Genomic DNA, 381,950 nt, shown 5'->3' with positions numbered 1-381,950 from the left:
AAGATTGAAGCGGATAGCGGGAAATAGCTCCTAATTAACATTGAAATTCCAATCTTTCAAATTCCAAATTCCAAAACTGCCGATAAAAAGGCTTCGCTGTGCTCTGACTGACAATCGAAGTTTTCTCATTATATATACAAAAACAAACCCGACAGGTTTTGAAAACCTGTCGGGTTAAGAACGAGAATTACCCTTATATATAATAATGAGTAAAAAACCATATTATATAATAAAGTAAACTTCTACATATATATTGTATGTATTTTTGTAATCATGTATATTTGCATTCACAAAATTATAAACAATGATCAAGATTACTTTACCCGATGGGTCAATTAGAGAGTTCGCTTCGGGCGTAACTCCAATGGAGGTCGCTAAAAATATTAGCGAAGGTTTTGCAAGAAATGTGATTTCTGCATCTTTTAATGGTACAACTATTGAAACCGAGACTCCATTAACGACCGACGGTAATCTTATTTTATATACTTGGAATGATGCTGAAGGAAAAAAAGCTTTCTGGCATTCGACTTCGCACGTAATGGCTCAAGCTCTTGAAGAATTGTATCCTGGAATCAAACTAACTCTAGGACCTCCAATTGCTAATGGTTTCTATTATGATGTAGATTTTGAAGATCAGAAAATTTCTGAAGCTGATTTCAAAAAGATCGAAGACCGTATTCTTGAAATTGCAAGAGGAAAGTTTGATTTTAAAATGCGTCCAGTAACTAAAGCAGAAGCTTTAGAAATGTATAAAGACAATGTTTACAAGACTGAATTGATTTCGAATCTTGAAGACGGAACTATTACTTTTTGTGATCATGCAACTTTTACTGATTTATGCCGCGGTGGACATATTCCGAATACCGGAATTATCAAAGCTGTAAAAATCATGAGTGTTGCTGGTGCTTACTGGAGAGGTGATGAGAAAAACAAACAATTGACTCGTGTTTATGGAACTTCTTTTCCTAAACAAAAAGATTTGACTGAATATCTTGAACTTCTTGAAGAAGCTAAACGTCGTGACCATCGTAAATTAGGAAAAGAGCTTGAATTATTTGCTTTTTCTCAAAAAGTAGGTCAGGGTTTACCTTTATGGCTACCAAAAGGAGCTGCTTTAAGAGATCGTTTAGAGCAATTTTTGAAAAGAGCTCAGAAAAAAGCTGGATACGAACAAGTTGTTAGTCCACATATTGGACAAAAGGAATTATATGTTACTTCTGGCCACTATGCTAAATATGGTGCTGATAGTTTCCAGCCAATTCATACGCCTGCGGAAGGAGAAGAGTTCTTATTAAAACCAATGAACTGTCCTCACCACTGTGAGATTTACAATGTTAGACCTTGGTCGTATAAAGATTTACCAAAGCGTTATGCTGAATTTGGTACCGTTTATAGATATGAGCAATCTGGAGAATTACACGGTTTAACTCGCGTTAGAGGATTTACTCAGGATGATGCGCATATTTTCTGTACTCCAGAACAATTGGACGAAGAGTTCAAAAAAGTAATTGACCTTGTATTATATGTATTTGGCTCTTTAGGCTTTGAAAACTTTACGGCTCAGATTTCATTAAGAGACCAGGAAGACAGAGAAAAATACATTGGAACTGATGAAAACTGGGAAAAGGCAGAAAACGCTATTATCAATGCAGCTAAAGATAAAGGTCTTAATACTGTTGTTGAATATGGCGAAGCAGCATTTTATGGTCCAAAACTAGATTTCATGGTAAAAGATGCTTTGGGAAGACAATGGCAATTAGGAACAATTCAGGTAGATTACAACTTACCTGAGCGTTTTGAACTGACTTACAAAGGCGCTGATAATGAATTACATCGCCCTGTTATGATTCACAGAGCTCCTTTTGGGTCTATGGAACGTTTTATAGCAATTTTACTAGAGCATACAGCAGGAAATTTCCCACTTTGGCTAATGCCTGAGCAGGCTATTATCTTGTCTTTGAGCGAGAAATACGAAAATTATGCTAAAAAAGTTTTAGATTTGCTAGAAAATCACGAAATTCGCGCCCTAATTGACAACCGAAACGAAACTATCGGTAAGAAAATTAGAGATGCAGAAATGCAGAAAATTCCATTTATGCTTATCGTTGGTGAGGAGGAAGAGAAAAACGGAACGATTTCTATTCGTCGTCATGGACAAGAAGGAAAAGGTAATATCACAGTTTCAATCGACGAATTTGCTGCGATTGTAGACGAAGAAATAAAAAAGACATTAAAAGTATTTACAGTTTAACTTAAATTAGAAAGTCATAGCAATAAAAAGTAACAGAGGTTTTCAACCTCGAGTAGAAAAAAAAGATGCACACAGAATAAACAATCTTATTCGTGTTCCTGAAGTACGTCTTGTAGGTGAGAATATCGAGCCTGGCGTTTTTAAAATAGCTGATGCATTGCGTTTAGCAGATCAGCTTGAGTTGGATTTGGTTGAAATTTCTCCAAATGCTGAGCCGCCAGTTTGTAAAATCATGGACTACAAGAAATTTGTTTATGAACAAAAGAAACGTGATAAAGCATTAAAGGCTAAATCTTCTCAGGTTGTTGTAAAAGAAATTCGTTTTGGTCCTCAAACAGATGAGCACGATTATGAGTTTAAAAGAAAGAACGCTGAAAAATTCTTAAAAGAAGGAGCTAAATTAAAAGCTTTCGTTTTCTTTAAAGGACGTTCTATCATTTACAAAGATCAAGGTCAGATTCTATTATTGCGTCTAGCTCAAGATTTAGAGGAACACGGTAAAGTTGAAGCGATGCCAGTTCTGGAAGGAAAGAGAATGATTATGTTCATTGCTCCGAAGAAAAAGAAATAGTCTCGGTTTACAGTCTCGGTGTTCAGCATTGAACTTGAAACTTTAAACTTGAAACAAAAAAATAAGTAAGTAAGAATAAATTAAAACACTAGGAAAAATGCCTAAAATGAAAACAAAATCTAGCGCTAAGAAACGTTTTAAAGTTACTGGCTCTGGAAAGATTAAAAGAAAGCATGCTTTTAAAAGTCACATCTTGACTAAAAAATCTAAAAAACGTAAATTAGCTTTGACTCACTCAGCGCTAGTTCACCAAACAGATATGAGAAGCATTAAACAACAATTAAGAATTATCTAATAAGTCTAAAGTTGAAAAGTCTTAAAGTCAAAAGTAATTTCTTTCGGCATTTGACTTTCGACATTTGACTAGAGAATTTCTTTAGGTTAAAAAATTATTTATATAACCTTGGAGTATGGCTTTAAGTTCCTTTGATTCAATTCAGGACGCCTGCTACAAAAACACATTAAAATTATGCCAAGATCGGTAAATTCAGTTGCTAAAAGAGCAAGAAGAAAAAAAATAATGAAGCAAGCCAAAGGTTTCTTTGGAAGACGTAAAAACGTTTGGACAGTTGCTAAGAATGCAGTAGAGAAAGCGATGAGCTACGCTTACCGCGATAGAAAACAAAACAAAAGAAATTTCCGTTCATTATGGATTCAACGTATCAACGCTGGAGCTAGATTAGAAGGAATGTCTTATTCTCAATTCATGGGGAAAGTTAAAGCTAACGGAATCGAATTGAACCGTAAAGTTCTTGCAGATTTAGCTATGAACCACCCAGAAGCTTTCAAAGCTATTCTTAATAAAGTAAAATAAAACGTTTTATAAACTCAATTTAAGATTACTTACTTATTATAAAAAAAGCCATTCGTTAACGCGAATGGTTTTTTGTTTTCAAGAAATTTTAAATCTCTCTCTCCGCAGAACAAAATTTAAAAAGTAACTTTGCATAAACCAAACAAACTTTATGCATAAACCTCTTTTTGATCATATTCAAAAATTCATTTCTCTTGAACCTTCAGATATTGATAAATTAGAATCATGCCTAGAAATTTCTAAAGTAAAAAAGAAAGAACATATTTTAGAAGAAGGTCAAATATGCAACACTATGTATTTTGTTGTTAAAGGCTGTATGCGGCAATTTATAATCAATTCTAAAGGAGCTGAGCAAACCTTACAGTTTGCGATCGAAAATTGGTGGATTACTGATTATTTGAGCTACCACAATCATGTCCCTTCAAGTTTTTATTTGCAGGCAGTCGAAAATTCAGAAGTCATTGCTATTGATAAAACGGTATTAGAATCACTACTAATTGAAATTCCAAACCTAGAAAGGTATTTCAGAATTGTTACTCAAAAAACTTTTGGCGCTATGCAAATGCGTATCAAATTCTTGTTTACAATGTCGGCCGAAGAAAGATATCATCATTTTAATGACAATTTTCCAGAATTTGTACAGCGTGTTCCTCAATACATGATTGCCTCCTATTTAGATTTTTCTGCAGAATTTATGAGTAAAATAAGGGCTGGAAAAGTCTGATTTGAATTTCTTGAAGTAGTTCAAGTTTTTGAAAGCATACATTACTGACCTTTGTAATGAACTTTTAAAACATAAAAAATGAAATCAAGAATTATTATTCCGCAAGTTGCTCCAGAGGCTTATCAAGCATTAATGAATTTAGAAAAATATATTTCATCAACCTCATTAACTCCCATTCATAAAGAATTAATCAAAATTCGTGCTTCACAAATTAATGGTTGCGCATACTGCATCAATATGCATACTGCCGACGCAAGAAAGCTTGGTATTTCTGAACAAAGAATCTATTTAATCAGCGCTTGGCGCGAAGCTGATTTTTATACTGACGAAGAAAAAGCAATCTTAGCTTTAACAGAACAAGTAACTCTAATTAACAATCATGTTTCAGATGAAGTTTACCAAAATGCTGCTCAATTATTTGACGAAAAATACCTTGCTGAAATACTTTTAGCCATCATTACAATTAACTCTTGGAATAGACTCGCAATTACTACTGGAATGAGAGCCGTTTAAGTTTTATAAAGATAAATTTTACAACATTCTAAAATTTTAACAACCCTCTAACTGAGGGTTTGTTTGTATATCATTGTAAATGAATACTAGAAAATAAAAAAAACATACTTTTTGCAAAAACAGGTATTTGTACTCTTTCATAAGAATTCATATTTTTTATTTTTGGCGCATGATACCAAAAAGAATACAAATATTTACCTTTTTAGCAGCTCTTTTACTCGCGTTTTTTTCTTGCCAAAAAGAAAACATTGACAGTTCTAAAAAAGCAAAAAATGATACAGAAATCCTTAAATTAATTAGCAAAGCCGACAAATTTTATAATAGCTACAAGAATACAGATAGTGCCTTTTTTTATTATAATAAAGCACGAACCTATTGTGAACCTAAAGAAGATGCTAAACATTATATTTACTGCATGTATTACATGGCAGAAATTCAACAAGCACAGGGAGATTTTCAAGGAAGTATAAAAACAGCAAACGAAACATTTCCGTTTTTAAGCCAAATAAAAAATTCTAATTATGTATGGAACATCTATAGTGTTTTAGGAAGAAATTATTATTTCACGTATGACTATCCAACTGCTATTTACTATTATTCCAAAGCGTTTATTTTAAGCACTGATAGGATAAACAAACTTGAAGCAAAAAATAATATAGCTGTTATCTACATAAAACAACAAAAGTTCGATAAAGCGCTTCCTATTTTTCTTTCTATTAGTAAAGAGAAAATAGTTAAAGAAAATCCTGAAAATTATTCTAAAACACTAGACTATATAGGTTATTGCTATTATAAACTCAAAGACCCAAAAGCATTATCATATTTTGAAAGTAGTATAAAATTAAAACGTCAAGTCAATTATAATGATGGTTTAGGAAGAACATACTACAATCTAGCGGAATACTATCACAACAAAAAAGATCCTAATCTAGTGATGAAATATGCGAAATTAAGCTACGAAAACTATACACTATCTAACAATACTGACGATCGTTTACTTGCCTTAAAATTCATAGCTGAAAACAGTTCAAATATTGAGTCAAAAAAAAATACTCTTATTTATATAAAATTGAATGATAGTATTTTTGTAGCTAGACAAAAAGCTAAAAATCAATTTGCAAAAATTAAATACGATTCTAAGAAAGAAAAGGATGAAAATTTAAAATTAAAGGCTCAAAAAATTAAAAATGAACTTCGACTAGCTAAACAAGAAAGTAAGAATATTGCTTCCTATGTCATAATCATATTGGCTTTAAGTCTAATTGTCTTTCTATATTTTTTCCTCACAGTAAGGGCTAATCAGCAAAAAATTGAAGCAACTTATCAGAGTGAAACTAGAATTTCGAAAAAATTACATGATGAACTAGCTAATGATATTTACCACTCAATGGCATTTGTAGAAAGCAGAAACCTTACTTCTGAAGAAAACAAAAGTCAATTAATGCAAAAATTGGACGATATTTATTCCCGATGTAGAAATATTTCGAAGGACAACACTCCGTTTTTAGACTGTCAAAATTATAAAGCTTCTCTCAAAGAAATGATTTCCGGATTTAATGTTTCTAGCATAAATCTTTTGATAAATGGTCTTGATACTATCTCTTGGGACAAAATTGATAAAACTAAAAAAACAGCAGTTTACCGTTCGATTCAGGAATTACTTGTGAATATGAAAAAACATAGTAACGCAACCTTAGTTGCAATTACTTTTAAGGAACATAACAATGTTGTAATGATTAATTATACTGATAACGGAAAAGGCATTGATACAAATAAAATGGTTTTAAAAAATGGTTTGCATAATATTGAGAATCGAATTCACGACATTAAAGGTGAACTAGAAATTCATTCAGATTCAGGAAAAGGTTTTAAGGTTTTAATAAAATTTCCTTCATAATGCCTAAGAACTCGTTTTTCATTTTTCAGAAAAGACATATTGTTTTTTACTTGCTAATCTTCATTACAATTTTGGCGTCCCTTTATGCTATACAGTTTTCTCAGGCAAAAAATTTAGATTTACATCATAGTAAACGCGATCGCTCAGCTGAAATAAAGCAAACGATGGAAAAAGCACTTACTTTTTTTGATTCAGGAAAATATGACAGTGCTTTTCTTTACTTCAATAAAACACAATTATTATGCGAGCCAAAAGAAGATTATGCAGATGAATACGTGGGTTCATTAAACTATATGGTAGAAATTTTACAAAGATATGGTGATTATTACGAAGCAGAAGTTAAGCTTATAAAAGCATTTCCTTATCTAGAAAAAACATCTAATAAAAAGCATGCCACTAATGCTTACACGTTTATGGCTTTTAACTATTACTACACTTACAACAATGAAAAAGCATTATTTTATCATAAAAAAGCATTAAAAAATGCAGTCTCTACATTCAGAAAATCAAGAATAATATCGGAAATTGCGTTTATCTACATGCAACAAGGAAAATACCAAGAAGCTGTAGATTTATTAGAACCCATAGCTAGGCTAAAAATTGAAGACAAAATCACCCCTTCAAATACAGATATTCTGCGCAGCAGCAAATTATATAATTTGGGACTTTCTTACTTTTATCTTGGAAATCATAAAAAAGAGGCATTGGACTGTTTTAACGAAAGTTTGGAAATAGGTCTAACCTTAAATAATGAATACGAACTAATTGGCAACTATTATGCTTTTTATCAATATTATAAAAAATACAATAATCCCATATTGAAAAAAATTAATGCTGAGAAGGCTTATATCTGCGCGAAAAAAGCAAGATCTACAACAAATGAAATTAATATGCTAGCTGCTTTAATAGAAGCTGATGATGCTGAAAATTCAAAAAAACATTCTCGTATTTACTTTAGAATGGTAGATAGTCTTACTATAAGCAGGAAAAAAGCAAAAAATCAATTTGCCGACATTATATATAACTCAAAGAAGGATAAAGAAGAAAATTTAGAACTCAAAAATCAAAAAGCAGAAAATGAATTACAATTTCAAAGACAAAAAAACAGGAGTTATATTTTGTATGTCGTAATATCTATTAGTGCTTTCGTTTTAATTTTTCTTACTCTTTATATTACCCATAAAGCAAAAAAAGAAAAGAATGATGCTGTTTTTAAAAGTGAAATGCGCATTTCGGATAAGCTTCAGAATGAATTAACGAAAGATATTCATCAAATACTGGAATTTACAAAAAGTAATGAATTGGAAGATTTAGGAAACAAAGAAAAATTCCTTTCTAACTTAAATGATATTTATTCCAAAACAAGAAACATTTCACGAGAAAATAGCATTATTCATACAGATCATAATTATGGTAAGAACTTAAAAGAAATGATTTCCAGCTACACAACATCTAATCTAAATATCATAATAAATGGCTTAAATACTTTTTCGTGGTATAAAATAAATCGGGCAAAAAAAATTACAGTTTTTAGAGTTCTCCAGGAAATTCTTGACCAAATGAAAACATTAAACAATCCTTCTCTAGCAAGTATAACGTTTAAAAAAAATGAGAAAAATATCTTTATAACCTACACAGATAATGGCACAAAAGTTAACGAAGAGCATGCTATTTTAGAAAAAAGACTACAAAATGTGGAAAACCGTATTGAAACAATAAAAGGAACCTTTAATTTTGATACAAATTCAGAAAGTGGTTTTAAAATAAGTTTCAAATTCCCTATATAACCCAGTATATGTTTAAAAAAGTTTTAGTTGCCGAAGATTTAGATAGTATCAGCATTGCAGTTGTTCAAGTACTTGAAGAGTTACAAGTTTCAGTAATTCATCATGTGAAATATTGTGACGAAGGTCTGCTTAAAATAAAAAAAGCATTGGCTGACAAAGAACCTTATGATTTGTTGATTACAGATTTATCATTTAAATCAGATCATAGAAAAGTAAATTTAAATAGTGGAGACGAACTTATAGAAGCTGCAAACAAAGTACAGCCAAATTTAAAAAAGATTGTTTTTTCGATAGAAGATAAAAGTTATAGAATTAAAACTCTTTTTAACGAATTAGGTATTAATGCATATGTTTCTAAAGGTAGAAATAGTATTGCTGAGTTAAGAAATGCTATTAAAAGTACATATAATAATGAAGAAAAAATACTGTCTTCTGATTTGTCTTTTAATTTTACTGACAAGGCTCTAATTGAAATTGAATCTTATGACATTTCTATTTTAAAGCTTTTATCGCAAGGATATATTTTAGAAAGTATTTCTAAAGAATTTAAAGATTTATCTATAACACCTAACGGAACAAGCAGTATTGAAAAAAGAATAAACAAACTGAAAATCTACTTTAAAGCCAACAACAATGTGCATTTGATTGCAATCGCAAAAGATTTCGGATTGGTGTAATTTTTATAGCGCTTTACGGGTTTCCGTAAGGATTACACTTTTGATACCATTAAATTTGTGATAATCTATTAAGCGACCATGAAACCGAAAAGTAAAGCGAGTATTATATTCTCCAAAATTAATACTACACAAAATAAAATCATTATGAAAACAATGTTTCTGTGCCTTTTTTTATCAATTAGTTTTGCTTTTGTTTCCGAAAAAACTGGCTGGCTAGAAGTTGATTGGAAATTAATATTTATTCCAGCATTATTAGTATTGCAAATTATAATTATTGGGACTGCCCTGAAAAATCGATACAAAAAACATTAATCAATTTTAAGAAGGGCTTGATTATTGCTGGAAAAGAAAACTTGTATCTTGTTCCATTACTTTTTTACATGAAAAAAAAATTCTGCCTTTTCTTATTATTTTTTACATTTTTATCTTTTGCACAAACCAAAGTAGTATCATGGAATATAGAAAACTTTGGAAAATCTAAATCAGACGCGCATCTAAATTATATCGCCAAAACAATTTCTAATTACGATATCATTGCAATTCAAGAAGTTGTTGCTGGAAATGGAGGTGCTCAAACTGTTGCAAAACTGGCGTCATTACTTAATGAAAAAGGAAGTAAATGGGATTACAGAATAAGTGATCCTACTTCTAGTAGCAGTTACAAAACAGAACGTTATGCATTTATTTGGAAAACCCATAAAGCCAAATTAAAAAACAAGCCTTGGTTGGAGAAAAAATTCAACTTAGAGATTGATAGGGAACCCTACTTTGCCACTTTTGAGATTAATAAAAGGGCAATCACACTAGTTAACTTTCATGCCATAACACAGAAAAAACAACCCGAAACCGAAATCAAATATTTCAAATTTCTGCCAAACGAATATCCCGATTTAAACCTCGTTTTCTTAGGTGATTTTAATTGCCCTGAAAAACATTCCGTTTTTAATCCATTAAAAAAAATGGGATATTCTCCTGTGTTAAAAAACCAGAAAACAACCCTTAAATATAAATGCAAAGACAATATCTGTCTAGCATCCGAATTCGACAATATCTTTTACAATACATCAAACCTAAAAGTCATCAATTCGGGAATTATCAAATTTTACGAAGATTTTGATTCACTTCAAAATGCAAGAAAAGTATCCGATCATATTCCGATCTGGTTTGAATTTTCTCTAAACTAATTTAAGTTTTAAGCTTCTTTTTTCTAGCTGCTGGAAATAGCACATTATTCAAAATCAATCTATATCCTGGTGAATTAGGATGTAAATCTAAAACCGTTGGTGGATCTCCAACCTGATGCTGAAAGTCTTCTGGATCATGTCCGCCAAAAAAAGTAAACATACCCTTTCCTTTTTCTCCATGAATATATCTTGACTCACCGTTTAACTCGCATGTTCCCATGATCAAGATATTAGATTTTATTAATGAAGTATCAAACGAAGTGGTTTGCCCCATGAAACCTTTTACCAATTGTGTATGATTTTGGCATAACATACTCGGGATTGGATCCCATTTTGCAGAAAATTCCATTAAAGTAAAGTAATCTTTCTCCATCAATATCCTTCTTTTTGTTGTCATATCGATATCTGAAAATTCATAAACTTCAGGTCTTCTTTCTAGAGTAAAATTCTTGAAAGCGAAAGAATTATTATAATTTAATTTTGACTGATAGTTAGACTCACTTGGGTCTCCATCAAACATTGTTTCGCAGATATCTACACCGTCTGCTGCAAGTGCAATATCAAAACTATCTGTAGCTGAGCACATCGCAAACATAAAGCCACCACCAATTACAAAATCTCTAATTTTTTTTGCGACCGCTCCTTTTTCCTGAGATACTTTTGCATATCCTAGTTTTGCAGCCAAAGCTTCTGCATCCTTTTTTTGATCAATATACCAGGGCGTATTTTTATATGCTGCGTAAAATTTTCCATATTGCCCCGTAAAATCTTCATGATGTAGATGGAGCCAATCATACATTAATAATTGGTCGCTTAAAACTTCTTCATCGTAAATTGGTGTAAACGGAATTTCGGCATAAGTTAAAACCAAAGTCACAGCATCATCCCACGGTTGCTTTCCTTTTGGAGTATAAACTGCTATTTTAGGAGCTTTTTCTAAAATCACCGATTCCATATTTTGAGAAGGACTCGAAATTTCATTTAAAATAGAAGCTTGTTCACTATCGGAAATTACTTCAAAACTAACTCCTCGTATTTTACATTCTTTTCTAATTTCATCCGCGTCTGGAAGCAAAAAAGAACCTCCGCGATAATTCAAAAGCCAACTTGCTTTATAATCTCTACTCAAACACCAATAAGTAATTCCGTATGCTTTTAAATGATTTTGCTGCGTTGTTTCGTCCATCGGAAGTAAGATAAACGAAGCTCTAGCATTAAATGTTGCTATTAGTATAAAAATATAGAGTAAACTCTTATTCATCAGAAAATTATTTTAGTAAAGATATAAAAGGTAGCAACAAAAAAAGAATGCCTACAACCTTTTCTGACACAATAGAATGTTAAATAAGAAAAGTGCGAAAAAAAAGAGATTATCGACGATAAAAAAAACAGGTAAAAACACCTGTACTCTGATAGAATTTTCTCTCTAAATTTGCTATCCCAGGTTCACAAAACTAATCGCTGTAAAAAAATAGCCACTATGAAGTTTAATGAAAGTAACAACCAGCAAAAGGGTTTGAATATGATTCAGAAAATAGGATTATGTGTTCTTGTAATAACAATCATATTATACTATGTTTTGTCGATTCAGTTTTTAACAGCATAACTTTTAAATTGTTAAAACCGCCAATTCATTCTGTATAGCATAAACAACCAACCCAGCAATATTACGCGATTCTGTTTTAAGCAATAAATTATTTCTGTGCCCTTCTATAGTTCGAGGGCTCAAAAAAAGATGTTCTGCAATTTCTGCGGTAGTTTTCTGCTGGCAAATTAACTGTAGAATTTCGATTTCGCGTGGAGAAAGAAAATTAGTTTCTAACCCTCCTCTTGCATTTTTAGGAGAAACTATGGTTTCTTGAATAGTTTTTAAAACATTTTCGTTGTAATAGAAACCTTTTTTTGCTACTTCGTTAATGGTATGAATTAGATCCTTTGGAGTAGTATTTTTTATTAAGTACGCTACTGCACCAACTTGAATCATATTTGCAATGAAAGATTTGGTGTCATAACTGGTCAATGCAATAATCTTAATATCGGGAAAGAGTTTTTTAATAATTTTGGTGGCTTCAACTCCGTTTAAGACCGGCATCTTCAAGTCCATTATTATTATATCCGGCTTTATTTCGCTTTCATTTAATTCCGAAATAAGTTCATCGCCATTTGAAGCTTCAAAAATAACATCAATGTTTTCTTCTCTCTGTAATAAAAAAGAAATTCCTTTTCGAAACAAAATCTCGTCGTCTACTAGGGCAATTTTTATAGCAGCATTCATCTTATTTGTTTTTGGTCGTTTAATTTGGTTTATCGAAATTACAAAATATGATTTAGAAAAAGTCTACATACCCCATTTTATTGACTAAAAACCTTAATAAAACACATAATTCTACCTAAAAAGTAAAATTTACAACAATACCTTTATTAATTTCAGAGTTAATTTCTATTGTTCCTTCCAAAAATGATATACGGCTATCAATATTCTTCATTCCCAAGCCTTTTTGATTTTCGGCATTTGAACTATCAAAGCCAACCCCGTTATCTTCATAATAACAAGTGTTAATTCCTTCATTATTTGCAAAAGAAATCCATATTTGCGATGCTTTTCCGTGGCGAATAGAATTATTCATAAGTTCTTGCAAAATTCTAAACACATGCAAATGCCTGTCTATATCTTTCTCGTCAAAATCGATCTCATTTTTATAATGCGTTTTGACCGATTTGCTACTTTCAAATTCTTCACATAATTCTTCGATACCAGCATTTAAACCAAATTTTTCAAAAACTGGTGGCAACAAATTGTGCGCAATTTTTCTAGAATTATCTAATGCCTTTGTTGTCAAAGCGATTATATTTTCTGTAATTTCTGCAGTTTCTGCTTCAGTAAGATTAGGAGCTGTAAGCAGATGCGTGTTCAGTGATACTATATTTAATTTTGAACTGATATCATCGTGTAAATCTTGCGCAATTCTCTTACGTTCCTCTTCCTGCGTAAAAATTATGGCATGAAGCTGCTCTTTTTGATATTGTAATATTAAATCTAATTTTTCGAGCTCTTGTTGAATTATTTTTTTTCTGGAGAAATAAAAGAAAACGATTAACACTACGGCAACCACTATAAAAAAAAGAGAAATGTATAATATAATGGCGACAAGTTCTTTTTCCGAAATTGCATGAATCTTCATCATTATATAATTTTAAATAAATCAATATTGATCATAAAATCAAAGATATAATTATTTATTTTGAATGTTATCAGTTCTTCAAAATTGCTATCAAAAAAGATCTCTATCAAAAACAAATTTTTGATAGAGATTAATTTTAACTCTATTAATAAAAAAGTTGCCCTTAAATTAATCTTATCTTTACGAGTCGTTAGATTTTGACACGAAACTAAAACTATTACTATTAAAAAAAACATTTTTTCAAAGTAAAGTTTTATTAAGGTTAATAAATATTCAATTCTAAAAAACTGTTTTTTTTGAGAAGTTTTTTATCCAATCGTATAAAATAAAAAATTGCAAACCCAGAATCAGGAAATTGTTTATCATCCATGTTAAGAGCTTCAAATCATCACTTAATCCAATAGAAAGATTTCCAATTAAATAAAATACAGTACTTGCTAATAGATAGAAGACTAAACCTATACTGGTGTAATAATATATCTTGTCTCCTGTGAGCATATTATAGAGATGAAACAAAGCAAAAATAACGATGAGTAAATTTGTTATAGTAATTTCAAACAAATTAAATTTAAGAAATTCGCTTGGAGTCCTATAAAATTGTATTGCTAAAACTAATAATGCGATTGCTAAGCTGGTTTTAATAAATATTTTTTGGCTTCTTACTTTTATCAATGAGTTGTAAAAAATTCCTAATAGTATCATCTGTCCAATAAAATAAATATTGACAATGATTAAATTAGTCATTCCTAACTGATATAACAACTCCATTGAATACTGCATTAGGCAACAAAATGCTAAGTAAGAGACAAAAAAAACATTAGCTTTCCCCTTTCGGAAAAAGCTAAATGAGTAGGCTATTAAATTTAGTAATAAAACCAAATAAGTGCCGTATATTAAAAAATTATTCATTTAATTTTGCGATGTATGTTTTATATTAATACGGTGGACTAGGACGTATTCCATCATATACCACATCACCACCGCCTACTTCACCATCTGCTCCTTCACCTATACCGTAGACATTAATCCATTTTTCAGCTTCTTTATCATATTCGGCACCTACAAAAAGTAATGTTTTTTCTTTTTGGTCGTTTATACCTAAATATGCCCAAACAGCCTCTGTCTCAAGTTTTAACACTTTTTCCAAACTTTCTCTTGGTATTAAGAAAGCTTTTACTTTGTTCTTAGAGTCTTCGATTGAGTTATCATCATGATATCTCTTTTCCCATTCATTTGCAGTAGCAACTGAAATCTGAATAGGTCCAGGAAAGGTTTCTTCATTCATAATTTAAATTTTGTTTATTGGTTAATAATTTAAAAAAACTTTGATAGTTTATAATTGGTTTCGCTAAACTACTGATTTTTATTAGAAAATTAACAATTAAACACAAAAAAAGCCTTAAAAATAAGGCTTTTTGATTTTTTCCTAGAATGGAACATCGCTATCATCATCGTCATCATTTAAATTACTTCCAAAGGCTTCATTAGCTGAAGGCAGATTATTAGTAATAAACGGACTATCATCATGATTCATTTTTGAAGGCAAATCATCATAGCTACCTGAAAATTCATCAAGATTATCAAATTTTCCTAAGTGACCTAAAAATTTCAAACGAATGTTTTCAATACCACCATTACGGTGTTTAGCGATCATAATTTCAGCCTGCCCAGCAGTTGGCGAAGCCTCCTCATCATCCCATTCCTCAATTTTGTAATATTCTGGTCGGTACAAAAATGAAACAATATCAGCATCCTGCTCAATTGCTCCAGATTCACGAAGATCCGAAAGTAAAGGTCTTTTACTAGAACCACGCGTCTCAACGGCACGCGACAACTGAGAAAGTGCAATAACCGGAACGTTAAGTTCTTTTGCTAAAGCCTTTAAGTTTCGGGAAATTGTCGAAATTTCCTGCTCACGATTTCCTCCTCCTTTAGCATTTCCTCCCGCTGTCATCAACTGCAAATAATCTATAATGATAATTTTAATACCATGTTGCGAAGCTAAACGACGGCATTTTGCTCTTAAATCGAAAATAGAAAGTGATGGTGTATCATCAATAAATAAAGGCGCTTTCTCTAAATCTTTTACTTTAGTACTCAACATGGTCCATTCATGAGCTTCTAATTTACCTGTACGCAATTTTTCTGAAGACAATCCAGTTTCAGAAGAGATAAGCCTTGTAATTAACTGAACAGATGCCATCTCAAGAGAGAATAAAGCTACCCCATGCCCATATTGAATAGCAATGTTTCTGGCCATAGAAAGTACAAATGCTGTCTTTCCCATCGCTGGTCTGGCCGCGATAATAATTAAATCACTAGGCTGCCATCCAGACGTTAGCTTATCCAAATTATGAAAACCAGTTTCTACACCACTTAATCCTTCTTTTTTAGAAATCTCCTCAATTTTCTTTTTAGCTTGTAAAACTAAACTCTGTGCGGTTTCAGAACTACGCTTAATGTTTCCTTGTGTAACTTCGTATAATTTAGATTCAGCTTGATCCAATAAATCAAAAACGTCTGCACTTTCATCATATGATGCTTCAATAATTTCTGATGAAATTCTAATCAAACTTCTTTGAATAAATTTTTGGAGAATGATACGCGAGTGAAATTCGATATGCGCCGAAGAAGCAATTTTCTGCGTAAGCTGAATCAAATAAAAATCTCCGCCCGCTAAATCCAACTTTCCATTTTTCTTTAACTGAGTCGAAACTGTTAAGATATCGATTGGCTGAGTTTCAGTAAAAAGTTGCAAAATCGCTTCAAAAATATGTTTGTGTGCGTCTTTGTAAAAAGCTTCGGCCTGCAAAATATCAATTACATCATCTACCCCTTTTTTATCAATCATCATCGCACCAAGTACAGCCTCCTCCAAATCAAGAGCTTGCGGTGGCAACTTTCCTTTTTCTAAGTTGATAATTGTGGTTTTGTCGACCTTAACAGGGTTTAAGTTTTTGAAATTTTCCATATAGCGAAAGTAGCAAAATTTAAAAAAAATCTGCTATCTAGTTATAACTAATAATTGTTTATAAATAATTCTGATTTGTTCATAACCAAAAAAAAATCCGAAACTGTAAGGCTTCGGATTTTAAGTCTTTTTTTATGAATTTACTCTTTATACTCGCCCATATTACTGTATTTGTCCATTCTTTGGGCAATTAAGTCAGCTGTTGATAAGTCTTTCAATTCATTATATCCTTTAGTGATGTATTCTGCAACCGTTTTGAAAGTTGTTTCGCGGTCGTAGTGCGCTCCACCTAGTGGTTCTGGAATCACATCATCAACTAATTTTTGTTTTTTCATATCAGAAGAAGTCAGCTTTAAAGCTTCTGCTGCACGCTCTTTATACTCCCAGCTTTTCCATAAAATAGAAGAGCAAGATTCTGGAGAAATTACAGAATACCACGTATTTTCAAGCATGTAAACCTTATCTCCAACACCAATCCCTAAAGCTCCACCAGAAGCACCTTCACCAATAATAACGGTAATAATCGGCACTTGCAAACGAACCATTTCAAAGATATTTCTAGCAATAGCTTCTCCTTGCCCTCTTTCTTCAGCTTCAAGTCCTGGATATGCACCTGGAGTATCTACTAAAGTTAAAACAGGAACTCCGAATTTCTCAGCCATTTTCATCAAACGCAAAGCTTTACGGTATCCTTCTGGATTAGCCATACCGAAATTACGGTATTGACGTGTTTTTGTATTAAAACCTTTTTGCTGACCGATAATCATAAACGACTGTCCGTTTATTTTACCAAGACCACCAACCATTGCTTTATCATCTTTAAAACCTCTATCTCCGTGAAGCTCTAAGAAAGTATCTCCACAGATTGCTCTAATGTAGTCTAAAGTATAAGGTCTATTTGGGTGTCTTGACAATTGTACCCTCTGCCAAGCCGTAAGGTTTTTATATATTTCTTTTTTAGTCTCTACTAATTTTTTGTTGATTTCCTTGCACGTCGGCGTTACGTCAACGTCAGATTCTTTTCCAATAATAACGCACTTTTCTAACTGTTCTTCAAGTTCTTTAATTGGAAGCTCAAAATCTAAATATTCCATGGATTTTTGAATTTTGTTTGTAAATCGAACCGCAAATATAAAAATATTATATCATTGGCGAAGTTAATTGTTATTTAAAGTATAAAAATGCATTTTAATAATAAGGAAACTATTACAAGTTTTCTTTCTTGTTCTGATAATGCTTGAATACACCGTTTAGAATAACTGTTATGATGATTATAACAGCTCCGATGTAAAACTCAACACTCATTTTTTCTTTTCCTCCTAATATAAAATAAGCCAAAACTATTCCGTAAACTGGCTCTAAATTAGTGGTTAACATTACGGTATAAGGCGTCAATCTCTGCATTACTTTTACCGAAGCAGTAAAGGCATAAGCTGTACAGATTGAAGCTAAAACTAATAATAAAACCCAGTTATTTAAAGACATTTGGAAAAAATCTGCTGTAAATTTTCCTTGAAATAAAAAATAAACTGTAATAAAGAAAACTCCCGCTCCAAATTCATAAAATGTAATTACTGAAGGTTCGTGATCTGAAATCAATTTTCCATTCATTAAAGTAAATAAAACACCTAAAATAATTGCTGCTAAGGCATAATAAACGCCTTCGAGGTATTTTATTTCTACCTGAAGAATCAACCCTAAACCGGCTATAATTATAAGTCCAAAGAGAACTTCATACCAAAGCACTTTTCTTCCATAAAATAACGGTTCTAATAAAGAAGCAAAAAATGCTCCTAATGAAAATATGGAAAGTGTAATTGAAACATTAGAAACATGAATTGCCCTAAAAAAGAAAATCCAATGAAGCGCAATCAATAATCCGACAAAAATCAATTTGAAAAATTCTTTTATCGGGACTTGAAATGACTGTTTTTTAAACGCAATAAATCCGCCTAGGAAAATCATCGCAATTAACATTCTGTACCAAACCAAATTTTCGGCATCAATGGTAATTAAAGCGCCTAAAATGGCTGTAAAACCCCAGATAAAAACAATTAAGTGAAGATTTAAATAACTTTTTAAATTATCGTTTCGCATTACGTAATAAGTAAACTGCTAGTATTCCGAAAACAATATTCGGGAACCAGACAGCTAATAAAGGTGAGAATGTAGATTTTTCGGCAAGTGTACCAAAGATTTTATCAAAGAATACAAATGAAAACGCAATCGCAATTCCGATGGCAAGGTTCATTCCCATTCCGCCACGGCGTTTCATAGAAGAAACCGAAACCGCAATAATCGTCAAAATAAATGCTGAAACTGGTATGCTGTATTTTTTGTAAAGAACAACCAAATAAGTATTGATATTTCCTGAACCTCTTTTTCTTTCTTTTTCAATAAAATCAATTAATTTTCCTAAAGTCAATGTTTCGGCAATATACACTACTGGCGTTAAATCTGCCAATTCAAATTTGAAGGCAACATTTTTTTCGGGAGCTTTTTCAAGTACGTCGTTCAACTCTCCTACTGTTCTTTTTGTATAATCATATAAAACGTAAATCTTTTTTTTAGGATCCCATTTAATACGGCTTGCAGTAATTTTATAAGTCAGTTTTTCTTTTTCGAAATGTTCTAAAGAAAAATTGAAAGCTGTTTTTGATTCTTCATTAAAGCTGTTTACAAATATAAAATCATGGTCATTGATTTGTCTAAAAACATTGGTATTTTCACCACGCATGAGTTCTTTTCCATTTCCTTTCAGATAAGTATACCTAAAATTATTGTAGCCTTCGCTGGCTGCAGGAACAATAAAAAACCCCATAAGCAATACAAAAATCGAAACAATTGTTGCACCAATAATATAAGGACGTAAGAAACGTGTAAACGAAATTCCAGAACTCAAAATAGCAATAATCTCTGTATTATTGGCCAATTTTGATGTGAACCAGATTACCGACAAGAACAAAAATATCGGAAATAGCGAATTAATAAAGTAGATTGTAAAGTTGTAATAATAGAAAGCAATATCTCCAAACGGAATCTTGTTTTCAAGCATTTTATTCACCTTTTCAGAAACGTCAATTACAATTCCGATCGGTGCAAACAAAAGCAGCATGACAGAGAAAGTTCCCAGATATCTTTTTAAGATGTATTTATCTATTATTGTTAACATAGATTTTTGTTTCAAGTTTTTCTTGTTTCAGGTTTCAAGTTTGTTAGATTCGATTCTTACCAGAACCTGAAACTTGAAACCTGAAACTTAAACCCTTTTAAAGTCTTTGACTCATATTTTTAACCATCATTTCTTTCCATGGTCTAAAATCGCCTGCTAAGATATGTTTTCTAGCTTCACGAACCAACCACATATAGAAACCAAGATTATGAATAGTAGCAATTTGTTTTCCTAAATATTCGTTGGCAGCAAACAAGTGGCGTAAATAGGCTTTTGTATATTCTGTATCAACAAAAGTGTGTCCCATTTCATCGATTGGAGAGAAATCGGCTTCCCACTTTTTGTTCTTGATATTGATAGTTCCGTTTGCTGTAAACAACATACCGTTTCTAGCATTACGAGTTGGCATAACACAGTCAAACATATCAATTCCTAACGCGATATTTTCTAAAATATTAATTGGAGTTCCAACCCCCATTAAATAACGAGGTTTATCTTCAGGAAGAATCTCACAAACCACTTCGGTCATCGCATACATTTCTTCAGCTGGTTCACCAACAGAAAGTCCTCCAATTGCATTTCCTTGCTGACCAGCGTTTGCAATATATTCAGCCGACTGACGGCGCAAATCTTTGTAGGTACTTCCTTGAACTATTGGAAAAAACGTTTGTTCGTATCCGTATTTATAAGGTACTTTTTCTAAATGATTGATACATCTGTCTAACCAACGATGTGTCATATGCATAGAACGCTGTGCATAACGGTAATCGCAAGGATAAGGCGTACACTCATCAAATGCCATAATAATATCGGCACCAATTGTACGCTGAATTTCCATTACATTTTCTGGTGTAAAAAAGTGGTAAGAACCGTCAATATGCGATTTAAACTTCACTCCTTCTTCTTTAATTTTTCTATTTGAAGAAAGAGAATACACTTGATATCCTCCAGAATCAGTCAAAATATTACGATCCCAGTTCATGAATTTATGCAATCCACCTGCTTTTTCTAAAATCTCAGTCTGTGGGCGTAAATATAAATGGTATGTATTTCCAAGAATAATATCCGGATTTATTTCTTCTTTCAATTCGCGCTGATGCACTCCTTTTACAGAAGCAACCGTTCCAACGGGCATAAAAATAGGCGTTTCAATTACGCCGTGATCAGTAGTAATACTTCCCGCTCTTGCTTTAGACTGCGGATCTTTTTGTAATAAATCGAACTTCATTTCTTTCTTTTTTCAGTCGGCAAAGATAAGCTAATTTCAGGGAAATTTTATTAATTAGAAAAATTGTGAATTATAAAATTGAGTTAATTCAAAAACAATACAAAACCTAAACTTGAGATTTTTTTAAATTTGAATAAAATCTACTATAAATGAAATATTGCACTGTCAGACTGAGCGAAGTTGGAGTACACACACAGCATATTCACAATAATAAAAATTCAAATGAACTTAGCACAAAAACTCGGATATCCTAAAAACGCCAAATTATTAATCATTCATGCCGATGATGCCGGACTGTCTCATTCAGAAAATCAGGCAACGATAAAAGCACTTCAAAACGGATCTGTAAACTCTTATAGTATCATGGTGCCATGTCCATGGTTTTTTGAAATAGCAACTTTCGCAAAAAACAATCCAAATTATGACTGCGGAATTCACTTGACTCTTACTTGCGAATGGGAGAATTATAAGTTTGGTCCAGTTCTTCCCATTTCCGAAGTTTCAAGTCTAGTAGATCAAAATGGCTATTTTTATAAAACCAGACAAAATTTCAAAAACAACGCAAAACCTTCAGAAATCAAAAAAGAACTTATCGCCCAAATAGAAAAAGCTTTGCAATTTGGCATTCAGCCGACGCATCTCGACTCGCATATGTGCAGTGTTGGGGTTACTCCTGAAATTTTAGAAATCTATAAAGAGCTAGGAAAATCATACAACTTACCTGTTTTTATTAACAAAAGCTTTGTAGAATCTATTTCTTTATCTAATGAAAAATATAATTTTGATGATACACTTTTGGCTGACAACCTTTTAATTGGATACTATACTGATTTTGAAAAAGGAGAACTTAAAGAATCGTATGAAAGAGCTTTAGATAGTATAGTTTCTGGATTTAATGTTTTCCTGCTTCATCCTGCCTTTGACGATTTTGAAATGCAAGGCATCACAATAAATCATCCTAATTTTGGCTCAGAATGGCGTCAAATAGACTTCGATTTTTTTACAAGTGACAAATGTGAAGCAAAACTAAAAGAAAATAACATTCAGTTAATTACTTGGAAACAAATTAGGCAATTAGAGAATTTGTCAAATAGAGAATAAGATTTTTTTTGCGAAAACATTATAACATACTGATTTTAAAAACATAAGCATTGAAAGCATAGATTTCATAACTTTATAGTAGATAAAGTATCTGTTTAATAATATTAAATATTGGCAATATGATAAATTCAGAAGATAAAAATACAGCAAAAGAAAATGAGATAGAAAGAAATCTGGAAAATTTAAATTATCCAGCAAGTGAAGATATTTACAATCGTGAAGATAAGTTAGACAATATCGACCCAGAAAACATTTCTACTGACAAAACCATCATTCAAAATAGTAATGAGTGGGAACAAAACAGCGACAAAATTGGAAATGATTTAGACATTCCAGGTGCTGAGCTAGACGATGATCAAGAGGAAATAGGTTCGGAAGACGAAGAAAATAATTATTATAGTGAAGGTGATACTGAGTAAAATTGCTTATTTATGAAGATATAAAAAAAGCCCTCATTCTGAGGACTTTTTTTTTGTTTTTACCTATTCTTAATTTCATAAATATCGTATCCATTCACCTGATCAATTCTTTTGATTCTGTTAGATTTTATTAGATTTTGAATTTCAGATTCAGGAGGGCTCGTTGAGTTCAATTTCAGTTTTTTACTCACTCTAGAAACTATATAACTTGACTTATCTAATTCGGTGTCAAGAAGTAAAATCTTTTTATTGGTAGTAAATTTGTTATCTGTAAATTTATCGAAAGAATTTATTGTCTCAAGAGACTTTCCCGTCACATAAACTTGATTAGCTTCTAAATTATTTAGCTTTTTATACAACAGACATACATTATTATCATTTGAAGGTATATATAAAACATACAAAAACAATGTACTAATCGAAATAACTATATTTATTTTTTGAAAATGTTTTTTAATAATTGCAAAACCTGAAAGAGTATTGAGAGATGATCCTAAAATCAAAATAAAAAAAGGAGCAATGTAAAGGTATAGCCTATCTGAGAAAGGATACATTTGAAAAACATTCAATATTAAATGCACTAAAACAACGCAAAAAAGCAACAAAATTTCTTCTTTAAATAATGATTGCTTTCTATAGAAAATAAAAAAAGGAACTATAAGAAGCATCATAAAAACTCCCCAAATTTCAAAAGCATTAAAGATAGAAGTCCACAAACCGTGAATAGTAAAAACCAAATATTTAAAAATTGAACTATTAAGCGGTATAAATGTATCACTCCAATATTGAACCATATAAGACTTTAATTCTGCCGCTCCTTTTTGCTTCATAAACCATAAAAAATAAACAACATATGGAATAGGGACAAGAATCGTAAGTATATTATTTTTTATAAATTTCAAAAACAAGCTAAAATTATTGAATGAATTCGATTTGAATAAATTATAAATCAAATACCCACAGCAAGCAAACAAACCAATATTTGACATCAAACTCCAAATCAAAAAGAAAACCCAATTGTACTTCTTAAATTTCTCTGATTGAAAACATACCAATAAACAGATACTTCCCGTTAAGTCAATAGTATATTGTTTTACCGTCAATGAATTATTAACAATAAACGGATTGAAAATCAACACAATAAATAACAATAAAAATATTGGATTAAACTTATTTCTTTTTATAAAGACATAAAACAAAACTAAACCACTTATTGAAAAGATAAAACTTAAGATTTTAATATTTATCCAAAAACTAAATGGAAAAGTCTGAACAATAAACCTTTGAATCCATAAATATAAAGGTGGCGCCGATTGAAACGAATCTAATGGATAGAGTAATTCTACAAAACCCGAGTTCTTAATATTGTTTCCCAATGAAATTTCATCACCATTAAAAACAGGAAAAACAAATTGAATTACAAATCTTAGTATTATACCTGAAATTAAAAGAAACAAACAAACCTTTTTCATCTAATTGCGTATTTAAGAATACAATAAATAGCTCTAAAGCCATCTTTCCAACTTATTTTTTTTCCTTCTTCAAATGTTCTTCCGTAGTAACTAATTCCAACCTCATAAATCCTGATACCACTAATTTTAGAAATTTTTGCAGTAACCTCAGGTTCAAAACCAAATCTTTTTTCACAAAGTTTTACATTTTGAATAATCTCAGTTTTAAACATTTTATAACAGGTTTCCATATCAGTAAGGTTAAGATTAGTAAACATATTACTCAAAAATGTCAAAAACTTGTTCCCTATACTATGCCAAAAAAACAATATTCTATGAGGCTTACCTCCCATAAATCTGCTTCCATATACTACATCCGCATATCCCTCTACAATCGGTCTAAGCAATATATTATATTCAGCAGGATCGTATTCTAAATCGGCATCTTGAATTATTAATATATCTCCTGTTGCCTTACTTATTCCAGAATGAAGAGCAGCTCCTTTTCCTTTATTTATAGAATGCGTTAAAATTACAATATCTAATTCACTATTGGCTGCTTTATATTCATTAAATGCTTTTAAAGAATTATCTGAAGAACAATCATCTACAATTATAATCTCTTTTTCAATATTTTCTATTAATTCAACTTTTTTAATTTTGTCTAATATAAAATTTATGGTTTTTTCTTCATTATAAGCAGGTATAATGATTGATAGTTTTTGGCTCATTTTAGTTCCTATATGGTATTTGTTATTTTAGATTTTCTATTTAAAAATCATTGTCAGTAAAATTTTTCCCTGTTAAATAAAAGATTTTCGTTTTAAAAAATTTGGGCAAATATAATTGTTTTAGGATATGCCTCAGATCCTTTTTTAAGATTTATTACGCTAACAACAGATATATCAAAAATCAATAAATCCTAAGAAATTCCCTAGAAAGTTTTTCTTTATTTAACTGCATTAAATTGCTTCATCAAGCAAAACCTTTTTATTAAATGTAAAAAACACACTTTAAAAGAACAAAAAACAAAAACATGCGTTATATTTTTTTTCAAAACATAAAAAAAACAGCAAAATTTAACAATTGCAATAAAACTAAAGCAAAAAATCATTTGTCTCCCCGCAAAATAACGATTACTTTTGCTCCAGTTTAACTTTTACATATAAAATGAAGCCTAACACACAACAATTAAGCGATTTAACGATCCAAGTAAGAAGAGATATTCTTAGAATGGTACATGCTGTAAACTCTGGACACCCAGGTGGTTCATTAGGTTGTACTGAATTTTTGGTAACATTATATCAGAATATAATGGACCGTAAAGAAGGTTTTGATATGGACGGAATTGGAGAAGATTTGTTCTTCCTTTCGAACGGACACATCTCACCTGTCTTTTATAGCGTTCTAGCACGTAGTGGTTACTTTCCAGTTTCAGAATTAGCTACATTCAGATTATTAGATTCTCGTTTACAAGGACACCCAACAACTCACGAAGGTTTACCTGGAGTTCGCATTGCGTCTGGTTCATTAGGACAAGGTTTATCTGTAGCTTTGGGGGCTGCTCAAGCTAAAAAATTAAACAAAGACAATCATATTGTATATAGTCTACACGGAGACGGAGAACTACAAGAAGGTCAAAACTGGGAAGCTATCATGTATGCTTCTGCTAAAAAAGTAGACAACATCATTGCAACAATTGACCTTAACGGTAAACAAATTGACGGAACAACTGATGAAGTTTTACCAATGGGAAGTCTTCGCGCTAAATTTGAAGCTTTTGACTGGGATGTTTTAGAAATTAAAGAAGGAAACAGCATTGACGCTATCATCGCCGGTTTAACTGATGCTAAATCAAGAACAGGAAAAGGAAAACCAGTTTGCATTTTATTACATACAGAAATGGGTAACGGTGTAGATTTCATGATGCACACTCATGCATGGCATGGTAAAGCACCAAACAACGATCAGTTGGCTAGTGCTTTAGCTCAAAACGTTTCAACTTTAGCAGATTATTAAAAAGCTTTAAGCAGTAAGCATTAAGCTTTAAGCCTATTGCCTACAGCCTATTGCGTATAGCAAAAAACAAAATGAAAAAATACGAAAATACAGGAAGTAAAGACACTCGTTCTGGTTTTGGAGCGGGAATGACTGAACTAGGTCAAAAAAACGAAAATGTTGTTGCATTATGCGCCGACTTAATTGGATCATTAAAATTTGATGATTTCAAGAAAAATCACCCAGAGCGTTTTTTCCAAATCGGAATTGCTGAAGCAAACATGATTGGAATTGCGGCAGGTTTAACAATTGGAGGAAAAATTCCTTTTACTGGAACTTTCGCTAACTTCTCTACAGGAAGAGTTTACGATCAAATCCGTCAATCTGTTGCTTATTCAGATAAAAACGTAAAAATCTGTGCTTCTCACGCTGGTTTAACTTTAGGAGAAGACGGTGCAACTCACCAAATCCTAGAAGATATAGGATTAATGAAAATGTTGCCAGGAATGACTGTAATCAATACTTGCGATTACAACCAGACTAAAGCTGCAACTATCGCATTAGCAGATCACCATGGTCCTGCTTACTTACGTTTTGGACGTCCAGTGGTAGCAAACTTTACTCCTGCTGACGAACCTTTCGTAATTGGAAAAGCAATTTTATTAAACGAAGGAACAGATGTTACTATCATTGCAACAGGACACTTAGTTTGGGAAGCTCTTATCGCTGCTGAAAAACTGGAAGCAAAAGGAATTTCTGCTGAAGTAATCAACATCCACACTATCAAACCTCTTGATGAAGAAGCTATTCTTAAATCGGTTGCTAAAACAAGATGTGTAGTTACTGCAGAAGAGCACAACTACCTTGGAGGCCTTGGAGAGAGTGTTTCAGGAGTATTAGCTTTAAACAATCCAACTCCACAAGAATTTGTAGCTGTTAAAGACAGTTTCGGAGAATCTGGAACTCCTGAACAATTAATGGAAAAATACAAATTAAACAACCAAGCGATTGTTGAAGCTGTAGAAAGAGTAATTAAAAGAAAGTAATCTTTAAACTTTCTTACTTTATAGAAAAACCTCGAAATTTAGATTTCGAGGTTTTTTTATTGACCCTGTTTTTTTTTGAAAACTGAAAGATCAAAAATCTGGATTTTCGCATAAAAAAAGCCCCGAAAATTACATTTCGAGGCTTTCATTTTTCTGTTTTATTTATTTATTTCTTTTGATAAGGATACGTTTTATCCAAATGAATTCTTAATCGTCCAGATGCTGTATAATCTTCCGGAACAAAACTTCTAGGATTATCTATTGATTCAGCCGCATTTTCATCTTTAAGTTTACCCGTAGGCCTTCTAGGAATTCCTCTTGGCTCTGTTTCATCAACATTTGGCGTAGTAGCATCATCCGTCAATGGATCCCAAGGATAATAGTTTCTTATTCCAAAATAGAAAGCATTTCCATCTAGTGTTCCCCAACCCACCTGATCGCTAGGCTTTGTAATTTCAAATCGAGTTGTATAACCATCTCCATCATCATCTTGATCCAAAAAGTCAGGAATTCCATCTTTATCGCTGTCGTCAGGGTTTGCTGGAGGGTTTGGGTACAAAGTTGTATTTCTGTAATCACGCACATAACCATCCCCATTTAGATCTTCCTGATAATCAAAAACACCATCAGGATTCAATATTAATTCACCAACACTGCTATATCCATTATTTTCATGATCCATTCTTCTAATATCATATAATTTGATCGTAAAAACTAATGGAGAATAAGCTGGAATTGAGCTCGATCCACCAGCATAATATCCTAAACCTGAAGGAATAAATAAAACTCCAGCTCCAAAATCCTGATAATTGGCAGTTCCATCAGCATTATAAGTAGTGGTTCCTGTTTTAAATTGAGGAAAAGCTTCACTCCAGCCCATAATAGTTGTAAATAAATCCAAACTTACTTTCGGATACACTACTTGTTCAAAAAATGTAGTTGTTACATATGACGGATCCTTAACTGTTGCATCAACACGTTTCATATATTCTCCTTTATAAGCCGTCACAACTCCATCAGTATTCATTGGAGCAGAACCTACACCCTCTCTTAAAACCAAATAATACATCTTATAAGTTATTCCATGTACATACGGAATTTCTCTTAAAAGTAGTTTTGGAAAGGTTGGACTATTCAAGTACGACATTATAGAAGGCTGCGTCGCTGGATCTGTTATTTTAGTAAAAGTAACATCCATATTTGCAGAAACTGTGATGTAGTAGGTCTTTAAATATTCTTCAATATCTGCATTATCAGTATTAAATTGTTCTTGATAATCCCTTAAAGGAACAATCACCGGATCATCCTCATCTTTTTTATTACAAGAAACGATGGCAAGACCAGCAAGCAATAAAACAAAATAATATTTAAATTTATTCATTATTATCATTTTTTTAGGTGCGCAAGATACAATATTGATTTATTTTTGTAAAGAAATTAACTTGGATTTTAGAAAAATTATGAGAATAGATAAATACTTGTGGTGCGTTCGTTATTACAAGACCAGAAACATGGTTACTGAAGCTTGCAAAAAGAATCAGATCACTGTAAATGGACAGATTGCAAAACCTTCAAAAGAAGTTTTTCCTACAGACCGAATTACTTTTAGAAAAGATCAAATTACACAAATTATAACGGTTTTAGATATTCCGCAAAATCGTGTTGGAGCAAAATTGGTTGATATTTACCGAAAAAATGAAACTCCGCCAGAAGCTTATGCACATTTAGAGTTATTAAAACTTTCCAAAGAACATTACAGAAGAAGTGGCACCGGGCGTCCGACTAAAAAAGACAGAAGAGACATTGATGATTATGGAGACGAAATTTATGATGAGGATGACGAAGAAAATGAAACCGAACAAATCTAAATTTTATTAAATCCCAAATTTCAAAAAACAATCAAATTCCAAACAGAAAAACAAAACAAACTTCCCTTAAAAATTTGAAATTTGGATTTTCTATATTGGATTTTAAATTAATTATCTTAGCAAAAAAAAATACATTATGAGCAGCAATATTATACTAACACATCAGGAAATCGAACATAAAATAAAACGTATCGCTTATCAAATTTACGAGACTTTTGTAGACGAAGATGAAGTTGTTATTGCCGGAATTGCTTCTAACGGATTTGTTTTTGCCGAAAAAGTTGCTTCGGCACTCAGCAGTATTTCTACCTTAAAGGTTTCCATCTGCGAAGTCAAAATAAACAAACAAAATCCGCAAGAAGCGATACAAACTTCATTAAGCCCTGACGAATATAAAAACAAAGGTCTTGTTCTAGTTGATGACGTCTTAAACTCAGGCACTACATTAATATATGCTGTTCGTCATTTCTTAGACGTTCCGCTTAAAAAATTTAAAACAGCAGTACTTGTTGACCGAAATCATAAAAAATATCCTGTAAAGGCAGATTTCAAAGGAATTTCACTTTCAACTTCTTTATTAGAGCATGTTCAAGTAGTTTTCAATTCAGAAAACGGCGACTATGCTTTTTTAAGCTAATATTTCTAAAATATCCTGAACCGTTTCTTCGACAGATTTATCATCTACCGAAACTTTATGTTTTGCTTGATTGTAATAATAACTTCTGTCGAATAAATGTTTCGCGATAAACTCTTTCATTTCCTCTTCATTCATATTAGCAATCAAAGGGCGTTTGCTTTTATTATGTACCAATCTATTATATAAAGTATCAATTGATGCTTTTAAATATATAGATACAACGTCATCTCCTTTTAATAATTCATGATTATTGGCATAACACGGAGTTCCTCCTCCTAATCCTATAATGTTATTTTCGGAAGACTGCAGCAATTCGACAAACATTTCGTGCTCTAATTTTCGAAAATACACTTCTCCGTGCTTCTCAAAAATCTCATTTATGGATAAATTTGCTCTTTCTTCGATACATTTATCCAAATCTAAGAACGGAATATTTGTAATTTTTGACAAATTTTGGGCAATTGTTGACTTTCCGCAACCCATGTAACCTAACAGTACAATTTTTTTCATATTAATAAAACCTTATAAACTAAGCAATTGGAGATTTTTCCAAAAAAAAGACAAATTTATGATAAAATAGCTTGGAAACTTCAAAAAAAACTCCTTATATTTGCACCCGCATTCAAGAAATTAAATGACTCGATAGCTCAGTCGGTAGAGCACATCACTTTTAATGATGGGGTCCTGGGTTCGAGCCCCAGTCGGGTCACAAATTTTGTGATTAACAAATTAAATTTCTTGAAAGCAATGACTCGATAGCTCAGTCGGTAGAGCACATCACTTTTAATGATGGGGTCCTGGGTTCGAGCCCCAGTCGGGTCACAAAGGTCGGGTAATTTATTTTACTCGACCTTTTTCTTTTTAGGCCATGTGGAGAAACGGTAGACTCGCCATCTTGAGGGGGTGGTGCTCGCAAGGGCGTGAGGGTTCAAATCCCTCCATGGTCACTATAAAATTTAAAAAGCCTGCAGTCTATTTTATTTTGCAGGCTTTTTTATGAATCGAAAATCCTTTCATAATTTTTTAATTTTCACAAAGCTACTGTTTACAGGTAATTTTGGTTCGAATCCCATCAAGGATTTTTTTTCGCATAGATTTATGTAGTTGATATCATTTTAGATTTCTCTCTTTTTTTAAGTTCAAAGTCATGATTAACGTTCTGGTACTACAGCGGGTTTGGCACTAAATTAAGCCCATTCTTCAGAGCTACCAAATACAAAACCATTTTTTTCATTAAGCCAATTACCCAAATCTGTTGTGTCTGTTATGGGCAGTTAATTATTCTCAGTATCGATTTTTAGTTTTATTTGTTCGACAGAATATTTATAGTTTCCGTTTAGTTTTTCGTTTAGTTTTGTAATTTTATTTTCTAACTCAACATAAAAACTCAATGGCTGACTTCCCTTTGGAATAGCATTGACGAGATGTATATTGCCGAGTAAATATTCCTCATTTTCAATGTCGTTTATTTCCATAAAGATTTTACAATACAAAAAATAACCGTTCAAATTTGGATTCCTTATTCCAAGAAATGGATCGGCTAAATTTACAAGAATTTCTTCTTTCCAATTCCATACTTCAGATGTTAATCTTTCGCAATCTTTTTTAGATAAATTATTTATGTGAGAAACTATTATTGGATTATGTCCGTAATACCAAGAATCACCTTCAGTGCCTGATGCATTACCTTCAATATATATATACAAAGCCTTTATTCGATCCTCTATTTTTGATATTTCATTCATGTTTTCCTTGCTTTACCATTTTTATCTAATTGCCCATAACTAGCATATACTACTGATAACATCAGATTTATTACCGCAAAATTGGGTAGATATGCCTGACAAAGGTTAGGGTTTATTTGTTATCAAATATATAATAATAAACTTATAAATAATCAAATAAACTTTTAATTCGTTGATGCTTTTGGTACTAACATGGATATGAAATTCAGTAGACTTAATGCTTTATTGAATAAACACAGTGATGATTAATCAATAGTAATATTAAAGTCGAGTCAAAAAACTAAACATCATTTAAAATTCTCAAATCTTCTAGAAGATAGTTCGAATTCTGCCCCGCCAAGGTCACTTTAAAATTCAAAAAGTCTAGTAATTAAAATAGGCTTTTTTTATCTCGCTTCCTTCTTACTGAATTAATTTCTATTAAAGTTTGATTCAAAATTTTAAATAATCATAAACGCTTTAATAGATTATTTCTCTATAATACACATCTGGATTTTCTTTTCTATTGCTTTTTTTAACCACCCAATTGCCATGCTTATCCCTTTTATATAAATAATTAGCTTCATCCAAACCATTAGACTTACTTGAAGCAATTCTTTCTACATCTGTATTCTTTAAGCTATCTATATTATATTGTTTATTGAAGTATTCTTTTCGCCATATAGTCACTTTATTATTGCTACTATAATTAGAAACTTCCAGAATACGATTTTCATTAATGACTACTGTTCCACCTTTTTGAATCTCTTTCCAAGTACTGTTAGTTACTTTTTTTACAACATTCCCCATTTCATCATATTTCTTAAGACAACCAAAGTAAACTGTATCCGATTTAACTTTCCTTAAATCATCAACCAATCTATTATCAACCTTATCTTTAAAATAAATAAACTTTTGCACAAATTTTTCCCCAAGAAAGTTTTCACTTGAATTTATTACTAATTGATTATTTTTAAACTTATAAATATGACAATTGGCATCTACTTTTATAGAATCAGATCCAACAATTTGATAACAAGTTTCATTAATCCCTTTCGGATTACCATACAAAGTATCCCCTTGAAAAATCAACATTTTGGGTTCATTATAAACTTTCCCAACAATTAATGAATCTAAAGAATTATCAAATTTTTCAAGCGCAACATATATTTCTTTTTTTGAGTTTTGACAACTAACCAAACTTACTGCAAAAATTAGAAGCATTAAGATTCTATTCATTCGAGGACTAATATTATAAAATTCACATTACTTGCATAACCTTCAATTCTTCTCTATTTCGAAAAGAAAAAGGACACAATTTATATAGCTAATATAAAACTATTTTTGAGGTAAAATAATTTCCTTCCGCACAATCAGTGAGTTTAAAAAATATCCCGCAAATTAAATAACCCCAAATCTTTCTAAAACATTTCTTTTTCGTTATTGAAGTCTTTACAAAATATAAAAACATATTTCACTACAAAACAAGCACTTAAAACAATAATTAAATTTTATTCAAAAATTCATTAAAAAAAGACTTGTTAAGCTAAATAAAGTCCTTATATTTGCACCCTCATTGAAGAAATGAAGACTCGATAGCTCAGTCGGTAGAGCACATCACTTTTAATGATGGGGTCCTGGGTTCGAGCCCCAGTCGGGTCACAAAAGGTCAAGTAATTATTTTACTTGGCCTTTTTTATTTTTACAAAATATTCAAATCTCAAAAACAGGATTTTAGAAAACCTCCCATTAATTTTTTCTTACTATTTCTTTATTTAGATAAAGAAATCCTCTTACAAAATAAAAACTTTCTTAAATTCGTTGACGAATAACAAAATCACTAATCCCAAATTAGTTTTATGAAAAACCTACTATTAGCATCATTTATGATGATTACATGCTCTATCTGGGCACAATCTGCAACTGGCTATTTTGACAAAGCCATGAAAAAAGCTGAAGCTGGCAACACAAAAGGCGCAATCGCCGACTACACCAAAGCTATCAGCATGAATTCTAAATTTGTCGAAGCATATCAGAATCGTGGTGTCGCAAAATTCAAACTAAACGATTTAAAAGGCGCTCAAGCAGACTTTAGCAAAACAATCGAATTGGACAGCATGAATGCGGATGCTTTTACAGGCAGAGCAAATGTTAATTACAAACTGCAAAACTATCAGGGAACAATTGACGACTGTACAGCCTCTCTAGGTTTAAATCCGAAAGATTATATCGCTTATAATTTAAGAGGATTAGCTTATAACAAAATCGGCGATAAGAAAAATTCTTGCAAAGATTTCACAAAAGCAATTGAACTTGGAAGCCAGAGCGCTATAAAAAACAAAGCTACTTTCTGCAAGTAACAAGACTTAAAAAACTTAAAACGGTCTGCATATTAAAATATGCAGACCGTTCTTTTTTATTAAAGTAATATATTTCTTAAAAATTATATACCTGATTTTAGGTAAAAAATATACTTTAAATACGTAAACCTCTAATCCTCTATCTTTTTAATGTAGTTTTAAGGTCCAATCTAAGATTTTATTTTACATTTGTTGACTTAATCGCAAAAAATGATAAACAATATAAAAACTGTTTTCAGCATTAAAGATCTTGAGAACTTATCTGGAATAAAAGCGCATACCATACGCATCTGGGAAAAGAGATACAACATCCTTGAACCTATGCGAACTGATACTAATATCAGATTTTACAATCTTCACAATTTGCAGAAACTTTTAAACATTACGTTACTGCACGAATACGGTTATAAGATTTCCAAAATTGCAACATATCCTGAAGAAAAGATACCACAATTGGTACGCGAAATAATTTCGAAGAAAAACTCTCAAAACTATGCCATTACATCTTTTAAAATGGCAATGATGAACTTTGATCAAGAGCTATTCTTCAACACATTCGATTGGCTTATTACAGAAAAAACATTTAAAGAAGTTTTTAAAGAACATTTTTTACCTCTTTTAAAAGAGCTGGGATTATTATGGCAATCTGAAACCATCACTCCTGCCAATGAGCATTTCATGAGTCATTTGATTAAGCAGAAAATATTGATTTACACAGAAAGTCTTCAAATTAGAAAACCCATAAAAACCGATCGAATTTTTGTTTTATCACTTCCGCTAAACGAAATTCATCAGATCGGATTATTATACCTGCAATACGAAATCCTTGATAAAGGTTACAAAACCATTTATCTAGGAGAAAGCATGCCAATTGAAAATCTCCAAGATTTAACCAAACACTTTGAGAATATTACGTTTATTTCGTTCATGACTGTTCAGCCTGATAGAAGCGTAATTAATCAATATGTTAAATCTATGGGACAGAAATTGCTGCAGGAAAACAACGAAATCTGGCTTATGGGCAAAATGGTGGAACATATCGACCAAAAAATCATTACAGACAGAATCCGCATTTTTGATTCTATGGAAGAGACTATTAACATGCTTTAATTTATTTTTGTTTAAGTTTTTCGTATATTTGTTAAACAAATGAGAAAGACGATTCAAATAATAGGTTCAGGCTTCTCTTCTTTAGCAGCCGCATGTTACCTTGCCCAACAAGGAAACGAGGTAACTGTTTACGAAAAAAACAATACAATTGGCGGACGTGCGAGACAGTTTAAAGCAGATGGCTTCACTTTTGACATGGGACCAAGCTGGTATTGGATGCCAGACGTTTTTGAACGCTTTTTTCAGGACTTCAATAAAAAACCTTCTGATTACTACGAACTGATAAAATTAAATCCAGCCTACAGGGTTTATTTCGGAATCGATGATTTTATCAGTATTTATGATAATTTAGAAGAAATAAAATACACTTTTGAAACCATAGAAAAAGGAAGCGGTATAAAACTGCAGAATTTTATTGACCAAGCTAAAAGCAACTATGACATTGCTATTAAGGATTTGGTTTACCGCCCAGGGGTTTCCCCTCTCGAATTAATCACTAAAGAAACTGCTTTAAAGCTAGATCAGTTTTTTAAAAATGTTAGTGCTGATATTCGAAAAAATTTTAAAAATGAAAGATTAGTTCAGATTCTTGAATTTCCGGTTTTATTTCTTGGAGCAAAACCGGACAAAACGCCTTCATTTTACAATTTTATGAATTATGCCGATTTCGGTCTCGGAACTTGGCATCCAAAAACAGGAATGTTTGATGTCATTCGAGGAATCGAAAAACTGGCTTTGGAACTTGGCGTAACCATTAAAACCAATTCGCCAATAGAAAAGATTCTTGTCGAAAATAAAATAGCAACTGGAATTGTGATTAACGGACAAACAATAAAAGCAGATGTTGTTTTAAGCGGAGCAGATTATCAGCATTCTGAGACTTTACTAGAAAACAAACACAGAATGTATTCTGAAAAATATTGGGAGAATAGAGTTTTTGCCCCTTCTTCTCTCCTATTTTTTATTGGTTTTGATAAAAAAATAGAGAACATTTCGCATCATGCTTTGTTCTTTGATGTCGATTTCAATCAGCATGCAGCAGCTATTTATGATCAACCCAAGTGGCCAGAATCTCCGTTGTTCTACGCCAACTTTCCTTCTAAAACAGATAAAACTGCAGCGCCAGACGGAATGGAATCTGGATTTTTCTTGATTCCGCTTGCTCCCGGAATTGAAGATACTGAAGAACTGAGAGAAGAGTATTTTGAAAAAATCATTTCTCGTTTTGAAGAACTTACCCAGCAAAAAATTAAAAATAACATTATCTTTAAGAGATCATTCTGTAAAAATGACTTTGTCGCCGATTACAATGCCTACAAAGGAAATGCTTACGGAATGGCCAATACTTTATTGCAAACGGCTTTTTTGAGACCAAAATTGAAAAGTAAAAAAGTCAGAAATCTATATTTTACAGGACAATTAACCGTTCCTGGTCCAGGTGTTCCGCCTGCTTTAATTTCAGGAAAACTAGCAGCTGAATTAATTCAAAAATCTTTTAGATCTTAAAAAATGAAATCACTATTCGACGCCGTTTCTTTCAAATGCAGCAAATTGGTTACCAAAAATTACAGCACTTCATTTTCTCTTGCTGTAAAAATGCTTTCGCCAAGCATTCGTGATGCTATTTACAGCATTTACGGATTTGTACGTTTTGCCGACGAAATTGTAGATTCATTTCACGGTTACGAAAAAGAATATCTAATTGAAGATTTTGAAAAAGAGTATTACAAAGCAATGGAATTGGGCATCAGCTTAAACCCGATTTTGAATTCTTTTCAGCAAACGGTAAAAGAATATAATATCACCGACGATTTGGTTCAGGCTTTTCTAAAAAGCATGAAAATGGATCTTATAAAATCAAATTACCAAACACAAACCGAATACATCGATTACATTTATGGCTCTGCAGATGTTGTGGGTTTAATGTGCCTAAAAGTTTTTGTGACTGGAAAAGAGCACAAATACGAACAGCTGAAATATGAAGCCATGCGATTAGGATCGGCTTTTCAGAAAGTCAATTTCCTTAGAGATTTAAAAGACGATAATACCATCTTAAACCGTTCTTATTTCCCAGGCATAAACTTGAATAATTTTAACGAAGATTCAAAAAATCAGATTATCAAAGAAATTGAAGAAGATTTCAGAATTGCCTATCAAGGAATTGTAAAGCTGCCTATAGAAGCTAAATTCGGAGTTTATACTGCCTATATATATTACAAAAAATTACTCAAAAAGCTAAAAAATACCCCGTATTACGAAATTGGAAATGCTAGGATTCGAGTTTCTAATTATACAAAAGCAGGGCTTTTGGCGCAGTCTTTTGTGACTTATAAATTGAAGTTGGTTTAATTTTTAAACACATAGAATCATAGAATGCTAAATCTACAAAAGACGTTTCACTTGCATAAACAAACATAGCTATGTGTTAGAAACTAGTTTCTTTCAACAATCTTTTCAAGAAAACAAAAATCTATGTCTCTATGCGTTTAAAAATACAAACAAAAACCTTTTTGAGTCAATCTTTTATAATTTAAAGCAAAACTCAAAAACAATAAAACGATAATTTTAAAACATCAACATTACAAAATGGTTTCTTTTCTAATCTTTTTAGGCGTTTTTCTGTTCATGGAATGTGTTACGTGGCTTACGCACAAATACGTCATGCATGGTTTTATGTGGTATTTTCACGCCGATCATCATCAGCCGAAATATGAAAACACCTTTGAGCGCAACGATATTTTCTTTGTCATTTTTGCCACTCCGAGTATTATCTTATTCTATTTTGGTGTCGAAGGCGGATTCAATTATCTTTTTTTTATCGCATGCGGCATTACACTTTATGGCGCTTGTTATTTTCTAATCCATGATGTTTTAATCCATCAGCGATTTAAATGGTTTAAAAACACCAAAAACAAATACCTCATCGGACTCAGAAAAGCTCATAAAATACACCACAAACACTTAGAAAAAGAAAAAGGAGAATGTTTCGGAATGTTGTTTGTTCCATTCAAATATTATAAAATGTAGCATTATTTGGGCGTTTTTCAAGAACAATTTGATTATGAAATTATACAAAATAGTGACCGTACAGCATATAAATGCAAGTGTAGAAGATTGCTGGGATTTTTTCTCAAGTCCGATAAACCTGCAAACTATTACACTAGATACCATCAATTTCCAAATTCAGGATTATGACGGCAAACGCATGTATCACGGACAGATTATTACCTACACCTTAAAACCACTTTTTGGAATCAAAATGTCTTGGATTACCGAAATTACGGCTTGCCAAGAAAATGAGTATTTTGTAGATATTCAGCAATACGGGCCTTATAAACTTTGGCATCACAAACATTTCTTTGAACCAACATCAGATGGAGGAACAAAAATGACCGACATTGTTCATTACGTTCTCCCACTCGGAATTCTAGGAAGAATCATAAACCGTTTAGTCGTAAAAAACAAACTGAAAAACATTTTCGATTACCGATATAACAAAATCGAAGAGTTATTTAATTCTAAAAAGTAAGCCACAAATTTTTGAATCTCGCAAAGACGCTAAGTCGCAATTTTTTATTTACAAAGGCTTATGAAAGAATTGCTTTGCGACTTAGCGTCTTTGCGAGCCATTCGATGCCAAACAAAAAACCTTTAAATTACTTTATTAAGATAAAACAATGACAAAACAAAAAGTTACTTTATTCTGGTTCAGACGTGATTTACGTTTAGAAGACAATACGGGATTATTTCATGCTTTGCAATCTAACTTTCCTGTTGTTCCATTATTCATTTTTGACGATGACATTCTAGAACATCTTCCTAAAAACGACGCTAGAGTAACTTTTATCTATGATTCATTAGAAAAGATAAACTCAGAATTGAATCAACTTGATTCTTCCATTTTAATTAAAAAAGGAAAAACTACTGACGTTTGGAAATCGCTTATTGAAGAATTTGATATTCAATCGGTTTTCTTTAACAAAGATTACGAACCTTTTGCTATCAAACGTGACACAACGATAACTGCTTTATTAAAAGAAAACAAAATTGAAACTTTCTCTTATAAAGATCATGTAATTTTTGAAGAAAAAGAAATCACAAAAGCAGACGGGCTTCCTTATACGGTTTACACGCCTTATAAAAATAAATGGCTAGAGAAATATCATTTTTTAGGATCAGTTCCAGAATATGATTCTACTTCACATCAATCTAATTTTGGAAAAAATAAATTTATATTTCCAGATTTAACTGCAATTGGTTTTGAAAGAAGCTCTACAAAAGTTCTTCCTCACAACTTAACACAAATTGCTAATTATAAAGAAACAAGAGATTTTCCAGCTTTAGACAGCACTTCTTATCTTTCGCCACATTTACGATTTGGAACCGTTAGCATTAGAAAATTAGTAAATTGGGCAAATAGAAAAAATCAGACATTTTTAAGTGAATTAATCTGGAGAGAATTCTTTATTCAGATTTTGTTTAGTTTCCCGAATTGTGTCAATCATAATTTTAAGTCTAATTATGACGGAATTCAATGGCGAAATAATGAAGAAGATTTCAAACGATGGTGTTCTGGAACAACCGGATATCCGATGGTTGATGCCGGAATGCGTCAGTTGAATGAAACAGGATATATGCACAATCGCGTTCGCATGGTTGTGGCGAGTTTTTTATGCAAACATTTACTGATCAACTGGCAATGGGGTGAAGCTTATTTTGCAGAAAAACTTTTAGATTTTGAATTGGCTTCAAATGTAGGAAACTGGCAATGGGCAGCAGGAACAGGTTGCGATGCCGCGCCTTATTTTAGAGTTTTTAATCCTGAAATTCAACAAAAGAAATTTGACCCGAAAGGAGAATACATCCGCAAATGGATTCCTGAATTTGATCTCAGCTACAACGAACCCATGATTGATCACACCTTTGCAAGAGATCGTGCTATTGCGACTTACAAGGCTGGGATTTTGAAATAAAGTTTTTTTGTTTCAAGTTTCGGGTTTATACTCATTTTTGTCATCCTGAGGAACGAAGGATCACACTAGAAACTCCATACAGAATGCCGCCAACCTTTGTCGATTTGCGAGTGTGATCCTTCGTTCCTCAGGATAACAAACTAAACTAAAAAAACCTTTGTCAAAGTTTTGAACTTTGACAAAGGTCTATGTGTTAAATTGGAATTTGGATTTTTAAAAAACTTGGAATTTCTAAACTTCTAGTATTTCGAATAATTATCAACTACAATTTTAGCTTTCAAATCGAACATTAAATTATACAGACCAAAGAAAGTACGGTTCATGTAAATAAAATGCTTAGAACCGCGACTTCCGTTCATTTTTTTCAAGTTGGTATCTTCTGAGAATCGTTTTCCTAATTGTGCGATTGCATCGAAAAATTCTTCGTCGGCAAAATCGAAAGTTTCGTTTTGGAAAGGTTTTGTAAAAAGAGACAATAAATCGTGAAACATTTCGGTGAAATATTCGATCTCTGCTGGTGTATCATCTGGACGAAGAATCTCTAATTCGAATAATTTCTGATTGAAAAGCTTTTCGTCTGTAATGACATTTTTATTGATCAGCTCAAAATACGGTGTATAGAAATCGTCTGGAATTTGTTTCATACAGCCAAAATCCAAAGCGATTAATTGGTCTTGATCATCAACCAAGAAATTCCCTGGATGTGGATCTGCATGAACTTTTCTTAAAACATGAATTTGATACATATAAAAATCCCAAAGCGCCTGACCTAGTTTGTCACCAGCTTCTTGATCTTTATTTATAGCTGTAAATTCAGAAAGATGAATTCCAGTCATCCAATCCATTGTGATGATTTTCTCTGACGAAAACTCTGGATAATAATTCGGAAAAGTAATATTTTCTATTTTACTGCACGCATCAACCACTTCTTGGCTTTGTTGTAATTCTAACAAATAGTTTGTTTCTTCAATCAGTTTGTCTTCAACTTCTTTGAAGTATTTATCAGAATCTTTTCCTTGCAGATTAAACATTCTAATAGCAATAGGTTTTACTAAAGCCAAATCTGACGAAATACTATTGGCAACACCTGGATATTGAATTTTAACTGCCAGTTTTTTGTCGCCTTTCTTTGCCAAATGTACCTGACCAATACTCGCCGCATTTACAGAATTTGGGTTGAACTCGTCAAAAATCTCATAAGGCGTTTTCCCAAAATTGCTTTTGAATGTTTTTAAAACCAACGGAGCAGAAAGTGGCGGAACAGAAAACTGAGATAAAGAAAACTTCTCTACATAGGCCTGCGGAAGAAAGTTCTTATCCATGCTTAACATTTGAGCTACTTTCAAGGCGCTTCCTTTTAAGCTTTTTAGTCCGTCATAAATATCTTCGGCATTATTCTCATTTAGCTTATCTCGGCTCAGATCCGGATTGACTATTTTTTCGGCATAATGCTTCACATAATTTACGCCAATTTTAGCACCCGTCTGAACCAATTTACCCGCTCTCTCAATTTTTGAAGTTGGGATATAGTCTATTGTTTTCATTGTCTGCTATATACTTTTTCTTTGAACAAAAATTTTCCGAAATCTATCAGATGATTCATTGGCGCAACATTCATCAATTCGAATGAGGCATTAACTGATTTTTCAATGAAAATATCGGTTTTCTCAAAAGCAGGAGATTCGTCTTCCATCCAGAATTTGATTGTCATCATTAATTGCACCCAAGAAGATTCCTGAATGGCTTTTTCCTGAAACTTTTGAAATTTTTCCTGTTCCAATCTGTAATCATCTGTCAGGATTTCAGAAACGTATTCTTTAAAACTATTTCGCAGAGCAGTTAGCTGAACTAAATTTTTAAGCGGATTTCTGTCCATCTTTAGCGATTGTAAAACATAGCTTCTGTTGGCAGTTAGGATTTCGAAAAAAGTAAAATAAAAACTCAGCATTTTATTTTTCATATCATATCCCTGATATTCTTCATTTTTGTGAAGAAGATTAACTGTGTTTTCAAAAAAAAGTCGGAATATTTCTTTTTCTAAACCTTCTAATGTTCCAAAAAAAGCATAAAACTCAGCTTCTGTAAAATCATTTTCTTTGGCAAAATGATAAACCGATTTTGGTTTTTGACCTTTTTCCAGAACCTCTTCCATATATTTTGAAACGATATCATCTTTGGTAATTACCTTTTTTTTAGTCGCCATCTTATTAAAATTTAGAATTTGCCATAAAGGTAAACATTGTTTAAGTACCTTTACTAATCCTTAAACAAGCAAGACTGTTAAATATATTATAAACTATTATGGCTCAAAATGTTCTATTGACAGGTGGAAGTGGTTTCATTGGAAAACATTTGACAGATGTCCTGATCGAAGCGGGTTTTTCTGTATCTGTTTTGAGCCGTTCTAATAGAGAAGATACTCCAAGAGTTACCTATTACAAATGGGATATTAAGAAAAACTATATTGACAAAAATGCAATTCTAAATGCCGATTACATCATTCATCTAGCTGGCGAAGGAATAGTTGAAAAAAGATGGACCAAAAGACGTAAAAGAGCCATTATCGAAAGTCGTGTTAGACCAGTCGAAATGATTTATTCCGTTTTAGAAATGAATAATAAAAAACTAGAAGCTTTTGTTTCTGCTTCTGGTATCGGAATTTATGGCGCTATGACAAGCCATAAAATATGTACTGAAAATACGCCTCCTGCCGATGATTTTCTAGGCACAACTTGCCAGAAATGGGAAAGTGCGGCAGATAAAATCGGTTCTTTAAATATTCGAACAGTCAAAATTAGAACTGGTATTGTTTTAGGTAAAAACGAAGGCTTTTTAAAAAAAATGACTCCATCATTTAAATCTGGTTTTGGCGCTATTTTGGGTTCTGGCAAACAATATCTGCCTTGGATTCATATTGAAGATCTGTGCCAGATTTATTTAAAAAGCATTGAAGACACAAAATTAGAAGGTGCCTACAATGCTTGTGTAACAGATAATACAACAAATGCCAGATTTTCTAAAACTTTGGCTAAACTGTACGATTACACTATATGGTTGCCCAAAGTTCCGCCTTTTGTATTAAAAATTATGCTTGGGCAAATGAGCGTAGCAGTTTTAACCGGACAGCGTGTTTCGTCAGAGAAAATTCAGAAAGCAGGTTTCGAGTTTCAATTTACCGATTTAGAAAAGACGCTTATCAATTGTATAAAATAACTCTTATTTTAAAGTCAGCATTGTCTCATCACTGCGAATAATACCTGTCAGTTCTGTATTGGCTGTTGTAGCAATTTTTGACGCTATAGAGCTTGGAATATGAATATTAAAATCAGATACCAAAATTGGAAAATCTGAAATAACCTGAATCCCTTCTGGCACTCTTTTAATCAAAGCGTTTACAATAATCTCTTTTGATTTTCCGCGTAAATTAAGTTTGCCCTTTATCTGATATTGCTTTTCAACCTCATTAATATCTTTTAAATCAAATTTTTCAATTTTTCCTTTAAATACAGCTTTAGGATAGCGATTGCTCAGCATGTAATTTTCATTAAAATGTTCTTGCATGAGATCCAATTTAAAGCGAAAATTTTTAACAATAACTGTACAGATAAAAGTACTTGTTTTAGGTTCCAAAAGTATGGCAACTTGTCTATTTACTGCTTTCACTTCTTCAAACATAGGAACAGAGGCTTCAAAATTTATTGTTCCTGTATTAGTAAAAAACTTGTCTTGGGCAATGACAGAAAAGGCGGTAAAAAATAAAAATAGTAAGGTAGTTGTTTTCATAATCGTCTACATTTAAACAATTATGTCATTCAATTTATTCTGACTTAGAGAAAATAAAAAAATCAGATTCTGATTCATCTGAAAAATCGAACGGCAATACTCAGTGAAAAAATTCCGTAACCCAATAATTACACTTAAAGTTACGAAATTTCTCCTTTAAAAGTTCTGAGCGTAATGCTAAAAATTTGTGAATTTTTTTTTCTGAATTGAGAAATGTAAGATGTAAAATGTCTAAAATCGACCTTTAATTAAAGTACAAATTAAATTGATGAAAAATAAAATTTGAGCTCCAAGTAAGGCAAAAATACAAACTACAATTCCATACCCTATTCTTTCATTGAATTTTGCATTTTCCATTACGACTGAGAAATCCATCGGAAGATCATCTCGCATCAATCTAGGCAAAATGAAAATCGCTAATAGACCAATTATACTTATCAAAACATGAAAAATCGTCATCCAGTTTATAAGACTGAAATTCAATTTCAAAATTGAGAAATAAGTTAAAGCCAATAATCCATAAATTATAGAAATAAGAATCATTAAATGTTTCCACGAAATCACAAAATAAGTATCATGAATATTAATATCCAGTATTTCATTTCCCTTATAAAAGCCAAAGCCTAAAAGAATCACTATTAGTGCTAAAAATAAAACATAAGGTTTTTTCTTTATATAATTCATCCCCAAAAAACTTCTTATGATTAACCTTTTACCTCTGTACAAATTTCAATCAAAAATCCATTTAAGTCTCTTGCATAAGCCACAATTTGCCCCCATGGTTTTTCTATAGGTTCTGAAACTATAACTGCTCCAAAAGAAGTTGCTTTCTGCAAAACTTCAGGCACATTGTCTGTTATAAAACCAATTTCTATAGCAAAAGGCTTGTCTTCCAGACGGCTTTCTATAAAACCATCGGGTAAACTTTTTGAGGCTAATTTCTTGGAAGCAAACGAAAGTGTTGTTTCTCCTGTAATCAATTCTCCATAATCGCCTTCTGGTGTGACAAATTTTCTCGAAAAACCAAAGGCGTTTTCATAAAACGTAATAGATTCTTCGACATTTTCAACATATAAAATAGTATATCCAAACTTGAGCATAATTTCAAATATTTAATGTGCACCAAATAAATATAAGAAAATTTAGCTAATTTCTAAAAGAACATTATATTTTTCTAGGCTTGCCAAATCTTCAATAGAGTTTATATTAGCCAATTTTTCGTGTTCTTCTACTTCTTTTCTTACTTCGATATGTTTTATTGCTTTTCTAAAACGGCGCACCTCTTCTAAGTTTGACAAAATTAATCCTGGCACCTGGACGCTCTTCCCTTCTTTATCTTTGGCAACCATTGTAAAATAAGACGAATTGCAATGTTTGATAACTCCAGTCTGAATGTTTTCTGCTTCGACACGAATACCAACAACCATAGAGCTTCTTCCGACGTAATTTACAGAAGCTTTCATAGTCACCAATTCTCCAACTTCAATTGGCTTAAGAAAGTTTACCGTATCTACAGAAGCAGTTACGCAGTAATTTCCGCTGAATTTTGATGCCGATGCAAAAGCAATCTGATCTAATAATAGTAATATATATCCTCCGTGAATTTTTCCGCTAAAGTTAGTGTGCGATGGCAGCATTAATTCTGATATACTAACTTTTGATGAAGAAACGGGCTTAAAATCTGTACTCATGTTTTTGTTTTTGGTATTTTGATTAGTTGTTTTTTTTTTCAACACATAGAAACATAGTTTTTCTATGTCGTTAAAGGCGTTTCACTTTCATTAACAAACATAGCTATGTGTTAGTAACTAGTTTCTTTTTTTAATTCTATCACAGAAAAATAAAATCTATGTTTCTATGTGTTTAAATTTTTTTTTTAGTTTAATAATTCGTTTTCATCTGAATTTATGGCTCTTGCAATAATATTATCCGGAAGCGATTTCTTTGCTTTTGCCCCCATTTTTTTTAATCTTTCTACGCTCGAAATCAGATTTCCTTTTCCGTCAACCAATTTATTCATTGCACTTTCATATTCAGTTTTGGTGTCTTTTATTTTATTTCCAATTCGAACTAAATCAGATACAAAACCTTCAAATTTGTCATATAAAGCACCGGCTTGTCTTGCTATTTCAAAGGCATTTTCCTGCTGTTTTTGATTGGTCCACATACTGTCAATAGTACGTAAAGTAGCCAAAAGCGTACTTGGCGTAACAATCACAATATTTCGGTCAAAAGCCTTGGTATACAATGTAGGATCTTCGTTTAAAGCAACGGCAAAAGCTGGCTCCATCGGAATAAAAAGCAAAACAAAATCTGGACTTTCCATTTGATATAAATCATAATAGTTTTTGTTGCCCAACTGTTCAACATGTCTTTTTATAGAAATGACATGTTCTTTAAGAAATTCTATTTTTAAAAGCTCTGATTCTTCATTTACCCATTTTTCATAAGCAGCAAGTGAAACTTTAGAGTCAACAATCATTTTTTTGCCATCAGGAAGATTAATTACCACATCTGGAAGAACTCTATTTCCTTCACTATTTGTAAAACTCTGCTGTACTTCGTATTCTCTTCCTTTTTCTAATCCCGATTTTTCTAGAACACGTTCCAGAACCAATTCGCCCCAATTTCCTTGCATTTTACTATCCCCTTTTAATGCTTTGGTAAGATTTAAGGTTTCTTTGCTCATTTGCGCGTTCATTTCGCTCAAACCAATAATCTGCTGTCGAAGCGCCGCATGGTAATCGATGCTTTCTTTATGGGTCTGCTCTACTTTTTGCTCAAAAACCTGAATTTTATCCTGCAACGGCGTTAGGATATTTTTCATGTTTACAGTATTTTGTTCGGTAAACTTTGCCGATTTTTCTTCTAGGATTTTATTGGCAAGGTTTTCAAATTCTTTAGTGAATTTTTCCTGAAGCTCGTTGATTTCACTTTTTTGTTCCTTATGACGTTCCCATAAATTTTCAAAATCTACTTCTTTTTTAGAAAGCTGAATTGCCAAACTATCTTTTTCTGTTCGAATGTTTTCTTTTTCAGAAATACTAAGCTGCAATTGTTTCTGAAAATTATTTTTTTCACTTTCAAACTGCTCTTTTAACATTTGCAATTGACTATTTAACGCATTTAATCTCTCTTCAGAAATCACTTTTTCTGACTGAAATTTTGATACAGAAAGCATTCTGCCTACGTAGATTCCAGCAAAAAGCGCCACAACAAAGCCTAATAAAAACGGTATATAATCAGTCATAACTAAGTTAATTTTACGTAAAAGTACGCAATAATACGTAGTGCTTAGTTTTTAAAATAGAAATTTCACTAATTCATTTTCAAATCCAACTAAACCAACATTTTATTTTCAAAAAAAAATTTTAACCTCTACGCAACCTTTTTTTAAATACGCCATCTACAAAATATAAACCTATTAAAATAATTATGAAAAAATTAATACTTGGCTTGTTTGTAGCCTTTGGATTCAGTGCTTGTTCGCTTAGTGACGGAAATAATAATTATGTAGATTGTGGAGCTAACACACTTGTAAATTTTACTGGTTTTCCTTTCGCATGTAATTATAATGTAAAATCGATGCCTAATAATCCTGCTGCTCTTGTTATTGTATCTCAAGAAAAAATGGATCAGTATTTTACAAAACATGCAAACAGTTGTCAAGTTGCAAGTGATCCAAATATTGATTTTACAAAAGAATACTTAGTTGGAATTTTTGCTGGTGCCAAACCTACAAGCGGATATACGATCAAAATTACTTCGATTATAGAAAACAATTGCGAAATCGTTGTTAATTACTACGAAAAAGCTCCTGCTGAAGGTGAAAACGTAACCCAAGCTCCTACTTATCCTTCTGATTTTATTTTGATTCCTAAAACAACAAAAGGAATGATTTTCAATAGAACCGTAGAAGTCGCTGATAATATAATAATTGGAAGTTTCTCTAATCAATGTACAGGTGCGGACTGCCAAAAATTCTATCAGCTTAACGATTACAACATTTTAAAATTCTTAAAAGTTGAAGCTGGTAAATATGATTTTGGACAATACAAATATACTCCGACAATTAAGAGAGGTGAATATAGTTTATTATTAAAAAGTGTTCCTGCAGAAATTCTGGCTTTAAAAGGACAAACTAAAACTTATGGCTCTCCAGATGCTGCAGATCAGGGCGGAATTTATTTTGAGCTTCGTCAAGGAGCAAGCGTTACCAGAATTTACATTGATAATAATGATACTGCAGACCAAAGTGCAGAAATAAAACTTTTCAAAAAAGCAATTCAGGAAAAAATTACAGCCTTAAAATAATTCTATCAGATAGAAAAGGGAAAGAGTTACGTTGACCAATCAGAACGTGAACCAATCACTTTTGAAGGCGAAACTTACGCAATAGAAAACCTTGACAATCAAAACCTAACCATTGCAAGCAACAGTCTAGACGGTACTCAAACTATTTTTAAACGATAGTTTTGTAAACTATTTAAAACTATTTTTGCAAAATCAAATTTGAACCATTTCTTGAAAGACGATTTAGAAAAATATATCAAACTGTGCATCAAAAATGACAGAGAGGGACAACTGAAAATTTATCAGTTGTTCTCTCCTGTTTTATATGGTATTTGTTTGAAGTATATGAAGAACGAAGATGACGCGAAAGATGTTTTTCAGGAAGCATTTGTAATTGCCTTTCAGAAAATAAGCCAATATAAATTTGAAGGAAGTTTTGAGGGCTGGCTAAAAAGAATCTTTATCAATAAGCTCATCGAAACTTTAAATAAAAAGAAAAAAGAGAGTTTCTTTTTGGATGTTTTTGATCCTGATACCGATTTTATTGAAGAAGAGGAACTGGAAGCTATTCCGATAGAACAAGAAAAACTGCTGGAGTACATTCGGGATTTACCCGATCAATATCGAACGGTTTTTAACTTGTATGTATTTGAAAAAATGAAACACAGAGAAATCGCCGAACTATTAAAAATCTCCGAAGGAACATCAAAATCAAATTTAAATCGCGCCAAACACATATTACAAAAGCGAATTTTGAGCATAAAAAATTTTAAGACAGCATGAAGAAGCAAAAAATAGAAGATATTTTTTCATCAATGGAAGACTTTTCAAGTGTTCCGCCTCCAGAGTTATGGAGTCAGATTGAAGAAAAATTAGACAAACCTAAAAAGAAGAAGAGAGTTGTTCTTTGGTGGTCGGCTGCAGCATGCTTATTATTAGGGCTACTTCTCCCTTCAATTTTACATTTTACTGATTCATCTAAAAATACAAACCTCAACAATGACAATTTAGAAAACAGCAGAAATACTGTTGTTATTGATAAAGAAAAAAATGACATTCATAAAAACAAGAATTTAAATCAAAATAAAAATACTGGCAAAGCGATAGATTCATTACATGAAAATGCTACAAAGAATCAGTTCAACATTGACCCACAAATTCAAATTCAAGAAACTTCTGTAGTAGAAACAAACTCTAAGAACAAAACCAGTAAAAAAGATTCTAAATCTAATATTATAACTCCTGCAAATGCTCCGACCCAATCTGTTGCATTTCAAAACTCAGGTTCATCAGAAGAAAAATCTAGCATAAAATCTTCTCAAAAATCTATTTTAGAAAACAAGCCTAAGTCTTCAAATTCTTCTAATAAAGGAATTAATGAAGAACGAATTGCATTTGGAAAACAAAGTAAATTTAACTCAACTGCAAAAAAACAGCTTTCAAATTCTATTTTTGAAGAACAGCTTGCTTCAAAAAACAATAAAAATATTGCTTTTAATAATCAACACTATTCTGCAAATAATAACCCTGTTGCAAATAGCAATACATATAATTCGAAGAATTTAATTTCGGGTAAAAATGAGACAAAACGAACTGACAAAGCGGTTATCATAAAAGACGATATAAAAATTGCTAATAGTTTGAGCAAAACCGACTCTATGCAATTGGCTGAGCTTCAGAATTTAGAAAAAGGAATTTTATCTCCAGAAAAGGAAAAAGAAGAAAAAGAGAAAAAAGACAATCTCATCAATAAAAAAGAAAGATGGGCCGTGGCCGTTTTTGCAGGTGTAGCAAGTTCTGAAAATACTAAAAACGATAAAACTTTAGGAAACGTAAACGATTCTAAACAATCTAATTCTTATGGTGTAAAAACTAAATACAGCATTAACAAAAAATGGGCTGTAGGTTCTGGATTAAAAATTAGCGAGTTAGGGCAAAGCGTTGCCAATGTATCATATGTAAGCACCAAAGGAAATGCTTTTTTTACTTCTGACAGCTATCCTGTTGTATCGGCTAATTCTCCTACTCAGGAATATCTCTTGATTTCGAATAGCACAAAAGAAGCTTTGAAAAATGAAAATGTACAAACTGGCAAATTAGATCAAAATTTAAGATATGTAGAAATGCCACTTGAGGTTTCATATTCTATTTTAACTAAAAACAAAGCCAGCATTAACTTAAATACTGGCGGCTTTGTCGGTAAATTAATCTCTAACAATGTGGCTTTAGACGGGCATTCTATTGGAGAAAACACAAATGCTAACGATTACGTTTATGGTTCTACTTTGAGCAGTACGGTTCAATATCGCGTGTATAAAAAAACCAATGTTTTTGTTGAACCTGCCGTAAATTATTATATCAATCCGTTAAACAGTCAGTCTTTCAACCAGTTCCAATGGGGACTAAATTTTGGACTGAATGTTAATTTCTAAAGTAAATTTGCAGTAATTTTAAAACTATTTTTAGAATAGATTTTATGAGTTTTACTATTGGTTCGCCTGATTTATTATTAAGTAAAGAAAGTATTTTTGACAAAGCTGCTTTACAGATGACTTCTTTAAAAAAAGAAAACGAAAGTGAGGAATACAGCGCATTTCGTTTTGATCTAGACAATAAAAACATTTGTTATCGAGAAGCGAAAATTACCCCAACCAAAACGGGACAATTCGTCACATTGTGGAAACGAAATCAATCAGGCACAATCGAACCTTTTGATTATTCTGACAATATTGATTTTGTAATTGTGACTGTTCGAAAAGATCAAAATTGGGGACAGTTTATCTTTCCCAAAAAGACATTATTAGAAAAAGGCATTTTTTCGACTGAAAGTAAAGAAGGAATCAGAGCTACAAGAGTTTATCCAGCTTGGGATCAAACTACAAGCAAGCAGGCACAGAAAACGCAGAAATGGCAATTGGATCATTTTTTTAACTTTTCAGATCAAAGCAAAATTGATTTAGAGAAATTGAAAAAAGTATTTATATAAAAAGGACTTCATATTGCACTGACTCTTCTCTTTTACAACCAATTTTTATTTTTGGATTTTATCTTTAAAAATCATTTTACTGCACCTCTTTTTCAACTATTAAGATCGGTTTAAAAACTAAAAAAGCAGCAAACTTTCTGCTTACTGCTTTTTACTAATTCAAAATAGTATTCTCAAACCAATATTAAACCGCGGTATAACCACCGTCGGCAATAATATAACTTCCTGTTGTAAATGAAGATTTGTCAGAATTTAGAAAAACTACCAATTCGGCAACTTCTTCTGCGGTTCCTAAACGATTCATTGCAGATTTTGCTGCAACGGCCTGCATCATTTCTTTATTTAAATTATCTTTTAAAAGTGCTGTTTCAATATAACCAGGTCCCACAGCATTACAACGAATATTTTTCTGAGCATATTCCACGGCAATATTTTTAGTCAAACCAACCACACCATGTTTACTTGCTGTATAGGCAACACTATTTGGCGCGGCTACTTGTCCGTGAATTGAAGCAATATTTACAATGCTTCCACCTCCATTTTTCTCCATTTGTTCCAATTGATAACGGCAGGCATAAAAAACACCGCTTAAGTTTAATGCAATCACTTTATCCCAAGCTTCTGGCTCATATTCTCCAGTTGGTTTTGCTGGCCCACCCATTCCTGCATTGTTACAGGCAATATCCAATCGGCCATATTTAGAAACCGTCACCTCAACCATATGTTTATTGTCGGCTGCGCTCGACGAGTCTCCTTTTATGAAAAAAGCTTCTCCGCCCTTGTCCTTTATCATTTTTACGGTTTCTTCACCGTGTTCTACATTTATATCAGCTACTACTACTTTTGCCCCTTCTCGAGCGTAGGCTTTTGCCACTGCACGTCCGATTCCTGATCCTCCGCCAGATACAAAAGCTACTTTGTTTTCTAAAAGTGCCATTTTATATATGTTTTTAAATTGATACCTCTAATTTACGAAGATCATAACCGATACAGAAGCTTTAAAATGAGTTTACAATAACATTAACTCGAACCGCTAATGTTATGTTATTTGACATTTTATTGACTCAATTTTGTTTTAAATTTCGTATTGTCTTATTCCTCCTCATCCAATTTCATATTCCCGCGGTCTTTATGATTATCTGGATGTGAGTTCGGATATCTATTTGGTGTTATATCAGAATTACGATCTTTATTCTCCACTGTTTTATTTGCCTCTTCTTCTGTTTCGACTCCGCGGTTTGCATTTGGATTATCCGGATTTATTTGGTGGAGCGCTTTATTAATATCTTCATTTTCGTTTCGGGCTCTTTCTACAATCTTTTTATCCCCATCTGCATCAGTTACCAATTCTTTATTCAATTTGGCATCTTTTAACTCTTTATCGTGCGAAACGTTTTTCCCTTTAGATTCATCCATATTTTTCTGCGTTCCGTTTATCTTTTTTGTTCCTAAATTATTCGTTTCCATGGCATTATTCTTTTTTACATTCAACTTTATAATATTACGAATTCTAAGCGTGAAAAAATTATGACTTCGTATTGCTTTTCTTTTATAATTGCCATCTGATTTTTTATTTATTACCTTTATTCAAAGCAACTTAACAACCTTAATTATTATGAATTTCTTCAAAATCAAAACCAGCTGGTCTAATGCCGAATTTATCCCGATCAAATTATGTATGGCTTCTATTTATATTTTAATTGGAAGTTATTTTCATGAATTTTTCGAAAACTACTATCCTATTTTAATTGTCATTTTTGCCGTGACCGTAATTTGGTTTGTTTACCAATGGCTAAAAAAAATGAAATCTGAAAACAGTTCTAAGATTTAGTTCTAAGAAAGAAACTATCTTTGCAAAAAATTAAAAATGCATCAACACTTCATTCTTTTTAAACCTTACGGTTACTTAAGCCAATTTATTTATGAATTAAAAAGAAAGAAAAAGCTTTTGGGCGAATTGCACGATTTCCCAGAAGGTACAATGGCAATTGGAAGATTGGACGAAGATTCTGAAGGTTTGCTTCTTTTGACAACTGATGGAAACATGAGCGAACTCGTAAGAAGTAAAAAAGTTGAAAAAGAATATTATGTTCAGGTTGACGGATTAATTACGCCAGAAGCAATTGAACAATTACAAAATGGTGTCGAAATTGGACTTGACGGTGGAAAATACAAAACGAAACGCTGTAAAGCATTTATTGTTACCGAAATTCCAGATTTTGGAGCAAGAGCCAAAAAAATAAGAGACGAACGTCATGGTCCAACTTCTTGGGCATCCATCACAGTAAGAGAAGGAAAATTTCGTCAAGTTAGAAAAATGACCGCTGCAGTTGGTTTTCCGACTCTACGTTTAGTTCGCGTTCGAATAGGAAATGTATATTTGCAAAACCTTAAAGCAGGTCAAGTTTTAGAAGTTTCCGATTTTCAATTAGATAATTAGTTAATTAGAAAATGTGCCAATTAGATAATTTTCAGAAACTCATAATTTATAATTCATAACTCAAAAAGATGCTAAACATTGTTCTTGTAGAACCAGAAATACCAAATAATACTGGAAATATTGGCAGATTGTGCGTAGGCACAGAAAGCCGTCTTCATTTAATTCATCCTTTCGGATTTGTAATTAATGACAAAAACTTAAAACGTTCCGGATTGGATTATTGGGTTCATCTTGATGTGACGGAATATCAAAATGTAGAAGAATGGATTGCACAGATTCCAGATCAATCTCGCGTCTTTTTAATGAGTTCACATTCTGATAAATCTTATTTAGAAAACGAATTTCAAGATGGTGACTGGCTGGTTTTCGGAAAAGAAAGCGTTGGTTTGAGCGCAGCATTTATGGCAAGATTCGAAAATCATTTAACTATTCCGATGTCACCGCTTATTCGCAGCTTTAATATTGCTAATTCGGTTGCTTTTGTAGTTGGTGAAGCAAAGAGACAAATTAGTTCAAAGAAATAAGATGAGACCGCTCATTGATGAAAATAATCTAAGCTATTCTAAAGAATTCTTAATTTACCACACAAGGGGGAAAATTCTTGTGAGAGCAGTCCTAGTAATTGGAGCTTTTACAGGTTCTATTTATTTTTATATGCAAAACCAACTTTTTGTATTTTCTGCATTATTGAGCCTTTTTATTTTTCAAATTCCTCTACTTATTAAATCTGTAAAAAGAATCGATGAAATTCAATTTAGAATTAATTCTAAGGGAATTCAGTATAGAGATAATCTTTTAATTCCGTGGAATAATATCGAAAACGAAAGAGCTTTTTCAGAACATAATGGCTATAAAGATGACACTACAGATTATTTCATTTATTATATCATTGATCCTGGTCAAATAATGAAATTCAATCTTAATGAATTAAGTACAGATGTAAGCGAATTAAGTATTGTATTGAATGTTCAACGAAACAGATTTAAGAAAGAAAATAGCATAACTTAAGTTACAATAAACTTCCCTTTTTCAGCATCAAAAACAATATGTTCATCTTTGAATAAATTGCTGAAACTTCCATTCGAAATTAAATTACAAGGCTGATCTTGAATTATGCTTTCTGGTGTCATCATAATCATTTCATCACTTAACTGAATAGCCAAATCAATATCATGTGTCGAAAACAAAATGCATTTTTGAGTTTCTTGTGTTAGTTTCTTTAATAATTTAAATAAAGAAACTTTATGCAATAAATCAAGATGTGTTGTTGGTTCGTCTAGAATAATTAACGGCGTATCTTGTGCCAAAGCTCGCGCAATTAAGACTTTCTGCAATTGTCCATCGCTAATTTGAAAATGTTTTTTTGAAGCTAAATGTTCGATTTGCGTCAAATTCATTGCTTCTTGAACTTTTAGAATATCTTCTTGAGATAATATATCGACCCAATTGGTATACGGCTGACGCCCCAGAGCGACCAATTCAAAAACAGAAAGATTACTTGGTGGCAGTTTTTCGGTCAAAACCAAACTTAGATTTTGCGCCAATTCTAAAGGCTGATAATCTGAAATTTTTCTTTCGTTCAAATAAACATTTCCCGATAAAGGCTTCTGAATTCCAGTAATCGTTCGCAGTAAAGTTGACTTTCCAATTCCGTTTGCTCCTATTAAAGTAATTAATTTACCCGCTTCAAGATTAAGATTAAGATTCTCAGCAATAGTCGTAACACCTTTCTTGGATTTGTATCCAATGTTTAGACTAGAAGTTGTTAAGATGTTTTTCATTTTTAAAGGTGCTAAGGTTCTAAGTTTTTTCTTTGTCTAATAATTAAAAAATCTGTGTTAATCTTTTTAATCTGTGGCTAAAAAAATTATTAAAAATTTCTTTTTCTCATTACCAGCCAAATAACAACCGGCGCACCAATAATAGAGGTAACTGCATTTATTGGAAGTGTGACATCATAACCAGGCATTTGAGAAACAATATCACAAAATAGCATTATTATGGAGCCAAAAAATAAAGTACTCCAAAATAAAATAGTATGATTGCTAGTCTGAAAAGTCAGTTTTGCAATATGGGGCACTGCCAAACCGATAAATGCAATTGGCCCTACAAATGCAGTGATAGCCCCAGATAATAAACTGGTCGCCAATATAATTATTAATCTAGCCTGTTTAAAATTCAATCCCATGCTTTTGGCATAATTTTCTCCAAGCAGCAAAGCGTTTAATGGTTTGATACTTTTGGCACTCAAAAGTAATCCAATTCCAACGCAGAAAATTAAAATTCCAATGTTTGTCCATGAAAGATTTCCGAGGTTTCCCATTGTCCAAAAAGTAAATTTCTGAAGCTGTTCTGCCGTGCTAAAGTAAGTCAGAATGCTTACGATTGCCGTGCTAAAACTTCCAAACATCAGTCCCACAATCAAGATTGCCATTGTATTCCGTAATCTTTGCGAAACAATTAGAACTAAAAAAAGAACCAATGTGCTTCCTAAAGTAGATGCCAAAACAATGGCGTAAGAAGACAATGCAATTACACTTAAAAATGAAGGCAGAAATCCTGCTCCCAAAATTACAAAAGCAACACCTAGACTGGCTCCAGAACTTAACCCTAAAACATAAGGTTCTGCTAGCGGGTTTCGGAACAAAGTCTGCATCAAAAGTCCGCTCATTGAAAGTCCTGTTCCTGCTAAAACTGCGGTGATGGTTTTAGGAAGACGGTAATTAATAATAATATATTCCCAAGTCGATTTTGTTGCTTGACCTCCTGTTAAACTGGCTACAACATCTTTTAGTGGAATTGTAACCGACCCTAAACTAATGCTCGCAAAAAACATTAGCAAAAATCCTAAAGCCAAAACGACAAATAAAATCGTATTTCGTTTTTTATTCGCCAATTTAATTCAGTTTTGATGCAAAAGTAAATTCGTAACCTGCCAGTAAATCTGGATGAAAAATCTTGATATAATCTTTTAAAACTAAATCGGGACGGCTTGGTGCGAGTTCATAATAAACTGTTCCGCCTGTTGCTCCCATTTTCCCTTCAAAATTATATACCGTTTTATTTTTAAAAGCGTCAAATTCTGCATAATGCGGATTTGCTTTTTGCAATTCATCCAAACTTTTAAAAGATCCAGAAGCAATCCATATATTAGCGGTTTTTGCCTTATCTAATACTTGTTCAAAAGACAATCCTTCACTTCCCGTTCCTTGCAAGTCGGCCCATAAATAATTAGATTTTGCATCTTTCATAAACTGCGCCACCCAACTATTTCCTTTGGCAACATACCAAACATCTTCGTACATAGAACCATACAACACTTTTGAAGTGGCAGGTTTATCGGTTACTAGTTTTTTTGCTTGATTATAACTTTCTACGATTTTATCAAAAAGTTCTTTTGCTTTTTCTTCTTTTCCAAATAAAGCGCCATAAAGCTTAATCCATTCTGCTTTTCCTAATGGAGACTGTTCCATCCAATCGCCTTGAATAAGAACTTTTAAACCGCTTTTTTTCAAATTATCCAGCATCGGATTATTATTATCGACACCAAACGTAACGATCAAATCTGGTGACAATTCTATTAATTGTTCAATGTTCAATTTTTCATTTTGTCCAACGTTTTTCACAAAACCTTTGTCAATTAATGCTCTTGTTTTTTCTGAAGAAATATAATCGGTATGCGGAAATCCGACTAATTTATTCTCAACTTCGAGCATTTCCAGAAAAGGAATATTTGTTGTTGAAGTTACAACAACACTTTCTAATGGAACTTTTATTGAGGGATACTTTTTTAAACTGTCTGGAATTTGCACGCCTTTTTCTTCCAAAATATAAGTAAATTCCCCCTTAGCATTTGGCCACGGATTTACCACATTTACAATCGAATAGCCTTCTTTTTTTACAATAGAAAGACCAGAAGCATATTCAACACTTTCTGTCGAAACATCAGATTTAACAGTGATTTGCGTTTCATTTTTTTTGCAGCTAATTACTAAAAGAAGTAAAAAAACGACTGGTAATTTATGGAAAAAATATTTCATATTTTATGTTTTGTATGGCAACAAAGGTAAATCAATTTCTATTTTTTTTGTTTACCTTTATTCGTACAAATTTAAACAAATAGCCTTTTATTTAATGAGTACACCAAAAACAAAAATTTGCTCCAGTTGTGAAGCCGCTTTTTCATGTGGCGACATTTCACCTGAAAATAAGTGCTGGTGTAATGATTACCCTCCTATTTTCAACCTTTCAGAAGGAAACGATTGCTTATGTCCTGCATGTTTTAAAGAAGCTTGTGAAGATAAAATTGATGCTTATATCGAAACCGTAACTCCCAAAAAAGCGCTTAATAATAAGGCAATGCTTTTACCTAAAACTGATAATTTAATTGAGGGAATTGACTATTATATCGAAAATGGCAATTATGTTTTTAAGGCTTGGTTTCATTTAAAAAGAGGAACCTGCTGCGGAAATAATTGCCGACATTGCCCTTATTAGAAGTTATGAGTTATAAATTATGAGTTATGAGTGAGTAGCTCGTAATTTAATTTATAAATTGCCAAACAAAATTCATAACTCAAAACTCATAATTAATAAAAATGATTTACTTAATAACTGGTGGCGAACGTTCTGGAAAAAGCGGTTATGCACAGAAACTTGCTTTAGAACTTTCCAACTCACCTTTATATGTAGCAACTGCCCGAAAATGGGATGCTGACTTCCAAAATCGAATTGATCGCCATCAAAAAGAAAGAGACGAACATTGGACCAATATCGAAAAAGAGAAATATCTGAGCGAAATTGATTTTTCTGGAAAAACGGCTCTAATTGATTGCATAACGCTTTGGCTGACTAATTTTTTTATCGATACTAAAAATGATGTAGAGTTAAGTTTGGAAGAAGCTAAAAAAGAATTTCTTGCCATTGCAAAACACGAAAATGCTAATATCATTATTGTAACAAATGAAATTGGTATGGGTGTTCATGCGGAAACACATATCGGAAGAAAATTCGTTGAGCTTCAAGGCTGGATGAATCAATTTCTTGCAGCAAATGCTGATGAAGTTGTATTGATGGTTTCTGGAATTCCGGTTAAAATAAAAGGATAAATTCCAATACAAAAAATTCCAAATTCCAATAAATTGAAACGAAATTCCAAGTTTTAAACTCCAAATTTCAAAGCTATGCTTTATCTTTACTAGAATCTTTCCTTTTTCAGATTTGGAATTTGGAATTTAAAAAATTGGAATTTAAAGAAATGAGCAATTTAGACGATATATTAAAATCCCGCCGCGACACACGCCATTTTACAGCCGACGAAGTCCCTGATCACGTAATTGAGAAAGCTTTACAAGCTGGACATTGGGCTCCGTCTGTAGGACTGACCGATGCTACTAGATATTATCTCATTAAATCAGATGAAGTTAAAACGTCTATCAAAAAACTTTTTTTAGATTACAATAAAAAAGCGGAAGAACTTACAGACAATCCAGAACAAAAAGAACTTTACAGATCGCTTAAACTTGAAGCAATTGAAGAAGCGCCAATTGGACTTATAATTGCTTATGACCGTTCTGTTCTCAATCGATTCACAATTGGAACTATTGGCAGTAACGAAGCGGTGAAATTCAGTTCGGTTTGTGCGGCACAGAATATCTGGCTTTCGCTGACAGAACAAGGTTATGGAATGGGTTGGGTTTCAATTCTCAACTATTATCAGTTTAAAAAAATTCTCAATTTACCCGAAAATATAGAACCGCTTGGCTATTTCTGCATCGGGAAACCAGCAACCAATTATAACAATCAGCCAATGTTGCAGCAATTGCATTGGAAACAGAAATCGGAAGCTCCCATTTCCACAGAAATCAAAGAAATTCATCAAATAAATGTTTCTTCTTTTAATTCAAGATCAGAAAACAAAATCAAAGATAAATCCGATTTCTATACTCTTTTGCAAGACAAAATAGATTCTAAAACCAAACCCGTTGGCTCTTTGGGAACTTTGGAAGCATTGGCTTTTCAAATGGCAACGGTTTTTGAAACTTTGAATCCGAAAATCATAAAACCAAATATTGTAGTTTTTGCTGCCGATCACGGAATTGCCAATCATGGCGTAAGTGATTATCCGCAAGATGTTACACGACAAATGGTCAATAATTTTCTGGATGGCGGCGCTGCTATAAACGTTTTCTGCAATCAGAATAATATCGAATTATCAATTGTAGATTCGGGTGTTAATTATGATTTTCCAACCAATGCAAAATTAATTGATGCCAAAATTGCCAAAGGAACCCAATCTTTTCTTCATGTTCCTGCCATGAGTGAATCTGAAGTCCAATTGTGTTTTGAGAAAGGAAAATCGATTGTTGAAAATATCGCAAAATCAGGCTCAAACTGTATTGGTTTTGGCGAAATGGGAATTGGCAATACTTCTACCGCTTCTGTTTTAATGAGTATTTTAACAGGTGTCCCTATTGAAGATTGTGTCGGAAAAGGAACTGGAGTTGAAAACGAAAAACTGCTCCTAAAACAAAATTTACTCAAAAAAGCAATTGAAAGTTATTCCGGTCAAGCCGAAATACTATCGCAACTTTCCTATTTTGGAGGTTTTGAGATTCTTCAAATGGCTGGCGGAATGCTTGCTGCTTTTGAAAATAAAATGCTGATTCTGGTTGATGGTTTCATCTGTACTGTAGCATATTTAATTGCTTCTAAAATAAATCCGAATATCAAACAAAATGCTGTTTTCTGTCATTGCTCTGCTGAAAAAGCGCATTCAGAATTATTGAATTATCTTGGAGCAAAACCTATTTTAAATCTTGATTTACGTTTGGGAGAAGGAACTGGCTGCGCTGTTGCATTTCCGATTTTAAAATCGGCTGAGGCTTTTTTAAATGAAATGGCTAGTTTTGAAAGCGCGGGGATAAGTCGCAAATAGTTTAACAGTCTCGGTCTCAGTTTACAGTCTTAAATTATAATTATCAATCTTTTAAATGAAAAAAGAACTACACATTTTCTTCACCTGCTTAATGTTTTACACCAGAATTCCGTGTCCAAAAAACATTACGCATCATCCAGATTATTTAAATAAAGCCACAAGATATTTTCCTTTTATTGGATGGATTGTCGGGAGTATTTCCTTTCTGGCTTTTTATCTTTTTTCATTTTTTCTTTCAACAGAAATTGCTGTTATATTAGCGATTATTGCTTCTATTTTAACTACTGGTGCATTTCATGAAGACGGTTTTGCCGATGTCTGTGATGGATTTGGTGGAGGCTGGACCAAGGAAAAAATCTTGATGATTATGAAAGATAGCGCGATTGGTGCCTATGGAGCAATCGGATTGGTTTTACTTTTTCTATTAAAATTCAAACTGCTTTCAGAATCCATTTTACTTTTCACTAATAACATTTTACTAGTTTTCCTTTTATTTGTTTCTGTTCATTCTTTGAGCCGTTTGGCAGCAATAAGCATTATTTTTACACACGAATATTCTCGTGATGATGCTTCAAGCAAAAGCAAGCCAATTGCAAAACAATACAGTTGGAAAGAAGTTTTTGGGTCATTCTTTTTTGGATTAATTCCGTTACTTGTATTTTCTTATTTTAATTTGAAATTTCTTCTTGCTATAATTCCTGTTTTTATAACGCGATATTTTTTAGCGCGATATTTTCAAAAATGGATTGACGGTTATACAGGAGATTGTCTTGGAGCGACACAACAGGTTTGCGAAGTGGTATTTTATTTAAGCATTTTATTTTTATGGAAATTTATTTAGTTCGCCATACCGAAACTGTCTGCGAAAAAGGAATCTGTTACGGGCAGTCAGATGTTGATATTGCTGAACCTTTTGATGAAATTTTTAGCAGAATTATTTCTGAACTTCCTTCTGAGGCAATTGTTTTTTCAAGTCCATTAAAGCGATGCGTTATTTTAGCTAAGCACATTCAAGATAATATCAAAACCATTTCTTATCAGGAAGACGAGCGCTTAAAAGAAATGAATTTTGGAGATTGGGAATTGAAAAGCTGGAACGATATTCCGTCTGAAGAACTCAATCCATGGATGGAAGATTTTGTAAATATCAAAGTTTCAAATGGAGAATCCTTTATTGAATTACATGAAAGAGTTGGTCAATTTTTATCTGATACCATTTCAAAAATAAATCAGCCAATTGTTATTGTTGCTCACGCAGGAATCATTAGAAGCATTCTTTGCCACCAGAGTTCACTGCCATTAAAGGAAGCTTTCAATAATAAAGTTGATTTCGGAGAAGTTATAAAAATCGATTTTTAATGCAAATAATTTATAATTTTTCATGAAACGCAAAACAAATTTGAATAATCAATATTTTTAACTTTATCTTTGCAGCAAATTAAGGTTGTGTTTTTGATTTAAAAACGCATTAAAAGGGAATCAAGTAAATTCTTGAGCTGTACCCGCAACTGTAAGCTAAGTTCATAACGAATGCTTGCTGTTAACTACAAACCACTGTTACGCCACGGCGAATGGGAAGGTAAACAGCAAGACGCAAGCCAGGAGACCTGCCTTTGTAACAATTTATCGAACTCTCGGGAAAAAGAGTGTAGAAATTATGACTTTAAAACGACTTTTTGCTTTTTGTTTATTTGCGATGTGCCAGATTATTTCGGCGCAAAACGATTCTATTACCAGTTTGAAAGAAGTATTGGTTTCAGACAAAAATTTAAAATCCTATTCGGTTTCACAATCTGTTTTAAAATTAAACGATTCTGTTATTGGCAAAAATGAAGCTCTCCTAACCGATTTATTAAACTTTAATTCTACGATTTATTTTAAAGAATATGGGCGCGGAATGTTATCTACAGTAGCTTTTAGAGGAACGACTTCTTCTCAAACCGCAGTAATCTGGAACGGAATAAACATTAATTCTCAGATGAACGGAAGCACTGATTTCAATACCATATCGGGTTCTGATTACAATTCGATAAGTGTAAAAGCAGGTGGCGGAAGTGTTATTTACGGAAGTGGAGCAGTTGGAGGAACCGTGCATTTAAACAATGATTTGTTATTTTCTAATCGTTTTGAGAATAATTTAAGACTAGACTACGGAAGTTTCAATACAATTGGAGTCAATTACAAAACTTCTATTTCTAACAAAAAATGGAGCGCTCAAATCGGACTTTCAAAAAACAGTTCGACTAACGATTATAAATATCTAAATCAATACAACTGGAAAGGCGAACAGCGCTGGAATCAAAATGGCCAATATGATGTTATTACCCTAAGTGCCAATGCGGGCTATAAAATTAATGCCAAAAATATTCTAAAATTATATACGCAAACCTCAAATACAGATAGAAATACTTCTTTAGTTTCCGAATCGGAAATGAAAAGCAAATACGTAAATGGCTTCAATCGGAACTTACTTGAATATGACGGTAACTTTGGGAAGTTTACAACCAATTTAAAAACTGCATATATTTTTGAGAACTATCAGTATTATGCAGATAATTCGAGCAATATTTATACTTACGGAAAAACCGAAAGCTTTATCACAAAAGCAGATTTAGGATATCAGTTATTCAAATCATTGCAAGTTAACGGAATCTTAGACTATAATCGAACTAAAGGATATGGTTCTGGCTTTGGTGATAATGTGAGAGAAATAAGTTCTGCCGCTTTACTTATTAAACAAGACGCTTCGCCTGATTGGAAAAATGAATTTGGCATTCGCAAAGAATTTACAGACAACTATAAATCTCCACTCCTATTTTCTGTTGGGTCTTCTTATCAGTTTAGAAAACTATACAATCTGAAGCTGAATGCATCCCGAAATTTCAGGATTCCAACTTTTAATGATTTGTATTGGGAAGAAGGCGGAAATCCAGATTTAAAACCTGAAAGTTCGTATCAGGCAGAAATAGGAAATGTTTTTACTTTTTACAATTTTAATATAACGCAGACCTTTTATTACATGAAGATAAAAGATTTGCTGAGATGGGTTCCTGGAACAAATGGAATTTGGATGCCACAAAACACAGACAAGGTAAATAGCTATGGAGCAGAAACATTGTTAGGCTGGAAAAAAAGTTTTGGACAAAACAACCTGACAGCAAATGCAACTTACGCTTATACCGTTTCAGAGAATGTTGAAACTAAAAAACAGTTGTTTTTTGTCCCTTTTAATAAAGTTACGGCTTCTGTGGCTTATTCAAGAAAAAACATTTCTGCCTATTATCAATTTCTTTATAATGGCTTTGTCTATACACAATCTGACAATGATCCTGAGAAAATTGTTGATGCCTACAACGTGTCAAACATTGGAATTGATTACGATTTTAAACTTTTATCTTCTTTTAAAATAGGATTTCAGGTTTTAAATCTTTGGAATACATTTTATCAAAGTCTAGAATACAGACCAATGCCAGGAAGAAATTTTAATTTGTACTTAAACCTTAAATTTTAATATAATGAAATTAACTAGATTATTTTTAGTAGCACTTAGCGTTTCGCTTTTTGTTTCTTGTTCTAATGACGATAACTCAAATGACGATGTCTCAAATGATCCAAAAGGAGCTTATGATAATGGAATTTTCATCTTAAACGAGGGAAATTTTACTGATGGAGGTTCTGTTTCTTTCGTTAGCGACGATTTAAATACTTTCACTAAAGATGTATACAATACTGTAAATGGTTCTGATTTTGTTGGAAAATATCTTCAAAATATCTTTTTTGATGGAGACAAAGCATATATCATTGCTGGTGGATCTAACGTAATAAATGTAGTAAACCGTTATACATTTAAACTTGTAGCAAAAATTGAAACTGGTTTAATTACTCCAAGATATGGTGTTGTAAAAGACGGAAAAGCTTATGTGACTAATGCCAATACGTATTGGTCTAAAACAAATCCAGCTGGTAATACCGATGATTTTATCGCTGTGATCAATTTAGCGACCAACAAAGTAGAATCTACAATTGCGCTAAACACAACTGCTAATCATATTGAAATTTATAACAATAAGCTATATGTGACTGAACCTTACAACAACGACAAATTACTTATAGTGAATACAGCGACAAATAAGCTTGAAACTCCTGTAACTATTGGTGCAGGAGCAGACACGATGGAAATTAAAGATGGAATTTTATACACAATTAGAAGTTCATACGGAGAAAGAAGTGAAATTGTAAAAGTAAAATTATCTGACAATTCTATTAGCAAAATTACTTTCCCTGAGTCTCTTGATGGTGTTAAAAACCTAGACATTTACAACAATAAAATATACTATACTCTAGAAACTGCAGTTTACGCTATAGATTACACAGCAACCTCAGCTTCTACAACTCCAATTTTCCAATACAGCTCAACTTCTCAGTATGGAAAAATGTACGGTTTTGCAGTAAAAAATGATAGAATCTTTGTTGCAGACGGTGGTGATTTCGCTTCAAGCAGTAAAGCATACATTTATAACTTAAGCGGAAGCTTATTAAAAGAATTAACTGTTGGTTTAGGTCCAAACGGATTCTACTTTAACGATTAATTTTACCTTTAGAATTAGTTTTTGTTTTTTTTTTATGGAAAAGGCTTTCATTTCTGAAAGCCTTTTCTATTTATTGTATTTTAGTTTTTTGGACCATTTTGAAAATACATTCCGTGTCTTAATCCATTTATAATTTTTGAATCTGTCAAATAAGGTGTATTTGGTACCGCATCATCAAAAGTTCTTTTGGCAGTAGTTCCCGTAATTTTTGAAATAGTCAAATTAAGCAAAGGCTCTGAGGCATCACCTAAAACGCCATAAGTACTTACTCTTTCGTACTGTTGATACGTTGGCTGTAAACCTTGCTGGTAATCACCAAAACCTGCAGAGTTTGAGATTTTAAAGACTAAAGGCTGCATCGCATATTTATGATTTGGATTGATTCCTTTTTTAGTGAACAAAGTTTCAGAATCATAAATTGTATACGACCCAACATTTTTACCCGTTGTAGTTTCTCCAACCTGAACTACGTTAATATAAGGTTTTAATCCATTTACAATCAATTCGCTTGCAGATGCTGTACTCGCAGTAGTAATAATATAGACTGTACTTAAATTTAAACTGTTTAATGCTTTTCCATCAATATTATTAACAAATCTATAATTCAAACTTTCCATGTCTTCAGAAGTAAGATCTTTCATCCATTTAGTATTAAATTGCGTTTTTGCAAAAATCTGAGTATCAAACTGTCCAGTGATCATACTAGAGAGCCTAATTGCAGATGTAACAGCTCCACCCCCATTGTATCTAAGATCTAAAACCAAATCAGTTATGCCTTGCGATTTCAATTCGCCAAAAGCCTGATTCAATTTATCATCATAGCCTGGATAAAAACCATTGTACATTAAATAACCAATTTTGTGGCTTCCCGAAGTAATCACTTTATTAATAAAAATTGGATTTTCCTCTAAGACAGTTTTAGTTAAGGCAACCGATTTTCCGTTTAAAACATAACTCGTTCCGTTATAATCTGCCAAATCTAAAGTATAACTATCCTGATTTAATAGTAGTTGCTGATAATTAGAAACAGTAAGTTTTGTTCCGTTCACACTTGTAAACAAATCACCGCGTTTAATTGCTTTTGTAGAAGCATCAGAATTTGGTATAATGTATCGCACAAAACCCACCACATCATTTGATCCTGAAGCCACTCGGCTCAACCTAAAATCGACACCATTATTTTTTGTAACACCGCTTAGTTCCTGCTCAAGAACCGTATAATCGTTAACAATCCAGCTGAAACGGTCAATTGCATCTCCGTTTGGATATTTGCTGACTGGCTTATTCAATAAATTTTGAAACAAATCTTCAGGATTAGAGTATCCTCTCAAAAACTGATCGAAATCTGGTTGCAAATTACGTCCATCAGCCAGATTTGGCACATCTTGCTGCCATAAGTAAACTTCATTCAATCCTCTCCAGATAAAACTATTAATCTGCAAATCTGCTGGAGCAGCAACATCATCCTGATCTTCACAAGACTGTAAAGAAAATGTAAATAAAAAGAGAAAAAGAACGCTCTTTAAAGTTGTTTTCATATTATTTTAATTCTTAGTGGTATAAACGTAAAAGTACTATCTTTAGTTTTAGCTTCATCATTAAAGCAGTATTTTTTTTACATAAAAAAGTATTTTAATTTTTCTTGTAACAAATAGAATTGTGCCTCGTCTTGAATATATAAGCTAACGATTAACCATCAGATTAATGAACCAAGTTGTATTTATAGAATTAATAAATCCTTTCAAAGACAAAGTTTTTCGTCTGGCAAAAAGATTGCTTACCAGCACTGAAGAAGCAGAAGATGCAACTCAGGAAGTAATGGTAAAATTATGGAATAAAAAAGATAATCTGCAAAGCTACAATAGCGTCGAAGCATTGGCCATGACAATGACTAAAAATTATTGTCTCGATCAGCTAAAATCTAAAAGAGCAAGTAATCTGCAAATTGTTCATAATAATTTTACCGATCGGCAGCCGCAATTGGATAAAAAACTGGAGGATCAAGACAGTTTAGAATGGGTTGAAAAAATTATAAACGAAATGCCCGAACAAATGCAGCTATTAATTCAGCTGCGGGATGTTGAACAATATGAATTTGAAGAAATAGCCAAAATCGTAAATATGAACGAAACCGCAATACGAGTGGCACTTTCGAGAGCAAGAAAAAAAATTAGAGAATCAATGACAAATACACACCTTTATGGAACCAAATAAAATAGAAGAGATATTAGAAAAATACTTTCAGGGAGAAACTTCTATTGCTGAAGAAAATCAATTAAAAGAATACTTTTCTTCATCAAATGTTGCGCAGCATTTGGAGCAGTACAAACCTATGTTTGGCTATTTCTCTCAAGCAAAAGAACAGAAATCAACGTATGAGATTCCACTACAAACTAAGAAACGAAATGTGGCGTGGTTATCGATTGCAGCTTCTGCTGTTGTTTTGCTCGGAATCGGAACTTACTTTTTTGTTAGCGAAAAAAATGATACTACTGCAGTAGCTTCGCAAACAGAATTAGGAACTTATGATGATCCCGAAGAAGCGCTAAAAGCGACTCAAAAAGCTTTGGCTTTATTATCAAACAATGTTAATGTGGGTATTGAAAGTGTACACTACATTAAAGAATACGAACAATCAAAAAACAAAATCTTTAAACAGTAATTAAACAAAAATAATCATGAGAAATTTCATTATAACTTTAGTCTTCGCATTCGTTTCTACCACTTTTTATGCACAAAGTGCTTTCGATAAATTTGATGGTCAAGATGATGTAACCTCAGTAATTGTAAACAAAAAAATGTTTGATTTAATGAGCAAAGTAAAAACTGACGCTTCAGATAAAGAGACGCAGCAATATATTGCTCTTATCAAAAAATTGGATTACTTAAAAGTGTTTACTACTAAAAATCCAAAAATCGAAGCCGACATGAAAGCTACTGCCGATAAATATGTAAAAACTGCTGGTCTAGAAGAATTAATGCGAGTAAATGATGGCGGAAAAAACGTTAGGATAATGGTAAAATCTGGCGCTACTGATACACAGATAAGAGAACTTTTAATGTATGTTGACGGTGCAAAAAACGACGAAACGGTTTTACTATCTTTAACTGGTAATTTTGACCTAAACGAAATCTCAGTACTAACAGATAAAATGCAGCTTCCTGGCGGTTCAGACTTAAAGAAAGCTTCTAAAGGCAAAAAATAAAAATGAAAAAAAGCATCTTCATCTTAGCACTTACAGCTCTTCTAACTTTGGGGAGCTGTAATTCTGAACCTTCACTTCAAAAGTATTTTGTTGAGAATTCGGAGAAAAAAGATTTTATTTCTTTAGACATTTCACCAAATATTTTGAATGTTGATCCAACTAAATTATCGGCAGAGCAAACCGAAGCTTTGAATTCTTTTGATAAAATGAACATTCTGGCTTTTAAAGCCGATCAAAGCAATCAAGCGCAGTTTGAGACAGAAAGAGCAAAAGTAAAAACCATATTAAAAGATCCAAAATATCAAGAATTAATGAAATTTGGCTCTGGAAAAGATGGGGCATCTGTTAGCTACGTTGGAAGTGACGACAATATCAAAGAGTTTGTCATTTTTGCCAAAAGAAAAGAGACCGGATTTGCAGTAGTACGTGTGTTAGGGGAAGATATGAATCCGAATAATATTATGACTTTAATGTCTGTTTTGCAAAATTCTAAAATAGACATGGAACAGTTAAAACCTTTAGAACAATTGCTTAAAAAATAAACATCTTACTTTTTACAACGAGAAAAGCTCCCTAATTGGAGCTTTTTCTTTTTACTATTTGAGAGATTTTACTGAATAAAATAACTGTTATTTATTTTGTTCTGAATCTAATTTAATTATATTTGCTTCTTACCAAAATAATAAATTATGATACAAAAAACATCAAATGCCTTTATCGCGGCATCTTGGGTTGCACTTGGAGCAGGAACAGTTGGTTTTATTGTTGGACTTGCTAGAGCTGAAATGCTATTAAACGAAAAAGGATATTATTTCACCGTTTTAATGTTCGGACTTTTTGCTGTTGTTTCATTGCAAAAAAGCGTAAGAGACCGATTAGAAAAACTTCCTGTTACTGATATTTATTATGGAATCTGCTGGTTTGGAACATTGCTTTCAATCGTTCTTTTAATTGTTGGATTATGGAACGCAACGATTCTTCAAAGCGAAAAAGGATTTTATGCCTTTGCTTTTCTATTAGCATTGTTCGGTGCAATTTCAGTACAAAAAAACACCAGAGACAATATGAACTTTAATCAAAACGAATAGGATTTATAATTAAAATATTAAAGGGGCTGCTTCAAATACTGAAACAGCCCCTTTGTTATTTTATCCCTTTACTGAAACACAACTTTAGCTTTGTATTTTTATACCTAGCTTTCATTCCGTAGGAATGTCTCATCGGTAGAAAAAAACAGCTAACAGCAGTATTTACGTTCCGTAGGAACGTTTGATTATTGGGTTGTTTAAAAAATGATGTCAATACCAAACGTTCCTACGGAACGTAACAACGACAACAACAAAATATTTCCGCTACCAACAAAATGTTCCTACGGAACATCAAAACGTATAAAACAAAAAAGCTCCAACTTTCATTGGAGCTTTTCTTTTATAATAGAATCTGAGATTATTTACTCAAATACATTTTTCTTCTAGAGTACAATTCGTAGAATTGATCGTCTTTCAAGTCATCAATAAACAAGATGCTTTCTCCTGTAGATTTCATTTCTGGCCCTAACGCTTTGTTTACGTTCGGGAATTTGCTGAAAGAGAAAACTGGTTGTTTGATAGCGTATCCTTTTAATTGTGGATTGAAATCAAAGTCAGTTACTTTATTGTGACCTAACATTACTTTTGTAGCGTAGTTTACATAAGGCTCTCCATAAGCTTTAGCAATAAACGGAACCGTTCTTGAAGCTCTTGGGTTTGCCTCGATAATGTAAACCGTATCATCTTTAATCGCAAACTGAATATTGATTAAACCTACCGTTTTTAAAGCTCTCGCAATTTTGTGCGTGTGATCTTTAATTTGCTGCATTACAAATTCTCCTAAGTTGAAAGGAGGCAATGTTGCGTTACTATCTCCAGAGTGAACTCCACAAGGTTCAATGTGCTCCATAATTCCGATGATATAAACATTTCCATCAGCATCACAGATTGCATCAGCCTCAGCTTCGATTGCTCCAGCTAAGTAGTGATCTAGTAATAATTTATTTCCTGGAATTGCTTTCAGCAAATCGATAACGTGCTCTTCAAGCTCTTTTTTGTTGATTACAATTTTCATTCCCTGACCTCCTAATACATAAGAAGGACGAATTAAAAGTGGGAAATCTAAAGTATCAGCCAATTTTGAAGCTTCATCTGCCGTTTCAGCGATTCCGAATCTTGGGAAAGGAATGTGTAACTCAGTTAATAAATCTGAGAAACGTCCCCTGTCTTCTGCTAAGTCAAGTGCGTCAAAACTAGTTCCGATGATTTTCACACCGTATTTAGATAATTTATCTGCTAATTTAAGAGCTGTCTGACCTCCAAGCTGCACGATTACACCTTCTGGTTTTTCGTGCTGAATAATATCATAAATGTGCTCCCAGAAAACTGGCTCGAAGTATAATTTATCAGCAGTATCAAAATCTGTAGAAACCGTTTCAGGATTACAGTTGATCATGATCGTTTCGTAACCGCATTCTTTAGCCGCTAAAACTCCGTGTACACAAGAATAATCAAACTCGATTCCTTGACCAATTCTGTTTGGTCCAGAACCTAGAACAATTACTTTCTTTTTATCTGTTAGGATACTTTCGTTATCTACGTAACGTTCTCCATTTGCTTTTTCAATTTCTGCCTCAAAAGTTGAGTAGTAATAAGGTGTTTTTGCTTTAAACTCAGCTGCACAAGTATCAACCAGTTTGAACACACGGTTGATGTTCATGTCCATACGTAAAGCGTGAACTTCACTTTCTAAACAACTCATCATGTGCGCTAATTGTCTATCTGCAAAACCTTTTTGTTTTGCCTCAAGCAATAATTCTTTTGGAAGATTTGAAACTTTGTAGTTTGAGATTTCTTTCTCTAAAGTATAAAGCTCTTCGTATTGCTTCAAGAACCACATATCGATTCTTGTAATTTCGTGAATAGTGCTCAACGGAATTCCCATTGCGATTGCATCATAAATTACGAAAACACGATCCCAGCTTGCATAAGTTAGTTTCTCGATAATTTGTTCGTAATTTTTATATCCTTTTCCGTCAGCTCCTAAACCGTTTCTCTTAATCTCTAAAGATTGAGTTGCTTTGTGAAGCGCTTCTTGAAAAGAACGTCCAATTCCCATAACCTCACCTACAGATTTCATCTGAAGACCTAAAGTTCTGTCTGAACCTTCAAATTTATCGAAGTTCCAACGTGGTATTTTTACGATTACATAATCTAAAGTTGGTTCGAAAAGAGCCGAAGTCGATTTTGTAATTTGGTTTTGCAATTCATCTAAATTGTATCCTAAAGCTAATTTTGAAGCAATTTTTGCAATTGGATAACCTGTCGCTTTTGATGCTAAAGCAGAAGAACGAGACACACGAGGATTGATCTCGATTGCTACGATATCTTCTTTTTCGTCTGGTGAAACTGCGAATTGTACGTTACATCCTCCTGCAAAATTTCCGATACTTCTCATCATTAAGATAGCGTAGTCACGTAATTTTTGGAAAGTTGTGTCAGATAATGTCATCGCTGGCGCCACTGTAATCGAATCTCCAGTATGGATTCCCATTGGGTCCATGTTTTCGATCGAACAGATAATTACAACGTTGTCATTTTTATCTCTTAAAAGCTCCAATTCATATTCTTTCCATCCCATCAAAGCTTTGTCGATCAAAACTTCGTGAATTGGAGAAGCTTCAAGTCCGCGAGTTAAAAGCTCATCAAAATCTTCTTTTTTGTAAACTACTGCCGCTCCAGTTCCTCCAAGTGTAAACGAAGGACGAATAACAAGCGGGAAACCAAACTCCTGAGCAATTTCTTTTCCTTCTAAGTAAGAAGTAGCCGTTTTTGCTGGTGCAGTTGGCACATTAATTTTTTCTAAAAGCTGTTTAAACTGCTCTCTGTCCTCAGTAATATTAATTGCATTTACATCAACACCGATTAATCTTACTCCGAAATCCTGCCAGATTCCTTTTTCCTCAGCTTCCAAACACAAGTTTAATGCTGTTTGTCCTCCCATTGTTGGTAAAACTGCATCAATTTGCGGATGTTCCTTAAGAATTTCAATAATCGATTTTGTCGTTAAAGGTTTCAAATAAATATGATCGGCCATAGATGGGTCGGTCATAATCGTCGCTGGATTCGAGTTAATCAAGATAACCTCAATTCCTTCTTCACGAATCGAACGTGCAGATTGAGATCCCGCATAATCGAATTCGCAAGCTTGGCCAATAACAATAGGTCCTGAACCTATTATTAAAACTGATTTTATTGATGTGTCTTTAGGCATTTTGTATGTATTGTGTAGTTATTTACGTTTTAAAAACCTCTCTAGTGCATTATAAACTAGAAAGTTGGATAAAATTTTACCGAAAAGGTATAAAAAAAGGCGATACTAAAAAAGTAATCGCCTTATGTATGTTTATACAAACATTATTTTTTGTGTCTAGGCTCGCTAGAAACAGTTAATTTATGTCTTCCTTTTGCTCTTCTACGCGCTAGAACTTTTCTTCCATTCGCAGAAGCCATTCTGTCCATAAATCCGTGCTTATTTCTTCTTTTTCTTTTCGATGGTTGAAATGTTCTTTTGCTCATTGCTTTGTATCTTTAAAAATGGTATCTATTAACTCTTTGTTTTGGTTTTGGATATCGTTGTTCAAAAACCGAGTGCAAATATACAAAGACTTTTTTTTCTGGCAAGCACTTTTATAAAAATATTTTTAATTCCTTTTACTATCTTTGCAATCACAAATTTACAATAATTATGTTTCACAAGAATATTAAACTTATTTTGGCCGGACTTCTAGTAGTGGCGGGCATTTGGCAATTTACAGAAAGTAATATCGGAAATGGAATCTTTCTTATATTATTGACTGCAATTCCGATTTTTCTTTATTTTAAAAACGAATTTATCCTTTTAGCTTTCCTTAAATTAAGAAAACAAGACTTCGCAGGAGCTAATAAATGGTTATCATATATCAAAAACCCAGAAGGTGCATTAGTAAGAAAACAACAAGGATACTTAAATTATTTACAAGGTATCATGTTATCTCAAACCAATATCAACCAAGCGGAGAAACATTTCAAAAAAGCAATCGAACTTGGACTATCAATGGATATGGATTTAGCTGTAGCTAAATTAAACCTTGCAGGAGTTGCAATGTCTCGCAGAAGAAAACTTGAAGCGACTAATTTATTAAACGAAGCTAAAAAATTAGACAAACAAGGAATGCTGAAAGAGCAAATCTCTATGATGAAAGAACAAATGAAGAAAATCTAAATTTTCTTTAAATTCTAAAATATTAAAATCCCAAATTCCAAAAAAAGGAGTTTGGGATTTTTTTTATTGTAGATTTTTGAGTTTAGATTTTAGATTATTCTTAACTGACATTTTCCGCATAGTTTGTCATCCTGAGGAACGAAGGATCACACTAGAAATTCCACAAAGAGTATCGCTAATCTATTTCGAGATACGAGTGTGATCCTTCGTTCCTCAGGATGACAAAACTACATGTACACAGATTTGGAATTTGGAGTTTAAAAAATTGGAATTTAATCAAGTATTATCGAAGGCAAATTCTCATTCAGCCATTTATACTTATTGAGAATCATAATATGAGTTCCTCCTTTAACTAAAATGCATTTATCAATGTATTTAATCGGAAAAACATCATCTTTATCTCCGTGAATATGAACCACATTTTCATCAATTTGGTCGCGATCCCATAAAATTACGCTTTCTACAGCCCACTGCAGATAACCTAAATCACGAACAGATAAAAACTTCTCGTACAATTTAATTCTCTTATTGACTTTTTCGCCAAAAGAAAACTTAGCCAGTTTTTCAACATTGAGAATCAGCTGCATCGGGATTAGCTTATACGCTTTTGTAGACTTCCCTATTTTCATTCTTCTAGGAAACTCGTGATTGCTTCTTACACTTGATATAATAATGACTTTTCGCGCTTTTATATGCTTCGAAATTTCCTGCACCAGGATTCCGCCGAAGGAAACTCCGATTAAAACAGGATTTTCGTGTTTTATATTTTTACTAATTCGAAGCGCATAATCTGATAAAGATTCTTTTGGGTTTGGAATTTCCCATTCTAGAAGATATGTTTCAAAAATATTTTCATCCAATTTTATTCTCTCAAAAATAGATGAACTCGCAGCCAAACCTGGCATAAAATAAACTGGAATTTTACTCATAACATTAAAATGAAATTACCATTAGGATATTTATTCTAAAAAATAAAGTTACCTTTTTTTAATATCATGATAATCAAATTTCAGACCTATTTATTGCTTCTAACCCAAAAAATCAAACTTCAAAACAATAACTTAAAGTTTATAGCTGCAAAAAATAATTTAATATTGAAAATCAAATGATTACCTTTGCATTTCGAAATATTTTTTGATTTTAAATCTTATAAAGAATTTTCTTTCAATACGTATTTCGAGTCCCAAATTCACTATTTACCAATAACCTAACAAGAAATTACTATGGAAACATCTGTAACTATGGAAATCAAAGACAACACATTTGCACGCCAATTCGAAACTGTCATTCCTGAAGGAATGTTGGCAGTTGAGTATCAATTTCAAGAAAAGAAAATCTTTTTAACCAAAATCAACAAACCTGATTCATTCGAGAACGAAGAAACAATCAACACTTTACTTAAAAATATATTAGAGTTAAGTTCTGAAAAAAATTACAGAGTAGTTCCTATCCATCCAAAGATTGTTTCGTTTTTCAAAAAGAATCCTAAATACAAAGAACTACTTCCTCCAGGAATTAGAATCTAAAAGTATCCAATAATTCGGAGCCACAATCCTCCTATTACCATATAGATTAAGAGCATAACCAAACCGGTTATAAGCCCTTTGACCCACCAGCTCTTTAGGTCAACGTAACCGCTCCCAAAAAATACGGGTGCCGGACCGTGACCATAATGAGTTAAAGTTCCGTAAAGAGATCCAACAAAACCGAGCATAAACGCTAACAACAACCCCGGAATTCCAAGCGAAACACCAACACCAAGTAAAGCTGCGTACATTGCTGCAACGTGCGCAGTGGCACTTGCAAAAAGGTAATGACTAAAGAAATACACTAATATAATAATTGGAAAAGCCATTTGCCAGCTTAATCCGCCAATTTGCGCTTTTACCAAATCACTGAACCACGCTATAAAACCTAATTCGTTTAGCGAACTGGCCATCATAACCAAAACAGAAAACCAGACAATGGTATCCCACGCCCCTTTTTCTGATTTAACATCTTCCCAAGTCAAAACTGAAGTTAGAAGCAAAATTACCAATCCGATAAAAGCCGTTGTTGTTGCATCAATAGAAAACAAATCTCCCGTCATCCAAAGGAAAAGAAGAATAAAAAATGTAAGCAGCATCATCCATTCATCTCTTGTGATCGCTCCCATTTCTTTCAGTTTTTGTGTTGCAATCTGTGGCGCATCTCCCGTCTTTTTTAATTCTGGCGGGTAAATTTTATATAAAACAAACGGAATTACAATAAAAGCACATAAACCCGGAACAATCGCCGCAGCCGCCCATGACATCCAGCTGATTTTTATCCCTAAATTAAGCGCAAACTTCTGACACATCGGATTACTTGCTGTTCCTGTTAAGAACATCGAAGAAGCAATCAGGTTCATATTATAACTATTCAAAGTTAAATATGCCCCTAATTTTCTATGCGTTTCTGGCTTGTCTGGCATCGAACCAAAACTCATCGACATAGATTTCATGATCGGATAAACGATTCCTCCTCCTCTAGCCGTATTACTTGGAACAGCTGGCGCTAAAACTAAATCTGCCAATCCTAAACCATAAGCGAGCCCTAAAGAACTTTTTCCGAATATTTTTATGAATAAAAAAGCAATTCTATTTCCAAGACCTGTTTTTATAAATCCTCTCGCGATGAAAAATGAAATTCCGATCAGCCAGATTACTTTATCACCAAATCCTTTTAATGCTAATGTAATCGACTTTCCAGAATCTCCTGGAGCTAAGACCTGAGACATTGCCGTTAGGGCAATAGCAATCATACACATAGTTCCCATCGGAGCTGCTTTTAAGATGATTCCTAAAATAGTAGCTACGAAAATGGCAAATAAATGCCACGCTTCTATCACAACACCTTCTGGAGCTGGAATAAACCAAATGGCAACTAAAACTGCCAGCGTAATTAGAGTCTGTGGAATTTTTACTTCTTTCATAAAACAAAAATTAAGTGAATTAAATCCTGAGCTGCAACTGAATTAAAAATAAATCATTATCGTAGGTTGTTGTACCAGGAATGCTTTTATCGAATCTGTCAATCTCAAATCCCATTTCGATACGACCTGTATACGATTTTCCGAATTCTAAACTGACCATTGGCGTATAAGTGGTGCGTACGTTTGAATTGATTTTATAACTAGGATCAAAAGTTTCGTAACGACACGACAATTCAAGCGCTGTGAGTTTTTGATAATTTACGGTATATCTCAAGTTTGGCAGGAAATAAATCCCGCGCATTTGATAATCGGCAACATTACCCATTCGGCTTTCAACTGGCAGGGAATAATATAAATTATGATTTGTTCCTTGCTTATACTCTATCTGTAAATCAAAACTAAACTTGTCGGTTAATTTAAAATCGCTGGTAATATCTGCTCCAATTGCAAAAACGTCTTCTTTAAAAACTTTTCCGAAACCGCCGTTTAAACCTAAATTAATCTCATATTCTTTTGATAAACCGAAAACCCATCTCGAAGAATATTGTTTTCCGTTATCTTTATCCATTTCCTGATTTTTTCCGTTTCCGTTTAAAACCGAAACAGCATAATTCACAGGAATTTTTCCAATATCAAAAGCTCCTGTTGCCGATGCTCCAATTTGAAAGCTAGTCCATCCGTTTTTTCCAAATTCATAATATTGATTAGAAAAATCGAAAGATTTAATAATATCTACTGGAACAAGCTCCTCAATACCAAAGGCAGGACGAAACTGTCCTCCTGTTAAAGCTATATATTTATTGAAAGTATATTTTCCGTAGGCATTTTCAAGAACTTTTCCTTTTGTATCTGATTTAAAGTCTGCCAAATTAACCAAAATCACAATTTCTGTAGTTTCACTTAATTTGGTATTCAATCCAACACGCATTCTTTTTATATCAAAAGAACTTTGTATTGCATCTCCTGTTGAATGCTGAGCTCCTAAAACATCTACATTATCTCCAAAACTTTCTAAATATCTGGCTTGAAGAAGTCCTCTTAATTGAAACTGCGGATATTTTATTTCTCCATCCTCTTTTTTATCTATCTTATCAGCTCCCTGATTCAAATCTCCTTGTGCGTGTAAAAAAATTGGCATTAAAAAAAGAAAAAAAAATGGCATTAGTAGACTTCTACTCATAGGCTTAAAATAAATTGAAATATTAACGCTTATATAGTCGATTTAAAAAAATCAGCTCTTTATTCTTGAGATCAAAAGTTAACAGCTTATAGTCAACACGGAATGGAAGTACTAAAATAACAAAAAAAGATATTTTATGTAAAAAAAATTGCATTAAAATACTGTTATTAAAATAGACAGCAATAAAAAAGGGCGCAAGTTTAAAACTTGCGCCCTTTTTAGATTTTATATTAAAAATATTATTTTTCGATTTCTCTCATAGAATCCATTTTCTTATGTGCTAAGAAACCAGCCACATCTTCAAAATGCTCTTTTACTCGTTTATTTCCGAATTCGAAAACCTTAGTTGCTAATCCGTCAAGGAAATCACGATCGTGAGAAACTAAGATTAAAGTTCCGTCAAAATCTCTTAAAGCATCTTTAATAATGTCTTTAGTCTTCATATCCAAGTGATTCGAAGGCTCATCCAGAATTAACAAGTTAACTGGCTCCAACAATAATTTAATCATTGCTAAACGAGTCTTTTCTCCTCCAGAAAGCACTTTTACTTTTTTAGTGATATCATCTCCTTGGAACATGAAAGCGCCTAAAATATTTTTGATTTGCGTTCTAATATCTCCAACCGCAATACTATCAATAGTTTCAAAAATGGTAGCATTTTCATCTAATAGCGCCGCTTGATTTTGAGCAAAATATCCGATTTGAGCATTATGTCCGATTTCAACACTTCCAGAATCAACACCAATTTCTTTCATGATCGCTTTAATCATGGTAGATTTTCCTTCACCATTTTTTCCAACAAAAGCTACTTTCTGACCGCGTTCTATTACAATGTTTGCATCTTTAAAAACAACATGATCTCCATAAGCTTTAGACATTTCTTTTACAATAACTGGATATTGTCCAGAACGTGCCGCTGGTGGGAATTTTAAACGCAATGCAGATGTATCAACTTCATCAACCTCTACTATTTCAAGTTTCTCAAGCATTTTAACACGAGATTGAACAGCATCAGTCTTAGAAAATGTTCCTCTAAAACGCTCAATAAAAGCACGATTTTCAGCAATCATTTTCTGTTGTTCATCATACGCTTTCTGCTGGTGAATTCTACGATCTTTTCTTAATTCTAAGTAATGAGAATATTTTGCTTTGTAATCGTAAATTCTCCCCATTGTTACCTCGATCGTACGATTTGTAATATTATCCACAAACGCTCTATCGTGAGAAATTACAACAACTGCTTTTGCTTGAGTCAATAAGAAATCTTCTAACCATTGAATACTCTCGATATCCATGTGGTTGGTTGGCTCATCCAGCAAAATCAAATCTGGTTTCCTCAACAAAATCTTAGCCAACTCGATACGCATTCTCCATCCTCCTGAAAATTCTGAAGTTTGACGTGCGAAATCTTCTCTTTCAAAACCTAAACCAACTAATATTTTCTCAACTTCTGCTTCGTAGTTTACTTCTTCAATAGCATAAAATTTCTCGCTTAAGTCAGAAACTCTCTCGATCAATTTCATGTATTCGTCACTTTCATAATCAGTACGAACTGTTAATTGCTCATTGATATTATCAATTTCAGCTTTCATTGTAAAAATCTCGCTGAAAGCTTTTGACGCTTCTTCCATTACTGTCGCACCATCTTCAGTAAGCAAATGCTGAGGCAAGTAAGCGATCACAGCCTCTTTTGGAGCAGAGATACTTCCTGTCGAAGGCTTGTTTGCACCTGCAATAATCTTTAAAAGTGTCGATTTCCCCGCACCATTTTTACCCATAAGGGCAATTTTATCATTTTCATTAATAGCAAAAGAAACATCGCTAAAAAGTGTAGTTCCGCCAAACTGAACCGAAATATCGTTAACTGTAATCATTTGTGTTTGTGAATTTTGTTTAATCGGTTAATCGTTTATCCGACTACCCATTTTTTTCGTGCTGCAAAGATAGATTTAATTAGATAATGTGCCAATTTGATAATTAGATAATTTTGAAAATGTGCCAATTAGATAATACAATAACTAAATAATACCAAAACTGTAATAAACGAAACCACAATGGTTTTGCTAAATTTTAAAATTTTAATCTTATCTTGTATAAGAATTTAAAAATCAGCAAAATATGAGAACGAAATTAAAACTGACCGTCTACTTAATTGCAGGATTACTATTTGGACTTACTGCAAATGCTCAAAAAACTGTAATTAAAAAAGAAGCTTTACCAGGAAATGCACAAACCTTCTTAAAAACACATTTTGGATCTAAAAAACCGAGTTATATACTGGAAGACAAAGAAATTCTTTCTACAGAATACAAAGTTCAGTTTGACAACAAAATTGAAATTGAATTTGACAAAAAAGGAAATTGGAAAGAAGTGGATGCTAAAACTGGAAAAGTCCCAAAATCTATTATTCCAAAAAAAATTGCTTCTTATATAAAATCAAACTTCCCTAAAGAAGATGTAACCAAAATAGAAATTGAATCTTCTGGTTATGAAACAAAACTAACCAATGGTCTAGAACTAAAATTCAACATGAAAGGAGATTTCATTAAGATTGATAAATGAGAAAATATGGCAATTTGATAATGTGGCAATTAGAAAATGTGGCAATTAGAAAATTCTCAAAACTCTAAATAAAACCCGACAGGTTTTTAAAACCTGTCGGGTTTGCAAAAATTATCTAATTTTCAAATTGACTAATTATCTAATTATCTCATTAAAATCAGTCTTTTCTCCATTTTTTAGTTTCTTCAAAAATATGCTCCATAATTGCAGCTTCAGTTGCATCGAATTCAATATTTCGTCTACTCATTACCAATCTTGCAGTTTCAAAAGCTTTCTTAGTTACATAAGTCGTAAATCCTGCCGCGCCACCCCAAGAAAAACTAGGGACAAAGTTGCGAGGAAATCCGCTTCCGAAAATATTAGCGCTTACACCAACAACAGTTCCTGTATTAAACATCGTGTTGATTCCGCATTTACTATGATCTCCCATCATTAAACCGCAAAACTGAAGTCCTGTTTTAGCAAAACCTTCTATTTCGTAGCTCCATAATTTCACTTCTTCGTAATTGTTTTTTAGGTTTGAATTATTAGAATCTGCCCCGATATTGCACCATTCTCCTAAAACAGAATCTCCTAAAAATCCTTCGTGCCCTTTATTTGAATTAGCAAAAAGAACTGAGTTCTTAACCTCACCTCCTATTCGGCTTCCTGGTCCAACAGTTGTTGCGCCATAAACTTTAGCCGACATTTTTACCATTGCATTTTCGCATAAAGCAAATGGTCCACGAATTACGGTTCCTTCCATAATTTCGGTATTCTTACCTATATATATAGGACCAGTCGATGCATTTAAGGTTACAAACTCTAGTTTTGCTCCTTCTTCGATAAAAATATTTTCAGGCGAAATTACATTAACACTTTTTGGAATTGGCTGAGACGTACGGTCTTCAGTCAGATATTTAAAATCCTGACGAATTGCTGCATCGTTTTTAGAAAAAATATCCCAAGTATGCTCTATTGTAATACAATCTTCATTGTACTGAATAATTTCATAAGAATCAAAATCGACTTCTTCTTGGTTTTCGCTCGTAAAAAATGCAATTACATCTTCTCCTTTAAAAATTGCCTGATTTTCTGTCAAATTAGAAACCATCTCCGCAAGAGTATCATTTGGCAAATACGCTGCGTTGATCATTATATTTTCTTCCATTTCAACCATTGGAAATTTTTCAGACAAATATTCTTCGGTTATTGTAGTGACTGTAGAACCTAGATATTTCTCCCATTTCTGGCGAATTGTCATAATTCCCACCAAAATATCAGCTACTGGCCGTGTAAAGGTAAAAGGTAATAAAGCATTCCGAACGGGACCGTCGAAAAGAATGTAGTTCATAAATAATTGAGTGTTTGTTAAAATTTGATTTGGTTACCTGACCCCAAAGTTACAAATATTTATACGTTACATTAATTATGTTTATATGTAAATAGCCACGAATTCACAAATTTTTAAATTACTCTTAATCATAGTTCATCCAAATTAGGATTATTTGACAAGCTGAACAGCTTGATTGTTTAATCCTCAGGAAAAACACAACCAGCAGTTTCAACCACTGGAACGCTATATACTCTCAATACGTTTCCCGTGGTTGAAACCACGGGCTATATTTTATTATTAAGGAGAAATTATCTTTCTTAAACAGCATTAAAAACAATCTCATCTAAAAACATAGCCAGCGGTTTCAACCGCTGGAACGCAATGTATTTGCAATACGTTTCCCGTGGTTGAAACCACGGGCTATATTAAAATCAGATTCCCTTCCTTTTAATTATCAAAAATAGGCGCATAAAAAAAAGCCTTTCAGAATTGAAAGGCTTTTGTATAATTTAAAACAGCTATTATTTTTTAGCGTGTTTAGCGTATTTAGTTTTGAATTTATCAATACGTCCTGCAGTATCGATAAGTTTAGATTTACCAGTATAAAAAGGGTGAGATGTTCTAGAAATCTCCATTTTTACAACTGGATACTCAACTCCGTCAACTTCAATTGTTTCTCTTGTATCTGCAGTAGATTTAGTGATAAAAACCTCATCGTTAGACATGTCTTTAAATGCAACTAATCTGTAATTTTCTGGGTGAATTCCTTTTTTCATCTTTTCTTTTATTTATTGTTTGGAGTATTTTTATTTTGAAGCTTTTTCATGGTTAGAAAAAGGTGTAAACAAATGATACTCTTTTTTGTTTAAAAATTTAATTATTTTTGAGTGTGCAAATTTACAATTCTTTTTTAATAAACAAACAGTTAGCTTACTTTTTTTTAGTTTATTTCGAAAAGCTTTTTTTATATCCGATTATAGTGGGAATTACTATATTTGTGGATTAATTTTAAACATATCGAAATATGATTAATGAAGTTATAAAAAAGAATGGAGTTACGTATGGTGTAATGATAGGAATTGCATCGGCTTTGGTTACCGCTACAATCTATGCTGTTGATTTAAATCTATTTACAGCTTGGTGGATGGGAATACTAGGAATCGTAATAAGCCTTACAATTAGTATCATTTTACTTTCTAAAACTAAGAAAGATTTAAACGGTGTTTTTCCTTTTAAAGATGCTTTTACTACTTATTTTATAGCTGCAGTAATCGGTATTTTAATATCTACAACTTTCAACATTGTATTATTTAATGTAGTTGATCCAGGCGCAAAAGATACTTTGAGCGAAATCATGATCAAATATACTGTTGGTATGATGCAGAAATTTGGCACGCCAGCTTCGGCAATTAATGAAGCTGTTGCCAAAATGAAAGAAAGCAATCCGTATTCTACTTTTGAATTATTAAAAGGATCTGTTTTTGCTATGGTTGTAAGCGCAATTTTCGGATTAATTTTCGCAGCATTTTTTAAAAGCAAATCTACACAAGAATAAAAATATAAATGAATTTATCTATACTTATACCGCTTCTAAACGAGGAGGAATCACTTAAAGAACTCTACACTTGGATCATTAAAGTGATGCAGTCTAACAATTACTCTTATGAAATCATTTTTGTAGATGATGGTAGTACAGATAATTCTTGGCAGATTATTGAAGGCTTCTCTAACGAAAATCCAAATGTAAAAGGAATTCGTTTCATGAAAAACTTCGGAAAATCTCAGGCTTTACATGCTGGTTTTGCAAAAGCAAAAGGTGATGTTATCATTACTATGGATGCCGACTTGCAAGACAGTCCAGACGAAATTCCTGAATTGTACGAAATGATTACCGCTCAGAAATTCGATTTGGTTTCTGGTTGGAAAAAGAAACGTTACGATTCTGTTGTGGCCAAAAATCTTCCTTCAAAATTATTCAACTGGGCCGCTAGAAAAACTTCTGGCGTTGAGCTAAATGATTTTAACTGCGGATTGAAAGCTTACAAAAACGTAGTGGTAAAAAACATCGAAGTTTCTGGCGAAATGCACCGCTATATTCCGGTTTTGGCTAAAAATGCTGGATTCGGAAAAATTGGAGAAAAAGTGGTCATTCACCAAGCTAGAAAATATGGCGAAACAAAATTCGGAATGGAACGTTTTATAAACGGTTTCCTAGATTTGATTACCATTTGGTTTTTATCAAGATTCGGAAAAAGACCAATGCACTTATTTGGCGCCATGGGTTCTTTAATGTTTATTATCGGATTTTTAGCAGCTGGATACATTGGGATCTCTAAACTATACCATATGTATACAGGAATGAAATACAGCTTGGTTACAAACAATCCATGGTTTTATATTGCTTTAACAACCATGATTCTTGGAACTCAGCTATTTTTAGCAGGATTCTTAGGGGAAATTATTTTAAGAACAAAAAATAACGAAGCAAGATATAAAGTAGCACGAGAGGTTAATTTTTAAAACATATTACAGTCTTTAAAATCTTTTTAATTAAGGCATAAAATTATTGCATAAAGCACCTTTGAACCTTAATAAAAAATTATTTTTAAATAGAACATAAAACGAAATCAAAATGAATATCGCACCAAACATACTAAACGCAGTCAATGAATGGTTAACGCCAACATTTGACCAAGAAACACAAGCCGCAGTTAAAGAATTAATGACAACTTCTCCAAAAGAACTAGAAGAGAGTTTTTACAAAAACTTAGAATTCGGAACTGGAGGAATGCGTGGTGTTATGGGCGTTGGTGACAATAGAATCAATAAATATACGCTTGGAAAAAACACTCAAGGATTATCTGATTACCTGCACAAAGTTTTTCCAAACGAACCTTTAAAAGTAGTAATAGCTTACGATTGCCGTCATAACAGTAATACTTTAGCAAAAGTCGTAGCTGATGTTTTCTCAGCAAACGGAATTCAGGTTTATTTATTCTCTGATTTGAGACCAACTCCAGAATTATCTTTTGCTCTTAAATATTTAAAATGCCAATGCGGAATTGTTTTAACAGCTTCTCACAATCCGCCAGAATATAACGGATACAAAGTATACTGGCAAGATGGAGGACAAATCGTTCCTCCGCAGGACAAAGAAATTGTAAATGTGATTGAAAGTTTAGGTTATGACAAAATCAAATTTAACGCAAACGAAAGTTTGATTCAGTACATTGATACAGAACTTGACAAGGCTTTTATAAAATCGTCTATCGAAAACGCAAGTTTTAATACTCCGGCTGAAGCCAAAGACAATCTGCACATTGTATTTACTTCATTGCACGGAACTTCTATAAAATCTATTCCAGATGTTTTATCTCAGGCTGGATATAAAAATGTACATATTGTTCCTGAACAAGCTGTTCCAGATGGAGATTTCCCAACAGTAAAATCTCCAAACCCAGAAGAGCCTGAAGCTTTAACAATGGCTTTGGCTTTAGCAGATAAAACAAATTCTGACATTGTAGTTGGTACAGATCCTGACTGCGACCGTTTAGGAGTTGCTGTTCGTAATAATGACGGCAAAATGATTCTATTGAACGGGAACCAAACTATGGTTTTAATGACTTCTTTCTTATTGAAACAATGGAAAAAAGCAGGTAAACTTAACGGAAAACAATTCGTTGGCTCAACAATCGTTTCAACTCCAATGATGATGGAATTGGCAACAAGCTACGGTGTTGAGTGCAAAGTTGGATTGACAGGCTTTAAATGGATCGCAAAAATGATCAAAGATTTTCCTGAACTAGAATTTATCGGAGGCGGTGAAGAAAGTTTCGGATTTATGGTTGGTGATGCCGTTAGAGACAAAGATGCTGTTGCCGCTACCTTATTAATCTGTGAAGTTGCCGCTCAAGCAAAAGCCGCAGGAAGTTCTGTTTACAAAGAACTTTTACAGCTTTATGTTGAAAATGGCTTCTACAAAGAATTCTTAGTTTCTTTAACAAAAAAAGGAATGGAAGGTTTACAGGAAATCAACCAAATGATGATCGATTTACGCCAAAACCCTTTGAAAGAAATTAACGGACAAAGAGTTATTATGGTTGAAGATTACCAATCATCTATCGCTTTAAATTTATTAGACGGTTCAGAATCAACAATGGATATTCCGAAATCGAATGTATTGATTTATTATACTGAAGACGGTTCTAAAATTTGCGCAAGACCAAGCGGAACTGAGCCTAAAATTAAATTCTACATTAGTGTAAATGCCGAAATCGAATCGGTTTCTGATTTTGATGAAGCAGAAAGTTTCTTAGATCAGAAAATCCAAAACATTATTGCAGATATGCAACTGAATTAAATAAATCTTTTTTTTGAAAACATTTCCATTTGCAAATAGTCTTTAAAAACAAGGAGTCCAATATTTAAAACTCTGATTTGCATTTCTTAAAGATGCGAAATCAGAGTTTTTTTTAATAAAAAAAACTAAAAAGAAATTGAAAACAATCCAATTGGATTAATTTTGTGCAGTAAAAATTCGTTAACATGATTTTATTATAACAAAAAAATATAGTGCTAAAAACTCAAACAAGCATAACCCAGCAAAAAAATAACATCCAAAAATAAATGAGTAATTTCAAAAAAATATTTCCTTTTATATTCCCATATAAAAGATACGCATTCTTAAATATCTTTTTCAATATTTTATATGCACTTTTCAGCACACTTTCGTTCATGGCATTAATTCCCATGATTCAGGTTTTATTTGACAAAACCAAAAAAAACACAGTGATGCCAACTTATGAAGGAATTGCACACATAAAAGAATATGCTGAAGATTATTTAAGCTACTACATTACTACAAATACTGACACCCATAATCCTGGTTATGTGCTTTCTATAATGGTCGCTATCATTATTTCAATCTTTTTATTAAAAAACTTAGCCGATTATTTAGCAATGTTTTTTATTACTTTTCTACGAAATGGTGTGTTAAGAGATATGCGAAATGCGATGTATAAAAAAACACTTGAATTACCGTTATCATTCTATTCAGAAAAAAGAAAAGGAGATGTAATTTCAAGAATTTCAGCCGACGTAAATGAGGTGCAAACTTCGTTTTTAGCTATTTTGGAACTTATTGTCAAAGAGCCATTAACGATTGTATTCACTATTATCGCCATGCTGATAATTAGTGCTAAACTAACTTTATTTGTATTCATTTTCATTCCTGTTTCTGGCTATATTATTTCCTTAATTGGAAAACAATTAAAAAAACAGTCTAGCAAAGCTCAAGAAGAACAAGGCACCTTCTTATCAACCATCGAGGAGACAATTGGGGGGTTAAAAGTTGTCAAAGGATACAATGCAGAAAACTATTTTAATAGACTTTTTCAAAGTTCTACAGATCGTTTCTTTACTTTATCAAACACAATTGGAAACCGCCAAAACTTAGCTTCTCCTGCTAGTGAATTTATGGGAATTACGGTTATCGCCATTTTGCTTTGGTATGGCGGTCAAATGGTTTTAATAGACAAAACGTTAGACGGCGCTGCTTTTATTGCTTACATGGGATTAGCTTATAATATTTTAACCCCTGCAAAAGCAATTTCTAAAGCCTCTTATGGAGTAAAAAGAGGAAACGCGGCCGCAGAACGTGTTCTTGAAGTTCTTGATCAAGAAAATATCATTGTTTCTAAAGAAAACGCAGTTGAAAAATTTACTTTCGATAACAATATTACTATTCAAAACATCAACTTCAAATATGAAGAGGAAAATGTTTTAAAAGATTTTTCTCTTGAAATTAAAAAAGGACAAACCGTTGCTCTTGTTGGACAATCTGGAAGCGGAAAAAGCACTATTGCAAACCTGCTTACTCGTTTTTATGATGTAAACGAAGGTTCTATTTCTATTGACGGAATCAATATCAAAGATATGAATCTTCATTCACTAAGAAGTTTAATGGGATTGGTAACACAAGATAGCATCTTGTTTAATGACACCATAAAAGCTAATATTTCATTAGGAAAATTAGACGCTACTGATGATGAAATTATCGAGGCTCTAAAAATTGCAAACGCCTATGAGTTTGTTAAAGATCTTCCAAAAGGAATTTATACCAATATTGGAGACAGCGGAAACAAGCTTTCAGGAGGTCAAAAACAGCGTTTATCTATTGCTCGCGCTGTATTGAAAAATCCACCAATTATGATCTTGGACGAAGCAACATCAGCATTGGATACTGAAAGCGAAAAATTTGTTCAGGTGGCACTCGAAAACATGATGCAGAACAGAACTTCAATCGTAATTGCACACCGTCTTTCTACAATTCAAAAAGCAGATGTTATTGTGGTAATGCAGAAAGGAAAAATCGTTGAACAGGGAACTCACGACGAATTAATTGCAAAAAACGGAACTTACAATAAATTGGTAACAATGCAGTCTTTCGAATCATAAGATTTTCACATACCAAATAATCTAACACAGATTAAGGAAATATTAAAACTCAGTTTAATTTCTTTAATCTGTGTTTATTTTTATAACTTTAGGATAGTTAAAGATTGAAATTTAATTCTTTCAGAAAATGTATCTTAACAACCCCAACATAAAACTTCCTGACGATCCTGATACTATTGTTTGGAAATATCTTGACTTATCTAAATTTCTAGATTTATTGCTTTCGAAAAAACTTTTTATGTCGCGTTCAGACAAGTTTGAAGATCAATATGAAGGCACTTTTAGCGAACCTACTTATGAAGAGATCAAAAAACTTGCCGCAGATAATCCCGAGTTTTTAAATTACTACAAAACGCATCGCGAAAAAGTAGCGATTAGCAGTTGGCATATTAACGAATATGAATCTTTTGCCATGTGGCAGATTTTTACCAAAAATAATGAAGGTTTAGCGATTCAGTCCACCATTAAAAGACTGCAAAAAGCTGTAAAACCAGAAAATAATTTTGATCAGTATATTGGCGAAGTAAACTACATTGATTACAAAAAAGAATATATTCCGTTTGATGATTTATTCTTTCCATTTTTATTTAAGAGAAAAAGTTTTCAATACGAAAGAGAAGTCCGAATTCTGAGTGACACTTCAAAAAGCGACATCAAATTAAACGACGGATTAAAAATCAATGTGGACATCAATCAATTAATTGAAAAAATATACATTCATCCAAAATCTGAAAACTGGTATAAAAAGCTGGTAATAGAGCTGGTTGAACGCTTAGGTTTTGGTTTCGAAATTGAAAAATCTGATCTGGAAAGTGATATATTGATTTGAATTTCTGAGAAAAAATTTGAAAAAGAAATAAACAAAAAAAGCAGAAAAAAAGACAGTAAAACAAAATAATAAGACTTGAGCTTCTAATCGTTTTACTAAATACTTGACTAACAAATAGCATCTCTTCTTCAGTAATTTTCCTTGTTTTCATCTTAAAAAATTTCTAATTCGGTTTTCCCATTTTGTAATTACTTACTTTGCAATAATCACACATAACATTACCAAAATTTCCAATTTCTTATGGTAAAAAAACGAGCGTACTCCAATTCTTGATTATTACAAACGGCTTTTATGCTAATATTTACTATCTCAAAATATGTAATTGTAATTACATCCTTTTCTTTTATTTTTTTATAATCATCCTTACTGATATAGATTCCTTTTTTTTGCTCATATTTATTTATTAGATACAATCTAAAATAATTACTATCTGAAGAAGAATCTGAAGTATATGTATAATTATCTTTTTTTTCAACCCATAAATCATCCGTTATTTTATAGATTTTTTGATTCTCAATCCTTTTATTGATAATGATTTTTCCATATAGAAAATTTAAAACTACTAATCCAAAAATCGAAACAACATATATTGTTAATAAATTATCTAAATGACTGTGAAATAGAAATAAGCTAATAAAAAAAAAATAAAAAATAAATTGGCAAACATAACAACACCAAAATAAAAGGCATTATAACTAATGATTTCCATAAATTTTTATTGAATACCTTTTTTACAAAAGCAACTTCTTCTTTTCTAATTTTTTCTTTTAGCATTTTATAATATCAAATTAAAATACTTCTAATTGTTCTTTGTCTTTTGGAAGATAAAATAGATAATTAAAGGATCCTTCTCCATCAAGTTTCCCTTCTATAAGTGGAGGAACAGTATATTTATAAAGATATTGATTTCCATCTTCATCTTTGGTTTTACTCACAAATCTCACCAATTTGTTATTAGTATAAAATTTTATTTCATAATCATCCATGGGATACAATTTTTTAATTTGTGAGAGATTCAAATCATTTAGTAATTTTTTAGTTTCTTCTCTTGACATATATTCAACATCCGATTGGATTTTAAGACTCCCTTTCATTAATTCAAAATATTTTTTTGAATCTTTGGTTTCTAATATGTGATAAAATTTATTTACTGTTTGTTTTAATAAATTAGATTGTTTAGATAAATCTTGAGCATTATCTAAAATAGAACTATAATCCCAAGGAACCTCTGCAATAAATGGAATTTCCATTTCAAAATAAGGAAGTTTTTCATCTTTTATTTCTTGAGGCAACTGAAATTTTGCTGATTGAATATATTGTCCAAGACTGCTTTCACCGATAATATTGTTATAACCAAGATCCAGAGATAAATCGACTTGTTCACTAAGATTTAATTGATTAATAATTGGTGTCAATTTAATTTTTAAATTTTGTTCTCCGCTTTTTAAAATATAACAGTTCAAGGGTATTTCATTTGTCATACCACTTTTTACACTATAGCTAAATACAGGAATGTCGTTAAGCAATAGCTCAAAATCGCAAGCTTGAATTTGTAATTTTACAGTATAGTATGGTTTTGCGGTATATGTTTTTTTATTATCTAAAATTTCTTTTTTTATCAATTCCATGTTGGTTTTGTTAGTTTGCGAATAAATTTCAAAGTGTATAAATAGTGCTAAAATGGATATTACATATTTCATCTTTTATGATTCTATTAAATATTTTTTGCCTTTAACAAAATCATCTTTTCTATCGAAAAGATTATAAGTGTCTTTATATTGTATTTGATTGTTTTTACCTTTTGCAGTAATAATACAAACAATATTAATTCCCATAAAATCACATTTTGCTTCTACAAAAGTTCCTTTATTATCATGCCCTATACTGGCTTTAGGTTTTATAGATGTAACAGCATATGCTTCGGCTTGGATTTCACCATTCACACTGAAAATAATAGCATTTAAATTTACTTTAACTTTCCCAGATAATACAAGCTTGAGTCCAAGTTCTCCATTTAAGTTTAAATTAGAACCGCCTTTTTCGGCAAGTGCATATTCAAATTCTACATTTACTTGTCCAAATATTGTGAGCATAAAGTTCAATTCTGCCCCTGCAGTATTTAATGCTATCTCAATTGCTTTTACGACCTGTCCAAATGCAGGAACATAAGAAATTGCAGCAATTATGTCTAATGAGACATCACCTTTTAACAAAGGATTAAATCTTAAAACAATCTTTCCATCAGTATAGATTTCATTTGTATCATCTTTTATTGCTGCTTGCCATTTTGCTCCAACGCTGATTGCGGGATAATCAATTGTCCCAACGATTGGTGATTTCAAAAATTTACCAAGCCCCTTTACAGCTCTTTTATGCCCAGAATTTATTTTATCAATATTTGTTAAAGTATCTAAACCTTCTTTTAATAGCAATAGCAACTCTAAGAACTTTTTTATTTTCTGAGCATATTTCTCGGCTAACTCTATTTCCTCCCCTTTATTATATTCAGCTTTGAGAACCAATTGAAACTCTAATTCCATTCCATTCTCTCTTTTCGCCATTCCGTAAGTATTAATTTGTCCCGCTTTTTGAGCTTTTTCAAAAGAATCACTATGTCTGGATTGAGGTTTTTCTTCAACTTTCTCTTTATCGCTGTTTCTAGGGTAGGTTGGAAGATTTGTATGTGTTAACTGTTCTGGTCCTTTCATTCCAAACCTAAAATCCAAAGTCCATTTTACATCAGGATAGGCAATAACATTTATTCTTTTGTCATACCTACAAGATAAAGCCCTCAATTCCAAAGCATGATTATTATCATCTCGCATACTAACTGGCCAAATATATTCTAACATTTTAAGAGAGGTCTTCTCTATCAGATTATCATTACTAGGATGATAATTAAATGCTGCTTTAAAATTTAATATTTCACCATTATCACCATTATCATCAGTTAATTGATAGTTTTCAGGAATTTTCAATACATTTAAAGAAGTTTTTTTATGATCATTTGATTTACCATGAAATCGACATTCTTCCGTTTCCAGCCCCATTAATTTTATTGAATAATTTTTAAAGTGATCTGTATCTGCACAAATAATAGGTATATTACAGACAGAAGACCCTGGCATATTATTTTCTTTAAAAATAACCCGTTTTTTTTCAGTTTTAGTTTCAGGAATTACCCTAAGTTCAATTCCTGTATACTTACAAGGATGAAAAGCCCCAACATTAGTTTCAATAGTATGCACAACAGAAGGTTTGTTGCTTACTTCTATAGGAGCTGTTTTAACCCTGCTAAGCTTATTAACCTTCAGATAACATCTTTCTTTGGGAAACTCTTCAAAATAAGCACCTGTTTCTAATACTTTTATCCTTGGATATAAATCTATAACCCCAAGATTTGACTTATCCCACTTTGAATCAATTAATACTTCTACTTCAATTTTTTGCACATAATCCACTTTCGATTCTGTAGTATTAATGTCTTCCTTACAAGTTTTGGTTAACAATCCCGAGGTACTATTTTTTCCATTATCGATGTCTTTTCCTTTCATGATTGTTACTTCTCTCACAAAAGCAGCCATTCCTGAAATATCCACTTCTTTATTTGCAGATCTCCAATTTCTTTCCATCAGGCTTATTTCAACCTTTTGTCCGTACATTGCAGAGGTATAGATATGCAAAATTACTTTTGACTCAAAACCCACCATTCCTATTATAGGATTGTATTCAAAATCGGTCCATACCGCATCTAAAACCTCTGGTTTGCCGTAACCCTGCACATAAACGCCATACGGAATTTTTCCTGTAGCTCCTTCCTCTTCATGATAAGCCTCCAACCAGGCCATACCACCGCCAAATATAACTTTATCAAAATGAATTTTCAAGCTGCCATTCCTTTGAATTTCTGCAATTCCTTTGTTAAAAGATTTATTGTGAGAAAGCTTATTATAATCAAGTTTTTCTCCTACTAGCTGCCAGCTCCAGTTTACATCATTGTATTTTTTTTGAAGAGATTCGATTTGTTTATCCAATTCATACCAAACCTTCATATTGGCCTCGTAATTTTCTTTTAGCTTTTTTTCGCTCCATCCTGCCTTGGCACGCTCCATCCATTTTTGTCTCGCAAAATCCTGTACTTGTTTCTTTTTATCTTCCAGTATTTTTATTTTTTTCTCAACTTCTTTGTACTCTTTTATGGTTACATAAAAATTTTCTGTTCCATTCAAAACAATACGCCCCATACTTGGGTCATGTTTTTGGCCTTTTGATGGCATAGGAACTATATGCAATTTATTATCATCCATACTATTTAAATATTAGGTATTTGTAATAATCCTATTTCGTCAATATTCAAGCTCAATGCTGGATTGATTACCTTGATGACCTCTTCATCACAATTCTGAATATTCTGTTTGCTAACTTCTGTAATCTGTCCATGATTAATAATCTCAACACAAGCACTTCCTGCAACTGCGCAGGTTGCTTTACTATTTTCTAATAAAGGTTTACCGCCGTTGTCCTTTAATGTAATTTTATCATAGTAACCCTCCCATTTTATAATAGCAGGCTTACAGGCATTATTATTCATTTTTGCACAACTTCCAAATGTGTTTTTTTCAAAAGTCTGTCCCAAATCTTTATGAGTTGCAGTCAATTTTGATTCACCTTCATGATCATTTATAAAACGCTTGCTTTGTGTTTTCACTTTTAAAATATCGGTTGTAGTTCCAAACTGGCATTTACAAGTTGCTCCTTGGCATACTAAATGTATTTTGCTCATGGTATAAAGTTTTTAAGTGGTCAATACTATTTCTACCTTTAAAATTTAGTTCATTCAATCATTATCAGCATACCGTCTCTCTCAGCAACACCCTTTTGTCCAGCATCTACTATAGATAAACATCCGCCGTCTTTACAATACAATGTCGATTCTGATGTAATATAGCTTTCTTCATCAGTTCTTAAATATGCTGGGTCTCTCCATCTTCCATCAAGGGCTTTAAAGGTACAAGCTCTTTGATGCAGGGTGCAAAAAAGAAAACTAGAAATATCTACGTTACTTTCCAGTATAGGATTCTTGTCTTCAATTATAAATCCGTTATACTCTGCTTTTAAAAATGTCGATTCAATGCTGCCATATTCACATTTTATTCGAGCGCTGTCTACTACTATAAAACCATTCATATTTTATTTTTTTTTAAAATTCGTGACCAAATCTTTTATTCCTGATAAATCATCTTCCCCAAAATCCCTCCCAAAATCCGGGTTCTTTAATTTCTTTTTCATTAATAACTTCCGAGTTCCAATCTATTTGTCCTGATATTGGATTTAAAATTTCTTCTTTTTTCTCTTTGTAGTTTATTGCATAAGTTTCGAACTCAACGGTAGATATTGTTTTATTATTTAATCTTGAGTTTACAAAACCAGTAACAGAAAATATAGTCTTGTTATCATGATTCAATTTGTATTGAAAATCCAAGTTCTTATCAATTCCATCTTCCAATTTTCCCATTTCAAATTCTTTCTTTCTCAAATCATTATCTTGGCGATCCTCCACTCTTTTACCGTATTCATCAAGTAATTCTAAGTCTTTATTAAAATTTGTTCTCGAGACAATCTCTTTACGTCTCACACAAATTTTAGATGTATCGGTTTCAAACTCATCAACACTTTGCAGTGTTTGGGTTTGAAAACCATAGCTGGTAAATGATAAATCTGAAGAGTGATTTTGATATATCGGTGCAAAATAGATTTGAAAGAAAGGATGCTCTTCAAAGCTTCGCCTTAATAAAGATTCTGAGCCGATATTCTTTTCGAAAGAAGATATTAATCGCTGTATTACGTTTCCTCCTTTGTAGTATTTAACTATAGAAGGTTTGAGATCTTTCCATCTTCTTTGAATATCTTCTACATTAAGTATTTCTGATATTTCTCCTTTATCTGTTAGACATAATACTAAAGGATATAGTACTTTAGAAATTTCACTTGCAAATTCCTCAATGACCAAATTAGGTGCTTTGTCATTTACATATACTTGATTGATTTGAAGTTTTACGATAAAATGATTATCCTGCTCTCTTAAAAACTCAACTTCTGAAGTAAAATGAACTTTGTTTTTTAACCTATTATTCTCTCGATATTGAATAATAGTTCCATACTCATGTTTAACATTCTTAATCCACGTCAATCGCAGAATATTTTCAGAATTAGAAAACACTTTTTTAAGTGCTTTTTGCTCAGAAAGTTTCGAATCTACATATGACTTCAAATCAGGAAGCAAAATATATTCAACAAATCGTATAGGCAAACCAAATTCTATCAAATCGGATATTTCACAATGCTGATTATGAAACGTTCTTACATCCTTTACAGGAATTCCAATCTTACTAGCTATTTTTTCAATTGTGTCTCCTCGCTGTACTTTGTACTTTTTAAACCTAATCATTTTGATAAAATATAGAAAATCAAATATAGTCTTTTTCTTATATTTAATAAATTAAATATTCATATATTTCTTATATTTAACAAATTAGATTTTTCCTCTTTACAAAAAAAAAAGCAGAGTTTGCTTTCACAAACTCTGCTTTTTTAATAGTAATATTTTTTCTTAAATCGGTTTATAACTCTTCACTTCCCACTTCTTAGAAGCCAAATCTATATAATTGTAATGAAGAACATCATTTTTATCAAATTGACCATTTTGGTTAGTGTCTTCAATAGTTCTAAAATACAAACGGTTTTTAGATTCAATTAAACTCCAGTCTACCAATTCTTGTAGGTCTGCTGAAACTTTTGTAAAATTTTCTCCGCTTATATCACTCAAATACAAAGTTTTGATATCACTGGTATCAATTTTACCATCTTTATTGGTATCTGAATCTGTCAGCGTGTACACCATCACATTATTATGCGTTCTATCTGCAACCGTTTTTAAATACGTTGCTGTTAAAATCAAAACTGGTTTATCAGATAATGGTCGGATAGAATCTGAATCTACTTTTTGGAATTTTAAATTCTGAAGATATCCTGTAATTTCATATTCGCCTAAATTAGAAATTGTAAAACTCACATCATTTACGCTCGACGAACCATAACGCGCTTTAGATCCTCTTTCGAAAACCCTTAAATCTCCAACTGGATGAATTAAATAATTGGTTCCTTCCATTTGAATTGGCAAATCTGCGATTTCAATTTGAGTTGTATCGGCTTTAGTAACACTTACTTTATTTGAAGCGCCATAACTTACTTTCGGTTTTTGAACTTCTTCTCTACAGCTTATTACTGTACCAATAAGTATAAGGGCGATATATTTAAAATACTTTTTCATCTACAATGATTATATACGATTATCAAATATACTATTTTTGATTGTATTTTTTGTTTTTATTGAATTTTACTGAACAATTACGAAGCAGATTACAGCCTCGCATTTATCTTAACGTTAAAAACCCTCGAAGTCATATAATTTGGAATCGCATATTGATTTTTTGAATATACATCACGAACCCAAGTATTTGTAATGGCATTTTGATTATTGAAAAGATTGAAAATTTCTAATCCAACAGCTAATTCTTTAAAGTTTTTCAACCAGCCTTTTTTTGTGTTTTGCGTACTAGCGTCTACAAAAACTTTTGCAAAACCAATATCAGCTCTTCTATAATCATTCAATCTATTTTGATATAAATACGGATCTGAATATGCTGGCGCACCTCCAGGCAAACCTGTATTGTAAACCAAATTCAAATACACTTTTACACTTGGAATATTTGGCATGTAGTCTTGAAAAAGCATTGCAAATTTTAATCGCTGATCTGTCGGACGAGCAATATAACCTCTATTTTCGTAATTTTCTTCGGTTTTCAAATATCCAAAACTTATCCAAGATTCAGTTCCTGGCACAAACTCTCCATTTAATCTAAAATCAAGACCTTGCGCATAGGCTTTTGCATTGTTATTGGCAACGTAGCGAATTCGAACATTATCAATCGAATATACATTTACATCAGAAAGTGATTTATAATACAGCTCTGTCGCCCATTTAAAAGGACGATTCCACATTTTAAAATTATAATCGTTACCCAAAACAATATGCACAGATTCCTGAGCTTTCACATTCGGATTCACAACTCCTTCCAAATCTCGTAATTCTCTATAAAACGGAGGTTGATGATATAATCCGCCCGAAATCCTGAAAACCATATCTCCATCCCAGTCTGGTTTTATCGCAAATTGCGCACGCGGACTTACCACAAACTGTGTTTTTCCTTCTTCTAAAGCTCCCGCAACATTCCAACCTTGAAAACGCGCTCCTAAATGATACCAAATCTGACTTGAACCGATTTCCGATTGCTTATTCCATTGTGCATATCCAGAAAATCTATTTATAGTATTAAAATTTGTCGCTCGGATATTTTGATAGGGCAAAAGCGGCCCAGTATAAGGCGTATATGGCTGATTATTTTTTGGAAGAATTACCAAAGGCGGGTTTATGGAAAATCCAGCCGAATCAATAACTTCCCACTCCACTACTCGATCTCGAATAGATTCTCTAGTATATTTTAAACCAAATTCCAATTGGCTTTCTTTCCAGTCTTTAATTCCTTTTAATTCGATATTTGCAATTAAGGCATCCAAATCATTTCGGGCATGGTTTAACTGAGAACCAATTCCGCGAGTAAAATCAATTGCAGATGCATTTTCTGGATCTTCAGCATTTACATTCCCTAAACGATATTGTGCCAAAATATCAAAATGCTCTTGTTCTGTGGTATGAAACAAAGATCCAATTAATTTTAGCGTAAGCGTTGGCGATGCTTTATAAGTAGTTTTTAAAGCTCCAAAATAAGTGTTATATTGATCTTTTTCCTGTCCGTCGTAATAAACTGCAAGTGCCATTGGCTGATCTAAAGTACCAAAATTAGTCTGACGAACTAAAGGCTCATACGAATATTTGTTTTGAGAAATATTTCCTAAAAAGCTCATTTGCCATTTTTCAGAAATATCATAATTCACATTGGTTTGAATATCGGCAAAAGTTGGCTTATAATTAGTATCTGTATCTTGGCTATTTACCAAAAGACTATTATTTCTATAACGAACTCCTGTTACGGCAGACCATTTTTTATTTTTTGAAACTAAATCGACTGCAGCGCTTCCGCCTAAAAAACTGGCTTCAAAAGCTGCACCAAACTGAGTTGGCTTGCGATACGTAATATCTAAAACAGAAGATAGTTTATCTCCGAACTTCGCCTGAAATCCACCAGCAGAAAATTCAACATTCTGCACTAAATCTGTATTGGTAAAACTAAGTCCTTCCTGCTGTCCCGAGCGAATTAAAAACGGACGATATACTTCTACTTCATTTACATAAACCAGATTTTCGTCATAATTTCCGCCACGAACCATATATTGAGTGCTCAATTCGTTATTTGAATTAACACCAGGAAGTGTTTTCAGAATATTTTCGATTCCTGCGTTGGCGCCTGGAATCTTTTTTATGGTTTCAGTATCAACCGAAGTAATTCCCTGAACTCTTTTTCTATTTCCAGAAGAAACAAAAACTTCTCCCATTTGCTCTTCTGAATTACTCATAATCGGATTAAAAACAAAAACTTCATTTGTCTTTAAACTGACGGTCAAACTCATCATTTTTAAAGAAACGTGAGTAAAAATCAGCGAAACCTTTTTATTTGATGGAATTTCAATTTCATAAAATCCATTTGCATCAGATTGCACAGCAGTTCCTTGAGATGAAATATTTACGCTCGCAACAGGATGTTTTTCGACATCTAAGATTAACCCTTTTACACGGGCATTTTGAGCTAAAGCAATACAGCTGAAAAATAAAAAAAGAAAAACGAATGTAAACCTGTTGTAACTCAAAGATTTTGGGTTTTATTTTTGTTGACTTCTAAAAAAACGAGTTTCAAAGATAGTAGTATTTCCTACATTATCAACAACTTCAACTTTTAATACGTTTTCACCTTCTGCCAAATATTGATCATCAAAAGTATGAGTGATTCTTCTCGCTTTATTTTCGTATTCAAATAAAACCCAGCTTCCGTTTAAATAACCATTATATGATTTTATGCCAGACAGAGAATCGCTTATCGTTAAATCAATTTTCTTTTGATCGCTAATCCATTTTCCTTCAATTGGTTTTGCAATTTTAATAACTGGCGGAATTGTATCGAGAACTAAGCCGTATGTACCTAATATTTTTGCTTTCGCAGTAAAAACATCACCTTTTCTAATAGTTCCGTTAAAACTTGTTCCTTTACCAATATAAAGTTTATCACGCAAATCTTCTGGATAAGTGCTGTCTTTTATAGTGATTGTAAAATTAGAATGTGCAGGAACTGTATCATCGTGAATATAAATTTTGTTATTTCTTACATCAAAATTCATATTAAAATCATCGTAGAAAGTTCCAGCTGGAAAGAAAACTGACATGTTATCTTTCTCAAAATTGGCATCTCTATTATATTTTATAAAATACTTCCCATTAACCGACTCTGACTCTACAAGAGGTGCTGCAGTATCATATTCAATTGGAACCGTAATAGAATTCATATTCCCAAAATAATCAGAAACCTCAATTTTATAATTTGAAGTTAAATTAGATTCTGCTTTAACAATACCGCGAAGTGAATCGGTTTTAATAATACTTAAAGCGAAAGGCGTTTTCATAAAAAGTTTCTGCACACGCTGTCCAGATTTTTTATATCTAGAATAATCAATCAAAGCGTTGACGTAACGCATTTCATCAAAAGAATAAGTATTAAATTGATAATTATAATTCTGATTTCCGTTTAAAAAAGTTGAAACGTTAAAAACCCCATTTCTATTATGTGAAACATCATCCGTATCAATAGCATTAATTCCAAAACCAATTTTTCCGTTTGCCTTAACTTTTGAAGCTAGATAAGTTCCATCTTTTTGAAGCGCCATGTTTACCAACAAAGGTTGCTTAGACTGGTTTACCGTAGCATTATCCAACGGATAAACGTATAAACTAGATAAAGTTGGCTTTTTGGTATCTTTTAAATTTTGGTCAAAGCCAAAGAAAATTGGGTTGATAACAAATTCTGTTTTAGTATCTCGAATTTCAAAATGAAGATGCGGTCCTTCTGACGAACCTGTGTTTCCTGAAAGTCCGATTATATCACCTTTTTTCACGGGAAGTTCGTCTGGTTTTGGAAACATTTCAATTTCGTATGCCTTTTCTTTGTAATGCGTTTTTTTTACATAATCTAAAATTGCCCCAGTTGGTGTTTGCAAATGCCCATAAACAGAAGTATACCCGTTTGGATGTGTGATATAAATACATTTTCCGTTTCCAAAAGTCGAAATTTTAATTCGCGAAACATATCCATCCGCAATTGCATGTACAGTCAAACCTTCTCTTTGATTGGTCTTTAAATCAAACCCCGCATGAAAGTGATTAGGTCTTAACTCTCCAAAATTACCAGAAAGTTGCATTGGAATATCTAATGGAGGACGGAAATAATCTTTAGGATATTGTGTTTGAGCAAACACAGAATTACAAATTAAAAGGGCAAGTACATATAATCTCATAAACAACATTTTTGCTAAGATAAGCAAAAACAAGCCAATAAAAGCAAGAAAAAGGCTTCAAAATCACAATTAATTGAATTACAATATATTTATCTAAATTAATGCAAAAAAATCGATAAAAAATTGCATTAATAAAAAGGAATATTAACTTTGTAGGATTAAGTAATGAATAGGATGTATAATGAGTGTAATTGCAGAAATAATTGATACTCTTGAATATAAAGTTGAAAAGCTTTTTGAGAAATCGAAAGCCTTTGAACAAAACAATCAAGTATTACGATTAGAACTAGCCAAAGCTGCGCAAATTATCCAGAAACAATCTGAGGAAATAGAAGCTTTGAAGAAGCAAAATGAAACACTTAAGATAGCCAATTCGTTGCTTGGCAGCGACAACAACAAGAGAGAGACAAAGCTTAAAATAAATTCATTAATTCGCGAAATTGATTACTGCATAGCGCAATTATCAGATTAATAATATGGACGGAAAGCTTAGAATTAAAATATCAATTGCCGATCGCGTTTACCCACTTACGGTTGAACCGGCTCAAGAAGAAGGACTTAGAAGTGCTTCTAAAAAAATTGATGCTATGATCAAGCAATTCGAAGAAAATTACGCGGTTCGTGACAAACAAGATGTTCTAGCAATGTGTGCATTACAATTTGCATCGCAGGTAGAACAAAAACAGATTGATAATGCAATCGATGGAGAAGAAACTATCGAAAGAATTAAAAGATTAAATACGCTTTTAGATCAATATCTCGAAAATTAAACGTTCTTTACAGAAACTAAGATACTGCCTACATTAGTTCACATTTGGTAAACTCAACACTAACAATTTAGAATGAGCAAATCGTCGCTACTATAGTATGCCCTCCATTTGGCTGGGAAACTTGAACAGTGAGTTAGCTCAAAACTTGTCTTTACGAGTTTATACAAGCAATTAATGTAGGCTTTTTTTATATATAAACCCTAACAAACATGGACATCATAACGATCATTATTGGTATTGTAGGTATTGCGGCAGGATTTGCAATAGCTAAAATTATCGAGAAAAGTAATATTTCAAACCTAATTAAAAACGCTAAAAAAGAAGCGGCTTCTATCTTAAAAGACGCAAATTTAGAAGCAGAAAATATCAAAAAAGATAAAATTCTTCAAGCAAAAGAGCGTTTTATCGAACTTAAATCAGAACACGAACAAGTTATTTTAGCACGCGATAAAAAAGTTGCTGAAGTAGAAAAACGCGTTCGCGATAAAGAATCTCAAGTTTCTAACGAACTTTCTAAAGCTAAAAAAGTAAACGAAGACTTTGAAGCTAAAACAGCTGAATACAACAACAAAATCGAGGTTTTAGACAAAAAACAAGCTGAAGTTGACAAACTTCACAAAAGCCAATTACAGCAATTAGAGGTTATCTCTGGACTTTCTGCTGAAGAAGCCAAAGAACAATTGGTAGAAGGTTTAAAAGCTGAAGCTAAAACAAAAGCAATGTCTCATATTCAAGAAACAATTGAAGAGGCAAAACTTACCGCACAGCAGGAAGCTAAAAAAATCATTATCAATACGATTCAAAGAGTTGGAACTGAAGAAGCAGTTGAAAACTGTGTTTCTGTTTTCAATATCGAATCTGACGATGTAAAAGGTAGAATTATTGGACGTGAAGGACGTAATATTAGAGCTCTTGAAGCTGCAACTGGAGTTGAAATCATTGTTGACGATACGCCAGAAGCTATTATCCTTTCTTGTTTCGATCCTGTTCGTAGAGAAATTGCTCGTTTGTCTTTACACAAATTAGTAACTGATGGACGTATTCACCCAGCGCGTATTGAAGAAGTTGTTGCCAAAACTGCAAAACAAATCGATGACGAAATTATTGAGGTTGGAAAACGTACCGTTATCGACTTAGGAATTCACGGTTTACACCCAGAATTAATTAAAGTTGTAGGTAGAATGAAATACCGTTCTTCTTACGGACAAAACTTATTACAGCACTCAAGAGAAGTTTCTAAACTTTGCGGTATTATGGCTGCAGAATTAGGATTGAACGTGAAATTGGCAAAAAGAGCTGGTTTATTACACGATATCGGAAAAGTGCCGGATACAGAAAGTGATTTGCCACACGCGCTTTTAGGTATGCAATGGGCTGAGAAATACGGCGAGAAAGAAGAAGTATGCAACGCGATTGGAGCGCACCACGATGAGATTGAAATGAAGTCTTTACTGTCTCCAATTATTCAGGTTTGTGATGCTATTTCTGGAGCTAGACCAGGCGCTAGACGTCAGGTTCTTGATTCTTACATCCAACGTTTGAAAGACCTTGAAGATGTTGCTTACGGATTCAGCGGAGTTAAAAATGCTTACGCAATTCAAGCTGGTAGAGAACTTCGTGTAATTGTAGAAAGCGAAAAAGTTTCTGATGATAATGCTGCAAACTTATCTTTCGAAATTTCACAAAAAATTCAAACAGAAATGACTTATCCTGGACAAGTAAAAGTTACAGTTATTAGAGAAACTAGAGCTGTAAACATTGCTAAATAATCTTAGGAACATTAATAAAAATAAAGGCTGTCAATTGACAGCCTTTATTTTTATAATCTTTTTACGTTTTACATATCATTAAAAATAATTTTAAAACTTGTTCCTACCCCAACTTCACTTTCTACTGCAACCGTTCCTTTCATTGCTTCAATTTGATTTCTTGTAATGTACAAACCAATTCCGCGAGCTTCTTCATGTTTATGAAAGGTTTTATACATTCCGAATAGCAAATCACCGTAGACCTTCAAATCGATTCCGAGACCATTATCTGTAATCGTAAGCGATTTAAATCCTTCGGGTTCGATTGCAAAATCAAAAGTAACGACTGGATCTCGATCTGGATGTGCATATTTAATCGCGTTTGTTGTAAAATTCAACAAAACACTTTCCATATAAGCAGGATTAAAATTAATCGTCAAATACTTCGGAACATTATTTATAATAGTAACCTTTCGCTGTTGATGATACCCTTTGATTGTCGAAATAGTTTTCTCAATATACTCGCAAAGTTTTAACGGCACTACCGCAATATTGATATTACTCTGCGTTTTTACAATTTGAGTAAGATTTGAAATAGTTTCATTCAGATCGTTAGAAACGGCTCGCAAGTATTCCAGCATTTCAGCTACAGTCTGCTTACTAACATCGGCATCAATAAGATCTAAAATTGATTTTATATTTCCGGCTTGTGTATTTAAATTATGAGAAACAATATGCGAAAAGTTTAATAAACGGCTATTTTGATCGCTATATAGCTTCATGGTTTTCATAAGCTCAAGTTCTTTTTCTTTCTGAGCCGAAACATCTGTATGCGTCCCAATTACACGCAAAGGCTTTCCGTTTTCATCACGTTTAATTACTTTCCCTCGATCCAAAATCCATTTGTAATTACCGCTAGAAGTCATTACGCGATGGTAATTTTCGTAAAACGGAATCTTATTATCAAAGTGCTCATGAATATCTGAATAATATTTTGGAAGATCATCAGGGTGCACAATTTTATCCCAACGTTCTGGGTCATCAAAAATATCAGTCGATTCTAATTCTAAAATTTTAAGAGACAGGGAAGAATAAAAAACCCTATTCGTAACCATATCCCAATCCCAAATCCCAGCAGTCGAAGCATCGAGAGCAAATTGAAAACGCTCTTCAGAAATCCTAAGTTTTTCTTCCTTATCTTTTAATTCGGTAATATCCGAAACATGACCATAAAAAACCACGTTTCCATTTGTTGAAGATTCTGTTTTTGCGGCAATTTTAAACCAGCGAATTCCTTTTTCAGGAAGAGCAGCTCTAAATTCAATTTTCCAAGGTTTTATTTCTTTTCTAGCTTTAACTAAAGACTGAAAAAAAAGTTCGCGATCCTGCGGTAAAATTCGATCGTAAACTATAACCTTAATATCATTATTAAAATCCTTTGAAGAAAGTTCAAATATTTCATCTGCCGATTTGCTTACAAGAGGAAACGTATAATTATTATCAGCATCAATAACAAACTGAAAAAGCAAGTCGGGCATTTCGGCCAACAATTTTTTGTAAAAATTATTTACCTCTAAGCAATCTTCATTTCCATACAAATCAAAAACCATATGCTACTCTTTATGTAAATAAGATATTGGAACTTATTCAGTAAAGCAAAAAAACTAAACTCAACTTTGCTTTTTGCTTTTCGCTTTAATTAAAACAAAATTTTAACACAATATATAAATTTTCACAACAAAAACATAGGCAATTATAAAAATAATTACCTCCTAGGATGAAAACTATGCATTACTTCTTTTAAAAAACTGCGATCCAAATGCACATAGATTTCTGTTGTTGTGATTGATTCGTGGCCCAACATTAATTGAATCGATCTTAAGTCTGCACCATTTTCAAGCAAATGAGTCGCAAAAGAATGCCTCAAAGTATGCGGACTAATACTTTTTTTAAGCCCCATTTTCTGAGCAAGATCTTTGATGATGGTAAACACCATTGCGCGAGTCAACTGATTTCCTCGTCTATTTAAGAACAAAGTATCTTCGGCTCCTTTCTTTATAATGAGGTTTGAGCGAACAGCATTTTTGTAAATTTCAATATATTTTTGTGTTAATGATCCTATCGGAACAAATCTTTCCTTATTTCCTTTACCTGTAATTTTAATAAAGCCTTCATCAAAAAAAAGATCTGAAATTTTAAGCGAAATCAATTCAGAAACACGCAAACCGCAACCGTATAAAGTTTCTAACATTGCCCTGTTTCTCTCCCCTTCGTTAGTACTTAAATCGATTGTTTCAATCAAAGCATCTATTTCTTGAAGCGATAAAGTATCAGGCAATTTGCGACCCGTTTTGGGTGCTTCTATCAATTCTAAAGGATTGTCATTTCTATAATCTTCAAAAACCAGATAATTAAAGAAACTTTTTAGTCCCGAGATAATCCTAGCCTGCGACCTTGGGTTTACCTCCTTAGCCACTGAATAAATAAACTGCTGTAAAGTTTCATCGGAAATTTTTATTGGCGAAACATCAATTTTATTAGTTTCTAAAAAAAGACATAAACGTTCAATATCAAAGCCGTAGTTTTCTATTGTATTTTTAGACAAACCTCTCTCAATCCTCAAGTATGACTGATAATCTTTTATATATCTGCTCCAATTCATATTTACAAAGTAAGTAATTTTTTGGTATAAAAAAACCTTCCCAATGATAAGGAAGGTTTGTTTTTTTTATTCCATTTATAAATTAAAACTTGTATCCTACCGATAGTGAAAATACACCATTATGAATTTTTGAATCATCACCAGCTTCCGTTTTAGCTATATTTGCTAAACCTAAATTATATCTCGCACTAGCAAATATATTTTCGGTAAACTCATATCCCGCTCCAAAATTCAATCCAAAATCAATTGATTCAAAATTATCTTTAATATCTTCTTTATTATCAATATTAAGCTCATCTATCTTTACTCTCGCTTTTGCTGAAGTCAGAAACCCAATTTGCGGACCAGCTTCAATAAAAAACTGTTCTGTTGCAAAGTATTTAAACATAACGGGCACATTGATATAATCTAAGTTAAAACATGTTTTTGCTTCGTATCCATTTACTTCAAGATCATCAAATCTGGTACCTTGTGTAGAGTACAAAAGCTCAGGTTGCAATGCAAATTTCTCAGAAAATTTTATTTCAACGAAACCACCTGCATGAAATCCAAATTTTGATTTCAAATCCATTCCGTCTGTATCACCCGACAAATTTGACAAATTCAAACCACCTTTAACTCCATACTTAACTTCTTGTGCATTTGCAAATCCAAATGCCATAACTGCAATCGCAGATAAAATAACGTTTTTCATTCTTTGTTTTTGGTTAAAATTAATTGAGCCAAATATAAAAATTTACTTATGAAAAACTAACTAAAATTTTAACACTATAAACATCTAAACAAAAAAACCTTCCGTTATCCGGAAGGTTCTTTAAATATTTTAATTTCTTAATTAAATTTATATGCTGCTGTTATAGCAAAAACACTGTTTTTTGGGCTATCGTAATACTCGTCCCAAGTATCTGCATCATTATCTGCAATATTAGATAAACCTACAGTATAACGAGCTCCAACTGAAAAATTATCTGTAAAGTTGTATCCAACGCCAAAATTAAATCCAGTATCAACAGATTTAAAACCGTCTTTAACATCTTCTCCTTCGGTTTTCGCAGAAACTAAAAACCCTAATTGTGGTCCAGCTTCAACGGTAAATTGTTTAGTAACGTAAAATTTAGCTAAAACAGGAACATTAATATAGTTTAATTTAGTATCAAAATCTCTATTACCAAATTCAAGTTTAGCACCTTGAGTAGAAAACAAAAGCTCTGGCTGAATAGACAATCTCTCGATAACTTTAATTTCAGCAAAACCTCCTACTTGAAAACCAACTAAAGAGTTCGCATCATAATAGTTACCACCAGCAAAACTTGTTATATTAAGGCCTCCTTTTATTCCAAATCTTGTTTCCTGAGCATTTGTGAATGCAAAAGCCATAATTGCAATGGCAGATAAAATAATTTTTTTCATTCTAATTTGTTTTGGGTTAAATTAATGAGTCAAATATAAAAATATTCTTCATAAATGTATATTAGGAATTTAACAAATTAAATGGTAACTAACCAATTGTCAAGACAACATGAATTGGCTAGAAATTTAAGATTAAGTAAAAAACAAAAGCCTTTCCATTTCTGGAAAGGCTATCAAAGAACACTATTAACTAAATATTTAGAAGTGTAATGCGAAACCAATGTTGAATTGGAAAACACTCTTATAATAATCATCATTTAAAGATATATTATAACGAATTCCTGGTTCAACTGAAACATTTTTCCCAACAAACCAAGCGTAACCTCCTTGTAAACCTACGTATGAAGGATTCTCATCTGCATTTTTTGTACTTGCTCCTGTATAAGAAGCTTCTAAAGGAAATTTATCAAGTAAATAATATTTTGCACCTACTTTGTAAGCAAAAGAATTTTGGCTATGACCAAGATCGTTATATCCCAATCCTGCCTTAACAGCCAAATTATCCATTACAAAGTAACCAGCTTCAGCACCAATCCCCCAAGTTGTTTCCCCATCTTCTGATGACAATTGAAAACTGGTATTACCAACATTAACGGCACCAAAGCCAGTATTAGCCTCAATTAACCATTTTCCTTTTGCTGTTTGTTCTTGCGCATTTGCAAAACCAAATCCCATTACTGCAATAGCAGCCAAAACAATTTTTTTCATAATTTTTAAAATATTATTTGATTAATATTCAACAAAACTAAGATTAGACTTACAAAATGTAGTCCGCAATAAGTTTAAAAAGTATTAAAATAGGGTAAAAATGAAATCGATATAGACCAATTGAAAATCAAAGCATTGAAAGAACAAAAGGCATTTTTCAGACGCTAAAAATCATTTTGAGTGGGAATTTTAGTAATTATTTAATCCAAATTATAATGCAATAAAATGCTAAATATGTAGTTTTGAACTTTAAATAACATTTTAAAATACCAATTTTTAAAAACCTTTTTATGAAGAAAATACTTTTAGCAGCTTTTATGTTCATTGCAACATCAGCTGCAGTACAAGCACAATTACTAAAAATCGGGGTAAAAGCAGGGGTTAACTTTGCTAGCCAAACTGGAGACTTTCCAGACCAAATTAATAAAGATGGAATTACTAGTTACCATGCTGGTTTGGTGGCTGAAGTAAAATTATTAGACAAATTCTCTATTCAACCAGAGCTTTTATACTCTACTGTTGGTGCATCTTATAAATTTAGTGAAGTAAGTGAAGATGTAAAAAACGAACTAGGATATATTTCTATACCAGTAATGGCTAAATTCTATTTAAACAATACTTTTAGCTTAGAAGTTGGTCCACAGGCTTCTTTCTTAGTTAGTGAAAGAAATGATTTTGATGTTAAGAATGGTGAAACTTTTGAATTTGGTCTTAATGCAGGACTAGGAGTTAAACTTACTGAAAGTATCTTTTTACAAGGTCGTTATGGCTTAGGTTTAACTGAAGCATCTAAAAATGCAGATATTAAAAACTCAGTATTCCAGATTTCAGCTGGATTCATGTTCTAAAAATATATCACATACTTTTATAAAAACCGCTCTATTTATTAGTGCGGTTTTTTTTATTTTTACAAAGTTCAATGACAATTGCAAAAATTAATAGCAATGTCAATATCTCAAAACAAAAAATACATATGAAAATCTGCATTATCAACGGACCCAATTTAAACCTTTTAGGAAAACGCGAACCAGAAGTTTACGGAAGCCAGACTTTTGAAGATTATTTTGAAACGTTGAAACAAAAATTCCCAAATATTGAACTTTCTTATTATCAAAGTAATATTGAAGGAGAACTGATAGGTAAAATTCAGGAAGTTGGTTTTTCATTTGATGGAATTATTCTGAATGCTGGAGCTTATACGCACACTTCTATAGGTTTGGGTGACGCCATGAAAGCGGTTACTACACCAGTAATTGAGGTTCACATTTCAAATACTTACGCTCGTGAGAGCTTTAGACATCAATCGTATTTATCCGGAAATGCAAAAGGCGTTATTTTAGGTTTTGGGTTAAAAAGTTACGAATTGGCAATCCAATCTTTTTTATAGTATAGTGTTATCCTGAGCAAAGACTTCAACTTCACTTAGGATGACAACCTCTCTCATTCAATTTAACAAATTATTAATAAGCTCAGATTTAACTTATTATATTTTTGTAAGACAACCAAAACCTGTATGAGAAACTATACTTTACTTGCCTTTTTATTTTTTTCGCTTTCCAATTTTGCTCAAATCAGAGGAACTGTAACAGATGACAAAGGAAATCCGTTGCCTTTTGTATCCGTTTTTGAAGAAAACACTTATTCGGGAACCACTACAAACGAACAGGGAAAATATCAGCTTAATGTAAAAGAAATTGGAGGAAACGTCATCACTTTTCAATATTTAGGTTATAAAACTAAAAAAATAACGGTTCTTGCCGCAACAAGAATCGTCAATATGGATGTTAGCCTTCAGGAAGAAAGTTTTGCATTAAATGAAGTTATCATTGATCCTAAAAACAATCCTGCTAATGCTATCATAAAAAGTGCGATAGCTCATAAAAAAGAAAACTCAGATAAAACTAGACGTTACACAGCCGATTTTTATTCTAAAGGAATGTTTAAAGTCAAAGATCTCCCTAAAAAGATCTTGGGCAAAAAAGTAGATTTAGGCGATGATATGGGTTCAAATTTGGATTCAACAGGAACAGGAATTTTGTATTTATCTGAAACTATTTCGAAAGTCACTTTTGAAAAACCTGATAAACTAAAAGAGAAAATCATTGCTTCTAAAATTTCAGGAAACAATCGCGGTTATAGCTATAACACAGCTGCTTTATCGACTTATGATTTTTATGACAATACTTTAGATTTTGATGTAAAACTCATCTCTCCTATAGCCGATAATGCTTTCAATTATTACAAATACAAGCTGGAAAGCACATTTTATGACGACAATAACCAGCAGATTAATAAAATCAAAGTTATCCCAAAACGTGATAAAGAACCAGTTTTTGAAGGTTACATTTATATTGTAGATGACAGTTTTGCGATTTACGCCATTGATCTCGACATCAAAGGGTATCGAATGAAAAATGAGTTTACAGAAGTGATGACTCTAAAACAAAGTTTTAGCTATAATAGCAAAAATAAAATCTGGTCTAAGAATGCACAAACACTTTCTTTTAATGCAGGTATTTTTGGAATAAAGTTTTCTGGCAATTTCAATTATGTATATTCCAATTATGAATTTCCTGATTCTTTTGACAAGAAAACTTTCGGAAATGAAATTGTTGCTTTTGAACTTAATGCCAACAAAAAAGATGATGCTTTCTGGAATGAAATTCGTCCAATTCCTTTAACCATTGAAGAAAGCAGTGATTATGCAAAAAAAGATAGCTTGCAAATCATTAGAAAATCAAAAAAATACACCGATTCTATTGACGCCAAAAACAATAAGTTTAAGGTTTGGGATATTTTAATGGGCTATGATTACAAAAACACTTTTAAGAAATATTCTTTTGATTATAAAGGTCTATTAAATATTACTTCTCTAAGCTTTAATACCGTACAGGGTTTTAATCTAGATTCAGGCTTTTCTTTTAGAAAATGGGATGAAGAAAAAGGAACGAACACTTCTATAAGCACTACTTTTAATTATGGCTTTTCTGATGAACGTTTTCGTGCAATTGGTGAATTTAGCCATCGTTTCAATACAATAAATTATGCCTCAATTTGGGGTTCTGGCGGAGTAAAAACAGCTCAATTTAATAGCGCTGAACCAATTAGTAAGTTTATAAATTCTATAAGTTCTTTATTTTTTAAAGATAATTACATGAAGCTTTATAACTTAGAATTTGCTGAAATCAATTACGGACAAGATATTGCAAATGGAATAAATCTTACCGGAAAAGTTGGTTACGAACAGCGTAAACCGCTTTTCAACACAACCGATTATTCTTTCTTTAAAAAAGATGATATTTATTCGTCTAATAATCCTTTAGCGCCAAACGATTTTACAACTCCAGCATTTGATCAGCATCATTTGTTTAAAGCTCTCGTGACAACTAGAATCAATTTCGGCAGTAAATACATCTCAAGGCCAGACGGAAGATTCAATATTAAAAACGACAAATATCCCACAGTTTATCTAGCATTTGAAAAAGCTTTCGCGGCAAGCGAAAAAAAATATGAATACGAAAGAATTGGCGCTTCCGTCCAATACGATTTATCACTTGGAAATAAAGGTCTTTTAGGAACCAATTTTAGAGGAGGAAAATTCTTTAATGCTGAGAACATTTCGTTTATCGATTATAGACATTTTAATGGAAATCAAACTCATGTTGGAACAAGTGAACGCTATTTGAATGTTTTTAACATGATGCCTTATTATTCTAACAGCACAAACGATAGTTATTTTGAAATGCATACTGAATATAATGACACTGGTTTTATCATGAATAAAATTCCGTTGTTGAATCTTTTGAAATCCACTATGAATGTTGGTTTTCACGCTTTAGCAATTCCAGACAGAAAGCCATATTCTGAATTTACGGTTGGGTTAGATAATTTAGGTTTCGGAAAATTCAAACTATTCCGAATAGATTATGCGCATTCTTATCAAGGCGGCATTCAGCAAAACGGAGTTGTTTTTGGATTGAAAATCTTAAATGCGTTGGATTAAAGATGCTAAGACGCTAAGGTTCTAAGATGCTAAGTTTTTTTCTTTGTCAAAGTTTAAAACTTTGACAAAGATTAAATTAAAACCTTTAAACAATTTTTATTTTTTTTAATCTTCTTGAAATAAAAAACTTAGAATCTTAGCACCTCAGAACCTTTGCACCTTAAGAATAATCATCTGGTTCAACATGTATTAAAACATGCCCAAGTTCTGGAATTTCTTTTCTTAAAGTATCTTTTAACAAGTGTGCCAAATCATGACCTTCTTTAACAGAAATCTTTGCAGAAACAATAGCATGCAGATCAACATGATATTTCATTCCTGCTTTACGGATAAAACATTTTTCTGTTCCAAGAATTCCTGGAACCAATAAAGATTTTACACGAATTTCTTCAACTAAATCTTCATGAAGGTTTTCGTCCATGATTTCACCTAGCGCAGGCCTAAATATTTTGTAGCTATTATAAAGGATAAAAAAAGCCGCAAAAAGTGCTGCCCAATCATCCGCAGATTCATAGCCTTTACCCATAATTAAGGCAATTGAAATTCCGATAAAAGCTGCTACAGAAGTTATTGCATCGCTTCTATGATGCCAAGCATCGGCTGCTAAAGAAGTACTATTGGTTTGTTTGCTTCTCTTCATCACCAAACGAAAAGAGTATTCCTTCCAAATAATAATGGCACCTAAAACATACAAAGTCCAAGATTTAGGCAAATCGTGCGAAGTGCCAATATTAGCGATACTTTCGTAACCAATAATAGTTGCCGAAGTAATCAAAAAACCTACAACCAAAAACGTAATTAATGGTTCTGCACGGCCATGGCCATACGGGTGGTTTTCGTCTGCTGGTTTATTTGAATATTTGATTCCAAACAGAACTAAAAATGATGAAAATATATCTGTCGTTGATTCAATTGCGTCTGCAATTAAGGCATAAGAATTGCCAAAAAAACCTGCAAGACCTTTTATCAGGGCCAAGCAGGTGTTTCCTATTATACTAAAAATAGTAGCTTTTACAGCTTTTTGTTCGTTTGTCATTTAGACTATTTTTTTTCGCCACGAATTCACGAATTAAACAAAATTTAGAATTTATCTTATTTCTCTAATTTTTAAAATGAAATTCGTTTAATTTGACTTTAAAAATTTTGAATTAGTTTAATTCGTGAATTCGTGGCAAATATTTTTTTAAGCTCTCACGATTTTTGCGCCGATTGCTCTCAAACGCTCATCGATACGTTCATATCCACGATCGATTTGCTCGATATTTTGGATTGTGCTTGTTCCTTTTGCAGAAAGAGCAGCAATCAATAATGAAATTCCCGCACGAATATCAGGAGAAGACATTGTAGTTGCTTTCAATTGAGATTCGAAATTATGCCCCATAACCACAGCTCTGTGCGGATCACATAACATAATTTTTGCTCCCATATCGATTAATTTGTCCACGAAGAACAAACGGCTTTCGAACATTTTTTGGTGAATTAAAACATCTCCTTTAGCTTGGGTTGCTACAACCAAAACGATACTTAATAAGTCAGGTGTAAATCCTGGCCATGGTGCATCGGCAATAGTTAAGATAGAACCGTCAATATCTGTTTTTACTTCATATCCATCTTTGTGAGCTGGAATATAAATATCATCATTACGTTTTTCAACTGTAATTCCAAGTTTTCTAAAAGTATTCGGAATCAAACCTAAGTTTTCCCAGCTTACATTTTTGATAGTGATTTCGCTTTTTGTCATAGCCGCAAGACCAATCCAAGAACCGATTTCGATCATATCAGGAAGAATTCTGTGCTCGCAACCTCCAAGGCTTTCAACACCTTCAATAGTCAATAAGTTAGAACCAACTCCTGTGATTTTAGCTCCCATAGAGTTAAGCATTTTACACAATTGCTGTAAGTAAGGCTCACAAGCAGCGTTGTAAACTGTAGTTGTTCCTTTTGCTAAAACCGCTGCCATTACAATGTTTGCAGTTCCAGTTACAGAAGCTTCATCTAGAAGCATATCTGTTCCTTTAAGACCTTCTTCAGGAGTTTCTACTCCATAAAAATGATCTTCTCTATTATATCTAAATTTTGCTCCAAGGTTAATAAAACCTTCAAAGTGTGTATCTAATCTACGACGACCGATTTTATCTCCTCCTGGTTTTGGAATATATCCTTTTCCGAAACGAGCCAAAAGCGGACCAACAATCATAATAGAACCACGAAGCGCTCCACCTTCTTTTTTGAAAGCTTCAGTTTCTAAATATCCAACATTAACTTCGTCAGCTTGAAAAGTAATCGAACCTGGTTCGTTACGTTGAATTTTCACCCCTAAATTCCCCAACAAAGTGATTAATTTATTGATGTCTATAATATCAGGAATGTTATTAATTTTTACTTTCTCTCCTGTTAGAAGCACGGCACATAAAATTTGTAATGCCTCATTCTTTGCTCCTTGCGGAGTGATTTCTCCTTTTAAAGGAGTTCCTCCTTCGATTTTAAAAATTCCCATAGATTTTTGTTAAGGTTCTAAGGTTCTTAGATTCTAAGGTTCTGAGCTAAAATCTTAGCATCTTAGAAACTTAGCATCTTAGCCACTTTATTTTTGATTATTGTTTTTTTGAAAATTCTTTTTTTGTCCGCCCTTATTGTTGTTATTCTTGTTGTTCTGAGCTTTTGGCTGTGTTCCAGAAGCTGTTTTGTTCGACATGCGTTTGTTTGTACGCATTAAATCTGTCGTGTTTAACAACTCTTCTGTGCTGTGCAGTAGGTTTATTTTTCCTCCAGAAAGTTCATATAAATGCTCAAAAATAACATCGTCTTTTACTGTGTCTTTGTTCCAGCTCAAAAACGACTTTTTCATATGGTTTGCAATTACCATTACCAAAGCATTTTTCATCTCGCCTTCTTCCCATTTATTAGCAACTTCTATCATATACTTGATATTGTTACCATAAAATCTATATTTTGGGAAGTTTTGAGGATACTGCAATATCTCTGGTTTTAGCTGCAAGACATCTCTTGACGGAATCGGGTATGGCGATTCAACATTAAGTTTAAAATCAGACATGATAAAAAGCTGATCCCAAAGTTTATGCTGAAAATCTGGCACATCACGCAAATGCGGATTTAGGCTTCCCATAACCTGAATGATGTATTTTGCGGCTTTATTGCGCGTTTCATCATCTTCGATTGCAGTTGCCTGATCAATCAGTTTTTGCAAGTGACGACCATATTCTGGGATAATCAGACGTTGTCTTTCAGAATTGTATTCTAAATTATATACAACGTCGCTTGCGGCTTCTCTTTTATATTTTTCGATCATAAGTTTATAATGAAACTATACCTTCTATTGTAGAAACTTCTTTGTATTTACTGATCACATCATCTGAGCTGTGCATCGTAACATCTACAGAAACACTGGTAAATTTACCTGTTTTAGATTTTGTTGTTTTAATAACCGCTCCCATTCTATCAAAAGCTTTTTCAACACGCTCTACATTATCACCTACAGAAGGCACAATAAATTTATACAAATATTCTGCTGGCCAAGTGTTTGCGTTATCAAGTTCTACTTTTAATCTTTCGTAAAATTCGGCGGTGTTTTTTTCTTTATCGTTCTCCATTCGTAATTAAAAATAAACGCAAATATACGTTTTTGATTTCAGATTTCAGATTTTAGATTTTAGATTTTTTGACCCTAAAAATGAGGCTGTTTTTTTGCCACAAATTACACTAATTAACACAAATTATTAAATCCTAAAATTCAATTTCCCTAATTTTAATTAACTTGGCAAATCAAAAAATAAAAATTAGCGAAAATTCGTGGCAAAAAAACTTTGCGACTTCGCGACTTTGCGAGATTAAAACACATTACAATGAAAAAAATCCTTTTACTTTTTATCGCTCTTACATTCAACAATATTGAAGCACAAGAAGTTAAAACACTGACTTATTTTCAAAATGACACTTTAAAACTGGATTTAGATTTATATCTGCCAAAGAAAAAAGCTGGGGAGAAAATCCCTTTAATTATGTTTGCTTTTGGTGGCGGTTTTTCGGGCGGAGAACGAACAAATGAAAAAGATTTTGGAAAATTCATGGCAAAAAATGGTTATGCAGTTGCGAGCATTTCATATAGTTTATACATGAAAGGAAAAGATTTTGGCTGTAAAGGAACTTTGACCGAAAAAATAAAAGCGATTCAAATTGGCGTGAGCGACATGTGGCAAGCAACAGCCTTCATGATTGAGAATGTAGACAAATACAATCTTGATACTTCAAAAATCTTTATTTCAGGAATTAGTGCAGGTGCCGAAATTGGTTTCCACGCTTCATTTTGGGATTATAAATTAATGAATTTATACAAAAGCAATCTCCCAGAAAACTTTAAATACAAAGGTTTTATTGGTGGTTCTGGAGCAATTCAGGATATTAATTTGATTACGAAAGAAAAAGCGATTCCGATGTTATTGGCACATGGAAATAATGATGATACAGTTCCTTATGCAGCAGGTTCGCACCGTTCTTGTCCGACAAATGCTTCTGGCTGGCTGATTCTTTTTGGCTCTTATGCCGTTTACAATCAAATGACTGATTTACATAAAGACATCGAACTGATTACTTTCTGCGGCGGTGGACATGAATTTTCGGGTTATCTTTTTCACCAAGGACAGCAATATGTTTTGGATTTTGTAAATGATGTTTTGAATGGCAAAAAGTTCCAATCGCATTTAATTGTTCCTTCTAAAAACGGAAAAAGCTCTGGGAAGTATTTGTTTTGTGAGTAATCCAAAAAAAGAAAGACAATTACTACCTTAAAAAATATTTTATTGTATAAAAATGGAAGTAAAGAAATCAGACATTCAAAAATTAGTTAAAGTAAAAAAAGTCGATTCATTTTGGAATCATTTGGTATGTAGTTTTAAAAAAGATTACAAAATATATGGAGAGGTTCAAAAAAACAAAATCAAAATTTGGGAAATGTCGTCTTTTACAGGAATATTTTATCCCGTTTATACTTTTGAATTTAATTCTGAAAATGACCTTGTAAAGACAAAAGATCAATTAAATTCCTTTGCCAGATTTTTTCAATTTCTATTTCCTTTATCTTTCTTTTTTCCTTTATTATCAAATGCTTTTACAGACTTTACAATTAAGCGTTTTTTAGCCAATATTGCAGCTTTCCTATTTTTAACTTTTGCTTGTCATTTACTGAGTAGAAAAATATATCGATTTGAAAAGAAAGAACAATTAAATAGTTTTTATAAAAAAATCGGCTTCACAGTAGAAGAAAAAACGTGTGACAAAATAGATGGAAAATCAGAAAATGAATGGAGCAGCAGTAAAATATTAACCCGATTATTTACATATCCATTTTGTTTAGCTTTAATATTATTTGGTATATTCGGCATGATTCCCGATGGAAATTTTTTTATTGCTATCCCTATGTTAGCAATCGTTGGAGTTTACTTGTACTCTGATTTAACTATGATATTCAGACCAAACAAATAACAACTATTATGTTTGGCTAAAGCCGAAATTCTAAATTTCAAAAATCCCGTTGGTTAAAACCAACGGCAATTCACATAAAAACTGCTCCAGCGGAGCAAAATATTTATAGCAAATACAATTTCTCACACATCAAAAAGCTCCAGTGGAGCGACATATAAATCACTCTAAATGTGTCGCTCCGCTGGAGCTTTATATTAATAACGCATAATTTTTCTATAAATATTTCGTCCCGCTGGGACTTTCTTTTTGTGAAAGCTTATATTTTTTTCAAATAATTCCAAAAACAAAACCATTTCTCCTTTTTAACCCTGATGGAAGTGGAAATCCTTTTGCTTTTTTCTTTAAAAAGCAAAAGATTGCAGCGGACAGCAGGAAACCATGCCAACTAAAAATGCCAAATCTTTCGTTTCTGATAAATATTCTTTTTAATTATAAATAAGTTTAGGTAAATTTGCGCTTTATTTTTAGAATAGTGCAAAAAGAAATTATAGTCTTGCTTGGCGGACCTGGTACTGGAAAATCAACACTTATTAACGAATTGGTAGCTCGTGGCTTTTGCTGCTATCCTGAAATTTCAAGACAGGTTACCATGAAAGCGCAACAACAAGGCATTGAACAGTTGTTTCTGGAACAACCGCTTTTGTTTAGCGAAATGTTATTGGAAGGTCGTATTGAACAATATAAAAATGCTCTTGAAGAACCTGACAATGTGGTTTTTATTGACCGAGGAATTCCAGATGTGGTAGCTTATATGGATTACATTGGCGATGAATATCCAGAGAATTTCGTTAAAGCGTGCGAAGATTATAAATATTCTAAAACTTTTATTTTACCGCCTTGGGAAGAAATTTACCAAAGTGATTCTGAACGTTATGAAAATTTTGATCAGGCTGTAAAAATCCAGGAGCACCTTGTTGAAACTTACAAAAAATATGGTTACGAACTTATTGAAGTTCCTAAAGATACAGTTGAAAACAGAATTCTTTATATCTTAGACAAAATTTAGCAGTATGGTTTAAAGTTGCAAAACTAGAAACTGTTTTCTAAATTTTTAACTTTAAAACCAAGGCAATGCTCGGAGCGCAGGATATTCTTCTAAAATACTGGAAACACGACAGTTTTAGACCGTTGCAAAAAGAAATTATTGATTCTGTTCTTGAAGGACAGGATACTTTTGCCGTACTTCCTACGGGCGGCGGAAAATCAATTTGTTTTCAGGTTCCCGCCATGATGCAGGAAGGAATCTGTCTTGTTATTTCTCCTTTGATTGCTTTAATGAAAGATCAGGTAGCGAATCTGCAGAAAAGGGATATAAAAGCGATTGCGCTTACGGGCGGAATTCACACTGAAGAATTGATTGATCTTCTTGATAATTGCCAGTACGGAAACTATAAATTTCTCTACTTATCTCCAGAGCGTTTGCAATCGGATTGGATTCTGGAGCGAATTAAAAATTTACCCATCAATTTAATTGCTATTGACGAGGCACATTGTGTTTCGCAATGGGGTCATGATTTTAGACCCGCCTATCTTAAAATTTCGGAACTGAAAAAATTCTTTCCTAAAATTCCGTTTTTGGCTTTGACAGCGACGGCAACTCCAAGAGTTATTGAAGATATCAGAACACAGTTAGAATTAAAAAATCCAAAACATTTTCAGCAGTCGTTTGAGCGAAAAAATATCGCTTACATGGTTTTTGAAGTTGAAGACAAATTATATCGAACTGAACAAATTCTTAAAAAGAATCCGCAACCTTCTATTATATATGTGCGAAATCGCAAAGCATGCCTAAACATGTCTTCACAATTGCAATCGTTAGGTTTTACGGCAACATATTATCATGGCGGACTTTCGGCAAAAGAGAAGGACAAAAACATGCAGTTATGGATGTCACAACAAGCTCAGGTTATTGTGGCAACAAATGCTTTTGGAATGGGAATTGACAAAGACAATGTCAAAACCGTTATTCATACACAGCTTCCAGAAAACATAGAAAACTATTATCAAGAATCTGGCAGAGCGGGACGAAATGGCGAAAAAGCTTTTTCGGTTTTGCTTTACAATAATTCAGATATGATTCAGACCGAACAGCAGTTTATAAATATTCTTCCCGACAAGAAGTTTTTAAAAGCAATGTACATCAAACTCTGTAATTATTTTCAGATTGCATACGGCGAAGGTTTAGATGAATCTTTTTCGTTTAAACTGAATCACTTTTGCAATAAATACGACTTCCCTACTCTTAAAACATACAATTCTTTACAATTTTTAAATCAGCAGGGAATTATTACGATGTCTCAAGAATTCTCAGAAAAAATTAGCGCTCAATTTTTAATAGAATCTAAAGAAGTCATTCGATACATAAGTTTGAATCCGAATGATGAAGAGATTATTCTGGCGATTTTGAGAACTTATCCTGGAATCTATGACGTAAAATCTAATCTGAATCTTGGTTTAATTGCTAAAAAATCGCATCACTCAGAAGAGCAAGTCACCGCTCTTTTAGAAAAATTAAGAGAAAAAGAAATTATAGAATACAAATCTAAAAACAACGACGCTACTATACTATTTAATGAAATCCGCGAGGACGATCTTACTATAAATAGAGTTTCGAAATATTTAGAGAAACAAAACGAGGTTAAAAAAGAACAGCTCCTATCGGTTCTTCATTATATAAAAGACAACAAAACCTGCAAAAACAGATTGGTTTTGAATTATTTTGGAGAAGAAACAACCGAAAATTGTGGCATTTGTTCGTACTGCATTACACAAAAAGGAAAAATTACAGAAGCCGATTCGATTGCTGACAAGATTTTGTCTCTGCTTAGAACAGCTTCTCTGACTTCGAGAGAAATTGAAAACCAGATCAAAATGGATACAAAAGACATTCTGTTGGTTCTTCAGGAATTGCTCGAAAACAACCATATCATCATACAAGCGAATAATAAATACACTTTAAAATCATAATGGAGAAATTGAGAATTATATTTATGGGAACGCCAGAATTTGCCGTTGGCATTTTGGATACCATTATCAAAAATAACTACGAAGTTGTTGGCGTAATTACTGCGGCAGACAAACCGGCAGGACGCGGACAAAAAATAAAATATTCGGCTGTAAAAGAATATGCTCTTGCTAATAATCTTACTCTATTACAGCCTACCAATTTAAAAGACGAAAATTTCTTAGCAGAATTAAAAGCGCTAAATGCTAATTTACAAATCGTAGTTGCCTTTAGAATGTTGCCTAAAATAGTGTGGGAAATGCCAAGTTTAGGAACTTTTAATCTTCATGCTTCGTTACTTCCAAACTACCGTGGTGCTGCTCCTATTAACTGGGCCATTATTAACGGAGAAACTAAAACCGGAGTTACTACTTTCTTTATTGATGATAAAATTGATACTGGCGCAATGATTTTAAATTCTGAAATCAACATTGAGCCAGAAGAAACAGCAGGACAATTACATGATCGTTTGATGCACTTAGGAAGCACAACTGTAATTGACACTTTAAAAGTTATTGAAAACGGAAATGTTACCACAACAATTCAAGAAGATAACGACGATATCAAAACAGCTTACAAGTTAAACAAGGAGAACTGCAAAATTGACTGGACAAAATCTGGAGCAGAAATCAATAATCTGATTCGGGGTTTAAGTCCGTATCCTGCTTCTTGGTGTTATTTAAAAGATCAAAACGAAGAATTGAACATCAAAATTTATGAAGCAAAACTAATCTCAGAATCACATTCTTACGAGATTGGAAAGCTTATTAGCAGTAAAAAAGAAATTAAGATCGCAATAAAAGGCGGCTTTATTCAGTTATTAAGTTTACAATTTCCAGGAAAAAAGAGAATGCTTGCTTCAGAATTATTAAATGGAGTGAGTTTTTCAGAAGCTGCAAAAGTGTATTAACGTCAGTAAAACAGGGGTTTGTACTTGTTTTTTATCGATAAACAACACTCTTTATGAACAAAAAAAGCAAGTTATCAACAATTTTTGCTAAAAATAAAGAAAACACTTGCACGCAACGGATTTCCTACTAAATTTGTGTATTAACAATTTTTTTTAACCAACAATTAATAACTAATTATTATGAACAAATCAGAATTAATCGATGCTATCGCTGCTGATGCAGGAATTACAAAAGCTGCGGCTAAATTAGCTTTGGAGTCTTTTTTAGGTAATGTAGGAACTACTTTGAAAAAAGGTGGAAGAGTTTCATTAGTAGGTTTCGGATCATGGTCAGTATCTTCAAGAGCTGCTAGAGACGGTAGAAACCCTCAAACAGGAAAAACTATCAAAATCGCAGCTAAAAACGTTGTAAAATTTAAAGCTGGTGCTGAATTAGAAGGTGCAGTGAACTAAGTAAGAAAGTTCTCTAAACTTATAATATAATTAAAACCTTCCATCTGGAAGGTTTTTTTATGCGGTTTAACGATTTTATTTGGGATTTTAATTTTTTTATGACTAAATTTAATAAAAATTGTAACCGTATGATTTCAGAAAAATTAAAAAAAGGACACCTGCTTATTGCCGAGCCTTCAATAATTGGAGATTTATCTTTTAACAGATCGGTAATTTTATTAGCAGACCATAACAAGGAAGGATCAATAGGTTTTATAATTAACAAGCCATTAAAATATACTATTAATGACTTGATCCCTGAGATTGATGCTAACTTTAAGATATATAACGGCGGCCCTGTAGAACAAGACAACCTTTATTTTATTCACAATATTCCTGAGTTAATCCCAAACAGTGTGGAAATTTCAAATGGAATTTATTGGGGAGGCGATTTCGAGTCCACTAAGGACCTAATAAACAACGGATCTATTAGTAAAAACAACATTCGTTTTTTCTTAGGCTATACCGGTTGGGAAGAAAATCAGCTTGAGAATGAGATGCAAGGAAACTCATGGATCATTGCTGATAATAATTACAAAAATAAAATTATCGGAAAATCTACTACTCACTTTTGGAAAGAGCAGATTATTGAGCTTGGCGGCGATTATCTTATTTGGTCTAATGCACCTGAAAATCCATATCTGAATTAATTTTCAGAGATGGATTCATTTAGTCGCTGCACTAATAAATGAGCCAGATTTGTTGCGAACTCCTTTTTTCGATATTTAGTTATCGGTTGTATTCCCGTGATTACATTGGTCAGAAATAATTCATCAGCTTTTTGAAGATCAAACGGCGAAATTACTTCTTCTACAACCTCTATGCCTTCTACTTTTTTAGCTAGGGCTAAAATTTGTTTACGCATAATACCGTTTAAAGCACCTTCAGAAACTGGAGGTGTAATAAGCTTATTACCCATTACCATAAAAATATTCCCTTGAAGCGCTTCTACAACATTTTTACTATCATTCAGTAAAATGCAATTGGCGAGGTCATTTTCGTTTGCATAAATACTTCCCGTAATATTAATCATCTTATTAGTCGTTTTAAGAGACGACAATAATTGTTTTGTTACATAGAAGTCTTTATACAAATCTACTTCGTACTCGTTTGTATTTATAGAGTAAGCTTTGTTTCCAAGAGAAATGGCGTTGATTAAGAATGAAATATCATTGCTTTTTGGAAGATACAAACCGCCATCATTTCTAAAAACGGTGATTCTTGCACGTGCCGAAGCTGTGATTCCTTGTTCATTTACGAGATTAAGAATCTGCTCTTCAAAATATTCCATTGTAAAATCCATAGGAATCATCATTCTAACTACACGCATTGAAGCCATTAGTCTAAAATAATGATCCTCAAGAAACAAGATTTTTCCGTTGACAATTTTTACTGTTTCGAATATTCCGTCACCATACAAAAAAGCGCGGTTAAGAGTTAGTATATTATCTTCCTGCCCTATGTTTCCGTTAAAATTAATCATAAAAAAACCCTGAATTTTGTTCAGGGCAAATATAAGGTATAAAATAGACTTTTACTAAACAGATCCTATAAGATGTTTTAGATCTGAGATTTGGTTCTCCCACAATTGTTTAGCTTCGCCTAATTCTTCTTTATCGGCAAAATCTACTACCATAAGCGATACATCTTTAGTCAATTCATCAACTAAAATATGTAGTTCAAAAAAGTACTCAGTATCCTTACTGCTTTCGTCAACCCATTTAAATTTTACTTTTTCGCCAGATTTTTTTGAAGCCAAGCGCGCTTTTTCCTGCGAATCATTCCAGATGAAAGTAAAAAATTCACCTCTCGAATTAACATTGTCAGCAAACCATTCTTGTAAACCTGACGGAGTTGATATATATTGATACAATAATTGTGGCGAAGAATTGATCGGAAACTCGATTTCGTAACGTATTTTTGAATCCATGTGCTACTTTAATTTTTTTCGAAATATAAGAATATATGTCCAAAAACAATGCATTTTTAAAAATATTTTTTTTTCTTCATTTTATGCTTGTATGCTTTAATAATATTTATATCTTTGCACCCGCAATCAGGAATTCATGATAGCAGTCCAGGCGAGGTAGCTCAGTTGGTTAGAGCGCAGGATTCATAACCCTGAGGTCACGGGTTCAACTCCCGTCCTCGCTACAGGTAAAAACACCACTTTTTTCAAAGTGGTGTTTTTTTTTTACCATTATCATTTTAAAAGTTATGGAAGAATTTGTGGTTTATATACTTTATTCTAAAAAATTCAACAAGAACTATACTGGATTCACTTCCAACTTGATAGAAAGATTTAAGTCTCATAATATTATGGCAAAAAAGGGGTTCACTATCAAATTTAGACCTTGGGAAGTAATTTATGTCGAGTTTTTCAATTCAAAGAGTGATGCTATGAAAAGGGAAAAATTTTTAAAAACAGGAATTGGCCGAGAGTTCATAAAAAAACTGATTCAACAACACACATAGCAGGATTCTTATCCGCCAACGCGGACACGGGTTCAACTCCCGTCCTCGCTACAAGAAGGTAAAACCCTTAAACAGAAATATTTAAGGGTTTTTTGTTATATTTATCTAAACCTCTCTGCACTGAAAGTCCAGAGACTTGTTTCTTGAAAGACTAAAAGTCTCTCAATTTTGACAACTTTAATCAGAACCAAAAGTCGAAGATTAAATTTTTCAGCTTTACTAAAGCACTGCAATAAATTGCAGAGTTTCAAATCAGAATATTAGAACAACAAAAAAACAATCCTACTTATATGGAAGGCGAAATAAATTTGAGCACTATTTTGGAGAATCTTAATCCAGTTCTTAATGACGGAAAATATGTTTTTACAAAAGTAGATTCACTAGATCATATTCCTTTTTCAAAAATTTTGTTTCTATTTAAAGAAAAAGAAGGAATCACTGTAGTATTAGAAAAACGCTTTGCAGAAGAACTTAATCTTAAATTCTCATACATTGCTTCGTGGATTACTCTCGAAGTTCATTCTTCTTTGGCTGCTGTAGGTTTAACTGCGGCATTTTCTCAAGCTTTAGGAAATGCTAATATCAGCTGCAATGTAGTTGCGGCATATTTACACGACCATATATTTGTTGATGAAAAGGACGCTTTTAAAGCAATGGATGTATTGTTGAAATTAAAACAAGAAAATAAAAATTCTTAGTAATTAAAAAATCAAAAAATATCTACAATAACTCCCATTAAAATAGTTATTTTGCAAAGGTAATTTTGTAATATATGGACATAGTAAAATTTAAGATCACATCTAAAACAATTAAAGTAGAAGTACGTAATTCTAACAATTATGTTTTTAATTTCAACACTGCTTTGGATATTGCCAAAGAAGACAAAGATGTTTTATTAAAATTGTACAATGCCTTAGATCTTCTTTTTAAAAAAGAACAAGTTGCCGAAAACAAAAACTACATTTCGCCAAATCAAACTAATATATTAGATCAAATCTCTGCTGCAGATTTGGAAAAAGAAAACCAATAAGCATTTTCTTTTTCCTTTCAACATAATAAAAAGCATACAAAAGTCCTTGAATAAAAAATTCAAGGACTTTCTTTTTATAATTATTTCCTCCTCTTCTCAAAAAACCGTAATTTTATCTGTATCCATAAAAAAATCATTTTCTGTATCTGTACCCAAATCTGCAATAGCAATAATTTTGCTAAAAAAAGATATGGAATCTAAAGCAGTTACTCAGAAAAAAATAAATTTTAGAGAAGTTTATGTATTTGATATGGAAGTTTTGCAAAACATCTTCATTCAAAATATGCGTGAGAAAGCGGAAGACAAAATGCTTTTTGGAATCCCTTTTCTTCTCTGCGAAAAAAACAATAAAATAAATTCGTTTGCCAGTTTAATTTTAAATCAAAACAACGAAATAGAATTTAGAATTTATGATGACGGCAGTTTAACAAATGAAGATAAAGCACTATTTAATGATTATATCAAAAATTTCTTGAAGAAGAAAAATAGCGCCAATTTCAATAATGCCGCACAACTCAGACAAAGCACAGATCAGTTTATTCACTATCTGTCTTTTTAAACGCTTAAGAAAAAGCAAAAATGAAAAATCGAGAAACATTATACTTAAAACTTGCCAAAATCATTGAAGATCAGATTCACAATGAGACTTTAACACTTGGCGACAAATTGCCTTCGGTACGAAGTGCACAAAAATTGTATAATGTAAGTTTGAACACTATTAAACAGGCTTATCTAGAATTAGAAAGCCGTTCGCTTATAGAATCACGTCCAAAAACGGGATATTATGTGAGTAAAAGTTCGCAACGTACAACAGCACTTCCAACAATTGCAAGTATAGACAATAAGGAGACAAAAAATACTCCCGAAGAGCTTATTGATAAAGTTTTTGGCACCATCACCCAAGTCGACGTAACCCAATTTGCACTTGGTATACCTGGAAAGAATTTCCTGCCTATTGCAAAACTGAATAAAGGAATCATCAATGCTGTTCGCAACAGAGACGACGCAGGAACTGCTTATGAGCCAGTTCAAGGACCCGAAAATCTTCGTCGTGCTATTGCAAAATGGGCACTAGTGATGGAAGGAAAAATTACCGAAGATGATATTGTCATTACTTCTGGTGCGATGCATGCAATTTACAACGCACTTATGGCAGTGACATCTCCTGGTGACAGTGTTGCAGTAGAAAGCCCGGCTTATTTTGGAATACTTCAGGCAATAAAAGAATTAGGTCTAAAAGCAGTCGAAATTCCGACACATCCTTTGTTCGGATTAGACCTTGAAGCTTTGAAAAAAGTTCTTCCCGAAATTAAAGCCTGCTGTTTTATTACCAATTTCAATAATCCAATGGGATTTCAAATGCCTGACGAAAATAAAAAAGAGTTGGTTAAACTGATCACGCAATATAACGTTCCACTGATTGAAGATGATATTTATGGTAATGTTTACTTTGGCGCAGAACGTCCGAAACCTTGCAAATTTTATGATGAAGCCGGTTTAGTTTTATGGCTCGGATCGGTTTCAAAAACACTTGCGCCTGGATATCGAGTTGGGTGGATTGCTCCGGGAAAATTTAAGGATAAAATTATTCGTCAGAAATTGGTTCAGACAGTTTGCAATTCTTCATTGTATTCAGATGTTATTACAGATTTCTTAGAACACGGACGTTATGATCATCATTTAAGAACATTCAGAAATAAGCTTTATGCCAATTATCTACAGATGAATCGTGCAGTCGAAACTTACTTTCCAGACAACACCAAAATTGCACAGCCAAAAGGTGGTTTTATGCTATGGCTAGAATTAGACGAAAGAATATCAACAACAGAATTATTCAATACGGCCTTAAATCAGAAAATTAATTTCGCGCCTGGAAGAATTTTTTCGCAATACAATCAATACAACAATTGCATGCGGTTAAATTATGCATTGGAATGGAATGAGCGTGTAGAATCTGATTTAGAAAAATTGGGCAAAATAATAAAAAACAGTATTTAATGCATTATGAAAAATAAAGAGCAAGTAGAAATAGTAACTTATAATCCTGAGTATAAAAAAAGTTTTAAGGATTTAAATATAGAATGGATTTCAAATTATTTTATAGTTGAGCCTAATGATGTAAAAGCGCTAGATCATGCCGAAGAATATATTATAAATAAAGGTGGAGAAATTTTTTCCGCAATTTTAAATGATGAAGTTTTAGGTGTTTGCGCTTTAATTAAAAGTAACGGAAAAGAGTACGATTATGAATTGGCTAAAATGGCTGTAAGTCCAAAAGCGCAAGGAAAAGGCGTTGGGAATTTATTGGCAGAATCGGCTATAAAATGGGCTAAGGAAAAAGGCGCTTCTAAAATTTATCTAGAAAGCAATACAAAACTGAAACCTGCTATTAAATTGTATGAAAAATTAGGTTTTAAAGAAATAACAGGCATTTCGTCGTCCTATGACAGAGTAGACATTCAAATGATGCTTACGCTGAATTCTTAAATATCCCGAGAAAAGAAAACCCCTCAAACTATCTCTGTTTAAGGGGTTTGTTTTTTAATCATTATTTAAAAATATTTCGAATGACTTTACCAATCTCCACAAAATCGTCGTGACTGCTTACGGCTCTTTTCTCTGTGGTATTTACTTCTGTTTTGGTAAAAGGATAAATGAGTATATAATTATTATTGCTCACTCTGTTGTTAAGCAGATCTGGCACATCATGCATTCGTGGCACATATGAATGCATTCCTTTGTCTGCCATCATGATTATCAATCCAACGTCTTGCCCTAGATCAAAAGCAATTTCTTGAGCTTCTTGCCAAGAAGCAATTGTTTCAAATGTAGCTTCAATTGATGCTTTCTTTACAATTCTTTTCAAAATGAGCATGGTTTTGTCTTTTCCGTAGAAACTCATTTTCGCACCAGAATTGCGCCCGATATTCCAGATTCTTAACATCGAATGAAAAAAACCAGCATCCATTTCTGCATTTTCAGGTATCAGTACAGCATATTTTTTAATTGTCGATACAGGCTGAACAGCATGATAAACCATTAGATTTACATTCTTATTCCGAAGATAGCCGTTATACAAATTGTATACAAAAGAGGCAGAAAAACCTTTTCCGCCTTGCAATCCTACAATAAGATCGGTAATTTCTTTTTCTTTAATGACATTACTAATTCCGCTCGCCGTGTCATTATCATGGCGCGTAATCGGATTTAGCGTAACATCTGCCGCCGAAGCTGCTTTAACTGCCGATTCTAGAATTTTTTCGGCATTTTTTACCGACGATTCATTTTCTTCTTCATTAATAACATTTACAGCAAAAATACGATCTGTGTTGGTCGATGTTTTCACCATAAGTCCCAGATTTACCATTTTCTCTACGGTATCTTCATGGTTAAGCGCCAAAAGTATATTCTCTTTTTCTTCACTATTGCCCGATACTTTATTATCCTTATCTGCATCTGCTATTCGCTGGGCAGTTGCCATAGAAACGAAAGAAGAAACCGTACAAGAAATCAAAATCAGAAGTATGCTACCATTTAAAACATGATCGTTTAAAAGTCTTATGGGTTCGCCTGCGTCATTTTCTCCAATAATAATATTGTATCCAACCATAACAGAAGCCAACGTTGCCGCAGCAGAAGCCGAACTCATTCCAAAAATCAGTTTGCCTTCGTCATTTGTAAGTTTAAATGTTTTCTGAGTTAAGATTGCGGCAAAATATTTTCCGCCAATTGAAGCAACGAGCATAATTGCGGCTACCCACAAGGTTTCCCAACTTTGTATAAAAGCACTAAAATCAATAAGCATTCCCACACTTATTAAGAAGAAAGGAATAAAAATGGCATTCCCAACAAACTCTACCCTATTCATTAAAGATGAGGTATGCGGAATCAATCGGTTTAATGCCAGTCCGGCAAAAAAAGCTCCGATTATAGATTCAATTCCAGCAAGTTCGGCTAACAGTGCCGCAAGGTAAATCATTACAATAACAAACAGATATTGCGAAATTTTATCTTCTACATTCTTAAAAAACCAGCGGGCAATTATTGGAAACACTAATAAAACAATCAAAGTAAAAAGAACCATCGAAATGGAAAGTTTCAGCCAAAACGCTGTTCCAACTTCTCCTTGCGACATTCCGACTACAACAGCCAAAACTAGAAGAGAAAGAACATCTGTTATCATGGTTCCGCCTACGGTTATATTTACAGCAAGATTTTTAGCAATTCCTAGACTGCTGACCATCGGATATACAATTAAAGTATGCGATGAAAACAAACTGGCAAAAAGCACCGAAGTCAGCAATGAAAAACCTAAAATATAATAACCTCCAACAAGCCCCAAAACAAAAGGAACAGCAAAGGTGTAAAGAGAAAAGGTAATGCTCTTCCATTTATTTTTTTTGAAATCGGCCATATCAATTTCCAATCCAGCCAAAAACATAATATACAGCAATCCTGTCGTACCCGTCACCACAACACTACTATCTCTTGAAAGCAATCCGAATCCGTTAGGACCAACAACAGCTCCAGCGATAATAAGCCCTAGCAAATGCGGCACTTTAATTTTATTTAATAAAAGAGGAATACACAGGATTATGACAATTTCGATAAGAAATTTTAAAAGCGGATCTTCTATTGGGAGAGTTATATGATGTATACTCAAAAACATAAATTATTTTTTAGATGGCGTAAGTTCGACTGAGAATTTTGCGGTACAATTGTCTTGTCCAGTTACGGTCTGCGTGCCTTTAATGACATTCTTTTTGATATCGTCCAATACGACATTAATTTTAATATTGCTTTTAGCAGAACTTTCTTTGGCTGAATCGAGTACTATTTTATTCACTAAATACTGTCCTCTAAAAACTCTTTTAACCTCATTATTACTCAATACATTGGCATACATTCCTGTAGAATCTGACGCAAAGTCCCAAACTTCTGTACGCTGATCTCCAATAACATAATTGGTGCAATTAGATTCTCTGCAAATCATTTTACTGCTCCATTTAATCTTTAGGCTATCTGGCCAAGTCTTAATTTTAGGCACCGTATCTTTTATTTGAACAGCCAATTGAAGACTGTCTTTCATCTTCAACAATAATTCGTATTCGGCTTCTTTGTCTGCAAATTTCTGTTCGCGTTCCAGAAGTGCGTTTTCTCTTTCTGTAAGTTCTTGTTCTTTTTTGTTATTACAGGAAATTAAAAGAGGAATGAGGATTAAAACTAAAAGTTTTTGCAAAGTCATAACAGTTGAATTTTGTAACCAACAATTTAAGCATAAAAATCGGTTTACAGCTGTAATGCCTCGACAAATAACAATACTTGTATTGCCTTTCATATGCGAATTTGTTTTATAAATAAAAAAAGAAGCGTACAAATTGTAACATTTATTATACAAAAGCGTCAAATCTAAAATTAAATTACGGTTCTTTGTAACTTATTACATTCCTGATAAGATTACTCAATTTCTGAATACAATAATATTGAAACCAATGAGTTTAGAACTAGGAAGCTAGTCACGATATTTTCGTTATGGACAATAAAAAATTTATTTTAAGTTTAAAAAAAGGTAATGAAGCAGCTTTCAAAGAAGTTTACTTCAGCTATTACGACAAACTTATAAATATTGCCAAACGATTTAATTCTTCTGTATTTACTCCCGAAGATTTTGTTCAGGAAACTTTCATAAGACTATACAATAAAAGAGAACTGCTTAACGAAGAGGTGCTGTTTGACAAACAGATATTTGTTATCTGTAAGAACCTTATTCTCAATCATGTTAACAGAGAAAATAAAATAATTCAGCTTGATCCTTCTCAAGTTGAAATGATAGATGGGGAAACTGACTCAGGAATTTTTGAAGAGAGACAAGAAAAACTTCAAAATTTTATTAATCAGCTTCCAGAACAGCAGCAAAAAATATTCACTTTACACAAACTGGAAAACCTTAGCTATAAGGAGATTGCAGAAATAACGGATCTTTCTGAAAAGACCATTGCCAATCATATTTATCTCGCCAGTAAATTTATTCGAAAAAAAATCGAAAACCATTAGGAACTTTTTAGTTCTCGTTTGTTATACTAAAAAACAAGAACTAAAAATGCATATCGAAGCGTATAAAACTAATGTAAAAACAAAGAAAGATGCGAGCTTGCTTGTGGCTTATCTTCAGTTTGTCATTTCGGACTGTATCATAAACTTTGATCGTCAAGGACGCGAAAACATCCTCAAAATCGAAACTAACCGAGACATTAAAGAAATGGTTTACGGTGTTTTTAATAAACAAGGATTTCATTGTCAAATCATTTAATATCTAGAAAAGATGGATCAGGAAAAATTTGACGAGGAATTTAAAAAATTATGGGAAGAGTCTCCCCTTTCTCATTCTAACAGCGAAAAAGAAGCTTCTTGGGAACAATTTCATGCCAAAACATTTTCTGAAAAGAAAAGAAAATTTAGGCCTTGGCGTATTTATGCTGCAGCTTCGGTGTTACTTTTTGCACTTATTGGAACTGGAATTTATTTCAATAACGAATCTACAAATGAAAATGCTGTTGTTGCCGAGACCACAATTGAAAACCTAACAGCGAAAATAAAATATGTCGTTTTACCAGACAGCTCAAAAGTAGAATTGAGTCCAAATTCTAAAATTTCTTACGGGGCTAATTTTGCTTTAAACAGAAAAATTGAAATCGATGGCGAAGCTTATTTTAAAGTTAAAAAAGACAAGCAGCATCCTTTTCAGGTTTTTTGCGACGAAACCACTACTACCGTTTTAGGAACTTCTTTTATAGTTAAAGAAACTAAAAACGAACAAGTGACCGTTGAGCTTTTTGAAGGAAGCGTTCAAATGAATGTAAAAGGCCAAAGCCAAAAATGGATTTTGAAACCGGGAGAAAAATTTACATACGGAAACCAAACTGCTTCAGTGTCAGAATTTAGCCGTTTTATAGATTTTGATAATGAAAATCTTTCTGCTGTAAGTCATTACATCGAAGAGAATTATGGCTATAAAGTGGTTCTTCCGAAAGAAAACCAAAATCAGAAAATCACTATTCGAATCAATCGAAAAGAAGATTTAAAAACGATTCTACAATTACTATCAGAAATGTATAACCTAAACTTTGAAATAAATGAAGATTTAAAACAGATCACTTTTCAATGAAGACAAAAAAGGATGTAAGCCGCGAAACTCCACATCCTCCTTAATGTTCAGGATAACATTAAGTTATCCATTTAATAATATTCAAAAATACAAAATTTCATGAAGCATATAATTTCAGCGTGCTTTTTTTTATTCAGTTTATGTATGTCTGCCCAGAGCGTCACAGTAACTGTAGATCAAAATGTAACTTTAAAAGAATTCTTCAAACAGATTGAAAGTCAAACCGATTTTAAATTTGCTTTTACAGATCAGATAGATACCAATAAAAAGTATTTTACGCAAAAAAACACGTATAAGAATATCGAAATGAGCAAGCTTATTACGGAATTAAACCAAACTTCGATTGTACAATTTTCGATAGTTGGCAACAATATTTTTGTAAAACAGAAAGCTCAAACTCAAAAGCCGACCAAAAAAAAAAGTAAGCTGACCGGTCATGTTTATGACGACGAAAGACAGCCTGTTATTGGTGCCAATATTTATATTAAAGAACTGGAAACAGGTGTTGTAACAGATGCTAACGGAAAATACAGCATTGATGTTCCAAACGGAAGTTATACAGTACAGGTGAGTTATGTTGGATTTAAAAATGAAGAAAAACGTGTTTCTGTTTCAGATGATACAAAAGTAAACTTCAACGTAGATGCTGACAGCCAGCAATTGGGAGAAGTTATTGTCATGAACAATAAAGCGGTTGATATTAAAACCACTCAAATGAGTGTTAACAAACTTACGATGCAGGAAATAAAAAGAATTCCTGTTGCAATGGGAGAGCCTGATCCGTTAAAGTCAATTTTGACTTTGCCAGGAGTTACCAATGCAGGTGAAGCTTCTTCGGGTTTTAATGTTCGTGGAGGTGCTGCCGATCAGAATTTGATTCTTTTGGATGGTGCGCCTGTTTATGCAGATTCACACATGTTTGGGTTCTTTTCTATTTTCAATGCCGATATTGTTAACGGTTTAGATTTATATAAAGGAGGAATTCCGTCAAAATTTGGAGGACGTGTTTCTTCTGTTCTCGATGTGACCCAGCAAACAGGAGATTTTGAAGAATATAAAGTGAATGGAGGAATCGGAATTATCTCAAGCCGATTATTGGTTCAAGGCCCTTTACAAAAAGAAAAAGGTTCGTTCATCCTTTCTGGACGAGCTTCGTACGCCCATTTGTTCATGAAACTGGCAGACAATAATAACTCTGCCATGTTTTATGATTTGAATGCTAAATTAAATTATCGTTTTAATGCTAAAAACACATTGTCTTTTTCTGGTTATTTCGGAAATGACATATTTGATATTAACGACCGTTTTGCCAGCACTTACGGGAGCACAATGGGTATTTTGAGCTGGAAACATAAGTTTTCTGATCGTGTAAACAGCAATTTATCAACTTTCTATAGCGATTACAGATTTAATCTAGAAATTCCGATTGAAAGTTTTAAATGGGACAGCAATATTGCAAGTTATGGATTGAAATACAATTGGAATTTCCAACAATCTGAGAAATTCAAAATCAATTATGGTATTGATGGTTTATACTACAATTTCAATCCTGGAGTTGTAAAACCGACTTCTCCAGATTCTCAGTTTAATTATATGCAACTGGATAAAAAATATGCTTTAGAGGCTTCTGCTTTTGTTGATTTTGAAAATCAGATTACAGAGAAACTGAATTTCCGTTACGGACTTCGCTACAGCATGTTTTATCGTTTAGGAGACGAAACCATCAGCACTTACGAAAACGGTCAGGCGGTAGTATATAATCCATTGTACAAAATTTATGAAGAAGGTACGCCAAACGGAAGCATTTCGTACGGAAAAGGAAAAACCATCAGCAAGTTCAATAATTTTGAACCTCGTGCTGCCTTGTCTTATGCCTTTAATGATGAAACTTCTATAAAAGCAAGTTATAACAGAATGGCGCAGTACATTCATATTTTATCAAACACACAGTCTCCATTGCCAATGAGCATCTGGACACCAAGCGGTCCTTTTACAAAACCTCAACTTTTGGATCAGTATGCGATGGGGTATTTTAGAAATTTCAAAGACGGAGATTATTCTTTAGAAACCGAATTATTTTATAAAAATGTTCAAAATCGTATTGATTATATTGACGGCGCTGATATTTTGGCTAACAACAATATTGAGCAGGTTATTCTAAACGGAAAAGCCCGATCGTATGGAATGGAGCTGTTATTCAGAAAAAATACTGGTGTTTTCACAGGATGGATTTCGTACACTTTATCTCGTGCTGAACAAAAAACTCCGGGAAGAACTCCCGAAGAACCAGGAATTGCAAATGGCGACTGGTATTTGTCTGGTTACGACAAATTGCATAATTTGAGTATTGTTGGAAGTTACGAACTGAATCCGAAATGGTCTTTTAATGGAAATTTCACTTTACAGTCAGGTCAGCCGGTAACGTACGCAAATGGATATTATGAAATGGGAGGCATTCATATTCCGAATTATTCTTTGCGAAATGAAAACAGATTACCGCTTTTCCATCACTTAGATGTTGCGGCAACTTACACGCCAAAACCAGACAAAAAGAAAGGATGGCAAAGCTATTGGGTATTTAGCCTTTACAATATTTACAACAGAAAAAATGCGGCTTCGATGAGTTTTACAACCAATGAAGATACGGGAGCAAATGAAACCAGAAGACTTTCTATTTTTGGAATCGTACCAGGGGTTTCTTATAATTTTAAATTTTAATGCTATGAATAAATTGAAAAAATATACGATAATGAATAAAGCGCTGGCATTAATAAGTCTTCTTTTTGTTTTTTCTTTTGCTTCTTGCGAAGATGTGGTCAATTTGGATCTGGAAACTGGCGAAACCAAATTGGTTATTGATGCCGAAATTATCTGGAAAAAAGGAACTGACGGAAAAGAACAAACTATAAAAATCAGTAAAACGGCTCCTTATTATAGCGGTTCTACGCCAAAAGTTTCGGGAGCTCAAGTAAGAGTGGAAAACAGCAACGGAGATGTTTTTGCGTTTAACGAAACCGAAGCTGGAGTTTACAAATGCACTAATTTTGTTCCTGTTCTCAATGCCGATTATAAATTATTTGTTACTGCCGAAGGACAAAGTTTCACAGCAGTTGAAAAACTGACTTCTGTAACGCCAATAAATAAAATAGAGCAAAATATTGTTCCTGATTTTAATGGAAAAGATATTATTGAACTGACTTTTTATTACAACGACCCAGCAGATCAGATCAATTATTATGTAACCGATTATCAAGCTTCATTTTTGATTTATCCAGAATATGAAATCACGAATGATGAATTCTTTAACGGAAACGAAATTAGTACGAGATATTCTCATGAAGACAAAATGAAATCTGGAAATACGGTTACAATTACGCACAGAGGGGTTTCTAAAAACTTCTTCAATTACTGGAAATTAATTTTGGAAGCTTCAAGTTCAAATCCGTTTCTTGTTCCTCCAGGAAATATTAGAGGAAATATTATAAATACTTCTGATGCTAATAATTTTGCATTTGGATATTTCAGACTTTGCGAAGCAGATCAAGTTGATTATTTAGTGAAATAATTTTTTATATGTCGCTCCTCTGGAGCTTTTTGATGCTTGCATCTGTATTTGCTATAAATATTTTGCTCCGCTGGAGCAGTTTCACAAAACAAAAGGGCCGACTATTTTAAGTCGGCCCTTTTGTTTTTCTAGTCTTCTTTATTTATTTGATACACAAAATTCAATTTTGGCTTTTCTCCAAAATAAGCCACTTCTTCTTCGGCTACTTTTTGGGCTCCTACTCTTGAAATCGCAATTTGCGATCTAATATTTTCTGAACCAATATGAAACTTGACCTTCGAAACATATTGAAAAAGATAATCCAACATCGTCTTTTTTACACTTTGGTTCACACCTTTTCCCCAGCACGAAACAGCATAAAAAGTATAGCCGATGAAAATACTATCGTCTTCTTGATTGAAATCGTAAAATCTTGTACTTCCGATAAACTCTCCTGTTTCTTTACTTATAATTTTAAAAGCGCCTTTACTTTTCATGGCTCCTTCAAAGAAATTTTCAAAGACTTCTTTTTTCCATCGGTCTTTGTTTGGGTGCTGTTCCCAAATTTTAGGATCGGAAGCTACTTTGTACAAAGCCTCAAAATCTTTTTCTTCTAAAGGAGACAAAATGCAAAGATCATTTTCTAAAACGGGCTGTAAAATAAAATTCATATTTTTTATTGTTATAATACTAATTCCTCAAAAAAAGGGTCTTGCAAAAGTGCTGTATACAAAGATTCAATAGATTTTTTTGGACCATGTATTTGCCATTCTAAAACTATATGATCCAGATTACGACGCTGTGTAATCAGTTTTGATTTTACGCCATAGACTGAAAAAAGCTCATTGCATCTTGCGTATCCGCTATCAGAACGTTTAAAAGTTATTTGAAGGGTTTTATGTGCGTTGATGAGGTCTATTTTATTCTGAAGAAAAGTAAGCACCGTAAGAATGGAAAGAATCATCAAGGCCGCACAAGCCGATGCAAAATAATAACCCGCTCCTACTCCCATACTAACTGCTGCAACAGACCATATTGTTGCAGCCGTCGTAATGCCGCTAACATGATTATCTGATCTAAAAATCACTCCTGCGCAAAGAAAACCTAAACCCGTTACAATATTAGAAGCTATTCGGTCTGGATTTCCTGCTCCGCCAATCCATTCGGACATAAACGTAAAGAAACAAGCTCCGACAGAAATCATTATCGTTGTGCGAAGACCAGCTGCTTTTCCGCTATATTCTCTTTCGGCACCAATTAAAGCTCCCCAAAATGCTGCTAAAAGCAATCTTATGACAATTTCTACTTCCATTAAAGTGTTCTTTTTTTAAATAAAATTAAGGAAAAAACACAAAAAAAACTCCAAAATCAAAATGACTTTGAAGGTTTTCTACTTTGTCTTACTTATATTCTTCTTCTTTTTGTTTGTACCAATCTTTCATTACATAAAAAGCTTTCTTTTTAATTCCGTTGCTTGAAATTAATCCTTTACGGTTAAAGAAATCCTGAATGTTTGGCAATTGTCTTCTTGGCGATCTAAAGTCAACTAGAATCCAAGGAGAAACTCCTGCTAATCCTTCAATGCGATTGAACATTTGTGTGTTTTGAATGTATAATTCTTCCTGATATTCTTCGTTCCAGCGTTCTTTTTTATCTCCGTGACGGCCTTGTAAAGCTTCACCTCCGAATTCGCTAATGATAACAGGTTTGTTGTACGGTATTACCCATTGCATGTCTTTGCAAGATTCATTGGTTCCTCTGTACCAGCCCAAATATTGGTTGAAACTTACAATATCTACATATTCATTCATATTATCATGAAGCGTATTGATGTTATTTGAACTCGAAGTAACTTCCATCGCCATGCTAATCAAACGAGAATTATCTTGTGTGCGTGCATATTTTGCCAGTTTGCTCAAGAAAGCATCTCGGTCATCGCCGTGAGGCGTTTCATTGGCAATTGACCAAATTACGATTCCGCAACGATTTTTGTCTCTGTAAATCATATCGTGGAGCTGACGTTCGGCATTAGCATACGTATCTGGATTTGTCCACGAAATAGTCCAATAAACCGGAACTTCAGACCAAATCATCAATCCCATTTTTTCGGCTTGTTTTACCATATTTTCATTGTGTGGATAATGCGCCAGACGTACATAATTGCAACCCATTTCTTTTGCCCAAGTCAATAACGTAATGGCATCTTCCTGAGACCAAGCTCTTCCAGATCTGAAAGGCGCTTCTTCATGAATACTGATTCCGCGTAAAAAGACTTTTTTTCCGTTTAAAAGAATCTCTTTGCCTTTCGTTTCAATAGTTCTAAAACCAATTTGATCCGCAATATTTTCATCTGCTTTAGAAATGGTTACATCATATAATTTTGGTTTTTCAGGTGTCCATAAAACGGGATTGGCTTTAATTTCAAAATAGGCAATTCCTTTTGCATCAGTCGTAACGCTCTTTTTGATTTTCAATTCTGGAATTGAAACCGAAACTGTTTGATTTGCCAATTCGCTATTTAATTTTATCCAACCCGAAATTTTTCCTTTTTCTTTTTTATCCAATTGAACCAGATAATCTTCTATATACGTATTCGGAACTTGAGCCAGAGTTACATCTCTTGTGATTCCACCGTAATTCCACCAATCCATATTTACCGTTGGAACATTGTCTTTATGGCGTTTGTTATCGACTTTTACTACAACAAAATTATTTCCATCAACTAATAAATGGGTTACATCAAAATTGAAAGGTGTGTAACCGCCAATATGAGTTCCTGCCAGTTTTCCGTTTACGTAGACTTTTGCATCGTAATTAACCGCTCCGAAATGAAGAATTCCTTTGGTTTTTGGATCTTTTTTATAATTAAAGTCTTTCTCAAACCAAACCGTTCCTTCATAAAAAAACAATCTTTGATCTTTTGAATTCCAATCAGACGGAATATCCATTACGGCTGAAGTTGCAAAATTATATTCGCTCAGTTCTGTCGTGTTCCATTTTTTATTTTCAAAAAATCCGTTGTCTTTAAAAGGCTCTAAACGGTAATTAAAATATCCGTTTTCCAGCGGATCTACGATATAACTCCATTTTCCGTTTAATGTAATATTGTTTCGTGAAGAAATATTGGACACCAACGGAATTTCCTGCGCTACTGTTTTTCCCATTAACAGAAAAGCACAGCACAGCATTATTATTTTTTTCATAGTTAAAATCATTTTGGTTTCGAAAGGTCTTTAGTTAGTAAAATATGAAGATTATAAAGTTAAAAAGTTTCTCAAATTCCCTAGTAAACAAACATTCCAGATTACTGAAAAATAACCCATCAAATACTTATCAATTTTACGACATGAGGCGTATTTACTTTGTTTGTCTCAAAACGATGTATTATCAATAAGAATTTATATGTCGCTCCGCTGGAGCTTTTTGAATCTGAGAATTTAAATTATGCTATAAATATTTTGCTCTGCTGGAGCACTTCATAAAAACTCAGAACTTTTAGATATTAATTTTAGTGTATATTTAATCTTTAAAAAAATTATCTTTTTTCATTAAACATGGAACAATTAGAAAACATAATAAAACACGTTTCAACTAAAAATAAAAGAAACCTTTTTACCTTTTTAACGGGTGCTGGAATTTCTTCTGAAAGTGGAATTCCGACCTATAGAGGTGTTGATGGTATTTGGATTAAGGGAACTAAATTTCATAAACCTGAAGAGTTTGGAACTTTTAGATACTTCAAAGAAAATCCAGAAGAAGTTTGGCAATATTCATTGTTTAGAAAAAAAATGTTTGAAAATGCAAAACCAAACGCAAGCCATTACGAATTGGTCGAAATTGAAAATATTTTAAAAGACAAATTTCATCTAATTACTCAAAACATAGACAACCTACACCGATTAAGCGGAACAGAAAGGATTTTCGAAATTCATGGAAATAACAGACAAATAAAGTGTTCAAACGGTTGCAGAGAAATCATAAATCTACCCGAAGAAATAAAAGGAAAAGACATTGATGAAGATTTAACTGAAAAAGAAATTGAGCTTTTAAAATGCAAAAGTTGCGGAAGTTGGATGAGACCAAATATTTTATGGTTTGACGAATATTATGATGAACAAACCAATAAAAAATTCAGTTCCTTAAAAATTGCTAAAAACTCTGGAATACTTTTTATTCTAGGAACTTCTGGAGCAACAAACTTGCCTGTTGCAATTGCAGAAACCACTTTAAAATATGGCGGAACTATTGTTGATATCAATATAGAAGACAATCAGTTTACAGCTTTGATTAAAGACAAAAAGAATAAAATCATTATTCGCAAAACATCTACTGAAGCTTTAAAACTGATTAAAGAAATGATTAAAAATATGTATACTAGCTAGTATTGATAGAAGCTTAAAGGAATATCAAATTATGATAAAAAATTCAAACCAAAGTAAAGATTCAAATAGAATTGATAGTTAAAACTCCAATATGAGAACAATTACAATACTAACATTCATTTTTTTCACAAACAATATATTTTCACAAAATTACTTTGACTACAAAAAAGAGAGAAATCTTTTTAATTTAAATCTTATAAGTAAAAATCAGAAGATATTGTCTTATAAAAAAATAAATGATTCTGAAAAATTGCAAGGTAGATACTTAGGAGAAGTAAAGACTAATCAAGGAACATATTATGTTGTTATTTCATCATTTATTTTTAATTTAAAAAATAGTCCAACTTCTGAAAATCATATTTTTATATATACTGATAAAAAGCAATATTTTGGATATTATTATTTAAGCCATATTAATGAATTACCCACTACATTAAAGAAATGTAAACTATATTTCGACAACAAAAATTGCAAGGAAAAAAATATCATTAGTCTTGACAATGGTTTTCCTAAAGCAATAAATTTAAAATGTAATGGAGAAAATAATTATTATGAGCTTAAAAAGTAAATCTAAAAACATATTTATCTGAAACTATCTTAATTCAAAACTAAATCTAATTTTAAGCCATTCTAAAAAGGGTTCTTTATAAAAAACCGTACAAGTTAGAGACATTTTGCATAGCGCATCAGTGAAGACTAAAAAAAGTAGAAAACAGATTTATAAACAAGCTAATAAGCCATTTCAACTAAGAAATGGCTTCTGATTCTTTGATCAATCCTAAAATTTTACCGTAAGCAATCGCTGCTTTATGAACCTGAACTGTCCAATCTTCGGCAGCATTATCATCGGCTCCGTCAGAAATATATTTTAAGCTTAAAAACGGAATATTTTCTTTCATGGCAATCATGGCTAGAGCGTAAGCTTCCATATCAACGACATTATAAGCGTCTGAACAATGTCCCATTTCGAAGTTATCGCCTGTTCCGCAGATTCCTTCTTGAAGATTATCCATTAACAAACCATATTCTAAAACTGGTGGTAAACCAGAAAGTGGTGTTTCGTACAATGTAAAACCTAAACCTCGAACATCCATATCTCTTTGAACAAATTTGGTACAGCAAATCACATCGCCTTTCTGAAAATAGCTGCTTCCCGCCGAACCCAGATTAATAATTACAGACGGTTTTTTCTTTTGAATTGCTTTTGTCAATTCGTAAGCTGCATTTACTTTTCCTATTCCAGTAAATAAGACATTGTGGCCTTTAAAAACTTCCGCCGCTTCAGATTCTAGAGCAAAGCAGAATAATATATCTTCAACATCAAAAGATGCCGTTTGGTTAATTTGTATCATGTGTAACTAATTTTCGGTTTACAAAAATACGTTTAAAAATTTACGTTGCTCTAACCTAAATTTAAAAACAAAAAAAGACGTTAAAGTCTGTTTTATCTATTGGATTTTATGATTTAAAAAATACATTTGCTAAAACCAGTAAAAAAATTTAAAACCAGAAAGAATAACTGCATGGATAATGAAAAATTTATTTTCTGCCTTGAAGGCGTTAAAGATATAGACGATCATACCCCAACACATGTGGTAAAATGTCTCGAAGAATTGGCTATTGACCAAGGCATTTCGAGCATTCATAAAACTTGCGACACGATTGAAGGTTTAGAAGAAAGTCTGAATATTTTACTTTACGAAGATCATAATTTTAAAGATTATGAGATTATTTATCTAGCAATGCCTGGTCAGGAAAACAACATCTGTCTTCACGATTATTATTACAGCATTGAAGAAATTGCCGAATTGTTTGAAGGAAAAATGAAAGGCAAAATTATTCATTTTGCCAATCTTAAAGTTTTAGACTTAAACGAAGAAGAAGCACAATATTTCTTAGACATTACTGGCGCTAGAGCTATTTCTGGCTATGGTTCGACTTATAATAAAATTGCCAGCTGCAGTACAATTGACAAAGCGTTTTTTAGTCTGTATCAGGAAAATGATAATTTAATTGAAGTCGTTGAAGATCTTTATGCCAAACATTACAATCTCTGCAAACTGCTTGATTTTAGATTATATTATTGAAAATGAAAAAGAAGCAGGCAGAAAAAATAAAGACCTATGGACCAAAAGGATTTCGAGAGAAGTTTTTAGGAGAAGACAATCCTATTCATTTGCTTTTCAAATCGAATTCGGATCATTTTTTCTGTCTTGAAATTGAAGAGATTATGCAGATGCAGCATCCTGTTCCGCCTTCTAAACATTCTTGCCATACTCTAATTTTTATTTCTTCTGGTCAGCATGTTATGAAATTAGGCTATCAGGAATATGTCACAACAGACAACGAAATGATAATGGTTCCAGCTGGTCAGATTTTTTCGCTTGATAATGTCAACAACATTCATAAAGGCTATATCTGCCAGTTTCATCCCGATATTCTGATTAGAAAATACGGTAGCCGTGAATTGCTGAATGATTTTGATTTTTTAAAAATTTCTGGAAATCCAAAAATCAAACTAGCTGCTGAAGATATAGCTCCAATTACAAACATTTTAGAAAGATTGAAAAAGGAATATTCTGAAACGACAATTACAGATCTGAATATCGTTCAATCATACCTAATTACTTTGTTTTATGAAATGAATAAAAATGCTGTGAAAACCGTTAAAAATATTTCGGCCGCAGAAGTATTAACAGCAAAATTCAAAGAACTGATTCACGATCATATAAAAACCCAGCATCAGGTCAATTACTATTCTTCTTTATTAAATGTTACTCCAAACCACTTGAATAAATGTGTAAAGAATGTTACAGGAAAATCTGCCGTAAAATGGATTGACGAAAACATATTGCTTGAAGCAAAATACTTACTCTTTCAAACCACTCTTTCTGTAGGTGAAGTAGCAACGCAAGTAGGCTTTGAAGACCAATCTTACTTTAGCCGTTTCTTTAAAAAAACAGAAGGAATTTCTCCTATTCGATACCGAAAATTGATTGATAAGTCCTAATCATTGATTAAAGAATCCTAACAAATATGTAGACGTTTTTCAGAAATTTGCTTCCTCAAAAATGCAAATTATGATTTATGTTTTTAAAACCTCAGTTGACAGCGAAGCCAAATTTGAATCGGCTTCTGTACTCCTAAATGAATTATTGCCTAATTCGCTATGGAATTTTGATCTCGAAGATTGTGACAATATCTTGAGAGTTGACAGTGAATTGAATGTTACAGCATTGCTTCAAAACAATCCTGTTTTTGATTGTATCGAATTAGAATAAAACTTTACCCGCCCTTTTTAAAAATTTATATGGAATCAAAATTATACCAAAACAGAACTTTTGAAACGATTGATTACTCGGATCAAAGTTTGGCCAATACCGAATTTGTAAACTGCGAATTCATTAACTGCAACTTTTCTAAAAGCGATTTAAGCCATAATGATTTCATGGATTCTACTTTTAAAAACTGCAATCTTTCGTTGGCTGTTTTAAAAAATACAGGATTGAAAAATATCAAGTTCGTTGGCTGTAAATTGATGGGACTTGACTTTAGTGCCTGCAACAGCTTTTTATTTTCCATGAATTTCGAAGATTCCGTTCTGGACTATTCAACCTTTATTTACAAAAAATTGAAGAAAACCAATTTTACAGACTGCTCTTTAAAAGAAACAGATTTCTCCAACACCGATTTATCTTTAGCCATTTTTAAAAACTGTGATCTTTCTGGTGCCACTTTCGTGGAAAGCATTTTAGAAAAAACCGATTTTAGAAGTTCAAGAAATTATGCATTTGATCCATCAGAAAATAAAATTAAAGGAACAAAGGTTTCTCATACGGCGCTTGCGGGTTTATTAGAAAAATTTGATTTATTTATAGAATGATTTTTTAGTTTTCATTACAATTTCAGTTACCCCCATAACTGAAAACTAAAAAAGCGGGATTACAAAATAAATTGCATCCCGCTTTTTCTATTTAATCAACCACGATTTTTTTATTTTAACCAACGAGGATCTCCAATATTATTGTCAATCATTGTTTGGTTTTGAACTTTAAAGTTCCCTGTTGCAGCATCAACAAATTGTGGGTTTGCTGTTACTCCAGTTGCATCAACTTTGTTTAAAGGAATAGTAGCATCCATAAAACTTTCAGCTGTGTAGTAATAATTTTTACTAAATGCAGGAGTTTCTGTAGCTGCATGATTTGTATAAATAGCCGATGTTGACACAATCAAAGTATTCATTACTGTTGAACTGTTATCTAAAAATCTCACGTATAAAATTCTTTTTGGCGCAGTTAGGTTTGAAACATTGTAAAGTGTACAATTTTGAATTAAAATTGTAGTCTTTAAACCAGTACCAGAAAAACCTCCATTAGCAGGAACAACACCGTCTACTCTAACAAAATCACGACTTGTAGAACATGAATCAAATGTGCTGTTTTTAAGTATTATACTTGCCACATGTGAATTTCTAAAATCGATAAAATCAGCTCCGGCATTTGTATTTACTGACTTAACAATACTATTATCAACCGTAAATGAAGCTACTTTTGAATTTGACGCATTCGCAGCAATTAATGCACGAGTATAATCATGGATTGCACATCTTGTTATTAAAATATCTCCATAATTAGAAGAAGCTCCTGATACAGTTACAACTGCAGCATTATTTAATCCTGTTCCTTTTAATTCTAAATCCATCAACGAAAGATTAACAAGACCCGAATTTATGGTAAATTTCACATTCAATATTGGTCTATTCTCTGGTCTTACACCTCTAATAATAAGTGTTTTATTTAAAATCACCTCTCCTGTTGTCTGAAAATTACCAGGCATAAGCAATAGTCGTGATCCCGCTGATGCTTGAGCTATTTTAGCATTTAAGTCATCTCCCGGATTTACTATAATACCATTCGTAAGATCAACACCACTTGTGAATTGAAGTGTTCCTCTAGTTTTAGTTCCATTCTTTAATGTGACATCATAGTTTGTTTCAGGAGTTAAACCAGTAACAACTGCCACTCCAGCCACTTTCTCTTCTGCTGTTATGGTATGATTCAGATTACCCGGTTGAAGCAAAATATGAGTTACGTTACTATTTGGTGTCCATCTTAAAGTAACAGATGTAGCTTGAATCTCTTCATCCTTAATTGGAAAGAAAATTTGCTCAGATAATGTTGTTGCAGTCGTAATAGACCATTTAGAATCTTCAAGACCAGCTGCACTTACCGATTTTACTCTGATCGAATAAGTAGTTTCTCCTTCTAAAGCTACTTGTACTGGTAGTTGACTAGGTGTAACATTTATTGTTTTAAAAATAGTCTTGAACTCTGGATCATCTGCGCTAAATTCTACCACATAATGATCTGGATTTTCATCTGCTTTCACCCCCCAGTCTAATTCAACTGTAGTTGAATTTCTAATTTTGGCTGTGAGCCCGATAGGAGAAAATTCTCTTGTATTTCCTATACCGTCTAACAACTCTTCATTATAACTTTCGCAACTTGAAACAGCAAATGCAAGCCATAATATGGTTATTAGTCCTCTAAATATATTTTTTGTGTTCATCATAATAACTTATTAATTTATTAAAGATTTTAATAACCAAAATCATTTTTTAACTGACCATTGCTTCCATCAAGAAACACTTGCCATATTGGCCAGAATTGTCTGTTATCAGGATTCATTCCCACTTTATACAATGAAGCTATCTTTGCATCAGCAGCAGTTCCTGTCCATGTCCATGCAAAAGCTGTATATGTAGCTCCTGGGTTTGTAGTTTCTCCTCTATTTAATCCATAAATATCTAAGCTTACATTATCAGATTTATATTTATAATATAAAGTTGACGGTACATTAGCATAATCACCCGTACGAGCAGATAAGTCTGCCATTTTTTGTTTAGCCTTGTCTAAGTTTGCTTTAAGCAAATTCCAACGGATAAGTGCTTGTTTACGTTCCATTTCTCCTGTAAACTCATATTTATTTTCTTCGACAAGAGCATTAAACATTGCTTCTTTACTCGTTAAATTATTTACATAGTTCTCCACTTTCACTGCTTGATCAGCTGAAGAGAATGATCTTCTTCTAATTTCCTTTAAATAAGGCATTGCAGCACTAGGACCTTCTAATTCATTTGCTGTTTCAGCCGCAATAAGAAGCACTTCAGCATAGCGCATGTACATTTTATTAACACCATCGTCATTATCAGAAGTAACTCTACGCGTCATCCATTCGTAACGATATTTACCAAAACACCAGGTATCTAATCCTGCTAACTCTTGCTTAGCAATAGGATAAGGAGTTCCAGCTACAGCAGTACCCCATTTGTAAGGCACACAGGTAACATCTCTACGCAAATCTGTCTGATCATAATCGTAGAAAACAAACGGTAAAGGACCTGCCACCCCGCCACGGTTTGCACCATTTTGCTGGAACTGATCACTTGGTGAAGTATGTTTTACTGCAAACGTAAACAACATACGTCCACGACCATCAGCAAAAGGAAGTTCCCAAAGAGATTCGCCTCCTGCATTCGTAATTTCTTGATTATATTTTCTCCATAATCCTTCAAAAGTAGATTCTAAATGAGCAGAGCCACTTTGAATTACTTCACGAGATTCTTTTAATGCCAATGCATACATATTAGCAACTGAAAGTTCTGGATCATTGCTTCTTCTTACTCCGTCAGGATATTGCTGATAGCCACTTGCTACTAGAGCTAAACGTGCTCTAAATGCCTTTACAAAAGCTTTATTTACATGTTCTACAGTACTTGTATAAGAAGTTTCATTAGGCCACGCAACCAATGTTGATGCCTCACCTAAGTCTGCCAGTAATTGTTTGTAAATAACATCTCTACTTGTTTTAGGCAAATATAAAGTTGCAGTGGTAATAGGCTCAAAACGAGCAGGAACATCTCCCCATGCTTTTAGCAAATCGGCATAGTATATTGCTCTTAGCGTTAAAGCTTCTCCTAATAACTGCCCCATTTCTGTACCTGGTTTAGGATTTCCATATTGACGCATTCCTGTAATACAAACATTAGCACGCTCGATACCTGAAAACATCATTGAATAAGCATTGTTCGTTGTATTCATCTCTGTATTACTTGGCTTCGCATCGTAAACACACAAATCTGCTTTATCTCCTGCAGTTTGTGAGGTATTGTACCATTCTGTATCTGTATTTAATCCATAGTATGGTAAAAATCTCCCTCTATAAGAGTTTGTCTCAGCAAATGGCACTTTTATTCCATCAACTGCTCCTTTAGCAAGGTCAGGTTCAGAAAAAATCAATGATGGATCTAATGTTGATGGTGCATCTGTATCTAAATAATCGTCTTCAAATTGCTGGCAAGAACTAAATAAAGCCGAAATAATCAATCCTGCTATTATTATTTTATGTTTCATTTTGTGTAGTCTTTTAAATTAGAAATTAAGGTTCATTCCAAAAATCATTTGTCTGCTTCTTGGATAAGGACTTGAATCAACCCCTGGTGTAAGCGGGTTTTTTCTTCTTGTTGAAACTTCAGGATCAGAACCTGAATAGTTAGTCCAAACAAAAACATTGCTTGCTGTCAAATAGAATCTTAATTTAGAAATTCCAAGTTTAGATGTAAACATTTCAGGAGTTGTATATCCTAATGTTAAAGTATTTAATCTTAAAAATGATGCGTCTTCAACTGCCCAATCAGTAAATATAGCAGTTCTCATATATGGAGACCACATAGTTGTATTAGCATTAAGAGCGGCTAAAGCTTCAGGATTACCTGTTACTAATTGACCTGTTGCTGGGTCCAGATTAGTCCATCTTTTTCCATCAGCCATCGTAGAATTTAAGTTCTTATATTCCCCCGAAGCAGTAGCTGTAGAAAATTCAATTTTATCTGCATTATATATTTCATTGCCAATACTCCAGTTAAAAGCTGCCATTAAATCAAATCCATAAGCGTTTCCGTTGATAATAAAACCTCCTGAGCTTTTAGGATTAACATTTCCAATAATTGTTTTATCGTTTATATCTACTTTACCATCACCATTAACATCTTTTAATTTCATGTCTCCAGGTTTAAGCGAACTTCCGTCTCCTACTAAAGTTGTAGCAGTAGAAATTACGCCGCTTTTCAAAACATATTTCCCTCCAACATAGTCAAAATCAGAAACTTCGTATCTTCCATCATTTTTATAGCCATACATAGCTCCCAAAGAAGAACCAACTTCTATTAGGTAATCATCTCCAATTTGTGAAGAAGCCCAACCAGTCGCTTGTCCAAAATTATTCATAACACCCAATGAGTTAATACGATTTTTGTTTACTGACATATTGAATGAAAAATTCAAACCATATTTAGCTTTTTCAATGGCTACAACATTTAAAGTAGCTTCGAAACCTGTATTTTGTGTTTCTCCCATATTACGATATTGATAATCATATCCAGATCCTGGAACTGGGAAATTAATTAACAAATCACTTGTAACATTTTTATAGACATCAAAATTACCACTTAAACGGTTTTTGAAAAATGCGAAATCTAAACCAAGATTCTGAGTTACTGTAGTTTCCCATTTCAAGTCTGGATTAGGCATTGTTTTTGAAGGAGCCCAAACACTAGTAACGCCATTAATCCAAGTTGTTGGTGTCGATTGAAAAATTTGAATTTGCTGTCCAACAGGAATATTGTTATTTCCTGCTTCACCATAACTTGCTCTAACCTTTAAAAGGCTTAACCAGCTTTGATTTTTCAGCCAGCTTTCTTCTGAGATTTTCCATCCTGCAGCAAATGCGGGAAAATAGCCCCATCGATTTTGTTCTTGAAATTTACTAGATCCGTCAGCACGAAAAGTAGCTGAGAAAATGTAACGATTTTTGTAATCATAATTAGCGCGTCCGAAGAACGACAATAATTTATCATCTGGATTATAGTAATTATCTACCGCTTGTGGTGTTCCTTGACTTGTAAGTGTTTTTGCTTTCTCGAAATCAAAAAACGTTGGATATCCATGAATCGTAGTAGTCAAAGTATTTGAGCTAGTTGAAATACTTTCTTCTCCTATAAGAGCAGTCAAATGATGATCTTCTCCCATTATTTTTTTGAAATCGTAATTCAGCGTATTAGCATTTCTAAAACGTCTATCCTTACTGTCTGACATAATCATTGCAGGCATATCCTGCAATTCAGCTTTTGGTGCGTTAGCTACGTAATATGTTGTCAATCCGTAAAAACGATAATCTTGGTTATAAAAATTATCAAGACCTAAATCTACATTCAATTTTAAATTATCTACAATTTCCCATCCAAAACTTCCTAACATATTAAAGTTCTTACGGAACTGTTGGCGATCATTATCTGAAACAGATTTAAAAGGATTTATTAATACATTAGATCCATCTCCAGTTACATCTTCTGAAGTCAAACCTGCTACTGGAAGTGGTGCATATCCTACAATAGTACGCATACGAGAATCTGATGAAGACTTTTCATTTTGCTCATTTACACCACCACCGTCAACCTCAGTATCTGAATAGCGCATCGTAAAACCAACATCTATCTTATCACTTAATTTACTTTTTAATGCTAATGCTAAGTTATTTCTTTTATAGTTTGAACCTATCATGATTGCCTTCTCATCATAATGAGCATAATTAAAATTGTAGTTCAGCTTGTCTGTTCCACCTCTAATTCCTAAATCACGGCTTTGAACCTCACCAGTACGTCCAAAAATCTGTTTTTGCCAATCATCTCCCTTTAGTCCTTGGTACATGTCATGATCTTCCCAATTTCCAAAATACTTAGTGTATGAATCTGGGTTAGAAGGCACTTTTGTTCCTGTTTGAGAAAGTAAAGCATATTCGTATTGCCATTTCGTATAATCTTCAGGTGACAAAACATCAATTTGATTAGCCATAGTTTTCATACCATAGAACATATTGAAATTTACTGCCATTTTTCCGTCTTTACCCTTTTTTGTTGTAATAAGAATTACCCCATTTGCACCACGTGATCCATAGATTGCAGTTGAAGCAGCGTCTTTTAAAACAGTCATCGTATCAATATCAGATGAAGAAATATCATTCATACTATTGACCGGAAATCCATCCACAATAATTAGCGGTGAAGCATCTTGAGTAAGTGAACCACCGCCACGAACTCTAATTCGAATATCAGCATCTGGCGAACCTTCAGACGCAGTAACTTGAACCCCTGCAATACGACCTGTTAAAGCTTCAGCAACATTTGCTACTGGCACTTTTTTCAAATCTGCTCCTGAGATAGTAGAAACTGCACCAGTCAAATCAGATTTTTTAGAAGTTCCATATCCAATTACAACGACTTCATTTAAGTTATTAGCATCTTCAACCAATGTTGCATTTACTTTAGTTTTTCCTTCTGCAGAAATACTAAGACTTTGAAACCCAATAAAAGAAAAGGTTAATACGGCTTTCGGATTGGTTAGTTTTATTTTGTAATGCCCGTCAAAATCGGTAGAAGTTCCGTTCTTAGTTCCTTTTTCTAAGACGTTTACCCCAGGAAGAGAAAGTCCCGCGGCATCCTTCACGGTTCCCTCTATCGTTGTGCCCTGAGCGTGTACTTGACTACCGATCAATAAGCACAGTAAGAAAACAAGTTTAAAGCAAAAATTTGCTCCTTTGTTTAATAGTTCTTTAAAGTTCATGGTTGATTGTTTAAGTTATTAAAAGTTTTTTCTTTTTGGTTTAAGTGGTTTTTTGTGGTTACTTTCAATTCATTTTATAGTTAATATTTGTGGTTTTTATTTAACAGTAATTTATTTACCTCCTCTACAAAGCTTTATTCTTGCTCTGTTTTCCATCTTATAACTTAATCGATTTCGAAGGTTAAAAATAAAGTTGTAATCGATTACACAAACATAGATATTTTTTTAAAACGAAAAATAAAAATTCATAAAAAATTCATAAAAAAAATTACATATTGAAAATTTTACTGCTTTTTTATATCACATATATAATTTATAACAGTATAAAATATTAATAATATTATTATTAATCGTTCATTTGATTTTATTTTTATAAAAAAAACAATCGATTACATGAATATTACTTACAAAAATATTAGGTGTTATTTTTACACTTAAAAAGTTAAAATCAAGCCAAAAAAAATGAAAAATTTTTATTCATGTTTTAAAAATTGCCATGATTTTACCTATAAATAAGATTAATGAGATCGAAGAAAAGGTAATTTTGACTATAAGATTGCATTCTTATAAGCACAAAAAAGCCCTTAAACAAAAGTTAAGGGCTTAAAAAAATTAAATTCTAAGTGTTTAAATACGCTGCAACTGCAATTGCTTTTGATGTAACCTCATCAATACGAATGTGATGACCATTCCGATAACCGACATCACAACTCCGATAAGATTAGGAGAAGAATAGCTGAATCCCGCTGCTAAAGGCAATCCGCCAAGAAAAGCGCCTAAAGCATTTCCAATATTAAAACTTCCTTGAAGAGAAGCCGAAGCGATCATCTCTGCTCCTTTTGCGGTACGAATCATCAGCATCTGAATTGGCGCAATTACTGAGAACGAAATAGCACCCGTTAAGAAAGTCAGAAATAAAGATATGTATTGATTGAATGAGAAGAAATAAACCAAAACCAAATCGGTAGACATAACAAGCAAAAGTGCTAATGTTGTTGGAGCTGGTGAAAAACGATCTGCCAATTTACCTCCCACAAAGTTCCCTACTACCATTCCTAATCCTGCTAGAATTAGGATAGATGAAACATCTTCTGGCGAAAACTTCGATACATTAATTAAAAGAGGCGCAATGTAACTGATCCAAGCAAATAGACCTCCAAAACCAATTGCTGTAATTCCGATAATTAACCAAGCCTCTGTTTTCTTAAAAAACTGAAGCTGTGTTTTCATGTTTACACTTTCTCCTTTTTCAAGATTTGGCATCCATAAATAAATAGCCAGAAAGGTTAATAAGCCTACAATAGCAATTAATACAAAAGTATATCGCCAAATAAAATGATGGCCAATATAGGTTCCAATTGGCACGCCTATTAAATTCGCAATTGTTAAACCTGCAAACATTATAGAGATTGCCTGTGCCTCTTTTCCTTTATCTGCCAAACGGCTTGCGACTACCGCTCCCACTCCAAAGAATGCTCCGTGCGGCAATCCAGATAAAAATCGAGAAGCAAATAAAATATTATAATTAGGAGCTATAATTGACAACGCATTGAAAACTGCCAACATTAAAGCTAGAATTAAAAGCATCTTTTTAGGTGCATAATTTCTTCCTGCGATTACTAACAAAGGCGCTCCAATAACAACTCCAAGTGCATAAGACGAAATTAAATATCCAGCAACCGGAATTGACACTTTCATATCTGAAGCAATATCTGGGAGTAATCCCATCATTACAAATTCTGTAATACCAATAGTTAACCCTCCTAAAGAGAGTGCAATAAGACTTTTTTTCATTTTGATTATTGTAGAAAGGAATAGATTTCTACGAGGCAAAATTAACACCGTTAACCTTAAAAAAAGTTGTAAATTTGCGATATAAAATTGTACATTTATGTTATGCCGAAATTAAATCAGTTTAAAACGCTTGTTTTGGATGAATTTGAAGAAGAGAAATTTCATCTTCCTCCACATACGCATACGTATTACGAAATCATTTATATAAAGAAAGGAAGTGGCATACATCACTTAAATAATAATCTACTGCCGTATAAAGCAGGAGATCTATTTGTTATTTCTCCAGATGATGAACATTATTTTGATATAAAGAAAAGTACCCGATTCATTTTTATCAAATTCACTGATAATTATTTCAACTCAAAACAGAATCTTACTTGCGATGAATTTTTAGTAAATACTCCAGAAAGTTTCATGCGCGATAAAATCTTAAAAGAAACTGTTTTGAAGTTTGACGAACCTTGCAAAACGATTCTAAAAAACACAGTTGAAAATATTGTAACGTATGGACATTATATAGACGTTACCTCATCTCCTATCGTTTTCTATCAAATTCTTTCCCTTTTTGGTTTAATTAAAGAAACAATCCGAGGGATGAATTTACAGATGAAATCGACTCATTTGGATAGTGAACAAATTGCTAATTACATTCATCAGAATATTTATCAGCCAAAATTGGTTCAGATAAAGGTAATTGCAGAACATTTTAATATTGCTCAAACTTATTTTAGTGCCTATTTTAAAAGAACTTTCAGCATTAGTTATCGCGAATACATTCATAATTTACGATTGACTTTAATCGAAAAAAGATTTCATAACAATCAATTGCCGATTAAACAAATCGCGTACGAATTTGGTTTTACAGACGAAAGCCATTTGACCAATTATTTCAAGAAACGTAAAAACATGAAACCCACCGATTTCAAAAAACTCTAGTTATCGAAATCTTAAAAAATAATTTTCTCAAGCATTTTTAACTAAATTTGCATTTCTAAAAACAATTTCTTTGAGCAAGAAAATCCACATAATAATGCTTTTTATGACACTTAGTTTCTTTTTGAATCCGAGTTATACTTACGCATGCCATAATGGAAACTCAAAAGAAATTGTCGTTAAAGAAGAAAACAGCTGTTCTCAAAAATGCTGTGAAAAGAAAACTTCAAAACAAGAAAAACATAATTGCGAAGGAAAGTGCCGTCACTCAGGCTGTAATACCTCAACATTAAACCTTCTTTTGATTTCAAATGATTTTGATTTACAAAACGATGTTTTCAATTTTTCCCTAAAAAATACAATTTCCTCTTATAGTAATTCTACTATTTCTTCAGGATTTACTTCTATCTGGCTGAAGCCGAAAATATAATTGTTTGCATTTGTGATAGCCCATATTGGGTCTTTTTAAAATCAAATTTTTTAATTAATTTTAAAGGAATTAAAAATCCTTTACCAAATATTATATACAATGAAAAAATCAATTATAGCTTTAGCAATGGCAGTAACAGTATTATTTACTGCAAATACGATTCAGGCAAAAACGAATAATTCTGGCTTAACAGAAATTGAAATGGCAGATTCTCAATTACAATCTGTTTATGATGCTTATTTTTCTGTAAAAGATGCACTTATTAAAAGTGATAGCAAACTAACTTCGGCGAAAGCTGCAACTTTATTGACTGCTATTACTGCCGTAAAAATGGACAAACTAAAAAGCAACGAACATACCGTTTGGATGAAAGTAGTTAAAAAATTAACTGCTGATGCCAAAAGTATTTCAGCAACAACAGATCTTAAAAAACAGCGTGAGACTTTTAAGTCTTTATCTAAAAGCACTTACGATTTAATAAAAGTTTCAACCCCAAGTGAACCAATCTACAAACAATATTGCCCAATGGCAGATGCAGATTGGTTAAGCAAAGAAAAAGCAGTTAAGAATCCGTACTACGGTTCTTCTATGCTAACTTGCGGTAACGTGGTAGAAACGATCAAATAAATATGAAGCTCTACATCAAAAATATGGTGTGCAGCCGATGCAAAATGGTAGTGAAGTCTGAGTTTGAAAAACTCGGACTTCAAACTACTTCTGTAGAATTAGGAGAAGTCGAATTGACCGAAGAAATCAATGATGATCAAAAAGAAATTTTGCTAAAAAATCTGCAGGCTTTAGGTTTTGATTTAATCGATGATAAAAAAACAAAAACGGTTGAAAGAATAAAAAACCTGATAGTCGATCTGGTTCATCATAAAAACAATGATCTTAAAATCAACTTGTCTGAGTACTTAGCTGAAAACTTAAATCAGGATTACAATTCGCTGAGCAATTTATTTTCTGAAATTGAAAACACTACGATCGAAAAGTATTTCATCAGTCAGAAAATTGAAAAAGTAAAAGAGTTATTGATTTATAATGAGCTTTCTTTAAGTGAAATTGCCGATATTCTCAACTACAGCAATGTAGCGCATTTAAGCAATCAATTTAAAAAAATCACAGGCTTTACCCCTACTTCATTCAAACAATCAAAAGATAAAATGCGTATTCAGATCGAGAATTTGTAGTTTTTTATTTAACCGCAAAGTTCGCAAAGGTTTACGCAAGGTTCGCAAAGTTATTTTTAAGATAAAGCTTTGCGAACTTCGCGTTTTATATAAATCCACCATATCAAAAATCCTTGCGTGCTTTGCGGTTAAAAAAATAGTAAATCTTACAAATCATTCCCAAAATTCTACAAACCTAACTCCCAGATAGTTCGGAAATTTGCATTGTAATACTTAAAAACCAATACAATGACTCATCAATATATAATTTCAGGAATGTCGTGTGACGGCTGCCGCAAAAAAGTAGAGAAAACTTTAAATGAAGTTGAAGGCGTTCAGGCAGAAGTAACTTTAAATCCTCCAACGGCAACCATAACGATGGAGAAACACGTTCCTACTGAAAAGTTTCAGGAAGTTTTATCTGCAGCTGGAAAATATACTATTGAAATGGATTCTCCTAAAAATCATGGAGAAACTGCCGTTAAATCTTGCTGTTCTAGTCACAAAAAAGAACATCACGATCACAATCATCACAAAACAGAAACAAAAAAAGTGCATCAGCACAGTGCCAATGGCGTTTATTATTGTCCAATGCATTGCGAAGGTGACAAAACATACAACAAACCTGGAGATTGTCCAGTTTGCGGAATGGATTTAGTTCCGCAAGTTGCCATCACAGCAACACAATTTACTTGCCCGATGCATCCTGAAATCGTTTCAAACGAACCAGGCGATTGCCCGATTTGCGGAATGGATTTAGTTCCTATGCAAGCCTCCGAAAGCGAAGAAAACAAAACCTATACTGATTTATTAAAGAAGATGAAAATTGCGATTTTATTTACGCTTCCTATTTTCATTATTTCCATGTCAGAAATGATTCCGAATAATCCGCTTTACAATATAATGTCTATTGAAAAATGGAATTGGGTTCAGCTTTTATTTTCAATTCCCGTTTTGTTTTATGCAGGATGGATGTTTTTCGTTCGCGCTTACAAATCAATCGTGACTTGGAATTTAAACATGTTTACTTTAATAGGAATTGGAACAAGTGTAGCTTTCCTATTTAGTATTGTCGGAATGTTTTTTCCTGATATTTTTCCATCCGAATTCAAATCGCATCATGGAACGATTCATTTGTATTTTGAAGCTGCCACGGTTATTATCACTTTAGTCTTATTGGGACAGCTATTAGAAGCTAAAGCGCACGGACAAACGAATGGTGCTATTAAAGAATTATTAAAATTAGCACCAACAGAAGCTACTTTGGTTGAAAATGGAATTGATAAAGTAATCTCCATTCACAATATCAAAAAAGGCGATTTACTTCGTGTAAAACCAGGAGAAAAAATTCCAGTTGACGGAAAAATAACTTCTGGCGAAAGCAATATTGATGAATCGATGATTACTGGGGAACCAATTCCCGTAGATAAAAAAACAGGCGATGCCGTGATTTCTGGAACTATAAACGGAACAAAATCATTTGTTATGATTGCTGAAAAAGTTGGTTCAGAAACCATGTTGTCGCAGATTATCCAAATGGTAAATGATGCCAGCAGATCTCGCGCTCCAATTCAGAAATTAGCCGATCGCGTTTCTAAATATTTTGTTCCAACTGTAGTTATCATTTCGATTGTAACCTTTTTTGTTTGGGCAAAATTTGGTCCAGAACCTGCTTACGTTTACGGATTAATCAATGCAATTGCGGTTTTAATTATCGCCTGCCCTTGCGCCCTTGGACTCGCAACTCCGATGTCGGTTATGGTTGGTGTTGGAAAAGGTGCTCAAAACGGAATCCTGATCAAAAATGCTGAAGCCTTGGAAAACATGAATAAAATTGATGTTTTAATTACCGACAAAACAGGAACAATTACCGAAGGAAAACCATCTGTAGAAAAAATCTATGCCATAAATAATGACGAAGATTTTCTGCTTCAAAACATTGCTTCTCTAAATCAGCATAGCGAACATCCTTTGGCGCAAGCCGTAGTCAATTTCGCGAAAGCAAAAAATACTACTTTTAGAGAAGTTCAAGGTTTCGAAACTATTGCAGGTAAAGGTGTTTTAGGAACTATAGAAAACATAAGTGTCGCTTTAGGAAATAAAAAATTAATGGATGAAATTGGCGCTTCTGTTTCTAATGATTTAGAACAAAAAATAATTTCTGAACAGAATTTAGGAAAAACTATTTCGTACATCGCCATTGAAAAAAGCGTTTTAGGTTTCGTAGCCATTACCGATGCCATCAAAGAAAACAGCGCGAAAGCCATTAAAGAATTAATCGCTCAAGGGGTTGAGGTTATCATGATGACTGGTGACAATCATAATACGGCAAAAGCTGTTGCCGAACATTTGCATTTGAGTTCTTTCAAAGCAGATTGTCTTCCAGAAGATAAATTAAAAGAAATTCAACGTCTTCAAGCACAAGGAAAAATCGTTGCCATGGCTGGAGACGGAATCAATGATGCGCCTGCTTTGGCTCAATCCAACATTGGAATTGCAATGGGAACAGGAACTGACGTCGCGATTGAAAGTGCTAAAATCACTTTGGTAAAAGGCGATTTAAATGGAATCGTAAAAGCCAAAAACCTCAGCCATGCTGTAATGTCAAATATTAAACAGAATTTATTCTTTGCTTTTATATATAACACTTTAGGCGTGCCAATTGCAGCAGGAATTTTATATCCGTTTTTAGGAATATTGCTTTCGCCGATGTTGGCTGCTGTAGCAATGAGTTTAAGTTCTGTATCTGTAATCGTAAATGCGTTGCGATTGAGAAATTTAAAATTGTAAGTTGGAGCTTAATTATTTTAACACATAGAAACATTCCCAATAACTATACGGAATGTGGTTAAAGGCGTTTCACTAATTTAAATGAAGCTGTGCGAAAAAAATTAGGCAAAAAATACGCTTCGGAGAAGCGAAATATTTATAGACATAGTATTAGTCTCGATCGTAAAAGCTCCAGCGGAGTGACAACTTTTTTTCATTGACCGTATATTTCGCTCCGCTGGAGCTCTTTTATATTAACGGAATTGAATTTCTATAAATATTTAGCTCCGCCGGAGCTTAACAAAATTAAATTGTTCTCAATTGATTTAAAATTATAAACTAATGATTAAGATTAAATATATACTGATCCTTTTTTTAATTGCTTTTCAGCTAAAGGCTCAGAAAGTTGTGCGTTACGATTTACATGTTCGCGATACGATTGTCAATTTTTCAGGTAAAGAAAAACGGGCGATTTCCGTTAATGGACAAATTCCGATGCCAACTTTGACTTTTACCGAAGGTGATATTGCAGAAATTTATGTGCATAACGAATTAAAAAAAGAAAGCACTTCGATGCACTGGCACGGATTATTTCTGCCCAATAAAGAAGACGGAGTTCCATATCTTACGCAAATGCCAATTGAACCTGGAACAACTCATAAATATACTTTTCCAATTATTCAAAACGGAACGTATTGGTATCATAGTCATTCTGGCTTGCAGGAACAAATTGGTTTATATGGACTTTTTATCATAAATAAGAAAAAAGACGATCCCACAATTAGAAAAGGTATTGACGATTTGCCGACGATTCCAGTTATTTTAAGCGAATGGTCAGACTTGAAACCCGAGAATATTCAGCGAATGCTTCACAATGCCAACGATTGGTTTGCTATCAAAAAAGGAACAACACAAAGTTATGCAGAAGCCATAAAACAAGGACATTTTTCGACCAAAGTGACCAACGAATGGAAACGAATGAATGCAATGGATGTGAGCGATGTTTACTATGAAAAGTTTTTAATCAACGGAAAAAACGAACAGCAGTTTTCAGATCTTAAGCCAGGCTCAAAAGTTCGATTGCGAATTGCCAATGGTGGTGCTTCCAGCTATTTCTGGCTAACTTACGGTGGAGGAAAAATTACAGTTGTAGCCAGCGACGGAAATGATGTTGATCCTGTAGAAGTCGATCGCTTGATTATTGCCGTTTCTGAAACTTATGACGTTGTCGTTACCGTTCCCGAAGACCATAAATCTTTTGCTTTTTTGGCTACAGCCGAAGACAGAACGGGATCTGCATCTCTATTTTTAGGAAGTGGAGAAAAACAGCCTGTTCATCATCTTTCGAAATTAAAATATTTTGAAGGGATGAAAATGATGAATGATATGATGAAAATGAACGGCGAAATGAACGACATGGGCATGAATATGACTTTGAACAAAATGGACATGAATGCCGTAATGTATCCTGAAATTTCTGGTGAAGATGAGAATGCAAAACCTAAAATGGATCATTCGAATCATAATATGGAAGACATGAAAATGGAAAGCGATAGCACTGAAACTCCTGAAATTGTAACTTTGAATTACGGAATGCTGAAATCTCCTTTTAAAACTAATCTTCCAAAAGATGCACCTGTAAAAGAATTACGTTTTACGCTTTCTGGAAATATGAATCGTTATGTTTGGAGTTTGGATAATAAAGTGGTTTCTGAAACCGATAAAATCTTAATTAAAAAAGGAGAAAATGTTCGTATTGTTTTATACAACGGTTCGATGATGCGTCACCCAATGCATTTGCACGGACATGATTTTAGAATTCTGAACGAACATGGAGATTATTCTCCACTAAAAAATGTGATTGATATTATGCCAATGGAAACCGATACGATCGAATTCCAAGCCAACGCAGATGGCGACTGGTTTTTTCATTGTCATATTTTATACCACATGATGGCCGGAATGGGAAGGATTTTTACTTACGAAAATTCAGCTCCAAATCCGTTAATACATCATCCGGAAATGGCTTTCAAAATGTTGAAAATGGATGACAGAATGTTTCATTTTATGGCAGAAAATGATTTTGCCACAAATGGAAATGATGGTGAAGCGATGTTTAGCAATACGCGTTGGAGCATTGGAACCGAATGGAGATTGGGTTATAACGATAAACATGGTTATGAAACCGAAACTCATATTGGCCGTTATTTTGGAAAAAATCAGTTGCTAATGCCTTTTATTGGTTTTGACTGGCGATACCGAAAAATGGGAATGGACGAACAGGAACAGAATCTTTTTGGTCAAAAAAACACCAAAGACAATCGTTCGGTTTTTAGTGCCGGTGTCGAATATACTTTACCAATGCTCATAAAAGCACAAGTTGAGGTTTATACTGACGGAAATGTAAGAGTACAATTTGAACGAAAAGATATTCCGCTTTCGCAAAGACTTAGAATGAATTTAATGTGGAATACTGACAAAGAATATATGGCAGGATTGAAATATATCGTTGGCCGTAACTTCGGAATCACAACGCATTATGATAGTGATATGGGAATTGGATTTGGGGTTAATCTTAACTATTAAATACCATAGTGGAGACTTTACAACTCATTAACAGATTTTACAAAAACATTAACAATTTGTAAGAATAAGCTATAAGAATTCGAATTATATTTGATTCACCAATTATAATCTCTAACACAAAAAACATTTAAACAAAATGACAAAAGTAATCACCGTAGTAACAGTTGCTTTCTTTTCTATTGGCGTAATGGCTCAGGACACAAAACCAACAACAAAAGACAAAACCAAAAAAGAATCGTGCTGTAAAAAAACAACAGACAAAAAAGACACAAAATCTTGCTGTGTTAAAAAATAATTGAAATGCTAATTTCAAGATAAAGGCCTCAAAAAATATTTGAGGCCTTTTTTATATTTATTTCTTTGCCACTAATTCCGCGAATTAACGCGAATTAATTTGTGTAAATTAAATAACTCATTTAGTTTTCCAACTTAAAAATTAGTGAAAATTTGGGAAATTCGCGGCAAAAAGATTCAAAACTATTTCACTCGAATACTCCACTCAAAATCCATTTCTGAAACTTGAACACCTTCTTCGTTTGTTCCAATAGATTTCATCCAAAACGTCTGTCCTTCTCCAGTTTCTATTGTTTTTTTGATGGCATCAGCAATTAAATGTCCGTCTTTGCAGACAAATGTAATTCGTCCCGTAGCTTTTTTTGTGAAGTTACCTTTGTTGTTGGCTACTAACATAGAAATCTTTTTACCGCTTTGCTGAATTTGAGAAATCACCAAAGCTCCAGTTGTCAACTCAGCCGCCATTGCCTGAACTGCAAAATACATCGAGTTAAACGGATTCTGATTGATCCATCTGTGTTTTACTGTGACTGTACAACTGCTATCGTTTATATCTTTTACACGTACTCCGCAAAAGTATGCCGAAGGCAATTTGAATAAGACGAATTTATTAAGTTTTGATACCGAAAGTGCCATAGAATATATTTTTTATGTAAAAATACAAAAAAACTATGCACGCACAATAAATTATTAAACTATCAAAATAATCTCAATAAATACGGCACTTCCGAATGATTTTCAGCAATTTAAACAGAATTTCCTACTTGAATATTTGTTAAATTTTTGTTAATAATTAGTACTATGCAAAACAAGATACTGTCTTTTAGACATATATTTGCATAAGAAATTACTATATACTTTTAATCATGGAAACAACAACACCACTCATCATGGAAAAAACATCAGAAAAGAATACGGCAGCATTTACTCATTTGAGTACATTAAGCCAATATATAATTCCGTTTGGAAACTATATTTTTCCGGTAATCATTTGGACCAACTATAAAGACAAATCTGAATTTGCAGATCATCACGGAAAACAGGCTTTGAACTTTCAATTAAGCATTTTGCTTTATTCTTTGATTTTAGCGCTTATTGCGATACCAATTTTTATAACAGTAGTTTTACAAAATATTCCAATCGAAGCATTTATGTACAATGAGAATCTTGTAATTAGAAATTTCAACTTCGAAGGGCACATTGGAACTTTAAGTGTAGGCATAACAGCTGTTATACTTTTCGGATTATTAAAATTTGTTGAATTCTTTTTGGTAATCTACGCTTCGATAAAAGCCTCAAATGGAGAATTATACAAATATCCAATTACGATTCCTTTTATAAAGTGACACTAAAAAATTAAAAGTTATAGTCGAAACATCAATCAAATCATATAAGTTTCGAAATCAATCATCAATCAAATCATCATCAATCAAAAAACGAATTGTTCAATCAAAAAAAAACAAAATGAAATTATGAACATTGAAAACACAAAAGCACAGATGCGCAAAGGTGTTCTTGAGTTTTGCATCCTATCTGTATTAAAAGAAAAAGACGCATATACATCTGAAATATTAGACACTTTAAAAAACGCAAAATTACTAGTTGTAGAAGGAACCGTTTACCCGTTGTTAACTAGATTGAAAAATGACGGTTTACTAAATTATCGCTGGGAAGAATCGACCTCTGGGCCACCACGAAAATATTATGGATTAACCGAAATAGGACAAACATTTTTAAACGAACTTAGCGGCACTTGGACAGAATTATCCGACGCCGTAAATCTAATCACCAATCAAAATCAATAAGTCATGAACAAAACAGTAAATATTAACTTAGGCGGGATGTTTTTTCACATCGATGAAGATGCATACTTAAAATTGACACGCTACTTTGACGCTATAAAACGATCACTTAACAACTCATCTGGTCAGGATGAAATCATTAAAGACATCGAAATGCGTGTTTCTGAATTGTTGACAGAAAAACAAAAAAGCGAAAAACATGTTGTTGGACTGAAAGATGTTGACGAGGTGATTGCGGTAATGGGTCAACCAGAAGATTATAGAATTGAGGACGAAGAAAACGCAAATCAATCTTTCAATAACTATAATGCAAGAAAACACAAAAAATTATACCGTGACAAAGAAAATGGTATGATTGGAGGTGTGGCAACAGGTTTGGGGCACTACTTTGGAATTGACGCTGTTTGGATTAAAATCATATTCTTAATCTTTGTTTTCGCAGGTTTTGGAACTGGAATTTTAGCTTACTTCGTTCTTTGGATTGTAACTCCTGAAGCAGTTACAACTTCTGAAAAATTGGAAATGACAGGAGAACCAGTAACTATTTCGAACATCGAAAAAAAAGTTCGCGAAGAAATTGATTCACTTTCTGAGAAATTCAAAAATGCAGATTATGACAAAATGGGAAACCAGGTAAAGTCGGGAGCTGGGAGAATAAGTAGTTCATTTGGAGACTTTGTCATGACGGTTTTTAAAATCTTTGCTAAATTTTTAGGAGTAATTCTAATTATATCAGGGATTAGTGTTTTAATCGGATTATTAATTGGAGTTTTTACTTTGGGAACAAATATCTTTATTGATTTTCCATGGCAAAACTTTATAGAAGCCGGAAACTTTACTGATTATCCTATCTGGTCATTTGGTTTATTAATGTTCTTTGCTGTTGGAATTCCGTTTTTCTTCTTAACTCTTTTAGGATTTAAACTGTTATCTCCAAACTTAAAATCAATTGGAAACATTACAAAATATACGCTTTTGGCTCTTTGGATTATTTCTATCGCAATTCTTACAAGTATTGGAATCAAACAGGCAACTGAAATTTCATATGATAATAAAGTTGTAGAGAAAAAAGTTCTAGCAATCAAACCTGTCGATACTTTATACATCAAGTTCAAGTACAATGATTATTATACAAAAAGCTTGAACCATTATAGAGAGTTCGAATTTGTACAAGATTCTGCAAACAACGAATTGATTTATTCTAATGATGTACGTTTACATGTATTACACACAGACGAATCGGCTCCGTTCATTCAGATCGAAAAAAGCGCAAGAGGAAACTCTTTTACAAACGCTAAAAAAAGAGCAGAAAAAATTAATTATAAGTTTCAAATTAGCGGAAATCAATTACTTTTGGATAACTATTTTCTGACAGATGTAAAAAATAAATTCAGAGGACAAGAAGTTGACATTTACCTTTACTTACCAGAAGGGCAATTGGTTAAACCAGATTCTTCTGTAAGAGATTACTATAACTCAGACGACAATTTCTTGGAACTGAATTACAACGGAGATTACAATTACAAAGTTGTAGGATCTAAAGTAAAATGTTTAAACTGTCCAGCTGATGAAGACAATAACAACGAGAATGAAAATGACTATGAAAATGACTATGAGAATGACTACGAAAATAATACTGGTAGCTCAAATGATACTATAAAAGAAGTTTCGGTTAAAATTAATGGAAAAGAAGTTTTAAACGGAAAAAAAGGAAAATTAACTATTGATAAAAACGGAGTTGTAATCAAAACTAACTAAACCATGATAAAAATAATCATTCATATTACGAAATTTATAATTGCAACTGTTACAGCTTTATTGTTTGCTTCATGTAATTTTAACATGAATGCAATTGAAGGAAGCGGGAATGTTACAACAGAAAAAAGAACTGTTCAAGGAGAGTTTAAAAATATCTCTGTAAGCAACGCCATAGATGTGGTGGTTGTACAGTCTGATGCTACAGAAATTACAGTTGAGGCTGATGACAATCTTCAAAAAGAAATTGTTACTAAAGTAGAAAACGGAACTCTTATTATTGAATGTAAATACAGCTCTTTCCGTAACATTACATCAAAAAAGGTAACAGTAAAAATGCCTGTTGTCCATAAAATTGAAGCTTCTAGTGCTTCAACTGTTGAAACTGATGGACTTGTTCAAGGTGAAGATGTTACTTTGGAAGCTTCGAGCGCAGCATCGATGGATGTTAAAATCGAATCTGACAGAATTGCAATAGATGCTGGAAGCGGAAGTTCTATCGATATTGAAGGAAAAGCTTTAAGCCTAACGACTTCGGTTTCAAGTGGAGGAAGTATTGATGCTGAAAAATTAATAGCAAATGATGTTCATGCAGATGCCTCTAGCGGAGGAACAGTTTCTGTACAACCGGTCTTAAGCTTAAAAGCAGACGCTTCTAGCGGAGGAAATATTAATTACAGCGGGAATCCAAAAACGGTTGAAAAATCTTCAAGTTCTGGAGGAAGCGTAAGCAAAAGCTAAAAAAGCAACTGTTAAATATAAACGAAATCATTCATCAAAAGTGGATGATTTTTTTATATTTGTCAAAATCAAATCTAGAATTAATGAAAAAAAGTACCGCCCTACTCTTATTATTATTTGTTACGACTCTGACTTTCGCTCAAAAAAGAGAAAAAATTAAAGGTTCTAAAATTGTAACTACCTCAATAAAAGAAGTTGGAAGTTTTGATGCTCTTGAAGTCGATGATAATCTAGAAGTTTATCTGGAACAAGGAGAGAAAAACGAAATTAAAATTGAAGCCGATGATAACCTGCACGATATTGTAGGAATGGATTTAAGAGAAAAAACACTTCGATTATATACTAATAAAGAATCTAGTATTTTTAAGAAACTATCTGTTAAGGTTACGTATACTAAATCATTGAATAAAGTAATAACCAAAAATGAAGCGATAGTGTATGCTATTCAAGAGCTACAATTAGACGACATTACAATGAATTGTATGGACTTTTCTAAATTGTATTTGAATGTAAATTCAAAAAAATTCACTCTAATTGCAGATGATAAATCAAGAACAGAATTAAACTTAAAAGCAGAGGAAGGAAGTTTGCAATTGAGTAAATATGCTGGAGTTAAAACATTGGTTTCTGCTATAAAATTCAAATGCGATTTGTATCAAAAAGCAACCGCAGCAATTGAAGGAATTGCCGAAAAAGCAACTATTAGATTAGACAATAGCTCTGTGTTTACAGGAACAAAATTTACTTTGAAAGATGCAAATGTTACCGCTGAAGGTTCTGCCGTTGCTACAATATTAGCAGATACGACTATCGCAATTGCCGCTGGAGATAAGTCAGAAATTTCATTGTATGGTGATCCAAAAATAGAGCTTACACGTTTTAGCGAAGAAGCAAAACTGATAAAAAAGCCAGGTGCAACAAAAGCAACGACATTGTAAACTTTTTAAAGTTTAAAATCAATATAACGGAAAAGAAAAATCCCAGTCTAAAAAATTTTTTAGACTGGGATTTTTCTTTTCCGTTAGGAATATCTGGTCGGTAGAAAAAATAATTATGTCTTTACATAGTGTCCTGTAGGGATACCTTTTTTACGGAATGAATGCCGTAAACATAATCAAACGTTCCTAAGGAACGTATACCTGTGAATCTAATTAAAAAATCTATCAACCAGACATTCCTACAGAATAAATAACATCTTAAAAAAATTAAACCGGAACAAAAATAATTCTATTCCGGTTTAATTAATTTTATATTACAAATCGAGTCAACCTTTTTGAAGACAACTCACAAAAATTTCAGCGTTTCTAAAACTTGAAACCCCAACCTTTTAACTTATTCCTTTGAAGCCAAATATCTTTCAGCATCCAATGCTGCCATACATCCTGTACCTGCAGCCGTAATTGCCTGACGGTATACATGATCTGCAGCATCTCCTGCAACAAATACACCGTCAACATTTGTTTTAGATGTACCAGGAGTATTTATAATATATCCTGTTTCGTCAAGAGTAATGTAATCTTTAAAAATATCTGTGTTTGGTTTGTGTCCAATTGCCACGAAGAAACCAGTTGCAGGAATTTCGATTGTTTCGCCAGTTGTTTTGTTTAAAGCTTTAACGGCATGTACTACATTATTGTCTCCTAAAACTTCAACAGTATCGTGATGCATTAAAATCTCGATATTTTCAGTTTTACGAACACGCTCTTCCATAATTTTAGAAGCTCTAAATTTATCGCTTCTAACCAACATTGTAACTTTTTTACAAAGTTTCGATAAGTAATGCGCTTCTTCACAAGCAGAATCTCCTGCACCAACAATCACAACATCTTGATTTCTGTAGAAGAATCCGTCGCAAACCGCACATGCAGAAACTCCACCACCCATATTTAAATAGTGCTGTTCTGATGGTAATCCTAAATATTTAGCTGAAGCACCTGTAGAAATAATTACAGTTTCACAGTGCAATTCGATTGTATCATTAATCCAAACTTTATGAATATCTCCAGAAAAATCAACTTTTGTAGCCCATCCATCACGAATATCTGCACCAAAACGTTTTGCTTGTTCCTGTAACTGAATCATCATTTCTGGTCCTGTAACTCCATCTACATAACCTGGAAAATTTTCAACCTCATTTGTTGTAGTCAATTGACCACCTGGCTGCATTCCTTGATATAACACTGGATTCATGTTAGCTCTAGCCGCATAAATTGCCGCAGTATAACCTGCAGGGCCAGAACCTATAATAAGGCATTTAATTTTTTCGATTGTATTTGACATAGTATAGTTCAATTAATAATTTGATGGTGCAAAAGTAAGTTTTTATTGTTGGAAAAAAGAACTCGGTTAATCAGTTTTTGTTATTCTCAAATAAAGAATAGTGAACAAAACCTACTTTGATATGACCTCATTTTTTTTTCGCCCTCCAATAATAATTGGATTTATTTTAAATTCAAAATAAATCTGATTACATGATAATAATCAGTTTAAAAAAATAACACTTTTCTTACATTGTGTAATTATAAAAATCTATTACCAATGAAAAAAACACTCTCAATTGCTGCTGCTTTAGTGATAATGATATCCTGTAAAAAAGAATCTACAGAGCAAGATTTCTCAAAAAATCCTATTGGTGAGAAATCTGAACTATTAACAAAAGCGTCCAATTTTTTTAAATCTGTTTCCACAGTTCCTGAAGAAAACATTCCCCAAGAAAAAATTGATTTAGGAAAAAAGCTTTTTTATGACAAAACATTGTCTAAAAATGGAACAATAAGCTGTAATTCCTGCCATAATCTTTCGACTTTTGGCGTTGATAACAAATCTGTTTCAGAGGGAGATACCAAAGAACTTGGAGTTCGCAATTCTCCTACAGTTATTTACTCTTCTCTTCATGCTATGCAGTTCTGGGATGGTCGAGCTAAAAATGTAGAAGAACAAGCTAAGGGGCCTTTGCTAAATCCCGTAGAACATTCCATTCCGAACGAAGCCTTTTTAGAAAAAAAGCTAAGATCAATTCCTGAATATCAAGCACTTTTTAAAAAAGCCTACCCTAAAGATAAAGAACCTATTACTTTTGATAATCTAGCCAATGCCATTGGAGCTTTTGAACGTAAATTAATACCAAAAAGCAAGTTTGATGATTACTTAGACGGAAACGAATCTGCCCTCAATGATCAGCAAAAAAAAGGATTGAATTCATTTATTGATAATGGATGCATTACTTGTCATGGAGGCGTAGCGCTTGGCGGTCAAATGTTCCAGAAATTTGGGGTTTATGGAGATTATTCTAAAATGAATGGTAGTAAAAAATTAGACAGAGGTCTTTATGATATTTCTAAAAAAGAAGGCGATCAATTCCTATTTAAAGTTCCGAGTTTACGAAATGTAGAAAAAACAGCACCCTATTTTCATGATGGATCAGTTACTTCGCTGAAAGAATCAATAAAAATAATGGGCAAACTACAACTCAACAAAGATATACCCGATAATGAAGTCAATGATATGGTGGCATTTTTAAAAACCTTAACCGCAGATGCTGATGCGAGGTATAAAAAATAAGAAGTCTATTTAAAAGATTACCTTAAATAACTGTAATTTCATATCGTAAGATGCAAATTTTAGCAAATAAAATCCCATTTAAAACATTCATCTCAAACCACTTAAAAAATAAGTTTTATTTATTTTGAGATTTTCCTTTTAAAAATAGAATTTATTACTATATTTGCATCCGCTTTCGGGGTGTAGCGTAGCCCGGTTATCGCGCCTGCTTTGGGAGCAGGAGGCCGCAGGTTCGAATCCTGCCACCCCGACAAAAGTCTTTTCATTTATCTGGAAAGACTTTTTTTTTTGCTTTAAACTCAAAATAAAAATATTAGCGAACGGTTATCACGTCCCGATTCCAATCGGGAAGGCCGCAGGTTCTCCCGAAAGCTTTCGGGACTGCCACCCCGACAAAAGTCTTTTCATTTATCTGGAAAGACTTTTTTTTGCTTTAAACTCAAATAAAAAACTTTGCACCTTTGTCAGCTATTTCCTAAACACACTAGAAACGAAATAAATAGTATTCGCCACGAATTCACGAATTATTTTTCTAAATACTTTACTTAATATTATTCGAATTAATTCGAATAAATAATCGCGAAGATTAAAAAAAATAATTCGTGAATTCGTGGCGAAAAAAATCTTTCTTACTATTTTTCCATACTTATATAAGCAGGATACGATTCCTTATTAGGTAAAATAAATTCTTCATCAAAAGGCTGTGTTCCTTCTCCATTATTATATGATGTCACGCGTTTTACACCAGTTGCCGTACTTCCACCAATACTATTAATAACATTCTGAATATTTCCAGGTCCTGCAAAACGTGTGATACACATTTTTTCTAGTTTTACATTTGAACTATTAGGCGCCTCAAAACCATTTTTCTTATTCACATTTCCGTCAGTTCCAGTAAAAACAGCATAAGATCCCATTCCTATTGTGTTATGCTCTTTTACTGTATTAGCCACTTTAAATGCGGCATAACCATCAACTCTTCCACCTTGGCTGCTCCAGCTCGCTTGATTTGGCGCATCGTATGGCGGTTCGTTCTGAAAGAAAAATGTTCTTCCGCGCTCACCAAGCCATAAAACTTCATATTCCTGATAATGTTCTACAAACAATGCATACAGCGTAACATCATTACCCGCAACAATAAGTCCGTTTTTACATCTATCTCTTTTCCAGCGTGCATCACCACCTTTCTGCGAACCATGATCGGCACGCCACAACCAGAAATGATCTCCCACAACATTATTGCTATTAATCTGCATAGAAGCCTGAATCTGAATATTTTTTGATTGAACTCCTCCAACTCGACAAGTAATATCACTCAATAAAATAGGATCTTTTGAATGATCTGCATTTACCCCTTCGTTACCAATTCTAACCTGATACGTTGTACTATTTAATGAATCCATCAAAAGTCCAGCAATGATAATTCCGTCTTTATCATCAGCATAAATACATCCCCAAATATTTTTCTCGGTCGGCTCTAGCGTTACAGAAGCAATACCTGCTCCCAAAAGTATCGCATCTTTTCTGTTCACCTGAATCGGAGCATTCAATGCATAATGTCCTGGAGTAAAAAATATATTTTTACCTGCTTTCAGAGCTGCATTTATCTCAACATCAGTATCTCCTTCTTTAGCAACGTACCACTTTGAAATCAAATCTTGAATTTCACCTTTTCCCATATCAGCCGAGGACCATGAAACACCTACTCTATCCTTTTGCCATGCTGGAACAAATACTTTATACTCTCCATCATTATCAATAAAAAGAAAAGGTTTTTCTCTAATAATTGGCGTCGTCGGAACTGGCGAATTAGAATCATTTTCTTGTGGAGGATTTACACATCCCTGCCAAACCATATTATAAGAACCTCCCATAGCTCCCGAACCCGAAGGAAAAACAGTATTTCTTGTATACCACTGCTGCTGTCCACCCCAATTTGGTCTTGATGATGTATAATGAGCATCTGCAATAAAACCGCCACTACCCCAAAAGTTTGTATCTCCAATATCCGAAATATATTTTGATGTACTTTCAATCAATAATCTTCTTGCACTGGTCGATTGAGAAACAGTCCACGAGAAATCACGCATTACTTCAACATTTTCTACAGAACGCCAAAATGTACAAGTTGCATTTGCTCCGCCCGAAAGATGAGGCCTTGTAAATATTGCTCCCAGTTTAACATCTGATGGCACTTTTCCCAATCCTCCAATATGAGAGTAAAACCCTAATTCTATAGCATTTGCCTCTCCTGACGATGCAGAACCCGATCCACCAACATCATAAGTTTGTCTGTTTACATTTGGTTTAAAATAATAAGCCTGACGTTTTGTTGTCCATTCGCCATTTGCTCCTCCTAAACCAATACTGCCAAATTGCGAATTGATATCATTTCGAGCTGTTTCAGCTTTTTCATGTTTCCTGTCGTAGAAATACATATGATCACCAAAAATCTGATTTTCGAGTGAGATTATAATGGTAATATCATCTCGGGTTACTTTATAATAATTCTCGTATTTATCTACATTTGGTTTATTATCGATAAATGTCAATTTAGAAGTTGATCCTACCGATACAAAATCAGATGCTAAACGACTGCCTCCTCTAGTGATTATATAATTCCCCGAAGAGCCAAAAGCTGACCATGATAATGTAAACGTATGCTTCTTTTTGTTGTAAACAATTTTGCGCTCAATTTTTTTATTTCCTTCTATTTTTTCATTATTCGAAGGTGACAAAGTAAAACTGCATAAAAGCAGCAGAAATGCAAATGCCGTAAATAATGAAATTACTTTTTTACTCATAATAATGTTCATTTTGTGGTTTGATAGATTGTAATAATTGTATTTTTTTAAAAGTCCAAAATAGCAATAATCTCCAACCTTCACGTCCGTTTTTGATCTCAATTTTCTTATCAAAAACACTACAAAATCAAGAAAATTTGTCTTTTTATGACATAAATAAACCTTATTGAATATATCTGTTTTTCTTTAATAGCTTTTTTTTGCCCGCAAATAGCAAGAGAGAAATAAAATGAAAAAGATTCTATTGTTTACTGCCATTGTTTTTTCTAATATCATAATCGCGCAAGAAAAGAACAACACTACTATCGATTCATGTTCAGTAGCGAAAGAAGGCGTATTATTTAAGACAAATGCTCACGCTTCTTATTATCATGATAAGTTTAATGGAAGAAAAACAGCGAGTGGCAAAAGATTCAACAACAATGATTTTACTGCAGCACATAAAAAGTTCCCTTTTGGAACGAAACTAAGAGTAACAAACGAAGCGAACAAAAAATCTGTTATTGTAGAAATTACAGATCGTGGTCCTTTTGCAAAAGGAAGAGAAATTGACCTCAGTAAAAGGGCTTTTATGGAAATTGCATCCAATAAAAAAAGCGGCTTAGTATATGTTACTATTGAAATTTTAAAATAGATCCAATTTATCTAATCAAAATTTTGGTTTCCGTCTTTTTGTAGTTAGAATATCGTCTAAATCATCCATAAAACTTATTAATAATTTTATTCATAACTAAAATTATTTTCCATCAAACTCCCATAAAACCCCGATTAGACACACTTTCACAAATGTTAACAAAATAGATTTTCAGAAACCATAAATAATTGTATTTTTACGGTTCAAAATTCAGAAAATAAATGGGCAAAATCATTGCTATTGCTAATCAAAAAGGAGGCGTTGGAAAGACTACTACATCAGTAAATCTTGCTGCCTCATTAGGTGTTTTAGAAAAAAAAGTATTGTTGATCGACGCTGATCCACAGGCCAATGCTACATCTGGTCTAGGAATTGACGTTGAAACAGTTGAAACCGGAACTTACCAAATACTTGAGCATACTGTAACACCAAAAGAAGCCGTTTTAAAATGTACAGCTCCAAACGTTGACGTGATCCCTGCTCACATTGACCTTGTTGCTATCGAAATTGAATTGGTTGACAAAGAAAACCGTGAGTACATGCTTAAAAAAGCATTGGAAGAAGCAAAAGAAGAATATGATTATATCATTATCGACTGTGCACCTTCTCTAGGTCTGTTAACCCTGAATGCTTTAACAGCAGCAGATTCTGTAGTTATTCCTATTCAGTGTGAATATTTTGCACTTGAAGGGTTAGGAAAATTATTGAACACTATTAAGAGTATTCAAAAAATACACAACCCAGATCTTGACATTGAAGGTTTATTGCTAACCATGTACGATTCAAGATTACGTTTATCGAATCAGGTTGTAGAAGAAGTTCAAAAACACTTTAACGACATGGTTTTTGACACTGTAATTCAGCGAAATGTAAAATTAAGTGAGGCTCCGAGTTTTGGAGAAAGTATCATCAACTATGATGCTACAAGCAAAGGTGCCGTAAACTATATTCATTTAGCACAAGAAATTATAAAGAAAAACAGTAAATAGTTTTTATGACAAAAGTAATTAAAAAACAAGCCTTAGGAAGAGGATTATCTGCCTTATTAAAAGATCCGGAAAACGACATTAAATCAGTAGAAGACAAAAATGCTGATAAAGTTGTTGGAAATATCATTGAACTTGAAATAAGTGCAATTGAAATAAATCCGTTTCAGCCTAGAAGCAATTTTAATGAAGAATCATTACGCGAATTAGCCACTTCTATTAAAGAACTTGGTGTAATTCAACCTATTACTGTTCGTAAATTAGATTTTAACAAATACCAGTTAATCTCTGGAGAACGTCGTCTTCGTGCATCTAAATTAGTAGGACTTACTCATGTTCCCGCTTACATCCGTATTGCAAATGACAACGAATCATTGGTTATGGCTTTGGTTGAAAACATCCAGCGTCATGACTTAGATCCAATTGAGATTGCTTTATCATACCAGCGTTTGATTGACGAAATTCAATTAACTCAAGAACAAATGAGTGAAAGAGTAGGTAAAAAACGTTCGACAATTGCCAATTATTTACGTCTTTTAAAATTAGATCCGATTATTCAGACCGGTATTCGTGATGGTTTTATCAGCATGGGACACGGTAGAGCAATTATCAACATTGAAGATTTAGACGTTCAAACTGATATTTACCAAAAAATAGTTAGCCAAAATTTATCTGTTCGTGAGACAGAAGCCTTAGTTAAAAACTACCACGAAGGCCAACAGCCTAAAGCTGATGGAAAGCCTAAAGCTGAATCTGCATTTGTGGTAAGAGAAACACAAAAGAACACTTTCAACGATTATTTTGGCTCAAAAGTTGATATAAAAGTCGCTGGTAACGGAAAAGGAAAAATTACAATTCCATTTAATTCTGAAGCTGACTTTAACAGAATTATAAAATTAATAAACGGATAGTGAATAAGATTGTCCCCATTGGTTTATTGTTCTTTCTAACAGGAACCGTCTCTCTTTTTGCCCAAGCAAAAAAAGACACGGTTTTGGTCGTAAAAGACACTACTGCATTAGAAGAAATAGACCCGCTTACACCAGCAAAAGCAGCTTTCTATTCTGCTGTACTACCAGGTTTAGGTCAAGCATACAACAAAAAATACTGGAAAATTCCATTGGTTTACGGAGCAATCGGAACCAGTTTGTATTTTTATATAGACAACAATAAAAAATACCATGATTATCGTGACGCCTACAAACGAAGATTAGAAGGCTATAACGATGACAAATATCAATATTTGGATGACAGTCGTCTTATTGAAGGACAAAAATTCTACCAAAGAAACAGAGATTTATCTGCTTTATTTGTGGTTGGTTTCTATGTCTTAAATATTATCGATGCCAATGTGGATGCCGCTCTAATACAGTTCAATGTCAACGAAAGGCTTTCAATGCGTCCAGAAATTTATCCCGACGACGTAACATTTAAACCAAATGTCGGACTAACCTTTAATTATAAGTTTTAATAGATCATATTCTATTTAAAAATCAAAAACAAATCATAATGAAAATCGCGCTTTTAGGATACGGAAAAATGGGTAAAGTAATCGAAAGAATTGCTTTAGAAAGAGGTCATGAAATAGTTTTAAAGAAAGATGAATTTAACACCTACGACGGACTTTCGACAGCCGATGTTGCCATTGATTTCAGCGTTCCATCAGCAGCGGTTAGCAATATTTCTGCTTCTTTTAATGCTAATGTTCCTGTAGTTTCTGGAACAACTGGATGGTTAGAACATTATGACGAAATGATTGCGCTTTGCAACGAGAAAAAAGGAGGATTTATTTCTAGTTCTAATTTCAGTTTAGGAGTAAATATCTTCTTCGGACTGAATGAGTATTTAGCTAAAATCATGAAACAATTCGATTCTTATAAAGTTTCGATGGAAGAGATTCACCATATCCATAAACTTGATGCCCCAAGTGGAACCGCTATTTCTTTAGCTCAAGGCGTTATTGAAAACAGCAATTACGCTAACTGGACTTTAGAAGAAGCAAAAGCAAACGAAATTCATATTGAAGCAAAAAGAATCGGAGAAGTACCCGGCACTCACACTGTAAATTACGACTCTGCTATTGATAGCATCGAAATCAAACATACTGCTCACAACCGCGAAGGTTTTGCTCTTGGTGCTGTTATTGCTGCAGAATGGTTGGCAGGAAAACAGGGAATTTTCTCTATGAAAGATGTACTAAACTTACAATAAATTGACCAAAACTCAAGATCTTCAAAAGCTTGAGTTTAAAACTTAAAATACAATATTATGACATTTTACTCTTGGTTCGTATTTTTCCTAGGTGTTCAAATTATTCACTTTCTTGGAACATGGAAATTATATCAGGCAGCAGGAAGAAAAAGCTGGGAAGCTGCAATTCCCGTATACAATTCCATTGTTTTAATGAAGATTATTGGACGCCCAACATGGTGGACAATATTGCTTTTTATTCCAATCATCAACCTAATTATGTTTCCTGTTGTATGGATAGAAACACTAAGAACATTTGGTAAAAAATCAACTTTAGATACTATTCTAGGTCTTTTTACTTTAGGTTTTTATATCCATGTGGTCAATTATACTCACAAATTAGAATACAATAAAGACCGTAAACTAACTCCAGAAAATAAAGCTGCAGATACTGTTAGTTCTTTATTATTTGCCATCATCGTAGCAACATTAGTACATACTTATGTTGTACAGCCTTATACTATTCCGACATCGTCATTAGAAAAATCTTTATTGATTGGTGATTTCTTATTTGTAAGCAAATTAAACTATGGACCTAGAGTTCCGATGACAACTGTTGCATTGCCAATGGTTCACGACTCTATTCCTATGACAAAGAGCAAATCGTATTTAAGCTGGCCACAATTGCCATACTTAAGACTACCTGCTTTTCAGAAAATAAACCGTTGTGATATTGTCGTCTTTAACTGGCCTGTCGATACGGTTCACTATTTCTTTGAGCCAAAAGGAAGACCTGGTGTAATTAAACCAATTGACAAAAAATCAAATTATGTAAAAAGATGCGTTGGTATTCCTGGAGACAGTTTATCAATAAAAGATGGTTATGTTTTTATTAACGGGAAAAAATTAGTTTTACCAGAAAGAGCTAAACCACAATATTCATACGCTGTAGCATTAGACGGAAAAACACCAATTGACTTTGAAACTATTTTCAAAGAATTAGACATTACAGATCCTGCAGGCTTTAGAACAGAAAAAAGAGACACCCTTTATTTAGGAGCCTTAACAGAAGCTGGAGCAGAAAGATTCAAACACACTCCAGGAGTTACTGCCGTAATCAGAAAAGTAGACACAGGAGACAACAACGACATTTTCCCTCACATTAACAAATGGAACCAAGACAATATGGGACCAATTTATATTCCTGAGGCAGGAAAAACAGTTGCTTTAACAAATGAGTCTCTTCCTTTCTATAAAGAGATTATTACCAATTATGAAGGAAACACCTTAGAATTGCAAGGTTCAAAATTCATAATTAACGGAAAACCGGCAACAACATACACCTTCAAACAGAACTACTACTGGATGATGGGAGACAACCGTCATAACTCAGAAGATAGTCGTTACTGGGGGTATGTTCCAGAAGATCATATCGTAGGAAAACCAGTATTCATTTGGATGAGCTGGGACACTAACGGTAAAGGCATCAACAAAGTTCGCTGGAGTAGAGTATTTACCACTGTAGATGGAGAAGGCCAGCCTCACTCTTACTTTAAATACTTCTTAATACTTCTAGCTATTTATTTCGTTGGAGATTTTATCTGGAAAAAAAGAAGAGAGAATAAAGCATAATAAAAAATAAGTTATTTTTGTTTCAGGTTTCAAGTTTCAAGTTCACACAAAAACTTGAAGCTTGAAACCTGAAACGTTTAAACAAGAATTAAAACTATGAATTCCATAATACTTCCAACATATTTCCCATCTATTAGTCATTTTGCTGTTATAGCACAATCTGACAGTATTACTTTTGAAATGGAAGACAATTTTCAGAAACAGACCAATAGAAATAGAACCTATATCTATAGTCCAAACGGAATTCAATTATTAAATATCCCTGTTAAGCATTCTAAAGCAGCGCATCAAAAGACCAAAGACATTTTGATCGAAAACGAATTTGATTGGCAGAAACAGCATTTTAAATCGCTTGAAGCTGCATACAGAAGCTCACCTTTCTTTGAATATTTCGAAGATGACATTACTCCTATTTTCGAGAAAAAACACCAATTTTTGATGGATTTAAACTTCGAAGTTTTAGACGTTGTGACGAAATGCCTTCGAATGAAACTGGAATTCGGAAAAACTACAGAATACTTTCATGAAGTTGCTGATCTTACCGATTTCAGATATTTGGCAAACGGTAAAAAAGACACTAATTCTTTTGAAAAATACACTCAAGTATTTGATGACAAACATGGTTTTATCAACAATTTAAGTGTTTTAGATTTGCTTTTTAATGAAGGTAAATTTGCAATGGATTATTTAAAAACGCAGAAAATCATATAAGTTGTGAATTGTGAATTGTAAATTGTGAATTACACTTTTGACTTTCGACTTTTGACTTTCTACTTTCTACTTTCGACTAAAAAAATCATTCCACCGAAAGTCTTGTCATAATAGGATAATGATCTGAATTTTCAAAGTCAGAAAAGCTTTCAAACTGCTTTACTTTCATTTTACTGTCTGTAAAAATGTAGTCGATTCTTGCAGGGTAATATCTAAACTTATAAGTTGCACCAAAACCTTTTCCTGCTTCTTCAAAAGCATCTTTTAGCTTGCCTTTGATACTTCTATAAACATAAGAAAACGGACTGTTATTCATGTCTCCACAAATAATAATTGGGTAATTGCATTTTTTGATATGCTCTTTAAAAATTTCAGCCTGTTCTTGCTGTTGCGTGAATCCCTTACTGATTCTAGCATAAATACGCTGTGATTTTTTCTGATTCACATTATCAATATCATCAGAAATCTCGCTTACATCTGGAGATATCTTAATGGATTGCAAGTGCATATTATAGACACGAATAATATCTTTTCCGCGCTTAATATCAGCATAAACTACATTATTGTCTGACTTAGGAAAAATGATATTTCCTTGATCAATAATAGGAAACTTAGAAAAAATAGCCTGCCCAGTTTTAATTTTCTTCCCATCAATAAAAATATAACGGTGCGGATACACTTTTAAATCCAAATGTGCCGAATTTGAGTATTCTTGAATGCACAAAATATCAGGATCTTTTTCGTCTATAAAAGCCTTTATATTTGACGGAATATCATCACGATCCAGCCATTTAAAAACATTAAAAAGACGCACATTGTAACTCATTACAGAGAAATCCTTTTCGTCTTTCACATATTCTTTTCCAGAAAACTTATAAAACTTACTGATGAACGTAATTCCGGTCAGCAGAACCAAACCAGACAAAATAAGACGTTTTTTAAACTGAATTCCCCAATAGATAAAGAACAATATATTAGCCACAAAAAAAGCAGGCATAAACAAAGTAAGCACCGATAAAAGCGGAAAACTTTTAGGTGCTAAAAAAGGCAAAACATAGACGCTAAATGTAAGCACAGTAAGCACTATGTTCAAAAAGAACATTATTTTATTAAACCAAGAAAGGTTTTTCATATTTAAGTCTCCTACAAGTTTATTTTCCAGCTTTAAATAAAAACTCTTTTTCTTCCTTTGTCAGACAATCGTATCCCGACTGGCTTATTTTGTCTAAAATTTCATCAATCTGCTGTTGCGTTTTATCTTTCGTAACAATTCTTGATGTCGTTTTTTCTGTAGGTTTTTTGTAATTTTTATGAACTTTTGTAAATGGGGTCGTAGGAGATTTTCTAAAAAGATTTACAAAGAAATCTAACGTTTTAGAAACAATGATACTTAAATCGGTACCGTTTTGAAGCAATTTAATATAGGCAAATCCGAAGAAAGCACCCGCAAGATGCGAAATATGTCCGCCCATATTCCCTAAACGGAACTGCATTAAATCTAAAATCAGAATAACAGCTGTTATATGCCAGAGTTTCACATTTCCAAAGAGAAACAATCGCACATTCATTAAAGGAGAATAAGTGGTTGCCGCCACCAAAATAGCCATAATAGCAGCAGAAGCTCCAACAATGGAACCGGTGATATTAGAAAAATAAAAACTCAGCGCAAAAGCAACTCCTGCAAAAAGAGCACTTAAAAGATATAATCCTAAATATTGTTTTTGAGTAAAATAAGTCAAGAACAAAGTGCTTGCAAAATTAAGCACCATCATATTGAATAACAGATGGAAAAATCCGTCGTGAAAAAAAGCATAGGTTAAAAAAGTCCAAGGTTTAAACATAAAAACCTGAGGATCTGACGACAAAGCCAGCCAATTTGGAAATGCAAACTGACCTACTGAAAATTGATAGAAAAAGATAAGTGATACAATAAAACATGCTATGTTCCAATACATAACTCGCATAGAGATACCACCCAATCGATACTGTAATTTTAAATCGTCTAGAATATTCATAAAAATTCTTCTATTTTAGAATTCGTACTTTAAAGTTAAAAATTAATTCCAACGGTTGTTATTAAACTGATTTTTTTTCCAGTACCACATCATTAAAAAACCAGTAATCGCACCACCAACATGGGCAAAATGCGCAATCCCTGTTCCCCCTCCTCCAAACAGAGAAGTACCTTTAACACCTAAAAACAAATCCATTAATAAAAGTCCAGGAACAAAGTATTTAGCTTTGATCGGAACTGGAATAAACAAAAGTGCCAATTCTGCATTTGGAAACATAAAAGCAAAAGCCGTAAGCAAACCGTAAATAGCACCAGAAGCCCCAACAACAGTTCCAATATAAGCACTTGTAAATCCATCAAATTGAGCTGGATTTACTAAAGTTTGCCATCTTGTGTCGATTTTTCCCTGACTTAAGATATTTAAGATATCAGCCTTATGAAAACCATTTGCCGTTAAGATATTAATTGTATCCTCAAAAAAGTAATAATTTACCGCTGTATGAAGCAATGCCGAACCCAAACCACAAGAGATGTAAAAAAATAAAAACTTTTTACCTCCCCAAAAATGCTCTAAAGCAGATCCAAAAGAAACCAATGCAAACATGTTAAACGCAATATGCATAATCCCGCCATGCATAAACATATGCGTAATAGGCTGCCATACTCGGAAACTTGGATTTTCTGGAAAGAACATCGCAAAATACTCGTAAGATATTGGCACCAACTGAGAACCAATAAAAAAAATAATATTAATAATTAGCAGTTGTTTAACTACTGGAGTCATATTCATCATACGGCAAACTTTTTATCTATATCTTCAACACGCATCGTGATGAAAGTAGGTTTTTGAAAAGGTGAAATATTTGGATCTTTACAGGCAAACAAACCGTTTACCAAATTATCTTGTTCTTTTTCGGTTAAATAAGATCCTGTTTTAACCGCTAAACTTTTAGCCATTGACTTGGCAATTGTATCGTTCTGACTGTAGCTGTTTGCCGGAATTCCGTCTTGCAAATCGCTCAACAATTGCTCAATTACCTGCGAAACTTCGCTTTCTGTGATATTTACAGGAATTCCCGAAATTACGACATGATCAGTTTTGCTTTCATCAAAGACAAATCCAGTTGTTGCTAGCGAAGGTTTTAACTCTTCGATTAATTCCATTTCAGATGCCGAATAAAACAAGTCTAAAGGAAAAAGCAACTGCTGGCTCGAAGCTTGATTTACGGTCATATTCAGCAAAAATTGTTCGTACAAAATTCGCTGATGCGCACGCTGCTGATCCACAATAATCATTCCTGATTTTATTGGCGATACAATGTATTTTTTATGTATTTGATACGTTTTTTGCGTTGCTTGTTCTACTTCTTCATCATCAAACAAAGAAGAAGTTACTTCCTCGTTTTCGAATGTAAAAGGCGAACTTTCTATGCTTTCAGGATTTTCAACATCCAAACCAACATACAGACTTTCCCAGCTTGCAGTTGGCTCTACTCTTTTAGAATATCCTGAATACGACGATCCAGAAGATGATGATCCTGATGAAGACGAAAAAGAAGAACCCGAACTATATCCAGACGAGCCCGAAGCAGCTTTACTATAATGCTGATTGGTTTTATCATCAGTAAAAGGATTAAAAGTTCCATCAACCTGAATGGTGGGAATTCCAACTTCTACATCTTTATAATGATATGGCGTATCTAAATTGGCATCTCTATCGAAATCTAAAACTGGAGCAACATTAAACTGTCCTAAACTATGTTTGATGGATGCACGTAGAATAGCATAAAGAGCTTGCTCATCATCAAACTTAATTTCTGTCTTAGTTGGATGAATATTGATATCAATTGTATTTGGCGGAACTTGCAGGTATAAGAAATAACTTGGCTGAGAACCATCTTTCAGCAATCCGTCGTATGCAGACATAACGGCATGGTGAAGGAAACTGCTTTTTATAAATCGATCGTTTACAAAAAAGAACTGCTCTCCCCTATTTTTCTTTGCAAACTCAGGTTTGCATACAAAACCTTGAACATTGATAATCTCAGTATCTTCGTTTACAGGAACTAACTTTTCATTTGTTTTTCCAGACATTATACCTACAATTCTCTGACGGTATCCTGCTGCAGGAAGATTGTACATTTCGCTTCCGTTATGATAAAAACTAAAATGAATATTTGGATGTGCCAATGCTACACGCTGAAATTCATCCATTACGTGACGAAATTCAACCGTATCTGACTTTAAGAAATTACGGCGAGCAGGAATATTAAAAAATAAGTTTTTAACCGCAAACGAAGTTCCTTTTGGCAAAACGGCCACCTCTTGCGAAACAAATTTACTTCCCTCAATTACAATGTGCGTTCCAAGTTCGTCTTGATCTTGTTTTGTTTTCATCTCCATGTGGGCGATTGCCGCAATAGAGGCCAACGCTTCTCCACGGAAACCTTTTGTTCCAAGTGAAAACAAATCTTCAGCCTGACGGATTTTTGAAGTTGCATGGCGGGCAAAACACAAGCGAGCATCAGTAACAGTCATTCCGACTCCGTTATCGATAACTTGCACTAGCGATTTACCAGCATCTTTTATAATTAATTTGATATCAGTTGCTTTGGCATCGACCGCATTTTCTAACAATTCTTTTACGACTGAAGCTGGTCTTTGAACCACTTCTCCAGCAGCAATTTGGTTAGCAACGTGATCAGGAAGCAATTGAATAATACTCGACATTAAGCAAAAATAGGTTTAAAAGTTAGATTTGGTTTTTTGCAAACCAAGAAGTACAAATTTAATGAATTTTGGTCGGCTTTTAGAATAAGAATAATCATAAAAAAAACAAAAACTACAACAGCCTATAAAACAGAAAGATTGTAGTTTAGACACAAAAAAAACTAGTCCATTTTCTTAATTTCATCCAAGGTATAAACCTTGTATTCCATTCCCATTTCTTTTGCATTTTCTTCAACTGTGGTTGTAAAACCAGCTTTCTTTCTTCGATCGTTAACTTTAGCAGGATTTTGAATTGGTGAAACATAATTAAAAAACTCTTTTTTTCCTGTCTGCTTGTTTGTTATTTGTTTCATCTGGCCCTGTGTTCCATAAATCTGTTCTTTTCCTTGCTGGGTTAGATAACGATCTTGCATTTTAGCAAAGTAAGTAAAAGGTATCTCCTTCTTTTTCGCTTCCTGTTCGATCATTGGCAAATATTCTCCAATTTTCGAACTATGCTGAATAACGTACCATACCGCAATATTGGTTGGTTCGCCAACTAAATTTTTTCCTGGATAGCCATACTGCTTAATAATTCCTTCAACCTTAATCAAGTTAAGAGAATCTCTTTTTTGCATTTCAAGCCAAATGCCCTTTCTAAAATTCGGATCATTTTCACGCCCGAGTTCTTTTACTATTTCCTTTTTTCGATCTTCAGAAGTATCAAAATTGATATATTCTCTAAGAATCTGATCCGATTTCATGATAGAATCTAGCTCTTTTTTCAAATTTTCATTGATTCTATTCTGAGCATGACTTAAACCGAAACATAAAACAAAAGCGTAAAGTAGATATTTTTTCATAGAAGCATAATTAAGATCAACTCAAATGTAATATAATTCAGAATTTGACAGAACTTAATAGAATCACAAAAAAAGCATAAAAAAAACCTACACTTTTAACAGTATAGGTTTTAATATTTTTAAGACAAACGTGCTTTATTCGTTTTCTATTTTTTTCGGAGAATCTTCAATTTGAAGTGCTCCAGAAGTCAATAATGGCTGGTTGAAAGCATGAGACATTGAAGCCTGCTGACGAATGTAAGCCATTTTGATTGCCGCAATTGCCGCTTCAGTTCCTTTGTTTCCGTGAGCACCTCCACTTCTGTCAATTGACTGCTGCATATTATTGTCTGTTAAAACACAGAAAATAACTGGAATATCCGTTTGAACATTCAAATCTTTAATTCCTTGTGTAACTCCTTCGCAGACAAAATCAAAATGTTTGGTTTCTCCTTGAATTACGCATCCAATTACAATAACTGCATCAACATTTTGAGTCTGAAGCATTTTTTTTGCTCCATAAATCAACTCAAAACTTCCCGGAACATTCCAACGGATAATTTGCTGAGCCGGAACATCGCAATCAACTAGAGCGTCAAAAGCACCATTATAAAGTCCCTCTGTTATAGTATCATTCCATTCAGAAACAACAATCCCAAACCGAAAGTCTTTCGCGTTTGGGATTGTGTTTTTATCGTATTCTGATAGATTTTTATTTTCAGTAGCCATCTGTAATATTTTAGATTTTTGATTTTCGAATTTAGATTCTTTACAAATCTACAATCTAAAATCTAAAGTCTAAAATTTTTATTGTGCTAATCCAATCAAAGCATCAACAGATGCTGCTTCTGGAGTACTGTCGTAATTATCTTTAATGTCATTGAAATATTTCAATGCATCTTCTTTTTGTCCTAAAGCTAAAGCTGTTTTTCCAGCTTTTAATAAGAAACGAGGTGTTGTAAAATCGTTTTTGTTAGACTCAGCAGCTTTTACATAAAAATCTAAAGCTTCTTTTTGCTGATTTTTTTGAGAATAAGCATCTCCTGTAGCACCTTTAGCTAATGCGCTTAAAACTACATCTTCAGATTTGAATTCACCTAAATATTTAATTGCCTCATCAAATTTACCAGTATTCAAGTAAGCAATACCAGCATAGTAGTTTGCCAAGTTTCCAGCGTCTGTTCCAGAATATTCGTCAGCGATTTTGATAAATCCGAATTTACCTTCTGAACCGTTTAAAGATAATTTGAATAATGAATCGCTAGAAACACCGTTCACCGCTTTTTCAAAGTTTTGTTGAGCAACAAACATTTCACTTGCAGCCTCTTCTTGTTTAGGAGTTGCAATAAATTTTTGGTAAGCCAAATATCCAATTGTAGCAACTGCAATACCAGCAACTAAACCAATAATGATTTTTTGATTTTTAGCCACCCAATCCTCAGTTCTTGAAGCAGTTTCATCTAATTTTGAGAAAACTCCAGCTGTAGTACTGTCTTTTTCGTCAATAATTACTTGTTGCTCTTCAGTAACCACCTCTTTTACTTCCTTTTCTTTTGGTGTCTTATATCCTCTTTTATTGTAAGTTGCCATTTAAAATTTATTTAGTGAACGGCAAAAATAAAATTTTTCTTGAAACTGAGGTAAAAAATTTCAATTTTATCACTATTTTAAAAGAAATATTTTCCTTATTCGCTCATCCTTTCGAGGAAGTGGTAAAATAAATAAGCTCAAGAAAGCCCTAAAGCCAATTATATCGATAATTTTCGGTAATTTGCAGCCTCAAATTTTTACCGTTCAAAAAGGGTAAATTTTACACGTGGAGTCCCGAAAAAATGCATTTAAACAAAATCTCATTATTCAATTATAAAAACTTTTCAGAAGCAAGTTTTGATTTTGACATTAAAATCAACTGTTTTGTGGGAAAAAATGGCATTGGAAAAACCAATGTACTCGATGCTATTTATCATTTGGCTTACGGAAAAAGTTATTTTAATCCGTTGGCGGTTCAAAACATCAAGCATGGAGAAGAATTTTTTGTTATTGATGCAGAACTGGAAAAGAACGAAAGAACAGAGCAGATTGTCTGCAGTTTGAAAAAAGGACAGAAAAAGGTTTTAAAACGAAATGGAAAACCTTACGATAAATTTTCAGATCATATCGGGTTTATTCCACTAGTAATTATTTCGCCAGCAGATCGCGATTTAATTATTGAAGGAAGCGAAACGCGCCGTAAATTCATGGACAGCGTGATTTCGCAATTAGACTCTACTTATCTTCATCAGCTTATTCAATATCAAAAAGTAATTGTGCAGCGAAATGCACTTTTGAAATATTTTGCGCTCAATCATACTTTTGACAATGATACCTTATCTATATATAATGAGCAATTAAATGAATATGGGAAATCGATTTTTGAAAAACGAAAAGATTTTTTAGAACAGTTTATACCTATATTTAATATACATCATCAAGCAATAACAGGATCTGAAGAATCTGTACAACTGGTTTACGAAAGTCATTTGTTTGAAAAAGACTTACTAACGCTTTTACAGGAAAACATCAATAAAGATCGAGCGCTGCACTACACAACTGTAGGAATTCATAAAGATGATTTATCTTTTGAAATTGATTCACATCCAATAAAAAAATTCGGATCGCAAGGACAGCAAAAATCTTTTCTGATTGCCTTAAAACTTGCTCAATTTGAATTTCTAAAAAAACAGAGCGGTGTAAAACCAATTCTTTTGTTTGATGATATTTTTGACAAACTAGACGAAACTCGTGTCGCCAAAATTGTAGAAATGGTAAATAGCGAAACGTTTGGGCAGCTTTTTATATCGGACACACATCCAGAAAGAACTGAAGCAATTGTAAAATCAACACATCAGACTTATAAGATATTTAATTTGTAAAGTTTTTTTTGCCACTAATTTCACGAATTTACGCGAATTATTTTTACCACAGATTGCAAGGATTAAAATGATTCAATCTGTGTAAATCTTTTAATTTGTGGCTAAATAAGAAAATAAATTAGTGTAAATTCGTGCAATTAGTGGCAAACTAAAAAAACGAATTAGAAAAAAAGTAACTGCATTCAAAAAACACAGAATATGCTAGCGAAAGAATCATTGCAATTTTTAGACGATTTAAAAAAGAACAATAACAGAGAATGGTTTCAGGACAATAAGAAACGATACGAAGTTTTCAAGAAAGACTATCATCAATTGGTGAGCGACTTTCTTGACGCGATGAAACCACTTGATCCTTCATTAGAATTATTGGAAGTCAAAAACTGTACTTTTAGAATCAATCGTGACATTCGTTTTTCTAAAGACAAATCGCCTTATAAAGCACATCTAGGAATCTGGATGTCTGGCGGAACCAAAGGTTTAAACCGTTCCGGATATTATGTGCATATTGAAAAAGGAGCCAGTTTTATTGCCGGCGGATTTTATTCTCCTGAATCGGAAGATTTGAAAAAGGTTCGCAAAGAAATTGCTTTTTTCTATGATGATTTACAGGAAATTTTAAATGATAAAAACTTTAAAAAGGAATTTGGAAGTTTAGATTTTAACGAAAATAATTCGCTTAAAAGCATGCCTCGCGGTTACGAAAAAGATCATCCTGCAATTGAGTTCTTAAAACTGAAAAGTTTTACAGCAACTCAAAAATATGACATCTCTGAAGTTACTCAGAAAGATTTCGTAAAAAAGATAAGCCAGAAACTGATTGCTCTAAAACCGCTAAACGAATTTATAAATCGCGCTTTAGATACTGAAGAATTTTAGAGATAAAAAAATCGCCACGAATTCACGAATTATTCAAAATTAATTCGTGAATTCGTGGCGAAAAAACTTTTATAATGAAAAGGAAAATACTTTTTCTTGGAGAATCTTATCGTGCCGATGCTATCACTTGGATGAAAGGCCTGAAAGAATTTGGTGATTTTGAAATTATCACTTGGGAACTTCAAACATCAAACACCCACAGATTTAAACGTATTTTAGAGTATTTCTTCGCTCCTATTTCCATTCGAAAAATAATTAAAAACGAAAAACCAGATATGGTCATTGCCGAAAGAACTACAAGTTATGGTTTCTTAGCCGCAATATCTGGTTCTAAAACAATTGCCATAGCACAACAAGGCCGTACCGATTTATGGCCAGAAGAGTCTAAATTGTATCCTTTTAAAAAATTTATTCAAAAATATGCTTTTAAGAAAGCGCATTTAATTCACGCTTGGGGACCTGTAATGGCAATTCACATGAAAGAAGTCGGTGTTGACATGAACAAGGTCTTGATTCTTCCAAAAGGAATTGATTTATCGCTTTTTACTCCTTCGACAAACAATTCAAACAAAATTGAAGCCATTGTAACACGTTCGTTGCAGCCAGAATATCGTCATGATTCAATTTTAAAAGCTTTCGAAATTTTAAACCAAAAAGGAATTGATTTTTCATTGACAATTGTTGGCGACGGAAACAGATTGCAATTTTTAAAAGATTTAGCAAAAGAACTCCAAATAGAAAATAAAGTGATTTTTACAGGAAGAATCCCGAATACAGAACTTCCAAAATTATTGCAGCAATCCAATATTTACATCAGCATGCCAATTACCGAAGGCGTTTCGGCATCTTTATTTGAAGCAATGGCTTGCAATTGTTATCCTATTGTTTCCGACATTCCTGGAAACCAGAGTTGGATCACGCATCGCGAAAACGGCCAATTAATTGAAATTGATAATATCGAAATGCTGGCCAATGAATTAATCTGGTCTTTTGAAAATGCTGAATCTCGAAATCAGTCCATTATTCGAAATAGAAAATTTGTGGAGGAAAATGCTAATTATGATATTAATATGAAGGTTATTTCAAAGAAATATCATGAGTTGTTGAATTCTAGAAATATTTAACCGCAAAGTCCGCAAGGGGTTACGCTAGGAACGCGAAGCTTTGCGAACTTTGCGCAAACTTTGCGTCTTTTAAGTTAGAAAAAAATTATTTCGGATAAGCCAAAGAAACTTTTTTGTCCACAGCATTATAAACTACGTAGTAAAAATTTTCATTTTCTCGTAAAAGAAAAACATTCCCATAGTTTTCATTTTTAGAAGACACAATTTTATAATTAGATAAATCAATCTGTTTTCTTTTGTCTTTACAATCTTTCAAAATTTCATCTGGCAGATTTCCATCTGTATCATTCCATACAAAAACATAAGACCTCCATTCTTTCTTAAAAGAATCAAGCATTTGAGCATAAAGCATTTTATCTTTATCTTCCTGCAATACACCATTGCTAGGAATTAATCGAACTGCATCACCTTCTTTATAAATATAAAAAAGACCTAAGTCTTTACTCTTATTTTCCTGCTTTGTTCTTAGATTGCCACAATAAAACCCAACAAAACGCACATTTTCAACAGCGATACGTATATGATCATTATCAACCATCGTGTAAGAACCTGAAGTATAAACAGAACATCCATTAGGGCATATCATTGGTTCACCACATGAAAATGTACCGTTTAAATTAAATATTACACTGCGTCCTTCACTTAGTTGCTTTTCTTTTATTAAAGAATATTCGAAAACATTAGAATAACCAATTATATCCTTTGTACTCCATTCTCCTTCAATACTAACAACTTGTGCAGAAGCTGATATTGACAAAAACAACCCTAAAAAGAGTAAAATCTTATTCTTACGGAAAATTTCAGCCATAATTATAACATTATAATTCTTTCAAATCTACAAAAGAAATCAATTTGTTTTTTGAATTCTGATATTTATTTAAAACCCATTTCAAATAAATTATAATCCTTACTTTTGAACCATATTAAAAAGCCTTTTATTTATGGAAATCCAATCCAATTTTTCTTTAAAAAAATACAATACTTTCGGCATTGAAGCTAGTGCAAAACAATTTGTTGCAGTACATTCTGTTGACGAATTAAAAACCATTTTGTCAGCAAACAAAAACGAGAAAAAATTCATTCTTGGCGGCGGTAGCAATATGCTTTTAACCAAAGACATTGACGCTTTGGTGATTCATATCGATTTAAAAGGCAAAAAAACGATTAAAGAAGACGAAGATTTTGTCTGGGTTGAAAGTCAAGCGGGCGAAACTTGGCATGATTTCGTTTTATGGACCATCGATAATAATTTTGGAGGATTAGAAAACATGTCTCTAATTCCAGGAAATGTGGGTACAACTCCCGTTCAGAATATTGGGGCTTATGGAACTGAGATTAAAGATACTTTTGTTTCTTGCGAAGCGATGAATATTGCCACTCAGGAAATGAAAATTTTCGACAATGCCGAATGTAATTTTGGCTACCGTGAAAGCATTTTCAAAAACGAAGTAAAAGACCAATATATTATTACTTCGGTTATTTTTAAATTGACGAAACGCAATCATAAAATCAATACTTCTTACGGGGATATTTTGGCAGAATTGGCCAAAAACAACATTACAGAACCAACCTTAAAAGATGTGAGTAATGCTGTAATTGCCATAAGACAAAGCAAATTGCCAGATCCGAAAGAATTAGGAAATAGCGGCAGTTTCTTCAAAAATCCGATTTTATTGAAATCTGATTTTGAGAAAATCCATCAGAAATTTCCAGAAATGAAATTCTACGAAGTTTCAGAGACTGAAGTAAAAGTTCCAGCAGGATGGCTGATTGAACAAGCTGGTTTTAAAGGAAAACGTTTTGGAGATGCGGGAGTTCATAAAAACCAAGCTTTGGTTTTGGTGAATTACGGAAACGCGACAGGACAAGAAATTTTGGCCGTTTCTAAAGAAGTTCAAAAAACCGTTTTCGAAAAATTCGGCATTCAAATCGAAGCGGAAGTTAATGTAATTTAAACAACTTCATTATTAAGATTTTAATGAAAAAATTAAATATAGCAGCTCTTTTTATTCAATTCTTGGGTATGATTTTCTTCATTAACGGAATTTTTCAATTAAGACTATACACTGTTGCTGATAAAATCATTTTGATAAGAAATCAATTTCATTTTCAAAAACAAAAAAACTGGAACAAATTATTCCCCACAAACGAAGATGTTCTAAATTTCTGGCCTAGTGTTTATATTTGGATATTTTTTGCCTTATTAATAGGAGTATTGTATATTGCTTATCTTAATTGGAAAAGCAAACTTTCATCGATAAATACTATTTTATTAGCAATCGCTCTTTATGTCCTTTTAAGATTAAAATTTTTCAGAAAAGAGATATTCTCTGCCTTTTTTAGACCAATAAGAGTCTTACTTTCAGATGATCTTGCAACACAGTGTTTAATAGAAGGCGTAATTTTTACAGTTATTGGCGTTTCGATTATTTATCTAAGTGCTAATTCAAAATTGTTTACTTTAAGCGGAGAAACAATTGAAAGCTAAATAAGGAATAGTTTTTTATTAGGACATCTAACTAAAAGCAAAAAAATGTATACACCAGATTTATACAAAAACGAAAATCAGGAAGAAATAAGAGCTTTTTTGAAAGAAAATAGTTTTGGAATCCTGATTAATCAGACTAACGGAAAATTATATGCAACTCATATTCCGATAGAATTGGAATTGAATGGGGAAGGAAAAGAAATCTTGCAAGGTCATATTTCAAAACTCAATCCACAAGCTGAAGGTTTTAAGGAAAATGACCAGGTTTTGGCTGTTTTTACAGGTCCGCATAGTTATATTTCTTCTTCTTGGTATGATCACGAAAATGTTCCGACTTGGAATTATATAGCCGTACATGTTTATGGAAGAATCAAGATTGTTGATTATGAAACTTCAGTCGAGCAATTAAAAAAGCTTGTAGATAAATACGAAGCTAATTCTAAAAATCCTGTTCGTGTTGAAAATTTATCTGAAAAAACCATGCGCGAAGCACGAGGAATCTTTGGTTTTGAAATCGAAATTGAAGAAATTCAAGCTACGAAAAAACTCTCTCAAAACCGCAACGATCACAATTATAAAAACATAATTTCGGAATTGGAAAAAACCGAAAACCCTCAGTCTATTGCTGTTGCAAAAGAAATGTCAAAATGCCGAAAGTAAATCGGCTTTAGCTATTGAATTTAGCGAATTGATAATTACATTTGCAGTCGCAGAACGTGAAATTAATAGAACCAAATAAATCAGATGCTTATATACATATTTTACTTTTTTATTGCTATTGTTGCAGTTCAACTTTTTTATTATCTCGGAGTTTTTGGAAAATTTGCTTTTGCCAAACCACAGCACGTGAAGCCTAAAAACCTACCTGTTTCGGTAATTGTATGCGCTAAAAACGAAGAAGAGAATGTTAAAAAATATATTCCGCTTTTGGCACAACAAGATTACCCTGATTTTGAAGTTGTTTTAATTGACGATGCATCGAGTGATGAAACTCTTGAAGTTTTTGAAGAATTTGAAAAAGAATTCCCTAATATCCGTCTAGTAAAAGTTGAAAATAATGAAGCTTTTTGGGGAAATAAAAAATATGCTTTAACGCTTGGAATAAAAGCTGCAAAAAAGGATTACTTACTTTTTACAGACGCAGATTGCTTCCCAAGTTCTAAAGATTGGATTACTTCTATGACTTCGCAGTTTACCATGAACAAAACAATCGTTTTAGGTTATGGAGGTTATGAAAAAGTAGAGCGTTCATTTTTAAATAAAATAATTCGTTTTGAAACTGTCTTAACAGCAATTCAATATTTTTCATGGGCCAAAATGGGACTTCCATATATGGGGGTTGGAAGAAATCTTGCCTACAAAAAAGAAGAGTTTTTTAATGTAAATGGTTTTATCGATCATATTCAGATTCGCTCTGGCGACGACGATTTATTCATTAATCAAGCAGCCAATAAAGCAAATACAACTATTTCTTATACACCTGAAAGTTTTACCTATTCAGAACCTAAGAAAACCTATAAAGAATGGTTTACTCAGAAAAGAAGACATATTTCTACTGCAGAACATTACAAATTTTTTGATAAATTGCAATTAGGATTATTCTTCCTTTCACAATTTTTCTTCTTTATATTAGTTATTATTCTGTTAGCATTTCAATTTCAATGGATCGCCGTATTAGCAATTTTAGCAACACGCTATACAATAGTGTGGACTGTCGTTGGATGTTCAGCAGGAAAATTAAAAGAAAAAGATATTAAAATTTGGTTTCCAGTTGTTGAGATAGCGCTTATATTAACGCAAATTAATATCTTTATAACTAATATCTTTTCAAAACCCGTATATTGGAAATAAATTCTAAAATAGAAAAAGCAAAAAAAGGCGATCAGATCGCCTTTACTTTTTTATTAGATCATTATTGGAATGAGGTGTATTCATTTATGCTCAAACGTACCGAAAATGAAACCACCGCAGAAGATATTACCATAGAAACTTTCTCCAAAGCTTTTGATAAAATTGCTTCTTATAATTCAGAATTTCAGTTCAATACCTGGCTAATTGCAATTGCAAAAAATGTCTATATTGATTTGCTGCGAAAAAAGAAAACCAATCTTTTTATCGAAATTACTGACAACGAAGACCAACAGGCATACAACATTGCCGATCCTACTCCATCTGCAGAAGATGCATTAATCAAAGAACAGAATCTTTCTCGTCTGCTTCTATGCATCAAAGAACTCAAACCGCATTACCAAGAAGTAATTCAGCTTCGTTATTTTCAGGAAATGTCTTATCAGGAAATTGCTGCTAAGATTGAAGAACCATTAAGCAGCGTTAAAGTAAAACTTTTGCGCGCTAAAAAATTATTAGCAGAAATTATCGAACGCAACAGATAATTTACTATCTTTAAATAAAGAATAAATTATTCCTATATTTATTCTTAAAATAAAACCATTTCTTCAACATTAAAACTACAACATTTACGTTGTTAGCTCAAACCTAAAACCTTTTCTGCGTATGATTTAAAGTTACTTAACCTTAAAACCCAAAAATTATGTCTAAATTAAGCATTTATGAAAACAAGTGGACCGATCTTGTTTTCGAGAACAAAAACAAAGAATACGGCGCGTACCAATTACGCCAAGAAAATTCTAAAAATTCTGTTACAGCTCTCTTTATGGGTTTATTGTTAATAACGGCTTTAGGAAGTGCACCCGTACTTATTAGCAAATTATTTAGGACTTCGCCTGTTGAAGCTGAGCCAGAACCAATGATTTACGATCCGATAACGCCCGTAAACATTGACCCTACTGTTGTACCCCCACCGCCAGCACCGCCAGCACCGCCAGCACCGATTGTAGAGCAAACTGCAGCGAGTCAAACAGATGCGGTTCAATTAACCAATCCTGTCGTTACAAGAACTCAAGATGCTGTACAAGAAATCGCGGCTAATACAGACAATGTGCCAGTTGTTGAGAACGCTACTGGAACAGGAACTTCAGTAAATGTATTGCCTACAACTGGAAGCGGAGGAAATGGCGAAGCAGCTTCAGTTGCACCACCGACTAACGAACCTGTCTCTACGGCTATTTTGGATAAACTTCCAGAATTTCCAGGCGGTATTGCGCAGTTTTACAAGTACGTTGGAAACAATTTCCATAGACCAGAACTTGACGTAGAAAAAACACTAAGAGTGTATGTTTCTTTTGTAGTTGAGAAAGACGGATCAATTACTGACATTATTGTTAAAAATGATCCAGGTTACGGAATGGGAAAAGAAGCTATTAGAGTTTTAAAATCATTAAAAACAAAATGGGCTCCAGGAATTCTAGACGGAAAACCTGTGAGAACTGCATACAATCTCCCTATTACAATAAAAACAGAAGTAGAATAATATTAATATTTTGAAAAGTGAGAAAAGCAGAACTTCGGTTCTGCTTTTTTGTTACATTTAATCCCTAAATCAAAACCAAAAAACAACTTAATGCCTTTCACTTTTTCCCATCCTGCAATAATTCTTCCTTTGAGATATTTGCCAAAATCATGGTTCTCTATAACAGCATTAGTAATTGGCAGCTTAACGCCAGATTTTGAATATTTTTTGCGAATGAAAGTTAAAAGCGATTACAGTCACACTTTATACGGCATTTTTTGGTTTGATTTGCCCCTTGCCCTTTTACTGGCTTTTCTCTTTCACAATCTAACCCGAAATCTATTATTTCAAAATCTCCCTGCATTTATCAGAAGTCGAATTCTGGTTTTTACAGATTTTAACTGGAATATTTATTTTAAAAGAAATTGGCCTGCTGTATTAATCTCTTTATTAATTGGAATATTTTCTCATATTTTCTGGGATGCCTTTACACACAAACACGGTTATTTTGTCAATCAAATTACAGCTTTACAAAACACGATATCTATCTTTGGAACAGAAATTCCGTTATGGAAAATAGCTCAGCATTCAAGCACATTTATTGGAGCTGTTATCCTATTAATAATTTTCTTTAGGCTTCCAATAAAATTTACTTCTCCAGCTTCAATCAATAAGTTCTATTGGATTTCTGTGATTTTATTTACCGCAGCAATTTTATTTATGAGATTTACAATAAATCCAAAAGCTTTTAATTTTGGAAATTTAGTTGTCACTTTTATAGCATCTTTTTTAATTGCAACAACAACAATTCCATCTATAATTAAATTCAAATCAATCCATAAAAATTAACAAAATCCACTACATTTACTCCCTCAAAACGGAAATCATTTTAACTAAATTAAAACAGAGTAATGGGAATATTTTCAGCCATTCTTGGCAATGCAGGTTCAGTAAGCCAAGAAGATTTAATTAAAAAATACGGACAGCTTTTAACTGCAAATGAAGAAATCGAAATGGGTTTCAAACTTATCCGCGACACTTTCATTTTTACCAACAAAAGATTAATCTTAGTAGATGTACAAGGAATCACGGGAAGCAAGACAGAATACAAATCTATTGGCTACAAAAGCATCACAAGATTTAGCGTTGAAACCGCAGGTACTTTTGACTTAGATGCCGAATTAAAAATCTGGATTTCTAGCGAACAGCACCCAAGTATTGTAAAACAATTCAATAAATCGGTTAATGTTTATGAAGTGCAGAAGATTCTAGCTTTTCATGTATTAGGATAAAAAAACAAACCCAGCAAACAGAAATTTGCTGGGTTTTATAATTTAAGAAATAACGCTTATTTCTTTTTTGTCGTCGTTGTTTTCTTTTTGGCTGTAGTTGTCTTTTTAGCAGTGGGAGCTGTATTTACAATCTTTTGCTGTACATAAGGTTTATACAAGCCGTCTTTTTCTGCCCTTTTCTTAGCATCATCAGCTCTTTTCTGAGAATCTGGATGCGAACTCATCATTTGATCAATAAATGAAGCTTGAGCACCTTCACTCATTTTTGCTAAAATTCTAAAAGCAGATTCTTCAGCATTTACATTGTATCCGTTTTTCTTCATGAAATTGTAAGCAAACAAATCTGCTTCCGATTCTTGCTTACGGCTATATTTGCTATCAATAATGGCACTTCCTATTTTTCCAAGCTGGCTATCTGTTACCGTTGCCACAGTTACCGATTGAGAAGCGGCTCCATCCATTAATGCTTCTTTTTGGTAAGCTGCACGAATGGCATCTCTAGAATCGTTGTTTGCTACGTGCCCGATCTCGTGTCCGATTACAGCAATCAATTCATTATCGTCCATAATATCCATTAATCCAGAATAAACACGAACGCTTCCGTCTGCGGTTGCAAAAGCATTCACTTCTTTCAATTTATAAACTTTATAGTTTAAAGTAAATCCATCTCCTGCTGCATGTTTCCCAAAAACACGATTTAATCTTAGAGTATAACCATCAGTTGGTCCAGCAATTTCATGCTCTGCATCTAATTTATCAACTGCCTCTTTAGATAATTTTGCAGCGTCGGCATTACTAAAAGTAAAACCGGTAACTCCTTTCTGAACTGCCCCAATTGCTTTATCTCCAAAATTAATCTGTGCAGTCATTTTAGTTAAACCAAATGCTGTAAATAAAAGTCCTACTATTATAAATTTCTTTTTCATATTTTTTTTATAATTACAATTTAACAACAAATGTAGCATAACAAAATGCTATTTTAATTTCACGCAAAACTTGTTTTTCAACAAATAAAGATAAAACATTTTTATGAGCTGATAATCAATATACAAACGATTTTAATCCTATGCTTAAAAGAAAAAACCGGCAAACTTTTTAGGTTTACCGGTTTTTGAATCATGTGTAGCTTATTTCTTTTTTACTGTACTTGTTTTCTTTGTTGTTGTAGATGTCTTTTTTGTCGCAGTTACAGGAGCTGTATTTACAATTTTCTGCTGCTCATAAGCATGATACAACCCCTCTTTTGTTGCTTTCTTTTTTGCTGCATCTGCTCTTTTTCCAGAATCTGGATGCGAGCTCATCATCTTAGCCATAAAAGATGCTTCAGAACCTTCGCTTAAATTTTGAAGAATTCTAAAAGCTGATTCTACAGCATTCACATCATAACCATTTCTTTTCATAAAATCATATGAGAAATTATCTGCCTCAGATTCTTGTTTTCTACTATGTTTGCTATCAATCATAGCGCTTCCTATTTGCCCTAATTGAGATTGGGTAAGCGTCTCTACTTTTCCGGATTGAGAAGATGCAGCATCTAATAAAGCTTCTTTTTTATACGCTGCTTTTATCGCATCTCTTGTATCGTGATTAACAACATGTCCTATTTCATGACCTATAACAGCTAGCAGTTGGTTGTCATCCATAATATCCATTAAACCTGCAAACACGCGAACACTTCCGTCGGCACATGCAAAAGCATTAATGTCTTTTACCAAATACACTTTATAATTTAAAGTAACCCCTTCACTAGTGGTATGTTTTCCGAACAAACGATTTAAACGAATTGAATACCCATCTTTTGGGTCGGCAACTGGATTGTTTGCATCCAATTCTGCAATAGATTGTTTGGCTAAAGCAGCGGCATCTGCATCACTAAAAGTAAATCCAGAGATACCTTTACCTAAAGCTCCCATAGTTTTATCTGAAAGTATTTGCGCATTTGTTTTGGTAAAACTTAAAATTGCAAGTAAAGTTCCCAATACAATAATTCTCTTTTTCATGGTTTTAAAACTGTTAAATTAACAGCAAAATTACCATTGCGCGAATTTTGCAAGTTCCAAAGAAGCCAAAATTGTAACAGATTAAGACTGAACTTTTATATTTCAGAAAAACCAGATCGAATATCAAATTATTAAATACAGATAAAAAAAATCAGCTTGAAATATATTTAAAACCAATTTATTAACACTTGATTCAACTTATCCTCAATCTCTTCCACAAATATGATATGTAAAGGAAAAGCAAATAAACATCTCAAAATAAACTACATTCCGTATCTTTGTACTTTGAACATTGATATATGGAAACAGTCACTGAAAATACACAAACCACAAAACCTAAGTGGTTAAAAGTAAAATTACCTATCGGACAAAAATATACTGAACTTAGAGGTTTAGTTGATAAATATAGTTTAAATACCATTTGCACTTCTGGAAGCTGCCCAAACATGGGAGAATGCTGGGGCGAAGGAACTGCAACTTTTATGATTTTAGGAAATGTCTGTACACGTTCTTGCGGATTCTGTGGTGTAAAAACTGGAAGACCTGAGACAGTAGATTGGGATGAACCTGAAAAAGTGGCTCGTTCTATTAAGATTATGAATATTAAACATGCTGTAATTACTAGCGTTGATAGAGACGATATTAAAGATGGTGGTTCTATCATTTGGATGGAAACTGTTCGAGCTATCAGAAGAATGAATCCTCAAACTACTCTTGAAACTTTGATCCCAGATTTTCAAGGAATCGAAAGAAACCTTGATCGTATTGTAGAAGCAAATCCTGAAGTGGTTTCTCATAATATGGAAACGGTACGACGTTTGACTCGCGAAGTTCGTATTCAGGCAAAATATGACAGAAGCTTAGAAGTGCTTCGTTATTTGAAAGAAAAAGGAATCAACAGAACAAAATCTGGAATCATGCTTGGTCTTGGAGAAACCGAAGAAGAAGTCTTCCAAACTATGACTGATTTAAGAAATGCAAATGTTGACGTTGTTACCATTGGACAATATTTACAGCCAAGTAAAAAACATCTTCCTGTAAAAGAGTTTATTACACCTGAACAATTTGCCAGATATGAAAAATTTGGTCTTGAATTAGGCTTCAGACATGTAGAAAGCGGACCTCTTGTTCGTTCTTCATATAAAGCACAAAAACATATTTTATAAAAAAGTTTAATTGTTTAATCGTTTAATTGTAAAACTGATTAAACGATTAAATAGTTAAACGAATAAACAAAACATTGAAAACAAGAATTGCTATTAATGGATTTGGAAGAATTGGAAGAAACTTATTCCGTTTGCTTTTAAATCACCCTGAAATCGAGGTCGTTGCTATAAATGACATTGCAGACAACAAAACCATGTCGCATTTAATTAAATATGACAGTATTCATGGAGTTTTGCCTTATGAAGTAAGTCATGACGAAAATAGCATTATTGTAGACGGAAGGCATTTTTTCTTTTTTCACGAAAAAAGTATTTCAAATATAGATTGGAAATCGCATTCGATTGATATTGTAATCGAATCGACAGGTAAATATAAAACGCATGAAGAATTAAATGCGCATCTTGAAGCTGGAGCAAAAAAAGTAATTCTTTCGGCTCCTTCAGAAGTTGATACTATAAAAACAGTAGTTCTTGGTGTAAACGAACATATTTTGGATGGAAACGAAGATATAGTTTCAAATGCGAGCTGTACCACAAACAATGCCGCTCCGATGATTAAAATCATTGAAGAATTGTGTGGAATTGAACAGGCTTACATTACCACTATACATTCTTTTACGACAGACCAAAGTCTTCACGACCAACCACATAAGGATTTACGTCGTGCGAGAGGCGCCAGTCAGTCGATTGTTCCAACAACTACTGGTGCAGCTAAGGCATTAACAAAAATTTTTCCTAAATTGCACAATAAAATGGGTGGCTGTGGCATCAGAGTCCCAGTTCCAGACGGTTCATTAACAGACATAACCTTCAATGTAAAACGTGCTGTAAGCATTGAAGAAATAAATAAAGCATTTAAAGAAGCCTCAAAAACAAATTTAAAAGGAATATTAGATTATACCGAAGATCCGATTGTTTCGGTTGATGTAATTGGCAATACACATTCTTGTTTATTTGATGCTCAGCTAACTTCGGTTATTGATAAAATGGTAAAAGTTGTAGGCTGGTATGATAATGAGATTGGCTATTCATCAAGATTGATTGATTTAATTTTACTGATAAGAGAATAATAAGATTCATTGTAAAAGCATTGCCATACATGAAATACTGTCTTTTTATTATTGTTTGTTTTTTTAACTCGTTTTTGTATTCTCAAGTCAAAAAGAATACGGATAGCGTGACCTATTATAACAAGCTTGCCAATACTAATCTAAACAGTAAAAAGTACGATCGGGCCATTTTTTACACAGAAAAGTCAATTAATTTTTGTGAAGAGAATGGCAAAAAAGAGAATCTAGCCAATCAGACTTTCAAGCTTGGTAAAATTTATTACAATCAGAAAAAATTTGAAGACGCCTTAAAAAACTTTCACAAAACCGTTTCTTTATTTGACACCTTAAAGCCAAGCTGCACAAAGGCTTTGGCTTTGCATTATATTGGTGTAACCAATACTGCCAAAGGCGATTATAAAACTGCAGCTATTTATTATACGAAAGCAAAGGATTTACTAAAAGAACTGAATATAAATGACAACGCCGAAGTTTTAGATTATCAGAAAGCGTTAGCGTATAAGACCAATAATGATCTTCAATCGGCAACAAAAACTTTTAAGACTATTGCTAAAAAACCCGACAGCAATGCCAATATAAAAACCAAAGCAGATGCCTATTATCAGCTTGGCTTAATTGAAAGCCAGCTTAAAAGAAACGATTCGGCTATTGTATACTTTGACAAAGCTTTAGATTATAATGCTAAAATCAATGACCTTCAAAAAAAAGCAAAAATAGTTTTAGCGATAAGCCAATATTACAAACAAAACAAAAATTACGATCTGGCCTATTCTTATTTAGACGAACATTATCAGATTGAAAATTATCTATTAAGAGTAAAAAATGCAAAAGTTGATTTGGATGAATATGAAAAATTCAAAAAAAATCAATCCATAAACAATACGCTTAAAAAAGAAAGTGAAGAAAAATTTCAGCTTAAAACCTATCGCTATTCTAAGTTAGTCAGCATTTTGGCGATTGCCTTAATTTCGATTTTATCACTCTTGAGTTTGGCATTGTACAAAAACAATATCATACGAAACCAAAACAATTTATTGCTTCGCGAAAAAAACAAAGAATTAATTTTAGCCAAAAACAAAGCCGAAAAAGCATCCAAAGCCAGATCTGAGTTTTTGTCTACTGTTAGTCATGAACTCCGGACGCCGTTGAATGCTATTAATGGAATTACACATATCTTACTTGAAGACAAACCAAAGAAAAAACAGCTCAAATACTTAGAATCTCTAAAATTCTCTGGAAATTATTTAACCACTTTCATCAATGAAATTTTAGAAATAAATAAAATTGATTCGACTAAAGCTGAAATTGAAAATATCAGCTTTAATTTGAAAGAGTTACTTTTTAATATTCAAAGTTCGTTAAAAGAGCTGGCGACTGCCAACAAAAACTACTTTAATTTAGAAATAGACAAAGCGATTCCTGACAATTTAATTGGGGATCCTACCAAATTATCTCAGATCATCCTCAACTTAATCAACAATGCTTTAAAATTTACTCAGAACGGACATGTAAATGTTATTGCTAAATTGTATTCGCAAGAAGAAGATAACGCGACAGTGTATTTTGAAATTGTCGATACTGGAATCGGAATTCCTGAAGACAAACTCCAAACTGTATTTGAAAGCTTTTCTCAAGGGTCTATTGAAGTAAATAGAAAGTATGGAGGAACTGGACTTGGTCTTACTATTGTAAAAAAATTGATAGAACTTTTAGGAGGAGAGATAAAACTAAAAAGTGAAGTTGGAAAAGGTTCTACATTCACCTTCAAGTTAAACTTCAAAATTAACAACGAACCATTGGAAGTAATCGAAGAAGTAAAACCTTATAAAGACAAACAATTGAAAAACAAATCTATTTTATTGATTGAGGATAACAAAATCAATCAGATGATCACTCGTAAAATGCTTGAAAACAAAAACATTACCTGTGAGATTGTTGACAATGGAGAAGATGCGGTCGAGCTTTTAAAAATCAAACGTTTTGATATGATTTTAATGGACGTGCATCTTCCTGGAATTAACGGAACGACGGCTACGAAATTAATTCGCGAATTTGACAAAGCTACTCCAATTATTGCTTTAACAGCAATTTCGCTTGACGAAAATCGAGATATGCTTCTTTCTTTCGGAATGGATGATGTTATTACAAAACCTTTTGTCCCAGACGATTTCTACAGCACTATTGCTAAGTTTTTTGATTAGCTAAGGTTCTGAGATGCTATCCCGATAGCTATCGGGACTAAGTTTTTTAGACACAAATTTCTATATACTCTAAAATTGTAGTATCAAAGTCTTGCTGGTGGTTAATGAAGGAGCTTTTTATTGGTAAATAATATAGTTGATCGACCAATTCGGAGTCTTTTAATCGCACGTAATCTTTCTCGGTTGTAATTATTTTTCTTCCGTTGGCTTTATTTCGAATTACATCTAGATCATTATCCGAAAAATGATGATGATCCGGAAAAGTAAGACATTCATCATTTTCATTTTTTAAGTAATCAAAAAACGGTTTTGGTTTTGCAATTCCGGCCAACAACAGCTTAGATTCTGATTTAATTTCTCCAACAGCAATTTTTTCATTTTTACCATAAATGACCATATCATAATCTATAAAAGTAAAAAAGACTTGCTGACTGCTTTTCAACTTCAACTTTAATCTAATCTTAGCTTGCTCTTCTTCCGTTAAAATTTTCGGGCATTTTGTAACAACCACTATACTGGCTCTTTCTGCACCGCTTCTACTCTCCCTCAAATTTCCTGTTGGCAGCATAAAATCATCTGCATACAAATCTCCATAAGAAGTCAGTAAAATATAAAATCCGGCTTTTACTTTTCGGTGCTGATAAGCATCATCTAGCAGAATGATTTCAGGTTTTTCATTTTGCGAAAGTAATTCCTGAATTCCGTTTGTACGATTGGCATCAACCGCGACCATAACATTTGGAAATTTTTGATAAAACTGAAAAGGTTCGTCTCCCAGAATTTCAGCATTCGAATTTTCATCCGCCAAAACAAAACCTTCCGACTTTCTCTTGTAACCACGGCTCAAGGTTGCCACTTTATATTTATCAGACAATAACCGGATTAAATATTCTATTTGTGGTGTTTTTCCAGTTCCGCCCACGCTCAAATTTCCAACTGCAATAACTGGCAAATCAAATGAAGTAGATTTTAAAACTCCTTTATCAAAAAGAAAATTACGGACTGAAGTTATGAATCCGTATAGAATGGCAAATGGAAAAAGTAATTTTCGAAGTATGTTCATAGAATTATTTATCTGAATAATGATCTTTTGCAGAAACGACAAAAATTGTCACTGTATCATCTTCTAGATAATATATCATTCTGTCTTTTTGATTTATTCGTCTCGACCAAAAACCAGTAAGTTCATACTTTAAAGGCTCGGGATTTCCTATTCCTTCAAAAGGCGTTTCAGAAAGCTCTAAAAGAATTTTCTCGATATTTTTAATACTCTTTTTATCTCCTGATTTATAATGCTGAATAATGTGTTTTTTAGCTAATTCTTTTATTTCAATCCTAAACTTCCCCATACATCATTAGGATTTATTTCTGTACTTTTTTTATCCTTGGCAGATTTCAAAACCATATCTACAAACTCTGGATTGTAAGTACTCTGTTCTTCATTAACCTGCCCATATTCATTCGTTTCGACAACTTCAATGCCATCAAGACCCTTAAAAAAAGCTTCGAACATTTCCATAAATGCTTTTCCTGTCTTCGTACGTTCGTTAATTTTTATTGTAGTCATGACTTACTAAATTAAATTATAACCTTACAATTAATAAATTACTAACAATTAATATTTTATTAATTACGCAAATATACAAAATCAAATCGCTTCATGAAGACACTCAATAGCCAGATTTATGAAACTGTATTTTTTTTCGTTAATTTGTTCGAGGTTTTGGCGCAAGTCAAAGAACTTGAAACGTGAAACCTAAAACTTGAAACAAATCTTAAAATGAAAATCAAAAATATTATATCGGTTCTTGAAGAAATGGCTCCTTTGGCTTACGCCGAAGATTTTGACAATGTTGGGCTTTTAGTCGGAAACTCAGAAACGGAATGTTCGGGAGTTTTAGTCTGCCACGATGCCTTAGAAAATGTAATTGATGAAGCTATTACAAAAAACTGCAATCTAGTCGTTTGTTTCCACCCTATCTTATTTTCAGGAATCAAAAAAATTACAGGAAAAAATTATGTAGAGCGAGCAATCTTAAAAGCCATTAAAAATGATGTTGCCATTTTTGCTGTTCATACAGCGTTGGATAATCATTCGCAAGGAGTGAATAAAATTTTCTGCGATGCTTTAGGCTTGACAAATACTAAAATATTAGTTCCTAAAAACAATTTCATTCAAAAACTAGTCACTTATACCATTCCAGATAATGCCGATAAAGTTCGAAATGCCTTATTTGAGGCTGGTGCAGGAACAATTGGCAATTATGACAATTGCAGTTTTAATTCTGAAGGAACTGGAACTTACAAAGGAAATTCTGAAAGCAATCCGGTTATTGGCAAACGCCATGAATTGACCAAAACTCAGGAAATAAAAATTGAAGTTACTTTTGAAAAACATTTGCAATCCCGCATTCTAAAAGCGCTTTTTGCAAACCACATTTATGAAGAAGTAGCGTATGAAATTTACAATCTTGAAAATTCCCATCAAAATATTGGTTTAGGAATGGTTGGCGAATTTGAAACTGAAATGGATGAAAAAGATTTTCTTCACTTTGTAAAAGAAAAAATGATTGCCGATGGAATTCGCCACTCTGCTTTTTTAGGAAAAAAAATTAAAAAAGTCGCTGTGTTAGGAGGCTCTGGAAGTTTTGCCATAAGAAATGCCATAAGCGCTGGAGCAGATGCTTTTTTGACTGCCGATTTGAAGTACCATCAGTTTTATGAAGCTGAAAACAAGTTACTTTTGGCAGATATTGGTCATTTTGAGAGCGAACGCTATACAAAAAATTATATTGTTGATTATCTTCGAAAAAAAATTCTTAATTTTGCAATCATTTTATCGGAAGAAAATACAAATCCAGTTAAGTACTTATAAAATATGACGAATACGAAAGAATTAAGTGTTGAGGACAAGTTAAGAGCAATATACGATTTACAGCTTATTGACTCTAGAATTGACGAAATCAGAAACGTTAGAGGAGAACTTCCTTTAGAGGTTGAAGATTTAGAAGATGAAGTTGCAGGTTTGAGCACTCGTTCAGAGAAACTGAAAGGTGAACTTGAAGTGATTGAGGAGCAAATCAAAGCAAAGAAAATTGCTATTGAGGAGCATAAAGAGGTGATTAAAAAGTACACAAAACAACAAGAATCAGTACGTAACAACAGAGAATTTAATTCTTTGACAAAAGAGGTTGAATTTCAAGAATTAGAAATTCAATTGGCTGAAAAGCAAATCAAAGAAATGAAAGCTTCTATTGAGCACAAAAAAGAAGTTATTTCTAACTTAAAAGAAAAACTTGATGCTAAAAGCTCTCATTTAAAACATAAAAAATCTGAATTAGATGCTATTATGGCTGAAACTCAGAAAGAAGAAACTTTCTTAACTGAGAAATCTGCTGAGTATGCAGCACAAATCGAAGACAGATTATTGGCTGCTTACAACAGAATCAGAAGCAGTGTTCGTAACGGATTGGCTGTAGTTTCTATCGAAAGAGGTGCTTCTGCTGGATCTTTCTTCACAATTCCACCTCAAACTCAGGTTGAAATTGCTTCAAGAAAGAAAATCATCACTGATGAGCACTCTGGAAGAATCTTAGTTGATACGCAATTAGCTGAAGAAGAAAAAGAAAAAATGGAACAATTGTTCGCAAAATTCTAAATATCAAGTCCCGATTAAATCGGGACTTTTTTTTTGCTTTTTTTCGCCACGACTCGAGCGATAGCGAACAGGCGAAGCAATTACACAAATTTCACTAATTATTTTTTTATCTATAATACTGAGAGTAAAAAATTCGCGGTCATATGTGTAATTCGTGGCAGACCTTTTTTTACCTTTAGAAAAAATTTAAGTTTTGGGAATTAAAAAAGGAATTCGGTTCATCACATTAAAATCAGTTGGATCTTACATTAATTTTTTGAGTTATGTGCGTCCGCAAAAAGCTATGGAACTTTCTTATGCACTTTTCAGTCAACCTAGAATTGGCAGATTAAAAAAAGAAGAGCTGCCAAAAGTTTTGAGACATACAGAAACAGAAACGTTTCATCATAACGAACACCATTTTCAAACTTACATTTGGAAAGGAAATCAGACCAAGATACTTTTGGTTCACGGTTGGGAAAGCAATGCCTCGCGCTGGAAAAAAACCTTACCGCATCTTCAAAAATCAGGAAGTACCATTATTGCAATTGATGCTCCTGCTCATGGACAAAGCAGCGGAAAAGAATTTAATGTTCCGCTTTATGCCGAATTTATCAATAAAGCAGTCGAGAAATATCAGCCAGAAATTATTATTGGACATTCGATCGGTGGTGCTGCATGTGTCTACCACCAATATTTATTTCCGAATACCAGCATCAGCAAAATGGTTATTCTTGGCGCTCCTTCTGATTTAAAAACTTTGATTGATAATTATATCGCAATGTTGAGTTTGAACAGAAAAATGCTTCCGCTTTTAGAAACTAAATTCATAAATCGCTTCAACTTTAAACTAGAAGATTTTTCAGGACAGAAATTTGCATCCGAATTTACTATTCCTGGATTTATTGCTCACGATACTTCTGATAAAATTGTAGCTTTCGCCGAAGGGCAAAAAATAGCAAGCAATTGGAAAAATAGCCAGTTTATTGAAACCACTGGTTTAGGTCACGGAATGCATGATGACGAATTGTATGATAAAGTGATTGAGTTTCTTTTTGCCGAAGGTTCAAAGTAGCAAAGGCTCAGAGGCACAAAGTTTTTCCATAAATCTAAAATCTGAACTCTAAAATCTAAAATTAAAATGATTGCTGTAATTTTTGAAGTCATTCCCAACGAAGGAAAAAAAGAAGAATATTTAGATATCGCTGCAAATTTAAAGCCCGAATTAAGTCACATTAATGGTTTTATTTCAATAGAAAGATTTCAGAGTCTAGCTGATCCTGGAAAAATTTTGTCTTTATCTTTTTGGAAAGATGAAGAAAGTATACAGCAATGGAGAAATCTCGAGATGCATCGTGCAGCACAAGCCAAAGGAAGAAATGAAGTTTTCAAAGATTATCATTTACGAATTGCAACCGTAGTTCGTGATTACGGAATGTTTGAAAGAAAAGAAACTCCTGAAGACAGCAAGGAATTTCATTCTTAAGGCTCAAGGGTGCAAATGGACAAAGGTTTTACACAAACTTGTCATCCTGAGGAACGAAGAATCGCACTCGTAAATCGACAAAGACTGGCGATTTTGATTGCGGAGTTTCTTGTGGGATCCTTCGTTCCTCAGGATGACAAAATGGTATGAAATTCAAAACAATCTGAAATCTAAAACTCTAAGATGTCTAAACTTTTAGCTACTTTTGCAGTATGGAAGAAAATTTAAAACGTCTTAATAAATTTATTGGTGAAACGGGATATTGTTCTCGTCGTGAAGCTGATAAATTAATTGAAGAAGGACGCGTAACAATAAATGGCGCTGTGGCTGAAATGGGGACTAAAGTTTCTCCAGATGATGAAGTACGTATTAATGGAAAATTAATCGTAGAGAAAAACGAAAAAATGGTTTATCTGGCTTTCAATAAACCTGTCGGAATTGAATGCACAACAAATCTTGAAGTAAAAAACAATATCGTTGATTATATAAATTATCCCAAACGTATTTTTCCAATTGGACGATTGGATAAAGCCAGTGAAGGATTGATTTTTATGACCAATGACGGTGATATTGTAAACAAAATTCTTCGTGCAAGAAACAACCACGAAAAAGAATATACAGTTACGGTAAACAAACCTATTACAGAACGTTTTATTCAGCGTATGGGAAATGGTGTTCCAATTCTGGATACGGTTACTAAGAAGTGTAAAGTAGAGCAAATTAGCAAATACACTTTCAAGATCATTTTAACTCAAGGATTAAACCGTCAGATCAGAAGAATGTCTGAATATTTGGGTTATGAAGTTACGGCCTTAAAACGTATTAGAATCATCAATATTTCTTTGGATGTTCCGGTTGGCCGTTATCGCGATTTAACCGATGCTGAGATTAAAGAATTAAATCAATTAATTGAGCCTTCTAGCAAAACAGAAGAAGCAAGTCTTCCGAAAGTTGAAAATCAGAACAGAAATTCGAACAGAAGCTCTACTCAAGGTTCTGCTCAAAATTCAAGCCGAAGAACAACGTTTATTTCTAAACACGATCCTCGCTTTAAAAAAAGAGGAGATAATAAATAAAATGAGAAATCCCATTCAAACGAATGGGATTTTTCTATTTATGGATTTATAATTCTCTTAATTTTATCATGGAGATTTTTCTTTATCCATAAATTCATTTCTTCTTTTGTATTTGATTGACTTTCACAATAAGGGCAGGTTTCATTAATAAGAAGCTTTTGTGATTTCAAATCAAACAACGAATGATACAAACCTTCTCTTGACATAACTAAATAATCATCTTTTATAAAAATCTTTACATCTTCACTATTTTTAGGGCCTTCATCATAATTAAAACAAATAAAATTAAAATCTTTATTATTATCAAATTTAGCGTTCTCAACCTGTTGTTTATCAATCTTTTCCAAATCCTTCCACTTTTCTCTCTCCCACTTTAAAATACACCATTCCAAATCGTCAAAACCTGCCATGGAAAAATACAAAACAAAGATCTCATCTTTATATTGCAAATGTTGTTGATAGAAGTAATCTTTGAAATATGATTTTAGAAGAGCAACTTTTAATTCCAGATATAAATTTTGCCCCTCCTCATTTAATTCGTTTTCTCCTTTCTTTTTAAACTTTGGAACAATATTCAAGTCCTGATCTAAAAGTCCTTTTTCTTTTAGTTTATTGATTTCTTCTTTTTCAAAAATTTCAAGATAATGATTAACACTTCGATATTTTAATTGCTGCGGGTAGAAATTAACTGATACCATCAGCATAAGCACCATCAGAATATCAGTTCTCATTTATTTCTTTTCTTTATTCAAAAATTCATAATACAACGCTTTAGATAAAAAACTGGCGTCTTGATAATTCCAAATCAATTCTTCTCTTACCGCTTCTGCATATTTTCCGTTTAAATTATTTTTTTCAAAATATTCACGGCGAATATCATCATTAAAATTCAAACCGCTTAAGAAAACAGGTTCTACTCCTTTATTCACTGAAATATTATAATTCGTAACAAGGTTTCCCCAATTGATATAACTGCATAAAAGAATTGTTCCGTAGAAATACCAAACCATCTGATTGAAAAGATAAGCATTCGTTTTTTGTTTTCTTATTTTCTGAAATGAAACTGCCAATCCGATAATAGCTAAGATTAAAAAAGCATAAACTCCAAGGCGTTTATATGTTAAACCATAAAAAGAAACATATTCTGTATTTTTAATCATAGCGCTTACAATTAAAATTACGTTTAGGACAAGCCAAACTTTAGCTAAGCTTTTTAAAGATTTAGCTTTCTCGTCAAAATTAAATCCACCTTTAAAGTAAAATAAGATTACGCCAACTGCCATTAGAATTGAAAAAATTACAGCATTTACGCGTTCGTGTGTATCGGCGCTTAAATTTGTTTTTTCGACAACTTCGAAAAACTGTTCATAGTTATAAGTTCCAATAAAAACTAAAAGCATGATGTTTAGCAGAAACAATGTGATTTCTCCGCTTTTTCTTTCGAAGTCCAAATCAAGAAACGAAAATGTGCTTTGATTTTTGACTTCAGAAATATTACTGAAATCATTGTACAACTTCGGATTGAATTCGTAACAAGCATCCGGAACCCAATAATTCCAAAAACTGAACGAAATATAAAATCCTAAAATGCACATTGCAATTAATTGCGGCAAATTGATATCTAATTCATAATCTGTAAATAATGAAGAGAAATGATCACTTCCAAAAGAATAAACAATGAAAAACAATCCAAGAAAGATAACCGGAATAACAACAAATGCAATTAGTTTTTTGGCAAAATCATTGTGAATTTTTCGCTCAGGAAGCCATTGTTTAAAAATAAAAATACGCCCGATTGAAGCAAATCCGTTTAAAAATATGAGCGGAAAAATTTGTATGATTTTGAGCTCTCCATCCTGAGTTTTAAATTGTAAAAATAGAATTGATAAGGCTAAAGCAAAAAACGATGCTGCATCTCCATACCAAGCAAAGGCAAAACATGACAAAATAGAAGTCATTACTAAAATAAGATGTGATCTGTGAACTAACTTTTCTTGAAAGAAATAACTAATTAAAAGCGTTAGCAAAACGCCAAAAATAGAAATATTGATTCCAACAGATTCGTTGTAAAAAAGCAGTATAAAAACCGCTGTACATGCGAAGATAATTTGATGTTTTTTCATGATTTTAATTTTTAAAAGTACTTTGTAATTCAAAGTTTTTGGATAAAAAATTTTAGTTTCTAAGATTTCATTAATTTTTCGAGGTAAGAAAGATGTTCTTTAAACGCCGCACGGCCTAGCGGCGTTACTTGATAAGATGTTCTCGGCTTTTTGCCCACAAATTCTTTCTTAATCTCGATATATTCGGATTTCTCCAGTGCAGAAGAATGACTTGCTAAATTACCATCGGTGATATTCAAAAGCGTTTTCATCTCGGTAAAATCTACCCAGTCGTTAACCATCAGAACGGACATGATACCCAGTCTGACACGGCTTTCGAAATCTTTATTTAGTTTGTCAATAATTCCCATTCAATTATTTATATTTTTTGAACATTACTAATCCGTATAAGATATGTAAAATTCCAAATCCAAGAATCCAGAAAATCAATCCATATCCGATATAGAAAAGAGCAATTAATCCTAAACAAAGTTCGCAGAAACCTAAATATTTCACATCAGAAAAAGTATATTTTTCTGCATTAATAAGTGCTAAACCATAAAACAGCAAAGTAGATGGCGCAACCAATCCGAAATATCCGTGATACATTAAAGCCAAACAGAAAACACCTCCTGCAAACAAAGGAACCGCCAAATTGAAAAGCATTTTCTTAGTCGCAGATGTCCAGATTGGTAAATTGTATTTTCGGCTTTTTCTAATGGTAAAAAAGATTCCGAATGCAAATGCAGAGACCAAAATTCCTATTCCTATCCAGAATAATTCTGAAACTAAATTGGCAGAATACAATCTATGTTCGTCAGTTAAATAATCCATTCCGTTTGCCTTGAACAACTGGTATACATAGATTCCACCAATTAAAGCCGAAAGACCTGCGAAAACTCCCGAAAGTCCGCTTAACGATATAAATCTTGAAGAGCGCTCCATCATGGAACGAATATGTGCTAAATCTTCTTGGTGCTTTTGATTCATAATTAAAGTACTTTGCATTACAAAGTTATTATTTATTTTGAATTGGCAAGTAAAAAATGAAAAATATTTTCGAACACAATATCGATTCCTGCAAGGTTTTCAAAACCTTGTAGGTTTTAAGTTTTTTTTTATTTGAATCTTAGAATTTATTTTAGCAACCAAAAATACCTACAAGGTTTTGAAAACCTTGCAGGAACAGCACTTTCTTATGATACGATTGCGTGAGGGATAGGAGCATGCTACCGAAGTAGCGCGGATAGCCCGACCCCGACACGTTGAGAGGGCGTATAAACGCAAAGTATGTTTGCCCTCTCAATGTGTCGGGGTCACGCCCAAATTATAAAAACGAAAAAGCCCATTCTTAACGAATAGGCTTTACATAAATTTAAAGTTTTAGAACCATCTTCTGCGTTTGAATAAAAAGACTCCAAAAGAAGATAGAATAATTGAAATTAAAAGCAGAATCCAGATCCCATATTTGCTTTCTTCTAGACCGTTTGGTACGTTCATTCCGTACAAACTAGCAATTAGGGTTGGAATCATCAAAATGATCGAAATGGATGTCATCTGTTTCATAATATTATTCATATTATTGGAGATTACAGAGGCGTATGCGTCCATCATTCCGGTTAAGATGTTGTTGTAAATATTAGCAGTGTCTTGTGCCTGATTTAATTCGATTTCGACATCTTCTAATAATTCTGGATCGTAATTGGCTTTGTGCGCTTTTAAGTTTTTGATTCTTTGGAATAAAACGTCATTTGCTTTTAGCGACGTGATGAAGAATACAAAACATTTTTCGATTTGAAGCAAGGCTTGCAATTCTTCATTTTTGATTGATTTCTCTAAATTATCTTCTGCGAGTTTTATTTTGTGATTGATTTGTTTCAAATATTTCAAGTACCAAACGCTTGATGATAAAAGCAATCTTAAAACTAAGTTGAAATTATCTTCTATATCGATGTTTTTACGCTGAGAATAAGCTACAAAATCTTTTATGATTTCTGTTTTATAAAAACTAATAGTTACGCAAATATCTTCTTTAAAAATGATTCCGAGCGGAACGGTATGAAAAGGAATTTTTACGTCGCCACTTTTAATGGGAATACGCATAATAATCAAAGTCCAACCGTCTTCGATTTCGATACGAGGTCTTTCATCAATATCCTCTATATCATTGTAGAATGCTTCAGGAAGCTGAAGTTCTTCTAATAAATAATTTTTATCTGATTCTGTTGGAGATTCGATGTGAATCCAGCAATTTGAAGTCCATTTTTGGATTTCTACTAATCCGTTGTTGTTTGTGTAAAAGGCTTTCATTTCAAAATACAGGTTTTTAGCGCAGCATTTTGAAATTTCAAAAGCTGCTTAATTTAATACTAACGAATAATAATAATCGTCCATTTGGAGAAGTGTTATTTTTTAAAGTGGTGCAAAAGTATCCTTTATTTTTAAGAACCGAAACTTTAAACTATTAATTATATATTAAAATGGTTTTTAAACACATAGAAACATAGATATTCCGTGTGTAGAAAAGGCGTTTCACTTATTAAAACAAACATAGTTAGAGGTAAAGTTACTATGTTGGAGAAATTTGCTTCTCTTTTATATTCTTTTTTAGAATTCAAATTCTATGTTTCTATGTGTTTAAAAATTTTAAGCTAATTCCATAAAAAAGCCCGTTCTATATAGAACAGGCTTTAGAATATATTTTGACGCAATATTATTTATTTCTTGCGCTTCTCATTTTTCTTGCTAAAAGTGTATTCTTTAACAACATCGCAATTGTCATTGGCCCTACTCCACCTGGAACTGGCGTAATGAACGATGCTTTTTTGCTTACTCCGTCAAAATCAACATCACCTTTGATAACGTATCCTTTTGGGTTTGAAGCATCATCTACGCGTGTAATTCCAACGTCGATAACCGTAACTCCTTCTTTTACCATATCTGCTTTTAAGAATTCTGGAACTCCCAAAGCTGTGATAATAATATCGGCATTTTTAGTGAATTCTGCTAAGTCTTTAGTACGGCTGTGTGTCAATGTAACTGTAGAATCTCCAGGATTTCCTTTACGGCTCATCAAGATGCTCATTGGGCGTCCCACGATATGACTTCTACCTATTACAACAGTATGTTTTCCGGATGTTTCTACTTTGTAACGCTCTAACAATTCCATAATTCCGAATGGAGTTGCTGGAATAAAACTTTCCATTTCAAGTGCCATTCTACCAAAGTTTGTTGGGTGAAATCCATCAACGTCTTTGTCAGGATCAATTGCTAATAAAATTTTCTGTTCGTCGATATGTTTCGGCAAAGGCAACTGAACGATGTATCCGTCTAGATTATCATCTTCGTTCAATTCTTTAATTTTAGCCAATAATTCGTCTTCTGTAATAGTTTCTGGCAAAGCAACTAAAGTTGAATCAAAACCGATTTCTTGGCATGATTTTACTTTACTTCCTACGTAAGTTAAACTTGCTCCGTTGTTTCCCACTAAAACCGCTGCCAAATGAGGCACTTTACCTCCAGCTGCTTTTATAGATTGAACCTCGATTGCAATTTCGTTTTTAATGTCGTTAGATGTTTTTTTACCGTCTAGTAGTTGCATTGTTGTTTTGTTTCAGGTTTTAATTTTTGTTTCAAGTTTCAGGTTTCATGTCAAAACGAAACTCTTTATATATTAAGTGAAAAAGTTTCAAGTTTTGGTCTCTTAACTTGAAACCTTAAACTTGAAACTCTTTTTATTATTTCGGCATTCCTCCTGGCATACCACCCGGCATCCCTTTCATACCTCCCATCATTTTCATCAGATTTTTTCCGCCTGGGCCTTGCATCATCTTCATCATCTTGCTCATTTGGTCAAATTGTTTCATCAGCTGATTTACTTGCTCGACTTTAGTTCCCGAACCTTTAGCGATTCTAGCTTTTCTTTTTACGTCGATAATAGCTGGTTTGCTTCTTTCTCCTGGAGTCATCGAATAAATGATCGCTTCGATATGTTTGAAAGCGTCGTCTTCGATTTCAACATCTTTCATCGCTTTTGAAGCACCTGGTATCATTCCAACCAAGTCTTTCATGTTACCCATTTTTTTCACTTGCTGAATCTGCGTTAAGAAGTCATCAAAACCAAATTCGTTTTTAGCGATTTTCTTTTGAAGTTTTCTTGCTTCTTCTTCATCAAATTGTTCCTGAGCTCTTTCAACAAGAGACACAACGTCTCCCATTCCTAAGATACGCTCAGCCATACGTTCTGGATAGAAAACATCAATTGCTTCCATTTTTTCTCCAGTACCAACAAATTTGATTGGTTTGTTTACAATCGATTTGATTGAAAGTGCCGCTCCACCACGAGTATCACCATCTAATTTCGTTAAGATAACTCCATCGAAGTTTAAGATATCGTTGAAAGCTTTCGCTGTATTTACAGCGTCTTGTCCTGTCATAGAGTCTACAACGAACAATGTTTCTTGTGGCTGAATTGCTTTGTGAACACGTGCAATTTCGTCCATCATTTCCTGATCTACTGCTAAACGACCTGCTGTATCGACGATAACAACATTGAATCCGTTTGCCTTAGCATGTTTAATTGCGTTTTGAGCAATTTCTACAGGATTTTTATTTTCTGGTTCTGAGTAAACCTCAACACCTATTTGGTCTCCCACAACATGCAACTGATTGATCGCCGCTGGACGGTAGATATCACACGCTACAAGAAGTGGTTTCTTATTTTTCTTTGTTTTTAAGAAGTTTGCTAATTTTCCTGAGAAAGTAGTTTTACCAGAACCTTGAAGTCCTGACATCAAAATAACAGTTGGATTTCCTGACAAGTTAACACCAGCAACATCTCCACCCATTAATTCGGTAAGTTCGTCTTTTACTAACTTAACCAATAATTGTCCTGGCTGTAATGTTGTTAATACATCCTGACCAATTGCTTTGTCTTTTACTCTAGCGGTAAAATCTTTAGCAATTTTAAAGTTAACATCGGCATCAAGTAAAGCACGACGAACTTCTTTTAAAGTATCGGCAACGTTTACTTCTGTAATTTTACCGTGTCCTTTTAATATATGGAACGCTTTATCTAACTTATCACTTAAATTATCAAACATATCATTTTCTTTATATGAAGTGCAAAGATAATCTAATTAGATATTTCAGGCAATTTTTATTTAAGTGGTTTTAACCGCAAAGTCCCCGAAGGTTTACGCAAAGTTCGCTGTGTCATTTTGCTCGCAAAGTCGCGAAGTCGCAAAGAATAAAAAAAACTTTGCGACTTCGCGACTTTGCGAGATTAATTACTTCAGCTTAGAATTGAAAGTATATAAAAGGCTGTGATCCTGCTACTGCTGTTGCGTAAACAATCCAATAGACAAATCCTAAGATTATTGCTTTTACTAATAATGGAGTTTTGTCAAAAACCGATTTCATTCCGTTAGTGAAAGTTTCTGGCAAGAAATGCCAAACATAACCGAACAGCATTAATCCGAATACATTTTTATATCCAAGAACAATTGTTTTCCAAAGCTCTGGTTCGAATGTTAATTGTCCGATATTATTAATTACTTGTAATGCCGTTTCAAAATCTCTTGCGCGGAAGAAAATCCAACAGAAAACCACAAAATGGAAAGTGATTATGATTGAGAAAAATCTCCATAAGAAATTCGGACTTTTATCTTTTTTAGAAGGAAAGAATTCCATGAATATTTTATGAACTGCCAAAGCTAATCCGTGGAGTGCTCCCCAAACAATAAACTGTGCTCCTGCTCCATGCCACAAACCTCCTAAAAGCATTGTAGTAAACAAATTGAAATTGGTTACTAAAGTCTGTTTGATTTTGCTTGAAAGCAAAAATGATAAAGCGAAAATTAAAATACTGACTCCTGCAATAATAAGCGGAATTACACTCTCATTATAACAAGACATTCCCCAAAGCAATAAGCCAAAGAAAAATAAACTTGGGAATAAATATCCTGCGAAAGATCCATTACGGTTTCCTCCAATAGAAATGTATAAAAAGTCTTTTAACCAAGTCGAAAGCGAAATATGCCATCTTCTCCAGAAATCGGTAATCGAAGTCGATTTGTATGGCGTTCTAAAGTTGACTGGCAATTTAAATCCAAGCAATAGTGCAATACCAATTGCCATGTCTGAATATCCAGAGAAATCACAGTAAATCTGAATCGCATATCCGTACGAAGCCATTAAATTTTCGAACGAAGTGTAGCTCATCGGTGTATCAAAAACACGATCGACAAAGTTTACTGAGATATAATTTGAGATTACGGTTTTCTTGATTAATCCACCAATAATCAAAAATAAAGCATTGTTTACGTCTTGTTTTGTTAAGTTTAATTTTTGATAAATCTGAGGAAGGAAATCTTTTGCACGTACAATTGGTCCTGCAACTAATTGAGGGAAGAATGAAACGAAGAATAAATACTCAATGTAATTTTTTGTCGGTTTAATTTCTTCTCTATAAATCTCAATAATATAACTCATAGATTGGAAAGTGTAGAACGAAATTCCAACAGGAAGGAAAACATTATGAAGTGCAAAATTACCATGAAACATATCATTGTAAGTCACAATCAAGAAGTTCATGTATTTGAAATAGCCTAAAAGGGCCAAATTCAAAATGACACTAATTACCAAGTAAAATTTCTTAACTCCGTCTCTGCTTTCTCGGTAAATAATCTGGCTCAAACCATAATCTACAACTGACGAAAGCAATAAGAGCAGAAAATAAATACCGCTCGATTTATAGTAAAAGAATAATGAGAAGAGAATAACATACGTTAATCTCAAATAAAATGTTTTGCGTAAAAAACCATACACAAAATAGAAAACCAGAAATAAACCTAAGAATAAACCGGTATTGAATAAAAGTTTTTCGTCTTCATTATAAACAAACCAACTTTTAACTTGTTCTATTGTAATTGCACCAAAGTTTTGAATGAACCAATTATTAATGCTATCTATTGTTGTCAACTTACTTCTTTAATTTAAAATTATCGTATGATCTTAAAAACGCCTGAGCAAACAGATTTCCTTGTTTCTCGTATCCTTTTTTTGAATAATGAACCCAGTCTGGCCCTATTAATCCTTGTACTTTTAATTGTCTGATTCCGCTCATGCCTCCAAACTCATCGTACAAATCCCAAACGGCAAAACCGTCTTTTTGGGCTATATCTATAATCTGCCTTGAATAATTATCAATGTAAGTATTTGGCTTTCGTCTTAACAATGATGGTGGAGGAGTCATTACAATTATAGGAGCATCTATTTTTTGTGCTCTTATATTATTGATAAACTCTCGTAATTCTTTAATATAATTTTCTGGATCTAGATGTTCATAGCTTTCATTTGTTCCCAGCGAAAAAACCAGCAGGTCTGGATGCAATGATTTCAATTGATCAAAAAACAACGGATATTTATTGTAATCCGAATATTTAGCTCCGTTTACTCCAATACTGCTATAAATAATCCCTGGAGCATCTTTTTCTAACACAATTCCGTTTAACTCGTAATCTTTAGCTTCTTTATTTGGAATCAAGAAAATTCGGCTTAAAGCATTTTCTGAATTATAATAATGTGAAAAAGAATCTGATTCGATTGCCAGCGGAACAAACTCTGACATTGAAATGGTTTTTGCTCTTGTTTCGTTTGTTGAAATTTTTAAAGTTCTTCCAGCACGGATATTATTCGACTTTAAATGATTTTCTCTTTTAATCTCGGCAACCGAAACATTGTATTTATCTGCAATACTTCCAAGCACCTCACCTTTTTTAATTTTATGCGTAATGACTCTTCGCTCTGTTGTCTGAATAGAATTGATTTTTGAAGAAGTAGCCAAATCGAACATATTCTGATTTTGTGGCGTAATAATTTTTATTGTATTGAATTTGTACGCTGGATCTTTTACGTTCATTTCTAAAACAAATCCGCCAGAATCCCTCCAAAGCCCAATTCCGCTTATCCCAATTGGACATTGTTTTACGGGATATATATTTCTATAGCTTTCCCAAGTTCTGTTCGATTTGAAACGTTCATTGTAAGATCCGTTTGTTCTGGCTAATTGATAAGGAAAAACCAAACCTCGTCCCGCATTACCAAATTGCTGCTGCAGTTTTTTTCTAATTTCATTTGTCATCAAATCGCTTTGAATATGCGAATCCCCAATATGTACAATATTGATTTTTTGGTTTTTCTCACCTTCATTTTTTTCAAGCTTGTGAAAAAGATCGCTTATTGCTTTTGCATTATAAATTTGACCATCTATAGGCTCATCAATTGCTGCGGTATCCACTTTTTGAATCATGCTTTTTGGTATTGGCTGTACGTCTGTTTTTGGAGTTTTTTCATTTGTTGTAAAAAAAAGACAACAAAAGAAAACCATAAGTTTATTTATCATACACTATCTTTTGTTACTGAAACGGAATCGGGTCTGGCTCTTTTTACTGGTTTTGGCTTAGTCCCTTCAGCATCTCTTTTTTGTCTGAGTACTTTATATTCTTCGTATCCTTTATTTAATTGTCCATACAGCAAATTACCAATGGCTTTTGCGCCACGCTGGTTAAAATGCGTATAATCTTTATTTGCTTTGGCTGGAGTTTCATCAACCCATTTTATCATAGAACCGTCACCACCCATCAAAGTATATAGGTTTACAAAACCTGCTTGTGTTTCCAATGCATAATGTTTTTGTGCTTTCATCAAAGGAACTACGGCCGAATCGGTTTTCATTTCCAAATCATATTTTGTTGACTTATCAGCAGTTGAAACAATTAAGATAGAAACTCCAGGGAAAGATTCTTTTATTTTATTAACGGTTTTCGTCATTCCTTTTTCATACCAAGAATAATTTTTTGTCCCGTAATTTAAAACGTTGGTTCCGTAGTGCAGAATAATCAAATCATATTTTAAACTATTATTAAAAGCTCTCATTACATCAGCATTGAACATCGAAATTGGAAGTCCTGAATTTCCTCTCTGTGAGAAGTTATCGACATGAACTCCGCTTCCATTATCAAAATTAAATCCGTAAATCGGAATAGAATCTGCCTGTACAAAATTTGCTTTAAAGGCTTTTAAACTTCCTGATGAAACTTTCAATGTATTTACTAAACTATTCGGAGAAAGACTTTTCTTAAGTGTATCTTTTCCTATAATGAAATTCACTTTTCCCACTTTAGACGAACGTCCGTAAAATAATGTTGCATTATCTAAAGAAGTTGAATATTTGTTCAATCCAGCTTCATACTGAACCCAAGTTGAATTGGATTTATCATTTGCAAAAAACACATGCCCGTTAACGCCAAAAGGACTTGTTGGTCTTTTTACGTTTAAGTAAGACTGCGTTTTCCAGTTTTTAGAATAAGTTGATTTCACAGATCCTCTAGAAGCTGCAGATTCTGAAGTAATAGGAACAAAACCAACTCCGTTTCCTCCAAAACGTTCCTGATAATTGGTTCGAACGTCCTGAACGATTAAATCTCCATCGGTCATAGAATCTCCGTAATAAGCGATTCTTACTTTATTCTGCGGATTTTTCTCTAACTGATACAATTTCTCATAGAAAGAAATCAGATATTGATATCCTTTATAGTTTTCGAATGTTTCAGCAGGAAATTCAATTCCTTCTGTTTCATCAAAAACAATTTTCTGCCCATTTAATGCTTGCTCACTTTTTGCAATACTGTCTTTGTCTAGCGATAATGAATCGTCGGCAACAGATTCTAAAAGCATACTATCTATCAATATATTTTTAGAATCTAACTTAGTCTCAGAAAATATTTTATCTGGAAGGATTTGTTTAAACCCAATAAAAGCAACCAACGCTAACGCAACGATCGCAAAAGACTGAAAAAAATAAGATTTTGTATTCACCTAATAATTATAAAATATGAAGAACTGCATTCAAAAATTAAACCAATCAAAAAATGGTTGACTTACTGCAGAAAAAATTTGTGCAAAGATAGAATAACATTTTGTTTCTATTTGATTTTAACAAGAAAGTAGAACAAAAAAAAGAGGTTAGAAAAATTCTAACCTCCTTATCAAAAAAAAATAAAAAAAACAAAGCTAATGATTAACTAGATTTTTGATGTTTTTTATTTAAAAGTACCAGTATAAAATAAAAATCTTCGAGATTACCTCTTTATTTAAAATGTAGTAGTGCTATTTGCTTGGTATGCAAAATTAAAAGTATAATATCTTGCTACAGCGGTGTTTGGGTCTGGTGTTGCAGGTGCATCTTTATAATAGCTTAAAAATTCTACTTTTGCATATTTCCCATCGTGAGTTTTGATAACAAATACTCTTCCTGCTTTTGCAGAAATAATATGAGTTGCTCCGTTATAATCGTACCAAGCATTATCTCCTGAAGTAGGGAATGCAGAAGCGCCGCTAGCATCTTGAGCAAAAGTCGACGATGCTGGAAAAGCTGTTACGTTTGCAAAAATACCTGAAACAACACTTACTGCTCCTTGTCCTTTTCTTTCTGGTTCTCCTGTATCAGTAGCACTAATTTTTGCTCCTCCATTAACAATAACTGATGTACCACGGAAAGCGATATCCCAACTATCGTCAGTTACAATTTTATTTTGGGAAAAACTGAATTTTGTAAATTCACCACCAACTGGTTGTCCTTGTCCTCCAGTTTGCGGAGCATAAACATTAGAAACTTTTGTTGTTACTACTGGTGCTACTTCATTTTTGTCGTCATCGCTACTGCAAGATGCTGTAAAAATAAATAATGCTAAAAGTGAAAGTTTTAAGAATTTTGTTTTCATTTTGAAAAAGGTGTTAAATAAATATTGATTAAAAATTATATTGAATTCGTGCAAAAAACTGTCGACCTGCCAAATTGCTAATTTGGCTAGGGTCTGTAAAATCAAATAAATTATTGGCTCCTGCCTGAAGCATGAATTTATCTCCGATATATTTTGAAATTGACAGGTTTGTTAAGAAATAACCATCGACAAATGTGTCATATTTGTCTAGTATCTGATTACCGTTTGTATCAAACATTCCGTATTTACTTCTGTAAAAAACACGTAAGTTGATGTCGGTTTTAATTTTAGGAATAGTATAGGCGAACTTAACATTGGCCGTATGTTTTGACCTGTTAAACAATCCAAAATAATCAGACTTTTTAATTTGAACGGTCTGCAAATCTGAGTTACGGACGTATTGATAATTTTCGAAATTATCTAGAACAGATTTGTCTTTTGCTGTTAAAAACTGATATCCAAATGATACTGACAATTGTTTTGTAAAATCATAAGTTGAATTAAACTCTAGACCGTAAGTAAAGATTTTACTAATGTTAAAATAACTGAAGACATTCTGACCATTCGTTTTTTGAGCAACAACTCGAGTATCAATTAAATTTTCTATTGAATTATAGAACGCATTCACGTCTAGTCTTAATTTATTTTTCTTGTAAAAAGTTCCAAGATTCACGTTTATTGAGCTTTCTGGCTTCAGAGGTTCACCAAAATTTACTCCATCTACTCTAGACAAAAGTTGCCCCTGTTCGTCCAATTGATTTAAACGATCTTCAGCAACATTATATCCCAAAACCGTATATCCAACTGACGGATTTGTAAAATCAAAATACAATTGACGAAAATCTGGTGCTTTGTAGCCATAACCAACAGAAGATTTTAAAGAAAAATTCTCATTAACCTTATAATTGACAGCTAATTTTGGGCTGAACTGCGAAGCATATTCACTATGATTATCATATCTAAACCCAGCAAGAATATTCCATTTTTCCGTTGGGTTATAATCGTATTGCAGGTAAACATATTGCGAATTAAAGTTTACTTGTTTTTCAAAATAAGTTCTGTCTAAAGTCTCATAATTGACCCCAACTCCACCTGTTAGTTTATCATTTTTTAATGAAATCGTTGTTCTAATCTCTGGTCGAACTAACCATTGATTGTAATAAGCACTTTCATAAGGAATATTATTCTGATCATTTAAAAAGGAATCGTTTTGGTAATTTGTTGTGTAGAACTCATATTCAGAATATACTTTCGAGCTCCATTTATGCTCAAATTTAATTTGCGAATTCCATTCTTTTTCTTTTGCATCGCCTTTATAGTTTTCAGAATCGATAATTGCAACGTTATCCATTTTCATATCATAAAAACGGTTGTTTACAATTAGCTTTAAGTTCTCTGAAAAATCGTAATATATCTTAGGTTGGATTGTAAAATTATAAAATGGCTCTACATTTTTTAGTGGTGTACTTTTATCTAAATCATAACCATCTGTAGAATAAAAATTAGCAAAAAGATTAGCTGAAAATTTCTTCTTTTTCCACAGCAAATTCGTGTTAGCATCATTGGTATTAAAAGTTGCGTATCTATAAGAAAGACTTCCCGTAAACGTATCTTTCTTCGGTCTTTTTGTAATTACATTTATTACTCCACCCATTGCTTCAGAACCGTACAATGCTGAAGAAGCTCCTTTAACAATTTCAATTCTTTCTATATTCCCCACAGAAACCCTTGATAAGTCCAAAACACCAGCACTTCTACCTACTAATGGCACTCCATCAATTAAAATCATGGTATAAGCCGCATCCAATCCTTGCATTTGAATTCCTTCAAAACCACTTTCGTCAGGAATTAAAATAATCCCCGTTTGCTCGCTTAAAATTTCATTTAATCTTGTAACACCAGACTTCATAATTGCTTCAGATGTAATAATTGTCATTGGCAAAGGCAATGACGAAAGCACTCTTTCTGTTCTAGTTGCAGTAGTAACTTTAACTTCCGATAATTCATTTGTTTCCACACTATCTTTTTGAACCTCCTGAGAAACAGAAATTTGACAAAAAAGCACAACAGCAAAAAGAGTAATTTTAAAATTCATTATTTTTATTCAGTCTTAATAATCAATGCAAATATATAACTATTTTTAATTGTTCTAAATAAAATTTATATATTTGCGAAAATTTTAAAAACAAAACAAATAGTTATGATTTCAAAAAGCCTATTTATGTCAGCCGCTATGGCTTTAACATGCAGTCTTGGTTTTAGTCAGGACAAAAAACAACAAGACATTAAGTCAATTAAATCGATGTGTGGTTGTTATGAAGTGAAGTTTAATTTCACAGAAACTTTCTCATACCCTAAAGATTCTCTTACTTATAAACCTTCTGAAACGAAACACGAATCTGCTTTAGAATGGGTTGAGCTATTAGAAGATACTCCAAACAAAATCGTAATGCAGCATTTACTTATTGTAAGTCCTGATATGATTATCAAACACTGGAGACAAGATTGGCTTTACGAAAACACAGACTTATATACTTTTGACAAAGGCAATTCTTGGAAATACAAGAAATTAGATAAAAAAGCAGTTAAAGGACAGTGGACACAAAAAGTATATCAAGTAGATGATAGTCCAAGATATGAAGGATCTTCAACTTGGGTACATGTTGATGGACAAGACTATTGGGCAAATGTTGCCGATGCACCGCTTCCAAGAAGAGAACAGACAAAACGTAACGATTACAATGTTTTGAAAAGAAGAAACATTCACGAAATCACTTCTACGGGATGGAATCATGAGCAAGACAATGATAAATTGGTTCGTGACGATGCTGGGAAAGATGTTTTATTAGCTCAAGAAAAAGGCTTTGATGTTTACACAAAAGTCCCAGATTCAAAATGTATTGCAGGACAAAAATGGTGGAAGGAAAATAACGCACTTTGGAAAAACGTTCGCGACAAATGGCAAACGCTTTTTGACAGACACCAAGACTTAAACTTAGAGGCTAAAGTTGACAGAAAAGCACTTTACTCTCTTCTATTTGATTTGAAACCAGATGCTTCAAAAGCAGAAACAGATAAAATCATTGACAAATTTGTTAAGTAATTAGAATTAGTTGTTAAAACAAAAAAAAACGGAAGTTTTGAAAGCTTCCGGTTTTTTTATTTGTTTTATATAATTACTGAGCGCACTCTGAATAGGTAACAGCGTGTCTTGATAAATCTGTCCATTTTGGATCTGCTGAAGATGCAGTGATTAACTTGTCACATCCGCTCCACAATGTTGCAAACTCTTTTTTGTATTCTTTTTTCTTTAATAAAAATGCAGGTGCATCTTTTTTAGCAACATAGTAAGATTTAGCATCTCCACCTATAAATTTAACACCTCCAACTCCTAAGGATGTAGTTTCTTTTGCATGTGGATCACAATATATTTTAAACTCTTTACTGAATGCAGGGTTTAAAAGTTGCATTAATAATTTTGATTTTTTCTTTTTGACTTGCACATCAGCAGTTTCAAAGTATGCGTAACCTTCCTTTAAGTACTCTTGGTTAAGTTTATCATCGTTCCATTTTTGAAAATCTGTACCAAAATCAATTTTTTTAGTCAAATTATCAAGTCCACTAGGTGGTAAATACATATACTTAATATCCTCTGGTTTTAGTTTGTGCTTTTTTCCAGCTGCGTCTTGCAACTTAATAAATTCAATTAGTCCTTTTTCTCTGTCAATATCGCGAATAGTTCCGCTAAGTTCTGTTCCGTCTGCTAGTGTAATGTAAGCTGTTTTACTATGTGAAAATCCATAAGATGGGTTAATTAAATCTTGAGCTTTTGTTGCGGTAAGTGCAAAAAGAAGCATCATTAAAAGTAAAGGTTTTTTAATCATTGTTTTTGGGTTTAAATTTTGCCTACTCTCTCGATTTTCGGCTTCCTCGTATTTATTTCATAGGATCATAAGCCGATTTTTCTCTTTTGTTTATTGATACTTTTAACTGAAAAATAATCAATTATTTCTTACTGTAAACATACTTATAAAAATGACATATACAAATCTCGTTAATACTTTTTTACACGAAAATTCTTTTAAAAAAAATCCAGAAGTTTTTAAAGCTTCCAGATTTTTTTATTTTTAATTTTTATTATAATGGATTCTGCACAATTAATGGATTGGCATCAATTTCGGCTTGCGGAATCTGAAAGATAAATCTGTTATCTCCTGCCGGAATATTAAATTTACCAAATGCTGGATGGTTTGAACCATCATAATCCCTTGTTAAAGAAACTCCTAAGCGCTTCATATCATACCAAGCACAACCTTCTCCCCACAATTCAATTCTTTTTTGAAGAATTATTTCATTAATTAATGAAGAACCTGAATTTGTAGAAAGTGTATATGAAGGATCTCTAGTTATTGTTATCTCATATAATATTTGCTTTGCTGAAGCTTCATTTCCTGATCTTGCAAGTGCTTCTGCCTCTATATAATACATTTCAGAAGATCTCATGTAAATATAACTACCTGCATCTATAGTTGGGTCTCTAAATTTTATATTTGCATAAGCTGGTAAAGATGGATACGTTAAATTTCCTGATGGTGATACAAAGGCTTTTTTTCTAAAATCAGTTTCTGAAATACTATTGTATAAATTTTTATCTATGTTTTTATAGATTCCCATTCCTCCAGCATATCCCGATGCATTTGTATTATCAAAATGACCAAAGAAATTGGCAACAAAAGTACTAATTGAAGAGTTCAATGTTGCTCCCCACATAGTTTCATTAGATTTTGTGATATAAAAACCATTCATCCATTCTGCTTCATTAAGCAAAGTATAGTCTTTTCTTGCCAAATGAGCCATATTTGCAGCATCTGCATATTTTCCCATTTCCAAATATACTTCAGCTAAAAAAGCCTCTGCAACCGTTTGATCTACAGAATCATTATTCAATCTTTTATACGATGCTAATAATTCTATAGATTCCTTTAAATCGCTTTCGATCAAACTATACACATCACTCACAGCTGACCTCGCCTTGCCCTCTAGTGTAGGCTCTATGTATAGAGGAACACATAATTTAGTTTCATTACCAATATATCTAGGTCCATATGTACGTGCCAACATAAAATAAAAGTAACCTCTTAATGCCAAAGCCTGGCCTCGAATTGCCTTTAAATTCTCATCTGCAGTATTTGAAGGAATACCGCCAAGTACAATATTAGTCGATTTAATCTGAGGATAGTAAGTATTCCATACTAATCTAGATCTTGAATTCGTTTGTTGTCTCCCAATGTAAGTATAGAAGGATTGGTACCAGCTTGATTTTGTCATTAGCATATCATTAGACATCATATCCATTGCAGCAAGCACCGATTTATGACCATAATCTTCATGATTACTTCCAATTGCTAGTCCATAAGAGCGTAATGCGGAATAAATTCCACTCACAATAGCTTGATTTGCCGATGCCGAAGTTGCTAGTTGTTCTTTATTAATTGTTGATTCAGGCACCGTATCAAGAAACTCTTTATCGCAACTTGCAAGAGCCAATAAAAATACAATTGCTACTATTATCTTTTTCATGTTTTAAAAATTTACTGTTAAACCAAATGAAACACTTCTCATTACACCATACACATTAAGAGATTGTCCATTATTTACTCTTTCTCCTAATCTATTTAGTCTAGGATCCATTCCTGTTCTATTAGACCATAAAGCAAGATTTGATCCCATCAAAGTAAATTTTGTAGATTGTATACCTAAATCTCTAAGCCATTCGTCATTATAGTTATACCCTATCGAAACATCTTGAAGGCTTATGTAATCAGATTTTATTAAGAAATAATCTGAATTCCCCATTTGATAAATTGATATATGATCTATTCTTGGTATGTTTGAAGTAGGATTATCAATTGTCCATGCTTTTGTTACATCTTTATGATAATTCTGACCTATATTATCAGACCCCGAATACATTGCAGATTGGTAAACGCCATCATACATATAACCCCCAAATTGATAAGCAAAACTAGCTTGAATCGTAATATTTTTATATCTAAATAAAGTTCCAAATCCACCATATATATCTGGATTGGCATCTTTTTTACTCAAATATGTTGTAGCATCTCCAAAGACATTCGTAGTTACTTTGTTTCCTGTTAAGTTACCATTAGCATCTTTCTCATCTTTATACCATAATGCATCACCATTTGTCTTATCCACTCCAGCAAATTCTCTTAAAAAGTATGAATAAGCAGGCGCTCCAACTTCAAAACGATAAATTCCATCTGTAAATGCTTTTGGTAACGACGTTATCTTATTTTTATAACTTGTTGCATTAGCCCAAATATTGAAGTCAACATTTTTATTTTTAACAATATCAACGCCTAAATTTAACTCTACCCCTTTATTTCCCATGTCTCCAATATTTTTAGAAACAAATGACGTTCCTGTAGACAAAGCGATAGGAAAATTGTATATCAAATCACTAACATTTCTTTCAAAATATTCAGCTTCGATAGAAATTCTATCAAATAAGGTAATATCAAATCCTGCGTTTAAGTTCTTAGATTTCTCCCATTTAACACTTTTATCTGCTTCAAAAACATTTAAAACACTTGCATTACCTTCAGAGTCAGGCACTACTTCGTATTGAGTTTCATAAGCATAATAGTTTCTTAAACTTCCAAAATAACTGCGATGGCTAATTTGTGAAGTAACCGGATAATTTATATTGTCATTCCCTTGCTCACCGTAGCTACCTTTTATTCTAAAATCTGTGATCCATTTTGTTTTAGGAAAAAATGATTCTTTAATCACAGACCATGCGGCTCCAAATCCGTAGAAATTTCCCCATCTGTTTTCTGGAGCAAATACTGAAGATCCGTCTCTTCGAAAGCTTCCGTTAACAAAGTATTTGTTTTTGTAATTATAGTTTAATCTTGAAAAATAGCCTTCTACTTTATATAGATCATTATAACCATCCAAGTAACCATATTTAGTAGCATTACTAATGATTGGCAAATTAGATATCACCACATTACTTTTTTGTCCCGCTAGCATTTTTGAAGTAAAATCAGATGATTCATGTCCAATTAATACATCTAGTGCATGCTCTCCAAAAGTTTTTTTCCAAGATAATAATTGCTGATTCGTTAATGTATATTGGTTTTTAGTAGCTGTTCCTATTCTACCATTAACTCCCATATCATCTCCCCCTTCACCTGTTGTGCTTGTTAAGTAATAACCAGACAATAAATCATATCCAATATTATATCTAAAATTAAAATCTTTTAAGAAATCTATAGAAATGTAAGCTCTAGCACCAAATTTATTTTCTTCATTTAATTTAGTATTTAACAATGTAGTAGCATAGGGATTCAAATTCGACCCATATGGTCTATCTCCTTGTTGATTAAAATCATAAGATTTAGAGCCATCTTCATTATAAATCATATTACCACTTGCATCTCTTTGCCAAATAGGATATATGGGAGCGATATTACGAGCCCAACTAAATAAATTACTATAAGTTGAAGATGACGTATTTGAAATTGGAGCATTTTGATTTGAATGTGCGTAATTTACATTTGTTCCTATTTTTACTTTACTAGAAACAGTATAATCTACGTTGGCTCTCAAAGTTACACGCTCAAAATTCGAATTGATAGTATAACCATCATCTGATAAATAACCAATTGACAAATAAGAGTTAAGATTATCTGTACTTCCTGATAAACTTAAATATTGTTCTTGTCTTATAGCATCTCTAAATAATGCTTTAGACCAATTGTCGTGATACAGCAACTTGGCATCTGGATTAATTTCTCCTGTTGCTGGATTTATAATTTGACTATTGGCTACATTATAATTATTATATCCAAGAGAATAAGTATCTCCTACAATTAAATTTTGAGCCGCTGTATTTGAAGCATTAACTGGCGTTTGTCCTTGATAAATTAAACCATTCTTAACTCTATTATATACTGCTTTATAATAATCAGCTGGACTTTTAATCATATCATATTCGGGCACAGCACGCGAATTAACTCCAATTTTAGTTTCATAAGTAACTGTCAATTGCCCTTTCTTTCCTTTTTTGGTTGTAACAATTATTACTCCGTTTGCCCCTCTACTTCCATAAAGTGCATTGGATGATGCATCCTTTAAAAAGCTAATTGATTCAATATCCTGGGTTGATATCGAGTTGATATCTCCATTAAATGGTATTCCGTCTACCACATATAAAGGAGCATTTGAAGATGAAATAGAACCAATACCTCTAAATCGTACTTGGGGAGCATCTCCAGGCTGACCTGAATTTGCGCTAATTTGTACACCAGCAACTTTTCCGGTTAATGACTGTATCGCATTAGATGTCTGAGAAGTTTCTAACATTTTTGAATCAATTTTAGAAACAGCTCCTGTTATTTCTTGTTTCTTTTGTGTTCCAAATGCAACAACTACAACTTCGTCTAGTTCTTTACCATCTTCTTGCATTTTGACATTAATAGTTGTAGACGCTCCAACAACAGCAGAAAAATCTTTCATACCCATGTATGAAAAAACTAAAACATCTCCAGTTTTAGCTTTAATCTTATACTTTCCATCAAAATCTGACTGTACCCCATTTTTTGTGCCTTTTACAACGATATTCGCGTTAGGAATTGATCCTGAGGCATCTGTTACAGTACCTGAAATCATTTTTTCCTGAGCAAAAAATAATTGTGAAATCAGCACGAAAGCCAACAACACTAATCCTTTTAATTTTTGTTTCATTATTTTGTTTTTTAATTATAGGGGGCGAACTTAAAAAATTAAAATAATTTTAACAAGTATAAAACTACTTTTAACATTAAAAATTACAAGCTTAATACTACAAAATAAAATTAATTTCAAAGTAGAACTATAAAAAAAGAAAGGTATTTAAGAAGAAAACTAGAACTAGAAATGCCATTAATAATAAAAACCATCCAATAAATTAGACGGTTTTCTTTATCTCTATCATCTTTCACTAAAAGCGTACTAATTCAAAATAGCTAAAAATGAATATTAGAAGAATTGACTTATAACTTTATCACTTGCATTGTAATTCTTACAAAAGCCATTGTAAAATTATTTAAGTTTCTTAGCACGCTTGTGCCGTAGAAGCCAAAAAAACAACAAAAAAGGCCAATAGTCTAAAAACTATTGGCCTCTTCTTTAATTCTATTTTAATTTCTTACATTCTCTCAGGAACTTCAATACCTAATAATTGGAATGCAGATTTAATAACTTCAGCAACTTTTTGAGAAAGCTGTACTCTGAATATTTTTTTTGTAAGATCAACTTCTCCTAAAATATGTACCGATTGATAAAAAGAATTATACTCTTTTACTAAGTCATAAGTATAATTGGCAATTAATGCTGGACTATGATTTTGAGCCGCGTTCTGAATTACTTCTGGGAAAAGCTCAATTTGTTTTACCAATTCTTTCTCTTTCTCATGCAATTCTTCAATTTCGATTTTGTTAGAAAAATCAAAATCTGCCTTACGAATAATTGACTGAATTCTCGCGTATGTATATTGAATAAACGGGCCTGTATTTCCAGCAAAATCTACAGATTCTTCTGGGTTAAATAAGATACGTTTTTTAGGATCTACTTTCAAGATGTAATATTTCAAAGCTCCTAAACCAATTGTTTTGTACAACTTCGCTTTCTCTTCTGCAGAATAGCTATCTAATTTTCCTAAATCTTCTGAAATTTGTTTTGCTGTATCTGTCATATCTTGCATCAAATCATCCGCATCTACAACAGTTCCTTCACGGCTTTTCATTTTTCCAGATGGCAAATCTACCATTCCGTATGATAGGTGATATAGACTTGAAGCCCAGTCGAAACCTAATTTTTTTAGGATTAAGAATAAAACTTTGAAGTGATAATCTTGCTCATTTCCTACAGTATAAACCATTCCACCAACATCTGGCATATCTTTAACACGCTGAATTGCGGTCCCGATATCTTGTGTCATGTAAACCGCTGTTCCGTCAGAACGCAAAACGATTTTTCGGTCAAGACCTTCGTCTGTCAAATCAATCCAAACAGAACCGTCTGGATCTTTTTCAAAAACGCCTTTATCTAAACCTACTTGAACAACATCTTTTCCTAAAAGATAAGTGTTGCTTTCGTAGTAATATTTATCAAAATTAACTCCAAGATTAGTGTAAGTCGTTGCAAAACCTTCATAAACCCATTCGTTCATTTTTTTCCAAAGGGCAATCACTTTTTCATCTCCAGCTTCCCATTTCTTAAGCATATCTTGCGCTTCGATGATAATCGGCGCTTGCTTTTTTGCTTCTTCTTCTGTTTTGCCAGTTTCGATTAAACCATTAATTTCATTTTTGTAGGCTTTGTCAAACTCAACGTAGTATTTACCAACTAGTTTATCTCCTTTTAAACCAGAAGTTTCAGGCGTTTCTCCGTTTCCGAATTTTTCCCAAGCCAACATCGATTTACAGATATGGATTCCTCTATCGTTGATAATTTGCGTTTTATACACTTTTTTACCCGAAGCTTTTAAAATCTCTGCAACAGAATATCCTAACAAATTGTTACGAACATGTCCTAAATGCAACGGTTTATTGGTATTTGGAGAAGAATATTCTACCATAACTGCTTTTTCTTCTGGATTTGGAGCCACAAAACCGAATTGTTTCTGCTCTTTTATTCCATTAAAGAAATTTACATAATAACTGTCTGAAATTACAATATTCAAGAAACCAGAAACTACATTAAAGCGAGCAACTTCAGAAACATTTTCTACTAGATAATTTCCAATTTTATTTCCCAATTCAGCCGGATTACTTTTAATCACTTTCAGCAAAGGAAAAATTACCATCGTAATATCTCCTTCAAACTCTTTTCTAGTAGTTTGGAACTCGATTTTCTCAACAGTAACATCAAATAATGCTTGTATTGCTTTTTGTATAGAAGGTGTAAGAATTTGTGATAATGACATGTAAACTTATTTTAAAGTGAGCAAAGATACTGCTTATTCATCAATTACAGAAAATCAAAAACATATTAAATTCAAGAAAAGAGTTTTAATTTGACAAAAAAGCGCAAATATTAATTGTTAAAATTATCAAAAAATCAAAAGGCTAATCTATTACAAAACAGCGTATGAGAAAAAAAATATGCTTTTTTTTGAAATTTCTTGTAACATATCGACTGTAAAAGAGTCTTAATAGAGACTTTAATTTTTTTTGAAGTCAGGAAAAACAAAAAAGAAAAAAACTAACAAAACGAAATCATCATCAATCAAATCAAAAAATAATCAGTAAAAAAATCATGAAATTAAAATTCTTTCTGTTTGCGTTATTAGGAATAATTGCAACTGCACAGGCCCAGAATACCGGAAGTGTTTCTGGAAAAATTACCGAGAAGTCAAACAACGCGCCCATTTCTTATGCCACTGTTTCGCTTAAAGAAAATGGAAAAGTGGTTTCTGGCGTAAACACAGACGATAACGGAGACTTTTCTTTTAAAAATATTGCTTTAAAAAATTATACAATAGAAATCCAGTATATCGGATTCAAAAAATACATTGGTTCTGTAATTTTAAGTGAAAACAGAAAAACAGCAACTGTAAATGTTTCTCTTGAAGAAGAAGCAACTCAGTTAAAAGGTGTAAACATTGTTGCCGAGCGTTCAACAATTGAACAAAAAATTGACCGTAAAGTAATTACTGTTGGTAAAGATTTGACAACGGCTGGAGCTTCTGCTTCTGATATCATGAGCAATATTCCATCTGTGAATGTGGATCAAGACGGAAAACTTTCGCTTCGCGGAAATGACAATGTACGTGTCTTAATTGACGGACGTCCATCTAATATTGATCCTGCTCAATTATTGAAACAAATTCCATCAACTTCTATCAAAAAAGTTGAGCTGATTACAAATCCAAGCGCAAAATACAATCCAGAAGGAATGTCTGGAATCATCAATATTGTATTACATAAAAGTGCCAACACTGGTTTCAACGGAAGCTACAGTGGAGGTATTACTTTTGGAGAAACTGCAAAATACAATCAGTCACTTGATCTGAACTACAAAACTGGAAAAGTGAATTTCTTCGGAAATGGAGGTCAAAACTTCGGGACGTATTACAATAAAGGAAGAATTCAAAGATTGGATCAGGATGTAGAACAGAATTTAAAAATTTCTAACGAAAATGATAATTACTTATACAAGTTAGGAATGGATTATTTAATTAATGACAAAAACACTCTGTCTTTCTACACCAATCAAAATAAATCAACTGGAAACGGAAATGTAATTACCAATATTGATTACAACAATGGCGATCCAGATATTTTAAACATTTACCAAAATTCACTTTACAAAGGGCCAACAAAAACCGGAACTTACAATTTGGCATACAAACATATTTTTAAAAAAGAAGGACACACTTTAGATTTTGAAGGTAATTACAGTGATACGAAATCAAATCAAAATGCTAGTTTTGACACCAATACAACAAGACCTGACAACACTTCAAACAGTGTAATTTATAGCGATCAAATTGGTGATCAAAGAAAATTAAGCACAATAAATGTTGATTACGTAAATCCGTTGAATGACAAAACTACGCTTGAAGCTGGTGCTGAAGCAAGAATTACTAGAACAAATAATGATTACAACACAGGTAATCCTTTAGTACCTGTTGACGAAAGAATTTCGAATTATACTTATGACACTGATATTTATTCAGCTTACGTGACTTTTGGTCAAAAGTTCAAAAAATTCAGTTATCAATTAGGAACTCGTTTTGAAAGCTATAAAGTTCAAGCTAATCTAAACCATGGTCAAGATAAATTTAATGATGATTATATTACTTTATATCCATCAGCTTATTTGACTTATAATTTGAATGAAAAAAATGTTCTTCAATTAAGCTATAGCCGTCGTGTTGACCGTCCAAGTATAGAGCAAACTAAACCAATTCGTGAATTCTCAACTCCATTAGTAACTTCATACGGAAACCCAGAATTAAGACCTCAATTTACAAACTCAGTAGAAGTAAATTACACTAAAACTCTTGATAAAGGTAGCGTAACTGCAGGTGTTTTCGTAAGAAGCATAAATGATCAAATTAGCAGAACTTTGAGTCCAGACCCAAATGATCCATCTGGATACAAACAAATACTGAGCTATACAAATTATGATCACAACAGTGCTTATGGTTTTGATGTTTCATTAAATTATAAATTGACAAAATGGTGGGATATTCAGCCATCTATTGATTTTTCAAGTATCAAACAACAAGGTGTAGTTTTTGAAATTAATAAGCCAACTGGTACTGAACGCAGTGTAACAACTACAGCTTTTAACGCTCGTATGAACTCTAACTTTAAACCTACAAAACGTTTAAGTTTCTTGCTATTCGGTTTTTACAGAGGACCAGTTGAAGATGTACAGCAAAATAGACATGAAATGTACAAAATGGATATTGGTTCACGTTACACATTGCTAGACAACAAAATGAACATTAGTGTACGTTTTAATGATGTCTTCAAGACAATGAAATATGCTTTTGACGGAATTTATCCTTATCCTCAAACAGGTCAGTTTTCTTGGGAAAGCAGAACAGTTTATTTAGGTTTGACTTACAACTTTGGAGGTGGAAAAATCAAAAATTTACAGCGTAAACAAAGGGACGACAATACTAACAAAGGCGGAGGCGGAATGTTCTAATCTCGTCTGAGAAGGTTTTTTAAATAATTTTTAAATAATTTCTTGTAGAAAAAAAGTCTGGAGCTTGCCAACTCCAGACTTTTTTTGTTGTGTTTAATTCTACTAAAAATAGAAAAAGTTTTACTTAACAAATAAAATCTAATTTAATCTGCTGAAATCTGTACAGATCTGCGTGAAATACTTTTGAGAACAATTTTTTACGCAGATTTACACAGATTAAATTTAAGTCGCTTGGAATATCTCCTCAACAAACTTTAGTCTATAAAAAATTGCGTAATTCTTTTATTTCTTCTGGATTGGCAATTTCAGAATTATCGGTGATTGCAGACGAATGATAAAAAGTCAGATCTAATTTTTCTTGCAGTAATTTTATATTCGAAGATCGCAAACCGCCTCCAGGCATAATTTCTATTCTATCGCCAGCTAGTTCTTGAAGTCTTTCTAAAGCAACAATTCCTTCTTCAACATTTACTCCTTGACCAGAAGTCAGAATTGTTTTGAAACCACAGTCAATAATAGATTCAAGCGATTTTTCTGGATTTTTAACTACGTCAAAAGCACGATGAAAAGTACATGATAGCGGATGCGCTAGATGTACCAATTCTTTATTCTGCTTTTTATTGACTTTTCCGTTTTCCTTTAAAATTCCAAAAACAAAACCGTCAACACCCAGCTTTTTATAGTGTTTAATATCTTGCTTCATTTCGGTAAGCTCTTCATCCGAATAAACAAAATCGCCACCTCGAGGTCTTATAATAACATGCATTTTTATATTTAAACTTTCACGGACTTTTACCACTAAAATTGAGTTTGGCGTTGTTCCTCCCAGTTTCATGTTTTCACATAGCTCAATTCTGTCCGCACCATTTGCTTGAGCAATTAATGCCGATTCATAATTAAAACAAGCTATTTCTAGTTGATTTTTTTTCATTTTGATTTTATTAAAAGGGCTTTCGTTTCACTCAGCCTTACAAACTTCAAAACAATTATGTTCAATCTTTGTCTCCCTGAGCGGAGTCGAAGGGCGCTCCTGTTGGAACGTGAGCTTCGACTCCGCTCAGCCTGACAAATAGCTTGTGTTCTACTGAGCAAAATCGACTGCTAATTTACTACTAAACATCCTTTTTATTAAAATTTTCATGAGTTGTTTTATTCAAACATTGAGAAAGTTTTTTCAAATCCTCCCATTTATCTTTTATTATAGCTTCTTTCTTTTTTCTACTCCAGCCTTTTACTTGTTTTTCAAATGCTATTGCTTGGATAACGTCATTAAACTCTGTGCAAAACACTAACTCTAAAGGTCGTTTATTAAAAGTATAGCTTTCTTTATTTAACCCATAATTATGCTCATTTAATCTTCTATTTATATCATTTGTCATTCCTGTGTAATAACTTCCATCAGAGCATTTCAATATGTAAACGTAATATCTTTTCATAATTTCTATTTTGCAAATAAAAGTAAGAAATTTAATTCAAAAATATTAAATAGAAGAGCGTGCCAATTGGAACGGGGCTTCGACTTCGCTCAGCCTGACAAATAGAAATCAATCACATGTTATCGTCAAAGATTTGTCTCCCTGAGCGGAGTCGAAGGGCGCTCCTATTGAAACGTGGGCTTCGACTCCGCTCAGCCTGACAAATCTGTATAAAAAAACCTGCTCCAAATAAGAAGCAGGTTTTAAAAAAAATATAATGTAAGATGATTATTTTACCATTTAATGATAGCACTAGCCCAAGTGAAACCACTTCCGAAAGCTGCTAAAACAACAGTATCTCCAGATTTGATTTTTCCTTGTTCCCAAGCTTCTGTCAGAGCAATCGGAATAGACGCTGCTGTTGTATTTCCGTATTTCTGAATATTGTTATGAACCTGATCGTCTGTTAATTTGAATTTATTTTGAATGAATTGCGAAATTCTCAAGTTTGCCTGATGCGGAATTAGCATATCAATATCTGAAACCTGCAATCCATTTGCTTCTAATCCTTCATTGATTACTTCAGCAAAACGAACTACAGCATTTTTAAATACAAACTGCCCATTCATATAAGGATAATAACTTTCGTCGTTTGGATCATTGTCCGCAATAATATCTGTTACCCAGCGTGCTCCCATTCCTGGTGCTTGCAATGCCAATTCTTCAGCGTGTTGTCCTTCAGAATGTAAATGAGTTGACAAAATTCCTTTGGTCAAATCTTCTTCACGGCTTAAAACCGCTGCTCCTGCTCCATCTCCAAAAATTACTGAAACTCCACGTCCACGAGTTGTCATGTCTAATCCTGTAGAGTGAACCTCAGAACCAATTACCAAAATATTTTTATACATTCCAGTTTTAATATACTGGTCTGCAACAGAAATTGCGTAAACAAAACCAGAACATTGATTTCTAACATCTAATGCACCAACCGTTCTTAAACCTAAATCTCTTTGAACCAAAACACCTGGTCCTGGAAAATAATAATCTGGACTTAATGTAGCAAAAACTACAAAATCAATATCTTCTTTGGCAACACCAGAACGCTCTATTGCAATTTTAGCTGCTTTTACTCCCATTGAAGTCGTAGTGTCTTCTCCACGAATGATGTGTCTTCTTTCTTGAATTCCGGTTCTTTCCTGAATCCATTCATCATTGGTATCCATTATCTTAGACAAATCATCGTTAGTTACGACATTGGAAGGAACATAATATCCTAAACCAGCTATTTTTGAATGATACATAATCTATTATTATTTATTAAAAAATTGGATTGCAAATTTACGCATACTTTAAAATATACGTACACAAAATACTATTTTTTTCGTTATTAGCAATTTAATATATTTTAATTCTAAGGTAACTTATCATCATTTACTTTTTGAAAAGACAATATTAAGACACAAACATTGAAAAAAATTAAAAATCAGATACAAGATGTAACAACATAAAAGTATTTTAGACAAACATTTTGAATACTATTACAAACCCATAAAATTTAAACTATGAAATTAAAGGTTACGCTGTTTTTATTTTTACATATAAGTCTTTTCTCTTTTGCTCAAGAGAATCTAACGTATCAAAAACCTTCTAAATCTATTTTGGATTTGGCAGACTATCAAAGAGCACCTTCTGTGTCTATGGATACAAAAAAAGAAAATATGCTCCTAATGTATCGCAATACTTATAAAACGCTCGAAGATCTCAATCAAGACGAAGTTCGTTTGGCAGGTTTACGAATTAATCCTGTTACTAATATTTCAAGTACTGCAACTTATCTAAAAAATCTAAAACTACGAAAAATAAGTGGTAAGGAAGAAATTCAGGTCAAAGGACTGCCTGAAAATCCAAAAATAACAAACATTCTTTGGTCGCCAAATGACAAAAAAATCTTGTTCTCGCATACTACAAATTCTGGCGTTGAGCTTTGGGTTTTGGATGTAGCAACAGCTCAGGCAGAAAAGCTTACAGAAGCTAGAGTAAATGCAAATCTTGGAAATCCGTTTAGCTGGTTTTTGGACAGTGAAACTATATTAGTAAAAATGCTTCCTAAAAACAGACAGCCACTTTTGGACTCTAAAAAAGATCTGCCTACTGGTCCAATTATTTCGAATACCTCAGGAGAAAAATCTCAAAACAGAACGTATCCTGATATGTTGAAAAACAAAAATGACGAAGCTAATTTTGAAAACTGCATCACTTCTGAATTATACAAAGTAAAACTAAATGGTGATGCTGTTTTGTATAAAGACGCAGCTATGTTTGCAGGAGAAAGAATCTCACCAGATGGCAATTACATTATGCTGACAACCATTCAAAAGCCATTTTCTTATGTCGTTCCATTAAATAGATTTCCGTCTAAAACAATTGTTTATGATTTAAGCGGAAGAGAAATTAAAACCGTAAACGAGGTTCCTTTAAATGAAATTATGCCAAAAGGTTTTATGGCTGTTCGCAAAGGAAAAAGAGAAATGGCGTGGAGAAACGACAAACCTGCAACGTTATCTTATGTTGTAGCTTTAGATGAAGGTGACCCTGCAAATAAAGTTGATTTTAGAGATGAAGTTTTTCTTTGGGATGCACCTTTCGACAAAGAAGCATCTTCATTGGCAAAAACACCACAGCGTTTCAGCGATATTACTTGGGGGAATGACAATCTAGCGGTTCTTTCAGAAGAATGGTACGATACGAGAAATACAAAAACATTTTTAATAAATCCATCAAATCCAGGTCAGCAGCCAAAATTGATTACCGATAGAAATTCTCAAGATGTTTATTCAGATCCTGGAGTTTTTGAAACAAGAAAAAATGCTTATAATAAATATGTTTTAGCTGTCGAAAAAAACAACTTGTATAGAATTGGCGAAGGTTACACTAAAAATGGACAATTTCCTTTTGTGGACGAATTCAATCTGGAAACTTTAAAATCAAAACGTATTTATACCTCTCCTTATAAAGATAAAAAAGAGGATATTTTAGAAATTGAAGATTTTAAGTCTGGAAAAGTCTTAGTTCAAATTCAGTCAAAAAGTGAATATCCTAATTATTATTTTAGAAATATTAAAAAACAAAATAGCTTAACACAAGTTACTGATTTCAAAAATCCGTTTGAAAGCATTAAAAATGTTAGCAAAGAAGTTATTAAATACAAACGTAAAGACGGATTGGAGCTTTCGGGAACTTTATACCTTCCTGCTGGTTATGATAAAGCTAAAAAAGAAAAACTGCCACTATTGATCTGGGCATATCCAGCAGAATACAAAGATAGAAACAGCGCTTCGCAATCGACTCAAAATTCTAACGAATTCACATTCCCTTACTATGGGTCATTTGTATATTGGGTTACAAAAGGATATGTTGTTTTAGACGATGCTGCTTTTCCTATCATTGGTGAAGGAACTACAGAACCAAACGACAACTTTATTTCTCAGTTAGTTGATAATGCTGCTGCTGCGATCGATGCTGTTGATGCTTTAGGATATATTAACCGTAAAAAAGTGGCTGTGGGTGGACACTCTTACGGAGCATTTATGACGGCCAATTTATTAACACATTCTGATCTTTTTGCTTGCGGAATTGCAAGAAGTGGTGCTTACAACAGAACTCTAACACCATTCGGATTCCAATCTGAACAAAGAAACTACTGGGAAGCGCCAGAAGTTTACAATACCATGTCTCCATTTATGAATGCTGAAAAAATGAAAACTCCAATTTTATTGGTTCATGGAGAAGCAGACAATAATCCTGGAACTTTTACTTTGCAGACAGAACGTTATTTTCAAGCCTTAAAAGGTTTAGGAGCGCCAGCAAGAATGGTTATTCTACCAAAAGAGTCACATAGTTATGTGGCTAAAGAAAACATTCTACACTTATTATGGGAACAAGATCAGTTTTTAGAAAAATATCTGAAAAACTAAATTCACAATTTGATTCCAAAAGTAAACCCGACAGTTTTGAAACCTGTCGGGTTTATTATTTTAACAATTAGAAATTATCTAATTTTCTAATTGACACATTCCCAAATTATAAATAATTTAATGCAAGAAAAACTTCTTGTTCTAGCGGTAAATCGATTTCACTTTCAAAGAAAATCAATTGCCTCTTATAAACAGTTTCAATTAAATAATGGCTTCCTCTAAAATAGGTTCTCCTAATTTTCACCATCAGTTTTGATTCTGAAACCATTTTAAATTGATGCGGATATACTAATGTTTTATGAGTTTCGTCTTCATAAGACAATAATAAATGAGTCGGAATTTCATTTACTTCACCAAACAAAGAAGCTACATATTTAATTTGCGGATCTTCATATATTTTTGAAGGATCATCTTTTACTAAGACTTCTCCGTTTCGCATCACGATTGCCTGATCTGCAAAAGACAAAGCATCAGTACTGTCATGCGTTGCAATAATACAGGTAATTCCTTTTTGCTTTAGGTAACGAAATAAATTACGGCGTAATGCATTTTTTCTAAAAGCATCAATCTGACTGAATGGCTCATCTAGCAAAATCACTTCTGGTTCTAAAGCCAAAACTCTAACTAAAGCAACTCTCTGTTGTTGTCCTCCACTTAAGAATTTTGTTTTTACATTAGAAAACTGATCCATTTCTACCATCTCTAACAATTCCTGAACACGAAGTTTTTTCATGTTTGCGAAACCATTTGATAGAAACTTCCCAACGTTTTCTGCAACAGTTTCATAAGGAGATAAATCAAAGTCCTGCGCCAGATATTTCATGTAAGGCATTCCAGGAATCAAATTAAACTTTGGTCCCAAAACTGGTTTATCCTCATAAAAAATCTTTCCTTCATCCAGATCGTAAAGTCCATATATAAGCTTGAGCAGCGTACTTTTTCCGCAGCCACTCTCGCCAATAATGGCAATGTTCTGGCCTTTTTCAATAGAAAAAGAGATGTTTTTTATAACGGGGCTTTCGGTGTACGAAAAAGAAATATTTTGTATGTCGAGCATGAGTTGTAATATGAGACGTCAAATTTACAATGTTTAATTTCTAAAGTCAAAAAAAAGCTGCCTCAATTATGAAACAGCTTTTTTTATATTTTATTTTGTCTTGAAATTATTTTCCAGCTTCCACTTTAGCGTCATTTACCATTTTGTCGTTTGCTGTAATAGAGAATTCAACACGACGGTTTTGCGCTCTTCCTTCTGGAGTATCATTTGTTGCAATTGGATCTGCAATTCCTAAACCTGAAGTTTTGAAACGACTTGCTTTTAATCCTTTAGCAACTAAATAAGCCTGAACAGACGCAGCTCTTTGTCCTGAAAGTGTCAAGTTATATTCTGGTTTTCCTGTATTGTCAGTATAACCAAAAATTTCAATATTAGTATCTCCGTACTCAGTGAATACAGGGATCAATTTATCTAAATTAGCTTTTGCCTGAGTAGTCAAAGTTGATTTGTTAGTATCAAAACGAACCGCATTTTCGTTCAAAGTCAAGTGAATTCCTTCACCAACTCTTTCAACATCAGCACCTGGAAGCGCTTGGTCGATTTCACGAGCTTGTTTATCCATTTTATTACCAATCAAAGCCCCAGTTCCACCACCTACAGCAGCTCCAATTACAGCTCCTAGTGCAGCGTTCCCGCCTCGACCAATATTATTTCCTAAAATACCACCAATAACACCACCTGCTACAGCCCCAATTCCTGCTCCTTTTTGTGTGTTATTAGCATTTTTTACTGAATCGCAACTTGTAAAAAAGCTAGCTAATACCAATAAACTACTTAAACCTAAAACCGTTATCTTTCTCATTTTTTATACCTTTAAAATATTAATTAGCTCTTTGAAATTGGTAGACCACGTCTTTTACCTGACCTCCAACATTGATATTGTCTACTAACTGAAATGAATTTTCAGTCACTCCAGCAACTTTTAGTAAATAACCATCTCTTACTTTCTTGGCTTTTTCGCCTGCATTAAGAATTTTAAGAACAAACATACCTTGATCATTGATGCTCCATACAATTGGAGAAGAAAATCCAGTACAGCTTGGGGATGTTAAAGCCATATTTCCTTTATTATTATTTGAAATAAAGCTCCAAGTACTTCCAATAAAACATTTAGAATCTGCTAGATCAAACGAATTCACTTTGATATAATCTGAGCCTGGATAAGATACATTCGTTAGAACCCAATTCCCTTTTAGAGCTACTTGAGTTTTCTTGTCAAGTTTAGTTGAAAGTGTAGTAGCCTCAGAAGATGAAGCTGTCGTGGACGAAGATGATTTACACGCAAAAAACAGAGCGGCAATCATACACATTAAAATACTCTTCTTCATTTTGTACAATTTTTTTAGATTAATATTTGTCTTTTTAACAATTATTGTACCACAAATATACGATTCGTTCAGATATTTTTTGTTTTACAATCCATTTATTTTCTTTCAAAATTAACATTTCCGACATTTTGTCACCCAAAAAACAATTGGTATTCTATTTGAATAAATGAAAATCATCAATTTAAATCAAAAAATTAAAAAATATGGCAACAGGTAAAATTAATGTTTCAGTAGAAAACATTTTTCCCTTAATTAAAAAGTTCTTATACAGCGACCACGAAATTTTCTTGCGCGAGCTTGTTTCTAATGGTACTGATGCTACTTTAAAATTAAAACATCTTATCAGCATTGGCGAAGCTAAAGTTGAATACGGAAACCCGATTATCGAAGTAAAAGTGGACAAAGAAGCTAAAAAAATCCACATTATCGATCAAGGTTTAGGTATGACAGCTGATGAAGTTGAAAAATATATTAATCAAGTAGCTTTTTCTGGCGCTGAAGAATTCTTAGACAAGTACAAAGATTCTGCTAAAGACTCTGGAATTATCGGACATTTTGGTCTTGGTTTCTACTCTGCTTTTATGGTAGCTGAGAAAGTTGAAATCATTACAAAATCGTACAAAGACGAGCCAGCTGCACACTGGACATGTGACGGAAGTCCTGAGTTCACTTTAGAGCCTGCTGACAAAACTTCACGCGGAACTGAAATCATTCTTCATATTGCAGAAGACTCTCTTGAATTCTTAGACGATTCTAAAATCAGTGGCTTATTAAACAAATACAATAAATTCATGCCTATTCCGATTAAATTCGGAACAAGAACTGAAACACTTCCAAAACCAGAAGATGCTCCAGAAGATTACGTTAATGAAACTGTTGAAACTGACAACATCATTAACAACCCAAATCCAGCTTGGACAAAACAGCCTTCTGAATTATCTGATGAAGATTACAAAAACTTCTACAGAGAATTGTATCCAATGCAGTTTGAGGATCCATTATTCCACATTCACTTAAATGTAGATTATCCGTTTAACTTAACTGGAATTCTGTATTTCCCTAAATTAGGAAGCGACATGCAGATTCAGAAAGACAAAATTCAGTTGTACCAAAACCAAGTTTACGTTACAGATAACGTAGAAGGAATTGTTCCTGAATTCTTGACAATGTTAAAAGGTGTGATCGATTCTCCAGATATCCCGTTAAACGTTTCTCGTTCTGGTTTACAGGCTGACGGTGCGGTTAAGAAAATTTCGAACTACATTACTCGTAAAGTAGCTGATAAATTGAAAGCTTTATTCAATGAAAACCGCGCTGATTTTGAAGAAAAATGGAACGATATTAAAATCGTTTTAGAATACGGAATGCTTTCTGAAGAGAAGTTCTACGAAAAAGCGGGCGCATTTGTTTTGTATCCAACTGTAGATGACAAATATTTCACTTTAGATGAATTAAAAGAAAAACTAAAAGAAAACCAAACTGATAAAGATGGTAAACTTGTAGTTCTTTATGCAGGAAACAAAGATGCACAACACTCTTATATTGAAGCTGCAAAAGAAAAAGGATACGAAGTATTGCTTTTAGATTCTCCAATTATTTCACACTTAATTCAGAAAATTGAAAACGATAATAAAGATGTAACTTTTGTACGTGTTGACTCTGATCATATCGATAATTTAATCAAAAAAGAAGAAAACACTATTTCTAAATTATCTGATGACGAAAAAGCAGCTTTAAAAACTTCATTAGAAGCTTATATTCCAAAAGCATACAGCGTTCAGTTGGAAGCTATGGATTCTCAGGCTGCTCCTTTCATAATCACACAGCCAGAATTTATGAGAAGAATGAAAGAAATGAGCCAAACTGGTGGAGGTGGAATGTTCGGAATGGGCAATATGCCAGAAATGTACAATTTGGTTGTAAACACCAATTCTGACTTAGCTTCAAGCATCTTAAATACTGAAGACAAAACGCATCAAGAACATTTAGTAAAACAAGCTTTAGACTTAGCTAAATTATCTCAAAACCTTTTAAAAGGTGAAGCGCTTACTGCGTTTGTTAAGAGAAGTTTTGAAATGATTAAATAATCATTCGAAAATAATATTTCTGAAATCCTGCAAATTAAGTTTTGCAGGATTTTTTTGTTCTACAGTAGCGCTTTAAAAAAGGGTCATTTTCCCCTTTTCTCAAAAACAAACATCACATACATTTGATAGTCAGAATATTAAATTCAAAAAAAATCTAAAATTCTAGAAATTATGGACAAGAGAATGTTTACAGAAAACGGGGAAGTTCTAGCAATTATAAAAGATTTAAAAGAACAGATTAAAGGCAAAAAATTCTCTGATATTATAGACGATAATAATTGCCAATATGTTGATCTTGTACAAGAAGGCGGAGGTGTTCTCGGAATTGCATTAGTTGGCTATGTGTATGTTTTGGAACAAATGAGAATTCGGTTTTTAAGTCTTGCCGGAACCTCAGCAGGAAGCATCAATACCATGCTGATGGCTGCCGCAGGAACCTGTGATATGGAAAAGTCAGAATGGATTCTGGAATGTTTATGCAATAAAAATTTATATGATTTTGTTGATGGCGATCATGATGCCCGTGAGTTTATTGATGCTCTTTTAAGCGATGCCGGAAATTTGAAACTGGTCATGAAAGGCTGTCAGGTAGTAGATAATTTTAAAGATGATTTAGGATTAAATCCAGGAAATAATTTTCATCAATGGATGACCAATCTGCTTTCGCAAAAAGGAATAAAAAATTATGCCGATTTAAGAACCTTAAGAGAGAAAGGGATTTCAGATAAAAACAAACTGTACCGAATAAACCTGCCAAATCATGGAGATAAAGTAGAATATACACGAGTAGATCATTGGAGTCAAATGGCAATAATTACTGCTGACATCACTACCGAAAGCAAAATCATTTTTCCTAAAATGATTGATTTATTTTATTCGAATCCAGACGTTCAAAATCCAGCCGATTTTGTTCGCGCTTCTATGTCGATTCCGTTATTTTTTACTCCTTTTAAAATTAAAAATATTCCAAGTGGAATTGATGCTTGGAACAAATGGAATGATGCAACATGTCTGCGAACATCAGTCCCTTCAGAAGTTATGTTTATGGATGGCGGTATTATTTCAAACTTTCCAATCGACATTTTTCACGAAAACATGAACGTGCCCGCTTCTCCAACTTTTGGAATCAAACTGGGATATGACAAAAACGAAATCAATAAAAATGAAAAATTTTCGAACTTGATAGGTTCATTGTTTGATACTGCACGCTATGGTTATGATTTTGAATTCCTGCAAAAGAATCCAGACTTCAAACATTTGATAGGATACATTGATACCGGAAATCACAATTGGCTAAACTTCAATCTGACTGACGATGCAAAAATCGACCTTTTTATAAGAGGAGCTCAAAATGCAGCCACTTTCCTAAACCGCTTTAATTGGGAAGAATATAAAAAAATTAGAAAGGCCAAAAGCAACTATTATAAGTCAGTTTAAAACTATTTTTGATACAACCAACCATACTTTTTCTCTCGAAAAACCGTTATAAAATCCTGTGAATTAACCTTTACAGGATTTTTTAATTGTAATTTATTTTTTTGCTACATTTGACTGCCTTATTAATCTAATCCAAAACAAAACCCATTATGAAAAAAACTGCTATTTTATTATCAGCTATTTGTGCGACAGCACTTTTATATGTTTCTTGTTCAAGTGATAATCACGAAGAAACCGTTTCAACAAACCTAACAAACATCGGAGCTTCTGTAGCTGTAGACACTTCAAACGAAATGGATCTTAGCACCGGTCTTTTAATTTCAACAAGCACCTCAACAACGGGAAAAACGACAGAGACGGCTCCCGGAGTTTGCGCAACTATTACCATTTCATCTCCAAATGGCACAGAATATCCAAAAGTTTTTCTAGCAGATTTCGGAACTGCGGGATGCACAGACGCAAACAACCTTACACGAAAAGGAAAACTAAAAGTGACACTTTCTGGACCAATTATTGAAACAGGAAGCAAAATGACAATTGAACGAATTGACTATTCTATAAAAGGCATCAAATTGGAAGGTACTATTGAATATACCAATACAACCATTACTCCTACTATACCGCAATGGACTAGAAAGGTAACCAATGGCAAATTAACCGATTTACAAGGAGGCGTTTATACTAATTCTGGAATTTATACTACTAAACAAACAGCAGGTGTAGATACACCACTTGTTTTATCTGATAATGTATACGAAGTTACAGAAGGTACGCATACAGTAACCGCTTCAAATGGAGAGATGCTTACTTTGACTGTAAAAGAGCCATTGATTAAAAAATACTCATGCCTATTTATTTCTAAAGGACAACTAAAAGTACAAGGAGGTATTTTAAATGGTGTGGTAGATTATGGAAACAACGACTGCGATGCGATTTACACTTATACACACGAAAACGGCTCTTCATTCAATCTATCAATGTAAGACCTTTTCCTGCACGACTTTAAAATCCCAATTTAGAAATAGATTGGGATTTATTTTTTTTTATAAAAATAAAACGGCTGCCTCTTTACATTTAAACTATTTTCTTTATTTTGCACCAAAATCTCAAAAACCAATGAAAAAAACATTAATTGCTTTTGTTACCCTTACAGTATTAGCATCTTGCAGCAAAAAAGAAGCTGCCGCTGATAACCTACACATCACAGGAAACATTAAAGGTTTAAAAACCGGAACTTTATATATCCAAAGAGTTGTTGACACTTCTCTTGTTGCCATTGACAGCATTAAAATTGACGGAAACTCAGCTTTTGAAAGAGACATAAAATTAGAATCTCCAGAAATGTTGTATTTATATTTAGACAGAGGCGTAACTAATTCATTAGATAATAACATTTTATTCTTTGCTGAACCAGGAAATATTAATATTGAAACCAATTTAGACAACTTCATTGCTAACGCAAAAATTACTGGTTCAAAAAATCAGGAGTTATATGAAGAATATCAAAAAATAAATACTCGTTTTAGAGATGAGAACTTGTCAATGGTTGAATCAAAATTTAAAGCATTAAAAAGACAAGATCAAAAAGCAGTTGACAGTATTGACGCAAAACAACAGTCAAACATCAAAAGAAAATATTTATACGCTACAAACTTTGCCATCAACAATAAAGATCACGAAGTAGCACCTTATATTGCTTTAGCAGAGATTTATGATATCAATTTGAAGTTTCTTGATACGATTCAAAAATCAATGACTCCAAAAGTAGCGCAATCGCTTTATGGAAAAAAATTGACAAAATATGTTGCTGAAATCAAGAAAGCAGAACAGCAAAAATAACCTAATTCAATAAAAAACAACGAGTTAGATTTGAAAAATACACTTTTTTCACCTTTTCAGAAATCCTGTTTTTAAAAGAACAGGATTTTTTTATGCCCTTTTTTTTGTGATTGATTTTTATTTTCATAAATACCTGATAATTAAATAATTAAAAGTTAAATTGTCAGAATATACACAGATACAAGCCTGATTTGTAATAACTTAGCTTTAAACTAAAAAACTACATTTATGGAAAATTTAATCAGCAACATCAGTCGACCTAAGTATGATTATATAGATTCTTCTGTTTTTCACAAATTAGAATCTTATAATCCAAAACATTCTCAAGCAGAAAAAATTCCAGACCAAGACCCTTATACCTTAAATGGTCAAAAGTTACGTCTGAATTTTATTCGTAGCCAATTAAACTTAGACCTAGATTTTCTTTCTGGAGAAAAAGTATTCACCAACAACGAAAGCCTCAAAGGCAACATCGAAAATTACATCGGAATGAGCCAAATTCAACCGGAATTATTGGTCCGCTAGTGATAAACGGAAGTCTTGCCCAAGGTCCATTCTACGTTCCCCTTGCTACTACCGAAGGCGCATTGCTTGCTTCTTACAACAGAGGCGCAAAAGCCTGTAGAGAATCTGACGCTATAACTATCGTTACACTTCAGGAAGGCGTGCAGAGAACCCCAACCTTTAAATTCAAAAACGTTATCGAATTAGGCAAATTCGTCTCATGGGTTTTAGACCACACCGAAACCTTTTCAACACTTACTAGAGAAACCAGCAATTATGCCATCTTAAATGACATTGGCATTAATATCGAAGGGAACATTCTGATCTTAAGATTTGAATTTACTTCGGGCGGTGCTTCTGGACAAAATATGGTAACAATTTGTTCGGATAGAATATGCCAATATATTCTAGAAAACTGCCCAATAAAACCCGTTTTCTGGACTATTGAAGGTAATTTTTCTGGCGATAAAAAAATAAGCCCCTTAAACACCAGAGTTCGCGGAAAAAAAGTTACTGCTGAAATCGTATTGAAAAAAGAGGTCATTAAATCGGTTTTAAAAACAACTCCGGCATTATTGCACGAACAATGGAGAATATGCGTTTCTGGCGCAAAAAAAGCAGGTGTAGTGGGCGGCGGAATGCATCCCTCTAATGGACTTGCGGCTTTATTCATTGCTTGCGGGCAAGATGTTGCCTGTACAGGTGAAGCTTCAGTTGCTGTGACACGAATGGAAATCACCGAAGACAACGACATTTATTTTGCCATTACAATGTCTAATCTCATTGTAGGAACAGTCGGCGGCGGAACTTCATTCCCAACGCAAAGAGAATGTCTTGAGCTTCTGGACTGCTACGGAGCTGGAAAAAGTGGCAAATTTGCTGAAATTGCAATTGCGGTATGCTTAGCTGGCGAACTTTCAATTTTGGCCGCAATGTCTTCAGGACAATTTACAGCTGCACACCAAACACTGGGTAGATAAATTAATTAAATCCTAAAATTCAAATTCCGAATTCCAATTTCGTTAAGAATTGGGATTTGGAGTTTTTATATTGGAGTTTATTTCTTTTTTGGAACAAAAAAAAACCACCACATTTCTGTGATGGTTTTTGAGCCGATAGAGGGACTCGAACCCACGACCTGCTGATTACAAATCAGCTGCTCTAGCCAGCTGAGCTACATCGGCCTATTTTGCGAGTGCAAAGATATAAATGTTTTTTAATATTCCAAAAAAAATTTCACACCTCTCTCTATAATTAAAAAAACCACCACATTTCTGTGATGGTTTCCGTTTTTTGAGCCGATAGAGGGACTCGAACCCACGACCTGCTGATTACAAATCAGCTGCTCTAGCCAGCTGAGCTACATCGGCCTCATTACGGGTGCAAATATAAAGCGGTTTTTCAATTTCCCAAAATATTTTTGCACTTTTTTACGCTTTTTTTTGCTTATAGTGCGTTGATTTTTTCAATCAATTGATTAGCAGCTTGTTCTAATTCAACATTAATTTGTTTGAAATGCGCTTTTTTATTTTCAACGTTTTTAGCGTTCACTTTTGTAATCAAAGTATCGAATGCAGCAATAGCTTCATCAACCAAAGCATTCGTTTCTGGAGTTGGACTTCCTGTTGTTGACATCTCAAACAAGTAAACCGCCTCAATAATATCACCTAATACAAAGTTGATGTCTTTCTTTAAATTCTTAACGTTTGCCATTTTTCTTTTTATTTTAATTTGCGTCTGCAAAAGTACATATTATCTTTAAATTTAATGCTAAGAAATGTAAATTTCTAAAATTGAAGCTTTTCCGCTCAAATTAAATGCATTTATTGCAGCTGGAACCAAAACAGTATCTCCTTTTTTGTAAGTCTGTTTGAATCCGTCGTATTCAATTTCAAAATCACCATCGATACACATATACACTGTAAATGTTTCTCCATTTTTAACAACTTCCAATTTATTTTCTAACGGAAGGAAATTGGTTGTGAAATAAGGACAGTCTACAACAGTATTTGAAGTATTAACTTTAGACTCGTATTTTTTCTGCGTATCTACTTTATTGTAGTTAATTGCATCCAATGCAAGATCTACGTGCAATTCTCTTTTGTTTCCTTGCGCATCTACACGATCAAAATCGTATAATCTATATGTAATATCAGATGTTTGTTGAATTTCTGCAACTACCAATCCTGCTCCAATTGCATGAACAGTTCCAGTTTCTAAGAAGAAAACATCTCCTGATTTTGCTTTCACATCATCCAAAATAGAAACCAAAGTATTATCGTGTAAATGCTTTAAATATTCTTCTTTACTAGAATCTTCTTTAAAACCAACAATAATTCTAGCATCAGCATCGGCTTGCATTACGTACCACATTTCTGTTTTTCCGAATGAATTGTGACGCTCTTTTGCCAATTTATCGTTTGGATGCACTTGAATAGAAAGATCTTCTCTTGCATCTAGGTATTTAAAAAGCAATGGAAATTGTTTTCCAAATCTTTCATAAACTTTAGTTCCTAAAATAGCGTCTGGCGTTTCATCGATTAAATCCATTAAAGATTTTCCTTTTAAAACTCCATTTGCAACCACACTTACATCTCCTTGTACCGTAGATAACTCCCAGCTTTCGCCAGTAATTTTAGAAACAATTGGTTTGTTTAAAATTGTTTTTAATTTTTCTCCTCCCCAGATTCTTTCTTTCAAAATCGGTTCAAATTGCAAAGGGTATAAATTTTGACTCATGTTTTTTAGGCTAATATATTTGTTTAATTAATTCTATTCTGATACTATTTTGGTATTCTATGATACTAATTCCTGTATAGCTTCTAACGCTTTCGGTATATGTTTAGCTGCATTTGCGCTATCAAATATCGAAATCACCAGCCCATTTTTATCAATTATATAGGTAATGCGTCCCGGAAGAAGTCCAAATAAAATATTACGGACACCAAAAAGCTTTCTTAATCTTTTATCCTGATCTGAAAGCAAAATAAAAGGTAATTTATGTTTAGCTGCAAATTTATGATGTGATTTTACACTATCGCTGCTAATACCAATTACCTCAGCTCCCAAATCTTTAAAATCTTCGTATTGATCCCGAAAACTGCAAGCTTCGGTAGTACATCCTGGCGTATTATCTTTTGGATAAAAATAAATCACCAGCGGCTTTCTTCCTAAAACGCTTTGGCTTTCAAAAAGTTCACCATTGTTGTCTTTCGCAGTAAAATTCGGAACTATATCTCCTATTTTTAATGACATTTTTTATTCTCCTTTATAAGTTACAAAATTTCGTTCCGTTTCGTTCAGTACGACTTCAAGATCAAAGTCGGCATGAATTCGTTGTCTAATTTTATTCCATATCACAACAGCAATATTTTCTGCGGTCGGATTCAAATCTACAAATTCTGGAACATCCAAATTGAGATTTTTGTGATCAAACGGAATTTCTACTTCTTCTCGTATAATATCCGCTAATACTTTCACATCGAGGACAAAACCAGTTTCGGGGTCAATTTTTCCTGTAACACTTACTGTTAAACCATAATTATGACCATGAAAGTTAGGATTATTGCATTTTCCAAAAACAGCATCGTTTTTTTCAAATGACCAATCCTTTCGATAAAGTCGATGTGCAGCATTAAAATGTGCTTTTCTTGATATGGTTACTCTCATTTATGTTTTTGGTTAGTTTGGCTATAATTTATGGTCTTCGAGATAATGATCAAATTCATCAAAAATTATCTTAAACCATACGGTATAAATTTCGGGCTGTTTCTCAATATCTGCTTTAACATCTTCAATACTCATCCATTTCCAGTCTTCTACTTCGTCTGGGTTTATGTTTGGTTCTTCATTATAATAACCAATCATAACATGATCCAACTCATGCTCGGTTAAACCATTATCAAAAGGAGCTTTGTAGATAAAATGAAACAACTCTTTCAGTTCAGCTTTAAAACCCATTTCTTCAAACAATCTTCGGCTTCCCGCTTCAATATTTGTTTCTCCTTCTCTCTGATGACTGCAGCAAGTGTTTGTCCAAAGCAACGGAGAATGGTATTTATGATGAGCACGCTGTTGCAGCATAATTTCGTTTCTACTATTTAAAATAAAAACCGAAAAGGCACGGTGCAAAAGCGCTTTTTCATGTGCTTCTAATTTTGGCATCAAGCCAATCTGTTCATCGTTCTGATTAACCAGTATTACGTTTTCTTCTATCATAAGGCTTCTTAAGCAAACAAAAATACGAAAAAAGAAATGGCTTAAAAATGCTAATTCCGTTTGAGAAAAGTTAAGCTTTTGACCTTATTTCTATTTCATTGATTTACAACACTATAATTTATTCTAAATTTTAAAAGCAGTTAAAATTAAGACATAAAAACTACATTGCCTTATTTTACGTAACTAATAAAAAGTTAAAACACACTTAAAAAAATCTCAATAATAATGCTCACTGTATTTTAAAGCTAATTCTCAGCGTATCTTTGATATACAGATTAACGCACCCAAGAACTTATGAAATCTAAAAATGTAATTTTCAGTCTTTGCTTTTTACTGCCGCTTTTTATTTTACAAGCTTGCGGACAAAACACAAAAAAACAACCCGCAAAAACAGCTGTTATAGAAAATAAAATCAGCAAGCCCGGAAATCCTTATTATTCAAATACCGACACTACAAAACTAAATGTAAGCAATGCCGAATGGAAAAAGGTTTTACCCGAAGATGTTTATGCTGTAATGCGCGAAGCCGACACCGAAAGGCCTTTTACAGGAAAATATTGGAATACTGACGAAAAGGGAACGTATTACTGCGCTTCTTGTGGCAACTTGCTTTTTAGATCTACAGCAAAATTTTCAAGCAGTTGCGGATGGCCAAGCTTTTTTGAACAAGAGAATAAAAAAAGCATTGTGTTTAAAGAAGATAATTCGATTGGAATGGAAAGAACAGAAACGCTATGCGGGCGCTGCGGAGGACATTTAGGACACATATTTGATGATGGCCCTGCTCCTACAGGAAAACGTTACTGCATGAATTCGATTGCTCTTGATTTTGTTCCTGATAATAAATAAGCTACAAATGAAAAATATACTTTTAATATGTCTTTTTGCGCTTTCGCTAAATGGCATTTCCCAAAACAAAAAAGCGAACCTAGAAACTATTACACTAGGCGGAGGCTGTTATTGGTGTGTTGAAGCCGTTTACGAAAATCTGGACGGAGTAAAATCTGTTGTTTCTGGATTTTCTGGCGGAAAAGTTGCAAATCCGACTTACGAAGAAGTTTGCACCGGAGAAACTGGTCACGCCGAAGTGGTTCAGATTACTTACGACAAAAATGTAACCGATATAAACGAAATTTTCAAAGTCTTTTTTACCGTTCACGATCCGACAACTTTAAATCGTCAGGGAGCAGATGTCGGAACGCAATATCGTTCTGTTATCTTCTATAAAAATGAAGAACAGAAGAAAGCGGCACAGAGCATTATTGCTGAACTCAACAAAGCAAAAGTGTACAATAATCCGATTGTAACAAAAGTGGAACCTTTTAAAGTTTTTTATAAAGCCGAAGATTATCATCAGAACTATTATTCCAACAACAAAAATCAGCCGTATTGCAAAATGGTAATTCAGCCTAAACTAGAAAAGTTTGAAAAGGTTTTTAAAGATAAACTCAAAAAGAAATAAAGAGCATTAACCGCTTCTATCCTTTTGGGAGGCTCCAGAGGAGCGAAATATTTATAGAAAAAAAACGTTTTTTACAACATAAAGCCCCAAAGGAGCGATATATATATATATATATATATATATTTACGTTGCAAAAAATATGTCGCTCCTCCGAAGCTTTTATTTATTTGTCTTATTACAATTCTATAAATATTTTACCCTGCTGGGGTTTTAACAGATCAAATAAACTTTAAAATATTTTGTCCAATAAAAAAGCTGCCCTTTAGAGACAGCCTATTTTCCTTATTCTGATTGTTAAAACTATTGTTTAGCCACTTTTTTAAATCTCATTACCGGGATATCGCCCTGAATTAAATTTAGTTTCCCGTCTTTATCAATAGAATAACTTGTAATTTGTCTAATTTGTTTTAGAAATACTTGTTCACCACCACCTTCACAAAACATCATGGTAGTTGGCCCCTCTTGTCCAAAAGTCAAAGACTTTCCTTTTAAGGTATAAGATGCACTGTAACCATTACATCCGTTATTCCCATATACTTTTGTTTCTTTTTGATCAAAAGTAAGTTGTGGTTTTTTATTCGGATATAATCCTTCAAAAGCAATTCTAGGTCCTGAGATGTATTCCAACTCCCAAGTTGTACCAAATAAATCGCCTGCATTAGACGCAGATTTTGATGCCGTACATGAAGCAAATAATAAAGTTAAAACTGAAAGGACTGCAAATGTGTATTTTTTCATAAAAGTGGGTTTTAAAGATTTATAATTTGTTTTTTGAAGTCTAAAATAATTTTACAAAAATTCTTTTCTCAATATTCATGCCCAGCTACAGGTTTATCGAAGTTTTATTTTTAGTCTAAACCGTAATTTTTTGTCTCTAAGTTACTACAAATTATTTAAAGTTTTATGGGTCAAATGTTTAAAATAAAACAAGCACCACTATTTTTTTGTAATTTGCATCGATCAAAAAACCAAAAAACATCAATAAAAAGCCAAAAAAAATGAAACAATTTCTATTCTTGTTTGTATGTGCTATGATAACATCATTTACTCATTCGCAAGAAAACCTTCCGACAGATTATCTCACAAAAGAATTTCACCAAGGACGCCGCGAAGCTTTTAGAGCTTTAATGCCTGCTAATTCTGTTGCCATTGTTTTTTCTTATCCAGAAAGAGTTTTTTCTAGAGATATCGACTATAATTATCATGCAAATCCTGACATGTATTATTTATCAGGATATAAAGAACCTAATGCAATATTGTTAATTTTTAAAGAAGAACAAGGATTAGAAAAATACAATGAAGTCCTTTTTGTTAGAGAAAGAAATGCAGCGCACGAAATGTGGACAGGCAGACGTTTGGGAGTTGAAGGCGCAAAATCGAAACTAGGCTTTACAACTGTTTATAACGGAAAAGATTTTAATGCGTTTGCTATTGATTTTGCAAAATTTGACAAAGTAATTTATGATAAATTCCCAACAGATGTAGCAGAAAACAATAATCCTGACAATTTATATGCATTATTAAAATCATTTAAAGCTAAAGCTGGAATTACTCAAGAAAATGAGACTTCAACAGACTTATTCAATAAAATCACCAGTTCTCTTCGTGAAATAAAAACTCCTGAAGAACTTGTCCTGATGCGCAAAACTGTAAAATTATCCTGTATTGCACACAACGAAGTCATGAAAGCTGTAGGTCCAGATATGAGCGAAAACGAAGCCGATGGAATTCACGCTTATATTCATAAACACTATGGAGCCGAAGGCGAAGGCTATGGGCCAATTGTTGGAGCTGGAGCAAACGGATGCATCTTGCACTATTGGGAAAACAATGCCACAAAAATCGACAATCAATTATTATTAATGGATGTTGGTTCTGAATATCACGGCTATTCTGCAGACGTTACCAGAACAATTCCAGCAAACGGAAAATTTACCGAAGAACAGAAAGCGATTTATCAAATTGTTTATGATGCTCAAGAAGCTGTTTTTAAAATCTGCAAAGAAGGAACTCCTCTTGTTGCATTAAACGAAACTGCAAAAGATGTAATAGCAAAAGGTTTAATTAAATTAGGAATTATTACAGATCCGAAAGATGTAAAATTATATTATCCACACTCATGCTCACACTTTCTTGGTTTAGATGTTCACGACAAAGGAACTTACAATGGACCACAGACTCTTATAAAAGAAAACATGATTCTTACTGTTGAACCTGGAATTTATATTCCAGCAAACAGCAAATGCGATAAGAAATGGTGGAATATTGGTGTTCGTATCGAAGATGATATTTTAATGCTAAAAGATTCGTACGAAAATCTGTCTGCAGATTCTCCAAGAAAATGGCAAGATATCGAAGCTTTAGCTAAACAGAAAAGCACTTTTAATGATATGAAATTGCCTAAAATATAAACCCTGAAAAGTTTTTAAAGGCGACCTAAAAATAATTAGAAAACCATTAGTAAATAAAAAGTATTTACTAATGGTTTTTTCATAATATAATTCCATGAATATTCGGGTTAAAACAAATACAAATAACTAAAAATAAATAAATTACAACCAATAACAAGACTAACAATTCAATTTTAGAACATTCCACATCTCTTTTTTTCGTAAATTAGTAGTCCCAAAAACGGACACTATTCATCGCACTTCAATTTCCCAAACCTGTGAAGATAAGCCGAAAAAAAACGACGGATTCAAACAGGCAACATGGGAATCTTCAGTATCTAAACCCAAGGATCTCATATCTGCAAAATGAAATCCAATTTTTCTAGCTAAATATCCTAACCGTAATTTTTCGAATCAGGAAAAATCTGCCTCTTCGCATTAATTTTAAAAAAATGCACTGCAAGAGAACTTTGTCTTTTTCATAAAACACAACCAAGACAAAGTTCTCAAAAAGAACACGCAATTAAACAATTCTGGAAAAATTTAACCAATAAAAAAGAAATGAAATGAAAACAATTACAAAGAATTTAATGTCTCTATTCATACTATTACTTTTGATATTAAGTATGAATGTCTATGCGCAAGACCCTTTAAAAGCAGCGCCTAACGCGTATAAAAAAGTACTTCTTGAGAATGAAAGAGTAAGAATAATGCAAGTTGAGATTACTCCTGGAGAAACCATTCCATGGCATCATCATCCTGACCACACCATCTATGCATTAGCTGATGGAAAAATTGAAATAACCGATAAAGGCAAAGCACCTGTTATTATAGATATTAAAGCCGGAGATGCCATGTACATACCTGCTGTTACACATATGGCAAAAAATTTAGGAGATACAACTGTGAGTTTGATTGTAACAGAAATAAAACCTAAAGCTAAAAAATAAACCACTACAGGTATCTCAGCCTGTTTAATTTAACCCAAAGTAACAACCTGATTTCAAGTTGTTACTTTTTTTTATTTTTAAGATTATCTTTAAAATGGAGCCAATATATTTTCCGTTCTTTGTATACTCAAAAAACTAAAAATGAAAGCACTTACCTTTTCTTCTTTTGGAAAATCAGATGTTTTAGAATATATAGAAATCCCTAATCCTCAACTAAAAAATGACGAAATTTTAGTCGAGATGAAAGCCATCGGATTAAATTTTGCTGATGTTTATCGTCGAAAAGGGAATTATCATTTAAAAGGAAATCCACCTTTTATTGCTGGTTATGAAGGAGCAGGAATTGTGGTTGATGCCAACAATCATTCGGAATATAAAGTTGGAGATCGTGTGGCTTTTGCCGATGCACCATTTGCCAATGCAGAATTGGTTGCCGTAAATGTAAATCACATTATTCCGTTATCTCAAAATATTTCTTTTGAAACTGCGGCTTCTGTTTTGCTTCAAGGTTTAACAGCTCACTATCTTGCAACAGACAGTCACAAAACGGCAAAAGGAGAAACGGTTTTAATACACGCGGTCGCTGGTGGAGTTGGTCAGATTCTAACCCAAATCAGTAAACTTCTTGGAGCAAACGTTATTGGTTTAACCTCATCTGCAGAAAAAGCAAAAATCGGATTTGAACAAGGTGCAGACCATGTTTTTCTTTATAATGAAGACTGGAAATCGCAAGTTTTTAAAGTGGTTCCAAACGGTGTCGATGTTGTTTACGACAGTATCGGAAGCACTTTAATGGAAAGTTTTGAAGTCACTAAAGAATGTGGACAAGTTGTTTTCTTCGGCATGGCAGGCGGAGATCCAGCACCTGTAGACCCGAGAATGCTAATGGACGGTTCTAAAACTTTAACGGGAGGCGATTTGTGGAGTTATTTAAATTCTAAAGAAGAACGAATTAAAAGAGCAACTCAACTATTCAACTGGATTACAGAAGGGAAAATTAAATTGTCAGAACCGACATCTTTCAAATTATCTGAAGGAAAACTGGCACACGATTTCTTAGAAAGCAGAAAAAGTACAGGGAAAATTATTTTGATTCCTTAATTTTTTTCGCCACGAATTCACAAATTTTATTTTTAAAATCTATGCGCAAAGTTTTTAAATAAATTCGTGAATTCGTGGCTATCAATTATAGCTGAGTAACTTCAATTTTAGTTCGGTCAGATAGTTCTAAAATTCTTTCTACTTCATCTTTGTTTACCACAAAAAACAAATAACTGTCTCCATAGGTTTCATAAGTCAATAGCTCGAGATTTGATTTTTCCAATTCCGATTGAATATACGGAAACAGATCATGACTATAGGTTTCTTCTGGATAATCAAATTTGAAATCTTCGCCAAGCATCTCAGAAATAAAATATTCTGCGTCTTCTGGATCAAATTTCCAATCGCTATGCCAAGTATTTATTTCGTCAAAAAAACTAAAATGATCTTCTGTCGTTTCATAATACGTTTTAGTTTCGGCATTGAAACTTTCAAAAAGCTTCTCTGAATATTTTTTTACATCATCTTCCTCGATATTATTTCTCGAAACCAATTTGACAAATTCTTCAAAATCCCCCACAGCTGCTTTGTCATCTAGCAGCAGATTTTCTGAAGACGGAAGCTCAATATCCGCAGGAATTTCAACATTAAAATATTGGCATATAGCTTGTAAAACTTTTTTGAAATCTTTAACTCCTATTTCCTGAGTCTCATCTTGAGGATTCTTAAAATCAAGATATTCTGAATCTAGCAAACCTTTTACATAATCAGAAAAATGATTGCTAGAATACAACATTCTAAAATCGTTTATTTCTAAACTATTGGTGCAGCAAAAGAAAATCATGAAATTATTAATCACACTTGTAAAGTGCTTTTTCATTTCCTGACTTGGTCGCGAATAAAACTGAATATGAATAAAATCATACTGTAAATCGTCCTGCATTGCTTCTTCTGACAGGCCACCAATATTCAGTTTTTTATAAAGTTCGTTCAGAACTTCATACGCATTATTGAATCCGGCTTTTTTAACTTCTGCCCTTCCTTCTTCGTGATCTAGCGATGAAGGAACAGAATACAAATTTACAGTAACCGTGTCATGAATTCCTTTTACTTTAAATTCTATACTATTCGATTCATGATGCAAATGACTATAAATTGAATCAATAACATCAAAAGAAATGATTGATTTCGGATCGTTGTTTCTATTAAATAAATTGGAGAAAAAGCCCATAAAATATTTTACATTAAAAGATTAATCGTTTGAATATTTAAAACTCTGATTCATTTTATCAAAAGGAATTACTTCATTGACAATAGATTCTAATTCAAAATCCGTCAGTAATCCTCTCGCCGATTCCACAATTTTTGGCGAAACATGTATTTCATAATCAATTATATCACGTTCTAAAATGGCTGACAGAATTGTATTTTGCTGCTCAGTCAGATATTTTTTATGTGATTTAAAAACTGATTCTATATCATCTCTAAATTCTTCATCCGTCAGTTCATTGTAGACATCTTGTTTTGACATATCAATCAACAAAACTTTGAAGATAAAATCCTGAAGGTTTTTTGCCAGATAATTGACTTCGTTGGAATCGTGCCATACAAAAACAATTGGCACATCGCCATTGTTTTCTTCGTTTAAAAAGAAACAATAATGATCGCCACCGCCACTTTTGGCAAACGGAATAAATTTAAATTCTGGGTTGATATTTCGATAATCCTCTGGATCTCCGAGCTCTTCTATTTCTTCTGCAACCGATTTCAAATTCAGTGATTCAAAATCATAAGAGTGCAAAAGCAAAGGTGGATTATCTTTTAAGGTTGGATAAACCTCTGTATACCAATTTGGACCATATTCTCCAACGTCCAACATACCGTCGGCGTCTAGCTGTTTGTATAAAAGCGGGAAATTGAATCCGTATTTTTTCTCTATTTCTTGTATTGTCATCTTTGGGGCAAATTCTATTACAATCAAACCACTAAGATAACAATCTTTTTACTACACCAAAAAACCTGAGGCCAATTATTTCAATGCTTCCGCAATCATTAAAGCACATTTTTCTCCATCAATAGCAGCAGAAATAATTCCGCCCGCATAACCTGCACCTTCTCCGCAAGGATATAAACCTTTGATTTGCAAATGCTCTAAAGTCATAGGATCTCTCGGAATTCTCACTGGAGATGATGTTCTACTTTCAGGCGCATGCAAAATTGCTTCGTTAGTTAAATAACCACGCATTGATTTTCCAAAATCCTGAAATCCCTGACGCATAATCTGAGTTAGGAATCCTGGGAAAACCTGTCCCAATTCTACCGAAGTGGTTCCTGGAACATAAGAAGTTTTCGGAATATCTGCCGAAACTTTGCTTTTAGTAAAATCTATCATTCTTTGAGCAGGAACTTTTTGAGTTTCACCAGCCAAATGCCAAGCTTTTTGTTCGATGCTTTTTTGAAATTCCATTCCAGCCAAGGCCCCAAATTTTGCAAAAGGCTTAAAATCTTCCAATTTTAATTCGACTACAATTCCAGAATTTGCTGTTGACTGATCACGTTTAGATGGTGACCAACCATTTGTAACTACTTCACCCGGACTAGTTGCGCATGGCGCAATTACACCTCCTGGACACATACAGAACGAGTACATTCCGCGGCCATTAACTTGTTTTACGATAGAATATGGTGCTGGAGGCAAATGTTCTCCACGGAAATCACAGCTGTATTGAATGCTGTCGATTAATTCCTGAGAATGCTCTGCACGAACTCCCAAAGCAAAAGGTTTTGCTTCTATTAAAATTTTCTTTTTATCTAATAATTCAAAAATATCACGAGCCGAATGTCCCGTTGCTAAGATTAATTTATTGGCGTGAATTTTATCTCCGTTTTGAGTTACGATACCTTCAACTTCATTATTCTTTACCAAGATATCAGCTACACGAGTTTCAAATAAAACCTGACCGCCAAATTCCCTGATTTTATTTCTGATGTCTTCAATAATTTTAGGAAGCTTGTTTGTTCCGATGTGTGGATGCGCTTCAACCAAAATATCTTCAGAAGCACCAAAAGCGACTAAAAGTTCTAATATACGGGTTACATCACCACGTTTTTTAGAACGGGTATATAATTTCCCATCAGAATAGGTTCCTGCTCCTCCTTCTCCAAAACAATAATTAGAATCCTCGTTTACGATATGTTCACGGTTTATCGCTTTTAAGTCACGACGACGGCCTCGAACGTCTTTCCCACGTTCTAAAACAATTGGTTTTAAACCTAATTCAATTAATTGCAATGCCGCAAAAAGTCCAGCTGGACCAGCTCCAACAACTATAACTTCTTGTGCATTCGACACATCCTTATATATAGGAAGTTCAAGTTTAGTTTCTTGAAAAGATTCGCCTTTTAAATAAATAAGAACTTTCAAATTGATTTTAATCGCTTTCTGACGTGCATCAATAGAGCGTTTTAAAATTGAAACGTGCTGAATTTCTTGAACAGAAACCTTAATCTGCTTAGACAAATAGTCTTTTAGCAATGATTCGTTTGCGGCAATTTCGGGTGTAACTTGAAGTAAAAGTTCTTTAGGCATTTTGTCTTTTTTATTCTATTAGCTTTTCTTTCTATGAAAAGAACATGCAAAAGTACTATTTTGAAATGAGATTTTATATCTGCTGTAAAATTTGCATTCAGATTGACACAGATATAAGGAGATTTTCAATACAAAGAATATCGTAGAGACGCACTGCAGTGCGTCTAACATATTACGGGTAAACGTTGCGTAGACACACTGCAGTGCGTCTCTACATACAACCTTTAAGAAAGACTTTGTATCTTTGTTCCTAACACCCTTTGCACCTTAAAAAAAATGTCAAGAAAAATAAAACTAATCTGGGATTTCCGCGGACCTGCTTCTGCAAAAACAGCAGAACATCACGAAATACACCTTAAAGAATATATTGCAATTGAAAAGCTACCTTTAAATATTACTGGATATAAAATCATAGACGAAATGTACGCCATAGCTTTCATGGTTGTAACTGATGAAAATATGATTCAGGTAAGAGATGCTTTGAAACCGCATCGAGGAGAACTCTACGAGTAGTTTTCAGTTTACAGTCACAGTTTACAGTTTTGTACTGAGACAAATTTTAAGTCGCAGTTTACTGAGACTGTAAACTGCGACTGTAAACTTTATTTAATTCGCTACCTCGCTGATAAATTTTATACGCATTAAACGCAATTCGTCAATATCGTAGTCACCATCAAATTCTTTAAGGGCATCTTCGATTTTATCAGATTCAGATTCCATGAAATAATCGTGAATTTCTTCCTGCTGGTCATCATCTAAAATATCATCTAACCAATATTTGATATTTAATTTAGTTCCAGAATAAACAATCTGTTCCATTTCTTTAATCAATGCATCCATAGAAAGCCCTTTCGCGGAAGCGATATCACTTAACGGAAGTTTTCTATCAATATTCTGAATAATATATAATTTGTTGGCAGAATTTACTCCTGTAGATTTTACGACTAAATCGTCTGGTCGAATAATATCGTTGTCCTCAACATAACGACTGATTAAAGCAACAAATTCACTTCCGTATTTTTTAGCTTTTCCTTCACCAACACCATGAATATTATATAATTCCTGAATTGTTATTGGATATTTTAAAGCCATATCTTCGATTGAAGGATCTTGGAAAACCACAAACGGAGGAACTCCAAGTTTTTTAGCTACTTTTTTACGAAGTTCACGAAGCATACCTGTTAAAACTTCATCAGCAGTTCCAGAAGATTTCCCTCCTGTTACAATAGTTTCGTCATCAGCTTCAGTGTATTCATGATCTTCAGACATCATAAACGAAACTGGCTTTTTAATAAAATCTAAACCAGCTTTTGTAATTTTGATTACTCCATACGTTTCAATGTCTTTAGACAAATAACCAGAAACCAAAACTTGTCTTAACAAGGCCATCCAATATTTTTCATCGTGGTCTGAACCAGAACCAAAATAAGGCTGAGCGTCTGTTTTATGCGCTTTAATAACCGCATTGATACGGCCAATTAAAGTAAATACAATTTCTTTTGATTTGTAAATATGTTTGGTATCGCGAACAATTTCAAGCAATTTAACTACTTGTTCTTTAGCCTCAACTTTATGTTTTGGGTTACGAACGTTGTCGTCCATATCAGCACCTTCACCTGTTTCGCTGTCAAACTCTTCCCCGAAATAATGCAGCAAGAATTTTCTACGCGACATTGAGGTTTCGGCGTAAGCCACAACTTCCTGTAAAAGTGCAAAACCAATTTCTTGTTCAGCAACCGGTTTTCCAGACATAAATTTCTCCAGTTTTTCTACATCCTTATAAGAGTAATATGCCAAACAATGTCCTTCTCCGCCGTCACGTCCTGCACGACCAGTTTCTTGATAATAGCTTTCTAATGATTTTGGAATGTCATGGTGAATTACAAAACGAACGTCTGGTTTATCAATTCCCATTCCGAATGCAATTGTTGCTACAACCACATCGACATCTTCCATCAAAAACATATCCTGATGTTTGGCCCGCGTTTTGGCATCTAAACCTGCATGATAAGGAACAGCACTGATTCCGTTAACTTGCAAAACTTCGGCAATCGATTCTACTTTTTTACGGCTTAAACAGTAAATAATTCCAGATTTGCCTTTATGCTGTTTTATGAATCGAATAATATCCGACTCGATATTTTTTGTTTTGGTACGAACTTCATAGTACAAGTTCGGTCTGTTGAACGATGCTTTAAAAGTATTTGCATCGGCCATATCAAGGTTTTTCAAGATATCTTCCTGAACCTTTGGTGTTGCGGTTGCAGTAAGACCAATAATTGGCACTTTACCCAGCTGCTTAATTATATTTCTAAGATTTCTATACTCTGGTCTAAAGTCATGTCCCCATTCTGAGATACAGTGTGCCTCATCAATGGCTACAAAAGAAATAGGCACACTTTGTAAAAAGGCTACATATTCTTCTTTTGTTAGTGATTCTGGGGCTACATACAAAAGTTTGGTCAATCCAGATGTAATATCTTTTTTAACCTGAGCAATTTCTGTTTTGGTTAGAGAGGAGTTTAATACATGTGCAATTCCATTTTCAGACGAAAGGCTTCGAATTGCATCAACCTGATTTTTCATCAAAGCAATTAAAGGAGAAACAACAATTGCTGTTCCTTCTTGAATTAAAGCTGGCAGTTGATAGCAAAGAGACTTTCCTCCACCAGTCGGCATTATTACGAATGTATTCTTCTCGTCTAAAATACTCGTAATGACTTGCTCTTGCAAGCCTTTAAATTGGCTAAAGCCGAAATACTTCTTTAATTCTTTATGTATTTCAATTTCATTTGAATTCATTCTCTATATTAATGGTATTTTGTATAAATTTGCAACACATAAAGATACAACTTTCTTTTATACATACAAATTTTAAATATTCTGTTTTGATCACAAAAGAAAATATATTGGCGATCGCCAAGAAAACAATACTCTCTGAAAGTGAAGCAATTACAAAACTAATTGATTTTTTGGACGAAAATTTTTACGAAGCTGTCCAACGCATATACGAATCCAAAGGTCGTCTGATCGTTACAGGAATTGGAAAAAGCGCGATCATTGCACAAAAAATGGTGGCTACTTTTAACTCAACTGGAACCCCTTCTATGTTTTTGCACGCAGCAGAAGCTATTCATGGCGATTTAGGAATGATACAAAATGATGATGTTATTATCTGCATTTCTAAAAGCGGAAATAGTCCAGAAATTAAAGTCCTTGTTCCTTTATTAAAAAGATTCGGAAATACTTTGATTGCCATTACAGGAAACACAACTTCATTTTTAGCAAAAGGCTCTGATCTAGTTTTAAATACAACTGTTGACACAGAAGCCTGCCCTATCAATTTAGCTCCTACAAATAGTACAACAGCACAGCTTGTAATGGGTGATGCCTTGGCTGTTTGCTTAATGGAAATGCGTGATTTTAAACCAGAAGATTTTGCGGTTTATCATCCAGGAGGCGCTTTAGGAAAAAAATTACTGCTTCGCGTGAAAGACATGATTGAGCATTCATTAAAACCAGCAGTCACTCCGGAAACTTCTATCAAAAAAGCAATTTTCGAAATCTCTGAAAAAAGATTAGGCGTTACAGCAGTAATTGAAGACAATAAAATTGTTGGAATTATTACGGATGGAGACATCCGAAGAATGCTGAATGATCGTGATACTATTGCAGATTTAACAGCAAAAGATATTATGTCTAAAAATCCAAAAGTAGTTTCGTCTGAAACTATGGCAGTCGATGCTTTAAATATTTTAGAAGACTTTTCGATTACACAATTGATCGTTGCGGATAACGGAGAATATAAAGGAGTTTTACATTTACATGACATTTTAAAAGAAGGAATCGTATAATGGCAAAGAAAAATCTTGGCGAAATGTCATTTTTAGATCATCTTGAAGAATTGAGATGGTTATTGGTTAGAAGTACACTTGCAACAATTATTATGGCAATTGTCACTTATTTTATTAGTGATTATTTATTTGATCAAATTATTTTAGGTCCAATTAGACCAACATTCTTCACGTATGTTTGGTTTTGCGACTTATCTCATTCATTAGGATTTGCAGACAGCATTTGTATTACAGAACTGAACTTCATTATTCAAAATACTGAAATGGAAGGCCAGGTCAATATTTTTGTCTGGATGTGTCTTTTGGCAGGTTTCATCTTGAGTTTCCCTTATATTTTATGGGAAATCTGGAAATTTATCAGCCCTGCACTTTATGAGAAAGAAAGAAAAAATGCAAAATTATTCATCTTTGTTTCTTCATTGCTTTTCTTCTTGGGAGTATTGTTTGGATATTTTGTTGTAATTCCGATGTCGGTAAACTTCGTTGCCACATTCTCCATCAGTGATGTGGTAAAAAACCAGTTCACATTAGAATCTTACATGGGAATGGTTAAAACAAGTATTCTTGGAAGTGCGATCTTTTTTGAACTTCCAATTGCTATTTATTTCTTAACAAAATTAGGATTAGTAACTCCTGAATTTTTAAGAAAGTACTGGAAATATGCCGTCGTAATTATTTTAATTATTGCTGCAATTGTAACGCCACCAGATGTTGTGAGCCAAACCATTGTTGCAATTCCGATGTTGCTTATTTACGAGGTTAGTATTCTAATTTCGAAAATTGTTTATAAAAATAAATTAAAAGAAAATGTCTGATATAGTTCAAGAATTTAATGACTACCGTTCTAAAATGAACGAAAAACTGCTTGCTGACAACAACAAAATTGTAAAGCGAATTTTCAATCTTGACACCAATGCTTATGCAGAAGGCGCTCTTGATGTAAAAACAAAAGAGCTTTTAGGTTTGGTAGCATCAGCAGTTTTAAGATGTGATGACTGTGTGAAATACCATTTAGAAACAAGTTATAAAGAAGGAGTTTCTAAAGAAGAAATGATGGAAGCAATGGGAATTGCTACTCTTGTTGGAGGAACAATTGTAGTTCCTCATTTAAGAAGAGCTTACGAATTCTGGGAAGCACTGGAAGAGCAAGGCAAATAATTAGAAAATGCGTCAATTTGATAATTAGATAATTTCTCTTGAAATGCGCTAATTATTTATTTTGAAATACAAGTTCTAAATTTTGAAAACGCAATAATTTGTTAATTGATTCATTCTATTGAATATTTTACACTTATTTTGCCTTTCAAATCAAATTATAAAATTGATTATGATTTAGTTTTTTTTTAATTATCTCATTTTCAAATTATCTAATTTTCACATTAAACAAATGAAGCTAAGAGCCGATAATTTAATCAAAACCTATAAAGGACGAAGCGTTGTAAAAGGAATCTCTGTTGAAGTAAATCAAGGGGAAATTGTAGGGCTTTTGGGGCCAAATGGAGCTGGAAAAACAACGTCTTTTTATATGATTGTGGGATTGGTAAAACCAAATCAAGGAAATATTTTTCTTGATGATTTAAATATTACTGATTATCCGATGTACAAACGTGCACAGCAAGGAATTGGTTATTTGGCACAAGAGGCTTCTGTATTTAGAAAACTTAGCATTGAGGATAATATCCTTAGTGTACTGCAATTGACTAAACTTTCCAAAGAAGAGCAAATTGCCAAAATGGAAAGCTTAATTGAAGAATTCAGCTTAGAGCACATTCGTACTAACCGAGGCGATTTACTTTCTGGAGGTGAGCGTCGTCGTACAGAAATTGCCCGCGCATTGGCAACCGATCCAAAATTTATTTTATTGGATGAGCCTTTTGCAGGAGTTGACCCGGTTGCGGTTGAAGATATTCAGCGAATTGTAGCGCAATTAAAAAATAAAAACATCGGAATCTTAATTACCGATCACAACGTTCAGGAAACTCTAGCAATTACCGACAAAACATACTTAATGTTTGAAGGAGGAATTCTTAAAGCTGGAGTTCCAGAAGAACTGGTAGAAGACGAAATGGTTCGTCGCGTTTATCTTGGACAAAACTTCGAGCTTCGTAAAAAGAAATTGGAGTTCTAGAAAAGTATTCAGTGGTCAGATTTTAAGTGGTCAGTTCTGAAAAAGCAAGAAGTAATCAGTTTTTTAGTATTCAGTTTCAAGCTGATCACTAAAAAACTGATTTTTTTTAACATGAAACTGATCACTTAAAATCTGACCACTGAACACTATTCTACAGTAATAAAATGCAATTGTTCTAAATCGCCATTGTAGATATTAACATCAACACGATGTTTGATTCCTGGCAGAGAAGCTTTTTCTGTAAACTGCCAAAACAGCCAATCATCTTCAATTTTTTCTCTGTAGAAATTGTAATTGGCAATCCAGAACAAATAATCTCCGAATTCTTCTTTTAAAAAATCCGAATAATACCTTTCTCCTGAATAAATGATTGGGCGAACTTGATAGTGTTTTTCAACTTTAACAAGCCAACGCTTTAATCCTTTTTTCAAACTATCTAAAGATTGATTTTTAGGCAATTTCTCGATATCTAAAACGGGCGGAAGATCTCCTTTCTGTAATTTTACTGTTTTGATAAAAAGATCAGCCTGCTCAATAGAATTTTCGTTTGGACGATAATAATGATAAGCGCCGCGCATAATTTTATTCTCTTTTGCACCTTCCCAGTTTCTTTTAAATTGCCTGTCGACACGGTCATTTCCGGCAGTTGCTCGAATGAAAACAAATTGAACAGGATATTTTTCATCCAAAATTTCAACTTCTTCCCAATCTACTTTTCCTTGAAATTCAGAAACGTCAATTCCAATTACCTTTCCTTTATGATTTTCGAGAACGCGAATATTTCGTACATCAGAAAGATGTTTATCCACCTCGTCTTCATCTAAAACCTTTTCTGTTTTAAAACCTAGATAATAAGCAAGTCCTTTGCGATAATGATAGATTAGTGCAATGAATAAAAGTCCGAAAAAAATCAATAAAAGTCCTCGAAAAAGTCTACTCAGAAAAGATCTTCCTGCTGGTTTTCTTGAATATGTTTTACGATAAGTCGTTTTTCTTGCCATTAAACAGAATTACTTTTTCAAAAAAAGATTATTAATGATCGACAGCAATACATAAAAAGCAATAATCAATGGAATTGCAATATACTGAAGAAAAACTATCATTAATACAGAAATAATCAAAAACACAATTTGAAGTGCATTTTCTTTAAAACTAAATTTTTTAATTTTTAAAGCAAACAACGGAATTTCAGCATTTAAAATATAAGCACTGCATAATGTGATTACCAATAAAACCCATTGATTGGTTAGTATTTCAAGAACCATCAAAGAATCTGAAAACGAAATAACCAAAGGAAGGCTTAAAATAAATAAAGCATTTGCAGGAGTTGGCAGTCCGATGAAAGAATCAGTCTGACGTGTATCAATATTAAAATTAGCCAAACGGTAACAAGATCCTAGAGTGATAATAAATCCTAAAAATGCAATTGCTGGATTTGTTCCTAACTCATGACCGCTGTTAAGAAACATGCTATACATAACATACCCTGGCGTCACCCCGCTTGTAACCATATCCGCTAGAGAATCTAATTGCAATCCAAGCGGACTTGAGACTTTAAACAATCTGGCAAAAAAGCCATCAAAGAAATCAAAAAAGATTCCCAAACAAACCATGTAAAAAGCCATTAGATAATTATTCTCGGACACAAAGACAATTGCAACGCAGCCGCAGAAAAGATTGATTAATGTAATTAGATTTGGGATATGCTTTTTAATATTCATAGCTTAAAATTTTGATAATGGCAGAGAACAAATTTAGTATAATAACTCGATGAAAAACGAGTTTTTTTGAGAGTTTTTTATTTCTAAGTACGACTTTGGGAATATTTAAGTAAAGGAACTTATTAGATGAGTAAAATATTATATTTTTGATGAAAATTTAAAACAGGCCTCGATCTGCAAAAACATATCAGTTGAAGAAATATTTAGTGTTTTTATTACTTTGGAGTTGTACTTTTCAGTATGCGCAAACCGTTCGGAAATATTCGAATGAATTTATGAATATTGGGGTCGATGCCGCCGCTCTAGGTATGGCGAGTGCCGTAACCGCTTCTTCAAATGATGTAAATGCGGTTTACTGGAATCCTGCAGGTTTGACACATCTTGAAGATCATCAAATTGCTTTAATGCACGCTAGCTATTTTGCCAATATTGCTCAATACGATTATATAGGCTACGCAAGTCCCATTGATGATAGAAGTGCATGGGGAATTTCGATGATTCGTTTTGGCGTAGACGATATTATGGACACTACGCAATTAATCGATAATCAAGGAAATATTGATTACAATAGAATCAGCCTCTTCTCTACTGCAGATTATGGTTTTACTTTTTCTTATGCGAGAAAACTGCCTGTTGAGGGATTTCAATATGGGGTAAATGCAAAAGTAATTCGAAGAATAATTGGGAAATTTGCCAATTCGTGGGGTTTTGGATTTGATATCGGACTTCAGTTTGAAAGAAATGATTGGAAGTTTGGCTTAATGCTTCGCGACATCACTACAACTTACAACGTCTGGAATATTGATGAAGAAGAATATGAAAAAATTGCCAATGCAATTCCAGGAGAGAACAATACTTTGCCAGAAAGTACAGAGATAACATTGCCAAAAGCGCAGTTGGGAGTTTCTAAAAGATTTGATTTTCATAATGAATGCAGTTTGTTAACTTCTGCTAATTTAAATATGAGATTTGAACAAACCAATGATATCATCTCCTCAAAAGCTGTAAGTATAGACCCAGCTCTAGGGTTTGAATTTGGTTATACCGATTTGGTTTTCGTACGAGCTGGCGCTGGGAATTTTCAGAATGTAACTCAGCTGGACAATACCGAAAAAGTAAATTTTCAGCCTAATATTGGTGTAGGATTTAGATATAAAGGCATACAAATTGATTACGCTTTGACCGATTTAGGAAACCAAAGCACTGCATTGTATTCTAATATTTTTTCGTTGAAAGTAGATTTAGGTATCTTTAGATAATAAGAAACCATAAAACATTTAAAATTTTAAATCATGAAAACTGTCATGTTCAAAAAAGCACTTTTTATTCTATTATTCTTAACCGGTTTTATTGGTTTCAGCCAAAGTTTGGCTTTATCGAAAGATGCTAAAATAAGTATTTTGACTTGCGGTCTTGGAAATGAAACGTATTCTTATTTCGGACATACAGGAATAAGGGTTTCTGATCCAGCAAACAATTTTGACGTTGTTTACAATTATGGAACTTTCGATTTTAGAACTCCTAATTTTGTTCTAAAGTTCGCTAAAGGAGATTTGCAATATTTTGCAACAGTGCATTCGTATGCAGATTTTTTTAATGAATACACTTATGAGAAAAGAAGTATTTATGAGCAGGAATTACTAATCTCTCAAGATTTAAAACAAAAACTTTTCAACCAGTTAAATGCAGTTTTAGATTCTGAAGAGCGTTATTACACTTATAAATTCATCGATAGAAACTGCACTTCGATGGTTGTTGATGTGGTGAATAAAACTTTAGGCGAAAATGTAATTATCAAGAAAGAAGATACAGACAAAACTTATCGTTCTATCTTATTCCCTTATTTTGATGGCCATTTTTACGATCAATTGGGCACCAGTATTATTTTTGGAACGAAAGTGGATCAAATGGGAACCAGAATTTTTCTTCCTTTTGAATTGAAAAACAGTTTAGATAAAACTACTTTCCAGAATAAACCTCTTGCTGCCAAAAGCAAAACTTTATTAGAGTTTACAAAAGAAACACCAAAATCTTGGTGGAACAATATCTATACATATCTTTTTATTCTACTTTTTGTAATATTTGCCAGAAACAAAACAGTAGATAAAATCTATTTTTTAATTCTATCTTTAATTGGGATATTCTTCGTGATTATGGGATTTTATTCATTCCACCAAGAATTGGCGATGAATTATAACGTATTACTTTTTAGTCCACTTTTGTTGCTTTTAGTTTTGTTTTCTATTTTCAAAAACAAACTATGGACTTATAGATTTTCACTAATTAACTTTGTGCTTTTAGTGATTTACTTTTTATTCCTAATTAATAAAGCACATTTCTTTATCACTTTACCATTGATTATTACAAGCGGAGTGGTTTTAGTGCGAACTGGAATTCGCAACAAAAAACCAATTCCAATTATAATCTAAAACATTATTGACCTCTATAGAATAAAACCGTAGTAATGGTTTTGAAGGTAATACTCAAATCGAGGAATATACTTCTGTGTTTGATATAATACAAATCGTACTGAAGCTTTATCAAACTTTCGTCGATCGATTCTCCATAAGAATAGTTAACCTGTGCCCAACCCGTAAGTCCTGGTTTAATTACGTGGCGCGTTGCATAAAAAGGCATTACGGCAGCAATTTCTTCAACAAAAAAAGGACGCTCAGGTCTTGGGCCAATTACACCCATATCTCCTTTTAAAACATTAATAAATTGAGGAAATTCATCAATTCTAGACTTTCGCATAAATTTACCAAACGGGGTAACTCTTTTATCATTATGAGTCGCAAAAACAGCCCCATTCGCTTCCGAATCCTCAGTCATAGTTCTAAACTTATAAATCTTAAAAACGATTCCATTTTTACCTACTCTTTCTTGAGTGTAAAAAAGACTTCCTTTATTAGCAAAAAGGTTACAAACAAAAATTATCGGAATAAAAATTAGACTAATCAAAAGTCCAACAATAGAGAATATAAGTTCTACAAATCGGACAAAAAATAAATATAATTTATTACTATTACTTCTGCTAAAAGGAAAAAATCTATAAAAATCTCGTTCTATATAGTGAACTGGTATTCGCTGTGTTTTGCTTTCATAAACCTGAGTATATTCGCGTATACTAATCCCCGATTCCAATAAATGAAGCAATTGTTGGTACAAATCGGGAGTAATTCCATCTGTTTTTTGAGAAGCAATGACAATTTCTGAGACATTATGCGTAAATACAAAACGTTCTAAATCTTCTTTCTTTATTTCACTTACATAATGAAAATCTAAAATTTCATCAGCGATAGAATCGGAGTTAACAAAGCTAATAATTTTATAATGGGGGTCTACATTTTCCAATCCTAAAACCAATTTCTCAACTTCACTCTGATCGCAAATCAAAACAACATTTTGAGAAAATCTATGAGAGGCTAAAAAGTAGCAATAAAACAAACGCCAAAGCAATAATGTAATTAGTATTGCAAAATAAAATATTACTATTACTAATCTTTGTTTTGGAAGTACAGGAGAGAGAACAGGAGTAAACAAATAAGCCAAAACAGTAGCCGTAGCGGTAAAAACGACATTCTGCAGAATCTGAAGATGATTGCTTGCTACCTGTAGATTATAGATTTCGAATATTAAGCCAAAAGCATAAAGATAGCTGATTAATAAAAGTATACTTAGCGAGCTACTCAAATCAAAGGTGAAATAATGATAATCAAAGATTGCGCTTAATAGATATAAAGCAAATAAAATAAAAACAGCATCGAAAGTAAGGAGTAATATCTTCCTTTCCGAAATTTCGAAATGCATTTTCTTTTTTGACAACATCACTTGTAGGTTTTAATTTGGTTAGGGCAAAGCAAATGTATCGTAAAAAAATATAACTAATCTATTAATTTTGTGTTTCTTCCGGGATTTTTATTTGAACTGAAAGAAGGCATAGTGCGTATACAAAAGCAGGAGCGGCAATTCGCATTGCTGCATGATTTATTGTTAAAAGCCAAAATATAAAAAATGATAGAAAATACAAATGCTGCTTGTTATTTTTATAACTCACAATTGGCGTAAAAAAAAGAATTAAAAATGCAAATACGCCAAATACTCCATGTTCTGCACCTAGCCTTGTAATTTCACTATGTGAAGCTACTTCCTGTCCTAATTCTTCAACTCTCTCATATTTACTCATTCCTGCTCCGACACCAAAAATAGGATTATTCAAAAACAAATTTATTTCTGCATTCATAACTTCTTCTCGACCCCCTAAACGATCTTTTTTCTCTCTCCCACGAGCGTCTTTATTGGCATATCTTTTCTCAATAAGCCCATGTGTTTGTAAGGAACTATAAGTCCATATTGCAATAGACATTAAACCCGTTAAAACAAAAACGATAATAAATTTACTCTTCCCTCTAGCGTTAGAGAAATAATAAACAACGGCAAAAAGACAAATAATCATTGCTATTGCAGTGAAAACCCCTCCTCTTGAAAAAGTCACAATACCTCTATAACTTATGAAAATAAGTAGGCTTCCATTAATAAAAATATCTTTTTTAGTTTTTGAAAATAAAATTAATTGCGTAAAAAAAACAAATATTCCTAATCCTAATATCGTAGAAACTTGATTAGGACCAAACCCTCCTGAAGTTGCAAAATTTGATTGAGTTCCTGTGACAACCTCTTTTATGCTTGGTGTGTATAAAAACAAATATATGGTAGTTGTTATTATAGGAAAACCAATTGATTTTAATATATTCTGTAGCTCATTAAATACAATCTTTCTATTAATCATATAAGTTGCACATATAGCTAAACAAAAAGGACCAGACAAATTAAAAGCCAAAATTTTTCTAATATTAATATCAAAGTTTGTTGTTTCTGTAGTAATTAAAACAGCCGGCAGTAGCAATATCAAAAAAAATGAATATATGAAAGCATTTTTAGAAAAATTGCTAAAAATCATACCGCAAATCATAAAAAAAATGACTAAATATTTAACATACTCATTGTTAAAATTCCCCTCCGTCATTCTTAAAAAAACCTCAACCCCTACCAAATAGGCACTGACATACAATACTTCATTGTTTTTGTTTTTATTTTTAAAAACAAAAAAAGCACCAATAATTGGAATCAGAAAAGCATAAATTTTGGACAAAAAAGGAAGCACAAAAACGGCAAATGCTATTACAATATGCAGAATAATTAATAGTGTATAATTAAATTTTATGTTTTTCATTTAATAAATAAAGGTTTATTTCGCAAAAGTAGTCAAAGATTTCAACCATGCGATATACCCGTTCAAAATTGATTTTTTACTAAAATTCTGTTCAACTATAGAAAACAGCTTTTCCCCCATTATTTTTCTCGTTTCTTCTTGTTCTATCAAATATTCAACAGCTTTTATAAATTGTTCTAAATTATTTGATTCTATCAATAAACCTTCTTGTGGAGATTGTATGATTTTTTTTACTTCCCCAACATCAGTTGCAACAACTGGTAAGCTCGACAATCCATATTCCAAAACAGCTAAAGGAAGTCCCTCCGAGTGAGAGGTCAAAACAGCAATTTTAGATTGTCTAAGTAAATTTTGTGTGTTATTCATCTCTCCATAGAAAAATACTGTTTCAGTAAGCTGAAGATCTTTTACTTTTTCTACAAGATTTTTACTATAGTCATCATGAAAATCTTTACCAATTAAATGAAATGACCATTCTGGGAATTTTTGATGAAGTACTTCCGCTCCATTTATCAATAGTTCATGATTTTTTTGTGGACGCAAATTGGCAACGCAAACTATTCTTCTACCATCAATTCCTTTTAGTTTAAAATTACTTAACGAATCTACTGATTCTAGTATAAAATTAGGGAAGTAAGAAACATTTGGGCAATGTAAATAATCTAGAGCCCATTTTTTCAAATAATCATTTACTGAAATAATTCCTAGAAATAAAAATGACGCTATTTTCAATATCAAGCTTTTTCTAGAATCTAAATCTTGAGAAACACCGAAATGATCATGCCATATAATTTTAACCTTTGGAACAAAAATTTTAGCTAAAGTAGCAATAAAAAATGACGAACTATGGGCATGAATTATTTCTACTTTATTCCTTTTTAGATAGCTAATTAACCTAGAAAGTGCTTTTGGATCAATACTTGATTTTTTTTTCAAAAATGAATATGACACTTTTTCATCTAAATAATCTAAAAGCAAACCTTCTTTACGAGTTGCTATTAGACCCGAAAATTCAACTTTCTCCGAAAGTGCGTTGGCATAATTCACCGCCATTCTTTCTGCTCCTCCAGTTTCTAAGGAATCTATTATTTGTACGATTCTCATACTTGCAACAATGCTTTAATTTCTTTTTCGAAAATATCACTTGTATATTTTTGCGACCAATTTAAAGCTAATTTGCTTTTCTTCGTAAACGTTCCTTCATTTTCAATTATTTTCGCAATTTGATTTAAATCTATATCTAAATTCATCTCTAACATAATTCCTCTATTCCCAAAATCTAACATCGATGGAACGCACGAAACTTTAGTAGCAATTGGGACACATCCCCAAAACATCCCTTCTGCAATTGCTTTGGGCCAGCCTTCACTTTTTGATGGCAATACAACAAAATTACTTTCTTTATAAGCATTTTTTAAAGTTTCTCTATTTTGATTTCCTTTTAAGAAAATATATTTCTCTAAATTGTTAGTCTGAATGTAATTTTCAAGATTTTTTTTTTCCAAACCATCTCCATATAGATCTAATATAACATTGTAACCTTTTTTAATTAAGCCTTCAATCAATTTTATTGCATACAAAGGTCTTTTCCCATCCACTAAACTTCCAACAAAAAGCAACTTAAAATAGAGATTAACAAAACTTTTATCAATTATCTCTTTTTCAGAATCAGAGTAAGTGGCAGTAAAAAAAGATTTGATATTTCTTGATTGATTTTTCCAATCACCGTAAACTAAAACTGTCATCTTTTTGGTCAAGAAAGTATTTTTTAACAAATACTTCTGTAATCTATATGTCCAAGGTTGTTTGCTATTTGGATCCCAGTTACCAGCATATTTAGCAGTTTTTATTTTATTTGGAAATAGAATTTGAACAAAACAAGCTATCAATCCCATATTCCCTGGGCATCTTAAATGAATATGATCTGCTTTTCTCATTGCCATATAGATATTCCAGAAAATAATCGGTAATTTATAAATTGATATTATTCTGCTTTTTAATGATGTAAAACTAAAATCCGGAACATTTCTAAAATCTATATTGTCGCACTGGTAGGATAGATCAATAGGCGAAATATTTCCATTTTTTAATGGAGCAACAATTGTTACTTTATTTACATATTTCAACCAAATATTCATTTCTCCAATATATGGCCCATAACCAAAATATTGATCATCTTTATGAATGTGATTTACATGTGTTATTATTAAAAAATTCATTCTAGCTTCTTTCTAGTAATCTTAAAATAACTTTTTGAGGAGCTAAATATTTTTCAAAATAATCTCGGCTTTCCAATTCTAAACTATGCTTAAAAGTTGGATCATGCATCAATTTTTTAATACTTTTTTGTAACTCGTCTTCGTTTCTAATATATAAAACATGCTTTTCATTCTCTAAATCTGCAGGCAACTCATTATAATGATGAGTTGTGATAATTGCTTTCCCAAGAGCTAAAAATTCTCCTAATTTCCAACCATGGCAAGAAAGAACGGCTGGTGTATTGAATACAAATGCAGAGTTTTTAATTTTTTCGATATAAATATTAAGCGGAATTTTTTTTGAATAAACTAATTTATCGAAACCTAAATTGTCTCCATTAGTTCTAGCGGCAAAGCCTCCTTCAAAAATAAGATTCGATTTTTTTTTACATGTTTCAATAAATAAAGCTCTATTCTCATTCGTTTCATTTTCTTTTTTCCAAATTGAATTCATAAAAAAGATTTCATTCAAAGAAGATTTTACATATTGATATTTTTTTAATTCCAGTCTTTTATATTGTCTCCAATAATTTGCTATAAACTCTTTTTTATTTTTAATGTTCTTTCTAAACTTAACAAAATTGAGAGTTAAAAAATACAATGTTTCAATTAAATTCCAGATTCTAACCCCAAAACTCGGACCAATACGAACTATTTTTTTTTCATAAGTAACCGGCAGGTCCTTACTGTTATAATTTATTTTTCCGTAAACATCGCACCATTCAAGTTCTGGTGTGCTAATTTCACTAGAATCTCTTGAATCTATAATTATTTTTTTTGATTGATTTCCTTCTTCAATAATTACAGCAAATGTTCCTTGACTAAATGCTGGAAACTTTGACACATTAAACTCAAAATTCTTATAAACCTCATTTAGTCCTTGAATATAATATGCATCATAGAATATATTACAAAGTCCATAAATGTAAATTTTTGTTTTCATTTTACTTTTTAGGTTTGTTTAAAATTAAACTAAAGCATCCAACAACTCGTCCTATGGCTTCTATAAAGGCTGCTTTTTTTTCAACTCCATTAATCACATTTGTAAATCGTATCAAAATCAATAAAAATGTAATAGCATTCCATTTCAAACGATCTTTCAAAATTGGATTAGGATTTTTTGTTCGCCAAACATACCATCCATTTCTTACTACCATTTTACCGTAGTGAAACTGGTTAGGTCTACCCGCAGGATCATGATAATGATTTAACTTTGCTTCTGTATTAAGGTATAATTTCCCTTTTTTAGCCAATCTTAAACAAAAATCTGCATCTTCATATAAACCATACCCTTCAAAATAAGTTGAAAATGAAAATTCTTTGAATACTGATTTTCTGAAAGATGAGACTCCCCCCATTAATTGTTCTGATTCGTAGATCTTACCGCTTGGAGGTAAAAATCCGACACTTCTCCCATGAGAAAAATTAGGTGAAAATCCTGGAGAAGTATTACTGTCTAAATTCAGTTTTTTTCTTAGGACAAAACGACTTCCATCTTTTCGTTTCCATCCATCATAATAAAATTCATTACTCTTAAACTTATAATTTTCAGGAATGATGTCCCACTTTATTTCATTAGCAATATAGCCTCCTGCTCCTAATGCTTCAGGAAATAAAAGGTATGTGTTTAATAAATTTTGAAAATAATTAGGTTCAAGGATAATATCATCATCCAAAAAACATACAATATCATTGGTAGGATCTAATTTGGAAATTCCAAAATTACGCTGTTTCGTTAATCCTCTTTCTTGATCCGAAACTAAAAAATATTTTAAATTTTTGAATTCCTTATTATCAAGGGCAAGTTTCGTTCTGTCATTAAGCGATCCATCAATAATTAAAATTTCATTTGGACATAAAACTTGATTTTGAACCGAAATTAACAATTTTAATAACGGCTCAGGACGCATATAAGTACAGATAATTAGAGAAAACTTCATTTACTTTCCAAATATTTATTACTAATTTGAACAAAATAATCGACCCTGTTTAATCTTTCCAATACTAATTTTCGATTATTCGTTTGTATTTCTTCAAGTTCTAATTCTGTTTTAGAAGAATGAAAGTTTAATAAGTCTTGAATTATCGAATCTTCTGAAACTATCACACAGTGTTTATTCCAGTCAATTAAATCTTCTAATGGAAGCCTTACATCAGTATTAATCAAAACAGGAATCCTACCCATTATCAATACTTCATAAAATCGAACAGAAAAATTTCCATTTCCCCGCAGGCAAAAAGTATATAAATTATCCTGAATATTTTTAAAAAACTCAAATGTTGTTTTCTCTTTATTTTCATTTCTTGCTCTATATTTATCTCTAAAAATAAAATCACTTTGAATTCTTTTATCTTTTTGAATTTTATAGAGAAGTTTATATCTTTTTTTACTTGCTGGATAAAAAGGATGATGATCTTCTGGATATCCATATCTTAAATTAATGATCCCCCTTTTTAAATAAAGAATAAACTCTTTAAGGAACTTAGAAAAAGAACCGTTTGCATTGCCTACAAAACCAATAGTTGGACTTTCTTTTTTGGGAAGTACAAAAAAATCGTTTTTTAAAATTTTATTATACGGATCATTCACAAAGGAAGGCAATATGCAAGTATTAATTGGCAACTTCGAATTAAAACCTCCCATTCTAAAAGTCAAAACATTTTCATTCTTAAAAGTAAATCCAAAATCGCCTGCTGTATAAATCCAAATTGGTATTTTATTTTGTGACATTTTTGCAATCCAATTATGAAAAAAATTGCTTTTATCGTTTTTTAAAAAAGAAACAACATCTAAAGGAAAAATTGCAACATCTGCTTGAGAAAGAGAATCTGTTAAAATAAAATTTGATATTGCATTATTATTATTTGGCTGATAAGCCATATCAAATAATAAAGGAAATATTCTTTTTCTATTATTCTCTTTCAAAAAGCTTTGTTCTGTATATATCTTTACCATGTTTTAGAAATTATCTTTAATTTATTATGGTATTAAATTCACTATCTCCTATTATAGCAGCATATTTTGAAAAGCTGCTATAATACATCTGGTCAATTGTTACTAAAAACACAAGTTCACTTCCTGCTAAATAATAAAAATCGAGAAATGTTTTAGAATGATAATCAGCATCAGAATTATTATTTTCTATATGTTTTGGCACTCCTTCCAGAGTCTTATAGTTAGTTGTAGTTCTAACGTGATTTAAAAAAAAATTACTGTCAGAAAACACGTATGCTACTTTATCAGGGTATTGGTTCGCTTTATCATTAATAGCTTTCATGACTTTTTGTGTTAAATCTAGTTTTTCTTTTTCATTCAAAATCATTTTTGTTGAATCTGAAAAATCTCCCATTAGTGTAGCAAATCTAGTATGGAATGCTATCCTTGATTCAGAACTAAGAATGTTTAATTTTTCTTGCAGATAATTTGAGGTTTTAAATAGATGGTCATAATTATTTTTCCAAATAAATTTTATCTCCTGTTCGTTTTTAGTTGGATACAACTTGGCTAAATAATCGACATTGCAATAAACAAAAAAAGTTTTTGCTTTAGATTTCTCAAAAATTTTAAGAGGAGTTATTTTGAAATCATTAATTAAATAAACAATTTTAGAGTTTAAAACATTATACTTAAGTTCTTTTTCATTGATAATCCAATCAATTGCATTTGGTTCTAAAAAGTTTGTTAATTCAAATGGATGTGTGAAGAAAATTTTAAATTCAAAATCTAAAATTTTAGAAATCTCATACAAAGAAATTATCCCTTTTAACCGATCTACTAATCCTCCATGGGGCAAATTACCATCAAAACAGATTACAATCTTTCTTTTTTTCTGTTTGCTAGTAAAATTAATTTTCTTAGAATAGTATTTTAGTAAAATCAATTGTTTGTAAAAACGCGCAATTTTCTTTCTGAGTAACTTCATATAATTGTCAACTTCATTAAATTTTTCCAGTTTCAAAATAAACTATTGCATTCTTATATTTTTTTACTCCAATCGACACTTAGATTCCATCCTTTTTTAAATGAAACATAAAAATCAGCCCAATTAAAAATAGATTCTTTTCTTATGGATTTTATGAACAGTCTAAGTTTGTACCCATAAATTTGTTTTTGATTCAAATATTTCTGTTTTGTATACATAATAGTTGGCGATGGCTTTGGCTGGCATTTTTCATCTGTCCATGGAAAATGAGGTTTAATTCTAAATCCTCCAAAAGGAGCTTTCAAATGTAAAATGGCTGGATCAGGAAAATAGATTACATCAAAACCTTGTTGCCTTAATTGCATACCGAAATCAAAATCTTCGCCGTAACCAAATTCTAGGGACATTGAAAAAGAAACATTAGCTAAACAGCTTGATTTTATAAAACTATTTCCAGAACCAAAAATCCCTGTTTGATGGATGTCTTTAAATAGTAATTCTTCATTTTTTTGCAAATATGATGTCGTAGCAACAAAGATTCCAAATTGTTCAATTTTATTAAAAATATTGCCAATTAAATTTTCATCAAATCTATTATCATCATCATTTAAAAAAACCCATTCGCTCGAAACTTGGCTCAAAGCAACATTTCGCGCATTACAAGCTCCTGTTTGATGAGTAAAAATATGTTTAATAGCAAACGGCCATTTTTCTGAAGTTAAATAATTTAATTCACTTAGACTTCCTTCTATAGGATTTTGCTCTACAATTATAACATTTTGGGGTAAATGAGTCTGTTTTGCTAAATCTTGCAATACATCATACAAGCAGTCTCTTCTCCCAATCGTTGGAATAATAACATCAATAGTTTTAGATTCCATAATTTTTAATTTTGATTTAACCGATATTTCAGCTAATTCAAAATTGATTTTATTCCGTTTTTTAAATCGCAAAGAAAACAATAAAGGCGCTATTGGAAAACGTTTTTCAAAAATTAAGAAATTTAAAAACAGAATGAATATCCAACGTGTACGATAATGTTGTTTCACAAACTGAAATAAAGTGTAAACATTTGCACGTTTTACTGGAATTGAGATTGTTTTATCAATAATGAGCCTTGGTTCTGAATAGCAAAACAATCCTTTCATCGATGCTATTTTTGCTATACTATGTAAGAAATAATCAAAGTTATTTCCTAACTTAATTTTATTTTCAAATTGCAAAAGCGCTTTAGAACTAATTCCTCCCACGGCACTGCTAGTTAACCAAGTCGGATAACTAACCTTTTTATTAATATTTAAAAAAGCAGACTCATCAATATATCCAATGCCATTAGAAAAATATTCTTCAACATCCTTATTGAAAGATACCATGATTCTATCATGATGAAAAATTTCATCTAGAGCATCCCAATTTATATTAGATTCTATATTAATATGACTCCATATTATTCTGTCTGTTGGGAAATTTTTCGCCAATATCATTAAAGTTGAAGCAATATTTAAAGAAGTTTCAAATGAAATAACTTCTCCGTCTTTACAAACTTTTACAACTTTATTATTTTGATGACAAACAACTACCATTAGATTTTCTTATTGATTATCTTTTTATAAAATTCAACATTTTCTTTCACCAATTTATTGATATCAAACTGAGATTCTACCTTAATTCTAGCTTTTTTTCCAATTTCCTGACAAAGTGAATTGTTTTTAAGTAACTGAATAATTCGATTTGAATAAAGATCATGATTTGAAGGATAAACCAAATAACCGCTTTCTTCATCTACAATAAGCTCTTGTGCCCAACCAATATTACTATTTACGACAGCTTTTTGCAGGGCCATTGATTCTATTGTTACCATTCCTAACGTTTCTGCAAAAGTCGGGAACACACATACATTTGCTTTCTTTATATAAGTTTGAACTTCATTGTACGGAATTTTACCTAAATAATGGACATTTTTTAAATCATCTTCATTAAATAAGTTTTTCGTTAATTCCCAAGTAGATTTTGTACCTGTTTTTATATCAAACGAATCTGCTCCTATTAAAACTAATTTAGCGTCTGGAATAGCATTATGAACTTTTCTGAAAATTTCAGGTAATTCTAAAACTCCTTTTTTTCTAATTAGAGTTCCAATGTATAAAATCAGATTTTTTTCAAAATTTTCAGGTAGTTCATTTTCAAAATTTTCAAGATCCAAACCGTTATAAATGGTTATGATTTCTCTTTCTTTTATATTGAAAAGCTTTTTTGAAACCTCTCCGGTAAATCTTGTTGGTGAAATGAAAGCTTTTGCCTGATTTATAGCTAATTTTTCAAACCAAAAGTTTTTACGTTTCTGCTTTCTTTTTTCCAAATGACAAAAATATGCATCACTTCCGTGAAAGCGAATTACCAGAGGTGCATCTAAATTCATAAAAGCAGTAATTCCGGTCCAGTCAGGAGCTTCAAGCAATTCAATCTTTTCTTTTTTAATAACTGAATTGATGTAGTTCTGAATATATTTTCGATGAAAAAACCAACCAAAAAGTTTATACTTTTTATTTTGAATTAAATGAATCGTAACCTCATTTTCTTCCAAAATCTCTTGTTTTTTCTGACCATAAACAAAAACAGTAACTTTAATATTTTCGTTACTCAATGCTGTAGTAAGATTTTTTATACTAGTTCCTATTCCAGCTGCATAAGCAACTTGAGGATGAGGAAATTCAGACGTTAAAAAAGCTATATGCATATTTAATTGTTTTTGAAAAAACAGTTTTTTATTTTAATTATCATTTTCTGTCTTTAGAATAATTCTTTTAGCCAAATTCTGAAACGGTATTTCAATTAAACGATAAGTTAAAGTTGAAATAAGAATTGAAAAGAACAAGATTAACATAAATCGTAAGAGTAAATTAATTAAGCCGTTGTTGCAGAAATCAATTAAATGAAACTTAGCTAACCATGCTATAACTATAAAATGTATTATGTAAATACTAAAACTTATTTTGCCAATATATTTTATGAATGATTTAGATAAAAAATTAAGTTTTCCTTTACTCAAAAGAAGAGCAAAGACCACGAAGATTATACCGAAGATTACATGATTTAAATATAGAAAATCAAGTTTTGATCCAATTTGCAATGGAAGCAAGACGAAAAAAAAGGCAAAATGTTTATTCTTAACCAATTTTATATTGTCAGGATTTTCAATTAGAAAATATAAAATTATCCCTAATGCGAAAATTGGTAATTGACTTGGAAAATAATAGAAAATGAATTCTCTCCACAAATAGGTGTCTGAAATGAAATTTCCATACTGGAAAAACTCCTGTAAAACCAATTTAACTAATAAAGTAAGGTTTAAAAATATAAATCCAGAGTTTATATTTTCTATTCTTTTAAACAAGAAAGGAAAAAGAATATAAAAAAACATTTCGACTGTTATGGACCATCCGCCTGGAACAAAACTATTAATCCAGTAAGGACTTAAACCATGACAATAAAAAAAGTTAGAAATCACATTACCAATAGTAATATGAGGTTGACTTGCCTGCCAATAAGGAAGATTGTACATTATCCTAAATATATAATATATAATGCCTAAATAATAAATTGGCGCAATTCTAAAAAATCGTCTTATGAAGAAGTTTTTAACTGGACTTCTTTCAATCTTATTTCTTTTTTTATAAGATCGAAACAAAGTAAAAGCGCTAGCAATAAAGAAAAGCTGTACACCTCTTGCCCCAAGACTTAGAAATACAGATAAAAGATGAGGCAATTTAACCAATCCTTGCTGAGCAGTATGGGTAATTACCACCATTAAAATAGCTATACCTCTAATAACATCGATGTAATCTAGCTTTTCTAACTTAATCACATTCATAACTAAAAAAATCATTTAAAATTTTTGCTGTAAAAACTTTCGCCCCCATATCGTTCATATGACCACATGACGAAAAATATTTATCTTCAGTCACAATGTTCTCGTAATTGTAAATTTCAGGATACAGCTGATTAACTTTTTTAAAGTAATCATTAACTATAGCCTTTTCACACATAGGTGTCATAATTGCGATGAGATTAATATTATTCTTTTTACAAATCTTTTTAATTTCTTCATAATATCTATTCCTATGTGGTTGATAATCTAAAACTTCAGTATTTAAATTTCCACTATTTTCAGACAAAGAACTATATCCTCCATTATCAATTTCATTGCCTTTTTTATTTAAGACAGAAAAAAACATTTCTCTAAAACCAATTTTTGAGTCAAATTTCAGGTATCTATAAAACGGGATATAATAAAAACTATTAAAATCATCCAATTCTTTAAAATGCTCCTTAATCACATAAGAATCGTCAAAATAGGGTAAAAACTTTAAAAATGTTCCATCTGATTTATTTTCAGATTTTAGTGTGACATCAACATCAATTATTACATTTTTAATTTTATTCTTTTTTTCTAAAAGTAATTTCAGAACCAAATCAGACTCAAACAGCTTAGAGCCTTGCATTCCGAAATTAAATGTTTTTAACCCTTTATCTGTAAACATTTTTGTCACGAAATGATTATTTGCTCTAGACGAGCCCAATATTACAACATCATAATTTGTTGGTGGCGAATTATAGATAAAGCTAATTTTACTTCTTTTATTTGATTGGAGAAAAGCATATGAATAAACTTTGTCCATTATAAACATCAAAACAAAAGTTAGTACAAAAATTTTGAATACATAGAGTAAAAAGTTCTTCATTGCCATATATTCGTTATTTCCAAAAAAAATCTTTGATAATTCTCGCTGTAAATAATCGAGCTCCTTCATTTGTCATATGCCCACACGAAGAAAAGTATTTATCCTCTACAACTATATTTTCGTAATTGTGAATTTCTGGATATACTTTTTTCACTTTATCAAAGTAATTCATTCCAACTACATTTTCACACATTGGTGTCATAACAGCAATAAAATTGATATTGTTTTTTTTACAGATACTTTTTATCTCTTCGTAATATTTATTGTGTGGCAAAGGATTTAGATTTACAATATTGTTTTTCATATTGCCATTTTTGTGTTTTTCCAATGGATAATATCCTAAATTATCCAAAGCATTCGTTTTTTCATTTACTTCTATTTTGTAAACTTCTCTAAAACCAATTTTAGAATCAAATTTTAAATATCTGTAAAAAGGGATGTAGTACAATTCGTTAAAGTTTTCTTCTGTCGAAAAATGATCTTTTATCACTTTTGAGCAATGAATATAAGGCAGAAATTTTGTTGAAACTCCTTCAGATTCTTGGTCATTTGAAAGATTTAGATCTGCTTCTAGAATTATATTTTTGATTTCATATTTTCTTTCTATCATCAATTTCAACATTAATGAAGCTTCGAACAAATGTCCGCCACTCATTCCGTAGTTAAACGTTTTAAACCCTTTATCTTCAAACATTTGAGAAACAAAATGGTTATTAGCTCTCGACGAACCTAAAATAACCACATCATAGTTCTTTGCTGTAGAATTGAAAACAGTTTCTATTTTTCCGCGATTTCTGGATTGCATAAAAGCATAAGTGTACAATCCGTCCAAGAGAACTGCAATCAAAACTGTTAAAAGAAAAATTCCTAATATGTATAATAAAAACTTCTTCATTAAAACTGGAAATAAATAAATTCTTTATAATCAGAATAAGTTCCGAAAGCAATAATTGCCATAATTGCCAATGCCATTTTTAACCAACTTCTTTTTCCTGAAATTGGCTCTACTTTAGTTTTATTATTCCATTCTACTAAAACAAACAAACCAATCATTAATAATAATTCATAATTATATCGCTCGTTATTTAAATACTGAGGGCTAAACTCGCCATTTGTGAACATTCTTTTTAAATATAAAATAGCATCTGTAATAGTTCTTGCTCTAAAAAACACCCAAGCAATGCAAGTCAATAAAAATGTAGTTAGAATACTAAACAATACTTTCACAGAATCTAGATTCCATTTTAGAATTATGGAATCCATATTGTTTCTATTACTATTTGAAAGTAATAACGGAAGGAAATAAACAGCATTTATAAACCCCCAAACTATGTATGTCCAGTTGGCTCCATGCCAGAATCCGCTGACTATAAAAATGATGAATGTATTTCGGATTTTCATCCAAAGTCCACCTTTACTTCCTCCTAAGGGAATATATAAATAATCTCTAAACCAAGATGAAAGCGAAATATGCCAACGACGCCAAAACTCAGCTATATCTCTTGAAAAATATGGGTAATTAAAGTTTCGTAATAAGTCTAAACCAAATAATTTAGAAACTCCAAGCGCAATATCTGAATATCCTGAAAAGTCACCATAAATCTGAAATGCAAAATAAATTGCTCCCATAATTAATGAAAAAGAATTCATTGAAGGATAATGATCAAAAATAGCATTAGCATATACCGCACAAGTATCTGCAATGACCACTTTTTTTACTAAACCCCAAACAATTTGATAAACTCCCTCTTTTGCTTTTTCGAGATTAAATTCGCGTTTTTCTTTTAGTTCCGGCAATAAATGTGTTGCTCTTTCTATTGGTCCTGCAACTAGAAGTGGAAAATAGCTTACAAACAGAGAATAATCAATAAAGTTATATTCGGCTTTTATTCTTTTATAATAAATATCAATTACATAAGATAATCCGTGGAAAGTATAGAATGAAATACCAACTGGAAGAATCACATTTAGCAAAAATGGGCTTACTTTAAACCCAAAAGAAGTGAACATTTCTGCAAATGAAGATGCAAAGAAATTATAGTATTTAAAAATCCCTAAAAAGCCTAAGTTTACTGAAATGCTAAGCCAGAACCAAAACTTCCTTCCTTTTTCGGAATTACTTTTTTCGATTTGAATTCCTGTAAAATAATCTAGAAATGTAGAAAAAACTAATAAGAATAAAAATCTCCAATCCCAGCAAGAATAGAAATAATAACTTGCAATGATTAATAGGGTATTTTGTGTGTTTTTATTTTTATTAAAAACAAACCAATACAGAAAAAAAACAATAGGTAAGAAGATGGCAAATGCCAAGGAGTTGAAAAACATATATTAATTTAAAAATTCTTTAATTTTTATTGCCAATTCTTTTGAGAAAATATAGGCTCCTGTTGCATTTAGATGATAGGTATCATAATAATATTCATTATGATTGGATATCTCATTGACACGCATATCAATGAACTGAAAGTTTTTATTATTACTTTCAATTCTATTTAATTCATCGATTAAAATTTTTCCTTTTTCCGGAAAGAGCAAAGAACATCTTAATTTATGTTCTGGTGCCCAAACAAAAATAACTTTTGCATCCTTATCTAATCTTCGAAAATAAAAATAAACCATTTCTTTAATTTCTTTTCTAAAGTTAGCCTCATTAAAATCGTACTTATCTTTTTTTATTCTTTCAAGATTATGATAGTCTACTTTAAAAATCCTATCCTGTGGCGAAAAACCATTAATAGTCTTGTCATTCTTTGTAACTGAACTTGAAAAATTAGCAATTATTCCTTTTTTTAAGAGTTGAAAGTTCTGGTTGTATTTCAACAATGGGATATAGGGCAAATATTTATATTTAGCATCATATTTAGTTACAAACGAATTAATTATTTTATTGTTTATAAGAGGTGTAAACTGCCATTCATCAGGTAACTCAGTATTTTTAAAAAAATGTGATAAATCTATATTCTGAATTATCACTTTAGGTTTTTTATTTTTTTTAAGATAAATATCAAATTTAGATTGCTGTAAATTGCAACCACCAGCATTAAAACCAATATTAAAACAACTTAAATTTAATAGTTCACCTATTTTTTTTGCATTATACATGAAGTAACCTCTAGATGAACCATTTATAATTACGTCACTATTAATTTTACCCTCTATTATATTTTGCCAATCATTAATCTTAGTTCCTTTTAATTTTTTTAAACCATTATCTGAGAAATATTGAAGTCCAAAACAAATAATTAAAGCAATAAATAAAATTTCTAGAAGATATTTTAAGAAAGATTTCATCTACAAATGAATATTAAAATTGGAAATAAATAAAGTTATTCTTAATATTAAATTCTCCCAAAAGTAGAATCAATACAATTGCTACCAATATTTTAACTTTAGAAAACTTACCATTTAAAGGACATTCTATTTTTCTGTTATTCCATTCTAGTAAAACAAAATAAAGTAAAACAAATGTTGTTGTAAAACTTATTTGTTCCTTTAGATTTTGAAAAGCAATATTAAATTCGAAGATTCTTTGAATGTAATTAAAAGCCGTAAAAATATTTTCTGCTCTAAAAAAAATCCATGCAAAGCATGTTAGACCAAAAGTAAATAAAATGTTCAGCAAAGTTTTTAGTGACGAAAAACTAAATTTAATGTCTACTTCATCCGTATTGTTTCTATTTTTTCTTAATAATAGTAATGGTAAAAAGTAGATTGCGTTTATTAATCCCCACATTAAGTATGTCCAATTGGCTCCATGCCAAAAGCCACTAACTATAAAAATGATGAATGTATTTCGGATTTTCATCCAAAGTCCACCTTTACTTCCTCCAAGCGGAATGTAAAGATAATCTCGGAACCAAGATGAAAGTGAAATATGCCAACGACGCCAAAATTCTGCAATATCTCTAGAAAAATAAGGGTAATTAAAATTCCTTAATAAATCTATTCCAAAAAGTTTAGAAACTCCAAGCGCTATATCTGAGTAACCCGAAAAATCTCCATAAATCTGAAAAGCAAAATAAATTGTTCCTAAAATAAGAGATAAGGAATCCATCGAATTATAATGATCAAAAATAGTATTGGCATAAATCGCACAAGTATCAGCTATGACCACTTTTTTAAAAAGCCCCCAGATAATTTGACTAAGTCCCTCTTTAGCTTTTTCAAAATTAAATTCTCTTTTTACTTTAACCTGTGGCAGTAAATGTGTTGCTCTTTCTATTGGCCCAGCAACTAAAAGTGGAAAATAGCTCACAAACAGAGAATAATCAATAAAGTTATATTCGGCTTTTATTCTTTTATAATAAATATCAATTACATAAGATAATCCATGGAAAGTATAGAATGAAATCCCAACCGGAAGAATCACATTTAGCAAAAATGGGCTTACTTTAAACCCAAAAGAAGTAAACATTTCTGCAAATGAAGACGCAAAGAAATTATAGTATTTAAAAATTCCTAAAAAGCCTAAGTTTACTGAAATGCTAAGCCAGAACCAAAATTTACGCCTTCGATCTGAATTACTTTTTTCAATTTGAATTCCTGTAAAATAATCTAGAAATGTAGAGAAAACCAATAAGAATAAGAATCTCCAATCCCAGCAAGAATAGAAATAATAACTTGCTACAATTAATAAAGCATTTTGTGTGCTTTTAGTTTTATTAAAAACAAACCAATAAAGGAAAAAAACAATTGGCAAAAAGATGGCAAATGCCAAAGAGTTAAAAAACATAAATAATTATTTCTTTAAAAGACTATTTATACTTTCCCAGATTTTTTCAGATGCTTTAGTAGGATTTGGTCCAACAATAATCTCGAACCATTTTTTACTCTCTTTTACACTTGAAGTTTTTCCATCAATAATGTCTTTAACAATAGCTGTTAAATCCTTTTTGTTTCTTACCCACAAAGCAGCCTCTTCAGAAGGTTTCGATCTAAAATGGATGTATTTATAATTTTGTCCAATATCACGGGTTCCTTTTTTTAATTGTGGCTGCTCGTAATCAAAAAACAGACAAGATTTATCATGAGCAGAAAAGTCAAAGACCATAGAAGAAGCAATGTTACCTACAAATTCTGTATATTCACAAATATTTGTCTGTAATGCAAAATCTTCTTTTGTTGGCATGATCTCATTCCAGCTTTGTCCAACAGGACTCCATAATGGATCTATGTTCACAATTACGTCCTTGTATTTATTTAAAACCTCATCGTAACGATTGGTAAAATCTACAGGGCATTTTCGATAAATAATACCTAAAGAATATCCGTTTTGGTTTAACTCTCTAACAGATAATGCTAAATCTTCTAAATAATATTGATCTAAAGGCGAAGTCACGATATCATCTCCAGAATAACAGATGTATTTTGTATTTAGATCTAGATTATGTGCTGCAAAAAACTCTTCTTTTGATTGTAAAAGAGTTTTATCAAAATGGCTTTCAAATTGAGGGGTTCCAGTAACAAAAATCTGTTCCTCTTTTACATACGGACAATACATTAAAACCTCTTTTTTCATGTGGTCACTCCACACAAAATAGTAATCTGTTTCTACTAAAGTTGTTGCTTTCGGAAGATTATCCCATGAAAAAATAAAAGTCCCTGTTGGAATTCCCAAATCTTGAGCAGCTAAAATAGAAGCAATCGCTTGAGTTGGACGCTGATTGGTACAGAACACAAAATCTGGCTTGTGTTCTTCCAGCTGTTTTTTGCTTTCCTTGTATTTATTTGTTGTGCGTTCTCCTTTTTTTATCCTTTCACGAACAAACTTTATACCTTTATCGTTAGAACCAAAAGTTGTCAAAACATCAACCATTATGCTTTTTGCAGCATTATTTATCCCTTTATAAGATTGTGGAAAATTGTAAGTGTTATAAACTTCTTCATTAAACTTCTTATCAAAAAAATTCAGCTCCATTCTTTTGCGTGCACGACTATAAACTATCGTCAAAGGATGCACTGATTTTTCCTGAATTTTTAATTCTTTAAAACCTAGTTTCTCTGTAATAGAAAATGGCGTATTATTCCAATACGTAATATCAAAATTATTTTTTTCTCCTATTTCTTTAAAAGAGGTTAAGGCAAAATTTCGAAGTCCTACACCATCAGGTAAAAAGATAAATATGTTCTTTTTCATTTCAATTTAAATAGAATCTAATACGAAAATCTTTTGCATCTTCAGTTAGCTTCTGTCAAAAGTTAAGGCATTAATTAGTTTTAATAGAAATCCTAATAAACTTATACTTTTTTATTTTTTAGTTTATCTCTTTGAACTTGTTCGATTGGCAAAATATCAGCAGATTTAAAAGTTAAAGCTTGATAAACTGCATTTAAATCTCTTGTAAGTTTACGTAAACCCATTGGCTCTAAAGAAGCCGCATGATCTGTTCCTTTCCAAGTTCTGTCAAGAGTGTAATGTCTTTCAATAATATTAGCTCCTAAAGTATAAGCCGCCATATCTACAGCAATTCCTAAGTGATGTCCTGAAAAACCGATGTGTTTTACCAAGTGACCATATTTTTGTCTTAATATATTAATATCCAAAAGACAAACATCATCAAAAGGAACTGGATAACCTGATGTACAATTGTATAAAACTAAATCTTGGTTTCTGCCTTTTTTAGTAAAGAATTCAACCAAAGTATCTGTTTCATCTTTAGTAGTCATTCCTGTTGAAATATGGATTTCGCCTGAATAATTTTCGCTTAGCCATTCTAGCATTTCGAAGTTATTATTACAAGCAGAAGGAATTTTAATAAATTTTGGATTTAAGGATGCAATCTCTCTTGCCGAAGTAGTATCCCAAACTGATGTTGAATACGTAATTCCGATTTCATCACAATACGCTTTTAGTACTTTATGCTGTTCAACATCGAATTCTAAAAACTCTCTATGCGCGCCATAAGTTTCTCCATAAGAATTAGAAAAATTTGGGTGTGGTGCATTATATTGCTCTTCTGTAAGAAGCTCTTTATTATTACGTTTCTGGAATTTTACTGCATCTGCGTTTCCGAAGATTTTTGCAATTTTAATTAATTCTTTTGCTATTTCCATTTCACCTTTATGATTGCATCCAATTTCGGCAATCACATAAGGTTTTTTAAATTCCTTCATAACGTTTGTTGTACTTTAATAAGATTTCACAAGTTTCACGTATTGCTCCAGCTCCAGATTTATGTGTCAGCAGATAATCAGCATTTGCTTTTACAATATCGGTTGCATCTGCAGGAGTAAATGACCAACCAACACTGCAAATATTAGCTAAATCATTTACGTCATCACCCACGTACGCAACGGCGCCAAAACTACTATTTCTCTCTGAAAGAAAATGTGTTAAAAAAGAAAATTTATCTTTTATCCCTAAAAAAGTATGTTTAATCTGCAATTTCTTCATTCTCTGCGCTACTAACTCAGAATTTTCTGAAGTCATTACGATCACTTCAACATTATTTTGCCTCAAAATTTCCAATCCCATTCCGTCACGCATATCAAATTTTTTAGCCATTTCACCATTCGCATCATAATAAACACATCCATCGGTAAAAACACCATCAACATCTAAAACTAAATAATCTATGCGCTGATGCACTTTCTTTTTCTTCTGACGATCTCCTAACAGTTTTTCCAGAATATCCCAGTCCGACAAGCTATCTATTTCTACCAAAGATTCTTCTGGCATTTTTACTAAACCTATTGAACCGCTTAGTCTGTTTTTTGAGTTTAGAAAAGCTTCTTTTGTAGTAACATATACTGCTCCATTTTCAATAAGCAATCCTTCAAAATCTTGACGTCTCGGTCTTTTAAAAACATTATAATTACTTGGAGTTCCGTCTGCGTTCCAGATAAAACGATGTGTATTTACGACTGTTAATGCTGATTCCTTTTTATTGATCAGGATTTCGTTTAATGTTGCATTAATATCCTGAGCTTTTGTCATCGGAGAAGTTGCTTGCAATAGACATAACAAGTCAAAATCATTCTTTACAAGCTCTGCAAATTCTAGCATAGCACTCTCTGTTGACGCAGTATCAGAGGCATTTTCATCATTTCTTAAAAGTGTCTTTACTTTTGAAGTCCAAAAATATTCTCTCTTAATATAGTCTATAATATCCTGATCATCTGTAAAAACATAGACCTCATCTAAATCAGAAAAAATTGCTTCGGTTAAAACCCATGAAAAAAGCGGGCGCCCGAGCATCTTTTTTTTATTCTTTCCTGGAATTCCTTTTGAGTTCTTACGAAGCGGAATTATGGCGGTTTTTTTCATCTTATTGTTATTTATTCAAATTTATGAACTTACTTAATTCACTTGTAAACAGCTTTGCTCCTCTTATATTAAGATGTGATTCATCATGAAAATATTCTATCTTTTTATATCTAAAATCTGTTGTATCATAAACAAAAAAACGATTTTCTGGTAATGAAATATCTTTTATTCTATGTTCGAGTGTTGAATTATAAACTCTAAAATTAGGAGCAAGACAATAAATTAATTTTATATTGTTTTCTTTACAAATTTTCTGAAACTCAAGAAATGCTTTCTTTTTATCTTTAAGTTCTTCCTTAACTGGATAACGAACTTTTTTATCATCAAATTTAAAATTATTCTTTCCAGATTCTATTGAAAAAGGCATCGATCCGCACTCTAAAATTGGACTTTCTTTAGTCACTCCTTTTTTTCTAAAATTAAAACTATTCCGGTTTAACCTTGCTAGACAGAAAATTTTTGAAAATTTACTTTTGTCATCCAGCCTAATCAATTCATCATTTATATAATTATACTTCTCTAAAGGATACATTTTGTCGTATCTATAATCGAATGTTTTAACATATAAAAACTCGTATGGGTTATCCAAAGAAAGAACTATCGTTTTAGGCTTATTATTGAATTTTAATAGTGTTTTCAATAAAAACAAATGAAATTGAACATTGGAACCTGCATACGAAATATTATAAGCTGTTTTTCCTGTTTCCTTTTCAATTTGCTCTGCAATAATATTGTAAGCACCTCTTGAGGATCCCATCACAATTAATTCTTTATTAATCTTCCCATTTAGAAGAAGCTCAAGTCTATGGTCTTCTTCTAGTTTAGGCGCTATGAATAAAAAAATATAAAATAGTTTATCTAATGCAAAAAAGACTAAACTAAATAATAAAACCCTTAGTAAAAATCTTTTCATACTAAAATTGAAAATAAATAAATTCTTGTTCTCTAGCTCCAAAAATAAAAACAAACACGATAATTATCATATACATAGACCATCTAAAGAAAGTGTTATATTGAAATTCTAATTTTTCGAGTGCATATTTGTTTCTTCTTCCTAACCATTCTATTACAATAAAAAGTAATATCAATAAAATTAAATACGTCGGTCTTTCTGTTGGCAGAGAAAAAAATGACTTAGAAAAAATACCTGATATAAACTGTAATGCATGTTTTACGTTTTTTGCCCTAAAGAAAATCCAAGCCAGAACTGTAAATGTAAATGTAGTAACCATCATTACAAACTCTTTTATACTTGGCAATTTGCTTTCTAATGCAACTATTTCTATATGACTTCTGTTCTTATTTAAAAGTAATAAGGGCAAAAAATAAATAGCATTCAATAAGCCCCATATTATAAAAGTCCAATTTGCGCCATGCCAAAATCCGCTAACTAAAAAAACGGCAAAAGTATTTCGAACTTGACCCCATCTTCCTCCTTTACTTCCTCCAAGTGGGATGTATAAATAGTCTTTGAACCAAGATGATAGTGAAATATGCCAGCGACGCCAAAATTCAGCAATATCTCTAGAAAAATATGGAAAAGAAAAATTTTGAAGAAGTTCTATTCCAAACAATCTCGATACTCCTAAAGCAATATCTGAATAACCTGAAAAATCACCATAAATTTGAAAGGCGAAAAATATAGCTCCAATTGCTAAAGTGCTTCCTGAATATTCAGTCGAATTATTAAAAATCAAATTAGCTTGAATTGCGCAATTGTCAGCAATCACAATTTTTTTAAACAATCCCCAAAGTATTTGTCTTAATCCATCTACAGCTTGCTCGTAGTTGAAGTTTCTTTTCTTTTTTATCTGAGGCAATAAATGTGTTGCACGTTCTATTGGTCCCGCTACTAATAATGGAAAATAAGAAACAAATAAGGCATAATCAATGAAGTTTTTCTCTGCTTTGATTCTATTTTTATAAATATCAATAACATAGGACAAGCCATGAAAGGTGTAAAAAGAAATCCCTATTGGTAAAATTACTTGTAGCGACCAAATATTAACTTGAAAACCAAAAATTGAAATTAAATCTTTTAATGATTCTGCAAAAAAATTAAAATATTTAAAAATACCTAAGAAACCAAGATTAACAATTATACTTAACCAGAACCAAAACTTTTTTTGATATTGACTCTTTGCCTTTTCTATTTGAATTCCAGAAAAAAAGTCTAGTAATGTTGAAAAAATAAGCAGAAAAAGAAAACGCCAATCCCAACAGGAATAAAAAAAGTAACTTGATCCCAAAAGGAGTATATTTTGGATTTTCAGGCTTTTCTTGTTTACAGACCAGTAAAAAATAAAAACTACTGGCAGAAATAGAGCAAAAGTTAAAGAGTTAAAAAGCATTCTTAAATTATGTATTTCATACTATTCCGATTAATAAAATTAATATTGAACTCCTTTCAACAATTTCATTCTTTGTAATGTTTGATTTGAAACAGGTTTTCTGAACTTTAAAACCTTGAAAAAATTATGGGTCGCCGCAAAAACGGCCTTGAAAAATAATGAAAAACACTTCTTGTCTGTTAATGCATACTTTTTAAAGTTATGTAATAACAGCTTTGCTATTTTTAATATTGGTTTAGGATAATATACTAGATAATAATAGATTGAATTTTTAAGTTGTTTCTCAAATCGAAAATAATTTCTGCCTTGGGCTAGGCGCTTTTTTTTATCAATTCTATGATTAACTACAATTTCATTATCATACAGAATTTCGTATCCTAAATCAAGAACCTCAATTGACAGACATGATTCTTCGCCATAAATATCAATCCAAGTAGGAAATCCTCTTGTTTCATCATAAACACTTTTTTTAACTGCGAATCCACATCCAATAAAATCGGCCGTCTTATATTGTATTAATTGAGTTTGTCTGTTTTTAAATGCATCTTCATCTGTAGAAAACAAGCCTCTCACCTCTTGAAAAGCAATTATGCCAACATCAGGAAATTGCAAAAATGTATTTTCTATTTTATTTACAAAATTTTCGCTAATTGGGTGCGCATCATCATCAAGTCCTACCAATATATTTCCTTCTGCTTTTTTATAAAGGAAATTTCTAGCTGATGAAGCTCCTACACTTTTTTCATTCCATGACCATTTAACCCAGTTATATTTAGCAATTAATTTATGTGTTTCTTTACATCCGTCAATAAATACAAGTACTTCATGCTGCGTAAAATCTAAAATTCCTAATAACTTTTTAAGGGTTAATTCAAGTTCTTGAACTCTATTTTTAGTTACAATTAGTGTAGAGAGTTTCATTATTTATTATTAATTTTTATTAAAGAGGACTTTCTCATACAATTGAACAATGCTTTTTTCGAGATCCTTTCTATTATAATTTTCAGCAATAAAATTGGTATTGTACTCTTGAGCAGAAGTTCTCAACTCAATATTTTTAATTGCATTTTCAATTAATTTTGCAATTGCTAAACTATCTAAAGGTTGCTTAATTATAAAACCGTTTATGCCATTCTTTACGACTTCTTCTGTAACATTCCCTGGATTTGATTGGATAGGAAATGCTCCCATCCCCATTGATTCCAATAAAACGTTGGGCATTCCGTCAGAAATACTATTTCCAATATGGATAATACTTTTCCCCATTATTTTCAACAATTCTTCATTAGAAATAAACTTGTTTCTACCCAATATTCTAATGTCAAGAGAATTTAAAAAAGAGGATTCTTCAATTCTTTTTTTAACTTTCAAATCGGCGCTATATACAACGATTTTCAAATCCTGCAGCAAATCTGAAGAAACAAGCTCTAACGATTCAATTACTTTTATTGCTTTCCCTACACCATCTTCATAGCCTTTTATTAGTATAATGTTTCGGTCTGCGGTTTCTTTAATAAACCCTTTTTCAAAATAAATTCCTCCATTCCCTGGAAAAACTCCTAAAAAAGTATTTTTAAAACCGTTTTCGCAAGCTATTTTATAATCTCTCTTACAATCTGTTACTAGAAAATCTACTCTTTTAAAAAAAGATTCAACTTCATTTTTAGAAAGCCCAAGTTCTTGATAGGCATACATATCACTCCCCCATGAGGAATATATAAATTTAATATTATCCTTCTTTTCTAAAACATCTAATATTGGCATTCCAGCTAGCTTCATTTCAAAACAATGAATTATATCTGGTTTTATATCTTCAATTACTTTTTCAAAAACAACTTTGACATCTCGTTCTCGAATTTTTTGAATCATTTTATATAAACGAGGCATCTTACTCTTTATACCTTGTCGAAATGGAAATTTAAAGCGCTGTTTCCAGCCTTTTATCTGATAAACCCAGCTTATTCTTTCAACCTTTGAACCACCATCAGTAATATCAAACCAATATATTTCATGGCCAGAATCTTTCAATTGATTTACCCACTGAAAAAAGTGATGATTTGGTATGGCAACCATTAAAATTTTCATCAAATAATAATTATAATTTTAATAATGGCTTGAAGCGTGTATCACCACGTTTTATTAATTTAAAAACGAAATAAAAAAACTGAATTCGCAAAAATTGGATTTTTAATTTGATAGAATAAAGCAATCTTTCTTGTTTAATAAAATCGATACATTTTTGACATCCTTCATATTTTTGTTGCGCTAGTCCCATTCTAAAGAAACCTAAAGTCATTTTTAAAATACATAATCTAACAGGTTTTGAAGTAGTTAATTTTAAAACCGTTCTTTTGGCTTCAAGATAGGACTCTAATCCGTAATCAATATTGCTGTAAAATGAGTTTGTAGATGAGCTTAAACCCATTCTATAAAGAATCAAAATTTCATTTATAATTGAAATTTTCTTTGGTTCGAATAATGCTCTTGCATACAATTCATAATCTTCAAGAATATGTAAATCTTCTCTAATTGGCATGTAAGGCTGTAATGATTTTTTTTTCCACATTGGAGCAACCATCATCATAGGAAATATGCCCGAAACAAAATCTTCAAATAGATTCTGATAGCTTATATTAGGAACAGTATCCAACAAAAAATCTTTTTCATCAAATTGCTTCTCAAAATCTTTTAATTTACAAACCACTAAATCTGAATCTTTAATAGCGTTTATTTTAAGATTTAAATGATCTTGATGCATAATATCATCGCTATCAAAAAACTGTATATAACTTCCTAGAGCTTTTTCAAAGGCAAAATTTCTACAAGAGCTAGGCCCTTTTGGCATATTATTAGGCCTGACAAAAAATTTAAATCTGTTGTCTTCTTTCTGGTATCTTTTAAGAATTTCTATCGTATTATCAGTACTCCCATCATCGATGATAATACATTCCCATAAAGTATAAGTTTGATTCTTTATTGAATCTAGTGTTTCGGCAATCAAATTACCTCTATTAAAAATAGGCATGATTATGGAAATAATTGGCTCCATTATCTTATTATCTGCATTTATCATTCTAGACTTTTTTTTTATTTAGTACCAAAATGTTTTTAATTTCTCTTTCAAAATACCTTTTTTTCTTAAAGCATAATTATAAAATTGTTTACTGTAAAAAAGCTTTTTAAAGATCTTCTCCGTAAACAACTAACTAATAGAATTTTGGGGCAATTCTTTCAAATGTAGACCTTCTACAGCAGAAATATTATTACCGATATAAAGTAAAGATTTAACCACAAGTTTTAAAACCTCTTCATGTCTACGCTTATTACGAGAATAGGTTTTAATATCTAAATTTTATCTTTAACATAATTCATAACTGAACTATGAGCTCCAGAAATCACTACTTGACAATTCAGATTAGCCAAACCAATAATTTTTATTGCTTTAATAACGTTTAGACCTCTCCAAAAAATATGCTGATAGCCTTTTACTAAAATTATTTTTCTCTCTAAAATGGGTTCTTTTAAAGATTGCAATTCTTCCAATTTAAATTCTATTCCTCTAGAAATTACTCCTAAATAACTATTTTTAAATCCTAGTTCTTTGACTATTTCAAAATCTCGTTCACAATCAGCATATAGAAAATTAACTCTTTTTAAAACGTTCTAATTATAAGACTATGATTTTTAAAGTCTTAAAACAAATTATTTCACAATACGATTTTTTTTTTGAATTTATTCATCCTTTTTAAAATCGAGTAAGAACAGCCCTGCATTTCAAAACTTTTCTAAATGATTTTTTTAAGCTCATTTGCTGTTACTTCTAAATAAGGAAGAATTTTTTCGCATAAATTAAGGTTTCTTTTACTCAAAAAATATTCTCCTTTCATAGGAGACAGTTTTCTTTTTTGCTATTCACTAAATTGTCATATAGAATCAAAAGTTTCTAATTTCTCTTCTTTACAATATATTAAACCAATACAATTTATAATTTGTATCCTTTATTTCTAACCAATAAATTACATGAATCGACCGCATGGAGACTAATAAAATTTTCATACTGATATTTGTTAAACAGCCAACGAGTGCGTATAATTTAGAAACAATAATTTTAAGTAATATTTTAAGAAACGTTTCATGAATTGCAGAAATGAGGCTAAAGAACCTATTTGCATGTATTTTTTAAACAAAAAAAACCATTCTTTCAATTTTGCTTTTTGCCTTCTTTTTATAATTACTTCATAGTGTATTAAAAAATCAAGCTTTTGTTTTTTTTCAAACAAATCGAATTTTTCATTGATCAAATCTCTAAAAAAAAATAATTCAGCTATTTTTTTCTTTTCTACATTGCGATCTTGGCCAGTAATACTTAAAGTAGAAACTCGAACATAAACAATACTTGAATTTATATTAAAAATTATATTATTATCACTAAAATCAATCCAAGCAATGTCATCACTATGCCACGCTAATGGATAATTTCTAAAACCAAACTGCAGATATTGTTTTTTTGAAAAAATATGTTCTGACAAAGAACTTCTGGTTAATCCTTTATGCCTTCTATAATAAAAATTGGAAGGTTTTTCAGTTTTAGGGTGATAAAAAATTTCTGAGGTTAAATTATTAAATTCATCTATTCTGCCACTGGAAAATCTAATTACTGAGCTATTTATACTTTTAATTTCATCAATATTTTTATAAAAATCTCCTACAACATTTTTACTAAGAATATCATCGTCTCCAAGAATCATAATCCATTCTTCATTTTCAGTCAAAGCTATGCAACGGTTCCATTGCATAACCAATGAATCACTTCCTAAGTTTTTTTCAAAATATTGATACTTGAAATTAAATAATCCTTTATATTTTTCTAATAATTCATTCGGATTCTCGGAACTTGCATCATCTCCTATATAAACTGCAAATCTTTTATCTGTTTGTGCAGCTAGTGAATCTAGCGTAAACTTAAAAAAAGATAATTTAAAATATGGAATCACGATGGCAAGCATTTATTATAAAATAATCTGATTATTAATTAAAAGAGGTAAAATGTTTTACAATTTCATGAAAAGAGGCTGTTATTTTATACCTACTTTTGATTTAAAGAAATTAATTACTGTTTTAATAAAGAGCTTAAAAACAAATTTTTCGCTTTTGAGTTTATTATCAAAATCTGTTTTATTCATATTGATTACATCTGACAAATACATAAACGAACCTTTTTGCGAAACAAAAAAATCAGCATGTTTAATACTTAAGTACTCAAACAGCTTTTTTTTATCTGATGTTTTCAAATCTTGCTGCCTTGATTTCGATTTTATTCTATAATAAAATCCAGTATCGTTAATTCGTAAAGCACTGCCATTATTCTTTAGCAACGCAATCCAAAATTCCCAATCTTCTAAACCAGAAATCATATTTTCGTCATATCCGCCAATACTCTCCCAGTCTGACTTTCTATAAATTGCAGAGCAAAAAATAATATTATCTGACGAGAGTTTTTTAAGAGAAAAATCTGACAGGTTCCATGTTCCAATTTCTTCACCAAATTTTTCTGCATTACAATAAACTACTTTTAATAGTGTATTTTCTAGAAAGGCTTTAATCCCTTTTTCTGTGTAAGTATTCCCAATTCTATCATCTGCATCTAAAGGCAAAATAAATTCACCTGTGGCTTGATCTATACCTATATTTCTTGCCTGACTTACACCTCCATTTTCTTTTTCTATGTATTTAAATCGTGAATCTTTCTGAAGCCATTTATCAGCAACTTCGTGACAATTATCAGGGCTTCCATCATTTATTATTATACATTCCCAACTTTTATATTCCTGATTTAAAACCGATTCTAAGCATTCATCAAGATACTGAGCTTGATTATAACATGGAACGATTATGGAAATTAATGGATTCTTCATTAATTTAAAATTTGCTTAACAACCCTAATTTAATTAGCAATTGTATTTTTTTAGATTTTTTTAGATTTGATACTACATCTTCAAATTCCTTCAAATGTATCATATCTTGTATATATGCAGAAAAACCAGATTCTAAAACAAACTGTTTTTCAGAAAAAATTACGCTTTTATTTTCCATATCTGAACTAAGTCCATCCAAATAAAAGGTCGATAATGTTTCATCAACTTTTAGATAAGAACAATTATTTTTACAAATATTTTCAATAAAAAACTTCCAATCTGACACAATTTTTAAACTTTCATCATAAAGACCTTTTTCTTCAAATAAATATCTTCGTATAAATGTAGCCGGATGAGGTAATGTATCATTATACAAATACGAAAACGATAATTTTTCAGGGTATTTACGGATTATTGACTTTGAGTCATCAATTATATTTAGATTAAAATAAATGAAATCTTTTGCTTTAATAAAACTATGATTTTTGTCAAGCGCTGTATTATCAAAAAAATGATCTCCACTATTTAAGAATATTACATAGTCCCCTTTTGCTTTCACTATTCCTTTGTTCATTGCATTATAGATACCTTTGTCAGGTTCGCTAACCCAATAATCAATATATTTAGTTTGGCTTTCTATATATCCAACACTACCATCTGTAGAACCACCATCGATAACAATATATTCAAAATCTTTCCAAGTTTGATTGACTACACTTTCTACAGTTCTTTTTAAACCACCGAGATTGTTATAATTGATTGTTATGATAGTTATTTTAGGCATTTATTATAAATCTTAAGTTTTTTTGAAAAGGAAATGACATTTTATAACATCGATTTTATAATATCAATCTCTCTTGCGGTATATTCCTTATATTTTTTGCTTTTAATCTTTCTTAGGAAATGAGTTCTTGTAAGCTGTTTTCCATATATTAATTTTAAAACGCGAAAAACTACTCTTTCTCCTAAGCTAAAACTAAAATTCTCATTTATTATATACTCATATAAGTTCGCATATCTGTTATTATAAAGCTTATAAATTTTCAATAACTCTTCTTGTCTTTTTCTTCCGCCAACACCACTTTTATGTTCTTCATGAATGCGATATAACGAAATGGACTTGTGTAAAGGATAAAAAGAAATATTATTTTGTTTGGCACGAAGAAACCATTCCCAATCAAAACCAAAATTAAGATCAATATTCAAAATTCCCGTTTCGAACCACACTTTCCTACTCCAAAAAGAAGATGGTTGAATGATAGTATCTGCCAATTCTAACGGAATGGAATTGAAAGAAGCCGCTACATTGCTACCTCGTGCAACCAAAATGCCATTATTTTTTTCTTCAAAATGGAGACAATTTCCAAAATAAATCCCATCTCCTTTTTCATTATATTGGGTTGCAATAAAATTCAAAATATTTGGCATTAAAACATCATCACTATTCAGCCACATTAAAATTTCACCAGTTGCTCTGTTAAAACCTTTATTTATTGCATCTGCCTGTCCTTTGTCTTTTTCAGAAACCCAATAAGTTAGTTCTTTCTCGTATTTTTTGATTATTTCAACTGAATTATCTGTACTTGCCGCATCATAAATCAAATATTCTAAATTAGGATAACGCTGTCCTAAAACAGATAAAATAGTATCCTCAAGATATTGACCTTGATTGTAAGATGGTGTTACTATTGATATTTTGGGATAATTCATTTTTAAATTATGATATATATATTTAATTATAATGCTATGAACTTGAAATTTCAATTATTTACTTAAAATACTTTTTTCACAAGTTTAATAAAGAAAGGTGGTATGATATTATATATTAAAACTTTTAAGACACTCTTTTTTTTAACTACTACTTTTACTTCTTCTTTAGAGTAAAAGCATTTAATTTCTGAAAAATAATCGATTTTGTTTTGAATTAATTTATTATGGTATTGGCTATATAATTCATAAACTTCTTTCGACAATGTAACAGAATTGTATCTATCATAATGTTTAGAAAATACTTCTGGTTTTGTATAGTTATATGAGCTAAAATGATAAAATACTAATTTAGAATTATCATTCATTATATATTCATCATTAATCTTAACTATTAAGTTTCTTTCATGTAGATTCCATGGCGCGACATTAAAACCATATTCATCTAAAACCTTAACCTTATTAAAAAAAATTGGCACCAAATTAATCCATAATTGATCTACAAATAACCCATTAGAAACTTGGCTAAAACCAATTTTTAATGTTTTATCTTCCCACCAATCAAGTAAATCCCTCGCATTTTGGCTTTTCGGATTCAGGGCTAAGAATCCTAAATTATATATCCCGTAATTTAAAAATGAACTTTCTGCCGGAGAAAAATCATCTACACCTATTGGATTTAGAATATGAGGTGTTAATAAAATATCATATTCTTTTAAATATTTTTCTAATAAACTTAACTTATTGAAAATTTGAATATCTGGATCAAAATAAATGATTGTTTCAAGATTTTCATATTTACTGATTAAATACTTAAAAAACGAAGCTTTAATTGAGGTGTTTAATTCTACAATATCATATTTTTTTATTATTTCATCAAAACAATAAATACCAAATTGAGAAGCGGGAATAATTTCTATATTCTCCAAAAAAGAGTAGTCAATATCTTCTGAAAATTCATCGCATAAACCAATTATAAATTTGTAATCTGAATTTTTTTCTAACAATGAATATTCCAATATCTTAGCTTGTGCCAGATAGTTATTTGAACAAATAGTAAATGCAATTTTCATTATAGTCTATATCCAAATATATTTAATTGCAAATCAAAATAAGATCCTCTTTTTTCTTTATATGGATTTTTCATATTTTCCCAAGCTTCTTTTATGTATACTTTGAAACCAGCATTTTTTAATATTATTAACAATTCACCTATCATCTGAGGATTTTCGGCAAAACTATGATATTCGACAAAAATATTTTCCACGTTTTTTAATGAATCACAACAATCTTTCAAGATCTCATATTCCGGGCCTTCAATGTCAATTTTTAAGAAATCAATTTTTTCATGTAAAAAATCTTTTAAACGCACAGTTTCTATCCCGATTGTATTCTCTGCTTTTTCCTCAACTATGTGGCCTCCTAAAGAACCTCTTTTAGAAAAAACCAAAGGTTCGTCGTTAATCCAAACTGCCTTTTGATAAAGTTTTACGTCATTAATATTAAACTGATTTAAATTATATTCAGAAATACTAAAGATATCATTATCAGGTTCAAACGCAATTATTTCAGATTCTGGAAAAAGCCTTTTAAAGTAAATAATACTTAATCCAATATTCGAACCGCAGTCTATAATTTTAGGTTTATTGTTATTGGCAGTAAATTTATAAACCTCTTCTATAAATAGCTCATTAAGACTATGTAAATACCAAAATGAATCCGTAATCTTTATTTCTTTACCAAATAATATCGATGTATTCTTTATAGATCCCTTTTTCAATTCAGAAAACTCATTGTACGAAAGACCCAAAAATTTATATTTTCTAAATTCAAGAATTTTTTTTATTCTCTTTTTAATTAATTTCATTTTTCCAAGATCTACTATTAAAATCATAAGTTTTTATTAATCTTGCCGGAGATCCCGCGATCATAGAATAATCAGGAAAAGATTTAGTTACTACTGAATGTGCTCCAACAACACAATTCTTACCTAGTTTAACTCCTGATAATATAGTTACTCTATAACCAATAAAAGTATTTTTTCCTATTTCAATTTTCCCTTTTGACAAAAGAGGCTGATCCTTTAGTGGCAAATCTATAGTAGGATCAAAATCGTGATAATGATCTGATAAGTATACATATTCACTAATTAAACATCCGTCATTAATTAATATTTCATCTATTGCAGTAATACATGCATAATTACCAATCCTTACATTATTTGAAATAATTATTCTAGGACTAAATGATTGATTTAAATACTTATCAAATGCCGCAAGCCACGCGGTATGTCCTATACTTGAATTATCTTTTATTTCTATATATTCTGCCCCATCCAAAATTTTAGGTTTTTCAAAAAAAGAATTTATGCCTACTTTAATTCCTAAAGAGTTATTTTGATTATAATATTTAGGCTCAATTTTCTGAAAAAATGTTGACAAGTAGTTAACCATTTTTCTTTTAAGAAAGTTCATCATATCTAAAAGATGTTTTTAAATTTAACTCTCCTCTCCATTTCCTATCAAGCACAGATTCAAATTTATTTTTAACAATTAAATTTGTTTCTGACACCCATTGATCTATTATAGTATTATTACTTACCAATGCAATATCAATTTCATACTTTCCATCTATAACTGGCAAGATTAACTCAAACTTAAAAACTTGATTTCCTTTTTTTATGTCAAAATAATCTCCTTCATAATCACGACTATTGCATCCGAGCATAATTTTTCCTTCAAAATTCCTGATAACAAGCCCTAATTCACAATTACTAAAATCCTCATTTGAATTAAATTCAAAACAAATACTTTCTTTTTCATCAGAAGAAATACTAAATAAATTAGAATCTCCAATAAACCATCTTGTAAAAAAACCTGATGAATCATTATTGATTTCGGTTCTTTTTCCATCATTAGCGAGTTGATCTTCATTGAAATACTCATCTATAACAGCATCTATACTTCCTTCAAAAACAACTTTTCCGTTCTCCATCACAATTCCCTTAGTACACAATTGCTTAACTGCAGCCATATTATGACTGACAAACAAAACGGTTCGTCCACCTTCACGGGATATGTCTTGCATCTTTCCAATAGCTTTTTTCTGAAATTCAGCATCTCCAACCGCCAAAACCTCATCTATCACCAAAATTTCTGGTTCTAAAAAAGCAGCAACCGCAAATGCTAAACGAACTGTCATTCCAGAACTATATCTTTTTACAGGAGTGTCAATATAACGCTCACAACCTGAAAATTCAATAATTTCATCTAGCTTTGATGTAATTTCTTTTTTGGTCATTCCTAAAATGGCTCCATTAAGAAAAATATTTTCTCTTCCGGTCATTTCACCATTAAAACCTGTACCCACTTCGAGCAATGAAGCTATACGTCCTCGAGATTTTATACTACCAGTGGTTGGAGCGGTTACTTTAGAAAGAATTTTTAAAAGTGTCGATTTTCCAGCACCATTTTTTCCGATAATACCTAAAACTTCTCCTCTTTCAACTTCAAAATTAATGTCCTGTAAAGCCCAAACATAATCAGAGGTTCCTTTTGTTGAACGATCATTTGTTTCTCCAATTTTCAAATATGGATTTTCCTTTCCTCTAATTTTATGCCACCAACGGTTTAGATCATGACTTAAAGTTCCAGTTCCAACTTCTCCCAAACGATATTGCTTCGAAATATTTTCGGCTTTTAAAATAATATCTTTCATTATACTGTATCTATAAAGCTTTTCTCTGTTCTATTAAAAACCAATAACCCAACAAAGAAAACAGTTAATGTAATTATTGCTGTATATAACAACCCTAAAATTGATATACTCCCGATATTTAAAAGCATATAGCGAGAAGTTTCTATTACGTAAGCTAAAGGATTGTACTCCACAATCCAACCAAATTTTGGAAGTTTTTCTTTTATTAATTCCATCGGATACATTACTGCAGATATGTACATTAGCAATTGCACGCCAAATCCAATCAAATTATTTAAATCCCTATATTTTGTAACCATTGAAGAAATCATCATTCCCAAACCAAGTCCCAAAATTCCCATAAACATTATTAAGACTGGAAAAAACAATAATGATATATTTAGGCTTAAATCTGCTCCCTTCCAGAAAAAGAAAATGTAAAAGACTACAAATATGCAAAATTGAATTCCGAATTTGACCAAATTTGAAATAACTATAGATAAAGGAGTTATGATTCGTGGAAAATAAACCTTCCCAAATATTCCTGCATTAGATTTAAATGTATCTGAAGTTCCATTTAAACAAGCAGTAAAATAATTCCAAACCATAATTCCAGCAAGATTAAATAAAAATGGAGGAATAGAACCTGTCTTAATTCCTGCAACATTGTTAAATATAATGGTAAAGGTTATAGAGGTAAATAAGGGCTGAATAAGATACCAAAGTGGTCCTAAAACCGTCTGCTTATAAACTGTAATTATGTCTCTTTTTACAAAGAGCATTAATAAATCTCTATACTGCCAAATCTCCTTAAAATTCAGCGAGAAAAATTTATTCTTAGGTGTTATTTCAAACAGCCAATCATTTGTGTTTTTAGAATCCATTTAAAAGAACCAAAAAAAATCTAGTTTCAAAAATTTAACAAGATTTTTAACATTTTACAATTTGTTTAAAAATGCCAAAAGGTGTTTTTAAAAAACACCTTTTGAACTATATTTTTGAATAAAAATATTATAAAGCTAGCTATTTGTCTAAAACTTCAAAAGCAGAATTCATGCTTTTAAATTCTGGAACTATTTTTTTCATTTTAGCCACAATATCATCATTTTCATAAAAATCAGCAATGCCAATTAATTCGTCAACGTCGTTATGGAGAGTTTCATATTCGTCTTGAATTTCTTGTGCAATCATAATCTTATTATGATATGTTGGGAGAGTCTTTGAAGTATCATTTAATAATTCTTCGTAAAGCTTTTCTCCTGGTCTTAAACCAACAATTTTAATTTTAATTTCTTTATCAGGTATGAAACCTGCCAACTTAATCATTTTGCGGGCTAAATCTATAATTCTAACTGGTTTACCCATATCAAAAATATAGATTTCACCACCATTACCCATAGCACCAGCTTCTAACACAAGCTGACAAGCCTCTGGAATTGTCATGAAATAACGAATAATATCTTGATGTGTAATGGTTACTGGTCCCCCATCTGCAATCTGTTTGGTAAATAATGGTACAACTGATCCATTTGAACCTAAAACATTACCAAAACGAGTTGTGATGAATTTTGTTCCCCCTTCAACATTTTCTCTTTGATTTTTTAAGAATAAGGACTGAACGTATTTTTCTGCAATGCGTTTACTTGCCCCCATTACGTTACTCGGATTCACAGCCTTATCAGTAGAAACCATTACAAATTTCTTTACATGATATTTGCAAGCTAGATCTGCAAGGTTTTTAGTCCCTTTAATATTAGTTTGAATTGCTTGAGAAGGATTTTCTTCCATCAAAGGCACATGCTTATAAGCTGCTGCATGAAAAACAACATGAGGATTGTAGTTTTTAAAAACTTTCTCCAATGCTTTTTTACTTCGTACATCTGCAATTACAGCCACAATATTAGTACCCACATTCATAGCTTGAGTTTCTAAACACAAGTTATGGAGTGGTGTCTCAGCATGATCTAAGACAATCAAATTTTTGGGATTAAAGTTTAGAACTTGCCTTACAATTTCACTTCCAATTGAACCTGCTGCCCCTGTAATCAGAATTGTTTTATCTTTGAGCTGTTTCGAAATAGACCTACTGTCAAGAACTATAGGCTTTCTTTCTAATAGATCTTCAATTTGAATATTTTTGACTTTCTGAGAAATTTCTTTTTGGTTTTCCCAGTCAGAAATTAACGGAACCGTATATACTCTGTAATTAAACTCTAAACATTGATCGACAATAATAAGCTGTTCATCTTTTGTCAAACTTTTATCAGCAATAATCACCCCTTCCGCTGCAACAGATCGCATTAAAGCTGGAAGCTTTTTTCTTAAAATTAAGATAGGGAGATCCAGCATACGCTTAGATGCATTCTGATTATTCTTATCGACAAATCCAACAATTTTAAATCGAGAAGGTGTTTCAAATTTTAAAGCGTTTGCAACAGAAATTGCATTTGCGTCTGTACCGTAAATAACTGTTCTTACAAGTTTGGTCGTGGCTTTTTCTGAAAAATACATTTCAAAAGTTTGTTTTACTACTACACGATATAAAAATAGTCCGCAGAATGACAAAACCAGATTGATAAAGAGTGCTGTATTTAAAAAAGCTTTATGCCCTGTGTATAATTCAAATACTAAATTTATAAATAAGAAAAATACTAGCACAGACATCTGCGAAAACAACAATTTTATTGCATCTATATAAGAGGAGTGTCTAATAATCCCTGAATAGGTCCTAAACAGCCAGAAAAAAAATATATTGACAATAATTAACCCCGCAACAAAGTAAAAATTATGAGAAGTAATAAGATATCCAATTGCTGTTCCTTCAAAAAGCAAATAGGTAAGACAAAAGGAAAAAACCAAAACCATTACATCTATTCCAACAATAATCCACCTAGGCAAATAACTTAGATTATTAATATTTGCACGAAGATTTCTTGGTGAGAAAGTGTTATATAATAAAGAGGTTATATTATTTGGTTTGTCTGTATTCAATTGAGTTTTTTTTAAGTACCTGTAATTAGAACTTTGTACAAAAATACAAATTAAAGGTTTTAAATAATTAGTTAAAGGTACAAATTAAATTTTAACACTTTTTTTCTTTTGTTTTAGAAACTCGATCAAATACGTTCCATACCCAGATTTTAATAGTGGTTGCGCTAATGCCTCAAGTTGTTCGTCATTAATAAACCCTTGTCTCCACGCAATTTCTTCGATACAGCCCACCTTTAGACCTTGCCTTTCCTCAATAACCTGAACAAATTGCCCTGCTTGCATTAAGCTATTAAATGTTCCTGTGTCTAGCCACGCAGTTCCTCTACTTAATATCCCAACTTTTAACTGTCCTTTCTCCAGATAAACTTTATTAACATCAGTTATTTCATATTCACCACGAGCACTTGGTTTTATATTTTTAGCAATTTCTACAACAGAATTATCATAGAAATACAGTCCTGGAACTGCATAATTTGACTTCGGTTCGACAGGTTTTTCTTCTATAGAAATGGCCTTTTTATTTTCATCAAATTCAACCACACCATATCTTTCGGGATCTGCAACGTGATAAGCAAATACAACTCCACCATCCGGATTAGCATTATCCTTTAAAAGCTGTTGCATATTTGTTCCAAAAAAGATATTATCTCCTAACACCAATGCCACTTTATCTTTTCCGATAAAATCTTCTCCAATTACAAAAGCCTGAGCCAAACCATTTGGATCTGGTTGTTCTGCATAACTAAATTTGCAACCTATTGTACTTCCATCACCTAAAAGTTTCTTGAAATGAGGCAAATCATGAGGTGTTGAAATTATCAAAATTTCATTAATACCAGCCATCATAAGTGTTGACAATGGATAGTATATCATAGGTTTATCATATACCGGCATTAACTGTTTACTAACCGCTAAAGTTAATGGATGTAATCTTGTGCCAGAGCCTCCAGCTAATATAATCCCTTTCATAAATTTTAGTTTTTAAAACTCCAAGTTCGACCAACATGCAAAACTCAAACTTTATTTTATTCAAATATTTTTTTTAAACTTTCTTTATAACATGGAACTTCCAAATTATAAATCACCTTTATTTTCTTTTTATCTAGCAATGAAAAATTTGGTCTTTTTGCTGGGGTTGGATAAGACGAAGATGGGATACCATTTACCTTGCAATTATACCCCCCTAACTCTTTAATACCCAAAGCAAATTCATGCCAGCTTATTTCTCCTTCATTAGAATAATTATATATTCCTGAAATCCAATTTTGCGAATTAACAATATCGATCATTACCTGCGCTAGATCAGCTGCATAAGTTGGTGAGCCAACCTGATCGTTCACAACGCTTATCTCTTCTCTCTCTTGCATTAAGCGTTGCATAGTTTTAACAAAATTGTTTCCAAATTTACTATAAACCCAAGAAGTTCTAATAATAATCGCGTCTGGATTTTGCTTCATGCATACAATCTCTCCTGCCAATTTACTTTCACCATACACATTTATAGGGTTTGTTAATGCTTCTTCATCTAATGCGGAAGAAGAATTACCATCAAAAACGTAATCTGTAGAAATATGGATTAATTTAATATTATTTTTTGCAGCATATTTTGCAATTATTTCTACCGCCAAAGAATTTATTGTAAAAGCCAAATCTTTTTCTGTTTCAGCTTTATCAACCGCGGTGTAAGCACCACAATTCAAAATCACATCTGCCTTAATTTCATTTAACTGAATAGGCAAAAGATCTAGATTGTCTAATGTGATTTTTGTTCTATCTGCAAAAATCCATTCATATTCTGGATATTTTGATGATAAAACTGAAAGTTCTGATCCTAATTGCCCATTTGCGCCCGTTACAAGAATTTTTTTCATTAAAATAAGCTATTACAGTTTTCAATAAATGGCAAAATCTGATCTTTATCAGAAACGATTGCATCGTTCAAATCCATTCCCCAATCAATATTTAAAGAAGGATCATCATATTTGATTCCACCTTCAGAAGCTTTATTATAAAATTGATCACATTTGTACATTACTGATGCTGTTTCACTGATCACTGAAAATCCATGCGCAAAACCTTGAGGAACCAACAATTGCTTTTTGTTTTCTGCTGAAAGTAAAATACTAAATGATTTTCCATAAGTAGGAGAATCTTTTCTTAAATCTACAGCAACATCAATAATTTCACCTTCTAAAACACGCACTAATTTCGTTTGTGCAAAAGGAGGATTTTGATAGTGTAATCCTCTTAAAGTTCCATATTTGGAAAACGATTGGTTGTCTTGAACAAAATCAATATCAATTCCTAAATCTTCAAATTTGGTTTTACTATAAGACTCAAAAAAATAACCTCTTTCATCGCCAAAAACTGCTGGCTCAATAATAACTAAATCTTTAATGTACGTTTCTTCAACTTTCATATAAATTAGGCAAGTGTTTTTATTTTAATTAATTAAAAAAAGTGTTGATTACTTTTTCTATTCTTTTTTTATCTTCATTTGTAAGATTTGTTCCAGAAGGCAGACATAATCCATTTTCAAATAGCTTTTCTGACACTTTATTGCCATAATATGGATAACTATCAAAAATTGGTTGCTGATGCATTGGTTTCCAAAGAGGACGCGTCTCAATGTTTGCTTCTTCAAAGGCTTGCAATAAATCATTCTTAACTTCGCTCGATTTTAGCAAAATCGTGTTCAGCCAATAATTTGAAAAATAATCTTCATTTTTTGTCTCAAAAAGTTCGACTTCTTCAATAGTCGAAAAAAGTTCTCGATAAAATAAATGATTATTTCTTCTTGAATCTATTTTTTCTTTGAGCATTTTTATTTGTCCTAATCCAATACCAGCACAAATATTACTCATTCTGTAATTATATCCAATTTCACTATGCTGATAATGAATAGCAGTATCTTTTGCTTGGGTTGCATAAAAAATGGCTTTGTCCTTTACTTCTTTTGAATTAGATATTAAAGCACCGCCACTTGATGTTGTAATTATTTTATTTCCATTAAATGACAATATTCCAAATTCGCCAAAAGTACCACAATTTTTCCCCTTATAACAACTCCCTAATGCTTCGGCACTATCTTCAATAACCGGAATTCCATAGCGATCAGCTATAGCATGAACATCATCTACTTTATATGGCATACCATACAAATGAACTGCAATTATTGCCTTTGGTTTATTACCTCTTTTAATTCGGTCTTTTATCGCTATTTCAAGATTATCAGGACATATATTCCAAGTTTCAGGTTCACTATCAACAAAAATCGGAGTTGCACCTTGATATAATATCGGATTAGCAGATGCTGAAAATGTCAAACTTTGGCAAATAACCTCATCTCCTTGTTTCACTCCCAATAAAATGAGTGACAAATGAATCGCTGATGTTCCAGAGTTTAACGCCGCAACAAATAAATCTTCTCCAAAATAATTCTGAAGTTCAACTTCAAAATCATTTACATTTGGTCCTCCCGAGGTAATCCAGTTAGATTGCAATGCTTTCTCAATATATTCTATTTCAAAACCACTTTGCAACGATAAGGATAAATAAATTCTATCCATTTAAATTCCAATAATCAGAAGGGTATCGCGCATCATCTTCTTTTACATTTGATAATGGTAAAGTAGAAAATGATATTAATTTTGAATCTTTTTCTAATGATTCTACTGCATTTGCATAACCTGCAGGAATATGAACAATTTTACTGTCAAATTCAGAGACTTCTACTGTTTCAATAGTCAAATCTTTTGAAGGGTTTTCCCAATTGTCAATTTTGACAAAATGGATTTTAAAAGATCCACTTACACAATAAAAATTCTTTGAATCTAATTTATGTCCCTGCCAAGCACGGATAGGGTTTTCTTCTGAATTTGTAATGATGTAAAATCTTTCAATGTCACTAAAACTAAAATCATTAACATATGAAATAGTTCCTCGGTGATCAGAAAAATTTCCTCCCTGAATTACTTCTGGACTCATACTTGCAATTTTAAGTTGCTTTTATTTATTAAATAAAATTTAAAAGAATACACTAAAAGCAATGGAACAATTATAATTGCGAATAGTATATAATCACTTATTTTTTGATAAAGTGATATTACTAAAATAGAAACTCCAATTTGTGCCAATGCATAATATAGCGAAACTAATCTATGCTGTATTTTGTATTCATTGCTAAGAATTTGATATAAATGTAAACGATGTGCTTCGAATATATTTTGTTTTAAATATAGTCTATGTAAAATAGTACAAACTGCATCAACACCGTAAACAGCTAAAAACAAAAGCCAAATAACCGAGTTTGTACTTAAAATTAATTTTAAAACTAGATAAATAATCCAAAATGCAATTGCAATACTACCAACATCACCCGCAAAACATTTAGCCTTTTTTCTATAATTAAAAAACAGAAAGACCAAACTTGCAATCATTCCATATTTTATGAAACTGCCATCTGTAAACAGTTGAATTTTGGTATTAACATATAATAAAGATCCAAGTACAGTCAAAGTATAAAGTCCTGTTATTCCATTAATACCGTCCATGAAATTGTAAGCGTTTATTAAGCCAATCGCTAGTATATATGATATAGCTACTCCCCAGATTGGCATGAGAGTAAACAGATTGAGATCTAAGAAAATCAATGTAATTGCAAGAAAATGAATAGAAATTCTAATTTTATTCGAAAGACTTTGAATATCATCCCAAAAACTAACCAAACTAACCAATGTTATTCCCGTAAAGAAAAAATAATTGCTTTCAATATTCTGAAAAAAATAAAGCAAAGCTGAAAACCAAAAAATTATACCACCTCCTCGAAGTGTTATTTCTGTATGTGAACTTCTTTGATTTGGTTTGTCAATAATGTTAAAACGATCTGCTACCTTGAAATAAATTAGCATTAAAATCATCAAAATTAACAACAGCACTGTGTATTGCATTCTTATCTATTTAAATTTTATTCCCAATTAGAATCTTTTATTTCATCATATACTTTTTGAATTCCTTCTTCCAAAGTTGTTTTTGCTTTCCAACCAAAACTATTCAATTTAGAAACATCCATCAATTTACGTGGAGTTCCGTCAGGTTTAGAAGTATCTGTCAAAATTTCTCCCTTATACCCTACAACTTTTTTCACTAAAATTGCTAAATCTAAAATCGAAATATCTTCGCCAACACCAATATTCACTAAACCTGAATCATTATAGCTTTCCATTAAGAACAAACAAGCTTCTGCTAAATCATCTGCATGTAAAAATTCTCTTTTAGGACTTCCTGTTCCCCAGATAGTAACTGATGTATCTCCATTACGTTTAGCTGTAATAAATTTTCTAAGCATAGCTGGAAGAACATGTGAATTATTTAGATCATAGTTATCATTAGGACCATACAAATTAGTTGGCATCACTGAAATGAAATTACATCCAAATTGGTCTCTATAAGCATCACACATTTTAATCCCCGCAATCTTAGCAATTGCGTAAGGTTCATTTGTTGGCTCTAATTCACCTGTAAGCATATATTCTTCCTTTAATGGCTGAGGAGCCATTTTCGGATAAATACAAGAAGATCCAAGAAACATCAGTTTCTTAACATTATTTACATATGATTGATGAATCACATTATTTTGAATCATTAGATTTTCGTAAATGAAATCTCCTTTATAAATATTATTTGCAATGATACCTCCAACTTTTGCTGCAGCTAAAAAAACGTAATCTGGTTTTTCTTGCTGAAAAAAATCGGCAACAGCTTGCTGATCCTTTAAGTCAAGTTCTGAAGATGTTCGCAAAATAAAATTTGTAAATCCTCTAGATTTCAACTGTCTTAAAATAGCCGAGCCCACCATTCCACGGTGTCCAGCTACATATATTTTATCATTTAACTCCATGTGATAATTATAATATTAACAATCGATTTACATTAATATTTAGTAATAGACCTTGCTTCGCTTAACATCTTTTCTCTTTGAACATACGCAAGATCAGACGCCATCATTTCTTTTACTAGTCCACCTAAATCATACTTTGGTTCCCAACCTAACTTTGTTCTTGATTTTGTTGGATCTCCGATAAGCAAATCAACTTCTGTTGGACGGAAATATTGTGGATCGACAGCAATAATTTGTTTACCCAATTCTATCTGATAGGCAGGATTACTACATGAGGCTACATACCCTTTTTCATTTACTCCTTCACCTCTAAATTCAATTTCTATACCTACTTCTAAAAATGCCATTTTTACAAAATCACGTACATAAGTGGTTTCTCCCATAGCAATTACATAATCTTCAGGAACATCCTGCTGCAAGATTCTCCACATTGCTTCTACATAATCCTTTGCATGTCCCCAATCACGTTGAGCGTCTAAATTTCCCAAGTACAAACAATCTTGTTGTCCTAAAGCAATTGCTGCGGTAGCCATAGTAATTTTACGTGTCACAAAAGTTTCTCCTCTACGAGGCGATTCATGATTAAACAAAATTCCATTACATGCGTACATATTATAAGCTTCACGATAATTTTTTGTAATCCAGAAACCATAAATTTTTGCTACTCCATAAGGTGAGCGTGGATAAAAAGGTGAATTTTCATCATATAATCCTTTTTCATTTTTATTTTCTGCTAATCCGCCATATAATTCGGATGTTGATGCCTGATATATACGGGTTTTCTTTTCCATTCCTAGAATGCGAACTGCTTCTAAAATCCTTAATGTACCAATACCGTCAACATTTGCAACATATTCAGGAGAGTCAAAAGAAACCTTTACATGGCTCATTGCTCCTAAGTTATAGATTTCATCAGGCTGTACTTCCTGAATAATTCGAATGATATTTGTAGAATCCGTTAAATCTCCATAATGCAACTTAAAATTCACATGAACTTCATGCTGATCTTGATAGATATGATCGATACGTTGTGTATTGAAGGAAGAAGCTCTTCTTTTAACACCATGAACCATATAACCTTTCTCTAATAATAATTCTGCCAAGTATGAACCATCTTGTCCAGTTATACCTGTTATAAGTGCTATTTTCATAATATTTTATATTCTAAGAGTGTATTAATTATATTTTTTAAAGGATTTTATTGTAATGTCTAATCCTTCTTGTGTTGTTACTGGAAGTTCTTTTTTTAGAGCTTTTTTAATTTTTGAATTACTTACCACATAATTTTCGGTTAATTTATTAAGCCTTTCTGAATTTAGTGGTAATGATAAATAATCTCCAATTCTTGCAACAGTTTTTATGCCCCAAGGTGAAACTTTCCAAATAGTAGTTTTTTTTCCTAAATTCATTCCAATTCTTTGAATCAATTCATTTGTTGATAATGAATCATCATCAGCAATGTGGTAAATACCATTTGGAATTTCTTTATTTTCAAGCAATTCATTTATTACAAAACAAATGTTTTCTACACTCAAAAAAGAACGAAGATTATCAAATGCCCCTAATGGCCAAGGTATGTTTTTTAAAACAAAGTTATATAGCAAATTAAGGTTTCCTTTATTCCCTGGCCCATGAATCATACACGGTCTTAGAATATAGAGCCTTTTATCTGCTGGTAATTCTTTACTTAAAAGATATTCTTCAGCTTGTTTTTTAGAAATACCATAATGCGTTTTTGGGTTTGGTACAACATCTTCTGTAAGCATTTCTTTTATTTGATCCGCTGCTGCTTTTACAGAACTTAAAAAAATAAAAACAGTTGCATCTGACTTTAAAAAAGAATCAAAAACTTGTTTCGTCAATTCAAAATTAGCTTCATAATAGTCACTAGGCTTTGCTACATTTTTAAGATCATGAGCCTTTCCCGCCAAATGAATAATTGCATTTCCCTTAAAGTCAAAATGTTGATTCGGCACAAAGCGAATACTTTTGACTTCTACTTCATGCGAGGATTTTAAATATTCTCGAAGATTCTTTCCTACAAAACCTGATCCACCTGTAATAACTGTCTTCATTTAATTAAATTGCGACAATGTTTTGTCATTAATCTCTTTTCTTTCTGAATCAAAGAACCATCCCCATTTATTAAAATATGTAATTGCAGAATTGATAAATATTTTAAAGAGCCTTTTACTTTTATTAGCACCAGATTCATATTCGTGTATTACAGAGACTTTAGGAAAATAAATGGTTTTATAATATTTATGAATTCTTCTCGATAAATCCCAATCTTCAAAATACATAAAGAAATTGTCATCGTACATTCCTACTTCATTTACTGCTTTTAAACTAACCAGTGTAAAACATCCAGACAAAATCGGGGTATTATAAATAAGATCTTTAGGAACCTCCCTTAATTCATATTTGTTTATAAAAGCATTATAGGCATTATTTGGTTTTTTAACTTTTCTCCATAATATACTAAAAGGTGATGGCAAAAGTTTAGGCAGATTTTGAATACTTCCATCTTCATTTAAAATTTGTGGCATCATCATCCCAATAGCCATATCTGTTTTAATATACTCTATCATTGAACCAATTACATCATCAGTAAAATAGATATCAGGGTTAACAATAAAATGATAATCAGAATGTTGATCTATTGCTTTTTTTATTGCTATATTATGCGAAGCTCCAAAACCAGGATTAGAAGGGTTATGAAAATATTCAATTCGTGAATCTTCAACTAATTTACTTAATTCATCTGTTGGAGAATTATCAATTAGATACATTTTTATATCTAATTCTGTATTTAGACAAGAATTAATTGCCTTTTGCAAAACGTTCTTATCATTTCTATATAAAACAATACAGCATGTTATTTTTGCACTCATTTAATTTTTCGTTTATACTTTATCCCACTTTTTAGTGTCAAAATTATATTTTTTCACGACTTTTGCTGGTGTCCCCACAGCAATTACATTTGGAGGTAAACTCTTAGATACTACTGAATTTGCTCCCACAATACTTCCCTTACCTATTGTTACACCAGGTAAAACAGAAACAAATTCACCTAGCCAAACATTATCTTCGATAATAATAGGTTTTGCATATAATTTTCTTTCACTTGGAGGAGTATCCGGAGAATCAATCGAACCTTCGTCACTATAATTTCCATGATTTAGATCAGATATAAAAACTTTACTTGCAATTAATACATTATTGCCAAGCCTTACACCTTTCATACCAGAAATATGAACATAATCATTAATTTGAACATTTTCACCAATAAAAACAACTTTTTCTTTATTTTCTGGATAAGCTTCTATTCGACAGCCAACTCCCGAAGTAAATTTTTTCCCTATCTCTATGAATTTTTTATTTCTTATATCAAATGGCAATCTTATCAATCTTGCTTGTTTAAAGAAAACCTTTGTATAGATTAAAGAAACTCCAAGTTTTAAAAAACCTAGGAAACCGTATCTTTCTAACATATAAATTATTTTAATAAGGTTTGAAACAATTCATTCCAGTTTTGAACAAAAGGATCTTCATACTCAATTGACAAAGTCTTATCAAAATTAAAATTATCATTTATAAAACCGGACATCAATTCTGCTAATTTAACAACATCGTCTGTTTTAAAAAAATTAACATAATCATAATTTCCCACTGTTTCTCTCGCATATGGTAAATCAGCAACAAATATTGTTTTTTTAAATTGTTTAAACTCACTTATTGGTAATCCCCAGGTTTCTAATTTAGATGGAAAAATTAAACAATCAGATTTAGCATAATATCGATATACTTCTTCTCTTTTAATTAATCCAATAAAATTGATATTTTTAATATTTTTATAATTATCAACAACTGATTTAGCATATTTATTTTCAGAACCATCAATTGTAATTACAACTGTAAAATCTTCATTTTTTTGAGAAAGAATTTTAGATGCCTCACAGATAACATCAATATTTTTAAATGGCCTTGGGAAAGTTGGAAAGAAAAATATTTTTTTGTCATTTTCCATTTTATATTCTGAATGTAAAAATTCAGATGGAATTTTAGGGATTTCAGGAAATGAGACAATAATTTTTTCTTTTTTCAAATCAAACATTTCAATAAACTTGTTCTTCAACCATAACTGCTGTACAATTACATATTTATTTTTTTTAATATTTATTTTATACAAATATTTATAAAAAAGTCTAAAGAAAAATTGTATTGGCTGAATATAAATGTCTTTAAAATTTACTGTATTGAAAGGTGATGGATTATGACAGTATACGGCCTGAGGAACATTTTTTAAAGTCGGGCTAGTATCGTGAAGTGAAAACCAAAAAGTTATATTATTTTGGTTTGCAAATTTTTTAAAGTAAAAATATTCATAATATAGACGATAAAAATAAGATTTTCTAGATTTTGGAAATTCTACAAAACTAATTTTTTTATATTGATTTTCCGTAAACAGATCTTTTTTGTGTACAAGAGCAACAAATTCATATTCGGCAAATTCATCACTTTTTTCTATAGCAAAAAGACAATCTTTTAACACAGAAAGCGGCCCTCCCTCGAAAAGATTTACTGCAGATATTACAACCTTTTTCATAATTTAAACTTTAATGAATATCTTAATTGGAGAAAAATCTAAGCGTTTTATGCTTTAAGCATAACTTACAAGCAACAACTAAATTGTTAAATAAAACTATTTGTCTTTTAAAAAATTGATCTGAATAAATTATAGCATTAGATCTTTTTATTTCTTTAAAAATCCTCAATTTATTACTTATATCATTTGAATCATTAAAACTTAAGCTATGTACAAATTTAACATCTAGCACTACCAAATTTTTTCTAAATTTTGAATATTGGTTCATAAAGTAATTATCCGTACCATAAAAACGTAATCTTTCATCATATCTAAATCCTTCCTTAAAAAATCTATTAGAAATTACCATTCCGCTATTTATTGCTGTAATATTAGATGAACCTATTATCCCAGCTTTTAAATTTTTTATAAGGGCCGTTTTAAATAAAAAATCTTTTGCCGGACTGACTAAGACCGAATTAGAATATATCTGTGGCAAAAATAAATCTTGATAAGGGTTAAGTTTAATTTGTTCCTCTAAGATCTCGAAAAAACTTAATGGAATATCTGAATCATCATCACATAACATCAGAAATGAATCTTCTTCAAGGGAATCAATAACCATATTATATATTTTCGATAGAGCTACATTTTCAGGAGTATGTTTATAAATTAAATTTTTGAAATGATTGTTTAAAAAAGTAAATGATTGCTGATTAATAACCTCTTTGCTATTGTCCCAAATAAAAATTGTCGAATAATCTTTAAAATCTTTGAAATTTAAAAGACTCTGCAAAGTAGCAGACTCATTTATACCTTTATTATATAAACAGATTACGATTGTTAAATTACTAATCATTCTTAAAAAATTATTTTGAATTCAAAATTTCAAATTAGCTTACTTTTGTTAAGTAACTAACAATTGCCATTTAATATACAACATCCCAACTTAAAAAGAATATGCGCGGCAAACTATAATATCAATTTGTTCTAATTGCTAAAGTTTTTAAAATATTAATTTTTATTGTTTAAAAATTTACTTTCAACCAGTTCATAAAAAATCTTACTTAAGAATACAGTAAGCGGGGTGATTACGAACCACATTATTAACAATTGAATTTCGTATTTTATATTAAAATATTTAAGTAATAAAAGGTTAACCAAAGCTAAAATTGGCCCATGAATCAAATATAGACTATATGATATTTTACCTAATTCAGCAGAAATCTTGCTGGAAAAAAAAATAATCAAAATATTTTTATCGGGAAGAAATGTTATTTGATTCAATAAAAAAGATATTGAAAGTCCTAAAATAATTTCAGAATAAAATTCAGGTATTACTTTTAATTTGATTAATACTAGTGCAATTGCAAAAAGAATTATTAAAAATAAAAAAAAATATTTGTTAAATTTCAATCTATGTTCGCTATTAAAAGTATAGAAAGCCGATAGTAAACCTAAAAAAAACAGCACTATATATTGAGGTCTTGTAAAAGGCAAATAAATATTTACAAAGTAAGAAAAAATAAATGTTATACTTAATGAAATCAACCAATTCGCTTTTTTCCAGATAAAAAGCATTATCGGAAAAAGAAAATATATTTGCCATTCTAAAGCGACACTCCAATGAGCACCATTTATTTTGGAAATCCAGTATGTTTTTAAATTATGTATTAATAAAAAATGTGCACCTATATTCTCGAAATTAATTGGAATTTTTGAATCCCAGTTTGTATTACTATTAACTTGTAAAACAGGGAATGTAATAATAATAACAATGCTTAAAATTAAAGCTACATAATAAGGTGGAATAATTCGTCTAAACCTTCTTTTAAAATATCTTTGTATACCTCCTTGAAAGTTCATTTCATTGTTTACTACTGGAATTGCCAAACAAAATCCTGAAAGGATAATAAAAACACCTACTGATAAATAACCAAGTTTTATTATTGAAAGTAAATTATTAAGAAACTCGTTTTTTGAAATAGTATTATTAAAATAAGTAAATAAGTAAGAATGATATATTACTACTATTAATGCGCTATAACCTCTTATTCCATCTAAAAATTTAATTTTCATATTATCTTTTTTTAAACTTTTACTTAAAGCTGAAAAGCTAATTCTATCCTTATCAAACATTTCCACTCTAATTAAGTACAAAAGATCAAATCAGTTGGCTTCACACTTTAATAATAGAGTTATATGCCCATTCAAAATTTTTCAAAGGATTGACTTTATCAGTCTACATACAACTCAAATATTTTTGAAACGATGAATTAGTCCTCTGTTCTTAAAATAAATCCATGAAAAAAACTTATACTTTACACCAAAGTTATTATTAACGACTTTAAAAATTTCTTTACTATATTTTTTATCATGTGAAATTCCACCCATATCATGAAATGCAACAACAGGCTCACTGAATGCACAAATTTTTCCTTTTTTTTGATAAATCTGTTGATTTAGATTAAAATCTGAAAAAACTTTATAATCTAAATCATACTTTAAATCTTTTGATTTTTTGTAAAAACATCCCTGATGAGGAAGTGTGTTTTTCAGTTTTAACATAAATCCGTTTGACGGAATTAATTTTTTACCACTCGATAACTCAACTGGAAAACAATTTATATCATTACTAATGTTATCAGATAGCTCTTTTATAGGTAGATTTAACAAACGATCACCACAATTTATAAAATAAACGAATGTCCCATTACTATGAGAAATACCTTTATTCATAGCATCATATATACCCTTATCTTTTTCAGTAATAAAAGTCGAAATTTCATCTAAATACTTATTAATCACTTCAACAGTACCATCTGTTGAACCTCCATCTATTATTATATACTCAAAACTATCCCTTTCATATGAAAGGACACTCTTTATAGTATCTTCAATCAGTTCAACATTATTATATACAACAGTAATAACAGATATTAATTTTGATTTCATCTTATTATTCTATAATTATTTTATTTTTATTAAAGCTTTCTTTGATTATTAATGAAAGAAAAAAGATTGGCCCCAAATAAAACACAAAATCAAACATGGTACCTATTGCTTGATTAAATTCTTTTAAAAAGGCAGGTATTAAGAAAAAACCATAAACCGCTAAGGCATATCTAAAAACACTAGTTATTCTAATCTCTATAATTTTTTTTCTAAAATAAGCAGTTAAAATCCCAATTAAAAAACTATAAATTATGCCACCAATGTATCCAAAAAAAATATGCCCTCTAACAAAAAAAACAGTATTAGGGCCTAAAACAACATCATCAAATAGAGACGAAGTACTCCAATAAGTCTTAACCATCTGATACCCCATAGGCTCATAATAATCTGTCAACCTAAGCATTCCAAAAATACTATTGAACTCATATAAGAAATAATCAATAAAATTAAAATTGGCAAAAGAATCTCTCACTATCTGAGTTTTATAGTAAATCATTACATCTCCAAATTCCATTAATCTAAATCCTATGGCAAAAATTGGATTACCGTCTTCCTCCTCGATTTGAGCTTCTTTGATTACGATTGAAAGAAATAAAACTGCTGTAACAATCAAAAAGTATTTCATTTTTGACTTGATAAGTTTTTTAATATAGATAACAGAATCTGACCATATATTATTTTGCTGATAGAAATACCAAAAAACAGCTACAATACCAAGCGCTCCCGACTTAGATCCCTGCAATATCGACAACAAAAAATAAGCGACAAACATTACAAAAAATATAAATCTTTTTTTTGAAACAATCAATAACAGGCATATGCAAATTAGCAAAAAGTTACTTAGGAAAAACACTCTTCTCATCCATCCTGTTCCTTCAACAAATCTAGATATTTTTGCTTCTGTTGGATTATCAGAAAATAAAGGCACTCCTGAGAGTTTTAAAAAATAAAGGCTTAATACTACATAAAGAATAAAGAAAAGTATCGTAAATATTTCAAGTAATTGCAAATCTATAAGTTTTTCAATCTTTGTATCATTTCTTACAGGTAATTTAATTAATCTAAAACCGATTGTAAATGCTAAAATTGAAAAGAAAACATAAAAGAAAAAATATGAATCTGTTGATAGGCTTAGACTTGAAGCCATCATTAGAACGGTAAACAGGAAAGGGTCAAATATTGAGAGCAAATATTTCTTAAATAAAAAAAACAAAAGAAATGAAAAAAAAATGTAATAAAGACCAAAACGTAAAACTAATTCTTCCATTGTTTATTTTTAACCTGATAAACAAATAAACATTTACTACAATCCAGACTACTTGTCATATTTGCTACTTAATGTCACTTTATTATATAATTCAATATAACGATTGGCTATAAAAGAACTATCAAATTCTTTAACAATCTTCTCTCTTGCATTAAAGCATAAATCTCTATAATTATCAGAATTCAAAACCCATTCAATTCCTGTTGCCAAATCTTTCTCTTGAAAAGGTTTTGCTAAATATCCTGTTTTTTTATGCTCGACAATGTCCAATAAGCCTGTATGACCGAAAGCAACAACAGGTGTCCCGCATGCCATAGCTTCACTTGCGGTTTGAGGTAATGTCTCTTGTAAACTGGGTACTACCATTAGATCAACAGCACTATAAAGAGACACTAGGCTTACATCATCATGTAGATGCCCTAAATAATGTGTTTTTAGTTTGAAAGGCTGTTTCTCTTTTGGTTCGCTACTTCCGAAAATAACAAACTCAATATTTTTATCATTTAATAAATCTAAAGAACCAACTAATTCTTTAAATCCCTTATTTACATCGCTTGTTGCGCTCATCGCTCCGAAAAGTATTAATTTCTTATTAATGGGTAAATTCCAGAGACTTCTAGCATACTTTACATCTAACGGTTTAAAAATATTTGTATCAATTGGATTGGGTATGTTGACAACTTCATGATTTTTAAGAAGAGTACTTTCCTTTACGCAATTGGTTATCCATTTACTTAAACCTACTACTACCATATTTGATAATTTACTATAGGTCTTTTTTTTTCGATTGAAAATTCTTCGACTCAAATCCATTTCCTTCCTGCTATCTAATCGAGGGCAACTACCACATTCTTCCTTAAACTTTATACACTCCCACATTATATGGCAACCACCTGTAAAAGCCCAATTATCATGCAATGTCCAAATTATAGGCGCTTTAATTTTGGCTAAATCTTCAATTTTTACCATTGCATTAGAAATCCAATGTAAATGTACTATATCTGCATTTATGGTATTAATTTGATTAACCAAATTGTTAAATCCAATCCAAGATGGGCTAAAAAGTGTTTTGGTTCTATTTTTATAGAACTTAACAGGAAAATTGTCCGCTATTGTTCGACATTTTTCCCAGATATTTTGAAAAGTACATGTAGTATAGGATTCTACAGTAAAATCATCCCCAAATTTATTTTGAACTAACATCCTACTTTCGATACCTTTCTCTAATAATGATTGATGCAATCTATATGAAGCTCTTGCAGCACCTCCCATATTATCATATGCATTAACAATTAATACCCTCATTTCTTAGAATGTTTAAAAAAATACTTATACAGTTAAAAACCTTTTATTATTTATATTTATTTAAGGAAGAGATCCATTTATCAATATTACCTGTTGGCAACTTTATATTAGTAACATAATCATTATCTATAAAATTTACCATATCAAGAACATCTTCTCTTTTAATTACATTTAAGTTAACATCTTTACTTATTTCTATTGCCCTATTATCAACAGCCAAAATCAAAGTTCTAATATTTTTTTGCAATGCTCTTACTCCTGCGTGTAATCTAGTTCCTATATAATCAATATTTCCCTTTTCAAGAAGGTTATTGTATGCCTCAATTGATGGAGAGATAAGTTCAATGTTATGAAAGTTTTCGTTAATTTCGTTATAATAATGAAAATCATTCATACCTTGAATCCATAAATAAACCTTATTATAATTCTCTGATAAAATACGTAACATGGTTTTATCAAGTTCACTGTTTTTATGATAAAAAGTTAAAGTAGTCACAACTTCACTAGCCTTAGATACCGGTATTTGCTTACATTTTTCAGGACTAAGGCTCCATAATGTAGGACAACTTGTATTTATAACATTATTAATACCTATACTTTTCAATTTATTAGCAGTGTACTCATCTCTAACAGAATGCAAAACATCTTTAGATAATATAGTTTTATAAATGGCTGCTGTATATTTATTAATTCCACCTTGATATTGCCACCAACCACACCCCATAAGCACAACCTTATTTTTCAAAAGTCGTTTATGTCCAAAATGAATTTTCCATTGAAAAATTCGATCTAGATTTGAAGATAGTAAATTTGTTCCTGAAACAAACAACAAATGACGTTCATTCATTGAAATCATAGCATCATGAGATGTATATAATTGGGTAGGAAAATCTGTAAACAAGTCGTCTGGGTAGATATTCCTTAGTTTACTATAAACACTGTCATAAATTATTAAATCACCAAGATTAGCTGTTCCGATCGAAGGATTAAGTATTCCATAATCTTTATATCGATTTGTCTCCGCATTATTATTTTGCACCTTAAACTTAGATACAATAAAGCCTCTCAAATAGGCTTTTAAAAAGATTAGTTTATTCATCATTTATTCCAAATACCTTTTGCTGTATTATTAATTATTTTAAAATATTGTAATGGTCGAAGTATAATAGCATATATTAAAGAACAGCATGTTGCTAAAACAACACCTGAAGGTCCCCATCCTAAATATTTACCAAAAAATATACTTAAGGGTATGTTTATAATCATTGTTATGATAGACGTATATAACTGCAACTTTATTTTTCCGACTCCGTTTATAAAATTAACGTATATCATATTGAACGTCATCATTAAAACAAAAAGCGCCATACTCAAAGATAAATTCAAAGGAATCTCTATATTATTTCCTATCCAAAAATTGTAAAACCATTTTGAAATAAAAATCATTATTAAAAGCAAAATTGGAACTAAAAGCCAAATCTTTTGAACCGTCGAAACAGTTCTCCTAATCCAAATGAAATCTTTTTTTACATAGGCTTCTGTAAAGCTTGACCAAAATGGTGTGAGCAAAATTGTATAGCCCATTGTAACAATCGAAAAATATTTAAACGCTAAATTATACTTTACTACATCTTCTGGTCCAAATAACTTAATAATAATAAAGTTATCACTTGAAAATAAAACTAAAGATGCGATTTGAACTATGAAAAACTTAAAACCTAAATTTGAAATATCATTTAAATGTTCCCTTTTCCATAATTTAAACTCTGGTTTAAATGCCAAATAAGTTGTATTGAAACTAATAAAATTAAAAATTAAAAGAATAACTACTGGAATAGCAGAAATCAAACTCCCGAACAACAGCAAAGAGCTTCTATTAGTTTTAGTAAGAAGCCAAATAACAATTAAGGATAATAATTGAGAAAAAAATTGAATTTTACCTTCAATAGAATGATGCTGATCTGCTTGATAGATAGTAACAATCAATTTAGAAACTAATTGCAATCCGAAAAAAGCAAATATTATAGGCAATAAAACAGATAAATCTCCGCTTAAACTTTCTTTCGTATTAAAAACCAAAGTCCAATCAATAAATTGATTTAAAATAAAAAAGACTAAGACTATAAAAAGGCTAATGGCTCCAATAGTAAAATAAGCAGAACTAACATATGCCTTCGCTATTTCATAATTATTATTTGCTTTAGCTTCGGTAAATTTATTACGAAGTCCATTTCCTAATCCTATATCAAAAAATGAAAACCAAGATATAAACGAGCTTAATGTTAACCAAACACCATAATTATCGGTATCTAAATAATCAATAGTAATAGGTATTAAAATAAAACTAATTGCAATCGTTCCAATCTTGAAAAAAAAAGACCAACCAATATGTTTTAGAATATTTTTGTTTCTTTTACTTTCAATGTTAATTTTGTTTTTAATGTCATTAATTAAAATGCCCTTTTTTAACTTACCCAAAATAACCCTACTTTTTATATTAATTTTCTAATAAAATATTTCATTTTATTAGACTGTAATTTTACAATACTATGTACTATATCCAATATTTTTATTGAAAACTATAACAATCCAAATTTCTTTTAACTTATAAAAAAATAAGCACAACATATTAACCTTAAATTTCATTAAGAAAACCAAATGTTACAATTAATTTCTTAAATATTAAACAATTCTTTAAATTATAAATCTTTTAACAACTTCCTCAAGACTAACCACAATATTGTAATAAAACCGGCTAAAAGACCACCAATCACCAATCCTTTAGCTTTTCCAAAACGTTCTTTTTGTAATGGCAATATAGGTCTGTCAATTATCTGTATCAAAGGAGTCTCTCTTCTTAAGGTAACTTTAGCCAATTCTACTTGTTTTACCAACTCAGTTAAAATGGCAGTATTCGCTTGTACATCAACCTGTCGGCGAACTGATGGTGTTTTACGTACATTTAAAGCTGGATTTAAATTAAAAGTATTATCAGTTGCGACAGCAACTCCAGTAATAGCTGAATTTAACTCACTTCGAATTGAATCTCTTTGTCGCTCTAAAATATCCATATTTATTCTAGCCCTCTTACTTTTTGTTGAAACATAAAACTCAGAAACCTTTATAGCCAAACCTTCACAAAAGTATTTTGCAAAAAGTTCATCATTATCAGAAACCTCAATATTAATAATGGAAATTTTTTTATCTTTTTGTTCTACTTTTAATTCCGACTTAGATAATTTCTCATACATCGCCCCCATAATACTATCTTGATCTCTAGTAAAAGTCTTTCGGTTAGCATTAGGTAAAAATTGAACAGACTCAAATCTTTGTTTCCCTTCCCATTTTTTGCGCCAGTTATTGTTTTGTATATACATCTCTGCAAGTGAAATCACTTTATTATCAACGTTAACAGGTAATAATAATGTTTTCTCAACCATGGAACGCGATTTAAAAAGTTGTGTCAAATTTGAACTTGAAAACATTCCACCACCACTACCTCCAACATCAAGACCTAAACTACTTGCTAAACCTAGAGCCCCACCAATATTAACATTTGAATTATCGTCTTCCAATGCAAATGATAATGTAGCAGTATAAATTGGCTTTTTAAGTAATGAATAAGTCAAACCTAAAGTTCCGCCAACTATAACTAAAGTAACTATAGTTTTCCATTTTGTAAGTAAAAAAACGTACCATTCTTTAAGATTTTCAATTAAATCTTTTAAAGAAATTTCATCTTTCTCTTTTGTAATATTATCCATAAAAAACCTACCTATTTAAATGCTGTAACAATCAATAATGCTAAACTTGTTAATACGCTTCCTATACTTACCCATTCTCCTGTGCTCATCTTTTTAGTTTCAGGTTTTTCAGGTACAACTATCTGAGAATCAGGCTCTACATTTGGGTATGATCTAAAAAACAAAAATGATTTAGTTACATCAGCTTTTCCGTTAGGATAAATTATATATGCTTTTTTCTTCCAACCTTTACTATCAACTCCTCCAACCGCATTAATATAATATTTAAATCCTTTCCCTGATCTATATGGAATTTCAGATGTCAATAATACATTTCCTGTTACTTTTACACCTTCATTATAGACAGCAACTTCTATTTCATCGCCTGGAAAAAGAGTCACATTGGAATAATGATTTTTGTTCTTTACTATTTTTTCCCAGTTAATTGGAATTGTCGAAAATTTTAATTCATTTTCAAGTTTATTTATTAATTTATTATTTAGCGTATCTGTTTTCAAATTCAAATCTACACTTTTTAATTTTTCAATTTGATCTTCTTTAATGGGTCTAAGAATTTTCATTCCTTCTAAATTAGCTACAGATGTCAAACCACCAGCCCTCATTACAACATTATAAACCGTTTCTTTTTTGTTTGCCAAAACATATTTACCAGGATATGCAACTGCACCTTTTATAACTACCATTTGTGGTTTTTCATAAACTGCAATTCTTCGAATATTAACTACATCAAAAGGTTTTAAAATAAAATTCTTGGCTTGTTCATTATTATCTGCAGTAATTTCGAATTGAACTAACTCAATACGTTTTGGATCTGAATCATCTATAATATCAGATTTTATCATTCTAGCAATTTCAACTCTTTTAGATGCTGATCCAGTCAAACCTCCAACTTGAACAATTAAATCGTTAAGAGTCAAATTCTCTAAATAATCATATACCCCAGGGTTCTTTACTTCTCCATCAATAGTGACTTTATATTCTTCTCTAAAATCAAGAATAGAATAAACAGTAACTATATCTTCTCTTTTTAATTCAATATCAGCATTTAAATCACCTGACAATGCAGCATCTAAATCGACATTCATAATTTCTGTTGTCAAATCAGTTTTTAGACGTATTATTCGTGCTCTTTTACTGTACGCATCTTCTTTTAGTCCTTCAGCTCTAGTAATAAGATCAGAAACACGCATACCCTCTGTAAACGAATAATAATCTGGCCTAAAAACCGCCCCTTCAATTTTAATTCTATTCTCAAAACGGTTTAAAATTTTGGTTATTCTAAAAACATCTCCTGATTGAGGAAGATATGAATTATATTCACTTTCATTTATGTCATGAACTTTAAATTCTTTACCCGTTTTCTGCAATACATTTACAGAAGCTGTATAAGCAAATTCATTAAAACCTGATGCGAAATTTAATAAATCAGCAAAGGTTTCCCCTTTTTTCATTTCAAAAATACCTGGGCGTTTAACTTCTCCTTCTACAGTAACTCGTTGGCTATAAGCTGGAATTCTTATGACATCGTTTTCTTTTAAAGTAACATTGTCAGATTGATCTCCCTTTACTAAGAATCTATATATATCAATATTCTTATAGACTTTATTATTTCTAATTAATTCGATATTTCTATAACTTCCATTCTTTCCTGGACCACCTGCTAAATGTAAAGCATTATAGACCGTAGCTAGAGAAGAAATCGAGTAATTCCCAGGTTGTTTACCTCCTACAATTGTTATTTTAATTGTTCTTATCTGACTTAAGCTAACGCTTACCTGAGATTGTCCCGAACGAACAGTACTATACACTTTTGCAATCGCGGCTTTTATTTTTTGAGTAGCCGCTTCAATAGACATTCCAGACACTGAAATCTGTCCCACATACTGAATAGCGACCTTTCCTTCAACAGAGACTGGTATTGACGCATTATACTCTTGAACACCATAAACACTTACTTGCAACTCATCACCTGGCCCTAAAACATAATTTACTGGAGTTGCCATCTTCAAGTCTGGTTCAAAATTTAAAGTTGGATTATCAAATAATTCAGAACCAAAAATCAAAACATTAGTAGAGTCTTTAACTTTGTTATTTTTAATTTTGTTTTGTTTTCTACCAAAACCACTTTTATCCTCTTCTTTTTGGGATTTACCCTCAATGCCTTTGTTTAAACCAGCCGAATATTCATTAAGTCTAACCTTTAATTTATCGTATTCTGTTTGGCTCATCCCTTTTGATAATGCCATTGGCTCAACTTGTTCAATTGTAGTATTATTACTTTTTAGTTGTGCACTAATTTTAGCTAAATCATCATCAGATAGATAATCAACTTTAATTGTACTTAAATCTTTACCCTTTAGAATATCTTGTGCATTAACATTATAAGAAAGTAAAAAGGTAAAAAACAGAATAAGAACGTAAATTATTTTTTTCATGTTGATTTTATTTAATCTTAAAAAATAAATTTAAAACAAGTTTAGTTTAAGAATATTGCTTTTTATAATAATCTTTGTATGATCCAGAAGTTACATTCTGCAACCATTCTTCATTATTCAGATACCAATTGATAGTTCTTTCTAAGCCTTCTTCAAATGTTACTGACGGCCTCCATCCCAATTCTTTATTAATTTTTGAGGCATCTATTGCATATCTTAAGTCATGTCCAGGTCTATCTTTTACAAATGTGATCAATTGTTGAGAAGTTCCCTCAGATCTTCCTAACTTTTGATCCATAATCTGACATAATAATTTTACCAAATCAATATTTTTCCATTCATTAAACCCACCAATGTTATAAGTTTCATGATTCTTTCCTTCATGAAAAACTAAATCTATCGCAATAGCATGATCTTCAACAAATAACCAATCACGAGTATAGTTTCCATCTCCATATACTGGTAATGGTTTATTATTAATTATGTTATTTATAAATAGAGGAATTAATTTTTCAGGAAAATGATAAGATCCATAATTATTAGAACAATTTGTTAAAACATACGGCAAGCCATAAGTTTCACCATACGCTCTAACAAAATGATCAGAACTAGCTTTTGAAGCAGAATAAGGTGAATTAGGATCATAGGCCGTTGTTTCTGTAAATAACCCTTCTGCCCCTAAACTTCCGTACACTTCATCTGTACTAATGTGATAGAATCTTTTTCCATCAAAATTATTCTTCCACTGGTTTTTAGCCGCATTTAACAAGTTCATGGTACCAATTACATTTGTTTTTACAAATGCCAAAGGGTCTTCAATCGAACGGTCAACATGAGATTCAGCCGCTAAATGTAAAACACCATCAAAACTATGAATTGAAAAAAGTTCATTAATGAAAACTTCATCAACTATATCCCCTTTTACGAAGGTATAATTGGATTTATCTTCAATATCTTTAATATTTTCTAGATTTCCTGCATAAGTTAATGCATCCAAATTGAAAATGTGATATTCTGGATATTTATTAACAAATCTTCTCACTACATGTGACCCAATAAAACCAGCACCTCCAGTTATAAGAATTTTTTTCATTTTATCTTTGTGATTACTTTACTTTAATAATTCTGAATTCTGTTTTTCTAATTCGGTATAAATATCTTTTACGTCTTGCGAACTTTCTTTTTGTAAAATCAAATTAGCGGTATCTGTATAGACAAAAATAGTATTTTCTAAACCAAGAAAGGTCGTATGTTTATCACATCCAATAACCATATTGCCTTTAGCGTCAGTTGGATGTCCTTTTGATATTAAGTAATCATAAACAGATTCAAAAGAGCCTAAATCTGACCAAGAAAAAGAAGCCGGAACAACCTTAATTTTTTTACTTCTTTCCATCACGGCGTAATCTATACTAATTGATGGAATTTCCATAGATAAATCTAAATCTAAGAAACCATCTTTACTTGCTTCCCATACCTGTTTTGATTTTTTAAAGACATCTGGCTGAAATTGTTTTAATTCTTCCAAAAGGACACTAGCTTTAAAACAAAACATACCACTATTCCATAGAAAATTACCCTTTGCTATAAATTCCTTTGCAGTCGTTTCGTTTGGCTTTTCTCGAAATGAAACTACGTTATCGCCCTTAGCTTCTATATAACCATAACCAGTTTCTGGCTTAGTTGGAATTACACCAAAAGTCACAATAAAACCCTCGTCAGCTTTAGTGACCGCTTCATTTATTGCTTCATTATAATTCTCCATTAAATCAATAATATGATCAGAAGGGGTTATAATTAAAATATCATTGGGTTCTGAAGCAAATGCTGCAAATGCAATTGCCGCAGCAGTATTTCTAGGAGTCGCTTCAACAATATTTATATATGAAGTGCTTGTTTTATCCATTACTTTGCCACTAAGTTGAAAATTATCAACATTTCCAACAACCATCACTTTATTTGCTAAATGGCTATTTCTTTCAACAGTCATTTCAAACAAAGATTTTCCATCAAATATTTCAAGGTATTGTTTTGGTCGACTTTTACGCGAAAGAGGCCACAGTCTACTTCCAACTCCTCCAGTAAGAATTACATGTGTAATAGATTTATCTGAACTCATATATTTTTAAATAAAAAAAAAAAAATTTAAAACTTAAAGCCTATTGTCGGCTAAAGATCCTAAAACTCCTTTTACATCATAAATTAAACTTTTATCTTTTTGCAAATTTGAAAAATCAATTTCAAGAAATTCAGAGTGAGCCACTCCTAATACCAATGCATCAAATTTTTCTTTAGGCAAAATATTTACAGTTTCTAGTTTGTACTCTCTCGCTACTTCCTCAATATTCGCAAGTGGATCAAAAACTACAACTGTTATTCCGTAATCTTTTAACGCTTTTATTACATCAACAATTTTAGTGTTACGGACATCTGGGCAATTTTCTTTAAAAGTAATTCCAAACATCAAGAGACTAGCACCATTAACTGAAATTCCTTTTTTTATCATCAACTTCACGATTTGCGAAGCAACATATTCTCCCATGCTATCATTCAAACGTCTTCCAGCTAAAATTATTTCAGGATGATATCCAAATTCTTGTGCTCTTTGGGCTAAATAATAAGGATCAACTCCTATACAATGCCCTCCGACAAGACCTGGCTTAAAGGGTAAAAAATTCCATTTAGTAGCTGCTGCCGCTAATACTTCTTGGGTATCAATATTCATTAAATTAAATATTTTAGCCAATTCGTTAACAAAAGCAATATTAATATCTCGCTGAGAATTTTCAATAACTTTTGCCGCTTCTGCAACTTTTATTGTAGGCGCAAGATGTGTTCCTGCTGTAATTACAGATTTATACAGCGCATCGACTTTCAAACCAATTTCTGGAGTTGAACCAGAGGTAACTTTTAGGATTTTTTCAACTGTATGCTCCTTATCTCCTGGATTTATTCTTTCTGGCGAATATCCTGCAAAAAAGTCTTCATTAAATTTTAAACCTGAAACTTTTTCTAAAACGGGTACACATTGCTCTTCTGTTACTCCCGGATAAACAGTTGATTCATAGATAACAATATCTCCTTTTTTCAAAACTTTCCCAACAGTTTCACTCGATTTATACAAAGGAGTTAAATCTGGTCTATTATTTTTATCAACCGGAGTAGGAACAGTAACTATATAATAATTACATTCTTTAATATCATTTATTGATGTAGTACAGTACAAGCCTTTTTCTTCGTTTAAGTTTTCTACTAAAACTTTCTGTAAAACATCATCTTCGACTTCTAACGTACTATCGGTACCACACTGTAATGAAGTAACTCTTGATTCGTTTATATCAAATCCAACAACGGAATATTTAGTAGCAAATAATCGCGCTAAAGGCAATCCTACATAACCTAAGCCTATAACTGCAATTCTTACATTATTTTCCAACTTCATACTTTTTTATTTATCCTGATCGCTTAAACTCATGGCTTCGCCGTTCTCAGTCACAAAATTTTGACTCAGACACCCAAATTAATCATTTTCGGCAAATATAGCATAATAAGTCTAGTTATTCAATACGGTTTTACGTAATACTAGCAAAACAATTTACAACGAAAAAACGAATATTTACAACAACCTATTAATCAGACTGTAAATAAATACATAATAAAAAAAACAGAAGAAAAAATCTAAAAAAGGTTCTCTTCTGTTTAATTTTAATTTGATAACGTTGTTATTTGTACTTTATTTTTAAAATGCAACCTAAAGTTTCCAAGACAAGTGTATAATAATTATTAGAAATTTCTTGTACAATTGCATTCTGATTACTGAATGCTCCTGACTCTAATTTAATTTTATCACCAACCTGAATAGCCGAGACCGATATATCACTAATATTTGTTGCTTTTAGACTTTTTTTTATAATTTCAATTTCTTGATCCTTTACAATGGCAGGTTTCCCAAGCCAAAACAAATACCTAATAACGCCTGCAACTTGAAATACTAAATTCCGGTCTGAGTCGGGTAATTGCACAAAAACATAAGAATTAAAAAGTGGCATCTCAACTTTCTTTTTTCGATCTGACCATTGTTTAACCTGAGTAATTAAAGGACAATAGCATTCGACTCCCAGCTGATTAAGCTTATCCGCAACTTTCTTTTCCCATTTAGGTTTTGTATAAACTACGTACCAATTCATTTTTTTCTTCTATATAAATGAAGCAAAATTCGTATCACCTCATATTTATTACAAACTACAAAACTAATTTATGAACCAATACCATTATAAACGAATCCTATTGATTCTAATTCTTTAGCATTCAAGATATTTCTTCCATCAAAAACAAAGGCTGGCTTATGCATTGAATCGTAAATTTTTTTCCAATCGTAAGTTTTAAACTCATCCCATTCCGTTAAAATTGCAATCGCATGCGCACCTTTACATGCTTCATAAGCATTTTCAAATGAATTCAAAGCTTTAATGTTTTCCTGACTTGTTCGTGTTTCTAAATAATCTAAGTCGTTTAACATCTTGCTTTTAGAAACTTTAGGATCAAAGACTGAGATTTTAGCTTGTTCGTTTATTAAGTCATCCGCAACATAAATTGCCGCAGATTCTCTTGTATCGTTTGTGTCTTTTTTGAAAGCCCAACCCAAAAACGCAATTTTCTTATCGGCTACTGTATTATATAATGTCTGAACAATTTTATTTGAGAATCTTCTTTTTTGATGATCATTCATAATAATTACTTGCTCCCAATAATCAGCCACTTCGTTTAATCCGTATGATTTTGCAATATACACTAAATTTAGAATGTCTTTCTGAAAACAAGAACCTCCAAATCCTACAGAAGCTTTTAAAAATTTTGGCCCAATTCTACTGTCCATACCAATAGCTCTCGCTACTTCATTTACATCTGCGCCTGTTTTTTCACATAACTCTGACATTGCGTTAATCGAAGAAATACGCTGCGCTAAAAATGCATTTGCAGTCAATTTCGACAATTCTGATGACCATACATTTGTTGTCAAAATCTTATCTCTACTTACCCAGTTTGAATAAACATCAACCAAAGCATTAATTGCTTCCTCTCCTTCTTCAGTTGTGTCTCCGCCAATCAAAATACGATCTGGATTTAACAAATCAGTTACTGCCGTTCCTTCTGCCAAAAACTCTGGATTAGATAGAATTTGAAATTGAACACCATTTCCTGTATTATCCAATATGCTCTTAATTGCCTCAGCTGTACGAACTGGCAAAGTTGATTTTTCAACTACAATTTTATTCTGTTTCGCTACTCTCGCTATTTGTCTAGCACATAACTCAATATATTTTAAGTCAGCTGCCATTCCTTTACCTTTTCCATAAGTTTTAGTAGGAGTATTTACTGAAATAAATATCATTTGAGCCTCGTCTATTGCTTTATCGACTTCTGTAGAAAAAAATAAATTTCTACCTCTTGCTTCTGCTACAATTTCAGAAAGACCAGGTTCATAAATTGGAATGTTTTCAGGATTCGGATCATTCCAATCCGCTATTCTCTGTTCATTTAAATCAACAACTGTGACCTGAATATGTGGACATTTTTGAGCTATAACAGCCATAGTTGGTCCACCAACATACCCTGCACCAATGCAGCAAATCTTTGTAATTTTCATTTGATCTATTTTATCTTGATCTGTTTATTTTAAATTTTTCCAATACCATCCAACGGCTTCTTTCAATCCTTCTTGTAAAGAATATTTAGGATCATATCCTAACATATTCTTTGCCTTATCGATGCTTGCCAACGAATGAGGAATATCTCCTACTCTGTTTTCTCCATAAATAACTGAAACGTCTTTTATTTTTGGATCAAAGTCAGATAAATATTCTTTTAGATACTTCACCAAATCATTTAGTGTATTTCTATCCCCAAATGCCGTATTATAAACCGAGTTAACTGCCTCTGGGTTTTGAGAAGTCATAGCCAATTCATTCATTTGAATAACATTGTCAATATATGTAAAATCACGAGAATAATTCCCATCTCCATTAATTACTGGGCTTTCGTGACTCATAAATTGTTTTACAAATTTTGGAATAACAGCAGCGTAAGCTCCATTAGGGTCTTGCTTTCTTCCAAAAACATTAAAATAACGAAGACCTATTGTTTCCAATCCGTATGTTTTGCTAAAAATTTCAGCATACAGTTCATTTACATATTTAGTAATGGCGTAAGGTGACAATGGTTTTCCAATAACATCTTCTACTTTTGGTAATCCTTGCGAATCTCCATATGTTGAAGAACTTGCTGCATATACAAATCGTTTTACTTTAGCATCACGAGCAGCTGTAAGCATATTTAGAAATCCTGAAACATTTACTTCATTGGTCGTAATTGGGTCCTTTATTGATCGAGGAACAGACCCTAAAGCGGCTTGGTGCAAAACATAATCTGCTTCTGCAACCGCCAAATTACAATCAGCTAAATTCCGAATATCACCTTCAATTAATTTAAAATCTGGATTATCCAAAAAATCTTTTAAATTATGTCGATGCCCTGTCGAAAAATTATCCAAACAAACTACCTTATAACCTGATTCTAAAAAAAACTCCGTTAAGTTTGAACCAATAAATCCAGCTCCTCCCGTAATTAAAATTGTTTTTTTTGTCTTACTTTCCATTTTATGCAAGTTTAGCTTTTTCTAATTCGATTCACGAATACTTTCCAAAATCCATCCTTAGCTTCTTCTTCATGATAACCATTAGAGTACGCCCCATAACCATAACCGTATCCATACCCACTACCATATTTCGCTTTATTTTCAAACCCGTTCAATACAATACTCACATTGTTCAACTCATCACGTTTAAGTCTGGTATTTAACAACGTTATCATATCTTTTTTAGTATAATTTTGCCTTACGATATACAATGTTACATCTGCAAACTGATCTAATTCTAATGAGTCTGCCACTAAACCAACTGGAGGTGTATCCAAAATAATATAATCATATTTATGTTTCAACTCGTCAATTAATTCTTTCATTCCATCACTCAAAATTAACTCTGAAGGATTTGGTGGAATTGGTCCTGATAAAATTACATCTAAATTTGGAATTGGTGTCGAATTAGTAATTTCTTGCAAAGTATTTTGTTTTATTAAATAATTGACAACACCTAAAGATGATTTTATTTGAAATTCATCTGCTAATCTCGGCTTTCGTAAATCTAGTCCAACAACGACAGTCTTCTTTTCGCTTAAAGCAAAAACTGTAGCAATATTAATGGAACAGAATGTTTTTCCTTCACCACTAATTGAGGAAGTAATCATTAAGGTTTTTGATCCGCTGACTTGCTGTTTTTTATATAAAAACTGAAGCGAAGAACGTATCCCCCTGAAAGACTCAGAAAGTGCTGATTTAGGTTTATCAAAAACCGCTAAACTTCCTGAATCTTTATTAATACCAATTACTCCAATTAATGGAATCTGAGTCAATTTGCTAATATCCTCAGTATTCTGAATTGAATTATTAATGAAGAAAATTACTAAAACAAACAATAAAGGAATCAAAATCCCTAAAAATAAAGCCATCACATAATTTACTGAGGTTTTAGGACCTATTAAACCTCCGCCAATATCTTTTGCTGGATCTATAAAATGGATATCTGACAAGTTAGACGCTCTTACAATTTCTGCTTCATTTCTTTTTTGAAGAAACTCTGTATAGATGTTATCATTTAAATCATATTTTCTTTTGATTTTCAATAATTCTTGCTGTTCTGCCGGAAGCCTTCTCACTGTACTTTCTGCTTGGCCAATTTTTGCATTTACTAACGATAAATCATACAATAAAGAAGCTTTTGCAGTAACAATATTCTCTTGAAGAACATTTTTCACTGCCGCCATCTGGTTATCAAAATCCTTAAATATTTTCTCACTCTTTACGGCATAAGACATTTCAGATCTTTGAGTAGAAAGTGCAATAAGTTTAGAAACATTCGCGACAATATTTGGATCCTCAATCCCAGCAACAGAAGGAGCCGGCAATCTAGAATAATCGACACTATTGCTCAAATATGTTTTTAACGAATTATAATAGGCTATTTTTCTTGCAATTTGATCCTTTTCAACATCAAAATCCATTATTTTCTCTGAAACTTTAGAGCCTCCGCCTTCTATTTCATAAATATTTTTATCTTTTTGAAAAGATTTTAGTTCATTGCCTGTTTGCTTAAGCTGAGATTCCATTGCCACGAGAGTACTATCAATAAACCTAATAGTATTTGTTGCAAATTGGTTTTTTCCATCAAGCTGGATTTTAATAAGCATTTTTACAGTAGAATTCAAATAATCTACCATTCTAGTTTTATTTGTTCCCTGCATTGATAAAGTCAATAATGATCCACTGCTTTTACCAGAATCTACATTTATTCCTCTATATCGAGATACCGTTCCATCAAAATCATTAAATCTTACAAAGTACTCTTTCCCTTTATAAAAACCAGGGTTGTCATTTATCTGAAGTTTCCAATTCAAAAATGGAAGATTAACATTTTCTCCTACTTTGTATTTCTTTGCAAAAGTTATAGGTTGTACAGAAGTATTGCTATAAGAATTATTACTATAAGTAATTAATGAAACGGAATTGTTTTCAAATGGAATCTGAATTTGATATTCGTTTTCAGTTAAAAACTTTATACTAATCAATGTGTTTGCAATTTGTCCCTTTGTTTTATCAATATTAACATAAAATGGTACAGCTCCGTAAGAGTCAATTAAATTATACTTTCCTTGCTCTAAGTAATCTATATAAAACTGAAGCTTATCTACCACCAACTCGTTATGAGATCTCGATTGGAGAATTGTTGAAATGCCATTTACCTTATCTGAAACCCCTCCCCAATTGAAAACTAAACTTGTAGTTGAAGTAAAAAAAGGATTATTTTCCTCTTTTATTGAAACCATGGTTTGCATCTCGTAAATTTTTTCTTTACGAATGTTTATCTGATAAGCAATTGTGAAAGTAATGATCAAGCTTACTAAGAACCATTTCCAGTAACTTGCAATCTTTAGCAGAAATCCTTTAAAATCAAAATGAGAATGATTTTCAAAAATAGCAAAGTCTTTAATGTCTAACATTTTAAAAAATCTAATTTATTTGATTATAAGGTAAACTGTTGTAGCTAAAGACAATAATGTAATTATTGTCCCTATAGATTGAATCCCTGTTTGACCTGTTCCCCAAGTTTTTTGTCTCAATGGCTTTACATAGATATAATCGTTAGGCTGTAAATAATAATACGGCGATTTCATTACATTCACATCTGTAAGATCAATATCATGCATTTGTACACCGGTAGGAGTTTGACGAATCACCGTTACTTCTTTTCTATTACCAACAGTAGTTATATCGCCTGCATTTGCAACAGCTTCCAAAATATTCACATTATCTTTAAATAGTATTTTTGTTCCTGTACTTCCAACTTCCCCATTAATGGTATATCTAAAACCAGCCAACTTAACTGTAACAAAAATGTTGGCTTCGCTTTTAAAATATTCCTCCAATAATTTCTTTTCAATTTTTACACGAACTTCTTCAAGAGTATAACCAATCACATTTATTTCACCTAGAATTGGCATTCTAATATTTCCATGATCGTCAACTGTAAATCCGTCAAAATATAATCCTGCTTCAGATTTACCTGTTTGACTAGATTGGTTTTCTGTCGTATTAAAAATAGAAACTAACTTAGGATCAATTGCTTTAATATTAATACTTAAAACATCATTAACTTGTAATCTATACGGTTTTGATTCGACTGCCGCAATAGTTGTTTGTTCATCTGAACCATTTTTATCTTGAAGATAAACCAAATCTTTTATTGGAATACAAGAGGTAAATAATACAGAAATTAATAAGAATAGAAAAAAACTTTTTTTTGTCATTCGTTCAGTTTTATGGCAAGCATAGCTTTTTCCATAATATTTGGAAAAACCTAACTTTTATTTGGGGGCTTGGTTAATTATTTTTAAATGTTTTTTCAAAAGGGACTCTGTGCAAAATACTTCTCCCTAGTGTTATTTCGTCTGCATATTCCAATTCATCACCAACCGATATTCCTCTGGCTATCGTTGAGATAATAATCTCAGAATCTGCAATTTGTTTATAGATATAAAAATTTGTTGTATCTCCTTCCATTGTTGAGCTTAATGCAAAAATAATCTCCGATACATTTCCAGATTTCACCTTTGCCACCAAGCTAGAAATATTCAACTGATTGGGGCCAACTCCTTCAATAGGCGAAATTTTACCTCCTAAAACATGATATATTCCTTTAAACTGTCCAGTATTTTCTATCGCCATCACATCTCTAATGTCTTCAACTATACATATTGTTTCATGGTTTCTAATTGGATTAGCACAGATTTCACAAATTTGAGTGTCAGAGATATTATGACAGCTTTCACAAAACTTAATATCCTCACGCATATTCAATAATGCTTGAGATAAAAAAGTAGTTCGTTCTTTAGGTTGTTTTAGCAAATGAAGAACTAATCGAAGTGCCGTACGCTTACCTATACCAGGCAATTGCGACATTTCGTTTACTGCTTTTTCAATTAATTTTGATGAAAATTCCATAACGACAAAAATAATACTTTTAATGGTTTAGCCTACATTAGAACCATTAAATTCAAGGCTTCATCCTTTTAGAGATTTATTACGAAACCTCCTTCTTTTCTGCACTCTAATAAAATAAATAATTGCCTAAAACTGATTTGTGGCTAACAAAACTAAAGTACAAGCCACCTCTACCTCGATACCATTTGATTCTAATAATTGGTAAAATTCTGGGTTTTCGGTTCCAGGATTAAAAATTACACGTTTAGGATGCGATTCGATAATATAATTATAATAATCTCTTTGGCGAACAGGATTTAGATACAAAGTAATGGTATCAATATTTTTTACTGGCAATGCTTTAGTTTGAATTTTTACTCCCGCAACCTCTCCCGCTTTTTGTCCAATTGCTAATACTGAATGTCCTTTCCCAACCAACATACTAACAGCTCTAAATGAATAACGTTCTGGATTTGTAGATGCACCTATAACTAATGTTTTTTTGCTTTTCATAGTTTTTGTTTAGACTGCAAAAGTAATCAAAAAAGAATGATTAAAGCTTATATCTTTGATTCCGAATCCATAGCAATAAAAACATAATCATAACATATTTTCACACAAAAGCATCAAAAAATAACTACATTTACTTCATTAACCAATATGATATGGAATTATTTATTTACTTATTTGCCGCATTATTTTCGGTATTAAACCCAATCGGAACTGTTCCAATTTTCGTTGGATTAACGCAACACGATTCTCAAAAGGAAAGATCCAGAATCTCTCTCTGGACTGCTATTAATGTTTTTATCATTTTATTGGTTTCTTATTTTATTGGCCAATATGTTCTAACTTTTTTCGGCATCAGCATCGACGCTTTACGAATTGCGGGAGGAATCGTAATTGTAAACTCTGGTTTTTCTTTACTTTCAGGTAAATTCAATAAAAAACGAGGAATCAACAAAAAAATTGAAAATGAAGCTCAGCACAGAAATGACATCGCACTTACACCTTTAGCAATACCAATGCTTGCTGGACCAGGATCTATGTCACTTCTAATTGCATTTTATCAAGAACATCATGAAATAAATGAAATCATAATATCTTCCTTAGCGATTTTAGCAATCGCAGTAGCCATTTTTGCAATTTTAAAAAGTGCTCATTATCTAGCTAGAATACTAGGAGCTTCAGGAATTGTTGCAATCTCTAGAATTGTTGGGTTTATAGTTATTTCTATCGGTATTCAATATATCGTAAGTGCAATTGTTAATATTATTAAAGGAAATTTTTAATTAAAAACCTGTTATCAAAAAAAGGGATGAGATTTTCAATAAATCTCATCCCTTTTCTATTTTTTAAATATTTATTTTAGTTTCTTGGCAAGAAAACTTCTGCCATCATACATCTGGCACTTCCGCCTCCACAGGCTTCAATGGTATCTAAACTAGAACTTAAAATTTCTGCATGATTTTCCAACTGGGCAATTTGCTTCGGAGTCAAGCTTTGATGTGCCGATGCGCTCATTACAATATATCTCTTATCATCTTTCCCACGAACTTCCAACATATTACCAGCAAAATTATTTACTTGATCTTCTGAAATTAAAATAACTTCTTTTTTATCTGCTTTCAAATTATCCAAAACCATTTTACGCTCTTTCTTATCATCAATAGAATCGGCACAGATAACTGCAAAAGTTTCTCCTAGACACATCATTACATTAGTATGATAAATTAATTTGCGCTCGCCATCAACAGTTTGGAAAGCTTCGAAAATTACTGGAGCATAATCAAAATCTTCACAGAACTCTATAAACAATTCTTCATCAGCTCTTGGTGATAATGCACAATACGCTTTTCCATTAGCTCTATCTAATAATAAGCTTCCTGTCCCTTCTAAGAAAATGCCATCTTCTTCTGCAGAAGTATAATCCATAATATTAGAAATTTCAAATCCTTTTTCTTCTAAAGTATCTAAAATATCTTCACGACGTTCTTGACGACGATTTTCAGCAAACATTGGATAAAGCGCCACATCGCCATTTTCATGAAATGAAACCCAATTGTTTGGAAAAATACTATCTGGAGTATCAGTCTCCAAATTGTCATCTACCACAGTTACATCAACACCAACCGCTCTTAGTTTTTCTACAAAAGCATCAAATTCTTGCTGTGCTTTAGCATTAACAGTACTTGGCAAAAGTCCGTCTAATACTTTTTGATAATAATTATTTACAGCCGTCTGCTCATTCATTCTGAAAGCAACTGGACGAATCATCACGATAGCATTAGTAGTTTGTCTCATTTTTTATCTTTTTTTGTTTCAAACTTGAAACGAATTTTTAGTCTCTAATTAATGGTAAAGTTGAACATCTCAACAAACCTTCCTGTTTTGAAATTTCAGCATATGGAATTTCTTCCACAGTAAAACCATTTTCACGAAGCCAGTTATTCAACCTCGTAAAATTCTTCTCAGAAACAACGACATTTTCATCGATCGAAAACACATTCGAAAACATATTATACATTTCATTTCTTTCGATATGAAATAAATTTTCTTTTCCAAAAAGCTTCACCAAATAGCGGTAATCCGCTTCTTCACGAAAACCTCTTTTGTAGATAATTCCTTTGTCTTTTCCTACAGGTTGAAAACAACAATCTAAATGTAGTGCATTATCTCTTGCTTCTAATTTAGATTTTACTAAATCAAATTCCTTCACAATTTTATTAGGAAATAAAGATTTTATATAATTTACACCATGCATGTTTGTTCTTGCCGTAATGTAATCTTTATAATCACTTCCTTTATAAGTCCCAATAAAAATATGATCATTCCAAAGCATAACATCTCCTCCTTCGATATGAACTTCTTCTGGAGGGCGAACTACTTTTAAAGGGTCAATCTGATCAATTACATATTGAATAGCATCTAATTCTCTTTCTCTATCCGGCAGAATATTAGATTTCACAAAAACATCATCAATTACAAATCCAATATCACGAGCAAAAATCTGATTGTAATTTTCGATCATTTCTGGACGATAAACAGTTACATCATACTTCTGAAAAACAGCATTAAAAGCTTCCATTTCAGCAACCATATCTTTTTCTACAGGATAAGTTCCTGCCTTAATATGTTCCAATGATTTAGGGTCATAAGCCTCATCTATAGTTGGAGTTGGACCATTATGAACAGCAGAACCCAAAACTACAGCCCGAAGCCGAGACGTTTCGTTCTTTACATTTAATTGCAACATAACTTTATTATATTTTGAGCAAATATAAAAAAAGCTTCACAGTAAAGTGAAGCTTTCGTTTTTTATTTATTAGACTTAAATTCTCTTAAAGGATGTCCTGTATAAATTTGTCTTGGTCTTCCGATTGGCTCTTTATTTTCACGCATTTCTTTCCATTGCGCAATCCAACCTGGCAATCTTCCAATTGCAAACATTACAGTAAACATATCTGTTGGAATTCCTAAAGCCCTGTAGATAATTCCAGAGTAGAAATCAACGTTTGGATATAAGTTTCTTGATTTGAAGTATTCATCTTCAAGAGCAGCTTTCTCTAATTTTCTAGCAATATCCAAAATCGGATCTTCAACACCTAAAGTTTCTAATACTTCTGTTGCTGCTTTTTTGATGATTTTAGCTCTTGGGTCAAAATTTTTATAAACTCTATGTCCGAAGCCCATTAAACGGAATGGATCATTTTTGTCTTTTGCCTTAGCTAAGAACTTATCTGTATCTCCACCGTCTTTGTTTATTTCTTCTAACATTTCAAGTACAGCTTGGTTTGCACCACCATGAAGTGGTCCCCATAAAGCAGAAACCCCTGCAGAAACTGAAGCAAATAAACCAGCATGAGAAGAACCTACCATTCTTACTGTAGAAGTAGAACAGTTTTGCTCATGATCTGCATGAAGAATAAATAATTTATCTAAAGCGTTTACAATTACAGGATTTGCAGCGTAAGGCCCTGTAGGCAATTTAAACATTAATTGCATAAAGCTTTCTACATAACCTTTTGTGTTATCATAGTAATTTAAAGGATAACCCATAGATTTTCTGTAAGTCCATGTAGCAATCACTAAAAATTTTGCCATTGTTTTACAAATAGCCTCGTACATTTCTTTTTCGTTATCAACATTAACTGCTTTTGGATTAAAAGCTGTTAAAGCGCTTGTTAAAGCAGATAACACTCCCATTGGGTGAGCTGTTTTAGGGAAACCGTCAATGATATTTTTCATTTCTTCGTTTACCAAAGAATGTTTTTTAATACCATTTTCAAAATCTTCTAATTGCTTAGCTGTAGGTAATTCACCAAAAATCAAAAGATATGAAACCTCTAAGAAACTAGCTTTTTCAGCAAGATCTTCGATTGAATATCCTCTGTAACGCAAAATTCCTTCCTCTCCATCTAGGAAAGTAATTTCACTTGTACAAGATCCTGAATTTTTATACCCTGGATCAAGAGTAATATAACCTGTTAAATCACGTAATTTGTTAATATCGATAGCTGATTCGTTTTCACTCCCTGTGATTACTGGAAGTTCAACCTTCTTACCATCTATTTCTAATGTAGCTATTTTTGACATAATATACTGGAAATAATTCTTTAAATAATAATTTATCAAATCTAATGAATTTAAGACTAATTAAAAAAAGAATACTGCTATGAATTTGTTAAAAGTCCAAAAAAAACCATCCGCGGCGGCGGATGGTTTTTTCCAATATATAATTTGTTCAATTATTTGATTTTAAAAGCATTCAAACCAGGGAAATAAGCTGTACTTCCTAATTCTTCTTCAATTCTCAATAATTGGTTGTATTTAGCCATACGGTCTGAACGAGAAGCAGAACCTGTTTTAATTTGACCACAGTTTAAAGCAACAGCTAAATCTGCAATTGTATTATCTTCAGTTTCTCCAGAACGGTGAGACATTACAGATGTATAACCAGCATTTTTCGCCATGTTTACAGCAGCAATTGTTTCAGTTAAAGTTCCAATTTGGTTTACTTTCACCAAGATAGAGTTAGCAATTCCTTTTTCGATACCAGTTGATAAACGAGCAACGTTAGTAACAAATAAATCATCACCTACTAATTGTACTTTATCACCAATCTTTTCAGTTAAAGCTTTCCATCCATCCCAGTCATCTTCGTACATACCGTCTTCGATAGAGATAATTGGATATTTAGCTGCAAGTTCAGCTAAGTATTCAGCTTGTTCAGCAGAAGTTCTGATTTTTCCAGTTTCTCCTTCAAATTTAGTGTAATCGTATTTACCGTTTACATAAAACTCAGAAGCAGCACAGTCAAGAGCGATCATAATTTCGTCACCGAAAGAATATCCAGCTTTTTCAACTGCTAATTTAATAGTATCTAAAGCATCTTCTGTTCCACCAGCTAAGTTTGGAGCAAAACCTCCTTCATCACCTACTGCAGTGCTTAAACCTCTATCGTGTAATACTTTTTTCAAGTTGTGGAAAATTTCAGTTCCCATTTGCATAGCATGTGTAAAAGAAGTTGCTTTTACTGGGAAAATCATAAACTCTTGGAATGCGATAGGTGCATCAGAGTGAGAACCACCGTTGATGATATTCATCATTGGAACTGGTAACGTATTAGCAGAAACACCACCTACATATCTGTATAATGGCAAACCAAGTTCGTTAGCAGCAGCTTTTGCAGCAGCTAAAGAAACACCCAAAATAGCATTAGCTCCTAATTTAGATTTGTTTGGAGTACCATCTAAATCAATCATTAATTGGTCAATTGTGTTTTGTTCGAAAACAGAAGTTCCAACTAATTCTTCAGCAATAATAGTATTTACATTATTCACTGCATTCAAAACACCTTTCCCTAGATAAGCTTTACCTCCATCACGTAATTCAACAGCTTCGTGCTCTCCAGTTGATGCTCCAGACGGAACAGCAGCTCTACCTAAAACTCCATTTTCAGTTACTACATCAACTTCAATAGTAGGATTACCTCTAGAATCAAGAATTTGTCTTGCGTGAACTTTAATTATAATACTCATTATTTTTGTTTTTTATTAATAAATTATATTTTTTTTTCGAAATTATAAAAATATTTAATACTATAAGCGAGCTTTAGTCATTAAACCCGTTTATTTATTAACTACATCGTTTTAGACTTTGCTACTTTTAATATTCTCCACAAATTGGTCAAACAAATATGACGAATCGTGTGGTCCTGGACTAGCCTCTGGGTGATATTGCACTGAAAAGCAATTTTTGTTTTTCATTCGCATTCCAGCAACAGTGCCATCATTTAAATGTAAGTGAGTAATTTCTAACTCTGGATGATTTTCTAATTGTTCTTTTCTAACAGCAAACCCGTGATTTTGAGAAGTTATTTCACCTTTGCCTGTAATGATGTTTTTAACTGGATGATTAATTCCTCGGTGGCCATTAAACATTTTATAAGTCTCAATACCATTTGCTAGACCAATCACTTGGTGCCCTAGACAGATTCCAAATAAAGGTTTATTATCGGCTAAAATTTCTTTTGCCACCTGAATTGCTCCGAATAAAGGATCTGGATCCCCAGGCCCATTTGACAAGAAATATCCATCCGGATTAAACTCAGACATATCTTTGTAAGTTGAGTCGAAAGGATACACTTTAATATAACAATCTCTTTTAGCAAGATTTCTTAAAATATTCTTTTTAATCCCAAGATCTAAAGCCGAGATTTTATAGGTAGCATTTTCATCCCCAAAGAAATATGGTTCTTTAGTTGAAACTTTAGAAGCTAACTCTAAACCTTCCATATTTGGCACATTAGCCAATTCCTTCTTTAAGTCCTCGATTGAAGTTCCATCTGTACAAATAACAGCATTCATTGCACCATTGTCACGGATATAGCTTACAAGTGCACGCGTATCAACATCAGAAATACAGATCAAATTTTGTTTAGTAAAATAATCTTCTAAACTTCCAGAAGCATTTTCTCTAGAATAATTAAAACTAAAGTTTTTACAAACTAAACCGGCAATTTTAATACTATCAGATTCAACTTCAGAATCATTAACACCATAGTTTCCGATATGTGTATTTGTAGCAACCATTATCTGTCCAAAATAAGAAGGATCGGTAAAGATTTCCTGATACCCTGTCATTCCAGTATTAAAACAAACTTCACCAAAAGTTTTACCGCTGATTCCGATAGATTTTCCGTGAAAGATTGTTCCGTCACTAAGTAATAAAATGGCGCTTTGTCGTGTTGTGTATTTCATTATTTAATTTGTATTGTTTTTTTTTAATCAAGTTATAAAACCAAAACGTAGGTTTTAAGTGTAATTAGAATTTTGCAAATTTACTTCTTTAAAATAGCCCTTCCAAGATTTTTTAAAACTTTCATTCGTAAAAATAAAACCTATCATTTTAAATAAGTTACATTTCTCTCGTTTCAAAAAAATCAAAAAAAAAGGATAAACTAAAAATTAGTTTATCCTTTAATACTATAGAATGATTACTCTCATAATTATTCAGAAGCTTCAGTAGTCGTTTCTGATTCAGCAGCAGGGGCTTCAGGAGCAGCAGTTTCAGCTTTTTTAGCTTTACCACCACGACGGCTTTTCGCTTTTTTAACTTCTTTTTTACCTCCGTTGTAAAGTTCATTGAAGTCAACAAGTTCGATCATCGCCATATCAGCGTTATCTCCCAAACGATTTCCAACTTTAATGATACGAGTGTATCCACCTGGACGGTCACCTACTTTAGCAGCAACATCTCTGAACAAATCAGTTACAGCGTATTTGTTACGTAAGTAAGCAAAAACAATACGACGATTGTGAGTCGTATCCTCTTTTGACTTTGTGATTAAAGGCTCAACAAATTGTTTAAGCGCTTTAGCTTTAGCAACAGTAGTGTTAATACGTTTGTGCTCAATAAGAGAACAAGCCATATTAGCTAACATAGCTTTTCTATGTCCAGTCTGTCTGCTTAAGTGGTTGAATTTTTTTCCGTGTCTCATGACGTGTTTTTTTTATCTTCATCTTGCTACGATCCACTATGGAGAGCAAAATATGAAGTAAATTATTCTTTATCTAATTTGTATTTAGCTAAATCCATCCCGAAAGTTAAATTCTTCACTGCAACAAGTTCATCAAGTTCAGTTAAAGATTTTTTACCAAAATTACGGAATTTCATTAGGTCATTTTTATTGAACGATACTAAATCACCAAGTGTATCAACTTCAGCCGCTTTCAAGCAATTTAATGCTCTCACAGATAAATCCATATCAACAAGCTTAGTTTTAAGCAATTGTCTCATATGCAATGACTCTTCATCATACGATTCTGTTTGTGCAATTTCGTCAGCCTCAAGTGTAATTCTTTCGTCAGAGAATAACATGAAATGGTGAATTAAAACTTTAGCAGCTTCAGTAAGAGCATCTTTTGGATTAATAGATCCATCAGTTTTGATTTCAAAAACTAATTTTTCGTAATCTGTTTTTTGCTCTACACGGAAATTTTCGATTGCATATTTTACATTTTTTACCGGAGTAAAAATAGAATCTGTAAAAATTGTTCCAATTGCAGCATTCTGTTTTTTGTTCTCTTCAGCAGGAACGTATCCTCTACCTTTCTCGATTGTTAAATCGAAGTTCAATTTGATTTTAGAATCTAAATTACAGATAACAAGGTCTGGATTCAAAACTTGAAAACCTGAGATAAATTTTTGAAAATCACCTGCTGTTAATTGATCCTTACCAGAAACAGAAATAGTAACTGATTCATTATCGATATCTTCAATCTGACGTTTGAAACGTACTTGTTTTAGATTAAGGATAATTTCGGTAACATCCTCAACAACACCTGAAATAGTAGAAAACTCATGATCTACACCTTCGATACGAACAGATGTAATTGCATAACCTTCTAACGCTGAAAGCAAAACTCTTCTAAGTGCATTACCAACTGTCAATCCGTAACCAGGTTCTAAAGGTCTAAACTCAAATTTACCTTCAAAATCGGTTGAATCGATCATGATAACTTTATCGGGCTTTTGAAAATTAAATATTGCCATAAATTTCGACTAAGTCAATTATTATTTGTTGTACAACTCTACGATTAATTGTTCTTTAATGTTTTCTGGAATTTGAAGTCTCGCAGGTACAGAAACGAAAGTTCCTTCTTTAAGATCATTATTCCAAGTAATCCATTCATAAACATGACTTGAATTTGATAAAGAACGTTCGATAGCTTCTAAAGATTTAGATTTTTCACGAACTGCAACTTTATCACCAGGCTTAAGGTGGTAAGAAGGAATATTAACAACCTCTCCATTTACAGTAATGTGTCTGTGAGAAACGATTTGACGCGCACCTCTTCTAGATGGAGCAATTCCCATTCTAAAAACAACATTATCTAATCTTGCTTCGCATAATTGTAATAAAACTTCACCAGTTACTCCTTTAGTCGCTGATGCTTTTTCGAATAAATTTCTGAATTGTTTTTCTAAAATTCCGTAAGAATATTTAGCTTTTTGCTTTTCCATTAACTGAACAGCATACTCAGATTTTTTTCCTCTTTTTTTAGCCATCCCGTGTTGTCCAGGTGGGTAATTTCTTTTTTCGAAAGATCTATCATCTCCGAAGATTGCCTCGCCAAATTTACGAGCGATTTTGGTTTTAGGACCAGTATATCTTGCCATTTTAAAAAAAATTTTAAGGTAGAAATTATGAATTCAGGTCTAATCCTTCGATAATCTATGTTCTACCTTGTTTATACTATAAAAATAAAAAATTAAACTCTACGTCTTTTTGGAGGACGACATCCGTTGTGCGGCATTGGAGTAACATCAATAATTTCAGTAACTTCAATTCCACCGTTATGAATAGAACGGATAGCAGACTCACGTCCGTTACCTGGTCCTTTTACATAAACTTTCACTTTTTTAAGTCCTGCCTCAAGTGCTACTTTAGCGCAATCTTCTGCTGCCATTTGAGCCGCATAAGGAGTGTTCTTTTTAGAACCTCTGAAACCCATTTTACCAGCTGAAGACCAAGAGATAACTTCACCTTTCTTATTAGTCAAAGAAATAATAATGTTATTAAAAGTGGCAGAAATATGAGCCTCACCCGTTGATTCAACGATAACTTTACGTTTTTTTGCAGTTGCTTTAGCCATATTACTTATTATTTAGTTGCTTTTTTCTTGTTAGCAACAGTTTTTCTTTTACCTTTTCTTGTTCTTGAGTTGTTTTTAGTTCTTTGTCCTCTTAATGGAAGACCAGATCTATGACGAATACCTCTGTAACATCCAATATCCATTAAACGTTTAATGTTTAAAGAAATTTCAGAACGTAATTCTCCTTCGATTTTGTAAAATGAAACAGCTTCACGAATTGCTCCGATCTCATCATCATTCCAATCTTGAACTTTTTTATCTTGGCTAACTTGAGCTTTTTCTAAAATCTCAATAGCTCTACTTTTTCCTAATCCGAAGATGTAGGTAAGTGCGATAACACCTCTTTTGTTTTTTGGGATATCTACCCCTGCTATTCTTGCCATAATTATCCTTGTCTTTGTTTAAATCTAGGATTCTTTTTGTTTATTACGTACAGTCTCCCTTTTCTACGCACGATAATGCACTCGGCACTTCTCTTTTTTACTGATGCTCTAACTTTCATAGTGAATATCCTTTAATATCGATAAGTAATTCTTGCTTTTGACAAATCATAAGGACTCATTTCTAGTTTCACTTTATCACCAGGTAATAACTTGATGTAATGCATTCGCATTTTACCAGAAATATGAGCAATTACAATATGTCCATTTTCTAACTCTACACGGAACATCGCATTTGATAATGCTTCAATGATTGATCCGTCTTGTTCTATTGCTGATTGTTTTGCCATAAATATATTAAGCTACCGCTTTTCTATTTTTACCAGTCTTCATTAAACCATCATAATGTTTGTTTAACAAGTATGAATTGATTTGTTGAATAGTATCTATTGCAACACCAACCATAATTATTAATGAGGTACCTCCAAAAAACATTGCCCAAGATTGTTGTACATCCATAATACTTACAACAATAGCTGGGAACACAGCAATCAAAGCAAGGAATAAAGATCCTGGGAAAGTTATTAAAGACATCACTTTATCAAGGAAATCAGAAGTTTCTGCTCCAGGACGAACTCCAGGAATAAAACCGCCGCTTCTCTTTAAATCATCAGCCATTTTGTTAGTAGGTACAGTGATTGCAGTATAAAAGAATGTAAATACAATAATTAAAGTTGCAAAAACAAAATTATACCAGAAACCAAACATATTACTAAATGCACCAACAATAGATTGTGATGTATCTGATTTAGACAATCCAGCTACAGCCGCAGGAATAAACATAATTGCCTGAGCAAAAATAATTGGCATAACCCCAGAAGCATTAAGCTTTAGAGGAATCCATTGTCTATTACCTCCTGCCAAATCTTGCTCGTAATCTCCTGTAGTTGTACGACGCGCATACTGAACAGGGATTCTACGTACTGCCATTGTAAGCAATACACAAGAAATGATAACTAATAACCACACAATAATTTCAATAACTAATAACATTGGACCTCCATTGTTATTGGTAACACGAGTTGTAAACTCTTGGATAAAAGCTTGTGGTAAACGAGCTAAAATACCAACCATAATTAACAATGAAATACCATTTCCAATACCTTTATCTGTAATTTTCTCACCCAGCCACATAGCAAAAATTGTACCAGTAACTAAAATGATAACAGACGAGAACAAAAATTCAGGAGAATTAAAGCCTAGCAAAAATGCATTACTAGGCAATGTTCTGTATAAATTATAGATATAAGTTGGACCTTGAACCAATGTGATAGCGATTGTCAACCAACGAGTGATTTGATTAATCTTTTTTCTACCACTTTCCCCATCATTTTGAAGTTTTTGTAAATATGGAATCGCAATCCCCATCAACTGAACAACAATAGACGCAGAAATATAAGGCATGATACCTAAAGCAAAAACTGAAGCTTTAGAGAAAGCACCCCCGGTGAACATGTCTAGAATAGATCCTAGACCATTTTTAGTTTGTCCCGCTAAACCAGTCAATTGCGTTGCGTCAATTCCAGGAAGCGTAACGTGTGCTCCAAAACGATATACTAAAAGTAAACCTAATGTAATTAAGATTCGATTTTTTAGTTCTTCGATTTTCCAAACATTACTTATTGATTCAATAAATTTCTTCATCTTAATAGATAAGTTATATAGTTACAGCTTCTCCACCAGCAGCTTCAATAGCAGCTTTTGCAGTAGCAGTAAATTTGTGGGCAGTTACTTTTAATTTTGCTTTCAATTCTCCTCTACCTAAAATCTTAACGATTTCATTTTTAGTAGCTAGACGATTTGCTACGAAATCTGCCATTGAAACAGAATCAGTAATTACACCGTTATCAACTAATAATTGAAGAGTATCTAAATTAACACCTTCGTATTCTTTACGATTGATGTTTTTGAAACCAAACTTAGGTACACGTCTTTGAAGTGGCATCTGCCCTCCTTCAAAACCAATCTTTTTAGAATAACCAGAACGAGATTTTGCTCCTTTGTGTCCACGTGCAGCGGTACCACCTTTTCCAGAACCTTCTCCTCTACCTAATCTTTTATTTTGATTGTGTGTAGATCCCTCAGCAGGTTGTAAGTTACTTAAATTCATAACAGTATTTGTTATTTAGCTTCTTCTACAGAAACTAAGTGTTTAACTTTGTTTATCATCCCAAGGATAGCAGGATTTGACTCATGCTCCACAACTTGTCCAATTTTACGTAGACCTAAAGCTTCCAACCCTCTCTTTTGAGAAAGAGGACAGTTGATTTTGCTTCTTACTTGTTTTACTAATAATTTAGCCATAATTTCCTGAATTAACCTTTAAAAACTTTCTCTAAAGAAACACCTCTCTGTTTTGCAACAGTATGAGCGCTTCTCATTTGCAATAAAGCATCAAAAGTTGCTTTTACTACGTTATGTGGATTTGATGATCCTTGAGATTTAGACAATACATCGTGAATACCTACTGACTCAAGAACTGAACGAACAGCTCCACCAGCAATAACTCCAGTACCATGAGATGCTGGAATTAAGAATACACGTGCACCACCAAATTTACCTTTTTGTTCGTGAGGAACAGATTGTCCATTTAAAGGAATTCTAACTAAGTTTTTCTTAGCATCTTCTACTGCTTTCGCAATTGCTTCAGAAACGTCTTTAGATTTCCCTAATCCATGACCAACTACTCCATTTTCATCACCTACAACTACAATAGCAGAAAAACCGAAAGCTCTACCTCCTTTTGTAACTTTAGTAACACGATTAACACTAACTAGACGATCTTTTAATTCAAGACCACTAGGTTTTACCAATTCTACATTTTTGTATTTAGACATAATATATTAGAATTTAAGTCCAGCGGCTCTTGCGCCTTCTGCTAATGATTTAATACGACCGTGATATAAATACCCACCTCTATCAAAAGTGATAGTATCAATCCCAGCTTTTAACGCTTTCTCTGCAACTAGTTTTCCAACAGCAGCAGCTACTTCAACGTTAGTACCTTTTCCTATTTCTTTTTCTCTAGAAGATGCAGCTAAGATAGTAACTCCATTTACATCGTCAATGATTTGAGCGTAAATTTCTTTATTACTTCTAAAAACAGAAAGTCTAGGTCTTGCAGCAGTACCACTAACCGATTTTCTTATTCTGAATTTAATTCTCTGTCTTCTTTCAGATTTTGTTAATGACATAATCTTATATTTTAAGCTGATTTACCTGCTTTTCTTCTTAATACTTCACCCACAAATTTAACACCTTTTCCTTTGTACGGCTCTGGCTTACGGAAACCTCTAATTTTCGCAGCAACTTGTCCTAAAAGTTGTTTATCAAATGATGTTAATTTTACGATTGGGTTCTTACCTTTTTCAGATACTGTTTCCAAAGATACTTCAGGAGCAATCTCTAAAACAATATTGTGAGAATATCCAAGAGCTAAATCTAATTTTTGACCTTGGTTTGAAGCTCTATAACCAACTCCAACTAATTCTAGTTCTTTTGTGAAACCTTCAGAAACACCAACAACCATATTATTGATCAAAGATCTGAATAATCCGTGTTTTGCTCTGTGGTCTTTATGATCAGACGATCTTTCAACTAAAACTTGATCGCCTTCAACAGTTACATTTACGTCCGAAAACTCCTGAACCAGTTGACCTCTTTTTCCTTTTACTGTAATAATACCGTCTTTAACTTCTACAGTTACACCAGCAGGGATTACAATTGGGCTTTTACCTATTCTTGACATCTTATCTAGTGTTTAAAATTAGTATACGTAACAAATTACTTCACCACCTACATTTAATTGCTTCGCTTGTTTTCCAGTCATCAAACCTTTTGATGTAGAAACAATAGCAATTCCTAATCCGTTAAGGATTCTTGGTAATTTGGCAGCACCTGCGTACTTACGTAAACCAGGTTTACTAATTCTTTGGATATCTTTAATTACAGGCTCTTTAGTATCTTTATCATACTTTAAAGCAATTTTGATAGAACCTTGAACTGTGTTCTGCTCAAATTTGTAACTTAAGATGTAACCTTGATCAAATAAGATCTTAGTTATCTCTTTTTTAAGATTAGAAGCTGGAATTTCAACAACTTTGTGGTTTGCAGCCACAGCGTTACGAACTCTAGTCAAATAATCTGCAATAGGATCTGTATACATATGTATTTGATTGCGATTATGGTTTTCGGGAGACACTCGTCTCCCGAACCTTTAATCAATTAAAATTATTTTTTGGTTTGCAAAAGTAATAACTTATTGCGAGATTACCAAGAAGCCTTTTTAACTCCTGGAATTAACCCATTGTTAGCCATTTCACGGAAAGTTACACGTGAAATACCGAATTGACGGATATAACCTCTAGGTCTACCTGTTAATTTACAACGATTGTGTAAACGAACTGGTGAAGCATTTTTAGGTAATCTTTGTAAACCTTCGTAGTCTCCAGCTTCCAATAAAGCTTTTCTCTTCTCAGCATATTTAGCTACCGTTTTCTCTCTTTTAACCTCGCGGGCTTTCATTGATTCTTTAGCCATGTCTTAATTCTTTTTAAAAGGTAATCCTAATTCAGCCAATAATGACTTTGCTTCCTTGTCTGTTTTTGCAGTAGTAACAAAAGTAATATCCATTCCTGAAATTTTGTTTACTTTGTCAATATCAATTTCTGGGAAAATGATTTGCTCTAAAACTCCAAGATTGTAGTTACCTCTACCATCAAAACCAGTAGCTTTAATACCATTGAAATCTCTAACACGTGGCAAAGCAGAAGTAATAAGTCTATCTAAAAACTCATACATTCTTTCTCCACGTAAAGTAACTTTTGCTCCAATAGGCATTCCTTTTCTCAATTTAAAAGACGCAACGTCTTTCTTAGAGATTGTAGAAACTGCTTTTTGTCCAGTGATCTTTGTTAACTCATCAACAGCATAGTCAATAAGTTTTTTATCAGATACAGCTGCACCAACTCCACGGCTCAAAACGATTTTTTCAAGTTTAGGAACTTGCATTACGTTTGTATATCCGAACTCTTCTTTAAGAGCAGAGATTACTCTACTCTTATATTCTTCTTTTAGTCTAGGTGTATATGCCATTACTATAGTACTTGATTAGATTTTTTTGAAAATCTTACTTTCTTATCTCCTTCTACTCTAATACCTACTCTAGTTGTTTCCTTAGTTTTAGGATCAATTAGAGAAATGTTAGAAATTTGAATAGAAGCTTCTTTCTTAACGATACCACCTTGAGGGTTTTTAGCACTTGGTTTTGTATGTTTTGAAACCATGTTTACACCTTCAACTATCGCTTTATTTTTCTCACGGTAAACACGTAAAACTTTACCTTCAGCACCTTTATGGTCTCCAGCAATAACTCTTACGATATCTCCTGATTTTATTTTTAGCTTTATCATCTTAAAAACGAATTAAAGCACTTCTGGTGCTAATGATACAATTTTCATGAATTGTTTTTCACGAAGTTCTCTTGCTACCGGACCAAAAACACGAGTTCCTCTCATTTCCCCTGCAGCATTCAAAAGAACACATGCATTGTCATCGAAACGGATATAAGAACCATCAGCTCTTCTCACTTCTTTTTTAGTACGCACAACAACTGCAGTTGAAACAGCTCCTTTTTTCACGTTTCCGTTTGGAGTTGCATCTTTGATAGAAACTACAATTTTGTCACCAACAGAGGCATATCTTCTTTTAGTACCTCCTAAAACACGAATAGTTAAAACTTCTTTAGCTCCCGTGTTATCTGCTACTTTTAGTCTTGATTCTTGTTGTACCATAATTATTTAGCTCTTTCTAAGATTTCAACTAATCTCCAACATTTTGTTTTACTTAAAGGACGCGTTTCGCTAATTCTTACAGTATCTCCAATGTTACAGTCGTTTGTTTCGTCGTGTGCAACATATTTCTTAGTTTTCAACACGAACTTACCGTATAATGGGTGTTTTACTTTTCTTACTTCAGAAATCACGATAGATTTATCCATCTTGTTTGAAGTAACAACACCTATTCTTTCTTTTCTTAAATTTCTTTTTTCTTCCATCTTTCAGCAGAATACAATTATTGTAACTCTCTTTTAGTTAACTCTGTAGCTAATCTTGCAACTGTTCTTCTAACGCTTCTAATTTGAAGTGGGTTAGCAATTGGAGAGATTGCGTGAGCCATTTTTAGGTCAGCATATACTTTCTTAGTTTGACTAAGCTTTTCTTGCAACTCCGCTGCAGAAAGATCTTTTATTTCTGATTGTTTCATAATAAATATAAATTATGCTTCGAAATCTCTAGCAACGACGAACTTAGTTTTTACTGGAAGTTTTTGAGCTGCAAGACGTAAAGCCTCTTTTGCAACTGACAATGGAACTCCTCCAACTTCAAACATAATTCTTCCTGGTTTAACAACAGCAGCCCAATACTCAACTGCTCCTTTACCTTTACCCATACGTACTTCAAGAGGTTTCTTAGTAATAGGCTTGTCTGGGAAAATTTTAATCCATAATTGTCCCTCTCTTTTCATGTAACGAGTTGCAGCGATACGCGCAGCTTCGATTTGACGAGAAGTTAAGAACATTCCATCTTCATGTACAGATTTAATACCAAACATTCCATTTGAAAGCTCATACCCTCTTTGAGAGTTACCTTTCATTCTACCTTTTTGTACCTTACGGTATTTTGTTCTTTTAGGCTGTAACATTTTTCTTTAGTTTAAAAATTTACTTTCTTTTACGAGCGTCTGGTTTTCCACCTTTGTTAAAGTTAGATTTGCCTCTAGGAGCATCTCCACCTTTTCCACCACCTGTACCAGATTGTTTTTTATCCATTCCAGCAAGTGGAGAAAGTTCTCTCTTACCGTAAACTTCACCTTTCATGATCCATACTTTAATTCCCATTCTACCGTAAGTAGTATGAGCTTCAGCAAGAGCATAATCAATGTCAGCTCTGAAAGTTGATAGAGGAATTCTACCTTCTTTGAAACCTTCCGAACGCGCCATCTCAGCACCATTCAAACGACCAGAAATCAAAACTTTGATACCTTCAGCGTTCATACGCATAGAAGCAGCAATAGCCATTTTGATTGCACGCCTGTAAGAAATACGGCTTTCGATTTGACGAGCGATGCTTGTCGCCACAAGATAAGCATCTAACTCAGGCCTTTTAATTTCAAAGATGTTGATTTGAACCTCTTTGTCAGTAACTTTCTTAAGTTCTTCTTTTAACTTGTCTACCTCTTGTCCGCCTTTTCCGATAATGATACCAGGCCTAGCAGTAGTGATAGTAACGGTTACAAGTTTCAAAGTTCTCTCGATGATTACTTTTGATACACTAGCTTTTGATAAACGAGCGTGGATATACTTTCTGATTTTGTGATCTTCGGCTAATTTATCACCGTAATCATTTCCACCATACCAGTTTGAGTCCCATCCTCTGATGATACCAAGTCTATTTCCAATTGGATTTGTCTTTTGTCCCATGCTGCTTAAGAATTGCTTTGTGTGTTATTGATAGCTCCAAGCACGATTGTTACGTGATTAGAACGTTTTCTTATTCTGTGTGCACGACCTTGTGGAGCTGGACGAAGTCTTTTTAACATCATTCCACCATCTACTCTGATCTCTTTAACAAATAATCCAGCTTCTTCTAAATTACCTTCACTATTTTTTTGCTCCCAGTTATTGATTGCAGATAATAATAGTTTTTCTAATTTTCTTGAAGCTTCTTTAGAACTGAATCTTAAAATGTTAAGTGCTCTTTCTACCTTCTGACCTCTTACCAAGTCCGCTACTAAGCGCATTTTTCTAGGTGAAGTAGGGCAGTTATTCAATTTTGCGAAAGCGATAGACTTATTAGCCTCTTTTCTCGCATCTGCTGTTTCTCTTTTACGAACTCCCATTGCTTCTTTTATTTTTTACCTTTATTTTTTGCTCCAGCATGACCTCTAAAAGATCTAGTTGGTGAAAACTCTCCTAATTTGTGACCTACCATGTTTTCTGTTACGTAAACTGGTACAAATTGACGACCGTTATGAACTGCGATAGTTTGTCCAACGAAATCCGGTGTAATCATTGAAGCTCTAGACCAAGTCTTAACAACTGCATTTTTACCACTTTCTACGTTTTCTTGAACTTTCTTGTCTAATTTATAATGAACGAAAGGTCCTTTTTTTAATGAACGTGCCATATCTTATTATTTCTTTCTACGTTCTACGATATACTTGTTACTCGGGTTTTTCTTAGAACGAGTTCTGTAACCTTTAGCTGGCAATCCGTTTCTTGAACGTGGGTGCCCTCCAGAAGAACGTCCTTCACCACCTCCCATAGGGTGATCAACAGGGTTCATCGCTACTGGTCTAGTTCTAGGTCTTCTTCCTAACCATCTTGTTCTACCTGCTTTTCCAGATACAACTAATTGGTGGTCAGAGTTAGAAACAGCTCCAATTGTAGCTGAACAAGTTAACAAGATTAATCTTGTTTCACCTGATGGCATTTTAATTGTTGCGTATTTCCCATCTCTTGCCATTAACTGAGCAAAAGTTCCAGCTGAACGAGCGATAACAGCTCCTTGTCCTGGACGTAACTCAATACAAGATATAACAGTTCCAAGAGGAATTCTGCTTAAAGGTAAAGTATTACCAATCTCTGGTTGAGACTCTGGCCCAGAAACTAATTTCTGACCAACTTTCAATCCGTTTTGAGCGATAATATAAGTTTTCTCTCCATCAGCATAAGCTAATAAAGCGATAAATGCAGTACGATTTGGATCGTATTCGATTGATTTCACTGTAGCTGGAATTCCATCTTTAGTTCTTTTGAAATCGATAATACGATATCTCTGCTTGTGACCACCACCCGTATAACGCATGGTCATCTTTCCTTGACTATTTCTACCTCCTGAGTTTTTTATCGGCGCTATCAAAGAGCGTTCCGGCTTATCAGTTGTAATAGCGTCATAACCATTCACAACTCTAAATCGCTGACCCGGGGTAATAGGTTTTAATTTTCTTACTGACATTTTTCTATCTTAGATATTGTTGTAAAAATCAATTGTTTCTCCTTCTTGTACTTGTACAATTGCTTTTTTATATGCATTTGTCTTTCCACTGATTAAACCACTTTTAGTGTATTTAGTAGATCTATCTGGTCTCACATTCATTGTGTTAACAGAAACGATAGTTACTCCATAAGCAGCCTCAACAGCTTTCTTAATTTCAACTTTGTTTGCTTTTTTGTTAACAACGAATCCGAAGCGGTTTAGAACTTCACTTTCTTTGGTTACTTTTTCCGTTACTATAGGTCTAATAATGATGCTCATATTCCTATTATTTACTTAAATTTTCTTCAATTAACTCTAAAGAACCTTCCAAAAGCACTAAATTATTAGCGTTTAATATTGCGTAAGTGCTTAATTCTGAGCTAGTTACGACATTTGAAGCCTTTAAATTGCGTGACGACAAATATACGTTTTTATTCGACTCACCCAACACAAATAGAGATTTTTTATTTTCTAACCCTAAAGCTTTCAAAACGTTAATGAAATTTTTAGTGTTTGGCGCTTCAAAATTAAAGTCTTCTAAAACCACAATATTTGACTCTTTTGCTTTGATTGAGAAAGCTGATTTTCTAGCCAATCTCTTCAAACCTTTATTCAATTTAAATGAATAACTTCTTGGTCTTGGTCCGAAAACTGTTCCACCACCTTTAAACAAAGGATTCTTAACACTTCCTGCACGAGCAGTACCTGTTCCTTTTTGTTTTTTAATCTTACGTGTACTTCCAGTTACTTCAGCTCTTTCTTTAGCTTTATGAGTACCTTGTCTTTGATTAGCAAGATATTGCTTAACATCAAGATATACAGCGTGATTGTTTGGTTCAATTGCGAATACTGAATCAGAAAGTTGAACTTTTCTTCCAGTATCTTTTCCGTTGAAATCTAATACTTTTACTTCCATTACTTCTGAATGATTACATAAGAGTTTTTGTGCCCAGGAACACATCCTTTAACAACAAGTAGATTCTTATCAGCAACTACTTTTAAAACTCTAAGGTTTTGAACTTTTACATTTTCTCCTCCCATTCTTCCAGCCATACGCATTCCTTTGAATACTCTAGATGGATAAGAAGAAGCTCCTACAGAACCTGGCGCTCTTAAACGGTTGTGCTGACCATGAGTAGCTTGTCCAACACCACCAAAACCGTGACGTTTAACAACACCTTGGAAACCTTTACCTTTAGACACACCTTGTACATCTACAAATTCTCCTTCTTCAAAAATAGTAACATCAATAAGATCTCCTAATTTTTGTTCAGTTGCAAAATCTTGGAATTCAACGACTTTTTTCTTAGCAACAGTTCCAGCTTTTTTAAAGTGACCTAAAGCCGCTTTAGTAGAATGTTTCTCGTTTTTGTCATCGAAACCAAGTTGCAACGCTTCATACCCGTCAACCTCGTTGGTTCTGACTTGGGTAACAACGCATGGTCCAGCTTCGATTACTGTACAAGGAATATTTTTCCCGTTTTCGTCGAAGATACTAGTCATGCCGATTTTCTTACCAATTAACCCAGACATAAATATTAATTATTAATTACTAAAATTCCCTTCAATTTGAAAATAACAGAAATTTCCAAACAGGGAGTGCAAAAGTAGATATTAAAATTGAATAAACCAAACGGTTACAAAAATTAAATCGCTCATTATCAAAATCCAAGCATCAAAACAAGCTTCTTTTACTCAAAAACACAAATCTCATTTTTCCATCAAAATCAACATAACACTTAACAATTATTTAAAAAATCTACAACAAAAAACTGTCGCACCTCCTTAAAACAAAGACATTTACACTTTTTATCAAATTTTACAACTGCAGAAATATCACATCAAAAACAACTATTTAACAACAAAAAAAAGCGAGACATTTCTGTCTCGCTTTTTATATAAAAAAATATAAAAAATTATACTTTTATCTCTACTTCAACACCACTTGGCAATTCAAGTTTCATTAAAGCATCAATAGTTTTAGATGAAGATGAATAAATATCAATCAATCTCTTGTATGACATTACTTCAAATTGCTCTCTCGCTTTTTTGTTAACGTGCGGAGAACGCAATACAGTGAAAAGTTTTTTGTGAGTTGGCAACGGAATTGGACCTGTTACAACCGCTCCAGTAGTTTTTACTGTTTTTACGATCTTTTCAGCAGATTTATCTACCAACATGTGATCGTAAGATTTTAGTTTTATTCTAATTTTTTGACTCATTTTCTTAAAATTAAGCGTTACCTTTTGCTTTTTTGATTACCTCTTCTGAAATATTAGAAGGTGTTTCTGCATAGTGAGAGAACTCCATTGTAGAAGTAGCTCTACCAGAAGATAATGTTCTTAATGTAGTTACATAACCAAACATTTCTGATAAAGGCACATCAGCTTTGATAGTTTTAGCACCATTTCTATCACCCATATCATTAACTTGACCTCTACGACGGTTCAAGTCACCTACGATATCACCCATGTTTTCTTCAGGAGTAATAACTTCGATCTTCATGATTGGCTCAAGAATAACAGCCCCAGCAGCACGTCCAGATTCTTTATAACCCATTCTAGCAGCTAATTCAAAAGAAAGAGCATCAGAATCCACAGGGTGGAAAGATCCGTCTAATAAAGTTACTTTTAAACTATCAACAGCATATCCAGCTAATGGACCTGTTTTCATAGCCTCACGGAAACCTTTTTCAACAGCAGGGATATATTCTTTAGGAACGTTACCACCTTTTACTTCATTTACGAACTGTAATCCAACTGGAACTTTACCATCAACTTCATCAGCAGGCTCGATTCTAAATACGATATCACCGAATTTACCACGACCTCCAGATTGTTTTTTATAAGTTTCTCTATGTTGAGCAGATTTAGTAAACGCCTCTTTGTATTCTACTTGTGGCTCACCTTGGTTAACCTCTACTTTAAACTCACGTTTCATACGATCAACTAAGATATCTAAGTGAAGCTCACCCATACCAGAAATAATAGTTTGACCTGAAGCCTCATCAGTTCTTACAGTAAACGTTGGATCCTCTTCAGCTAATTTAGCCAAAGCCATACCCATTTTATCAACGTCAGCTTTAGTTTTAGGCTCAATAGCAATACCAATTACTGGCTCTGGGAATTTCATAGATTCCAAGATAATTGGACTCTTCTCATCACACAAAGTATCTCCAGTTTTGATATCTTTAAATCCTACAGCAGCTCCAATATCTCCAGCCTCAATAAATTCGATTGGATTTTGTTTGTTAGCGTGCATTTGGTAAATACGAGAAATTCTCTCTTTGTTACCAGAACGAGTATTTAAAACATAAGAACCAGCATCTAAACGTCCAGAGTAAGCACGGAAGAAAGCTAAACGACCTACGAATGGGTCAGTAGCAATTTTAAATGCTAAAGCAGCAAACGGCTCTTTTACATCTGGGCGACGTAAGATTTTAGTTTGATCTTCTTCTAATAATTCAGCATCGTCAGGGTGAATTCCTTCGATACCTTCTTTATCTAATGGAGATGGTAAATACTTACAAACAGCATCTAACATGAATTGAACTCCTTTGTTTTTGAAAGAAGAACCAGCAAGCATAGGAATGATTGCCATATCAATAGTAGCCGCTCTTAATGCATTGTTGATTTCTTCCTCTGTAATAGAGTTTTCATCTTCCATGTATTTATCTAAAAGATTCTCATCATAAGTAGCAATCTCTTCGATAAGGATAGAACGGTAGTGTTTTACATCATCAACCATATCAGCTGGGATGTCCACAATATCAAAAGTAGCTCCTTGAGTTTCATCATGCCATACAATAGCTTGATTTTTCACTAAGTCAACAATACCTTTAAAATCTGCTTCATCACCAATAGGCAAAGTAATTGCAACCGCATTCGATTTCAACATATCTTTAACCTGTCCGCATACAGCTAAAAAGTTAGCACCTTGACGGTCCATTTTATTTACGAATCCCATACGAGGAACTCTATATTGATCAGCAAGTCTCCAGTTAGTTTCTGATTGAGGCTCAACACCATCAACAGCACTAAATAAAAAAACCAAACCATCAAGTACACGTAAAGAACGGTTTACTTCTACAGTAAAGTCAACGTGTCCAGGAGTATCAATAATATTAAAGTGGTATGGCAATGATTCTGGAATAACTTTACCTTGTACAGTTGGGAAGTTCCAAGTACAAGTTGTAGCAGCAGAAGTAATTGTAATACCTCTTTCTTGCTCTTGAGCCATCCAGTCCATTGTTGCAGCACCATCGTGCACCTCACCAATTTTGTGCGACTTTCCAGTATAAAAAAGAATACGCTCAGTTGTTGTTGTTTTACCAGCATCAATGTGAGCAGCGATTCCGATATTTCTTGTATATTTTAAATCTCTAGCCATTTCTTACGAATTAAAATCTAAAGTGAGAGAATGCTTTATTAGCTTCTGCCATTTTGTGAGTATCCATTCTTTTCTTAACTGCAGCACCTTCTTCTTTAGCAGCAGCTAAACACTCAGAAGCTAAACGTTGTGCCATAGATTTTTCATTTCTTCTTCTAGAATAAAGTATCAACCACTTCATTGCCATAGAAATTTTTCTGTCTGGACGAATCTGCATTGGGATTTGGAATGTAGCTCCACCAACTCTACGGCTACGTACTTCTACGTGAGGCATAACGTTTGTTAAAGCATCTTTCCAGATCTCTAATGAAGTTTTCTCATCATTTTGCTTTTTAGTTTCGATGATATCAATTGCATCATAAAATACTTTAAAAGCTGTAGATTTCTTACCATCCCACATTAAGTTGTTCACAAAACGTGTAACTAATTGGTCATTAAACCTTGGATCCGGTAAAAGTGGTCTTTTCTTTGCCGCTCTTTTTCTCATGTCTTTTTCTTAAAAGTTTTTAAATTACTTTTTTGCTTCTTTTGGGCGTTTAGCACCGTACTTAGATCTTCTTTGCGTTCTTCCTGCAACACCTGACGTATCAAGAGCTCCACGAACGATATGATATCTAACACCTGGTAAATCTTTTACCCTTCCACCTCGCACTAATACTATCGAGTGCTCTTGTAGATTATGTCCTTCTCCAGGGATGTAAGCATTCACCTCATTACCATTTGTCAAACGTACACGCGCAACTTTACGCATTGCAGAGTTTGGTTTTTTTGGTGTAGTAGTGTAAACACGCGTACAAACCCCTCTTCTTTGAGGACAAGAATCTAAAGCAACCGATTTACTCTTCTTAGTGATCTGAGTTCTTCCTGTTCTTACTAATTGTTGAATTGTTGGCATAATTAATACTAAAAATTATTATGTTTATTAAATTCCCGCTTTTTACGGGGTTGCAAATGTATAAAATATTTTTCACTATACAAACGTTAAATCATTAATTTTCAACAACATTATTTATATCTATGATTTCACAAAGAAACATTAGATATTTGCTTTACATTTAACTAACAAAACGATTGCATTTGAAACAATTATATTACATACTCATTTTACTCGTATCATCAAATTGTTTTGCACAATCTTTCTACCTTAACATAAACGGAATCAATAAAAACCAAAATCAAACTATTGACTCCATTCTTTATACAAAAAAACATCAAAACATAAAATCCCTGAATAATGAAATTTCATCTGTAATAAACAAACTCACAAGACAAGGCTATATAGACACTGAAATACTAGAAAATAAAAAAACAAACGACACCACTTACACTGCTCTGATAGATATAAAATCAAAAATCAAAGAAACACACATATATATAGGAGCAAATAGTTTTTTTTATGATTCAGAAAAAAAAACAAAAGACAGCATAATCATACCATATACTGAGCTGGAGAATTTCTTAAACCAAAAAATATCAGATAAAGAAAAAGATGGTTTTGCATTTTCAAAAATCAAACTTGAAAACATTAAAAAGAAGAATTCAATAATTTACGCAGACTTAAGTTTTGACTCTGAAATCAAAAGAACCCTTAATGCTATTATTGTAAATTACACAAACCCTTCTTTGAAAGATTATTTTCCTAAAGGAGCATTAAAACAATTGAACAGGAAGTACATCAACAAAACCTTCAATCAGGAAACTGTTAAAAAACTTTCTGAAGACATAAATAGTTTTGAATTTGTTTCTCAAACTAAATACCCAGAAATCTTATTTACCAATGACTCAACAAAAGTTTACACCTATTTAGACAAAAGAAAAGCAAACACTTTTGATGGCTATATTGGATTTTCAAATGATGATAGCAAAAAAATACAACTCAACGGATATTTAGATATCTCTTTAATAAACACACTTCACGCAGGCGAACAATTTTCTCTATACTGGAAAAGCGACGGCAACAAACAAACAACTTTTAACACAAAACTTGAAATTCCATATATTTTCAAAACAGCATTAGGAATAAAAGCCCAACTAAACATCTTTAAACAGGATAGCACATTTCAAAACACAAAAACAGCAATAGATCTAGGCTATTATTTAAATTATAATTCTAAAGTATACATCGGGTATCAATCAACAGAATCAAGCGACATTCAAAATACCAATAGCGCAACAATCAGTGATTTCAAAAACTCATACTTTACTTCTACCCTAGAACACAAAAAAAACAACAGCTCTAACAATCTATTTCCAAGAAAATCATATGTAAATCTATTATTTGGCTATGGAAAAAGAACAACAAGCAACACTACTGAAATCAAAGAAACAACCAATCAATTTTATACCAATCTAAATCTCTCTTATAATTTCGAATTAAATAAAAAAAACTTTGTTTACATCAACCCGCAAATTTTATATCTAAAAAGCGACAATTACATCACAAACGAACTTTTTAGATTTGGAGGATTAAACTCAATTCGAGGTTTCTCAGAAAATAGCCTTCAAGGAAATATTGCAAATTTATTCATTACCGAATACAGATATCTACTTAGCTCAAATCTATACATACACACCATACTTGATTATGGAATTTACCAAGACCAAACTTCGATAAAAAATAGCCAAAAATTCAACAATCTAATTAGCGCTGGTGTAGGTTTAGGATTACTAACAAAAAATGGCTTATTAAAGATCATAATAGCCAATGGTAGCACAAATCAAGCCGAAATAAAATTTTATAACAGTATCCTCACAATCTGTTACAATGTTAAATTTTAGGTTTTTACAAAAAATCATTAACAAAATATTAGGATTTTTAACAAGTATTTACGAATATTACATGACTAATCCAAAATATTTGACAATATGAAACCAAAACCAAACAGATTCTTAGTGTTTATACTAGCACTAATGGCGCAACTAACCTTTGCGCAAGAAAGAACTGTTTCAGGTATTGTTACCGATGATGCAAATATGCCTCTACCAGGCGTAAGTGTATTAATAAAAGGAGCAAAAACTGGAACACAAACTGATTTTGACGGAAAATATTCCATCAAAGTATCACCAAATCAAGTTTTAGTTTTTAGCTACATAGGAATGAAATCGCAAGAATTTCCAGCTAGCTCAACAAAAATTAACGCTAAACTATCAAGCGACGCACAACAACTAGAAGGAGTTGTTGTTACAGCTTTAGGATTATCGAGAGAGAAAAAATCTCTAGGTTATGCAACTCAAGAAGTTAAAGGAGAAAATCTAGCAGCAGTTAAAAGCGACAACTTCGTAAATGCAATATCAGGAAAAGTATCTGGAGTACAAGTAAAAAGAACCACAAACTTTGGGGGTTCCACTAACATTGTAATTAGAGGAAATTCTTCTCTAACAGGAAACAATCAAGCTTTATTTGTTATTGATGGAGTCCCTGTAAGCAATAACAATTCAAACACAAGAGACCAGGAACAATCTGGAGCAGGTTATGACTACGGAAGCGCAGCATCAGACATCAACCCAGAAGACATCGAATCTATCAACGTGCTTAAAGGCTCTGCAGCCAGCGCACTTTATGGATCAAGAGCAGCCAATGGTGTCGTTGTTATAACAACAAAAAAAGGAAACAAAAAAGCTAAAGGATATTCCATCACCGTTAATTCAGGTGTAACAATTGGCTCTATTGACAAAAGCACTTTCATAAAATACCAAAAACAATATGGTGCCGGATATGGCCCATATTACGGCCCTGACGAAGATTCATATTTAGATCATATCGATATAAATGGAGACGGAGTATTAGACAATGTAACGCCATTGACCGAAGACGCTTCTTATGGACAAGCTTTTGATCCAAATTTAATGGTCTACCAATGGGACGCATTTTATCCTGAATCTCCAAATTACATGAAAGCCACACCTTGGACGGCAGCAAAAAATGGCCCAATTACTTTTTTCCAAAAGCCAGTAGCACTTACCAATTCTATTTCAATCGATAAAGGTTTAGAAAATGGCTATTTAAGAATAGGCGCCAACAACCTTGACCAAACTGGCTTATTGCCAAACAGTAGCTTAAAGAGAAACACTTTCACGTTGAACGCATCTACTCTTATCAACGACAGATTAACTGTAGCTGGATATGGAAACTTTACTAAAACAAGTACAATTGGTAGAAACAGCACAGGATACAACGACAATATTGCTGGTAATTTTAGACAATGGTGGCAAACCAATGTTGACATAAAAAGCCTAAAGCAAGCTTATGACCTTACAGGACGTAATGTAACATGGAATCCAAAGTCTTATCAAGATCCTACTCCAGCATTTTGGGACAACCCATACTTTCAACGTTATGAAAATTACGAATCAGACAGCAGAAGCAGATTCATTGGAAACGTTTCTTTAAACTATAAAATTACAAGTTGGCTAGATGCTTTTGGCCGAATTGCTGTTGACACATACGACGAACTACAAGAAGAAAGAAGAGCCATTGGAAGCGTACCTGTTGATTTTGGTATTGGAACTGGAGGTGGCGATGGCTCCCTTAATAGAAATCCAGCATCATCGGGTTACTCACGTAAAAACATTGGATTCAGCGAATATAACTACGACTTCATGCTAAATTACAACACAGACATCACAGAAAAATTAAACCTAAAAGGTGTTGTCGGAGTAAACATTAGAAGAAGCTACTACAATTCGATATTTGCAGCAACAAACGGCGGACTTGCTATACCAAAATTATATTCTTTACAAAACACAGTAAGCCCACTATTAGCACCTGTTGAAAGAGATGAAGCAATAGGCGTAGACGGTCTTTACGGTAGCGCATCTTTTGGTTATGAAGATTACTTATTTCTTGAAGGAACAATCAGAAGGGATCACTCTTCAACTCTTCCAGAAGCAAATAGCACTTACTACTATCCTTCCGTTTCAACTAGTTTTGTATTCTCTAAATTTGTAAAAGCAGATTGGCTATCCTTTGGAAAAGTAAGACTTAATTATGCAGAAGTTGGGAACAGCCCTGGTTTTGATAGAGTCCTAGACACTTATGCAGTTAACACAGCATTTGGAGCAGCGTCAGCATCAGTAAAAGACACCAAAAATAATCCGAACCTAAAACCAGAGCGTACAAAAAGTTACGAAGCAGGTCTAGAACTTTCTTTCTTTAAAAAGAGATTAGGATTTGATTTCTCTTACTACAAATCAAATTCAATTGATCAAATAATTCCATTAAGACTTACTGCCTCTACAGGGTACTTATACGAATTGATTAACGCAGGGGAAATTGAAAACAAAGGGATTGAAATAACATTAAGTGGCACACCGATAAAAACAGACACTTTTTCATGGGATATCAACTTAAACTTTGCCAGAAACAGAAACAAAGTATTAGACTTATTAGACGGAATTGACAATCTGCAACTAGGATCTTTTCAAGGAGGTGTAACAATAAATGCCGCTATTGGGCAACCATACGGTGTAATATACGGCACAAAATATACTTACTTAAACGGACAACGAGTTGTTGACCCAAGTAATGGCCAATATATAAAAACTTCAACATCTGATAATGCGATTGGAAATGCAAATCCAGATTACACAGCAGGTTTAAACAACAAATTCACTTACAAAAACTTTTCAGTTGAATTCTTAATCGACATGCAAAAAGGAGGGCAGATATTCTCACTAGACCGTTATTATGGTTTAGCAACAGGTCTGCCAGACGACACTGCATATTTAAATGAACTTGGAAACCCTATCAGAAACCCATTGACTTCTGGATCTGATAGTGGAGGATTTATAAATCCAGGAGTAAATCCAGATGGCAAAGTAAACACTACCAGAATTGAGGCAAGCCGATTTGGCGCTCAAGGTTACAGAAGAGGCTTGCCAGACGAAGCCTTTGTATATGACGCAAGCTATATCAAACTGAGACAAACATCAATTACATATTCTTTACCTGAAAGGATGCTAAAAAACACTTTCATAAATGGAATGACTTTCAGTGTTGTTGGAACAAATCTTTGGATTATACATAAAAACTTACCAGATGCAGATCCTGAATCAGGATTAGGAGCTGGTAACTTACAAGGCTACTCAACAGGATCCTTACCGTCAACAAGAGATGTTAGCTTCAACATTAAAATTCAATTTTAAACCTAGAAATCATGAAAAAGATATTCATAATCATACTAACCGCGGTAACATTCTCGTCCTGCTCTGATGATATAGAAAAATTAAACGTGAACGTAAAAGATCCGTCAAATGTACCAGGAGAAGCTTTGTTTACAAGTGCGCAAAAAAGTTTGGTTGACCAAATGACCAACACAAATGTCAACAATAATATATTCAGACTAATTAATCAATACTTTACAGAAACAGTTTACACTGACGAAAGTAATTACGACTTAGTTACAAGAACAATCCCAGAACAACACTGGCAATTCTTGTACAAAGATGTATTAAAAGATTTAGATCAAAGTGCTATCAATATTACCAATACTCCACTTGGCTTAACAGAAAACCCTTTAGACAAACAAAACAAACTTGCAATCATAGAAGTTTTAAATGTTTATACTTATGCTGTATTGGTTGAGACATTCGGCAACATCCCATATTCTCAAGCTATAAACCTTAACTACAAAACACCAAAATATGATGATGGCTTGACAATTTATAAAGATTTAATCAGTAGATTAAACAATGCAATTGGAAAACTAAACACTGGTGGCAAAAGTTTCGGAGACAATGATAGAATATATGGTGGTGATGTCACAAAATGGATTAAGTTTGCAAATACTCTAAAATTACGAATGGGTATAACCATTTCCGACATTCCTTCTGAAAGCGCATTGGCTCAAGCTACCGTATCAAGTGCCGCTCCACATGTATTCACGTCAAATCTTGACAATGCGGACCTAAAATACCTTACAGCTACACCAAACACCAATCCATTATATGTAGATCTTGTTGCAAGTGGTCGTGACGATTTTGTTCCAACTAGCACCCTAGTAGATATGATGAACAATTTGAGCGACCCAAGACGTGCAAAATACTTTGACAATAATATGGATGACCCATCTACTCCAGAAATAGAATATATAGGTGGAGAGAATGGATCTGCAAATTCATTTTCACAAAAAACACATATTACACCAACTATTCAGGCTCCGGACTTTCCAGGAACAATTTTAGATTATGCGGAAGCTGAATTTCTTTTAGCTGAAGCCGCAGAGAGATCTTTATACGGAGCTCCTAGTGATGCAGAAGCACACTACAATGCAGCAATAACCGCTTCTATTTTGGATTGGGGAGGAACTGAAGCTGATGCTACAACTTACTTAGCGAATCCTGATGTTGCTTATACAACCGCCTCAGGAACTTGGAAACAGAAAATAGGAACTCAAAGCTGGATCGCCTTCTATAACAACTCATTTGAAGGATGGTCATCCTACAGAAGGTTAGATTTCCCTATATTAGTTGCACCGCCAGATGCTGTATCAGGTTTCCCAGTGCGTTATACCTACCCAATTATCGAGCAGTCATTAAACAAAGCAAGCTATACGGAAGCAAGTGCCGCGATTGGTGGTGACGCTGTCGAAACTAAATTGTTTTGGGATAAATTCTAAATTATAAAATTACAATGTAAACAAAAGCGGTTGCAGATAATGCAATCGCTTTTTGTTTAAAAAAACTATTAACTTAAATTTTACATTTAACTTACTTCAATCAGAATATTAAAGCAAAAAAATATTAAAAACATCAAAAAGAAAACTGCATTTTCATTATTATTTAGTTGCTAAAAACTTTGCCAAATTTTCAAAACAATACCACAACATAAAACACTTTCCACATCTCTCAATACTGACTATTAAAGATTCATGATTTTTTTTAACAAAATTTAGCAGTAAACAAGACAGTTTTTTTAAGACAAAAGTTATAAAAAAAACATTTAAACAGCCTTCATCTATAAATTTAACATTTAAGGGTTTGACAAAATTTTTAATTATTATCAAATTTAACACTAAAAATTACGGATTTATAATTTTAAGCGGTTTTTAATCTATAAAACAGCAAAATCTCATCCTAAAATCATTATTTAACTAAAAAAAAAGCTTTTTAAATTAGGTAGATTAACAAATTATTAAGATTTTTGTCGGACTAATTCAAAATATTTAAAAATGAAACTAAAGTTCAATGGATTCTTAGTGCTTTTATTAGTACTAGTTGCGCAACTTTCTTTTGCGCAAGAAAGAGCTGTTTCGGGAACAGTTTCTGACAATGCAGGAATGCCTTTACCAGGTGTTAGTGTATTAGTTAAAGGAACTAAAACGGGAACGCAAACAGACTTTGATGGTAAATTCTCTATCAAAGCTTCTTCAAGCCAAGTTTTGGTATTTAGCTACATCGGGATGAAAACTCAAGAAGTAGCTGCAAGTTCTTCAACTGTAAACGTTAAAATGGCGGATGCAGGAGCACAAGAACTTGAAGGTGTAGTTGTTACTGCTTTTGGTATTAAAAGAGAGAAAAAATCTCTTGGTTATGCAACAACAACTTTAAAATCAGAAGCGATTACAGCAGTAGTAAACACCAACCCATTTGAAACTCTATCTGGTAAAATTGCCGGAGTTGACATCTCTGCTCCATCTCAACCAGGAGCATCAACTAAAGTGATTATTCGTGGTTTAAACACTATTACAGGAAACACAGGACCTCTTTATGTTGTTGATGGTTCTCCAATCAACAATACTGCATCTGGAACTGGTAACGACGGTGTTGGTACTTCTACAAGATCATATGACGCAGGTAACGGTATCAGTGATCTTGACCCAAACAACATTGAAAGCATGACTGTTCTTAAAGGTGCTGCTGCATCTGCATTATACGGATCAAGAGCTGGAGGGGGTGTTATTATCATCACAACTAAAAAAGGAAAAGCGAACTCAGGAATTAAAGTTGATATGTTAGCATCAACTGAATTTAGTGAAGTTGCAAGAGTCCCTCACTTACAAACTCAATTTGGACAAGGATGGAACGGACTTGGATTCTCAGGAGCTAATTCTTACAGTAATGAAAATGGTTCTTGGGGACCTGCTTTCAATGGTGAGATTAGACCATGGGGAACAATCTACAACAATAGCCAACAGGTTAAGCCATACGTAGGATTAAAAAACAACGTAAGAGATTTCTATAACACTGGAACATTAGCTACACAATCTGTAACTTTAAGCGGTGGAGGAGACACTTCTGATTTCTCATTAGTATTCTCTAATGTAAATAGTGATGGAGTTGTACCTACAGATGCTGATTTATACAAAAAACAATCTTTAGGTTTCAATGGAGGACTAAAAGGTAAAAGATTTACTTTAAGAACATCTTTAAACTACGTTTACAAAGATCAAGGTGTTGTTAATACAGGACAAGGTGATGACGCAGGTCAAGGTTCTACTTTACAACAAGAATTATTACAAATTCCTACAGACATTAGTATTGTTGATTTAGCAGATTACAAAAACAATCCTTTTAACACAAACAGCTACTACTTTACTCCTTACGCTGGAAACCCATACTTTGCAGTAAACGAAAATAGCACAAAAATTTACGGAAACAACCTTTTTGGAAACGTAAACTTAAGCTATAAAATTACTGACAAACTTACTGCTTCATGGCAAATTGGAGGTAACGTAAGATCTGAAAGATACAAAAGCTACGGAGCTATTGTTGATTATGAGCCAGGAAGCCCTCAAGATGGTAAAAAGAACAAAATCGTTGGTGGAGTTACAGAAGGAAGATCAGAATATAGTGAATTTGATACTTTCTTTAACCTTAACTATAACACAAACTTAAGCGAAGATTGGACTCTTAATTTATTAGGAGGTTTAAACTATAACAGAAGAGAAACTGACGAACTTTTCAATACAGTAACTGGTTTAGGTATCAAAAACTACTACGAACTTTCTAACTCAGCTTCTAGACCTGTAATTACTCAAAATAATTCAATGAGAAAAACTGGTGCTGTTTATGCATCTGCTGAATTTGCTTTCAAAAACAGATACTTTGCTACTCTTACAGGAAGACAAGACATAACATCTACACTTCCAGTTGGCAATAACTCATATTTCTACCCTGCATTATCTCTTGGCGCAATTGCTATTGACAACGGAAACACTTTCTTAAAATTAAGAGCTGCCGCTTCAAAAATTGCAAATGACACTGAGCCATACGCTACAGAAAACGCATATGTTCCTGGATCTGCTGCATCAAACTTTGGTGTTATAACATCTCCTATTGGAGGCGTTAGTTTTTATGAAGCATCTGCTAGACTTGGTAACCCACAATTAAAACCAGAAACTACGGTTGAATACGAAGTTGGAGCTGAAGGTTCTTTCTTAAAAAACAGAATTAGCTATGATATCGCATTATACCATAAAACAACTTCTGACCTAATCGTAAACTTACCTTTAGATCCTTCAACAGGTTTCGTAAGTAAATATATTAATGCTGCAGAAATTGTAAACAAAGGTATAGAGCTATCTCTTACTGGAAGCCCAATCAAAAACAAAGATTTTTCTTGGAATATTACCTATACTTTCACTAAAAACTTAAACGAAGTTACAGAAACTGCTGATGGTTTTGCGAACATTGATTTAACAAGTGGATATGCAGTTACATATAGAGCTACAAAAGGACAGCCAATTGGTACATACTTTGCTTATGTTCCAAAAACAAATGATGCTGGACAAATTATCGTAAACGCTAATTCAGGAATGTATGAACTTAGCGACAATATCCAACGCGTTGGAGATTCGCAAAGAGATTTCGTAATGGGATTACAAAACACGTTCAAATACAAAAACTTCAACTTAGGATTTTCATTGGATTGGAAAGAAGGTGGAGAAATGTATTCTTACACAAAAAGACTTTCTCACTTCGTAGGAAATGGTATTGAAACTACATACAACGACAGAAACACATTCATCGTTCCAAACTCAGTAAATGCAGTTGTAGTAAATGGCGTAACAACTTATGTAGAAAACAAAACTCCAGTTTCTTTTGAAAACGTTTCATCATTCTATAATACTCAAGATAATCCTGCTTACGAAAACAATCACGTAATTGACAAAACTTTTGTTAGATTGAGAGAGGTTAACTTCAACTATGATTTCCCTTCTGCATTAACTAAAAACATGGGATTAAATAAAATCACACTTGGAGTTTATGCAAGAAACCTTTTCATGTGGACACCTGGAGCAAACCCTTATGTTGACCCAGAGGTATCTACTTACGGAGCATCACGTGCAATCTCAGATTTTGGAGAGTTTGGATCTAACCCATCACAAAGATCTATTGGTGGAGTTTTAAAATTATCATTCTAAAATAAAATATAGAAAAATGAAAAAAATAGCAACATTAATAACAGCGCTTTTTTTATTAGTGTCATGTGACGAAACATTTGACATTAATAGAGATCCAGACTTATTACCTGCAGGACAAGCGTACGCTACTATTCTACCTGCTGGTATTGCAGGAGTTGTGGGAGCTCAAGGATCTTACTATGCAATCGTAGGAGGATTCTGGTCACAATTTTGGACACAAAATACTACTTCAAACCAATATAAAGATGTAGATCAGTACAGCATTGGTACAAATGATTACCAAGAAGGTTGGCGAGCAACGTATGACGCTTTAAACGACATTAAAGTAGTAAAAGCAAAAGCATTAGCAGAAGGTAATTGGAATTACTTTTTAATTGCTACTGTACTTGAAGTACAAGCTTCACAAGTATTAGCAGATTTATATGACGATATCCCTTATGCTGAATCTAACAATCCAGCAATATTACAGCCAAAATTCAACACAGGAAAAGAAGCTTATGATCTAATGATTGCTGATTTAAAATTAGCTTTATCAAAAAATTTAAGTGCATCAGTAGGAGATACTCCTGCTAAAGATGATTTCATTTTCAATGGAGACATGAAAAAGTGGACTAAATATGGTAACACATTACTATTGAAACTTCACTTAAGATTGACAGAAGTAAACCCAGCATTAGCTGAATCAGGAATCAAAGCTTTAATTAACTCTGGTGCTCAATTTTTAGATGTAGACGCTTCAATGCACAATTTTGAAGATGCAGATAGTAAAAGTAATCCTTTATTCGAATCAGACAGAAGACAATTAAATACTACTTTAAACCTTAAAGCTAGTACAACAATGTATTCTTACCTAGATTTAAATGATGATCCACGTATCGCTAAATACTACGAAGATGGAGGGACTCCTGCTGGAAAAGCAAATAACCAAGGAGACTTCTTAAATAATGCAACTGGTCTTTCAACAGTAATATTAGCACCAACTACTCCTGCATACTTAATAAGTGCTGAAGAGAGCTACTTCTTACAAGCAGAAGCTCTTACAAGATATTATGGCGGAGCTGGAGCTAAAGCAGCATATGATTTAGGTGTTACAGCGAATTTAAAAAAATACTCATTAACTCCTGGTACTTTATTAAACGCTGGAGGAAGCTATGAATTTCCTTCAACTGGAACTAATGCTGAAAAAATTGAGGCAATTATCACTCAAAAATGGATTGCAAGTTTCCCTGGGAATGGTTATGAATCATTCATTGAGCAAAACAGAACTGGTTATCCAATAGCATCTACTACTATTCCTCAATCAAGTGAAGATTATGTGCCTGGACACTTTGCTGTATCTGTGAGAAGTGTAATTGGTAAAAATTTCCCTAAGAGAATTGTTTTACCAAACATAGTAAAATCTAGAAATCCAAATGCTCCAGCATTAAAAGCAATAACTCTTCCAGTATGGTGGGATGTTAACTAAAAAATTAACTGATGAAAAAAATATTTATACAATTAATGGTGTTTAGCAGTTTGCTACTAACATCATGCTCAGCAGATTCTGACAATGTCTCTAAAGTAACAAACTATGCTGTTATTACTATCAAAGGTGACAATCCATTCTTCTTACCACTTGGTCAAACTTATACAGATCCAGGTGCTGTATCTACAGAAGGCGGAGCTGTAATACCAACTGCAACAGCTTTGACAGGTGGAAAATACAGAGGAGGCACTACTCTAGATGTTAACAAAATTGACGAGTATACAGAAAATTATAGTGCAGTAAACAAAGATGGATACAAGGCAACTAAAGCCCGAAAAATTATTGTTTATAAAACTGGAGATTTAGTTAACAGTATAGAAGGAGTATACACCTCTACAGTAAAAAGAAATGGAGTATTGATGAGTGCTTCTCAAGGAAGCTCAGTAAATATGAAATATGTTTATATTTGGAAAAATACTGATGGTACTTTCGGTGTTTCTGATGCTTTTGGAGGTTGGTATGATCTTGGTAGAAGTATAGGAATTAACTCTGCTACTTTAGGAGGAAAAATTGCTGGTGATATTCCAACAAATACTTTCACTTTTCCAGGCAACCCTTTGACAAACAAGCAATTCGGAGGATCTGCTAACATTACAGGTTTAACTGTTGATCCTGCCACTAAAACACTTGTACTTACAACGGTTTGGGAAGCTGATGCTGAAACTACTTATACTTTTGTATCAACATTAACTCAAGTACAACCTTAAAATTATTAAAATGAAAAAATTGAAACAAAATATAACACGTATAATTGCAGCTATATTTGTACTTGCTTCATTTGCATCTTGCGATGAAGTTGGAGACACTGACCCAGGAGGAACATCAACTGAATCAATGTCAGGAGACTGGTATGTTCAAACATTAGTTAATGGAAAAGTAGTAGTTAATTATACTCTTCTTTCTACTTATAACACATCCGCAAATGACGGAAAAGAAATGTGGATTGATGACCATGGCAAAATTTGGAATTTTAAAGTTAAGTCACCAGTAACAGTAGGTTCATCTGTATTTGCAGGAAGTAATTTAGCAAGTGATGTCGATGGATATAAAGTTAATGTAACTATCACAGAAGGGAAAGTCACTAAGAATGACACTAAATCTACTGGAGGTCATATTGTTGATGGTATCTCTTTCAAAGCTACATTCTCAGATGACACTGATGCAGGAACTGTCTATGAAATAAAAGGATATAAGAGAACTGGTTTCAAAGAAGACGAGCACTAAAAAATTGCATATAGCATTTTACTTAAACCATCCCATTAATTTGGGGTGGTTTTTTTATATAAACATATTACCTATATTTGTCCCATGGAAAAAGAACATCAAATATTTGGCATTAGAGCCATAATAGAAGCAATTCAGGCAGGAAAAGAAGTAGACAAAGTTTTCATACAGAAAGAGATTTCTAGTGAGCTTATGAAAGATTTAATGAAGGTAATGAAACGTGCAAACGTTAATTTCTCTTATGTGCCTGTAGAAAAACTAAACCGTCTTACTCCAAACAATCACCAAGGTGCTGTAGCTACCATCTCTCCTATTGGCTTTATCGATTTAGAACATTTAGTTGAATCTACAATTGAATCTGGTGCAAAACCTCTTTTTCTTATATTGGATCAAATATCAGATGCTAGAAATTTTGGAGCTATAATTAGAACTGCAGAATGCACAGGTGTTAACGGGATCATTGTACAAAAAGCAGGATCTGCCCCAGTAAATGGTGACACAGTTAAAACTTCTGCTGGAGCTGTTTTTAATGTGCCTATCTGCAAAGTTGAGCACATAAAAGATGCTATCTTTTATCTGCAAGGTTCTGGAATAAAAACGGTTGCTGCGACTGAAAAAACTGATCAAAACATATATGACATATCGCTTTCAGAACCATTAGCCATTATTATGGGATCTGAAGATCGCGGAATTAATCCTTCTGTTTTAAAAATA

General features: G+C 32.5%; 370 protein-coding genes, 8 tRNA genes and 1 riboswitch (1 of these 379 only partly in view). Of the genes, 157 read left to right on the top strand and 221 right to left on the bottom strand.

The genetic code is table 11. The annotated features are described in order from the left end of the window. Nucleotides 1–304 precede the first annotated feature (304 nt). From thrS to DM397_RS23695, 10 genes are all read left to right on the top strand, one after another. Nucleotides 305–2,251 (top strand): threonine--tRNA ligase, encoded by a 1,947-nt coding sequence (thrS, locus tag DM397_RS23745; protein WP_111380275.1) that lies wholly within the window; start codon nucleotides 305–307, stop codon nucleotides 2,249–2,251. Nucleotides 2,252–2,267: 16 nt separating this feature from the next. Next, nucleotides 2,268–2,822 (top strand): translation initiation factor IF-3, encoded by a 555-nt coding sequence (gene infC, locus DM397_RS23740; RefSeq protein WP_111286002.1) that lies wholly within the window; start codon nucleotides 2,268–2,270, stop codon nucleotides 2,820–2,822. 97 nt (nucleotides 2,823–2,919) lie between these two features. Continuing rightward, nucleotides 2,920–3,117 (top strand): 50S ribosomal protein L35, encoded by a 198-nt coding sequence (gene rpmI / locus DM397_RS23735; protein ID WP_008464950.1) that lies wholly within the window; start codon nucleotides 2,920–2,922, stop codon nucleotides 3,115–3,117. 174 nt (nucleotides 3,118–3,291) lie between these two features. Continuing rightward, complete coding sequence (gene rplT / locus DM397_RS23730; RefSeq protein ID WP_008464948.1) at nucleotides 3,292–3,636, top strand: 50S ribosomal protein L20; 345 nt, start codon at nucleotides 3,292–3,294, stop codon at nucleotides 3,634–3,636. 151 nt (nucleotides 3,637–3,787) lie between these two features. Beyond that, the gene (locus DM397_RS23725; RefSeq protein ID WP_111380274.1) at nucleotides 3,788–4,360 is read left to right on the top strand and encodes a Crp/Fnr family transcriptional regulator; all 573 of its coding nucleotides are present in this window, start codon (nucleotides 3,788–3,790) and stop codon (nucleotides 4,358–4,360) included. A gap of 78 nt (nucleotides 4,361–4,438) precedes the next feature. Beyond that, nucleotides 4,439–4,873, top strand: coding sequence for a carboxymuconolactone decarboxylase family protein (locus DM397_RS23720; protein ID WP_111380272.1), 435 nt, complete (start codon nucleotides 4,439–4,441; stop codon nucleotides 4,871–4,873). 169 nt (nucleotides 4,874–5,042) lie between these two features. Continuing rightward, a complete protein-coding gene (locus DM397_RS23715) occupies nucleotides 5,043–6,770 on the top strand; it encodes a tetratricopeptide repeat-containing sensor histidine kinase (RefSeq protein ID WP_239457912.1) in 1,728 nt (575 codons plus the stop codon). A gap of 293 nt (nucleotides 6,771–7,063) precedes the next feature. Next, the gene (locus tag DM397_RS23710) at nucleotides 7,064–8,557 is read left to right on the top strand and encodes an ATP-binding protein (protein WP_162615515.1); all 1,494 of its coding nucleotides are present in this window, start codon (nucleotides 7,064–7,066) and stop codon (nucleotides 8,555–8,557) included. 8 nt (nucleotides 8,558–8,565) lie between these two features. Then, complete coding sequence (locus DM397_RS23705) at nucleotides 8,566–9,234, top strand: response regulator (RefSeq protein ID WP_111380269.1); 669 nt, start codon at nucleotides 8,566–8,568, stop codon at nucleotides 9,232–9,234. Nucleotides 9,235–9,614: 380 nt separating this feature from the next. Continuing rightward, a complete protein-coding gene (locus tag DM397_RS23695) occupies nucleotides 9,615–10,418 on the top strand; it encodes an endonuclease/exonuclease/phosphatase family protein (RefSeq protein ID WP_111380328.1) in 804 nt (267 codons plus the stop codon). Between the two features lies 1 nt (nucleotide 10,419). On the opposite strand, the gene DM397_RS23690 is transcribed toward DM397_RS23695, so the two are convergent. From DM397_RS23690 to tgt, 10 genes are all read right to left on the bottom strand, one after another. After that, entirely contained in the window at nucleotides 10,420–11,679 is a 1,260-nt protein-coding gene (locus DM397_RS23690) for an asparagine synthetase B (protein WP_111380265.1), read from the bottom strand. A 348-nt stretch (nucleotides 11,680–12,027) separates the two neighbouring features. Further along, nucleotides 12,028–12,693 (bottom strand): response regulator transcription factor, encoded by a 666-nt coding sequence (locus DM397_RS23685; RefSeq protein ID WP_111380263.1) that lies wholly within the window; start codon nucleotides 12,691–12,693, stop codon nucleotides 12,028–12,030. Between the two features lie 115 nt (nucleotides 12,694–12,808). Next, on the bottom strand, nucleotides 12,809–13,603 hold the full coding sequence (locus tag DM397_RS23680) for a sensor histidine kinase (RefSeq protein WP_239457911.1): 795 nt from the start codon (nucleotides 13,601–13,603) through the stop codon (nucleotides 12,809–12,811). 276 nt (nucleotides 13,604–13,879) lie between these two features. Beyond that, on the bottom strand, nucleotides 13,880–14,509 hold the full coding sequence (locus DM397_RS23965) for a hypothetical protein (protein ID WP_111380260.1): 630 nt from the start codon (nucleotides 14,507–14,509) through the stop codon (nucleotides 13,880–13,882). Nucleotides 14,510–14,534: 25 nt separating this feature from the next. Then, entirely contained in the window at nucleotides 14,535–14,885 is a 351-nt protein-coding gene (locus DM397_RS23665) for a hypothetical protein (protein WP_111380259.1), read from the bottom strand. A gap of 141 nt (nucleotides 14,886–15,026) precedes the next feature. Next, nucleotides 15,027–16,571 (bottom strand): replicative DNA helicase, encoded by a 1,545-nt coding sequence (dnaB, locus tag DM397_RS23660; protein ID WP_111380257.1) that lies wholly within the window; start codon nucleotides 16,569–16,571, stop codon nucleotides 15,027–15,029. Between the two features lie 140 nt (nucleotides 16,572–16,711). Continuing rightward, nucleotides 16,712–17,665 (bottom strand): acetyl-CoA carboxylase carboxyltransferase subunit alpha, encoded by a 954-nt coding sequence (locus DM397_RS23655; RefSeq protein WP_111380255.1) that lies wholly within the window; start codon nucleotides 17,663–17,665, stop codon nucleotides 16,712–16,714. Between the two features lie 112 nt (nucleotides 17,666–17,777). Further along, nucleotides 17,778–18,668: a DMT family transporter gene (locus tag DM397_RS23650; RefSeq protein ID WP_111380253.1), complete on the bottom strand. Its 891-nt coding sequence runs from the start codon at nucleotides 18,666–18,668 to the stop codon at nucleotides 17,778–17,780. After that, a complete protein-coding gene (locus tag DM397_RS23645) occupies nucleotides 18,655–19,743 on the bottom strand; it encodes an LptF/LptG family permease (RefSeq protein WP_111380251.1) in 1,089 nt (362 codons plus the stop codon). Before DM397_RS23645 ends, DM397_RS23650 begins: the two co-directional genes overlap by 14 nt. A 97-nt stretch (nucleotides 19,744–19,840) precedes the next feature. Next, on the bottom strand, nucleotides 19,841–20,971 hold the full coding sequence (tgt, locus tag DM397_RS23640; RefSeq protein WP_109190358.1) for a tRNA guanosine(34) transglycosylase Tgt: 1,131 nt from the start codon (nucleotides 20,969–20,971) through the stop codon (nucleotides 19,841–19,843). Nucleotides 20,972–21,193: 222 nt separating this feature from the next. Here tgt and DM397_RS23635 point away from each other — a divergent pair, with 222 nt between their 5' ends. Together DM397_RS23635 and DM397_RS23630 are read left to right on the top strand one after the other, a co-directional pair. After that, the gene (locus tag DM397_RS23635; protein WP_111380250.1) at nucleotides 21,194–22,072 is read left to right on the top strand and encodes a polysaccharide deacetylase family protein; all 879 of its coding nucleotides are present in this window, start codon (nucleotides 21,194–21,196) and stop codon (nucleotides 22,070–22,072) included. A gap of 119 nt (nucleotides 22,073–22,191) precedes the next feature. Beyond that, nucleotides 22,192–22,491 carry a hypothetical protein gene (locus tag DM397_RS23630; RefSeq protein ID WP_111380248.1) on the top strand — a complete coding sequence of 100 codons (300 nt, stop codon included), beginning with the start codon at nucleotides 22,192–22,194 and terminating at the stop codon, nucleotides 22,489–22,491. Between the two features lie 59 nt (nucleotides 22,492–22,550). On the opposite strand, the gene DM397_RS23850 is transcribed toward DM397_RS23630, so the two are convergent. Continuing rightward, nucleotides 22,551–23,393 (bottom strand): hypothetical protein, encoded by an 843-nt coding sequence (locus tag DM397_RS23850; RefSeq protein ID WP_142479107.1) that lies wholly within the window; start codon nucleotides 23,391–23,393, stop codon nucleotides 22,551–22,553. Between the two features lie 566 nt (nucleotides 23,394–23,959). Next, complete coding sequence (locus DM397_RS23620; RefSeq protein ID WP_111380244.1) at nucleotides 23,960–24,673, bottom strand: glycosyltransferase family 2 protein; 714 nt, start codon at nucleotides 24,671–24,673, stop codon at nucleotides 23,960–23,962. A 439-nt stretch (nucleotides 24,674–25,112) separates the two neighbouring features. Between DM397_RS23620 and DM397_RS23615 the strand changes: the two genes are divergently transcribed. Both DM397_RS23615 and DM397_RS23610 read left to right on the top strand, forming a co-directional pair. After that, nucleotides 25,113–25,961 carry a transketolase gene (locus DM397_RS23615; RefSeq protein ID WP_111380243.1) on the top strand — a complete coding sequence of 283 codons (849 nt, stop codon included), beginning with the start codon at nucleotides 25,113–25,115 and terminating at the stop codon, nucleotides 25,959–25,961. A 71-nt stretch (nucleotides 25,962–26,032) separates the two neighbouring features. Next, complete coding sequence (locus DM397_RS23610; RefSeq protein ID WP_111380241.1) at nucleotides 26,033–26,986, top strand: transketolase family protein; 954 nt, start codon at nucleotides 26,033–26,035, stop codon at nucleotides 26,984–26,986. Between the two features lie 166 nt (nucleotides 26,987–27,152). Here the strand turns inward: DM397_RS23610 and DM397_RS23605 are convergent, their stop codons facing one another. Continuing rightward, nucleotides 27,153–28,367 carry an FKBP-type peptidyl-prolyl cis-trans isomerase gene (locus DM397_RS23605; protein ID WP_111380239.1) on the bottom strand — a complete coding sequence of 405 codons (1,215 nt, stop codon included), beginning with the start codon at nucleotides 28,365–28,367 and terminating at the stop codon, nucleotides 27,153–27,155. Nucleotides 28,368–28,446: 79 nt separating this feature from the next. Between DM397_RS23605 and DM397_RS23600 the strand changes: the two genes are divergently transcribed. Further along, nucleotides 28,447–28,854 (top strand): RNA-binding S4 domain-containing protein, encoded by a 408-nt coding sequence (locus tag DM397_RS23600; protein WP_111380237.1) that lies wholly within the window; start codon nucleotides 28,447–28,449, stop codon nucleotides 28,852–28,854. A gap of 136 nt (nucleotides 28,855–28,990) precedes the next feature. After that, nucleotides 28,991–29,491 (top strand): phosphoribosyltransferase domain-containing protein, encoded by a 501-nt coding sequence (locus tag DM397_RS23595; protein WP_111380235.1) that lies wholly within the window; start codon nucleotides 28,991–28,993, stop codon nucleotides 29,489–29,491. On the opposite strand, the gene DM397_RS23590 is transcribed toward DM397_RS23595, so the two are convergent. After that, nucleotides 29,483–30,001 (bottom strand): shikimate kinase, encoded by a 519-nt coding sequence (locus tag DM397_RS23590; protein ID WP_111380233.1) that lies wholly within the window; start codon nucleotides 29,999–30,001, stop codon nucleotides 29,483–29,485. The genes DM397_RS23595 and DM397_RS23590 overlap by 9 nt on opposite strands. 126 nt (nucleotides 30,002–30,127) lie before the next feature. Here DM397_RS23590 and DM397_RS23585 point away from each other — a divergent pair. From DM397_RS23585 to DM397_RS23575, 3 genes are all read left to right on the top strand, one after another. After that, nucleotides 30,128–30,200 (top strand) — tRNA-Lys (locus DM397_RS23585). 40 nt (nucleotides 30,201–30,240) lie between these two features. Further along, nucleotides 30,241–30,313 (top strand) — tRNA-Lys (locus DM397_RS23580). 42 nt (nucleotides 30,314–30,355) lie between these two features. Next, nucleotides 30,356–30,438 (top strand) — tRNA-Leu (locus tag DM397_RS23575). 327 nt (nucleotides 30,439–30,765) lie between these two features. Here the strand turns inward: DM397_RS23575 and DM397_RS23570 are convergent. Both DM397_RS23570 and DM397_RS23565 read right to left on the bottom strand, forming a co-directional pair. Next, nucleotides 30,766–31,236, bottom strand: a complete 471-nt coding sequence (locus DM397_RS23570; protein WP_111380231.1) for a hypothetical protein — start codon at nucleotides 31,234–31,236, stop codon at nucleotides 30,766–30,768. Between the two features lie 459 nt (nucleotides 31,237–31,695). After that, on the bottom strand, nucleotides 31,696–32,454 hold the full coding sequence (locus DM397_RS23565) for a hypothetical protein (protein ID WP_142479106.1): 759 nt from the start codon (nucleotides 32,452–32,454) through the stop codon (nucleotides 31,696–31,698). Nucleotides 32,455–32,804: 350 nt separating this feature from the next. Between DM397_RS23565 and DM397_RS23560 the strand changes: the two genes are divergently transcribed. The 8 genes from DM397_RS23560 (at nucleotide 32,805) to DM397_RS23525 (ending at nucleotide 39,658) form a co-directional block, all read left to right on the top strand. Beyond that, a tRNA-Lys gene (locus tag DM397_RS23560) sits at nucleotides 32,805–32,877 on the top strand. Nucleotides 32,878–33,074: 197 nt separating this feature from the next. Continuing rightward, nucleotides 33,075–33,575, top strand: coding sequence for a tetratricopeptide repeat protein (locus DM397_RS23555; RefSeq protein ID WP_239457910.1), 501 nt, complete (start codon nucleotides 33,075–33,077; stop codon nucleotides 33,573–33,575). A 210-nt stretch (nucleotides 33,576–33,785) separates the two neighbouring features. Continuing rightward, nucleotides 33,786–34,685, top strand: a complete 900-nt coding sequence (locus tag DM397_RS23550; protein ID WP_111380227.1) for a MerR family transcriptional regulator — start codon at nucleotides 33,786–33,788, stop codon at nucleotides 34,683–34,685. A gap of 39 nt (nucleotides 34,686–34,724) precedes the next feature. Continuing rightward, a complete protein-coding gene (locus tag DM397_RS23545; RefSeq protein ID WP_111380225.1) occupies nucleotides 34,725–36,191 on the top strand; it encodes a phytoene desaturase family protein in 1,467 nt (488 codons plus the stop codon). Between the two features lie 3 nt (nucleotides 36,192–36,194). Beyond that, nucleotides 36,195–37,034 (top strand): phytoene/squalene synthase family protein, encoded by an 840-nt coding sequence (locus DM397_RS23540; RefSeq protein WP_111380223.1) that lies wholly within the window; start codon nucleotides 36,195–36,197, stop codon nucleotides 37,032–37,034. A gap of 237 nt (nucleotides 37,035–37,271) precedes the next feature. Beyond that, the gene (locus DM397_RS23535) at nucleotides 37,272–37,712 is read left to right on the top strand and encodes a sterol desaturase family protein (RefSeq protein ID WP_111380221.1); all 441 of its coding nucleotides are present in this window, start codon (nucleotides 37,272–37,274) and stop codon (nucleotides 37,710–37,712) included. 34 nt (nucleotides 37,713–37,746) lie between these two features. Continuing rightward, a complete protein-coding gene (locus DM397_RS23530) occupies nucleotides 37,747–38,214 on the top strand; it encodes an SRPBCC family protein (protein ID WP_111380219.1) in 468 nt (155 codons plus the stop codon). A gap of 148 nt (nucleotides 38,215–38,362) precedes the next feature. After that, nucleotides 38,363–39,658 carry a cryptochrome/photolyase family protein gene (locus DM397_RS23525; protein ID WP_111380217.1) on the top strand — a complete coding sequence of 432 codons (1,296 nt, stop codon included), beginning with the start codon at nucleotides 38,363–38,365 and terminating at the stop codon, nucleotides 39,656–39,658. A 239-nt stretch (nucleotides 39,659–39,897) separates the two neighbouring features. Here DM397_RS23525 and DM397_RS23520 read toward each other — a convergent pair whose 3' ends face one another. Then, nucleotides 39,898–41,202, bottom strand: coding sequence for an ABC1 kinase family protein (locus DM397_RS23520; protein ID WP_111380215.1), 1,305 nt, complete (start codon nucleotides 41,200–41,202; stop codon nucleotides 39,898–39,900). After that, nucleotides 41,199–41,861 carry a TetR family transcriptional regulator C-terminal domain-containing protein gene (locus DM397_RS23515; protein WP_111380213.1) on the bottom strand — a complete coding sequence of 221 codons (663 nt, stop codon included), beginning with the start codon at nucleotides 41,859–41,861 and terminating at the stop codon, nucleotides 41,199–41,201. Before DM397_RS23515 ends, DM397_RS23520 begins: the two co-directional genes overlap by 4 nt. A gap of 98 nt (nucleotides 41,862–41,959) precedes the next feature. Between DM397_RS23515 and DM397_RS23510 the strand changes: the two genes are divergently transcribed. Continuing rightward, nucleotides 41,960–42,871, top strand: coding sequence for a TIGR01777 family oxidoreductase (locus DM397_RS23510; protein WP_111380211.1), 912 nt, complete (start codon nucleotides 41,960–41,962; stop codon nucleotides 42,869–42,871). A gap of 3 nt (nucleotides 42,872–42,874) precedes the next feature. On the opposite strand, the gene DM397_RS23505 is transcribed toward DM397_RS23510, so the two are convergent. The 5 genes from DM397_RS23505 to rmuC all read right to left on the bottom strand — a co-directional run bounded on the left by DM397_RS23505 (nucleotide 42,875) and on the right by rmuC (nucleotide 46,691). Beyond that, complete coding sequence (locus DM397_RS23505; protein WP_111380209.1) at nucleotides 42,875–43,441, bottom strand: YceI family protein; 567 nt, start codon at nucleotides 43,439–43,441, stop codon at nucleotides 42,875–42,877. Nucleotides 43,442–43,672: 231 nt separating this feature from the next. Then, the gene (locus DM397_RS23500) at nucleotides 43,673–44,125 is read right to left on the bottom strand and encodes a hypothetical protein (RefSeq protein WP_142479105.1); all 453 of its coding nucleotides are present in this window, start codon (nucleotides 44,123–44,125) and stop codon (nucleotides 43,673–43,675) included. A gap of 20 nt (nucleotides 44,126–44,145) precedes the next feature. Continuing rightward, nucleotides 44,146–44,541, bottom strand: a complete 396-nt coding sequence (locus DM397_RS23495) for a VOC family protein (RefSeq protein WP_111380206.1) — start codon at nucleotides 44,539–44,541, stop codon at nucleotides 44,146–44,148. A gap of 42 nt (nucleotides 44,542–44,583) precedes the next feature. Then, nucleotides 44,584–45,132 carry an acyl-CoA thioesterase gene (locus tag DM397_RS23490; RefSeq protein ID WP_111380323.1) on the bottom strand — a complete coding sequence of 183 codons (549 nt, stop codon included), beginning with the start codon at nucleotides 45,130–45,132 and terminating at the stop codon, nucleotides 44,584–44,586. A gap of 185 nt (nucleotides 45,133–45,317) precedes the next feature. Continuing rightward, complete coding sequence (gene rmuC, locus DM397_RS23485) at nucleotides 45,318–46,691, bottom strand: DNA recombination protein RmuC (RefSeq protein WP_111380204.1); 1,374 nt, start codon at nucleotides 46,689–46,691, stop codon at nucleotides 45,318–45,320. 185 nt (nucleotides 46,692–46,876) lie between these two features. On the opposite strand from rmuC, the gene DM397_RS23480 reads away from it, so the two are divergent. From DM397_RS23480 to DM397_RS23465, 4 genes are all read left to right on the top strand, one after another. After that, entirely contained in the window at nucleotides 46,877–47,755 is an 879-nt protein-coding gene (locus tag DM397_RS23480; protein WP_111380202.1) for a protease complex subunit PrcB family protein, read from the top strand. Between the two features lie 210 nt (nucleotides 47,756–47,965). After that, on the top strand, nucleotides 47,966–48,517 hold the full coding sequence (locus DM397_RS23475; protein ID WP_111380200.1) for an RNA polymerase sigma factor: 552 nt from the start codon (nucleotides 47,966–47,968) through the stop codon (nucleotides 48,515–48,517). Further along, entirely contained in the window at nucleotides 48,514–50,166 is a 1,653-nt protein-coding gene (locus DM397_RS23470) for a hypothetical protein (protein WP_111380199.1), read from the top strand. Before DM397_RS23475 ends, DM397_RS23470 begins: the two co-directional genes overlap by 4 nt. Nucleotides 50,167–50,210: 44 nt before the next feature. Further along, complete coding sequence (locus DM397_RS23465) at nucleotides 50,211–50,720, top strand: MepB family protein (RefSeq protein WP_111380197.1); 510 nt, start codon at nucleotides 50,211–50,213, stop codon at nucleotides 50,718–50,720. Between the two features lie 184 nt (nucleotides 50,721–50,904). On the opposite strand, the gene DM397_RS23460 is transcribed toward DM397_RS23465, so the two are convergent. Together DM397_RS23460 and DM397_RS23455 are read right to left on the bottom strand one after the other, a co-directional pair. Continuing rightward, a complete protein-coding gene (locus tag DM397_RS23460; RefSeq protein ID WP_111380196.1) occupies nucleotides 50,905–51,657 on the bottom strand; it encodes an SDR family NAD(P)-dependent oxidoreductase in 753 nt (250 codons plus the stop codon). A gap of 155 nt (nucleotides 51,658–51,812) precedes the next feature. Further along, complete coding sequence (locus tag DM397_RS23455; RefSeq protein ID WP_111380321.1) at nucleotides 51,813–52,187, bottom strand: hypothetical protein; 375 nt, start codon at nucleotides 52,185–52,187, stop codon at nucleotides 51,813–51,815. Nucleotides 52,188–52,335: 148 nt separating this feature from the next. Between DM397_RS23455 and DM397_RS23450 the strand changes: the two genes are divergently transcribed. The 4 genes from DM397_RS23450 to DM397_RS23435 all read left to right on the top strand — a co-directional run bounded on the left by DM397_RS23450 (nucleotide 52,336) and on the right by DM397_RS23435 (nucleotide 54,168). Continuing rightward, the gene (locus DM397_RS23450; RefSeq protein ID WP_111380319.1) at nucleotides 52,336–52,551 is read left to right on the top strand and encodes a hypothetical protein; all 216 of its coding nucleotides are present in this window, start codon (nucleotides 52,336–52,338) and stop codon (nucleotides 52,549–52,551) included. A 36-nt stretch (nucleotides 52,552–52,587) separates the two neighbouring features. Next, the gene (locus DM397_RS23445; protein ID WP_111380194.1) at nucleotides 52,588–53,160 is read left to right on the top strand and encodes a pseudouridine synthase; all 573 of its coding nucleotides are present in this window, start codon (nucleotides 52,588–52,590) and stop codon (nucleotides 53,158–53,160) included. A 68-nt stretch (nucleotides 53,161–53,228) separates the two neighbouring features. Beyond that, on the top strand, nucleotides 53,229–53,684 hold the full coding sequence (locus DM397_RS23440; protein WP_111380192.1) for a tRNA (cytidine(34)-2'-O)-methyltransferase: 456 nt from the start codon (nucleotides 53,229–53,231) through the stop codon (nucleotides 53,682–53,684). Nucleotide 53,685: 1 nt separating this feature from the next. Beyond that, nucleotides 53,686–54,168 (top strand): hypothetical protein, encoded by a 483-nt coding sequence (locus DM397_RS23435; protein ID WP_142479104.1) that lies wholly within the window; start codon nucleotides 53,686–53,688, stop codon nucleotides 54,166–54,168. On the opposite strand, the gene DM397_RS23430 is transcribed toward DM397_RS23435, so the two are convergent. The 3 genes from DM397_RS23430 to DM397_RS23420 form a co-directional block, all read right to left on the bottom strand. Then, on the bottom strand, nucleotides 54,165–54,941 hold the full coding sequence (locus DM397_RS23430; protein ID WP_111380188.1) for an ABC transporter ATP-binding protein: 777 nt from the start codon (nucleotides 54,939–54,941) through the stop codon (nucleotides 54,165–54,167). The two genes, DM397_RS23435 and DM397_RS23430, sit on opposite strands and share 4 nt — an antisense overlap. 89 nt (nucleotides 54,942–55,030) lie before the next feature. Next, on the bottom strand, nucleotides 55,031–56,056 hold the full coding sequence (locus DM397_RS23425) for a FecCD family ABC transporter permease (RefSeq protein WP_374121159.1): 1,026 nt from the start codon (nucleotides 56,054–56,056) through the stop codon (nucleotides 55,031–55,033). 1 nt (nucleotide 56,057) lies between these two features. Then, nucleotides 56,058–57,200: an ABC transporter substrate-binding protein gene (locus DM397_RS23420; protein WP_111380186.1), complete on the bottom strand. Its 1,143-nt coding sequence runs from the start codon at nucleotides 57,198–57,200 to the stop codon at nucleotides 56,058–56,060. Nucleotides 57,201–57,294: 94 nt separating this feature from the next. Here DM397_RS23420 and DM397_RS23415 point away from each other — a divergent pair, with 94 nt between their 5' ends. The 7 genes from DM397_RS23415 (at nucleotide 57,295) to DM397_RS23385 (ending at nucleotide 64,686) form a co-directional block, all read left to right on the top strand. Further along, nucleotides 57,295–57,657: a DUF5522 domain-containing protein gene (locus tag DM397_RS23415; RefSeq protein ID WP_111380315.1), complete on the top strand. Its 363-nt coding sequence runs from the start codon at nucleotides 57,295–57,297 to the stop codon at nucleotides 57,655–57,657. Nucleotides 57,658–57,758: 101 nt separating this feature from the next. Then, nucleotides 57,759–58,268, top strand: a complete 510-nt coding sequence (gene cobU, locus DM397_RS23410; protein WP_111380185.1) for a bifunctional adenosylcobinamide kinase/adenosylcobinamide-phosphate guanylyltransferase — start codon at nucleotides 57,759–57,761, stop codon at nucleotides 58,266–58,268. A gap of 149 nt (nucleotides 58,269–58,417) precedes the next feature. Beyond that, nucleotides 58,418–60,097: a nicotinate-nucleotide--dimethylbenzimidazole phosphoribosyltransferase gene (cobT, locus tag DM397_RS23405; protein ID WP_111380313.1), complete on the top strand. Its 1,680-nt coding sequence runs from the start codon at nucleotides 58,418–58,420 to the stop codon at nucleotides 60,095–60,097. Between the two features lie 55 nt (nucleotides 60,098–60,152). After that, a complete protein-coding gene (locus tag DM397_RS23400; RefSeq protein ID WP_111380183.1) occupies nucleotides 60,153–60,938 on the top strand; it encodes an adenosylcobinamide-GDP ribazoletransferase in 786 nt (261 codons plus the stop codon). Next, nucleotides 60,923–61,456 (top strand): alpha-ribazole phosphatase, encoded by a 534-nt coding sequence (gene cobC, locus DM397_RS23395; protein ID WP_111380181.1) that lies wholly within the window; start codon nucleotides 60,923–60,925, stop codon nucleotides 61,454–61,456. Before DM397_RS23400 ends, cobC begins: the two co-directional genes overlap by 16 nt. Nucleotides 61,457–61,521: 65 nt before the next feature. Beyond that, nucleotides 61,522–61,726: riboswitch (cobalamin riboswitch) on the top strand. Between the two features lie 28 nt (nucleotides 61,727–61,754). After that, nucleotides 61,755–63,608: a TonB-dependent receptor plug domain-containing protein gene (locus DM397_RS23390; protein WP_111380179.1), complete on the top strand. Its 1,854-nt coding sequence runs from the start codon at nucleotides 61,755–61,757 to the stop codon at nucleotides 63,606–63,608. Between the two features lie 4 nt (nucleotides 63,609–63,612). After that, nucleotides 63,613–64,686, top strand: coding sequence for a YncE family protein (locus tag DM397_RS23385; protein WP_111380178.1), 1,074 nt, complete (start codon nucleotides 63,613–63,615; stop codon nucleotides 64,684–64,686). An 80-nt stretch (nucleotides 64,687–64,766) separates the two neighbouring features. Here DM397_RS23385 and DM397_RS23380 read toward each other — a convergent pair whose 3' ends face one another. Beyond that, nucleotides 64,767–66,224: a S41 family peptidase gene (locus DM397_RS23380; protein ID WP_111380176.1), complete on the bottom strand. Its 1,458-nt coding sequence runs from the start codon at nucleotides 66,222–66,224 to the stop codon at nucleotides 64,767–64,769. A 166-nt stretch (nucleotides 66,225–66,390) separates the two neighbouring features. Between DM397_RS23380 and DM397_RS23375 the strand changes: the two genes are divergently transcribed. From DM397_RS23375 to yiaA, 5 genes are all read left to right on the top strand, one after another. Continuing rightward, nucleotides 66,391–66,900 carry an RNA polymerase sigma factor gene (locus tag DM397_RS23375; RefSeq protein WP_008464858.1) on the top strand — a complete coding sequence of 170 codons (510 nt, stop codon included), beginning with the start codon at nucleotides 66,391–66,393 and terminating at the stop codon, nucleotides 66,898–66,900. Beyond that, nucleotides 66,887–67,348, top strand: coding sequence for a hypothetical protein (locus DM397_RS23370; RefSeq protein WP_111380174.1), 462 nt, complete (start codon nucleotides 66,887–66,889; stop codon nucleotides 67,346–67,348). Before DM397_RS23375 ends, DM397_RS23370 begins: the two co-directional genes overlap by 14 nt. Before the next feature lie 16 nt (nucleotides 67,349–67,364). Next, nucleotides 67,365–67,892, top strand: a complete 528-nt coding sequence (locus DM397_RS23365) for a DUF4252 domain-containing protein (RefSeq protein WP_111380172.1) — start codon at nucleotides 67,365–67,367, stop codon at nucleotides 67,890–67,892. A gap of 2 nt (nucleotides 67,893–67,894) precedes the next feature. Then, a complete protein-coding gene (locus DM397_RS23360; protein WP_111380170.1) occupies nucleotides 67,895–68,434 on the top strand; it encodes a DUF4252 domain-containing protein in 540 nt (179 codons plus the stop codon). Between the two features lie 147 nt (nucleotides 68,435–68,581). Next, nucleotides 68,582–68,980 (top strand): inner membrane protein YiaA, encoded by a 399-nt coding sequence (yiaA, locus tag DM397_RS23355; protein WP_111380169.1) that lies wholly within the window; start codon nucleotides 68,582–68,584, stop codon nucleotides 68,978–68,980. A 358-nt stretch (nucleotides 68,981–69,338) separates the two neighbouring features. Here the strand turns inward: yiaA and carB are convergent, their stop codons facing one another. Continuing rightward, nucleotides 69,339–72,194 (bottom strand): carbamoyl-phosphate synthase large subunit, encoded by a 2,856-nt coding sequence (gene carB, locus DM397_RS23350; protein ID WP_111380167.1) that lies wholly within the window; start codon nucleotides 72,192–72,194, stop codon nucleotides 69,339–69,341. 143 nt (nucleotides 72,195–72,337) lie between these two features. After that, nucleotides 72,338–72,499 carry a 50S ribosomal protein L34 gene (gene rpmH / locus DM397_RS23345; protein WP_008464848.1) on the bottom strand — a complete coding sequence of 54 codons (162 nt, stop codon included), beginning with the start codon at nucleotides 72,497–72,499 and terminating at the stop codon, nucleotides 72,338–72,340. Between the two features lie 169 nt (nucleotides 72,500–72,668). Between rpmH and DM397_RS23340 the strand changes: the two genes are divergently transcribed. After that, a complete protein-coding gene (locus tag DM397_RS23340) occupies nucleotides 72,669–73,184 on the top strand; it encodes a hypothetical protein (protein WP_008464839.1) in 516 nt (171 codons plus the stop codon). A gap of 272 nt (nucleotides 73,185–73,456) precedes the next feature. Here the strand turns inward: DM397_RS23340 and DM397_RS23335 are convergent, their stop codons facing one another. Beyond that, a complete protein-coding gene (locus DM397_RS23335; protein ID WP_111380166.1) occupies nucleotides 73,457–74,113 on the bottom strand; it encodes an alpha/beta hydrolase family protein in 657 nt (218 codons plus the stop codon). Between the two features lie 294 nt (nucleotides 74,114–74,407). Here DM397_RS23335 and DM397_RS23330 point away from each other — a divergent pair, with 294 nt between their 5' ends. Continuing rightward, on the top strand, nucleotides 74,408–74,710 hold the full coding sequence (locus tag DM397_RS23330) for a GNAT family N-acetyltransferase (protein ID WP_239457909.1): 303 nt from the start codon (nucleotides 74,408–74,410) through the stop codon (nucleotides 74,708–74,710). On the opposite strand, the gene DM397_RS23325 is transcribed toward DM397_RS23330, so the two are convergent. The 3 genes from DM397_RS23325 to DM397_RS23315 all read right to left on the bottom strand — a co-directional run bounded on the left by DM397_RS23325 (nucleotide 74,707) and on the right by DM397_RS23315 (nucleotide 79,191). Then, nucleotides 74,707–76,137 carry an anion permease gene (locus DM397_RS23325; protein ID WP_111380164.1) on the bottom strand — a complete coding sequence of 477 codons (1,431 nt, stop codon included), beginning with the start codon at nucleotides 76,135–76,137 and terminating at the stop codon, nucleotides 74,707–74,709. The two genes, DM397_RS23330 and DM397_RS23325, sit on opposite strands and share 4 nt — an antisense overlap. 19 nt (nucleotides 76,138–76,156) lie before the next feature. After that, nucleotides 76,157–77,275 (bottom strand): porin, encoded by a 1,119-nt coding sequence (locus tag DM397_RS23320; RefSeq protein WP_239457908.1) that lies wholly within the window; start codon nucleotides 77,273–77,275, stop codon nucleotides 76,157–76,159. A gap of 281 nt (nucleotides 77,276–77,556) precedes the next feature. Beyond that, nucleotides 77,557–79,191, bottom strand: coding sequence for an ABC-F family ATP-binding cassette domain-containing protein (locus DM397_RS23315; protein ID WP_111380161.1), 1,635 nt, complete (start codon nucleotides 79,189–79,191; stop codon nucleotides 77,557–77,559). A 244-nt stretch (nucleotides 79,192–79,435) separates the two neighbouring features. Here DM397_RS23315 and DM397_RS23310 point away from each other — a divergent pair, with 244 nt between their 5' ends. Next, on the top strand, nucleotides 79,436–79,879 hold the full coding sequence (locus DM397_RS23310) for a PepSY-like domain-containing protein (protein ID WP_111380159.1): 444 nt from the start codon (nucleotides 79,436–79,438) through the stop codon (nucleotides 79,877–79,879). A gap of 157 nt (nucleotides 79,880–80,036) precedes the next feature. Here DM397_RS23310 and DM397_RS23305 read toward each other — a convergent pair whose 3' ends face one another. Continuing rightward, on the bottom strand, nucleotides 80,037–81,212 hold the full coding sequence (locus DM397_RS23305) for a GlmU family protein (protein ID WP_111380158.1): 1,176 nt from the start codon (nucleotides 81,210–81,212) through the stop codon (nucleotides 80,037–80,039). 503 nt (nucleotides 81,213–81,715) lie between these two features. Further along, nucleotides 81,716–81,970 carry a type B 50S ribosomal protein L31 gene (locus DM397_RS23300; RefSeq protein ID WP_111363726.1) on the bottom strand — a complete coding sequence of 85 codons (255 nt, stop codon included), beginning with the start codon at nucleotides 81,968–81,970 and terminating at the stop codon, nucleotides 81,716–81,718. Nucleotides 81,971–82,218: 248 nt separating this feature from the next. Between DM397_RS23300 and DM397_RS23295 the strand changes: the two genes are divergently transcribed. The 5 genes from DM397_RS23295 to DM397_RS23275 all read left to right on the top strand — a co-directional run bounded on the left by DM397_RS23295 (nucleotide 82,219) and on the right by DM397_RS23275 (nucleotide 88,479). Further along, the gene (locus DM397_RS23295; protein WP_111380156.1) at nucleotides 82,219–82,749 is read left to right on the top strand and encodes a DUF4199 domain-containing protein; all 531 of its coding nucleotides are present in this window, start codon (nucleotides 82,219–82,221) and stop codon (nucleotides 82,747–82,749) included. An 8-nt stretch (nucleotides 82,750–82,757) separates the two neighbouring features. Next, complete coding sequence (locus DM397_RS23290) at nucleotides 82,758–83,714, top strand: glycosyltransferase family 2 protein (RefSeq protein WP_111380155.1); 957 nt, start codon at nucleotides 82,758–82,760, stop codon at nucleotides 83,712–83,714. Between the two features lie 112 nt (nucleotides 83,715–83,826). Then, entirely contained in the window at nucleotides 83,827–85,554 is a 1,728-nt protein-coding gene (locus DM397_RS23285; RefSeq protein ID WP_111380153.1) for a phospho-sugar mutase, read from the top strand. A gap of 266 nt (nucleotides 85,555–85,820) precedes the next feature. Beyond that, nucleotides 85,821–87,650, top strand: a complete 1,830-nt coding sequence (locus DM397_RS23280) for an ABC transporter ATP-binding protein (RefSeq protein ID WP_111380151.1) — start codon at nucleotides 85,821–85,823, stop codon at nucleotides 87,648–87,650. 127 nt (nucleotides 87,651–87,777) lie between these two features. After that, nucleotides 87,778–88,479, top strand: a complete 702-nt coding sequence (locus DM397_RS23275) for a DUF2971 domain-containing protein (RefSeq protein WP_111380149.1) — start codon at nucleotides 87,778–87,780, stop codon at nucleotides 88,477–88,479. Between the two features lie 788 nt (nucleotides 88,480–89,267). Here DM397_RS23275 and DM397_RS23265 read toward each other — a convergent pair. From DM397_RS23265 to DM397_RS23230, 8 genes are all read right to left on the bottom strand, one after another. Further along, complete coding sequence (locus tag DM397_RS23265; protein ID WP_239457907.1) at nucleotides 89,268–90,107, bottom strand: hypothetical protein; 840 nt, start codon at nucleotides 90,105–90,107, stop codon at nucleotides 89,268–89,270. A gap of 75 nt (nucleotides 90,108–90,182) precedes the next feature. After that, on the bottom strand, nucleotides 90,183–92,786 hold the full coding sequence (locus DM397_RS23260) for a hypothetical protein (RefSeq protein ID WP_111380145.1): 2,604 nt from the start codon (nucleotides 92,784–92,786) through the stop codon (nucleotides 90,183–90,185). Nucleotides 92,787–92,791: 5 nt separating this feature from the next. Continuing rightward, nucleotides 92,792–93,262, bottom strand: coding sequence for a DUF4280 domain-containing protein (locus tag DM397_RS23255; protein WP_111380143.1), 471 nt, complete (start codon nucleotides 93,260–93,262; stop codon nucleotides 92,792–92,794). Nucleotides 93,263–93,312: 50 nt separating this feature from the next. Continuing rightward, nucleotides 93,313–93,666 carry a PAAR-like protein gene (locus DM397_RS23250; RefSeq protein WP_111380141.1) on the bottom strand — a complete coding sequence of 118 codons (354 nt, stop codon included), beginning with the start codon at nucleotides 93,664–93,666 and terminating at the stop codon, nucleotides 93,313–93,315. Between the two features lie 49 nt (nucleotides 93,667–93,715). Beyond that, nucleotides 93,716–94,927 (bottom strand): LysM peptidoglycan-binding domain-containing protein, encoded by a 1,212-nt coding sequence (locus DM397_RS23245; RefSeq protein WP_111380140.1) that lies wholly within the window; start codon nucleotides 94,925–94,927, stop codon nucleotides 93,716–93,718. Nucleotides 94,928–95,089: 162 nt separating this feature from the next. After that, the gene (locus DM397_RS23240; protein ID WP_111380138.1) at nucleotides 95,090–95,809 is read right to left on the bottom strand and encodes a CREC-EF hand family protein; all 720 of its coding nucleotides are present in this window, start codon (nucleotides 95,807–95,809) and stop codon (nucleotides 95,090–95,092) included. 89 nt (nucleotides 95,810–95,898) lie between these two features. Next, on the bottom strand, nucleotides 95,899–98,364 hold the full coding sequence (locus DM397_RS23235; RefSeq protein ID WP_111380136.1) for a TonB-dependent receptor: 2,466 nt from the start codon (nucleotides 98,362–98,364) through the stop codon (nucleotides 95,899–95,901). Between the two features lie 12 nt (nucleotides 98,365–98,376). Beyond that, the gene (locus tag DM397_RS23230) at nucleotides 98,377–100,059 is read right to left on the bottom strand and encodes a M23 family metallopeptidase (protein ID WP_111380134.1); all 1,683 of its coding nucleotides are present in this window, start codon (nucleotides 100,057–100,059) and stop codon (nucleotides 98,377–98,379) included. A 181-nt stretch (nucleotides 100,060–100,240) separates the two neighbouring features. On the opposite strand from DM397_RS23230, the gene DM397_RS23225 reads away from it, so the two are divergent. From DM397_RS23225 to rny, 3 genes are all read left to right on the top strand, one after another. Further along, entirely contained in the window at nucleotides 100,241–100,531 is a 291-nt protein-coding gene (locus DM397_RS23225) for a hypothetical protein (protein WP_111380132.1), read from the top strand. A gap of 4 nt (nucleotides 100,532–100,535) precedes the next feature. Further along, nucleotides 100,536–100,829, top strand: coding sequence for a cell division protein ZapA (locus DM397_RS23220; protein ID WP_008464801.1), 294 nt, complete (start codon nucleotides 100,536–100,538; stop codon nucleotides 100,827–100,829). 209 nt (nucleotides 100,830–101,038) lie between these two features. Beyond that, on the top strand, nucleotides 101,039–102,598 hold the full coding sequence (rny, locus tag DM397_RS23215) for a ribonuclease Y (RefSeq protein ID WP_111380131.1): 1,560 nt from the start codon (nucleotides 101,039–101,041) through the stop codon (nucleotides 102,596–102,598). A 68-nt stretch (nucleotides 102,599–102,666) separates the two neighbouring features. On the opposite strand, the gene DM397_RS23210 is transcribed toward rny, so the two are convergent. The 5 genes from DM397_RS23210 to DM397_RS23190 form a co-directional block, all read right to left on the bottom strand. Continuing rightward, nucleotides 102,667–104,187: a sensor histidine kinase gene (locus tag DM397_RS23210; RefSeq protein ID WP_111380129.1), complete on the bottom strand. Its 1,521-nt coding sequence runs from the start codon at nucleotides 104,185–104,187 to the stop codon at nucleotides 102,667–102,669. Nucleotides 104,188–104,342: 155 nt separating this feature from the next. Continuing rightward, nucleotides 104,343–105,239 carry a site-specific tyrosine recombinase XerD gene (xerD, locus tag DM397_RS23205; protein WP_111380127.1) on the bottom strand — a complete coding sequence of 299 codons (897 nt, stop codon included), beginning with the start codon at nucleotides 105,237–105,239 and terminating at the stop codon, nucleotides 104,343–104,345. An 82-nt stretch (nucleotides 105,240–105,321) separates the two neighbouring features. Further along, a complete protein-coding gene (locus DM397_RS23200; protein WP_111380126.1) occupies nucleotides 105,322–105,933 on the bottom strand; it encodes a porin family protein in 612 nt (203 codons plus the stop codon). A 137-nt stretch (nucleotides 105,934–106,070) separates the two neighbouring features. Continuing rightward, nucleotides 106,071–106,649, bottom strand: a complete 579-nt coding sequence (locus DM397_RS23195; RefSeq protein ID WP_111380124.1) for a porin family protein — start codon at nucleotides 106,647–106,649, stop codon at nucleotides 106,071–106,073. A gap of 198 nt (nucleotides 106,650–106,847) precedes the next feature. Continuing rightward, the gene (locus tag DM397_RS23190) at nucleotides 106,848–107,357 is read right to left on the bottom strand and encodes a porin family protein (protein ID WP_111380122.1); all 510 of its coding nucleotides are present in this window, start codon (nucleotides 107,355–107,357) and stop codon (nucleotides 106,848–106,850) included. Nucleotides 107,358–107,647: 290 nt separating this feature from the next. On the opposite strand from DM397_RS23190, the gene DM397_RS23185 reads away from it, so the two are divergent. The 3 genes from DM397_RS23185 to DM397_RS23175 all read left to right on the top strand — a co-directional run bounded on the left by DM397_RS23185 (nucleotide 107,648) and on the right by DM397_RS23175 (nucleotide 111,360). Next, complete coding sequence (locus tag DM397_RS23185; protein ID WP_111380120.1) at nucleotides 107,648–108,205, top strand: porin family protein; 558 nt, start codon at nucleotides 107,648–107,650, stop codon at nucleotides 108,203–108,205. Nucleotides 108,206–108,330: 125 nt separating this feature from the next. Further along, entirely contained in the window at nucleotides 108,331–108,744 is a 414-nt protein-coding gene (gene aroQ / locus DM397_RS23180; protein WP_066035150.1) for a type II 3-dehydroquinate dehydratase, read from the top strand. Nucleotides 108,745–108,870: 126 nt separating this feature from the next. Continuing rightward, entirely contained in the window at nucleotides 108,871–111,360 is a 2,490-nt protein-coding gene (locus DM397_RS23175) for a DUF5686 and carboxypeptidase regulatory-like domain-containing protein (RefSeq protein ID WP_111380119.1), read from the top strand. Between the two features lie 160 nt (nucleotides 111,361–111,520). Here the strand turns inward: DM397_RS23175 and DM397_RS23170 are convergent, their stop codons facing one another. The 4 genes from DM397_RS23170 to DM397_RS23155 all read right to left on the bottom strand — a co-directional run bounded on the left by DM397_RS23170 (nucleotide 111,521) and on the right by DM397_RS23155 (nucleotide 114,971). Further along, a complete protein-coding gene (locus DM397_RS23170) occupies nucleotides 111,521–112,396 on the bottom strand; it encodes a cation diffusion facilitator family transporter (protein ID WP_111380117.1) in 876 nt (291 codons plus the stop codon). Between the two features lie 147 nt (nucleotides 112,397–112,543). Then, complete coding sequence (gene murA, locus DM397_RS23165; protein WP_026727609.1) at nucleotides 112,544–113,857, bottom strand: UDP-N-acetylglucosamine 1-carboxyvinyltransferase; 1,314 nt, start codon at nucleotides 113,855–113,857, stop codon at nucleotides 112,544–112,546. Nucleotides 113,858–113,944: 87 nt separating this feature from the next. Next, nucleotides 113,945–114,670 carry a DUF4290 domain-containing protein gene (locus DM397_RS23160; protein ID WP_111380115.1) on the bottom strand — a complete coding sequence of 242 codons (726 nt, stop codon included), beginning with the start codon at nucleotides 114,668–114,670 and terminating at the stop codon, nucleotides 113,945–113,947. A gap of 4 nt (nucleotides 114,671–114,674) precedes the next feature. Next, nucleotides 114,675–114,971 (bottom strand): DUF493 family protein, encoded by a 297-nt coding sequence (locus tag DM397_RS23155; protein ID WP_111285800.1) that lies wholly within the window; start codon nucleotides 114,969–114,971, stop codon nucleotides 114,675–114,677. A gap of 252 nt (nucleotides 114,972–115,223) precedes the next feature. Between DM397_RS23155 and DM397_RS23150 the strand changes: the two genes are divergently transcribed. The 7 genes from DM397_RS23150 to DM397_RS23120 all read left to right on the top strand — a co-directional run bounded on the left by DM397_RS23150 (nucleotide 115,224) and on the right by DM397_RS23120 (nucleotide 121,915). Then, the gene (locus DM397_RS23150; RefSeq protein ID WP_111380113.1) at nucleotides 115,224–116,135 is read left to right on the top strand and encodes an alpha/beta hydrolase family protein; all 912 of its coding nucleotides are present in this window, start codon (nucleotides 115,224–115,226) and stop codon (nucleotides 116,133–116,135) included. Nucleotides 116,136–116,187: 52 nt separating this feature from the next. Further along, nucleotides 116,188–116,859, top strand: a complete 672-nt coding sequence (locus tag DM397_RS23145; RefSeq protein WP_111380112.1) for a hypothetical protein — start codon at nucleotides 116,188–116,190, stop codon at nucleotides 116,857–116,859. A 472-nt stretch (nucleotides 116,860–117,331) separates the two neighbouring features. Continuing rightward, nucleotides 117,332–117,865, top strand: a complete 534-nt coding sequence (locus tag DM397_RS23140; RefSeq protein ID WP_111380110.1) for an AAA family ATPase — start codon at nucleotides 117,332–117,334, stop codon at nucleotides 117,863–117,865. Between the two features lie 65 nt (nucleotides 117,866–117,930). Then, entirely contained in the window at nucleotides 117,931–119,826 is a 1,896-nt protein-coding gene (locus tag DM397_RS23135; protein ID WP_111380109.1) for a RecQ family ATP-dependent DNA helicase, read from the top strand. Further along, a complete protein-coding gene (gene fmt / locus DM397_RS23130; protein WP_111380107.1) occupies nucleotides 119,826–120,773 on the top strand; it encodes a methionyl-tRNA formyltransferase in 948 nt (315 codons plus the stop codon). Before DM397_RS23135 ends, fmt begins: the two co-directional genes overlap by 1 nt. 180 nt (nucleotides 120,774–120,953) lie before the next feature. Next, on the top strand, nucleotides 120,954–121,226 hold the full coding sequence (locus tag DM397_RS23125) for an HU family DNA-binding protein (RefSeq protein ID WP_008464760.1): 273 nt from the start codon (nucleotides 120,954–120,956) through the stop codon (nucleotides 121,224–121,226). Nucleotides 121,227–121,354: 128 nt separating this feature from the next. Continuing rightward, the gene (locus tag DM397_RS23120; protein ID WP_008464759.1) at nucleotides 121,355–121,915 is read left to right on the top strand and encodes a YqgE/AlgH family protein; all 561 of its coding nucleotides are present in this window, start codon (nucleotides 121,355–121,357) and stop codon (nucleotides 121,913–121,915) included. Here the strand turns inward: DM397_RS23120 and DM397_RS23115 are convergent. Both DM397_RS23115 and DM397_RS23110 read right to left on the bottom strand, forming a co-directional pair. After that, on the bottom strand, nucleotides 121,912–122,748 hold the full coding sequence (locus tag DM397_RS23115; RefSeq protein WP_111380106.1) for an aminotransferase class IV: 837 nt from the start codon (nucleotides 122,746–122,748) through the stop codon (nucleotides 121,912–121,914). The two genes, DM397_RS23120 and DM397_RS23115, sit on opposite strands and share 4 nt — an antisense overlap. A gap of 54 nt (nucleotides 122,749–122,802) precedes the next feature. After that, nucleotides 122,803–123,195, bottom strand: coding sequence for an START-like domain-containing protein (locus DM397_RS23110; RefSeq protein WP_111285785.1), 393 nt, complete (start codon nucleotides 123,193–123,195; stop codon nucleotides 122,803–122,805). A gap of 150 nt (nucleotides 123,196–123,345) precedes the next feature. Between DM397_RS23110 and DM397_RS23105 the strand changes: the two genes are divergently transcribed. The 7 genes from DM397_RS23105 to DM397_RS23075 all read left to right on the top strand — a co-directional run bounded on the left by DM397_RS23105 (nucleotide 123,346) and on the right by DM397_RS23075 (nucleotide 127,257). Continuing rightward, nucleotides 123,346–123,419 (top strand) — tRNA-Met (locus DM397_RS23105). Nucleotides 123,420–123,482: 63 nt separating this feature from the next. Beyond that, a complete protein-coding gene (locus tag DM397_RS23100; RefSeq protein ID WP_111380104.1) occupies nucleotides 123,483–123,740 on the top strand; it encodes a GIY-YIG nuclease family protein in 258 nt (85 codons plus the stop codon). 290 nt (nucleotides 123,741–124,030) lie between these two features. Beyond that, nucleotides 124,031–124,438: an ACT domain-containing protein gene (locus tag DM397_RS23095; RefSeq protein WP_111380103.1), complete on the top strand. Its 408-nt coding sequence runs from the start codon at nucleotides 124,031–124,033 to the stop codon at nucleotides 124,436–124,438. A gap of 74 nt (nucleotides 124,439–124,512) precedes the next feature. Continuing rightward, a complete protein-coding gene (locus tag DM397_RS23090; protein WP_111380101.1) occupies nucleotides 124,513–124,770 on the top strand; it encodes a hypothetical protein in 258 nt (85 codons plus the stop codon). Nucleotides 124,771–124,960: 190 nt separating this feature from the next. Next, nucleotides 124,961–125,329, top strand: a complete 369-nt coding sequence (locus DM397_RS23085; RefSeq protein ID WP_111380100.1) for a hypothetical protein — start codon at nucleotides 124,961–124,963, stop codon at nucleotides 125,327–125,329. Nucleotides 125,330–125,349: 20 nt separating this feature from the next. Next, entirely contained in the window at nucleotides 125,350–126,768 is a 1,419-nt protein-coding gene (locus DM397_RS23080) for an aminotransferase-like domain-containing protein (protein ID WP_111380098.1), read from the top strand. A gap of 6 nt (nucleotides 126,769–126,774) precedes the next feature. Then, nucleotides 126,775–127,257, top strand: coding sequence for a GNAT family N-acetyltransferase (locus DM397_RS23075; RefSeq protein WP_111380096.1), 483 nt, complete (start codon nucleotides 126,775–126,777; stop codon nucleotides 127,255–127,257). Nucleotides 127,258–127,318: 61 nt separating this feature from the next. Here DM397_RS23075 and DM397_RS23070 read toward each other — a convergent pair whose 3' ends face one another. Together DM397_RS23070 and DM397_RS23065 are read right to left on the bottom strand one after the other, a co-directional pair. Then, nucleotides 127,319–129,439, bottom strand: coding sequence for a cation:proton antiporter (locus DM397_RS23070; RefSeq protein WP_111380095.1), 2,121 nt, complete (start codon nucleotides 129,437–129,439; stop codon nucleotides 127,319–127,321). Between the two features lie 3 nt (nucleotides 129,440–129,442). Beyond that, nucleotides 129,443–130,015 carry a hypothetical protein gene (locus tag DM397_RS23065; RefSeq protein ID WP_111380309.1) on the bottom strand — a complete coding sequence of 191 codons (573 nt, stop codon included), beginning with the start codon at nucleotides 130,013–130,015 and terminating at the stop codon, nucleotides 129,443–129,445. A gap of 287 nt (nucleotides 130,016–130,302) precedes the next feature. Between DM397_RS23065 and DM397_RS23060 the strand changes: the two genes are divergently transcribed. The 5 genes from DM397_RS23060 to DM397_RS23040 all read left to right on the top strand — a co-directional run bounded on the left by DM397_RS23060 (nucleotide 130,303) and on the right by DM397_RS23040 (nucleotide 135,500). After that, nucleotides 130,303–130,824: an RNA polymerase sigma factor gene (locus DM397_RS23060; protein WP_111380093.1), complete on the top strand. Its 522-nt coding sequence runs from the start codon at nucleotides 130,303–130,305 to the stop codon at nucleotides 130,822–130,824. A gap of 46 nt (nucleotides 130,825–130,870) precedes the next feature. Then, on the top strand, nucleotides 130,871–131,080 hold the full coding sequence (locus tag DM397_RS23055; RefSeq protein WP_111380092.1) for a hypothetical protein: 210 nt from the start codon (nucleotides 130,871–130,873) through the stop codon (nucleotides 131,078–131,080). A 12-nt stretch (nucleotides 131,081–131,092) separates the two neighbouring features. After that, on the top strand, nucleotides 131,093–131,935 hold the full coding sequence (locus DM397_RS23050; RefSeq protein WP_111380090.1) for a FecR family protein: 843 nt from the start codon (nucleotides 131,093–131,095) through the stop codon (nucleotides 131,933–131,935). 99 nt (nucleotides 131,936–132,034) lie between these two features. Further along, nucleotides 132,035–134,653: a TonB-dependent receptor gene (locus tag DM397_RS23045; protein WP_111380089.1), complete on the top strand. Its 2,619-nt coding sequence runs from the start codon at nucleotides 132,035–132,037 to the stop codon at nucleotides 134,651–134,653. 4 nt (nucleotides 134,654–134,657) lie between these two features. Then, nucleotides 134,658–135,500, top strand: coding sequence for a DUF4249 domain-containing protein (locus DM397_RS23040; protein WP_167511661.1), 843 nt, complete (start codon nucleotides 134,658–134,660; stop codon nucleotides 135,498–135,500). A 128-nt stretch (nucleotides 135,501–135,628) separates the two neighbouring features. Here DM397_RS23040 and DM397_RS23035 read toward each other — a convergent pair whose 3' ends face one another. The 3 genes from DM397_RS23035 to DM397_RS23025 form a co-directional block, all read right to left on the bottom strand. Beyond that, entirely contained in the window at nucleotides 135,629–136,150 is a 522-nt protein-coding gene (locus DM397_RS23035) for a GNAT family N-acetyltransferase (RefSeq protein WP_111380086.1), read from the bottom strand. Between the two features lie 11 nt (nucleotides 136,151–136,161). After that, entirely contained in the window at nucleotides 136,162–136,791 is a 630-nt protein-coding gene (locus tag DM397_RS23030; RefSeq protein ID WP_111380084.1) for an MgtC/SapB family protein, read from the bottom strand. Nucleotides 136,792–136,879: 88 nt separating this feature from the next. Further along, complete coding sequence (locus DM397_RS23025; protein ID WP_111380307.1) at nucleotides 136,880–138,682, bottom strand: glycoside hydrolase family 2 protein; 1,803 nt, start codon at nucleotides 138,680–138,682, stop codon at nucleotides 136,880–136,882. A gap of 351 nt (nucleotides 138,683–139,033) precedes the next feature. Here DM397_RS23025 and DM397_RS23020 point away from each other — a divergent pair, with 351 nt between their 5' ends. After that, nucleotides 139,034–139,861, top strand: a complete 828-nt coding sequence (locus tag DM397_RS23020) for an SIR2 family NAD-dependent protein deacylase (RefSeq protein ID WP_111380083.1) — start codon at nucleotides 139,034–139,036, stop codon at nucleotides 139,859–139,861. A 91-nt stretch (nucleotides 139,862–139,952) separates the two neighbouring features. Beyond that, on the top strand, nucleotides 139,953–140,429 hold the full coding sequence (locus DM397_RS23015; protein WP_111380081.1) for a hypothetical protein: 477 nt from the start codon (nucleotides 139,953–139,955) through the stop codon (nucleotides 140,427–140,429). Nucleotides 140,430–140,607: 178 nt separating this feature from the next. Here the strand turns inward: DM397_RS23015 and DM397_RS23010 are convergent, their stop codons facing one another. Next, entirely contained in the window at nucleotides 140,608–141,213 is a 606-nt protein-coding gene (locus tag DM397_RS23010; RefSeq protein ID WP_111380080.1) for a 5'-methylthioadenosine/S-adenosylhomocysteine nucleosidase family protein, read from the bottom strand. Between the two features lie 171 nt (nucleotides 141,214–141,384). Between DM397_RS23010 and DM397_RS23005 the strand changes: the two genes are divergently transcribed. From DM397_RS23005 to DM397_RS22990, 4 genes are all read left to right on the top strand, one after another. Then, nucleotides 141,385–141,948 (top strand): DUF6642 family protein, encoded by a 564-nt coding sequence (locus DM397_RS23005; protein WP_111380078.1) that lies wholly within the window; start codon nucleotides 141,385–141,387, stop codon nucleotides 141,946–141,948. A gap of 2 nt (nucleotides 141,949–141,950) precedes the next feature. Next, nucleotides 141,951–142,871 carry a helix-turn-helix domain-containing protein gene (locus DM397_RS23000; RefSeq protein WP_239457906.1) on the top strand — a complete coding sequence of 307 codons (921 nt, stop codon included), beginning with the start codon at nucleotides 141,951–141,953 and terminating at the stop codon, nucleotides 142,869–142,871. A gap of 70 nt (nucleotides 142,872–142,941) precedes the next feature. Then, complete coding sequence (locus DM397_RS22995) at nucleotides 142,942–143,142, top strand: hypothetical protein (RefSeq protein ID WP_111380303.1); 201 nt, start codon at nucleotides 142,942–142,944, stop codon at nucleotides 143,140–143,142. A gap of 29 nt (nucleotides 143,143–143,171) precedes the next feature. Beyond that, on the top strand, nucleotides 143,172–143,744 hold the full coding sequence (locus tag DM397_RS22990) for a pentapeptide repeat-containing protein (RefSeq protein WP_111380076.1): 573 nt from the start codon (nucleotides 143,172–143,174) through the stop codon (nucleotides 143,742–143,744). A gap of 110 nt (nucleotides 143,745–143,854) precedes the next feature. Here the strand turns inward: DM397_RS22990 and DM397_RS22985 are convergent, their stop codons facing one another. The 4 genes from DM397_RS22985 to DM397_RS22970 all read right to left on the bottom strand — a co-directional run bounded on the left by DM397_RS22985 (nucleotide 143,855) and on the right by DM397_RS22970 (nucleotide 152,331). Beyond that, a complete protein-coding gene (locus DM397_RS22985) occupies nucleotides 143,855–145,432 on the bottom strand; it encodes a DUF5123 domain-containing protein (protein WP_111380074.1) in 1,578 nt (525 codons plus the stop codon). A gap of 26 nt (nucleotides 145,433–145,458) precedes the next feature. Further along, entirely contained in the window at nucleotides 145,459–147,273 is a 1,815-nt protein-coding gene (locus tag DM397_RS22980) for a RagB/SusD family nutrient uptake outer membrane protein (RefSeq protein WP_111380072.1), read from the bottom strand. Nucleotides 147,274–147,291: 18 nt separating this feature from the next. Continuing rightward, nucleotides 147,292–150,537, bottom strand: a complete 3,246-nt coding sequence (locus DM397_RS22975; protein WP_111380071.1) for a SusC/RagA family TonB-linked outer membrane protein — start codon at nucleotides 150,535–150,537, stop codon at nucleotides 147,292–147,294. A 627-nt stretch (nucleotides 150,538–151,164) separates the two neighbouring features. Further along, entirely contained in the window at nucleotides 151,165–152,331 is a 1,167-nt protein-coding gene (locus DM397_RS22970) for an MFS transporter (RefSeq protein ID WP_111380069.1), read from the bottom strand. A gap of 102 nt (nucleotides 152,332–152,433) precedes the next feature. Here DM397_RS22970 and DM397_RS22965 point away from each other — a divergent pair, with 102 nt between their 5' ends. The 7 genes from DM397_RS22965 to DM397_RS23845 all read left to right on the top strand — a co-directional run bounded on the left by DM397_RS22965 (nucleotide 152,434) and on the right by DM397_RS23845 (nucleotide 160,513). Beyond that, nucleotides 152,434–153,267 carry an AraC family transcriptional regulator gene (locus tag DM397_RS22965; RefSeq protein ID WP_111380067.1) on the top strand — a complete coding sequence of 278 codons (834 nt, stop codon included), beginning with the start codon at nucleotides 152,434–152,436 and terminating at the stop codon, nucleotides 153,265–153,267. 70 nt (nucleotides 153,268–153,337) lie between these two features. Continuing rightward, nucleotides 153,338–153,694 (top strand): hypothetical protein, encoded by a 357-nt coding sequence (locus DM397_RS22960; RefSeq protein ID WP_239457905.1) that lies wholly within the window; start codon nucleotides 153,338–153,340, stop codon nucleotides 153,692–153,694. Between the two features lie 99 nt (nucleotides 153,695–153,793). Continuing rightward, on the top strand, nucleotides 153,794–154,321 hold the full coding sequence (locus tag DM397_RS22955; protein ID WP_111380064.1) for a DUF3347 domain-containing protein: 528 nt from the start codon (nucleotides 153,794–153,796) through the stop codon (nucleotides 154,319–154,321). Nucleotides 154,322–154,323: 2 nt separating this feature from the next. Continuing rightward, nucleotides 154,324–154,884 (top strand): AraC family transcriptional regulator, encoded by a 561-nt coding sequence (locus DM397_RS22950; RefSeq protein ID WP_111380062.1) that lies wholly within the window; start codon nucleotides 154,324–154,326, stop codon nucleotides 154,882–154,884. A gap of 228 nt (nucleotides 154,885–155,112) precedes the next feature. Beyond that, nucleotides 155,113–157,653 (top strand): heavy metal translocating P-type ATPase, encoded by a 2,541-nt coding sequence (locus DM397_RS22945; protein ID WP_111380061.1) that lies wholly within the window; start codon nucleotides 155,113–155,115, stop codon nucleotides 157,651–157,653. 321 nt (nucleotides 157,654–157,974) lie between these two features. Next, complete coding sequence (locus DM397_RS22940) at nucleotides 157,975–160,218, top strand: multicopper oxidase family protein (RefSeq protein WP_239457904.1); 2,244 nt, start codon at nucleotides 157,975–157,977, stop codon at nucleotides 160,216–160,218. 136 nt (nucleotides 160,219–160,354) lie between these two features. Beyond that, the gene (locus DM397_RS23845) at nucleotides 160,355–160,513 is read left to right on the top strand and encodes a hypothetical protein (protein WP_162615514.1); all 159 of its coding nucleotides are present in this window, start codon (nucleotides 160,355–160,357) and stop codon (nucleotides 160,511–160,513) included. 182 nt (nucleotides 160,514–160,695) lie between these two features. Here the strand turns inward: DM397_RS23845 and DM397_RS22935 are convergent, their stop codons facing one another. Next, on the bottom strand, nucleotides 160,696–161,148 hold the full coding sequence (locus DM397_RS22935) for a DUF4442 domain-containing protein (RefSeq protein WP_111285737.1): 453 nt from the start codon (nucleotides 161,146–161,148) through the stop codon (nucleotides 160,696–160,698). Between the two features lie 230 nt (nucleotides 161,149–161,378). Here DM397_RS22935 and DM397_RS22930 point away from each other — a divergent pair, with 230 nt between their 5' ends. From DM397_RS22930 to DM397_RS22910, 5 genes are all read left to right on the top strand, one after another. Next, a complete protein-coding gene (locus DM397_RS22930; RefSeq protein WP_239457903.1) occupies nucleotides 161,379–161,858 on the top strand; it encodes a DUF4870 domain-containing protein in 480 nt (159 codons plus the stop codon). Between the two features lie 126 nt (nucleotides 161,859–161,984). Further along, entirely contained in the window at nucleotides 161,985–162,317 is a 333-nt protein-coding gene (locus DM397_RS22925) for a PadR family transcriptional regulator (protein ID WP_008464689.1), read from the top strand. 3 nt (nucleotides 162,318–162,320) lie between these two features. Continuing rightward, the gene (locus tag DM397_RS22920) at nucleotides 162,321–164,072 is read left to right on the top strand and encodes a PspC domain-containing protein (RefSeq protein WP_111380059.1); all 1,752 of its coding nucleotides are present in this window, start codon (nucleotides 162,321–162,323) and stop codon (nucleotides 164,070–164,072) included. 3 nt (nucleotides 164,073–164,075) lie between these two features. Further along, nucleotides 164,076–164,810: a head GIN domain-containing protein gene (locus DM397_RS22915; RefSeq protein WP_111380058.1), complete on the top strand. Its 735-nt coding sequence runs from the start codon at nucleotides 164,076–164,078 to the stop codon at nucleotides 164,808–164,810. 83 nt (nucleotides 164,811–164,893) lie between these two features. Next, a complete protein-coding gene (locus DM397_RS22910; RefSeq protein WP_239457902.1) occupies nucleotides 164,894–165,748 on the top strand; it encodes a GIN domain-containing protein in 855 nt (284 codons plus the stop codon). Nucleotides 165,749–166,142: 394 nt separating this feature from the next. Here DM397_RS22910 and trxB read toward each other — a convergent pair whose 3' ends face one another. Next, nucleotides 166,143–167,090 carry a thioredoxin-disulfide reductase gene (trxB, locus tag DM397_RS22905; RefSeq protein WP_111380055.1) on the bottom strand — a complete coding sequence of 316 codons (948 nt, stop codon included), beginning with the start codon at nucleotides 167,088–167,090 and terminating at the stop codon, nucleotides 166,143–166,145. A gap of 258 nt (nucleotides 167,091–167,348) precedes the next feature. Here trxB and DM397_RS22900 point away from each other — a divergent pair, with 258 nt between their 5' ends. After that, a complete protein-coding gene (locus DM397_RS22900) occupies nucleotides 167,349–168,371 on the top strand; it encodes a cytochrome-c peroxidase (RefSeq protein WP_111380053.1) in 1,023 nt (340 codons plus the stop codon). Nucleotides 168,372–168,547: 176 nt separating this feature from the next. Continuing rightward, nucleotides 168,548–168,622, top strand: a tRNA-Pro gene (locus DM397_RS22895). Between the two features lie 381 nt (nucleotides 168,623–169,003). On the opposite strand, the gene DM397_RS22890 is transcribed toward DM397_RS22895, so the two are convergent. Further along, nucleotides 169,004–171,175 carry a pectate lyase family protein gene (locus tag DM397_RS22890; protein WP_111380298.1) on the bottom strand — a complete coding sequence of 724 codons (2,172 nt, stop codon included), beginning with the start codon at nucleotides 171,173–171,175 and terminating at the stop codon, nucleotides 169,004–169,006. 229 nt (nucleotides 171,176–171,404) lie between these two features. On the opposite strand from DM397_RS22890, the gene DM397_RS22885 reads away from it, so the two are divergent. From DM397_RS22885 to DM397_RS22855, 7 genes are all read left to right on the top strand, one after another. Continuing rightward, complete coding sequence (locus DM397_RS22885; RefSeq protein WP_111380051.1) at nucleotides 171,405–171,809, top strand: septal ring lytic transglycosylase RlpA family protein; 405 nt, start codon at nucleotides 171,405–171,407, stop codon at nucleotides 171,807–171,809. A 221-nt stretch (nucleotides 171,810–172,030) separates the two neighbouring features. Further along, complete coding sequence (locus DM397_RS22880; protein WP_008464569.1) at nucleotides 172,031–172,798, top strand: ParA family protein; 768 nt, start codon at nucleotides 172,031–172,033, stop codon at nucleotides 172,796–172,798. 5 nt (nucleotides 172,799–172,803) lie between these two features. Then, on the top strand, nucleotides 172,804–173,706 hold the full coding sequence (locus DM397_RS22875; protein WP_111380049.1) for a ParB/RepB/Spo0J family partition protein: 903 nt from the start codon (nucleotides 172,804–172,806) through the stop codon (nucleotides 173,704–173,706). Further along, on the top strand, nucleotides 173,706–174,266 hold the full coding sequence (locus DM397_RS22870) for a DUF5683 domain-containing protein (RefSeq protein WP_111380030.1): 561 nt from the start codon (nucleotides 173,706–173,708) through the stop codon (nucleotides 174,264–174,266). Before DM397_RS22875 ends, DM397_RS22870 begins: the two co-directional genes overlap by 1 nt. Before the next feature lie 38 nt (nucleotides 174,267–174,304). Beyond that, nucleotides 174,305–175,006, top strand: coding sequence for a 4-hydroxy-tetrahydrodipicolinate reductase (gene dapB / locus DM397_RS22865; protein ID WP_111380029.1), 702 nt, complete (start codon nucleotides 174,305–174,307; stop codon nucleotides 175,004–175,006). 57 nt (nucleotides 175,007–175,063) lie between these two features. Then, nucleotides 175,064–176,617, top strand: coding sequence for a signal peptidase I (gene lepB / locus DM397_RS22860; protein WP_111380027.1), 1,554 nt, complete (start codon nucleotides 175,064–175,066; stop codon nucleotides 176,615–176,617). Between the two features lie 96 nt (nucleotides 176,618–176,713). Next, nucleotides 176,714–177,328, top strand: a complete 615-nt coding sequence (locus tag DM397_RS22855) for a WbqC family protein (RefSeq protein ID WP_111380025.1) — start codon at nucleotides 176,714–176,716, stop codon at nucleotides 177,326–177,328. Nucleotides 177,329–177,413: 85 nt separating this feature from the next. Here the strand turns inward: DM397_RS22855 and DM397_RS22850 are convergent, their stop codons facing one another. From DM397_RS22850 to DM397_RS22820, 7 genes are all read right to left on the bottom strand, one after another. Next, the gene (locus DM397_RS22850; protein WP_162615513.1) at nucleotides 177,414–178,460 is read right to left on the bottom strand and encodes an endonuclease/exonuclease/phosphatase family protein; all 1,047 of its coding nucleotides are present in this window, start codon (nucleotides 178,458–178,460) and stop codon (nucleotides 177,414–177,416) included. Between the two features lie 19 nt (nucleotides 178,461–178,479). Further along, nucleotides 178,480–179,343, bottom strand: a complete 864-nt coding sequence (locus tag DM397_RS22845) for a rhomboid family intramembrane serine protease (RefSeq protein WP_111380023.1) — start codon at nucleotides 179,341–179,343, stop codon at nucleotides 178,480–178,482. Nucleotides 179,344–179,385: 42 nt separating this feature from the next. Next, nucleotides 179,386–180,135: a rhomboid family intramembrane serine protease gene (locus DM397_RS22840; protein ID WP_111380021.1), complete on the bottom strand. Its 750-nt coding sequence runs from the start codon at nucleotides 180,133–180,135 to the stop codon at nucleotides 179,386–179,388. Beyond that, the gene (mutL, locus tag DM397_RS22835; protein ID WP_111380019.1) at nucleotides 180,132–182,072 is read right to left on the bottom strand and encodes a DNA mismatch repair endonuclease MutL; all 1,941 of its coding nucleotides are present in this window, start codon (nucleotides 182,070–182,072) and stop codon (nucleotides 180,132–180,134) included. The genes DM397_RS22840 and mutL overlap by 4 nt, the downstream gene beginning before the upstream one ends. Before the next feature lie 161 nt (nucleotides 182,073–182,233). Next, nucleotides 182,234–182,914 carry a DUF6624 domain-containing protein gene (locus tag DM397_RS22830; RefSeq protein WP_111380017.1) on the bottom strand — a complete coding sequence of 227 codons (681 nt, stop codon included), beginning with the start codon at nucleotides 182,912–182,914 and terminating at the stop codon, nucleotides 182,234–182,236. Between the two features lie 135 nt (nucleotides 182,915–183,049). Further along, the gene (gene ribH / locus DM397_RS22825; protein ID WP_111363185.1) at nucleotides 183,050–183,622 is read right to left on the bottom strand and encodes a 6,7-dimethyl-8-ribityllumazine synthase; all 573 of its coding nucleotides are present in this window, start codon (nucleotides 183,620–183,622) and stop codon (nucleotides 183,050–183,052) included. Nucleotides 183,623–183,700: 78 nt separating this feature from the next. Then, nucleotides 183,701–184,483 carry a tetratricopeptide repeat protein gene (locus tag DM397_RS22820; RefSeq protein ID WP_111380015.1) on the bottom strand — a complete coding sequence of 261 codons (783 nt, stop codon included), beginning with the start codon at nucleotides 184,481–184,483 and terminating at the stop codon, nucleotides 183,701–183,703. A 242-nt stretch (nucleotides 184,484–184,725) separates the two neighbouring features. Here DM397_RS22820 and recF point away from each other — a divergent pair, with 242 nt between their 5' ends. The 3 genes from recF (at nucleotide 184,726) to DM397_RS22805 (ending at nucleotide 187,805) form a co-directional block, all read left to right on the top strand. Then, entirely contained in the window at nucleotides 184,726–185,805 is a 1,080-nt protein-coding gene (recF, locus tag DM397_RS22815) for a DNA replication/repair protein RecF (protein WP_111380014.1), read from the top strand. A 198-nt stretch (nucleotides 185,806–186,003) separates the two neighbouring features. Further along, nucleotides 186,004–186,681 carry a DUF2461 domain-containing protein gene (locus DM397_RS22810; protein ID WP_111380012.1) on the top strand — a complete coding sequence of 226 codons (678 nt, stop codon included), beginning with the start codon at nucleotides 186,004–186,006 and terminating at the stop codon, nucleotides 186,679–186,681. Nucleotides 186,682–186,755: 74 nt separating this feature from the next. After that, nucleotides 186,756–187,805, top strand: coding sequence for a glycosyltransferase (locus DM397_RS22805; protein ID WP_111380010.1), 1,050 nt, complete (start codon nucleotides 186,756–186,758; stop codon nucleotides 187,803–187,805). Between the two features lie 85 nt (nucleotides 187,806–187,890). Here the strand turns inward: DM397_RS22805 and DM397_RS22800 are convergent, their stop codons facing one another. Beyond that, the gene (locus DM397_RS22800; protein WP_111380009.1) at nucleotides 187,891–188,613 is read right to left on the bottom strand and encodes a hypothetical protein; all 723 of its coding nucleotides are present in this window, start codon (nucleotides 188,611–188,613) and stop codon (nucleotides 187,891–187,893) included. A 133-nt stretch (nucleotides 188,614–188,746) separates the two neighbouring features. Between DM397_RS22800 and murB the strand changes: the two genes are divergently transcribed. From murB to DM397_RS22760, 8 genes are all read left to right on the top strand, one after another. Next, nucleotides 188,747–189,760: a UDP-N-acetylmuramate dehydrogenase gene (murB, locus tag DM397_RS22795; protein ID WP_111380007.1), complete on the top strand. Its 1,014-nt coding sequence runs from the start codon at nucleotides 188,747–188,749 to the stop codon at nucleotides 189,758–189,760. Between the two features lie 23 nt (nucleotides 189,761–189,783). Continuing rightward, nucleotides 189,784–190,293, top strand: a complete 510-nt coding sequence (locus DM397_RS22790) for a hypothetical protein (RefSeq protein WP_111380005.1) — start codon at nucleotides 189,784–189,786, stop codon at nucleotides 190,291–190,293. Nucleotides 190,294–190,338: 45 nt separating this feature from the next. Further along, nucleotides 190,339–190,953, top strand: a complete 615-nt coding sequence (locus tag DM397_RS22785) for an FMN-binding negative transcriptional regulator (RefSeq protein ID WP_111380003.1) — start codon at nucleotides 190,339–190,341, stop codon at nucleotides 190,951–190,953. A gap of 84 nt (nucleotides 190,954–191,037) precedes the next feature. After that, nucleotides 191,038–192,144, top strand: coding sequence for a glycosyltransferase (locus tag DM397_RS22780; RefSeq protein WP_111380001.1), 1,107 nt, complete (start codon nucleotides 191,038–191,040; stop codon nucleotides 192,142–192,144). Continuing rightward, nucleotides 192,135–192,686 carry an RNA polymerase sigma factor gene (locus DM397_RS22775; protein ID WP_111379999.1) on the top strand — a complete coding sequence of 184 codons (552 nt, stop codon included), beginning with the start codon at nucleotides 192,135–192,137 and terminating at the stop codon, nucleotides 192,684–192,686. Before DM397_RS22780 ends, DM397_RS22775 begins: the two co-directional genes overlap by 10 nt. Before the next feature lie 158 nt (nucleotides 192,687–192,844). After that, a complete protein-coding gene (locus tag DM397_RS22770; protein ID WP_111379997.1) occupies nucleotides 192,845–193,684 on the top strand; it encodes an energy transducer TonB in 840 nt (279 codons plus the stop codon). 90 nt (nucleotides 193,685–193,774) lie between these two features. Then, on the top strand, nucleotides 193,775–194,512 hold the full coding sequence (locus DM397_RS22765) for a DUF4184 family protein (RefSeq protein ID WP_111380294.1): 738 nt from the start codon (nucleotides 193,775–193,777) through the stop codon (nucleotides 194,510–194,512). 62 nt (nucleotides 194,513–194,574) lie between these two features. Continuing rightward, nucleotides 194,575–194,955 carry a PH domain-containing protein gene (locus DM397_RS22760; protein WP_095929421.1) on the top strand — a complete coding sequence of 127 codons (381 nt, stop codon included), beginning with the start codon at nucleotides 194,575–194,577 and terminating at the stop codon, nucleotides 194,953–194,955. 56 nt (nucleotides 194,956–195,011) lie between these two features. On the opposite strand, the gene DM397_RS22755 is transcribed toward DM397_RS22760, so the two are convergent. Then, the gene (locus tag DM397_RS22755) at nucleotides 195,012–195,881 is read right to left on the bottom strand and encodes a M48 family metalloprotease (RefSeq protein WP_111379995.1); all 870 of its coding nucleotides are present in this window, start codon (nucleotides 195,879–195,881) and stop codon (nucleotides 195,012–195,014) included. Nucleotides 195,882–196,082: 201 nt separating this feature from the next. Beyond that, nucleotides 196,083–196,955 (bottom strand): M48 family metalloprotease, encoded by an 873-nt coding sequence (locus DM397_RS22750; protein WP_111379993.1) that lies wholly within the window; start codon nucleotides 196,953–196,955, stop codon nucleotides 196,083–196,085. Nucleotides 196,956–197,254: 299 nt separating this feature from the next. Between DM397_RS22750 and lipA the strand changes: the two genes are divergently transcribed. From lipA to DM397_RS22735, 3 genes are all read left to right on the top strand, one after another. After that, nucleotides 197,255–198,121: a lipoyl synthase gene (gene lipA, locus DM397_RS22745; RefSeq protein WP_111379991.1), complete on the top strand. Its 867-nt coding sequence runs from the start codon at nucleotides 197,255–197,257 to the stop codon at nucleotides 198,119–198,121. Nucleotides 198,122–198,195: 74 nt separating this feature from the next. Next, on the top strand, nucleotides 198,196–199,191 hold the full coding sequence (gene gap, locus DM397_RS22740) for a type I glyceraldehyde-3-phosphate dehydrogenase (RefSeq protein WP_111379989.1): 996 nt from the start codon (nucleotides 198,196–198,198) through the stop codon (nucleotides 199,189–199,191). A 29-nt stretch (nucleotides 199,192–199,220) separates the two neighbouring features. Beyond that, a complete protein-coding gene (locus DM397_RS22735; protein ID WP_111379987.1) occupies nucleotides 199,221–201,392 on the top strand; it encodes a tetratricopeptide repeat-containing hybrid sensor histidine kinase/response regulator in 2,172 nt (723 codons plus the stop codon). A gap of 46 nt (nucleotides 201,393–201,438) precedes the next feature. On the opposite strand, the gene lpxK is transcribed toward DM397_RS22735, so the two are convergent. From lpxK to DM397_RS22720, 3 genes are read right to left on the bottom strand one after another with little or no spacing between them, the layout of a single operon-like run. Further along, nucleotides 201,439–202,455, bottom strand: coding sequence for a tetraacyldisaccharide 4'-kinase (lpxK, locus tag DM397_RS22730; RefSeq protein WP_111379985.1), 1,017 nt, complete (start codon nucleotides 202,453–202,455; stop codon nucleotides 201,439–201,441). 4 nt (nucleotides 202,456–202,459) lie between these two features. After that, entirely contained in the window at nucleotides 202,460–202,741 is a 282-nt protein-coding gene (locus DM397_RS22725; RefSeq protein ID WP_111379983.1) for a Txe/YoeB family addiction module toxin, read from the bottom strand. Continuing rightward, entirely contained in the window at nucleotides 202,717–202,959 is a 243-nt protein-coding gene (locus tag DM397_RS22720; RefSeq protein ID WP_111379981.1) for a DUF2683 family protein, read from the bottom strand. The genes DM397_RS22725 and DM397_RS22720 overlap by 25 nt, the downstream gene beginning before the upstream one ends. A gap of 213 nt (nucleotides 202,960–203,172) precedes the next feature. Here DM397_RS22720 and DM397_RS22715 point away from each other — a divergent pair, with 213 nt between their 5' ends. The 5 genes from DM397_RS22715 (at nucleotide 203,173) to rluF (ending at nucleotide 207,591) form a co-directional block, all read left to right on the top strand. Then, a complete protein-coding gene (locus DM397_RS22715) occupies nucleotides 203,173–204,267 on the top strand; it encodes a Nif3-like dinuclear metal center hexameric protein (protein WP_111379979.1) in 1,095 nt (364 codons plus the stop codon). Nucleotides 204,268–204,270: 3 nt separating this feature from the next. Then, the gene (locus DM397_RS22710; protein WP_091496387.1) at nucleotides 204,271–205,050 is read left to right on the top strand and encodes a zinc ribbon domain-containing protein; all 780 of its coding nucleotides are present in this window, start codon (nucleotides 204,271–204,273) and stop codon (nucleotides 205,048–205,050) included. 193 nt (nucleotides 205,051–205,243) lie between these two features. Further along, complete coding sequence (locus tag DM397_RS22705; protein WP_111379977.1) at nucleotides 205,244–206,104, top strand: alpha/beta fold hydrolase; 861 nt, start codon at nucleotides 205,244–205,246, stop codon at nucleotides 206,102–206,104. A 66-nt stretch (nucleotides 206,105–206,170) separates the two neighbouring features. Next, entirely contained in the window at nucleotides 206,171–206,515 is a 345-nt protein-coding gene (locus tag DM397_RS22700; protein WP_111379975.1) for an antibiotic biosynthesis monooxygenase family protein, read from the top strand. A gap of 212 nt (nucleotides 206,516–206,727) precedes the next feature. Further along, nucleotides 206,728–207,591 carry a 23S rRNA pseudouridine(2604) synthase RluF gene (rluF, locus tag DM397_RS22695; RefSeq protein WP_111379973.1) on the top strand — a complete coding sequence of 288 codons (864 nt, stop codon included), beginning with the start codon at nucleotides 206,728–206,730 and terminating at the stop codon, nucleotides 207,589–207,591. Between the two features lie 38 nt (nucleotides 207,592–207,629). Here rluF and DM397_RS22690 read toward each other — a convergent pair whose 3' ends face one another. From DM397_RS22690 to DM397_RS22635, 12 genes are all read right to left on the bottom strand, one after another. Further along, nucleotides 207,630–208,322, bottom strand: a complete 693-nt coding sequence (locus DM397_RS22690; protein WP_111379971.1) for a hypothetical protein — start codon at nucleotides 208,320–208,322, stop codon at nucleotides 207,630–207,632. Next, nucleotides 208,323–209,714: a DUF4153 domain-containing protein gene (locus DM397_RS22685; RefSeq protein ID WP_111379969.1), complete on the bottom strand. Its 1,392-nt coding sequence runs from the start codon at nucleotides 209,712–209,714 to the stop codon at nucleotides 208,323–208,325. A 59-nt stretch (nucleotides 209,715–209,773) separates the two neighbouring features. Next, nucleotides 209,774–210,064 carry a winged helix-turn-helix domain-containing protein gene (locus tag DM397_RS22680; protein WP_111379968.1) on the bottom strand — a complete coding sequence of 97 codons (291 nt, stop codon included), beginning with the start codon at nucleotides 210,062–210,064 and terminating at the stop codon, nucleotides 209,774–209,776. A 4-nt stretch (nucleotides 210,065–210,068) separates the two neighbouring features. After that, nucleotides 210,069–210,683, bottom strand: a complete 615-nt coding sequence (locus DM397_RS22675) for a hypothetical protein (protein ID WP_111379966.1) — start codon at nucleotides 210,681–210,683, stop codon at nucleotides 210,069–210,071. A gap of 393 nt (nucleotides 210,684–211,076) precedes the next feature. After that, nucleotides 211,077–212,003, bottom strand: coding sequence for a magnesium transporter CorA family protein (locus tag DM397_RS22670; protein WP_111379964.1), 927 nt, complete (start codon nucleotides 212,001–212,003; stop codon nucleotides 211,077–211,079). A gap of 403 nt (nucleotides 212,004–212,406) precedes the next feature. Then, entirely contained in the window at nucleotides 212,407–213,294 is an 888-nt protein-coding gene (locus DM397_RS22665; RefSeq protein ID WP_111379962.1) for a bifunctional 5,10-methylenetetrahydrofolate dehydrogenase/5,10-methenyltetrahydrofolate cyclohydrolase, read from the bottom strand. 136 nt (nucleotides 213,295–213,430) lie between these two features. Then, a complete protein-coding gene (ffh, locus tag DM397_RS22660) occupies nucleotides 213,431–214,795 on the bottom strand; it encodes a signal recognition particle protein (protein WP_095929402.1) in 1,365 nt (454 codons plus the stop codon). 196 nt (nucleotides 214,796–214,991) lie between these two features. Further along, complete coding sequence (locus DM397_RS22655; protein WP_111379960.1) at nucleotides 214,992–216,674, bottom strand: MBOAT family O-acyltransferase; 1,683 nt, start codon at nucleotides 216,672–216,674, stop codon at nucleotides 214,992–214,994. A gap of 1 nt (nucleotide 216,675) precedes the next feature. Next, entirely contained in the window at nucleotides 216,676–218,097 is a 1,422-nt protein-coding gene (locus DM397_RS22650) for a GDSL-type esterase/lipase family protein (RefSeq protein WP_111379958.1), read from the bottom strand. After that, the gene (locus DM397_RS22645; RefSeq protein ID WP_111379957.1) at nucleotides 218,094–219,572 is read right to left on the bottom strand and encodes an SGNH/GDSL hydrolase family protein; all 1,479 of its coding nucleotides are present in this window, start codon (nucleotides 219,570–219,572) and stop codon (nucleotides 218,094–218,096) included. The genes DM397_RS22650 and DM397_RS22645 overlap by 4 nt, the downstream gene beginning before the upstream one ends. 275 nt (nucleotides 219,573–219,847) lie before the next feature. Next, nucleotides 219,848–220,477: an HmuY family protein gene (locus DM397_RS22640; protein ID WP_111379955.1), complete on the bottom strand. Its 630-nt coding sequence runs from the start codon at nucleotides 220,475–220,477 to the stop codon at nucleotides 219,848–219,850. Between the two features lie 28 nt (nucleotides 220,478–220,505). Then, nucleotides 220,506–222,572, bottom strand: coding sequence for a TonB-dependent receptor plug domain-containing protein (locus tag DM397_RS22635; protein ID WP_111379953.1), 2,067 nt, complete (start codon nucleotides 222,570–222,572; stop codon nucleotides 220,506–220,508). 105 nt (nucleotides 222,573–222,677) lie between these two features. Between DM397_RS22635 and DM397_RS22630 the strand changes: the two genes are divergently transcribed. Next, complete coding sequence (locus DM397_RS22630) at nucleotides 222,678–223,580, top strand: DUF6607 family protein (RefSeq protein ID WP_111379951.1); 903 nt, start codon at nucleotides 222,678–222,680, stop codon at nucleotides 223,578–223,580. A gap of 73 nt (nucleotides 223,581–223,653) precedes the next feature. Here DM397_RS22630 and DM397_RS22625 read toward each other — a convergent pair whose 3' ends face one another. From DM397_RS22625 to argS, 4 genes are all read right to left on the bottom strand, one after another. Further along, entirely contained in the window at nucleotides 223,654–224,361 is a 708-nt protein-coding gene (locus tag DM397_RS22625) for a hypothetical protein (protein ID WP_111379949.1), read from the bottom strand. A 253-nt stretch (nucleotides 224,362–224,614) separates the two neighbouring features. Continuing rightward, nucleotides 224,615–226,057: a RagB/SusD family nutrient uptake outer membrane protein gene (locus tag DM397_RS22620; RefSeq protein WP_111379947.1), complete on the bottom strand. Its 1,443-nt coding sequence runs from the start codon at nucleotides 226,055–226,057 to the stop codon at nucleotides 224,615–224,617. Nucleotides 226,058–226,060: 3 nt separating this feature from the next. Continuing rightward, entirely contained in the window at nucleotides 226,061–229,252 is a 3,192-nt protein-coding gene (locus DM397_RS22615) for a SusC/RagA family TonB-linked outer membrane protein (protein WP_111379945.1), read from the bottom strand. A 442-nt stretch (nucleotides 229,253–229,694) separates the two neighbouring features. Then, nucleotides 229,695–231,473: an arginine--tRNA ligase gene (gene argS, locus DM397_RS22610; protein WP_111379943.1), complete on the bottom strand. Its 1,779-nt coding sequence runs from the start codon at nucleotides 231,471–231,473 to the stop codon at nucleotides 229,695–229,697. A 332-nt stretch (nucleotides 231,474–231,805) separates the two neighbouring features. Here argS and DM397_RS22605 point away from each other — a divergent pair, with 332 nt between their 5' ends. Next, a complete protein-coding gene (locus DM397_RS22605; RefSeq protein ID WP_111379941.1) occupies nucleotides 231,806–234,211 on the top strand; it encodes a TonB-dependent receptor domain-containing protein in 2,406 nt (801 codons plus the stop codon). Between the two features lie 259 nt (nucleotides 234,212–234,470). Here DM397_RS22605 and DM397_RS22600 read toward each other — a convergent pair whose 3' ends face one another. From DM397_RS22600 to DM397_RS22590, 3 genes are all read right to left on the bottom strand, one after another. After that, on the bottom strand, nucleotides 234,471–235,142 hold the full coding sequence (locus DM397_RS22600) for a copper homeostasis protein CutC (RefSeq protein ID WP_111379940.1): 672 nt from the start codon (nucleotides 235,140–235,142) through the stop codon (nucleotides 234,471–234,473). Nucleotides 235,143–235,323: 181 nt separating this feature from the next. Further along, entirely contained in the window at nucleotides 235,324–235,647 is a 324-nt protein-coding gene (locus DM397_RS22595) for a GIY-YIG nuclease family protein (protein WP_111379938.1), read from the bottom strand. A 272-nt stretch (nucleotides 235,648–235,919) separates the two neighbouring features. Then, nucleotides 235,920–236,927 (bottom strand): 3-oxoacyl-ACP synthase III family protein, encoded by a 1,008-nt coding sequence (locus tag DM397_RS22590; protein WP_111379936.1) that lies wholly within the window; start codon nucleotides 236,925–236,927, stop codon nucleotides 235,920–235,922. A gap of 261 nt (nucleotides 236,928–237,188) precedes the next feature. Here DM397_RS22590 and DM397_RS22585 point away from each other — a divergent pair, with 261 nt between their 5' ends. Beyond that, nucleotides 237,189–239,600, top strand: a complete 2,412-nt coding sequence (locus tag DM397_RS22585) for a S9 family peptidase (RefSeq protein ID WP_111379935.1) — start codon at nucleotides 237,189–237,191, stop codon at nucleotides 239,598–239,600. A 106-nt stretch (nucleotides 239,601–239,706) separates the two neighbouring features. Here the strand turns inward: DM397_RS22585 and DM397_RS22580 are convergent, their stop codons facing one another. The 3 genes from DM397_RS22580 to DM397_RS22570 all read right to left on the bottom strand — a co-directional run bounded on the left by DM397_RS22580 (nucleotide 239,707) and on the right by DM397_RS22570 (nucleotide 241,985). Further along, nucleotides 239,707–240,657, bottom strand: a complete 951-nt coding sequence (locus DM397_RS22580; protein ID WP_111379933.1) for an ABC transporter ATP-binding protein — start codon at nucleotides 240,655–240,657, stop codon at nucleotides 239,707–239,709. 106 nt (nucleotides 240,658–240,763) lie between these two features. Further along, nucleotides 240,764–241,459 (bottom strand): OmpA family protein, encoded by a 696-nt coding sequence (locus DM397_RS22575; protein ID WP_111379931.1) that lies wholly within the window; start codon nucleotides 241,457–241,459, stop codon nucleotides 240,764–240,766. Nucleotides 241,460–241,478: 19 nt separating this feature from the next. After that, a complete protein-coding gene (locus DM397_RS22570) occupies nucleotides 241,479–241,985 on the bottom strand; it encodes a lipocalin family protein (protein WP_111379929.1) in 507 nt (168 codons plus the stop codon). Between the two features lie 203 nt (nucleotides 241,986–242,188). Here DM397_RS22570 and htpG point away from each other — a divergent pair, with 203 nt between their 5' ends. From htpG to DM397_RS22545, 6 genes are all read left to right on the top strand, one after another. After that, on the top strand, nucleotides 242,189–244,072 hold the full coding sequence (gene htpG / locus DM397_RS22565; protein ID WP_111379927.1) for a molecular chaperone HtpG: 1,884 nt from the start codon (nucleotides 242,189–242,191) through the stop codon (nucleotides 244,070–244,072). A gap of 171 nt (nucleotides 244,073–244,243) precedes the next feature. Continuing rightward, on the top strand, nucleotides 244,244–245,509 hold the full coding sequence (locus tag DM397_RS22560) for a patatin-like phospholipase family protein (RefSeq protein ID WP_111379925.1): 1,266 nt from the start codon (nucleotides 244,244–244,246) through the stop codon (nucleotides 245,507–245,509). Between the two features lie 149 nt (nucleotides 245,510–245,658). Further along, nucleotides 245,659–246,492 (top strand): hypothetical protein, encoded by an 834-nt coding sequence (locus tag DM397_RS22555; RefSeq protein ID WP_111379923.1) that lies wholly within the window; start codon nucleotides 245,659–245,661, stop codon nucleotides 246,490–246,492. Between the two features lie 133 nt (nucleotides 246,493–246,625). Next, entirely contained in the window at nucleotides 246,626–247,348 is a 723-nt protein-coding gene (locus tag DM397_RS22550; protein WP_111380293.1) for a DUF4369 domain-containing protein, read from the top strand. A 228-nt stretch (nucleotides 247,349–247,576) separates the two neighbouring features. Further along, a complete protein-coding gene (locus tag DM397_RS23840; protein WP_162615512.1) occupies nucleotides 247,577–247,873 on the top strand; it encodes a hypothetical protein in 297 nt (98 codons plus the stop codon). Then, nucleotides 247,873–248,832 (top strand): hydroxymethylglutaryl-CoA reductase, encoded by a 960-nt coding sequence (locus DM397_RS22545; protein ID WP_162615511.1) that lies wholly within the window; start codon nucleotides 247,873–247,875, stop codon nucleotides 248,830–248,832. Before DM397_RS23840 ends, DM397_RS22545 begins: the two co-directional genes overlap by 1 nt. 130 nt (nucleotides 248,833–248,962) lie before the next feature. Here DM397_RS22545 and DM397_RS22540 read toward each other — a convergent pair. From DM397_RS22540 to idi, 7 genes are all read right to left on the bottom strand, one after another. Then, a tRNA-Thr gene (locus DM397_RS22540) sits at nucleotides 248,963–249,036 on the bottom strand. 112 nt (nucleotides 249,037–249,148) lie between these two features. After that, nucleotides 249,149–249,222 (bottom strand) — tRNA-Thr (locus tag DM397_RS22535). A 76-nt stretch (nucleotides 249,223–249,298) separates the two neighbouring features. Continuing rightward, nucleotides 249,299–249,565 carry a hypothetical protein gene (locus tag DM397_RS22530; RefSeq protein WP_111379919.1) on the bottom strand — a complete coding sequence of 89 codons (267 nt, stop codon included), beginning with the start codon at nucleotides 249,563–249,565 and terminating at the stop codon, nucleotides 249,299–249,301. A gap of 57 nt (nucleotides 249,566–249,622) precedes the next feature. Further along, on the bottom strand, nucleotides 249,623–250,591 hold the full coding sequence (locus DM397_RS22525) for a type I phosphomannose isomerase catalytic subunit (RefSeq protein WP_111379917.1): 969 nt from the start codon (nucleotides 250,589–250,591) through the stop codon (nucleotides 249,623–249,625). A 57-nt stretch (nucleotides 250,592–250,648) separates the two neighbouring features. Beyond that, nucleotides 250,649–251,107, bottom strand: a complete 459-nt coding sequence (locus tag DM397_RS22520) for a peroxiredoxin (RefSeq protein ID WP_111379915.1) — start codon at nucleotides 251,105–251,107, stop codon at nucleotides 250,649–250,651. Nucleotides 251,108–251,110: 3 nt separating this feature from the next. Further along, complete coding sequence (locus DM397_RS22515; protein WP_111379913.1) at nucleotides 251,111–251,521, bottom strand: 6-carboxytetrahydropterin synthase; 411 nt, start codon at nucleotides 251,519–251,521, stop codon at nucleotides 251,111–251,113. 21 nt (nucleotides 251,522–251,542) lie between these two features. Next, complete coding sequence (gene idi / locus DM397_RS22510) at nucleotides 251,543–252,070, bottom strand: isopentenyl-diphosphate Delta-isomerase (protein ID WP_111379911.1); 528 nt, start codon at nucleotides 252,068–252,070, stop codon at nucleotides 251,543–251,545. Nucleotides 252,071–252,364: 294 nt separating this feature from the next. On the opposite strand from idi, the gene msrB reads away from it, so the two are divergent. Together msrB and msrA are read left to right on the top strand one after the other, a co-directional pair. After that, nucleotides 252,365–252,919, top strand: a complete 555-nt coding sequence (gene msrB / locus DM397_RS22505) for a peptide-methionine (R)-S-oxide reductase MsrB (RefSeq protein WP_111379909.1) — start codon at nucleotides 252,365–252,367, stop codon at nucleotides 252,917–252,919. 7 nt (nucleotides 252,920–252,926) lie between these two features. After that, complete coding sequence (msrA, locus tag DM397_RS22500) at nucleotides 252,927–253,532, top strand: peptide-methionine (S)-S-oxide reductase MsrA (RefSeq protein WP_185957092.1); 606 nt, start codon at nucleotides 252,927–252,929, stop codon at nucleotides 253,530–253,532. A gap of 300 nt (nucleotides 253,533–253,832) precedes the next feature. On the opposite strand, the gene DM397_RS22495 is transcribed toward msrA, so the two are convergent. Beyond that, nucleotides 253,833–254,270 (bottom strand): META domain-containing protein, encoded by a 438-nt coding sequence (locus DM397_RS22495; protein WP_111379907.1) that lies wholly within the window; start codon nucleotides 254,268–254,270, stop codon nucleotides 253,833–253,835. A 260-nt stretch (nucleotides 254,271–254,530) separates the two neighbouring features. On the opposite strand from DM397_RS22495, the gene DM397_RS22490 reads away from it, so the two are divergent. The 3 genes from DM397_RS22490 (at nucleotide 254,531) to DM397_RS22480 (ending at nucleotide 257,973) form a co-directional block, all read left to right on the top strand. Next, nucleotides 254,531–255,943 (top strand): aminopeptidase P N-terminal domain-containing protein, encoded by a 1,413-nt coding sequence (locus DM397_RS22490; protein ID WP_111379906.1) that lies wholly within the window; start codon nucleotides 254,531–254,533, stop codon nucleotides 255,941–255,943. Between the two features lie 545 nt (nucleotides 255,944–256,488). Next, complete coding sequence (locus tag DM397_RS22485; RefSeq protein ID WP_111379904.1) at nucleotides 256,489–256,872, top strand: cupin domain-containing protein; 384 nt, start codon at nucleotides 256,489–256,491, stop codon at nucleotides 256,870–256,872. 141 nt (nucleotides 256,873–257,013) lie between these two features. Beyond that, entirely contained in the window at nucleotides 257,014–257,973 is a 960-nt protein-coding gene (locus tag DM397_RS22480; RefSeq protein ID WP_111379902.1) for a quinone oxidoreductase family protein, read from the top strand. A gap of 85 nt (nucleotides 257,974–258,058) precedes the next feature. Here DM397_RS22480 and DM397_RS22475 read toward each other — a convergent pair whose 3' ends face one another. From DM397_RS22475 to DM397_RS22465, 3 genes are all read right to left on the bottom strand, one after another. Further along, nucleotides 258,059–259,144: a DUF6630 family protein gene (locus DM397_RS22475; protein WP_111379900.1), complete on the bottom strand. Its 1,086-nt coding sequence runs from the start codon at nucleotides 259,142–259,144 to the stop codon at nucleotides 258,059–258,061. Between the two features lie 21 nt (nucleotides 259,145–259,165). Continuing rightward, nucleotides 259,166–259,867 (bottom strand): SMI1/KNR4 family protein, encoded by a 702-nt coding sequence (locus DM397_RS22470; protein ID WP_111379898.1) that lies wholly within the window; start codon nucleotides 259,865–259,867, stop codon nucleotides 259,166–259,168. Between the two features lie 75 nt (nucleotides 259,868–259,942). Continuing rightward, nucleotides 259,943–261,502: an NAD(P)/FAD-dependent oxidoreductase gene (locus tag DM397_RS22465; RefSeq protein ID WP_111379896.1), complete on the bottom strand. Its 1,560-nt coding sequence runs from the start codon at nucleotides 261,500–261,502 to the stop codon at nucleotides 259,943–259,945. Between the two features lie 276 nt (nucleotides 261,503–261,778). On the opposite strand from DM397_RS22465, the gene DM397_RS22460 reads away from it, so the two are divergent. After that, a complete protein-coding gene (locus tag DM397_RS22460) occupies nucleotides 261,779–262,015 on the top strand; it encodes a hypothetical protein (protein ID WP_111379894.1) in 237 nt (78 codons plus the stop codon). A gap of 93 nt (nucleotides 262,016–262,108) precedes the next feature. On the opposite strand, the gene recQ is transcribed toward DM397_RS22460, so the two are convergent. After that, complete coding sequence (recQ, locus tag DM397_RS22455; protein ID WP_111379893.1) at nucleotides 262,109–264,304, bottom strand: DNA helicase RecQ; 2,196 nt, start codon at nucleotides 264,302–264,304, stop codon at nucleotides 262,109–262,111. Between the two features lie 86 nt (nucleotides 264,305–264,390). Here recQ and DM397_RS22450 point away from each other — a divergent pair, with 86 nt between their 5' ends. The 4 genes from DM397_RS22450 to lptB all read left to right on the top strand — a co-directional run bounded on the left by DM397_RS22450 (nucleotide 264,391) and on the right by lptB (nucleotide 267,484). After that, nucleotides 264,391–265,356, top strand: coding sequence for a KpsF/GutQ family sugar-phosphate isomerase (locus DM397_RS22450; protein ID WP_162615510.1), 966 nt, complete (start codon nucleotides 264,391–264,393; stop codon nucleotides 265,354–265,356). Beyond that, a complete protein-coding gene (tatC, locus tag DM397_RS22445) occupies nucleotides 265,356–266,171 on the top strand; it encodes a twin-arginine translocase subunit TatC (protein ID WP_111379892.1) in 816 nt (271 codons plus the stop codon). Before DM397_RS22450 ends, tatC begins: the two co-directional genes overlap by 1 nt. Next, nucleotides 266,164–266,514: a carboxymuconolactone decarboxylase family protein gene (locus DM397_RS22440; RefSeq protein WP_111379891.1), complete on the top strand. Its 351-nt coding sequence runs from the start codon at nucleotides 266,164–266,166 to the stop codon at nucleotides 266,512–266,514. Before tatC ends, DM397_RS22440 begins: the two co-directional genes overlap by 8 nt. A gap of 229 nt (nucleotides 266,515–266,743) precedes the next feature. Further along, nucleotides 266,744–267,484 carry an LPS export ABC transporter ATP-binding protein gene (lptB, locus tag DM397_RS22435; RefSeq protein ID WP_111379889.1) on the top strand — a complete coding sequence of 247 codons (741 nt, stop codon included), beginning with the start codon at nucleotides 266,744–266,746 and terminating at the stop codon, nucleotides 267,482–267,484. Nucleotides 267,485–267,630: 146 nt separating this feature from the next. Here lptB and DM397_RS22430 read toward each other — a convergent pair whose 3' ends face one another. Both DM397_RS22430 and DM397_RS22425 read right to left on the bottom strand, forming a co-directional pair. After that, nucleotides 267,631–268,485, bottom strand: coding sequence for a glycoside hydrolase family 25 protein (locus DM397_RS22430; RefSeq protein ID WP_111379887.1), 855 nt, complete (start codon nucleotides 268,483–268,485; stop codon nucleotides 267,631–267,633). Between the two features lie 9 nt (nucleotides 268,486–268,494). After that, nucleotides 268,495–269,205, bottom strand: coding sequence for a CDP-alcohol phosphatidyltransferase family protein (locus DM397_RS22425; RefSeq protein ID WP_111379885.1), 711 nt, complete (start codon nucleotides 269,203–269,205; stop codon nucleotides 268,495–268,497). 191 nt (nucleotides 269,206–269,396) lie between these two features. On the opposite strand from DM397_RS22425, the gene DM397_RS22420 reads away from it, so the two are divergent. Together DM397_RS22420 and DM397_RS22415 are read left to right on the top strand one after the other, a co-directional pair. After that, nucleotides 269,397–270,464, top strand: a complete 1,068-nt coding sequence (locus tag DM397_RS22420; RefSeq protein ID WP_239457901.1) for a putative type IX sorting system protein PorV2 — start codon at nucleotides 269,397–269,399, stop codon at nucleotides 270,462–270,464. A gap of 33 nt (nucleotides 270,465–270,497) precedes the next feature. Beyond that, the gene (locus tag DM397_RS22415) at nucleotides 270,498–271,634 is read left to right on the top strand and encodes a lipoprotein N-acyltransferase Lnb domain-containing protein (RefSeq protein ID WP_111379881.1); all 1,137 of its coding nucleotides are present in this window, start codon (nucleotides 270,498–270,500) and stop codon (nucleotides 271,632–271,634) included. A gap of 4 nt (nucleotides 271,635–271,638) precedes the next feature. On the opposite strand, the gene DM397_RS22410 is transcribed toward DM397_RS22415, so the two are convergent. From DM397_RS22410 to DM397_RS22085, 66 genes are all read right to left on the bottom strand, one after another. Beyond that, nucleotides 271,639–273,033, bottom strand: a complete 1,395-nt coding sequence (locus DM397_RS22410; protein WP_111379879.1) for a sugar transferase — start codon at nucleotides 273,031–273,033, stop codon at nucleotides 271,639–271,641. 64 nt (nucleotides 273,034–273,097) lie between these two features. Next, complete coding sequence (locus tag DM397_RS22405) at nucleotides 273,098–274,438, bottom strand: O-antigen ligase family protein (RefSeq protein ID WP_111379877.1); 1,341 nt, start codon at nucleotides 274,436–274,438, stop codon at nucleotides 273,098–273,100. Between the two features lie 15 nt (nucleotides 274,439–274,453). Next, complete coding sequence (locus tag DM397_RS22400; protein WP_111379875.1) at nucleotides 274,454–275,542, bottom strand: glycosyltransferase; 1,089 nt, start codon at nucleotides 275,540–275,542, stop codon at nucleotides 274,454–274,456. After that, complete coding sequence (locus DM397_RS22395; protein ID WP_111379873.1) at nucleotides 275,539–276,657, bottom strand: glycosyltransferase; 1,119 nt, start codon at nucleotides 276,655–276,657, stop codon at nucleotides 275,539–275,541. Before DM397_RS22395 ends, DM397_RS22400 begins: the two co-directional genes overlap by 4 nt. Before the next feature lies 1 nt (nucleotide 276,658). Further along, nucleotides 276,659–277,639, bottom strand: coding sequence for a hypothetical protein (locus tag DM397_RS22390; RefSeq protein ID WP_111379871.1), 981 nt, complete (start codon nucleotides 277,637–277,639; stop codon nucleotides 276,659–276,661). A gap of 1 nt (nucleotide 277,640) precedes the next feature. After that, nucleotides 277,641–278,636: a glycosyltransferase family 2 protein gene (locus tag DM397_RS22385; RefSeq protein ID WP_111379869.1), complete on the bottom strand. Its 996-nt coding sequence runs from the start codon at nucleotides 278,634–278,636 to the stop codon at nucleotides 277,641–277,643. After that, on the bottom strand, nucleotides 278,633–279,622 hold the full coding sequence (locus tag DM397_RS22380; RefSeq protein WP_162615509.1) for an exostosin domain-containing protein: 990 nt from the start codon (nucleotides 279,620–279,622) through the stop codon (nucleotides 278,633–278,635). The genes DM397_RS22385 and DM397_RS22380 overlap by 4 nt, the downstream gene beginning before the upstream one ends. Nucleotides 279,623–279,668: 46 nt before the next feature. After that, a complete protein-coding gene (locus DM397_RS22375) occupies nucleotides 279,669–280,655 on the bottom strand; it encodes a hypothetical protein (protein ID WP_142479103.1) in 987 nt (328 codons plus the stop codon). Nucleotides 280,656–280,672: 17 nt separating this feature from the next. After that, a complete protein-coding gene (locus DM397_RS22370; RefSeq protein ID WP_111379863.1) occupies nucleotides 280,673–282,202 on the bottom strand; it encodes a glycosyltransferase family 2 protein in 1,530 nt (509 codons plus the stop codon). Beyond that, nucleotides 282,202–283,356 (bottom strand): glycosyltransferase family 4 protein, encoded by a 1,155-nt coding sequence (locus tag DM397_RS22365; protein ID WP_111379861.1) that lies wholly within the window; start codon nucleotides 283,354–283,356, stop codon nucleotides 282,202–282,204. Before DM397_RS22365 ends, DM397_RS22370 begins: the two co-directional genes overlap by 1 nt. Nucleotides 283,357–283,389: 33 nt before the next feature. After that, the gene (locus DM397_RS22360; RefSeq protein WP_111379859.1) at nucleotides 283,390–284,505 is read right to left on the bottom strand and encodes an acyltransferase family protein; all 1,116 of its coding nucleotides are present in this window, start codon (nucleotides 284,503–284,505) and stop codon (nucleotides 283,390–283,392) included. Beyond that, on the bottom strand, nucleotides 284,477–285,160 hold the full coding sequence (locus DM397_RS22355; RefSeq protein ID WP_239457900.1) for a hypothetical protein: 684 nt from the start codon (nucleotides 285,158–285,160) through the stop codon (nucleotides 284,477–284,479). The genes DM397_RS22360 and DM397_RS22355 overlap by 29 nt, the downstream gene beginning before the upstream one ends. A 214-nt stretch (nucleotides 285,161–285,374) precedes the next feature. Beyond that, a complete protein-coding gene (locus DM397_RS22350) occupies nucleotides 285,375–286,256 on the bottom strand; it encodes a hypothetical protein (protein WP_111379857.1) in 882 nt (293 codons plus the stop codon). Then, nucleotides 286,256–287,689, bottom strand: coding sequence for an MBOAT family O-acyltransferase (locus DM397_RS22345; RefSeq protein ID WP_111379855.1), 1,434 nt, complete (start codon nucleotides 287,687–287,689; stop codon nucleotides 286,256–286,258). Before DM397_RS22345 ends, DM397_RS22350 begins: the two co-directional genes overlap by 1 nt. 3 nt (nucleotides 287,690–287,692) lie before the next feature. Then, nucleotides 287,693–288,655 (bottom strand): hypothetical protein, encoded by a 963-nt coding sequence (locus tag DM397_RS22340; RefSeq protein WP_111379853.1) that lies wholly within the window; start codon nucleotides 288,653–288,655, stop codon nucleotides 287,693–287,695. Between the two features lie 13 nt (nucleotides 288,656–288,668). Next, nucleotides 288,669–290,096 carry an MBOAT family O-acyltransferase gene (locus DM397_RS22335; protein ID WP_111379851.1) on the bottom strand — a complete coding sequence of 476 codons (1,428 nt, stop codon included), beginning with the start codon at nucleotides 290,094–290,096 and terminating at the stop codon, nucleotides 288,669–288,671. A gap of 6 nt (nucleotides 290,097–290,102) precedes the next feature. Beyond that, nucleotides 290,103–291,500: a glycosyltransferase family protein gene (locus tag DM397_RS22330; RefSeq protein WP_111379849.1), complete on the bottom strand. Its 1,398-nt coding sequence runs from the start codon at nucleotides 291,498–291,500 to the stop codon at nucleotides 290,103–290,105. Nucleotides 291,501–291,601: 101 nt separating this feature from the next. Continuing rightward, complete coding sequence (locus DM397_RS22325) at nucleotides 291,602–292,477, bottom strand: N-acetylneuraminate synthase family protein (RefSeq protein WP_111379847.1); 876 nt, start codon at nucleotides 292,475–292,477, stop codon at nucleotides 291,602–291,604. Next, nucleotides 292,464–293,630 (bottom strand): acylneuraminate cytidylyltransferase, encoded by a 1,167-nt coding sequence (locus DM397_RS22320; RefSeq protein ID WP_111379845.1) that lies wholly within the window; start codon nucleotides 293,628–293,630, stop codon nucleotides 292,464–292,466. The genes DM397_RS22325 and DM397_RS22320 overlap by 14 nt, the downstream gene beginning before the upstream one ends. A 7-nt stretch (nucleotides 293,631–293,637) precedes the next feature. Then, a complete protein-coding gene (locus DM397_RS22315) occupies nucleotides 293,638–294,543 on the bottom strand; it encodes a hypothetical protein (protein ID WP_111379843.1) in 906 nt (301 codons plus the stop codon). Between the two features lies 1 nt (nucleotide 294,544). Further along, nucleotides 294,545–295,981: an MBOAT family O-acyltransferase gene (locus tag DM397_RS22310; protein ID WP_111379841.1), complete on the bottom strand. Its 1,437-nt coding sequence runs from the start codon at nucleotides 295,979–295,981 to the stop codon at nucleotides 294,545–294,547. Between the two features lie 39 nt (nucleotides 295,982–296,020). Then, entirely contained in the window at nucleotides 296,021–296,902 is an 882-nt protein-coding gene (locus DM397_RS22305) for a glycosyltransferase family 2 protein (protein WP_111379839.1), read from the bottom strand. A gap of 9 nt (nucleotides 296,903–296,911) precedes the next feature. Continuing rightward, nucleotides 296,912–298,066 (bottom strand): glycosyltransferase, encoded by a 1,155-nt coding sequence (locus DM397_RS22300; protein WP_111379837.1) that lies wholly within the window; start codon nucleotides 298,064–298,066, stop codon nucleotides 296,912–296,914. A gap of 10 nt (nucleotides 298,067–298,076) precedes the next feature. Further along, a complete protein-coding gene (locus DM397_RS22295; protein WP_111379836.1) occupies nucleotides 298,077–299,054 on the bottom strand; it encodes a glycosyltransferase family 2 protein in 978 nt (325 codons plus the stop codon). A 272-nt stretch (nucleotides 299,055–299,326) separates the two neighbouring features. After that, nucleotides 299,327–299,524, bottom strand: coding sequence for a hypothetical protein (locus DM397_RS22290; protein WP_111379834.1), 198 nt, complete (start codon nucleotides 299,522–299,524; stop codon nucleotides 299,327–299,329). 524 nt (nucleotides 299,525–300,048) lie between these two features. Continuing rightward, nucleotides 300,049–300,975: a glycosyltransferase family 2 protein gene (locus DM397_RS22285; protein ID WP_239457899.1), complete on the bottom strand. Its 927-nt coding sequence runs from the start codon at nucleotides 300,973–300,975 to the stop codon at nucleotides 300,049–300,051. Between the two features lie 81 nt (nucleotides 300,976–301,056). Continuing rightward, complete coding sequence (locus DM397_RS22280; RefSeq protein WP_111379830.1) at nucleotides 301,057–301,896, bottom strand: glycosyltransferase family 2 protein; 840 nt, start codon at nucleotides 301,894–301,896, stop codon at nucleotides 301,057–301,059. Nucleotides 301,897–301,900: 4 nt separating this feature from the next. Next, a complete protein-coding gene (locus DM397_RS22275) occupies nucleotides 301,901–302,680 on the bottom strand; it encodes a glycosyltransferase family 2 protein (RefSeq protein WP_111379829.1) in 780 nt (259 codons plus the stop codon). Between the two features lie 41 nt (nucleotides 302,681–302,721). Continuing rightward, complete coding sequence (locus DM397_RS22270; protein ID WP_111379827.1) at nucleotides 302,722–303,606, bottom strand: glycosyltransferase family 2 protein; 885 nt, start codon at nucleotides 303,604–303,606, stop codon at nucleotides 302,722–302,724. Between the two features lie 62 nt (nucleotides 303,607–303,668). Beyond that, nucleotides 303,669–304,676 (bottom strand): glycosyltransferase, encoded by a 1,008-nt coding sequence (locus tag DM397_RS22265; protein WP_111379826.1) that lies wholly within the window; start codon nucleotides 304,674–304,676, stop codon nucleotides 303,669–303,671. Continuing rightward, the gene (locus DM397_RS22260) at nucleotides 304,676–305,497 is read right to left on the bottom strand and encodes an FkbM family methyltransferase (protein ID WP_111379824.1); all 822 of its coding nucleotides are present in this window, start codon (nucleotides 305,495–305,497) and stop codon (nucleotides 304,676–304,678) included. Before DM397_RS22260 ends, DM397_RS22265 begins: the two co-directional genes overlap by 1 nt. Continuing rightward, nucleotides 305,457–306,080, bottom strand: coding sequence for an acyltransferase (locus DM397_RS22255; RefSeq protein WP_111379822.1), 624 nt, complete (start codon nucleotides 306,078–306,080; stop codon nucleotides 305,457–305,459). The genes DM397_RS22260 and DM397_RS22255 overlap by 41 nt, the downstream gene beginning before the upstream one ends. After that, complete coding sequence (locus DM397_RS24065) at nucleotides 306,064–307,320, bottom strand: ABC transporter ATP-binding protein (RefSeq protein WP_239457898.1); 1,257 nt, start codon at nucleotides 307,318–307,320, stop codon at nucleotides 306,064–306,066. Before DM397_RS24065 ends, DM397_RS22255 begins: the two co-directional genes overlap by 17 nt. Continuing rightward, nucleotides 307,320–308,183: an ABC transporter permease gene (locus DM397_RS22245; RefSeq protein ID WP_111379820.1), complete on the bottom strand. Its 864-nt coding sequence runs from the start codon at nucleotides 308,181–308,183 to the stop codon at nucleotides 307,320–307,322. Before DM397_RS22245 ends, DM397_RS24065 begins: the two co-directional genes overlap by 1 nt. Nucleotides 308,184–308,322: 139 nt before the next feature. Beyond that, a complete protein-coding gene (locus tag DM397_RS22240) occupies nucleotides 308,323–310,290 on the bottom strand; it encodes a polysaccharide biosynthesis protein (protein ID WP_111379819.1) in 1,968 nt (655 codons plus the stop codon). 84 nt (nucleotides 310,291–310,374) lie between these two features. Further along, nucleotides 310,375–311,259: a glucose-1-phosphate thymidylyltransferase RfbA gene (gene rfbA, locus DM397_RS22235; RefSeq protein ID WP_111379817.1), complete on the bottom strand. Its 885-nt coding sequence runs from the start codon at nucleotides 311,257–311,259 to the stop codon at nucleotides 310,375–310,377. A 56-nt stretch (nucleotides 311,260–311,315) separates the two neighbouring features. Beyond that, nucleotides 311,316–312,161 carry a dTDP-4-dehydrorhamnose reductase gene (rfbD, locus tag DM397_RS22230; RefSeq protein WP_111379815.1) on the bottom strand — a complete coding sequence of 282 codons (846 nt, stop codon included), beginning with the start codon at nucleotides 312,159–312,161 and terminating at the stop codon, nucleotides 311,316–311,318. Beyond that, nucleotides 312,161–312,709, bottom strand: a complete 549-nt coding sequence (rfbC, locus tag DM397_RS22225) for a dTDP-4-dehydrorhamnose 3,5-epimerase (RefSeq protein ID WP_111379814.1) — start codon at nucleotides 312,707–312,709, stop codon at nucleotides 312,161–312,163. The genes rfbD and rfbC overlap by 1 nt, the downstream gene beginning before the upstream one ends. Nucleotides 312,710–312,737: 28 nt before the next feature. Continuing rightward, on the bottom strand, nucleotides 312,738–313,859 hold the full coding sequence (locus DM397_RS22220) for a DegT/DnrJ/EryC1/StrS family aminotransferase (RefSeq protein ID WP_111379812.1): 1,122 nt from the start codon (nucleotides 313,857–313,859) through the stop codon (nucleotides 312,738–312,740). Further along, nucleotides 313,852–314,277, bottom strand: a complete 426-nt coding sequence (locus tag DM397_RS22215) for a cupin domain-containing protein (RefSeq protein ID WP_111379810.1) — start codon at nucleotides 314,275–314,277, stop codon at nucleotides 313,852–313,854. The genes DM397_RS22220 and DM397_RS22215 overlap by 8 nt, the downstream gene beginning before the upstream one ends. Then, entirely contained in the window at nucleotides 314,274–315,239 is a 966-nt protein-coding gene (locus DM397_RS22210) for an MraY family glycosyltransferase (RefSeq protein WP_111379808.1), read from the bottom strand. The genes DM397_RS22215 and DM397_RS22210 overlap by 4 nt, the downstream gene beginning before the upstream one ends. Before the next feature lie 17 nt (nucleotides 315,240–315,256). Continuing rightward, nucleotides 315,257–316,189, bottom strand: a complete 933-nt coding sequence (locus DM397_RS22205; protein WP_111379806.1) for a GDP-L-fucose synthase family protein — start codon at nucleotides 316,187–316,189, stop codon at nucleotides 315,257–315,259. 32 nt (nucleotides 316,190–316,221) lie between these two features. After that, nucleotides 316,222–317,340 carry a GDP-mannose 4,6-dehydratase gene (gene gmd / locus DM397_RS22200; protein ID WP_111379804.1) on the bottom strand — a complete coding sequence of 373 codons (1,119 nt, stop codon included), beginning with the start codon at nucleotides 317,338–317,340 and terminating at the stop codon, nucleotides 316,222–316,224. Between the two features lie 24 nt (nucleotides 317,341–317,364). Next, nucleotides 317,365–318,264, bottom strand: coding sequence for an NAD-dependent epimerase/dehydratase family protein (locus tag DM397_RS22195; protein ID WP_111379802.1), 900 nt, complete (start codon nucleotides 318,262–318,264; stop codon nucleotides 317,365–317,367). Beyond that, a complete protein-coding gene (locus DM397_RS22190; RefSeq protein WP_111379800.1) occupies nucleotides 318,265–319,083 on the bottom strand; it encodes a glycosyltransferase family 2 protein in 819 nt (272 codons plus the stop codon). 12 nt (nucleotides 319,084–319,095) lie between these two features. Then, the gene (locus DM397_RS22185; RefSeq protein ID WP_111379798.1) at nucleotides 319,096–319,683 is read right to left on the bottom strand and encodes a DapH/DapD/GlmU-related protein; all 588 of its coding nucleotides are present in this window, start codon (nucleotides 319,681–319,683) and stop codon (nucleotides 319,096–319,098) included. A gap of 5 nt (nucleotides 319,684–319,688) precedes the next feature. Next, nucleotides 319,689–320,798: a glycosyltransferase gene (locus DM397_RS22180; protein ID WP_111379796.1), complete on the bottom strand. Its 1,110-nt coding sequence runs from the start codon at nucleotides 320,796–320,798 to the stop codon at nucleotides 319,689–319,691. 22 nt (nucleotides 320,799–320,820) lie between these two features. After that, nucleotides 320,821–321,636, bottom strand: coding sequence for a glycosyltransferase family protein (locus DM397_RS22175; protein WP_111379794.1), 816 nt, complete (start codon nucleotides 321,634–321,636; stop codon nucleotides 320,821–320,823). 155 nt (nucleotides 321,637–321,791) lie between these two features. Beyond that, nucleotides 321,792–322,916, bottom strand: a complete 1,125-nt coding sequence (locus DM397_RS22170; RefSeq protein ID WP_111379792.1) for an acyltransferase family protein — start codon at nucleotides 322,914–322,916, stop codon at nucleotides 321,792–321,794. A 114-nt stretch (nucleotides 322,917–323,030) separates the two neighbouring features. Further along, nucleotides 323,031–323,732: a glycosyltransferase gene (locus tag DM397_RS22165; protein WP_111379789.1), complete on the bottom strand. Its 702-nt coding sequence runs from the start codon at nucleotides 323,730–323,732 to the stop codon at nucleotides 323,031–323,033. 4 nt (nucleotides 323,733–323,736) lie between these two features. Beyond that, nucleotides 323,737–324,999, bottom strand: coding sequence for an O-antigen polymerase (locus tag DM397_RS22160; RefSeq protein WP_111379787.1), 1,263 nt, complete (start codon nucleotides 324,997–324,999; stop codon nucleotides 323,737–323,739). Between the two features lie 48 nt (nucleotides 325,000–325,047). Next, a complete protein-coding gene (locus tag DM397_RS22155) occupies nucleotides 325,048–326,304 on the bottom strand; it encodes a glycosyltransferase family 4 protein (protein ID WP_111379785.1) in 1,257 nt (418 codons plus the stop codon). A gap of 46 nt (nucleotides 326,305–326,350) precedes the next feature. Continuing rightward, nucleotides 326,351–327,406, bottom strand: coding sequence for a polysaccharide pyruvyl transferase family protein (locus DM397_RS22150; RefSeq protein WP_111379783.1), 1,056 nt, complete (start codon nucleotides 327,404–327,406; stop codon nucleotides 326,351–326,353). Then, nucleotides 327,403–328,782: a lipopolysaccharide biosynthesis protein gene (locus DM397_RS22145; protein ID WP_162615508.1), complete on the bottom strand. Its 1,380-nt coding sequence runs from the start codon at nucleotides 328,780–328,782 to the stop codon at nucleotides 327,403–327,405. Before DM397_RS22145 ends, DM397_RS22150 begins: the two co-directional genes overlap by 4 nt. A gap of 221 nt (nucleotides 328,783–329,003) precedes the next feature. Further along, complete coding sequence (locus tag DM397_RS22140; protein WP_111379779.1) at nucleotides 329,004–330,068, bottom strand: Wzz/FepE/Etk N-terminal domain-containing protein; 1,065 nt, start codon at nucleotides 330,066–330,068, stop codon at nucleotides 329,004–329,006. Nucleotides 330,069–330,079: 11 nt separating this feature from the next. Continuing rightward, a complete protein-coding gene (locus tag DM397_RS22135; protein WP_111379777.1) occupies nucleotides 330,080–332,503 on the bottom strand; it encodes an SLBB domain-containing protein in 2,424 nt (807 codons plus the stop codon). 46 nt (nucleotides 332,504–332,549) lie between these two features. After that, a complete protein-coding gene (gene rfbB / locus DM397_RS22130) occupies nucleotides 332,550–333,596 on the bottom strand; it encodes a dTDP-glucose 4,6-dehydratase (RefSeq protein WP_111379775.1) in 1,047 nt (348 codons plus the stop codon). Between the two features lie 18 nt (nucleotides 333,597–333,614). Continuing rightward, nucleotides 333,615–334,622, bottom strand: coding sequence for a mannose-1-phosphate guanylyltransferase (locus DM397_RS22125; protein WP_111379773.1), 1,008 nt, complete (start codon nucleotides 334,620–334,622; stop codon nucleotides 333,615–333,617). 33 nt (nucleotides 334,623–334,655) lie between these two features. After that, the gene (locus DM397_RS22120; RefSeq protein ID WP_111379771.1) at nucleotides 334,656–335,945 is read right to left on the bottom strand and encodes a nucleotide sugar dehydrogenase; all 1,290 of its coding nucleotides are present in this window, start codon (nucleotides 335,943–335,945) and stop codon (nucleotides 334,656–334,658) included. A 280-nt stretch (nucleotides 335,946–336,225) separates the two neighbouring features. Beyond that, nucleotides 336,226–336,690 carry a UpxY family transcription antiterminator gene (locus tag DM397_RS22115; RefSeq protein WP_111379769.1) on the bottom strand — a complete coding sequence of 155 codons (465 nt, stop codon included), beginning with the start codon at nucleotides 336,688–336,690 and terminating at the stop codon, nucleotides 336,226–336,228. Between the two features lie 68 nt (nucleotides 336,691–336,758). Next, complete coding sequence (locus DM397_RS22110; RefSeq protein WP_111379767.1) at nucleotides 336,759–338,150, bottom strand: UDP-glucose 6-dehydrogenase; 1,392 nt, start codon at nucleotides 338,148–338,150, stop codon at nucleotides 336,759–336,761. Nucleotides 338,151–338,174: 24 nt separating this feature from the next. Further along, the gene (locus DM397_RS22105) at nucleotides 338,175–339,158 is read right to left on the bottom strand and encodes an SDR family oxidoreductase (RefSeq protein ID WP_111379765.1); all 984 of its coding nucleotides are present in this window, start codon (nucleotides 339,156–339,158) and stop codon (nucleotides 338,175–338,177) included. 11 nt (nucleotides 339,159–339,169) lie between these two features. Then, nucleotides 339,170–341,617 carry a polysaccharide biosynthesis tyrosine autokinase gene (locus DM397_RS22100; protein ID WP_111379763.1) on the bottom strand — a complete coding sequence of 816 codons (2,448 nt, stop codon included), beginning with the start codon at nucleotides 341,615–341,617 and terminating at the stop codon, nucleotides 339,170–339,172. Nucleotides 341,618–341,632: 15 nt separating this feature from the next. After that, complete coding sequence (locus tag DM397_RS22095) at nucleotides 341,633–342,424, bottom strand: polysaccharide biosynthesis/export family protein (protein ID WP_111379761.1); 792 nt, start codon at nucleotides 342,422–342,424, stop codon at nucleotides 341,633–341,635. A gap of 73 nt (nucleotides 342,425–342,497) precedes the next feature. Next, entirely contained in the window at nucleotides 342,498–343,118 is a 621-nt protein-coding gene (gene recR / locus DM397_RS22090; RefSeq protein ID WP_111379759.1) for a recombination mediator RecR, read from the bottom strand. Nucleotides 343,119–343,244: 126 nt separating this feature from the next. Continuing rightward, the gene (locus DM397_RS22085; protein WP_111379757.1) at nucleotides 343,245–343,610 is read right to left on the bottom strand and encodes a CoA-binding protein; all 366 of its coding nucleotides are present in this window, start codon (nucleotides 343,608–343,610) and stop codon (nucleotides 343,245–343,247) included. Nucleotides 343,611–343,762: 152 nt separating this feature from the next. On the opposite strand from DM397_RS22085, the gene DM397_RS22080 reads away from it, so the two are divergent. Continuing rightward, entirely contained in the window at nucleotides 343,763–344,389 is a 627-nt protein-coding gene (locus DM397_RS22080) for a MarC family NAAT transporter (protein ID WP_095931487.1), read from the top strand. Between the two features lie 76 nt (nucleotides 344,390–344,465). Here the strand turns inward: DM397_RS22080 and ctlX are convergent, their stop codons facing one another. The 37 genes from ctlX to rpsL all read right to left on the bottom strand — a co-directional run bounded on the left by ctlX (nucleotide 344,466) and on the right by rpsL (nucleotide 368,019). Continuing rightward, on the bottom strand, nucleotides 344,466–345,401 hold the full coding sequence (gene ctlX / locus DM397_RS22075; RefSeq protein ID WP_111379755.1) for a citrulline utilization hydrolase CtlX: 936 nt from the start codon (nucleotides 345,399–345,401) through the stop codon (nucleotides 344,466–344,468). Between the two features lie 37 nt (nucleotides 345,402–345,438). Continuing rightward, nucleotides 345,439–346,353, bottom strand: a complete 915-nt coding sequence (locus DM397_RS22070; RefSeq protein ID WP_111379753.1) for a dimethylarginine dimethylaminohydrolase family protein — start codon at nucleotides 346,351–346,353, stop codon at nucleotides 345,439–345,441. A gap of 62 nt (nucleotides 346,354–346,415) precedes the next feature. Then, nucleotides 346,416–347,693 (bottom strand): citrate synthase, encoded by a 1,278-nt coding sequence (locus DM397_RS22065; RefSeq protein ID WP_111379752.1) that lies wholly within the window; start codon nucleotides 347,691–347,693, stop codon nucleotides 346,416–346,418. 152 nt (nucleotides 347,694–347,845) lie between these two features. Then, complete coding sequence (gene eno / locus DM397_RS22060) at nucleotides 347,846–349,138, bottom strand: phosphopyruvate hydratase (RefSeq protein ID WP_008464336.1); 1,293 nt, start codon at nucleotides 349,136–349,138, stop codon at nucleotides 347,846–347,848. 111 nt (nucleotides 349,139–349,249) lie between these two features. Further along, on the bottom strand, nucleotides 349,250–350,359 hold the full coding sequence (carA, locus tag DM397_RS22055) for a glutamine-hydrolyzing carbamoyl-phosphate synthase small subunit (protein ID WP_111379750.1): 1,110 nt from the start codon (nucleotides 350,357–350,359) through the stop codon (nucleotides 349,250–349,252). Nucleotides 350,360–350,607: 248 nt separating this feature from the next. Further along, nucleotides 350,608–351,099 carry a 50S ribosomal protein L17 gene (rplQ, locus tag DM397_RS22050; RefSeq protein WP_008464331.1) on the bottom strand — a complete coding sequence of 164 codons (492 nt, stop codon included), beginning with the start codon at nucleotides 351,097–351,099 and terminating at the stop codon, nucleotides 350,608–350,610. 62 nt (nucleotides 351,100–351,161) lie between these two features. Next, nucleotides 351,162–352,154: a DNA-directed RNA polymerase subunit alpha gene (locus DM397_RS22045; RefSeq protein WP_008464329.1), complete on the bottom strand. Its 993-nt coding sequence runs from the start codon at nucleotides 352,152–352,154 to the stop codon at nucleotides 351,162–351,164. A 21-nt stretch (nucleotides 352,155–352,175) separates the two neighbouring features. Beyond that, the gene (rpsD, locus tag DM397_RS22040; RefSeq protein ID WP_111364450.1) at nucleotides 352,176–352,781 is read right to left on the bottom strand and encodes a 30S ribosomal protein S4; all 606 of its coding nucleotides are present in this window, start codon (nucleotides 352,779–352,781) and stop codon (nucleotides 352,176–352,178) included. A gap of 92 nt (nucleotides 352,782–352,873) precedes the next feature. Continuing rightward, nucleotides 352,874–353,257: a 30S ribosomal protein S11 gene (rpsK, locus tag DM397_RS22035; RefSeq protein ID WP_026727866.1), complete on the bottom strand. Its 384-nt coding sequence runs from the start codon at nucleotides 353,255–353,257 to the stop codon at nucleotides 352,874–352,876. An 8-nt stretch (nucleotides 353,258–353,265) separates the two neighbouring features. Beyond that, the gene (gene rpsM, locus DM397_RS22030) at nucleotides 353,266–353,640 is read right to left on the bottom strand and encodes a 30S ribosomal protein S13 (protein ID WP_008464322.1); all 375 of its coding nucleotides are present in this window, start codon (nucleotides 353,638–353,640) and stop codon (nucleotides 353,266–353,268) included. Nucleotides 353,641–353,642: 2 nt separating this feature from the next. Further along, the gene (gene ykgO, locus DM397_RS22025) at nucleotides 353,643–353,759 is read right to left on the bottom strand and encodes a type B 50S ribosomal protein L36 (protein ID WP_002987490.1); all 117 of its coding nucleotides are present in this window, start codon (nucleotides 353,757–353,759) and stop codon (nucleotides 353,643–353,645) included. A 12-nt stretch (nucleotides 353,760–353,771) separates the two neighbouring features. Then, nucleotides 353,772–353,987: a translation initiation factor IF-1 gene (infA, locus tag DM397_RS22020; protein WP_007136545.1), complete on the bottom strand. Its 216-nt coding sequence runs from the start codon at nucleotides 353,985–353,987 to the stop codon at nucleotides 353,772–353,774. Between the two features lie 7 nt (nucleotides 353,988–353,994). Continuing rightward, nucleotides 353,995–355,341, bottom strand: a complete 1,347-nt coding sequence (gene secY, locus DM397_RS22015) for a preprotein translocase subunit SecY (RefSeq protein ID WP_007803669.1) — start codon at nucleotides 355,339–355,341, stop codon at nucleotides 353,995–353,997. 13 nt (nucleotides 355,342–355,354) lie between these two features. Further along, a complete protein-coding gene (rplO, locus tag DM397_RS22010) occupies nucleotides 355,355–355,807 on the bottom strand; it encodes a 50S ribosomal protein L15 (RefSeq protein WP_111379749.1) in 453 nt (150 codons plus the stop codon). Between the two features lie 11 nt (nucleotides 355,808–355,818). After that, nucleotides 355,819–356,001 carry a 50S ribosomal protein L30 gene (gene rpmD / locus DM397_RS22005; RefSeq protein WP_008464315.1) on the bottom strand — a complete coding sequence of 61 codons (183 nt, stop codon included), beginning with the start codon at nucleotides 355,999–356,001 and terminating at the stop codon, nucleotides 355,819–355,821. Between the two features lie 11 nt (nucleotides 356,002–356,012). Next, nucleotides 356,013–356,537 carry a 30S ribosomal protein S5 gene (gene rpsE / locus DM397_RS22000; protein ID WP_085949269.1) on the bottom strand — a complete coding sequence of 175 codons (525 nt, stop codon included), beginning with the start codon at nucleotides 356,535–356,537 and terminating at the stop codon, nucleotides 356,013–356,015. 3 nt (nucleotides 356,538–356,540) lie between these two features. Then, nucleotides 356,541–356,891, bottom strand: coding sequence for a 50S ribosomal protein L18 (gene rplR / locus DM397_RS21995; RefSeq protein WP_008464310.1), 351 nt, complete (start codon nucleotides 356,889–356,891; stop codon nucleotides 356,541–356,543). 11 nt (nucleotides 356,892–356,902) lie between these two features. Beyond that, nucleotides 356,903–357,445 carry a 50S ribosomal protein L6 gene (gene rplF / locus DM397_RS21990; RefSeq protein WP_111379747.1) on the bottom strand — a complete coding sequence of 181 codons (543 nt, stop codon included), beginning with the start codon at nucleotides 357,443–357,445 and terminating at the stop codon, nucleotides 356,903–356,905. Nucleotides 357,446–357,463: 18 nt separating this feature from the next. Beyond that, on the bottom strand, nucleotides 357,464–357,862 hold the full coding sequence (rpsH, locus tag DM397_RS21985) for a 30S ribosomal protein S8 (RefSeq protein WP_008464306.1): 399 nt from the start codon (nucleotides 357,860–357,862) through the stop codon (nucleotides 357,464–357,466). A 104-nt stretch (nucleotides 357,863–357,966) separates the two neighbouring features. After that, nucleotides 357,967–358,236 (bottom strand): 30S ribosomal protein S14, encoded by a 270-nt coding sequence (rpsN, locus tag DM397_RS21980; protein ID WP_008464305.1) that lies wholly within the window; start codon nucleotides 358,234–358,236, stop codon nucleotides 357,967–357,969. A gap of 3 nt (nucleotides 358,237–358,239) precedes the next feature. Continuing rightward, the gene (gene rplE / locus DM397_RS21975; protein WP_008464302.1) at nucleotides 358,240–358,791 is read right to left on the bottom strand and encodes a 50S ribosomal protein L5; all 552 of its coding nucleotides are present in this window, start codon (nucleotides 358,789–358,791) and stop codon (nucleotides 358,240–358,242) included. Nucleotides 358,792–358,793: 2 nt separating this feature from the next. Beyond that, a complete protein-coding gene (rplX, locus tag DM397_RS21970; RefSeq protein ID WP_007803650.1) occupies nucleotides 358,794–359,108 on the bottom strand; it encodes a 50S ribosomal protein L24 in 315 nt (104 codons plus the stop codon). Nucleotides 359,109–359,120: 12 nt separating this feature from the next. Then, the gene (gene rplN / locus DM397_RS21965) at nucleotides 359,121–359,489 is read right to left on the bottom strand and encodes a 50S ribosomal protein L14 (protein ID WP_007803649.1); all 369 of its coding nucleotides are present in this window, start codon (nucleotides 359,487–359,489) and stop codon (nucleotides 359,121–359,123) included. A gap of 2 nt (nucleotides 359,490–359,491) precedes the next feature. After that, entirely contained in the window at nucleotides 359,492–359,752 is a 261-nt protein-coding gene (rpsQ, locus tag DM397_RS21960) for a 30S ribosomal protein S17 (RefSeq protein ID WP_012022485.1), read from the bottom strand. A 17-nt stretch (nucleotides 359,753–359,769) separates the two neighbouring features. Beyond that, complete coding sequence (rpmC, locus tag DM397_RS21955; protein ID WP_008464297.1) at nucleotides 359,770–359,961, bottom strand: 50S ribosomal protein L29; 192 nt, start codon at nucleotides 359,959–359,961, stop codon at nucleotides 359,770–359,772. A gap of 12 nt (nucleotides 359,962–359,973) precedes the next feature. Next, the gene (rplP, locus tag DM397_RS21950; protein WP_111379746.1) at nucleotides 359,974–360,399 is read right to left on the bottom strand and encodes a 50S ribosomal protein L16; all 426 of its coding nucleotides are present in this window, start codon (nucleotides 360,397–360,399) and stop codon (nucleotides 359,974–359,976) included. 19 nt (nucleotides 360,400–360,418) lie between these two features. Further along, nucleotides 360,419–361,177 (bottom strand): 30S ribosomal protein S3, encoded by a 759-nt coding sequence (gene rpsC / locus DM397_RS21945; protein WP_008464292.1) that lies wholly within the window; start codon nucleotides 361,175–361,177, stop codon nucleotides 360,419–360,421. A 5-nt stretch (nucleotides 361,178–361,182) separates the two neighbouring features. Continuing rightward, entirely contained in the window at nucleotides 361,183–361,596 is a 414-nt protein-coding gene (rplV, locus tag DM397_RS21940; RefSeq protein WP_007803631.1) for a 50S ribosomal protein L22, read from the bottom strand. Between the two features lie 8 nt (nucleotides 361,597–361,604). Continuing rightward, nucleotides 361,605–361,883 carry a 30S ribosomal protein S19 gene (rpsS, locus tag DM397_RS21935; RefSeq protein WP_008464288.1) on the bottom strand — a complete coding sequence of 93 codons (279 nt, stop codon included), beginning with the start codon at nucleotides 361,881–361,883 and terminating at the stop codon, nucleotides 361,605–361,607. Between the two features lie 6 nt (nucleotides 361,884–361,889). Next, on the bottom strand, nucleotides 361,890–362,714 hold the full coding sequence (gene rplB / locus DM397_RS21930) for a 50S ribosomal protein L2 (RefSeq protein ID WP_008464287.1): 825 nt from the start codon (nucleotides 362,712–362,714) through the stop codon (nucleotides 361,890–361,892). A 9-nt stretch (nucleotides 362,715–362,723) separates the two neighbouring features. Beyond that, a complete protein-coding gene (gene rplW / locus DM397_RS21925) occupies nucleotides 362,724–363,014 on the bottom strand; it encodes a 50S ribosomal protein L23 (protein ID WP_008464286.1) in 291 nt (96 codons plus the stop codon). A 7-nt stretch (nucleotides 363,015–363,021) separates the two neighbouring features. Then, nucleotides 363,022–363,651 carry a 50S ribosomal protein L4 gene (rplD, locus tag DM397_RS21920; RefSeq protein WP_111379744.1) on the bottom strand — a complete coding sequence of 210 codons (630 nt, stop codon included), beginning with the start codon at nucleotides 363,649–363,651 and terminating at the stop codon, nucleotides 363,022–363,024. Next, nucleotides 363,651–364,268 (bottom strand): 50S ribosomal protein L3, encoded by a 618-nt coding sequence (rplC, locus tag DM397_RS21915; protein WP_111379743.1) that lies wholly within the window; start codon nucleotides 364,266–364,268, stop codon nucleotides 363,651–363,653. Before rplC ends, rplD begins: the two co-directional genes overlap by 1 nt. Nucleotides 364,269–364,651: 383 nt before the next feature. Further along, nucleotides 364,652–364,957 (bottom strand): 30S ribosomal protein S10, encoded by a 306-nt coding sequence (gene rpsJ, locus DM397_RS21910; RefSeq protein ID WP_007803605.1) that lies wholly within the window; start codon nucleotides 364,955–364,957, stop codon nucleotides 364,652–364,654. A 10-nt stretch (nucleotides 364,958–364,967) separates the two neighbouring features. Next, nucleotides 364,968–367,124 (bottom strand): elongation factor G, encoded by a 2,157-nt coding sequence (gene fusA / locus DM397_RS21905; RefSeq protein WP_111364460.1) that lies wholly within the window; start codon nucleotides 367,122–367,124, stop codon nucleotides 364,968–364,970. A gap of 10 nt (nucleotides 367,125–367,134) precedes the next feature. Further along, the gene (gene rpsG, locus DM397_RS21900) at nucleotides 367,135–367,611 is read right to left on the bottom strand and encodes a 30S ribosomal protein S7 (RefSeq protein WP_026727879.1); all 477 of its coding nucleotides are present in this window, start codon (nucleotides 367,609–367,611) and stop codon (nucleotides 367,135–367,137) included. 24 nt (nucleotides 367,612–367,635) lie between these two features. Beyond that, on the bottom strand, nucleotides 367,636–368,019 hold the full coding sequence (rpsL, locus tag DM397_RS21895; RefSeq protein ID WP_007136570.1) for a 30S ribosomal protein S12: 384 nt from the start codon (nucleotides 368,017–368,019) through the stop codon (nucleotides 367,636–367,638). Nucleotides 368,020–368,201: 182 nt separating this feature from the next. On the opposite strand from rpsL, the gene DM397_RS21890 reads away from it, so the two are divergent. The 8 genes from DM397_RS21890 to rlmB form a co-directional block, all read left to right on the top strand. Then, nucleotides 368,202–369,902, top strand: a complete 1,701-nt coding sequence (locus tag DM397_RS21890; RefSeq protein WP_239457897.1) for a BamA/TamA family outer membrane protein — start codon at nucleotides 368,202–368,204, stop codon at nucleotides 369,900–369,902. A gap of 87 nt (nucleotides 369,903–369,989) precedes the next feature. Continuing rightward, nucleotides 369,990–373,268 carry a SusC/RagA family TonB-linked outer membrane protein gene (locus tag DM397_RS21885; RefSeq protein WP_111379741.1) on the top strand — a complete coding sequence of 1,093 codons (3,279 nt, stop codon included), beginning with the start codon at nucleotides 369,990–369,992 and terminating at the stop codon, nucleotides 373,266–373,268. An 11-nt stretch (nucleotides 373,269–373,279) separates the two neighbouring features. Next, entirely contained in the window at nucleotides 373,280–374,740 is a 1,461-nt protein-coding gene (locus tag DM397_RS21880) for a SusD/RagB family nutrient-binding outer membrane lipoprotein (RefSeq protein ID WP_111379739.1), read from the top strand. A 552-nt stretch (nucleotides 374,741–375,292) separates the two neighbouring features. Then, complete coding sequence (locus DM397_RS21875) at nucleotides 375,293–378,487, top strand: SusC/RagA family TonB-linked outer membrane protein (RefSeq protein ID WP_111379737.1); 3,195 nt, start codon at nucleotides 375,293–375,295, stop codon at nucleotides 378,485–378,487. Between the two features lie 16 nt (nucleotides 378,488–378,503). After that, on the top strand, nucleotides 378,504–379,952 hold the full coding sequence (locus tag DM397_RS21870) for a SusD/RagB family nutrient-binding outer membrane lipoprotein (RefSeq protein WP_111379735.1): 1,449 nt from the start codon (nucleotides 378,504–378,506) through the stop codon (nucleotides 379,950–379,952). Between the two features lie 11 nt (nucleotides 379,953–379,963). Then, entirely contained in the window at nucleotides 379,964–380,719 is a 756-nt protein-coding gene (locus DM397_RS21865) for an immunoglobulin-like domain-containing protein (RefSeq protein ID WP_111379733.1), read from the top strand. Nucleotides 380,720–380,729: 10 nt separating this feature from the next. Next, nucleotides 380,730–381,236 (top strand): lipid-binding protein, encoded by a 507-nt coding sequence (locus DM397_RS21860; protein WP_111379731.1) that lies wholly within the window; start codon nucleotides 380,730–380,732, stop codon nucleotides 381,234–381,236. 84 nt (nucleotides 381,237–381,320) lie between these two features. Further along, on the top strand, nucleotides 381,321–381,950 hold the 5' portion of the coding sequence (gene rlmB / locus DM397_RS21855; RefSeq protein ID WP_111379730.1) for a 23S rRNA (guanosine(2251)-2'-O)-methyltransferase RlmB. The gene runs 105 nt beyond the window's last position; only the first 630 of its 735 coding nucleotides appear in the window; the start codon lies at nucleotides 381,321–381,323; its stop codon lies off the right edge, out of view.

It is taken from the genome of Flavobacterium nitrogenifigens, from assembly GCF_003254565.1.
Lineage (GTDB): Bacteria > Bacteroidota > Bacteroidia > Flavobacteriales > Flavobacteriaceae > Flavobacterium > Flavobacterium nitrogenifigens.
Note: the sequence above shows the minus strand (reverse complement) of the source record. Positions and strands in the feature narration are given on the sequence as shown.

Excerpts from the sequence above, each read along its gene's own strand:
- ctlX (WP_111379755.1), bottom strand. The coding sequence starts at position 345,401 with ATGAGACAAACTACTAATGCTATCGTGATGATTCGTCCAGTTGCTTTC.
- lipA (WP_111379991.1), top strand. The coding sequence starts at position 197,255 with ATGGAAACAGTCACTGAAAATACACAAACCACAAAACCTAAGTGGTTA.
- DM397_RS22085 (WP_111379757.1), bottom strand. The coding sequence starts at position 343,610 with ATGAAAAGCAAAAAAACATTAGTTATAGGTGCATCTACAAATCCAGAA.
- DM397_RS23030 (WP_111380084.1), bottom strand. The coding sequence starts at position 136,791 with ATGGAAGTAGAAATTGTCATAAGATTGCTTTTAGCAGCATTTTGGGGA.
- carB (WP_111380167.1), bottom strand. The coding sequence starts at position 72,194 with ATGCCTAAAGACACATCAATAAAATCAGTTTTAATAATAGGTTCAGGA.
- DM397_RS23085 (WP_111380100.1), top strand. The coding sequence starts at position 124,961 with ATGGAATCTAAAGCAGTTACTCAGAAAAAAATAAATTTTAGAGAAGTT.
- DM397_RS23125 (WP_008464760.1), top strand. The coding sequence starts at position 120,954 with ATGAACAAATCAGAATTAATCGATGCTATCGCTGCTGATGCAGGAATT.
- DM397_RS22675 (WP_111379966.1), bottom strand. The coding sequence starts at position 210,683 with ATGAATCAAAAGCACCAAGAAGATTTAGCACATATTCGTTCCATGATG.
- DM397_RS22405 (WP_111379877.1), bottom strand. The coding sequence starts at position 274,438 with ATGAAAAACATAAAATTTAATTATACACTATTAATTATTCTGCATATT.
- DM397_RS22185 (WP_111379798.1), bottom strand. The coding sequence starts at position 319,683 with ATGTTAGAAAGATACGGTTTCCTAGGTTTTTTAAAACTTGGAGTTTCT.
- DM397_RS23245 (WP_111380140.1), bottom strand. The coding sequence starts at position 94,927 with ATGATTAGGTTTAAAAAGTACAAAGTACAGCGAGGAGACACAATTGAA.
- DM397_RS22180 (WP_111379796.1), bottom strand. The coding sequence starts at position 320,798 with ATGAAAAAGGTTGTAATATCTGCAGTAAATCTTTTCGAGGGAGGGCCG.
- DM397_RS23570 (WP_111380231.1), bottom strand. The coding sequence starts at position 31,236 with ATGAATGAAATATCAAAAATAGAGGATCGAATAAAGGCTTTGTATATA.
- cobT (WP_111380313.1), top strand. The coding sequence starts at position 58,418 with ATGAGCAATTTAGACGATATATTAAAATCCCGCCGCGACACACGCCAT.
- DM397_RS23305 (WP_111380158.1), bottom strand. The coding sequence starts at position 81,212 with ATGAACTACATTCTTTTCGACGGTCCCGTTCGGAATGCTTTATTACCT.
- rplW (WP_008464286.1), bottom strand. The coding sequence starts at position 363,014 with ATGAGCATCATTATTAGACCTATAGTAACGGAAAAAGTAACCAAAGAA.
- DM397_RS23365 (WP_111380172.1), top strand. The coding sequence starts at position 67,365 with ATGAGAAATTTCATTATAACTTTAGTCTTCGCATTCGTTTCTACCACT.
- lepB (WP_111380027.1), top strand. The coding sequence starts at position 175,064 with ATGACATTTTACTCTTGGTTCGTATTTTTCCTAGGTGTTCAAATTATT.
- DM397_RS23400 (WP_111380183.1), top strand. The coding sequence starts at position 60,153 with ATGAAAAAAGAACTACACATTTTCTTCACCTGCTTAATGTTTTACACC.
- tgt (WP_109190358.1), bottom strand. The coding sequence starts at position 20,971 with ATGAAGTTCGATTTATTACAAAAAGATCCGCAGTCTAAAGCAAGAGCG.
- rpsM (WP_008464322.1), bottom strand. The coding sequence starts at position 353,640 with ATGGCAAGAATAGCAGGGGTAGATATCCCAAAAAACAAAAGAGGTGTT.
- rpmD (WP_008464315.1), bottom strand. The coding sequence starts at position 356,001 with ATGGCTAAATTATTAGTAAAACAAGTAAGAAGCAAAATCAACTGTCCT.
- DM397_RS22255 (WP_111379822.1), bottom strand. The coding sequence starts at position 306,080 with ATGATGAACTTTCTTAAAAGAAAAATGGTTAACTACTTGTCAACATTT.
- DM397_RS23715 (WP_239457912.1), top strand. The coding sequence starts at position 5,043 with ATGATACCAAAAAGAATACAAATATTTACCTTTTTAGCAGCTCTTTTA.
- DM397_RS22790 (WP_111380005.1), top strand. The coding sequence starts at position 189,784 with ATGAAAAAATTAAATATAGCAGCTCTTTTTATTCAATTCTTGGGTATG.
- yiaA (WP_111380169.1), top strand. The coding sequence starts at position 68,582 with ATGATACAAAAAACATCAAATGCCTTTATCGCGGCATCTTGGGTTGCA.
- DM397_RS23065 (WP_111380309.1), bottom strand. The coding sequence starts at position 130,015 with ATGACTTTGCAAAAACTTTTAGTTTTAATCCTCATTCCTCTTTTAATT.
- eno (WP_008464336.1), bottom strand. The coding sequence starts at position 349,138 with ATGAGTATTATAATTAAAGTTCACGCAAGACAAATTCTTGATTCTAGA.
- DM397_RS23690 (WP_111380265.1), bottom strand. The coding sequence starts at position 11,679 with ATGAATAAGAGTTTACTCTATATTTTTATACTAATAGCAACATTTAAT.
- DM397_RS22955 (WP_111380064.1), top strand. The coding sequence starts at position 153,794 with ATGAAAAAATCAATTATAGCTTTAGCAATGGCAGTAACAGTATTATTT.
- DM397_RS23620 (WP_111380244.1), bottom strand. The coding sequence starts at position 24,673 with ATGAGCCAAAAACTATCAATCATTATACCTGCTTATAATGAAGAAAAA.
- dapB (WP_111380029.1), top strand. The coding sequence starts at position 174,305 with ATGAAAATCGCGCTTTTAGGATACGGAAAAATGGGTAAAGTAATCGAA.
- DM397_RS23170 (WP_111380117.1), bottom strand. The coding sequence starts at position 112,396 with ATGACAAACGAACAAAAAGCTGTAAAAGCTACTATTTTTAGTATAATA.
- rpsQ (WP_012022485.1), bottom strand. The coding sequence starts at position 359,752 with ATGGAAGAAAAAAGAAATTTAAGAAAAGAAAGAATAGGTGTTGTTACT.
- DM397_RS22665 (WP_111379962.1), bottom strand. The coding sequence starts at position 213,294 with ATGCAACTACTAGACGGTAAAAAAACATCTAACGACATTAAAAACGAA.
- DM397_RS23390 (WP_111380179.1), top strand. The coding sequence starts at position 61,755 with ATGACTTTAAAACGACTTTTTGCTTTTTGTTTATTTGCGATGTGCCAG.
- DM397_RS22390 (WP_111379871.1), bottom strand. The coding sequence starts at position 277,639 with ATGAAAACAAAAATTTACATTTATGGACTTTGTAATATATTCTATGAT.
- rplV (WP_007803631.1), bottom strand. The coding sequence starts at position 361,596 with ATGGGAGTTCGTAAAAGAGAAACAGCAGATGCGAGAAAAGAGGCTAAT.
- DM397_RS22105 (WP_111379765.1), bottom strand. The coding sequence starts at position 339,158 with ATGGAAAGTAAGACAAAAAAAACAATTTTAATTACGGGAGGAGCTGGA.
- DM397_RS23025 (WP_111380307.1), bottom strand. The coding sequence starts at position 138,682 with ATGAAAAAAATAATAATGCTGTGCTGTGCTTTTCTGTTAATGGGAAAA.
- rplC (WP_111379743.1), bottom strand. The coding sequence starts at position 364,268 with ATGTCTGGGTTAATTGGTAAGAAAATCGGCATGACTAGTATCTTCGAC.
- DM397_RS23360 (WP_111380170.1), top strand. The coding sequence starts at position 67,895 with ATGAAAAAAAGCATCTTCATCTTAGCACTTACAGCTCTTCTAACTTTG.
- DM397_RS23520 (WP_111380215.1), bottom strand. The coding sequence starts at position 41,202 with ATGAAAACAATAGACTATATCCCAACTTCAAAAATTGAGAGAGCGGGT.
- rplB (WP_008464287.1), bottom strand. The coding sequence starts at position 362,714 with ATGTCAGTAAGAAAATTAAAACCTATTACCCCGGGTCAGCGATTTAGA.
- DM397_RS22470 (WP_111379898.1), bottom strand. The coding sequence starts at position 259,867 with ATGACAATACAAGAAATAGAGAAAAAATACGGATTCAATTTCCCGCTT.
- DM397_RS22690 (WP_111379971.1), bottom strand. The coding sequence starts at position 208,322 with ATGAGAACTGATATTCTGATGGTGCTTATGCTGATGGTATCAGTTAAT.
- DM397_RS23255 (WP_111380143.1), bottom strand. The coding sequence starts at position 93,262 with ATGAGCAAAATACATTTAGTATGCCAAGGAGCAACTTGTAAATGCCAG.
- DM397_RS23375 (WP_008464858.1), top strand. The coding sequence starts at position 66,391 with ATGAACCAAGTTGTATTTATAGAATTAATAAATCCTTTCAAAGACAAA.
- DM397_RS23280 (WP_111380151.1), top strand. The coding sequence starts at position 85,821 with ATGAGTAATTTCAAAAAAATATTTCCTTTTATATTCCCATATAAAAGA.
- DM397_RS22600 (WP_111379940.1), bottom strand. The coding sequence starts at position 235,142 with ATGAAAAAAAATCAACTAGAAATAGCTTGTTTTAATTATGAATCGGCA.
- DM397_RS23110 (WP_111285785.1), bottom strand. The coding sequence starts at position 123,195 with ATGGATTCAAAAATACGTTACGAAATCGAGTTTCCGATCAATTCTTCG.
- secY (WP_007803669.1), bottom strand. The coding sequence starts at position 355,341 with ATGAAGAAATTTATTGAATCAATAAGTAATGTTTGGAAAATCGAAGAA.
- DM397_RS22220 (WP_111379812.1), bottom strand. The coding sequence starts at position 313,859 with ATGGATAGAATTTATTTATCCTTATCGTTGCAAAGTGGTTTTGAAATA.
- DM397_RS23555 (WP_239457910.1), top strand. The coding sequence starts at position 33,075 with ATGAAAAACCTACTATTAGCATCATTTATGATGATTACATGCTCTATC.
- DM397_RS23515 (WP_111380213.1), bottom strand. The coding sequence starts at position 41,861 with ATGGCGACTAAAAAAAAGGTAATTACCAAAGATGATATCGTTTCAAAA.
- DM397_RS23430 (WP_111380188.1), bottom strand. The coding sequence starts at position 54,941 with ATGAAAAACATCTTAACAACTTCTAGTCTAAACATTGGATACAAATCC.
- rpsS (WP_008464288.1), bottom strand. The coding sequence starts at position 361,883 with ATGGCACGTTCATTAAAAAAAGGACCTTTCGTTCATTATAAATTAGAC.
- DM397_RS22340 (WP_111379853.1), bottom strand. The coding sequence starts at position 288,655 with ATGAAATCTTTCTTAAAATATCTTCTAGAAATTTTATTTATTGCTTTA.
- DM397_RS22465 (WP_111379896.1), bottom strand. The coding sequence starts at position 261,502 with ATGCCTAAAGAACTTTTACTTCAAGTTACACCCGAAATTGCCGCAAAC.
- DM397_RS22190 (WP_111379800.1), bottom strand. The coding sequence starts at position 319,083 with ATGAGTGCAAAAATAACATGCTGTATTGTTTTATATAGAAATGATAAG.
- rpmC (WP_008464297.1), bottom strand. The coding sequence starts at position 359,961 with ATGAAACAATCAGAAATAAAAGATCTTTCTGCAGCGGAGTTGCAAGAA.
- DM397_RS22480 (WP_111379902.1), top strand. The coding sequence starts at position 257,014 with ATGAAAGCACTTACCTTTTCTTCTTTTGGAAAATCAGATGTTTTAGAA.
- DM397_RS23500 (WP_142479105.1), bottom strand. The coding sequence starts at position 44,125 with ATGAATTATATAAAGAAAAAACCTTATGTTTTATTTTTAGCACTAATA.
- DM397_RS21865 (WP_111379733.1), top strand. The coding sequence starts at position 379,964 with ATGAAAAAAATATTTATACAATTAATGGTGTTTAGCAGTTTGCTACTA.
- DM397_RS22845 (WP_111380023.1), bottom strand. The coding sequence starts at position 179,343 with ATGAATATTCTAGACGATTTAAAATTACAGTATCGATTGGGTGGTATC.
- DM397_RS22780 (WP_111380001.1), top strand. The coding sequence starts at position 191,038 with ATGCTTATATACATATTTTACTTTTTTATTGCTATTGTTGCAGTTCAA.
- fmt (WP_111380107.1), top strand. The coding sequence starts at position 119,826 with ATGGAGAAATTGAGAATTATATTTATGGGAACGCCAGAATTTGCCGTT.
- rpsH (WP_008464306.1), bottom strand. The coding sequence starts at position 357,862 with ATGTATACAGATCCTATTGCAGATTATTTGACTAGAGTTCGTAACGCT.
- DM397_RS23645 (WP_111380251.1), bottom strand. The coding sequence starts at position 19,743 with ATGTTAACAATAATAGATAAATACATCTTAAAAAGATATCTGGGAACT.
- DM397_RS22475 (WP_111379900.1), bottom strand. The coding sequence starts at position 259,144 with ATGGGCTTTTTCTCCAATTTATTTAATAGAAACAACGATCCGAAATCA.
- DM397_RS23300 (WP_111363726.1), bottom strand. The coding sequence starts at position 81,970 with ATGAAAAAAGGAATTCACCCAGAAAATTACAGATTAGTTGCATTTAAA.
- DM397_RS23050 (WP_111380090.1), top strand. The coding sequence starts at position 131,093 with ATGGATCAGGAAAAATTTGACGAGGAATTTAAAAAATTATGGGAAGAG.
- DM397_RS22485 (WP_111379904.1), top strand. The coding sequence starts at position 256,489 with ATGAAAACAATTACAAAGAATTTAATGTCTCTATTCATACTATTACTT.
- htpG (WP_111379927.1), top strand. The coding sequence starts at position 242,189 with ATGGCAACAGGTAAAATTAATGTTTCAGTAGAAAACATTTTTCCCTTA.
- DM397_RS23055 (WP_111380092.1), top strand. The coding sequence starts at position 130,871 with ATGCATATCGAAGCGTATAAAACTAATGTAAAAACAAAGAAAGATGCG.
- DM397_RS23220 (WP_008464801.1), top strand. The coding sequence starts at position 100,536 with ATGGACGGAAAGCTTAGAATTAAAATATCAATTGCCGATCGCGTTTAC.
- DM397_RS22125 (WP_111379773.1), bottom strand. The coding sequence starts at position 334,622 with ATGAGTTCAGATAAATCTATTACACATGTAATTCTTACTGGAGGAGTT.
- DM397_RS22160 (WP_111379787.1), bottom strand. The coding sequence starts at position 324,999 with ATGGAAGAATTAGTTTTACGTTTTGGTCTTTATTACATTTTTTTTTCA.
- rplX (WP_007803650.1), bottom strand. The coding sequence starts at position 359,108 with ATGATAAAGCTAAAAATAAAATCAGGAGATATCGTAAGAGTTATTGCT.
- carA (WP_111379750.1), bottom strand. The coding sequence starts at position 350,359 with ATGAAATACACAACACGACAAAGCGCCATTTTATTACTTAGTGACGGA.
- DM397_RS22755 (WP_111379995.1), bottom strand. The coding sequence starts at position 195,881 with ATGAAAAAGAAATTTATAATAGTAGGACTTTTATTTACAGCATTTGGT.
- DM397_RS23965 (WP_111380260.1), bottom strand. The coding sequence starts at position 14,509 with ATGAATAATTTTTTAATATACGGCACTTATTTGGTTTTATTACTAAAT.
- DM397_RS23075 (WP_111380096.1), top strand. The coding sequence starts at position 126,775 with ATGAAAAATAAAGAGCAAGTAGAAATAGTAACTTATAATCCTGAGTAT.
- rfbD (WP_111379815.1), bottom strand. The coding sequence starts at position 312,161 with ATGAAAAAAATTCTTGTAACGGGCGCAAATGGGCAATTAGGATCAGAA.
- DM397_RS21870 (WP_111379735.1), top strand. The coding sequence starts at position 378,504 with ATGAAAAAAATAGCAACATTAATAACAGCGCTTTTTTTATTAGTGTCA.
- DM397_RS22205 (WP_111379806.1), bottom strand. The coding sequence starts at position 316,189 with ATGGAGTTAAATGATAAAATATATGTAGCTGGACACCGTGGAATGGTG.
- DM397_RS22345 (WP_111379855.1), bottom strand. The coding sequence starts at position 287,689 with ATGTTTTTCAACTCCTTGGCATTTGCCATCTTCTTACCTATTGTTTTT.
- DM397_RS22940 (WP_239457904.1), top strand. The coding sequence starts at position 157,975 with ATGATTAAGATTAAATATATACTGATCCTTTTTTTAATTGCTTTTCAG.
- DM397_RS22355 (WP_239457900.1), bottom strand. The coding sequence starts at position 285,160 with ATGTTTACAGATAAAGGGTTAAAAACATTTAATTTCGGAATGCAAGGC.
- DM397_RS22900 (WP_111380053.1), top strand. The coding sequence starts at position 167,349 with ATGAAAAAAACACTCTCAATTGCTGCTGCTTTAGTGATAATGATATCC.
- DM397_RS23260 (WP_111380145.1), bottom strand. The coding sequence starts at position 92,786 with ATGGATGATAATAAATTGCATATAGTTCCTATGCCATCAAAAGGCCAA.
- DM397_RS23150 (WP_111380113.1), top strand. The coding sequence starts at position 115,224 with ATGAAAAAAATCCTTTTACTTTTTATCGCTCTTACATTCAACAATATT.
- DM397_RS23320 (WP_239457908.1), bottom strand. The coding sequence starts at position 77,275 with ATGCCAATTTTTTTACACGCACAAGGAGATTTGAATCAGGGAGCTGAT.
- cobC (WP_111380181.1), top strand. The coding sequence starts at position 60,923 with ATGGAAATTTATTTAGTTCGCCATACCGAAACTGTCTGCGAAAAAGGA.
- DM397_RS22805 (WP_111380010.1), top strand. The coding sequence starts at position 186,756 with ATGAAAAGGAAAATACTTTTTCTTGGAGAATCTTATCGTGCCGATGCT.
- rplD (WP_111379744.1), bottom strand. The coding sequence starts at position 363,651 with ATGGAAGTAAAAGTATTAGATTTCAACGGAAAAGATACTGGAAGAAAA.
- DM397_RS23335 (WP_111380166.1), bottom strand. The coding sequence starts at position 74,113 with ATGAGTAAAATTCCAGTTTATTTTATGCCAGGTTTGGCTGCGAGTTCA.
- DM397_RS23545 (WP_111380225.1), top strand. The coding sequence starts at position 34,725 with ATGAGAAAGACGATTCAAATAATAGGTTCAGGCTTCTCTTCTTTAGCA.
- DM397_RS22100 (WP_111379763.1), bottom strand. The coding sequence starts at position 341,617 with ATGTTAGACATTAAAGACTTTGCTATTTTTGAAAATCATTCTCATTTT.
- DM397_RS23040 (WP_167511661.1), top strand. The coding sequence starts at position 134,658 with ATGAATAAATTGAAAAAATATACGATAATGAATAAAGCGCTGGCATTA.
- rplF (WP_111379747.1), bottom strand. The coding sequence starts at position 357,445 with ATGTCAAGAATAGGTAAAAGCCCAATTGTAATCCCTGCTGGTGTAACT.
- DM397_RS22370 (WP_111379863.1), bottom strand. The coding sequence starts at position 282,202 with ATGGTAGTTGTTTGTCATCAAAATAATAAAGTTGTAAAAGTTTGTAAA.
- DM397_RS23610 (WP_111380241.1), top strand. The coding sequence starts at position 26,033 with ATGAAAAAATACGAAAATACAGGAAGTAAAGACACTCGTTCTGGTTTT.
- recR (WP_111379759.1), bottom strand. The coding sequence starts at position 343,118 with ATGGAATTTTCATCAAAATTAATTGAAAAAGCAGTAAACGAAATGTCG.
- cobU (WP_111380185.1), top strand. The coding sequence starts at position 57,759 with ATGATTTACTTAATAACTGGTGGCGAACGTTCTGGAAAAAGCGGTTAT.
- DM397_RS23535 (WP_111380221.1), top strand. The coding sequence starts at position 37,272 with ATGGTTTCTTTTCTAATCTTTTTAGGCGTTTTTCTGTTCATGGAATGT.
- rpsN (WP_008464305.1), bottom strand. The coding sequence starts at position 358,236 with ATGGCTAAAGAATCAATGAAAGCCCGCGAGGTTAAAAGAGAGAAAACG.
- DM397_RS22585 (WP_111379935.1), top strand. The coding sequence starts at position 237,189 with ATGAAATTAAAGGTTACGCTGTTTTTATTTTTACATATAAGTCTTTTC.
- DM397_RS22570 (WP_111379929.1), bottom strand. The coding sequence starts at position 241,985 with ATGAAGAAGAGTATTTTAATGTGTATGATTGCCGCTCTGTTTTTTGCG.
- DM397_RS22270 (WP_111379827.1), bottom strand. The coding sequence starts at position 303,606 with ATGAATTATCCCAAAATATCAATAGTAACACCATCTTACAATCAAGGT.
- rpsG (WP_026727879.1), bottom strand. The coding sequence starts at position 367,611 with ATGAGAAAAAGAGCGGCAAAGAAAAGACCACTTTTACCGGATCCAAGG.
- DM397_RS22120 (WP_111379771.1), bottom strand. The coding sequence starts at position 335,945 with ATGAAGTTGGAAAATAATGTAAGAATTGCAGTTATAGGCTTAGGTTAT.
- trxB (WP_111380055.1), bottom strand. The coding sequence starts at position 167,090 with ATGTCAAATACAATCGAAAAAATTAAATGCCTTATTATAGGTTCTGGC.
- DM397_RS23145 (WP_111380112.1), top strand. The coding sequence starts at position 116,188 with ATGGAAGTAAAGAAATCAGACATTCAAAAATTAGTTAAAGTAAAAAAA.
- DM397_RS22650 (WP_111379958.1), bottom strand. The coding sequence starts at position 218,097 with ATGATAAATAAACTTATGGTTTTCTTTTGTTGTCTTTTTTTTACAACA.
- DM397_RS22965 (WP_111380067.1), top strand. The coding sequence starts at position 152,434 with ATGCCGAAATTAAATCAGTTTAAAACGCTTGTTTTGGATGAATTTGAA.
- DM397_RS23185 (WP_111380120.1), top strand. The coding sequence starts at position 107,648 with ATGAAGAAAATACTTTTAGCAGCTTTTATGTTCATTGCAACATCAGCT.
- rplE (WP_008464302.1), bottom strand. The coding sequence starts at position 358,791 with ATGGCATATACACCTAGACTAAAAGAAGAATATAAGAGTAGAGTAATC.
- DM397_RS22580 (WP_111379933.1), bottom strand. The coding sequence starts at position 240,657 with ATGCTCGACATACAAAATATTTCTTTTTCGTACACCGAAAGCCCCGTT.
- DM397_RS22840 (WP_111380021.1), bottom strand. The coding sequence starts at position 180,135 with ATGATGAATATGACTCCAGTAGTTAAACAACTGCTAATTATTAATATT.
- DM397_RS22630 (WP_111379951.1), top strand. The coding sequence starts at position 222,678 with ATGATTTCAAAAAGCCTATTTATGTCAGCCGCTATGGCTTTAACATGC.
- DM397_RS22460 (WP_111379894.1), top strand. The coding sequence starts at position 261,779 with ATGTCAAGAAAAATAAAACTAATCTGGGATTTCCGCGGACCTGCTTCT.
- DM397_RS22140 (WP_111379779.1), bottom strand. The coding sequence starts at position 330,068 with ATGGATAATATTACAAAAGAGAAAGATGAAATTTCTTTAAAAGATTTA.
- DM397_RS22970 (WP_111380069.1), bottom strand. The coding sequence starts at position 152,331 with ATGAAAAAAAGTCTTATTGCACTCTCTTTAGGAGGGTTAACTATTGGT.
- DM397_RS23465 (WP_111380197.1), top strand. The coding sequence starts at position 50,211 with ATGAGTTTTACTATTGGTTCGCCTGATTTATTATTAAGTAAAGAAAGT.
- DM397_RS22530 (WP_111379919.1), bottom strand. The coding sequence starts at position 249,565 with ATGGCAAACGTTAAGAATTTAAAGAAAGACATCAACTTTGTATTAGGT.
- DM397_RS23665 (WP_111380259.1), bottom strand. The coding sequence starts at position 14,885 with ATGAATGAAGAAACCTTTCCTGGACCTATTCAGATTTCAGTTGCTACT.
- DM397_RS22305 (WP_111379839.1), bottom strand. The coding sequence starts at position 296,902 with ATGAAACTCTCTACACTAATTGTAACTAAAAATAGAGTTCAAGAACTT.
- DM397_RS22880 (WP_008464569.1), top strand. The coding sequence starts at position 172,031 with ATGGGCAAAATCATTGCTATTGCTAATCAAAAAGGAGGCGTTGGAAAG.
- DM397_RS23100 (WP_111380104.1), top strand. The coding sequence starts at position 123,483 with ATGGAAGAATTTGTGGTTTATATACTTTATTCTAAAAAATTCAACAAG.
- DM397_RS23200 (WP_111380126.1), bottom strand. The coding sequence starts at position 105,933 with ATGAAAAACGTTATTTTATCTGCGATTGCAGTTATGGCATTTGGATTT.
- DM397_RS23275 (WP_111380149.1), top strand. The coding sequence starts at position 87,778 with ATGTATCTTAACAACCCCAACATAAAACTTCCTGACGATCCTGATACT.
- rfbC (WP_111379814.1), bottom strand. The coding sequence starts at position 312,709 with ATGAAAGTTGAAGAAACGTACATTAAAGATTTAGTTATTATTGAGCCA.
- DM397_RS22310 (WP_111379841.1), bottom strand. The coding sequence starts at position 295,981 with ATGCTTTTTAACTCTTTAACTTTTGCTCTATTTCTGCCAGTAGTTTTT.
- DM397_RS23190 (WP_111380122.1), bottom strand. The coding sequence starts at position 107,357 with ATGAAAAAAATTGTTTTGGCTGCTATTGCAGTAATGGGATTTGGTTTT.
- DM397_RS22620 (WP_111379947.1), bottom strand. The coding sequence starts at position 226,057 with ATGAAAAAGATAATAGTAGCAATTGTATTTTTATTGGCTCTTGCAAGT.
- DM397_RS22080 (WP_095931487.1), top strand. The coding sequence starts at position 343,763 with ATGGAATTATTTATTTACTTATTTGCCGCATTATTTTCGGTATTAAAC.
- DM397_RS23460 (WP_111380196.1), bottom strand. The coding sequence starts at position 51,657 with ATGGCACTTTTAGAAAACAAAGTAGCTTTTGTATCTGGCGGAGGATCA.
- rplR (WP_008464310.1), bottom strand. The coding sequence starts at position 356,891 with ATGTCATTAACAAAATCTGAAAGAAGACAGAGAATTAAATTCAGAATA.
- DM397_RS22515 (WP_111379913.1), bottom strand. The coding sequence starts at position 251,521 with ATGAGAGTAACCATATCAAGAAAAGCACATTTTAATGCTGCACATCGA.
- msrB (WP_111379909.1), top strand. The coding sequence starts at position 252,365 with ATGAAATCTAAAAATGTAATTTTCAGTCTTTGCTTTTTACTGCCGCTT.
- DM397_RS22065 (WP_111379752.1), bottom strand. The coding sequence starts at position 347,693 with ATGTCAAAAATAGCTACATTAGAAATAGATGGTAAGAAGGTTGAACTT.
- DM397_RS22930 (WP_239457903.1), top strand. The coding sequence starts at position 161,379 with ATGGAAACAACAACACCACTCATCATGGAAAAAACATCAGAAAAGAAT.
- DM397_RS22175 (WP_111379794.1), bottom strand. The coding sequence starts at position 321,636 with ATGATTAGTAATTTAACAATCGTAATCTGTTTATATAATAAAGGTATA.
- DM397_RS23330 (WP_239457909.1), top strand. The coding sequence starts at position 74,408 with ATGGAAACATCTGTAACTATGGAAATCAAAGACAACACATTTGCACGC.
- DM397_RS22920 (WP_111380059.1), top strand. The coding sequence starts at position 162,321 with ATGAACAAAACAGTAAATATTAACTTAGGCGGGATGTTTTTTCACATC.
- DM397_RS22710 (WP_091496387.1), top strand. The coding sequence starts at position 204,271 with ATGACGAATACGAAAGAATTAAGTGTTGAGGACAAGTTAAGAGCAATA.
- DM397_RS22360 (WP_111379859.1), bottom strand. The coding sequence starts at position 284,505 with ATGATTTTTTTAGTTATGAATGTGATTAAGTTAGAAAAGCTAGATTAC.
- DM397_RS22735 (WP_111379987.1), top strand. The coding sequence starts at position 199,221 with ATGAAATACTGTCTTTTTATTATTGTTTGTTTTTTTAACTCGTTTTTG.
- DM397_RS22715 (WP_111379979.1), top strand. The coding sequence starts at position 203,173 with ATGAAAATCAAAAATATTATATCGGTTCTTGAAGAAATGGCTCCTTTG.
- DM397_RS21860 (WP_111379731.1), top strand. The coding sequence starts at position 380,730 with ATGAAAAAATTGAAACAAAATATAACACGTATAATTGCAGCTATATTT.
- DM397_RS22635 (WP_111379953.1), bottom strand. The coding sequence starts at position 222,572 with ATGAATTTTAAAATTACTCTTTTTGCTGTTGTGCTTTTTTGTCAAATT.
- dnaB (WP_111380257.1), bottom strand. The coding sequence starts at position 16,571 with ATGGAAAATTTCAAAAACTTAAACCCTGTTAAGGTCGACAAAACCACA.
- DM397_RS22210 (WP_111379808.1), bottom strand. The coding sequence starts at position 315,239 with ATGCAATACACAGTGCTGTTGTTAATTTTGATGATTTTAATGCTAATT.
- DM397_RS22560 (WP_111379925.1), top strand. The coding sequence starts at position 244,244 with ATGGACAAGAGAATGTTTACAGAAAACGGGGAAGTTCTAGCAATTATA.
- DM397_RS23295 (WP_111380156.1), top strand. The coding sequence starts at position 82,219 with ATGATTAATGAAGTTATAAAAAAGAATGGAGTTACGTATGGTGTAATG.
- DM397_RS23510 (WP_111380211.1), top strand. The coding sequence starts at position 41,960 with ATGGCTCAAAATGTTCTATTGACAGGTGGAAGTGGTTTCATTGGAAAA.
- DM397_RS22990 (WP_111380076.1), top strand. The coding sequence starts at position 143,172 with ATGGAATCAAAATTATACCAAAACAGAACTTTTGAAACGATTGATTAC.
- DM397_RS23340 (WP_008464839.1), top strand. The coding sequence starts at position 72,669 with ATGTTTCACAAGAATATTAAACTTATTTTGGCCGGACTTCTAGTAGTG.
- DM397_RS22615 (WP_111379945.1), bottom strand. The coding sequence starts at position 229,252 with ATGAAACAAAAATTAAAAGGATTAGTGTTGTTGGCTTTCGTGCTGATT.
- DM397_RS23315 (WP_111380161.1), bottom strand. The coding sequence starts at position 79,191 with ATGATTACAGTTAACGATATTTCGGTTCAGTTTGGCGGAACTACACTT.
- DM397_RS22975 (WP_111380071.1), bottom strand. The coding sequence starts at position 150,537 with ATGAACTTTAAAGAACTATTAAACAAAGGAGCAAATTTTTGCTTTAAA.
- gmd (WP_111379804.1), bottom strand. The coding sequence starts at position 317,340 with ATGAAAATAGCACTTATAACAGGTATAACTGGACAAGATGGTTCATAC.
- DM397_RS23160 (WP_111380115.1), bottom strand. The coding sequence starts at position 114,670 with ATGATCGAAAAATATAAAAGAGAAGCCGCAAGCGACGTTGTATATAAT.
- DM397_RS22995 (WP_111380303.1), top strand. The coding sequence starts at position 142,942 with ATGATTTATGTTTTTAAAACCTCAGTTGACAGCGAAGCCAAATTTGAA.
- xerD (WP_111380127.1), bottom strand. The coding sequence starts at position 105,239 with ATGAATTGGAGCAGATATATAAAAGATTATCAGTCATACTTGAGGATT.
- DM397_RS23135 (WP_111380109.1), top strand. The coding sequence starts at position 117,931 with ATGCTCGGAGCGCAGGATATTCTTCTAAAATACTGGAAACACGACAGT.
- DM397_RS22850 (WP_162615513.1), bottom strand. The coding sequence starts at position 178,460 with ATGAAAAACCTTTCTTGGTTTAATAAAATAATGTTCTTTTTGAACATA.
- DM397_RS23455 (WP_111380321.1), bottom strand. The coding sequence starts at position 52,187 with ATGGAAACGAATAATTTAGGAACAAAAAAGATAAACGGAACGCAGAAA.
- DM397_RS22495 (WP_111379907.1), bottom strand. The coding sequence starts at position 254,270 with ATGAAAAAATACACATTTGCAGTCCTTTCAGTTTTAACTTTATTATTT.
- ribH (WP_111363185.1), bottom strand. The coding sequence starts at position 183,622 with ATGGCTACTGAAAATAAAAATCTATCAGAATACGATAAAAACACAATC.
- DM397_RS22110 (WP_111379767.1), bottom strand. The coding sequence starts at position 338,150 with ATGAAAATTACAAAGATTTGCTGCATTGGTGCAGGGTATGTTGGTGGA.
- DM397_RS22425 (WP_111379885.1), bottom strand. The coding sequence starts at position 269,205 with ATGAATATTAAAAAGCATATCCCAAATCTAATTACATTAATCAATCTT.
- DM397_RS22725 (WP_111379983.1), bottom strand. The coding sequence starts at position 202,741 with ATGGGGAAGTTTAGGATTGAAATAAAAGAATTAGCTAAAAAACACATT.
- DM397_RS23725 (WP_111380274.1), top strand. The coding sequence starts at position 3,788 with ATGCATAAACCTCTTTTTGATCATATTCAAAAATTCATTTCTCTTGAA.
- DM397_RS23230 (WP_111380134.1), bottom strand. The coding sequence starts at position 100,059 with ATGAGATTATATGTACTTGCCCTTTTAATTTGTAATTCTGTGTTTGCT.
- DM397_RS24065 (WP_239457898.1), bottom strand. The coding sequence starts at position 307,320 with ATGAAAGATATTATTTTAAAAGCCGAAAATATTTCGAAGCAATATCGT.
- DM397_RS23565 (WP_142479106.1), bottom strand. The coding sequence starts at position 32,454 with ATGAATAGAATCTTAATGCTTCTAATTTTTGCAGTAAGTTTGGTTAGT.
- DM397_RS22520 (WP_111379915.1), bottom strand. The coding sequence starts at position 251,107 with ATGTCATTAAAAATAGGAGATATAGTTCCGAATTTTACTGCGAAAGAC.
- DM397_RS23045 (WP_111380089.1), top strand. The coding sequence starts at position 132,035 with ATGAAGCATATAATTTCAGCGTGCTTTTTTTTATTCAGTTTATGTATG.
- DM397_RS23250 (WP_111380141.1), bottom strand. The coding sequence starts at position 93,666 with ATGAATGGTTTTATAGTAGTAGACAGCGCTCGAATAAAATGTGAATAT.
- DM397_RS22335 (WP_111379851.1), bottom strand. The coding sequence starts at position 290,096 with ATGTTTTTTAACTCTTTGGCATTTGCCATCTTTTTGCCAATTGTTTTT.
- DM397_RS22365 (WP_111379861.1), bottom strand. The coding sequence starts at position 283,356 with ATGCATATAGCTTTTTTAACGTCTGAATTTCCTCATCCTCAAGTTGCT.
- DM397_RS23060 (WP_111380093.1), top strand. The coding sequence starts at position 130,303 with ATGGACAATAAAAAATTTATTTTAAGTTTAAAAAAAGGTAATGAAGCA.
- DM397_RS22525 (WP_111379917.1), bottom strand. The coding sequence starts at position 250,591 with ATGAGTCAAAATTTATACCCTTTGCAATTTGAACCGATTTTGAAAGAA.
- rplP (WP_111379746.1), bottom strand. The coding sequence starts at position 360,399 with ATGTTACAGCCTAAAAGAACAAAATACCGTAAGGTACAAAAAGGTAGA.
- DM397_RS22800 (WP_111380009.1), bottom strand. The coding sequence starts at position 188,613 with ATGGCTGAAATTTTCCGTAAGAATAAGATTTTACTCTTTTTAGGGTTG.
- DM397_RS23120 (WP_008464759.1), top strand. The coding sequence starts at position 121,355 with ATGATTTCAGAAAAATTAAAAAAAGGACACCTGCTTATTGCCGAGCCT.
- DM397_RS23705 (WP_111380269.1), top strand. The coding sequence starts at position 8,566 with ATGTTTAAAAAAGTTTTAGTTGCCGAAGATTTAGATAGTATCAGCATT.
- DM397_RS22765 (WP_111380294.1), top strand. The coding sequence starts at position 193,775 with ATGCCTTTCACTTTTTCCCATCCTGCAATAATTCTTCCTTTGAGATAT.
- DM397_RS21875 (WP_111379737.1), top strand. The coding sequence starts at position 375,293 with ATGAAACTAAAGTTCAATGGATTCTTAGTGCTTTTATTAGTACTAGTT.
- rpsK (WP_026727866.1), bottom strand. The coding sequence starts at position 353,257 with ATGGCTAAAGCAACTGCAAAAAAACGTAAAGTTATCGTTGAATCAACG.
- DM397_RS23845 (WP_162615514.1), top strand. The coding sequence starts at position 160,355 with ATGACAAAAGTAATCACCGTAGTAACAGTTGCTTTCTTTTCTATTGGC.
- DM397_RS21880 (WP_111379739.1), top strand. The coding sequence starts at position 373,280 with ATGAAAAAGATATTCATAATCATACTAACCGCGGTAACATTCTCGTCC.
- DM397_RS23635 (WP_111380250.1), top strand. The coding sequence starts at position 21,194 with ATGAACTTAGCACAAAAACTCGGATATCCTAAAAACGCCAAATTATTA.
- DM397_RS23710 (WP_162615515.1), top strand. The coding sequence starts at position 7,064 with ATGGTAGAAATTTTACAAAGATATGGTGATTATTACGAAGCAGAAGTT.
- DM397_RS22830 (WP_111380017.1), bottom strand. The coding sequence starts at position 182,914 with ATGAAAAAATATCTACTTTACGCTTTTGTTTTATGTTTCGGTTTAAGT.
- DM397_RS22640 (WP_111379955.1), bottom strand. The coding sequence starts at position 220,477 with ATGAAAACAAAATTCTTAAAACTTTCACTTTTAGCATTATTTATTTTT.
- DM397_RS22150 (WP_111379783.1), bottom strand. The coding sequence starts at position 327,406 with ATGATGAATAAACTAATCTTTTTAAAAGCCTATTTGAGAGGCTTTATT.
- DM397_RS22875 (WP_111380049.1), top strand. The coding sequence starts at position 172,804 with ATGACAAAAGTAATTAAAAAACAAGCCTTAGGAAGAGGATTATCTGCC.
- DM397_RS23480 (WP_111380202.1), top strand. The coding sequence starts at position 46,877 with ATGAAAAAATTAATACTTGGCTTGTTTGTAGCCTTTGGATTCAGTGCT.
- mutL (WP_111380019.1), bottom strand. The coding sequence starts at position 182,072 with ATGTCGAGTATTATTCAATTGCTTCCTGATCACGTTGCTAACCAAATT.
- rplO (WP_111379749.1), bottom strand. The coding sequence starts at position 355,807 with ATGAATTTAAGTAACTTACAACCTGCTGAGGGATCTACACACAATCAA.
- DM397_RS22265 (WP_111379826.1), bottom strand. The coding sequence starts at position 304,676 with ATGAAAATTGCATTTACTATTTGTTCAAATAACTATCTGGCACAAGCT.
- ykgO (WP_002987490.1), bottom strand. The coding sequence starts at position 353,759 with ATGAAAGTTAGAGCATCAGTAAAAAAGAGAAGTGCCGAGTGCATTATC.
- DM397_RS23595 (WP_111380235.1), top strand. The coding sequence starts at position 28,991 with ATGAGCAGCAATATTATACTAACACATCAGGAAATCGAACATAAAATA.
- DM397_RS22590 (WP_111379936.1), bottom strand. The coding sequence starts at position 236,927 with ATGTATCATTCAAAAATAGCTGGTTTAGGATATTATGTTCCTTCCAAT.
- DM397_RS23605 (WP_111380239.1), bottom strand. The coding sequence starts at position 28,367 with ATGAATAAATTTAAATATTATTTTGTTTTATTGCTTGCTGGTCTTGCC.
- DM397_RS23175 (WP_111380119.1), top strand. The coding sequence starts at position 108,871 with ATGAGAAACTATACTTTACTTGCCTTTTTATTTTTTTCGCTTTCCAAT.
- rplN (WP_007803649.1), bottom strand. The coding sequence starts at position 359,489 with ATGGTACAACAAGAATCAAGACTAAAAGTAGCAGATAACACGGGAGCT.
- rplT (WP_008464948.1), top strand. The coding sequence starts at position 3,292 with ATGCCAAGATCGGTAAATTCAGTTGCTAAAAGAGCAAGAAGAAAAAAA.
- rluF (WP_111379973.1), top strand. The coding sequence starts at position 206,728 with ATGGAAGAAAATTTAAAACGTCTTAATAAATTTATTGGTGAAACGGGA.
- DM397_RS23655 (WP_111380255.1), bottom strand. The coding sequence starts at position 17,665 with ATGGAATATTTAGATTTTGAGCTTCCAATTAAAGAACTTGAAGAACAG.
- rfbA (WP_111379817.1), bottom strand. The coding sequence starts at position 311,259 with ATGAAAGGGATTATATTAGCTGGAGGCTCTGGCACAAGATTACATCCA.
- DM397_RS23630 (WP_111380248.1), top strand. The coding sequence starts at position 22,192 with ATGATAAATTCAGAAGATAAAAATACAGCAAAAGAAAATGAGATAGAA.
- DM397_RS23070 (WP_111380095.1), bottom strand. The coding sequence starts at position 129,439 with ATGTTTTTGAGTATACATCATATAACTCTCCCAATAGAAGATCCGCTT.
- msrA (WP_185957092.1), top strand. The coding sequence starts at position 252,927 with ATGAAAAATATACTTTTAATATGTCTTTTTGCGCTTTCGCTAAATGGC.
- DM397_RS23010 (WP_111380080.1), bottom strand. The coding sequence starts at position 141,213 with ATGATACAAATTAACCAAACGGCATCTTTTGATGTTGAAGATATATTA.
- rplQ (WP_008464331.1), bottom strand. The coding sequence starts at position 351,099 with ATGAGACACGGAAAAAAATTCAACCACTTAAGCAGACAGACTGGACAT.
- DM397_RS22170 (WP_111379792.1), bottom strand. The coding sequence starts at position 322,916 with ATGTTTGATAAGGATAGAATTAGCTTTTCAGCTTTAAGTAAAAGTTTA.
- DM397_RS22820 (WP_111380015.1), bottom strand. The coding sequence starts at position 184,483 with ATGGCAACTTACAATAAAAGAGGATATAAGACACCAAAAGAAAAGGAA.
- DM397_RS23035 (WP_111380086.1), bottom strand. The coding sequence starts at position 136,150 with ATGAATTTTATTTTACAGCCCGTTTTAGAAAATGATCTTTGCATTTTG.
- rny (WP_111380131.1), top strand. The coding sequence starts at position 101,039 with ATGGACATCATAACGATCATTATTGGTATTGTAGGTATTGCGGCAGGA.
- DM397_RS22935 (WP_111285737.1), bottom strand. The coding sequence starts at position 161,148 with ATGGCACTTTCGGTATCAAAACTTAATAAATTCGTCTTATTCAAATTG.
- DM397_RS22095 (WP_111379761.1), bottom strand. The coding sequence starts at position 342,424 with ATGACAAAAAAAAGTTTTTTTCTATTCTTATTAATTTCTGTATTATTT.
- DM397_RS22350 (WP_111379857.1), bottom strand. The coding sequence starts at position 286,256 with ATGAAGAAGTTTTTATTATACATATTAGGAATTTTTCTTTTAACAGTT.
- DM397_RS22555 (WP_111379923.1), top strand. The coding sequence starts at position 245,659 with ATGAAAAAAACTGCTATTTTATTATCAGCTATTTGTGCGACAGCACTT.
- DM397_RS22325 (WP_111379847.1), bottom strand. The coding sequence starts at position 292,477 with ATGAAGGAATTTAAAAAACCTTATGTGATTGCCGAAATTGGATGCAAT.
- DM397_RS23415 (WP_111380315.1), top strand. The coding sequence starts at position 57,295 with ATGAGTACACCAAAAACAAAAATTTGCTCCAGTTGTGAAGCCGCTTTT.
- DM397_RS22945 (WP_111380061.1), top strand. The coding sequence starts at position 155,113 with ATGACTCATCAATATATAATTTCAGGAATGTCGTGTGACGGCTGCCGC.
- DM397_RS22280 (WP_111379830.1), bottom strand. The coding sequence starts at position 301,896 with ATGAAGAATCCATTAATTTCCATAATCGTTCCATGTTATAATCAAGCT.
- ffh (WP_095929402.1), bottom strand. The coding sequence starts at position 214,795 with ATGTTTGATAATTTAAGTGATAAGTTAGATAAAGCGTTCCATATATTA.
- DM397_RS23530 (WP_111380219.1), top strand. The coding sequence starts at position 37,747 with ATGAAATTATACAAAATAGTGACCGTACAGCATATAAATGCAAGTGTA.
- rpsL (WP_007136570.1), bottom strand. The coding sequence starts at position 368,019 with ATGCCAACAATTCAACAATTAGTAAGAACAGGAAGAACTCAGATCACT.
- aroQ (WP_066035150.1), top strand. The coding sequence starts at position 108,331 with ATGAAAATCTGCATTATCAACGGACCCAATTTAAACCTTTTAGGAAAA.
- DM397_RS23440 (WP_111380192.1), top strand. The coding sequence starts at position 53,229 with ATGCTAAACATTGTTCTTGTAGAACCAGAAATACCAAATAATACTGGA.
- DM397_RS22330 (WP_111379849.1), bottom strand. The coding sequence starts at position 291,500 with ATGAAAAAGAACATATTTATCTTTTTACCTGATGGTGTAGGACTTCGA.
- DM397_RS22950 (WP_111380062.1), top strand. The coding sequence starts at position 154,324 with ATGAAGCTCTACATCAAAAATATGGTGTGCAGCCGATGCAAAATGGTA.
- DM397_RS23310 (WP_111380159.1), top strand. The coding sequence starts at position 79,436 with ATGAGAACGAAATTAAAACTGACCGTCTACTTAATTGCAGGATTACTA.
- infA (WP_007136545.1), bottom strand. The coding sequence starts at position 353,987 with ATGGCAAAACAATCAGCAATAGAACAAGACGGATCAATCATTGAAGCA.
- DM397_RS23325 (WP_111380164.1), bottom strand. The coding sequence starts at position 76,137 with ATGAAAGAAGTAAAAATTCCACAGACTCTAATTACGCTGGCAGTTTTA.
- DM397_RS22925 (WP_008464689.1), top strand. The coding sequence starts at position 161,985 with ATGAACATTGAAAACACAAAAGCACAGATGCGCAAAGGTGTTCTTGAG.
- DM397_RS22575 (WP_111379931.1), bottom strand. The coding sequence starts at position 241,459 with ATGAGAAAGATAACGGTTTTAGGTTTAAGTAGTTTATTGGTATTAGCT.
- DM397_RS23840 (WP_162615512.1), top strand. The coding sequence starts at position 247,577 with ATGGAAAATTTAATCAGCAACATCAGTCGACCTAAGTATGATTATATA.
- recF (WP_111380014.1), top strand. The coding sequence starts at position 184,726 with ATGCATTTAAACAAAATCTCATTATTCAATTATAAAAACTTTTCAGAA.
- DM397_RS23680 (WP_239457911.1), bottom strand. The coding sequence starts at position 13,603 with ATGATGAAGATTCATGCAATTTCGGAAAAAGAACTTGTCGCCATTATA.
- DM397_RS22315 (WP_111379843.1), bottom strand. The coding sequence starts at position 294,543 with ATGAAAAGATTTTTACTAAGGGTTTTATTATTTAGTTTAGTCTTTTTT.
- DM397_RS23210 (WP_111380129.1), bottom strand. The coding sequence starts at position 104,187 with ATGGTTTTTGATTTGTATGGAAATGAAGATTGCTTAGAGGTAAATAAT.
- DM397_RS22910 (WP_239457902.1), top strand. The coding sequence starts at position 164,894 with ATGAAAAAAAGTACCGCCCTACTCTTATTATTATTTGTTACGACTCTG.
- DM397_RS23720 (WP_111380272.1), top strand. The coding sequence starts at position 4,439 with ATGAAATCAAGAATTATTATTCCGCAAGTTGCTCCAGAGGCTTATCAA.
- DM397_RS22300 (WP_111379837.1), bottom strand. The coding sequence starts at position 298,066 with ATGAAAATTTTAATGGTTGCCATACCAAATCATCACTTTTTTCAGTGG.
- DM397_RS23550 (WP_111380227.1), top strand. The coding sequence starts at position 33,786 with ATGATAAACAATATAAAAACTGTTTTCAGCATTAAAGATCTTGAGAAC.
- DM397_RS23505 (WP_111380209.1), bottom strand. The coding sequence starts at position 43,441 with ATGAAAACAACTACCTTACTATTTTTATTTTTTACCGCCTTTTCTGTC.
- idi (WP_111379911.1), bottom strand. The coding sequence starts at position 252,070 with ATGATAGAAGAAAACGTAATACTGGTTAATCAGAACGATGAACAGATT.
- thrS (WP_111380275.1), top strand. The coding sequence starts at position 305 with ATGATCAAGATTACTTTACCCGATGGGTCAATTAGAGAGTTCGCTTCG.
- DM397_RS23420 (WP_111380186.1), bottom strand. The coding sequence starts at position 57,200 with ATGAAATATTTTTTCCATAAATTACCAGTCGTTTTTTTACTTCTTTTA.
- DM397_RS22670 (WP_111379964.1), bottom strand. The coding sequence starts at position 212,003 with ATGAAAGCCTTTTACACAAACAACAACGGATTAGTAGAAATCCAAAAA.
- DM397_RS22750 (WP_111379993.1), bottom strand. The coding sequence starts at position 196,955 with ATGAAAAAGAGAATTATTGTATTGGGAACTTTACTTGCAATTTTAAGT.
- DM397_RS22605 (WP_111379941.1), top strand. The coding sequence starts at position 231,806 with ATGAAATTAAAATTCTTTCTGTTTGCGTTATTAGGAATAATTGCAACT.
- DM397_RS22550 (WP_111380293.1), top strand. The coding sequence starts at position 246,626 with ATGAAAAAAACATTAATTGCTTTTGTTACCCTTACAGTATTAGCATCT.
- DM397_RS23115 (WP_111380106.1), bottom strand. The coding sequence starts at position 122,748 with ATGATTAATTTTAACGGAAACATAGGGCAGGAAGATAATATACTAACT.
- recQ (WP_111379893.1), bottom strand. The coding sequence starts at position 264,304 with ATGAATTCAAATGAAATTGAAATACATAAAGAATTAAAGAAGTATTTC.
- DM397_RS23650 (WP_111380253.1), bottom strand. The coding sequence starts at position 18,668 with ATGCGAAACGATAATTTAAAAAGTTATTTAAATCTTCACTTAATTGTT.
- DM397_RS22395 (WP_111379873.1), bottom strand. The coding sequence starts at position 276,657 with ATGAATTTTTTAATAATAACACATGTAAATCACATTCATAAAGATGAT.
- DM397_RS22700 (WP_111379975.1), top strand. The coding sequence starts at position 206,171 with ATGATTGCTGTAATTTTTGAAGTCATTCCCAACGAAGGAAAAAAAGAA.
- DM397_RS22295 (WP_111379836.1), bottom strand. The coding sequence starts at position 299,054 with ATGATAAATGCAGATAATAAGATAATGGAGCCAATTATTTCCATAATC.
- DM397_RS23445 (WP_111380194.1), top strand. The coding sequence starts at position 52,588 with ATGCATCAACACTTCATTCTTTTTAAACCTTACGGTTACTTAAGCCAA.
- DM397_RS22490 (WP_111379906.1), top strand. The coding sequence starts at position 254,531 with ATGAAACAATTTCTATTCTTGTTTGTATGTGCTATGATAACATCATTT.
- DM397_RS23080 (WP_111380098.1), top strand. The coding sequence starts at position 125,350 with ATGAAAAATCGAGAAACATTATACTTAAAACTTGCCAAAATCATTGAA.
- DM397_RS22155 (WP_111379785.1), bottom strand. The coding sequence starts at position 326,304 with ATGAGGGTATTAATTGTTAATGCATATGATAATATGGGAGGTGCTGCA.
- DM397_RS22400 (WP_111379875.1), bottom strand. The coding sequence starts at position 275,542 with ATGAGAATCGTACAAATAATAGATTCCTTAGAAACTGGAGGAGCAGAA.
- DM397_RS22595 (WP_111379938.1), bottom strand. The coding sequence starts at position 235,647 with ATGAAAAGATATTACGTTTACATATTGAAATGCTCTGATGGAAGTTAT.
- DM397_RS22890 (WP_111380298.1), bottom strand. The coding sequence starts at position 171,175 with ATGAGTAAAAAAGTAATTTCATTATTTACGGCATTTGCATTTCTGCTG.
- DM397_RS22680 (WP_111379968.1), bottom strand. The coding sequence starts at position 210,064 with ATGGGAATTATTGACAAACTAAATAAAGATTTCGAAAGCCGTGTCAGA.
- DM397_RS22195 (WP_111379802.1), bottom strand. The coding sequence starts at position 318,264 with ATGAAGACAGTTATTACAGGTGGATCAGGTTTTGTAGGAAAGAATCTT.
- DM397_RS22410 (WP_111379879.1), bottom strand. The coding sequence starts at position 273,033 with ATGTTGTCAAAAAAGAAAATGCATTTCGAAATTTCGGAAAGGAAGATA.
- DM397_RS22215 (WP_111379810.1), bottom strand. The coding sequence starts at position 314,277 with ATGAGTCCAGAAGTAATTCAGGGAGGAAATTTTTCTGATCACCGAGGA.
- DM397_RS23615 (WP_111380243.1), top strand. The coding sequence starts at position 25,113 with ATGAAGCCTAACACACAACAATTAAGCGATTTAACGATCCAAGTAAGA.
- DM397_RS23225 (WP_111380132.1), top strand. The coding sequence starts at position 100,241 with ATGAGTGTAATTGCAGAAATAATTGATACTCTTGAATATAAAGTTGAA.
- DM397_RS22440 (WP_111379891.1), top strand. The coding sequence starts at position 266,164 with ATGTCTGATATAGTTCAAGAATTTAATGACTACCGTTCTAAAATGAAC.
- DM397_RS22245 (WP_111379820.1), bottom strand. The coding sequence starts at position 308,183 with ATGGATTCTAAAAACACAAATGATTGGCTGTTTGAAATAACACCTAAG.
- DM397_RS23685 (WP_111380263.1), bottom strand. The coding sequence starts at position 12,693 with ATGAATGCTGCTATAAAAATTGCCCTAGTAGACGACGAGATTTTGTTT.
- rpmH (WP_008464848.1), bottom strand. The coding sequence starts at position 72,499 with ATGAGCAAAAGAACATTTCAACCATCGAAAAGAAAAAGAAGAAATAAG.
- DM397_RS22810 (WP_111380012.1), top strand. The coding sequence starts at position 186,004 with ATGCTAGCGAAAGAATCATTGCAATTTTTAGACGATTTAAAAAAGAAC.
- lpxK (WP_111379985.1), bottom strand. The coding sequence starts at position 202,455 with ATGAACATACTTCGAAAATTACTTTTTCCATTTGCCATTCTATACGGA.
- DM397_RS22135 (WP_111379777.1), bottom strand. The coding sequence starts at position 332,503 with ATGAAAAAAATAATTTACGTTCTTATTCTGTTTTTTACCTTTTTACTT.
- DM397_RS21885 (WP_111379741.1), top strand. The coding sequence starts at position 369,990 with ATGAAACCAAAACCAAACAGATTCTTAGTGTTTATACTAGCACTAATG.
- DM397_RS23490 (WP_111380323.1), bottom strand. The coding sequence starts at position 45,132 with ATGAGTACAGATTTTAAGCCCGTTTCTTCATCAAAAGTTAGTATATCA.
- DM397_RS23155 (WP_111285800.1), bottom strand. The coding sequence starts at position 114,971 with ATGGAGAACGATAAAGAAAAAAACACCGCCGAATTTTACGAAAGATTA.
- DM397_RS22885 (WP_111380051.1), top strand. The coding sequence starts at position 171,405 with ATGAAAAAGATTCTATTGTTTACTGCCATTGTTTTTTCTAATATCATA.
- DM397_RS22045 (WP_008464329.1), bottom strand. The coding sequence starts at position 352,154 with ATGGCAATATTTAATTTTCAAAAGCCCGATAAAGTTATCATGATCGAT.
- rfbB (WP_111379775.1), bottom strand. The coding sequence starts at position 333,596 with ATGAAAAAAATTCTTATAACTGGAGGTGCTGGTTTTATTGGGTCACAT.
- DM397_RS22275 (WP_111379829.1), bottom strand. The coding sequence starts at position 302,680 with ATGCCTAAAATAACTATCATAACAATCAATTATAACAATCTCGGTGGT.
- DM397_RS23540 (WP_111380223.1), top strand. The coding sequence starts at position 36,195 with ATGAAATCACTATTCGACGCCGTTTCTTTCAAATGCAGCAAATTGGTT.
- DM397_RS23450 (WP_111380319.1), top strand. The coding sequence starts at position 52,336 with ATGAATTTCTTCAAAATCAAAACCAGCTGGTCTAATGCCGAATTTATC.
- DM397_RS23020 (WP_111380083.1), top strand. The coding sequence starts at position 139,034 with ATGGAACAATTAGAAAACATAATAAAACACGTTTCAACTAAAAATAAA.
- DM397_RS22855 (WP_111380025.1), top strand. The coding sequence starts at position 176,714 with ATGAATTCCATAATACTTCCAACATATTTCCCATCTATTAGTCATTTT.
- DM397_RS22985 (WP_111380074.1), bottom strand. The coding sequence starts at position 145,432 with ATGATGAACACAAAAAATATATTTAGAGGACTAATAACCATATTATGG.
- DM397_RS23015 (WP_111380081.1), top strand. The coding sequence starts at position 139,953 with ATGAGAACAATTACAATACTAACATTCATTTTTTTCACAAACAATATA.
- fusA (WP_111364460.1), bottom strand. The coding sequence starts at position 367,124 with ATGGCTAGAGATTTAAAATATACAAGAAATATCGGAATCGCTGCTCAC.
- DM397_RS22760 (WP_095929421.1), top strand. The coding sequence starts at position 194,575 with ATGGGAATATTTTCAGCCATTCTTGGCAATGCAGGTTCAGTAAGCCAA.
- DM397_RS23600 (WP_111380237.1), top strand. The coding sequence starts at position 28,447 with ATGAGAATAGATAAATACTTGTGGTGCGTTCGTTATTACAAGACCAGA.
- DM397_RS23590 (WP_111380233.1), bottom strand. The coding sequence starts at position 30,001 with ATGAAAAAAATTGTACTGTTAGGTTACATGGGTTGCGGAAAGTCAACA.
- DM397_RS22260 (WP_111379824.1), bottom strand. The coding sequence starts at position 305,497 with ATGATTTTAATAGTAGATCTTGGAAAAATGAAATTAATTAAAAAGAGA.
- rmuC (WP_111380204.1), bottom strand. The coding sequence starts at position 46,691 with ATGACTGATTATATACCGTTTTTATTAGGCTTTGTTGTGGCGCTTTTT.
- DM397_RS23380 (WP_111380176.1), bottom strand. The coding sequence starts at position 66,224 with ATGAAAACAACTTTAAAGAGCGTTCTTTTTCTCTTTTTATTTACATTT.
- DM397_RS23470 (WP_111380199.1), top strand. The coding sequence starts at position 48,514 with ATGAAGAAGCAAAAAATAGAAGATATTTTTTCATCAATGGAAGACTTT.
- DM397_RS23240 (WP_111380138.1), bottom strand. The coding sequence starts at position 95,809 with ATGAAAAAGTATTTTAAATATATCGCCCTTATACTTATTGGTACAGTA.
- DM397_RS22980 (WP_111380072.1), bottom strand. The coding sequence starts at position 147,273 with ATGAAACATAAAATAATAATAGCAGGATTGATTATTTCGGCTTTATTT.
- murB (WP_111380007.1), top strand. The coding sequence starts at position 188,747 with ATGGAAATCCAATCCAATTTTTCTTTAAAAAAATACAATACTTTCGGC.
- DM397_RS23195 (WP_111380124.1), bottom strand. The coding sequence starts at position 106,649 with ATGAAAAAAATTATTTTATCTGCCATTGCAATTATGGCTTTTGCATTC.
- DM397_RS22720 (WP_111379981.1), bottom strand. The coding sequence starts at position 202,959 with ATGACTACAATAAAAATTAACGAACGTACGAAGACAGGAAAAGCATTT.
- DM397_RS22770 (WP_111379997.1), top strand. The coding sequence starts at position 192,845 with ATGTCTAAATTAAGCATTTATGAAAACAAGTGGACCGATCTTGTTTTC.
- DM397_RS22430 (WP_111379887.1), bottom strand. The coding sequence starts at position 268,485 with ATGGCAAGAAAAACGACTTATCGTAAAACATATTCAAGAAAACCAGCA.
- DM397_RS22385 (WP_111379869.1), bottom strand. The coding sequence starts at position 278,636 with ATGAAGTTTTCTCTAATTATCTGTACTTATATGCGTCCTGAGCCGTTA.
- DM397_RS23695 (WP_111380328.1), top strand. The coding sequence starts at position 9,615 with ATGAAAAAAAAATTCTGCCTTTTCTTATTATTTTTTACATTTTTATCT.
- tatC (WP_111379892.1), top strand. The coding sequence starts at position 265,356 with ATGGCAAAGAAAAATCTTGGCGAAATGTCATTTTTAGATCATCTTGAA.
- DM397_RS23495 (WP_111380206.1), bottom strand. The coding sequence starts at position 44,541 with ATGCTCAAGTTTGGATATACTATTTTATATGTTGAAAATGTCGAAGAA.
- rpsJ (WP_007803605.1), bottom strand. The coding sequence starts at position 364,957 with ATGAGTCAAAAAATTAGAATAAAACTAAAATCTTACGATCACATGTTG.
- rpmI (WP_008464950.1), top strand. The coding sequence starts at position 2,920 with ATGCCTAAAATGAAAACAAAATCTAGCGCTAAGAAACGTTTTAAAGTT.
- DM397_RS23000 (WP_239457906.1), top strand. The coding sequence starts at position 141,951 with ATGAAAAAGAAGCAGGCAGAAAAAATAAAGACCTATGGACCAAAAGGA.
- DM397_RS22625 (WP_111379949.1), bottom strand. The coding sequence starts at position 224,361 with ATGATTAAAAAACCTTTACTTTTAATGATGCTTCTTTTTGCACTTACC.
- rpsC (WP_008464292.1), bottom strand. The coding sequence starts at position 361,177 with ATGGGACAAAAGACAAATCCAATTGGAAATAGACTTGGTATCATCAGA.
- DM397_RS23385 (WP_111380178.1), top strand. The coding sequence starts at position 63,613 with ATGAAATTAACTAGATTATTTTTAGTAGCACTTAGCGTTTCGCTTTTT.
- lptB (WP_111379889.1), top strand. The coding sequence starts at position 266,744 with ATGAAGCTAAGAGCCGATAATTTAATCAAAACCTATAAAGGACGAAGC.
- DM397_RS23090 (WP_111380101.1), top strand. The coding sequence starts at position 124,513 with ATGGACATAGTAAAATTTAAGATCACATCTAAAACAATTAAAGTAGAA.
- DM397_RS23265 (WP_239457907.1), bottom strand. The coding sequence starts at position 90,107 with ATGGAATTGATAAAAAAAGAAATTTTAGATAATAAAAAAACATATACC.
- DM397_RS23290 (WP_111380155.1), top strand. The coding sequence starts at position 82,758 with ATGAATTTATCTATACTTATACCGCTTCTAAACGAGGAGGAATCACTT.
- DM397_RS22415 (WP_111379881.1), top strand. The coding sequence starts at position 270,498 with ATGAAAACTGTCATGTTCAAAAAAGCACTTTTTATTCTATTATTCTTA.
- argS (WP_111379943.1), bottom strand. The coding sequence starts at position 231,473 with ATGTCATTATCACAAATTCTTACACCTTCTATACAAAAAGCAATACAA.
- DM397_RS23095 (WP_111380103.1), top strand. The coding sequence starts at position 124,031 with ATGGAAGGCGAAATAAATTTGAGCACTATTTTGGAGAATCTTAATCCA.
- DM397_RS23005 (WP_111380078.1), top strand. The coding sequence starts at position 141,385 with ATGGATAATGAAAAATTTATTTTCTGCCTTGAAGGCGTTAAAGATATA.
- DM397_RS22070 (WP_111379753.1), bottom strand. The coding sequence starts at position 346,353 with ATGTTGCAATTAAATGTAAAGAACGAAACGTCTCGGCTTCGGGCTGTA.
- DM397_RS23370 (WP_111380174.1), top strand. The coding sequence starts at position 66,887 with ATGGAACCAAATAAAATAGAAGAGATATTAGAAAAATACTTTCAGGGA.
- DM397_RS22115 (WP_111379769.1), bottom strand. The coding sequence starts at position 336,690 with ATGAATTGGTACGTAGTTTATACAAAACCTAAATGGGAAAAGAAAGTT.
- rpsD (WP_111364450.1), bottom strand. The coding sequence starts at position 352,781 with ATGGCAAGATATACTGGTCCTAAAACCAAAATCGCTCGTAAATTTGGC.
- DM397_RS23435 (WP_142479104.1), top strand. The coding sequence starts at position 53,686 with ATGAGACCGCTCATTGATGAAAATAATCTAAGCTATTCTAAAGAATTC.
- DM397_RS23525 (WP_111380217.1), top strand. The coding sequence starts at position 38,363 with ATGACAAAACAAAAAGTTACTTTATTCTGGTTCAGACGTGATTTACGT.
- DM397_RS22165 (WP_111379789.1), bottom strand. The coding sequence starts at position 323,732 with ATGAAATCAAAATTAATATCTGTTATTACTGTTGTATATAATAATGTT.
- DM397_RS23285 (WP_111380153.1), top strand. The coding sequence starts at position 83,827 with ATGAATATCGCACCAAACATACTAAACGCAGTCAATGAATGGTTAACG.
- DM397_RS22915 (WP_111380058.1), top strand. The coding sequence starts at position 164,076 with ATGATAAAAATAATCATTCATATTACGAAATTTATAATTGCAACTGTT.
- murA (WP_026727609.1), bottom strand. The coding sequence starts at position 113,857 with ATGGGAATTTTTAAAATCGAAGGAGGAACTCCTTTAAAAGGAGAAATC.
- DM397_RS22685 (WP_111379969.1), bottom strand. The coding sequence starts at position 209,714 with ATGAAAAAACATCAAATTATCTTCGCATGTACAGCGGTTTTTATACTG.
- DM397_RS22785 (WP_111380003.1), top strand. The coding sequence starts at position 190,339 with ATGTATACACCAGATTTATACAAAAACGAAAATCAGGAAGAAATAAGA.
- DM397_RS22320 (WP_111379845.1), bottom strand. The coding sequence starts at position 293,630 with ATGAAAAAAACCGCCATAATTCCGCTTCGTAAGAACTCAAAAGGAATT.